At 65.8% G+C, this 359,324-nt stretch carries 346 protein-coding genes, 5 tRNA genes and 3 pseudogenes (1 of these 354 running past the window's edge); 169 read left to right on the forward strand and 185 right to left on the reverse strand.

Annotated elements, in window-relative coordinates; all coding sequences use genetic code 11:
• The 9 genes from AC3WS4_RS07380 to AC3WS4_RS07420 form a co-directional block, all read right to left on the reverse strand.
• Positions 1-131 carry the start of a hypothetical protein gene (locus AC3WS4_RS07380; protein ID WP_492735338.1) on the reverse strand. Its footprint begins 790 nt before the window's first position, so the window shows 131 of its 921 coding nt (coding positions 1-131); it begins with the start codon at positions 129-131; the stop codon falls past the left edge of the window.
• Positions 132-798: 667 nt separating this feature from the next.
• Positions 799-2,163 carry a cation:proton antiporter gene (locus AC3WS4_RS07385; RefSeq protein ID WP_492735336.1) on the reverse strand — a complete coding sequence of 455 codons (1,365 nt, stop codon included), beginning with the start codon at positions 2,161-2,163 and terminating at the stop codon, positions 799-801.
• Positions 2,160-3,686 carry a tryptophan halogenase family protein gene (locus AC3WS4_RS07390; RefSeq protein WP_492735334.1) on the reverse strand — a complete coding sequence of 509 codons (1,527 nt, stop codon included), beginning with the start codon at positions 3,684-3,686 and terminating at the stop codon, positions 2,160-2,162. The genes AC3WS4_RS07385 and AC3WS4_RS07390 overlap by 4 nt, the downstream gene beginning before the upstream one ends.
• The gene (locus AC3WS4_RS07395; protein ID WP_058457390.1) at positions 3,683-4,600 is read right to left on the reverse strand and encodes an alpha/beta hydrolase; all 918 of its coding nucleotides are present in this window, start codon (positions 4,598-4,600) and stop codon (positions 3,683-3,685) included. Before AC3WS4_RS07395 ends, AC3WS4_RS07390 begins: the two co-directional genes overlap by 4 nt.
• Positions 4,597-6,639: a glycoside hydrolase family 97 protein gene (locus AC3WS4_RS07400; RefSeq protein ID WP_257546725.1), complete on the reverse strand. Its 2,043-nt coding sequence runs from the start codon at positions 6,637-6,639 to the stop codon at positions 4,597-4,599. The genes AC3WS4_RS07395 and AC3WS4_RS07400 overlap by 4 nt, the downstream gene beginning before the upstream one ends.
• The gene (locus tag AC3WS4_RS07405) at positions 6,639-8,285 is read right to left on the reverse strand and encodes an alpha-amylase family glycosyl hydrolase (RefSeq protein ID WP_492735331.1); all 1,647 of its coding nucleotides are present in this window, start codon (positions 8,283-8,285) and stop codon (positions 6,639-6,641) included. Before AC3WS4_RS07405 ends, AC3WS4_RS07400 begins: the two co-directional genes overlap by 1 nt.
• Positions 8,286-8,297: 12 nt before the next feature.
• Positions 8,298-10,100: an alpha-amylase family glycosyl hydrolase gene (locus AC3WS4_RS07410; protein WP_492735329.1), complete on the reverse strand. Its 1,803-nt coding sequence runs from the start codon at positions 10,098-10,100 to the stop codon at positions 8,298-8,300.
• Positions 10,097-11,593, reverse strand: a complete 1,497-nt coding sequence (locus AC3WS4_RS07415) for a tryptophan halogenase family protein (RefSeq protein WP_257546733.1) — start codon at positions 11,591-11,593, stop codon at positions 10,097-10,099. Before AC3WS4_RS07415 ends, AC3WS4_RS07410 begins: the two co-directional genes overlap by 4 nt.
• An 84-nt stretch (positions 11,594-11,677) precedes the next feature.
• Entirely contained in the window at positions 11,678-14,530 is a 2,853-nt protein-coding gene (locus tag AC3WS4_RS07420) for a TonB-dependent receptor (RefSeq protein ID WP_137869759.1), read from the reverse strand.
• A 291-nt stretch (positions 14,531-14,821) separates the two neighbouring features.
• On the opposite strand from AC3WS4_RS07420, the gene AC3WS4_RS07425 reads away from it, so the two are divergent.
• From AC3WS4_RS07425 to AC3WS4_RS07435, 3 genes are all read left to right on the forward strand, one after another.
• Entirely contained in the window at positions 14,822-15,856 is a 1,035-nt protein-coding gene (locus AC3WS4_RS07425) for a LacI family DNA-binding transcriptional regulator (RefSeq protein ID WP_058457385.1), read from the forward strand.
• Between the two features lie 122 nt (positions 15,857-15,978).
• Positions 15,979-17,478, forward strand: a complete 1,500-nt coding sequence (locus tag AC3WS4_RS07430; RefSeq protein ID WP_058457384.1) for an MFS transporter — start codon at positions 15,979-15,981, stop codon at positions 17,476-17,478.
• Positions 17,479-17,646: 168 nt separating this feature from the next.
• Positions 17,647-17,784, forward strand: a complete 138-nt coding sequence (locus AC3WS4_RS07435) for a hypothetical protein (protein WP_171005212.1) — start codon at positions 17,647-17,649, stop codon at positions 17,782-17,784.
• Here AC3WS4_RS07435 and AC3WS4_RS07440 read toward each other — a convergent pair.
• From AC3WS4_RS07440 to AC3WS4_RS07450, 3 genes are all read right to left on the reverse strand, one after another.
• On the reverse strand, positions 17,771-17,905 hold the full coding sequence (locus AC3WS4_RS07440; protein WP_269433233.1) for a hypothetical protein: 135 nt from the start codon (positions 17,903-17,905) through the stop codon (positions 17,771-17,773). The two genes, AC3WS4_RS07435 and AC3WS4_RS07440, sit on opposite strands and share 14 nt — an antisense overlap.
• A gap of 305 nt (positions 17,906-18,210) precedes the next feature.
• On the reverse strand, positions 18,211-18,906 hold the full coding sequence (locus AC3WS4_RS07445) for an anti-sigma factor family protein (protein WP_492735325.1): 696 nt from the start codon (positions 18,904-18,906) through the stop codon (positions 18,211-18,213).
• Complete coding sequence (locus AC3WS4_RS07450; RefSeq protein WP_492735323.1) at positions 18,903-19,391, reverse strand: RNA polymerase sigma factor; 489 nt, start codon at positions 19,389-19,391, stop codon at positions 18,903-18,905. The genes AC3WS4_RS07445 and AC3WS4_RS07450 overlap by 4 nt, the downstream gene beginning before the upstream one ends.
• 98 nt (positions 19,392-19,489) lie before the next feature.
• Here AC3WS4_RS07450 and AC3WS4_RS07455 point away from each other — a divergent pair, with 98 nt between their 5' ends.
• Together AC3WS4_RS07455 and AC3WS4_RS07460 are read left to right on the forward strand one after the other, a co-directional pair.
• Complete coding sequence (locus AC3WS4_RS07455) at positions 19,490-20,764, forward strand: S8 family serine peptidase (RefSeq protein ID WP_492735321.1); 1,275 nt, start codon at positions 19,490-19,492, stop codon at positions 20,762-20,764.
• Positions 20,765-20,854: 90 nt separating this feature from the next.
• Positions 20,855-21,781 (forward strand): hypothetical protein, encoded by a 927-nt coding sequence (locus AC3WS4_RS07460; RefSeq protein WP_492735319.1) that lies wholly within the window; start codon positions 20,855-20,857, stop codon positions 21,779-21,781.
• 321 nt (positions 21,782-22,102) lie between these two features.
• Here the strand turns inward: AC3WS4_RS07460 and AC3WS4_RS07465 are convergent.
• The 3 genes and pseudogenes from AC3WS4_RS07465 to AC3WS4_RS07475 all read right to left on the reverse strand — a co-directional run.
• Positions 22,103-22,575 (reverse strand): annotated as a pseudogene (locus AC3WS4_RS07465) (IS5 family transposase); the annotation flags it as partial.
• Positions 22,576-22,677: 102 nt separating this feature from the next.
• Positions 22,678-22,866: pseudogene (locus AC3WS4_RS07470) on the reverse strand (IS481 family transposase); the annotation flags it as partial.
• 254 nt (positions 22,867-23,120) lie between these two features.
• Positions 23,121-27,953 carry an autotransporter domain-containing protein gene (locus tag AC3WS4_RS07475; RefSeq protein ID WP_492735317.1) on the reverse strand — a complete coding sequence of 1,611 codons (4,833 nt, stop codon included), beginning with the start codon at positions 27,951-27,953 and terminating at the stop codon, positions 23,121-23,123.
• Between the two features lie 209 nt (positions 27,954-28,162).
• Here AC3WS4_RS07475 and AC3WS4_RS07480 point away from each other — a divergent pair, with 209 nt between their 5' ends.
• On the forward strand, positions 28,163-30,013 hold the full coding sequence (locus AC3WS4_RS07480) for an alpha/beta fold hydrolase (protein WP_492735315.1): 1,851 nt from the start codon (positions 28,163-28,165) through the stop codon (positions 30,011-30,013).
• Positions 30,014-30,305: 292 nt separating this feature from the next.
• On the opposite strand, the gene AC3WS4_RS07485 is transcribed toward AC3WS4_RS07480, so the two are convergent.
• From AC3WS4_RS07485 to AC3WS4_RS07535, 11 genes are all read right to left on the reverse strand, one after another.
• Positions 30,306-30,815 (reverse strand): RNA polymerase sigma factor, encoded by a 510-nt coding sequence (locus AC3WS4_RS07485; protein WP_492735313.1) that lies wholly within the window; start codon positions 30,813-30,815, stop codon positions 30,306-30,308.
• Positions 30,812-31,261 carry a hypothetical protein gene (locus AC3WS4_RS07490; RefSeq protein ID WP_492735311.1) on the reverse strand — a complete coding sequence of 150 codons (450 nt, stop codon included), beginning with the start codon at positions 31,259-31,261 and terminating at the stop codon, positions 30,812-30,814. Before AC3WS4_RS07490 ends, AC3WS4_RS07485 begins: the two co-directional genes overlap by 4 nt.
• Before the next feature lie 261 nt (positions 31,262-31,522).
• Positions 31,523-32,443: a HEPN domain-containing protein gene (locus AC3WS4_RS07495; protein WP_037553233.1), complete on the reverse strand. Its 921-nt coding sequence runs from the start codon at positions 32,441-32,443 to the stop codon at positions 31,523-31,525.
• 40 nt (positions 32,444-32,483) lie between these two features.
• Positions 32,484-35,294, reverse strand: coding sequence for a MobF family relaxase (gene mobF / locus AC3WS4_RS07500; RefSeq protein WP_492735309.1), 2,811 nt, complete (start codon positions 35,292-35,294; stop codon positions 32,484-32,486).
• Positions 35,294-37,195: a type IV secretion system DNA-binding domain-containing protein gene (locus AC3WS4_RS07505; protein ID WP_492735307.1), complete on the reverse strand. Its 1,902-nt coding sequence runs from the start codon at positions 37,193-37,195 to the stop codon at positions 35,294-35,296. The genes mobF and AC3WS4_RS07505 overlap by 1 nt, the downstream gene beginning before the upstream one ends.
• Positions 37,192-37,560 carry a hypothetical protein gene (locus AC3WS4_RS07510; RefSeq protein ID WP_492735305.1) on the reverse strand — a complete coding sequence of 123 codons (369 nt, stop codon included), beginning with the start codon at positions 37,558-37,560 and terminating at the stop codon, positions 37,192-37,194. The genes AC3WS4_RS07505 and AC3WS4_RS07510 overlap by 4 nt, the downstream gene beginning before the upstream one ends.
• Positions 37,561-37,767: 207 nt before the next feature.
• Positions 37,768-38,295 carry a hypothetical protein gene (locus AC3WS4_RS07515; RefSeq protein WP_492735303.1) on the reverse strand — a complete coding sequence of 176 codons (528 nt, stop codon included), beginning with the start codon at positions 38,293-38,295 and terminating at the stop codon, positions 37,768-37,770.
• 62 nt (positions 38,296-38,357) lie between these two features.
• A complete protein-coding gene (locus AC3WS4_RS07520; protein ID WP_037553387.1) occupies positions 38,358-38,531 on the reverse strand; it encodes a helix-turn-helix domain-containing protein in 174 nt (57 codons plus the stop codon).
• A 178-nt stretch (positions 38,532-38,709) separates the two neighbouring features.
• On the reverse strand, positions 38,710-39,561 hold the full coding sequence (locus AC3WS4_RS07525; protein WP_492742690.1) for a hypothetical protein: 852 nt from the start codon (positions 39,559-39,561) through the stop codon (positions 38,710-38,712).
• A 9-nt stretch (positions 39,562-39,570) separates the two neighbouring features.
• Positions 39,571-40,779, reverse strand: a complete 1,209-nt coding sequence (locus AC3WS4_RS07530) for a tyrosine-type recombinase/integrase (RefSeq protein WP_037553241.1) — start codon at positions 40,777-40,779, stop codon at positions 39,571-39,573.
• A 165-nt stretch (positions 40,780-40,944) separates the two neighbouring features.
• A tRNA-Gly gene (locus AC3WS4_RS07535) sits at positions 40,945-41,018 on the reverse strand.
• Positions 41,019-41,166: 148 nt separating this feature from the next.
• Between AC3WS4_RS07535 and AC3WS4_RS07540 the strand changes: the two genes are divergently transcribed.
• Positions 41,167-42,324 (forward strand): acyl-CoA dehydrogenase family protein, encoded by a 1,158-nt coding sequence (locus AC3WS4_RS07540; protein ID WP_492735299.1) that lies wholly within the window; start codon positions 41,167-41,169, stop codon positions 42,322-42,324.
• Positions 42,324-43,268 carry an acyl-CoA dehydrogenase family protein gene (locus tag AC3WS4_RS07545; RefSeq protein WP_492735297.1) on the forward strand — a complete coding sequence of 315 codons (945 nt, stop codon included), beginning with the start codon at positions 42,324-42,326 and terminating at the stop codon, positions 43,266-43,268. Before AC3WS4_RS07540 ends, AC3WS4_RS07545 begins: the two co-directional genes overlap by 1 nt.
• Here the strand turns inward: AC3WS4_RS07545 and AC3WS4_RS07550 are convergent.
• Positions 43,265-43,735 carry an Lrp/AsnC family transcriptional regulator gene (locus AC3WS4_RS07550; protein ID WP_492735296.1) on the reverse strand — a complete coding sequence of 157 codons (471 nt, stop codon included), beginning with the start codon at positions 43,733-43,735 and terminating at the stop codon, positions 43,265-43,267. The genes AC3WS4_RS07545 and AC3WS4_RS07550 overlap by 4 nt on opposite strands.
• Before the next feature lie 98 nt (positions 43,736-43,833).
• On the opposite strand from AC3WS4_RS07550, the gene putA reads away from it, so the two are divergent.
• Positions 43,834-46,923, forward strand: a complete 3,090-nt coding sequence (putA, locus tag AC3WS4_RS07555; RefSeq protein ID WP_492735294.1) for a bifunctional proline dehydrogenase/L-glutamate gamma-semialdehyde dehydrogenase PutA — start codon at positions 43,834-43,836, stop codon at positions 46,921-46,923.
• On the opposite strand, the gene AC3WS4_RS07560 is transcribed toward putA, so the two are convergent.
• Both AC3WS4_RS07560 and AC3WS4_RS07565 read right to left on the reverse strand, forming a co-directional pair.
• Positions 46,920-47,573, reverse strand: a complete 654-nt coding sequence (locus AC3WS4_RS07560; RefSeq protein WP_492742691.1) for a hypothetical protein — start codon at positions 47,571-47,573, stop codon at positions 46,920-46,922. The two genes, putA and AC3WS4_RS07560, sit on opposite strands and share 4 nt — an antisense overlap.
• A 17-nt stretch (positions 47,574-47,590) precedes the next feature.
• Positions 47,591-48,529 (reverse strand): tetratricopeptide repeat protein, encoded by a 939-nt coding sequence (locus AC3WS4_RS07565; protein ID WP_492735290.1) that lies wholly within the window; start codon positions 48,527-48,529, stop codon positions 47,591-47,593.
• A 157-nt stretch (positions 48,530-48,686) separates the two neighbouring features.
• On the opposite strand from AC3WS4_RS07565, the gene gdhA reads away from it, so the two are divergent.
• The 6 genes from gdhA to AC3WS4_RS07595 all read left to right on the forward strand — a co-directional run bounded on the left by gdhA (position 48,687) and on the right by AC3WS4_RS07595 (position 60,553).
• Positions 48,687-50,042 carry an NADP-specific glutamate dehydrogenase gene (gene gdhA / locus AC3WS4_RS07570; RefSeq protein ID WP_056345060.1) on the forward strand — a complete coding sequence of 452 codons (1,356 nt, stop codon included), beginning with the start codon at positions 48,687-48,689 and terminating at the stop codon, positions 50,040-50,042.
• 50 nt (positions 50,043-50,092) lie between these two features.
• On the forward strand, positions 50,093-51,580 hold the full coding sequence (locus AC3WS4_RS07575; protein ID WP_492735288.1) for a multiheme c-type cytochrome: 1,488 nt from the start codon (positions 50,093-50,095) through the stop codon (positions 51,578-51,580).
• A 50-nt stretch (positions 51,581-51,630) separates the two neighbouring features.
• Positions 51,631-53,568, forward strand: coding sequence for a heme-binding protein (locus AC3WS4_RS07580; RefSeq protein WP_492742693.1), 1,938 nt, complete (start codon positions 51,631-51,633; stop codon positions 53,566-53,568).
• Between the two features lie 183 nt (positions 53,569-53,751).
• Positions 53,752-55,551: a hypothetical protein gene (locus AC3WS4_RS07585; RefSeq protein WP_492736598.1), complete on the forward strand. Its 1,800-nt coding sequence runs from the start codon at positions 53,752-53,754 to the stop codon at positions 55,549-55,551.
• Positions 55,552-55,554: 3 nt separating this feature from the next.
• Positions 55,555-59,910 (forward strand): hypothetical protein, encoded by a 4,356-nt coding sequence (locus AC3WS4_RS07590; RefSeq protein WP_492735284.1) that lies wholly within the window; start codon positions 55,555-55,557, stop codon positions 59,908-59,910.
• 88 nt (positions 59,911-59,998) lie between these two features.
• Positions 59,999-60,553 (forward strand): LbetaH domain-containing protein, encoded by a 555-nt coding sequence (locus AC3WS4_RS07595; protein WP_492735282.1) that lies wholly within the window; start codon positions 59,999-60,001, stop codon positions 60,551-60,553.
• Here AC3WS4_RS07595 and AC3WS4_RS07600 read toward each other — a convergent pair.
• The gene (locus tag AC3WS4_RS07600) at positions 60,550-62,643 is read right to left on the reverse strand and encodes a RelA/SpoT family protein (protein WP_492735280.1); all 2,094 of its coding nucleotides are present in this window, start codon (positions 62,641-62,643) and stop codon (positions 60,550-60,552) included. The genes AC3WS4_RS07595 and AC3WS4_RS07600 overlap by 4 nt on opposite strands.
• A 127-nt stretch (positions 62,644-62,770) precedes the next feature.
• On the opposite strand from AC3WS4_RS07600, the gene AC3WS4_RS07605 reads away from it, so the two are divergent.
• A complete protein-coding gene (locus AC3WS4_RS07605; protein WP_492735278.1) occupies positions 62,771-63,661 on the forward strand; it encodes a glycosyltransferase family 2 protein in 891 nt (296 codons plus the stop codon).
• A 118-nt stretch (positions 63,662-63,779) separates the two neighbouring features.
• On the opposite strand, the gene AC3WS4_RS07610 is transcribed toward AC3WS4_RS07605, so the two are convergent.
• Entirely contained in the window at positions 63,780-64,109 is a 330-nt protein-coding gene (locus AC3WS4_RS07610) for a CC_3452 family protein (protein ID WP_492735276.1), read from the reverse strand.
• Between the two features lie 127 nt (positions 64,110-64,236).
• Here AC3WS4_RS07610 and AC3WS4_RS07615 point away from each other — a divergent pair, with 127 nt between their 5' ends.
• From AC3WS4_RS07615 to AC3WS4_RS07625, 3 genes are read left to right on the forward strand one after another with little or no spacing between them, the layout of a single operon-like run.
• A complete protein-coding gene (locus tag AC3WS4_RS07615; protein ID WP_056345093.1) occupies positions 64,237-64,758 on the forward strand; it encodes a winged helix-turn-helix transcriptional regulator in 522 nt (173 codons plus the stop codon).
• A gap of 55 nt (positions 64,759-64,813) precedes the next feature.
• On the forward strand, positions 64,814-65,941 hold the full coding sequence (locus AC3WS4_RS07620) for a sensor histidine kinase (RefSeq protein WP_056347115.1): 1,128 nt from the start codon (positions 64,814-64,816) through the stop codon (positions 65,939-65,941).
• Positions 65,938-66,744, forward strand: a complete 807-nt coding sequence (locus tag AC3WS4_RS07625; RefSeq protein WP_492735274.1) for a LytR/AlgR family response regulator transcription factor — start codon at positions 65,938-65,940, stop codon at positions 66,742-66,744. Before AC3WS4_RS07620 ends, AC3WS4_RS07625 begins: the two co-directional genes overlap by 4 nt.
• Before the next feature lie 87 nt (positions 66,745-66,831).
• Here AC3WS4_RS07625 and ribA read toward each other — a convergent pair whose 3' ends face one another.
• From ribA to AC3WS4_RS07645, 4 genes are all read right to left on the reverse strand, one after another.
• Positions 66,832-67,890, reverse strand: a complete 1,059-nt coding sequence (gene ribA / locus AC3WS4_RS07630; protein ID WP_492736596.1) for a GTP cyclohydrolase II — start codon at positions 67,888-67,890, stop codon at positions 66,832-66,834.
• Positions 67,891-67,904: 14 nt separating this feature from the next.
• Positions 67,905-68,693: an exodeoxyribonuclease III gene (locus tag AC3WS4_RS07635; RefSeq protein WP_492735272.1), complete on the reverse strand. Its 789-nt coding sequence runs from the start codon at positions 68,691-68,693 to the stop codon at positions 67,905-67,907.
• A 380-nt stretch (positions 68,694-69,073) separates the two neighbouring features.
• The gene (locus tag AC3WS4_RS07640; RefSeq protein WP_056345105.1) at positions 69,074-69,733 is read right to left on the reverse strand and encodes a LolA family protein; all 660 of its coding nucleotides are present in this window, start codon (positions 69,731-69,733) and stop codon (positions 69,074-69,076) included.
• A 118-nt stretch (positions 69,734-69,851) separates the two neighbouring features.
• A complete protein-coding gene (locus AC3WS4_RS07645; protein ID WP_187669106.1) occupies positions 69,852-72,164 on the reverse strand; it encodes a DNA translocase FtsK in 2,313 nt (770 codons plus the stop codon).
• A 318-nt stretch (positions 72,165-72,482) separates the two neighbouring features.
• Here AC3WS4_RS07645 and AC3WS4_RS07650 point away from each other — a divergent pair, with 318 nt between their 5' ends.
• Positions 72,483-73,727: an FAD-dependent monooxygenase gene (locus AC3WS4_RS07650; RefSeq protein ID WP_187142288.1), complete on the forward strand. Its 1,245-nt coding sequence runs from the start codon at positions 72,483-72,485 to the stop codon at positions 73,725-73,727.
• Between the two features lie 209 nt (positions 73,728-73,936).
• Positions 73,937-74,605: a sigma factor gene (locus tag AC3WS4_RS07655; protein WP_492735269.1), complete on the forward strand. Its 669-nt coding sequence runs from the start codon at positions 73,937-73,939 to the stop codon at positions 74,603-74,605.
• 2 nt (positions 74,606-74,607) lie between these two features.
• On the opposite strand, the gene AC3WS4_RS07660 is transcribed toward AC3WS4_RS07655, so the two are convergent.
• Positions 74,608-75,258, reverse strand: coding sequence for an LON peptidase substrate-binding domain-containing protein (locus AC3WS4_RS07660; protein WP_056345121.1), 651 nt, complete (start codon positions 75,256-75,258; stop codon positions 74,608-74,610).
• Positions 75,258-76,169 (reverse strand): tetratricopeptide repeat protein, encoded by a 912-nt coding sequence (locus AC3WS4_RS07665; RefSeq protein ID WP_492735267.1) that lies wholly within the window; start codon positions 76,167-76,169, stop codon positions 75,258-75,260. The genes AC3WS4_RS07660 and AC3WS4_RS07665 overlap by 1 nt, the downstream gene beginning before the upstream one ends.
• A gap of 172 nt (positions 76,170-76,341) precedes the next feature.
• On the opposite strand from AC3WS4_RS07665, the gene AC3WS4_RS07670 reads away from it, so the two are divergent.
• Positions 76,342-76,416 (forward strand) — tRNA-Gly (locus AC3WS4_RS07670).
• A gap of 29 nt (positions 76,417-76,445) precedes the next feature.
• Here the strand turns inward: AC3WS4_RS07670 and AC3WS4_RS07675 are convergent.
• Positions 76,446-77,225: a transglutaminase-like domain-containing protein gene (locus tag AC3WS4_RS07675; RefSeq protein ID WP_056345126.1), complete on the reverse strand. Its 780-nt coding sequence runs from the start codon at positions 77,223-77,225 to the stop codon at positions 76,446-76,448.
• A gap of 96 nt (positions 77,226-77,321) precedes the next feature.
• On the opposite strand from AC3WS4_RS07675, the gene AC3WS4_RS07680 reads away from it, so the two are divergent.
• Positions 77,322-78,575 (forward strand): MFS transporter, encoded by a 1,254-nt coding sequence (locus AC3WS4_RS07680; RefSeq protein WP_492735265.1) that lies wholly within the window; start codon positions 77,322-77,324, stop codon positions 78,573-78,575.
• Here AC3WS4_RS07680 and AC3WS4_RS07685 read toward each other — a convergent pair.
• Positions 78,548-79,309 (reverse strand): competence/damage-inducible protein A, encoded by a 762-nt coding sequence (locus tag AC3WS4_RS07685; protein ID WP_492735263.1) that lies wholly within the window; start codon positions 79,307-79,309, stop codon positions 78,548-78,550. The two genes, AC3WS4_RS07680 and AC3WS4_RS07685, sit on opposite strands and share 28 nt — an antisense overlap.
• Positions 79,310-79,412: 103 nt before the next feature.
• Between AC3WS4_RS07685 and AC3WS4_RS07690 the strand changes: the two genes are divergently transcribed.
• The gene (locus AC3WS4_RS07690; RefSeq protein WP_492735261.1) at positions 79,413-80,048 is read left to right on the forward strand and encodes a glutathione S-transferase family protein; all 636 of its coding nucleotides are present in this window, start codon (positions 79,413-79,415) and stop codon (positions 80,046-80,048) included.
• Here AC3WS4_RS07690 and AC3WS4_RS07695 read toward each other — a convergent pair.
• Together AC3WS4_RS07695 and AC3WS4_RS07700 are read right to left on the reverse strand one after the other, a co-directional pair.
• A complete protein-coding gene (locus tag AC3WS4_RS07695; protein ID WP_492735259.1) occupies positions 80,045-80,941 on the reverse strand; it encodes a DUF2785 domain-containing protein in 897 nt (298 codons plus the stop codon). The genes AC3WS4_RS07690 and AC3WS4_RS07695 overlap by 4 nt on opposite strands.
• A gap of 79 nt (positions 80,942-81,020) precedes the next feature.
• A complete protein-coding gene (locus tag AC3WS4_RS07700; protein ID WP_056345147.1) occupies positions 81,021-81,752 on the reverse strand; it encodes a Bax inhibitor-1/YccA family protein in 732 nt (243 codons plus the stop codon).
• Between the two features lie 131 nt (positions 81,753-81,883).
• Here AC3WS4_RS07700 and thpR point away from each other — a divergent pair, with 131 nt between their 5' ends.
• Entirely contained in the window at positions 81,884-82,501 is a 618-nt protein-coding gene (gene thpR / locus AC3WS4_RS07705; protein WP_492735256.1) for an RNA 2',3'-cyclic phosphodiesterase, read from the forward strand.
• Here thpR and AC3WS4_RS07710 read toward each other — a convergent pair.
• Complete coding sequence (locus AC3WS4_RS07710) at positions 82,408-82,899, reverse strand: low molecular weight protein-tyrosine-phosphatase (protein ID WP_492735254.1); 492 nt, start codon at positions 82,897-82,899, stop codon at positions 82,408-82,410. The genes thpR and AC3WS4_RS07710 overlap by 94 nt on opposite strands.
• Before the next feature lie 107 nt (positions 82,900-83,006).
• On the opposite strand from AC3WS4_RS07710, the gene AC3WS4_RS07715 reads away from it, so the two are divergent.
• On the forward strand, positions 83,007-84,563 hold the full coding sequence (locus AC3WS4_RS07715; protein ID WP_492735252.1) for an MFS transporter: 1,557 nt from the start codon (positions 83,007-83,009) through the stop codon (positions 84,561-84,563).
• A 225-nt stretch (positions 84,564-84,788) separates the two neighbouring features.
• Here the strand turns inward: AC3WS4_RS07715 and AC3WS4_RS07720 are convergent, their stop codons facing one another.
• The 6 genes from AC3WS4_RS07720 to AC3WS4_RS07745 all read right to left on the reverse strand — a co-directional run bounded on the left by AC3WS4_RS07720 (position 84,789) and on the right by AC3WS4_RS07745 (position 89,516).
• Positions 84,789-85,364, reverse strand: coding sequence for a superoxide dismutase family protein (locus tag AC3WS4_RS07720; protein WP_492735251.1), 576 nt, complete (start codon positions 85,362-85,364; stop codon positions 84,789-84,791).
• Between the two features lie 76 nt (positions 85,365-85,440).
• Positions 85,441-86,751 carry a UDP-glucose dehydrogenase family protein gene (locus tag AC3WS4_RS07725; RefSeq protein ID WP_492735249.1) on the reverse strand — a complete coding sequence of 437 codons (1,311 nt, stop codon included), beginning with the start codon at positions 86,749-86,751 and terminating at the stop codon, positions 85,441-85,443.
• Between the two features lie 149 nt (positions 86,752-86,900).
• Complete coding sequence (locus AC3WS4_RS07730) at positions 86,901-87,326, reverse strand: ExbD/TolR family protein (protein ID WP_056341472.1); 426 nt, start codon at positions 87,324-87,326, stop codon at positions 86,901-86,903.
• A gap of 35 nt (positions 87,327-87,361) precedes the next feature.
• Positions 87,362-87,883 carry an ExbD/TolR family protein gene (locus AC3WS4_RS07735; protein WP_056341475.1) on the reverse strand — a complete coding sequence of 174 codons (522 nt, stop codon included), beginning with the start codon at positions 87,881-87,883 and terminating at the stop codon, positions 87,362-87,364.
• A 94-nt stretch (positions 87,884-87,977) separates the two neighbouring features.
• Positions 87,978-88,727, reverse strand: a complete 750-nt coding sequence (locus tag AC3WS4_RS07740) for a MotA/TolQ/ExbB proton channel family protein (RefSeq protein WP_492736594.1) — start codon at positions 88,725-88,727, stop codon at positions 87,978-87,980.
• 132 nt (positions 88,728-88,859) lie between these two features.
• Positions 88,860-89,516, reverse strand: coding sequence for an energy transducer TonB (locus tag AC3WS4_RS07745; RefSeq protein WP_492735248.1), 657 nt, complete (start codon positions 89,514-89,516; stop codon positions 88,860-88,862).
• Between the two features lie 266 nt (positions 89,517-89,782).
• Here AC3WS4_RS07745 and AC3WS4_RS07750 point away from each other — a divergent pair, with 266 nt between their 5' ends.
• The 3 genes from AC3WS4_RS07750 to AC3WS4_RS07760 all read left to right on the forward strand — a co-directional run bounded on the left by AC3WS4_RS07750 (position 89,783) and on the right by AC3WS4_RS07760 (position 92,942).
• Entirely contained in the window at positions 89,783-90,664 is an 882-nt protein-coding gene (locus tag AC3WS4_RS07750) for a hypothetical protein (protein WP_492735247.1), read from the forward strand.
• Positions 90,665-90,734: 70 nt separating this feature from the next.
• Positions 90,735-92,054, forward strand: coding sequence for a homoserine dehydrogenase (locus AC3WS4_RS07755; RefSeq protein ID WP_492735246.1), 1,320 nt, complete (start codon positions 90,735-90,737; stop codon positions 92,052-92,054).
• 60 nt (positions 92,055-92,114) lie between these two features.
• Positions 92,115-92,942 carry a hypothetical protein gene (locus AC3WS4_RS07760; protein ID WP_492735245.1) on the forward strand — a complete coding sequence of 276 codons (828 nt, stop codon included), beginning with the start codon at positions 92,115-92,117 and terminating at the stop codon, positions 92,940-92,942.
• On the opposite strand, the gene AC3WS4_RS07765 is transcribed toward AC3WS4_RS07760, so the two are convergent.
• A complete protein-coding gene (locus AC3WS4_RS07765) occupies positions 92,939-93,343 on the reverse strand; it encodes a hypothetical protein (RefSeq protein ID WP_262408188.1) in 405 nt (134 codons plus the stop codon). The two genes, AC3WS4_RS07760 and AC3WS4_RS07765, sit on opposite strands and share 4 nt — an antisense overlap.
• Before the next feature lie 123 nt (positions 93,344-93,466).
• Here AC3WS4_RS07765 and glpX point away from each other — a divergent pair, with 123 nt between their 5' ends.
• Together glpX and AC3WS4_RS07775 are read left to right on the forward strand one after the other, a co-directional pair.
• A complete protein-coding gene (glpX, locus tag AC3WS4_RS07770; RefSeq protein WP_492736592.1) occupies positions 93,467-94,438 on the forward strand; it encodes a class II fructose-bisphosphatase in 972 nt (323 codons plus the stop codon).
• 111 nt (positions 94,439-94,549) lie between these two features.
• A complete protein-coding gene (locus AC3WS4_RS07775) occupies positions 94,550-95,566 on the forward strand; it encodes a TIR domain-containing protein (RefSeq protein ID WP_492735244.1) in 1,017 nt (338 codons plus the stop codon).
• Positions 95,567-95,646: 80 nt separating this feature from the next.
• Here AC3WS4_RS07775 and AC3WS4_RS07780 read toward each other — a convergent pair whose 3' ends face one another.
• Positions 95,647-96,120, reverse strand: coding sequence for a flavodoxin family protein (locus tag AC3WS4_RS07780; protein ID WP_492735243.1), 474 nt, complete (start codon positions 96,118-96,120; stop codon positions 95,647-95,649).
• A 49-nt stretch (positions 96,121-96,169) separates the two neighbouring features.
• On the opposite strand from AC3WS4_RS07780, the gene AC3WS4_RS07785 reads away from it, so the two are divergent.
• The 8 genes from AC3WS4_RS07785 (at position 96,170) to AC3WS4_RS07820 (ending at position 103,423) form a co-directional block, all read left to right on the forward strand.
• Positions 96,170-98,146 (forward strand): alkyl/aryl-sulfatase, encoded by a 1,977-nt coding sequence (locus AC3WS4_RS07785; protein WP_492742695.1) that lies wholly within the window; start codon positions 96,170-96,172, stop codon positions 98,144-98,146.
• A gap of 25 nt (positions 98,147-98,171) precedes the next feature.
• The gene (locus AC3WS4_RS07790) at positions 98,172-98,702 is read left to right on the forward strand and encodes a PH domain-containing protein (RefSeq protein WP_492735241.1); all 531 of its coding nucleotides are present in this window, start codon (positions 98,172-98,174) and stop codon (positions 98,700-98,702) included.
• Positions 98,699-100,249 carry a PH domain-containing protein gene (locus AC3WS4_RS07795; protein ID WP_492735239.1) on the forward strand — a complete coding sequence of 517 codons (1,551 nt, stop codon included), beginning with the start codon at positions 98,699-98,701 and terminating at the stop codon, positions 100,247-100,249. The genes AC3WS4_RS07790 and AC3WS4_RS07795 overlap by 4 nt, the downstream gene beginning before the upstream one ends.
• A complete protein-coding gene (gene recJ, locus AC3WS4_RS07800; protein WP_492735237.1) occupies positions 100,246-102,012 on the forward strand; it encodes a single-stranded-DNA-specific exonuclease RecJ in 1,767 nt (588 codons plus the stop codon). Before AC3WS4_RS07795 ends, recJ begins: the two co-directional genes overlap by 4 nt.
• 23 nt (positions 102,013-102,035) lie before the next feature.
• Positions 102,036-102,419: a VOC family protein gene (locus tag AC3WS4_RS07805; RefSeq protein WP_492735235.1), complete on the forward strand. Its 384-nt coding sequence runs from the start codon at positions 102,036-102,038 to the stop codon at positions 102,417-102,419.
• A 66-nt stretch (positions 102,420-102,485) separates the two neighbouring features.
• A tRNA-Glu gene (locus tag AC3WS4_RS07810) sits at positions 102,486-102,561 on the forward strand.
• 32 nt (positions 102,562-102,593) lie between these two features.
• Positions 102,594-102,668, forward strand: a tRNA-Glu gene (locus AC3WS4_RS07815).
• Positions 102,669-102,769: 101 nt separating this feature from the next.
• Positions 102,770-103,423 (forward strand): response regulator transcription factor, encoded by a 654-nt coding sequence (locus AC3WS4_RS07820; RefSeq protein WP_492735233.1) that lies wholly within the window; start codon positions 102,770-102,772, stop codon positions 103,421-103,423.
• 194 nt (positions 103,424-103,617) lie between these two features.
• Here the strand turns inward: AC3WS4_RS07820 and AC3WS4_RS07825 are convergent, their stop codons facing one another.
• Entirely contained in the window at positions 103,618-104,664 is a 1,047-nt protein-coding gene (locus AC3WS4_RS07825; RefSeq protein ID WP_492735231.1) for an ACP S-malonyltransferase, read from the reverse strand.
• Complete coding sequence (locus tag AC3WS4_RS07830; protein ID WP_492735229.1) at positions 104,661-106,862, reverse strand: dehydrogenase E1 component subunit alpha/beta; 2,202 nt, start codon at positions 106,860-106,862, stop codon at positions 104,661-104,663. The genes AC3WS4_RS07825 and AC3WS4_RS07830 overlap by 4 nt, the downstream gene beginning before the upstream one ends.
• Positions 106,863-107,027: 165 nt before the next feature.
• Between AC3WS4_RS07830 and AC3WS4_RS07835 the strand changes: the two genes are divergently transcribed.
• From AC3WS4_RS07835 to AC3WS4_RS07870, 8 genes are all read left to right on the forward strand, one after another.
• Positions 107,028-107,738 (forward strand): DUF4129 domain-containing protein, encoded by a 711-nt coding sequence (locus tag AC3WS4_RS07835; protein ID WP_492735227.1) that lies wholly within the window; start codon positions 107,028-107,030, stop codon positions 107,736-107,738.
• Positions 107,735-108,973, forward strand: coding sequence for a DUF4350 domain-containing protein (locus AC3WS4_RS07840; RefSeq protein WP_492735225.1), 1,239 nt, complete (start codon positions 107,735-107,737; stop codon positions 108,971-108,973). The genes AC3WS4_RS07835 and AC3WS4_RS07840 overlap by 4 nt, the downstream gene beginning before the upstream one ends.
• An 85-nt stretch (positions 108,974-109,058) precedes the next feature.
• Positions 109,059-109,955: an AAA family ATPase gene (locus AC3WS4_RS07845; protein ID WP_492736590.1), complete on the forward strand. Its 897-nt coding sequence runs from the start codon at positions 109,059-109,061 to the stop codon at positions 109,953-109,955.
• Positions 109,952-111,283, forward strand: a complete 1,332-nt coding sequence (locus AC3WS4_RS07850; RefSeq protein ID WP_492735223.1) for a DUF58 domain-containing protein — start codon at positions 109,952-109,954, stop codon at positions 111,281-111,283. The genes AC3WS4_RS07845 and AC3WS4_RS07850 overlap by 4 nt, the downstream gene beginning before the upstream one ends.
• Positions 111,280-112,320, forward strand: a complete 1,041-nt coding sequence (locus AC3WS4_RS07855) for a stage II sporulation protein M (protein WP_492735221.1) — start codon at positions 111,280-111,282, stop codon at positions 112,318-112,320. The genes AC3WS4_RS07850 and AC3WS4_RS07855 overlap by 4 nt, the downstream gene beginning before the upstream one ends.
• Positions 112,317-113,186, forward strand: coding sequence for an RDD family protein (locus AC3WS4_RS07860; protein WP_492735219.1), 870 nt, complete (start codon positions 112,317-112,319; stop codon positions 113,184-113,186). The genes AC3WS4_RS07855 and AC3WS4_RS07860 overlap by 4 nt, the downstream gene beginning before the upstream one ends.
• Positions 113,173-113,874, forward strand: coding sequence for a nitroreductase (locus AC3WS4_RS07865; protein ID WP_187142439.1), 702 nt, complete (start codon positions 113,173-113,175; stop codon positions 113,872-113,874). Before AC3WS4_RS07860 ends, AC3WS4_RS07865 begins: the two co-directional genes overlap by 14 nt.
• Positions 113,871-114,395 (forward strand): hypothetical protein, encoded by a 525-nt coding sequence (locus AC3WS4_RS07870; protein ID WP_187669109.1) that lies wholly within the window; start codon positions 113,871-113,873, stop codon positions 114,393-114,395. The genes AC3WS4_RS07865 and AC3WS4_RS07870 overlap by 4 nt, the downstream gene beginning before the upstream one ends.
• Positions 114,396-114,496: 101 nt before the next feature.
• Here AC3WS4_RS07870 and AC3WS4_RS07875 read toward each other — a convergent pair whose 3' ends face one another.
• Positions 114,497-114,931, reverse strand: a complete 435-nt coding sequence (locus AC3WS4_RS07875) for a hypothetical protein (RefSeq protein ID WP_492735216.1) — start codon at positions 114,929-114,931, stop codon at positions 114,497-114,499.
• A 106-nt stretch (positions 114,932-115,037) separates the two neighbouring features.
• Between AC3WS4_RS07875 and gyrB the strand changes: the two genes are divergently transcribed.
• Together gyrB and AC3WS4_RS07885 are read left to right on the forward strand one after the other, a co-directional pair.
• On the forward strand, positions 115,038-117,611 hold the full coding sequence (gene gyrB / locus AC3WS4_RS07880; protein ID WP_492735214.1) for a DNA topoisomerase (ATP-hydrolyzing) subunit B: 2,574 nt from the start codon (positions 115,038-115,040) through the stop codon (positions 117,609-117,611).
• An 88-nt stretch (positions 117,612-117,699) separates the two neighbouring features.
• The gene (locus tag AC3WS4_RS07885) at positions 117,700-118,089 is read left to right on the forward strand and encodes a septal ring lytic transglycosylase RlpA family protein (RefSeq protein ID WP_056341575.1); all 390 of its coding nucleotides are present in this window, start codon (positions 117,700-117,702) and stop codon (positions 118,087-118,089) included.
• Positions 118,090-118,099: 10 nt separating this feature from the next.
• Here the strand turns inward: AC3WS4_RS07885 and AC3WS4_RS07890 are convergent, their stop codons facing one another.
• Positions 118,100-119,029, reverse strand: coding sequence for a glutaminase (locus tag AC3WS4_RS07890; RefSeq protein ID WP_492735211.1), 930 nt, complete (start codon positions 119,027-119,029; stop codon positions 118,100-118,102).
• A 98-nt stretch (positions 119,030-119,127) separates the two neighbouring features.
• Between AC3WS4_RS07890 and AC3WS4_RS07895 the strand changes: the two genes are divergently transcribed.
• From AC3WS4_RS07895 to AC3WS4_RS07905, 3 genes are read left to right on the forward strand one after another with little or no spacing between them, the layout of a single operon-like run.
• Positions 119,128-119,601: a VOC family protein gene (locus tag AC3WS4_RS07895; RefSeq protein ID WP_492735209.1), complete on the forward strand. Its 474-nt coding sequence runs from the start codon at positions 119,128-119,130 to the stop codon at positions 119,599-119,601.
• Positions 119,598-119,939, forward strand: coding sequence for an ArsR/SmtB family transcription factor (locus AC3WS4_RS07900; RefSeq protein WP_492735207.1), 342 nt, complete (start codon positions 119,598-119,600; stop codon positions 119,937-119,939). Before AC3WS4_RS07895 ends, AC3WS4_RS07900 begins: the two co-directional genes overlap by 4 nt.
• Positions 119,936-120,403: an SRPBCC domain-containing protein gene (locus AC3WS4_RS07905; RefSeq protein WP_492735205.1), complete on the forward strand. Its 468-nt coding sequence runs from the start codon at positions 119,936-119,938 to the stop codon at positions 120,401-120,403. Before AC3WS4_RS07900 ends, AC3WS4_RS07905 begins: the two co-directional genes overlap by 4 nt.
• 157 nt (positions 120,404-120,560) lie before the next feature.
• Here the strand turns inward: AC3WS4_RS07905 and AC3WS4_RS07910 are convergent, their stop codons facing one another.
• Complete coding sequence (locus AC3WS4_RS07910; protein ID WP_492742697.1) at positions 120,561-121,007, reverse strand: hypothetical protein; 447 nt, start codon at positions 121,005-121,007, stop codon at positions 120,561-120,563.
• A gap of 140 nt (positions 121,008-121,147) precedes the next feature.
• Between AC3WS4_RS07910 and AC3WS4_RS07915 the strand changes: the two genes are divergently transcribed.
• The 5 genes from AC3WS4_RS07915 to AC3WS4_RS07935 all read left to right on the forward strand — a co-directional run bounded on the left by AC3WS4_RS07915 (position 121,148) and on the right by AC3WS4_RS07935 (position 131,428).
• A complete protein-coding gene (locus tag AC3WS4_RS07915; protein ID WP_492735202.1) occupies positions 121,148-123,556 on the forward strand; it encodes a ligase-associated DNA damage response DEXH box helicase in 2,409 nt (802 codons plus the stop codon).
• A gap of 253 nt (positions 123,557-123,809) precedes the next feature.
• Complete coding sequence (locus AC3WS4_RS07920) at positions 123,810-124,853, forward strand: aspartyl protease family protein (protein ID WP_187141724.1); 1,044 nt, start codon at positions 123,810-123,812, stop codon at positions 124,851-124,853.
• Positions 124,854-124,913: 60 nt separating this feature from the next.
• Positions 124,914-125,624 carry a ligase-associated DNA damage response endonuclease PdeM gene (pdeM, locus tag AC3WS4_RS07925; protein WP_187141725.1) on the forward strand — a complete coding sequence of 237 codons (711 nt, stop codon included), beginning with the start codon at positions 124,914-124,916 and terminating at the stop codon, positions 125,622-125,624.
• A 153-nt stretch (positions 125,625-125,777) separates the two neighbouring features.
• Complete coding sequence (locus AC3WS4_RS07930; protein ID WP_492735199.1) at positions 125,778-128,555, forward strand: TonB-dependent receptor; 2,778 nt, start codon at positions 125,778-125,780, stop codon at positions 128,553-128,555.
• Between the two features lie 134 nt (positions 128,556-128,689).
• Positions 128,690-131,428: a TonB-dependent receptor gene (locus AC3WS4_RS07935; protein WP_492735197.1), complete on the forward strand. Its 2,739-nt coding sequence runs from the start codon at positions 128,690-128,692 to the stop codon at positions 131,426-131,428.
• Between the two features lie 151 nt (positions 131,429-131,579).
• Here AC3WS4_RS07935 and holA read toward each other — a convergent pair whose 3' ends face one another.
• The 4 genes from holA to AC3WS4_RS07955 form a co-directional block, all read right to left on the reverse strand.
• Positions 131,580-132,605, reverse strand: coding sequence for a DNA polymerase III subunit delta (gene holA, locus AC3WS4_RS07940; protein WP_492735195.1), 1,026 nt, complete (start codon positions 132,603-132,605; stop codon positions 131,580-131,582).
• A complete protein-coding gene (lptE, locus tag AC3WS4_RS07945; protein ID WP_492735193.1) occupies positions 132,602-133,147 on the reverse strand; it encodes an LPS assembly lipoprotein LptE in 546 nt (181 codons plus the stop codon). The genes holA and lptE overlap by 4 nt, the downstream gene beginning before the upstream one ends.
• 129 nt (positions 133,148-133,276) lie before the next feature.
• Entirely contained in the window at positions 133,277-135,826 is a 2,550-nt protein-coding gene (gene leuS, locus AC3WS4_RS07950; RefSeq protein WP_492735191.1) for a leucine--tRNA ligase, read from the reverse strand.
• A 48-nt stretch (positions 135,827-135,874) separates the two neighbouring features.
• A complete protein-coding gene (locus tag AC3WS4_RS07955) occupies positions 135,875-136,348 on the reverse strand; it encodes a DUF3576 domain-containing protein (RefSeq protein WP_056341608.1) in 474 nt (157 codons plus the stop codon).
• A gap of 265 nt (positions 136,349-136,613) precedes the next feature.
• Between AC3WS4_RS07955 and AC3WS4_RS07960 the strand changes: the two genes are divergently transcribed.
• Positions 136,614-137,327 carry a hypothetical protein gene (locus AC3WS4_RS07960; protein ID WP_056341612.1) on the forward strand — a complete coding sequence of 238 codons (714 nt, stop codon included), beginning with the start codon at positions 136,614-136,616 and terminating at the stop codon, positions 137,325-137,327.
• Positions 137,328-137,339: 12 nt separating this feature from the next.
• Here AC3WS4_RS07960 and AC3WS4_RS07965 read toward each other — a convergent pair whose 3' ends face one another.
• Positions 137,340-137,957 carry a thiamine phosphate synthase gene (locus AC3WS4_RS07965; protein ID WP_492735188.1) on the reverse strand — a complete coding sequence of 206 codons (618 nt, stop codon included), beginning with the start codon at positions 137,955-137,957 and terminating at the stop codon, positions 137,340-137,342.
• 62 nt (positions 137,958-138,019) lie between these two features.
• Here AC3WS4_RS07965 and AC3WS4_RS07970 point away from each other — a divergent pair, with 62 nt between their 5' ends.
• The 3 genes from AC3WS4_RS07970 to AC3WS4_RS07980 all read left to right on the forward strand — a co-directional run bounded on the left by AC3WS4_RS07970 (position 138,020) and on the right by AC3WS4_RS07980 (position 144,314).
• Positions 138,020-138,679 carry a YggS family pyridoxal phosphate-dependent enzyme gene (locus tag AC3WS4_RS07970; RefSeq protein WP_492735186.1) on the forward strand — a complete coding sequence of 220 codons (660 nt, stop codon included), beginning with the start codon at positions 138,020-138,022 and terminating at the stop codon, positions 138,677-138,679.
• A gap of 227 nt (positions 138,680-138,906) precedes the next feature.
• On the forward strand, positions 138,907-141,558 hold the full coding sequence (mutS, locus tag AC3WS4_RS07975; protein WP_492735184.1) for a DNA mismatch repair protein MutS: 2,652 nt from the start codon (positions 138,907-138,909) through the stop codon (positions 141,556-141,558).
• Positions 141,555-144,314, forward strand: a complete 2,760-nt coding sequence (locus AC3WS4_RS07980) for a [protein-PII] uridylyltransferase (protein WP_492735182.1) — start codon at positions 141,555-141,557, stop codon at positions 144,312-144,314. The genes mutS and AC3WS4_RS07980 overlap by 4 nt, the downstream gene beginning before the upstream one ends.
• Here the strand turns inward: AC3WS4_RS07980 and AC3WS4_RS07985 are convergent.
• The 12 genes from AC3WS4_RS07985 to AC3WS4_RS08040 form a co-directional block, all read right to left on the reverse strand.
• Entirely contained in the window at positions 144,311-146,116 is a 1,806-nt protein-coding gene (locus AC3WS4_RS07985) for a diguanylate cyclase (RefSeq protein ID WP_492735181.1), read from the reverse strand. The two genes, AC3WS4_RS07980 and AC3WS4_RS07985, sit on opposite strands and share 4 nt — an antisense overlap.
• A 142-nt stretch (positions 146,117-146,258) precedes the next feature.
• Positions 146,259-146,720 (reverse strand): MvaI/BcnI family restriction endonuclease, encoded by a 462-nt coding sequence (locus AC3WS4_RS07990; RefSeq protein ID WP_492742699.1) that lies wholly within the window; start codon positions 146,718-146,720, stop codon positions 146,259-146,261.
• 629 nt (positions 146,721-147,349) lie between these two features.
• Positions 147,350-149,746, reverse strand: coding sequence for a phenylalanine--tRNA ligase subunit beta (gene pheT, locus AC3WS4_RS07995; RefSeq protein WP_492735178.1), 2,397 nt, complete (start codon positions 149,744-149,746; stop codon positions 147,350-147,352).
• The gene (pheS, locus tag AC3WS4_RS08000) at positions 149,743-150,840 is read right to left on the reverse strand and encodes a phenylalanine--tRNA ligase subunit alpha (RefSeq protein WP_492735176.1); all 1,098 of its coding nucleotides are present in this window, start codon (positions 150,838-150,840) and stop codon (positions 149,743-149,745) included. Before pheS ends, pheT begins: the two co-directional genes overlap by 4 nt.
• Positions 150,841-150,938: 98 nt before the next feature.
• Positions 150,939-151,841 carry a helix-turn-helix domain-containing protein gene (locus AC3WS4_RS08005; protein ID WP_492735174.1) on the reverse strand — a complete coding sequence of 301 codons (903 nt, stop codon included), beginning with the start codon at positions 151,839-151,841 and terminating at the stop codon, positions 150,939-150,941.
• A 327-nt stretch (positions 151,842-152,168) separates the two neighbouring features.
• Positions 152,169-152,534, reverse strand: coding sequence for a 50S ribosomal protein L20 (gene rplT, locus AC3WS4_RS08010; RefSeq protein WP_056341641.1), 366 nt, complete (start codon positions 152,532-152,534; stop codon positions 152,169-152,171).
• 13 nt (positions 152,535-152,547) lie between these two features.
• On the reverse strand, positions 152,548-152,751 hold the full coding sequence (rpmI, locus tag AC3WS4_RS08015) for a 50S ribosomal protein L35 (protein ID WP_056341643.1): 204 nt from the start codon (positions 152,749-152,751) through the stop codon (positions 152,548-152,550).
• A 172-nt stretch (positions 152,752-152,923) separates the two neighbouring features.
• The gene (locus AC3WS4_RS08020; RefSeq protein WP_262408235.1) at positions 152,924-153,499 is read right to left on the reverse strand and encodes a porin family protein; all 576 of its coding nucleotides are present in this window, start codon (positions 153,497-153,499) and stop codon (positions 152,924-152,926) included.
• A gap of 134 nt (positions 153,500-153,633) precedes the next feature.
• Entirely contained in the window at positions 153,634-154,413 is a 780-nt protein-coding gene (gene hisN, locus AC3WS4_RS08025; protein WP_492735171.1) for a histidinol-phosphatase, read from the reverse strand.
• 55 nt (positions 154,414-154,468) lie between these two features.
• Positions 154,469-156,013: a phospholipase D family protein gene (locus AC3WS4_RS08030; RefSeq protein ID WP_492735169.1), complete on the reverse strand. Its 1,545-nt coding sequence runs from the start codon at positions 156,011-156,013 to the stop codon at positions 154,469-154,471.
• Between the two features lie 130 nt (positions 156,014-156,143).
• Positions 156,144-157,079: a ribose-phosphate pyrophosphokinase gene (locus AC3WS4_RS08035; RefSeq protein ID WP_056341658.1), complete on the reverse strand. Its 936-nt coding sequence runs from the start codon at positions 157,077-157,079 to the stop codon at positions 156,144-156,146.
• Between the two features lie 69 nt (positions 157,080-157,148).
• The gene (locus AC3WS4_RS08040) at positions 157,149-157,955 is read right to left on the reverse strand and encodes a LytTR family DNA-binding domain-containing protein (protein WP_492735167.1); all 807 of its coding nucleotides are present in this window, start codon (positions 157,953-157,955) and stop codon (positions 157,149-157,151) included.
• Positions 157,956-158,084: 129 nt separating this feature from the next.
• Here AC3WS4_RS08040 and AC3WS4_RS08045 point away from each other — a divergent pair, with 129 nt between their 5' ends.
• Together AC3WS4_RS08045 and AC3WS4_RS08050 are read left to right on the forward strand one after the other, a co-directional pair.
• On the forward strand, positions 158,085-158,585 hold the full coding sequence (locus AC3WS4_RS08045) for a DUF2306 domain-containing protein (protein WP_492735165.1): 501 nt from the start codon (positions 158,085-158,087) through the stop codon (positions 158,583-158,585).
• A 31-nt stretch (positions 158,586-158,616) separates the two neighbouring features.
• Entirely contained in the window at positions 158,617-160,275 is a 1,659-nt protein-coding gene (locus tag AC3WS4_RS08050) for an NAD+ synthase (RefSeq protein WP_492735163.1), read from the forward strand.
• Here the strand turns inward: AC3WS4_RS08050 and AC3WS4_RS08055 are convergent.
• Positions 160,272-161,480, reverse strand: coding sequence for a diguanylate cyclase domain-containing protein (locus AC3WS4_RS08055; protein ID WP_492735161.1), 1,209 nt, complete (start codon positions 161,478-161,480; stop codon positions 160,272-160,274). The two genes, AC3WS4_RS08050 and AC3WS4_RS08055, sit on opposite strands and share 4 nt — an antisense overlap.
• A gap of 105 nt (positions 161,481-161,585) precedes the next feature.
• Between AC3WS4_RS08055 and gltX the strand changes: the two genes are divergently transcribed.
• The 3 genes from gltX (at position 161,586) to rpmG (ending at position 164,152) form a co-directional block, all read left to right on the forward strand.
• The gene (gene gltX / locus AC3WS4_RS08060) at positions 161,586-162,896 is read left to right on the forward strand and encodes a glutamate--tRNA ligase (protein WP_492735159.1); all 1,311 of its coding nucleotides are present in this window, start codon (positions 161,586-161,588) and stop codon (positions 162,894-162,896) included.
• A 143-nt stretch (positions 162,897-163,039) separates the two neighbouring features.
• Positions 163,040-163,768 carry an energy transducer TonB gene (locus tag AC3WS4_RS08065; protein ID WP_492735157.1) on the forward strand — a complete coding sequence of 243 codons (729 nt, stop codon included), beginning with the start codon at positions 163,040-163,042 and terminating at the stop codon, positions 163,766-163,768.
• Positions 163,769-163,984: 216 nt separating this feature from the next.
• A complete protein-coding gene (gene rpmG, locus AC3WS4_RS08070; RefSeq protein ID WP_056341677.1) occupies positions 163,985-164,152 on the forward strand; it encodes a 50S ribosomal protein L33 in 168 nt (55 codons plus the stop codon).
• A gap of 118 nt (positions 164,153-164,270) precedes the next feature.
• Here rpmG and AC3WS4_RS08075 read toward each other — a convergent pair whose 3' ends face one another.
• Both AC3WS4_RS08075 and AC3WS4_RS08080 read right to left on the reverse strand, forming a co-directional pair.
• Entirely contained in the window at positions 164,271-164,669 is a 399-nt protein-coding gene (locus AC3WS4_RS08075; protein WP_056341680.1) for a DUF7919 family protein, read from the reverse strand.
• 350 nt (positions 164,670-165,019) lie between these two features.
• Positions 165,020-165,505 carry an Lrp/AsnC family transcriptional regulator gene (locus AC3WS4_RS08080; RefSeq protein WP_056342818.1) on the reverse strand — a complete coding sequence of 162 codons (486 nt, stop codon included), beginning with the start codon at positions 165,503-165,505 and terminating at the stop codon, positions 165,020-165,022.
• Positions 165,506-165,640: 135 nt separating this feature from the next.
• Between AC3WS4_RS08080 and AC3WS4_RS08085 the strand changes: the two genes are divergently transcribed.
• Positions 165,641-165,781, forward strand: a complete 141-nt coding sequence (locus tag AC3WS4_RS08085) for a hypothetical protein (protein ID WP_187141755.1) — start codon at positions 165,641-165,643, stop codon at positions 165,779-165,781.
• A 43-nt stretch (positions 165,782-165,824) separates the two neighbouring features.
• On the opposite strand, the gene AC3WS4_RS08090 is transcribed toward AC3WS4_RS08085, so the two are convergent.
• The gene (locus tag AC3WS4_RS08090) at positions 165,825-166,166 is read right to left on the reverse strand and encodes a hypothetical protein (protein ID WP_187141756.1); all 342 of its coding nucleotides are present in this window, start codon (positions 166,164-166,166) and stop codon (positions 165,825-165,827) included.
• A 19-nt stretch (positions 166,167-166,185) separates the two neighbouring features.
• A complete protein-coding gene (locus AC3WS4_RS08095) occupies positions 166,186-166,548 on the reverse strand; it encodes a response regulator (RefSeq protein WP_431592000.1) in 363 nt (120 codons plus the stop codon).
• Positions 166,549-166,637: 89 nt separating this feature from the next.
• On the opposite strand from AC3WS4_RS08095, the gene AC3WS4_RS08100 reads away from it, so the two are divergent.
• The 4 genes from AC3WS4_RS08100 to AC3WS4_RS08115 are packed head-to-tail and all read left to right on the forward strand — an operon-like array spanning position 166,638 to position 169,183.
• Positions 166,638-166,910 carry a DUF3572 domain-containing protein gene (locus tag AC3WS4_RS08100; RefSeq protein ID WP_056341688.1) on the forward strand — a complete coding sequence of 91 codons (273 nt, stop codon included), beginning with the start codon at positions 166,638-166,640 and terminating at the stop codon, positions 166,908-166,910.
• Entirely contained in the window at positions 166,907-167,548 is a 642-nt protein-coding gene (locus AC3WS4_RS08105) for an HAD family hydrolase (protein WP_492735153.1), read from the forward strand. The genes AC3WS4_RS08100 and AC3WS4_RS08105 overlap by 4 nt, the downstream gene beginning before the upstream one ends.
• Positions 167,549-167,558: 10 nt before the next feature.
• Positions 167,559-168,023 carry a RidA family protein gene (locus AC3WS4_RS08110; RefSeq protein ID WP_492735151.1) on the forward strand — a complete coding sequence of 155 codons (465 nt, stop codon included), beginning with the start codon at positions 167,559-167,561 and terminating at the stop codon, positions 168,021-168,023.
• A gap of 8 nt (positions 168,024-168,031) precedes the next feature.
• Positions 168,032-169,183 (forward strand): GNAT family N-acetyltransferase, encoded by a 1,152-nt coding sequence (locus AC3WS4_RS08115; RefSeq protein WP_492735149.1) that lies wholly within the window; start codon positions 168,032-168,034, stop codon positions 169,181-169,183.
• Here the strand turns inward: AC3WS4_RS08115 and AC3WS4_RS08120 are convergent.
• Together AC3WS4_RS08120 and panC are read right to left on the reverse strand one after the other, a co-directional pair.
• Positions 169,180-169,494, reverse strand: a complete 315-nt coding sequence (locus AC3WS4_RS08120) for an SEL1-like repeat protein (protein ID WP_056341699.1) — start codon at positions 169,492-169,494, stop codon at positions 169,180-169,182. The two genes, AC3WS4_RS08115 and AC3WS4_RS08120, sit on opposite strands and share 4 nt — an antisense overlap.
• A 140-nt stretch (positions 169,495-169,634) precedes the next feature.
• Positions 169,635-170,474 carry a pantoate--beta-alanine ligase gene (gene panC, locus AC3WS4_RS08125; protein ID WP_187141761.1) on the reverse strand — a complete coding sequence of 280 codons (840 nt, stop codon included), beginning with the start codon at positions 170,472-170,474 and terminating at the stop codon, positions 169,635-169,637.
• Between the two features lie 82 nt (positions 170,475-170,556).
• On the opposite strand from panC, the gene AC3WS4_RS08130 reads away from it, so the two are divergent.
• The 7 genes from AC3WS4_RS08130 (at position 170,557) to AC3WS4_RS08160 (ending at position 177,430) form a co-directional block, all read left to right on the forward strand.
• The gene (locus AC3WS4_RS08130) at positions 170,557-171,366 is read left to right on the forward strand and encodes a division plane positioning ATPase MipZ (RefSeq protein WP_492735146.1); all 810 of its coding nucleotides are present in this window, start codon (positions 170,557-170,559) and stop codon (positions 171,364-171,366) included.
• A 29-nt stretch (positions 171,367-171,395) separates the two neighbouring features.
• Positions 171,396-172,784, forward strand: coding sequence for a phosphoglucomutase/phosphomannomutase PgmG (gene pgmG, locus AC3WS4_RS08135; RefSeq protein WP_492735144.1), 1,389 nt, complete (start codon positions 171,396-171,398; stop codon positions 172,782-172,784).
• Positions 172,785-172,885: 101 nt separating this feature from the next.
• Complete coding sequence (gene lptB / locus AC3WS4_RS08140) at positions 172,886-173,701, forward strand: LPS export ABC transporter ATP-binding protein (protein WP_056341710.1); 816 nt, start codon at positions 172,886-172,888, stop codon at positions 173,699-173,701.
• Between the two features lie 144 nt (positions 173,702-173,845).
• Positions 173,846-175,303 (forward strand): RNA polymerase factor sigma-54, encoded by a 1,458-nt coding sequence (rpoN, locus tag AC3WS4_RS08145; RefSeq protein WP_492735142.1) that lies wholly within the window; start codon positions 173,846-173,848, stop codon positions 175,301-175,303.
• Positions 175,304-175,494: 191 nt separating this feature from the next.
• Positions 175,495-176,511, forward strand: coding sequence for a UDP-glucose 4-epimerase GalE (gene galE / locus AC3WS4_RS08150; protein WP_492735140.1), 1,017 nt, complete (start codon positions 175,495-175,497; stop codon positions 176,509-176,511).
• Positions 176,512-176,598: 87 nt separating this feature from the next.
• The gene (gene ykgO, locus AC3WS4_RS08155) at positions 176,599-176,724 is read left to right on the forward strand and encodes a type B 50S ribosomal protein L36 (RefSeq protein ID WP_003046794.1); all 126 of its coding nucleotides are present in this window, start codon (positions 176,599-176,601) and stop codon (positions 176,722-176,724) included.
• Between the two features lie 97 nt (positions 176,725-176,821).
• Positions 176,822-177,430, forward strand: a complete 609-nt coding sequence (locus AC3WS4_RS08160; protein WP_492735138.1) for an HAD family hydrolase — start codon at positions 176,822-176,824, stop codon at positions 177,428-177,430.
• Here AC3WS4_RS08160 and AC3WS4_RS08165 read toward each other — a convergent pair.
• Both AC3WS4_RS08165 and AC3WS4_RS08170 read right to left on the reverse strand, forming a co-directional pair.
• Positions 177,427-177,882, reverse strand: coding sequence for a DUF4279 domain-containing protein (locus tag AC3WS4_RS08165; protein ID WP_492735136.1), 456 nt, complete (start codon positions 177,880-177,882; stop codon positions 177,427-177,429). The genes AC3WS4_RS08160 and AC3WS4_RS08165 overlap by 4 nt on opposite strands.
• Positions 177,883-177,887: 5 nt before the next feature.
• A complete protein-coding gene (locus tag AC3WS4_RS08170; RefSeq protein ID WP_492736588.1) occupies positions 177,888-180,041 on the reverse strand; it encodes a S9 family peptidase in 2,154 nt (717 codons plus the stop codon).
• A gap of 82 nt (positions 180,042-180,123) precedes the next feature.
• On the opposite strand from AC3WS4_RS08170, the gene AC3WS4_RS08175 reads away from it, so the two are divergent.
• The 6 genes from AC3WS4_RS08175 (at position 180,124) to AC3WS4_RS08200 (ending at position 185,155) form a co-directional block, all read left to right on the forward strand.
• A complete protein-coding gene (locus tag AC3WS4_RS08175) occupies positions 180,124-181,950 on the forward strand; it encodes an aminopeptidase P family protein (RefSeq protein ID WP_492735134.1) in 1,827 nt (608 codons plus the stop codon).
• A gap of 2 nt (positions 181,951-181,952) precedes the next feature.
• On the forward strand, positions 181,953-182,408 hold the full coding sequence (locus AC3WS4_RS08180; RefSeq protein ID WP_492735132.1) for an acyl-CoA thioesterase: 456 nt from the start codon (positions 181,953-181,955) through the stop codon (positions 182,406-182,408).
• Positions 182,409-182,689: 281 nt separating this feature from the next.
• A complete protein-coding gene (locus tag AC3WS4_RS08185) occupies positions 182,690-183,190 on the forward strand; it encodes a hypothetical protein (RefSeq protein WP_492742702.1) in 501 nt (166 codons plus the stop codon).
• A gap of 32 nt (positions 183,191-183,222) precedes the next feature.
• Entirely contained in the window at positions 183,223-184,170 is a 948-nt protein-coding gene (gene ribD, locus AC3WS4_RS08190; protein WP_492736586.1) for a bifunctional diaminohydroxyphosphoribosylaminopyrimidine deaminase/5-amino-6-(5-phosphoribosylamino)uracil reductase RibD, read from the forward strand.
• Between the two features lie 5 nt (positions 184,171-184,175).
• Positions 184,176-184,802 (forward strand): riboflavin synthase, encoded by a 627-nt coding sequence (locus tag AC3WS4_RS08195; protein WP_187139317.1) that lies wholly within the window; start codon positions 184,176-184,178, stop codon positions 184,800-184,802.
• 62 nt (positions 184,803-184,864) lie between these two features.
• Positions 184,865-185,155 carry a hypothetical protein gene (locus tag AC3WS4_RS08200; RefSeq protein WP_187139316.1) on the forward strand — a complete coding sequence of 97 codons (291 nt, stop codon included), beginning with the start codon at positions 184,865-184,867 and terminating at the stop codon, positions 185,153-185,155.
• Here the strand turns inward: AC3WS4_RS08200 and AC3WS4_RS08205 are convergent.
• The 6 genes from AC3WS4_RS08205 to AC3WS4_RS08230 are packed head-to-tail and all read right to left on the reverse strand — an operon-like array spanning position 185,152 to position 189,949.
• Positions 185,152-185,622 carry an MmcB family DNA repair protein gene (locus AC3WS4_RS08205; RefSeq protein ID WP_492735127.1) on the reverse strand — a complete coding sequence of 157 codons (471 nt, stop codon included), beginning with the start codon at positions 185,620-185,622 and terminating at the stop codon, positions 185,152-185,154. The genes AC3WS4_RS08200 and AC3WS4_RS08205 overlap by 4 nt on opposite strands.
• An 11-nt stretch (positions 185,623-185,633) precedes the next feature.
• Entirely contained in the window at positions 185,634-186,188 is a 555-nt protein-coding gene (gene ssb / locus AC3WS4_RS08210; RefSeq protein WP_492735125.1) for a single-stranded DNA-binding protein, read from the reverse strand.
• A gap of 32 nt (positions 186,189-186,220) precedes the next feature.
• Entirely contained in the window at positions 186,221-188,086 is a 1,866-nt protein-coding gene (gene feoB / locus AC3WS4_RS08215) for a ferrous iron transporter B (protein WP_492735123.1), read from the reverse strand.
• Positions 188,083-188,349 (reverse strand): FeoA family protein, encoded by a 267-nt coding sequence (locus AC3WS4_RS08220; RefSeq protein WP_492735121.1) that lies wholly within the window; start codon positions 188,347-188,349, stop codon positions 188,083-188,085. The genes feoB and AC3WS4_RS08220 overlap by 4 nt, the downstream gene beginning before the upstream one ends.
• Positions 188,350-188,390: 41 nt before the next feature.
• Positions 188,391-189,062 (reverse strand): COQ9 family protein, encoded by a 672-nt coding sequence (locus AC3WS4_RS08225; RefSeq protein ID WP_492735119.1) that lies wholly within the window; start codon positions 189,060-189,062, stop codon positions 188,391-188,393.
• Positions 189,062-189,949 carry a DMT family transporter gene (locus AC3WS4_RS08230; protein ID WP_492735117.1) on the reverse strand — a complete coding sequence of 296 codons (888 nt, stop codon included), beginning with the start codon at positions 189,947-189,949 and terminating at the stop codon, positions 189,062-189,064. Before AC3WS4_RS08230 ends, AC3WS4_RS08225 begins: the two co-directional genes overlap by 1 nt.
• A 142-nt stretch (positions 189,950-190,091) precedes the next feature.
• On the opposite strand from AC3WS4_RS08230, the gene AC3WS4_RS08235 reads away from it, so the two are divergent.
• Complete coding sequence (locus AC3WS4_RS08235) at positions 190,092-191,177, forward strand: alkene reductase (protein ID WP_492735115.1); 1,086 nt, start codon at positions 190,092-190,094, stop codon at positions 191,175-191,177.
• A 113-nt stretch (positions 191,178-191,290) separates the two neighbouring features.
• Here AC3WS4_RS08235 and AC3WS4_RS08240 read toward each other — a convergent pair whose 3' ends face one another.
• From AC3WS4_RS08240 to AC3WS4_RS08255, 4 genes are all read right to left on the reverse strand, one after another.
• On the reverse strand, positions 191,291-191,962 hold the full coding sequence (locus AC3WS4_RS08240; RefSeq protein ID WP_492735113.1) for a hypothetical protein: 672 nt from the start codon (positions 191,960-191,962) through the stop codon (positions 191,291-191,293).
• A complete protein-coding gene (gene ribH / locus AC3WS4_RS08245) occupies positions 191,955-192,380 on the reverse strand; it encodes a 6,7-dimethyl-8-ribityllumazine synthase (protein WP_492735111.1) in 426 nt (141 codons plus the stop codon). Before ribH ends, AC3WS4_RS08240 begins: the two co-directional genes overlap by 8 nt.
• Positions 192,380-193,657 (reverse strand): 3,4-dihydroxy-2-butanone-4-phosphate synthase, encoded by a 1,278-nt coding sequence (gene ribB / locus AC3WS4_RS08250; protein ID WP_492735109.1) that lies wholly within the window; start codon positions 193,655-193,657, stop codon positions 192,380-192,382. The genes ribH and ribB overlap by 1 nt, the downstream gene beginning before the upstream one ends.
• A 64-nt stretch (positions 193,658-193,721) precedes the next feature.
• Positions 193,722-194,342, reverse strand: coding sequence for an ankyrin repeat domain-containing protein (locus AC3WS4_RS08255; protein ID WP_492735107.1), 621 nt, complete (start codon positions 194,340-194,342; stop codon positions 193,722-193,724).
• Positions 194,343-194,437: 95 nt separating this feature from the next.
• Here AC3WS4_RS08255 and AC3WS4_RS08260 point away from each other — a divergent pair, with 95 nt between their 5' ends.
• The 3 genes from AC3WS4_RS08260 to AC3WS4_RS08270 are packed head-to-tail and all read left to right on the forward strand — an operon-like array spanning position 194,438 to position 196,240.
• On the forward strand, positions 194,438-195,085 hold the full coding sequence (locus AC3WS4_RS08260) for an SCO family protein (RefSeq protein ID WP_492735105.1): 648 nt from the start codon (positions 194,438-194,440) through the stop codon (positions 195,083-195,085).
• A complete protein-coding gene (locus AC3WS4_RS08265) occupies positions 195,073-195,519 on the forward strand; it encodes a YcgN family cysteine cluster protein (RefSeq protein ID WP_492735103.1) in 447 nt (148 codons plus the stop codon). The genes AC3WS4_RS08260 and AC3WS4_RS08265 overlap by 13 nt, the downstream gene beginning before the upstream one ends.
• Positions 195,512-196,240: a M48 family metallopeptidase gene (locus AC3WS4_RS08270; protein WP_492742704.1), complete on the forward strand. Its 729-nt coding sequence runs from the start codon at positions 195,512-195,514 to the stop codon at positions 196,238-196,240. The genes AC3WS4_RS08265 and AC3WS4_RS08270 overlap by 8 nt, the downstream gene beginning before the upstream one ends.
• 187 nt (positions 196,241-196,427) lie before the next feature.
• Here the strand turns inward: AC3WS4_RS08270 and AC3WS4_RS08275 are convergent, their stop codons facing one another.
• The 5 genes from AC3WS4_RS08275 to AC3WS4_RS08295 all read right to left on the reverse strand — a co-directional run bounded on the left by AC3WS4_RS08275 (position 196,428) and on the right by AC3WS4_RS08295 (position 202,051).
• Positions 196,428-198,617: a transglycosylase domain-containing protein gene (locus AC3WS4_RS08275; RefSeq protein ID WP_492735100.1), complete on the reverse strand. Its 2,190-nt coding sequence runs from the start codon at positions 198,615-198,617 to the stop codon at positions 196,428-196,430.
• Between the two features lie 71 nt (positions 198,618-198,688).
• Positions 198,689-199,096, reverse strand: coding sequence for a peptide-methionine (R)-S-oxide reductase MsrB (gene msrB, locus AC3WS4_RS08280; protein ID WP_492735098.1), 408 nt, complete (start codon positions 199,094-199,096; stop codon positions 198,689-198,691).
• Between the two features lie 92 nt (positions 199,097-199,188).
• Positions 199,189-200,277 (reverse strand): NAD(P)/FAD-dependent oxidoreductase, encoded by a 1,089-nt coding sequence (locus tag AC3WS4_RS08285; protein WP_492735096.1) that lies wholly within the window; start codon positions 200,275-200,277, stop codon positions 199,189-199,191.
• On the reverse strand, positions 200,274-200,987 hold the full coding sequence (locus AC3WS4_RS08290; protein ID WP_492735094.1) for a methyltransferase domain-containing protein: 714 nt from the start codon (positions 200,985-200,987) through the stop codon (positions 200,274-200,276). The genes AC3WS4_RS08285 and AC3WS4_RS08290 overlap by 4 nt, the downstream gene beginning before the upstream one ends.
• Complete coding sequence (locus AC3WS4_RS08295; RefSeq protein ID WP_492736584.1) at positions 200,984-202,051, reverse strand: type III polyketide synthase; 1,068 nt, start codon at positions 202,049-202,051, stop codon at positions 200,984-200,986. The genes AC3WS4_RS08290 and AC3WS4_RS08295 overlap by 4 nt, the downstream gene beginning before the upstream one ends.
• Positions 202,052-202,152: 101 nt before the next feature.
• Between AC3WS4_RS08295 and AC3WS4_RS08300 the strand changes: the two genes are divergently transcribed.
• A complete protein-coding gene (locus AC3WS4_RS08300) occupies positions 202,153-202,668 on the forward strand; it encodes a DUF4402 domain-containing protein (protein WP_492735093.1) in 516 nt (171 codons plus the stop codon).
• A gap of 307 nt (positions 202,669-202,975) precedes the next feature.
• Entirely contained in the window at positions 202,976-205,240 is a 2,265-nt protein-coding gene (locus AC3WS4_RS08305; protein ID WP_056341786.1) for an NADP-dependent malic enzyme, read from the forward strand.
• Positions 205,241-205,340: 100 nt separating this feature from the next.
• Here AC3WS4_RS08305 and AC3WS4_RS08310 read toward each other — a convergent pair whose 3' ends face one another.
• On the reverse strand, positions 205,341-205,835 hold the full coding sequence (locus tag AC3WS4_RS08310) for an outer membrane protein assembly factor BamE (RefSeq protein WP_056341789.1): 495 nt from the start codon (positions 205,833-205,835) through the stop codon (positions 205,341-205,343).
• Between the two features lie 183 nt (positions 205,836-206,018).
• Here AC3WS4_RS08310 and AC3WS4_RS08315 point away from each other — a divergent pair, with 183 nt between their 5' ends.
• Both AC3WS4_RS08315 and AC3WS4_RS08320 read left to right on the forward strand, forming a co-directional pair.
• Positions 206,019-206,546, forward strand: coding sequence for a ubiquinol-cytochrome C chaperone family protein (locus tag AC3WS4_RS08315; protein WP_492735090.1), 528 nt, complete (start codon positions 206,019-206,021; stop codon positions 206,544-206,546).
• Positions 206,543-207,067 carry a YceD family protein gene (locus AC3WS4_RS08320; protein WP_187139298.1) on the forward strand — a complete coding sequence of 175 codons (525 nt, stop codon included), beginning with the start codon at positions 206,543-206,545 and terminating at the stop codon, positions 207,065-207,067. Before AC3WS4_RS08315 ends, AC3WS4_RS08320 begins: the two co-directional genes overlap by 4 nt.
• 4 nt (positions 207,068-207,071) lie before the next feature.
• On the opposite strand, the gene AC3WS4_RS08325 is transcribed toward AC3WS4_RS08320, so the two are convergent.
• The 29 genes from AC3WS4_RS08325 to rpsL all read right to left on the reverse strand — a co-directional run bounded on the left by AC3WS4_RS08325 (position 207,072) and on the right by rpsL (position 224,885).
• On the reverse strand, positions 207,072-207,782 hold the full coding sequence (locus AC3WS4_RS08325; protein ID WP_492735088.1) for an SRPBCC family protein: 711 nt from the start codon (positions 207,780-207,782) through the stop codon (positions 207,072-207,074).
• A gap of 123 nt (positions 207,783-207,905) precedes the next feature.
• Complete coding sequence (locus AC3WS4_RS08330) at positions 207,906-208,571, reverse strand: adenylate kinase (protein ID WP_056341800.1); 666 nt, start codon at positions 208,569-208,571, stop codon at positions 207,906-207,908.
• A 48-nt stretch (positions 208,572-208,619) separates the two neighbouring features.
• Entirely contained in the window at positions 208,620-209,993 is a 1,374-nt protein-coding gene (secY, locus tag AC3WS4_RS08335) for a preprotein translocase subunit SecY (protein ID WP_187139296.1), read from the reverse strand.
• A gap of 145 nt (positions 209,994-210,138) precedes the next feature.
• Complete coding sequence (rplO, locus tag AC3WS4_RS08340) at positions 210,139-210,666, reverse strand: 50S ribosomal protein L15 (protein WP_082544747.1); 528 nt, start codon at positions 210,664-210,666, stop codon at positions 210,139-210,141.
• 53 nt (positions 210,667-210,719) lie between these two features.
• Complete coding sequence (locus AC3WS4_RS08345) at positions 210,720-210,926, reverse strand: DUF1737 domain-containing protein (RefSeq protein ID WP_056341806.1); 207 nt, start codon at positions 210,924-210,926, stop codon at positions 210,720-210,722.
• Positions 210,927-210,932: 6 nt separating this feature from the next.
• Positions 210,933-211,118, reverse strand: coding sequence for a 50S ribosomal protein L30 (gene rpmD / locus AC3WS4_RS08350; protein ID WP_056341809.1), 186 nt, complete (start codon positions 211,116-211,118; stop codon positions 210,933-210,935).
• Positions 211,119-211,122: 4 nt separating this feature from the next.
• Positions 211,123-211,839, reverse strand: a complete 717-nt coding sequence (rpsE, locus tag AC3WS4_RS08355; protein ID WP_056341813.1) for a 30S ribosomal protein S5 — start codon at positions 211,837-211,839, stop codon at positions 211,123-211,125.
• A 1-nt stretch (position 211,840) separates the two neighbouring features.
• Entirely contained in the window at positions 211,841-212,194 is a 354-nt protein-coding gene (rplR, locus tag AC3WS4_RS08360) for a 50S ribosomal protein L18 (protein ID WP_056341815.1), read from the reverse strand.
• A gap of 3 nt (positions 212,195-212,197) precedes the next feature.
• Complete coding sequence (rplF, locus tag AC3WS4_RS08365; protein ID WP_056341818.1) at positions 212,198-212,731, reverse strand: 50S ribosomal protein L6; 534 nt, start codon at positions 212,729-212,731, stop codon at positions 212,198-212,200.
• A complete protein-coding gene (rpsH, locus tag AC3WS4_RS08370) occupies positions 212,731-213,135 on the reverse strand; it encodes a 30S ribosomal protein S8 (protein ID WP_037556380.1) in 405 nt (134 codons plus the stop codon). The genes rplF and rpsH overlap by 1 nt, the downstream gene beginning before the upstream one ends.
• Positions 213,136-213,147: 12 nt before the next feature.
• Positions 213,148-213,453: a 30S ribosomal protein S14 gene (gene rpsN, locus AC3WS4_RS08375; RefSeq protein WP_056341822.1), complete on the reverse strand. Its 306-nt coding sequence runs from the start codon at positions 213,451-213,453 to the stop codon at positions 213,148-213,150.
• Between the two features lie 50 nt (positions 213,454-213,503).
• Positions 213,504-214,082: a 50S ribosomal protein L5 gene (gene rplE / locus AC3WS4_RS08380; protein ID WP_492735082.1), complete on the reverse strand. Its 579-nt coding sequence runs from the start codon at positions 214,080-214,082 to the stop codon at positions 213,504-213,506.
• Positions 214,075-214,395 carry a 50S ribosomal protein L24 gene (rplX, locus tag AC3WS4_RS08385; protein ID WP_492735080.1) on the reverse strand — a complete coding sequence of 107 codons (321 nt, stop codon included), beginning with the start codon at positions 214,393-214,395 and terminating at the stop codon, positions 214,075-214,077. The genes rplE and rplX overlap by 8 nt, the downstream gene beginning before the upstream one ends.
• 2 nt (positions 214,396-214,397) lie before the next feature.
• Positions 214,398-214,766 (reverse strand): 50S ribosomal protein L14, encoded by a 369-nt coding sequence (gene rplN, locus AC3WS4_RS08390; protein WP_056341829.1) that lies wholly within the window; start codon positions 214,764-214,766, stop codon positions 214,398-214,400.
• 60 nt (positions 214,767-214,826) lie between these two features.
• Positions 214,827-215,096, reverse strand: coding sequence for a 30S ribosomal protein S17 (gene rpsQ / locus AC3WS4_RS08395; protein ID WP_056341832.1), 270 nt, complete (start codon positions 215,094-215,096; stop codon positions 214,827-214,829).
• Positions 215,097-215,107: 11 nt separating this feature from the next.
• Positions 215,108-215,311, reverse strand: coding sequence for a 50S ribosomal protein L29 (rpmC, locus tag AC3WS4_RS08400; protein ID WP_037515654.1), 204 nt, complete (start codon positions 215,309-215,311; stop codon positions 215,108-215,110).
• Between the two features lie 4 nt (positions 215,312-215,315).
• On the reverse strand, positions 215,316-215,747 hold the full coding sequence (rplP, locus tag AC3WS4_RS08405) for a 50S ribosomal protein L16 (protein ID WP_056341835.1): 432 nt from the start codon (positions 215,745-215,747) through the stop codon (positions 215,316-215,318).
• Positions 215,748-215,758: 11 nt separating this feature from the next.
• Complete coding sequence (rpsC, locus tag AC3WS4_RS08410) at positions 215,759-216,466, reverse strand: 30S ribosomal protein S3 (protein WP_056341838.1); 708 nt, start codon at positions 216,464-216,466, stop codon at positions 215,759-215,761.
• A gap of 1 nt (position 216,467) precedes the next feature.
• Positions 216,468-216,848, reverse strand: a complete 381-nt coding sequence (rplV, locus tag AC3WS4_RS08415; RefSeq protein WP_056341841.1) for a 50S ribosomal protein L22 — start codon at positions 216,846-216,848, stop codon at positions 216,468-216,470.
• The gene (gene rpsS, locus AC3WS4_RS08420) at positions 216,848-217,123 is read right to left on the reverse strand and encodes a 30S ribosomal protein S19 (protein WP_037556370.1); all 276 of its coding nucleotides are present in this window, start codon (positions 217,121-217,123) and stop codon (positions 216,848-216,850) included. Before rpsS ends, rplV begins: the two co-directional genes overlap by 1 nt.
• Before the next feature lie 3 nt (positions 217,124-217,126).
• Complete coding sequence (gene rplB, locus AC3WS4_RS08425; RefSeq protein WP_056341845.1) at positions 217,127-217,963, reverse strand: 50S ribosomal protein L2; 837 nt, start codon at positions 217,961-217,963, stop codon at positions 217,127-217,129.
• Between the two features lie 21 nt (positions 217,964-217,984).
• Entirely contained in the window at positions 217,985-218,293 is a 309-nt protein-coding gene (locus AC3WS4_RS08430; protein WP_056341848.1) for a 50S ribosomal protein L23, read from the reverse strand.
• Positions 218,286-218,912, reverse strand: coding sequence for a 50S ribosomal protein L4 (rplD, locus tag AC3WS4_RS08435; RefSeq protein WP_056341851.1), 627 nt, complete (start codon positions 218,910-218,912; stop codon positions 218,286-218,288). The genes AC3WS4_RS08430 and rplD overlap by 8 nt, the downstream gene beginning before the upstream one ends.
• 2 nt (positions 218,913-218,914) lie before the next feature.
• Positions 218,915-219,694, reverse strand: a complete 780-nt coding sequence (rplC, locus tag AC3WS4_RS08440) for a 50S ribosomal protein L3 (protein ID WP_056341854.1) — start codon at positions 219,692-219,694, stop codon at positions 218,915-218,917.
• A gap of 301 nt (positions 219,695-219,995) precedes the next feature.
• A complete protein-coding gene (gene rpsJ / locus AC3WS4_RS08445) occupies positions 219,996-220,307 on the reverse strand; it encodes a 30S ribosomal protein S10 (protein ID WP_003042199.1) in 312 nt (103 codons plus the stop codon).
• Between the two features lie 148 nt (positions 220,308-220,455).
• Entirely contained in the window at positions 220,456-221,646 is a 1,191-nt protein-coding gene (gene tuf, locus AC3WS4_RS08450; RefSeq protein ID WP_056341856.1) for an elongation factor Tu, read from the reverse strand.
• Positions 221,647-221,764: 118 nt separating this feature from the next.
• The gene (gene fusA / locus AC3WS4_RS08455) at positions 221,765-223,858 is read right to left on the reverse strand and encodes an elongation factor G (RefSeq protein WP_492735072.1); all 2,094 of its coding nucleotides are present in this window, start codon (positions 223,856-223,858) and stop codon (positions 221,765-221,767) included.
• Between the two features lie 110 nt (positions 223,859-223,968).
• Entirely contained in the window at positions 223,969-224,439 is a 471-nt protein-coding gene (gene rpsG, locus AC3WS4_RS08460) for a 30S ribosomal protein S7 (protein ID WP_056341861.1), read from the reverse strand.
• 74 nt (positions 224,440-224,513) lie between these two features.
• Entirely contained in the window at positions 224,514-224,885 is a 372-nt protein-coding gene (gene rpsL, locus AC3WS4_RS08465) for a 30S ribosomal protein S12 (RefSeq protein ID WP_037515637.1), read from the reverse strand.
• Positions 224,886-225,191: 306 nt separating this feature from the next.
• Between rpsL and AC3WS4_RS08470 the strand changes: the two genes are divergently transcribed.
• Positions 225,192-225,692 (forward strand): DNA-deoxyinosine glycosylase, encoded by a 501-nt coding sequence (locus AC3WS4_RS08470; RefSeq protein WP_492735069.1) that lies wholly within the window; start codon positions 225,192-225,194, stop codon positions 225,690-225,692.
• A 39-nt stretch (positions 225,693-225,731) separates the two neighbouring features.
• Here AC3WS4_RS08470 and AC3WS4_RS08475 read toward each other — a convergent pair whose 3' ends face one another.
• Entirely contained in the window at positions 225,732-226,469 is a 738-nt protein-coding gene (locus AC3WS4_RS08475; RefSeq protein ID WP_492735067.1) for a hypothetical protein, read from the reverse strand.
• Between the two features lie 54 nt (positions 226,470-226,523).
• The gene (locus AC3WS4_RS08480) at positions 226,524-227,819 is read right to left on the reverse strand and encodes a metal-dependent hydrolase family protein (RefSeq protein ID WP_492735065.1); all 1,296 of its coding nucleotides are present in this window, start codon (positions 227,817-227,819) and stop codon (positions 226,524-226,526) included.
• Positions 227,820-227,972: 153 nt separating this feature from the next.
• Between AC3WS4_RS08480 and AC3WS4_RS08485 the strand changes: the two genes are divergently transcribed.
• Together AC3WS4_RS08485 and dapD are read left to right on the forward strand one after the other, a co-directional pair.
• Positions 227,973-228,650, forward strand: coding sequence for a pyrimidine 5'-nucleotidase (locus AC3WS4_RS08485; RefSeq protein ID WP_492735063.1), 678 nt, complete (start codon positions 227,973-227,975; stop codon positions 228,648-228,650).
• The gene (gene dapD, locus AC3WS4_RS08490) at positions 228,647-229,489 is read left to right on the forward strand and encodes a 2,3,4,5-tetrahydropyridine-2,6-dicarboxylate N-succinyltransferase (protein ID WP_187139290.1); all 843 of its coding nucleotides are present in this window, start codon (positions 228,647-228,649) and stop codon (positions 229,487-229,489) included. Before AC3WS4_RS08485 ends, dapD begins: the two co-directional genes overlap by 4 nt.
• Here dapD and AC3WS4_RS08495 read toward each other — a convergent pair.
• Positions 229,467-231,515, reverse strand: a complete 2,049-nt coding sequence (locus AC3WS4_RS08495) for a DUF3857 domain-containing protein (RefSeq protein WP_492742707.1) — start codon at positions 231,513-231,515, stop codon at positions 229,467-229,469. The genes dapD and AC3WS4_RS08495 overlap by 23 nt on opposite strands.
• A gap of 228 nt (positions 231,516-231,743) precedes the next feature.
• Between AC3WS4_RS08495 and AC3WS4_RS08500 the strand changes: the two genes are divergently transcribed.
• Positions 231,744-233,801, forward strand: a complete 2,058-nt coding sequence (locus AC3WS4_RS08500; RefSeq protein WP_492742709.1) for a TonB-dependent receptor — start codon at positions 231,744-231,746, stop codon at positions 233,799-233,801.
• Positions 233,802-233,904: 103 nt separating this feature from the next.
• Here the strand turns inward: AC3WS4_RS08500 and gpmA are convergent, their stop codons facing one another.
• Positions 233,905-234,591 carry a 2,3-diphosphoglycerate-dependent phosphoglycerate mutase gene (gene gpmA, locus AC3WS4_RS08505; protein ID WP_492735057.1) on the reverse strand — a complete coding sequence of 229 codons (687 nt, stop codon included), beginning with the start codon at positions 234,589-234,591 and terminating at the stop codon, positions 233,905-233,907.
• Positions 234,592-234,776: 185 nt separating this feature from the next.
• Between gpmA and AC3WS4_RS08510 the strand changes: the two genes are divergently transcribed.
• Positions 234,777-235,232 carry an Hsp20 family protein gene (locus AC3WS4_RS08510; protein ID WP_492735055.1) on the forward strand — a complete coding sequence of 152 codons (456 nt, stop codon included), beginning with the start codon at positions 234,777-234,779 and terminating at the stop codon, positions 235,230-235,232.
• Positions 235,233-235,507: 275 nt separating this feature from the next.
• On the opposite strand, the gene AC3WS4_RS08515 is transcribed toward AC3WS4_RS08510, so the two are convergent.
• From AC3WS4_RS08515 to AC3WS4_RS08570, 12 genes are all read right to left on the reverse strand, one after another.
• Entirely contained in the window at positions 235,508-235,981 is a 474-nt protein-coding gene (locus AC3WS4_RS08515) for a GNAT family N-acetyltransferase (RefSeq protein ID WP_187139286.1), read from the reverse strand.
• Positions 235,981-237,102: a M14 family metallopeptidase gene (locus tag AC3WS4_RS08520; protein WP_492735052.1), complete on the reverse strand. Its 1,122-nt coding sequence runs from the start codon at positions 237,100-237,102 to the stop codon at positions 235,981-235,983. Before AC3WS4_RS08520 ends, AC3WS4_RS08515 begins: the two co-directional genes overlap by 1 nt.
• The gene (locus tag AC3WS4_RS08525; RefSeq protein ID WP_492735050.1) at positions 237,099-237,716 is read right to left on the reverse strand and encodes a DUF4136 domain-containing protein; all 618 of its coding nucleotides are present in this window, start codon (positions 237,714-237,716) and stop codon (positions 237,099-237,101) included. The genes AC3WS4_RS08520 and AC3WS4_RS08525 overlap by 4 nt, the downstream gene beginning before the upstream one ends.
• A gap of 69 nt (positions 237,717-237,785) precedes the next feature.
• Positions 237,786-238,448, reverse strand: coding sequence for a cell wall hydrolase (locus tag AC3WS4_RS08530; RefSeq protein WP_056341892.1), 663 nt, complete (start codon positions 238,446-238,448; stop codon positions 237,786-237,788).
• Between the two features lie 193 nt (positions 238,449-238,641).
• Positions 238,642-238,980, reverse strand: a complete 339-nt coding sequence (locus AC3WS4_RS08535; protein WP_492735048.1) for a DUF1491 family protein — start codon at positions 238,978-238,980, stop codon at positions 238,642-238,644.
• 27 nt (positions 238,981-239,007) lie between these two features.
• The gene (locus AC3WS4_RS08540) at positions 239,008-239,472 is read right to left on the reverse strand and encodes a PTS sugar transporter subunit IIA (RefSeq protein WP_056342854.1); all 465 of its coding nucleotides are present in this window, start codon (positions 239,470-239,472) and stop codon (positions 239,008-239,010) included.
• A gap of 158 nt (positions 239,473-239,630) precedes the next feature.
• Positions 239,631-240,203 (reverse strand): ribosome hibernation-promoting factor, HPF/YfiA family, encoded by a 573-nt coding sequence (gene hpf / locus AC3WS4_RS08545; protein WP_056341896.1) that lies wholly within the window; start codon positions 240,201-240,203, stop codon positions 239,631-239,633.
• A gap of 44 nt (positions 240,204-240,247) precedes the next feature.
• Positions 240,248-240,949, reverse strand: a complete 702-nt coding sequence (gene dnaQ, locus AC3WS4_RS08550) for a DNA polymerase III subunit epsilon (RefSeq protein ID WP_492735046.1) — start codon at positions 240,947-240,949, stop codon at positions 240,248-240,250.
• A gap of 19 nt (positions 240,950-240,968) precedes the next feature.
• A complete protein-coding gene (gene coaE / locus AC3WS4_RS08555) occupies positions 240,969-241,592 on the reverse strand; it encodes a dephospho-CoA kinase (protein WP_056341898.1) in 624 nt (207 codons plus the stop codon).
• Positions 241,589-242,407, reverse strand: coding sequence for a shikimate dehydrogenase (gene aroE / locus AC3WS4_RS08560; RefSeq protein ID WP_492735044.1), 819 nt, complete (start codon positions 242,405-242,407; stop codon positions 241,589-241,591). Before aroE ends, coaE begins: the two co-directional genes overlap by 4 nt.
• A complete protein-coding gene (locus AC3WS4_RS08565; RefSeq protein ID WP_492735042.1) occupies positions 242,404-243,000 on the reverse strand; it encodes a Maf family protein in 597 nt (198 codons plus the stop codon). The genes aroE and AC3WS4_RS08565 overlap by 4 nt, the downstream gene beginning before the upstream one ends.
• A complete protein-coding gene (locus tag AC3WS4_RS08570) occupies positions 242,997-243,809 on the reverse strand; it encodes a pyruvate, water dikinase regulatory protein (protein ID WP_056341901.1) in 813 nt (270 codons plus the stop codon). The genes AC3WS4_RS08565 and AC3WS4_RS08570 overlap by 4 nt, the downstream gene beginning before the upstream one ends.
• Positions 243,810-244,147: 338 nt before the next feature.
• Between AC3WS4_RS08570 and hemE the strand changes: the two genes are divergently transcribed.
• The 6 genes from hemE to AC3WS4_RS08600 all read left to right on the forward strand — a co-directional run bounded on the left by hemE (position 244,148) and on the right by AC3WS4_RS08600 (position 248,596).
• Positions 244,148-245,170: a uroporphyrinogen decarboxylase gene (gene hemE, locus AC3WS4_RS08575; protein WP_492735039.1), complete on the forward strand. Its 1,023-nt coding sequence runs from the start codon at positions 244,148-244,150 to the stop codon at positions 245,168-245,170.
• A 2-nt stretch (positions 245,171-245,172) separates the two neighbouring features.
• A complete protein-coding gene (locus AC3WS4_RS08580) occupies positions 245,173-245,622 on the forward strand; it encodes a CopD family protein (RefSeq protein WP_492735037.1) in 450 nt (149 codons plus the stop codon).
• A 193-nt stretch (positions 245,623-245,815) separates the two neighbouring features.
• Positions 245,816-247,072 (forward strand): transcription termination factor Rho, encoded by a 1,257-nt coding sequence (gene rho / locus AC3WS4_RS08585; protein WP_056341910.1) that lies wholly within the window; start codon positions 245,816-245,818, stop codon positions 247,070-247,072.
• 12 nt (positions 247,073-247,084) lie between these two features.
• The gene (locus tag AC3WS4_RS08590; protein ID WP_492735036.1) at positions 247,085-247,378 is read left to right on the forward strand and encodes an antibiotic biosynthesis monooxygenase family protein; all 294 of its coding nucleotides are present in this window, start codon (positions 247,085-247,087) and stop codon (positions 247,376-247,378) included.
• On the forward strand, positions 247,378-248,106 hold the full coding sequence (locus tag AC3WS4_RS08595) for a YjbE family putative metal transport protein (protein ID WP_056342864.1): 729 nt from the start codon (positions 247,378-247,380) through the stop codon (positions 248,104-248,106). The genes AC3WS4_RS08590 and AC3WS4_RS08595 overlap by 1 nt, the downstream gene beginning before the upstream one ends.
• 88 nt (positions 248,107-248,194) lie before the next feature.
• Entirely contained in the window at positions 248,195-248,596 is a 402-nt protein-coding gene (locus tag AC3WS4_RS08600) for a DUF1489 family protein (RefSeq protein ID WP_492735034.1), read from the forward strand.
• On the opposite strand, the gene AC3WS4_RS08605 is transcribed toward AC3WS4_RS08600, so the two are convergent.
• Genes AC3WS4_RS08605 through AC3WS4_RS08615 form a run of 3 tightly spaced genes read right to left on the reverse strand, consistent with a single transcriptional unit; the run spans position 248,593 to position 251,277 of the window.
• Positions 248,593-250,179, reverse strand: a complete 1,587-nt coding sequence (locus AC3WS4_RS08605) for an FMN-binding glutamate synthase family protein (RefSeq protein ID WP_492735032.1) — start codon at positions 250,177-250,179, stop codon at positions 248,593-248,595. The genes AC3WS4_RS08600 and AC3WS4_RS08605 overlap by 4 nt on opposite strands.
• 4 nt (positions 250,180-250,183) lie before the next feature.
• Positions 250,184-250,582 carry a nuclear transport factor 2 family protein gene (locus AC3WS4_RS08610; protein WP_492735030.1) on the reverse strand — a complete coding sequence of 133 codons (399 nt, stop codon included), beginning with the start codon at positions 250,580-250,582 and terminating at the stop codon, positions 250,184-250,186.
• The gene (locus AC3WS4_RS08615; RefSeq protein ID WP_056341924.1) at positions 250,579-251,277 is read right to left on the reverse strand and encodes a dienelactone hydrolase family protein; all 699 of its coding nucleotides are present in this window, start codon (positions 251,275-251,277) and stop codon (positions 250,579-250,581) included. The genes AC3WS4_RS08610 and AC3WS4_RS08615 overlap by 4 nt, the downstream gene beginning before the upstream one ends.
• Before the next feature lie 109 nt (positions 251,278-251,386).
• Here AC3WS4_RS08615 and AC3WS4_RS08620 point away from each other — a divergent pair, with 109 nt between their 5' ends.
• The 4 genes from AC3WS4_RS08620 to AC3WS4_RS08635 all read left to right on the forward strand — a co-directional run bounded on the left by AC3WS4_RS08620 (position 251,387) and on the right by AC3WS4_RS08635 (position 255,431).
• Complete coding sequence (locus AC3WS4_RS08620) at positions 251,387-251,686, forward strand: DUF6489 family protein (protein WP_056341926.1); 300 nt, start codon at positions 251,387-251,389, stop codon at positions 251,684-251,686.
• Positions 251,687-251,709: 23 nt separating this feature from the next.
• Positions 251,710-253,014 (forward strand): tRNA uridine-5-carboxymethylaminomethyl(34) synthesis GTPase MnmE, encoded by a 1,305-nt coding sequence (gene mnmE, locus AC3WS4_RS08625; protein WP_492736582.1) that lies wholly within the window; start codon positions 251,710-251,712, stop codon positions 253,012-253,014.
• Between the two features lie 210 nt (positions 253,015-253,224).
• Positions 253,225-255,096 (forward strand): tRNA uridine-5-carboxymethylaminomethyl(34) synthesis enzyme MnmG, encoded by a 1,872-nt coding sequence (mnmG, locus tag AC3WS4_RS08630; RefSeq protein ID WP_492735027.1) that lies wholly within the window; start codon positions 253,225-253,227, stop codon positions 255,094-255,096.
• 14 nt (positions 255,097-255,110) lie between these two features.
• A complete protein-coding gene (locus AC3WS4_RS08635; RefSeq protein ID WP_492735025.1) occupies positions 255,111-255,431 on the forward strand; it encodes a 1-deoxy-D-xylulose-5-phosphate synthase in 321 nt (106 codons plus the stop codon).
• Between the two features lie 87 nt (positions 255,432-255,518).
• Here the strand turns inward: AC3WS4_RS08635 and AC3WS4_RS08640 are convergent, their stop codons facing one another.
• Positions 255,519-256,145 carry a hypothetical protein gene (locus AC3WS4_RS08640; RefSeq protein WP_492742711.1) on the reverse strand — a complete coding sequence of 209 codons (627 nt, stop codon included), beginning with the start codon at positions 256,143-256,145 and terminating at the stop codon, positions 255,519-255,521.
• 136 nt (positions 256,146-256,281) lie between these two features.
• Between AC3WS4_RS08640 and rsmG the strand changes: the two genes are divergently transcribed.
• The 6 genes from rsmG (at position 256,282) to AC3WS4_RS08670 (ending at position 263,423) form a co-directional block, all read left to right on the forward strand.
• Complete coding sequence (gene rsmG / locus AC3WS4_RS08645) at positions 256,282-256,944, forward strand: 16S rRNA (guanine(527)-N(7))-methyltransferase RsmG (RefSeq protein ID WP_492735021.1); 663 nt, start codon at positions 256,282-256,284, stop codon at positions 256,942-256,944.
• On the forward strand, positions 256,941-257,723 hold the full coding sequence (locus tag AC3WS4_RS08650) for a ParA family protein (protein ID WP_492735019.1): 783 nt from the start codon (positions 256,941-256,943) through the stop codon (positions 257,721-257,723). Before rsmG ends, AC3WS4_RS08650 begins: the two co-directional genes overlap by 4 nt.
• A complete protein-coding gene (locus AC3WS4_RS08655; protein ID WP_187139267.1) occupies positions 257,724-258,683 on the forward strand; it encodes a ParB/RepB/Spo0J family partition protein in 960 nt (319 codons plus the stop codon).
• A 369-nt stretch (positions 258,684-259,052) separates the two neighbouring features.
• Complete coding sequence (locus AC3WS4_RS08660) at positions 259,053-259,550, forward strand: DUF4402 domain-containing protein (protein ID WP_492735017.1); 498 nt, start codon at positions 259,053-259,055, stop codon at positions 259,548-259,550.
• A gap of 227 nt (positions 259,551-259,777) precedes the next feature.
• Positions 259,778-260,605 carry a fimbrial biogenesis chaperone gene (locus AC3WS4_RS08665; protein ID WP_492735015.1) on the forward strand — a complete coding sequence of 276 codons (828 nt, stop codon included), beginning with the start codon at positions 259,778-259,780 and terminating at the stop codon, positions 260,603-260,605.
• A 31-nt stretch (positions 260,606-260,636) separates the two neighbouring features.
• Positions 260,637-263,423: an MSCRAMM family protein gene (locus AC3WS4_RS08670; RefSeq protein WP_492735013.1), complete on the forward strand. Its 2,787-nt coding sequence runs from the start codon at positions 260,637-260,639 to the stop codon at positions 263,421-263,423.
• Between the two features lie 27 nt (positions 263,424-263,450).
• On the opposite strand, the gene AC3WS4_RS08675 is transcribed toward AC3WS4_RS08670, so the two are convergent.
• On the reverse strand, positions 263,451-266,684 hold the full coding sequence (locus AC3WS4_RS08675) for a CHAT domain-containing tetratricopeptide repeat protein (protein ID WP_492735011.1): 3,234 nt from the start codon (positions 266,682-266,684) through the stop codon (positions 263,451-263,453).
• A 146-nt stretch (positions 266,685-266,830) separates the two neighbouring features.
• Here AC3WS4_RS08675 and AC3WS4_RS08680 point away from each other — a divergent pair, with 146 nt between their 5' ends.
• The 3 genes from AC3WS4_RS08680 to AC3WS4_RS08690 are packed head-to-tail and all read left to right on the forward strand — an operon-like array spanning position 266,831 to position 270,606.
• On the forward strand, positions 266,831-268,366 hold the full coding sequence (locus AC3WS4_RS08680; protein ID WP_492735009.1) for an NAD(P)/FAD-dependent oxidoreductase: 1,536 nt from the start codon (positions 266,831-266,833) through the stop codon (positions 268,364-268,366).
• On the forward strand, positions 268,366-268,803 hold the full coding sequence (locus AC3WS4_RS08685) for a GtrA family protein (RefSeq protein WP_056341951.1): 438 nt from the start codon (positions 268,366-268,368) through the stop codon (positions 268,801-268,803). Before AC3WS4_RS08680 ends, AC3WS4_RS08685 begins: the two co-directional genes overlap by 1 nt.
• A gap of 6 nt (positions 268,804-268,809) precedes the next feature.
• On the forward strand, positions 268,810-270,606 hold the full coding sequence (locus tag AC3WS4_RS08690; RefSeq protein WP_492735007.1) for a hypothetical protein: 1,797 nt from the start codon (positions 268,810-268,812) through the stop codon (positions 270,604-270,606).
• Here the strand turns inward: AC3WS4_RS08690 and msrB (AC3WS4_RS08695) are convergent.
• The 4 genes from msrB (AC3WS4_RS08695) to AC3WS4_RS08710 all read right to left on the reverse strand — a co-directional run bounded on the left by msrB (AC3WS4_RS08695) (position 270,587) and on the right by AC3WS4_RS08710 (position 274,831).
• Positions 270,587-271,075, reverse strand: a complete 489-nt coding sequence (gene msrB / locus AC3WS4_RS08695) for a peptide-methionine (R)-S-oxide reductase MsrB (protein WP_492735006.1) — start codon at positions 271,073-271,075, stop codon at positions 270,587-270,589. The two genes, AC3WS4_RS08690 and msrB (AC3WS4_RS08695), sit on opposite strands and share 20 nt — an antisense overlap.
• Positions 271,076-271,131: 56 nt before the next feature.
• On the reverse strand, positions 271,132-272,388 hold the full coding sequence (locus tag AC3WS4_RS08700; RefSeq protein WP_056341960.1) for a cytochrome P450: 1,257 nt from the start codon (positions 272,386-272,388) through the stop codon (positions 271,132-271,134).
• A gap of 242 nt (positions 272,389-272,630) precedes the next feature.
• Positions 272,631-273,878 carry an ABC transporter permease gene (locus AC3WS4_RS08705; RefSeq protein WP_492735003.1) on the reverse strand — a complete coding sequence of 416 codons (1,248 nt, stop codon included), beginning with the start codon at positions 273,876-273,878 and terminating at the stop codon, positions 272,631-272,633.
• A complete protein-coding gene (locus tag AC3WS4_RS08710; protein ID WP_492735001.1) occupies positions 273,875-274,831 on the reverse strand; it encodes an ABC transporter ATP-binding protein in 957 nt (318 codons plus the stop codon). The genes AC3WS4_RS08705 and AC3WS4_RS08710 overlap by 4 nt, the downstream gene beginning before the upstream one ends.
• Before the next feature lie 69 nt (positions 274,832-274,900).
• On the opposite strand from AC3WS4_RS08710, the gene queG reads away from it, so the two are divergent.
• A complete protein-coding gene (gene queG / locus AC3WS4_RS08715) occupies positions 274,901-275,953 on the forward strand; it encodes a tRNA epoxyqueuosine(34) reductase QueG (protein WP_492736580.1) in 1,053 nt (350 codons plus the stop codon).
• Positions 275,954-275,960: 7 nt separating this feature from the next.
• Here the strand turns inward: queG and AC3WS4_RS08720 are convergent, their stop codons facing one another.
• Together AC3WS4_RS08720 and AC3WS4_RS08725 are read right to left on the reverse strand one after the other, a co-directional pair.
• Entirely contained in the window at positions 275,961-276,329 is a 369-nt protein-coding gene (locus AC3WS4_RS08720; RefSeq protein ID WP_492734999.1) for a hypothetical protein, read from the reverse strand.
• Positions 276,326-277,006: an EI24 domain-containing protein gene (locus AC3WS4_RS08725; RefSeq protein ID WP_492734997.1), complete on the reverse strand. Its 681-nt coding sequence runs from the start codon at positions 277,004-277,006 to the stop codon at positions 276,326-276,328. Before AC3WS4_RS08725 ends, AC3WS4_RS08720 begins: the two co-directional genes overlap by 4 nt.
• 110 nt (positions 277,007-277,116) lie before the next feature.
• On the opposite strand from AC3WS4_RS08725, the gene AC3WS4_RS08730 reads away from it, so the two are divergent.
• Positions 277,117-278,115 carry an adenosine kinase gene (locus AC3WS4_RS08730; protein ID WP_056341976.1) on the forward strand — a complete coding sequence of 333 codons (999 nt, stop codon included), beginning with the start codon at positions 277,117-277,119 and terminating at the stop codon, positions 278,113-278,115.
• 56 nt (positions 278,116-278,171) lie between these two features.
• Positions 278,172-278,429 (forward strand): hypothetical protein, encoded by a 258-nt coding sequence (locus AC3WS4_RS08735; RefSeq protein WP_056341981.1) that lies wholly within the window; start codon positions 278,172-278,174, stop codon positions 278,427-278,429.
• Positions 278,430-278,432: 3 nt separating this feature from the next.
• Here the strand turns inward: AC3WS4_RS08735 and AC3WS4_RS08740 are convergent, their stop codons facing one another.
• The 3 genes from AC3WS4_RS08740 to tsaD all read right to left on the reverse strand — a co-directional run bounded on the left by AC3WS4_RS08740 (position 278,433) and on the right by tsaD (position 282,107).
• The gene (locus AC3WS4_RS08740) at positions 278,433-279,992 is read right to left on the reverse strand and encodes a lipopolysaccharide biosynthesis protein (protein WP_187139255.1); all 1,560 of its coding nucleotides are present in this window, start codon (positions 279,990-279,992) and stop codon (positions 278,433-278,435) included.
• Positions 279,993-280,068: 76 nt separating this feature from the next.
• A complete protein-coding gene (locus AC3WS4_RS08745; protein ID WP_492742712.1) occupies positions 280,069-281,076 on the reverse strand; it encodes an NAD(P)H-dependent glycerol-3-phosphate dehydrogenase in 1,008 nt (335 codons plus the stop codon).
• A complete protein-coding gene (gene tsaD, locus AC3WS4_RS08750; protein ID WP_187139253.1) occupies positions 281,073-282,107 on the reverse strand; it encodes a tRNA (adenosine(37)-N6)-threonylcarbamoyltransferase complex transferase subunit TsaD in 1,035 nt (344 codons plus the stop codon). Before tsaD ends, AC3WS4_RS08745 begins: the two co-directional genes overlap by 4 nt.
• Positions 282,108-282,170: 63 nt before the next feature.
• Here tsaD and hemC point away from each other — a divergent pair, with 63 nt between their 5' ends.
• The 5 genes from hemC to AC3WS4_RS08775 are packed head-to-tail and all read left to right on the forward strand — an operon-like array spanning position 282,171 to position 287,100.
• Positions 282,171-283,118, forward strand: coding sequence for a hydroxymethylbilane synthase (gene hemC, locus AC3WS4_RS08755; protein WP_187139252.1), 948 nt, complete (start codon positions 282,171-282,173; stop codon positions 283,116-283,118).
• A complete protein-coding gene (locus AC3WS4_RS08760; protein WP_492734993.1) occupies positions 283,115-283,798 on the forward strand; it encodes a uroporphyrinogen-III synthase in 684 nt (227 codons plus the stop codon). The genes hemC and AC3WS4_RS08760 overlap by 4 nt, the downstream gene beginning before the upstream one ends.
• Positions 283,799-283,817: 19 nt before the next feature.
• Positions 283,818-284,735, forward strand: coding sequence for an MICOS complex subunit MIC60 (locus tag AC3WS4_RS08765; protein ID WP_056341998.1), 918 nt, complete (start codon positions 283,818-283,820; stop codon positions 284,733-284,735).
• Positions 284,736-284,783: 48 nt separating this feature from the next.
• Positions 284,784-285,986, forward strand: a complete 1,203-nt coding sequence (locus AC3WS4_RS08770; protein ID WP_492734991.1) for an acyl-CoA dehydrogenase — start codon at positions 284,784-284,786, stop codon at positions 285,984-285,986.
• Positions 285,979-287,100 (forward strand): CaiB/BaiF CoA transferase family protein, encoded by a 1,122-nt coding sequence (locus AC3WS4_RS08775; RefSeq protein WP_492734989.1) that lies wholly within the window; start codon positions 285,979-285,981, stop codon positions 287,098-287,100. Before AC3WS4_RS08770 ends, AC3WS4_RS08775 begins: the two co-directional genes overlap by 8 nt.
• Before the next feature lie 57 nt (positions 287,101-287,157).
• On the opposite strand, the gene AC3WS4_RS08780 is transcribed toward AC3WS4_RS08775, so the two are convergent.
• The gene (locus tag AC3WS4_RS08780; RefSeq protein ID WP_492734987.1) at positions 287,158-289,521 is read right to left on the reverse strand and encodes a TonB-dependent receptor; all 2,364 of its coding nucleotides are present in this window, start codon (positions 289,519-289,521) and stop codon (positions 287,158-287,160) included.
• A gap of 218 nt (positions 289,522-289,739) precedes the next feature.
• On the opposite strand from AC3WS4_RS08780, the gene AC3WS4_RS08785 reads away from it, so the two are divergent.
• Positions 289,740-290,381 carry a TetR/AcrR family transcriptional regulator gene (locus AC3WS4_RS08785; protein ID WP_187139246.1) on the forward strand — a complete coding sequence of 214 codons (642 nt, stop codon included), beginning with the start codon at positions 289,740-289,742 and terminating at the stop codon, positions 290,379-290,381.
• Positions 290,382-290,409: 28 nt separating this feature from the next.
• Here the strand turns inward: AC3WS4_RS08785 and metW are convergent, their stop codons facing one another.
• Together metW and metX are read right to left on the reverse strand one after the other, a co-directional pair.
• On the reverse strand, positions 290,410-290,994 hold the full coding sequence (gene metW / locus AC3WS4_RS08790) for a methionine biosynthesis protein MetW (protein ID WP_492734985.1): 585 nt from the start codon (positions 290,992-290,994) through the stop codon (positions 290,410-290,412).
• A complete protein-coding gene (gene metX, locus AC3WS4_RS08795) occupies positions 290,994-292,115 on the reverse strand; it encodes a homoserine O-acetyltransferase MetX (RefSeq protein ID WP_492734983.1) in 1,122 nt (373 codons plus the stop codon). Before metX ends, metW begins: the two co-directional genes overlap by 1 nt.
• Before the next feature lie 79 nt (positions 292,116-292,194).
• Here metX and hisC point away from each other — a divergent pair, with 79 nt between their 5' ends.
• Entirely contained in the window at positions 292,195-293,310 is a 1,116-nt protein-coding gene (hisC, locus tag AC3WS4_RS08800) for a histidinol-phosphate transaminase (RefSeq protein ID WP_492734981.1), read from the forward strand.
• Between the two features lie 5 nt (positions 293,311-293,315).
• Positions 293,316-294,224 carry a prephenate/arogenate dehydrogenase family protein gene (locus tag AC3WS4_RS08805; protein WP_492734979.1) on the forward strand — a complete coding sequence of 303 codons (909 nt, stop codon included), beginning with the start codon at positions 293,316-293,318 and terminating at the stop codon, positions 294,222-294,224.
• A gap of 98 nt (positions 294,225-294,322) precedes the next feature.
• Here the strand turns inward: AC3WS4_RS08805 and AC3WS4_RS08810 are convergent, their stop codons facing one another.
• Genes AC3WS4_RS08810 through ftsE form a run of 4 tightly spaced genes read right to left on the reverse strand, consistent with a single transcriptional unit; the run spans position 294,323 to position 297,240 of the window.
• Complete coding sequence (locus AC3WS4_RS08810; protein ID WP_492734977.1) at positions 294,323-295,060, reverse strand: lysophospholipid acyltransferase family protein; 738 nt, start codon at positions 295,058-295,060, stop codon at positions 294,323-294,325.
• 11 nt (positions 295,061-295,071) lie between these two features.
• Positions 295,072-295,602, reverse strand: a complete 531-nt coding sequence (locus AC3WS4_RS08815; RefSeq protein ID WP_056342029.1) for a YdcF family protein — start codon at positions 295,600-295,602, stop codon at positions 295,072-295,074.
• Positions 295,599-296,504, reverse strand: a complete 906-nt coding sequence (locus AC3WS4_RS08820) for a cell division protein FtsX (protein ID WP_492734975.1) — start codon at positions 296,502-296,504, stop codon at positions 295,599-295,601. Before AC3WS4_RS08820 ends, AC3WS4_RS08815 begins: the two co-directional genes overlap by 4 nt.
• A gap of 4 nt (positions 296,505-296,508) precedes the next feature.
• Entirely contained in the window at positions 296,509-297,240 is a 732-nt protein-coding gene (gene ftsE / locus AC3WS4_RS08825; protein ID WP_492734973.1) for a cell division ATP-binding protein FtsE, read from the reverse strand.
• Positions 297,241-297,409: 169 nt separating this feature from the next.
• On the opposite strand from ftsE, the gene AC3WS4_RS08830 reads away from it, so the two are divergent.
• Entirely contained in the window at positions 297,410-298,192 is a 783-nt protein-coding gene (locus AC3WS4_RS08830; RefSeq protein ID WP_492734971.1) for a zinc-ribbon domain-containing protein, read from the forward strand.
• A 130-nt stretch (positions 298,193-298,322) separates the two neighbouring features.
• Here AC3WS4_RS08830 and AC3WS4_RS08835 read toward each other — a convergent pair whose 3' ends face one another.
• Positions 298,323-299,360 carry a YeiH family protein gene (locus tag AC3WS4_RS08835; protein WP_492736578.1) on the reverse strand — a complete coding sequence of 346 codons (1,038 nt, stop codon included), beginning with the start codon at positions 299,358-299,360 and terminating at the stop codon, positions 298,323-298,325.
• Positions 299,361-299,989: 629 nt separating this feature from the next.
• Between AC3WS4_RS08835 and AC3WS4_RS08840 the strand changes: the two genes are divergently transcribed.
• Positions 299,990-300,066: transfer RNA gene (locus AC3WS4_RS08840), tRNA-Arg, on the forward strand.
• 167 nt (positions 300,067-300,233) lie between these two features.
• Here AC3WS4_RS08840 and AC3WS4_RS08845 read toward each other — a convergent pair.
• Together AC3WS4_RS08845 and AC3WS4_RS08850 are read right to left on the reverse strand one after the other, a co-directional pair.
• Entirely contained in the window at positions 300,234-302,378 is a 2,145-nt protein-coding gene (locus tag AC3WS4_RS08845; RefSeq protein ID WP_492734969.1) for an ATP-binding protein, read from the reverse strand.
• A gap of 15 nt (positions 302,379-302,393) precedes the next feature.
• Positions 302,394-303,071 (reverse strand): hypothetical protein, encoded by a 678-nt coding sequence (locus AC3WS4_RS08850; RefSeq protein ID WP_492734967.1) that lies wholly within the window; start codon positions 303,069-303,071, stop codon positions 302,394-302,396.
• A 554-nt stretch (positions 303,072-303,625) separates the two neighbouring features.
• On the opposite strand from AC3WS4_RS08850, the gene AC3WS4_RS08855 reads away from it, so the two are divergent.
• Complete coding sequence (locus AC3WS4_RS08855) at positions 303,626-305,692, forward strand: ParB/RepB/Spo0J family partition protein (RefSeq protein WP_492734965.1); 2,067 nt, start codon at positions 303,626-303,628, stop codon at positions 305,690-305,692.
• A gap of 107 nt (positions 305,693-305,799) precedes the next feature.
• Here the strand turns inward: AC3WS4_RS08855 and AC3WS4_RS08860 are convergent, their stop codons facing one another.
• On the reverse strand, positions 305,800-306,138 hold the full coding sequence (locus AC3WS4_RS08860) for a DUF4440 domain-containing protein (protein WP_492734963.1): 339 nt from the start codon (positions 306,136-306,138) through the stop codon (positions 305,800-305,802).
• 352 nt (positions 306,139-306,490) lie between these two features.
• On the opposite strand from AC3WS4_RS08860, the gene AC3WS4_RS08865 reads away from it, so the two are divergent.
• Positions 306,491-306,790, forward strand: a complete 300-nt coding sequence (locus tag AC3WS4_RS08865) for a DUF736 domain-containing protein (RefSeq protein ID WP_492734961.1) — start codon at positions 306,491-306,493, stop codon at positions 306,788-306,790.
• A 58-nt stretch (positions 306,791-306,848) separates the two neighbouring features.
• Here AC3WS4_RS08865 and AC3WS4_RS08870 read toward each other — a convergent pair whose 3' ends face one another.
• A complete protein-coding gene (locus tag AC3WS4_RS08870) occupies positions 306,849-307,178 on the reverse strand; it encodes a hypothetical protein (RefSeq protein WP_492734959.1) in 330 nt (109 codons plus the stop codon).
• 265 nt (positions 307,179-307,443) lie between these two features.
• On the opposite strand from AC3WS4_RS08870, the gene AC3WS4_RS08875 reads away from it, so the two are divergent.
• From AC3WS4_RS08875 to AC3WS4_RS08990, 24 genes are all read left to right on the forward strand, one after another.
• Entirely contained in the window at positions 307,444-308,286 is an 843-nt protein-coding gene (locus AC3WS4_RS08875) for a DUF932 domain-containing protein (protein WP_492734957.1), read from the forward strand.
• Positions 308,287-308,516: 230 nt separating this feature from the next.
• Positions 308,517-308,786, forward strand: coding sequence for a helix-turn-helix domain-containing protein (locus AC3WS4_RS08880; protein ID WP_492734955.1), 270 nt, complete (start codon positions 308,517-308,519; stop codon positions 308,784-308,786).
• A 120-nt stretch (positions 308,787-308,906) separates the two neighbouring features.
• Entirely contained in the window at positions 308,907-309,167 is a 261-nt protein-coding gene (locus AC3WS4_RS08885) for a DUF2285 domain-containing protein (protein WP_492734953.1), read from the forward strand.
• Positions 309,168-309,328: 161 nt separating this feature from the next.
• On the forward strand, positions 309,329-310,105 hold the full coding sequence (locus AC3WS4_RS08890) for a DUF2285 domain-containing protein (protein WP_492734951.1): 777 nt from the start codon (positions 309,329-309,331) through the stop codon (positions 310,103-310,105).
• Between the two features lie 118 nt (positions 310,106-310,223).
• On the forward strand, positions 310,224-310,490 hold the full coding sequence (locus tag AC3WS4_RS08895) for a helix-turn-helix transcriptional regulator (RefSeq protein WP_492734949.1): 267 nt from the start codon (positions 310,224-310,226) through the stop codon (positions 310,488-310,490).
• 6 nt (positions 310,491-310,496) lie between these two features.
• Complete coding sequence (locus AC3WS4_RS08900; RefSeq protein WP_492734947.1) at positions 310,497-311,390, forward strand: replication initiator protein A; 894 nt, start codon at positions 310,497-310,499, stop codon at positions 311,388-311,390.
• A gap of 271 nt (positions 311,391-311,661) precedes the next feature.
• Positions 311,662-312,180 carry a DUF2840 domain-containing protein gene (locus tag AC3WS4_RS08905; RefSeq protein ID WP_492734945.1) on the forward strand — a complete coding sequence of 173 codons (519 nt, stop codon included), beginning with the start codon at positions 311,662-311,664 and terminating at the stop codon, positions 312,178-312,180.
• Positions 312,177-312,755, forward strand: a complete 579-nt coding sequence (locus AC3WS4_RS08910; RefSeq protein WP_492734943.1) for a S26 family signal peptidase — start codon at positions 312,177-312,179, stop codon at positions 312,753-312,755. The genes AC3WS4_RS08905 and AC3WS4_RS08910 overlap by 4 nt, the downstream gene beginning before the upstream one ends.
• Positions 312,736-313,068, forward strand: coding sequence for a DUF736 domain-containing protein (locus tag AC3WS4_RS08915; RefSeq protein WP_492734941.1), 333 nt, complete (start codon positions 312,736-312,738; stop codon positions 313,066-313,068). Before AC3WS4_RS08910 ends, AC3WS4_RS08915 begins: the two co-directional genes overlap by 20 nt.
• 3 nt (positions 313,069-313,071) lie before the next feature.
• Positions 313,072-313,962, forward strand: coding sequence for a lytic transglycosylase domain-containing protein (locus tag AC3WS4_RS08920; protein ID WP_492742714.1), 891 nt, complete (start codon positions 313,072-313,074; stop codon positions 313,960-313,962).
• A 259-nt stretch (positions 313,963-314,221) separates the two neighbouring features.
• Positions 314,222-315,952, forward strand: a complete 1,731-nt coding sequence (locus AC3WS4_RS08925) for a relaxase/mobilization nuclease domain-containing protein (RefSeq protein ID WP_492736576.1) — start codon at positions 314,222-314,224, stop codon at positions 315,950-315,952.
• A gap of 20 nt (positions 315,953-315,972) precedes the next feature.
• Positions 315,973-317,979, forward strand: coding sequence for a conjugal transfer protein TraG (locus AC3WS4_RS08930; RefSeq protein WP_492734937.1), 2,007 nt, complete (start codon positions 315,973-315,975; stop codon positions 317,977-317,979).
• Positions 317,976-318,395 (forward strand): CopG family ribbon-helix-helix protein, encoded by a 420-nt coding sequence (locus AC3WS4_RS08935; RefSeq protein WP_492734935.1) that lies wholly within the window; start codon positions 317,976-317,978, stop codon positions 318,393-318,395. The genes AC3WS4_RS08930 and AC3WS4_RS08935 overlap by 4 nt, the downstream gene beginning before the upstream one ends.
• 140 nt (positions 318,396-318,535) lie before the next feature.
• Positions 318,536-319,522 carry a P-type conjugative transfer ATPase TrbB gene (trbB, locus tag AC3WS4_RS08940; RefSeq protein ID WP_492734933.1) on the forward strand — a complete coding sequence of 329 codons (987 nt, stop codon included), beginning with the start codon at positions 318,536-318,538 and terminating at the stop codon, positions 319,520-319,522.
• A complete protein-coding gene (locus AC3WS4_RS08945) occupies positions 319,519-319,851 on the forward strand; it encodes a TrbC/VirB2 family type IV secretion system protein (protein ID WP_492734931.1) in 333 nt (110 codons plus the stop codon). Before trbB ends, AC3WS4_RS08945 begins: the two co-directional genes overlap by 4 nt.
• A complete protein-coding gene (locus AC3WS4_RS08950; protein WP_492734929.1) occupies positions 319,851-320,120 on the forward strand; it encodes a VirB3 family type IV secretion system protein in 270 nt (89 codons plus the stop codon). Before AC3WS4_RS08945 ends, AC3WS4_RS08950 begins: the two co-directional genes overlap by 1 nt.
• On the forward strand, positions 320,117-322,564 hold the full coding sequence (gene trbE / locus AC3WS4_RS08955) for a conjugal transfer protein TrbE (RefSeq protein WP_492734927.1): 2,448 nt from the start codon (positions 320,117-320,119) through the stop codon (positions 322,562-322,564). The genes AC3WS4_RS08950 and trbE overlap by 4 nt, the downstream gene beginning before the upstream one ends.
• Positions 322,561-323,277 (forward strand): P-type conjugative transfer protein TrbJ, encoded by a 717-nt coding sequence (gene trbJ, locus AC3WS4_RS08960; RefSeq protein WP_492734925.1) that lies wholly within the window; start codon positions 322,561-322,563, stop codon positions 323,275-323,277. Before trbE ends, trbJ begins: the two co-directional genes overlap by 4 nt.
• 10 nt (positions 323,278-323,287) lie before the next feature.
• Positions 323,288-323,599 carry a putative entry exclusion protein TrbK-alt gene (gene trbK-alt / locus AC3WS4_RS08965; RefSeq protein WP_492734923.1) on the forward strand — a complete coding sequence of 104 codons (312 nt, stop codon included), beginning with the start codon at positions 323,288-323,290 and terminating at the stop codon, positions 323,597-323,599.
• A complete protein-coding gene (gene trbL, locus AC3WS4_RS08970) occupies positions 323,596-324,972 on the forward strand; it encodes a P-type conjugative transfer protein TrbL (protein ID WP_492734921.1) in 1,377 nt (458 codons plus the stop codon). The genes trbK-alt and trbL overlap by 4 nt, the downstream gene beginning before the upstream one ends.
• Positions 324,973-324,975: 3 nt before the next feature.
• Positions 324,976-325,659: a conjugal transfer protein TrbF gene (gene trbF / locus AC3WS4_RS08975; RefSeq protein WP_492734919.1), complete on the forward strand. Its 684-nt coding sequence runs from the start codon at positions 324,976-324,978 to the stop codon at positions 325,657-325,659.
• On the forward strand, positions 325,656-326,681 hold the full coding sequence (trbG, locus tag AC3WS4_RS08980; RefSeq protein WP_492734917.1) for a P-type conjugative transfer protein TrbG: 1,026 nt from the start codon (positions 325,656-325,658) through the stop codon (positions 326,679-326,681). Before trbF ends, trbG begins: the two co-directional genes overlap by 4 nt.
• A complete protein-coding gene (locus AC3WS4_RS08985) occupies positions 326,678-327,898 on the forward strand; it encodes a TraB/TrbI/VirB10 family type IV secretion system protein (RefSeq protein WP_492734915.1) in 1,221 nt (406 codons plus the stop codon). Before trbG ends, AC3WS4_RS08985 begins: the two co-directional genes overlap by 4 nt.
• Positions 327,895-328,116, forward strand: a complete 222-nt coding sequence (locus AC3WS4_RS08990; protein WP_492734913.1) for a DUF2274 domain-containing protein — start codon at positions 327,895-327,897, stop codon at positions 328,114-328,116. The genes AC3WS4_RS08985 and AC3WS4_RS08990 overlap by 4 nt, the downstream gene beginning before the upstream one ends.
• Positions 328,117-328,130: 14 nt before the next feature.
• On the opposite strand, the gene AC3WS4_RS08995 is transcribed toward AC3WS4_RS08990, so the two are convergent.
• From AC3WS4_RS08995 to AC3WS4_RS09035, 9 genes are all read right to left on the reverse strand, one after another.
• Complete coding sequence (locus tag AC3WS4_RS08995) at positions 328,131-328,439, reverse strand: hypothetical protein (protein WP_492734911.1); 309 nt, start codon at positions 328,437-328,439, stop codon at positions 328,131-328,133.
• Complete coding sequence (locus tag AC3WS4_RS09000) at positions 328,436-329,383, reverse strand: LysR family transcriptional regulator (protein WP_492734909.1); 948 nt, start codon at positions 329,381-329,383, stop codon at positions 328,436-328,438. The genes AC3WS4_RS08995 and AC3WS4_RS09000 overlap by 4 nt, the downstream gene beginning before the upstream one ends.
• A gap of 95 nt (positions 329,384-329,478) precedes the next feature.
• Positions 329,479-330,318, reverse strand: coding sequence for an alpha/beta fold hydrolase (locus AC3WS4_RS09005; RefSeq protein ID WP_062342954.1), 840 nt, complete (start codon positions 330,316-330,318; stop codon positions 329,479-329,481).
• A 51-nt stretch (positions 330,319-330,369) separates the two neighbouring features.
• Complete coding sequence (locus tag AC3WS4_RS09010) at positions 330,370-332,004, reverse strand: long-chain fatty acid--CoA ligase (protein ID WP_492734907.1); 1,635 nt, start codon at positions 332,002-332,004, stop codon at positions 330,370-330,372.
• The gene (locus AC3WS4_RS09015; protein WP_492734905.1) at positions 332,005-332,877 is read right to left on the reverse strand and encodes a VOC family protein; all 873 of its coding nucleotides are present in this window, start codon (positions 332,875-332,877) and stop codon (positions 332,005-332,007) included.
• 79 nt (positions 332,878-332,956) lie between these two features.
• A complete protein-coding gene (locus AC3WS4_RS09020) occupies positions 332,957-334,024 on the reverse strand; it encodes a TIGR03857 family LLM class F420-dependent oxidoreductase (RefSeq protein ID WP_492734903.1) in 1,068 nt (355 codons plus the stop codon).
• Between the two features lie 43 nt (positions 334,025-334,067).
• Complete coding sequence (locus tag AC3WS4_RS09025; RefSeq protein ID WP_492734901.1) at positions 334,068-335,324, reverse strand: phosphotransferase family protein; 1,257 nt, start codon at positions 335,322-335,324, stop codon at positions 334,068-334,070.
• Positions 335,325-335,347: 23 nt separating this feature from the next.
• Positions 335,348-335,926, reverse strand: a complete 579-nt coding sequence (locus AC3WS4_RS09030) for a hypothetical protein (protein ID WP_492742716.1) — start codon at positions 335,924-335,926, stop codon at positions 335,348-335,350.
• A gap of 32 nt (positions 335,927-335,958) precedes the next feature.
• Positions 335,959-338,370, reverse strand: a complete 2,412-nt coding sequence (locus AC3WS4_RS09035; protein ID WP_492734897.1) for a TonB-dependent receptor — start codon at positions 338,368-338,370, stop codon at positions 335,959-335,961.
• 322 nt (positions 338,371-338,692) lie between these two features.
• Between AC3WS4_RS09035 and AC3WS4_RS09040 the strand changes: the two genes are divergently transcribed.
• The 11 genes and pseudogenes from AC3WS4_RS09040 to AC3WS4_RS09090 form a co-directional block, all read left to right on the forward strand.
• The gene (locus AC3WS4_RS09040; RefSeq protein ID WP_492734895.1) at positions 338,693-339,535 is read left to right on the forward strand and encodes a GntR family transcriptional regulator; all 843 of its coding nucleotides are present in this window, start codon (positions 338,693-338,695) and stop codon (positions 339,533-339,535) included.
• Positions 339,536-339,562: 27 nt separating this feature from the next.
• Entirely contained in the window at positions 339,563-340,957 is a 1,395-nt protein-coding gene (locus AC3WS4_RS09045) for an aromatic ring-hydroxylating dioxygenase subunit alpha (protein ID WP_492734893.1), read from the forward strand.
• Positions 340,954-341,553 (forward strand): aromatic-ring-hydroxylating dioxygenase subunit beta, encoded by a 600-nt coding sequence (locus AC3WS4_RS09050; RefSeq protein ID WP_492734891.1) that lies wholly within the window; start codon positions 340,954-340,956, stop codon positions 341,551-341,553. Before AC3WS4_RS09045 ends, AC3WS4_RS09050 begins: the two co-directional genes overlap by 4 nt.
• Before the next feature lie 11 nt (positions 341,554-341,564).
• Positions 341,565-341,894 carry a bifunctional 3-phenylpropionate/cinnamic acid dioxygenase ferredoxin subunit gene (locus tag AC3WS4_RS09055; RefSeq protein ID WP_492734889.1) on the forward strand — a complete coding sequence of 110 codons (330 nt, stop codon included), beginning with the start codon at positions 341,565-341,567 and terminating at the stop codon, positions 341,892-341,894.
• A 66-nt stretch (positions 341,895-341,960) separates the two neighbouring features.
• Positions 341,961-342,809, forward strand: a complete 849-nt coding sequence (hcaB, locus tag AC3WS4_RS09060) for a 3-(cis-5,6-dihydroxycyclohexa-1,3-dien-1-yl)propanoate dehydrogenase (protein ID WP_492734887.1) — start codon at positions 341,961-341,963, stop codon at positions 342,807-342,809.
• A gap of 210 nt (positions 342,810-343,019) precedes the next feature.
• On the forward strand, positions 343,020-345,254 hold the full coding sequence (gene cofH / locus AC3WS4_RS09065; protein WP_492734886.1) for a 5-amino-6-(D-ribitylamino)uracil--L-tyrosine 4-hydroxyphenyl transferase CofH: 2,235 nt from the start codon (positions 343,020-343,022) through the stop codon (positions 345,252-345,254).
• 1 nt (position 345,255) lies between these two features.
• Complete coding sequence (npdG, locus tag AC3WS4_RS09070; protein ID WP_062342933.1) at positions 345,256-345,915, forward strand: NADPH-dependent F420 reductase; 660 nt, start codon at positions 345,256-345,258, stop codon at positions 345,913-345,915.
• 16 nt (positions 345,916-345,931) lie between these two features.
• Positions 345,932-346,690 (forward strand): coenzyme F420-0:L-glutamate ligase, encoded by a 759-nt coding sequence (cofE, locus tag AC3WS4_RS09075; protein WP_062342931.1) that lies wholly within the window; start codon positions 345,932-345,934, stop codon positions 346,688-346,690.
• 2 nt (positions 346,691-346,692) lie between these two features.
• Positions 346,693-347,610, forward strand: a complete 918-nt coding sequence (gene cofD, locus AC3WS4_RS09080; protein ID WP_492736574.1) for a 2-phospho-L-lactate transferase — start codon at positions 346,693-346,695, stop codon at positions 347,608-347,610.
• On the forward strand, positions 347,607-348,158 hold the full coding sequence (gene cofC / locus AC3WS4_RS09085; protein WP_062342927.1) for a 2-phospho-L-lactate guanylyltransferase: 552 nt from the start codon (positions 347,607-347,609) through the stop codon (positions 348,156-348,158). The genes cofD and cofC overlap by 4 nt, the downstream gene beginning before the upstream one ends.
• 53 nt (positions 348,159-348,211) lie before the next feature.
• Positions 348,212-348,310, forward strand: a pseudogene (locus AC3WS4_RS09090) (hypothetical protein); the annotation flags it as partial.
• A gap of 242 nt (positions 348,311-348,552) precedes the next feature.
• On the opposite strand, the gene AC3WS4_RS09095 reads toward AC3WS4_RS09090, so the two are convergent.
• Both AC3WS4_RS09095 and AC3WS4_RS09100 read right to left on the reverse strand, forming a co-directional pair.
• On the reverse strand, positions 348,553-349,710 hold the full coding sequence (locus AC3WS4_RS09095) for an epoxide hydrolase family protein (RefSeq protein ID WP_492734883.1): 1,158 nt from the start codon (positions 349,708-349,710) through the stop codon (positions 348,553-348,555).
• Between the two features lie 193 nt (positions 349,711-349,903).
• Positions 349,904-350,656, reverse strand: coding sequence for an IclR family transcriptional regulator (locus AC3WS4_RS09100; RefSeq protein ID WP_492734881.1), 753 nt, complete (start codon positions 350,654-350,656; stop codon positions 349,904-349,906).
• Positions 350,657-350,742: 86 nt separating this feature from the next.
• Here AC3WS4_RS09100 and AC3WS4_RS09105 point away from each other — a divergent pair, with 86 nt between their 5' ends.
• The 3 genes from AC3WS4_RS09105 to dmpG are packed head-to-tail and all read left to right on the forward strand — an operon-like array spanning position 350,743 to position 353,501.
• Positions 350,743-351,528, forward strand: a complete 786-nt coding sequence (locus tag AC3WS4_RS09105; RefSeq protein ID WP_492734879.1) for a 2-keto-4-pentenoate hydratase — start codon at positions 350,743-350,745, stop codon at positions 351,526-351,528.
• Positions 351,529-351,531: 3 nt separating this feature from the next.
• The gene (locus AC3WS4_RS09110; RefSeq protein ID WP_492734877.1) at positions 351,532-352,476 is read left to right on the forward strand and encodes an acetaldehyde dehydrogenase (acetylating); all 945 of its coding nucleotides are present in this window, start codon (positions 351,532-351,534) and stop codon (positions 352,474-352,476) included.
• Positions 352,473-353,501 (forward strand): 4-hydroxy-2-oxovalerate aldolase, encoded by a 1,029-nt coding sequence (dmpG, locus tag AC3WS4_RS09115; RefSeq protein ID WP_492734875.1) that lies wholly within the window; start codon positions 352,473-352,475, stop codon positions 353,499-353,501. The genes AC3WS4_RS09110 and dmpG overlap by 4 nt, the downstream gene beginning before the upstream one ends.
• 119 nt (positions 353,502-353,620) lie before the next feature.
• On the opposite strand, the gene AC3WS4_RS09120 is transcribed toward dmpG, so the two are convergent.
• The 6 genes from AC3WS4_RS09120 to AC3WS4_RS09145 all read right to left on the reverse strand — a co-directional run bounded on the left by AC3WS4_RS09120 (position 353,621) and on the right by AC3WS4_RS09145 (position 359,031).
• Positions 353,621-354,568: an IS481 family transposase gene (locus AC3WS4_RS09120; RefSeq protein ID WP_492734873.1), complete on the reverse strand. Its 948-nt coding sequence runs from the start codon at positions 354,566-354,568 to the stop codon at positions 353,621-353,623.
• Between the two features lie 208 nt (positions 354,569-354,776).
• Positions 354,777-356,141 carry a tyrosine-type recombinase/integrase gene (locus tag AC3WS4_RS09125; RefSeq protein ID WP_492734872.1) on the reverse strand — a complete coding sequence of 455 codons (1,365 nt, stop codon included), beginning with the start codon at positions 356,139-356,141 and terminating at the stop codon, positions 354,777-354,779.
• A 193-nt stretch (positions 356,142-356,334) separates the two neighbouring features.
• Entirely contained in the window at positions 356,335-358,020 is a 1,686-nt protein-coding gene (locus AC3WS4_RS09130; protein ID WP_082660473.1) for a recombinase family protein, read from the reverse strand.
• A gap of 18 nt (positions 358,021-358,038) precedes the next feature.
• Complete coding sequence (locus AC3WS4_RS09135; RefSeq protein WP_058817956.1) at positions 358,039-358,284, reverse strand: hypothetical protein; 246 nt, start codon at positions 358,282-358,284, stop codon at positions 358,039-358,041.
• Between the two features lie 82 nt (positions 358,285-358,366).
• Positions 358,367-358,789, reverse strand: coding sequence for a type II toxin-antitoxin system VapC family toxin (locus tag AC3WS4_RS09140; protein ID WP_058817955.1), 423 nt, complete (start codon positions 358,787-358,789; stop codon positions 358,367-358,369).
• A complete protein-coding gene (locus AC3WS4_RS09145; RefSeq protein WP_170935525.1) occupies positions 358,786-359,031 on the reverse strand; it encodes a FitA-like ribbon-helix-helix domain-containing protein in 246 nt (81 codons plus the stop codon). The genes AC3WS4_RS09140 and AC3WS4_RS09145 overlap by 4 nt, the downstream gene beginning before the upstream one ends.
• Positions 359,032-359,324 lie beyond the last annotated feature (293 nt).

Below are 359,324 nucleotides of genomic sequence, written 5' to 3' on the forward strand. Positions count from 1 at the left end.
ATTTGTGTCAGGACATCGAAAATCTCGTAGTTCGAGAGGACCGGCTTATCCTGAGCGTCCAAACGACGCGCCAGCGATTCGGCAAGATTGGTCATCCGCTTGCGCATTTGAAAGGGCCGGGTTGCTTTCATTTTTACCTCCTACCCTATACCCTATGTCCTTAGGACATAGGGTATAGGGTAGGATATGAAAAGTCAAGCCTTCCCGCCGACTTGATTTTCACACAGTGCTGTTTATCCTATGTCCTTAGGACATAGGATAAACAGCACTGATAAAAACCTTGCTCGCAGTGGCGTGTAAGAGCGTCGAAAAGACTCATTGAAACTCATCGCGCCCACCTCTCACCCAAATTCGCAGCCGGCCTTGGCCGTTTGCTGTCAGGCCGCTTCCGGGACGCAGATCTCAACAAGCAGACATTTGGTTGCGTTAGCTCGTGAGGCGGATATCCAGAATTACATTTACGTCGACAAAGCGGTCAAAATGGCCGTCCAGGAAACCTCTTAAGTGATTGCCCAACTACCCGACATTGGAACAGCCAAGGCCGGCAACGGCAACGGCAATTATAGTCGGTTAATCAGATGGTGGGGGGGAGGTAGCTCAAAAGCTGCCAGCATTCCGGTCGATGCCAGCGCAACGACCAATGGCGGCTCGATCGACACGGTATCAAGCCGCGGCGCTCCGCATTTGGTAGCAAGGAATTCATAAATCGTTTGCGATCGGCCTCTCACGGAACGGCTGTTTCACCGCATCCGCACTATGCCGAGCTAGCGCGGCTGGCATTCCCCGATTGCAACCTGCTTATCCTGTCGTGCTTCCGCCGAGCGAGGCGAGCTCGCCGCGCTCGCGCGCCTTGCGGCCATAGACGAGTTCGAAGAGCGGCCCCGCCATCACGGTCGTCGCGATTGCCATGAGCACCATCATCGCGAACAGCGTCGGGCCGATGATACCCTTTTGCAACCCGATGTTGATGATAATCAGCTCCATCAGCCCTCGTGCATTCATCAGCGCGCCGATGCCAAGCGCGGTGCGGTTGTTCTCGCCCGCCAGCCGTGCAGCGAGCCAGCAAGCGCCGAACTTCGCCGCGATGGACACCGCGAGAATACCGAGCGCGACCGCCAGCAACTTCCAGTCATTTACCATGTCGAGCCGCGTATTGAGCCCCGAATAAGTGAAAAACATCGGCAACAGCAGCACGACCGTCATCGGCTCGATCTTGCGACGGATTTCCTCCGCGAATAGCCCGCGCGGCATGCAGACGCCAAGCAGGAAGCCGCCAAACACCGCGTGGATGCCTGCGGTGTCCATGACGAAGGCCGATAGCGCGTAAAGGATCAGCACGACTGCAAAGAGCGTGTGCGTCAGCTCGCCCTTCGCCTCGACCGCGCGGCCCAACAGCATGAACAGGCGGCGGCCCGCGAGCAGCATGAACGCGACATAAGCGCCGCCCCCGAAGATCGCGAGCAGCGCGACACCCGGTCCTCCGCCGAAGGTCGCGAGCACGATCGCGAGCACACACCACGACACCGCATCGTCGAACGCGCCGGCCGTCAGCGACAGCGTCCCGAGCGATGTGTTCGCAAGTCCGCGCTCGTTGATGATCCGCGCGAGCATCGGAAACGCGGTGAGTGCGATGCAGGCGCCCATGAACAGCGTTGCGCTCACCGGACCTATTCCCGGCAAAAAGAGGCCCGAAATGGTCAGAAGATATGGCGTGATCGCAAAGGCAAAGAGGAAGGGCACGATGATCCCCGCGGCCGACACGCCCGCGGCGCTTCGCGCCTTCGACTGAAAATGGTCAAGACGGAGCGTCGTCCCGACGATGAACATATATAACCCGACCCCGAACTGCGCGACGACATAGAGGATGTTGCGCGTCTCTTTCGGGAACAACACGGCCTGAAAATCGGGGAAGAAAAGTCCGAGGAGCGAGGGGCCGAGCAGCACGCCAGCGATCATCTCGCCGACGACCTGCGGCTGGCCGAACCATTTCTTCGCCGCCCAGCCGGTGATCCGGCAGACGAGCAGGATCACCGCAATCTGCAGGAAGAAATGGATGCTGTAGTCCCCCGGCGTGTAGCTTCGTGCTGCCTCCACAGCAGGGCCGTGCGCACCAAGCGCATCGCCGATCGCGCGCGCGAAATCTTCGACGAGTTCGCGCGTCACGGTCGCCGGGCCGCGACGGGAAAAGTGGGCGGGACGAAATTTAGCTCCGCTCGGGACAGAAAGCGGTCGATTGCGGCAAGATCGGCGGGGCGGTCGGTCGTGACGGGTGATCGCATGGAGGCATTGGACGGGAAAACACCATATCCGGCGAACAGGCAATGCCAGCTGCTATTCGGGTAAAAGGCGCCGATGCCGAGATCTTCGATCGCTTCGCCAATATCGGCACCCGTGAACCAGGCCGTGATCATCGCCTTAAGATTGTCCGACAAAGTCTCGAGTCCGGCGGCATCGCGCCAGTAGCCCCGATCGGCGTCGCGCTGGTTCATCCGGTAATGCGCAACGATATAGTCGCGAACGCCCTCATAGCGCGCCGCGATCCGGGCGTTGAAAATGTCGCGGTGCCTGGGGGTGAAGCCTCCGCCTTCGAAGGCCGTGATGAACTCTTGTGCGGTCGCGATGACGATGTGGAGCGCGGTCGCCTCCAGCGGCTCGATGAAACCCTGCGCCAAACCCATCGCAAGGCAATTGGCCGTCCAACTATGTTCGAGCCGTCCGACCTTCATCTCCAGATGTCTCGCCGGACCATCCGCATCGGTTAGCCCAAGCGCAATTCTGAGCTCGCGTTCGGCCTGATCGCGGTCAAGATAGCGGCTTGAATAGACATAGCCGTTTCCGATCCGCGTGGTCAGCGGGATGGCCCAGCGCCACCCGGCCGTCATCGCGATGCTCTTCGTAGCCGTGACGACCGGGCCCCTTTCGTCATGCGCCGTCGGCATGACGACGGCCCGGTCGTTGAAAAGATTTTCCGCAAATGGCAGAAAGCGCGCGCCGAGCGCCTGTCCGGCGATCAGCCCCCCGAAACCACTGCAGTCGACGAAAAAATCCGCCGCCAGTGCCTCGCCGCCCTCCAGCCCCAGCGATCGCACATTGCCGTCGGCCCCGACGTCGACGCTAACCACCTTCCGCGCAAGATGCGTCACGCCCTGCGATACCGCGTGATCGCGGAGAAACGCGCCGAGCTTGTAGGCGTCGAAATGATAGCCGTAGGCGAGATCGAACGGGAAGGATTCGCCGCCATGCGGTCCCCCTCCGCGAGCGGCGACCCGCCCGGCAAGGTAAAAGCGGTCCGGATTTGCCGGGACGTCGACGCCGGTCCGCCGTAACGCGGCGTTGCGGAAAAACTCGGCCTGGGTATGCACGTCGAGCGTTCCCGGGAAGGGGTGGAAATAGCCCGACTCCTGGCCACCCGCCGACCAGCCCTCGAACGCTATCCCGAGCTTGTAGGTGGCGTCGCACGCGGGCATCCATTCGGCTTCGGCTATGCCAAGGCCGTCGAAAAAGGCCTTGAGCTGCGGTGTCGACCCCTCACCCACCCCGATGATTCCGATGTCGGGGGACTCGACGACCGAAATCCGGATCGGGCTGTCACGCCAGAGATGTGCAAACAGCGCCGCCGTCATCCACCCGGCGCTACCCCCGCCGAGAATGACGATATGAAGCGGTTCCTCGGCGGATGGGCTCATCGCGGCGCCATGAGAAAGAGGAAAATTTCCGGGAGACGGGCTGCCCACGCATTTTCGTCATGCGGTGCGCCATCATAGACGCGACTTTGCCATTCCCGTCCCCGCTCCCATCCGCTGGCGGCGAGGCGCGCGTCGATCGCTTGCTGATATGGCGCATAGTGGGCATCGAGCGTGGCCGTGCCATGGTCCATCCAGAGACGTCGCCCGTCGGGTGGACCAAGGCGTGCCGCGAACCAACCATCCCAGAGCGCGATCAGCCGAGGGTCCGCGTCGCCCACGGCGCCGGGCGCGACCGCCGGCCAATGCGAGCTGACGCATGCCGCGCGGCCATAGACCGCCGGACGTTCGAGAAAGGCATAGCAGCTCATGAGGCCGCCCATGCTCGATCCCATGATCACGGTGTCGTTGCGCCCCGGACGAGTCCGCAGCGTCGCGTCGACCCATGATTTCAGAGGCCCCGCAAGCCAGTCGAGATAGGCGTCCGACAGAATCGGACCGCCCGCCGCCGCCGCCATAGAAGCGGCAATATCGGGCGCCGCGAGCCGGTACGCGCTCGCCGGAAGATACTGGCGATAGCGATCCACGCCCGGCGCCCAGATACCGACGATGATATGCGGCTCGGCTCCTCGCTTCATGGCCGCCAGCATGGCGCGGTCCGCCTCCCATATCTTCCCGAAGTTCGACGACGCCCGATCGAAGAGATTATGGCCATCGTGCATATAGACGACCGGATAGCGACGGACGCCCTTGTCGTAGCCGGGTGGCAGCCAGATCGTCAGGCGTTGCTCGGGCAATCCGGCAGCGAAGACATGATCATATTGGAGAAGACGGCCGCGATCGGCGGCTTCGGCAGGCAGGGCGAGCAGCGCCCACAGCGCCATCAGCGCCGCCACCAGGTGCCGCCGGATCGTCATCGTCCGGGATGCAGGCGCATGGCCGCTCCCCCGCCCGGAGCGAGCCACAGGCGGTACGTGTCGCCCTTTTTCACCCGGATATTGTCATAGGCGATGCGGTGCCGGGCGTCGGTGAGATAGGTTGCGCCTTCGCCATCCTTGTAGATGGTTGCCGTATAGGTCTTGCCGGGATCGAGGAAGTCGAACCGCAGCGACAGCGTCCGCTCGGTCGCATCGTTGACGCCGCCGACATACCAGTCGGCGCTTGCGCGGTCCTTGCGGGCAAAGATCGCATAGTCGCCGACTTCTCCGGCAATCAATTTGCTCTCGGACCAATCGGCAGGGACTTTGGAAATGAAGTCGAGTTCGCGCGGATGCGCCTCGAGGTTTTCGATGAAGTCCGCGGCCATCTGGATGGGAGAATATATCGCAAGGTAGAGCCCAAGCTGCTTCGCAAGCGTCGAGGCCAGCGGCGCCTTGTTTGCGCCCTCGAGGCTGAGCACGCCGGGGGTGAAATCCATCGGTCCGGATAGCATGCGCGTGTACACCAGCGTCGGCTCGTGATCGGGGCCGTTGGCGAAGGCGCCCCAGGCGTTATATTCCATGCCTCGCGCACCTTCGCGCGCGACCCAGTTCGGGTACGTGCGGCGAAGGCCGGTGTCCTTCACGGGTTCGTGAGGGTTGACCGCGATCTTGTACCGGGCCGCCGTCTCGACGACCTTGAGATGATGTTCGACCTGCCGCTGGCCGTCGTGCCACTCCATGCGGGTTTCGCCAGGCGCATCGCCGGGTGCGATGATCCCGCCCGCGTCGGCAACATAACCGGTCTTGACGGCTTTGACGCCAAGCCTTCCATACAGCCTCATCGCATCTTCGAGCTGCGCCTCATAAACGGCTATGTTTCCGCCCGTCTCGTGATGACCGATCAGCGTCACGCCCTTGCGCTTCGCATAATCGGTCACCGCCGCGAGGTCGAAATCCGCGGTCGGCTGGGTAAAGCTGAATTTGTCGCCATGGCCGAACCAGTTTCCGTCCCAGCCCTTGTTCCAGCCTTCCACCAGAACCCCGCCGAACCCGTGTTTCGCGGCAAAATCGATATAGTCCTTGGTTCTCTGGGTCGTCGCACCATGCTTCGGCCCCTCGGCCCAGCTCCAGTCCCCACGGATCATGCCCCACCAGATTCCGACATATTTCATCGGCTTCACCCAACTGACGTCCCCGAGCTTGTTCGGCTCGTTCAGGTTGAGTTCGAGGTCGTTTTCGACGAGACCCGCCGCCGAATCCGCGATCCTGATCGTCCGCCATGGCGTCGCGAAGGGCAGATCGCGCGTGACGCGCGGTCCGCGCGACGACGGCGACAGGGTGGCGCGAAACTTCTGCCCTTCAGCGCGCTTGAGCCACATGCCCGCATAGTCGACCAGCGCGGCCTCGTGAAAGGCGAGATGCGTCCCGTCGTCGAGGCGCATGGTCAACGGCGTGTGCGCCGTGGCGACGGCGTCGATCGGCGTTTTCTGGTAGACCTGCTCATAGCGGTTCCATTCGCCGCCGGTAATCCACCAGGCCGTCCCTTGGGGTACGATGTCGAACTCGGTGAATTCGTCGGCGATATGCGCTGTCTTGAAGCCGGGTTGTTCGGGCAACTCGTAGCGGAAGCCGATGCCGTCGTCGAAAAGCCGGAAGCGAAGGTTCATCGCGTGGCCGCCCCAGCTCTCGTCTTGCCGGAACCGGACCAGCAGTTCGTTGTGCACATCGCGGATGAAGCGGCGTTCGCCCCACGGTTGCTCCCAACGCGTATCGGAACGCTTGCGCTCGCTGTCGACGATCGAGAAGCCGCGTTGCAATCCGATGCCGTCCGTCAGGATGAACCCGAGTTTCGAGGGCGCGATGAGCAGCTTGCCCCGCCGCGACAGCGACCATGTCGGTCGCTGGTCGCCGTCGGTGGACACCGTCAGAACGATGCTGCCGTCGGGCGAGGTGGCGGTTTGCGTCGCCGGCGCCGGCTGGGCGAGGAGGGGAACCGGGGCGAACGAAACAAAGGCGGCCAGAGCCAGACGGCGCATCACATATCTCCTTGGACGTTCAGCCAGAGCGCGCCGCAGGGCGGCAGACAATCGATGGTGGCTCCGTTGAGCGCCACGACCGGCGTGCCGACACCCGCGTGCCCGGAAATGTCGATTGTTCCATTTCCAAGATTGAAGAGGCAGCGAAGGTGATCGTTCCTGGCAATTCGGTCAAAGGCGAGCAGATCGCCCTCGGTTATCCAGTTCCGGTTATCGCCCGCGCGGAGGGCCGGGTACCCGGCGCGCAGCGCCACAAGTCGACGCGTCAGATGCAGCAGCGAGGCCGGATCATCCTCTTGCCGGTCGACCGCGAGCGCCGCATGTGCCGCGCCCAGCGGCAACCAAGGCTCAGCGCTGGAAAAGCCCGCATGGGCCGTGCCGCCCTCCCACGGGAGCGGCGTGCGCGCGCCGTCGCGCGACAAGGTAAGCGGCCAATTCTTGAGAGCCTCGGGATCCTTGATCAGTTCGAAAGGTATGTCGACCTGGTCCAGTCCCAATTCCTCGCCGTTGTAAATGATGATGTTGCCGCGCAGCGCACAAAGCAGCGCCATCTTCATTCGTGCATAGGCCGCGCGGTCGGCGCCGGGCGGAGTCCAGCGGGAGAGAGCTCGCGGCGCATCGTGATTTTCGAAGGCCCAGCTTGGCCAGCCGGTCCCGGGCGCATCGGGCCATTGCTCCGCCGCCTCGCGAACGAGCTTCGGGGTCAGCTGGTCCGCATAGAGGAAATCGAAGCCATAGGCGCTGTTGAGCCGGTGCCCGCCGGCGGTAAACTGCCGCATTTCGCGCACCGCGTCGTCGCCGCCGACCTCCGCAACAGTGAACCTGTCGGCATAGCGATCGGTAAGCGCCCGAATCCGTTCGAGAAACAACGGGATGTCGGGGTGCGACTGGTTGTAGATTTTTTGCTGGAAATCGAAGGGCCGCGTCCGGACCTTGTTCGAGGGCGCCGCCGGCGGATTGTCGCGAAGTTCGGGATCGTGCATCGCGAAATTGATCGCGTCGATACGAAAGCCGTCGACCCCCCGGTCGAGCCAGAATTGCACGACGTCGAGCAGGGCCTGTTGCACGTCGGGGTTATGCCCGTTGAGCTGCGGCTGCGAGCCTAGGAAATTATGGAGATAATATTGGCCGCGGCGCGCGTCCCACGTCCAGGCGGGGCCCCCGAACACCGACTGCCAATTGGTCGGCGGCGTACCGTCGGGCCGCGCGTCCGCCCAAACATACCAGTCGGCCTTCGAATTCTCGCGGCTCGTGCGGCTTTCGGCGAACCAGGCATGGCGATCCGACGTGTGGGCAAAAACCAGGTCGGTGGTTACCTTCAGACCAAGCGCGTGCGCGCGGGCGATGAGTGCATCGAAATCGTCGAGAGTCCCGAAAATCGGATCGACGCCGCGATAGTCGGAAATATCATATCCGAAGTCGTCCATCGGCGAAGGGTAGAAGGGAGAAAGCCAGATCGCATCGACACCGAGGGACGCGATATAGTCGAGCCGGGCAGTAATGCCGGCAAGGTCCCCAACCCCGTCGCCGTTCGAATCGGCGAAGCTACGCGGATAGACCTGATATATGACGGCACCCTTCCACCAAGGCGGAGAGGCTTCGGTACAGCTATGCGGGTCTTTTGCGAGGGGCTGGTTTATCGTCACTGTTGTTTTCGCTTATTCGCCGGCCTGGCAGATCAAGGTGCCGAAGGCCGGGACGGTGATGGCAAGGGTGCCGGGCGCGGCGGAGGCTGCCGGACAATTGCCTGAAAGCGCCTCGAAGGCCCGGCTTTTCATATCGACCGCGATGTTAGCGGACAATTGCGTTGTAGACGTATTGAAGGCGAGCACGACCTCGCGGCCGGTGTCGGGATCGAAGCGCGACACGGCTAACAGACCGCCCTTGTCCGAGAAGGCCCGCACCGTCGTGGATCCGCGCATGAGCGCCGGTGTGTGCCGGCGAATAGCACTGAGCGTCGCGATATGGCGATACAGCGGATGGCTGGCGTCGAAGTTCGCGGTCGCGGTCGTGGCGTTGCTGCCGACGAGATCATTATCGTTGTAGACGGCGACTTTCGAGGCGAACATGTCTTCGCGCGCGAGCTGGTCGTTGCCGTCCGACAGGAAGCCCTGCTCGTCGCCATAGTAGATGGTGGGGATGCCACGCAGGGTGAGTAGCATGCTGTGCGCGAGCTTGACGCGGGCCAGAAGCTCTGCCTCGTCCGCTTCGGGGTTCGCCTGTTTCACGAAGGTCGCGACACGGCCCATGTCATGATTGCCGAGGAAGGTCGGCAATGTCAGCGCGGCGCGCGCGCCGCCCTTGTAGAGGATGTCGCCGTCGAACAGGCGGGCAAATTGGTCGGTCCCCTTCGTTCCGCTCGCCGCGTCGATCGCGGCCCGGGCGAAGGCGAAATCGAGCACCGCGGGAAGTCCGGCGGAATGCGTATAGGCCGCCAGCGCACCGGGATCGAGCGCGTCGATGTAAATTTCCCCGAAGATATGGAAATTGGGAATTCCGCGGGCCCGCGCACGCGCCTGCATCGCGGGGACGAAGGCTTGCCAGAATTCCGGGTTCACATGCTTGGCGGTATCGATGCGAAAGCCGTCGATGCCGAACTCGTCGATCCACCGTCCGTATATTTCGATAAAGCCCTTAATGACTTCGGGATTCTCGGTCGCCAGATCGTCGAGTCCTGCAAAATCACCGTAGAGGGCGGACTCGCCGACCCAGTCGCTGTTGCCACGATTATGATAATAGACCGGATCGTTGAGCCACGCGGGGGCCTTGCTGTGTTCCTCGCCCTTCGGGACGAACGGCTGATAGGCGAAAGAGGGGTCCACGAGCTTCGACCAGTTATCGGGGCTCGGATCGCGGTCACCTGCGAAACCGGGATTAATCGCCGGTCCGTCGACCCCTCCACGCCGCGCAAAGGGATAGTCGGCGAGGCTGCGGTAACGATAGCTCGACGCATCGCCATCGCGATACTGGATAACATCGGCCGTGTGGTTGGTGATAATGTCCATATAGACCTTCATCCCGCGCGCATGAGCGGCGTCGACGAAGGCTTTGAACTCGGCATTGGAGCCGAAATGCGGGTCTACGCTCGTGAAATCGGTGACCCAATAGCCATGATAACCAGCGCTTTCGTCGCCTTTCGGTCCCTGCACCGGCTTGTTGCGGAAAATCGGCGCGAACCAGATCGCGGTGGCGCCGAGACCCTCGATATAATCGAGCCGTCGCGTAAGCCCGGCAAGATCGCCGCCATGATAAAATCCCTTCGCGGTCGGATCATAACCGGTCGCAAGACGATCGCCTTTCAGCCCGCCGCGATCGTTCGACCGGTCGCCATTTTCGAAACGGTCGGGCAGCACGAAATAGATGATGTCGTCGGAGACGGGACGCGAGCGCGCATCTTCCGCAGCCGCCGGTGCGGGAAGCGAAGCGACAAGCATCGCGAACGGAACGAACCAACGGATCATGCAGCAACTCCTGCGGGACGCGCCGCGGCAAGGAAGGCGTCGTAATTTTCCATCTGCGCGACTTCGCGCTCGATCGTCAGCGAGATGCCGGCTATAAATTGCGCTAGCTCGGCCGGTTCGAGACTGTCGGCAAGCGGATGCCAGCGCAGGGGCTCGACCGCTTGTCCGACCAGCACCTGCAGCCATCCCGATTCGGTGAAAAGCTCTTCATGTTCGCGGAAGATCAGGCCTTGCGCGCGGAAGAGGTCGATTTTGGCTGCAAGGGTGTCGGGAACGTCCATTTCCGCCCGGTCCCGCCAATAGGGCGTGTCCCGCCGCTCGGTCGCCTTGAAATGAAGAATGATGAAATCGCGGATACGCTCCCATTCGAAGTCGCTCTGCCGATTGAATTCCGCGGCGACCGCAGGGTCGGCGGCGCCTGACGGGAGCATTTTGACGAGCCGCGAAATTCCAGCCTGAACAAGGTGGATGCTCGTCGATTCCAGCGGTTCCATGAAACCGCTCGCAAGGCCGAGCGCCACGACATTGCGGTTCCACATCCGCCGTCGCTTGCCGCTGACGAAACGCAGCTGGTTGGGCTCCGCCTGCGCCGCGCCGTCGAGATCGGAGAGCAGCGTATCCAGGGCAGCATCGTCGCCGATATGCGCCGAGCAATAGACATAGCCGTTGCCGATGCGGTGCTGGAGCGGAATGCGCCATTGCCAGCCGGCATCGCGTGCCGTGGCGCCGGTCCACGGAAGCTGCGGCACCGTACCGTGGGCGCAGGGCACCGCCACAGCGCGATCGTTAAGCAGCCAGCGCGACCAATCTTCGTACCCGCTCGCCAGCGCGCCCTCGATCAGCAATCCGCGAAAGCCAGAGCAGTCGATAAAGAAATCGCCGTCGAACCGCCGTCCGTCGTCCAGCGTCACGCCGGCGACGTCGCCGCGCTGCGGATCAAGGCGCACCTCGCCGATCCTGCCTTCGATGCGCTCGACGCCGCCCGCCTCGGCGCGGCGCCTGAGGAAGGCCGCGTACAGCGCTGCATCGAAGTGGTAGGCATAGGGCATTTCGAGGAGGTAGCGCGATGTGCGGGGCGCGCCCCGCTGCATCCGGCGCGCGCGCGCCGCCCGCTCGTTCAGCGAATAATGGTCCAGACTTTCGGCCAGTCCCGCGGCGCGCGCGCGCAGCCAATAATGGTGGAAATCGACCAGCCCCAGACCGCGGCCTATCGCCCCGAAAGCGTGCATGTAGCGATGGCCGACGCGCGTCCAGTCGCGAAACTCGATCCCGAGCTTGATCGTTCCCTGCGTCGCCGCCAGAAATTCATCTTCGTCGATGCCGAGCGCATCGTTGAAAAGCCGGATTTGGGGGATCGTCGCCTCGCCGACGCCGACCGTTCCGATTTCATCGGACTCGACCAGCCGCACCGACCAGTCGCGCGGCAGGAACCGCCGCAGGCAGGCGGCCGCCATCCAGCCTGCCGTCCCGCCCCCGATGATCATCAACCGCATGGCGATCCTTTGACCAGCGCCGCCCCGGCGGCGCAACAAAATGATGGGAGCGGCGCGACCCTGCCGCTCCCACCCAGGGAGGGTTCAGAATTTGAACGAGGCGCCCGCGAGGAACCGGCGGCCATATGTCTGATAGTCGATAACCGCCCGGCTATCGCGCGGATCATCGGTGACGAACGGCTCGTCGGTAAGATTCTGGCCCTGGACGAAGATCGAGAGGCCCTCGAGCGCACTGCCCGGCTGGAAGTCATAGCCGATCTGTGCGTCGATAATCGTCTCGGGCCGGGCGCGGCGCCGCACGCGAGCGCCACCGAAGCCCGACACCTCGCCGATGAAGCTCGAGCGGTAGCGGGCGCTGACGCGCGAGTTGAATCCCCATTTCTCGAAATAGGCCGTACCGTTCGCGACCCACTTCGAATAGCCCGGGATATCCTCCGCAGGCGCGCCGGGCGTGGGCGCGATCTTGGTCTTGGTGTAGGAGGCGCCGCCGGTCACACCGAACCCGTCGAGCGCCGATACGATCTCGCCGAACGGCAAGGTGCCGGCAAGTTCGACACCGTAGAGTTTGCCGCCCTTGCCGTTGATGGGCGCGTTGATCGTGCCCATGTAATTGACGATGATCGGCAGCCCGTTGCCGTCGTTCCCCGGCGCCTGGATCGGATAGCCGGTGAAGTCGAACGCGATGTCCTGATTGTAGATGTAGCTCTTGAGATCCTTGTAGAAGAGCTGGACGGCAAGATAGCCCTTCGACCCGAAATATTTCTCGAAGGTGAGGTCGGCCGCGTTGGCGCGCCACGGTCGCAGGTCGGGGTTGCCCGAACCGCCGCGAACGACGGCGCAGGTGCGCCCCGTTGGGCAGACCATGCCGCCCGGGTCGCCGATCGTCGTCCCGTAGCTGAGCGTCGCACGCAAGTCGTCCAGGCGCGGGCGAATAATCTCACGCGCGACGCTGGCGCGGATCACGAAGTCACTCGCGGTGCGAAGCGAGAGATTGAGGCTGGGCAGCACATCGACATAATCGGTGCTCTCGCGCCGCGGGATCCCGACGATATTGGGTGAACCGTTGGGATTGGTGCCGGCGAAAGATGCGGTGGCGCCGTTCGAATTCTGATCCGTAAAGATCGCCTGTACACCGACGTTGCCGGTAAGCACCGACGAACCCAGTTCTTGGTCTATGTTCGCCTGGAGATAGGTCGTCATCACCTTCTCGCTGACGTCATAGGCCTTCACCACCACGTCGCCATAAGGGTTCGGCACGAGCTGGTAGAGGCCGCCGGCGAGCAACTCGCGCGGATCGTAGCTGACGACGGGCCCGAGCCCGAGGTAGGCGAGATTCGTCGTCCCAAGACGATATTGCTCGGGAATCGTCACGCTCGTCAGACCGTCGGTATTCGCGACCAGACCCACGAACGCCTCGTCGGGAACAAGGCTTTTCGAGCGGTCTGTATAGTTCACGCCGAATTGCACCGAGCGGAGGAAGCCCTCAAGCTCGCGTTCGACTTCGACACGGTACTGCCAGAGCTCGTCCTTGATGATGCGGTTGTTGTAATAGCCGTCCTGGCCGCCGCGGATCCGCGCGCCATCGACGCCCGTCTGATCCCCGCCCCAACCCAGGGGGCTGGTCAGCTGGATCAGGTTATAGTCGCCATAGTTGAGGGTGGGGCTGAAGATGGTCCCGTTGCGGTCGCTGGTGAAACCGATCGTGTCGGTCGCGCCGACGTCGGCGCCGCGCCCGGTGCCGGCATTGCTTTCGAAGATCAGCTCGTTGCGGTCGGTTTTCGACATGCTGATGTCGGCCGTGACATTCCAGCCGTCGTCGCCTTCCCAGCGGTTGTTCCAACCGAAGCTGTAGAGCTTTGCATTGCGCTCGAACACGTCGTTGCGCACGACGCCCTCGACGTTCGAGAAGCGGCCGGCGCGCGCAAACACGAACTGACCGCTCGAATCGATATCGGTGATCGTCAGCTTGGTGGCGTTGGGGCTGGCGGGATCATTGTTGACGTCGAAGCCGAGCGGAAGCTCGATGCCGCGCTTGATCTGGTCATCCTTGAAGTCCGAGTAGAAGGCGTCGAACGTCGAGGTGAAATTGGGGGTGGGCCGCCATTGCACCGTTCCTTGGAGGCCAAGGCGCGTGAGCTGGGTCGAGGTCGCATAGCTTTTGGAGCCGCCGATCACCACCGGGCTCGCCGCGGTGCCTCCGCCGGCATAACCCCAGGCGTTGAATTCCTGAATCTGGTAGGGCTCGTCGACATAGGATGCCGAAAGCGCCACGCCGAGCGTGTCGTTGGCGAACTGGTCGACGAAGACGCCGTTCACACGGTAGCCGTATTTCTTCGAACCCGCGTTCAGCTTGCCGAGGTCGGCCCATGTGCCGCGAACCCCGACCGAGATCGCCCGCTTGCCATAGTCGAGCGGGCGAATGGTGCGCAGGTCGACGGTGCCCGAAAGCCCCTGTCCGACGATCGAGGCCATCGGCGTCTTGTAAACGAGGACCTGGTTCACGACCTCGGACGGATATTGGTCATACTCGACCGCCCGATTGTCGCCGGTCGAGGTTTGCTCGCGGCCGTTGAGCAAGGTCGTCGAGAAGTCCGGCGCAAAGCCGCGGATCGAAATCGAGTTCGAACGGCCCGAGACACGCTGCGAGGTCAGGCCGGGCAGGCGCGCGATCGATTCGGCGATCGACGCGTCGGGTAGCTTGCCGATATCCTCGGCCGAGATGGATTCGACCACCTGGTCGCGATTCTTCTTCGCGTTGACGGCGCTCTGGAGGCTGGCGCTGTAGCCGGTGACGACGATGTCGCTGTCGGACGCGGCCTCGTCGGCGGGCGCGGCGGCGCCGTCCTGCGCCATCGCGGTGCCCGAAAGCATGGCGGTCAAGGCAAAGCCGAGCGCTACGGTGCTGGCGCCGCGGCGGAGGCTGATAGAATTACGCATAAAGGCTCCCCTGCTGCGATGGGGGGTCGTTCGCGCAACGGCTCGGGAGCGGCAGATCGCGCCGCACGGCATCCTCGTCATCGCGTGGGTGTTCCCATCGTCGGTCCAGCAATTGAGACCAAATCGGCCGCGCGACCATAGGGTATACGTATACGCATATCGTCGCCCGTCAGCCGCTGTCGCGTAAATGTCACAGCGCGATGGGCTCGACCCATTGGCAGTACGGCCGGCGCTCGCTAGTCTCGACGCAAGGACGGGCCGGCCTGAAGCCGACCGAACCGGGAGAAGGATATGGGGCGACCGCCAACGGCCAAGCCTACGAGTTTCGATATCGCTTATCTGGCCGGCGTGTCGCAGCCGACCGTCTCGCGCGCGCTGCGCGGCAGCAAATCGGTGAGTGCCGCCACCCGCGCCAACATCGAGCGGATTGCGCGCGAGCTCAACTATACCGTCGACAAGAATGCATCGAGCCTCCGCTCGCAGCGCGCCCACACGCTCGCGCTCCTCTTCTTCGAGGATCCGACCCCAGACGAGTCGATGATCAACCCCTTCTTTCTTTCGATGCTCGGCTCGATAACCCGGCAGTGCGCCCTGCGCGGCTATGATCTTCTGATAAGCTTCCAGCAAATGAATAACGACTGGCACGTCGACTATCAGGACAGCCACCGGTCTGACGGCATCATCCTGCTCGGCTATGGCGACTATCAGCTTTATCGCGCCAAGCTCGAGCATCTGGTGGAGATGGACACGAAGTTTGTCCGCTGGGGATCGGTCGCCGACGACAATATCGGATTGACGGTCGGGTCGGACAATATCGGTGCCGGCGTTCAGGCAGGCGAGCATTTCATCGAGATAGGTCGCAAATCCATCGCCTTCTTGGGCGACGCATCCAACCACGCGCCAGAGTTTCAGGATCGCTATGCGGGCCTTTGCCGGGCGATGACGGCCGCGGGCCTGACGCCAGATCCGCGGCTGCAGCAGCCTGCCGTTTCTTCCGAGCAATCGGGCTATGAAGCCGCGCGCGCGCTCCTCGCCACGGGCATTCCGTTCGACGCCCTGTTTGCCGCCAGCGACCTGATCGCGATCGGGGCCATGCGCGCGCTCGTCGAAGCCGGCTTGGCACTGCCGCGCGACGTCGCGTTGATCGGGTTCGACGACATCCCCGCGGCCAGCCTGACGTCGCCGACGCTGACAACGGTGATGCAGGACTTGAAGGGTGCCGGGGAATTGCTCGTCGATGCGCTGCTCGGCCGCATCGACGGTCGGCCCGCAGGGCGATGCATCTTGCCGACGCGGCTGATCCGCAGGCAAAGCACATCGCCCTGATCGGCTAAGTATTCGTATACCTTGACCCGATCGCCCCGCCCGCCGCTTGCTCTTGCCGGGCGCTGCTGCAAGATCGCGCGGCTAAAGAGCCGCGCGCCATGCGGCCGATGGGGAGAGACGTGATGGAAAAGCCGCGGCAAAGTCGCGCCGGACTGTGGAACATCAGCTTCGGCTTTTTCGGCATCCAGATCGGCTTCGCGCTCCAGAACGCCAATATGAGCCGGATTTTCCAATCGCTTGGCGAAGACATCGAGAAACTGCCCGGCCTCTGGGTCGCCGCACCGCTGACGGGCCTGCTGATCCAGCCGGTGATCGGCCATATGAGCGACCGGACCTGGCTGGGGCGGCTCGGCCGCCGTCGGCCTTATTTTCTTGCCGGCGCCATTCTCGCCGCGATCGCGCTGTTCGTGATGCCGCAAAGCCCGGCGATCTGGTTCGCGGCGACGACGCTCTGGCTCCTCGACGCCTCGCTCAATATCTCGATGGAGCCCTTTCGCGCCTTTGTCGGCGACATGCTGCGGAAGGACCAGCATAGTGCGGGCTATGCGGTCCAGACGGCCTTTATTGGCGCGGGCGCGGTCGTCGGCTCGCTCTTTCCGTCGTTCATGGACCTGCTGGGGGTCGCCAATGTCGCGCCGCCCGGCGAGATTCCCGACACCGTCCGCTACGCTTTCTGGTTCGGCGGCCTTGCCCTCTTCCTCTCGGTCTTGTGGACGGTGGTGACGACCCGCGAATATGATCCGGTCGAGATGGCGGGATTCGGCCCCGCCGAAGCGGAGACCCAGCCCGCGGTTCGCGCGCTTGCGTCGCGAAGCTATGCCGGTTGCTCCGCCTGGATCGTAGCCGGTCTCGGCGTAATGGCCATCCGGCAGGAATTTTCGCTGCTCCGCGAGGTTCTTCTCCTCGGCGCGCTGCTGATTGCCTACGGCCTTGCAAGCCTCATCGCCATCGCCCTCGCGCGCCGTGGCAACGAGACCAACATGCTGTCGAGCATCGTCGGCGATTTCTCCGGTATGCCGCCAATCATGAAGCGGCTCGCCCTCGTCCAGTTCTTCAGCTGGTCGGCGCTGTTCATCATGTGGATCAACACCACGCCCATCGTCGCCCAATATCATTTCGGGACGACCGATGCGGCGAGCGCCGCCTATCAGACCGCCGCCAACTGGGTCGGCACGCTCTTCGCCATCTATAACGGTGTGGCCGCCGTCGCCGCGCTCACTCTCCTGCCCTGGTTATCCAGGCGCATCGGGCAGGCCCGCACGCACATCGCCGGCCTTGTCTGCGGTGCGCTCGGCTATGGCAGCTTTTTCCTGCTGCGCGACCCCACGCATCTTGTTGCGAGCGAGGTCCTCATCGGCATCTTCTGGGCTTCGGTTCTCGCGATGCCTTACGCGATCCTCGCCTCCAGCCTGCCGCAGGGAAAGCTCGGCATCTACATGGGCCTCTTCAATATCTTCGTGGTCGTTCCGCAGCTGCTTGTCGCCACGATCATGGGGTCGATCATGGCCGCCTTCTTTCCCGGCGCCCCGATCTACACGATGGCGTTCGCGTCGGGCACCTTGCTGCTGGCGGCCGCCGCAATGACGCGGGTCACCCCGCTCACCGGAGGGGTCGCCCGATGATCTCCCGTTTGGGTCCGTGCCGCCCGCCTTGCCTCCCTCTCGGCCGTCACGGCTTGCGCCTGCGCCGTCCCATCCGCCGCCGAGCAGCCGGCTCCAACCTTTAACTGGAAGGCGCCGGACATCGCGCAGCTGAAGCATCCCGAGACGAGCGAAATGCAGTCTGGACAAATGCTGGGGGCGGCAATCATTCTGGCGGCGCCGATCATCGTCGCTGTGCTGCATCAACGTTCTCCAGGCGGCAGCGCAATTCGCCCGCTCGACCCGACGATGCTCGATGTCTATGCCCTTAGGTTCATCCGCGCGTGACGCCATAATAGTCCTTCACCGAATAAGGCGAGCCGAGGCTGCCCTTGCGGTTCTTCTCGCCGATCGGATGGATCGGCATCAGCCAGATGATATCGACGCCGAGCTTTTTAGGGCGGGGCAACTGCGTCTCGGCGGCTCGAAACGTTCCTTCGCGCGTGAACTGCCGCGTGTTGATCTGATAAAGAATGGCACCGCGGCTCCAGTCTACATGAGTCTTGGTACAACTTTAGACAGACCTCATCTTTCTGCGCCAAACACTATCGCGCACCAAAATTTCATTTGGGCAAACGTTATTGCGCCTGTGGCGCGGCTCCCTCGCTGCAACATTGCCCAAGGGAACAGGTCCTCAGCTCGAACTGGCCGGATGCGGACTGGCTGCTTTAAACTGACTTCGGGTGAAAAGCTGACCTTGCAGAACAACTCGCTTTAGCGATTCCAGCCGGCGTCACGGGCGGCACGTTCAGCTGCAGCATCGAACGGATCACCTGCCATCATTGCGGCCGCAGCCGCGGCAAGGTCGCCCGACGCGGCCTGCCGATACTCGCCGGCGTTCTGCCCGGCCGCGGTGCGTTCGAGCGCCCAGCGACCGTCTTCGCGGCAGCCGATGCCCGACAGGTCGCGTCCCGCGAAGCTGCGGCAGATACGGCCCTTCTTATCGCGAAAGCTCAGGGCGATGCGGATGTCGGCGTTGGTCGGCTGGTTCGATGCAAGCTGCGTGTCGAGCGCATCGGTCAGGCCTCCCGACGCGACCAGGATTCCGTTTGCACTGATCACGTCCGGCGCGGGCGCCCAAGGCCTGAGGCCGAGTGTCAGTCCCAGCACCAGCGATGCAGCGATCACGCCCCAATGGGCGGGCGCGAACCGCGTGCGCTTTGCTTTTCGGCGATCAGACAGGCTGGTGTCGATGTTGTCCCCGATCAGCAGCGCGCGCAGGCGATCGGGCACCGGTTCATCGACGACGGGTGTGAAGTGCGCCGAAAGCTGCGCCCTCAGCGCGCGGTGACGCGCAATCTCGGCAGCGAGGGCGGCGTCGCCTTCTGCTTCGCGTTCGATCCGGCGCGCGGCCAGATCGTCGAGTTCGCCGTCGACATAGGCGGCGATGGTGTCGGGATCGAAACTCATGCCGCCTTTCCTAAAAGATGCATCAGCGTTTCGCGGCCGCGCGCGAGCCGCGATGTTACGGTACCGATCGGCACCTCCAATATCTCGGCCGCCTCGCGATAGGCATAACCTTCGACCAGCACGAGCATCACGACCTCGCGCTGCTCGTCGGGTAGCCGCGCCATCGCGCCGTCGACGTCGCCGCGCAGCGTGCCCGCCTCGACCTCGGCGATCCCGTCACCGGCGACCTGCGTGATCGCGTCGTCAATCGGGGCGTGAACGCCGCGCCGGGCCGCTGCGCGGCGGTCGTCGATCCAGAGGTTGCGGGTGATGCGATACATCCAGCTGTCCAGTCTTGTTCCTTGTTGCCATTGTTCGCGCGATTTCAAGGCGCGCTCGATCGCCGCCTGACACAGGTCGTCGGCATCGCCGGCGCTCTGCGTCAGCCCGCGCGCAAAGCGGCGCAGGCGCGGTAGCAGATCGACCAGTTCCTCTTCGAAGCGCATCGCTCTCTTTTCGGTTGTTTGAGGAAGAAACGACGACCTTCTATCGTTTCTTCCGCATCCTGCTAAATTTTTCCGGCAGGAGGACCTGGGCGAGAGCGATGATGCGAATCTGGGCGACAGGGCTGGCGGCAATCTGCCTCGCGATCGGTGGCCCCGGTCCGCGCGCGGCGGCGCAGGTTGCATTGCCGTCGGCGCAGCTGCCCGATGCCGGGCGCGTCCTGTCGACGCTGCCCGACGCCGGCGTCCTCGAACCGCTGGCGTCGACGAGCGAGCGGCTGACGCAGATCCGGCTCGACCGTATCGGCGCGCTGGTGCGCGGCAACCGCGACAGCATCGAACTCGACGATCGCGGCGAACCGGCGGTACGCGGCGTCCTGATCGCCAGCGGTGTCGACGACGCAATGATCGGGCGCGCCGCGAAGGCAGGCTTCGCGCTGATCGAGCGGGAGCGTATCGAGGGACTCGATCTCGATCTCGCGCGGTTTGCTGTGCCCGAAGGGCGCTGCCTTGCCCGCGCGCGCAAGCAATTGGCAAAACTGCTGCTCGATGCTGCGGTCGATGCCGACAATCTCTATTTTACGAGCGGCCCCGGCGGAGCGCTGCCCGGATCGGCGCTCGCGACGGCAGCGGGCGGCGGCAAGGCCAGCCTCGGCCTGATCGATGGCGGGGTCGCGGCGCATCCTTCGCTGGCGGGGCGTGTCGAGCAGCGCGGATTTGCTAAAGGTGCCCCGTCGGCAAGCCGTCACGGTACCGCCGTCGCTTCGCTGCTTGTCGGCAGCGGCGCGATAGAGGGCGCCGCGCCCGGGCAGCGCCTGTTGGCCGCCGATGTCTATGGCACCCATCCCGTCGGGGGGAACGCCAGCGCGATCGTCCGCGCGCTCGGCTGGCTTGCGCAACGCGGCGTCGCGGTGACGACGATCAGCCTCGTCGGTCCCGACAACAAGCTGCTGTCGGCGGCGGTGCTGCGCGCGCAGCAGCGTGGAATGCTGATCGTCGCGGCGGTCGGCAACGACGGGCCCGCCGCGCCGCCCGCCTATCCGGCCTCCTATCGCGGCGTGTTCGCGGTGACCGGGGTCGACGCGAAGGGGCGTGTGCTGCCCGAGGCCGGCCGCGCGCTGCATGTCGATTTTGCCGCACCCGGCGATGCCGTGCTGGCGGCGACGGGTGCCGCCAGCACCGACCGGCTGCGCGGCACGTCATTTGCTGCGCCGCTCGTCGCGGGGCGGCTGGCGCTTCGCTATCCGGCGCCATCGATCGACGGGATCGGTCCGGCTGTCGCCGGGCTGGTGATGGAGGCGCGCGACATCGGCAAGAAGGGCCGCGACAATATCTATGGCCATGGCCTGATTTGCGGCACCTGCGGGGGCCGCTGACTCTTTTTCGATATTTTGGAAGAAAGTCGAACGCGCCATCGTTCTCTCCCCAGACCCATCCCCTCGGGTCGCACATCCAGGAGCAGGACAATGGCACAACGCATTTTCATCCCGGTTATCGCGCTTGCAGCGTCGGCCATGGCATTTTCGGCTCCCGCCTCGGCGCAGTTGCTCGGCGGCCGCGGCGGACTGACCGGCGGTCTTGGCGGTTCGCTGGGCGGCACGCTCGGCAATCCGATGGGCCCCATCGGCGGGACGCTTGGCAGCGCGGGCGAGCTTGGCGGCACCGGCCGCGGTGAGGCGAATATCGACCGCCGCTCGGGCCGCGTGCAGGGCAAGGGCAATGCCGATGCGAACGGCAAGGGCTCGGCGAACGGTAACGCCAACCTGCTTGGCAATCCGATCGGCGGCGCGGCCAATGGCTCAGGCAATGCTTCGGGCAACGGCAGCCTCGACGCGCAGGCGGTCGGAACCGATTTCGTCGGTCAGACCGCGCGCGGCGCTGCCAGCACCGCCCAAGGCACCGCCTCGACCGTCACCGACACGGCGCGCGGCGCTGTCGGCAATGTTCGCGATCAGGCGGGCGGCGCGGCTTCGGGCCTTTCGGGTGCCGCGAACGGCGCGGGCTCGGCAGCGGGCGGTTTTCAGGGCAGCCTTGGCCAGCTGGCCGTCGCGGGCAGCGGCGCCGCCTCGGGTACGGGCATGTTCGCGGTCGAACCCGGCATGGCGGTGACCGACGCACGCGGCAAGGTGATCGGCTATGTCCAGGATATTCGCCAGACCGGCCGTGGCGTCGTGCAGGCGGTGACGGTCGAGGTCGGCAACCGTGTCGCGACGCTTCCCGCCGCCAGCTTTGCGGGATCGGGCAACGTCCTCGTCACCGGCATGACCAAGGGCGAACTCAAGAAGACGGCCGAGCGGCAGGAAGAGGCCGGCGGCCAGCCGCAGGGCGAAACCGCTCCGCAGGCTGCACAGAGCGGCGAGCGCGCCGAGCGCGTCAACGACCGCAACAACTGAGCATCACGAGTCCCGAAGGGGGAATGTGCCGGCCATCGTGCCGGCGCATTCTTTTGGCCGAAGTTGGCTGTTCGATTTCTTAACGGAGCTTCCGAAAAGCATTCATTACCGGCTATCACACACGCCGCGAAGGAACACGCAGAAGAGAGGTAATATGACGCTATTTACCGGCGGGCCCGCAGGCGCAGAGGTGAACATGTGGCTCTCTGACGAAGAAGGCACAATGAATGGTGCCCAACTTGAAGTCGCACAGCGGATCGCTGACAGCTTGTCGATCGTTAAAACCAAGGCGGCGGACTATCTAGGGTCAGGACTCATTGATCAGAGCCAGAAGATGACGGTTGCGGCGAGAGCCACGGCAGAGAAGAAGGCATTCGGGCACCGATCGTAGCGCGTCGCGACGCGCCGCCAGTCCTTCAGGCGGCCGAACATGATCTCGATGCGGTTACGGCGTTTGTAGTGGCGCTTGTCATATTTGACGGTCTTGTTCCGTATTTTCCGGCCCGGGATGCAGGGCGTGATACCCTTTTCCAGCAAGGCGTCGCGGAACCAGTCGGCATCATAGCCTCGGTCGGCCAGCATCCATTGCGCGTTGGGCAGGCTGTCGAGCAAAGCGGCCGCGCCAGTGTAATCGCTGACCTGGCCAGCGGTCATGAAGAAGCTGATGGGACGGCCATTCGCATCGGTCACAGCATGCAGCTTGGTGTTCATGCCGCCCTTCGTACGGCCGATCAGGCGTCCCGGACTCCCTTTTTTACCCGCAGGCTTGACGCCGTGCGGTGCGCTTTGAGATATGCCCGACGCTACCCTGACATGCATGTCGACCTGGTGACCGAGGGGCAGCTTCGCGACATCGTCGCCGAAGGTTTCAATCTCGGCGTTCGCGTCGCGTCCCTCACGGTACTGCGGCGCTCCTTCGGCCTCATCGGCATGTCCTCGACGGACCGCCGGTGCCGCCACTTCAGGACGGTCTTCTCGTTGATCCCGTAACGCTTCGCGAGGCTCGCGACCGAAGCTTGCGATCGCTGTAGCTCGCCTCGAATGGCGTGCGTGGTCTTGGCGCTGCCGTGTAGAAGCTGTCCCATAAATCCCTCAGCTGTGACGATGACAAATTTACACCATCACATGCTGAGACCAAACACCTAGGTCCGTTTAATTATGGAAAGGGCTCGCCCGTGGACGAGCCCTTTCGGATTCCCAGCATCCAACTGCCGTGAACCCATCCTCCGCTCGGGGTCGCAACGAGATTGGGATATTGTCAGCGGTCAAGTGGGGCCAAAGCGATTGAGCCTGCGTCGGCCCCGAACTGCACTCGCCCACTCCAACCGGGGCAGTGTGGTCAGAATGCGATCCGCGCAGTTATCCGCACGCCATGCGTGCTGCGATCCGACGCGAGCGTTCCGCTGTAGGCCGCACCGATCCGTAGTTTGCCGCTGCTGTAGTCGAACCCCGCCTCGACCTCGGCCGAGTTCTTCGGGATCAGCGTGCCGAGCAGAGCGAAGCTGCCGCCGCCGGTCGCGAAGCCAGCACGCGCTTGGGCATCGCGATCACCCGACGCACAGTTCCATGCCGCCGACAGATAGGGCTGGAAGCCCGGCTGATCAGCGTTCAGACGCGCCCGGGCGCCGAGGCTGAGGAAGGTGGTTTCCTGCTCGGCCTTGGCGAGTGCGAGCGCAGCATTGCCGCCCGTCTCGACGAAGGCGTCGCTCTCGGTGCGGACATGCGCGATCCGGGCGAAGGGGGTGAGCGCGAGGCTGCCCGTCTTCACGTCATATCCCGCTTCGGCGAACAATTGCAGCGTGTCCGCGTCGCGGCTCGATTCGAGCGTCTGCGCGAGCGGCGCGAAGCCGATCGTGCGCACCGTGTCGACATCGTGCCAGCCATAGGCGAGCCCGGCCGCACCGCGGAAGCCTTCGCCGGTGCCATAGGTCAGGTGCGCGGCCAGATATTTGCTGTCGGCCTTTGCCCGGTCGCTGCGGCCGCCGAAGCGGAAGTCGGAGCTGCCGATCCCCGCCGACAGCGCCGCGGCGAAGCCCTTGCCGCCATAGCCGATGCCGGTCACGAAGCCCTTGTGATCGGTGTCCATCGCGAAGCGGCCCGCCTTGGCGTCGAAATCGCCCCAGCCGCCGAAGGCCGAACCCCAGACGAACAGGCCCGCTTCCTCCGGCCCCGTCAGCCCGTAGAGCGCATTGCGCAGATGACGGCTGTCGTCGGTGAGGCCGCTGAGCGTGCTCGCGAGGATTTCGCCCGACAGGTCGCCGAACGCCGCCTGCGCGCCCGCCGCATTCTGGTTCACCACCGCCTCGAACAGCGGATCGTCGACGCCGCGCGACTGCACAGCGGCGGCGACGCCCGCTTGGTTGAAGCCGATCGCGACATCGGCGAAATCGACATCGTTGCGATAGAGCGAAAGCGTGACCGCCGTGGCGCTGTAGCGCAGCAGCGGATCGAGGAAGGCGAGGTCAGTGGTCACCGAGCCGAAGCGCCCGTCGACGCCGCCCGCCCCGGTGACTATCACATAGTCGGTACGGCCGTTGTAGTTGCCGTTCGCGGCGAGAACCTCCACCCTCGCACCACCATCGATCGTGACGGCGCCCGTCGCATCGACCCGGTCGCCCTGACCTGCTGCATTGACCTCGACCTCATAGACCGAGCCCGCGGCGAAGGTCAGGTCGCCATTGACCGTTAGGCGGCCGATCGAATTGCCCGGTGTCAATTTGCCGTCGCCGCCCACCGTCGTCGATCCGACGCTGCCGTTGCCGCCGAGCGCGCCGCCCGCGTTCACGGTGACGTCGGAGACGATCGAGCCGTTGACCGCTAGCTTGCCACCATCGACTGCGGTCGGGCCGGTATAATCGCTGTTGCCCGACAGGTTCAGCGTGCCGTCGCCCGATTTGACGAAGCCGCCCTCGCCGGAGATTGTGCCTGCGAACTCGCTGTTCTCAGACTGATCGACGGTGAGCTGGTTTTCGCCGAGCCTGACTTGCGTTCCCGTTTCGCCCGAGAGGCCGCCGATCGTCTGGTCCCTGCCCGAAATGTCGAGCGTGCCGCCTTCGCCGAGGCCGAAGTCGGTTTCGGGATCGATCGTCCCGCCGATCCGTACTGCTCCGTCAAGGATATTGGTGATGCCCCGAAAAGCATAGTCGCCCATGAAGGTCAGCGTGCCGTCGCCCAGCTTGTCGAGCGTCCCGCTGCCCGAAAAGGCGCCGAGGAAGTCGAAATCGTCCGAACGGTTGAAGACGAAGCGGCCGTCGTTGACGATATTGCCCTCGAAGCTGCCCTCGGTGCCGCCTGCGCCGAGTTCGAAATAGCCGTCGCCTTCGGTGACCACATCGCCCCGAAGCAACCCAGCCAGGACGAGCCCACCGTTCGAGATGATCGTGCCGCCGGTGTGACCGATCGTGTCGGTATCGACGGTGAATACGGCCTCGCCGATCAGTTGCAGCTTGCCCGCGCCGGTGATCGTCAGGGCGTCAAGTTCAGAAACGACATCGTCCTCGCCGAAGTTCAGCACGAGGAGGCCGTTGGTGACGACCGATGCGGTCAGGATCGGCGAATCGGCTTCGCCGCCGACCGTCACTTCGTTGACCTGAAGCGCCGCGCCCTCGTCGATCGCGACCTGGCCGAATTCGCCGACCACGCCTGCCGTCGACCAATAGCCGGCCGCGACCTGCAATTCCTCGAACCCCGTCGCGGCGGTAAGCTGCTGCGCTTCGGTGAGCTCCAGAATGTCGCCGTCCAGGACCAGCCTGTCGGTGCCCGCGCCCGCATCGACGACGCCGTCGATGGCGCTGCCGGTGCGGAGGGTCACGCTGTCGTCATAGGCGTCGAGCTGGATCGCGACACCGCCGCCGCCGGTGAGCGTTCCCGAATTGGTGACGTTCGACTGGACATGGGCGACGATCGCGGCGCCATCGGCGCTCGAAATGGTGCCGCTGTTGGTGAAGACGCCGGTCAGCCCCGCGGTATCGGCGAGGTCGCTCTGGATGAGGACGCCGCCGATCTTGCCGTCGATTGTGCCGGCATTCTCGACCGAGCCGCCGCCCGACAGGATCACGCCGAAGCGGTCGCCGCCGATCGTGCCGCCTTCGCCATTGACGACGCTCGCCGTGAAGTCCGCGGCATCCTGTCCGTCATAGGCGAACATCGAGATGCCGTCGGCGAGTTCGCTGCCCGTGCCGGTGATCGTGCCGCTGTTGGCGACGCTGCCGCCGCCGATCAGGCGGACGCCGTCGTTCGATTCGCCCGCGATCGTTCCGCTGTTTTCGACGTCGGTGCCGATGGCGAGGCCGACCAGCCCATTGATATCCTCGTCGAACTGATAGGCGGTGGTGATCCCCGCGCCGGCGCCCGAGATGGTGCCGCTGTTGGTCACGCTCGACGCGGCGGTCGTGATCGTGATGCCCGCGTCGGGGGCCGCGGCGAACCCGTCGTAGGTGCCTTCACCGCGGATGGTGCCCGCATTGTTCACCGCGAGCGTGCCCGTCGCGAAGGAATAGATGCCCGAGGTCGCGCCGGTGATCGTGCCGCCTTCGGCATTGGTGACCGTCACGTCGGCGCGCGAGCCCTGCGAGACCGCGGCGCCGAAGTCGCTGATGATAGTGCCGCTGTTCTCCAGGCTGGCGGTCGACATGTCGCTGCCGAAGCCGACGCCATAGCCGTCGCCGCCGCTGCCGCCGAGGTCGCCGGTGCCGCGGATCGTCCCCGAGTTGACGACGCTGGCGGTCAGGCCGCTGCGATCTTCGCCCGGATTGGTGTTGAGCGCCGTCCCCTGAATGAAAACACCACCCGCGACGCCCGTGATCTCGCCCGCATTGTCGACCGTGCCACCGCCCGACAGGATGATGCCGAAGCGCTGGCCGGCGATCGAGCCGCCTTCTTCGTTGGTGACGAGCGCGCTGTAATCCTCATTCGCCTGATCGGCATAGGCGAACATCGAAATGCCATCGGCGTCGGCGCGCCCGGCGCCGCTGATCGCGCCGCTGTTGGTCACACCGCCGCCGCCGATCAGCCGGACGCCGTCATTCGATTCGCCACGGATCACTCCCGAATTTACGACGACCGTATCGGTAGCGCGGCCCTCGATCGCGTTGGTTGCCACGTTGAAATAATAGGCCGTTGAAATGCCGTGTCCGGCTCCGGAGATTGTCCCGCTGTTGGTGATCGTCGAGGGTCCGCCCTGAAGGGTGACGCCGCCTTCCGGCGCCCGGTCGAACCCGTCATAGGCACCGTTACCCCGGATTGTGCCTGCATTTGTCAGGTCGATCCCGCCTTCCTGACCGTGAACGCCGATCCGTGCGCCCTCGATCGTTGCGCCCTGCTGATTGACGATGGTGAGCTGGCCAGTCGCTCCGTTGGCAACGCCATGGGAAGCCGTGCCCATAATCGTGCCGCTGTTCAGAAGCTGAGCGGAGTCGAGATTTCCGCCGAACGTGACGGCGCCGCCGCCCGACATCGTGCCGCTGTTGGTGACGGCCGCAGTCTTGCCGGTCTGTGCCGCGCTGAACGTCTGAATCAGGACGCCGCCCGCGCCGCCCGACATCGTTCCCGCATTGTCGATCTCACCGCCGCCCGAGAGGATCGCCCCGAAACGCTGGCCGCGGATCGTGCCCCCCGCCTGATTGACGATCGTCCCGATCGGGTCGGCACCGCCGGTGTCCTGGCCATCGAACGCGAACATCGAGATGCCATCGGTCGCACCGCCGGGCGTGCTGTTCACGCCCTCGATCAAGCCGCCGTTGATCACGCGACCGCCGCCGATGAGGCGGATGCCGTCGTTGAAGTCGCCACGGATCGTGCCGGTGTTCGTCACCTGCGATCCTGTCGCGCGCGGTTCGAGCTGTCCGGTTGCAGCATTGAAATAATAAGCCGTCGAAATGCCGAAACCAGCCCCCGAGATGGTTCCGGAGTTGGTGATGACGGCGGGTCCGCCCTGTACGATGATGCCCCCTTCGGGCGGAGCATCGAGACCGTCGTAGGATCCGTTGCCGCGGACCGTACCTGCGTTGCTGACCGTCAAGGACGGAGCATTCGACTGAATACCCGTCCTGTCGCCGACGATGGTCTCGCCGTCTCCTACCTCGACCGACGCTGGCGCACCTTCGGCCAGAATCCGGCCATAGTCCGCAGCGTGCGCAAGTGGCACCCCCGTCGCGACCAGCGCGGTGGTCAACAAACAACGTGTTTTCGTCTTCGAAATCATCCGACAATCCCCCTTCTGGCGCACTGGGACTCTTACCCTTCTGCGCACCCATGATCCGGCGAAGCGTCTGGTCCCGCTTCAGGAAGGCGGATGAAAAGCATTTGAAAGGATATCCGAATATCCCCGGTTGTAGGGTAGAAGGATGACCCGTCTGGCATGACCCGCTATCATCATTCGCCATGGGGAAGCTCGAATCGGGAAAAACGGCGGCGGCCACGACGGCCGATTATGCGCAGGAATGGCTGGCCGTTCCCGAATTGCTGCTGGATCGGGTTCGCCGCGACCCCGATGCCGTCGAGCAACATTTCCGCGCGCTGGACGACGCGCATGAATATCGCATGCATTCGCTCCTGAATATCGACGCGCTGGCCCTGATGCTCGTCGATCCCGCGGCGCGGCAGATCGTCGCTTCGTCGGGCGCGCTGCCGGCCGACACAGTGGGGCCGATCGATTGGGAGATGGCCGAAACTGTTCTTCAGGGACGGACGATGCAGTTGGCGCAGGCGAGCGAGCAGGTTGGCCACTCGTTCCTTGCCTATATTCCGGCCCACGAGGCGGAGAATTGGGATCTGCCCGAGGATATCCATAAGCTGCTGGCGGACTCGCCGGGCGGGCGCATCCTGATCGCAATGCCGTCGGCGTCCCTCGAAAGGCCGCTGCGCCGCGCCTGCGCGGCATTCGGAATGACCGGCCTCGAAATCCGCGTCGTCGAGGCGACACTGCAAACCGGCAGCATCCGCGCCGGCGCGGATGCTGCGGCGCTCAGCTATGCGACCGCGCGCGAGGCCATGTCCGCGGCGCTGGCGAAAGTCGGGGTCACGCGGATGCCCGGGCTGCTTCACCGCCTGTCGTTGCTGTCGCTCGGTATTTTTCCCGATGGCGACGAGTCTATCGAGCTGTTGACCGATCGGTGGGGCCTCAAACCACGCCAGGCGCAGATCGCGGTGCTGCTGGCACAAGGCCTGACGCGCGCCGATACGGCGCGGGCGCTGAGCATTTCGGAAGCGACGGTCAAAAAGCAGGTCGACATCATCTTCCAGATTCTGGGCGTATCGAGCGCCGCCGCGCTGGCGCAGTCGATGAGCATGATGATCGCAATGCAGGCCCTGACCGATGCGAGCCACGGGCGGATCAGCTGGATCGACGGCAATTCCGAACCGCTTCGTTTCGTCCATCGCCCCGGCGGCGGGCGGATCGCCTTGTCCGACTATGGCCCGGTCGGCGGCCGTCCCGTTATCATCCTGCACAGCAGCATGACCTCGCGCCACCCGCCGCGGCGCCTGGTCAGTGCATTGATGCGAAACGGCCTCCGGGTGCTTGCGATCGACCGCCCCGGCTTCGGGATGACCGACATCGAATCCGAAGTCACTGCCGGCGATCCCTTCGCACCGGCTGCGCACGACATGAAGACGGTGCTCGACCGGCTGCGGATCGAGCAGGTGGATATCATCGCCCGCGGCGGGGCGCAGGTCGCCGTGGCCTTCGCGGGCCTGTTTCCCGACCGATGCGGCGCAGTCGTGCTCGTCAACCCCGATCCCCCGTCGACGCGCGACGAACGGCGCTGGGGCGTACTCGGGTCCTTCAAGGAGGCCTATAGGCAGCGTCCTGAATTGATCCTGTCGGCAGCGCGTCTGATCGCCCGGACAATGACGCGCAATTTTCTTGCCCGGGCCCTTCGCAAGTCGATGCGGGGAAGCCCGCCCGACGAAGCACTGCTCGCCGACGAGCAGGTGGTCGACGACTATTATCGCGCCGTGCGCATGTTCGCGACCGGGCGACTCGCCGGGTATGTGCGCGAGCAAAGCGCCCTCGCGCAAGGCAAAGCCGGCAACTATCCGGTCGATGGCTGCGGTTGGGCTGTCCTGCTCGGCGAGCATGACACGCTTTCCGATCCGGAAACCACCCTTGCCTACTGGCGCGAACAACTGCCCGCCGCCGAGTTCGAGCGGATACCGGACCAAGGTCGCCTTCTTGCCTATGCCGCTCCCGAGTTGATCGCCGAGCGGCTACGCGACCGGAAACAGAGATAAACAACCGTGCTGGCCCGCCGCAAGCCGAAATCAAGGACGAGTGGAGGGCGGCCATTATATGGAGATGATCTACCCTTGGGTGAACCAATCGAGGGGAGATGTCAGCGATGACTCGCTTGACGACCATTCGATATTCTACAAGCGGTTGGCCTTCTTGTGGTCGTCATGAAAGCCGCGAATGGCAGAATCATGACCGCTTATTAGGCGGGGCTTGCGACCGGCAACATCGAGGAAGCACTGATCCCGTCACGAACGGCGGAGTTCGGGCGCAAAGCTGTCAAATGCCGATCGATTATCCCAGTCTTGCAGCAGCACGCCGACACCGAGCCAAGGCCCGCATCATATGGTATTCAACGCCTTTGTCACCGACGCCAAGCTGGTCCGCAATTGCACGATAGGACATGCCTTTGAGTCGATGCATCAGGAATATCCGCCGCGTTCGCCTCGGCAGAGATAGCAGCGCTCGCCGATAGGCTGCTCGAAGCTCTTGCCCCTCGATCTTCCATTCCTGTTCCGGTGAGAGTGGCGCATCGCGCGCCTCGTCCAACGGGTAAAGCCTACACCCTTTCCGGTGCCATGTCCGCGCCCGGTTGATCACCAGATTACGGGCCGTCCGGGTCAAATAGCCATTCGGATTTTCCAGCCTGTCGAAGGCTCCGCTTCGCAAAACGCATGTAAATGCCTCCTGCACAAGGTCCGGAGCCTCTTCCCGGCCGACCTTCCGCCGGAAAAAGTGGAACAGGCGTTCGTGCTGGGCCCGGTAGAAGGCGTCGAAGGTTGGGTACGGGCCGACGGCGGTCATGGTCGGCCTCCTTGGCCTTCGCCAACAGGCAGCGGCGCATCGCGAGACGCACGATAGAGTGTTATCCCAGCCTCGATCCGGTCGAGAATGAAGGTATCGCGCTCGACCTTCGCGGCGCGGATGTCGGACTTCGAGTAAATCCCAACATCAACGGCACAGCGATTGCCAAGCTCGCGGTCGATCGTCGCACGCGCGCACCGCCAGCAGCGCTCGTCGGTGAAGAGCGGATGATTGACGACGACCCAAAATTCATAATCGGAAAATTCGATCGTCCGGCTGTCTTCATACCAAGATCGCCGTGCGTAGGGACCGATCAGGATGATCCGCTTGATGTGTCCCGGCTGTGGCGCTTGGACCTGCGACGGGTCAAACAGGCCACGCAGGATGCGGGTGATGCGTTCGATTTCGCGCTGTTTGCGACGGATGAGATGGCCGACGCGCGCCATCACGACTTCGCGCGCGTAAACGTCGGTTGTTGGGGGTGTCATTTGCAACTCGCACCGCGGCGGTCCGCGCGATTGCGCGCGGATGGGCAAGCGGTGTTCGCTGTGATGCCGCCGGAGCGGCGATCAGCAACCGTCCGACACGCGGCCGGACCTACATGATGCCTGGCAGGATAATCCCCGAAATGGCCGCCAGTCGTTCCATTCCGTGAGACGGATTATGTCAGAATCCGGGAGTCCCGGCAAGCCGTCCGGGGCCAGCGCCTACCGGTGTGCCGCCGCCTCAAGCTCGGCGATCTTGTCCGAGCAGACCTGATGGACCACGCGACCGAGTTCCTCCACTCGCTCGCCGAGCCAGGTGAGTTCCTCTTCGCTTATCCGGTAATGTTTTGAGTACCTTGCCTTCGTGTAAGCTTCTTTCAGCTTTTGGAACATCGACCTCTCGCGATGGGTCCCCTCCGGCCAGATACCAAAAAGGCGACGGTCGAGCCCCTCTGCGAGCGAACGCAGGAAGGCGATGTTGTGGTTGTACGGTGTGTACAATGTCAGGGTGAGCAGCAGTCCTTGGTACAGTCGTTCCGTCGCTTGATGGAGATCAAAGGCAGCGTATTTAAGCTGATTGTCACCGACGCTCTTTCGCGCGCGTTCGAGAGAATATTGAGCCGCCGGCATGTACTCGTCGAAATAATCTTTTGCCGCGGCCAACGCTTGGCTCGGTGTTTTCGGCTTCGGGTTGGCCAACTCGCTATCGTCAGCTTCGTAAAGCGCAATGCCGTCCTTCGCGACCTCCATGAAGAAGACGCGGCCATGCGAGAGCCCGTCATTCACCTCGTGCAAGCTGTGCACGATGAAATTGACCGGCGTGTGGAGCGTCTTCTCAATCGTATAGGCGCGAATGAGACGCTCCTCGGCCTTCGCCCAATAGGCGGCGCGGTCGGTCATCTCCTTCTGACTGACGATGACGAGGATGTCGTAGTCAGATTTATACTGGTTCGCCGACAGCGGCGCATCGACCCAGTCGCCTCGCGCGTGACTGCCGAACAGGATGATCTTGAGGATGCGCGCACCCTTGCGCGGTCCCGTCGCGTTCTCGGTCGCGCCCCGAAACTCCTCGAAGATCGTCTCGACGATCCGTTCGAGTTCGCGCTGCTTGGCGGCGGGAAGATGGGTGAGATCGTTACGCATGTGGCGGAATCTTCGGGAAGATCGCGTGCTTTGGCAAGAGCTAAAGCCCCATGCCGGGCAGCGAGGTCGCGGCCTGCGAAACCGCCGCGCTGATCGCCTTGTCAGCAGCGGGCACCGCGATGGCTGCTTGCGATATTCCGGCTTGAACGACCGTCACGCGCGATAGCGCGGTCTGGACGACCCCCGCGCGCTCATTGATCGCCGATGTCAGCTTCGCACGATCATCGGTGACGATCGTCGCTGATTCCTTCGCGCGCGAGATGCCGACATAGAAGCTTTTCTGGTCGACCAGATTGGTCGCCTTGCTGTCGGCGTGGATGATGACATGATCGGCGGTGCGTCCCTGCGCGGCGAAGGCGGTATCGACATAAGCGTGGGCGATATGTCGGTCGCGCGCGGCGTCGAGGTCGAGGGTCTGCGTCTGACCGCGAGCTCCAATGACCGTCGCCGTCCGCGCCTGCTCGTCGATCGCGGTGATTTCCCCGCGCGCGCCGTTGATCCGCCCGGCCTCGCGGTCGTTGCGGGTGAAGCGAATGCTGTCGCCGGTCCTGAGGTCCATATTCTGCGGCGTAAACACTTGCACCTTGCCGGCGCCCCATTGACGAAGCCGCCAATCGACCTCACGCCCATCCTCGGACCTCAGCGCAATGGCGGCCTTCGCCGGATCGACCGCCTCGACACGCCAGGCCTCGCCGTGCGAGACACCCTTGTCGGCATAATCGCGCGTGAAGCGCACGACATCGCCCCGGTCATAGCTCAGCGGATCGCGCGCCTCGGCGCGGGTGAGTCCCTTGTTGACGAGGCTCTCCATGGTGACGGCGGGACCGGAAAGCGCACCCGACTTCGCCAGCGCCGCGCGCATATCCGCCGTCAACGCATCGCGCCCCTCACGCGAGGGTTCGATCACGAGCGTACGGGACCGCGCCGCCTTGTCGAGCACGGCATAGCGTTCGGCGATAGCGGCGAAGCGGCTGGCGCGATCGGCGTGTTCGACGATCTGGCCGCCGCCACGATCGAGCGCTGCGAGCGCTTTCTTCGCATCGCCCTCGATCGACGCAAGCACCGCATCCTTGGTGGCGACATTGCTCTGCCGGACGATCTCACCGAGCTTGGCGGTTTCCATGCCAGCGTCCTGAAGCTGCGCGAAGGCCGCGCCAGCCTCAACCGATCCGAGCTGCTTCACATCGCCGACGAGAATGATCCGGGCATCATGCCGTTCGGCCAGATCGAACAAACGCGCGGTATCGCGCGCCGACAAGAGCGAGGCTTCGTCGACGATCCATGCGAGCGGCTGACCAGGCGCCGAACCTTCCGGCACAAGCAGATGGCGCGCGACGGTATCGCCGCGCGTGCCAAGCGCCTCGCCGAGTGTCATCGCCGCCGATGCGGTCGGCGCCAGCGCGACCACCGACACGCCGCGCGCTTCGGCCTCGCGTGTGAAGGTCGCAAGCACCGTTGTCGTCTTGGCGGTGCCGGCATAGCCCTGCACCGCGGTGATCCGATTGCGGCTGGTCAGAAGTTGCTCGGTCGCGGTCTTCTGGTCAGCGTTCCAGCCAAAGCCGGACCGCTCCGCCTGCGCCGCCGCACCGGCGACAGCCTTGGCGGCGGCGAGCGGCGAGGCGATGGGCGCGAGCGCGCCGCGCCCATGCGCTTCGATCCGCAGCAGCGTCTTCTCGGCCGCGATATTCTGGCGGGTCGTAAACCCGGCGAACGCGGCTCCGCGCCGATCGATAAAGGTGCAGTCGACCAGTTCGCGCTCTTTCTCCGCCCGCCCGATCGCATTGCCAATCTCGGCATAGCCGACCTTCCCAAGTCCAACCCGCCCCGCTTCCTCGTGAAGCGCTGCGACCGAAAACACCGATTGCCGCTCGCCAAGCTTGTCGGCAGCATGGGCGACGGCGCGATCGGCGATCGATGGATCGGGAAGCTGAATCCCGTCCGCCGCCCTGGCTTCGGCCTCGCTTACCAACGCCAGCCGGGCTCCGGCGTCGAACCCCGACCGGTCGGCGGTCTCGCGCCAGTCGGCGACAAGCTCGCCATGGTCGGTCGCCACCTTCGCCTGCCGCGTATCGAGCGCGGCAACCTGCTTTTCGGCGGCGCTTGCTTCCTCGCGCGATGTGCCCCGTTCGCCCAGCGCGGCCTCGATCTCGGCGCTGCGCGTGCTGAACGCCGCTATCACATCCGCCGAGACGCCCTTGATCTCGAACATCGACTCCTTGCCCGGTGCAATCTCATAGCCGAGTTCGCGAACCTTCAACGCCAGTTCCTGCCGGTAAATCGCGCCGATCTGCTTCTGGAACTGATAGATCGCGCGCGGCTCTAGGCTGCGCCACGACCCATCCTCGCCGCGCGTCGCATTCATGATGACATTATGGGTATGAAGCTGCGGGTCCTGCGCCCGGCTCGTCCCATGCTGGAAGCTCGCAACAATTGCATTGCCGGTGGCTTCGCGCATCACACTGCCGCCATGCCGAACTCGAGTCGCCGCCATATGCGCTTCGACATGCGCGAGCGCGGTCTTAACGGCCTGGCCATGCGCTTCGATCAACCGCCGGTCGCCGGCGACCTCGGCCATGATCGACACCGACTTGGGCGCACTCAGCGTCACATCCCAGCCGGGCCGGTGTTCGAGCTGGCCGTCACGAATCGTGCCGAGCTGGTGGCCCGCGACCTTGCCGTCGAGCAGTTCGCGAAAGACGTCGCGATCGACGTCGCCCGACAGCCCTAGTTCATCGGCGCCCTTGCCGTGCCATTCGGATGGCGACAGCCCGCCCTCGGAATAATAATCGTCGGCCTCATAATAGCTGCTCGCCTGCGCCGAACTGGTCAGCGCCGATACCGACGCGACCATCAGATCGGCCCGCCATCGTCAGCGGGCGGAGGAGCTGATCGCTTTTTCCCTGCCTTCGGCTTTTCGACGACCTGCTTCTCGGCTGGCGGCGACCCATCGCTGTCGCGCTCTTCTTTAGGCGCCGCCTCCAACGGCCGGTGCCAGAGGGTCGTATCCGGGTTCGCGGCGACAAAGGCGGGCTGCCGCGGCTCGCCCCGTTTCTCGATATGGTCGGCGGTGAGCGCGATGCGCGCGACCGGCAACCCATCGGGGAACAGCAAATAGCCCTCATAGCGTGCGAGGCGGAGTTCGCTTTCGAAGACGGCGGGGCGGGTCTTGCGCTGACGGCCGAGCGTCATTCGCGGCTTGTCTTCGCCGTCGCCAAGCGCGCCGGTCATGGTCTGGACCTCGACCTCGCAGGTGCCGATCGTGTCGCTCGCCCAGCGCCGGGACTCGCCATCGCCCATCTGGAGGAACAGCTTGGTGTTGCAGCAGCCGAGCATGGATTCGGCGAGGTCATCGCCGTAGCGATGCCGCATCTGGCCGACGCCCTGGAAAGTCAGCACGACCGCCGCCCCAAACTTGCGGCCCTCGGGCAGCAGGCGGGTCAGATTGTCGACACGCGGCAAGTCGGCAAGCTCGTCGAGCAGGAACCAGACGCGCCGGTCGGATGAGGGAGCAAGGCTTAACATGGCGCTCGCGGCGCATTCGAGCCAACAGGCGAGCAGCGGCTTCAATGCCGCAAATTGCTCTTCCTTCCGCGGCACGAAGATCCAGGGCTTGGCTCCCTTCGTCTCGTCGAGCCCGGCGATGAACTCCCGGAATGAAAAGACCTTATCGCCCTTTTCGGGCATCCGAAGGAACTGGATCAGGTTCGCGGCCTTCGCGAGCATGAAGAGCACGCTGCCGGTGGCCCGGTCGGCGTCGTCGGAGAAGGTGCGCGCCGACGATGTGTCCTTGAGCCAGGTCTTGAGCTCTTCCTTGCCCAGCGTCTTCAGCGCCGCGTGCAGATCGAGCAGCGTGCATCTTTCCTCTCTCCAAAGTTCGCGGATCATGTTGGCGACGAGGATGCGGCTGGTCTCCAGCCAGACATCCTTGTCCTTATCGCTGGTCTCCGTGACGAGTTGCTGCGCGATGCGATCGGCGTCGGCGGGGTGCGCGATCTCGGCAAAGGGCGACCAATAGACGCAGCGGGCATCGAACGGATTGAGGATGATGTCGCCGCACTCGGGCCGGAAGTAATGGGCGATGAACTCGCCGCTGGTGTCATAGACCAGCGCCGCCTCGCCGCGCGCCGCGATCCCGTCGAGCATCTGGCGTAGCACTGTCGTCTTGCCGCTGCCCGTCGTGCCGACCATCGCCATGTGGCGGGTTTCGAGGCGGCGGGGAAAGGGGACGGGACCGACCGCCAGCGGATGCGAACCGGCTTCGGCTCGCGCCAGTTTCACAAGCTCCTTCTCGGTCGTCACCTTGGTGCCGCCGATGACGCGATCGCGGAGCGCGCGTTCGCGTCGGCGCGCGGCGACATCGCGGAGCAGGAACAGGCCGGACAGCCACGCGACAAAACCCAGCATGGCGCCGCGCATGACAAACGACTTTGCGATGCTCGCCCGGCGGACAAAATAGGGATCGGTGGCGACCGTGCGAGCGGGCGTCAGATAGTCCGTCCCCTCATAACGGATGACGATCCCCGGATCGCCACCGCCACTTCCCGCAAACCACGACAGCATCTTGGCGTGATAATGGGTGCCGGTGTCCCGAAGGATGCTCGGGTCGAGCATCAGATAGGGCGCCGCCAAACCGCCGAGCGCGATCGACGCGACCATGATCGCACACTGTCGTTTGAACCGCCGCGTCTGACTGTAGCGAAGATGACGCCGCAGCGCCTCGGCATGGAGCCGGAGATCGTGAGGTTCGCTCATGGCCGTTCCCCCGCTGCCGCGCGTTGCCGATCATAGGCCCGCTGCGTCTCGGCGGTGATGACCTCGTCGCTTTTGCCGCCGCCCTTTGCGGCGCTGCGCGCATAGCAATAAGCGGCGCAGGCTGTGTGCAGGGTGCGGTCGAGCAGGTGTTCGACGTCGGCCAATCGCGTGCTGATCGACGCCACCTCGGCGACCAGTTCGCGATCGTCTGCGCTGCTGACGGTGGGATTTACATGCCCATCGATCCCTGTCTTCACGCAGCGGCGAAGCATCGCGTAAACTGTCTTGCCCTGCCGGTCGGCCAGCGCGCGAAGCGCCGTGTCGAGTGCGGCGGGCAGGCGAACGGAATGTTGGATGGTCTTCATCGCGCCGCTTCCCTGAGGGTGCGGATCGCACCCTCGAATTTTGGCGGAATTGCGTCGCTTCGGCGAAGCGATGGCGGAGCGCACTCTGATCGCACCCTCGAAAAATGGCGGAAAAGCTGGATGCACCCGTGCGTGAGGTGTGTATCCAAATTATGGGTCCGATGCGAAGCATCGCGGCCCTGCGACCTTGCGTCAAAGGCGACCGGTTCAGACATGATCCGGGCCCTCCGTGACGGGGCGTTTTGTTCCCTTGCGAGCGGCCCAATCGGCGATCATTGCCTTCGCTTTGCGGTCGGCCGTTTGGCGGCCGTAAGGATTTTTTGCCGGCGGAGATTCGCGGCGACCATTGTCCGCAAGCCAGGCGAGGATAGCCCGCTCGATGGCTGCCCGCATATGATCGCGAAGGTCGTTCGCCTCGAAGGGATCGAGCGCAATCGTGACGCCGCGGCTGAAGATTTCTCCGCCCAAGGGAAGATCAAAATCGCCAGCCATTTGAAGCGGACCATCGATGTGACAGTGGCTCCCATCTCCGTCGTAGGTGGCAAGCGGCGGTCGCTCGGCGTAGCGCCAGAAATTGACCGCAGCGCGGTAGGTGTCGCCATCCTCGCCTTGGGCGAGCAACTTTTCGATGATCGGCCACATGTAGATGGAGGTCTGAACATCGGCGTCGATGTGCATGTCGGGCTGGGGCTTCGTAGAAAAGAAACGGGCGAGAGCGTTGCGAAGAACGGACATGTCTTGTCCTCCTGAATCGAGAGGTGATCGAAATGCGCAGGCGGCAATTCGCCGCGTCGGTATCAAGTCTCGGGGCGAGCCTCGGTGAGCCGCGCGATGGATGCCGTCGTGATCAGCGTTCGCGTGCCGATCTTCAGCGCATCGATCTGGCCGGTCTTGATGAGCTTGTAGATTGTGCTCCGGCCGACGCCGAGCGCCTTGGCCGTGCGGTTGATCGAGTATGCGAGTTCATCCATTGTCGCCTCCGTTGGAGTGCCGCGATGCGGCGGGCGACAGGATCATTTGCAGCTAATCGCCGGCAGTTCCAACGGCATGCGGATGTACGGGGAATCCGCCGTTCGCGGCTGTTCCCCGGTAACTGCCATCGAATAGAACGCGCACAAATGCGCCGTTCCCCGGTAATTCAGGGTCGAATTAAGACGAACGATTTTTCGCGATCGTTTCCAGAATCTGCTTGGCGTAACTCGAAAGCTGGGTTTCGCCGGGCACTTCGCGGCGCCGGTTACGATACCAATCCTCCAGAAGCCCGACGACCAGCTTTTGATTGCCGCGCTTCTTGGCAATGTCGATCTTCCGCACGTCGGGATGTTCGATCAGCGACATCACCGCATCGGTATAATCATACTTTCTGGGTGCTCCGACACGGCTCGGTTCGGCTTTGGCATCCGCGATCAGTTTAAGGACCTCCGCATCCAGAAATAATTCTCGGTCGAACCAGAAACCGACCGGGCCGAAGAGCGCACTGCGAATCGTCCCGTCCCTTGCAACATGAGCCGCCCGAAGCTTGCCGAAAAAATAGCGGTGGTCGATATCGCGCCGCGCCCCTTTCGTGGTTCGATAGAAGGCACGCAAAGTCGACTCGCGTTGGAGCAGGGAGAAGAGCCGTTCAAGGTTCCGCGCCGCAGGGTCGTCAGCATTGGCATAAAGAGCCGTCTGCGGCGCTGAGGCCTTCATCCCGCCATATTGGAACACGCGCCATGACGCGAACACGGCCATCGTCAGCACAAAACAAACCAGCCCGATGATAACCACGGTATTGGCGCCAGGGGTTTCGCTAAGAGTGAGAAAGATACCGGGACCAAGGGTAATCATCGTTGCAAAAGCCGTGGCGGCAAGCGCCGAGCATAGGAGCAAATAGCGAATTTGAATGACACGTGAGGCATCGGCCGCAATGCGATCTAGTTCAATAAGGCCCGCCTGTTCGTCAGCGCTGATGAAGCGGGCCGCGACGATGCGTAGCGGCAGCACTTCCTTCCGATCGTCCACCATCTTCTCCTAGCGAGGGATGGCTACATTGCCTCCATCACGGAGCTGACACAAATAATCACTCCACCACTGGGCCATTTCTACGCGCTCGGTCCAATAGGCTGACTGATTGTATATGCGCCGGATGCTGCCCGCGACCATGTGGGCGAGTGCCCGTTCGATGGCATCCGGATTCCATTTACCGCACTCGTTCAAAAGCGATGATGCAGATGTGCGGAACCCGTGGGCTGTCATCTGCTCTTTGGAGTAGCCAAGACGACGAAGAGCCGCATTGATTGTATTGTCGCTGATCGGTCGTGCCCGTGTCCGTACCGACGGAAAAACATACTTCCCGTTGCCAGAAAGGCCTCGCATACTTTCCAGAATCGCGAGTGCTTGGCGCGATAATGGCACAGCGTGCGGTTGGCGCATTTTCATCTTGGCAGCCGGCAGCGTCCAAACCGCCATCGCGAAGTCGATTTCTGTCCATTCCATCTGGCGCAGTTCGCCGGGCCTCTGAAAGACATGCGGGGTCAGCTTGAGTGCATGCATCACCGCTGGATCACCCACATATCCGTCAATCGCACGGAGTAGGGCGCCAAACTCTATTGGGTCAGTGATCGACGCAAAATGTTTGACGGTCGGTTGGATTAGCGCGCCAAGCAACATCTGTGCGGGATCGCGTTCGGCTCTCGCCGTAGCGGCGGCGTAGCGGAAAACGCGGCTCGCGAAAGACCGGACCTGCTTGGCGGTTTCTAAACGCCCCCGCCGTTCCTGCTTCTTCAACTCGTGGAGTAACTCCGCAGGCGTGATGTCGGCCACCGGCCGCCGCCCAAACTCCGCGCCTAGCAGACGCAAAAGCCAGCGATGCTTTTCGAGTGTTGCGGCTGCGACACCTTCCTTCTCGCGCTTCGCGATCAGCTCTTCGGCCACCGCCGAGAAGCTGTTGCCCGCGCTGATACTTGCAGCGATTCGAGCCTGTCGCTTGGCAGTATTGGGATCGACCGCATGGGCGAGCTGCTTCTTCGCATCATCTCTCGCCGCTCGCGCTTCGGCGAGCGTAATTGCAGGATAAGCGCCGAGCGCCAGTTTACGCTCCACTCCATGAAGGCGATATTTAACGCGCCAAAGCTTGCTGCCGATCGGATTGACCAAAAGATAAAGGCCGCCCGAATCCGAGACCTTATAGGGCTTATCTTTTGGCTTCGCTTTGCGGATCGCGGTGTCGGTGAGCGCCATTTGGGGGCCTCGCAAATCAGGGGCTTTGGAAAGGCCCCCGGATATGCCCCCGAATCGTTCAACTACGTGCGATCATGGACAATCACCGGAAGCCAGTGAATGCTCAAAAACTAGCGGATTTTCGGAGATTTTTCAACCATCAGCGGCTGCGCGTGGGCAGCAAGATGGAGCGGGTGAAGGGAATCGAACCCTCGTCACTTGCTTGGGAAGCAAAAGCTCTACCATTGAGCTACACCCGCGCGCCATCGACGCGTGCCGACGTCCGGCCTTTGCCGCCATCCGCGCCGCCGGTCAATATCGGATGCGAGGACGGTGCTGACGGAAAAACGGGTTGTGGCATCGCCGCGCGGGCAATAGGCGGCATTCCACCGACAAGAAGATGGAAGGATGCCGGTGTTCGATACGCTCACCCTCGCCAGCCTGCCCACCGCGGACGAGGCGCTGCGCCCGGCGATCCGCGCGCTCGCCGATGCGGCGGCGGCGCAGGCCTCCGCCGATGTCCGTGCGCGCTCATGGTCGGGCTTCGATCCCGCGTTCAGCCGCCGCCTCGGCGCGGCGGGTTTCCTCGGTCTTACTTTGCCCAAGGCCTATGGCGGGCAGGAGCGCGGCCCCTTCGCGCGCTTCGTCGTCGTCGAGGAGCTGTTGTCGGCGGGCGCCCCCGTCGCGGCGCATTGGATCGCCGACCGCCAGAGCGCGCCGCTGATCCTCAACTATGGCAGCGAGGCGCAGCGCGGCTTCTACATCCCGCGCATCTGCCGCGGCGAACTCGTTTTCTGCATCGGGATGAGCGAGCCGGGGTCGGGGTCCGACCTTGCGAGCGTCCGCACCCGCGCCGACCGCACCAAAAGCGGCTGGCGCGTCAACGGGCAGAAGATCTGGACCACCAATGCGATGCACGGCGATTATATGATCGCACTGCTCCGCACCTCGGGCACCAGCGAGGATCGCCACGCCGGCCTGTCGCAGCTGATCATCGACCTCAAGGCACCCGGCGTCACTGTCCGCCCGATCACCGACCTTGCCGGCGACGCCCATTTCGCCGAGGTTTTCTTCGACAATGTCGACCTTCCCGCCGATGCGTTGATCGGCCATGAGGGTGAGGGATGGAAGCAGGTCACCGCCGAACTTGCGTTCGAACGCAGCGGGCCCGAGCGCATCTATTCGAGCGTCGTGCTGCTCGACGCATGGATCGCGCATCTGCGCGGCATGAAGCGCGACGATGCGGCGACGCTGGCGCTCGTCGGCGACTTCACCGCGCGCCTCGCAACCTTGCGCGCGATGTCGATCGCCTGCACCGCGCGGCTGGCGCTGGGCGAAAGCCCGGTGACCGAGGCGTCTTTGGTCAAGGACCTCGGCACCGCGTTCGAACAGGAACTGCCGGTGGCGATCGGCGACGATCTCGCCGCGCATCCCGAGGAAGCGGTCGATGCCGAACTCTATCGTACTTTGATGTTTGTCACGCACGTGGCGCCCAGCTTCTCGCTGCGCGGCGGCACGCGCGAGGTGTTGCGCGGGATCATCGCGCGCGGAATGGGGCTACGCTGATGAGCGAATTTCTCGAACCGTTCGAGCGGATGCTCGAGGATATCGCGCACCCCGCCGCGGTGCGCGCGATCGAACAGGGCAGCAGCATCGACGCGATGTGGAGAGCCTTCGCCGAGTCGGGCTTCCTCGATGCGCTGGTGCCCGAGGAGCGCGGCGGCTCAGGCCTGCCACTTTCCGAGGTGCAGCCGCTGTGGATGGCGCTCGGCCGCCATGCGGTACCATTGCCGGTCGGCGAAACGATGATCGCGCGGGCGCTGCTCGCCGATGCGCCCGAAGCTCCGGTCGCGCTGGCGGTCGCCGAAGGTGCGGCCGTCGTCGTGCCATGCGGACTGGTCGCGGCGCATCTTCTGGTCGAAACCGGTGATGGTCTCCATCTGATCGAAGCGAAGGGCGAAGCAACCGGCGTACCCGCGAGCCTCGCCGCGCGGTTCGATCTCGGCGCGCTGCCCGCGCCGGTCGTGCCCGCGCCCGAAGGCGGCCTTCGTGGCCTCGCTGCGATCCTACGCGCGGCGCTGATCGCCGGCGCCGCCGAGCGGCTCACCGCGATGACCGCTACCTATGCCAATGAGCGCGTCCAGTTCGGCAAGCCGATCGGCCGCCAGCAAGCGTTGCAGCAGCAGATGGCGGTGATGGCCGAGGAAATGGTCGCCGCGCGCGTCGCGTCGCAGCTCGGCTGCGCGGGCACCTTCCCGCCGCCGCTCGTGGCCGCCGCCACCGCCAAGTCGGTCGCGAGCCGCGCCGCCGCGCGCGTCGCTGCCACCGCGCATGCGGTACATGGCGCGATCGGGATCAGCGAGGAGCACGACCTCCAGCTCTTCACCCGCCGCCTCCACGAATGGCGCCTCGCCGACGGGTCGGAGACCTATTGGAACCGCCTGCTCGGCGCCGCGCGGCTGGGCGATGCCGGCCGGTCGGTCGACTATGTGCGCGAGGCTTTCGCCTAGCGCGCCGATTCGAGGATCGTCTCCATCGCGACGAAGGTCGAGGTGCTCGCGACATGCGGCAGGCTCGAAATCTTCTCGCCCAGCACGATGCGATAGCGGCGGATGTCGGGGGTGCGGACCTTGAGCAGATAGTCGAAGCTGCTCGCGATCATGTGGCATTCCTCGACCTCGGGGATTTGCCGCACCGCCGTATTGAACCGGCGCAGCGCATCCTCGCGCGTGTCGGACAATTTGACCTCGGTAAAGGCGACATGGTCGAGACCGACCTTGGCGGGATCGACTATCGCGCGAAAGCCGGTGATCAGCCCGCTGTCGACCAGCCGCTTGACGCGCGCCTGGCAGGGCGTCTTCGACAGCCCCACCTGCGCCGCGAGGTCGGTGTAGGTGATCCGCCCGTCGCGGCCGAGAATGGCCAGAATCTTGCGGTCGAACTCGTCCAGATCGACCAAGGATGCGGTATTTTTCATGTAATCAGACTACGCTGATACCAATATTTGGTCAAAACATATATAATGTGAGCTAAATGAAGTCGAATCGACTTCATCCAATCTGCTATGAAGTCGCCATGACCCAGCCCACCGACCGCGCCGCCATCCGCGCCCTCGCCCGCCGCCCCGAAACCGATATCGTCGCCGACCTGCGCGCCGACCTCGCCCGATCGCCCGCCACCGTCGAGGCGACCACCGCGCGCGGGCTGGCGCTGATCCGCAAGGCGAAGGCCGAGGGCGAGCGCGAGACGCTCGTCGCCCAGCTGATGAACCGCTATCGCCTGTCGACCGAGGAAGGCGTCGTGCTGATGTGTCTTGCCGAGGCGTTGCTGCGCGTGCCCGACAGCGCGACCGCCAACGCGTTGATCCGCGACAAGATCGCCGGCCGGCACTGGAACGAGGGGGACAACGAAGACAGCCCGCTGATCGTCGCGCTGTCGGCGCGCGGGCTTTCGCTCGGTTCGGCGACGCTGATGCTCGGCGCGATGGGCAGCAAGGCGAACCCGCTCGCGCTACTCAAATCGATGATCCGACGCTCGGGCGAGCCGGTGATCCGCCAGGCGTCGCTCGCGGCGATGAAGATGCTCGGCCAGCAGTTCGTGATGGGCGAGACGATCGACGCCGCGGTCAAGCGCGCCGACAAGGAGAAATCGGAGCTAGCCAGCTTCGACATGCTCGGCGAGGCCGCCCGCACCGCCGAGGATGCGCAACGCTATTACGACAGCTATGCGAATGCCATCACGCGCATCGGCAAGAATGCCAAGGCGGGCGACCCGCACGCCAATCATGGTATTTCGATCAAGCTTTCGGCGCTCCACCCGCGCTATGAATATCTGCAAGGCGCGCGCGTCCGCGAGGAACTCATTCCGCGCGTCATCACCCTCGTCCGCGCCGCGCGCGCGGTGAATATTCCGCTGATGATCGATGCCGAGGAAAGCGACCGGCTCGAACCGCATATGGATGTGTTTGGCGCGCTGATCGACGCGGGATTGGCCGATGACTGGACCGGACTCGGCATCGTGATCCAGGCCTATCAGAAGCGCGCGCCCGAGGTGATCCGCTGGGTCGCGGCAAAGGCGCGTACGCGCGGGGTTAAACTGTCGATGCGGCTGGTGAAAGGCGCCTATTGGGATACCGAGATCAAGCGCGCACAGACGATGGGCCTCGCCGACTTCCCCGTCTTCACCGCGAAAAATCACACCGACCTCAATTACATGCATTGCGCGCAGATATTGCGCGAGGCGCAGGACGCGATCTTCCCCGCCTTTGCCAGCCATAATGCAATGACGCTCGCCTTCGTTGCCGAGCTGTTCACAGGCGCCGATTACGAACTGCAGCGGCTCCACGGCATGGGCGAGGGCGCGCATGACGCCATCGTCGGCCTCTTCCCGCCGCCGCGCCCGGTGCGCGTCTATGCCCCCGTCGGCACCCACCGCGACCTGCTCGCCTATCTCGTCCGCCGCCTGCTCGAAAATGGCGCGAACTCCAGCTTCGTCCACCAATTCTCGGACCCCGACGTGACCGCCGAACAGCTTGCGGTCGATCCGCGCAGCATCGCGAGCAAGCCCTCGACGATCGCGACCGGCCGCACCCTGCTCGACCCCGAGCGCCGCAATTCGCGCGGCTACGACCTCGGCGAGCCCGGCGTGCCCGAAGCGCTGATGGCGGCGATCGCCCAGGCGCGCCGCGCGAACCCGGTTGCCGCCCCGATCGTCGCGGGCCGCAGCCTCGACGGCAAGTCCGAGCCCGTCCACAACCCCGCGACCGGCGTCGTCATCGGCTCGGTGGTCGAGGCCGACGCCGCGGCGGTCGATACCGCCGTCGCCGCATCGCGTCAGGTGCAGGAGCATTGGAGTCTCGCCGGCGGCGCCTTCCGCGCCGAGCGGCTCGAACGCGCCGCCGACCTGCTCGAGGAGCGCGACGCGCTGTTCCTCGGCCTCGCGATCGACGAAGCCGGCAAGACGCTCGTCGACGCGGTCGCCGAGGTCCGCGAGGCGGTCGATTTCCTGCGCTATTATGCGGGCCAGACGCGCGCGCATTTCACCCACCCGCTGCCGCTCCCCGGCCCGACCGGCGAACGCAACGAGCTGATGCTCGAGGGCAAGGGCATTTTCGCGTGCATCAGCCCGTGGAATTTCCCGCTCGCGATCTTCCTCGGCCAGGTGTCGGCGGCGCTCGCCGCGGGCAATGCCGTCCTCGCGAAGCCCGCCGAACAGACCCCGCTGATCGCGCACGCCGCGGTCGAACTGCTCCACGAAGCGGGCATTCCCGCCGAAATTCTCCATTTTCTCCCCGGCCGCGGCGAGACCGTCGGCGCGGCGGTGACGGGACATGACGACGTCATTGGGGTCGCCTTCACCGGCTCGACCGAGGTCGCGCGCCTGATCAACCGCAGCCTTGCGATGCGCGACGGCCCGATCGCGACGCTGATCGCCGAGACCGGCGGCGCCAACGCGATGATCGTCGATTCGACCGCGCTCCCCGAACAGGTCACGCGCGACGCCGTCGCGTCGGCCTTCCAGTCGGCGGGCCAGCGCTGTTCGGCGCTGCGCCTGCTCTGCGTGCAGGAGGATGTCGCCGATACGATGATCGAGATGGTCGCAGGCGCGATGGCCGAACTCGACGTCGGCGATCCCGCGCTGCTCGCGACCGACACCGGCCCGATCATCGACGAGGAAGCGCAGGCCAATATCGCGACTTATGTGGCCGAGGCGCGAACTGAGGGCCGCGTGATCGCCGAGGCGGGCGGTGACCTGCCCCCCGGCGGCCATTTCGTCCGCCCCGCGTTGATCCGCCTCGACCATGTCACCGACCTGAAGCGCGAAATCTTCGGCCCCGTGCTGCATGTCGCGACATGGAAGGGCGGCGAGCTCGACGCGCTGATCGATGCGATCAACGCCTCGGGCTATGGTTTGACCTTGGGCATCCATACCCGCATCGACGGCGTCGCGGCGCACGTCGCGGCGCGCGCGGCGGTGGGCAATGTCTATGTGAACCGCAACCAGATAGGCGCGATCGTCGGCTCGCAACCGTTCGGCGGCCGCGGCCTGTCGGGCACGGGGCCCAAGGCCGGCGGCCCCCACTATCTGTTCCGCTTCGCCGAGGAAAAATCGATCTCGACCGACATCACCGCCGCGGGCGGCAATGCGGCGCTGATGGCAGGCTAGGGCGCCGCCTTGATCGACATCGCGACGTTGCGCGCGGCGCGCATCTTGCCCGCGACGCCGCCGCCCTTGCCGGGATCGTCATAGGTATAGACCGCGACGACCTTATTCGCGGCGCTGGTGATGCAGCCGCCAAGGATGATCGGATAGCTGACCCCGCCGCCGTTGACGTTCAACGTGCCGCCCAGATAGGCGCAATCGCCGTCGGTGCCGCGCGGTGCGATATCGCCCTGGATATCGAACGGCGTGCTGAACGCGTCCGAAAGACCCTTGGCGGCGTCGGCGGTCGCCGCCTTGCCCGTCGCGCCCGATTGCCATTCGGCCTTGCCGAATTCGGCGCCGAGCGCGGTGAGCAGCTCGGCGCGCGGAATGCGCGTCGCCAGCGCGTTCTGGGGCGTCTTGATCAGCATATAGTCATTGCCCGGTCCCTCAGCACGCCCGGCCTTGTCGCAGCGGATCAGCGTCGCAAGCGTGATATTTTCCTTGTCGCCCGTCGCCAGTGTATCGGCGATCAACTTGTCCTTGTTCACCGGCACGCAATAGCCCGCCGGAATCGTCGCGGTCAGCGTGACGTCATGGACCGTGAAGGTCACGTCGGCCGCCTCTGCGGCACCCGGCACCATCATCGTACCCGCCACCAAAGCCCATTTCATCATCGGCCCCATCCCCCTCAAGCCCCTGGCACGCCAAGCATCTGCGCCTGCGCCTTCAATCGTCCCGCCGCGCCCGGATTGGCTGCGATACCATCCTTCAAGGCCTGCGCCGCTTTCGCCGTCTCGCCCAGCGTCATACGGCTGCGCATCAGCATGATCCAGCGGTCGACGTCGGCGGGATTGGCCTTCAACTTCGTCTCCAGCCCGTCGACCATGCCCTGGATCATCGCGTCCTGCTGGCCCTTGGGCAGCTGTGACGCCGCCTCCATGTCGGACCGACTTGGCCCCGGAATGGCGCGCGCCGCAACCGGAATTTCATTGGGGGTCAACGGCCGCGCCTGCGTTTTCGCGAGCCGGCCGGCGACCTCGATCTTGTGGATCGCGCCGACCTGTTCGATCGTTCGGCGCAGGTCGGCTTCCCACGGCGCGCCCTGCGGCGTGTCCTCGAGCAGCGCGAACCAGTCGGCGATCGCGCCTTGGTGATCGCCGCCTACGTCCTTTTTCACCGCGCGGAAATAGCGCGCGCGCGGGTCCCTGGGGTCGAGCGCGATCGCCTTGTCGAACGCCCGCAAAGCCGCCGGAGGCATAGGGTCGCTCTGGCTCGCCATCACCCGCGCCTCGCCGAGCGCCGACCACAGCCCCGCCGATTCGGGCGAAAGCCCTACCGCCTTTTCATAAGCTGTTGCCGCGCCGCCGAAATTGCCGAGGTCGAATCGCGCCGCGCCGAGTTGCATCCACGCGTCGGCGCTGTTCGGTTCGCTGCGCGTTCGCGCCTCGAGTGCGGCGAGCAGGTCCGACGGCGCCGCGGTCGGCTGTGCCGCCGCACCGTCGCTTCCGGGCGCCGAATCGCGCCAGATCGCGTGGCCGATCGCCCCCGCCAGCAGCAGGACGGCCGCGATCAGGATTGCGCCGTTAGCCCGCGTCATACCACCCGCCATCTTCTTGCTCTCGCTCATTTTTGCCCCTCTTGTGCGCGTGCGAAAAAATCGGCGCGATGCGCGCTCGCGACTTGCCTTTGCCGGACGATGGTGTAGCCTTTGAAGGGCGAGGTCGGTCAACGACAAAATCGTAAAGGGGTCGCACCGATTTTCCCAGCCAACAGGGGAGGGGTGCATGGCAGTTACAGATCACGTCGATTTCAAGACGTTCATGGAGGGTGTGTCGAAGCGCAACCCGGGCCAGCTGGAGTTCGTCCAGGCGGTTCAGGAAGTCGCCGAGGACATCTTCGACTTCATCAAGGACAAGGAAGAATATCACGCGCAGCAGATATTGCGGCGCATTGCCGAACCCGACCGGGTCGTGTCCTTCCGCGTCTGCTGGGAAGACGATAACGGCAATATCCGCGTCCAGCGTGGCTGGCGGGTCCAGAACAACAACGCCATCGGTCCGTACAAGGGCGGCATCCGTTTCCACCCCTCGGTCACCGAATCGGTGCTCAAATTCCTCGCCTTCGAACAGACGTTCAAGAACGCACTGACCGGGCTGCCGATGGGCGGTGGCAAGGGCGGGTCGAACTTCAACCCCAAGGGCAAGAGCGTGCGTGAGATCATGCGCTTCTGCCAGAGCTTCATGACCGAGCTGTACCGTCACATCGGCGCCGACATCGACGTGCCTGCGGGCGACATCGGCGTTGGCGGGCGCGAGATCGGCTTCATGTTCGGCCAGTATAAGCGCATCACCAACGAATTCACCGGGGTGCTCACCGGCAAGGGCCTCGAATGGGGCGGCTCGCTGATCCGCACCGAAGCGACGGGTTATGGCGCGGTCTATTTCCTCGCCAACATGCTCGCGGCCAAGGGGCAAGACCTTGTCGGCAAGACGGCGGTGATCTCGGGATCGGGCAATGTCGCGACCCACGCCGCCGAAAAGATCGTCCAGCTGGGCGGCAAGGTACTGACGCTGTCCGATTCGGGCGGCTTCATCCACGATCCCGACGGCATCACGCAGGAAAAGATCGACTGGGTGAAAGCGCACAAGACGCACCGTCGCGGCCGGATCGAGGATTATTGCACCGAGTTCAAGGGCGCGAGCTTCACCGCGGGCAAGACGCCGTGGGGGGTCAAGTGCGATGTCGCGCTGCCCTGCGCGACGCAGAACGAGCTGCTCGGCGACGATGCCAAGGAGCTGGTGAAGAATGGCTGCATCGCGGTCAGCGAAGGCGCCAACATGCCGACCAACCTCGAAGGCGTGCATGCGTTCAAACATGCCAAAATCATGTTCGCGCCGGGCAAGGCGGCCAATGCCGGCGGCGTCGCGGTGTCGGGTCTCGAAATGAGCCAGAACAGCGGTCGTCGCAGCTGGAGCGAGGGTGAGCTGCAGCAGATGCTCAAGGACATCATGGACGGCATCCACAAAAGCTGCCTGACCCATGGCGACCAGGGCGACGGTTATATCGATTATGTGAAGGGTGCCAATATCGCCGGCTTCAAGAAAGTCGCCGATGCGATGCTGGCGTTCGGGGTGGTTTGAGTTTCGGGCCAGGACGTAAACGTCCGGTTCGGGTAACAAGGGGTTCTGCGATGACGACGCACGCTGGAAAGGAGCGCCGCGATCGGCCTTCGGCGGCGTTCGCCGTCGTCCGGCCCGGACTCGCGGCCTTTGCCGCGCTCGTGCTGTTGCTGACGGCGCTCGCCGTCGCGGCCGTCATCGCCGCCCCGCCCGCCCGCTCGCAGGGCGAGGCCGGCGGGCGCTATACCGGGGTCGCCTCGTGCGCCGGATCGACCTGTCACGGACGGATGGAGGGTGACGGCGCCGTCGTCCGCCAGGACGAGCTGATGAAATGGCAGGAACCCTCGACCCCCGGCGGCGCGCACAGCCGCGCCTGGGCTGTGCTGAGCAACAGCCGCAGCCAGTTCATCGCGCGCAATCTGGGGCTGAAGGATGCCGCGACCGCGCCGACGTGCCTCGGCTGTCACAGCAGCAAGGGCGCGATCGACGCGGCCGGCGGCGCGCAGCGCGGCACCGTGCCGCTCGAGGACGGCGTCGGCTGCGAATCGTGCCACGGCCCCGCCGGCGGCTGGATCGCCAGCCACTATGCCGGGATCGGTACCAACGCCGACCCCGACCGCGAGAGCCGCGACAAACATCTCGCCAACCTGTCGGCGGGCCTGAAAAAGCTCGAGGATCCGGTGGTGCGCGCGGGCGTGTGCGTCGACTGCCATTTCGGTTCGGCGGGCGAGGGGCAGTTCGTTACCCACCGGATCATGGCGGCCGGTCACCCGCGCATCAGCTTCGAACTCGACCTCTTCTCCTCGCTCCAGGCGCATCACCAGGAAGACGCCGATTATGGCTGGCGCAAATTCGGCGCCGCGAACGCGCGCACCGACCATGTCCAGATGTGGGCGATCGGACAGGCGACGGCTCTCGAACGCAGCCTTCAGCTGTTCCAGTCGAAGCGCGGGACCGAAGGCATGTTCCCCGAATTCTACTTCCTCGACTGCCACAGCTGCCACCGCCGCATCTATGACCAGGCCAAGCCGGTGAAGACCAGCATGGACAATGCCGGCCGCAACATCCCCGAGGGCATGCCGCCCTATAATGACGAGAATCTGATCATGCTCGCCGCCGCCGCGCGTATCGCCGCCCCCGCCCTCGCCGACCAGCTTACGGCGCGCACCGCCGCCTTCCACCGCGCGATGACGATCGACCGCGACAGCGCCAAGGCGGCGGCGGCGCAGCTCGGCCAGACCGTCGCGGCGCTCAAATCGGCCTTCGCCTCGCGCAATTTCTCGGGCGCCGACGCCTTCGCGCTCGTCGACGCGATTTCGGCCAAGGCGATCAATGATCGCCTCACCGATTATTCGGGATCGCAACAGGCGGTAATGGGGGTCGATACGCTGCTCAATTCGATGGTCTCGTCGGGGCGGATCACCGTCGGTGCCGCCGCCGGAATCCGCGGAGACATCGATCGCGCCTATGCCGCGGTGAAGGACCCCAATGCCTATAAACCCGCCGAATTCCAGGCCTCGCTCGGCAGCGCGGTGCGCGCCATCCGGGCGCTGCGCTGATCGTCATGCCGAACCATAGTCGCCTTTTCCGCTCGACCGCCTTGGCCGCGATGGCCACCCTGCTCCTGTCCTCGTGCGGGGGGGGCGGTGGTGGTGGCACCCCCACGCCCACCCCGACACCGACCCCCACGCCAACCCCGACCCCGACCGGCAGCGTCTTCACCCAGCCGGGCAGCGAATCGCTGAGCGTCGCCGACGTTCAGGCGGTGATGGCTGGCGCCATCGCCGAGGCGCAGGCGCAGGGCCTGCCGTCGGTGATCGCGGTGACCGACCGCGTCGGCAACGTCCTCGGCATTTTCCGCATGAACGGCGCGCGCGCCAACGCGACGACCGGTGCGGCGCCCAATGGCGTCAACATGGACGCGCAGAATGTCACCGTCCCGGCCGAAGCCGGCGCGATCGCGAAGGCGGTGACCGGCGCCTATCTGTCGAGCGCGGGCAACGCCTTTTCGTCACGCACCGCGAGCCAGATCGTCCAGCAACATTTCCCGCCCGCGCCGACCACCGTCGGTCTCGAAAGCGGGCCTTTGTTCGGCGTGCAGTTCAGCCAGCTGCCGTGCAGCGACCTCAGCGCGCGCTTCGGCGCGCCCGGCGGCGCGGCGCTGATCGGACCCAAACGCTCGCCGCTCGGCCTGTCGGCCGACCCCGGCGGCCTGCCGCTCTACAAGAATGGCAAGCTGGTCGGCGGCATCGGGGTGATGGGCGACGGCGTTTACGGCAGCGACGCCAACACGCTCGACATCGACAATGATGCCGAGGAGTTCATCGCACTCGCCGGAACGCGCGGCTTCGAGGCGCCGACGAGCATCACCGCCGACAAGATCACCGTCGACGGCACCACCCTGCGCTTTTCCGACGCCACCTATGGCGGCCTGAAATCATCGACCGGCGCGAGTTTCGCGAGCTTCAACGGCGTTGCGGGCAATCTGGTCGCGGTGATCGGCTATGCCAATGCCGCGATCATCGCGGGTACCGTCTATGGCACCGAGGCATCGGGCATGCGCCCCTCGACCGCCGCCGAGTTCAGCAACCGTGACGCCTATGTGCTCACCGACGGCAGCGGCACCAACCGCTATCCGGTCCGCGCCGCCACCGACGCCGCCAGCAACAGCGCGCCACTGACCCAAGCCGAAGTGCGCGCGGTAATGGAAGAGGCTTTCACGATCATTAGCCGCGCGCGCGGCCAGATCCGCCGCCCGCTCGACAGCCGCGCGCAGGTGTCGGTCAGCGTCGTCGATACGCATGGCGCGGTGCTCGGCATCGTTCGCTCGCCCGACGCGCCGATTTTCGGCACCGACGTTTCGTTGCAGAAGGCGCGCACCGCGACCTTTTTCTCGAACGCGATCGCCGGCGCCGACTTGAGCGCCAATGCCAGCGCCGACGTGCGCCAGTTCGTCACCGCGACGCGCAGCTTTCTGAACGATCCGGCGGCGCTGACCGGCACCCATGCCTTCTCCGATCGCGCGAACGGCAATCTGTCGCGCCCCTATTTCCCCGATGGCGAGGTCGGGCGCCCGAACGGCCCGCTGTCGCGCCCGATCGCGCAGTTCAATCCCTTCTCGACCGGGCTGCAATCGGCGCTGATCATCGGCAATATCGGGCAGCATCTGGGATTCGTCACCGGCGCCAGCGCGACCGACACGCCGCAGCGCTGCACGACGCTGCCCGACACACCGTCGGGCACCAACCGGCTGCAGAACGGCATCCAGATCTTCCCCGGCTCGGTTCCCATCTATCGTGGCAACCAGCTCGTCGGCGGCATCGGCGTGTCGGGCGACGGCATCGATCAGGATGACATGATCAGCTTCCTTGGCGCGCATAATGGCGGCGCGCGTGTCGGCGGCATCGGCAATGCGCCGCCCGCGATCCGCTCGGACCGCATCATCGTCAATCTCGCCGGCGGCGCCTCGGTGCGGCTGCGCTATATCGGCTGTCCGTTCGCGCCCTTCCTCGACACGGCGCAGCAAAATGTCTGCGATGGGCTATAGGATATGAGCCTCGCGGGAAGCAGCCTTTGGCCGATCATCGCCAGCCTGGCGGCGCAAAGCGCCCCGGGCGACGTGGCCGAACCGGTGCCCGCCGATCCCCCGGTCGTAACGACCGAAAGCCCGACCGCAGAACCGTCGCTCGACGACCTCACCCCGCCGCCACCGCCGGTCGACTGGCAGCAGATGATGAGCGACGATCTGATGACCCAGATCATCGACGGTCGTCGCCGTCCGGGATACCGCCCCGACTTGCCCGACCAGCTTACCCAAGACAATATCGGGGCGCTGCGCCCGCCACCGCCCGAGGCTTTTCCGGGCATGGAAAACCAGCTGCCGGTCCCCGATCGCTGGCGACTGATCGAGAGCCTTGGCGTCGTCAAGGAACGCTGGTTCGATCCCTATCACCAGAACACCTACAAGGGCGACCGGCCGATCTGCATCCCGACCGAAGAGGAGCAGGAACTGCGCGCGCGGGCCGGCGAAGTGCGCTGCAAGACGCCAAAATTCCTGGGACTGAAGGGCGACGACTGGTTTTTCGTCGTCAACGCCATTTCGGACACGGTGTTCGAACCGCGCACCTTTCCGATCCCGGTCGGCGTCCAGACCACGTCGCGCCCCGGCAGCCTCGACGTGTTCGGCAAGAACCGCAGCTTCGTCGCGGCGCAGACCTTCATTGTCGGCGCGGCGTTGATCAAGGGGTCGACCGCGTTCAAGCCGCCCGACATCGAATATCGCGTCACGCTGGCCTATCAGGCGAACTATGTCGACGTGCCCGAACGGCGCGTGCTCGACGTGCGCCCATCGAAGAAAAGCCACCGTTTCGACCATTTCATCGGCGTGCAGGAATTGTTCGTCGACAAGCATCTCGGCAACGACAGCGACCGCTTTGACTTCCACTCGATCCGCGTCGGTATCCAGCCGTTCCAGAGCGATTTTCGCGGCTTCCTGTTCCAGGATTCGCAGCTCGGCGTCCGCTTTTTCGGCAACCGCGACAACAACCGCTTCCAATATAATCTCGCGGCCTTCTGGCGGCTGGAGAAGGACACCAACAGCGGCCTCAACGACATCACCCAGACCCCGCGCGACGATTTCGTCTTCACCGGCAATCTCTATCGCCAGGATTTCCCGTTCGTCGGGCTGACCAGCCAGGTCAGCGTGACCTATAATATGAACCGCGAAAAGAACGACGTTCAGATCGACCATAATGGTTTCCCGGTGCGCCCGGCGCTGCTCGGCGACCTGCGCGGGCGTGAATATGATGTCGTCTATCTGGGGTACAGCGCCGATGGCCGCATCGGGCGGATCAACCTGACCGCGAGCTTCTACGCCGCGCTGGGTGAGGACCGGAACAGCTTCTTCACCAGCAAGCCCGCCAAGATCCGCGCAGGCTTTGGTGCGGTCGAACTCAGCTACGATCACGACTGGATGCGCTTCCGTCTGTCGGGCCTCTACGCCACCGGCGACCGCGACCCGTATAACAACACCGAAGGCGGCTTCGACGCGATCTTCGAAAATCCGATCTTCGGCGGCGCCGACACCAGCTACTGGATCCGCCAGACAATCCCCTTCGCCGGCGGCGGTCGCGTCATCGCGATCTCGGGCCGCAACGGCATCCTGAATTCGCTGCGCTCGTCGAAGGAAGAGGGGCAGTCGAACTTCAACAACCCCGGCACCGTCTTCGTCGGTGTCGGCGGCGATTTCGACCTGTCGCCCGAAGTGCGCGTCAGCACCAATTTCAACCACCTCTGGTTCGCCGACACCTCCAGCCTGCAAGTGCTGCGCAGCGAGGGAACGATCCCCAAGGATATCGGCTTCGACCTCTCGGTCGCTGGGATCTGGCGACCCAAGGCGACGCAGAATATTGTCGGACGCCTCAGCGCCGCGATGCTGTTGCCAGGCAAGGGGTTCAAAGACCTGTTCGACAACAAAGAGGGTGACGACGCCTATCTCTCGATCCTCGCCAATGTGATTGTGAGTTTCTAGATCATGGCCCGCAAGCTCCTCGCCCTCCTTGCCTTCGTCCTGATGGGCGCGAGCCTCGCCGTCTCGATGGTGCGCGCGGCCGAGGGCGAAAAGCCGGTGAAGGTCGAATATCGCTTCAGCCCTCCGGCGCCCAAGGAACAGCCCGGGGCGACCTTCGCCGAGCGCGAGGCTGCGGTGCTCGGAAAATCGAAAGGCTGCTACAGCTGCCACACCCAGACCGACGCCCCATCGATGCACGCGACCCCCGCGGTGCAACTCGGCTGCGTCGATTGCCATGGCGGCGACGCCGAATCGCCCGCGGCTTTCGGCAACGCCAAGCTCGGTTACGACAATCCGTACAATCTCGCGGCAATGAAGGTCGCGCATCCGCAGCCGACGCTGCCGAACAGTTGGGGTCACAGCTCCGCGAATCCGAAACGCAGCTACACCTTGCTCAACAAGGAAGCGCCCGAGTTCATCCGCTTCATCAATCCCAGCGACTATCGCGTCGCACGCGAGGCTTGCGGGGCGTGCCACCTTGAGGTGATCGAGGCGACCGAACGCTCGATGATGTCGACGGGGGCGATGCTGTGGGGCGGTGCGGCCTATAACAACGGCATCGTCCCCTATAAGAACTACGTCTTCGGCGAGGCTTATACCCGCAAGGGCGAGGCCGCCTGCATATTGTCGCCGACCACCTCGATGACGCCCGAGGAATATAAGAACGCCTGCGACCCCAAGGTCGCGTTCGATAAGATCCTGACCGACAAGGAGCGCGCGCGCGGCGCGCTCGCCAAAATGTATCCGCTGCCGCGCTGGAGCGTGCTCCCGCCGGGCGACGTCTTCCGCGTGTTCGAACGCGGCGGGCGCAACATCAACACGCAATTCCCCGAAATCGGCCTGCCCAACCCCACCGGCAGCATCCAGCGGCTCGAGGAGCCGGGGCGCCCCGACCTCAAGCAATCGAACCGCGGCCCCGGCACCGGACTGCGCGTGTCGATCCCCGTGCTCAACATCCACAAGACGCGGCTCAACGATCCTTTGATGTGGTTCATGGGTACCAACGACCAGCCGGGCGATTATCGCCACTCAGGCTGTTCGGGCTGTCACGTCATCTATGCCAACGACCGCGAACCACGCCACAGCCTGACCTATTCGCAGTTCGGTCGCGACGGGGAGACTGCGACGATCGACCCGACGATCCGTGACCGCAAATACAAGGCCGACGACGGCCATGGCGACAGTCACGGCGGTGGGGGCACCGAGCATGGCGATCCCGCCAAGCACGCGCCCGATCCCGACCAGCACGGCGGGCTGATCAACCCCGCCGACGCCGCGGCGGGGCCGCAGGTGTTCGCGAAAAAGGAGCGTCTCGAAGCGGGGCACCCGATCAAGCACACCTTCACCCGCTCGATCCCGACCTCGCAGTGCATGTCCTGCCACATGCACCAGCCGAACATCTTCCTGAACTCCTACCTCGGCTACACGATGTGGGATTATGAATCCGACGCGCCGCAAATGTGGCCGGGTCCGAACAACACCGCGCCGCGCCCGCCGGGGATGAGCGACGCGGACTATCAGAAGAAATACAAGCGGCAGCATTATCCGACCGCTGCCGAGGTGCATAAGACCCTCGAACGCAACCCCGAGGCCGCGGCGACGCGCGGACTGTGGTCCGACGTCGAATTCCTGCGCGACGTCTATGACGTCAACGACACCAACAAGGACACCCAGTTCGCCGACTATCACGGCCATGGCTGGAACTTCCGCGGTATCTTCAAGCGCGACCGCAACGGCAATCTTTTGACCGCCGACGGGAATATGGCGACCTACGGCACCGACCCGAACATCATCGATCCCAAGGACCCGGAGAAATGGCGCAAGAGCTGCAGCCATTACAGCGACCCCAAGGAGCGCGACCTCTGCCTGTCGAGCGCCGATCCCGGCCGTCCCGGGGTCGAGGGCAAGTTCGTGCCGCCCGGCATCAACCCCGGCAAGGCGGTCCATATGATGGACATCCACGCCGAAAAGGGCATGCAATGCGCCGACTGCCACTTCGCGCAGGACAGCCATGGCAATGGCTATATCCAGGGCGAGGTCGCCAACGCGGTCGAGATCGGGTGCAAGGATTGCCACGGCACCGCCGACGCGCTGCCCAACCTTTTGACCTCGAACGTCGCGGCGCGGCCGCAGGGCACCAACCTCGCGCTGCTGCGCAACCCCGACGGGCGTCGCCGCTTCGAATTCCAGTATAATGACAATGGCGACGTCACCGGGCTGATCCAGCGCTCGATCGTCGATCCGAAACTCGAATGGCAGGTCAGCCTGGTCAAGCAGGCGGTGACGCCGGGGCCGCATTTCAATGCCAAGGCGGCGCGCGCCAAGCTGATGGCGCGCAGCGGCGCCGACGACGGCAGCTTCGCCTGGGGTCCCGACGTCGCGAAGGAGGATCGCGCGCACGGCGAAGACAAGATGACCTGCTTCACCTGCCACCTCAGCTGGACGACCAGCTGCGGCGGGTGCCATTTGCCGATCGAGGCGAACTGGAAAACCAGCATGCATCACTTCGAGGGCGAGGAGACGCGCAACTTCGCGACTTACAACCCGCAGGTCGCGCGCGACGAGATGTTCCAGCTTGGCCGGCACCAGCTGACCAAGCCCGGCGAACCCGGCCCGAACGGCGAGGTCCGGGGGATCATCACGCCGGTCCGATCAACCTCGGCGCTCGTGCTCTCCTCGACCAACATCAACCGCGAGCGCATCTATGTGCAACAGCCGCCGATCTCGTCGGCGGGCTATTCGAGCCAGGCCTTCGCACCGCATTTCCCGCACACGGTGCGCCGCCAGGAAACCAAGCAATGCTCGGACTGCCACCTGTCCGAAAATGACGACAACAACGCGATCATGGCGCAGCTCAACCTGCTGGGGACCAACTTCGTCAACTTCGTCGGCCTCAACGTCTGGTCGGGCATGGAAGACGGCTTCCAGGCGACGCGCGTCACCGAATGGGACGAGCCGCAGGCGGTGATCGGCAGCTACCTCCAGAAATATGCCTATCCCGATTATTGGAAGCTGCACGTCGAGCAGAACGGGCGCGAGCTCAAGAACTGGGTGCGCGGCAAGACCTTCGACAAGAAGGTGTCGGGCGAAAAATACGCGCTCGAGGAATTCGCCAATATCGTCCAGGGCACCAGCGGCCGCGTGAACTGCCTGCAACAGCGTGGCGAATATATGTTCGTCGCAGAGGGCAAGGGCGGTTTCCGCGTCTATGACGTCGCGTCGATCGGCAACAAGGGCTTCTCCGAACGCATCATTCGCGCACCCTTCTCGTCGCTGGGTCACGACACCCATGTGAAGACGAAGAACGCCACCTGCATGGCGATCGCGACGACCCAGCCGGTCAGCGTGTCGCGCAACGACCATATCGTGAAGGATTTCCCGCAGAACCACGAACAGGCGATGCACCCCATCTATCGCTATGCGGTGATCACCGACAGCGTCGAAGGGCTGATCCTGGTCGACATCGACACGATGGCCGACGGCGAGTTCCGCAACAACAAGCTGACCCGGGCGCTGACTTGGAACGAGGGCAATGTCCTCGCCGGAGCGCGGCACGTCACGCTCGCGGGGAGTATCGCCTATGTTACCACCGACGCGGGCCTCGTCGTGCTCGACCTGACGAACCCGCTCGCACCCAAGGTGACGGCACAACTGCCGCTGACCGATGCGCGCGCCAGCGCGGTTCAGTTCCGCTACCTCTGGATCACCGATGCCGAGGGGGTGAAGCTGTTCGACGTCACCAATCTGGCGCAGCCGGTGCCGGTGCCCTCGGGCACGGTGCGCCTGACCAATGCGCGTAAAATCTATGTCGCGCGCACCTATATGTATGTCGCGGCCAAGGCGGACGGCCTCGTCATCGTCGACGTCACCAAGCCCGCGGCGCCGCTGGTCTGGCCGGGGCAGACCTTCGGCGGCGCGCTCGTCGATGCCGAGGATGTGATCGTCGCGTCGGCCAACGCTTCGCTCTTCGCCTATGTCGCCGACGGGCGCGCGGGCATCAAGGTGATACAGCTGACCAGCCCCGACAACGCTGGCCTCTACGGCTTTTCGCCCAAACCCACCCCCGAACTGATCGCCTGGGCCAGGACACCGGCGCCGGCGCTCGCGCTGTCGAAGGGGCTCGACCGCGACCGCGCGGTCGATGAGACCGGCGGCCAGATGGCGGTGTTCGGCCGCCTCGGCTCGCGCCCCTTCACCCGGCCCGAGATGGAGAAATTGTTCCTGAACAGCCGGGGCAATGTCTATAAGGTTCGCGATTCCGATCCGAAGGACGCCGAGCAGGCGGCGGCGTGGCGCGGCCCCGACAAGTTCGGCGGCTAGTCAATCGCGTCCGCCTGTGCGACAGCCTCGCACCGGCGGACCGTCCCGCCGCCTTCCTGTTATGAGACGTTAGCCGATGCGCCCGGTCGTGATCCCCCATCCCAGTTTTGGCGACAAAGTGCGCCGTGCGCTGTGGAACGCCGTCTGGCTCATCCTCTATCGCACCAGCCCGATCCCACTCCACGGCTGGCGCCGCGTCCTGCTCCGCGCATTCGGTGCAAAAATCGGTTCGCAAACGCGGCCCTATCCCAGCGCGCGAATCTGGGCGCCGTGGAATTTCGAAATGGGGGAGGGCAGCACGCTCGGCCCGCGCAGCGAAATCTATTCGGTCGCACGCGTGACGCTCGGTCCCTGGTCGGTGGTCAGCCAGCGCGCCTATCTCTGCACCGCCAGCCACGACATCCACGCCCCCGGCTTCGCGCTCACCGCGGCGCCGATCGCGATCGGCCGCAATGCGTGGGTCGCCGCCGACGCCTTTGTCGGCCCGGGCGTGACCCTCGCCGACGGCGCCGTGGCGGCGGCGCGCGCGGTGGTGGTCAAGGATGTCGCGCGCAATGTCATCGTGGGGGGCAACCCGGCGGTGCCGATCGGCCAGTCGTCGCTTGCCGATTTCGCCGACGGGTCGGTACGCCCGGGGGGCTAGAGCCTTTCCGCCTGCACCACCGTGTCGGACGCGCGTAGCGCCGACAATATCCGCATCAGGTGATGGACGTCGCGCACCTCGACGACGACGTCGTAGGTGTGGAACCCGCCCTCGCGGTTCGACAGCCGCAAATTGGTGATGTTCGCCATATTGGCGGCAAGGATGCCCGACATTTCGGCAAGCGTGCCGGGTTCGTTGAGGATGACGATGCACAGCCGCGCATTGCCACCCTCGCTGTCTTCCTGCCAGCGCAGGTCGATCCAGTCGGCATCGATCCCATCGGCGAGGCTCGGGCAGTCGATGACATGCACCTCGATGCCCTCGCCCGGACGCGCCAACCCGACGATGCGATCGCCCGGTACCGGGTGGCAGCAATCGGCGAGCTGATAGGCGACGCCGGGGGTCAGCCCCTCGATCGACACCGCGGAGCCCTGCGCCAGCTTGCCGGGTTTCGATTTCATCTCGGCGGTGATACCGGGGACAAGTGCCTCGAGCACCGCATTGTCCGACAGGCGCCGCTTGCCGATCGCGACATAGAGCGCGGTGTCGTCTTCGAGCTTGAGCCGGGTCAGCGCCGCGGCGCGCGCCTTGTCGCCGACCCTGCCGGGCAGCCGCGCGACGATCTCGTCGTACAGCTTGCGGCCCAGCGACGCCAGTTCGACCTTTTCCTTCGAACGAACATGGCGGCGGATCGCGGCGCGCGCCTTGCCGGTGACCGCGAAGCCGAGCCAGGCGGGCTGCGGCGTCTGTTTGTCCGACGACAATATCTCGACCGTATCGCCATTGGCGAGCTGGGTGCGCAGCGGCACCAGCCGGCCGTTGACCTTGGCGCCGACCGTCCGGTCGCCGAGCCCGGTGTGGACGGCATAGGCGAAATCGACCGGGGTCGCGCCCTTGGGCAACTGGTGCAGGCTGCCTTTGGGGGTGAAGGCGAAGATGCGGTCCTGATACATCGCGATGCGCGTGTTTTCGAGGAACTCTTCGGGATCGTGCGTCTGTTCGAGGATTTCGAGCAGGTCGCGAATCCACCCCGCCTGCCCGTCGGGGGCGGTCCCGCCCTGCTTGTATGCCCAATGCGCGGCGAAGCCGAATTCGGACTGCTGGTGCATGCCGACGCTGCGGAGCTGGATCTCGATTCGCATATTCTGCTGGTGCATGATCGTCGTGTGCAGCGACTTGTAGCCGTTGCGCTTCGGCGTCGAGATATAGTCCTTGAAGCGCCCCGGCACCATTTTCCACTTGCGATGGAGCAGCCCGAGCGCGGCGTAACAATCGGCATCGGTCGGGGTGATGATGCGGAAGGCGATGATGTCCGTCACCTGTTCGAAGCTGACGTGTCGCTCCTGCATCTTGCGCCAGATCGAATAGGGATGCTTCTCGCGCCCCGACACATCGGCCTCGATGCCGTTCTTCGCCAGCAGCTCCTTGAAATCCGACGTGATCTTCGCGACCTTGTCCTTGCCGCCGGCGGCCAGCTTCGCCAGCCGTCCGGTGATCGTCGCATAGGCCTCGGGCTCAAGTTCGCGGAACGCGAGCAGCTGCATCTCGCGCATATATTCATACATGCCGATCCGCTCGGCGAGCGGGGCATAGATGTCCATCGTCTCCTTGGCGATGCGACGCCGCTTGTCGGGATTCTGGATGAAATGCAGCGTGCGCATATTGTGCAGCCGGTCGGCGAGCTTGACCAGCAGCACCCGGATGTCGTCGGACATGGCGAGCAGGAATTTGCGCAGGTTTTCCGCCGCGCGCTCATTCTCGGTCTGCGCCTCGATCTTCGATAGCTTGGTCACCCCGTCGACCAGCCGCCCGACATCGGCCCCGAACAACCGCTCGATTTCTTCAGGGGTGGTCAGCGTGTCCTCGAGCGTGTCGTGGAGCAGCGCGGTGACGATCGTTTCGCTGTCGAGGTGCAACTCGGTCAAAATGCCCGCGACCTCGACCGGATGGCTGAAATAGGGGTCGCCCGACGCGCGTTTCTGGCTGCCGTGTTTCTGGACGGTGAAGACATAGGCGCGGTTGAGCAACGCCTCGTCGACGTCGGGATCATAAGCGCGCACGCGCTCGACAAGTTCATATTGACGCAGCATCCTGTCCCAATGTCGTTCATGCGCGCCCAAATGCAATGCGAAACTTTGCTGCGCACCGCCGCCGTGAACTCGCAATTTTGGTAAACGGCTTTGGAAGCATCGTGCGTGCGGGCTATGGCGGGAGGCAATGACAGGGACCGAAGCTTTCGATTCGACCACGGCAAGCCCGCGCGTGTCGGTGGTGATGCCCGTGCACAATGGTGCGCGCTGGCTCGACGAGGCGATCGATTCGGTCCTCGCGCAAGGCTTCCTCGACTTCGAACTGATCCTCGTCGACGACGCGTCGCGTGACGAAAGCCCCGCGATCATGGCCGCTGCGGCGGCGCGCGACCCGCGCGTCCGCCATTTCCGCCTCGACACCAACGTCGGCCTGCCCGCGGCGCTCAACCACGGCTTTGCGCAGGCGCGGGGCGAATTGCACAGCTGGACGTCGGACGACAACCTCCTCCGCCCGCAGATGCTCGACCGCCTTGTCGCGACACTCGACGCGCATCCCGATGCGGGGGTCGCCTATGCCGATTTCTCGCTGATCGACGATGCCGGAAACGATCTCGGCCGGTCGCGGGTCGGACCGGTCGAACGCTTGCTCCACGGCAACAATATCGGCGCCGCCTTCCTGTATCGCCGCGACGTGACCGAAGTGCTCGGCGGTTACGACGTCGGATTGTTCGGGGTCGAGGATTATGATTTCTGGTTGCGCGCGGCGCAGCGGTTCACCTTCGTCGAACTGCACGAAGATCTCTATGTCTACCGCAAGCATGGCGGCAGCCTGACCAGTCAGCGTGCCGATCAGATCTACGCGTTGACCGCTGTCATCGTCGAACGCGCGATGCCAGACCAGTTGCCGGCGCGCAGCCGCGGCGAAATCCTGCTTGGCCTCGCGCTCAAGAGCCAGCGCCGCTGGCGCTTCGACCTCGTGAGCCGCGCCTTGCGCGCGCATCCCCCGACGGTCCTCGCGCGGCTACCCGCGCTCGCGCGCTGGACGCTCGTCGTCGCGCGCAATCGCCTTACGGCCTGATCATCCGGGCATAGAAAAAGCCGCCGTGCCTCCCCGGGGCTATGGGAGGTCGCGGCGGCTCTATATGCGGCCAGGGTCGAACGGCGGAGCGGGAGGGGAGCGCCGTCCGGCCGGCCGATCAGGCGGCGCCGTTGCAGCGCGCCAGATCCTCGGCTTCGAGCGCCTTGCCGTCGGCAATGAAGCCCTTCACTTCGCCGGCTTCCTTGGCGAGCCCGGCGCACATCATCTGCGGGCGGCTGGTGCCGCGCGCGCCGACGCAATTGGTGCCTTCGCACGACCAGACGATACCGCGCGCTACGAACTTGCCCTTCGGGGCCGGGCTCGCCAGTTCGGCGCGGTAATAGGCGCCGCCCGCGGCCTGGGCGGTCATGGGCAGGGCGGCAGCACCACCGGCCAGCGCGACGGCGAACATCGGCACGACAGGCGCCGCGAACGAGAATTTGAACATGGGGAGGCCCTTCCTTTTTGAGCACCTATTTAGGTTGCAAAAGGAAATTTAGTACGTGGGTTGCAAAATGCAACCAAGCCTACATATTTTTTTGTGCGGGGGCCGATTTTACGTTAGGGCTGGGCCTATGGGAAAATTACGCGAACCGCTGAACATCCTCTACGGTGACAATTGTGCATTGCCGCTCGCGCTCGAGGCGATGGGCGAGCGCTGGTCGTTCATGATCCTGCGCGCGGCCTTCAACGGCGTCCATCATTTCGAGGAGTTTCAGCAGGAACTCAGTATCGCGCGCAACATCCTGTCGAACCGGCTGTCGCGGCTCGTCGACCATGGCATCATGGCGCGCGAAGTGATGGCCGAGGATCGCCGCAAGGTACGCTACGAACTCACCGAAAAGGGCCTCGAGCTGCTGCCCGCAATGATCGCGCTGCGCCAATGGGGCGAAAAATGGGGGGCCGGCGTGCCCTCGACCCCGGTGCTGGTCGATGTTCGCGACGAACAGCCGATCGGCCCCGTCACCATGACCGCGCACGACGGACGCTCGCTCGGCTATAAGGAACTGGTGTGGAAACATCGGTCGGAACTGCAGCCGCTGGGCCAGGCCCGGACGCGCGCAGATGAGCGGATGGCGCCGGTTGCCGCCGAGTGACGGACGCGGGACCGTCCAGCCGCCCCGCCTGCCGCTGACCGCAACCCAACATCCGATGCCGCTGTTCGGACTATCCTCGCCGGGACCTTTTTTCGGCAATAAGGTGCGCGCCTTCTGGAATCTCCAGATCCTCGGCTGGTTCGCCTGGCTCGGGCTGCGCGGCGTGTCGGGCCTCGCCAACGGGCAGGCGCTAGCCTTCCTGATTCCACAGACGGTGTCGGCGATCACCGGCTTCTCGCTCTCGCTGATCCTGTCGGTCTGCTATCGCACCCTGATCAGCCGCCGCCCGCTATTGATGTGGGGGGTCAGCTTCGGCTTGGCGGGTATCGCCACCGCGCTCTGGGCGTTCATCGACGCCTGGGTCGCGCAGATCCAGAACCCGAACAGCGACGCGGGCTTCACCAGCCTGCTGCTCGGCGCGGTCTATATCGACGCGACCTCGCTCGCCGCCTGGTCGGCACTCTATTTCGCGATCAACTATTTCCTCCAGCTCGAGGAACAGAATGACCGCGTGCTGCGGCTCGAGGCGCAGGCGGCCTCGGCGCAGCTCGCAATGCTGCGCTACCAGCTCAACCCGCATTTCCTGTTCAACACGCTCAACAGCATCTCGACGCTGGTGCTGCTCAAGCAATCCGAACCCGCCAATGCGATGCTGTCGCGGCTGTCGGCGTTCCTGCGCTACACGCTCGCCAACGAACCGACCGCGCAGGTGACGCTGGCGCAGGAAATCGAGACGCTGAAGCTGTATCTCGACATCGAAAAAATGCGCTTCGAGGAACGGCTGCGCCCGCATTTCGCGATCGATCCCGCCGTTTCGCGCGCGCGTCTGCCCTCGCTGTTGCTCCAGCCGCTGATCGAAAATGCGATAAAATATGCGGTCACCCCGCAGGAGGATGGCGCCGACATCACGATTTCGGCTCAGCTTGCCGGTCAAAATGTTCGGATTACCGTGTCGGACACCGGGTCGGGATTGTCAGCCGATGGCGCGGACCCCACCACTGGCGTCATTGCAACGGAATCAACCGGCGTGGGTTTAGCAAATATCAGAGACCGGCTGGCGCAGGCTTTCGGCGATCAGCACCGGTTCGATGCCCAATCGGGCGCTGACGGCGGATTCACGGTGGTTGTCGAGTTTCCGTTTCAGCCCGACGGGCAAATGACGATTGGAACCGAGAGAACATGACGATCAGAACCATCCTGGTGGATGACGAAAAACTGGCCACCCAGGGCCTGCAATTGCGGCTCGAACCGCACAGCGACGTCGAAATCGTCGACACCGCCCAAAATGGCCGCGAGGCCATCCGCAAGATCAAGACCCACAAGCCCGACCTCGTCTTCCTCGACATCCAGATGCCGGGCTTCGACGGCTTTTCGGTGATCCAGGGGCTGATGGAAGTCGAACCGCCGCTGGTGGTGTTCGTCACCGCTTATTCGGACCATGCGATCCGCGCCTTCGAGGCGCAGGCGGTCGATTATCTGGTCAAGCCGGTCGAACCCGAACGCCTCGCCGACGCGCTTGACCGCGTGCGCCAGCGTCTGACCGAAAAACGCGGCGCAGCCGAGGTCGAACGCCTCAAGACCGTGCTCGCCGAGGTCGCGCCCGACGCGGCCGACGATTATGACGCCGAAATCGCCCCCGATGCGCATGCCGCCGACCGCTATGAAAAGATGATCAACATCAAGGATCGCGGCCAGATCTTCCGCGTCGACGTCGACAGCATCGAACGCATCGATGCTGCGGGCGACTATATGTGCATCTACACCGCCGACAACAGCCTGATCCTGCGCGAGACGATGAAGGACCTCGAAAAGCGGCTCGACCCGCGCAACTTCCAGCGCGTGCATCGCTCGACGATCGTCAACCTCAGCCAGGTCAAGCAGGTCAAGCCGCACACCAACGGCGAATGCTTCCTGGTCCTCGGCTCCGGCGCGCAGGTGAAGGTCAGCCGCAGCTATCGCGACGTGGTGGCGCGGTTCGTACACTGATTATCGTCGCCCCCGCGAAGGCGGGGGCCGCAGACAGCCTAGCGCAACGCCGATAGCGGCCCCCGCCTTCGCGGGGGCGACGTGTTTTTAGAGCTGATGCCCGGTCCGGTCGCGCTTCGTCGCCAGATATTGCTCATTATATTTGTTCGTCGGCAGCGCGAGCGGAATGCGCTCGACCACCTCGACGCCCTCGCGCTCCAGCCGCGCGACCTTTTCCGGATTGTTGGTCATCAACCGGATGCGCGGAATGTTGAGCAACTCGAGCATCCGCCCCGCGATCGCGAAATCGCGCGCCTCGACCGGGAAGCCCAGCCGCAGGTTCGCATCGACGGTGTCATAGCCCTGATCCTGCAACGCATAGGCGCGCAGCTTGTTGACCAGCCCGATCCCGCGCCCTTCCTGCCGCAGGTAAAGCAGCACCCCCCAAGGCGCATCGGCCATCGCGTGCAGCGCCGCGTGAAGCTGCGGTCCGCAGTCGCATTTCAGGCTGCCGAGCACGTCGCCGGTCAGGCATTCGCTATGCAGCCGCACCACCGGCGGGCTCGCGTCGCGCTTGCCGATAACGAGCGCGACATGGTCCGACGCCTCTTCGGGAGTCCGAAAGGCGACGATCTCGGCGCCTTCGCTGGCCTCGACCGGGAGGCGGGCGCGGGCGGCGATATGGAGGCGCGTGGGGTCGAGCAACGCGTCGACATCGGCGGCGTTGCAGGCGGTTTCGGCGCCGCCCGCCGCTTCGCGCACGAAAAAGGCGGGGAGCAGGCCGGCGTGGCGTGCCATCAGCATCGCGGCCATCGCCGCGGCCTCGCCGCCGGTCGCCTGGGTACGGAACGGGCCTTTGAGCGGATTGGCAAGGTCGAGTGCCGGGTCGGCGATCGCCAGTCCCGCCGCGACGCTGGTCGCGGCACCGGTCAGCCGCACCGGTCCCGGCGCGGCGGCGGCACGCTGGTTGGTGAGCTTCAGCGTCACCGCGCGCTCGCCCGACAGCAGCACGTCGGCGACACCATCGCTAAAATCCGCCAGCGCGGCGTCGCTCGCGCTCTCGATCGCCAGCAAATCCAGAACGCCGTCGTCGCCGGTCACGCGCACCGGCCAGCCGCGGCGCAGCGCATCGACCGCGCGCGCCGCCCGGCGGGCGCCGCCATCCATGCGCGCGGCGTCACTCAAAAATCGAACTCGGTAATCAACGGGATATGGTCCGACGGCCGTTCCCAGCTGCGCGCCGGCCGGACGATGCGGTGCGACACCGCCTTTGCCAGCAAGTCGGGAGTCACCCACATATGGTCGAGCCGGCGGCCGCGATCGGACAATTCCCAATCCTTGGCGCGGTAGCTCCACCAGGTGAAGAGCGGTGTCGGCGCCGCGATGAAATGACGGCCAAGGTCGACCCATTGCGACGCCGCCTGCAGCTTCGCCAGCGTCTCGACCTCGATCGGCGTGTGGCTCACGACGTCCAGCAACGCCTTATGATTCCATACGTCGCTTTCGAGTGGCGCGACGTTGAAATCGCCGGTCAGGACCGTGGGCTGGTCGAGCGCCCCCGACCATTCGGTCATCCGCGCGTAGAAATCGAGCTTCTGCCCGAATTTCGGATTGATCTCGCGGTCGGCGACGTCGCCCCCGGCTGGGATATAGACATTGTCGAGCCGCACGCCGCCGGGCAGCGTGACCCCGACGTGGCGCGCCTCGCCATTGGCCTGCCAGTCATATTTGCGGACGTCGGCCAGCGGGACTTTGCTGACGATCGCGACGCCATGGTGCATGCGCTGACCGTGGGTGACGATATGGGTGTAGCCGAGGCTGCGAAACATGTCGGGCGGGAAGGACACGCATTCGACCTTGGTTTCCTGCAGGCACAGGACGTCGGGCGCTTCCTCGCGCAGGAATTTCTCGACGATGCCGATGCGGGCGCGGACGCTGTTGATGTTCCACGAAGCGATGCTGGTTGTCATGGCGTGGCTCTATCGGCGCGGCGCGCGCGGTGCAATGCGATTGCGGGCAGGGGGCGGCGACCGGCGCCAAGCCCAAAATTAAACCCCCGTTCCAGGGGCGGTGGAACGGGGGTTCAAGGTCAGCGTTCGTCACGCTCTTGAATGAAGGTGCCTGGCACTCGGTTGGGGCAACAGGGGGAAACCCAGAACCGGGGGCCGTGTTGGCGCCTTCGAGAGTGGGAATACCGCCCCTTCCCTGTCGCCAAGCTGAACGAAAATCTGGCGGATATGGGCGGTTTTGCAGTTCGTCGATGGTGGGCGGCGGTTGGTCCGAAAAAACGGCGCCGAATCCGCTTCGTGGGATTCGGCGCCGTTCATATTCGGCTGTGGATAAGTTCGCGTCAGCTTCCGCGACCGCGCGAGCGCGGGCGGGGGTCGGTCCATTTGAACGCCGAATCGGCGACCGCAACGTTGAACTTCTGGTTCGTCAGGTCGATGCGCGTGCGGTTGTTTTGCGAATCGAGCGCGACCCAGCCGCGCAGGCGCAATCCGGCGGGCGCGGCGCCGTCGCGCACGAACACCATGGTGATCGTGCCATATTCGGGGCGCTTGGGATCCTTGACCTCGACACTCACGACATCGTCGCTGCTTGTCGGCAGGACCTTGGCATATTTGGTGAGGTCGCGGTCGGGATCGAGCAGCGCGCCGAGCGGCGAATTCTTCACCGGCCAGCGCTGGACCTGCTTCACCTCATAATCGATCATCGTCAGCGAACTGCCGTCGCCGACGATCAACAGGGGCACGCCCTTCTGATACTGGAACCGGATCTTGCCGGGGCGTTTCAAGGTCAATTGTCCATTCAGCCGCTGGCCGTTGCGGTCGGTCTGGACGAAATCGGCGGTCATCGAACTCGTCGCGCGCAGGTGCGACTGGACCGAGGTCAGCGTATTTGCCGACTGCGCGATCGCCGGCGCGCCGAACGCCAGCGCCGTGGCGGCGGCGGGAACGAGCGCCAGCGCGGCGGCGCGTGTCAGGGTCAGGCGGGGAAAATTCAGGGTCATGATGTTCTCATTCTGCCATAAGGACGGCCGGGATATGCCGATCCGGCGTTGAACCCGCCGTGAACCCGGCGTTGGAGGCTGTTCAAGTCGCGAGCATCGGCTTTGGTTCCCCTGCCGCCTAGCGTTGCTGTCCATATTGATCGGTCAGCACGTCGCGCCGGCCGACATGGTTGGGGGGACTGACGAGGCCCTCCTCCTCCATCCGTTCGATCATCCGCGCCGCACTGTTATACCCGATGCGCAGCTGGCGTTGCAGCCAGCTCGTCGAGGCCTTCTGGCTCTCGACGACGATCTGGCACGCCTTGGCATACATACGATCCTCGGCGCTGTCGCCGCCCGCAGGAGCGCCCTCCATCGCGAAGCCGCCGTCCTCGGGATCCTCGGTGACGCTCTCGACATAGTCGGGCTGGCCCTGGCCGCGCCAATGGTCGGCGACCGCCCGCACCTCGTCGTCCGACACGAACGGGCCGTGGATGCGGGTGATCTGCTTGCCACCGGGGACATAGAGCATGTCGCCCTTGCCGAGCAGCTGCTCGGCGCCCGCCTCGCCCAAAATCGTGCGGCTGTCGATTTTCGACGTGACGTTGAAGCTGATACGTGTCGGCAAATTCGCCTTGATGACACCGGTGATGACATCGACCGACGGGCGCTGGGTCGCGAGGATCAGGTGGATGCCTGCGGCGCGCGCTTTCTGCGCGAGCCGCTGGATCAGGAATTCGACCTCCTTGCCCGCGGTCATCATCAAATCGGCCAGCTCGTCGACCACCACCACGATTTGCGGCAGCGGCGCGTAATCGAGTGTCTCTTCCTCATAGAGCGGCTGACCGGTTTCGGGGTCGTAACCGACCTGGACCCGCCGTCCGAGCGACTTGCCCTTCGACAGCGCGGTGCGGACCTTGTCGTTGTAGCTCGCGAGGTTGCGCACCGACAGCGACGACATCATCCGGTAACGGTCCTCCATCTGCTCGACCGCCCATTTGAGGGCGCGGATCGCCTTCTTGGGCTCGGTCACCACCGGAGCGAGCAGGTGCGGGATGCCGTCATAGACGCTGAGTTCGAGCATCTTGGGGTCGATCATGATCAGCTTCACCTGATCGGGGCCGAGCCGGTAGAGCAGCGACAGGATCATCGCGTTCAAACCGACCGACTTGCCCGACCCGGTGGTGCCCGCGATCAGCAGGTGCGGCATCGGCGCGAGGTCGGCGATCACCGGGTCACCGCTGATATTCTTGCCGAGGATGATCGGGAGCGCTCCAGTCTGTTCCTGGAACAGCGCGCTGCCGATCATTTCGGACAGCACCACCGATTCGCGGACGGCGTTGGGCAGCTCGATGCCGATCACGGTGCGCCCTGGGATCGGCGCGATGCGCGCCGACAGCGCCGACATGTTGCGCGCGATGTCGTCGGCAAGGTTCGACACCCGGCTCGCTTTCGTCCCCGGCGCGGGCTCGAGTTCGTACATGGTGACGACGGGGCCGGGGCGCACCGCAGTGATCACGCCCTTGACCTGGAAATCCTCGAGCACCGATTCGAGCAGCCGCGCGTTGCGTTCGAGCCCCGCCTTGTCGATCTGCCCGGTCGGCGCCGGCGGCGGCTCGGCGAGCAGGTCGAGCGACGGCATCTGGTAATTGGTGAACAACTCGGTCTGCGGCTTGGCGCGCGGTTTCGACGGCTGGGTGCGCTGCGCCGGGTCGGCAATCTCGGGCGGTGCCCGCTCGCTCGGCTCGGCGCGGGCGCGCGGGCGGATGACACGGCCCATCAGCGACGGCGCCTTCGCATCGGCGGCAAGCGCGGGGGCCGGCGCGACGACGCGGCCACCCTCGACGGCGGGCAGCCGAAGCCGCGTCCACCAGCCGGGTTCGAGCCGCAGCGCGCGCCACGCGAGCCACAGGCCGACGCCGATCAACAGCAGGATCGCGGCAAAGCGGACCAGCGCCGCGCCGGGTTCGCCGATGCGGTCGAACCACGGGTCGACCGCGCCGCCGACGATCAACGCGATGATCCCGCCCCAGCCCGCGGGAAGCGGGGCATTGCTGTCGGGGGTCCACAGTTGTGCGCCGAGGCCGACGAGCAAGATCGCGATGAAGACGAAGGCGAGCTGGCGTTTCCAATAGGGCTGCGCCTCGCCAGTCCACAGCCGCCAGGCGATCACGCCGAGCAGGGGTAGCAGCAGGGTGATCGCGACCCCGCCGACGAACAGCAGCAAGTCGGCGAACCACGCCCCCGCCCCGCCCATCCAGTTCGACGGATTGCCCCCCGCCGCGGTGTGGATCGCGGCATCGGTGCCGTCATGGGTGATCAGCGCCAGCGACAGGAACAACGTGAAAGCGCCAAGCGCCAACGCAGCGCCGATCACCAAAGATCGCGCAATACTCGCCCGGAAAACGGTGCGCCAATCGGCCTTTGCGGCGACGGGCTTGCGGCTGGCCATGCTGAAATCGGTCCCCACTGGAATTAACCACGGCGATATGCACATGCGCCGGACTCGTCGTCAAGCGCGGCCCCCAACCGAGCTGTGGGTTATGAAGGGGTTTCGCGTAAAGACGCAAAGGCACGAAGAAGAAGGTTCGGGCCGACAGGCCCCTCATCCCATGGACGGTGCGGTGGTCGCGGTGTCGGATGGCGCGCCGCTTCGCGGATGGCGCGACATCTTCGAGTCTTTGTGTCTTTGCGCGAAACAAATAATTCCGGCCCGTCGGCCCGCGCCACACCGCTTTTCAAGCGCCGCATTGCCGTCTAGGGCGGGGTCATGAGTGACGTACAGCGCAGCGACGTAATCATCTCCGGCGGCGGCCTTGTCGGCCAGGCCCTGGCCCTTGCGCTCGCGCACCACGGCCTTTCCAGCCAGGTCGTCGATCCCGCCGATCCACTGGCGACAATCGCACCCGGTTTCGACGGCCGCGCCTCGGCGATCGCCAGCGCGACCTGGCAGATGTTCGAAGTGCTCAGCCTCGCCGATCGGCTCGCCGGTCATGGCTGCCCGATCCGCGCGATCAAGGTCAGCGACGGCGTGCCCAACGAAAAGGGGCGTTCGGGCGAACTGGATTTCGAAACCGGCGCCGACGATCCCGCGCTCGGCACGATGGTCGAAAACCGCCAGCTTCGTCTCGCGCTCCGCGACGCGCTCGCCGAAGCCCCGCTCGCACGCCTCATCATGCCCGCGCAGGTTGTCGACCGCGATATCGGCCCGCACGGCGTCACCCTGACCCTTGCCGACGGCGCGAGACTGCAGGCGCCGCTGCTGATCGTCGCCGAGGGCCGCCGCTCGCCGACCCGCGACGCCGCAGGGTTCAGCATCGCCAACTGGTCGTACCACCATCATGCGATGATCGGCGCGGTCGTGCACAGCAAACCGCACGATCGCGTCGCGCACGAAATCTTCTTTCCCTCGGGACCTTTCGCGCTGCTGCCGCTTGTCGACGACGCGCAGGGCCGCCACCGTTCGGCCTTCGTGTGGACCGTCGCCGAAAAGGACGGGCCGGGCTTCGCCAAATTGGGCGAGAGGGGCTTTGTCGCGGAACTCGAAAAGCGCGCGGGCGACCTGCTCGGCAAAATGGAACTGGTCGCGCCGCGCATGACCTATCCGCTCGGCTTCCACCATAGCGCGACGATCGTCGCCGACCGGGTCGTGCTCGTCGGCGATGCCGCGCATGGCATCCATCCGATCGCCGGGCAGGGACTCAACCTCGGCCTGCGCGACGTCGCGGCGCTCACCGAAGTGCTCGTCGAGGGCGCGCGGCTCGGCCTCGACCTCGGCGACGCGGCTTTGCTTGCGCGCTACCAGCGCTGGCGCGGACTCGACAGCCTGATGGTCAGCCTCGCGACCGATGGCCTCACGCGTCTCTTCGGCATTCCCGGCCGCACCGCCGCGGCGGTGCGCCGCGCCGGCCTCGGTGCGGTACAGCGATTGCCGATGCTCAAACGCTTCTTCATGGACGAGGCGCGCGGCGAAGCCGGTGACCTGCCCCGCCTGCTCGCGGGGGCGGAGGTTTAAGCCCACCCCATTTTTCCGTTCGTGTCGCGCGACGTCGAGACGCCTCGATGGCGCGTGCGACCGATGGGCATCTCGACGTCGCGCGCTGCAAACGGGTATCTTGCCCATCCCTACGTATTTCCACCTACGTCCCGGGCACGCCCCCGCTAACCATGAACCCATAGCCTGTCCCATGCGGTAACGACCCGCCGCGCAGCAGGAGCCGGACCATGTCGGTGAGCAGCCACGCCCTCGAAGCGGCGGTGACCGATTGGATCGCCGCGCGCGCTGCCCTCGATGCCGAGTCCTCGCCGCGCCGCCGCGTCCAGGCCGACCGCGCCTTCGCGCGCCTCGCCGCCGCAGCTTCTCCACGCGTCCGCTATTTCATCCGCCGCTACGGACTGTCATCGGTGGCCGACGATGCCGAACAGGCGTGTGCGATCGCGCTCCACCGCGCCGCGCAAAGCTACGACCCGCGCCGCGCGGCCTTTACCACCCATATGAACTGGCAGATCCGCGCCGAACTACAGGCGCTGCGACACCGCCTCCACGGCGACCAGCGCCGAGCGCCGCACCGGTTTGCCGCCGCAACGCTGTCGCTGGACGATCCGGGCATCGGCGACCTGCTCGTCGATCCCGGTGCCGAAGCCGCCGCGGAAGGACGGGCCGCCGACTATCTCGCAGGCCGCCTTGCCGATTGCCTCGCCGACGACTGGGCGCGGCGCCGCGACGCCGAATGGCAAAGAGGAAAGGCAAAGCTCGCGGCGCATCACACCCTCGTGCGCCGGCATCTGACCGCAATCCAACCCGCGGGCCGCCTGTCCGAAAGCCATCGTCATATCGTCCGCGCCGCCTTCGCCGATATGGCGCAGCATCTCTTGCCGGCGGGTCGCGCCTGATTTTACTGCAGCGTCGAACGCCCGTCTTCGCCGTCGAAGCGGCCGAAGAACTGCATCAGCTGGACGACCAGTTCGGCGCGTTCGTCGATCGATGTCGTTTCCAGCAACGCCTGCTTCGCCGCGGCATCGAACGGCGCGACCTGCGCGATACCGTTGACGAGCGTCGCATCGTCGAGCTGGCCGACCGCATTCCAGTCGACGACATAGCCCTGCCGTTCGGCGAACCGCTTCGCCTCGCGTTCGAGGCTGGCACGCTCGATGCTCGCCAGCACCGCATCCTCCTCGACCTCGCTCTCGATTTCGGCCTCGACCTGCCGAAACGGTGTCGTGACGTCGAGTTCGCGGCGGACGCGAAACCGCGCCACGCCCTCGAGCACCAGGTTGAAGCGCCCGTCGTCGAGCGCCTCGACGTCGATGATCTTGCCGACGCAGCCGACGTCGTAGAGCGCCGGCGGCTCGCGATCCTCTTCGCCAGGCAGCACGCGCGGCTGGATCATCCCGATCCGCCGGTCGCGCACCAGCACCTCCTGCACCATCGCGCGATAGCGCGGCTCGAAGATGTGCAGCGGCAGGTGCAGCCCGGGAAACAGCACCGCGCCGGGCAGCGGAAAGATCGCGATCCGCTGGATGGTCAGGGGCGCGGTATCGCCCATCAGCCGAACAGGATCAGCGACAGCCGGCGGCGCTGCGCCGCAACCCACGGATCTTCGAGCCCGACGGCTTCGAACAGCGACAGCAATTTCGCGCGCGCGGCATCTTCCTGCCATTCGCGATCCGCCGCGACGATGTGGAGCAGATTGTCGGCGGCAGCGTCGCGCCTGCCGGCGCCGATCTGCGCGGCAGCAAGGTCGAATCGCGCCTGATGGTCGCCCGGATCGGCCGCGACCGCGGCTTCGAGCGCCGCCAGTTCGCCCGCGTCAGGGGCATCGGCGGCGAGCGCATAGGCGCTCTTCGCCTGCGCGATCGCGGCATCGTCGGCGATCTCGGCGGGGATCATGTCGAGCAGGCCCTGCGCGCTGGTCAGGTCGCCCGCGAGCACCAGCGCGCGAATCAGCCCGCCATGCGCCGCCGCATTGTCGGGTGCCATCTCGAGAATCTGGCCGAAGATCGAGGCGGCGCGTTCGCCGTCACCCTCGGCGAGCACGCCCTCGCCCATTTCAATCAGCGGGGCGATCTCGACGGCGCGGGCGCTTGCGGCGCTTTCGACCGGCAATTGCGCGAGCAACTGGTCGAGCATCGCCTTGATCTGGCTTTCGGTGCGGGCGTTGGTCAGGTTGGCGACCGGCTGGCCCTGGAAGATCGCATAGACGGTCGGGATCGACTGGACCTGGAACTGGCCGGCGATGAAGCGATTCGCATCGACGTCGATCTTGGCGAGCAAAACGCCCTTGTCCGCATAATCGGCAGCGACCTTTTCGAGAATCGGGGTCAGCTGCTTGCACGGCCCGCACCATTCGGCCCAGAAATCGAGGATGACGAGGTTCGACATCGACGGCTCGACGACGTCGCGGCGGAACGCTTCGACGGCGTCCTTTTCTTGCGGGTTCAGACCCAAAGTGGCCACGGGGTTATTGCTCCTGTTGAATGCCTGTCGTTCTTATGTGGGATTTGTGCCCGATATGCCAACCCTTCGGGGCCAATCGTGCAGGAAAAGCATGAAGGGGGGTTGCCGACTCCAAAAGCCGATGCTAAGCGCCCGCCTCACCCGCTGGAACCGACCGGTTTCAGCCGCCAGAGCGGGCGTAGCTCAGGGGTAGAGCACAACCTTGCCAAGGTTGGGGTCGAGGGTTCGAATCCCTTCGCCCGCTCCAGTCTTTCCCGCGGCTTGCGCCGCGGGCCGTCATCGGGCTTCGGTGACCCTCACCGACTGGCTTACCAGCTCGATCTCGCGATATGCGGTCAGAAAAGCGATGTCCGCCGCGTCGCGGCCGACACAGATTCGGGCCATCGCATCGCCGCGCGCCATGCCGGTGGCATCGACCGGGTACCAGTCACCCGCGAGATAGACTTCGGCGACGGCGTGGAAATCCTGCGGCTCAACGCCCAGCGCATAGGCGCTCGCCATGCGCGCGGGAATATGCGCGGCGCGGGCAAGCGCGATCATCACATGGGCATAGTCACGGCAGACCCCGCGCCGTTCGACGAAGCTGTCGAGCGCGCCGGTTTCGGATGTGCTTGTCCCCGCGACATAGGTGAAGCGGCTTTCGATCCAATCGCGCATCCGCGCAATCTTCGCCCCGCCTTCCAGTTCGCCGAAGCGCCGCTCGACGAAGGCGTGAAACTTGTTCGAGGGGCAATAGCGCGATTCGTTGAGATAGGGGACCGCCCCGGCCGGCAAGCGGTGCAGTGGGACCGCGGCGAGGAGGGCGAGATCAGGGGCGGGACGGTCGATCGCGACCCGCGCGCGATAGTCGACACGCAATTGTCCGTGCTCGCGCAGCCAGATCGGCTCGCAAATGCCATTCGGCGTCGGCACGCGCGCCAGATGGTCGGGGTTGCCGAGGTCGAGCGATGCGTCGAGTACGCGCTGGCCATGGCCGTCGGCGGCCTCGATCTGCAACATCAGGTCGACCGGTTCGGGCAGCCGGTAATTTAGGGAAGCGGAAATTTCGAGTTTCATCTATCGCCAACGCATGGGGGAGAGATCGGTGCCGCTAGGCGCAGTCGCACCAAAGGGCAAGCCGCGCTGCCCCCGCCGCCAACCATAGGATCCTTTGTGACCGCTTCGCGTACCATCCCCTTCATCGTCGCGACGATCTTCATCGACGCGATCGGGTTCGGCATCATCATGCCGGTGTTGCCGCAACTGGTGATGGAGATCGGCAGGGTCGACCTTGCCAGCGCGATGGGAATCGCGACGGCGATCGGACTGGTGATGGCGGTCGCGACCTTCCTCGCCTCCCCCGTCCTCGGCAACCTGTCGGATCACTTTGGGCGGCGGCGCGTGCTGCTGCTGTCGCTGGCCGGCCTCGCCGCCGACTATGTGCTGCTGACCATCGTCCATACGCTCCCCTGGCTGTTCGTCGCTCGCGCCCTGTCGGGCATTTTCGGAGGCAGCGTTGCCGCTGCGCAAGCGGCGATTGCCGATGTCACCCAACCCGAAAACCGCGCGCGAAACTTCGGCTTCGTCGGCGCTGCCTTTGGCGTCGGCTTCGTGGTCGGGCCGGTGATCGGCGGGTTTCTGGGCGAAGTCGGACCGCGCGCGCCCTTTGTCGCCGCCGCGCTGCTCGCCGCGGCGAACATGCTCTATGGCTTTTTCATCTTCCCCGAAACGCTGCCGGCCGAGCGTCGGCGCACCTTCGACTGGCGCCGCGCCAATCCGTTCGGCGCGTGGAAGACGATGCGCGGGCTGCCGGGGATGAGCGGCATCGCGACGGTGCTGACCCTGTGGCAGATTTCCAGCCTCGTCTATCCGATGACGTGGAGCTTCTATTGCATCGCGCAGCTCGGCTGGTCGCCGAAGATGATCGGCGCGAGCCTCGCCGCGGTCGGGGTCGCCATCGCGCTCGGCCAGACCTTCGTGGTAGGCCCCATCGTCCGCCGCTTCGGGGAACGCGACGCGGCGACGATCGGCATCCTCGTCGCGGTTACCGTCTATATCGGCTATGCCTTTGTCGACACGACATGGGGGGCGTTTCTGCTCATCGTGCCGATCATGTTCCAGGCGCCGGTGCAGCCTTCGCTCAACGCGCTGATGTCGCGGCGCGCGAGCGCCGCGATGCAGGGCGAGGTCCAGGGGATTTCGGCGATGGCGATGGGACTCGGCCAGATCGTCGCGCCGACGCTGTTGATCGGAACGATGGCCTGGTTCACCGGCGACAAGGCGCCCGTGCATTTTCCCGGCGCGGCGTTCCTCGTCGCGACATTGTTCGGGCTGCTCGCGCTACTGATGCTGCGCCGCCTGCCGCGCGTCACACGGACGAGCGACGAAGCTGCGCCCGATCAGATGCCGCCGTCGGTCACCGCATAGCCGGCGGCCTCAAGCCCCGCCGTCACCGCAGCGACGCACGCCGCGACCGCCTCGGCCGAGGTCGAGCGGACGACGAAATTGGCGCCGACCTTGCCGTCGCGAAAAAAGGGGTAGCTGCCGATCGCGACGCCCGCATGGTCCTTTTCGCCCTGGCGCAGCAGATCGGCGACCTCGCTTTCGGGGGCCCATGACCCGATCGTATGCGCGACGAGCGGCGCGCCGCCTTCAAGCTCGCCAGTCAGCGCGTCGAGCATTCCTGCGGTGATGTGCGGCACGCCGGCCATCACGAACAGATTGCCGATGCGGATGCCCGGCGCGCCCGACATGCGGTTCGGGATCAGCTCGGCGCCGTCGGGGGTGCGCGCCATGCGCAGCCGCGCCTCGGTCAGTTCGCTGCCGCGCGCGGTGTAATAACGCTCAAGGATCGCGCGCGCATCGGGGTGGACGATCACCCCGACGCCGAGCGCTTTCGCCACCGCGTCGACGGTGATGTCGTCGTGGGTCGGGCCGATCCCGCCGGTGGTGAAGACATAGTCGTAGCGCGCGCGGATCGCGTTCAGCGCCTCGACGATCTCTTCCTCGACATCGGGGACGATGCGCACTTCGCGCAGACGAATCCCCTGCACGTCGAGCCAGGTCGCGATCTGCGCGACATTCTTGTCCTGCGTGCGGCCCGACAGAATTTCGTCGCCGATCACCATTACGGCGGCTGTCCAGATACGTTCGTCGCTCATCGCTTTGCCTTAACCGGACGCCATGACAAAACAAGTCCGGTGGCACGGCGCCTTAGTTCCTGATATGTTCCACCCCGACTCGCCAAGCCAAGGGAGACGCATGATGGCCGATGAACTGATTTTCTACACCAACCCGATGTCGCGCGGGCAGATCGTCCGCTGGATGCTCGAAGAGGTCGGCGCGCCCTATGAGACCCATATCCTCGGTTATGGAACGTCGATGAAGGACGAGGCCTATCTGGCAATCAACCCGATGGGCAAGGTTCCGGCGATCGTCCACGACGGCAAGGCCGTTACCGAGTGCGCCGCGATCTGCGCCTATCTGGCCGACGCCTTTCCGGACGCCGGTCTCGCGCCCGCCGCCGATGCCCGCGCCGATTATTATCGCTGGATGTTCTTTGCCGCCGGCCCCGTCGAGCAGGCGATCACCGCGAAGCATTTCGGGATCGAACCCGACGCCGATCAGCAGCGCTCGGCGGGCTTCGGAACGCTTGAGCATGCACTCGACGCGCTTGAAAGCGCGGTCGCGGGCAAGACCTATGTCGCGGGTGACAAATTCACCGCCGCCGACGTCTATGTCGGCAGCCAGATCGACTGGGGGCTGCAGTTCGGCACGATCCCGAGCCGCCCGGCATTCGAGGCCTATGCCGCCACCCTGCGCGAGCGCGACGGGTATAAGCGCGCCAAGGTGATCGACAATGGCCTGATCGCCGAGATGCAGGCGGCGAATCCGGCTTAGGGCAGCGCCCTGATCAGCTCGACCGCCAGCGGGGCGAGGCGGCGAATCTGCGGGTCTTTCGATTCGGAGGCGCTGACATAGATGGCCGAAGCAAAGGCGGTGCTGTTGTGGATCGCCGCGAGACCGGCGGCGCCGGCATAGGCGTCCCGCCAGCGCGGGTTGGCGTCGGGGTGCAATGATTGGAACCATGCCGCCAAGGCGGCATCATCGATATCGGAACGCCGCGCGAGATAAAGGATCGGGCCGGCGAGACGCGCCGGTTCGCCATGGACATAATAGGGCGATGCGGCGGGCGCGACCTGCGCCGCGATTGCCGCGAGCAGCCGGTCGGCATCGGCGCGCGACAGGCGCGGGTTGAGCGCCAGCTGAAGCATCAGGTCGGCGCCGTGCGCGACGCCGTGGCGCCAGCCCTCGCCCGCCGTGAAGCCGCGATAGTCGGTGACGCCGCGCAGATAGGTGGCGCCCGCCGCCGCGAGCGCGTGGAGTTCGACGTCTGTCAGAAAGGGCTCGATCCGGTCGGCGCGCGCGACCTCTGCCAGCGCCAGGGCCGCGAAGGGACGACGAAAGCCTGACGCGTCGTCGGGTCCGGCCATCATCGCCTGCAGGCGCGCATTGGCGTGGCGCATCAGCGCCGGCTCGACCTGTTTGCCGCGCAATCCTTCGGACCAGAGGGTGAAGGCAAAGCCGTCACGCACCGCCGGGTCAGGATCGCCAAGGCAGGCAAGCAGCGCGTCGATCGTCGCCGCATCGGCCTTTGGGAAATAGTGGGCGGCATAGACCTTGAGATCGCTGTCCGCCGGGCGTCGGATGGCGCACTTGTCGGTTTCACTTGCGGTCGCCGGCGTCGCTGCCGCCATCATGGTCAAGCCGATGACGGCCCATATCGCCTTCATTCCGCCCGCTCCTCCCCAAATGAAAGAGCCCGGCGAATCGCTCCGCCGGGCTCCTTGCATCAGTTGGTCATCCGTCCGCTCAGTCGCGGCTGCCCAGCAGGTTGAGCAGGAAGGTGAACATGTTGACGAAGTCGAGATAGAGGTTCAACGCCCCCATAATCACGGTCTTGCCCATCATGTCCGTCCCGCGGACGTAGAAATACATGCTCTTGATCTTCTGCGTGTCATAGGCGGTGAGGCCCGCGAACACGAGCACGCCGACGATGCTGATTGCCAGCATCAGCGCGGGCGACTGGAAGATGAAGGCGTTGAGCAGCATGGCGACGATGATGCCGATGACGCCCATGATCAGGAAGGTGCCGAAGCCCGACAGGTCCTTCTTGGTCGTATAGCCATAGAGGCTGAGACCCGCGAAGGCAGCGGCCGTCGCGAAGAAGGTCTGGGCAATCGAACCCATGCCGAAGCGCAGGAAGATCGTCGACATCGACAGGCCCATCACCACGGCAAAGGCCCAGAAAAGGCCTTGCATCGCGGCGGTCGACAGCTTGTTGATGCCGAAGCTAAGCACCAGCACGAAGGCCAGCGGCGCCAGCGCGACGACGAACCACAGCGGACTGGTCACCATCGAAGCGGTGAAGCCCGACTGGAAAGCGAGCAGGGCGACGATGCCGGTGAGCAGCACGCCCGATGCCATATAGTTGTAAACCGACAGCATGTACGACCGCAGGCCGGCATCGACGGCCTGGTCCGTTGCAGTCGCTGCGGCGCCAAAACCGGAAGCCGCCATATTGGGGTCGTTCCAATTAGCCATTGTTTTCACTCCATCATTGGCCAGCCCATACCGGCCATGGCCACAATATCGTTATTTTTTCCCGCGCTTTCAAGCGAAACCGGACAAGAGGCTTTCCGCGTGCCACCGCAAGCGCTTATGCTGGGTCCGCCATGTCGACCCACCGCCTGTTCGTCGCGCTGCGCCCGCCGCACGCCGCCCGCGCCGCGCTGATCGCCGCGATGCACGGCATTTCGGGCGCGCGCTGGCAGATCGACGACCAGCTGCACCTGACTTTGCGCTTCATCGGCGAAGTCGACCATCACCGCGCCGAAGATATCGCCGCCGCGCTCGGTGCGCTGCACACCCCCGCCATCATGGCACGGATCGCCGGGGTCGACCTGTTCGAGCATCACGGCCGCCCGCACATGATCTGGGCCGGGGTCGAACCGCATGATGCGATCGCGGCGCTACACCGCAAGGTCGACCAGTTGCTGACGCGCGTCGGGGTGGCGCCCGAAACGCGCGCCTTTGTCCCGCATGTCACGATGGCCCGGCTTAATCGCGGTTCAGGACCCGTCGCGCCCTTCCTGGCACTGCACAGCGACCTCGCGAGCGCGCCCTTCACCTTTGACCATGTCACCTTGTACGAAAGCGAGATGGGGCATGGCGGATCGCGCTATCACCCCGTCGCGCGCTATCCGCTCGATCCAGTGGCATCGACGACCAGTGCCGCCGCGACCGCGCTGACATCGTCCCAGGTTTCGGCAAAGCCGTCGTCCGCGCCATAATAGGGATCGGTGACGCTGTCACCGGCGCGGCCCCGCACCAGGTCGAGCATCAGCATCAGCCGCGCGGTCGCATCGGCGGGCGCGAGGGCGCGGGCGGCGCGCAGGTTTTCGGCATCAGCGGCGAGGATCAGGTCGAAGCGGGTGAAGTCGCCGGGCGCGAGCTGGCGGGCGCGCAGATCCGAGATGTCGACGCCGCAGCGCCGCGCTTCGGCCAAGGCGCGCGGGTCGGGCGGGCGCCCGACATGCCAGTCGCCGGTGCCCGCCGAATCGAGCGTCGCGGCGATGCCCGCATCGGCGAAGGCGGCGCGCGCCGCACCCTCGGCGAGCGGCGAGCGGCAAATGTTGCCGAGGCAGAGGAAGAGGATCGCGGGGGCCGTAACTTCTCGATCATCGCGCATATCGCCGATCCTTCCTGTAAAGTTGAACCGACTTTCAACTTGCGCCGTCGTTCGGCTCTGCTAGCCATGGGCCATAACAGATAATGGGTCAGGGAGAGGGTTGCCAGATGGCCGAGAACGACACGACCGGCGCGCCGGTTCCCGCCGAGCCGCGCGCTACCGGCTATAGCTGGTATGTGCTGGCGGTGCTGGTCGTCGTCTATATCCTGAACTTCATCGACCGGCAGATCCTGAGCATCCTCGCGGTCGACGTCAAAGCCGACCTGGGCCTCGACGATGGCGACCTCGGCTTCCTCGGCGGCGCCGCCTTCGCGGTCTTTTACGCGCTGTTCGGCATCCCGCTCGGCCGGCTCGCCGACAATTGGAGCCGGGTGAAATTGCTGTCGATCGGCCTGACCCTGTGGTCGGCGATGACCGCGCTGTCGGGCTTCGCCTACAACAAGCTGACCCTGACGCTCGCCCGCATGGGCGTCGGCATCGGCGAAGCGACCGCCAGCCCCACCGCTTACTCGCTGATCTCGGACTATTTCCCGAAGCGGCAGAAGGCGACCGCGCTCGCGATCTATTCGTCGGGGCTGTACATCGGCGGCGGCGTGTCGCTGTTCATCGGCGCGCTGATCGTCGAGACATGGGGCCGGGCCTATCCCGCGGGCGGACCGCTGGGACTGGTCGGCTGGCAGGCGGCGTTCCTCGCGGTCGGCATCCCCGGCCTGATCGTCGCGCTGTGGGTCGCGACGCTTCGCGAGCCGGTGCGCGGCGCGATGGACGGGGTGGCGAGCCCGAGTTCGCCAAGCCCTTTCCGCGAGTTCGGCAAGGATTTGTCGATGATCGTTCCGCCGCTGACGCTGTGGGGGGCGTGGAAGCGCGGCCCGGCGGCGCTGGCGATCAACATCGGGGTCGCGATCGCCGTGTCCGCCTTCGCCTGGTGGATGATCGAACTCACGGCGAACGAAGCGCAATGGATGGCGGTCGCGCTCGGCTATTATGCCGTTTTTTCGTGGGCCAGCACCCTGCGCGCGCACGATCCCGCGACCTTCCGCCTGATCTGGGGGACGCCCGCCTTCATCTGCACCACGCTCGGCTATGGCCTCGTCAGCCTCGCCGCCTATGCGCTCGCCTTCTGGTCGGCGCCCTATGCCGAGACGGTGCTGGGCATTCCCAAGAAGGAACTGGCGTTCTGGCTGGGCGCGAACGGGGCGATCAGTGGTTTCGTCGGGGTCATCATCGGCGGGCGGATCGCCGACTATCTGCGCGCGCGAAACCCCGCGGGCCGCATCGTGATGATCATGTTCGGCGTAGTCGCGCCGGTGGCCCCGATCTGGATCGGCTATACGACCCCCGACCCGACGCTGTTCTATGTGATGAATTTCCTCGCCGGGGCGTTCGGCGCGACCGCGCTCGGCGCGGCGGCGGCAACGACCCAGGACCTGGTGCTGCCGCGGATGCGCGGTACCGCGACCGCCGCCTTCTTCCTCGGCACGACGCTGGTCGGCCTGTCGTTCGGCCCGTATATGGTCGGGCAGATTTCGGTTATCGCCGGCGACCTGCGCATGGGCATATTGTCGCTGATCGGTGTCGCGCCGATCGCACTCGGGCTGTTGATCTATGCTTATCGCGCGGTGCCGCGGGCCGAGGCGACGATCGCCGAGCGCGCGCGGGTTTAAAATCACCCGACGGGGCCGATTTTGAGATGTGAGAAGCGGACATAACACCCCTCCCTGTCGCGAAGCGATGGGGAGGTGGCAGCGACACAGCCGCTGACGGAGGGGCCGACGCCGTCAGGCGTCGTGCAACCTTTCGGCCCCTCCACCACCGCTTCGCGGCGGTCCCCCTCCCCATGGCCTGCGGCCACAGGGAGGATCGATAGGGCGCTCCCGCCCGTTTCCGGACTAACCCGCTTTGGCGGCGATCACGCCGCAGACGATGCGGTCGCCGCTGTTGCCGCTGGGGTCGGTCTTGTAATCGTCGGGCTTGGCATGGATCACGAAGGCCGCACCGTCGGCATCGAGGAGGCCACCGTCGCCCGTCAGGCGCGTACCGACGATCCGCAGCGTCGCGCGGCCGATCGTGTCGGGTTCGATGACGAGGTTGGGCATGTCGCCATGATGCGCGCCGAGCGGATTGTCGCGGCCGTGCTGGGCGCTCGTCGGATTCCAGTGCGGACCGGCGGTGGTGAATTTCGGCGCATCGCACAACCCGACAGCATGGACGTGCATGCCATAGGTCCCGGCGGCGAAACCGCGCGCGACGAGTTCGAGGCGCAGGCCGTCGCTATCGCGGAAGATGTCGACGCGGCCGCGGTCGGCGCCGCGTGCGTCGAACAGCGGCGCGCTCGCGTCGGGAACGGGCAAATTCGATGCTGGATCCTTTTTCTGGCCGATCAGGTCGCAGCCCGACAGCGCGAGCGCCGACAGGGCGACGGCGCCGATGGTCATGTTGCGGCCAAAGGTCGAACGGATCGTCATGCTTCTGCTCCCCGGAAAAACCATCGGAATCGCAAAGCCGCGGCGGCGGCTTTCGTTCCCGGCGGCGATGATGCCTTTATTCGCCGCGGGTTCCAATAGCGATGTGACGGAAGCCGTGGCGCGCCACTTCTTCGCGGCGATAGATGTTGCGCAGGTCGACGAGCAATTTGTCGGCCATGCCCGCGCCGAGGCGGGCGAGGTCGAGCGCACGGAAGGCGTCCCATTCGGTGACGATCGCCACCGCATCGGCGCCGTCGGCGGCGGCATAGGCGCTCGCCTTCATCTCGACATCGGGCATCATTGGCGCCGCGATGTCCATGCCTTCGGGATCGTAGGCGGTGACCCGCGCGCCGGCATCGACCAGCGTCTGGACGATCGCGAGGCTGGGCGAATCACGCATGTCGTCGGTGTTCGGCTTGAACGTCAGCCCGAGCAGGGCGACGGTCTTGCCGCGCGCATTGCCGCCGAGCGCGGTGACGATCTTGCGCCCCATCGCGCGCTTGCGCAGGTCGTTGGCGAGCACCGTCGCCTCGACGAGACGCAGCGGCACGTCATGGTCCTGCGCGGTCTTGAGCAGCGCCAGCGTGTCCTTGGGGAAACAGCTGCCACCGTAGCCGGGGCCGGCGTGGAGGAATTTGCCGCCGATCCGGTTGTCGAGGCCGATGCCGCGCGCGACGTCCTGCACCTCGGCACCGACGGCCTCGCACAGGTCGGCGATCTCGTTGATGAAGGTGATCTTGGTTGCGAGAAAGGCGTTCGCGGCATATTTGATCATTTCCGCGGTGCGGCGGCGGGTGACGAGGATCGGCGCTTCGTTGAGGAAGAGCGGGCGATAGACTTCGCGCAGCACCGCCTCGCCACGGGCATCCTCGGCACCGATGACGATGCGGTCGGGGCGCTTGAAATCGCCGATCGCGGCGCCTTCACGCAGGAATTCGGGGTTCGAGGCGACGCTGTGGCTGCGCCCCGCCGAGCCTTCGCGCAGGATGCGCTCTACCTCGTCGCCGGTGCCGACCGGAACGGTCGACTTGGTGACGATGACGCAGTCATGGTCGAGGGTGGCGGCGAGCTCCTCGGCGGCGCCGAAGACATAGGACAGATCGGCATGGCCGTCGCCGCGCCGCGACGGGGTGCCGACGGCGATGAACACCGCGTCGGCGTCGGCGACTGCGGGGGCGAGTTCGGTGGTGAACGACAGGCGGCCGGCGGCGACATTCGCCGCGACGAGCGCATCGAGACCTGGTTCGTAAATCGGCATGCGGCCCGCGTGCAGCGCGTCGATCTTGGACGCGTCCTTGTCGACGCACACCACGTCATGGCCGAAATCGGAGAAGCAGGCACCCGAAACCAGGCCGACATAGCCCGTTCCGATCATGGCGATTTTCATCTGCGAAGCCCTTTTGCTGCTGGTGTCGGCGCGGGTGGGGCGCACGGGGAGAGGGGATGCGGCGCGTCCTTAAAGCCAAAGCGCCCAAAGGGAAAGGGCCGCGAATTGCTTCGCGGCCCCCTGCCTGTTCACGTCGCTTCGATCAGCGATCAGAAGACACGCGCATATTGTTCGTTGCCGACGAAGCCGAGCTTGCCGACGCCGCTGCGCTTGATCACCGCCATCACGCGATCGACGACGATATAGCGTGCGTAGGGATCAGGCTGCACCTGGAGTTCGGGTTCGACCGCCAGCTGCTTGGTTTCGAGCAGATAGCTTTCGAGCGTCGCCAGATCGACCGGCGCGCCGTTCCAGGTGATCGTCCCGCGCGGATCGATCATGACCTTGTTCTTTACCGGATCGACGTTGTTCTTTGCGTCGGTCGGAACCGGAAGGTCGATCTTCACCGCGTGGGTCTGGGGCGGGATCGTGATGATGAACATGATGAGGAGCACGAGCATGACGTCGATCAGCGGCGTCGTGTTCATCTCCATCATCGGTTCGTTTTCGTCCCGATCTCCAACTGCCATGGACATGCGTTTATTCCTTCATAGCTTGTGGCGGAACGCGCTTACATGCGCGCCAGCGTCCCCGAGCCAGGAGCCGGTTCGGAAATGAAGCCGATCTTCTGGAAACCAGCATATTGCATGGTGTAGATCACCCCGCCGATGCACTGGTACGGCGTGTTGATGTCGCCGCGGATATGCACTTCGGGGAAATTTTCCTCGGTAATGTTTTCGACGCCGCCGATATCCTTGATCAGCTTCTCGAGCTTGTCCTGGCCCTTTTTCAGCAGCTCTTTGGAATCGACCGGGGTCTGGCCCCAATAGACTTCACACGCGGTGCTTTCGGGGTTGGGTTGGCCGTCGCCGTCGGTATCGCCCGAACGCACCGACAACAGCACGTTTTCAGGCTTGGTCGTCGTCGCCTCGAATACCACGTCGGGCAGCTTGAGGTTCACCGTCTCCAGCACCACGGGAACCGTGATGAGGAAGATGATGAGCAACACAAGCATGATGTCCACGAGCGGCGTCGTGTTGATGTCGGACATGGGGGCGTCTTCGCCGCCCTTATCGCCTACACTCATCGACATAGGATCAGCATCCTGTCACAAATAGTTACACGGGACGACCCGGTGTCCGGCGCCAGCCCCGAAGGGCGGCGACGGACACCGGGTCGCCAGATAATCAGGCCTTCTTCGGCGCGGCGGCCGGGGCAGCCTTTGCCGGAGCAACGACGGCCGGCTTCACCTGGCCGCCCGACATGATCGAGCCGAGAACGTCGTTCGAGAAGGTCGACAGACGGCGGCTGATCGCCTTGTTGCGGCTCTGCAGCCAGTTGAACGCGAGCACCGCGGGAACCGCGACGATCAGGCCGACGGCGGTCATGATGAGCGCTTCACCGACGGGACCGGCAACCGCGTCGATCGACGCCTGACCCGACGCACCGATCTTCACGAGCGCGTTCAGAATGCCGATAACGGTACCGAACAGACCGACGAACGGTGCGGTCGAACCGACGGTCGCGAGGAAGGCGAGACCAGAGTTGAGCTGCGAGTTGATGTGGTTCTGCGAACGCTCGAGCGTGCCGTGCATCCAGTCATGCGCTTCGACGGGATCGGTCAGCTTGGTGTGCTCTTCGTTGGCGCGCAGGCCGTCTTCGACGACCTGGCGATAGGCGCTGTTCTTTTCGAGCTTCGCAGCACCCTCGGCGAGGGTCGGCGCGCGCCAGAAATTGACGTCGACGGCCTTGCCCTGGTTCATCACCTTATTCTGTTCGAACAGCTTGGTGAACAGGATGTAGAGCGTGCCCATGAACATGATGACCAGCACCAGGCCGGTCAGCTGCGTGATCCAGCCGCCTTCGCACAGCGCCGGGAAGACGCCATATTTGTTGGTGGGGTCGGCGAGCTTTGCTTCGCAGAACGAAGACGGCATCATGCCGTAGCTCCGGTGACCCGCGGCGGCGGCGGTCGCAATCAGATTGATCATCGTGGTATTCCCTCTCAAAATTTCGTCAAAAACTAAAAATCCAGATCGTTGGGCCCAGATCGCTGGGCCCGGTTCCGATCAACGCGGAATCTGCCAGCGGATGCGGTTGCTGTAGGTACCGCCCGTCGGGTTGCCCGCACGGTCCTTGCCCGGGTTGAACCGGCCGCGACGCGTGATGAGCTTGCAGGTCTCGGCATCGAGATCCGCATGACCGCTCGACGAGGTCACATCACAGGAGGTGATCCGGCCGTCGGCGCTGTACGTGACGCGGAAACCGGTCGTCCCCTCGCGCTCTTCGCGCATGGCACGGGCCGGATAATCGTCGTTGGTCGCCCAGCGCCCGGGGTTGCCGCGCGGCGTACCGGCGGCGCTCAGGTCCGCCGTCGGCGGCGGAGCCGGCGGCGCGGGCGGGATATAGACCGGCGGCGGCGGCGCCGGAGGCGGCTCGCGCACCGACTGAATCTGCGGCGCAGCCACCGGCGGCGGGAACGGCGACGGCGGAGTCACGACCGGCGGCGGCGGCGGCAGGACATTGTCCGGCGGCGGCGGCGGCGGCGGCTCCTCGGGCGGCGGCGGTTCTTCGACGTCCACCACATCCAATTTTTCGGCGAGCTTCTTGACGATGCTGATATTCAGGCCGTTGACCAGGCCGTAGCCCAGTCCCGCCGTCAGCAGTCCCACCAAGACGATCGCCACTACCCTGTTTTTAGGGTCGACACTATCACCATAAGCCATTCAGGAACGACGCTCCTTGCTAGATCATCCTGACACCAATCCAAACCGTCGGGGGGAGTTGCCAAATGCCCGGATAATTCCGATGCGTTCCGCAGACCCGGCGGGCGGCTTCCGGCTATTATGTTCTATGCCGGACGCTTCGTCGGACGTCCTATCGCGGTGGCGGCAAGTTCGCAAACCCTTTATCAGCGGTTAATGTGGCGCGCGCCAAGATGGCACGCCGCCACCGCAACCGGTGTCAATGACAAACAGAAAGTGGACCCACCATGCGCAAGCTCCTTCCCGCCATCGCGATCGCCCTGGCCGGCTTAAGCGGCGGAATCCCGGCGGTTTCCGCGATGCAGGCGCCCGCCGCCGCACCGCCGCCGAGCCCGTACAGCTATGCCGACGTCGCCGATCTCGCCACCGCGGCGCCGATGGCGATCCATGCGCGCATCGCGTCGGCCACCGCGCTCAAACCCGAGCGGGCGCCCGGCGTCGCCGCGGGTTCGAGCCGATTCTATGTCGAGGCCGACGTCATCGGGCTGATTCGCGGCAAGGGGCCGCTGGCGGCGCGCATATCTTACCTGGTGGACCTGCCGCTGGGCGCCAATGGCAAGCCGGTGAAGCTGAAAAAGAAGCAGCCCGTCCTGCTCTTCGCGCGCCCGGTCGCGGCGGGCGCGGCGGGATCGACGAGCACGAACAGCATCCGGCTGGTCGCGCCCGACGCCCAGCTGCCGTGGGACCCCGCGACCGAGGCGCGGCTGCGCGCGATCCTGACCGAGCTGGTCAAGCCGGGCGCGGCGCCCGCGATCAGCGGCTTCGCCAACGGCTTCCATGTGCCGGGCACGCTGCCGGGCGAAGGCGAGACCCAGTTGTTCTTCGACACCGCGACCGGCGAGCCGATGTCGCTGACCATCCTGACCAGCGCCGACGGATCGCGGCGCTGGGCGGCGGCGTTCGGCGAGATCGTCGACGGATCGGCGGCGGTGCCGGCGCGCGACACGCTCGCCTGGTACCGGCTCGCCTGCGGGCTGCCGCGCCAGTTGCCGCTCGCCAAGCTGGCGGGCACGCCCCCCGAGGATCGCCGCAAGGCGGCGTCGGACTATGGCATCGTGCTCGGCGCGCTCGGCGACTGCACGCGGACGAGAAAGCCGCCGGCGGGCTAAGCCTCCTCCACTCTTGTTTCCTCGGTAAAAGCCGATAGGGGCGCAGGCTCTATATATAAGGAGTGCCTGCATGTCGCCTTCCCCCGCCCCCGCTGCCCCGCGCCCGCCGCTGCGCGTCGCACTCGCCGGGCTTGGCGTCGTCGGCGGCGGCGTCGTCCGCCTGCTGCAGGTCAACCGCGACCTGATCGCACGTCGCGCCGGGCGCGCGATCGAGATCGTCGCGCTGTCGGCGCGCGACCGCCACAAGGACCGCGGCGTCGATCTGTCGGCCTATCGCTGGGAGGATGATCTCGACGCCCTGGTCGCGGCCGACGATGTCGATGTCGTGGTCGAGATGATCGGCGGCGCCGACGGCATGGCGCTGACACTGGCGCGGCATACGCTGGGCGCGGGCAAGGCGCTGGTCACCGCGAACAAGGCGATGATCGCGCATCACGGACTCGACCTCGCGCGGCTCGCCGAGGCGAGCGACACGCCGCTGAAATATGAAGCCGCGGTCGCGGGCGGCATCCCGGTGATCAAGGCGATCCGCGAGGGCGCGTCAGCGAACGCGATCGCGCGCGTCTATGGCATCCTCAACGGCACCTGCAATTATATCCTCACACAAATGGAGCGCAACGGCGCGAGCTTTGCCGACGCGCTCGCCGCGGCGCAGGCCGAGGGTTATGCCGAGGCCGACCCGACCTTCGACGTCGACGGCATCGACGCAGCCCACAAATTGTCGATCCTCGCGGCGCTGTGTTTCGGGACGAAGCTCGACATCGGCGCGGTCGCGACGGGCGGCATCCGCGACCTGATCGCGGCGGATATCCGCGAGGCCGAAGCCTTGGGACACCGCGTCCGCCTGATCGGCATGGCCGAACGCGATGGCAGCGGCCTGTATCAGCATGTCCAGCCGTGCCTGGTGCCCGCCGACCATCCGCTCGCCTATGTCCCCGGCGCGCTCAACGCGGTGGTCGCCGAGGGTAATTTTGTCGGGCGGCTGTTCTTCGAGGGCGCGGGCGCGGGCGCGGGGCCGACGGCGTCGGCGATCGTCGCCGACATCATCGACATCGCACGCGACGAATATGGTCCCGCCTTCGCGATGCCGGTCGATGCGCTCGACGAGGCACCCGCCGCCGACGCCGGGGCGCGGGTCGGCAAACATTATGTCCGGCTGGTCGTCGAGGACCGCATCGGCGTGCTCGCCGAAATCGCCACCGCGATGCGCGACGCCGGGGTGTCGATCGAAAGCTTCATCCAGCGCGGCACCGAGAAGGACGACGGCGTCGTCATCGCGATCGTCACCCACGAAGGCCCGGCGCGCGCGATCGCGGCGGCGCTCGCCACGCTCGCGGCGTCGGACCATGTCGTCGGCGCGCCGATGCACATGCCGATCCTGGCGCTCTAGCCCGCTTGAAATGGCCTTCGCCCCTGCTACCCATGCCCATGGGGAACAGGGGGCGATATCATGACGATAGAGATCGGACGCGGGCTGGCCGAAGCGCGGGCGCTGGCGGGCGCGCATTGGCAGGCGCTGCTCGTCTATGCGGCGCTGGGGGTGGTCTTCCCCTTCCTGCTGCTGTCGAGCGATCCGATCTTCAGCCTGCGCAACATCATGGCGATCGTTTCCGACCCCTGGACCAACCGCGTCGGCGGATCGATCACCGGGCCGCTCTATCTGCTCGGCATCGTCCTGGTCATCGTCTTCGGCGCGATGCTGGCGGCGTGGAACGCGCTGCTCGCCGAGATGCGCGAAGGCTATATTTCCGAGATCATGTACGGGATGGTCGCGGGCGTCGCCTATCTCCTCGCTTATCTGCTACTCTATCTGGTCGTCGCGCTGGTGCTGGTGCTGCCGGTCATGCTCGCGGTCGGCGTCAACGAATGGGCGGCGGCGAGTCCGGCCGTGTCCTCGATCCGCCAGCTCGTCTATTCGCTGATCGGATCGTGGCTCCTTGCGCGCTTCTGCCTCGTCGGGCCGATCATGGCTGCAGGCGGGCGGCTCGAGCCCTTTTCGCCCTATGTCGAATCATGGCAACGCACGGCAAGCGCCCAATGGTGGCTGTTCGGTTTCTTCCTGCTCTATAATCTTGCGTTCGGCATCGCGTTCGGCGGACTGGCCGTGGTCCACGGCATGGTCATCATCAACAATGCGCCGGGCAGCCTGATCGAAACGATGATGAGCGTCGCTTGGGTGCTCTTGCTCGGTACCTATTTCATCGGGCAGTTGCTGGTTCCAGCCGGCCTCTATCGCGCGTCGCAGCCGGGCGCGACGGCGGCCGAGGTTTTCGCCTAGGGCTCGGGGTCCTCGGGCGGCGGCGGCACCCCGGTGTCGGGGTCGGTCGCACGCTTCGCCATTTCATAGAGATGATTATATTCGGGGCCGGGTTTGTAGCGGCCGCCCATCGACATCCAGTTGTGGGGCAATTTGTCCAATGGCGTCGGGTTGATGCCCGGCGCCGGCGGTCGGCTGTCCTTCGTCGATTTTCCCACCCCGGCGATCGCGCGCAGTTCGGGCGACAGCCGGTGGCGGTCGGTGTCGCTGCCGCAGACGTTGATCGATCCATCCTCGGCGGGTTTGCAGCGCTTGATCGGATCGACCAGGTCCTTGGCGTTGGCGGCGGCGCTTTCGGCATCGCGCGCGGGCCGGGGCGCGGGCGGACCCTGCACCTGCGCGGCGACGGGCGTCACAGCCATGACACAGGCGGCGGCGAGAGCGACGCCGAATCGACGGATGTATTCTCGACAAGCGGCGCGGGCGACCATATGGCGCGCACCATGCCCATGCGGCGGAACAAGTAAAGACGGAGAGTGGCGAAGATGACGAAGACCGGCAGCAATCTCGACCGGGTGCTCGTGCTCGAAATGGTGCGCGTCACCGAAGCCGCGGCGATCGCCGCCGCGAAGCTGATCGGCCGCGGCGACGAAAAGGCCGCCGATGCCGCCGCCGTCGAGGCGATGCGCACCGCATTCAACACCCTCTATATGGACGGCACGATCGTCATCGGCGAAGGCGAACGCGACGAGGCACCGATGCTCTTCATCGGCGAAAAGGTCGGCAATGCGCCGGGCAAGGGTCCGAAGATCGACATCGCGGTCGACCCGCTGGAAGGCACGACGATCACCGCCAAGGCCGGGCCGAACGCGCTCGCGGTGCTGGCGATCGCCGAGGAAGGCTGCCTGCTCAACGCCCCCGACGTCTATATGGACAAGCTGGCGGTCGGCGCCGGCTATTCGCCGAACATCGTCAATTTCGACAACAGCATCCGCGAGAATGTCGAGGCGGTGGCGCGCGAAAAGGGCTGCGGCGCCGACGGCATCATGGTGTGCGTGCTCGACCGCCCGCGCCACGAGGCGATGATCGCCGAACTGCGCGCGCTGGGCTGCGGCGTCGCGCTGATCCCCGACGGCGATGTCGCCGGCGTGATCGCGACGACCAATCCCGAAACCAATATCGACATCTATATGGGCAGCGGCGGCGCCCCCGAGGGCGTGCTCGCCGCCGCGGCGCTGCGCTGCGTCGGCGGCCAGTTCAAGGGCCGCCTGCTGTTCCGCAACGACGACGAGCGCCGCCGTGCCGCCAAATGGGGCGTCGAGGACCTCGATCGCGTCTATGACCTCGAAGACCTCGCCAAGGGCGATGTCATCTTCGCCGCGACCGGCGTGACCGACGGATCGCTGCTGCGCGGGGTCAAGCACCGCCGCGACGGGGTGATGACCACCGAAACCGTCGTGATGCGCGCGTCGTCGGGCACGGTGCGCTGGGTCAAGGGCGAACACCGCGAGGGGTGAACGGCCCGACATTCCGTTGCCGACCGACGCCCCCGCGCCACGACAGAGAATTCGACTTCCCATCACGGTCGATGCCGTACATCGAGGCGCAGGGGGACTGAGAGGATAGCTATGGAAGAAGCGAAGCGTCCGAGGCTGTTCGTCAGCCATCATTCGAGCAAATATGATGTGGCGCTGCACGTCGAGAAGGCGCTGGCCCGTCATGGCGTCGATTGCTGGATCGCACCGCGCGACATCGGCCCCGGCGAAGCGTTCGATACCGCGATCATGAAAGCGATCCGCGATTCGGAAGGGGTCCTGCTGCTCTTCTGCAGCCAGTCCGACAAGAGCCCGCATGTGAAACGCGAGCTGATTCTGGCCGACAGCGCGCATAAGGCCATCATTCCCCTGCGCCTCGAAGAGATCGTTCCCGACGACCTCGCCTATCACCTCGCGAGCGCGCAATGGATCGACTGGCTGGAGAAACGCGACGATTCGATCGCGCGGATCGCCGTGAAGGCGCACCAGCTGGCCGGGATCGGCGCGCCTGGCCCTGTCCCGCCGGTGCCCGCCCTCGCCGCCACGTCGGAGACCGCCGACAATCTGCACGCCGCGATCCTGTCGCAGGCGGCCGGCGAGCCGGCCGCGGGACCCGCCAGCGTGTCGGTCCGGACGCTGATCATCGGCGCGCTGCTGATCGCCGTCGCCTTGCTCGGCGCCATGTTGTTCATGCGCGGCGGCGGCGAACGGACGGCCGCCCCCGATACCGGCGAGGCGACCGTCGCACCCTCGGCGAAACCCGAAACCCCGCCGACGCCCGCGCCCGCCCCCGCCGAGCAGACCGCATCGGTTCCGGCGCTGGAAACCCCGCCGAGCTTCAATTGCAAATATGCCGCCGCGCGCGCCGAAAAGCTGATTTGCGGCGACGAGGAACTGGCGGCGCTCGACCGCGATCTGAACCGCGCCTATCGCCAGCTCGACCGATCCGCCGGCCCGCTTCGCCAGCAGATCGCCGCCGAACAAAATGGCTGGCGTATCGGGGAGCGCGATCGTTGCAACGACAAGGCCTGCCTCGTCGATGCGATGCAGCAACGCATCATTGTCCTCGATGCGCAGCGCGCGTCGCTGGACAGCGAAGCGGCTCAATAGCGGGGCGGGTCGCCGCTCGGGCCGCAGGGGTTTGGCCCGCACGGCACCAACCGCATGGCATGGATCGAACGACCGGTTCGTCAGAAAATCCCGGCCGCAATGCCTTCCGCCAGCGTCGCGCCAAGGTCGCGGGCTTCGCCAAGGCGGCCGGGCGCTATCGTCTTGGGGGCCAGGATCGCCTCGGGTGTCTGCGCCGCGGTGTTCACGATCAGCGGATCGGCCACGCGTTTCAACCGCCAGCCGGTCGCGATGCGGTCGAGCTGGCGCTGGGCGCCCTCGCCGTCCGATCCCGCGCAGATGATCGTGGCGTAGGGGCGGCCTTCGAGTTTCCCGAGGCAGGGATAATAGTTGCGGTCGAACATCTCCTTCATCGCGCCCGACAGCGCGGCGAGATTTTCGGGGCCGATAAAGAGATAGCCGCCGGCGGCGATCAGATCGTCCGCCGTCGCCTCGGCGGCGGCGACAAGCCGGCCGCCGCCCTCCGCCGCCGCTTCGGCGAGGGCACGGCTGCCGCCGGTGCGGCTGTGCCAGATGATGAGGAGCGCGTCGGTCATGTGCCGATGCTTGCCAAGCGCGGGCACGCGGCGCAAGCTGCCCCCAAAAATGGGGGACGATGATATGCGCCGATTGACCGCCTTGCTGCTCGCCGCGGGCCTGCCGCTGACCGCCACCGCACAGGATGCCGCGAGCGAGGCCACCCGCACCGCGCAGGCCGAACTGGCGGCGCGCCTGCCGCTCGACGACCCGCGCGACATGGCGAATGCGACGCGCGGCAAGCTCGCCGAAATCCCCGAGGCGCTGATCACCGGCAAGGATGGCAAGATCGTCTGGGACCGCCGCCCCTATGCCTTTCTGAACAGCGCCGAGGCGCCAGATACCGTCAACCCGTCGCTGTGGCGGCAGGCGCGGCTCGATGCCGTGCACGGGTTGTTCGAGGTGGTGCCGGGCCAGATCTGGCAGATTCGCGGTTATGATATTTCGGTGATGACGATCATCCGCGGCAAGTCGGGCTGGATCGTCGTCGACCCGCTGCTGTCCGAGGAAGCCGCCGCCGCGGGGTGGAAGCTGTTCGCCGACACCGTCGAGGCGAAATCGGGCAAGCTGCCGATCAAGGCGGTGATCTTCAGCCACAGCCACAGCGACCATTTCGGCGGGGTCGGGGGGATCGTCACCCCCGAACGGGTGAAGAAAGACAAGATCCGCATCATCGCGCCGCACGGCTTTTCGGAGGAAGCGACGTCGGAAAATGTCCTCGCGGGGGCAGCGATGGGGCGGCGCGCGCTGTACATGTTCGGGTCGATCCTCGCGCCGGGGCCGGCGGGACAGGTCGACACCGGACTGGGGCCGAAGCTGTCGTCGGGGACGATCGGCTATATGGAGCCGACTGAGACGGTGAGCGAAAAGGGCGACACGCTGACGATCGACGGGCTGGTCTTCGAGTTTCTCGACGCGGGCGGGACCGAAGCGCCGTCCGAGTTCGTCTTCTATATCCCCGCCTATAAGGCGCTGCATACGACCGAGGTCGTCACCCACACGTTGCACAATGTGCTGACGCTGCGCGGGGCGCAGGTCCGCGATGCCTTGCGCTGGTCGAAGGTGATCGACGCGGCGCTGCTGCGCTGGGGCGGCAAGGCCGAGGTCGCGCTGGCGTCGCACCATTGGCCGACATGGGGCGCGGGCGAGGTGAGCAGCCTGCTGACCAACCAGCGCGACGCCTATCGTTATGTCCATGACCGCACTTTGTTTCTCGCCAATCGCGGCGCGACGCTGCACGAGCTCGCCGACGCGACCGCCGAGGCGCCGGTGCAGGCGCGCGATTTTTCGACGCGCGGCTATTATGGCACCCTCAACCACGACATGAAGGCGACGTATCAGCGCTATTTCGGCTGGTGGGACGGCAATCCGGCGAATTTCAACCCGATCCCGCCCGAACAATCGGCGCCCAAATATGTCGCGCTGGCGGGCGGGGCGGATAAATTGCTGGCATCGGGCAAGGCGGCGATCGCGGCGGGCGAGTATCGTTGGGCGGCCGAATTGCTGAACAAGCTGGTCTTTGCCCAGCCCGACAACAAGGATGCGCGCGCGGCGCTCGCGTCGGCTTACGACCAGCTCGGCTATCAGGCCGAATCGGGGGCGTGGCGGAACTATTATCTCGCCGCCGCCGCGAGCCTGCGCGGCAATGCGGTCGAAGCCGCGTCGGGCAATGGCCAGAGCCGCAGCTTCGTCAGCGCGATCCCGACCGCGGTGTTCTTCGACGCGCTCGCGACGCGCTTCGACGCCGCGAAAGGATCGGGGCTGAGCGGCACCTTCCAGTTCGTCCTGCCCGACAGCAAGGAGGCGGTCGCGATCAGCGTCGGCGGCGGGGTCGAATTCCCGCGTTACGGCATCACCGACCCGGCGCCGACCGCGACGATCACCATCGACCGCAAGACATTGGACGATGTCATGCTGGGCCAGGCGCAATTTCCCGCGCTGCTGCAATCGGGGGCGATCAAAATCGACGGCGACCGGATGGCGTTTTTGAGCTGGTTCGCGCTCCACCCGCCCGCCGACCCGCGTTTCAATATAGTTGTCCCTTGAGCGCCTGACCGACTAACGGAGGATCATGACCGACATCGCTGCTGCCCACCCGACCGATCCCTTCGATCCGCACGCGATCAACGCCGCCGAGGGGCTCGACCCGGTCGATCCGCGCTATGGCCATGTGCTGCGCGTGACAACCGCGATGAACCTGGTGCCGCTGGCGATCGGCGCGAGCGTGTTCGACGCGCTGCTGATCCGCCATCTGGAGGGGCCGTACGGGTTGATCACCGCGCTCGCCTGGCTGATCGCGGTGATCGTCATCATCAGCTTTCCATCGCGGCGCGTATCGCGCTGGGGCTACAAGATCGGCGAGGGGCAGCTGCGCGTCGCGCGCGGCTGGCTGTTCCGCACCGACACGATCGTGCCCTTTGTCCGCGTCCAGCATATCGATGTCGGTCAGGGGCCGGTCGAGCGCTGGTTCGGGCTGTCGCACCTGATCGTCCACACATCGGGGACGCACAACAGCACGGTCACCCTGCCCGGGCTGCCCGCCGACCTCGCCGCCGCGATGCGCGAGACGATCCGCCGCCATATCCAGACCGACTTCGCATGAGCGAGAGCGTCGCCGCCCTCCCTGCAGCCCCCGCGGCCCCGGCCGCCGAAGCCGAAGCCGACTGGCAGCGGCTGCACCCGGCGACGCTGGCGCTGGCGATCGTCAGGCTGGGGCCGCGCAGCCTGAACTTCCTGCCCGCGGTCGCGGCGCTCGGCTTCACCGGCAACTGGGTGTGGATCGTCCCCGCGATCCTCGCCTTTCTGGTCCTTTCGCTCGTTTCCGCCTGGCTCAAATGGCTGCGTTTCCGCTTCCTCGTCGGCGCCGACGAGATCGTCATCGAAAGCGGCGTATTGTCGCGCCAGCACCGCACCATCCCCTTCGACCGCATCCAGGACGTCGGCATCGAACAGGGGCTGGTCGCGCGCGCGCTGGGCATCGCCAAGGTCGGGTTCGAGACCGGCGCGGGCGGCGCGGGCAAGGAGAATGAGGCCAATCTCGACGCGATCGGCCTCGACGCGGCGCAGGCGCTGCGCACGACCATCCGCGCGCATCGCAGCGAACCGGCCGCCGCAGCGCCCACCGCGGCATCGGCCGATCCGGCGGTCACCGCGACGGCGGGCGAAGACCGGCTGCTGTTCGCGATGGGGCCGCGCCGGTTGCTGCTCGCCGGATTGTTCAACTTCTCGCTCGCCGCGCTCGCCGTGGTCGGCGCGGGCATGCAGTTTTTCGACGGCCTGCTGCCGTTCGACTTCAATGTCTTCGACCCGCGCGACTGGATCGACATCGCCGGCCAATATGGGCTGGACCAGTGGGTGATCGCGCACCGCTGGATCGCCGGGCTCGGCGCGCTGATCTCGCTGCTGTTCATCGGTTTCGCGAGCGGTATCGCGACAATGCTGCTGGCAAACTGGGGGTTCCACCTGACCCGCGAGCCGCGCTCGCTGCGCCGCACCCGCGGGCTGACGACGCGCACCGACGTCGCGATCCCGGTGCGCCGGGTGCAGGCGGCGATCCTCGTCACCGGTTGGTTCCGGCGGCGCTTCGGCTGGCACGAACTGCGGCTGCAAAGCCTCGCGAGCGACGGCGGCAAGGAGAAGGACCATCAGGTCGTCCCCTTTGCGCAGCTCGCCGACATCGACCCGGTCCTCGCCGAAATCGCGATCGCGCGCGCCGCCGAGGACGCCGACTGGCAGCACAGCCATCGCATCGTCGCGCTGGGCGGCTTCGTCGGCGCGACCGGCGCCACGATCGGCGGATTGACCGCCGTGTCGTTCGGGCAGCCGCTCGGCTGGCTGGGGCCGGTGATCGGCGTCCTGATCGCGCTGGGGTCGCTGTTCGCGGCGCGCTTCCACCGCTGGATCGACCTCGGCGAGCAGATCGCGATCCGGCGCGGGATGTGGAAACCCAAGACCACGCTGCTGCCGCACGCGTCGGTGCAGAGCGCCGACCTCAAGACCGACTTCATCCTGCGCCCGCTCGGCCTCGCGACATTGGTGTTCGGGGTGCCGGGCGGCAGTTCGCTGGCCAGCCATGAAATCCCCGCGATCCCGCTCGGCGTGGCGCAGGCGTTGCGCGCGCGCATCCTGACCGCCAAGGCACGGGCATGACCGACACCGCTCTGGGTATCACGCGCTCGATCGCCGGGCAGCCATGGCATTGGCGCCGCGCGAGCGCCGACATGGCGTCCGAAAACCTCGCGCCCGACGACCTCGTCACCCAGTTGCTGCTCGCGCGCGGGGTGCCGCGCGACGACCTCGAGCGCCAGCGCGCGCCGACGCTACGCGGCTTCATGCCCGACCCGGCGCTGTTCAAGGGCATGGACGAAGCCGCCGCGCGGCTCGCCGACGCGGTCGAGCGACAAGAGGCGATCACCATCTTCGGCGATTATGACGTCGACGGCGCGACCTCGGCGGCGCTGCTCGTGCGACTGCTGCGCGATCTCGGCGTCCCGGTCGGCGCCTATATCCCCGACCGGTTGATGGAGGGCTATGGCCCGTCGGGCGCGGCGCTGGTCCGGATCGGCGAGGCGGGATCGAAGCTGGTCGTCACCGTCGATTGCGGCGCGCAGGCGTTCGAAGCGATCGCCGAGGCCAATGCCGCGGGGATCGAGACGATCATCGTCGATCATCATCAATGCGCGACCACCCTGCCCGCCGCCTTCGCGGTGGTGAACCCGAACCGGCTCGACGAGGCGCCCGATGCGGCGGTGCACGGCAATCTGGCGGCGGTCGGGGTCGCCTTCCTGCTCGGCGCGGCGTTGCTGCGCGTGCTGCGCGGGCGCGATTTCTTCGCCGGGCGCGCCGAACCGGCGCTGCTCGACCTGCTCGATCTCGTCGCGCTCGGCACCGTCGCCGACGTCGCGCGCCTGACCGGCTTCAACCGCGCGCTGGTGACGCAGGGGCTGAAGATCATGGCGCGGCGCGGCAATATCGGGCTGGCGGCGCTGATGGACGCGGCGCGGCTGACCAAGGCGCCGACCGCGACCGACATGGGCTTCGCGCTCGGCCCGCGAATCAACGCCGGCGGGCGCGTGGGCAAATCGGACCTCGGGGTCCGGCTGCTGACGACGAGCGACCCGCAGGAAGCCGCCGACATTTCGCAGGAACTCAACCGCCTGAACGAGGAGCGCCGCGCGATCGAGGCAGGGGTGCTCGACGAGGCGATGGCGATGAGCGAGCGCGCCGCCAACGCGCCGGTCGCGATCGTCGCGGGCGAGGGGTGGCACCCCGGGGTGATCGGCATCGTCGCGGGGCGGCTGAAGGAGAAGCTCCGCCGGCCGGCGATCGTCATCGCGCTGGGCGAGGACGGTATCGGCAAGGGGTCGGGGCGTTCGATCAACGGCGTCGACCTTGGCGCCGCGATCCTCGCCGCCAAGGAGAGCGGCCTGCTGGTCGCGGGCGGCGGTCATGCGATGGCGGCGGGATTGACCGTCGAGGCCGGCAAGCTCGACGCGCTCGGCGCCTTCCTCAACGAGCGGCTCGCCGCCGATGTCGAGCGCGCGAGCGGCGACCGCGCATTGCTGATCGACGCGGTGCTTGCGCCGCGCGGGATATCGCCTTTGTGGTGCGAGGCGATCGAGAGCGCCGGGCCTTATGGCGCGGGCTGGCCGGCGCCGCGCGTCGCGACCGGGCCGGTGCGAATCGTCGAGGCGAGCATCGTCGGCACCGACCATGTCCGCCTGACGGTGTCGGGCGACGACGGTGCAAGGTTCAAGGCGATCGCCTTTCGCAGCGCCGAAACCGAATTGGGGCAGACATTGCTGCACGCTCGCGGGCGCAAATTATGGCTCGCGGGGCGCGCAAAGCGCGACGATTGGGGCAGCCGCCCCGCCGCCGAGCTGCATCTGGAGGATGCCGCCTGGGCCGATTAGGGACGTCAGAGAGGGAAGCGGTCATGTACAGCCACACCACGCTCGGCATCGACGATTTCGCCCGCGCCGAACCCTTTTACGATGCGATCATGGCGGTGCTCGGCCATCCCGAACTGGTCCGCGAGAGCGCGGCCAAGGGCTATGGCACCCCCACCGGCCCCAAATTGTTCATCGGCCCCGCCTATGACCGCCAGCCGACGAGCGCCGGCAACGGCAGCCACCTCGCCTTCGTCGCCGCCGACCGCGCGACGGTCGACGCCTTCCACGCCGCGGCGTTGGCGAATGGCGGCAGCGACGCCGGTCCGCCGGGGCTGCGCCCGCACTATCATGCCGATTATTACGGCGCCTATGTGCGCGATCCCGAGGGCAACAAGCTGCAGGCCGTGTGCCATAAGCGGCATGGTTGAAGAAGCGCCGATAGAGTCCTTGACCATGGGGACATGCGCGGCTAATGCGCCGCTTCACCGAACGACGGCCCCTTCGTCTAGCGGTCTAGGACGTCGCCCTTTCACGGCGAAAACACGGGTTCGAGTCCCGTAGGGGTCACCATCTTTCGGTCTTCATGCCGAACCGGCATGCGCGGCCCCTTCGTCTAGCGGTTAGGACGCGGCCCTCTCACGGCTGAAACACGGGTTCGATTCCCGTAGGGGTCACCAAAGACCACCGGCATCCTCCTTCATCCAATCGCTCCATGTCGGCGCCAAAGCCGCGGGATTTTCGCTGGGCTTGTCGGCGCGCCACCGGCAGCACCGACGGCGTGAGCGAGACACAGGGCGAAATCCATCTGGTGCTGCCGGACCCCATCGAACGGGCCGCCTGTTTTCGTGTCCTCGCCGCCGGCGCGGCGCGGGTGGTGCGAAGCTTTGCCAGCGCCGACGATTATCTGGGCGCGGAGGCCGACCATGGCGGCGGCCTGCTGCTGTTTCACTGGCGCCAGCCGGGGCCGACGAGCGGCAGCGCGCTGCTCGCCCACGTCGCCACGCGCCCCGACATCACCGCCTTTGTCGCCGCCGAGCGGCTGAGCCTCGACGAAACGCGGGTGATCCTGCGCGGCGGGGCGTTCGACCTGTTGCCCGCGCCGCTCGACCCGCGGCTGGTGCACCGCACCCTCGACCCCGCGTTCGGCGACTGGCAGCTTTGCCAGCGCGACCGCCTGATGCGCCGCACCGCCGCGGCGCGGCTCGCGGCGCTGACCCCGCGCGAGGTCGATATATTGGACGCGATCGCGGCGGGGCTGGGCAATAAGGCGATCGCCCGAAGGCTCGCGCTCAGCCCGCGCACGGTCGAGGTTCACCGCGCGAACATCATGCGCCGCGCCGAGGCGGGGAGCATCGCCGAACTGCTGCGACTGCGCTTCATCGCCGAATCGGGCCGCGACACAGCGGAAAATTCGTTCCGTTTCGGAGCATGATCGCCGCCCGGCGCGGTCAAATTCTTGCGGGCGCATCCGTAGAAGAGGATTGAACGGCGCATCGCCCTTTCGTTGGTCCCTAGGGGCGGCGCCGTTCGCTCCGCGCGGCCGGCCCCACCAGGCCGCTTCCATCGGCGGGCCGGCCGGGAGACCCCCCGGTCGGCCCCAACCGGTCGGTGCCCCGCCGATGCCCCCTAGCCGGTCACCAGCGCGCGCTGTTCGGCGCGGCCCATCGAGAGCAGGATCGGGTCCGCCGCCTGGCGCGCCATGAAGTCGGCCTTGCCGCCGATCCCCTGCCACCCGATGCCGATCAGCGCCTGCGCGATCGCGCCGCCGAGCGTGTCGCCGGGGCCGGGCAGGATGACAACGTCGGGGGCGAACTCCTTGACCGCGACCTGCACCGACAGCGCGAAATCATAGGGCGCGAGAATCTGGTGACCGAAGGTGTAATCCCACACAGCAGCCGGGTCGCTGGCGAAACGCCGCCAGATATGGCCGCGACCGTCGACCATCGGGATCGCAGGCGCGCCGAAGAGGCCGACAGGCAGTTCGGCCTTCGCCTTGTCCGAACTGCCGAACATCAGCGGGGTGTGGAAGGGGCCGTGGCCGGCGAGGCGCAAGGGGTCGCGGCCGGGAGTTGGCGGCGCTTCGGCGAGCAGCGCGGCGAGGCCTTCTTCATTGCCCGCAAGGACGAGCATGCCGGCGAGGTCGATCGACAAGGCGAGCGCGTGGCCGGGACGGGCGTCGATGGACGCGACAAGATCGAGCAACCGGTCGCGAAGGCCGGGGACGGGGCGCCAGTCCTCATCGACGACCTGCAGCAGGATTTGCCCGCCGGGGCCGTGGGTCTGGCTGTTGAGGCCCATCGCGTTGCTGATACGGAAGCCGTCGGCGACCGACACCGCGCCGCCGAGCGCGAGCGCGCTGTACCAGCCCATCGAATTGCCCGCGACCGCGACGACGTCATATTTCTCGCGGTCGATGCTCAGATAATCGAGCGCGGTGGCGGTGTAGATGAGCGGCGCCGCGACATCGCCGCGCATATGCGTCGCGACGCTGAAGCGCTCGGCGCCATCGAGGGTGCTGACGGTCGGCTGGCCGCGGTCGGCGCGCTGCGCGTCGAAATCGGCGATGATGCCGCCGAAGCGCGCGCCGTGGAGCCGGGCGATGCTGCCGAGTTCACCCTTGCCATAGGTGCCGCGGCCGGGGGCGATAACGAGGGCGGTCCGGCGCGCGCTCATGCCAGCAGCTCCTTCGCGGCGGCGGCAATCGAATCGCGGCTCGGCAGGGTGAGCGTCGCCGCGCGGCCGAGCGGGATGAAACTGTCGTCGGCGGCGATGCGCTTCAGCTTTTTCTCCGGGGTGCGTTCGACGAAGGTCGCCATCAGCGCCTCGCTCTGCGACCCGGTGATGCGGCATTCGTCGACGATCAGGATGCGCTTCGCATCGCCGACCGCGGCGACGAGCTTGTCCTCGTCGACCGGGCCGAGCCAGCGCAGGTCGATGACGCGCGCCTTCACCCCATCTGCGGCGAGCAGTTTCTGGGCCTGCCGCGAGAGATAGGTGCCGTTGCCATAGGTGACGATCGCGAGGTCGGTGCCGTCGCCATGGACGCCGACGTCGCCGAGCCCGATCGGCACGCCGTCGCCGGGGGCTTCGTAGACGCTGGTCCACAGGCCGTCGCCCTCTTCGTGGAGGTCGCGGGTCATGTAGAGCGCGATCGGTTCGACGAACACGACGACGCGCTGCTCTTCACGCGCAAGCCGGACGCATTCGCGCAGCATATGCACGGCGTCGCGGCCGTTCGACGGCACCGCGAGGATGACGCCGGGGATGTCGCGGAAGATCGCGAGGCTGTTGTCGTTGTGGAAATGGCCGCCGAAACCCTTCTGATAGCCGAGCCCCGCGATGCGGATGACCATCGGGTTGGTGTACTGGCCGTTCGAGAAGAAGCTCAAAGTCGCCGCCTCGCCGCGGATCTGGTCCTCGGCATTATGGACATAAGCGAGGAACTGGATCTCGGGCATCGGGATAAAACCGTTATGCGCCATGCCGATCGCGAGGCCGAGGATCGCCTGTTCGTCGAGCAATGTGTTGACGACGCGCGACGATCCGAAGCGCTGGTGGAGCTTGGCGGTGACGTTGTAGACCCCGCCCTTCGGCCCGACATCCTCGCCCGCGACGACGATTTCCCGGTGCGCGAGCATCAGGTCGGCGAGCGCCCAGCTCAAGAGCCGTGCCATATGCTGCGGCTTGTCCATCTGGCCGGCGTCGCTGCCGAACATCGCCTTGCGATCGTCGTCCGAGGGGGTGTTCGCACGGACCATGTCGCGCCGTGGCGGGACGATGCTGTCCATCACCTGCGCGGACGTGGTGATCTTGGGGCGCAGGATCGCCGCTTCGGCCTGCCGCGCGAGGGTGGCGCCGATCTCTTCATAGGCGTCGGCGATCTCGGACGCGGTCATCCAGCCATGCTCGACCAGCAGCGCCGCGCCCTTGAGCAACGGATCGCGCGCCTCGTCGGACTCGATCAGCGCTTTCGGCAGATAGGCACCCTGCACGTCCGACCCGGCATGGCCATAGAGGCGGACGGTCGCCATGTGGAGGAACACCGGCTTGCGCAAGCGGCGCGCATAGTCGGCGGCCTCGCTGGCGCCGGCATAGGCCGAGGCGAGGTCGGTGCCGTCGCACTGGATATAGTGCAGCCCGGCGCGGTGGCGGAACTGCGCCTCGATCCAGCCGGTCGGGGTGCGGGTCGAGATGCCGATGCCATTGTCCTCGCACAGGAAGATCAGCGGCATCGGCGAACCCTGGAAAGCCGTCCAGCCGGCGGTGTTGAACGCGCCCTGCGCGGTCGAATGGTTCGCCGAGGCGTCGCCGAAGCTGGCGAGCACGACCGCGTCGTCGGGCAGCGGCAGGTCCTTCAGCCCCTGTCGCCGCGCGATGCCGATCGAGAAGGCGGCGCCGACCGCCTTGGGCAGATGCGAGGCGATCGTCGAGGTTTGCGGCGGGATGTTGAGCGGTTTCGACCCGATCACCTTGTGGCGGCCGCCCGAGATCGGGTCCTCGGACGAGGCGGCGAAGCTGAGCAGCATGTCCCAGGTCGGAGTCTGCCCCGGCACCGCGCGCGCGCGGTGGAGCTGGAAGGCGTTCGAGCGATAATGAAGAAACGCCATGTCGGTGACGCGCAGCGCCGCGGCGACCGCGGCATTGCCCTCATGCCCCGACGAGCCGATCGTGTAGAAACCCTCGGCGCGCGCCTGCAGATGGCGCGAGAGCCGGTCCATCTGGCGGCTGGTGAGCTGCGACAGGAAAATGTCGGTCGCCCCGGCGCGCGACAGGCCGGCCGTCGCGGGGTCCGGCGCATCGGCGCGGTCGGGCAGGCGTCCGTCGGCCAGCGCGGCGAGGAATTTTTCATGTACCGCCTGAGCCGCGTCCACCCGGATCCTCCCATCATGACATCGTTACCGGTGCAACCATCATAGCGCGCCATCGCGGCGCGCTATGATGGCGCGTTTGCCTATGCAAGCATCTCTTGCCATCGCGACCGCGGGCGCGCTACCACTTGTCGCAATGATCCACCGGGGCGGAAGCATTATTTCAACATGATATCGCTGTGGATCGCCCAGGCGTCGGCCGCCGCGCAGCCGCCGAACGCCGATGCGACCGGGGGTTGGCTCGTCGATCCCGAACTCGTCGCGCCGGGCTATACCCAGACGATGGCCGGCGACACGATCCAGACCGCTTTCCCGCCGCCGCCGCCACCCCCGAACACGCCCGAATGGCTGAAGACTCTGGGCAATGCGGTCCGCAGCCTGTTCGACTGGCTGTCGCCGCTCGGCGAGCCCTTGCTGTGGATCGGCGGCATCCTGCTCGTGCTGCTGCTGCTCTATCTGTTCGTCCCCGCCTTTGCCCAATGGGTCGACGACCTGCGCTATCGCCGCAAACGCCAGGCGCTCGCCGACGAGGCCGATCTGGCCGGCCATGCCGAGGCCGGCGCGGCGCGCATCCTGCTCGGCGAGGCCGACGAACTGGCGGCGGCGGGACGCTATGCCGAGGCGGTCCACCTGCTGCTCTATCGCAGCGTCGCCGATATCAGCGATCGCCGCCCGGGGCTGGTCCAGCCGGCGATGACCTCGCGCGACCTTGCCGCGGCGACCGACCTGCCCGGGGTGGCGCGCGAGGCGTTCAGCCGTATCGCGCGCGCGGTCGAGATCAGCCTGTTCGGCGGCCGCGCGATCGACGCCGGCGCCTGGGAACAGTGCCGCAGCGCCTATGCCGAGATGACGGTGCCGCGAAACTGGATCCGCACATGAGCGATAATGCAACCGGCGAGACCAGTTTCAACCCGCGGCTGATGGCCGGCATCGTCGTGCTGGGCATCGTCGCCTTCATCGCGCTGTGGGCGCTGATCGCGCTGGGGCCGCAGATCGGCAGCGGCAACGACGGCAAGGGCCATGCGCTGTCGAAGGCGGCACCGGGCTATGCCGGGATCGTCGACCTGGTCGAGCGCGCGGGCGCATCGGTCGACGTGCGGCGCAGCACCAAGCCCTATGTCTATGAAGATTACGAGCCGCTGGTCGTCCTGACCCCGACGCACCAGACGCGCCCCGAGGAAATCGCCGAACTGATCGACGGCGCCGGCGGGGCACCGGTGCTGATCGTCCTGCCCAAATGGCGGGCAGGGCGGCTTCGCGGTACCGACACCAAGCCGGGCTGGGTCAGCGGCGGCTATCCCATCGTGCCGCCGTCGAAGCTGTTGCCGTCCGAACATTTCGGCAAGGTCGACATCCGCGCCGAGAAGGCGGCGGCGGCGCCCGCGCCCGCCTGGCTCGCCGGGCGGAACATCAGCGTGGCGCTGCCCGCCAATGTCCAGACCGTCGCCGGCGACGACATCGAAACGCTCGCCGCCGGCCCGCGCGGCGGCGCGGTGCTGGCACGCGCGAAATCGCATGATTATTACATCCTCGCCGACCCCGACCTGATCAACAATTTCGCCTTTGCCACGCCGGACGGCGCGCGCGGCGCGGTGACGCTGATCGACGCCATCGCCGAGGATGGCGACGCCGCCGACGGGCTCGCCTTCGACGTCACGCTGAACGGGCTCGGCGGCGGACGCTCGCTGCTGCGCTTCGCGTTCGTGCCGCCCTTCATCGGCATCACGCTCTGCCTGATCGCGGCGGGGCTGTTCGCGCTCTGGCAGGCGTGGGCGCGCTTCGGGCCGGCGCTGACCCCGCAGCGCGCGATCCCGGTGTCGAAGGCGGCGCTGATCGCCAACAGCGCCGACCTGATCAAGCAGGCGGGCCGCGAGCTCGAGGGAGCGGGCGATTATGTCGCGAGCCTGCGCAGTGCGATTGCGCGGCGGCTCCACGCCCCGGCGGGACTCGACGCCGCCGCGACCGACGGCTGGATCGACCGGCATTTGCCGCCCGGCAGCAATCTTTTCTCGGCGCTCGCGCGGCGCTTGCCGTTCGCGCGCAACAATCATGAATTCCTCGCAGACGCACAGGCGCTGCACGACATCAGGAAGGACTTAATCCGTGACAGCTGAACCGATCGCCAAGGGAGACGGGGCCAAGGGCATCGAGCGCGTGCAGGCCTTGGGCGCCGCGATCGACGCCGAGGTCGCCAAGGCGGTGTTCGGGCAGGGTCCGCTGACCCGCATGGTGACGATCGCGCTGCTCGCGGGCGGGCATGTCCTGCTCGAAGGGCCGCCGGGAACCGCCAAGACCCTGCTCGCACAGGCGTTCGCGCGCGCGACCGGGCTCGATTTCGGACGCATCCAGTTCACCCCCGATTTGATGCCGGGCGACATTTTGGGGTCGAACCTGTTCAACTTCCAGACGTCGGCCTTCACGCTGACCAAGGGGCCGATCTTCACCGAATTGCTGCTCGCCGACGAAATCAACCGCACCCCGCCCAAGACGCAGGCGGCGCTGCTCGAAGCGATGCAGGAACGCCGCGTGACGATCAACGGCGAGCCGCATGTCATGAGCCCGCGCTTCACCGTGCTCGCGACGCAGAATCCGATCGAGCAGCAGGGCGTCTATCCGCTGCCCGAGGCGCAGCTCGACCGCTTCCTGTTCAAACTGGTCGTCGGCTATCCCGACGCCGCCGAGGAACGGCGGATCGTCGCCGAACATGGCGGGCGTTTCAAAAGCCCCGCGGTCGCCGATTTCGGCGTGTCGCAGGTCGCCGACGCGGCGGCGATCGGCGAAGCGATCGACGTGATTTCGACCGTGCGGCTGGCTGACGAGATCGTCGATTATATCGTCCGCCTGATCCGCGCGACGCGCGAGAGCGCCGACCTGGAGTGCGGCGCAAGCCCGCGCGCCGCATCGCTGCTGGCGCGCGCGGCGAGCGCCGCCGCGGCGCTCGACGGGCGCGACTATGTCATTCCCGACGACATCCAGCGCCTCGCCGCCGGGGTGCTGCGCCACCGCGTCATCCTGTCGGCGGCGGCCGAGATCGAAGGGCGCAGCGTCGAACAGGTCGTCGCCGCGCTGCTCGAACGCGAGGAAGTGCCTCGGTGATCTACCCGACCCGCCGCGCGGTCCTCTTGCTGTTGGCCGGCGCGCCGGTCGCGCTTTTGCTCGGGCTGATCCGGCCCGAGCTGTGGCTTGTCGCGCCGGGCTGGATCGGGTTCATCACCGCCTGCCTGCTGATCGACGGCGTCGCCGGTCCCCATCCGCGCGGCCTGGCGCTCGACACCCGTTTCCCGCACCAGGTCGGGGTCGGCGATCCGTTCGACCTCAGGCTCACCGCGACGAGCGAGCGCGGCGTGCCGCGCCATGCCGAAGTCGCGCTGGCGGTCGATGAGCGGCTCGCGGTCGGCGGGCGGCTGTCGGACGAGATGCGCGCCGCCGAAAGCGAGGACGGCACACGCCGCGCGCTCGTCCGGACGCTGAGCCTGTCGGCCGCGCGGCGCGGCAAGGCGGTGATCGACAGCCTGTGGATTCGCTGGCGCGGCCCGCTGGGCCTTGTGTGGAAACAGCGCAAGTTTGCGGTCGACACCAACATCGCGGTCGTCCCCAGCCTGCGCGCGGTGACCGAGGAAGGGCGCCGCCTGTTCCAGCGCAACAGCTGGTTCGGGCTGCGCCAGCAGCGGATGCGCGGCGAAGGCGCCGAATTCGAGGCGCTGGCGGAATATCAGCCCGGCATGGACCGGCGCGCGATCGACTGGAACGCGTCGGCGCGGCATGTGAAGCTGTTCGCCAAGGAATATCGCGTCGAACGCGACAATCGCGTCGTGCTGGCGATCGACGCCGGACGGACGATGTCCGAACCCGTCGGCGGCATGCCGCGCGTCGACCGCGCGGTGTCGGCGGCGCTGCTGCTCGCCTATGTCGGGCTGAAGATGAACGACCGCGTGAGCCTGTTCTCCTTTGCCGCCAAGCCGCAGGCGATGACCCCCGCTTACATGCACACCCAGGATTTCCCGGCGCTGCAGCGTGCCGCGAGCCTGGTCGACTATGCCCATGTCGAGAGCAATTTCACCCTCGCGCTGACGACCCTCTCGGCGCAGCTCAACCGCCGCTCGCTGATCATCCTGTTCACCGAATTCACCGACGCGACGAGCGCCGACCTGATGATCCGCGCCGCCGGGCGGCTGGTCAAGAAACACCGGCTGCTGTTCGTCGTGCTGAAGGACGAGGAACTGGAGAGCGAAGAGAAACGCCGCCCCGAAAGCGCCGCCGACGTCACGAGGTCGAACGTTGCCGCGGCGATGCTGCGCGACCGGCAACTGGTGATCGCGCGGCTGCAGCGGCTGGGCGCCGACGTGCTCGAAGTGCCCGCCGACACGATGACGGCGGGGGTGGTCGACGCCTATCTGGGCATCAAGCGCGAGGGCAGCCTGTGATCCCCGACCTTCCCGTCGCCGCGGCGCTCGACGCGCCCGCCTTTTCGACCGGCCGCTTTCGCGCCGAGCGCGAGGCCGACTGGATCGCCTTCGACGCGCTGCTCACCCGGCTCGAAAAGCGCGGCGCCAAAGGACTGTCGAGCGAAGAACTGCTCCAGCTGCCGGTCCTGTACCGCGCGACCCTGTCGTCGCTGTCGATCGCGCGCGCCACGAGCCTCGACAAGGCGCTGCTCGATCACCTCGAAGCGCTGTCGATGCGCGGCTATTTCCTGATCTATGGCGTGCGCCAGTCGCGGTTCGACCGGATGGCGCGCTTTTTCACCCGCGACTGGCCGCTGGCGGTGCAGGCGGTGTGGAAAGAAACGCTGATCATCGCGGCGATCATCATCCTCGGCGCGATCACCAGCTGGTCGCTCGTGTCGAGCCAGCCCGACTGGTATTACAGCTTCGTCGACGAGGGGATGGCGGGCGGGCGCGACCCGCGCGCGACCGCCGAGTTTCTGCAATCGACGATCGGCCATGGCAAGGCGGCGGCGTCCGAGGAAGACGGCGCGCTGCACGTCTTTGCCACCTTCCTCTTCACCCACAACAGCCAGGTGTCGATCCTGTCCTTCGCGCTCGGCTTCGCCTTCGGCATCCCGACGATGATGCTCGAATTTTATCAGGGAATCAGCCTGGGGGCGATGGTCGCGGTGTTCACCGACAAGGGGCTGGGCTATGATTTCGGCGGCTGGCTGTTCATCCACGGCACCACCGAATTGTTCGCCGCCGCCTTGTCGGGCGCGGCGGGACTGCGCATCGGCGCCGCGGTGGTCTTTCCCGGCGCGCGCAGCCGGTTGCAGGCGGCGTCCGATGCCGGGCGCACCGCGGGCAAGGTGATGGTCGGGGTGATCATCATGCTGCTCGTCGCCGGACTGCTCGAAGGCTTCGGGCGCCAGCTGATCACCGACACGGTGATGCGCTATGGCATCGGCACCGTGATGCTGCTCCTCTGGTTCGCCTATTATTATATCCCGCGGCGGAGCGCGGCGACATGAGCGCCACGGCGAACGCGAAAATGCGGACCGCGCAAAAAGGCAAGATCCGCCAGTTCATCACCCCCGAGGGGGTCGACCTCGAGCTCAAGATCGCGAGTTCGGGGCTGCGTTTCGGCGCGCTGATCGTCGACCTCGGCATCCTGCTCGCGATCATGATCCTGTTCTCGCTGTTCCTCGACTGGATCGACGCCGCCGCGTCGCGCGACCTGATCGAGATGATCTGGCTGCTCGGTTTCTTCTTGCTGCGGACCTTCTGGTTCATCGGCTTCGAACTCGGCCAGCGCGCCGCGACGCCGGGCAAGCGCCTGATGGGGATTCGCGTCGTCGCGCGCGACGGCGGCCGGCTGACCGCCGACGCGGTGGTCGCGCGCAACCTGATCCGCGAGCTCGAACTGTTCCTGCCGCTGATGATGCTGGGCTTCGGCGCGAGCGAGGATGCGGTGTCGGGCTGGACCGCGTTCGCCGGGGTCGCCTGGTCGCTGACGCTGAGCCTGTTCCTGCTGTTCAACAAGGACCGGATGCGGATGGGCGACCTGATCGCCGGGACGTGGGTGGTGATGGCGCAGCGATCGAAGCTCGACCATGACATCGCCGCCGAGGCCGAGGCGGCCGGGCCGATGGCGTTCAGCGAGGCCGAACTGTCGGTCTATGGCATTTTCGAACTGCAGGAGCTCGAGCGGGTCTTGCGTATCCGCGATGCGCGCGCCATGCGCGAGGTCGCGGACACGATCCGCGCCAAGATCGGGCGGCCGGTCGCGGAGGAGGACGATGTCTTCCTCCTCTCCTATTACCGCCAGCTGAAAGCCCGGCTCGAACGCAAATTGCTGTTCGGCAAGCGGCGAGAGGATAAATATGCCAGCGACTGACACCGCCACCCTTCCCGTGACCGACGCGCTGCACAAGCGGCGTTCGGTGCGTGCCTTTACCGATCGGCCGGTCGACCCCGCGCTGCTGACCGAAATCTTCGCCGCCGCGCAGCGTGCGCCGTCGGGTGGCAATCTCCAGCCCTGGCAGGCCATAGTGCTCGCGGGCAGCGACTGGCAGGCGGTCAAGGACGCGGTCGCGGCGCGCATCGCTATGGGCCGCGAGGGGCATCAACCCGAATATGACATTTACCCCAAGGGGCTGACCGAGCCGTGGGAAACGCGGCGCTTCGGGGTCGGCGAGGGGCTGTACGCCGCGCTCGGCATCCCGCGCGAGGACAAGAAGGCGCGGCTCGGCCAGTTCATGAACAATTATACCGGTTTCGGCGCGCCGGTGATGCTGTTCCTCCATTGCTCGCGGATCATGGGGCCGCCGCAATGGTCCGACATGGGCATGTGGCTGCAGTCGGTGATGCTGCTGCTCGTCGAGCATGGCCTGGCAAGCTGCCCGCAGGAATGCTGGGCGATGTACGGCGCGACGATCCGCGAGACCCTGGCGCTCGGCGACGACCAGATCCTGTTCACCGGGCTCGCGATCGGTTACGCCGACGAGGATGCGGCGGTGAACCAATGGCCGGTGCCGCGCGTTGGCATCGACGAAGTGGTCGATTTCCGGGGATTTGCATCGTGAGCCGAAAACGCGCCTGGTGGCGCTACAGCATCGCCCTGCCGTTGACGCTCGCGATCGCGAGTTGCACCGCGGTGCCGACCCCGGCGCCTGCTCCCGCGCCGACCCCGGTCGCCGCGGCACCCCGCCCGACCCCCGCGCCGGTTCCCGCTCCCGCGAAAGCCTGGGACGAGCGGCGCCTCGATGCCGGCGAGTGGCGTTATGACGCGGCGGCCCGCACCGCGAGCTTCGCACAAGCGGGCGTCGCGTCGCCGCTGGTGACGATGGCGTGCAGCGGCGGTTCGATCGAGCTTGGCGCCGGGCTCGGCGCCGGCGAGACGCTCGACGTCGATCTCAGGACCAGCGCCGGCACCGACCGGCTGCGGCTGAGCGGCGGCCGCGTGACGCTCGGCAATCGCGACGCCCGGCTCGACCGCATCGCCTTCAGCCGCGGCCGCTTCGCGCTGGAAGCGAGCAACGGCAGCACGCTGACGCTGCCGGTCCAGTCCGAAATCGGCCGGTTGATCGAGGATTGCCGCGGTTAAAGACCGTCGCCCCCGCGAAGGCGGGGGCCGCCATCGGTATACGCAGTGGTGCCGAGTAAGGCCGCCCGCGGCCCCCGCCTACGCGGGGGCGACGGAAATTCTTAAACCCCCAGCTGCACCGTCCCGCCCTTGATCCAGCCCCAGCGGCACGGACCCTGATATTCGCGCGCCGAGCGCACCGGCCGCGTGACGTCGCAATAGGCCGGATCGCCGCCGGGCGCGGCGAAGACGATACCGAACCAGGCGTCGTCGTCGGTCGCCTCGCATAGCGACACCGACGTGCCCCCCGCGAGCTTCGCCTTGACCGCGCGCGTTTCGCCGGGCGCCCAATAAACATCGGTGCCGCCGGGCTTGACGCGCGAGGTGCTGGCGCAGGCGGGAAGCTGCGGCCCTTCGGTCCCGGTCTTCACCGGACGCGAGGCGAGCGGTTCGCCCGCGACGGCGGGGGCATTGTCGGGCGGCGGGGCGGGCTGCGAACAGGCCGCGACCGAGAGCGCGAGAAGCAGGGGAAGCGAGCGGGCGAGACGAGGTTTCATGCCCCGAAACTAGCCGCCGCGACGCGGGCGCGCAACGCTCGATCCGAAAGGAGCGAGAGCCGCATTTTCGCTTGGGTTTTGGCGACCCCGACCCTATATAATCGCTATGACGGACACCCCAGAAAATATCGCGCCGAGCGCCAACGCCAACCTGCCCAATGTGAACGCCTATGGCGCCGATTCGATCAAGGTTCTCAAGGGCCTTGACGCGGTACGCAAGCGGCCGGGCATGTATATCGGCGACACCGACGACGGGTCGGGGCTGCACCACATGGTGTTCGAGGTTTCGGACAATGCGATCGACGAAGCGCTCGCGGGCCATTGCGACCTCGTCCTGATCACGCTGAACAGCGACGGGTCGGTCAGCGTCGAGGACAATGGCCGCGGCATTCCGACCGGCATCCACGCCGAAGAAGGCATTTCGGCGGCCGAGGTCATCATGACCCAGCTCCACGCCGGCGGGAAGTTCGAAAACACCAGCGACGATAATGCGTATAAGGTGTCGGGCGGCCTGCACGGGGTCGGCGTGTCGGTCGTCAACGCGCTGTCCGAATGGCTCGAGCTGACGATCTGGCGCGACGGCGAAGAGCATTGGATGCGCTTCGAGCATGGCGATTCGGTCGGCCCGCTCAAGGTCAACGGCCCTGCCCCGGCGGGCAAGAAGGGCACGCGCGTTACCTTCCAGGCATCGACCGAGACGTTCAAGAACGTCCTCGAATTCGATTTCGAGAAGCTGGAACACCGCTATCGCGAGCTTGCCTTCCTGAATTCGGGGGTGCGGATCAAGCTGGTCGACGCGCGCCACGCCGAGCATGTCAGCCATGACCTGTTTTACGAGGGCGGCATCGCGGCCTTCGTCAAATATCTCGATCGCAACAAGACCCCGTTGCTGGCCGATCCGATCGCGATCAGCAGCGAGCGCGACGGCATCGGCATCGATGTCGCGCTCGAGTGGAACGACAGCTATTATGAAAATGTCCTCTGCTTCACGAACAACATCCCGCAGCGCGACGGCGGCACGCACCTCGCCGCGTTCCGCGCCGCGCTGACGCGCACGATCAACGGCTATGGCGACAAGTCGGGCATCCTGAAGAAGGAAAAGGTCAGCCTGACCGGCGACGACATGCGCGAAGGGCTGACCGCGATCGTGTCGGTCAAGCTGCCCGACCCCAAGTTCAGCTCGCAGACCAAGGACAAGCTGGTCAGCAGCGAAGTGCGCCAGCCGCTGGAAAGCCTGATGGCCGACCGGATGACCGAATGGCTGGAGGAAAATCCCGCCCATGCGAAAGCCGTGATCCAGAAGGTGATCGACGCCGCCGCCGCCCGCGAAGCCGCGAAAAAGGCGCGCGAGCTGACGCGGCGCAAGGGCGCGATGGATATCGCGAGCCTGCCCGGCAAGCTCGCCGACTGCCAGGAACGCGACCCCGCCAAATGCGAACTCTTCCTGGTCGAGGGTGACTCGGCAGGCGGCAGCGCCAAGCAGGGCCGCGACCGCCATGTCCAAGCGATCCTGCCGCTGAAGGGCAAGATTTTGAACGTCGAGCGTGCGCGTTTCGACCGCATCATCTCGTCGAAGGAAGTCGGAACATTGATCCAGGCGCTCGGCACCGGGATCCGTGACGAGTTCAACCTCGAAAAGCTGCGTTATCACAAGATCGTGATCATGACCGACGCCGACGTCGACGGCGCGCATATCCGCACGCTCTTGCTCACCTTCTTCTATCGCCAGATGCCCGAGATCATCGAGGGCGGTCACCTCTACATCGCCCAGCCGCCGCTGTACAAAGTCGCGAAGGGACGCAGCGAGGTCTATCTCAAGGACGATAGCGCGCTCGAAAATTACCTCGTCGACGGCGGGATCGATGCGCTGATGCTCGAGACGAGCGGCGGGGCGCGGTCGGGCAACGACCTGCGCGACCTGATCGAGCATGGCCGCCGGCTGCGCGCGCTGATGCGTTATGTGCCGCGCGGGCATAATTACGAGCTGGTCGAGGCGCTGGCGCTCAACGGCGCGCTCGATCCCGAACTCGACAGCGCGGGCCGCACCGCGGCCGGCGTGCGCGCCGCCGAATGGCTCAACGCCGCCGAGGGCGCGCTTACCGGCGGCAGCGAGGCGAAATGGACGATCGTCGCGGTGGACGGCGGCTATACGCTCGAAAAGCGTTGGCGCGGGGTCAGCGACCATCATGCGATCGACGCGGCCTTCCTGGCGAGTCAGGAAGCGCGGCGGCTGCACAAGCTCGCCGGCGAACAGACCGACACCTATGCCCGCCCGGGCCGCCTGGTGAAGGGCAGCAGCGCCGCGGCGCAGGCCGCCGAAGCGGCGGCGCTCGCCGCCGCCGAAGCCGACAGCGACGCCGAGACGAGCGATAGCGACCTGCCCGCGGCCGCCACCGGCAAGACGACGCCGATCACCCGCCCGTCCGAACTGCTCGAAGCGATTTTCGCGCACAGCCGCAAGGGGCTGTCGATCAGCCGCTACAAGGGGCTGGGCGAGATGAATGCCGAGCAATTGTGGGAAACCACGCTCGATCCGTCGAACCGCACGCTGCTGCGCGTCGAGGCCGAACAGGCCGATATCGCGCACGAGATCTTCGAGCGGCTGATGGGCGACGAGGTCGAACCGCGGCGCGATTTCATCCAGACCAACGCACTCAGCGTGGCCAATCTCGACGTCTGACCGCAAATCCCGCGCGGCGTAACGCGGACCGGCTTGCCTCGGCAAGCCGGGGCTGCTTGCTGCCGCCGAGGACAAAGGGGAGGATGTCATGCGGGGCTTTGCCGCCATGCTGATGCCGCTGTTGCTGGCGGTTCCGGCCGTCGCGCAGGACGCCGATGGCGATGACGGGGTCGTCGTCGAAACCGAGCTTTCGAGCGGGATGGCGAGCTATTACAGCCGCGAGCTTGAGGGCAATCGCACCGCCAACGGCGAAATCTGCGATCCCGACGACCTGACCGCGGCGCACCGCACCCTGCCCTTCGGCAGCAAGGTGCGGGTGACCAACCTGGCCAATGGCGAGAGCGTTATCGTGCGGATCAACGACCGCGGTCCGTTCGGGCGCGGGCGGGTGATCGACATCAGCCATGCCGCGGCGAAGGAAATCGGCATGCACCGCAGCGGCACGGCGCGGGTGAAATTGACCCTACTCGACGATTGAAGGCGCGGCCTTAGTCGAACACCGACCAGCCGGCGGCATAGGCGAAATGTTCGAGCGCGATCGCGCCGACCAGCGAGGTGCCGGCTTCGTTCAATCCCGGCGACCAGACCGCGATCGAGCCCTGCCCCGGCGCGATGCAGAGGATGCCGCCGCCGACGCCGCTCTTGCCCGGCAGGCCGACGCGAAAGGCGAATTCGCCGCTGTTGTCGTAATGGCCGCACAGCATCATGATCGCGTTGATGCGGCGGGCGCGGTGCGGTTCGACCAGTTGTTCGCCGGTGCGCGGGTCGCGGCCGTCCATCGTCAGGAACAGCCCGGCCTTCGCCAATTGGGTGCAGCTCATCGCGATGGCGCATTGGCGGAAATAGACGCCGAGCGTCGTTTCGACGGGATGACGCAGGTTGCCGAAGGCGTCCATGAAATGGGTCAGGCTGCGGTTGCGGGCGCCGGTTTCGGATTCGGAAAAGGCGACGTCGAGGTCGATGTCGACCCCCTCGTCGCCGGCGCGGGCGCGGATGAAGTCGAGGATTTCCTCGATCACCGCATCGCCGTCGCGGCCGTCGATCAGCCGGTCGGTGGTGGCGATCGCGCCGGCGTTGATCAGCGGATTGCGCGGGATGCCATGCTCGGTCTCGAGCTGGATGATCGAGTTGAAGGCGCTGCCCGAGGGTTCGCGGCCGACGCTGTCCCACAGCGAGCTGCCGACGCGGCGCAGCGCCAGCGCCAGCGTGAAGACCTTCGACACCGACTGGATCGAAAAGGGCGTGTCGGCGTCGCCCGCGACGTGAATCGTGCCATCGGGGAGCGCGAGCGCCATGCCGAAATGGTTCGGATCGACGCAGGCGAGCGCCGGGATATAGTCGGCGACCTTGCCCTGCCCGCGGTGCGGCAGCGCGACGTCATAGGCCTCGGCGAGGCAGCGGGCGAGATCGACAGTCATGCGCTTTTCCTAGCAACTTCATTCGCGATTGCATGTATTTTCATTTTTATGAAAATATTGTACGATAGTGAAATCATCTGCGAATCGGGAGAGGTATCATGGTCGATCATCCACGCGGCAAGGGGCTTTCGAGCGCCGTGAGTTATCAGGACAGCAAGGCGGCGTTCCGCTGGCTGGAGGACGCCTTCGGCTTCGAACCGTTGTTCGTGCTGCTCGATGCCGAGGGCAATCTGGCGCACAGCGAGATGGGCTATGGCAATTCGGTGGTGATGGTCGGCAATGAATGGTCCGACGACCACAAGAGCCCGAAATCGATCGGCGGCAAGAACACGCAATCGGTGCATGTCCAGCTCGCAGTCGGCGAGGATATCGACGCGCATTGCGCGGTCGCGCGCGCCGCGGGAGCCGAAATCCTCGCCGAACCCGAGACGCAATTCTACGGCGACCGCAGCTATCGCGCCAAGGACCCCGAGGGGCATATCTGGACCTTTGGCGTCACCGTCGCGGAAAAGACGGCCGAGGAGTGGGACGCCGAGGGCGGCTTCACGACGAAGACGCGGCTCGACGATTGAGCGCCGAAAGATCGAGCGAGGCCGTCGATCGCCTGTTCGCCGCGCTCGCCGACCCGAAGCGGCGCCGCGCGGTTGAGCTGCTCGGCGCGCGGCCGTATAGCGCGGGCGAGCTGGCCGACGCGCTCGGGCTGGCGCCGCCCGCGATGAGCCGCCATCTGCGCGCGCTGAAGGAGGGCGGGCTGGTCGAGGACGGCCATCCGATGTTCGATGCGCGGGTGCGGATATACCGGCTGAAGGACGGTGCAACCGGCGAACTCAAGCAATGGCTCGCCGAGACCGAGGCGCTGTGGAGCGACCAGCTCACGGCGTTCAAGCGCCATGTCGAGCGCGGCGCATGAGCGCCGCGGTGATCGTCGCGCTGCGCGTCGCGGCAACGCCGGCCCGCGCGTTCGACGTCTTCACCCACGAGATCGGGCTATGGTGGAAAAGCCATGCGCTGTTCGAAGTGTCGCGAAAGGGCGACGGCGCATTGCGATTCGACCCCGCGGGTCCCGAGGGGCGACTGGTCACGCGCTTCGCCGACGGCACCGAGTGGGAGATCGGGCGCGTGAGCTGCTGGTTGCCGGGCGAACGGCTGGGCTTCGGCTGGCGGTTGCCGAGTTTCAAGCCGCAGCAGACGACCGAGGTCGAGGTGCGGTTCGAGGCGGTCGGCGCCGAGACACGCGTGACCGTCGAGCATCGCGGCTGGGATATGATCCCGCAACGCCATGTCGCGCGGCACGGGTTCGAACTGATGCTGTTCCAGCGGCGGCTCGGCGAGCATTGGCGCGGGTTGCTGGGGGCGATGGAGGCGCGGATTTAGGAGAGTGTTCGTGTAAACGCGCCCACCCCTATTCCCGTTCGTGTCGAGCGAAGTCGAGACACGCTTGGACCACGCCAGCCTTCGGGGTGTCTCGACTTCGCTCGACACGAACGGGGTTATAAGGCGACTTGTCAGGCTCGGGCCGCCGGCCTTCCTCCTATTGCGTCCCCGCCGTCGCCTGCGCTTTGGCCATCGTGTCGATCGTCCGGTCGGCGCTCGCGAACAGCTCGGGTTGGCGCTCGCGGAAGCCGGCGCAGGTGGCGATGTCGGCGGCGAAGACGTCGGTCTTGCCCTCGGCGCGCGCGAGCACGGCATCCGAATTGGCGATGGCGTTTTCGGCCTCGAACAAGGTTTTCAGCGTCTTGGCGTCAAACTTGTCGTCGGGCTTGTTCTCGGCGAGCGCGAGCATGATCATATAATATTGCAGGAAATGGCGCCCCGCGGTCAGCTGGGCCTCGCTGTCCTTCGGCGCGCGTTCGCTGGTGACCTGATAGACCGCGGCGCAGCGGAGCATGCCCGCGAGCTTCATCATCGGTTCTTCGGCGGCGACCGGCAACGGCAACAGCAGCGCCGCGGCACCGCTCGCGGCCAGTATCGATTTCAACATGAGCATCCTTCCGATGGATGCGACCCCATGTGGGGTATTGCGAGTTTTGGCGGGGATGTCGATGGCCATGTCCCCCTCCCGCTTGCGGGAGGGGAGAAGAGCTTGCTCCCCACAGCTTGCAGCCCCACATCTCCCCCATGCCGCTCCCGCAAATCTTCACCGACTGGTTCACCGCGCGCGGGTGGCGGGTGCGGCGGCATCAGGCCGATATGCTGGCCGCGGCCACACGCGGCGAACATGTTTTGCTCGTCGCGGCGACGGGAGCGGGCAAGACGCTGGCGGGGTTTTTGCCGACGCTGGTCGATCTTGCCGCCAATCCGTCGGACCGGCTCCACACGCTCTATGTGTCACCGCTGAAAGCGCTCGCCGCCGACGTCGAACGCAATTTGATCGGCCCGATCACCGACATGGACCTGCCGATCAGCGTCGAAAGCCGCAGCGGCGACACCAGTTCGGACAAGAAAGCGCGGCAGCGCAGCCGGCCGCCGAACATATTGCTCACCACACCCGAATCGCTGTCGCTTTTGCTGTCTTATCCCGACAGTTTCCTGATGTTCGCCGACCTCAAGACGGTGGTGATCGACGAAATCCATGCCTTCGCGCCGGGCAAGCGCGGCGACCTGCTGAGCCTGTCGCTCGCGCGGCTGCAGCACATCGCACCCGACATGCGCCGCGTCGGGCTGTCGGCGACGATCGCCGATCCGGTGCAATATGCCGGCTGGCTCGCCCCCGACGCGAACCCCGAAACGGTGGCTTTGGTCGAGGGCGAGGCGGGCGCCGATCCCGACATATCGATCCTGCTGCCCGAGGGCGCGGTGCCCTGGTCGGGGCATTCGGGGCGGTATGCGGTGCATCAGGTGATGGCCGAGGTCGCGAAAAACCGCACCACGATCATCTTTTGCAACACCCGCGGGCTGGCCGAGCTGATCTTTCAGGATCTGTGGAAGGTCAACGACCTCGGCCTGCCGATCGCGATCCATCATGGCAGCCTCGATCGCGAGGCACGCCAGCGCGCGGAACTGGCGATGGCCGAAGGGCGGCTGCGCGCGCTGGTCGCGACGTCGAGCCTCGATCTCGGGCTCGACTGGGGCGATGTCGATTGCGTGATCCAGATGGGGGCGCCGAAGGGGTCGTCGCGGCTGTTGCAGCGAATCGGGCGCGCCAACCACCGCCTCGACGAACCGAGCAAGGCGCTGATCGTGCCGGGCAACCGTTTCGAATATCTCGAGGCGCAGGCGGCGCTCGACGCCGTCGAGGCAGGCGAGCGCGATGCCGACCGCTTTCGCCCCGGCGCGCTCGACGTGCTGGCGCAGCATGTGATGGCGCTCGCCTGCGCCGCGCCCTTCGCCGAAGACGCGCTGCTTGAGGAGATCCGCTCGGCAGCGCCGTATCGCTGGGTCAATGCGACGACCTTTTCGCGGCTGCTCGGCTTCGTGCGCGACGGGGGTTATGCGCTCAAAAGCTATGACCGGTTTCGGCGCCTCGCCCCCGACGGGAAAGGACGCTGGCGCATCGCGCACCCGCGACTCGCGGCGCAGCACCGGCTCAACGCGGGGATCATCGTCGACGCCCCGACGCTCGACGTGCGGTTCAAGAACGGGCGCAGATTGGGAAGTGTCGAGGAATATTTCGCGAGCACACTGACCCCCGGCGACACCTTCGCGTTCGCCGGATTGAGCCTCGAGGTCGAGTCGATCCGCGACACCGACCTCTATGTCCGCGCGACGACGCGCCCGGCGCGCATCCCCTCCTATGTCGGCGCGCGCATGGCGCTGACGACGCGGCTCGCCGATCGGGTGCGCGGCTTCCTCGCCGATCCGGCGAGCTGGGTCCGTTTTCCCGACGATGTCCGCTATTGGCTCGAAATGCAGGCGTATCGGTCGGTGTTGCCGCGCCGCGGCGAACTGCTGGTCGAGACTTTCCCGCACGAGGAGCATCATTACCTCGTCGCCTATCCGTTCGAGGGGTGGAACGCGCACCAGTCGCTCGGCATGCTGATCTCGAAGCGCATGGAGCGCGCGGGGTTGCAGCCTTTGGGCTTCGTCGCGTCGGATTATGCGCTGGCGATCTGGTCGCTGAAACCGGTGACCGACCCCGCCGCGCTGTTCGACGCCGCGATATTGGAGGACGAGTTCGTCGAATGGGTCGAAGGGTCGCACCTCCTGAAGCGCGCGTTCCGCGAGGTCGCGGTGATCGGCGGGCTGATCGAGCGCCAGCATCCGGGCAAGCGCAAGACCGGCAAGCAGGTGACCTTTTCGACCGACCTGATTTTCGACGTGCTGCGCAAATATGAGCCCGACCATCTGCTGCTCGAAGCGGCGTGGGCCGATGCGCGCGAGCGGCTGACCGATGTCGCGCGGCTGGGCGACCTGCTCGACCGCGCGGCGGGGACGATGCTGCACAAGCATCTGCCGCGGATCAGCCCGCTGGCGGTGCCGGTGCTGGTGCTGATCGGGCGCGAAAATGTCGCCGCCGCCGACCTCGACGATGCGTTGCTGGGCGAGCTGGCGGATGAACTGGCCGCGACGGCGATGGGGGACGCGTAGCGAGGTGGGATGTCCGAGCGGGAGTGGACAACAGTCCTCCACAAGTCCCGTTCGTGTCGAGCGTAGTCGAGACACCCCAAAGGCGTGCGCTACCGATGGGTGTCTCGACTTCGCTCGACACGAACGGAAATATGGGCAGGCTTGGATACCCCGAACCGCCCATCACAGCACCCTCCGTCCGCGCACCGCATCCGCTTGCCGCGCACCGCCGACAGGCGTAGACTGGCGGCATAACATATAGAGGATGCCCGCGATGACCCATGTTCTCAGGCGGCGAATGATCTGGACGCTGCTGCTGTCCGCCCCGGCACTGCTCGGCGCGAGCCAGCCGCCGGTCGCACCGCCGCCCGCGCCGGCGCCGGCCTCGACCCCCGCCGATCCGCTGGCCCAGCCGGTGACGAGCGCCGAGGTCACCCCCTTCATCCAACCCTTCGACCTCGACGCGACGCGGCGCATGTCGGTGAAGGTGATGGTCGGCGGCAAGGGGCCGTTTTCCTTCCTCGTCGACACCGGCGCCGAACGCACGATCATCGCGCGCGAACTCGCCGACCGGCTGGGGCTGGTCGAGGGCGGCAAGCTGCGCATGGCGACGATCGGCGGGTCGGCGACGGTCCCCAGCTTTCGTGTCGCGGCGCTGTCGATGACCGACCTGCAGATGACCGCGTTCGACGCGCCGTCCTTTTTCGGCCGCCATCTTGGGGCCGCGGGGCTGATCGGAGTCGACATGCTCGAGGACCGGCGCATCCTGATCGATTTTCGCAAAGAGAGCATGGAGATCCTGGAGACGCGCAAGCGCGCGCGGCCGATCATCCGCGACGACGATGCGATCGTCGTCACCGCGCGCAATTCGGCGGGACGGCTGATCCTGTCCGACGCGCGGCTCGACGGCAAACGGATCGACGTGATCGTCGACACCGGCGCGCAGACGAGCGTCGGCAATCTGGCGCTGCAGAAACTGGTCGCGGCGCGGCGCGCGAACCGCCTGCCCTTCCTGTCGACCACGCTCGGCGCGGTGACCGGCGAGGCGGTGCCCGCGACGCGCACCGCGATCAAGCGCATCATCATCAACGGCATGGACGTCAACGACCTGCCGGTGAGCTTCGCCGACAGCCAGGCATTCCGCGCGCTGGGCCTGCAGGAGCGGCCGGCGCTGCTGCTCGGCATGGACAGCCTGGCGCTGTTCGACCGGGTCGAGATCGATTTCCCGAACAAGCGCATCGTGTTCGACCTGCCCGACGGCGCGAGCCGCGCGACGGGCCAGCGGTTCGCCGCGAACACGTCGGCGCAGGGCAGCTAGACGCCGGGAACTGGACGCCAAGAACTGGACGGATGCCCGGGGCGGCGTCATAGCGGCGCCATGCCCGCCGCGCCCCTGCTCGATTTTGCCGGCCACCAGTTCGTGCCGCTCGCCGGGCGCGCGCTGTTCTGGCCACGCCACGGCGCGCTGATCGTCGCCGACCTGCATCTGGAAAAGGCGAGCTGGTACGCTGCGCACGGCCAGCCGTTGCCGCCCTATGACAGCCACGACACGCTCGACCGGCTGGCACGGCTGGTCGCCGAGACCGGCGCGCGCGCGCTCTGGTGCCTGGGCGACAGTTTCCACGACCGCGCCGCCGCCGAACGGGTCGCGCCCGCAGTCGCCGAGCGATTGCGCCGCCAGACGGGGGCGGTGCCGCTGACCTGGATCGCGGGCAATCACGATGGCCTGTCGGGCGGCGCCTGGGGCGGCACCATCGCCGAAGAGATCGAGGTCGACGGCATCGTCCTGCGCCACCAGTGCGAAGCGGGCGAGACCCGCCCCGAGATATCGGGGCATTTCCATCCCAAGCTGCGGCTGACCCTGCGCGGCCGGGCGGTGTCGCGGCCATGCTTCGCGGGCGACGCGCAGCGGCTGATTCTGCCCGCCTTCGGCAGCCTGACCGGCGGGCTCGATGTCGGCGACAGCGCCATCGCGGCGAATTTCGCGGGCGATTATCGCGCGATGCTGGTCGCCGACGGAAAATTGCTGTCGCTGCGCTGTGGCAATCCTGCCACCGATGACGTTACGGCAATGCCGGGCCGCGCCTGATCGCCCGCCGGACCGGGCTTTGCCGCCTGTGGCCGAAAAGCCGCACTTGCCGAAAACATGACGCAAATGCGCCGCCTCGGCTGGATCGGGGGCACAATTTGCGTATGCTCGCCTCCTAATAAAAACAACGAAATGTTGAGAGGAGTGCCCAATATGAAATCCTATACCCATTGTGCTGCCCGCCTGCTGCGCACGAGTGCGCTCGGCGCCTCGCTGGCGATCGTCGGCATGGCGGTGCCGGCCTTTGCGCAGGACACCGCCACCGACACGGCGACCGCCGACGACAGCAGCAACAGCGAAATCGTCGTCACCGCGCAGGGACGCGCGCAGCGCCTCGCCGACGTGCCGGTGGCGATCTCGGCGGTGAACGCCGAAGCGCTGCAGAACAGCGGCGCGAACGACATCCGCCAGCTCAACCAGGTCGCGCCGTCGCTGCTCGTGTCGTCGACCGGCAGTGAAGCCAATGGTTCGGCGCGTATCCGCGGCATCGGTACCGTCGGCGACAACCCCGGTCTCGAAAGCTCGGTCCCGGTGTTCATCGACGGCGTCTATCGCTCGCGTTCGGGCATCGGCCTCAACGAACTGGGCGAAATCGACCGCGTCGAAGTCCAGCGCGGCCCGCAGGGCACGCTCGGCGGCCGCAACTCGTCGGCGGGCCTGATCAGCATCTATTCGAAAAAGCCCGATTTCACCTTCGGCGCCACCGCCGAGGCGACCTATGGCAATTATGACTATTTCCGCCTCGGCGGCAGCGTCACCGGACCGATCAGCGACACCATCGCGGCGCGCCTCGACGGCATCTGGGTGAAGCGCGACGGTTTCTATCGCGACACCACGAACAACACCGACGTCAACGACCGCGACCGCTATTTCCTGCGCGGGCAACTGCTGTTCGAACCGACCGACGCGCTGTCGATCCGGCTGATCGCCGACTATACCTATCGCGACGAGAAATGCTGCGGCGCGACCTATGTCGACAGCGCGGTCAACACCGCGGTCGGCAACCTCAACAATCCGTCGGTGCCGCTGTCGCCGCTGCAGTCCAATGGCAACAACATCATCAACGTGCTGCGCGACCTCGGCCAGCCGCTCGCGGCGTTCAGCCAGCGTTACGACCGCAACCTGTCGGTCAGCCCGGGCCGCAGCTATGCCGGCAAGACCAAGGACTACGGCTTTTCGGGCCAGATCGACTATGATCTGGGCGGCGCGACGCTGACCTCGATCACCGGCTATCGCCAATATCGGTCGAGCCAGGCCGGCGACGTCGATTATGGCGTGGTCGACATCCTCTATCGCGATCCCGACGACGACGCCTATCGCCAGTTCCACACCTTCACCCAGGAACTGCGCCTGCAGGGCGAGGCGTTCGACGGCAAGCTCGACTGGCTGGTCGGCGGCTTCTATGCCAATGAAAAGCTGACCGTCCGCGACAATCTGCGCTTCGGCAGCCAGTACGGCCGGTTCGCCACCTGCCGCATCATTTCGGGCGGCGGCCTCGCGGCGCTTTATTCGGCGGCGAGCCCGCTGTGCGTCGCGCCCGGCGTCGGCCCGGCGACGATCGCGGGGGCGAGCGGCGGCGGCCAGACCGGCACCGACATCGTCGCGGCGTTCACCGCGCTCGACGGGCTGAACAACCGCGGCTCGATCAACGACCGCTATTATCAGAATGGCAAGAACTGGGCGCTGTTCACGCACAATATCTTCCACATCACCGATACGATCGATTTCACCTTCGGCGTCCGCTACACCAACGACAAGAAGAAGTTCAACGCGAGCTTCACCAACGACAACACCGCCTGCACCACCGTTCAGGGCCTGGTGCTCGACGATCTGGTCAGCACCACGACCAACGCCACCGCCAAGGCACTGGCGGGCGCGCTGATCGGCCTCAGCTGCCAGGGCAATTCGACCGCCGAGCTCAATGGCGTGTCGATCAACAGCAAGCGCGCCGAGGACGAGTTCACCGGCACCGCGATCCTGTCGTGGAAACCCGTCGACGACCTTCTCACCTACGCCAGCTATTCGCGCGGCTATAAGGCGGGGGGCTTCAACCTCGACCGTTCGGCGCTGAAATCGCCGATCGTGCCGTTCGGCGGCCAGGCGGGCGCGCAGGCGCTGGTGAACAATTTGCAGTTCGACCCCGAAAAGGTCGACAGCTATGAACTGGGCGCCAAATATTCGGCGAACGGCTTCAACGTCGGTGTTTCGCTGTTCCGGTCGGACTTCAGCAGCTTCCAGCTGAACACCTTCAACGGCACGGTGTTCCTGGTCCAGAACATCAACGGCTGCGAAGCCGACCTGGCCGGCGGCGACCGCGATGCGAGCGCCGCGACCGGCGCCTGCGCGTCGGACAAGGTCAGCTGGGGCGTACGCGCCGAGGGCTTTGAGCTCGAATCGTCGCTGGCGCTGGCGAGCGACTTCCGGCTTGCGGCGGGGGTGACCTATTCGAAGACCAAATATCGCAAGAATCTGGTCGGCACCAACGCCGGCGGGCCGCTCGACCCGGCGCTGCGCTTCCTGCCCGGCGACAATCTGTCGAACGCCCCCGAACTGGTCGGCACCGCGAGCATGACCTGGACACCGGAGATCGGCAGCGGCGGGCTGACCGGCCTCGTCTATATCGATGGCCGCGCGACGAGCGGGTACAACACCGGTTCCGACCTGTTCCCGCAGAAGGAGCAGGAAAGCTACACCGTGTTCAACGCGCGCCTGGGCGTGCGCGGTCCCGACGAGAAATGGGCGGTCGAATTCTGGGCGCAGAATTTGCTCAACGCCAAATATGCGCAGGTCGCGTTCAACTCGCCCTTCCAGGCGGGGACCACGTCGGCGCCGTTCACCGATGCCAACGGCTTCCCCGGCGGCCGCCAGATCTTCTCGCAGTTCCTGGCCGAACCCAGGACCTATGGCCTGACGCTGCGCGGCAAGTTCTAGACCGCAAACCGCCTGATTTCAGGAGCTTGAGAGCCGCCCGCATCCCACCGGATGCGGGCGGTTTTCGTTGTGGATTCCGCGCTGGAATTTGTTATCATCCCTGAGAATAAAATAAGCCTTGTGGGAGGATGACGATGAAAAAGAGTGACGGGAGAATTGCGCGCTTTGCCCGTGGCAGCGCGCAGGGCGTGGCGCTTGCGGTCGCCCTAGCGGCGACACCGGCCTGGGCGCAGGATGTCGCGCCGCAGGGCGCCGAGGTCCCCGACGACGGCACGATCATCGTGACCGCGACGCGGCGCAGCGAACTCTTGTCCGACGTGCCGATCGCGGTGTCGGCGGTGTCGGGCGAGACGCTCGAAAAGACCGGCGCCACCGACGTCCGCGCGCTGGGACAGGTCGCGCCGTCGCTGCTCGTGTCGGGCGCAACGAGCGAGGTCAATTTCTCCGCGCGCATTCGCGGTATCGGTACGGTCGGCGAGAACCCCGGCCTCGAAAGCTCGGTCGGGCTGTTCATCGACGGCGTCTATCGCAGCCGCACCGGGGTCGGCCTGTCCGAACTCGGCGACATCGAGCGCGTCGAGGTACTGCGCGGGCCGCAGGGCACCCTGTTCGGGCGCAACTCGACCGCGGGCCTGATCAACATCGTCACCAAGGGACCCGACCTCAGCGGCTTCGGCGCCAAGGGGTCGGTGAGTTACGGCAATTATGATTATTGGCGCGTCGACGGGATGATCAACGCGCCGCTCGGCGACAAGGCGGCGGTGCGCGTCGACGGCGTCTGGCAGAAGCGCGACGGTTTCATCAAGAATGTCACCGCGGGCGAACCCGATATCAACGACCGCGACCGTTGGCTGGTCAAGGGCCAGTTGCTGCTCGAGCCGACCGAGAGCGTGAAATTCCGGCTGATCGCCGATTACAGCCAGCGCAACGAGAATTGCTGCGGCGGCGTGCTGCTCAATCCGGTGCGCAACCTGACGCGCGGCGCCGACGGTTTCCCGGTCGCCTCGCCCAATACGCTGCTGCCGCTGCTGCAATTTCTGGGCGCCAATCATCAGGTCGCACCGGCGGGCACCAGCTTCATCCGTCAACAGGCGACCACCCCGGGGGTCTCCTATCGCTCGGACACCAAGGACTGGGGCGTGTCGGGCGAACTCAACTGGGAGCTGGGCGCCGCGACGCTGACCTCGATCACCGCCTATCGCGACTATAAGAATGCGCAAGGGCAGGATGCCGATTTCAGCGCGCTCGACATCTTGCGCCGCACCGACCTCGACCGCCGGTTCCGGCTGTTCACGCAGGAATTGCGGCTGCAGGGCGAGGCGTTCGACGGGCGGCTCGACTGGCTGGTCGGCGGCTATTATGCCAACGAGAAACTCGATGTCGACGACGACATCGTCTATGGCGCCGACTATCAGCGCTACGCCAACTGCCTCGCCGCCGCGAGCCTCGCGCCGACCTTGCTCAACCCCGCATCGGCGACCTGTTCGAACCTGCCCGCTGCCTCCTTCCCCGGTTTCCAGGGGATCGCGGCGCTGCTCGGCGCGGCGCCGCTCAACAACACCGGCAACAACGGATCAACCTTCCACCAGCGCAGCACCAACTATGCGCTGTTCACGCACAACAGCTTCGACATCGTCGCGGATGTGCTGACGCTGACCGTCGGGGCGCGTTACACCCACGAGCGCAAGACGCTGGCGGGCGATGCCAATTTCACCAACACGCTGTGCCCGGCGATCGTCAATTCGCCACTGCAAGCGCTGGCCAGCCTCGCCTGCGTGATCAACGGCACCGCGCCCGATATCGTCAAGGGCGCCCCGGGGACGAAGTTCAGCGAGGGGCAGTGGACAGGCACCGCGGTGCTGAGCTGGAAACCCGATCCCGACTGGCTGGTCTATGCCTCGGCCTCGAAGGGGTACAAGGCGGGGGGCTTCAACCTCGACTATTCGGCGCTCGACCGGCCGTGCAGCACGACCGCGGGATCGGCCGCGCAAAATACCGCCTGCACCACCGCGCTGGCACGCCCCGCCAACACGCCGGGCAACGGCCGCCCCGAGGCGAGCGACCTGCAGTTCGCGAGCGAGAAGGTCGATGCCTATGAACTGGGCGTCAAATGGGATGGCCCCGGCATCGACATCAACGTCGCCGCTTTCTGGCAGGAATATAGCAATTACCAGCTCAACACCTTCAATGGCATCAATTTCGAGGTGACGAATATCCAGGCGTGCAAGGACGATCTGGGGACCGGGCCGATCGACAACAGCGCGGTCACCGGCGCCTGCGCGTCGGACCGGCTGACTCCCGGCGTCGTCGCCAAGGGGCTCGAGATCGAGACCTTCATCCGCCCGGCGCGCTATCTGTCGGTCAATATGGGGCTGACCTATGTCGACACCCTCTATCGCCGCAACCTCGTCGGTACCGGCGGGCGCCCGCTGTCGCCGGTGCTGTTCCAGCTGCCGGGACGCGGGGTGTCGAACGCCGCGAAATATGTCGCGACCGCGGGGATCAGCTGGACCCCGCCGATCGGCAATTCGGGGTTGAGCGGGCTGGTCTATCTCGACACCCGCCTGCAGAGCGACACCAACACCGGTTCGAACCTCGATATCGAAAAGGAACAGGACGGGTTCGCGGTGTTCAACGGCCGCATCGGCATCTTCGGACCCGACCGGCGCTGGGGTGTCGAGCTGTGGGGGCAGAATCTGCTCAATCGCAAATATTACCAGATCGGCGCCGACATGCCGCTGCAGGGGTCGAACGGCTTCCGCTCGGTCGCGGCGCCCGCGGCGCTCGGCTTCCCCGCCACCGCGAACAAATTGTTCGTCGGTTTCCCGGGTGAGCCGCGCACCTATGGCGTGACGCTGCGCGGGCAATTCTAGCCACGCTCTCTCCCCCCTCCCCTGGCGGGAGGGGCGGGAGGTCCGCCGCGGCCGGGCACTGCCGCGGCGGACCCTCCCCAAGGGGAAGATGCCAGCGATCCACTTTTTCCGTTCGTGTCGAACGGGATCAATCGGGCGGCTTAGAGCTCGCCTACCGCGCCCGTGCCGCCTGATGCGCGATGTCGGTGACGAGTTTGCGGAACAGCACGCCGCCCGCGGTGCCCGACGCCTTGAGGCTGCGTTCGCAATCGAGCAGCCGGCTCATCAGCCGCGCGATGCGCACCGAATCCCAGATATGAAGCTGCGCGGTGACCGCGCCCTGTTCCTTCCAGAAGACGCCGCTGCTCCGCGCCGACACGACGGTCGCGGGGTGCGCGCCGGCATCGACCTCGGCGCGCAGCCGCGCCAATTGCGTGGCGCGGATCGCGAGGGCGCGGATGATCCGGATTTCGGCGACCCCGACCGCGGCGGCGGTGGCGAACATCGCGGGGAGATCGCCGACCTTGCCGCCGAGCGCGGTGTTGATCACCTCGCTGACGTCCTCTTCGTGCGTCGCGGCGCCCAAGGCGGCGATGTCGGCGGCGGTGACCTGGCGCTGGCGATCGCGGCCGGCGTCGAGGTAGAGCGCGATCTTTTCGAGCTCGCGGCGCATCAGCGCCTGATCGCCCGAGACGAGGTCGATCAGCAATTGCGCCTCGGCATTGCCGAGCCGCAGCCCTTCGCCTTCCGCCGCGTTCATCGCGATGCCGACCAGCGCGCGGCGGTCGGGCTGATAGCAGATGGCGGCAACGCCATGGTCCGAGCCTTCGACGAGCTTGACCAGTTTCGACTTGGCGGTGACCGAGGCGCCGGTGGCGATCACCGGGTTGATCGCGCTGTCGGCGGCGAGCAGCGCCTCGACCGCGGCGAGGCTGTCGTCGCCGCTACCCAGGATGTCGAGCCGGATCACCCGCGCGCCGGCGAAGAGCGACATCGACGCGGCCTCGGCAGCCAGCAAGGACGGATCCTGCGACATTTGCGACGAGGTGAGGTCGAGCCGTTCGGCCTCCTTGCCGGCAAGCCCGGTCAGCCGCGTGGCGAGGGCTCCCATCGTCGCATCGTCGGGGCCGGTGAGGAGAATGAAGCGGTGGTCGAGCCGCGATACCCGTTCGAGTTCGGCGGGTTTGACGCTCTTCATTGCCCGCCGGGGGCGGGCGGCGCGTCGGACATCCGGCCACCGCCGCGATCGGCGAAGACCGCGAGGCGGGCGACGATCTGGTCGGCCACCGCCGACGAGAGGCGTTCAAGCGCGGTCGATTCGGCGGCGATCGTCGCATATTCGCTGCCGACGACGTCGATCCCCGAATCGGAAAAGGCGGTCGCGTCGAGCAGCACTTCGCCGCTCGCCGCATCGACGAGCTGGTAGCGCGCGCGCAGGGTGCGGCGTTCGCGGGTCACCGCATCGTCGGCGCGGACGCCGAAACCGGTGATGCTGTCCTCGAGCCGGACGTCGAGGCGCAGGCGCTTGCCCGCGCCCTGCCCGTTCTGCGCCGCGACGAGCCGGTCGCGCAGCGCGTTGCGGACGAGCCAGCCCTGATGCCCCTCGATCGGCGCGACATCGACGTCGGCAAGGATCGTCGCCACCGCCCCGTCGCTGCCGCTCGCATAGAGCGGGCGCAGGCCGCAACCGCCAAGGAGCAGCGAGGCGGCCACCAGAGAGGAAGTAACAAGCTTACGCATCTGAAACCCTAATGCCCCCTTACCCCGTTCGTGTCGAGCGAAGTCGAGACACGCTGACGCTGCGCCATACGTCCCTCGACTTCGCTCGGGACGAACGGAAGGACGGGGGATAAGTTCCGGGCCATCCGGTCAGGGAACGATGTTCACGAGCCGGTCCGGCACCACAATCACCTTCTTCGGCGACGCACCGGCGAGCAGTTCGACGATGCGCGGGCGCGCGAGCGCCGCGGCTTCGGTCGCTTCCTTGTCGAGCCCCTTCGCGATCGTCATCGTGTCGCGCAGCTTACCCGCCATCTGGATCGCGATCGTCACCTCGTCATCGACGAGAAGTGCCGGATCGGCGTGCGGCCATGCGGCGTCGGCGATCATCGCGGTGGTGCGCTGGCCTTCCGGCAGCGCCGCCCAGGCTTCCTCGGCGAGGTGTGGCAGCATCGGTGCGACGAGCAGGATCAGGGTGCGGCACGCTTCGGCGCGGGTCGCCGAGGGGGCGGCCTTTTCGACGTCGTTGGCGAGGGCGTGGATTTTCGCGACCGCCTTGTTGAAGCCGAGCGCCTCGATGTCGGCGGCGACGCCGGCGATCGCCTGGTGCAGCTTGCGCGCGAGACCCTTGTCCTCGGCGCCGTCACCGATATTTTCGGTGTCGCCGAACAGACGCCACAGGCGCTGGACGAAACGCCAGGCGCCCTCGATGCCCGCCTCGCTCCACGGCAGGTCGCGTTCGGGCGGGCTGTCGGAGAGCATGAACCAGCGCGCCGCGTCGGCGCCATATTGGTCGAGGATGGCGTCGGGATCGACGACATTCTTCTTCGACTTCGACATCTTGATCACGCGGCCGACATCGACCCGCGCGCCATCGGATTCGAGCGTCGCACCCTCGGCGCTGCGGCTGATCTCGTCGGGGGTGAAGTAGAGCGGCGGCAGGCCTTCGCCCTGATCGCGGCTATAGGTTTCGTGCGTCACCATGCCCTGCGTGAACAGGCTGGCGAACGGCTCCTTGATGTCGATCATCCCCAGCTTGTTGAGCGCGCGCGTCCAGAAGCGCGCGTAGAGCAGGTGGAGGATCGCATGCTCGATGCCGCCGATATACTGGTCGACGGGCAGCCAGCGGCGGATCACCTCGGGATCGAACGGCTTGTCCGACGGCGCCGAGGCGAAGCGCAGGAAATACCAGGAGGAATCGACGAAGGTGTCGAGCGTGTCGGTTTCGCGCACCGCTTCGCCGCCGCACGACGGGCAGGCGACATGTTTCCACGTCGGATGGCGATCGAGCGGATTGCCGGGGACCGAGAAATCGGCGTCCTCGGGCAGCACGACGGGAAGCTGCGCTTTCGGCACCGGGACCAGGCCGCAGGCGTCGCAATGGATGAACGGGATCGGGGTGCCCCAGTAGCGCTGGCGCGAGACGCCCCAGTCGCGCAGGCGCCACACCGTCGTGCCCTTGCCCCAGCCCTCATGCTCGGCGCGCGCGACGATCGCGGCCTTGGCCTCGTCGATCGTCATGCCGTCGAGGAAGTGGCTGTTCACCAGCTTGCCGGGGCCGGTGTAGGCCTCGTCGCCGCTGAAATGCTGCGCGGTCTCGTCGCCATCGGCGATCACGCGGAGGACGGGCAGTTCGTACTTTCTCGCGAAGTCGAGGTCGCGCTGGTCGTGCGCCGGGCAGCCGAAGATCGCGCCGGTGCCATAATCCATCAGCACATAGTTCACGACCCACACGGGCAGGTGCAGCGCGGGGTCGAGCGGATGCTCGACCGCGAGACCGGTATCGAAGCCGAGCTTTTCAGCGGTGTCGATCTGCTCGGCGGCGGTGCCCTGACGGCGGCATTCCTCGATGAACGCCGCCAGCTCGGGCGCGTCCTTCGCCAGCTTCTCGGCAAGCGGATGGTCGGGCGAGATCGCCGCGAAGCTCGCGCCGTACAGCGTATCGGGGCGCGTCGTGAAGACGTCGAAGCCCGGTGCGCCACCGGCCAGCTTGAAGCTGAATTCGAGGCCCTGCGACTTGCCGATCCAGTTTTCCTGCATCAGCCGCACCTTGTCGGGCCAGCTGTCGAGGCCGCCGAGGCCGTCGAGCAGTTCCTCGGCGAAGTCGGTGATCTTCAAAAACCACTGCGACAGTTTCTTTTTCTCGACGAGCGCGCCCGAACGCCAGCCGCGGCCGTCGATCACCTGCTCGTTGGCGAGCACGGTCATGTCGACGGGGTCCCAATTGACGTAGCTGTGCTTGCGCGTGACGAGACCGTGCGCGAACAGGTCGAGGAACAAGGCCTGTTCCTGGCCGTAATAATCGGGCTCGCAGGTCGCGAGTTCGCGGCTCCAGTCGATCGCGAGACCGAGGCGCTTCAGCTGGCCGCGCATCGAGGCGATATTGTCGCGGGTCCAGCCGCCGGGGTGGACGCCCTTTTCCATCGCCGCATTTTCCGCCGGCATGCCGAAGGCGTCCCAGCCCATCGGGTGGAGGACGTCGTGCCCGGTCATCCGCTTGAAGCGCGCGAGCACGTCGCCCATCGCATAGTTGCGGACATGCCCCATGTGGATGCGCCCCGAGGGATAGGGGAACATCTCGAGGATATAGGCCTTCGGCTTGTCCGCCGTCTCGGTCGTGGCAAAGCTGTTCGCGGCCTCCCACGCCGCCTGCCAGCGGGCATCGGCGGCGAGGGCGCCAAAGCGCGGTTCGCGGGTCATTCGTTTTTACCCCGTTGATGTCTGTCGGCGCGTATCCGCGCCGGGTTATTAGCCCTCGAAGGCCGAACGGCGCAGGTCGCGAGCGCGGGTGAGGATGATTTCCTCGAGCTTCTGGACCGTCGCCGCCTGAACCGGCGCGTCGACCCAAGTGCCGCCCTGCGCGACCTGGCGCGAGGCGGCGACGCGCAGCGCGTCGGCGCGCAGATCGCGGTCGAGGATCGACACGGTGACCTTCATCCGCTCGTTCGGGTTGCCGGGGTTGGCGTACCAGTCGGTGATGATGACGCCGCCCGACGAATCGGCCTGAAGCAGCGGCATGAACGACAGCGCGTCGAGGCTAGCGCGCCACAGATAGGAGTTCACGCCGATCGTCGTGACCTGCGACGCGGCGAGGTCGGCACGCGGCCGTTCTTTGCCACCGCACGCCGAAAGGCCGAGCGCCGCGACCCCGAGGAGCGCGAGCGTGGCCGAACGGCGACCGAGCGTGGCGCCGAACTTGGCAGGGACGGAAAGCTGGAACATGCCGGAACACCTTATACATCGGGCGCGGGCGACCGCCGCGCTTGCTGGATTTCCAGCGTCTCTATCGCCGTTGCCGCGCGGCGGCAAGCGCGGCAATCGGCTTGTTCGCGGCGTTCATCGGGGAGACAGCTTGGCGTCGCACTGTGGTGATCGCGCAACAGCCCCGCGAAATATGGGGCATAAAGAATTGCTTTCTCGCGAATCACTGGAAAAGTCCGTGCGTTCGGCCTATCTGATGAGGGTACTGGGGTTGGAGTCGCAGACAATGCCGCGCAGCAAGCGCCATTTCTGGAAAGCAGGGGTCGTCGTTTTGGCGACGGTTTCGCTTGCCCTGCCCCCCGCCCTCGCCGCGATGAGCCGCGCCGACCGCATCCGCGAAACAAGCCTGTCGGAAACCCTGCTGGGGCAATTCACCCCCGCTTCGGGCGATCCGCGCCTGATCGCACGCTATGCCAAGGTCTCGGCCGATGCCCGCAGCAACTTCAGCTTCACCCCCGCGCTCACCGACGAGAATCGTCAGAACCGCGCGATCACCGTGGTGATTCGCGCCCGCGACGACGCCTCGAGCGCCGCGATGACCTCGGCGCTGGTGCAGGGTCGCAAGGCCCCCGTTGCGATCACGCCCGTCGCCTATAATCTCGGCGCTTCGGTCGGGTTCGAGAAATTCGTGACCCCGACGCTGCCCCGCGGCATCGACCTGCGCAACCTGCCGCAGGCGAAGGCGCCCGAGCAGAATGAAAAGAAGTCGCGCTTCGCGACGCGCATGCTCGCGCGCCCAAGCGATCCCGCCGGTGCGACTGATCGCCTGACCGCGCCGGGCGACGACCAGGCCGTCGATGTCGTCAGCAGCTATCGCCTGACCAAGAACATCGATGTCACCGCCGGGGTGCGGTACAAGAGCGAGGACAGTGTCCAGCCGCTGACCGACACCCGCCGCGACAGCCAGGCGGTCTATGTGGGCACCGCGTTCCGCTTCTAACGCCGGCGCCTTCTAAACCCGCCGTCGCGTCGCCTTTTCCAGCCAATGATCGATCGCCGCCCATCCGGGGGTGAGGCCGCTTGCCCTGCTCGCGCGGTGGAGCGCGCGCGCGCGCGCCGGGGTGAGGCCGCCGAGCGCGACCGGCCGGGCGCCGCTCAGCCGCGCGAGACCGAGCCACGCCGCGCGGCCGAGCGCCGGGGCGCCGGGATGCGAGCGGGTCGGGTGGAGCGGCGAGACAAAGGCGAGGTCGGCGCGCGCGCGGCGCGCGGTGCGGGCTTCGCCGGGGTCGTGGACGGGCATCGAGACGATCAGGCCGAGGCGGCGCGCCTGCGACGCATGCTTGGCGTGATGCTGGCGCAGGTGAACGCCGCCGGCGCCCCAGCGCCGCGCCAGTGCGGGTGGTCCGGCGAGCAGCAGCACGAGGTTGCGGGCCTTGGCGATCCGCGCGAGGCGGCGGACCAGTCGCCAGCGATCGCCCAGCGCGCGGTCGTCGTCGCGGACGACGATGCCGCTGCCCGGCGGCAGCGCCGCGGCGGCGGCGAGCACCGCATCGCCGAGCCGCGCATCGGTGAACAGCCAGCGCCGCGGCAGTCGGCCCGATGGCCTTGAGAAGGGGTGGCGCCGGGGCATCGGCTTTTCTATAGGCGCGTCGCCGCCGCGCGCAACGCGTGGGCGCCAGCGAAGGATCGGACATGGACAGTGCAGCGCAGCGATTGGCCGGGGTCGAAGCGGGAATCGCCGCCGCCGCGGCGCGTGCGGGACGCCAGGCGCGCGACGTCCAGCTGATCGCGGTGTCGAAGACGCACGACGCTTCGACGATTCGCCCGCTGATCGCCGCCGGACAGCGCCATTTCGGCGAGAATCGCGTCCAGGAAGCGGCGGGCAAATGGCCCGAACTGCGCGGCGAAACGTCCGACATCGTACTTCACCTGATCGGGCAGCTGCAATCGAACAAGGCCGAGGAAGCCGTCGCGCTGTTCGACACGATCCATTCGGTCGACCGGCCGTCGCTGGTCACCGCGCTGGCGCGGGCGTGCGAGAAGGCGGGCGGGCAACCGCTGCTGTTCGTGCAGGTCAATATCGGCGACGAGGAACAGAAGGGCGGCTGCGCGGTCGCCGACCTGCCCGCGCTGCTGGCGCAGGCGACCGACGCGGGGCTGACAATCGACGGGCTGATGGCGATCCCGCCCGCCGATGTCGCACCAACCCCCTATTTCGCGCTGCTCGACGAACTCGCCGAGCGTCACGGCCTGCCGCTGCGCTCGATGGGCATGAGCGGCGATTACGAGAGCGCGGTGATGCTCGGCGCGACGCACGTGCGCGTGGGGACCGCGCTGTTCGGGGCGCGGTAAAGGCCCCCTCTTTGGCAGGCAGCAAACGACCGGTTGCGACCGAAACACGACGTCGCCCCCGCGAAGGCGGGGGCCGCTAACGACCTATTTCCGTATCGCTGCGTAAACCGACAGCGGCCCCCGCCTTCGCGGGGGCGACGGTTTAAAGAACGTCCGCTTCCCACCCCAAAGCCGACATTCGCTACCCGCGCCTTGCCATGCGCCCCCCAATCACTAATCAGGGCGCGATGTCCGCAACCGCCGCCCTTTCCGCCGCCAAGCCCTCCGCCCCGACGCCGATGATGGCGCAATATTGGTCGCTCAAGGAAAAGGCGGGCGATTGCCTGCTCTTCTATCGCATGGGCGACTTCTTCGAACTCTTCTTCGACGATGCCAAGGCTGCCGCCGCGACGCTCGACATCGCATTGACGTCGCGCGGCGAACATGGCGGCGAACCGGTGCCGATGTGCGGCGTACCGGTGCATGCCGCCGAATCCTATCTCGCGCGGCTGATCCGCGCCGGGCACCGCGTCGCGATCGCCGAACAGGTCGAAAGCCCCGCCGAGGCCAAGGCGCGCGGCGGGTCGAAGGCGCTCGTCGCGCGCGCGATCGTGCGTTTCGTCACCGCGGGCACTCTCACCGAGGAAAGCCTGCTCGAAGGGCGCAGCGCCAACCGGCTCGCGGCGCTCGCCGAGGTCGGCAGCGAGGGCGAGGTCGCGATCGCCGCCGCCGATATCTCGACCGGGCGGTTCGAGGTCGTCGCGGTGCGCCGCGAGGCGGTCGACGCCGAACTCGCCCGCCTCGCGCCGTCCGAATTGCTGGTCAGCGAGAGTATCGGCGACCTGCCCGCGTGGAGCGTGCGCCAGGTCGTGCGCCGCCCGACCGCCGATTTTGCCAGCAACGCCGGCCAGAAACGGCTCGAATCGCTGTTCGGTGTGCAGACGCTCGACGGCTTCGGCCAATTCTCGCGCGGCGAAATCGCCGCGATGGGCGCGATCGCCGCCTATCTCGACCATGTCGGCACCGGCACGACCGTCTTCCTCCAGCCGCCGGTACGTCACCTCGCCTCGGGGCGCATGGCGATCGACGCCGCGACGCGCGAAAGCCTCGAACTCGTGCGCACCATGGCCGGCGCGCGTGACGGCAGCCTGCTCGGCACCATCGACCGCACGGTCACTGCGGCGGGCGCGCGGCTGCTCGCCGACGATCTTGCCAGCCCGCTCACCGACAAGGACGCCATCCTCGACCGGCTCGACCTCGTCGACGCCTTCGCGCGCGATGCGCTGTGGCGCGGCGAACTCCGCGCCGCCCTGCGCGCGCTGCCCGACGCCGGGCGCGCGCTCGGCCGCCTCGTCGCGGGGCGCGGCGGGCCGCGCGACCTCGCCCAGCTGCGCGATGCGCTCGGCGGCGCGCGCGTCTTGCGCGAACGGCTCGGCCGCCGGACCGACCTGCCGCCCTTGCTCGCCCGCCTGCTCCCCGGGCTCGACGGCCATGGCGCGCTCGTCGACGAACTCAGCCGCGCCTTGATCGAAACCCCGCCGGTCGACGCCGCGCAGGGCGGTTATGTCGCCGAAGGCTATGATCATGCGCTCGACGCGCTGCGCGAGACCGCGCGCGACGGGCGCAAGGCGATTGCCGCGCTGGAAGCCGATTATCGCGACCGCACTGGCATCGCCGCGCTCAAGATCCGCCACAACGGCGTGCTCGGCTATCATGTCGAGGTGCCCGCGAAGCACGCCGACGCGCTGATGGCACCCGAATCGGGCTTCACCCACCGCCAGACCCTCGCCGGGGTGGTGCGCTTCAACTCGTCGGACCTGCACGAGGCGGCGAGCCGGGTGACCCAGGCCGGCGTCCACGCCATCGCTGCTGAGGCCGCGCATCTCGAAGCGCTCACCGACGCTGCGACCGCGCGGCGCGAGGCGATCGCCGCCTCGTGCGACGTTCTCGCGCGGCTCGACGTCGCCGCCGCGCTTGCCGACCATGCGATGAGCCACAATTGGTGCCGCCCCGACCTCGCCGACACCCCGTGCCTCGACGTCACCGGCGGCCGCCACCCGGTGGTCGAGGCGGCGCTGGCCAAGGCGGGCGAACGCTTCGTCCCCAACGACCTGTCGCTGGCGGAGGCCGATCGGCTCTGGCTCGTCACCGGCCCCAACATGGGCGGTAAATCGACCTTCCTGCGCCAGAACGCCCTCATCGTCGTGCTCGCGCAGGCGGGGGGCTTCGTCCCTGCGGCTTCGGCGAGGCTCGGCCTCGTCGACCGCCTCTTCAGCCGCGTCGGCGCCAGCGACAATCTCGCGCGCGGGCGCTCGACCTTCATGGTCGAAATGGTCGAAACCGCCGCGATCCTCGCGCAGGCGACCCCGCAAAGCTTCGTCATCCTCGACGAGGTCGGGCGCGGCACCTCGACCTATGACGGGCTTGCGCTCGCCTGGGCGGTGGTCGAAGCCGTCCACGAAGTGAATAAGTGCCGCTGCCTGTTCGCGACCCATTATCACGAGCTCACCCGCCTCGCCGAAAGCCTCGACGCGCTCTCGCTTCACCATGTCCGCGCCCGCGAGTGGCAGGGCGACCTTGTCCTCCTCCACGAGCTCGCCGACGGCCCCGCCGACCGCAGCTACGGCCTCGCGGTCGCCCGCCTCGCCGGCGTCTCGCCCAAGGTGGTGAAGCGCGCCGAAGCGGTGCTCGCGAAGCTTGAAGCCGGACGCGAAAAGACCGGCGGTCTCGCGGCGGGGCTCGACGACCTGCCGCTGTTCGCCGCGACGCTTGCCGCTGAACCCGCGCCGGTGAAGGATGCGCTGCGCGAGGCGCTCGCAAGCATCGATCCCGACGCGCTGACCCCGCGCGAGGCGCTCGACGCGCTCTACCGGCTCAAGGCGACCGGGGGCGAGGCATGAGCGACATCTTCGCGCATCTCGACGGCCGCCGCGCGATCATCGATCGCCGCGCGCTCGCCGAGCGGCTCGAGGCCGTCGCCGCCGAGACCAGCGATACCGGCAAGCGCCGCCGCGCGCTCGTCGACCTGCTCAAGGTCGCCTTGGAGGAGGGCCGCGCCGAAATCGCCCGCCGCCTGCTCGAAGCGCCCTCGTCGGGCCGCCTCGCCGCCAGCGCGACAGCCTTCCTGATCGACCAGATCATCCGCCTGTCCTATGATTTCACCGTCGATCATCTCTATCCCGCGGGCAATCGTTCAGCGGGCGAGCGCATCACGATCATCGCGGTCGGCGGTTATGGCCGCGCCGAAATGGCGCCGTACAGCGACATCGACATCGGCTTCCTCACCCCGTTCAAGCAGACGAGCTGGACCGAACAGGTGATCGAGGCGCAGCTCTACACGCTCTGGGACCTCGGGCTGAAGGTCGGCCATTCGTCACGCTCGATCGACGAGATGGTGCGCGCGGCGAAGGACGATCTCACCATCCGCACCGCTTTGCTCGAAGGGCGCTTCATCTGGGGCGACCGCGATCTTTACGATCAGGCCTCCGCGCGTTTCGATGCCGAGGTCGTCGCGGGCAACGCGCGCAGCTTCGTGGCCGAAAAGCTCGCCGAGCGCGACGAGCGGCACAAGCGCATGGGCGATTCGCGCTATGTCGTCGAACCCAATGTGAAGGAAGGCAAGGGCGGGCTGCGCGACCTCCACACGCTGTTCTGGATCGGCAAGTTCATCCACCGCGTCCGCACCGTCCCCGAACTCGTCGACGCCGGGCTGCTCTCGACCCGCGAACTGCGCCAGTTCGCGCGCGCCGAGAATTTCCTGCTCGCAGTGCGTTGCCACCTCCACACGCTCGCGGGGCGCGCCGAGGATCGGCTGACCTTCGATTTCCAGCCCGAGATCGCGCGCCGCATGCATTTCGCCGAGCGCCCGGGCAAGAGCGCGGTCGAGCGCTTCATGCAGCTCTATTTCATCCACGCGAAAAGTGTCGGCGACGTCACCGGCACCTTCCTCGCGCATCTCGACGACCAGCTCGCGGCGCGCGGGCGGCGCTTCCTGCCGACGATCCGCCGCCGCCCGGGCCGGCTCAACGGCTTCGTGCTCGACCGCGGCCGCCTCGCGCTGCCCGCGGACGATTTCTTTCAGGCCGACCCGGTGCGCCTGATCGAAATCTTCGCGCTCGCCGACAAATATGGCCTAGAAATCCACCCGCAGGCGATGCGCCAGGCGCGCCACGATGCCAAGCTGATCGACGCGCGCGGGGTGCGGCGCATCGCGCGCGCCAACGCGCTGTTCCTCGACGTGCTGACGTCCCCGCGCGATCCCGAAACGGTGCTGCGCTGGATGAACGAGGCGGGGGTGTTCGGCCGCTTCGTGCCCGACTTCGGCCGCGTCGTCGCGCAGATGCAGTTCGACATGTATCATCACTACACCGTCGACGAACATACGATCCGCGCGATCGGGCTGCTCGCCGACATCGAGCAGAACCGGCTCGGCGACGACCATCCGCTGTCGACCGCGATCATGGACCAGATCCATTCGCGCCGGACCATCTATGTCGCTGTGCTGCTCCACGACATCGCCAAGGGGCGCGGCGGCGACCATAGCGTACTGGGCGCCGAACTCGCGCTGCGCGTCTGCCCGCGGCTGGGGCTCAGCGAGGCGGAGACCGAGACCGTCTCGTGGCTCGTGCGTCATCACCTGCTGATGTCGGCGACCGCGTTCAAGCGCGACCTCGCCGATTTCAAGACGATCCTCGATTTCGCCGGGCAGGTGCAAAGCCCCGAACGCCTGCGCCTACTCCTCGTGCTCACCGTCGTCGACATCCGCGCGGTCGGCCCCGGGGTGTGGAACAGCTGGAAACGGCAATTGCTCACCGAATTGTTCGACGCCGCCGAGGAAGTGCTGCGCCTCGGCCACAAGCAGAAGGGTCGCGAACAGCGGATCGCGAACAAGAAGGAAGATGCGCAGGCGCTGCTCGGTCTCGACGAGAAGAGCTTTGCCAGGCTCGCGAAGCGCCTCCCCGAAAGTTACTGGATCGCCGAACCGGTCGAGGTCATCGCCGCCAACTTGCGCCATATGCAGCAGGCGGGCGATACCCCGCTGCACATCGCTGCCGTCCCCGATCAGGATCGCGGCGCGACGCTGGTGATGGTGCTCGCCGCCGACCATCCGGGGCTCTTCTATCGCATCGCGGGGGGCATCCACCTCGCCGGCGGCAACATCATCGACGCGCGTATCCACACCACCCGCGACGGCCTCGCGCTCGACAATTTCCTCGTCCAGGACCCGCTCGGGCGCCCCTTCGCCGAGGCGGGGCAGATCGACCGGCTGACCCGCGCGATCGAGGACGCGCTCGCCAACCGCCACAAATTGCTTCCGAAACTCGAAGCCCGCGCGCTCCCCCGCGCCCGCGCCGAGGCGTTCCGCATCGCCCCCAATGTCTTCGTCGACAATAAGGCCTCGAACCGCTTTACCGTGATCGAGGTCAATGCGCAGGACCGCCCCGCGCTGCTCAACCAGCTCGCCTATGCGCTCTTCCAGTCGAAGGTGACGGTGCACAGCGCGCATGTCGCTACCTATGGCGAACGCGCGGTCGATACCTTTTACGTGACCGACCTGATCGGCGACAAGATCGACAGCGCGGCGCGGGTGAAGTCGCTCGAGAAACGCCTGCTCGAAGCCGCGGGAAGCGGCAGCGAGGAAGCGGTCGCGGCCTAGAGCGCCGCGGCCTTGCGGACCTGCGCCACTTCCACCCGGTCGCGCCCCAGCGCCTTGGCGCGCAGCAGCGCGGCATCGGCGGTCGGAATCAGGCGCGAAAAATCGCAATGCAGCGGCGCCGCCGCCAGGCCGATCGACACCGACAGGCCGCCCGGCTCGCCGCCGGCATGCGCGAGTTCGATCGTCGCGATGCGGTCGCGGATGTCCTGCGCGCGCTCCGCCGCCTGTTCGGGCGACAGCGCGGGCAACAGCAACAGAAACTCTTCGCCGCCATAGCGAAAGGCGAATTCCGGCTCGCGCGTGACATTCGCCAGCACCCGACCGACCGCGCGCAGCACCGCGTCGCCCGCCTCATGGCCATGGACGTCGTTGAAGCGCTTGAAATGGTCGACGTCGATCATCAGGCAGCTCAGCGGCTCGCCGTCGCGCCCGGCCTGCGCGATCTGCGTTTCCAGCACATGGCCCAGCTGCCGGCGGTTGGCGAGCCCGGTCAGCGGGTCGGCCATCGCCATTTCGCGCAGCGAATCGCGCAGCTGCAGATTGGCAATGGCGAGGCCGATATTCTCGGCGAGCATGTCGAAATAGATCAATTGCGCCGCGCCGCGGTTCGCCGCGTCCGCGGGCATTTCGAAATAGAGCAGGCCCAAAGTCTCGCGCTGCGCCATCAGCGGCAGGCACAGGCTGTCGACCGGCGCCTCGGCGTTCCAGTCGATATGGTCGCACGGCACGTCGACATGGTCGCCGGCCGGGCGATGACGCAGGCCGCGCCGCAGCGCCCAGCAAGACGTCGCCGAAAACTGCGCGCTCGATCGCACCGGGCCCAGCCAGCTGCACGCCTCGACCACCAGCTTGCTCTGCTGGTCGAGCAGGTAGAGCCGGCCCGGAAGGTCGGGGACGATCTCGGGAATGAAGCGCCGGACGACCTCTTTCAGGTCGTGCAGCGTGTCGCTTCCCTGCATGCGCTGGGTCATCCGCGACAACAGGTCGCGCATCGACCGGTCGGCGTCGCGCTCGACCTCGAGCCGCTGGCGTTCGATGCCGTTTTCGCGAAACAGGCGGATCGCCTGCGCCATGTCGCCGATTTCGTCGATATGCTCGACCGTGGGCGGTTCGGCGGCGAAATCCTGCACCGCCAGCCGGTTGACGACGTCGCTCAGCCTGACGACCGGGTGCAGCACGCGGCGTTTGAAGACGAAATAGAGCACGCACAGGACGAGCAGCGCGGTCAGCGCCAGCACGACCTCCGAAATCCGCTTCCACAGGATCGACACCTCGGTCGCGTCGGCGACCCGTTCCTCGATGCGGCTGTCGAGCTGGTCCTGGAACCGCTGGACCTCCAGCTCGGACCGGTCGAGCTGCCGCTCATATTCGGGGCCGAACAAAATCTGGCGCGCGGTCGCGGCATCGCCGCGCTCCTGCGCCGCCAGCGCGGTTTCCTGTTCGTCGTGCAGCGTATCGGCGAGCGCGATCGCCTTCTTGAGCGCATCGAGCTCGCTCGCCGACGCCCCGGCGTCGCCGATGTGGCGAATCCGCTGCTCGACGCTCGCCAGCGCGGCGGCCTCGCTGCGATAGCCGGCCAGATAGGTCGGATCGCCCGTGTTGACATATTGCCGCGCGCGGTCGCTCAACCGATAGACTTCGTCGCCCAGCGTGCCGGTCGCCCGGTCGAGCCGATAGCGTTGCTCGACCGCCTCGCGCTCGCGCTCCTGCGCGTTCGACGCAAAGATCATCGTCGTGCTCGACACGATCGTCAGCAGGACGGTCGCGCCATAGGCCCAGTTGGTGATTGTCGCCAAGCGCATGGCCGGACCCTAGGGCGCTAATCCTTGGGACGAGGTTAACTGCGGTGGGGTGCGCGCGAGTTCAGAGGCGCGCGGGCAAAGTCGCCGGAGAAACATTTCCTGAAAGCGGCGGCGAGCCGGAAAAGCGCCAGCGTCTCTTTGGTCAGAGCCGAACCTTCTCATGGCGTTTATATAATTGTGTCAGATCGGCGTGTGCGACCCGGAACTGACTCCGCCGTTTTATCTGCGGCACTCCGGATGAAGCATTTTCGACTTTCACGGCGGGGTCGTAATAAATCCTGCCGGCAGCGAAAGCTTTCAGAAACAACAGAAAGTCGGTTTGTTCGCAAAGGAGGACACTCGGCCCATAGCTGTATTCGGGCGGCGGCGTGCGGAACAACGAGGGCACATAAGCGGCCTGCGCATGTTTGCGATTCCAGTGCGCCATCATCCCCTTGAAGGTCCAGGATGCCGCAATCGCTTCGCCCGCATCCACAAGTGCCAAACCGCCGTCCAGGTCGGTGATCTTCCCTGTAGTCTCGTCATAACGGATGATTATGCAGTATGGGCAACCGCTTCGGAGGACTCCATCGTTGGCGCAATGCCCGATTTGGTTTTGAAGCACGGGGCGAAGGTCGCTGGGCAATGGAGCATGTTGGGCATCCTAGACGCTTTGCCATTTGAGGAAAACCAGATGCTTAGCGGTATGGAAATAATTCGCACCGGAATGACGACCGACGGGATAGCTAAAGCTGCTCTGGGCCTTGCTCCTGCTATTCGTCAGATGCTTGGAAGGCCGCTCTTATCCTATGGGATGACCCCGCTATTGGTGTTTCGCGAGGTTGCATAGGTCACACACGTATATAGTTCCCTTTGTTTGCGCCTCTGTCCAACGGATAACAGCCATAAGCCCTCGCCATTCCACCCGTCACTGCGATCAACAGTATCGCGTTCGGTCGCATTCACCAACTCGGTCCTGAATCCCGGCGGTCGCGTGGCGAGACCGTTCCCTTTTGGAACCGTCGGTGCTCGAACGCGGCTGAGGGGGCACGTGTCGAGTAAATCGGCTAGCGGTTCCGAGTCGACTGCTATCTGGGCAGAGCTTTCTGCGTTCTCGCGCTGAATTGTGCGGCGAGGACTCCCTGTTGCTGCGCTCAACTTTCACAGCATTGATGCGCGGTATGTGGCAAGCTGAAAGCCAGAATTCCAAGCGCTAGCCCATGCCTCCACGGAGCATCGAGGGTGAGCTGGTGCTCACCCCCGCAGCACCGCCCCCGCCTTCGCCGCAGCAGCCACCACCTTATCCGCAATCGCCTTCAGCTCGGCTTCGGCAAAGCTTTTCTCGGCCGGTTGCAGCACGACTTCGACCGCCAGGCTGACCTGCCCCTCCGGCACGCCCTGGCCGGCGAAGCGGTCGAACAGGCGCGCGTCGGTGATCACCGCCTTGTCGGCGCCCTTCACCGCGCGGACGAGGTCGCCCGCCGCGAGGCTGTCGGGCGCGAGGAAGGCGAAGTCGCGGCGCACCGGCTGCAACGCGGGCGGGGTGAAGGCGATGCGCGCCGGGCCGCTCGCGCGCTTCGCGGGGATCGCGTCGAGGAAGATCTGCACCGCCATCACCGCGCCGTCGACGTCATAATGCCGTGCGAGCGAAGGATGCAGCGCGCCGAATTCGGCGAGCACCGCCTTGGGGCCGAGGCGCAAGGTCGCGGCCTGCCCCGGGTGCCAGATGCCGGCCTCGGCGACGGGCTCCATCACCTGCAACCGGTCGGTCGGCGCGCCGGCGGCGTCGAGCAACGCCAGCGCCGCGGCCTTGGCGTCATAGGCGTCGAAGGGCTGCGCCTTGCCCGCCTGCCAGCCGCGCTCGCTGCGGTTGCCCGCCATCACGATGCACAGGGTCGGATGCTCGGCATCGCTCAGGTAACGGCGACCGATCTCGAACAGGCGGATGCTGTCGGCGCCGCGATTCTGGTTGCGCGCCGCCGCGGCGAGCAGCCCGGGTAGCAGCGACGGACGCATGACCTTCAAATCCTCGCTGATCGGATTGGCGAGGCTCCACGCGCCGCCGCCAAAGGGCGCGGCCTCGCGGTCGGACACGAAGCTCCACGTTACCGCCTCATGATAGCCCGCCGCCGCCGCCGCGCGGCGCAGCCGGCGTTCGAGCAATTGTTCGGGGGTCGCGGTCGGCTTGGCGACGCCATCGACACGCGGCAGCGCGACCGATTCGACCGCGTCGAAGCCGGTGATGCGCGTGACTTCTTCGACGATGTCGGGCGCGGCGTCGACGTCGCGGCGCCAGCTCGGCACCGCGATGCGCCAGGGCGTGCCTTCGGTCACGCCGAAGCCCAGCGATTCGAGGATCGCGCGCTGTGTCGCGGGTTCGATCGCGATGCCGCCGAGCGTGGCCGACAGCGCAGGGTCGTACTCGACCGTCTTTTCGGCGGCGGGCGGGGTGCCCGCGCGCGTCACTTCGGACGGGGTGCCGCCGCAGATCGCGAGAATATGCCCGGTGACGATCGCGGTCGCATCGTCGAGGAAGGCGGGGTCGACCCCGCGCTCGAACCGGCTGCGCGCGTCGCTGGTCAGCCCGAGCGCCTGCCCGGTCAGCGCGATGCGTTCGGGGGTGAAATAGGCGATTTCCAGCAGCACGTCGGTCGTCGTCTCGCTGCACCCGCTATGCTCGCCGCCCATGATGCCCGCGATGTCGTGGACGCCTTTATCGTCGGCGATCACCGTCATCGTGTCGGTCAGGATATAGTCCTTGCCGTTCAAGGCGGTGACGGTCTCACCTGGCTTCGCGCGGCGCGCGGTCAGCCCGCCGCTCAGCTGCGCGCGGTCATAGACATGGCTCGGGCGGCCGAGGTCGAGCATCACATAGTTGGTGATGTCGACGAGCGCCGAGATCGAGCGCTGGCCGACCGCTTCCAAGCGGCGGCGCATCCATTCGGGGGTGGCGACGCGGTTGTCGACGCCCGCGATCGTGCGGCCATAGAAAGCGGGGCAGGCCTCGGGCTCGTCGGTGGCGATCGGCGTCGCGATGGCGCCTGCCCCCGCGATCACGGGAACCTCGAGCGGCTTCAGCGTGCCGAGCCCGGCGGCGGCGAGGTCGCGCGCGATGCCGCGCACGCCCATGCAATCCTGCCGGTTGGGGGTTATCGAAATGTCGATCACCGGCTCGCCCGCGCCGCTGTAGTCGGCGAAGGCGGTGCCGATGGGGGCGTCAGCGGGCAATTCGATGATCCCGTCATGATCGTCGCCGAGTTCGAGTTCGCGCGTCGAGCACATCATGCCGTTCGATTCGACCCCGCGCACCGCGGCGACCTTCAATTCCATGCCGTTCGCGGGCACCACCGCGCCGGGAAGGCCGAGCACGCCGACGAGCCCCGCGCGCGCATTGGGGGCGCCGCACACGACGGTCAGCGGCGCGCCGCCGTTGATGTCGGGGCCGGCCTCGACGGTCAGCACCTGCAATTTGTCGGCCTGCGGATGTTTCTCGGCGGTCAGCACGCGCGCGACGCGGAAACCGGTCAGCTTCTCGGCCGGATTCTCGACGCCTTCGACCTCATGGCCGATGCGGTTGAGCGTCGCGACGACGTCGGCGACGGTGAAGTCACCTTCCAGATGCTCGCGGAGCCAGTCGAGGGTGATCTTCATGCCGAAATCCCCCCGCTGAGCGTCGGGACCGACAGCGCGCCGAACCCGTAGTGCGACAGCCAGCGCAGGTCGCCGTCAAAGAAGGCGCGCAGGTCGTCCATGCCATATTTGAGCATCGCGAGCCGGTCGACCCCGACCCCGAAGGCGAAGCCCTGCCACACATCGGGATCGAGCCCGCAGTTCGCGATCACGCGGCGGTTGACCATGCCGCTGCCGAGCAGTTCCATCCACGCATGGCCGTCGTCGTCGCCGTTGCCGCCAACGATGCGGCGGCCCTTTTCCTGTTTATAGCCGACATCCACCTCGGCCGAGGGTTCGGTGAAGGGGAAATAGCTCGGGCGCAGGCGGAGCACGATGTCGTCGCGCTCGAAATAGGCCTTGAGGAAGGTCTCGAGCGTCCATTTGAGGTGCCCCATATGGATGCCGCGGTCGATGACGAGACCTTCGACCTGGTGGAACATCGGGGTGTGCGTCGCGTCGCTGTCGCTGCGATAGACACGCCCGGGGGCTATAATCCTGATCGGCGGTTCTTTTTCCATCATCGTGCGGATCTGCACCGGCGACGTATGCGTCCGCAGCAACATCCGCTGCGCGGAACCTTCGCCAACTTCGGGAAAATAGAAGGTATCGTGCATCGCCCGCGCCGGATGCGTCTCGGGAATGTTGAGCGCGGTGAAATTGTGCCAGTCGTCCTCGATCTCGGGACCCGTCGCGACCGCGAAGCCCATGTCGGCGAAGATTTCGGCAAGTTCGTCCATCACCTGACTGACCGGATGCACGCTGCCGCGCGCGGCGGCGCCGGCGGGGAGCGTCATGTCGAGGCGTTCGTTCGCGAGCTTCGCCTCGAGCGCCGCACCTTCGAGCGCGTCCTTGCGGTCGGCGAGCGCGGCGGTCACCGCCTCGCGCAGCGTGTGGATCTGCGGGCCGACCGTCTGGCGCTCCTCGGGGGTCATGCCGCCGAGCGTCTTGAGCAGGCCGGTGACGCTGCCCGCCTTGCCGAGCGCGGCGACGCGCAGCGCCTCGAGCGCGCCCACATCGGTCGCGGCCTCGATCGCGCCGGTCAGCTCGGCCTGCATAGCCTGGTAATCGCTCATGGTCGTTTGTCCTGCGGCGGCGGAAATGCCGCGCTTTACTGCGGCGCCGCTTGCACCGAACGGGCGGCGCGGGTCAACCCCCGAGGGCCCGGATCGCGCTAGTTTCCGGGCTTGTGCAGCCCCTGTACGGCGGCTCCGATCGCGGCGGCGCGCCCGCGGGCGGCGGCACCGAGGATCGGCTTGGCGCGCGCGGCATAGGCGCGTGGACTCATCCCCATGAAGCGTTGGAAATCGCGCGTGAACTGCGCCTGGTCGTAATAATGATAATCGAGCGTATCGATCCACGTCATCGACGGGTCGAGCATGAAGCGCGCGAGGCTGCGCAGGAAGCGCTGGCGGCGTAGCAGCAATTTGGGCGGGAAACCGAAAGCGCGGCGGCTCAGCCGCTCGACCGAGCGTTCGGACAAGCCGAGCTTGTCGGCCAGTTCGGCGACGCTGCCGAGATCGTCGTCGATCAGCGCGCCGTGCGCGGCAAGGATCGCCGGGTCGTCGCGCGGCGCACCGTCCAGCAGGCCGGTGAAATGATCGTCGATCGCCTGCGCCGCGGCTTCGACGTCGTTGGCCTGCCGCAATTTTCCGGCCAGCGGGGCGAGCGCGGCAAAAGCGGGGTGCGCGGCGCCATCGACGAAGCGGTCGGCCATCTCCTCGGCCGGAATCGCAAAGAATTTCGCCCAGCCCGCCGGCAGGATGCCGATCCCCCAGGTGCGCATGCTGCCGACCGAGAAATAGGTCGCCTTGCTGGTCGGACCGGTGACGTTGAAATTCGGTGCAGGCACCACCGGATCGTTCCCGATCGCGCTCAACGTCGTGTCGCCCTCTATGAAGCGCATGTTCGCCCATTCGGGGTGCAGATAATCCTCGATGCGCACACCCGCCGGCGCCTCGACCTCGGTCAGATAGATGATGCTCGAATAGGGCCGAAGCGCCGCGGACACGGGAAAAAAGCGCGTCGCCACGCGCACGTCGGCGCCTTGCCCCGAATGACTGGTCTCATCCGTCATGACGCCGCACCCTTCGCACCTATGCGAAAAAAAACAACAGGCTAAGCGATTCCTTTGTCGGGTTTTTACAATTCTTCCGCGGCGCGCGACCGCATATGTCGCGGCAAGGAACATCTTCCACCGGCCGGCGGCTTTCTGCGACCCACGGCTTTTCGGTTCGGAGGGAGGGGGGCGGTGCGTCGTTTACGATCATCGTCGGAACGGCGCGAGGGGCAACCTTCGCGCCGTTTCTGTTTGTGGCGGCCCGCCGGCAAATGGTGCGGGCACGAAAAAGGGCGGCCCCTCGCGGGACCGCCCTTATGTCTTTGTCGCGATGATGCCCGGGGCTCAGGCCGCCTTGGGCAGCGCCGCCTTCGCCTGCGCGATGATCGCGGCGAACACGCCGCCTTCGTTCATCGCCAGGTCGGCCATGACCTTGCGGTCGAGGTCGACACCCGCCAGCTTCACGCCGTGCATGAACTGCGAATAGGTCAGGCCTTCGGCGCGAACCGCGGCGTTGATGCGCTGGATCCACAGGGCGCGGAAGTTCCGCTTTTTGACCTTACGGTCGCGATAAGCGTATTGGCCGGCCTTTTCGACCGCCTGCTTGGCGACGCGAATGGTGTTCTTGCGACGGCCGTAATAGCCCTTCGCCTGTTCCAATACGCGTTTGTGCTTGGCGCGCGTGGTGACGCCGCGTTTGATGCGTGACATGGCTTAGCGCTCCTTACTTCAGGCCGTAGGGCGCCCAGAGGCGCACATGGGCCACATCCGAATCGCTCAGCACGCTGGTGCCGCGGTTGGTGCGGATATATTTGGCATTGTGGTTGATCAGGCGGTGACGCTTGCCGGCGACGCCGTGCTTCACCTTGCCCGAGGCGGTGAATTTGAAGCGCTTCTTCACACCGCTCTTGGTCTTCAGCTTGGGCATTTTGGTCTCCTTTGGAAGTCCGTTTGCGTAGCGGCATGGCAGCCCTTTCAGCCAGCCGTTACAATCGGAAGCGGCGCGCCTAGAAGGATTCGCCCGGAAATGCAAGCCTTGCGGTCCATTCCCATGAAAGAACGGGCCGCCGTTTCCGGCGCCCCGTTCCGTCCCGCCATGCTCAGAAGCGGACGCCGAGCGCGACGCCGGCGTGGCGACGCTGGAAATTGATGCCGCCGATGCGGCCATTGTCGCCATAGCCGAATTCGACGCGGCCATAGAATTGCTCGCCGAAACCATGTTCATAGCCGACCGCGCCCTGAAAGCCCGATCCGCTCTCGGTGGCGCGCAGCGCGCCGCTCTGCGCTTCGACGCGCAGCTTGGCATAGCCGACCTTGCCATAGATCTGGCCCTTCGACCCGATCGCATAGCCGAGGTGCAAGCCGGCGCCGAGATTGTCCTTGACCTTCAGCGTGTCGATGCCGTCGCTGGCCTCGACCGACGATTTTTCGAAGGTGACATAGGGGCCAACCACGAACGACGAGCCGACGGCGACGTCGAAGCCCGCTTCGCCGCCCCACGCGACCGCGCTGCCGACCTTGTAGACATCGTTGTTCTGGGCGATGCTGCTGACCGTCGGCGTTTCATAGACGGCGCGCGCTTCGATGCGGAAACCCGCCTTGGCATTGCCTGCATCGTCTTCCTGCGCGAGCGCGGGCGAAGCAAAACCGGCCGCGAGGATCGCAGCCACAATCATATTTTTCACGAAATACCCCCTGTTTAGAAGACGCTGGGTTCAGCGTCGCGGGGGCGATTAGCCGTTTGGGCGACAGAGTAAAGCGACATTGCGTTCGCAATGCCAACGGCCTTCGAAGGCGATGGCCGCTCGCCTCAATGGTGGCAGGCGAGTCCCTCGACGACATCCTCGAGTCGCGCCGGATCGCCAAGCGCGATGACACGGCCCTCGCTCTCGCTGTGGAGCGGGTCTCCGTTCCAGTCACACATCGTTCCACCCGCGCCCTCGACGACGGGGACCAGCGCGGCAAAGTCGTGAAGCTTCAACCCGGCCTCGACCACCAGATCGATATGGCCGCTGCTCAGCAGCCCGTAATTGTAGCAGTCGCCGCCAAAGACCATGCGCTTGTGCGCGGTCTGCGCCGCCAGCGCCATGAAATGCTCGCCGTCATGGTCGCTGAAATATTGCGGGCCCGTCGTCGCGAGCACCGCATCGGACAGGTTGCGGCAGCTGCGCGTGCGCGCTGGTTTGCCGTTGAACAGGGTCGGCTGTCCCATTGCCCCCACCCAGCGTTCGCCCGCGACCGGCTGGTCGATGATGCCCAGCACGGGCCATCCGTCTTGCAGCAGCGCGATCAGCGTGCCGAAGATCGGCCGGCCGGCCATGAAGCTGACGGTGCCGTCGATCGGGTCGAGCACCCACTGGCGCGATGCGCCGGGACGCTCGGCGCCATATTCCTCGCCGATGATGCCATCGCGCGGCGCTTCGGCGTCGAGCAGACGGCGCATTGCGGCCTCGGCCGTGCGGTCGGCCTCGGTGACGGGCGATGCGTCGGCCTTGGCCTCATGCTGATAGGCGGAACGGAACAGCGGGCGGATCGCGGCGCCGGCAGCGTCGGCGAGGCGGTTGGCGAGGGCGATGTCTTCGGCGCGCATGGGGGCTCCAATGGAGTGGCAATCAACGGCCAATGCCATGCCTGCCGGTGCGAGGCTAGAGCAGCCAGTCGATCGGCAGGTGCGACAGCAGCCACACGCCGGTGCGGTTCCACGCCGTGGTTCCCGGTTCGGTGACCAGGATGCTTTGCCGCCCGTCGGTGGATATGCCCCATTGCAGTGAGCCTTCCGGCGACAGCGTCACGGCGTAGCTGTGATCGGGCAGGCGTGCGCGCAGCCCGTCGGCGACCAGCCCGGACAGATAGGGGCTGTCGATCAGGAAGCCCATTTCGCAATTGAGTTCGGCCGACCGCGGATCGAAATTGAACGAACCGACGAACAGCAGCCGGCGATCGACGACGAAGGTCTTGGCGTGCAGGCTTTCGCCGCCGCCGCTAAAGCGGGTCGCGCTGTGGGGGCTTTCTTCGGCATGTCCTTTGGGACCAGGCCGGACCTCGAACAACCGAACACCGGCTTCGAGCAGGGGCGTGCGCTTCTTGACATAGCCGGCGTGGACCAGCGGGACGTCGGTAACCGCGAAGCTGTTGGTCACGACGAGCGTATCGACCTTGCGCTGCGCGAGGCCGGTGAGCAGGTCGGTCCCGGACCCGGCGGGCACGAAATAGCCCGAAATCAGGTCGAAGCTGCCCTTCGCGCCGGCGATCACCGGTTTCAACCGGTTGATCAGCAGCGATTCGGGCGGTTCGGCCCCGAGCGCCTTTGCCGGGTCGTCGCTGAACAACCGGACGTCGGTCCATTGCCAGTTCAGCGTCTGGCTCATCGCATCCCGAATGAAGGCGGTCGCCGCGATGGCCGCGCGATATTGCCGTCCGCGTTCGCTGTCCGATTCGGGTGGGTCGCGCAGCGCCGGCATCGGCTCGCCGCCATCGGCGGCGATCAGCAATTCGGCCGGATAGGCCGACCGGCTGTTCCAATAGCGGTCGAATTGCGCCGACACCTCGGGCAGCACCGCGCCGATCGCCAGCGCGTCCATGTCGATGAACAAGCCGTCCTGTTCGGCGCCGAAATATTCGTCGCCGACATTGCGCCCGCCGACGATCGTTACCGCGCCGTCGATGGTCAGCGACTTGTTGTGCATCCGCCGGTTGAGGCGTGGAAAAGCGAAGAGGTAATTGGCCGCGCGGACCGACCGCAGGGTCAGCGGGTTGAACAATCGCACCTCGATGTGCGGATGGGCGTTCGCGCCGGCCAGCATCGGGTCGAGTCCAGCCGTGGTGTTATCATCGATCAGCAGGCGGACGTCGACGCCGCGATCGGCCGCCCTGACCAGTTCGGCGAGTAGAATCCGCCCCGACAGGTCGTTGTTCCAAATATAATATTGCAGGTCGACCGACCGTTCGGCGACGCGGATCATCTCGACCCGCGCGGCAAAGGCGTCGAGCGCATCGGGGAGCAGATAGATGCCGCTTTGTCCCGGGTGCCGCGCCGACACCGGGGCGATCGCCGCCGCAACGGCCGCGGTCGGATCGGAGACCGCCTGGCTGCTCCGCCGGCCATCGAGCGAGGGCAGCGGGAATGCCGCCCACAGCGCCAGTGCCAGCAACGCAAAGCTTCCGGTCGCGAAAACCAGCGACGTCAACATGCGTCGCAAGAGCCTTTTCCGGCGCGATGACCGCTGTTCAGGAATTTTGTCATCGCCGTGCCCCATATCGTGCCTTCCTCGCGCCAAGTCTGGGCGCAAAGCGGGGGCAAGGCAATCCGGCGATCGCGCCTCAGTCGAACAGGCTGCTGACCGAGCTTTCGTCGGCGATGCGCTTGATCGCCTCGCCCAGCAACGGCGCGACGGTCAGCGCGCGGACCTTGCCGCTGTCGTTGACCGCGTCGGTCGGCTGGATCGAATCGGTGATCACCAGCTCGGTGAGCTCGCTCGCATCGACGCGCGCGACCGCACCGCCCGACAGCACACCGTGGGTGCAATAGGCGACGACACCCTCGGCGCCCGCCGCCTTCAGCGCCGCGGCGGCGTTGCACAAGGTGCCCGCCGAATCGACGATATCGTCGATCAGGATGCAGAAACGCCCCTTCACGTCGCCGATGATGTTCATGACTTCCGATTCGCCGGCGCGCTCGCGGCGCTTGTCGACGATCGCCAGCGGCGCGTTGTCGAGCCGTTTGGCGAGCGCGCGGGCGCGCACCACGCCGCCAACGTCGGGCGACACGACCATCAGATTCTTGCCCGCAAAGCGCGCCTGGATGTCGGCGCTCATCACCGGTGCGGCGTAGAGATTGTCGGTCGGGATGTCGAAAAAGCCTTGGATCTGCCCCGCGTGCAGGTCGATCGCGAGCACGCGGTCAGCGCCCGAGGTGGTGATCAGATTGGCGACGAGCTTGGCCGAGATCGGGGTGCGCGGGCCGGGTTTGCGATCCTGGCGGGCATAGCCGAAATAGGGAACGACCGCGGTGATGCGCTTCGCCGAGGCGCGGCGCAGCGCGTCGTTGATGATCAACAGTTCCATCAGATTGTCGTTCGCGGGGTAATTGGTCGGCTGGACGACAAAGACATCCTGGCCGCGGACATTTTCGTGGATTTCGACGAACACTTCCTCGTCGGCGAAGCGCCGGACGCTGGTGTCGGTCAGCGGCAGTTCCAGATAGTCGGCGATGGCGCGCGCCAGCGGCAGGTTGCTGTTGCCGGAGATCAGTTTCATGGGGTGCGACGCCCTTTCGCGCGGGAATGATGCGCGGCCCTTAGCCAGCCGGGGCGCGAAGGGGAAGACCTAAAGCCACCCCGCCGCGCGCAACGCGGGCATCATATCGCGCGCGACCGGTGCTTCGTGGCCGCCTTTCAGGACGATCACCGCGGTGCGGCCTTCGCGGCGCACGCTTTCGACCGCGGCCCTGGCGACCCACCAGCTGCGGTGAATACGCAGGCCGTCGGCGTCGCCGAGCCGGTCGATCGCGTCGCGCATCCGCATCAGCACCATCTCCTCGCGGCCTTCGCCGATGATGCGAACATAGTGATCCTCGCCCTTCAGCGCGCGCACCGGGCCGAAACCGGGTGGCAGCAGCAAGGTGGCGGCGGCTGGTTCGGGTGGCGACGGCGCGGGCCCGGGAACAGGGGCCGCGGCCAACGGCGGCCCCGCCAACGCAGGGGACGCCTCGGATGCTGCCGCATCGCGTCGGAAGACCGCGCCCATCGCGATCGAGACGACCGCCGAGACGACCCATATATAGAGGTACATCGTCCAGAAGCCCGGCCAGCGCAGCGCCGCGGCGAAATCCATGCGCATCGCCATCATCGTGATGATCAGCGTCAGCGGCACGCTCGCGACGACGAGCGCGAGCAAAGTGCCGGCAAAGCGCGGCATCCCGGTGGCTTCGCACAGCCAGCTGGCGACCACGCCGGTCGGGCGAAACAGCGCATAGCCGGCGAGCAACCAGATCACCCAGCTCAGCATCCGCTGCGCCGGCGGCGCGCCGAATGTGCCGAAGGGGCCGAGCAGCCCGATCAGCAGCCCGAGCGCCACCATCACCAGCAATTCGATCGTCAGCCTTTTCGCCATGTCGCGTCTTGTGTCTGCCATTTCACGAAGCGTCAATCGGCGAAGCAGCCTGTTTTGCGAAGAAATCCGCCGTTTTTGCGAAGCCCGGCTTGCCCGCGAACCGCGCCGTGGCAGGGACAGGGCATCGTATCGACCAACGGGGATTTCATCATGACCGCTCTCGCCGCCAAGCCCGCCCGCGCCGCCAACCTGCGCCGCATCGTTGTCACCGCGTTCATCGTGCTGGGGGCGATCGTCGCGGCGGTGCTCGTCCGCTCCTTCACCGGGACATCGGACTATCGCACCCCGGCCTGGGCCGTCCAGCTCCACCTCGCGACGGTCATTCCGGCGCTGCCGCTCGGCGCCTGGCTGCTGTGGCGTCCGGCCAAGGGCGACGCGACGCACCGCATCGGCGGGCGCGTCTGGGCGCTGCTGATGATCGCCACCGCGATCGACAGCTTCTGGATCCGTACGATCACCGGCGGCATCGGCCCGATCCACCTCTTTTCGGTGCTGACGCTGGTGCAGCTACCGCGTGCGATCTGGTTCGCGCAGAGCGGCCAGATCGATCGCCACCTCAAGACGATGCGCGGCGTCTATTTCGGGCTGCTCGCTGCCGGCTTCTTCGCCATGGCGCCGGGCCGGACATTGTGGATGCTCGTCTTCGGTTGAAATCGGAACGGTTCGGCCTAAACCGCAGGGCATGACCCAGCAGCTCTCGATCGTCCTTTCCCAGATGACGCAGGTCGTCGGTGACCTTGCCGCCAACGCCGACGCGATGCGTGCCGTTCGCGCGCGGCACCCGCAGGCCGACCTGCTCCTCTATCCCGAGCTGCAGCTGATCGGCTATCCGCCCGAGGATCTGGTGCTCAAGCCCGCACTCGCCGAGCGGGCGGCAAAAATCCTCGCCGAACTGGCCGCCGAGACCGCCGACGGTGGCCCCGCGATGCTCGTCGGCTCGGTCGAAAGAGACGGCGATGCGCTCTACAATATTGTCGCTTTGCTCGACGGTGGCCGCGTCGTCGCGACGCGGCGCAAGCATGAACTGCCCAATTACGGCACTTTCGACGAAAAGCGCGTCTTCGCGCCCGGCCCGCTGCCCGATGTGGTCGAGTGGCGCGGGATCAAGCTCGGCCTGCCGATCTGCGAGGACGGTTGGCTGCCCAAGGTGTCGGCGCATCTCGCCGCGCAGGGCGCCGAGTTGCTGATCTCGGTCAACGGAAGCCCCTATGAAATCGATAAGGACGACCGCCGGCTGACCCAGGTTTTCGCAGGCCGCGTCGCCGAGACCGGCCTGCCGCTGATCTTCCTCAACCGCATCGGCGGGCAGGACGAGCTTGTCTTCGACGGCTGCTCCTTCGTGTTGAATGCCGATGGCGCGACCGCGCACCGGCTGACCGACTGGGAGGAAGAAGAGCGCGTTACGCACTGGATCAAGGGCGCGGACGGCTGGGCGTGCGACAGCGGCACGATCGCCGAGTGGGAGGCGCATCCCGCCGACATCTACAGCGCGATGATCCTGTCCCTGCGCGACTATGTCGAGCGCAACCGCTTCCCTGGCGTCGTGCTCGGCCTGTCGGGCGGGATCGATTCGGCGATCTGCGCCGCGATCGCCGCCGACGCGCTCGGTCCCGACAAAGTGTGGTGCGTGATGCTGCCGAGCCGCTTCACCAGCCAGGAAAGCCTCGACGATGCCGCTGGCTGCGCGGCGATGATCGGCTGCCGTCTCGACACCATATCGATCGCCCCGGCGGTCGATGCCTTCGACACGATGCTGTCGGACAGTTTCGCCGACGCGGCTGTCGACACCACCGAGGAAAATGTCCAGTCGCGCATTCGCGGCGTTACGCTGATGGCGCTCAGCAACAAATTTGGTCCGATGCTGCTGACCACGGGCAACAAGAGCGAGATGAGCGTCGGTTATGCGACCATCTATGGTGACATGGCGGGCGGGTATAATCCGCTCAAGGACGCTTATAAGATGACGGTCTTCGCCGCGGCGAAGTGGCGCAACGCGAATGTCCCGCGCCTGTCGCGCAACCCGGTGACCCCGGTGATGCCCGAGACCATCATCACCAAGCCACCGAGCGCCGAGCTGCGCCCCGACCAGAAGGACGAGGACAGCCTGCCCGCCTATCCCGATCTCGACCGGATGCTCCACATGCTGGTCGAGGAGGAAAAGAGCGTCGACGATGTCGTCGCGAAATATGGCTTCGACCGCGATGCGGTGGCGCGGATCGAACGGCTGCTGTCGATTGCCGAATATAAGCGCCGCCAGGCGCCGCCGGGGGTCAAATTGTCGACGCGCAACTTCGGGCGCGACCGCCGTTATCCGATCACCCACGGTTTCCGCACGGCTTAGCGGCGTGCTTTTCGCGATCGTCGTGGCCGGGTCGCCGCAGCGAGCGGCGCCAGCGGGCTGACCGTCGCGGTCGGCGCGGTGTCGCGCTGCGGCTTGGCGGCATAAAGCGCTTCGTCGGCGCTGCGCATCAGATCGAGCAGCGAGGCGCCGTCGTCGGGCGCACGCGCCAGTCCCGCGCTGGCACCGATGCGAATCGGCTGGCCGTCGATCGGGAAGGGCGCGGCAAGCGCCGCGAGCAGCGCGCTTGCCCGCACATCGAGCGCTTCGGCATCGCAACCGGGAAGCCATATCGCGAATTCGTCGCCGCCGACGCGCGCGACGGTCGCCGCTTCGCCCGCCTGCGCGCGCAGCCGCCCGCCGATCGCGATCAGCAACAGATCGCCTGCGGCGTGGCCGTGGCGGTCGTTGACCGGCTTGAAGCCGTCGAGATCGATCAGGACCAGCGCCGCCCCGGCACCGCCCGCGGCGAAAAATTCTTCCGCGGCCATGTGGAGCGCGCGGCGGTTGGCGAGCCCGGTCAGCGGGTCGGTCATCGCCTGGCGTTGCAGCCGGCGGCGCAGCATCAGCATCTCGACCTGCTGGCTATGCTGGTCGAGCACCAGCCGGACGAGGAACGCCGCGGCGAGCAGCGTGATCGCGACCGCGATCAGGTCCATCCAGTTGCCCGCGACGATCAGCAGCGCGACCACGGGGCCGATTCCCGCCGCCATCACCGACAATGTCGCGCCGCGCACCGGGGCGAGGCAAAAGGCGGTGGTCAGCGTGCCCATCACCACGAACATCGGATAATAGGAGCGCTGGCCGGGGACCGACAGCCACCAGCTCGACGCCGCCCAGACGCTGCACAGCGCGGCGATCGGCATGGCGATGAGGAACATCCGGCCGATCAGGCGGTGCGCGGCGGCGGCGCTCATCGGCGCGGTGCGGCGGCGCAGCCAGTGGACCAGCCGGATCGCGGCGACCCCGACCGCGGCCAGCGGCATGCCATAGCGGACCAGCCAGGGCGCCTCGTCGCCGGCCGCCAGCGCCGGCGCGTCGCCCGCCGTGGCGGCCATCGCGGTGAGGATCACCGCGATCATCACCGAATAGAGGATCGGGACGAGCACCCGAAGCCGCGCGACGCGCGCCAGCGCCAGCTCGTCGGCAATCGCCGAGGGCACGCGCGGCCACAGCCGCTCCCGCCATCCTGTGGTTCCGCCCTCCATGACGCGGGTGCTACGCAGAAAGCGCAAAGAAGCGGTTAAGCCTGACCGCGCGGCAGGCGAAGTTGGGGTCGCCATGCGGGGCGCGATGGCGCTATAGGCGCGCGCATGACCGTCACCACCCGCTTTGCCCCGTCGCCGACGGGCCACCTCCATGTCGGCAATGTCCGCACCGCGCTCCACAACTGGATGTGGGCGCGCAAGGCCGGCGGGCGCTTCCTGCTGCGTATCGACGACACCGACCGCGAACGGTCGAAGGAAGACTATGTCGCGGGCATTCGCGCCGATCTCGCCTGGCTCGGCCTCGATATCGACGGCGAGGAGCGCCAGTCGGCGCGCTTTGACCTGTACGAGCGCGAATTCGACCGGCTGAAGGGCGCGGGGCGCGTCTATGCCTGTTACGAGACCCCCGAGGAACTCGACATCCGCCGCAAGGTGCTGCTCTCGCGCGGCCTGCCGCCGGTGTATGAGCGCAAGCCCGCCGACGCCCCGGTTCCCGAAGGCGTGACGCCGCACTGGCGGTTCCGGCTCGACCATGATGCGATGATCGCATGGACCGACATGGTCCGCGGCGACCAGAGTTTCGACCCGAAATCGATGTCCGACCCGGTGGTGCGCCGCGCCGATGGCAGCTGGCTCTATCTGCTGCCGAGCGTGATCGACGATATCGCGATGGGCATTTCGCACGTCGTGCGCGGCGAGGACCATGTGTCGAACACCGCGGCGCAGATCCAGATGTTCGCGGCGCTCGGCGCGGCTCCGCCCGCTTTCGCGCATGAGGCGCTGCTCGTCGGGACCGAGGGCAAATTGTCGAAGCGGCTGGGCTCGCTCGGGATGGATGGCTTGCGCGAACAGGGGATCGAGCCGGTCGCGCTCGTCGCGCTGCTCGCGCGGCTCGGCACCAGCGACCCGGTCGAGCCGGTCACCGACGCCGCGCCGCTGATCGAAACGATCGACTTCGCCCATTTCGGCCGCGCCCCGGCGCGTTTCGACGAGGCCGAGCTGGCGCTGGTCAACCAGAAGATCGTCCACCAGCTGGGCCATGAGGCGGTTGCCGACCGCCTGCCCGCAGCGATCGACGCCGCGCGCTGGCACGCGATTCGCCCGAATCTGATGACCGTCGCCGAGGCGGCCGACTGGGTCGCGGTGTTCGACGGACCGCTGGGTCCGCCGCCCGCCGACGACGCCGATCGCGCGGTGCTCGCCGCCGCCGCCGCCGCGGCGCCCGCCATCGATTGGGGCGCCGATCCCTGGCACGCGCTCACCAATGCGGTGAAGGTGGCGACCGGCGCCAAGGGCCGCGCGCTGTTCCTGCCGCTGCGCCGCGCGCTCACCGGCCGCGACCATGGCCCCGACATGGGCGAACTGCTGCCGCTGATCGCGAAGGATCAGGCGATCGTGCGGCTCTCCGCCGCCTGAACCCCCCGGTATCCCGCGATGATTCGCTTGCCGACCTCTTCGCTTGACAATCACAGGTATGTTATAATATCACATGATTGCGACCAGGCCGGATAGCAGCACAAGCGCGGCGGCCCCGGGTCGGTTCGGCAAGGAGAGAGGCCATGACCCTGATACCGTTGATATCCGCCGCCCTGTCGCCACGCTCGGCGATGGCGGCATCCGCCGGTGGCTCGCTGCTGCAGCGCGGCAGTTATAATCCCGGCGCCGGCCATCGTCCGTTCGCCGCGGTCTTCGCGGTCGGGGTGCCGATCGCGCTGCTCACCGTCGTGGCGCTGACCCCGATGATTTCGGTGATCGTCGAAAAACCCGGGCCCACCACCGTCATCTCGATCCCGATCGAAAAGCCGCTCCCGCCGCCGCCGGCGCCCGATCCGGCGCCGCAGCAGAAGCAGCAGCAAACGCCGCTCACCACGACCCCGACGGAACTGCCGCCGATCGCGCAGACCCCGATCTTTGTGCCGGAACAGATTTACGTGCCGCCGGCGGGAACGGGAACGGGACCTTCGATCCCCTATGCTCCGCCCGTGCCGCCCATGCCCAAGCTGGTCCTCGCGCAGCTCGACCAGCGCTACCTCGCGAATTTCCAGCCCGATTATCCGGCGCGCGAGCAGCGCGAAGGGATCGAGGGTGTCGCCAGGGTGCGGGTGCTGATCGGCAGCGACGGCAAGGTGAAGCAGGTCGAACTGGTCAGCACCGACAGCCCCGGCTTTTTCGACGCGACGAAGCGCCGTGCGCTCGCCAAATGGCGCTTCAAGCCCGCGACGCGCGGCGGCGTGGCCGAGGAAAGCTGGAAGGAGATGACGGTGCGTTTCGAGATCCGCAACGCCTGACGTCTCTCCCGGGCGGGCGGCGGCCGGCCTCCTGACACTGGCCGTCGCTCGTTCGTTTCGCTTGACACAAGCGCCGAATCCCGTCAGAGGCGCGCGCTTATCGGGGGCGACGTGCTTGCGCGCTGCCCTGTCGTTTTTCACACATCAGTCGGGGTCTTCGCCCCGCGCGCCGCGACCGCCCGCCGGTTTCTGCGTCACTATTCGAGGAACAGGGCCATGGCCAAGCCGACGACCGTCAAGATCAAGCTCGTGAGCACCGCCGACACCGGCTTCTTCTATGTCACCAAGAAGAACCCGCGCACGATGACCGACAAGATGGCGCAGCGCAAATATGACCCCGTCGTGCGCAAGCATGTCGAGTTCAAGGAAGCGAAGATCAAGTGATGCATCGACCCGTTCGGCAACGCTGAACGGAATGATGCGTCTCCCGGTGAAAGCCGGGATCCGGAGGGCGGCCTTTGCGCCGCCCTTTTTCGTGCGCTGCCGCCGCCTGCCTCGCTGCCTAGCGAGCGGCCATTAGCGCGTCGATGAAGGCTTGCGGCGGCGCATAATGATGCGCCACCACATAATGGTGGATCAGCGCCGGCGCGACATAGGTCAGCCCGCCCTGCCCCTCGACCCAGATTTCGCCATTGCCCCGGGTTTCCCGGGGCGAGTCGAGCATCGGAATACCCCCCGGCGACAGGATGGTGGGTGGGTGGGGGCAGAAGTCGCAGAGATGGCTGCCGCGATAGAGGTTGATCGGATCGGCCGCGATCTTCGCCAGCGCCGCGACGAACGCCGCGTCCGGCACCGCCGTAGCGATCGCGTGATCCGAACAGAGCCAGCCGATATTGAGAATCGCGGGGTCGGGTTCGGCGCCGCCATACACGAAGGGGGTCAGGTCGGGATAATAGGCCATGCGCCGTCCTAGGAGGAAAACCGATGGCGCGCCGCGCTTTTTTTTCGTGCGCGGGTGAAGGGCGTTTGGGGGAGGTTATTTCGCGTAGACGGAGGCGGCGGTCTGCCCATAACGCTTCGCTGAAGGCCGACAGGGCGGGATTTTTGGTTTCGCGCAAAGACGCAAAGATGTTGGTTTGCGGCCGCACGGTCGCCTGTCCATCTTCGCCGCGTCCGGCGCAGCGTAAAGGGAATGGAGCCGCTTCGCGGTCATCGCGACATCTTCGCGCCTTCGCGCCTTTGCGCCTTTGCGTATCTTACCGACATCCGCGGCACGGCAATCCGCTCCTGCTGGCGCGCCGCGTCTTCTCGTCACCCCTCGCGCAAAGGCCGCCGTGCGATGTCGTTTTCGATGATGTTGCGGATCGCGATCATCGTCGTGAACGAATGCACCCCCTTGTCCTCGCCGAGCGCCCGGCGGGTGAAGCGGTCATAGTCCTCCATCGTGCCGACCTGAACCTTGAGCAGGAAGTCGTCGTCGCCGGTCACGTCCCACGCGCCGGTGATTTCGGGGTGATGGACGATCTCGCGCGCGAAATTGTCCATCGTCTGCGGCCCCGCCTGCTGCATCTGGACGAGCACATGCATCGTCAGCGCCGAGCCGGTCAGCGCCGGGTCGACCACCGCGATATCGGCGACGATCACCTTTTCCTCGCGCAAACGGCGCAGGCGGCGCAGCACCGCCGACAGCGACAGCCCGACCTTGTCGGCGAGGATTCGCGCGGGCTGGAGATTATCCTCGCGCACCAGCGCGAGCAGGCGGCGGTCGAAACGGTCGAGATCGGGTATTTTTCGCATGATTCCCATCATAACGCGAAAATTGGTCGTTCATATGGTCAATTTCGGCGCCAATCGGCACGGCCCCGGGATTAGAAGAATCGCGTCCGGGCCGCTCTCCCCCTCCCTTGCCGGTCCGGACGCAGGAGATACCCCATGACCCACACGACAAACGAAACCAACTGGATCAACCGGTTGTTCGCGGCGATGATCGAAACCTCGGCGACCGCAGTCGCGGTCCATTATGCCGCCCCGTGGAATGACGCGGCGCGTGGCAAGCGTACCGATCGCAACTAATCGGTCATCAGCCAGTCTTAGCGAGCTTGGCTAGCCAAGCTCGCTATTCCATTGGCCGGATCGGATTGCGGCGTCTCCGCCTGAGCCGGATTACGATCACCGCGCAAATTGCGATCGCGGGCATTGCCCAGTAGAGCGCGAAGAGGCCCCAAGCATAGGCTCCTCCGGCTTCCAACAATTGGCCGCTATGCCCCATTTTGGTGAATAGGCAACCCCTCCCGCGGCATTGGAACCCAAAGGCCTCGGGCCAGTTCAGCTTGCCGGACAGCCACGCTTCCGCCCCCGCGAACGCTAGGCCGAAGGCGATCATTCCGCCCATCAATATGGAAAAACGTATCGGTCCAAGGGTTGAATAGAGCGCCTTGGTCTCGGAAAAGCTGCCCATGTGATGCGCCACTCCCAGATCAGGCGAACGCCCCGACGCTCTCGATGAACTTGATCACCGAAATCGGCTTCGAGACATAGGCCTCGGCGCCGGCGGCGCGGATCTGGTCTTCGTCGCCCTTCCCCGCATAGGCGGTGACCGCCATGATCGGCACCGCGCGCAGTGTCAGGTCGGCCTTCATCTGGCCGATCAGTTCGAGCCCGCTGACATGCGGCAGCTGGATATCCATGATGATCAGGTCGGGCGACACCTCGTGCGCCTTCGCCAGCGCATCGCGCCCGTCGCGCACGGGATGGGCGCTATAGCCATGGGCGTTGAGCAGGTCGCAGAACAGGCGCAGGTTGAGTTCATTATCCTCGACGACCAATATGGTCTTGCCCATGATATTTCACGTCCCCACCTTGCGTTCGGCGCCGGTTTAGGCGAATCGGCGCGGCGATACAATTGCCTCCCGCGAAAGGGAAAACCGACTTGCACGATGCCGACGAAGCGCTGGCGCTGAGCGCGCTGGGCTGGATCCTGACCGACGAACCGCGCGCCGAACGGCTGCTCGCCCTCACCGGCCTGGCGCCCGACGACTTGCGCGAATCGCTCGGCGAACGATCGACGCTCGCGGCGATCCTGTCGTTCCTGACCGCGCATGAGGCCGACCTTGTCGCCTGCGCGGTGGGGCTCGACCGGAAACCCGAAGACATCGCCGCCGCCGCCCATCGCCTGTCTGGCGACGAAAGGATCGAGATATGAACCGCCCGCTCGTCATCACCGATTGCGACGAGGTGCTGATGCACATGGTCGTCCCCTTCGCGCAGTGGGTCGACCAGGAACATGGCGTGCTCTTCCGCATCGAGGACGCGAGTTTCGCCGGTGCGCTCAAGCGCAAGGAATGCGGCACGCCGCTCGAGGCCGCCGAGGTGTGGCCCTTGCTCGACGGTTTCTTCACCACCGAAATGACGCGCCAATATCCGATTCCCGGCGCGCTCGCCGCGATGGCGGAGATCGCCAGGCACGCCGATATCGTCGTGCTCACCAATGTCGGCCCCGAACATCAGCAGCGCCGTATCGACCAGCTCGCGCTGCACGATTTCCACGCCCCCGTCATCGGCAGCCGCGGCGGCAAGGGCGAACCGGTGCGCCGCCTGATCGAGGAATATCAACCCTCGGTCGCGGTGTTCATCGACGACCTTGGCGGGCATCACACGTCGGTGGCGGAGGTCGCGCCCGAGGTCTGGCGGCTTCATCTGGTTGGCGAACCCGCGATCGCCGACAAGATCGCGCCGTCGAAACATGCCCATGCCCGCATCGACAATTGGGCCGAGGCGCAGGACTGGATATTGGCGCGCCTTGCTGAAAATACTCCCGCCCCCACCCCGCTCGCCGTATAAGGAACGTCCCATGGATATCGCCGCAAAGCTCGCCGATCTCGGCCTCGAACTGCCCAAGGCCGCCGCGCCCGTCGCCGCCTATGTGCCGGTCGTCGAACAAGGCGGCCTGCTCTATGTCAGCGGCCAGCTCCCCTTCGACGACGGCAAGGTCGTCACCGGCCGCCTCGGCGCCGATGTCGATGTCGCGGGCGGTTACGACGCCGCACGGCGCTGCGCGCTGATGCTGCTCGCGCAGATCGGCAATGTGCTGGGCGGCGACTGGTCGCGGATCGAGAAGGTCGTGAAGCTCGGCGTCTTCGTCAACTCCACCCCCGATTTCACCGATCAGGCCAAGGTCGCGAACGGCGCGTCCGAACTGTTCGAATCGCTCTTCGCCGATGCCGGCCGCCACGCCCGCGCGGCGGTCGGCGTCGCGGTGCTGCCGCTCGGCGCCGCGGTCGAGGCCGACGCGATCGTCGCGGTGCGGCCGGCCTAAGGGCTGGAATGGCCGAAGCCGACCCGCCCGCGCACACCATCTCGCTCGGCACCGGCGTCGCGGCGATCGAGGCCGCGGCGTGGGATGCGCTCCACGACGGCGGCAACCCCTTCGTCGGCCATGCCTTTCTGTCGCTGCTCGAACGATCGGGCAGCGTCGGGCCGGGCACCGGCTGGCAGGCGGCGCCGTTGCTCGTCGAGGATGAGGCGGGGACGCTGCTCGCCGCGGCGCCCGCCTATCTCAAGACCCACAGCCAGGGCGAATATGTCTTCGACCATGCGTGGGCCGATGCCTGGGCACGCGCCGGCGGCGATTATTATCCCAAGTTGCAGATCGCGGCGCCCTTCACCCCGGTGCCGGGGCCGCGCCTGTTGTCGCAGAATCGCGACGACGCGCTGCTGCTGATTCGCGCCGCCGAGGCGGTGGTGCGCCAGAACGGCCTGTCGTCGGCGCACGCCACCTTCATCGCGCCCGACCAGATGCCGTTGTTCGAGGAGGCCGGCTGGCTCGTCCGCCGCGACATCCAGTTCCATTTCGCCAATGCGGGTTATGCCGGCTTCGACGATTTCCTTGGCACGCTGACCTCGGCGAAACGCAAGCAACTGCGCAAGGAGCGCGCGCGGGCGGTCGAGGGTCTGCGGATCGAGGAGTTCACCGGCGCCGCGATCCGCCCTGAGCATTGGGACGCGATGTGGCTTTTCTATCAGGATACCGGCGCGCGCAAATGGGGCCAGCCCTATCTGACGCGCGAAGCGTTCGACCTGATGGGGGCGCAGATGGCGGACGATATCATTCTCGTCCTTGCCTATGACGCGAACGACCGGCCGCTGGCCGGCGCGATGCATTTCATCGGCGCCGACACGCTCTACGGGCGTTACTGGGGCTGCCTGATCGACATCCCCTATCTGCATTTCGAGCTTTGTTATTATCGCGCGATCGATATCGCGATCGAACGCGGGCTGAGGCGGGTCGAGGCGGGTGCGCAGGGCGGGCACAAGCTCGCGCGCGGCTATGGCCCGGTCGCGACCTGGTCGGCGCATTATATCGCCGATCCGGGCTTCCGGCGCGCGGTCGCCGATTATCTGGAAACGGAACGCCGTGCCGAGGAAGCCGAAATGGACTGGCTCGAGGGGCATATGCCCTTCAGGCGAAAGGACTAGGCCGCAAACCGCCGGGCGGCCGGGCGGCGCGCGGTTTCGTCGAGCCAGGCGCGCGCCTGGCGCTGGGCTTCGGCGATTTCGTCGCGGCTCATTTCGTCGGACAGGTCGGCGCGGCATTGCTGGCCTTCCTTGTTGCCGCCGAGCGCCGCGAGGTTGAACCATTTATGCGCCTGGATCAGGTCGACATCGACCCCGCCGCTGCCGGTCGAAAAGGCGATCCCCAGATCGAAATAGGCATTGGCGTCGCCGCGGGCGGCATCGAGCAAGCGGCTTTCGATCAGATATTGCGCAGACTTCAGACTGTTGGCCATGATAACCCCCTGTCGCTTCCCCCCACAGGAAGCTTCGGGTCCCAACCTTGCGGATCATGGTCAACAAAGCGTTAACGACGATCGGACTTTTTCGGGGATAAGGTCTGAAACCAACCGGAATCGGCCATTTTCGGCGTCAATCAGCCGACGGGATAATTGTCGATCAGCCGCGTTTTTCCGATTCGGGCCGCCGCCAGGAGGCGGGCAGGGGCGCGAAAAACCTTCAATCTTTCAAGGCTGTCGGCATCGGCGAGCGCGACATAATCGACGCTGTCGAAACCGCCCGCCAGGATCGCCGCTTCGGCGGCGGCCAGCGCCGCGCCGACATCGCCGCCGCCGGCGATCGCCGCCGCCGCGGTTTTCAGCGCATCGGGAAAGGCGGTCGCGGCGGCGCGCTGGTCTTCGCTGAGATAGGCGTTGCGCGACGACATCGCGAGTCCGTCGCGATCGCGCGCGATCGGGGCGCCCAATATGTCGAGCTTGAAATCGAGGTCGCGCGCCATGCGGCGGATGATCGCCAGTTGCTGCCAGTCCTTCTCGCCGAAGATCGCGACATCGGCGCGCACCTGGTTGAACAATTTGGCGACGACGGTGGCGACCCCGTCGAAATGCCCCGGCCGCGCCGCGCCGCAATAATCGCCGCCCAGTTCGGCAACCTCGATATGGGTGCTGTGCCCGGCGGGATACATGACCGCGACGTCGGGCGCCCACAGCAGCGCGACGCCTTCGTCGGCGAGCAGCGCGGCGTCGCGCGCCTCGTCGCGCGGGTAGGCGGCGAAATCCTCGTTGGGGCCGAACTGGGTCGGATTGACGAAGATCGACACCACGACATGGTCGGCGACACGCTTGCCCATGCGGACCAGCGACAGATGTCCGTCGTGCAGCGCCCCCATGGTGGGGACCAGCGCGACGCTTTTTCCGTCCCGTTTCAGGGCGTCGACCGCGCGGTGCAAAGTGGCGATGTCACGGATGATTTGCACGGCTGCCCGCCCTCCGATAATGGCGGCTGAGACGCCACCCCATGCGGCCCCATGCGCCGCCGACAGGAAATTCGCAACGATCATGATGACTCCCGCGCCGCACCGCATCATCTTTGCCAATGAAAAGGGCGGGACGGGCAAATCGACCTGCGCCGTGCATTTCGCGGTGGCGCTGGCGAGCCAGGGCTGGCGCGTCGCCGGGCTCGACCTCGACCCGCGCCAGCGCACCTTCCACCGCTATCTCGAAAATCGCCGCGCGACCGAAAAGCGGCGCGACATCGCGCTGCCGACCCCCCATTTCGAAGTGTTCGAAGGGTCGACGATCGAGGAACTCGACGCGCAAGTCGCGCGGCTCAGCGAAGGCGCCGATTATTTTGTCGCCGACACCCCGGGCCGCGACGATATCTTCGCGCGCCACCTCGCGACCAGCGCCGACACCCTCGTCACCCCGATCAACGACAGCTTCATCGATTTCGACCTGATCGGTCAGGTCGATCCGGAGACCTTCCAGGTCACCCGCCCCAGCTTCTATTCCGAACTCATCTGGGACACCCGCAAGGCGCGCGCCAAGAGCGACGGGCGGACCATCGACTGGATCATCTTGCGCAACCGCCTCCAGCATGTCGACGCGCATAATATGCGCCGCGTCGGCGAGGCGCTGACCCAATTGTCACGCCGCGTCGGCTTTCGCGTCATCCCGGGCCTTGGCGAGCGCGTCATCTACCGCGAACTTTTCCCCGCCGGCCTCACCCTGCTCGACAAGGCGCATCTAGGCGGCATGGGGATCGGCCATGTCGTCGCGCGGCAGGAGCTGCGCGAAGCGATGGCAGGGCTTAACCTGCCGGCGCGCGAGCGGCTGCATCCCGACGGCGACCTGTTCGCCGCCGCCTGACCTCCTTCTCCCCCGAAAGCGAGCGACCCATGACCCAGACGCATGTTTTTCACCCGACGATGCTGCGCGAATATGACATCCGCGGGGTCGTCGGCGACACGCTGTCGGCCGCCGACGCCTATGCTATCGGGCGCAGCTTCGCGACGTTGATCCGGCGCGCGGGCGGCAGGTCGGTCGCGGTCGGTTATGACGGCCGCCTGTCGTCGCCGATGCTCGCCGAGGCGCTGATCGAAGGGATCAACGCCGCCGGGATCGATGCGCTGAATGTCGGGCTCGGCCCGACGCCGATGCTCTATTATGCCGCGTCAACCGAAGAGGTGGACGGCGGTATACAGATAACCGGCAGCCACAACCCCCCCGACTATAACGGCTTCAAGATGGTGTTTCAGGGTCGCCCCTTCTACGGCGCCGACATCGCGGGCATCGGGACGATGGCGGCCACGGGCGACTGGGACAGCGGCGAGGGATCGTCGCAGAGCATCGATATCGTCGACGCCTATGTCGATCGGCTGGTCGAGGGCTTCGCCGGCGCCGCCTACCGCATCGGCTGGGACGCCGGTAACGGCGCCGCCGGCACGGTCATCGAGAAATTGACGGCGCGGCTTCCCGGCGAGCATTTCCTGCTGTTTACCGACATCGACGGCCATTTCCCGAACCACCATCCCGATCCCACCGAGGAAAAGAATCTGGCGGACTTGCGCAAGCTCGTCGCCGAGAGGAATCTCGATTTCGGCGTCGCTTTCGATGGAGATGGCGACCGGATCGGCGCGATCGACGGGCAGGGCCGGGTGATCTGGGGCGACCAGCTGCTGCAAATCTATGCCGCCGCAGTGTTGAAGGAACTGCCCGGTGCGACCGTCATTGCCGACGTCAAGGCCAGCCAGGCTTTGTTCGACCGCGTCGCCGAATTGGGCGGTCAGCCGATGATGTGGAAAACCGGCCACAGCCTGATCAAGGCGAAGATGAAGGAAACCGGCAGTCCGCTCGCGGGTGAGATGAGCGGCCATATCTTCTTCGCCGACCGCTATTATGGCTATGACGATGCGCCCTATGCCGCGGTGCGGCTGATCGAGGCGGCGACCAAGCTCGGGCAAAGCGTCACCGAGCTGCGCGGCGGCATGGCGCCGATGGTCAACACCCCCGAATTGCGTTTCCAGGTCGATGAGATACGCAAATTCGCCATTGTGGACGAAGTTCTCGCGCGGCTCGCGGCGGCGGGCGCGAATGTTGACCGCACCGACGGCGCGCGCGTGCTCACCGACGACGGTTGGTGGCTGCTCCGGGCGTCGAACACGCAGGACGTGCTCGTCGCGCGCGCCGAGGCAAAGGACGAGGCCGCTCTCGACCGGCTGATGGCCGCGATCGACGAACAACTCGCGCTGTCGGGCGTCGTGCGCGGCGAGCAGGCCGCGCACTGATAGCCCCTGCAAATAGTCCCTGCAAAAATCTTGCCAGATTGACCTTTACGGCGCTCCTCGGGTAGTGCGGTGCCAATCTTTGGACGGACAGCGACGACGATATGACCGACGACTCCACCCTCGCGACCCCGCCGGCCAGCGGCGATCACGGCGTTTCCGAACACACCGCGCATGTCCAGGAAGAGGCGGCGGCGGGCAACGGGCTCGCGGTCGTGTCGATCGCCAAAAGCTATGACAAGCGCGTCGTGCTCTCCGACGTCTCGCTCTCGGTCGGCAAGGGCGAGGTCGTCGGGCTGCTCGGCCCCAACGGCGCCGGCAAGACGACCTGCTTCTATTCGATCATGGGGCTGGTGAAGCCCGACGCGGGACGCATCATGCTCGACGGCGCCGACATCACCGCGCTGCCGATGTACCGCCGCGCGATCCTCGGTCTCGGCTATCTTCCGCAGGAAACCTCGATCTTTCGCGGCATGACGGTCGAACAGAATATCAGTGCGGTGCTTGAACTCAGCGAGCCCGACCGCGTGTCGCGCGAACGCCGGCTCGAGGAATTGCTCGACGAATTCGGCCTCACGCGACTGCGCAGCGCCGCCGCGATGGCGCTGTCGGGCGGCGAACGCCGCCGCGCCGAAATCGCGCGCGCGCTGGCCGCGAACCCGTCGATCATGCTGCTCGACGAACCGTTCGCGGGTATCGATCCGCTGTCGATTTCGGACATTCGCGACCTTGTCGCCGACCTCAAGACGCGCGGCATCGGGGTGCTGATCACCGACCACAACGTCCGCGAAACGCTCGACCTCGTCGATCGCGCCTGCATCATCTACGACGGCAAGGTGCTGCTCGCCGGGTCGCCCGCCGAACTCGTCGCCGACCCCGAGGTGCGCCGCCTCTACCTCGGCGAGGGTTTCTCCCTGTGAGGGAATGGGGCCGTGTCGGTGTCGAATAAGCCTGTTCTGGTTTCCGTTTGTGTCGAGCGAAGTCGAGACACGCCGAGTTCGTGCATGGCTTCACGTGTCTCGACTTCGCTCGACACAAACGGGATAGAAGGTCGCTAATTCCCAGTGGCGCTCGGTCCGCGCCTCGATCTCCGCCAGTCGCAATCGCTGGTGATGACGCCGCAGCTGCAGCAGGCGATCAAGCTGCTGGCGTTGTCGAACCTCGAACTCGACGCCTATCTGGCTGAAGCGCTTGAGGGCAATCCGTTGCTCGACACCGCCTCGCCCGACAGCGATGGCGCAGGGGACGAAGCGCCCGAGGGCGACGCGGCGCCCGCCGAGGCCGCGACGCTCGACGCCGACCAGGCGCTCGCGTCCGACAGCGGCGCGACCGACGATCTCGACGTCGATCTGGGCGCGGAAAGTTTCCACCACGACAGCGCGAGCGACAGCGTCGGCCTGTCAGGCGACAGCGAAGGCATCGATTTCGACAGTTTCGCCGGGGAGGCCGACAGCCTTTACGAGCATCTGCTCGCGCAGGTCGGCGAGTGCTTCTCGGGGCTGGAGGCGCTGATCGCCGAACAGCTTGTCGCGATGATCGACGAGGCGGGTTACCTTCGCGCCGACCTCGCCGACCTTGCGCAGCGGCTCGGCGTCCCGCTCGCGCTCGTCGAAACCGTGCTCGCGGGGGTGCAGTGCTTCGATCCTTCGGGCGTCGGCGGCCGCGACCTGGCCGAATGCATCGCGATCCAGGCGCGTGAGGCTGATCGTTACGACCCCGCGATGGCGACGATGATCGCGCATCTCGATCTGGTCGCCAAGGGCGCCTTCCCGCAGCTCAAGCGGATCTGCGGCGTCGACGACGAAGATCTCGCCGACATGATCCGCGAGCTGCGCGGTTATGATCCCAAGCCCGGACTGCGCTTCGGCGCCAGCGTGTCGCAGACCGTCGTGCCCGACATCTACGTCCGTCACACCGGCAAGGGCTGGGCGGTCGAGATCAACGGCGGCACCTTGCCTCGCCTGCTCGTCAACCGCCGCTATTACACCGAACTCGCCACCGGCGCTGCGGCGAAGAGCAAGGCGTGGCTGTCCGAGCAGCTCGCGGGCGCCAACTGGCTCGTCCGCGCGCTCGACCAGCGCCAGCGCACGATCGTCAAGGTCGCGAGCGCGATCGTCAAGCAGCAGGAAGGCTTTTTCCTCCACGGCGTCGCGCATATGCGCCCGCTGACCCTGCGCCAGGTCGCCGAGGAAATCGGCATGCACGAATCGACCGTCAGCCGGGTGACCAGCAACAAATACCTCTCCTGCGCGCGCGGGCTGTTCGAACTCAAATATTTCTTTTCGAGCGGCATTTCGGCGACCGAGGGCGACGGCGCGGTGTCGTCCGAATCGATCAAGAGCCGGATCAAGGCGATGATCGAGGGCGAGGACGGCAAGGCGATCCTGTCCGACGAGACGATCGCGCAGAAGCTGTCGGCCGAGGGCCACGACATCGCGCGGCGCACCGTGGTCAAATATCGCGAGGCTATGGGCTATGGCTCGTCGGTGCAAAGGCGGCGGCAAAAGGCTTTGGCGGGGTAGGCCCAGTCGTCCGCGAACCCGGTTTAAACTCCATTCGTGTCGAGCGAAGTCGAGACACCTATCGGCAGCGCAAGCCTTCGTGTATCCTGACTTCGCCCGACACGAACGGAAAACGGGCTGCTTTCAGGGCGTCGCTAACCAATTCCTAACCACGCAGCGGCTAGCTTTCCGGCCAAAGGAGCCGAAATTCTGTGACTTCGCAGCCGCATCCCTTCACCGTCCTCGTGACCGGCGGCGCCGGCTATATCGGCAGCCACGCGGTGCTCGCGCTGCTCGACGCCGGCTGGCGCGTTGCGGTGCTCGACAATCTCGTAACGGGCTTCCGCTGGGCGGTCCCCAAAGCTGCGGCCTTTTACGAAGGCGATATCGCCGACGCGGCGCTCGTTACGCGGATCGTCGCCGAACAGGGTGCCGGCGCGATCATGCATTTCGCGGGGTCGGTCGTGGTTCCCGAATCGGTGACCAACCCGCTCAAATATTATGACAACAACAGCGCGCGCAGCCGGTCGCTGATCGACACCGCGGTCCACGCCGGGGTGCGCCATTTCATCTTCTCCTCGACCGCCGCGACTTACGGGATCCCCGATATGATCCCGGTGCGCGAAGACGCGCCGCAGCGGCCGATCAACCCCTATGGCATGTCGAAACTGATGACCGAGGCGATGCTCGCCGATGTCGCCTTCGCGCACGACTTCAACTATGCTGCGCTGCGCTACTTCAACGTCGCGGGTGCCGATCCCAAGGCGCGCAGCGGCCAGTCGACCGCCGGCGCGACGCACCTGATCAAGGTCGCGGTCGAGGCCGCGCTCGGCCGCCGCCCTCACGTGGACGTTTTCGGCACCGACTTCGACACCCCCGACGGCACCGGGGTACGCGACTATATCCATGTCAGCGACCTCGCCGCCGCGCATCTGCTCGCGCTCGATGCGCTGATCGCCGATCCCAAGGCCAGCCACCAATTGAACTGCGGCTATGGCCGCGGCTTCTCGGTGCTCGAAGTGCTCGATGCGGTCGACAAGGCGACGAATCGCAAGATCGACCGCCGCATGGGCGATCGCCGCGCCGGCGATCCCGATGCGTTGATCGCCGACAATGGTGCGATTCGTGGCCTCCTCGGATGGGAACCGCAGCACGCCGAGCTCGACACGATCGTCGCCCACGCGCTCGCGTGGGAACGCGCGCTGGAAGAACGGCGCTTCGCGGCCTGATTTCCGCGCCAAGGGCGGTTGACTTTTATCGCCCATCCCCATAGTTGCGCCGCTTCGCGTACAACGCCAGACCATCGGAATAGAGCCATGAAGATTCGCAATAGCCTGAAGTCGCTGAAGGACCGCCACCGGGACAACCGCGTGATCCGCCGTCGCGGCCGGACCTATGTGATCAACAAGACCAACCGCCGCTTCAAGGCGCGCCAGGGCTGATGCCCCTGCGCGGGGCTGAACCGCCCCGTTTGCTTTTGCTGAACCGCGTAACGCCGTCGGACCCTTCCGGCGGCGCTTTCGCGTGTCTGGCGTTCGCATGATCGATCGCTGCGTTATCTTCGACGTCGGCAAGGTCCTGTTCGACTGGGATTTGCGGCATCTGTTCGGCAAGTTGATTGCCGACGAGCAGGAACTCGAATATTTCGTCGGCAACATCATCACGCCGGGGTGGCATTTCCAGCACGACGCCGGCCGCCCTGCCGCCGAGATGGTCGCCGAGCGAAAGCTTGAATATCCCGATCACGCCGCGTTGATCGATGCCTATGGCACGCGCTTCAACGAGACGATCCCCGGCCCGGTCCCCGGCAGCCTCGAACTGGTCGAGCGGCTCGACGCGGCGGGGGTGCCGCTGTTCGCGATCACCAATTTCGGGCATGATTTCTGGGAAGGTTTCCGCCCGACCCAGCCGATCTTCGACCGTTTCCGCGATATCATCGTCTCGGGCACCGAGAAACTGATGAAACCCGATCCCGCGATCTACCGCCTTGCGATCGCGCGATTCGGCATCGATCCGGCGGGCGCGCTGTTCATCGACGATGTCGCGGCGAATGTCGCGGGCGCCGAATCGGTCGGGATCGCGGGGCACCAGTTCGTCGATGCGGCGACGCTGGAGCGCGAACTAGCAGCAAGGGCTTATCTAGCTTAGTTTTTCGTCATCCCAGCCTTCGCGAGGATGACAGGGCCGTCGTGCGTCGTTGGCGCGTAGATGTCGAGATCCAGAAAAAGGCTCCGCTCGGCGATGGCCGACAGAGTCGACGGTTCAAGCCGCAGCCCCTCGTTCGATTCCTCCATAAATAGTCCGCAAAACAGTCGGGCCTGGAAGCGCTGGGTCAACTCCATCCAAATCTTTAGATCCGGCGTCAACTGCGCCAATATTGCATCAATCTGGGCAGCAAGATCGCCGGGAACCGACCGTGGCACATTGAAGAGCCACTTGCCTGTCTTTTCCGTAATCTCGCGGCCGCTCGCGGTGGTCCGCGTTGCTCCCTTTGCGGCGCTTTTGCTGGGCGCGGTGCCCAACAACGCCGTCAATTCGGCGGGGTCGAGATCATCGCCGAAGAATCCTAGAGAAACAGTCGTTTCAGAAACTCCCGCCATCGAGCCTACTTCTCCACCCCCAGCTGGGTCAGCACGAAGGCGAACTCCTCGGCGTCCTCGCGCAGCGCGCCCCAGCGGCCCGACTTGCCGGCGTGGCCCGCGCCCATGTTGGTGCGCAGCAGCAAAGTCGCGTCGTTGGTACGCGTCGCGCGCAGCTTGGCGACCCATTTGGCGGGCTCCCAATAGGTCACGCGCGGGTCGTTGAGCCCCGCCGACACCAGCATCGGCGGATAGGATTTGGCGGTGACATTGTCATAGGGGCTGTAGCTCAGCATGTAATCGAACGCCGCCTTGTCGGTGATCGGATTGCCCCATTCGGGCCATTCGCCTGGGGTCAGCGGCAGCGTTTCGTCGACCATCGTGTTGATCACATCGACAAAGGGCACCCCCGCGAGCACCGCGCCCCACAATTCGGGCGCTTCATTATAGATCACCCCCATCACCTGGCCGCCGGCCGAACGGCCCTCGACGGAAATCTTGCCGGCGCTGGTGTATTTCTTGGCGATCAGCCCCTTCGCGACGTCGATGAAATCGTTGAAGGTGTTTTTGCGGCGGTCGGTCTTGCCCTCCAGATACCATTCACGCCCCAGATCGTCGCCGCCGCGGACATGCGCGATCGCATAGACCATGCCGCGATCGACGAGGCTGAGGCGCGTCGTCGAAAAGCCCGGCGGGACGCGATAGCCGTAGCTGCCATAGGCGTAGAGATGCATCGGCGCGCTGCCGTCGAGCTTCGTCCCCTTTTTGTAGACGAGCGAGGCGGGGATCATCGTCTTGCCGTCGCGGCTCGGCAGGTTAACCCGTTCGGTTACATATTGCGTCGCGTCGTAACCTGAGGGAATTTCCTGGACCTTCAGCGTTTCGAGCTTTCCGCTCGCGAGGTCGTAATCATAGACGGTGTCGGGGGTGACCATCGATTCATAGTCGAGCCGGAGCTTGTCCTGATGATATTCGGGATTGTCGCCAAGCCCCGCCACATAAGTAGCGGCGGGGAACTGGATCCGGCCCGGGGTCAACGGCGCGTCATATTGGCGGACATCGACCTGGTCGAGCCCGTCCTCGCGCGCCTCGAGCACGAAATAATCGCGGAACACCGAGAAACCGGTGATGTAGCTGTGGTCCGATCCGGGGATCAAAGTCTTCCACTCGCCGGGCGTTTTCACGCTCGCGGTGGCGACGCGGAAGTTCGGATGTTCGTCGTTGGTGTGGATATAGAGGGTGCCGTCGCGTTCATCGACGCTGTACTCGCGGCCCTTTTTCCGCGCCGACACCAATTGCATCGGCGCCTCGGGATTGCCGGCGGGGAGCAGATAGACCTCGCTCGTCTCGTTATCGCCCGTCGCGATGACGATATAATTGTCGGCGGCGGTCTTGCCGATGCCGACCCCGAAACCGATGTCGGCCTCCTTGTAGAGCAATTTGTCGGCGCTCAGCGGGGTACCGAGCTTGTGCAGCCGGACATTGTCGGTGCGCCAATTCTCGTTGGCGAGGCCATAGAGGATCGCGTCATTGCCCGAGGTCCAGACCAGCGACGACAGGGTGCCGGGGATGACGTCGGGCAGCATCTCACCGGTTTCGAGGTTGCGGATGCGTACCTCGAAGCGTTCGGAGCCATTGTCGTCGAACGAATAGGCCATCAGCTTGCCGTTGGGGCTGATCGACAGCTCGGCGAGGCGGAAATAATCCTTGTCCTTCGCCATCGCGACCTCGTCGAGGATCAGCGCGGCCTCGCCGTTGCCCGCCGCGGGCTTGCGGTACCATTTCTTATACTCGGCGCCTTCCTCATATTCGACCCAATAGGTCCAGTCGCCGTCCTTCTGCGGCACCGAGGAATCGGCCTCCTTGATCCGGCCCTTCATCTCCTGGAACAGGGTTTCGACCAGCGCCGCATGCGGCTTCATCTGCGTGTCGAAATACGCATTCTCCGCCTTCACATAATCGAGCACATCCTTGTCATCGACGACCGGATAGCTGTCATCCTTCAGCCAGTGATAGGGATCGGACAGCGTCTTGCCGTGCAGCGTCATCTCGTGCGGCCGCTTGTCCGCGACGGGGGCGGCGGACGGGGCAGGGGTCTTGTCGGTCAATGCTGTCTCTTTCTCTTCGGCGAAAGCGCCCGGGGCCGCGACAAGCGGGGTGGCAATTGCCGCCATAAACATCCAAATAGCGCGCATCAGGAAACTCCGCGGTGCCGCCCCCGATGGGCCGGATCGACCGCGATGTAGGAACAAGGAAGCCGCCATGTCCAGCCCCGTCCATGCAGAGCGACTCGCCCGCGTCCGCGCCGAACTTGTCGCGCGCGGTCTCGACGGCTTTGTCGTGCCGATCAGCGACGAACATATGAGCGAATATGTCGGCGCCTATGCGCAGCGCATGGCCTGGCTCACCGGCTTCGGCGGCTCGGCGGGGACCGCGGCGGTGCTGCCCGCCAGGGCCGCCGTGTTCATCGATGGCCGCTACACCGTGCAGGTGCGCGATCAGGTCGACGGCGCCTTGTTCGACTATGTCGGCGTGCCGGCGTCGAGCGTCGCCGAATGGCTCGGCGCCCATGTCAGCGCGGGGCAGAAGGTCGGTTATGATCCGTGGCTCCACGGCATCGACTGGGCCAATGCGACGGCGAAGGCGCTGGCCGCCAAGGGCGCCGAACTGGTCGCGGTCGCGTCGAACCCGATCGATGCGGTGTGGGACGACCAGCCCGCGCCGAGCGATGCCGTCGTCGCGGTGCACGACGTCAAGCTCGCGGGGCAGAGCGCGATCGACAAGCGCTCGGGCATAGCCGACTGGCTGAAGGACAAGGGCCTCGACACCGGCGTGATGACCGCGCTGGATTCGATCGCCTGGACCTTCAATATTCGTGGGCAGGACGTCAGCCACACGCCGGTCGGCCTCGCCTTCGCGCTGCTTCATGCCGACGCGACCGCCGACCTGTTCATCGCGCCCGAAAAGATCACCGACGCGGTGCGCGCGCATCTCGGCAACAGCGTGCGTATCCACGACCGCGACGCGTTCGAGGCGGCGCTTGCCGATCTTAAGGACAAGAAGGTCGCGGTCGATCCCGGATCGGCGGTCGCGGCAATCTTCACCGCGCTCGAAAAGGCGGGGGCAAAGATCGCGCGCCACCGCGACCCCGCGGTGCTGCCCAAGGCGATCAAGAATGAGGTCGAATTGAACGGCACCCGCGCCGCGCATGTCCGCGACGGCGTCGCGGTCGCGCGCTTCCTGCAATGGATGGAAGATGTCGCGCCGCAGGGCGGCCTCGACGAACTCGGCGCCGCGGCGAAGCTGCGCGACTTCCGCGAGGCCGGCGGGGGTCTCGTCGACCTGAGCTTCGACACCATCTCGGCGGCCGGCCCCAATGGCGCGCTGCCGCATTACAAGGTCGACGAAACCACCAATCGCCGAATCGAGACCGGCACGCTCTACCTGGTCGATTCGGGCGGCCAATATGCCGACGGCACCACCGACATCACGCGCACGATCGCGATCGGCCCGCCGACCGCCGAAATGCGCCGCCGCTTCACCCAGGTGCTCAAGGGTCATATCGCGCTCGCCATGGCGCGTTTCCCGACGGGCACGCGTGGCAGCCAGCTCGACATCCTCGCGCGGCAGTATCTGTGGGCCGACGGGGTCGATTATGCGCATGGTACCGGGCACGGCGTCGGCACCTATCTCGCGGTCCACGAAGGCCCGCAGCGGATCGCCAAGCCGTCGGGCGGGCAGGCGGGGACCGAGGAACCCTTGCACGCCGGCATGATCCTCTCGAACGAGCCCGGCTATTACAAGGCCGGGCATTTCGGCATCCGCATCGAAAATCTGGTCATCGTCGTGCCGCAGCGCATCGACGGCGCCGAAGAGGATATGCTGGGGTTCGAGACGATCACCTTTGCGCCGATCGCGCAGAACCTCGTCGAGACCGCCCTGCTGTCGCCCGCCGAGGCCGACTGGCTCGATGCCTATCATGCCGAGGTGTTCGAAAAGCTCGCGCCGGGCATGGACGATAGCGACCGGGCCTGGCTCGAATCGGCGTGCGCGCCGCTCGACCGCGCCCCCGCCGCGCTTGCCGCCTGACCATGGCCATCGAACAGGTTCCGCTCGTCGATTTCCGCGTCCACGAAACGGTTCGTGTGCGCTTCAATGAAATCGACGGGCAGAATATCGTCTTCAACGCCCATTATCTCGTCTATGCCGACATCGGGGTGACCGAATATTTCCGCGCCGTCGGCGAAGGACAGCCGGGCCCCTATTTCCACCAATATGGGACCGACATCCGCGAGGTGCATTGCGAGATCGATTATCACGCCCCGGCGCGACTCGACGAGCTGATCACCATCGCGGCGCGAATCAGCCGATTCGGGCGCGACAATTTCACCCTGCACTGCGGTGTCTTTCGCGGCGAGGAGCGGCTGACCGATATCGAGATCAGCTATGCGCATATCGATCTCGACAGCGGCGGCGCCACCGCGCTGCCGGGCAGCTTTATCGCCGAAGTCCGCCGGTTCGAGAAACGCATGCCCGTACAGGCCTGATCGGTTCGTTAGCGTTATCAACGACGCAAATGCGTGGCCGTGACGGCTGTGGGCACAAACCAAAAAAAAGGGCCACCCGAAGGTGGCCCGTGAAAGTTTTGGGAGAGGATGCCTAAAAGGCATGCTCATATTGCAGCGCACAAAAAATGTTGCAACTGCGAAATGCACATCCGCTATTGCATTTTCTGCAATCGTGACACCGGTGGGCGCCGGACGGGCTGAAAAACCGCCGCAATCGCTATCCTCTCGCAAAATGCGCGCACCTATCCTAAATTGGCGCGATGAGAGTGATGATGAACAATTGGGACGTGCGCGGCGGCGTCTCCGACTTCTGGCACTATATCCGCGCCCCGCGTCCGCACCGCTGGGCTTTCTGGACCGCGACGATCGCGGTGACGCTCGCTGTCTTTTACGGCATTGCCACGAATATCGTCCGCACCGAAGAACCCAAGGCGCAGATCATCTATTTCGAAAACTGGACCGCCGGCCGCAGCGTCGCCGAAGTCGAAGCCGGCTGGATCGAACGCGCCAAGGACGTGAACCGCGCCAACGCGCTACGCCGCGCCGAATATCAGAAGCTCGCCGACCGGATGGGGGTCGACTATGATTCGAGCGAAGCCGACAAGGAAACGCGCGAAACGCTGGGCGCCGAAGCCGACACCGTCGTGAAGGCGCCCGAACCGCCCAAACATTCGACCCTCGCCGAACGCGCCGCGCGCGGTCCGAAGGCGGCGCCGGCTGCGCCGGCCCCCTCCGCCACCCCCGCTCCGACCGCCCGCTAGGCATGCGCCGCCCGCCCGCCGATGCCGACTGGATGGCGGCGGCGATCGCGCTGTCGCTGCGCGGGCGCCCGGCCGCGGCGCCCAATCCCAACGTCGGGTGTATCCTGGTCAACGACGGCCGCGTCGTCGGGCGCGGCTGGACCCAGGCGGGTGGCCGTCCGCATGCCGAGGCGATCGCGCTGGCTGCTGCGGGCGACGCGGCGCGCGGCGCGACCGCCTATGTCAGCCTCGAACCCTGCGCCCATGCCAGCCCGCGCGGACCCTGCTGCACCGATGCGCTGATCGCCGCCGGGGTGGCGCGGGTGGTGATCGCGGCGCAGGACCCCGATTCGCGCACCAATGGCAAGGGTATCGCGCGGCTGCGGGACGCGGGTCTTTCTGTCGTCGTCGATGTGATGGCGACCGAAGCGCGCATCGCGATGGCGCCGTGGTGGACGCGGCAGGCGCAGGACCGCCCGTTCGTCACGCTCAAGCTCGCGACCTCGCTCGACGGCTGCATCGCGCGCGCTGACGGGGCGAGCCGCTGGATCACCGGCGCACGCGCCCGCGCCCACGGCCATCTCGAACGCGCGCGGCACGCGGGCATTCTCGTCGGGCGCGGCACCTTCGAAGCCGATTCGCCCAAACTCGACGTCCGCCTTTCGGGACTCGAATCGCGCAGCCCGCAGCGTTTCCTTCTCACAAGTGGCGCCGCGCCCGCCGGCTGGACCGCCGTCGCTTCGCCCGGATCGGTCGCGGGGTTCGATTCGCTGCTCGTCGAGGGCGGCGCCGGCGCCGCCTCGGCCTTCCTCGCCGCCGACCGCGTCGACCGGCTGCTGCTCTACCGCGCCCCGATCCTGATCGGCGGCGGCAAAGCCGCGCTCGGCGACATCGGCCTCACCGACCTCGCCGATGCGCACGGCCGCTGGCGCCTGGCCGACAGCCGCCTGCTTGGCAGCGACCGGCTCGACGTCTACGAGCGGGTCAGAGAAGGACCCTAGACCTTATGTTCACCGGCATCATCACCGACATCGGCACCGTCCGCGCGCGCGAGGATCGCGGCGACGCGCGGCTGATCATCGGCACCGTCTTCGACATCGACAGCATCGCCCTCGGCGCCTCGATCGCCTGTTCTGGGGCGTGCCTGACCGTTGTCGATAAAGGCGTCGACAGCGACAGCAACGGCCCCGGCGGCTGGTTCGCGATCGACGCGAGCGCCGAAACCATCGCCTGCACCGCGCCGGGCATGTGGGAGCCGGGCCGCCGGCTCAACCTCGAACGCGCGTTGAAGGTCGGCGACGAACTTGGCGGCCATATCGTCACCGGCCATGTCGACGCCGTCGGACAGATCGTCTCGGTCACCCCGGTCGGCGACAGCTGGGGCCTCGTCATCTCGGCCCCCGCCAGCCTCGCGCCGCATATCGCCGCCAAGGGTTCGATCACCGTCGAGGGCGTGTCGCTGACCGTCAACGACGTCACCGACCAGCCCGACGGCAGCGCCCATTTCACCCTCAACATCATCCCGCACACCCGCGCGATGACGACGCTCGACGAGGCCGCGGCCGGGCGCCCGGTGAACCTCGAGATCGATATCCTCGCGCGCTATCTGGCGCGGATGCAGGCGCGCGGATGAGCGGCGGCGAGTCGTCCCGGCCGCTGACACGCGTTCGCCAGGGGATTTGGGGCGGCGTCGCATTGGCTGCCCTTCTTCATCTGCTCAATCAGGGCTTCGACGTCTTTTCCCTCGCGCTCATCGCGACCCTCGTCGCCTTCGGCTTTGCGGTCCAATATGTCGAAACACGCACGGTGCGCCCGCGCCGAAACTATCTGCGCGCTGCCCTGGTGTCGGCGGCGCTCGCCCTCGTCCTCGTCGCCATGCCATTGTCGATCGGATCGGGGCTCATCGTCGGTCTGATGCTGTGGGGCGGCTTTTCGGCCGCCGGCCTCGTCTGGGCCGTCTATTACGAACGCAGCGAGCCGCTCTAGCCCTCGCTCCACCCCGCCGCGAGTTCGGGGTCACTGGCGATCATCGACCGCCGCATCGCCAGCCGTCCGATGCGCAGCAGTTCGGCCTTGCGCCGCGCGGGGGCGAGGTCGCAGCTGACCGCCTCGCGCACCACCGCCGCGCCATAGCGGTCGGCGACGATCAACCCCGACGTCGCGGGGCGATAATCGGGGGTGTCGAGGATCGCGGGGTCGAGCCCCGCCGCCAGCGCCCAGTAAAAATGATCGCACCAGTCGCAATAGTCGGGCCATTTGCCGTCGCCATGCAGGTCGGCGCGGCTGACCTTGATCTCGACGATGGTGATCCGGCCCCTGGCGTCGATCGCGGTCAGGTCGGTGCGCCGCCCATTGGGCAGCGGCACTTCGGGGATCGCGACGAGTCCTTGCCGCGCGAACAACCGGCACACGCCGCGCGCGACATCGGCGGCGATCAGCAGGTCACTCGCCATGGGTCAGGCGCTCAGAAGGGGACGTCGTCGTCCAGGTCGTCGTCGAACGGCGGGCGTCCGCCGCCACCGCCGCCCGAACCGCCGCCAAAGCCGCCGCCGGAACTACCGCCCGACGAACCGCCGCCGCCCTGGTTCCAGCCGCCACCCGAGCTTCCGCCCGAATCGCCGCCCCAGTCACCGCCGCCGCGCGAGGCTCCGCCGCCACCGCCGCCGGGCGCGCCGTCGAGCATCGTCAGCGCGCCGCCGATGCCGGCGATCACGACTTCGGTCGTATATTTGTCGTTACCGTCGCGGTCCTGCCATTTGCGGGTGCGCAAGGACCCTTCGATATAAACCTTCGAACCCTTTTTCAGGTAGCGCTCGACCACCCCGACCAGCCCCTCGCCGTTGATCACGACATTGTGCCATTCGGTGCGCTCCTTGCGCTCGCCGGTCATCCGGTCCTTCCAGTTTTCCGACGTCGCGATGCGGATATTGGCGATCTTGCCGCCGTTCTGGAACGACTTGATTTCGGGATCGGCGCCGAGGTTGCCGATCAAAATTACCTTGTTGACGCTGCCAGCCATTGCCGCTCCGCTCCGCTAGAAAATGTGGAGGATCAGCCTAGTCCAAAGGCGACGGCTGTCCAGTAAGTGATTCCGGCAGCGGCATAGGCCAGCAGGAACAAATAGCCAACCATGAACAATGGCCATTTCCACCCGTTTGTTTCGCGCCGGGTGATCGCGATCGTCGAAATACACTGCGGCGCGAACACGAACCAGGCGAGGAAAGCGAGCGCGGTGGCGAGGCTCCACTTGCCCTGCAATCGTTCGCCTAGCGTCTCGGCCATCGCATCCTCGTCGCCGTTGGCGTCGATCGCATTGGCGGTCGCCATCGCCGACACCGCGACCTCGCGCGCCGCCATCGCGGGGATCAGCGCCAGCGCGATGTCGTGGTTGAACCCGATCGGCGCGACGACGACCTCGAGTCCGCTCGCGATGCGGCCGGCGACGCTATATTCGACCTGGCTCTCGCCCACCGGTGCCTTGGGGAAGGTCAGCAGCAGCCACAGGATGACGGTGGTCATCGCGATGATCGTGCCGGCGCGGCGCAGGAAGATCCACGCGCGCTGCCACAGGCCGAGCGCGACGTCGCGCCACTGCGGCATCTGGTATCGCGGCATTTCCATCATGAAGCCCGCCGGGCGACCTTTTGCGACAGTACGCCGCAGGACATAGGCGACGACGAGGGCGCCGAGGATTCCCGACAGATAGAGGCCGAAGAGCACCAGCCCCTGAAGCCCCACCGGCGAGCCGCCGATCGTGCGGTTGGGGATGAAGGCGGCGATGATCAACGCATAGACGGGAAGGCGCGCCGAACAGGTCATCAGCGGCGCGATCAATATCGTCGTCAGCCGGTCCTTCTCGTCGGGGATCGCGCGCGTCGCCATGATGCCGGGTACCGCACAGGCGAAGCTCGACAACAGCGGGATGAAGCCGCGCCCCGACAATCCGACCTTGGCCATCAACCCGTCCATCAGAAAGGCGGCGCGGGTCATATAACCCGACGCTTCGAGCAGCAGGATGAACAGGAACAGGATCAGGATCTGCGGCAGGAAGACGATAACCGCGCCGACGCCCGCAAGCAGTCCCTCGACGACCAGGTCGCGCAGGAAGTTTTCGGGGAAAGTCGCGACCACCCATTGCTGAAGCACGCCGATCCCGCCTTCGAGGAAGTCGGCGGGTGCCTCGGCGGCGGCATAGACCGCCTGGAACATGATGAACATCAGCGCGAGCAGGATGGCGAAGCCTGCGACCGGATGCAGCACCACCGCATCGACGCGTGCGGTCCAGCGACGCACCGGGGTTTCCGACAGCGTCGCGGCGCGCGAGATCGCGCGCGCGCGACTGTGCAACGCGGCATCGCTTGGAGTCGGGACCCGAGAGATCGGCGCGACCGGGCCCGCTGCCCGGATCGTTTCGTCGACTGCGGTCAGCAAATCGGCCATGCCGCGCTTGCGCACCGCGACCGTCGGGACCACCGGCACGCCCAGTTCCCGTGCCAATCGTTCGGGGTCGAGGGTGAGGCCGTCGCGTGTCGCAAGGTCGAGCATGTTGAGCGCGACCACCGTCGGCAGGCCGAGCGCGATCAGTTCGAGCGCGAAGCAGAGATGATTGTCGAGGTTCGCGGCGTCGAGCACGACGATCAGCGCATCGGGCTGGCGCTCGCCATCCTGACGCCCAAGGATCACGTCGCGCGTCACCGCTTCATCGGGGCTCGCGGGGGACAGGCTGTAACTGCCGGGCAGGTCGATCAGCGACAGCGGCCGGCCGTCGGCGAAGCTCGCATGGCCTGCCTTGCGCTCGACGGTAACCCCTGGATAATTGGCGATCTTCTGCCGCGCGCCAGTCAGCGCGTTGAACAGGCTCGATTTTCCGGCATTGGGATTGCCGACCAGCGCGATGGTGGGGATGGGGCCGGTCATGCGACTTTGGGCTCGCTCTCGACCGCTTCGACGACGATCATCGCCGCCTGCCGCGCGCGGATGATCACCCGCATGCGTCCGACCGACAGCGCGAGCGGATCGCGCGAGAAGAGGCTGCCACGGTGGAGCGGGGTGACCTCGACGCCTTCCATCAGTCCGAATTCGCGCAGGCGGCGGCCTTCGTCCTCGGACATCGCGGGCCAGTCGATCCCGGCGATCCGCACCGCAACGCCCAGCGGCGCGCTATCGAGCAAAGCGTTCATTTGCGAGCGATTATCAATACCAACAACGAAGCGCCAGCTATTTATCGCCCCGGATAGCGCAACCGCCCGACAAAGCGCGCCAGGCTGGGGCGTTCGATCTTGCTCGCGGCGCGGCGGTGTTTCCAGCCTTCGAAGCGCATCACCTGGTCGATCCGCCGCGAGAGGAAGGCGCGGGTGTCGGCGTGGCCGGCGCTCTCGTCGTTCAGGAACGCCGCCATCGTCGCGCCATAGACGCTGCCGAGGATCGCGCGCTTGCTGTAGTGATTATAGTCGGTCGCGGTATCGCCCGCGAGCCGCCACATCAGGTCGGCGGCGCGCCAGCCGAGCTTGGCCGCGAACGACACATTGGTCGGCAGCGCGAGCAGCGCCAGCGCGCGGCGCAGCGCCTCGCGATTCGGCGCGAGCAGGTCGATCCGCGTTTCGACCAGGGTGGTGATCCGCTCGCGAATCTTCAGCGCCGCAAGGGTCTCGGCGGGCCATTTTGCCGCCATCCGCGCGTCGATATCGGCGAACCAGGCGTCGACCATGTCGCGCCCGCCGCCCGGAAATGCGAGTCGCGCGACATCGATATCGATGCGCACGCGCGATGCGGCGTCGACGAGCGCCGCGTCGCCAAACCCGTCGAACGCGGCCGAGGCGGCGATCAGCGGCGCCAGCGCAGCGCGAATCTCTTCGAGGGTGGGGTCGTCGGGCAGGATCGAGGCCATGGCCATCAGATAGGCCGCGCGCCGCGGCTCGGCAACCTTATCAACACCAGCGCCGCCCCGACCATCACGCCGCCGAGCAGGTCGACGGGCCCCAGCAGCTCGCCGAACGCCAGCCAGCCTGCAAGCGCGGCGATCGCCGGCTGGATCAGCAGGGTCAGCCCGATGACGAGCGGGGTGAAGCGTGGCAGCGACCAGATCATCAGCCCCTGACCGACGATCTGGCTGGTCAGCGCGAGCAGGATCAGCGGGGTCCAGTTTTGCGGCATCACCGTCTCGCCGAGCGCGAACGCCGTCGTCAGCAGGATCGGCACGCACACCGCCGACGCGATCGCCAGCGCGGTCCACGGCGCGAGGGTGCCGCGCACCCGCTGCATCAGGATGACGTAACCCGTGTAGAGCACGCCCGCGAGCAGGCTGAGCAGGTCGCCGACCAGATAGTCGGGCGACAGTTCGTAACTTTGCCCCATCAGCAGCGCCGATCCCGCGAAGGCGAGGGCGATCGCCAGCGCCTGCCACCCGCGCGGCAGGGTGCGGGTCAGGAAAATCCCCCAGATCACCAGCAACAGGCTGGCGCAATTGCCGAACAGCGTCGCGTTGGCGACCTTGGTCTGCAGGATGCCGATGTGCCAGGCGGCGAGGTCGAAAGCGAAGAAGATGCCCGCGGCAGCGGCGATCAGGATCGCGGAGCGCGGCGGCAGCCGCCCGCCGGTCTCGCGCCAGGCGAAAAACAGCAGGACCGGCGCGGCCAGCGTCATCCGCCAGAAGGCCGAGGCGGTGGGTCCGGTGTCGGCGAGGCGGACGAGCATCGCGCCGATCGACAGCGCGATATTGCCCGCCAGCAGCGCGGCGAAGGCCCAGCGTCCGGCCCCTGTTGCTGCACCCTCGTCGCTCACCGCTTGTTCCGCCTTTAGATTTTCTTTTGCTACCGATGCTTGCGTGGGCGGGCATCCGTCCATAGCTTCGCAGCCCATAGCGACGGCCCCGGGGGGCGTCGCTCGAAAAAAAGATGTCCCCAAAGATATCCAGGAGAATTCCATGTCCGCATCGCTGCTCGATCCGATCAAGCTGGGCGCCATCGACGCGCCGAACCGCATCATCATGGCGCCGCTCACCCGCGGCCGTGCCGGCCCCGGTTTTGTGCCGAACGAGCTCGCGCTCGAATATTATCGCCAGCGTGCGTCGGCGGGGCTGATCATTTCGGAAGCGACGGGCATTTCGCAGGAAGGCCTCGGCTGGCCGAGCGCCCCCGGGCTGTGGACCGACGCGCAGGTCGAAGGCTGGAAGCCGGTGACCGACGCCGTCCACGCCGCGGGCGGGCGCATCGTCGCACAGCTCTGGCACATGGGCCGCCTCGTCCATTCGGTGTTCAACGACGGCAAGCCGCCGGTTTCGGCCTCGGCGACGCAGGGCGAAGGCCGCGCGCATACCCCGGTCGGCCGCCGCGATCTCGAAGTGGCGCGCCCGCTCGAACTCGGCGAGATTCCGCGCCTGATCGCCGATTATGTCAAGGCGGCGGAAAATGCCAAAAAGGCCGGTTTCGACGGGGTCCAGCTCCACGGCGCCAACGGCTATCTGATCGACCAGTTCCTGCGCGACAACAGCAATTTGCGCGACGACGATTATGGCGGGTCGGTCGAAAACCGCATCCGCCTGCTCCGCGAAGTTACCGAAGCGTTGGCAGGCGTCTGGGGCGCCGACCGCGTATCGGTCCGCCTGTCGCCGAACGGCAATTCGCAGGGTGTCGACGACAGCAACCCTGCGCCGCTGTTCACTGCGGCCGCGTCGGCGCTCGACGCGCTCGGCATCGGTTTCCTCGAATTGCGCGAACCCGGCCCCGACGGCACCTTCGGCAACACCGATGTGCCCAAGCAGTCGCCCGCGATCCGCGCCGCGTTCAAGGGGCCGCTGATCCTCAACAGCGATTACAATGTCGCGCTCGCCGAAGCAGCGCTCGCCAGCGGAGTCGCCGACGCGATCGCCTTCGGGCGTCCGTTCATCGGCAACCCCGACCTCGTCGAACGCATCCGCGCCGGGGCCGAATGGTCGGCCGACAATCCGCAGACCTGGTACGCGCCGGGGCCCGAGGGCTATATCGACTATCCGGCGCTGCAGCCTGCGTAGGCGGACTCGTCATTGCGAGCGTAGCGAAGCAATCCAGAGCAGTCTTGCACAGCTCTGGATTGCCGCGCCGCCTGCGGCTCCTCGCAATGACGATGTACATTTGCCTTGGGCGGCTAATTCCGCTCGGCCAGCGCCTTGTCGACGATCCCGGCGCCGATCGGCCCCAGCACGCTGCCGCCGAAGCGGAACAGCAGGAACGCCGCGACGAACAGGATGATCGGTTCGATGAACAGCACGACCATCGCCGCGATCAGCACGACGAAAAACAGCGTCACGAAACCGCCGCTCAGCGTCTGCTGACCCTTGGGTCCCAGTTCGATCGTGCGCGGTCCCTTGCTGTCCCACCATTTGCCGGTGACGATCGTCTTGCGCCCGCGTGCGGGTGGTGCCGGGCGTTGGGGAATGCGCGCGGGCGCGGCGTCGGTCTTTGGCGCCGGACGGTCGTGGGAGCCTTGGGTCCACGGCCGGCTCTGCCTTTCGGCGGCCTTCGCCGCCATCCGCGCCTTGCCGGGATCGGCCGCGGGCTTCGCCGGCGCGGGTTTCGGGGTCTGCTGCACCGGGGCGGGCCGTGCGCTGAGCCCCGATTCGGCGCGCGCCGCGGCCGACAGGTCGGGGGCGGTGCTGGTGCGGGCGGGGCGAATCGGCTCGACCCCCAAAGCGCGGTCGTGATTGTCCATACGCTCGGCGGCGGTTGGCGGCGTCTGGCCGGTCTGCGTGTCGATCACCACCAGCCGCCCGCCGCGTTCGACGACGGAATATCGGCTGGGGGGTGGGCGATCAACCAATGCCGAATTGTTCCTTCAGGGCCAGCATAGCGATCGCGGCCTTCGCCGCCTCGCCGCCCTTATCCTTGCGCGTCTTGTCGGCGCGCGCAAGCGCCTGTTCTTCATTTTCGACGGTGAGGATGCCATTGCCGACTGCAAGGCCATCAAGGGTCAGCGCCATCACGCCGCGCGCGCTCTCGTTCGACACCACCTCGAAATGATAGGTTTCGCCGCGGATCACGACGCCGAGCGCGACAAAAGCGTCATAGCGCCCGCTGTCGGCGCCGAGCGAAATCGCCGCGGGAATCTCGAGCGCGCCCGGGACGGTCACCGTGTCATGGCTATGCCCCTCGGCCGCGAGCGCGCTGCGCACGCCGTCGAGCAGCATGTCGTTGAGGTGGCTGTAGAAACGGGCTTCGACGATCAAGACATGCGCCATTATGCGGCCTCCCCGGGGATCGAGCGTTCGCCGACGACCGACAGGCCATAGCCCTCCAGCCCGACAAGATTATTGTGCGACGGCGTCAGCAATTCCATCGCGTGGACGCCAAGGTCCGCCAGGATCTGCGCGCCGATGCCGTAAGTGCGCAGGTCCATTCCGCCCGTCGGCGGCGGCGTCGCATCGGCCTCGGCCGATCCGGGCAGCGGCCGCATCAACATCACGATCACCCCGCCGCCGGCCTCGCCGATGGCATCCATCGAACGCTGCAGGCGGCGCTTGCGCGCGCCGGGGCGGCCCATCAGGTCGTCGAGCAGCGACACCGGATGCATGCGAACCAGGGTCACGCCCTCGGGGTCGATCGCGCCCTTCTGCAGCACCATGTTGATGCTGCCGTCGATCTTGTTGCGATAGGATTTCAGGCGCCACTCGCCGCCATAATCCGATTCGAACGGGTCGTCGGACACGCATTCGACCAGCCGGTCGTTGCGGTGGCGGTACGCGATCAGGTCGGCGATCGTCCCGATCTTCAGCCCGTGGCGCCGCGCGAAGGGCACCAGGTCGTCGAGCCGCGCCATCGACCCGTCGTCGTTCATGATCTCGCAGATCACCCCCGACGGGTTGAGTCCCGCGAGCCGCGCGATATCGACCGACGCCTCGGTGTGGCCAGCACGGACGAGCACCCCGCCGTCGCGCGCGATCAGCGGAAAGACATGGCCGGGGGTGACGATGTCGTCGCGACTTTTGCCCGCGTCGATCGCGACCGACACGGTGCGCGCGCGGTCGGCGGCCGAAATGCCGGTGGTGACGCCTTCGCGCGCCTCGATCGAGGTGGTGAAGGCGGTTTCGTGTCGCGTGCCGTTCTGGCGGCTCATCAGTTCGAGCCCGAGCTGGTCGACGCGTGATTTCGTCAGCGTCAGGCAGATCAGGCCGCGGCCGTGGGTCGCCATGAAATTGACCGCGTCGGGGGTCGCCATCTGCGCTGGAATGACGAGGTCGCCCTCATTTTCGCGGTCCTCGTCATCGACCAGGATGAACATCCGGCCGTTGCGCGCCTCGGCGATAATCTCTTCGGGGGTTGCCATCGGCGACAGGTCGCTGCCGTGCGCGAGCCAGTTCTCGAGCTTGCGCAGCGTGTCGGCGGTGGGGTTCCAGCCGGGAGAATCGAGGTCGCGCAGGCTGTTGGCATGGAGACCGGCGGCGCGTGCGAGGCCCGAACGGGACATGGCGCCGTCATCGACGATGGCGCGAATGCGCTCGATGAGTTGCGTAGACATGCTGCGCAAATATCACATCATGATGTGATTGCAAATCCAAATATCACATTGCGCCGGGCGGGACCTAGTTGGGGCCGAACACCGCGCCAGTGTCGCGCAACGGCTTGTCGCTCTTGGCGTCGAGCAGCGCGAGCAGCTGGCCGCTGCGGTCGTCGCGCTTTGCATAGTCGCGCGCCGACATGCCCGCGACATGATCGGCCCGGTCGGGATTCGCGCCGCGCTTGACGAGCAGGCGGATCATCGCGGCGTTCTTGGCCTGAACCGCCAGGATCAGCGCGGTTTCGCCGCGCCGATTCGTCTGGTCGACCGGCGCCTTGGTGTCGAGCAGCTCTTCGCCCGCTTCGACGAAATTCATCAGCGCGGCGTGCATCAGCGGGGTCATGCCCTGCTTGTCGCCGATCTCGGGATTCGCCTTTTTGTCGAGCATGAAGCGCACCCAGATGATGTCGCGGCGCTTGGTGACGATGATCAGCGCCGTCTCGCCGGTGTCGGGGTGCCGCGTGTTGATCAGCGTGTCGTCGTCCTTCAGCGCGTCGGTCGCCTTGGTCCCGTCGCGGCTGTCGACCGCCTGCAGAAAGGCATAGCCGCCGCGGAACTGCGCCTGCGCGGTGGGGGCGACGGCGAGCGCGACGAGCGCGGCGGCCAGCGACAGGGAGGCGAAACGGAAAGCGGCGCGACGAACCATGATTTGATGACCTCGGGTAGCGGGTGTCGCGCCCGTTTCCCGGCAGGCGACGACAAAGGTTGATTTTCGGCGCCTAGCCCAGCAAGGCTGGCCCGATGATGAATAGATTGAATATGGGCCAAAAGGCGCTTCGTGCAAGCCTGCTCCTGCTGACGGCGGCGACGCTCGCGGCGTGCAACGGTCCCGCCGCGCCGGCGCCCGATGCCAGGCCCCCTCTCGAAGGTGCCCGGATCGGCGGACCTTTCACCCTCACCGACCAGGATGGCAAGACGGTCAGCGACAGCGATTTCGCCGGCAAATATCGCCTCGTCTATTTCGGCTACAGCTTCTGCCCCGACATCTGCCCCGTCGATGTCCAGAAACTGATGCTCGGCCTGTCGCAGTTCGAAAAGGCCGACGCGGCGCGCGGTGCCAGCGTGGTGCCGATGTTCGTCACGATCGATCCGGCGCGCGACACGCCGGCGGCGCTGAAGCCGTTCGTCTCGCGCTACCACCCGCGCCTCATCGGGCTGACCGGTACCCCCGAACAGATTGCTGCCGTCGCGAAGGCCTATGTCGTCAGCTATCACAAGGTCGAGGGCTCGGCCCCCGACCGCTATCTGATGGCGCACACCCAGCTCGCCTTTCTGATGGACCCCGCAGGCAAGCCGCTCGCGCTGCTGCCGCTTGACGACCCCTCGACCGACAGCGACGAGGGCGCCCCCGACAAGGTCGCCGCCGACCTTGCGAAATGGGTGAAGTGACCGGGCGCGAGAATTTCTGGGAAGCCCCACTCGCCAGCCTCGACGCCGGCGAGTGGGAAGCCCTGTGCGACGGCTGCGGCAAATGCTGCCTGCACAAGGTCGAGGATGAGGACACCGGCCGCATCTATCCGACCAATGTCGCGTGCCGCCTGCTCGACCTGCAAACCGCGCGCTGCGGCGATTACAAGCATCGCCGCCGCCATGTGCCCGATTGCCTGACACTCACCAAAGCTAAGCTCGAGAGCATTGAATGGCTGCCGCAAAGCTGTGCCTATCGCCTGCGCGCGGAGGACCGCCCCTTGCCCGAATGGCACTATCTGGTCTCCGGCGATCGCGACGCGGTGCACCGCGCCGGCCAGTCGATCGTCGGCTGGACGGTCGGCGAACAGGTCGCCGGGCCGCTGGAAAATCACCTTGTCGAACGCATTGTTTAAGCGCGCGGCCCCGCCGGCGGCCGAGGCGCCGCAGATTGTCGTCGGCGACGATGCCTGGCCGGTGCGCCTCGTCCACCATGCCCGCTCGCGCCGCTACCGCCTCGTCTTCGACGCCGCGCGCGCCGAACTGCGGCTGACCCTGCCGCGCCGCGGCAGCGCCGCCAAGGCGCTGCGCTGGGCGAGCGAGCAGCAGGACTGGCTCGCCGAACAGGTCGGCAAGGCGGTGATCCCGGTCGACATCGGCCCCGGCGCGCATGTACCGCTCTTCGGTGTCGAACGGCGGATCCTGTGGGACGCCGCCCTGCCGCGCGCGGTGCGGCTCGACGGCGATGTCCTGATGCTCGGCGGCCCCGCCGACAGCGTCGGCCGCCGCGTCGAACGCTGGCTGAAGGCGCAGGCGCTCGACCTGATGGCGGCGGAAAGCCGCACCATCGCAGCGCGCGCCGGTCTCGACATCGGGCGCATCGGGGTCGGCGACCCGCGCAGCCGCTGGGGCAGCTGCACCGCGACCGGCGACCTGCGCTACAGCTGGCGGCTGGTGATGGCGCCCGACCATGTCCGCCGCGCGACCGTCGCGCATGAGGTCGCGCATCTGCGCCACATGGATCATGGCCGCGCCTTTCACGCGCTCGTCGACGAACTGCACGACGGCGACGTCGCCGCGGCGCGCGCCTGGCTACGCCGCGAGGGCCGCGGGCTGCACCGCTACCGCTTCGGTTGAATATCCTCCCTGTGGCGAAGCCATGGGGAGGTGGCAGCACCCTTCGACTGCCTTGCAGGCGCTCAGGATAAGCTGCGCCAAAGGCGCAGCGCTGACGGAGGGACGATGACGCGCCGTTGCGACCCCTCCACCCCTCGCTTCGCGAGCGGTCCCCCTCCCCATCGCTTCGCGACAGGGAGGATTAGGGCTAGTCATTCTGTCCCTGCGATTCGCGGGGCGGGACGCGCACCGTCGAGCTTTTGACCGCGGGCGGCAGTGCCTTGTTCGCGGGTGGCGGCGGCGTCCTGGGTGCCGGGTCGGTGCGCCCCGTCTGCTCGTCGAGCCAGCGCTGGTCGAGGACCGGCGCCTCGTCGGGCGTCGGGGCCGGCGGGTTGCTGTTATCGGGATTCGCCGGAGGCCGGCTGTCATAGGGCAGTTCGATCGGCATGCCGTTATCGTCGACCAGTCCGCCTTCGCCTGGCTCGCCCAGATAGGCGTCCTCCTCGTCCTCAAGCTGCCATTCGGGCAATTTGACCTCGGTGTCGAAGGCTTCGACCGGACGCCGGGCCACCGCGACGCGCATGAAATCGGCAAAGGCCTTGGCGGGCGCGCGCCCGCCCTGGAGCCCGCCGACGGCTTTCGCATCGTCGCGCCCCATCCACACGCCGGTGGTCAGTCCGCTCGAGAAACCTAGGAACCAGCCGTCCTTGTTGCTCGACGTCGTGCCGGTCTTGCCCGCGACCGGACGGCCGATCTGCGCCGCGCGCCCGGTGCCGGTGGCGACCGCGGTCTGCATCAGGTCGGTGATTCCCGCCGCGACCCAATTGTCGACCAGCACCGTGCCGCGCTCGGCGGCGCGCTGATACAGCAATCGCCCGTCGGCGGTGGTGACCTTGGTGATGCCATAGGGCGCCGCCGACACGCCCTTGCGCGAGATGGCGGCAAAGGCGGCGGTCATGTCGATCACGCGCACGTCGGAGGTGCCGAGCACCATCGACGGCTGGGTGTTGATCGGGGTCGAAATGCCGAACCGGCGCGCCATGTTGGCGACCGACGAGGTGCCGACCTCGTCGCCCAGCTTCGCGGCGACGGTGTTGACCGAATAGGCAAAGGCGCTGCGCAGGTCCATCGCGCCCGAAAAGCGGCCCGACGAGTTGCGTGGGCTCCAGCCGCGGATCGTCACCGGCTCGTCGACCACCTCGTCATTGACCTTATAGCCCGCCTCGAGCGCGGCCATATAGACGAAGACTTTCCACGCCGACCCCGGCTGGCGCACCGCCTGCGTCGCGCGGTTATAGTTCGACGCGACATAGTCGGTGCCGCCGACCATCGCGCGCACCGCGCCGTCGCGGTCGATCGACACCAGCGCACCCTGAGCCCCGCCCGGCACATTGGCCTGGATCGCCGCGGTCGCCGCGCGCTGCATGCCCAAGTCGATGGTGGTATAGACGTCGATCGCCTCGCTGCCCTCGTCGATCAGCATGTCGAGCTGCGGCAGCGCCCAGTCGCTGAAATAGCGCGCGCTGTTCTGCCCGGTCTCCTGTGCCATCTGGACGTCGGCGGGTTTGGCGCCGTCGGCCTGCGACTGGGTGATCACCCCGGCGTCGACCATGACCTCCAGCACCACACCGGCGCGGCCGAGCGCGGCGCTGGCATCGGCGGTCGGCGAATAGCGCGACGGCGCCTTGACCAGCCCCGCGACCACCGCCGCCTCGGACAGCGACATCTGCGTCGCGCTGTGCCCGAAAAAGCGCCGCGACGCGGCATCGATGCCGTAACTGCCGCCGCCGAAATAGACCTTGTTCAGGTAAAGCTCGAGGATCTCGTCCTTCGAGAATTTCCATTCGAGCGCCATCGACAGCACCATCTCGCGCAGCTTGCGCGTCCAGGTATAGCTGTTCGACAGAAAGACATTGCGCGCGAGCTGCTGGGTGATCGTCGACGCGCCCTGCAGGCGGCGGCCGCTGCCGCGGTTCTGCACCGCGACGACCGCGGCGCGGGTCATGCCGACCGGATCGACCCCGGGATGATAGCGAAAGCGCCGGTCCTCGACCGCGACCATCGCGTCCTGCATCACCCGCGGCGTTTCGCTGAGCGTCATCCAGCGGCCGTAATTGGGACCCAAGGACAGGAACACGGTGCCGTCGGCGGCGTGCACACGGATCGTCTGGCCGGCGGGCGATTTCTTGAGCTCCTCAAAGCTCGGGATGCGCTGCACCGCGATGCCGACCGCTACCGCGAGCGCGACCGCGCCGACGAGCGCGAGGCCGAGCCCCCAGCGGAAGGCGCGCCGCAGCCAGACGCGCCAGCGCGGCGGCTCGCCCTTCGAAGGCGACCCGCCCGATTTGGCGCTACCCGACAATTTCCCTGACGAAGCCTGCTGTCTTTCGCGGCGCAAAGCCGATTTCCTTCCCTCGCCGCGTCCCTGATCGCGTCAGCCCATAATGGTCCGCATCGAGGGTTGGCCCGTCAACCCGCGTCGGTCTTGGCGTCATCCTGCCCACGGTCGGCGAAGTCAAGCGCCGCGCTGTTGATGCAGTAGCGCAGGCCCGTCGGTCCGGGGCCGTCGGGGAAGACATGACCCAGATGGCCTTCGCATTTGGCGCAGCGCACCTCGGTGCGGACCATGCCGTGGCTGGTATCGGTCAGTTCCTGCACCGCACCGCCCGCGGCGGGCGCGGTATAGCTGGGCCAGCCCGATCCGCTGTCGAACTTGGTCCTGCTGTCGAACAACGGTTCGCCGCACCCGGCGCAGCGATAGACGCCGTCGCCCTTATGGTCGGTATATCGGCCGGTAAAGGCGCGCTCGGTGCCGCCCTCGCGCAGCACATGATGCGCCATCGGGTCGAGCGGTTTGGTCGTCTTGGGATCGGTCATCGGATGATCTCCTTCGTTGCCGCCAATATCGGACTGGATACGGGCGGCTGCAAGGGCCTCGGGCCGAATGTGGGCTGCGCGAATCTTTTCCCTCAGCCGAGCCGGGTGGCCCGGGACGTGAGGCGAACGAGCCAAGGGGCGGCCGCGGCACAGGCCGTAAGGGGGCTCGCCGTCCGGGGATTTTCGCCGAGCCGCCAGATGAGGTTCGCCAGCGCAAAGGGCCGTGTCATCCGGGCAGCGAGCGCGCGCTGGAAGCCCGGCGCCGCGCCGGCCGCGCCGTGCCGCCATGCCGTCACCGCGGCCTCGGCGCTCGCCAGCGCGATCCCCATGCCCTCGCCCGCCAGGCTCGGGATCACCCCCGCCTGATCGCCGAGGCGGAACAATCCCGGCGTCGTGACGCCGTCGCGCCAGCCATAGGGCACATGCCCGATCGCATCGATGCCGCGCGACCAGTCGGCAAAGGCGAGCCTTTCGCCGAGCCGCGGATGCTCGTCGCCGAGTCGGCGCAGCAGCGCTTCGGGGGCGCCGCCCAGCCGCGACTTGTGGACCGCGAGGCACAGGTTGGCGCTGCCATCGTCCTGCCGAACCAGCCCGGCATAGCCGCGGTCGAACAGGTGCAGTTCGACCGCGTCGCCGACCAGCCGGTCGAGCGCGGCGGCTTGCGGCATGCGCAGCCGCAACCCGATCACCGGGTCCTCTCGCTGCCACGCCGCCGGCTCGCGCGGAAAGCCGCGAAACCCGTGCTTGCCCGCCGCGAGGAAGACCGACGGTGCCGCCAGTTCGGCGCCGTCGCGCGTCTGCACCGCGCCGCCTTCCAGCGCCGTCGCATGGACTCCGCGCTCCAGCCCGGCGCCCGCCGCCACCGCCGCCGCCTGCAAGACCGAATCGAGCCGCAACCGCGACACCCCCGTCGCCGCCTCGGGCAGCATCGTCTCGCTCGACCGCGCGCCCGCGAACAGCCGCACCCGGCGCACGACCTGTCCGCCGAGCGTGGCGCCATCGATCCCCAGCGCCGCCAGCCGGGCCAGCGACTGCCAGCTCAAAAACCCGCCGCACAGCGCATCGCCGGTCTCGCGGCTTCGTTCGAGCAGCACGATCTTCGCGCCGCCGCGCGCCAGCCCGATCGCCGCGCTCGCCCCCGCCGGCCCGGCGCCGATGACCAGCGCGTCGGGGGCGGTCACCGCACCCGCTCGGCGCACAGCCGATAGGGAAAGCTGCGAAAGACGCGGCATTGGTCCGCGGTATCGGGCAGCGCCTCGGCCAGCATCGCCGCCCACTCACCGCGGCGGAAACTGCGCCCGACCGACAATTGCCCGTCGCGTCGCACGATCGGATCGACCCACGCCAGCGCCGCGAGCAGCGGATAGCCGGCGAAGGGCAGCCGCTGGCGGTGGAGGTCGTTGACCAGCCACCCGCGCGCCGCCTCGCCGTCCATGAAGCACAAAAATTCGGTGCGCTGCGCTGGCGTCATATGATGGGTGACGAGGCTCGACAGGATGATGTCCCACCCGTCACCCGCCAGATCGCGATAATCGCCGGTGACGAAGCGCGCGCGGCCGCCGAGCCGCGCCTCGGCGACGGCCATGCTCTTCGGGTTGAGGTCGACCCCGACGAGGTCGAGCGCCACCCCGCGCCGGTCGCCCCAGCGCGCGATCCGCGCCAGCATGTCGCCGGCGCCGAAGCCGACGTCGAGGATGCGCCACGGCTTCGTGTCCACGCGGCGCGCCCGCACCCGCTCGAGGAACCCCAGCGTCGGGCGCGCCGCCAGCGTCAGCGCATTGATCCGCGACAGGTCGCCCAGCACCTTCGCATAGCGTTCGGGCGCCAGCTCGGCCGCGTCCATCTCCTCCTCGGCCTCGATCGGCACGGCGAGGCTGGCAAAGGGGTTCATGACGCGGTGAAGCGGATCGCTTCGGCGGCGAGTCCGGGGCCGAAGGCGATCGCGATGCCCTCGCCCTTCGCCCGCCGCGCCATCATCCGCGCGAGCACGAACAGGATCGTCGCCGACGACATATTGCCCCACGCGCCGAGCACCGCGCGGCTGTCGGCCAGCGCGTCGGCGGGGACGTGCAGCGCCGCCTCGACCGCATCGAGCACCGACCGCCCGCCGGCATGGACCGCGAGCAGCGGCGGCGGCGCGCCGGTGCCGAACAATTGCTCCTGCACCCCGGGTTCGCCGAGCGCGGCGCGCAGCCGCCCGGGGACTTCGCCCGACAGCTGCATCGCGAATCCGGTGTCGCCGATGTCCCAGCGGATCAGCGCGGCGCTGTCCTCGAGCGCGAGGCTGCGGCCCTCGCCGAGTTCCAGCCCTTTGGCTTCACCCGACACGATCCCCGCCGCGGCGCCGTCGCTGAACTGCAGCATCGCGAGCAGCGGTTCGGGCGCATCGGCGTGTTGCAGGTGCAGGGTCGACAATTCGACGCTCACCACCAGCACCACCGCATCCGGCTCCGACCGCACGATATGCCGCGCGCTCCGCAGCGCGGTGACCCCGGCGTAGCACCCCATGAAACCGATCAGCACCCGCTCGACCGTCGCCGCCAGCCCCAGCCGCCGCGCGACGACCTGGTCGATCCCCGGGGCGACGAAACCGGTGCAGCTCGCGACCACCAGATGCGTCACCCGCGCCGGGTCGAAGGCGTCGCCCAGGCCCGCGATGGCGGTCAGCGCCAGCTCGGGCGCATGCTCGGCATAAGCGGCCATCCGTGCCGAGGTCGGCGGCAATCCCGGTACATCGTAAAATCCGCCCGGCGCCACCGGCGATCCGCCGCCGGCGGTCGGCGGCAGCACCGACCAGCGATGGTCGATCCCCGACCGTCCCGCCATCCGCGCAAAGATCGCGCGCACCCGTGCGTCGGCCAGCCGCGGGGTCGCCCAGTCGATGAAGGCTTGATGGATGTCATGGTCAGGCGTCGCGGTGGAAAGCGCGTTGAGCCAGGCGGTCGGCGGCTTCATCGTCATGGCGCTCATGTGGAGCAAAAGCGGGGGGCAGGCCAGCGGATTAGCGCCGGCGCGGCTTTACCGCGGCTTAACCATGGATCGGCTATCGGAAAGGCGTGAAATTGCGCCTTTTCCTCCTTCTCGGTCTGATTTTCGGCGCGCCCTCCGCGGCCTCGGCGCAGTGCATGCTGTGCGGCGAGCAAGGCGCGGCGAGCGGCGGCGCGAGTCGCAAGGCCGAAACCCCGCTGCGGGTCGAGGTCGAAACCCAGCTCGACATGGGCCGCGTCGCGGTCGGCGCGGGTGGCGGAGAGGTCGAACTCGACCCGCTCTCGGGCGCGCGCCGCCTACGCGGCGACGTCGTCGATCTCGGCGGTTTCGCGGTCACCGGGGTGGTCACCGTGACCGGCGAACCCGGCGCCGAAGTCCGCGTCATCCTGCCGACCAGCGTCGATCTCGAAAGCGATCGCGGCCGCAGCGCGCGCGTGTCGAGCCTTATCACCGACCTCAGTGCCGCTCCGCGCCTCGGCCCCGATGGCCGCCTGCAGTTTCGCTTCGGCGGCCGGCTGCAGATCGCCGGCCTTGACGACGGCGACTATCGCGGGCGGATTCCGGTGACGGTGGAGTATCAATAGCGTTCGATCGCCGACGGCTATGTCTGCTTTGGGGTGGGAAGCGGACGCTCTTTAAACCGTCTTAAACCGTCGCCCCCGCGAAGGCGGGGCCGCTAACGGGCTATTTCCGTATCGCTGCGTAAACCGACAGCGGCCCCCGCCTTCGCGGGGGCGACGTCTGGTTTCGCCCGAAACCGGACCCACTCGCGCCAGCCGGTACAAGCTTTGCGCCGAGACCCAATATTGGCGGTACCAATCGCCGCAGGGTGACGCTAGGGATCAGCGCAATGGGCGCGCGTCTGTGGAATCGAACTGAGGGGACAAACTAATGGACAGCGGCAGCAAGATACAATTCTCGGATCGCGAGGCCCTGCTCTATCATAATTACGGCCGGCCCGGAAAAATCGAGATCGTCGCGTCGAAACCGATGGCGACGCAGCGCGACCTGAGCCTGGCCTATTCACCCGGTGTCGCGGTGCCGGTGAAGGCGATCGCCGAGGATCCGGCCACCGCCTATGACTATACGATCAAGGGCAATCTGGTCGCGGTGATCTCGAACGGCACCGCGATCCTCGGCCTCGGGAATCTTGGCGCGCTCGCCTCGAAGCCCGTGATGGAAGGCAAGGCGGTGCTGTTCAAGCGCTTCGCCGACGTCGATTCGATCGACCTCGAGGTCGACACCGAAGACCCCCAGCGCTTCATCGAGGCGGTCGAGCTGCTCGAGCCGAGCTTTGGCGGCATCAACCTCGAGGATATCGCGGCGCCGAACTGCTTCATCATCGAGCAGGCGCTGAAGGAAAAGATGAACATCCCGGTGTTCCATGACGACCAGCATGGCACCGCGATCATCACCGCCGCCGGGCTGATCAACGCCTGCCACCTGACCGGGCGCGACCTCGACACGGTGAAGGTCGTGGTCAATGGCGCCGGCGCCGCCGCGATCGCCTGTACCGCGCTGATCAAGGCGATGGGCGTGCGGCATGAAAATGTCATCATGTGCGACCGCAAGGGCACCATCTATCAGGGCCGCGCCGAAGGCATGGACCAGTGGAAGTCGGCGCATGCGGTGCCGACCGAGACTCGCACGCTGACCGAGGCGCTGGTCGGCGCCGACGTCTTTCTCGGCCTGTCGGCGGCGGGCGCGCTGAAGCCCGAGATGGTCAAGGACATGAAGCCGGCCCCGATCATCTTCGCGATGGCGAACCCCGATCCCGAAATCTCGCCGCCCGACGCGCGTGCCGCGCGCCCCGACGCGATCATCGCCACCGGGCGGTCGGACTATCCGAACCAGGTCAACAATGTCCTGTGCTTCCCCTTCATCTTCCGCGGCGCGCTCGACGTGCGCGCGACCGCGATCAACGAGGAGATGAAGATCGCCGCCGCCTATGCCATCGCCGACCTCGCGCGCCAGCAGGTGCCCGAGGAAGTGGCGGCGGCCTATGGCGGGCGCGCGTCGAGTTTCGGCCCCGAATATATCATCCCCTCGCCCTTCGACCCGCGATTGATGGAAATCGTCCCCGCCGCGGTCGCCAAGGCGGCGATGGATACCGGCGTCGCGCAGCGGCCGATCGAGGATATGGCCGCCTATCGCAACTCGCTGAAGGCGCGGCTCAACCCGACGACGTCGGTGCTGACGCTCGCTTATGAGGCGGCGCGCGCCAATCCGAAGCGGGTGGTGTTCGCCGAGGGTGAAGAAGAGGTTGTATTGCGCGCCGCGATCCAGTTCCGCGACGGCGGTTACGGCATCCCGGTGCTCGTCGGGCGCGAAGGGTTGCACGACAAGCTGCGCGACATGGGGGTCGCCGACCCCGAAAGCTTCGAGGTCCACAACAGCGTCAATTCGCCGCATGTGCCGCAAATGGTCGACATGCTGTACGAACGACTGCAGCGGCGCGGTTACCTGCGCCGCGACGTCGAGCGCATGGTCAACCGCGACCGCAACATCTTCGGCTCGCTGCTGCTCCAGCTGGGGCTGGGCGATGCGATGATCACCGGCACCACCCGCACCTATTCGCAGTCGATGCGCGAAGTGCGGCGGGTGATCGACCCCGCCGAGGGCCAGACCAATTTCGGCATCCACGTCCTGGTCGGCCAGCACCATACGGTGTTCATGGCCGACACCACGGTCAACGAACGCCCGAGCGCGCAGCAGCTTGCCGACATCGCCGAACGCACCGCGCAGGTCGCGCGGCGCATGGGGCACGAACCGCGCGTCGCCTTCCTGTCCTATTCGACCTTCGGCAACCCGCCGGGATCGTGGCTCGACAATATCCGCGACGCGGTGGCGATCCTCGACGAACGCAAGCCGGGATTCGAATATGAAGGCGAAATGTCGCCCGACGTCGCGCTGAACCCCAAGGTGATGGCGAATTATCCCTTCTGCCGCCTGTCGGGACCCGCGAACGTGCTGGTCATGCCGGGGCTGCAATCGGGCAATCTGTCGGCCAAGCTGCTGCGCGAACTGGGCGGCAGCGCGGTGATCGGCCCGATGCTGGTCGGCATGGAAAAGCCGGTGCAGGTCGCGACGATGGCGTCGACCGCGTCGGACCTGGTGACGCTGGCGGTGCTCGCGGCGGGCGGGATCGCCGAGTAACGATCGAACGTTCGTCGTTGCGCGCGAAACGAAGCAATCCAGGGCGGTTAGCGCCGACTCTGGATTGCCGCCTCGCTCCACGCCTCGCGATGACGCGCTGTTACGGTCCCGAAGGGCCGCCGCTGCCGCCCATGCCCGGGGCGCCCACCGCGCCGATGTTGCCGAAAATATCCTGGAAGAAGCTGCGCTCGCGGCCCAGCGTCGGGGTCTTGTCGCCTTCGGGGCTGATCCGGCTCACCAGCTCGATTCCGGTGCGATCGACCGCGGCGACGTTGCCGGTGGCGTCGAAGCGCACACGCAGCACCTGCTGCGCCACCGGGCGCGGGTTGGCGAAGGCGAGCTGGCGCGTCTCGCGCGACACATAATAATATTCATTGTTGCTGAACTGGCCGACGAAGGTCGGGCGACCGAGCGTCTTTTCGACCGATTCGCGGTTGTCGACGCCGGGCGTGATCGCATCGGTCAGCACGGGGTCGACGACATAACCCTGCCGGCCCTTGAGCTGCGCGCAACCGCTGGTCGTCAGCGCCAGCGCGAGGCCGGCGACGATCAGGCGCGTCCGCGGCGCGGAAAAAATCGTGGTGAAGTGCGGCATCAAAAATCTCCGTTGCGCATGCCTGCCGCTCGCCCCCGCGACCGCGCTTGTTACCCGCGCCTCTTAAGCGCAAGCGGGTGCCGCATACAAGGCCTATGGCGCGCCGCTTGTGGCGCGGCAAAGCTTGCTGCAGCCTGACCGGCGGGCCTTTTCGGCGGGCGCAAATGCGCCTAAGCGGAGCGCATGATCTCGTTCCGCAAACTCTTCACGCCCGATCCCGACCCGCGCGAGGCGCGCCGCCCCTTGTGGAACGCCGTGGTCGCGGCCGCGCGCGCGCCGCACTGGTACCAGGCCGGCGGCGTCCCCGACACGCTCGACGGGCGGTTCGACATGATCGGGCTGGTGATGGCGCTCGTCCTCCACCGCATCGACGAAGATCCGGCTCAGGCGCTGGCGGGGGTCCATCTTACCGAATTGTTCGTGACCGACATGGACGGCCAGATGCGCCAGATCGGTTTCGGCGACATGGTCGTCGGCAAGCAGATCGGGCGGATGGTCGGCGCACTCGGCGGCCGGCTCGGCGCCTATCGCGCGCCCGACGGGTCGGACGACCTGCGCGCGGCGCTGGTTCGCAACCTGTGGCGCGGCAACGAACCCGGCGCGAGCGAACTCGCGCACGTCATGGCGGGGACCGCGGCGCTGCGGACCGCGCTCGCCGCGATGCCGGTGACCGAACTGATCGCCGCCGACCGCCTGCCGGACGCGGCATGAGCAGCGAATTTTCGCATGTCGTAACGCTCGCCGAGGTCGGACCCGGCAGGACGGTGACGTTCGAGGCCGACACCGCGGCGCGCGGGGCGATCGCCAAGCGGCTCGCCCTCGTCGAACTCGACCGGTTCGCGGTGACCGTCGAGGTGCGCGCGGTCGCGGGCGGGATCGGGCTGCGCGGCGAAGTGCGCGCGGCGCTGGTGCAAAGCTGCGCCGCGACCGATCTGCCGGTACCGGCGACGATCGCCGAACCCTTCGACCTCAAATTTCTGCGCGACCTGCGGCCGGACGACGACGAAGAGGTCGAGGTCGAACTGGGCGCCGAGGATATCGACGTGCTGCCGCTCGAACATGACCGCGTCGACCTGGGCGAAGTCGCGGTGCAGACGCTGTCGCTCGCGCTCGATCCGTTTCCGCGCCATCCCGACGCCGACCGCATCCTCGCCGAAAAGGGCGTGCTGAGCGAGGAGCAGGCCGGACCGTTCGCCGCGCTCGCGGCGCTCAAGGGCAAGCCCAAGAGCTGAGGCGTCACTCGGGGGCTTCGTTTTCCTTCGCCGCCTCGTCGGGCTTCGGCGGATCGGCGAGCAGGTCCGCCATCGCGTCGTCGAGGCCCGATTCGGTTTTTTCGGACGGCGCGGGCTTGTCACCCTCGCCCGCTTCGTCCGCCGCCGCCTTTTCGGCGCGGGTCGGCGGCAGGCTGCCGCCGAGCGCCCTGGCGAGGCCGATCAGCTGTTCGCCGATCACCTTGTCGACCGCAGGGGCGATTTCGGGGACCTTGAAGCGCATATAGCCGCCGACAATATAGTCGAAGCGGATCGCCGCGCCGGTCGGGGTTTCCTTGATCTGGATCGTCAGCGTGCCGGTCAGCGCCTCGCCCTGCAGCGGGCCGAAGGCGCCCGACAGGCGGAGCATTTCATCGGGCTTGGCGAAAAGGATGCGCGCGTGCTGGACGCTGCCGAGGCCCTTTCCGGTGTCGGGCAATTTTTCGCAGAAGCAGCCGCCGGCCTGCGAATCGAGCCAGAAATTAGCGGGATCGCCCGACCAGCTATGGTCCTTCGACCACCATTTCTGGGGCATTTTGAGCATTTTCCACACATCTTCGGGGGTCGCGGCGACCTGCGCGGTGTGCGCGACGGTGAAGCCGATCTCGCTCTGGTCGATGACCTTGGCCTGTGCCGGAGCCCCGGCGAGTACGGCAACCGGCAGAAAGGCCGCCGCCAGCATGATTTTCAGATTCATCGCCCATCCCCCGCCACCACCGGGCTTCGTCATGGCGAGCGAAGCGAAGCAATCCGGAGCGGCCTGTTGCCGCTCTGGATTGCCACGGGGCTGCGCCCCTCGCAATGACGATGTTGAAGCGGACTAGGGCGCTGTGGCGGAGTTGAGAATCAACTCGATCGCGTCGTTGACGACGTCGATATCGGCCATGCCGTCGACGTGGGTCACGATGCCGCGCGCTTCGTAGATCGGCAGGATCGGCGCGGTCTTGGCGCGATACTCGGCCATGCGCGTGCGCACCGTTTCCTCGTTATCGTCGGGACGACGCTTGAAGTCATGCCCGCCGCACTGGTCGCAGGTGTCCGCGACCTTCGGCAGCTTGTAGCGGTCGTGATAGCCGGCGCCGCAGGTGGCGCAGGAGAAGCGGCCGGTGATGCGATCGACGAGCGCATCCTCTTCGACCAGCAGTTCGATGACATGGTCGAGCTTGCGCCCGCGCACGTCGAGGATTTCGTCGAGCGCATCGGCCTGCGCCGCGGTGCGCGGATAGCCATCGAATATCACCGACACATCGCCGCCGAGCTGGTCGAGGCGTTCGCCGATCAGGCCCGAGACGATTTCGTCCGAGACGAGCTCGCCCGCATCCATCACCGCCTTGGCCTGGACGCCGATCGGCGTTCCCGCCTTGACCGCCGCACGCAGCATGTCGCCGGTCGAGAGCTGGACCATGCCATGCTCGTCCTCCAGCCGCGAGGCCTGCGTTCCCTTGCCCGCTCCCGGCGGACCCAGCAAAATGATATTGAGCGTCATGAAGGCCCCTGTTTCCCTGCCCTGTTCGAAACTCGCGTAGCGGGCGTATCAGCGCCGCGCAACGCCGCCTTTCAATTTGGCCTTCTTGATCAGGTCGCCATATTGATGCGCGAGCATGTGGCTCTGGATCTGGGTGATGGTGTCGATGGTGACGTTGACGATGATCAGCAGGCTGGTGCCCCCGAGCTGGAAGGGCAGGCCCGACCGCGCGATGAAATATTCGGGGATCAGGCAGATCGCCGCCAGATACGCCGCCCCGATCACGGTGATGCGCGTCAGCACATGGTCGAGATAGGCGGCGGTGTTCTTGCCCGGGCGGATGCCGGGGATGAAGCCGTTCTGGCGCTTCAGATTGTCGGCGGTTTCTTCCGGATTGAAGACAACCGCGACATAGAAGAAGCAGAAGAAGACGATGCCCGCGGCATAGAGCGCCATGTACAGCGGCTGGCCGTGCGCGAGATACTGGTTGATCGTGATCAGGAAATCGCCGGTCGCGGTATCGCCCTGAACATTATTGCCCATGAACTGGGTGATCGTCAGCGGCATCAACAGCAGCGACGAGGCGAAGATCGGCGGGATCACGCCGGCGGTGTTGACCTTGAGCGGCAGATGGCTGCGGTCGGCCTGCATCCCGCCGCGCTGGGTCGCACGCTTTGGATATTGTACGAGCACCCTTCGCTGCGCCCGTTCCATGAAGCTGATGAAGGCGATGATCGCGATCGCGCCGATGATCACGGCGAGCACGGTGCCGCCGCCCATCGAGCCTTCGCGGACCTGGCTGAACATCTGGGCGAAGCTGCGCGGCAGCTGGGCAAGGATGCCCGCCATGATGATCAGCGAGACGCCGTTGCCGATGCCGCGGCTGGTGATCTGTTCACCGAGCCACATCAGGAAAAGGGTTCCGCCGACGACGCTGATCACCGTGGTGATGCGGAACAGCATGCCGGGGTCGAGGACGACGGTGATGCCTTGCGCGCCGGTCGACGCCTCGGCGGTCAGCGCGAGGAAATAGGCCTGAATCGCGGTGAGCACGACGGTGCCGTAGCGGGTATATTGGTTGAGCTTCTTGCGCCCGCTTTCGCCCTCTTTCTTGAGCGCGGCGAGACTGGGGGCCAGCGCCGAGGCGAGCTGAACGACGATCGAAGCCGTGATATAGGGCATGACGCCGAGCGCGATGATGCTGAGGCGCTCAAGGCTGCCGCCCGAGAAGGTGTTGAAGATGTCGAGGACGCCGCCCGAGGCCGCCTGCTTATAGGCCTGCGCCAGCGCGACGGGGTCGACCCCGGGGAGCGGCACGAAGGACAGGAAGCGGAAGACGATCAGCGCGCCGATCGTGAACCAGATGCGGTTCTTGAGTTCGGTCGCCTGGCCGAACTTCGAAAAGTTCAGGTTGGAAGCAAGCTGGTCGGCGCGAGAGGCCATGGGTATTTTTCCTCGGATTTCCGGACCGCGCCCCCCGCGACCCGGCGCCTATGTGCGTTCGGTGGTCGTGAAGCGCAAGGGGAAAGGCCCGATTCAAATGCGTCGGGGGCGGCGTGGCCTGTTGCCGCGCCGCCCCCGAAAATCATCAGGCCTTCTTGGCGGCCGCCGCAGCCTTGCGCTGGGCCCGCTTGCCGTCGCCTTCGGGCTTGGCTTCGGGCAGGTCGACCTTGCCGCCGGCCTTTTCGACCGCCTCGATCGCGCCCTTCGACGCGCCGGCAACCGCGAAGTTCAGCTTGGTCGTCAGTTCACCCTTGGCGAGGAGGCGAACGCCGTCCTTGCCGCCGCGGGCAACGCCGGCGGCCTTGAGCGCCGCGTGATCGACCACGGCCTTGGCGTCGAGCTTCTTCGTATCGATCAGCTTCTGGATCATGCCCAGATTGACGATCGCGAAGTCCTTGCCGAAGATATTGTTGAAGCCGCGCTTCGGGATACGCATGTGGAGCGGCATCTGGCCGCCTTCGAACCCGTTGATCGCGACGCCGCTGCGCGCCTTCTGGCCCTTCTGGCCGCGGCCGGCAGTCTTGCCCTTACCCGAGCCGATGCCGCGTCCGACGCGCATCCGGCCCTTGCGGGCGCCGGCGTTGTCGCTGAGTTCGTTAAGTTTGATCGTCATGATTGCACTCGCTTTCGCTTTGTTCGCGCTGGGGACTGGCCGCCGGGGCGGGATCAGTCCGGTTCGATTTCACTCGATGGCTGAAAGCCGGGGTAGGCCCCGGCCTTGTCCATCACGATGGCTTGGGCGACATAGCCGCGGCCATCGACACTGGTGATCGACGGGCTGCCGTGAAGCTGCCACCCCCGGTTGAGCAGACCTTCGACGCGGGCGCAGAACGCGCTGTCGTCGGGACCGGTCAACAGGCGGTACAGCTTCACCGGCTTTTAGCCCTCGATCACTTCCACCATGTGCGGAAGTTTGCGGATCATGCCGCGCACTTCCGGGGTGTCGATCAGTTCGACCTCGCGATGCATCTTGCCCAGGCCGAGGCCGGTCAGGATCGCACGCTGGCTCTTGGGACGACGGATCGGCGAGCCGATCTGGCGGATCTTGATCTTCTTGTCAGCCATGGTCTTACTCCGTCACCGCGGCGGCTTCGGCCTCGGCAGTGCGATCGGATGCACCGCCGCGCTTGATGAGGTCCGACACCTTCTTGCCGCGACGCTGCGCGACCGACTTGGGGCTTGTCTGCTCGCCGAGCGCTTCGAAGGTGGCGCGGATCATGTTGTAGGGGTTCGAGGTGCCGTTCGACTTGGTCACCACGTCGGCGACGCCGAGCGATTCGAACACGGCGCGCATCGGACCACCGGCGATGATGCCGGTACCCGCGGGCGCCGAGCGCAGCGTGACCATGCCGGCACCGAAATGGCCGAGGCCGTCATGGTGCAGCGTGCGGCCGTCGCGCAGCGGAACGCGAATCATCGCCTTCTTGGCAGCGGCGGTCGCCTTCGAAATGGCTTCGGGCACTTCGCGCGCCTTGCCATGGCCGAAACCGGCGCGGCCCTTGCCGTCGCCGACGACGACGAGCGCGGCGAAACCGAAGCGCTTGCCGCCCTTCACGGTTTTCGAGACACGGTTGATGTGGACGAGCTTTTCGATCAGCTCTTCGCCGCCATCATCGTCGCGCGGACGACGATCGTCGCGGCGACCACGGCCGCCGCCATCACGACCGCCACGATTGCCGCCCGGTCCGCCGGCGCCGCCGCCACGACCGCGGCGCGGAGCCTGGGTGGTGGTTTCGGTCGCCGCTTCGGGCGCTGCGCCTTCGACGTTCTGTACTTCGTCAGCCATATTAGAACTCCAATCCGCCTTCGCGAGCCGCGTCGGCCAGCGCCTTGATGCGCCCGTGGAACAGGAAACCGCCGCGGTCGAACACGACCTGCGTCACGCCGGCCTTTTTCGCGGCAGCGGCGAGGCGCTTGCCGACGTCGGCAGCCGCCGCGGTGGTCGCGCCGGTCTTGCCGCGGACATCCTTGTCGAGCGTCGAAGCCGAAGCCAGCGTTGCGCCGGCAGCGTCGTCGATGAGCTGCGCATAGATGTGACGGCCCGAACGGTGCACCGACAGGCGGGCGCGCCCACCGGCGCGCTTGCGAAGGGCGGTACGAACGCGTTGGCGGCGTTTTTCGAATTGGGTAAGATGTGCCATGGCTTACTTCTTCTTGCCTTCTTTGCGGAAGATGTACTCGCCGCGATATTTGATGCCCTTGCCCTTATAGGGTTCGGGCTTGCGCCAACGGCGGATTTCCGCCGCGACCTGACCGACCTGCTGCTTGTCGATGCCGGTGATCTCGATCGTCGTGTTGTCCGGCGTCTTGATCTCGATCCCCTCGGGGATCGTGAAATCGACATCGTGGCTGTAACCGAGCTGCAGCTTCAACATCTTGCCCTGGGCGTTGGCACGATAGCCGACACCGGTGATTTCGAGCACCTTGGTGAAGCCGTCGGTGACGCCGGTGACGAGGTTCTGGACCAGCGTGCGCTGCATGCCCCAGAAGGCGCGCGCCTGCTTGGTGGCGTTGGCAGGCTGGACCGAAATCTCGCCTTCCTTGACCTCATAGGCGATGTCGTCGGCGAGCGCGAGGGCCAGGGTGCCCTTGGGGCCCTTGACCGACAGCTGACCGCCGTCGATGCTGGCCGTGACCCCCGAAGGGATGGCGACCACTTTTTTACCAATACGCGACATCAGAACACCTCCGCCAGCACTTCGCCGCCGACATTATGTTCGCGGGCCTCGGCATCCGAGAGGACGCCGCGCGGGGTCGACACGATGGTGATGCCCAGGCCGTTGCGCACGATCGGCAGTTCTTTCGAACCCGAATAGATGCGGCGGCCCGGCTTCGAGACGCGCGCCACGTGGCGGATCGCCGGCTGGCCTTCGAAATATTTCAGCTCGATGCGGATGCCCTTGTGCTGGCCCTTGGCGCCCAGCGCTTCTTCGCTGTAGCCGCGGATATAGCCTTCGCGCTGAAGAACATCGAGAACACGGACGCGCAGGGTCGAGGCCGGCGTCAGGACGCTGTCCTTCTTCGCCTGCTGGCCGTTGCGGATGCGGGTGAGCATATCACCCAGAGGATCGGTCATTGCCATCTTGCGTCTTCCTTACCAGCTCGACTTCACAACGCCGGGGATCAGGCCCTTGTTGGCCAGATCGCGGAGCTGGATACGGCAAAGCCGGAACTTGCGATAATATGCGCGCGGACGACCGGTCATCTCGCAGCGGTTGCGGATGCGGGTCGGGTTTCCGTTGCGCGGAACTTCCGCCATCTTGAGGCGCGCGATCAGTCGCTCGCCATCGTCGAGCGACGTGTCCGCCGCAATCGCCTTCAGCTTCGCATAACGGCCGGCGTACTTCTTCACCAGCTGCTTGCGACGCTCATTCTTGTTCACGGAACTCAGTTTCGCCATGACTTAAGTTCTCTTTCCTTCTTGAAAGAGCCTGCCTGGTCCCAGAGGGATCAGGCGGCTTCCTTTTCCTGCGCTTCGATCGGGAAGGGGAAGCCGAACAGCTTGAGCAGTTCGCGGGCTTCTTCGTCCGTATGGGCGGTGGTGGTGACGATCACGTCCATGCCACGCACCTGGTCGATGCGGTCATAGTTGATCTCGGGGAAGATGATCTGCTCTTTCAGACCCATGGCATAGTTGCCACGGCCGTCGAAGCTGGTCGCCGACACGCCGCGAAAGTCGCGGATGCGCGGCATTGCGATGGTGATCAGGCGGTCGAGGAATTCGTACATGCGTTCGCGGCGCAAGGTCACCTTGCAGCCGATCGGCATGCCTTCGCGCAGCTTGAACTGTGCGATCGACTTCTTCGCCTTGGTCACGACAGGCTTCTGGCCGGCGATCAGCTCCATTTCTGCAGCTGCCGATTCGACCTTCTTCTTGTCCTGCGTGGCTTCACCGACGCCCATGTTGAGCGTGATCTTTTCGATCTTCGGCACTTCCATCGCGTTCTTGTAACCGAATTTCTCGGTCATCGCCTTGACGATCACCTCGTCGTAGCGGGTGCGCATGCGCGGGGTGTAATTGTCAGCCACTGATCGTCTCCCCGGACTTCACGGCCACGCGGACCTTCTTGCCGTCCTTGGTTTCAAAGCGCACGCGGGTCGGCTTGCCCGACTTGGGGTCGGCCAGTGCGACCTTGCTCGCGTACAGCGGCGCTTCCTTGCGTTCCAGGCCACCCTGCGGGTTGGTCTGGCTCGGCTTGCGGTGCCGCGTGATGATGTTGACGCCCGCGACGACCAGCTTGCCGTCTTTCGGCAGGCTCTGCGTCACTTCACCGGTCTTGCCCTTGTCCTTGCCGGACAGGATGACAACCGTGTCGCCCTTCTTGATCTTCGCCATACTCATGGTCAGAGCACCTCCGGCGCCAGGCTGATGATCTTCATATAGCCACGGCCGCGCAGTTCGCGGACGACGGGGCCGAAGATACGGGTGCCGATCGGCTCCTCGTTCTTGTTGACGAGCACGGCGGCGTTGCTGTCGAAGCGGATCACCGAACCGTCGGCGCGGCGCACATCCTTCGCGGTGCGGACGATGACGGCGCGATGCACGTCGCCCTTCTTCACCTTACCGCGCGGCTGGGCTTCCTTGATCGACACGACGATGACATCGCCGACGCCGGCGACGCGACGCTTCGACCCGCCCAGCACCTTGATGCACTGGACGCGCTTCGCGCCGCTGTTGTCGGCGACTTCCAATTGTGACTGCATCTGGATCATCGATGCATTTCCTTCTTGTTTGGCCTACCGGGCAATCCCGGCGGTTCCGTGAAAACCAGCTTAGGCGTCGGCAGCCGTTTTGGGCTTGCTGTGGGTGTCGACCTTGTCGAGCACCTTCCACGTCTTCAGCTTCGAAATCGGCTTCGTTTCCTCGATGCGGACGGTTTCACCAGCCTTGATGCTGTTGTCCTCATCATGGGCGTGATACTTCTTCGAACGACGGATGATCTTGCCGTACAGAGGGTGCTTCACCTTCCGCTCGACTTTCACCACGACGGTCTTGTCGCCCTTGTCGGACACCACGGTGCCGGTCAGAATGCGCTTCGGCATCGATAGTCTCCTTACTTCGCAGCCGAGCGCGTGCGCTCGGTCTGCTGCGTCTTGATGCGGGCGATCGAGCGCCGCACTTCCTTGACGCGCGATGCCTTTTCAAGCTGGCCGGTGGCCGCCTGGAAACGCAGGTTGAACGCCTCACGCTTCAGTTCGCCAAGCTGTTCGGCGAGCTGGTCGTCGGTCTTGGCCTTGAAATCTTCGGTCTTGGCCATGTCCTTAACCCTCCAGGTGGGTCGTGTCGCCGAGGCGGGCAACGACCTTGGTCTTGATCGGCAGCTTCATCGCGGCGCGTTCGAACGCCAGCGCGGCCACGGGGCCCGGAACGCCGTCGAGTTCGAACAGGATGCGGCCCGGCTTCACGCGCGCGGCCCAGAATTCCGGCGAACCCTTGCCCTTGCCCATACGGACTTCGGCCGGCTTCGACGACACGGGGACGTCGGGGAAGATGCGGATCCACAAACGGCCCTGACGCTTGATCGCACGGCTGATCGCACGGCGAGCCGCTTCGATCTGGCGCGCGGTGATGCGCTCGGGTTCCATCGCCTTCAGCCCGTAGGAGCCGAAATTCAGGCTGGTGCCACCCTTGGCATTGCCATGGATGCGGCCCTTGAAAGCCTTGCGGAACTTGGTTTTTTTCGGTTGCAGCATGTCAGCAGTCCTTAGCGGCGATCATCGCGCGCCGGGCGCACGCCCGACGTCTGCGCGTCGAGCATCAACCGGTCGGTCGCCATCGGGTCATGACCCAGGATTTCGCCCTTGAAGATCCACACCTTGATCCCGCACACGCCATAGGCGGTGTGCGCGGTCGCTTCGGCATAATCGACGTTCGCGCGCAGCGTGTGCAGCGGCACCCGGCCTTCGCGGTACCATTCGGTGCGCGCGATTTCCGCGCCGCCCAGACGGCCGGCGCAGTTGATGCGGATGCCCTCTGCGCCGAGACGCATCGCCGACTGCACCGCGCGCTTCATCGCACGGCGGAACGCCACGCGGCGCTCGAGCTGGTCGGCAATGCCCTGGCCAACGAGCTTGGCGTCGACTTCGGGCTTGCGGATTTCGACGATGTTCAGCGACACGTCGCTGCCGGTCAGTTCGCCGAGCTGCTTGCGCAGCTTTTCGATGTCGGCGCCCTTCTTGCCGATGATGACGCCCGGACGAGCGGCATAGATCGACACGCGGCACAGCTTGGCGGGACGCTCGATCACCACCTTCGAGATCGCTGCCTGCGGCAGCGTCTTGAAGATGAAGTTGCGGATCTTCAGATCCTCAACGAGCATACGGCCATAGTCCTGCCCTTCGGCGAACCAGCGGCTGTCCCAGGTGCGGTTGACCTGCAGGCGCAGGCCGATCGGATTGCTCTTCTGGCCCATGTTACGCCTCTTCTTCCTGTTCGCGCACGACGATGCGGATGCGGCTGAACGGCTTGACGATCCGGGTCGACTTGCCGCGACCGCGTGCGTGCCAGCGCTTCATCGAGATCGACTTGCCGACGCTGGCTTCCTGGATGACCAGCGCATCGACGTCGAGGTTGTGGTTGTTTTCCGCGTTGGCGACGGCGCTGGCGAGAACCTTGCGCACGTCGACCGCCATCGCCTTCTTCGAGAAAGCGAGGACGTTCATCGCGTCTTCGACCTTGCGACCGCGGATCAGCGCAGCGACGAGGTTCAGCTTCTGCGCCGAGCCACGAATCTGCGTGCCGACCGACAGCGCCTCGTTATCCGCAACGCGGCGGGGGGATTTTGCCTTGCCCATTAGCGTTTGCCCTTCTTGTCGGCCGCGTGGCCGGGGAAGAAGCGCGTCGGCGCAAATTCACCCAGCTTCATGCCGACCATGTCTTCGTTGACCGACACCGGCACGAACTTGCGGCCGTTGTAGACGTTGAAGGTCAGCCCGACGAACTGCGGCAGGATGGTGGACCGACGCGACCAGGTCTTGATCGGGGCAGAGCTGCCACCGTCCTGGGCCGTTTCGGCTTTCTTGAGGAGATGAAGGTCGACAAACGGACCCTTCCAGACCGAGCGAGCCATGGCTTACCTCTTCTTCTTGGCGTGACGCGACCGGATGATCATCTTGTCGGTCGACTTGTTGTGACGGGTACGAGCACCCTTGGTCGGCTTACCCCACGGGGTAACCGGATGACGGCCGCCCGAGGTACGGCCTTCGCCGCCGCCGTGCGGGTGATCGACCGGGTTCTTGGCCACGCCGCGGGTCAGCGGACGCTTGCCGAGCCAGCGACCACGGCCAGCCTTGCCGAGGTTGGTGTTCTGGTTGTCGGGGTTCGACACCGCGCCGACCGTGCCCATGCACTCGCCGCGGATGTAACGCTGCTCGCCCGAACCGAGACGCACGATGACGAGACCGCGGTCACGACCGACGACCTGGGCATAGGTGCCGGCCGAACGGGCAATCTGGCCGCCCTTGCCCGGCTTCATCTCGATGTTGTGGACGATCGTGCCAACCGGCATCTGCGACAATTCCATCGCATTGCCCGGCTTCACGTCGGTCTTCTTGCCCGCGACAACGACGTCGCCGACCGCCAAGCGCTGCGGCGCCAGGATATAGGTCTGCTCGCCGTCTTCGTACTTCACCAGCGCGATGAAGGCCGTACGGTTGGGGTCATATTCCAGACGCTCGACGGTAGCCGGCATGTCCCACTTGCGACGCTTGAAGTCGATGAAGCGGTACTTCTGCTTGTGGCCGCCCGCGATGCCGCGCGAGGTCACATGACCCTTGTTGTTGCGGCCGCCGGTCTTGTTCTTGCCTTCGGTCAGCGCCTTGACGGGCTTGCCCTTCCACAGCGACGATTTGTCGACGAGGATCAGGCCGCGCTGCGCGGGGCTGGTCGGATTATAGGATTTAAGTGCCATTGTTCTTGCCTCTTCCTACAATCAGACGCCGGTGGTGACGTCGATCGACTGGCCTTCGGCCAGGCGAACGATCGCCTTCTTCACGTCGCTGCGGGTGTAGGGCTTGCCCTTCCAGCGCTTGGTCTTGCCCTTGGTGATGAGCGTGTTGACGCCGATCACCTTGACATCGAACAGCGCCTCGACGGCGGCCTTGATGGCGGGCTTGGTCGCATCGTTCGCAACCTTGAACACCACCGCGTTATTCTCGCTGAGCAGGGTCGACTTTTCGGTGATCACCGGAGCGAGGATCACGTCATAGTGACGCGCGTCGACAGTTTTTGCCTTAGCCATGGAAACGGGCCTCCAGCTTTTCGACCGCCGCGCGGGTCAGGACCAGCGTGTCGGCACGGATGATGTCATAGACGTTGGCACCCGCCGCCGGCATCGAGTCGATACCGATGAGGTTGGCCGACGCCATGGCGAAGCTTTCATGGACCGCATCGCCGTCGATGAAGAGTGCGCGGTTGCCGAGTTCGAACTTGCCGAGCTGGCCGGCGAGCGCCTTGGTCTTGGCATCCTTGAGCTCGAGCGTGTCGAGAACGACGATCTTGCCGCCCTTCGCCTTGTCGCTGAGCGCCATCTTGAGGCCAAGCGCGCGAATCTTCTTGTTCAGCGAGTGACCGAAGGTGCGGGCCCGGGGACCGTGCGCCTTGCCGCCGCCGATGAAGATCGGTGCCTTGCGATCGCCGTGACGGGCGGTACCGCCGCCCTTCTGGCGACCGAACTTCTTGCCGGTGCGGGCGACGTCGCTGCGTTCGCGGGCGGCGCGAGCCGGACCACGGCGCTTTTCGAGCTGCCACGAAACGACGCGGTGCAGGATGTCGGCGCGCGGATCGACGCCGAAGACGTCGTCGTTGAGGTCGATATCGGTGCCGGCCTTGCCGTCGATGGTCTGAACCTTGACCTTCATGATCAGGACTCCTGCGCGCCGTCGGTGGTCGCGGTGTCGGTGACGACGGTCTCTTCGACCGGCGTTTCGACCGGCGCGTCTGCCGGGGCTTCCTGGTTGCTGTTGGCCGCGCTCTTGATGCCCGCCGGATAGGGGGCCTCGGGGTGGCGCGGCAGCTTGACCGCATCGCGGACCATCAGCCAGCCGCCCTTCGAGCCAGGGACCGAGCCCTTGACGAAGAGAAGGCCGCGCTCGACGTCGGTGCGGACGATTTCGAGATTCTGCTGGGTGCGGTTGCGCGCGCCCATGTGGCCGGCCATCTTCTTGTTCTTGAAGACGCGGCCCGGATCCTGGCGATTACCCGTCGAACCATGGGCACGGTGGCTGATCGACACGCCGTGCGTGGCGCGCATGCCTCCGAAACCCCAGCGCTTCATCGCACCGGCAAAACCCTTGCCCTGCGTGACGCCCTGGATGTCCACGATCTGGCCGGCGACGAAATGGTCGGCCGACAGTTCGGCACCGACATCGAGCGTCGCGTCGTCAGCGACGCGGAATTCGACGACCTTCGCCTTGGGTTCGACTTCGGCCTTGCCGAAAGCGCCGCGCTGGGGCTTGGCGACGTTCTTCGCCTTCGCCGAGCCGGCACCGAGTTGGACGGCAACATAGCCGTCGCGTTCTTGTTCGCGCACGGAGATAACCTGACAGCCTTCGAGGCTCAGGACGGTGACGGGCACGTGGCGGCCGTCGTCCTGAAACAGGCGGGTCATCCCCATTTTTTTCGCGATCACGCCAGTCCGCATGATCAATACTCCTCAACAGAGGCCGGGCGGACCATTCCGCACGGCTTGCGGGAAGCCATCAAGCCAAGCCCGACGACTACCCTCCCAGCCCATAATTTCGATGCATCGCCCCGTCCGGGCTGAGGTGCCGCCATCCCGAAGGACCTGCGGCGAGACGGGGGACGCAGCCCGGACCCTGGTGCTTCCAGCGGAAGCGGTCCGGCGGTATCCACCCTATCGTCGGTCCGGATCGCTCCGGACGATGCAGGCGGCGAACCGCCTGCCGATAGAGACCCCGGTCTTCACCGGGGCTTCGCTGGCCTTAGGCCAGCTTGATTTCAACGTTCACGCCCGCGGCGAGGTCGAGCTTCATCAGCGCATCGACCGTCTGCGGGGTCGGCTGCACGATGTCGAGCAGCCGCTTGTGGGTACGGACCTCGAACTGCTCGCGCGACTTTTTGTCGACATGCGGACCGCGGTTCACGGTGAACTTTTCGATGCGCGTCGGCAGCGGGATCGGGCCGCGAATAAGCGCTCCGGTACGACGCGCCGTGTCGGCGATGTCGGTGGTGGCCTGATCGAGCACGCGGTGATCAAAGGCCTTGAGGCGAATGCGAATATTCTGCGTTTCCATGACTATTCCAGTCGAATCCCGTCTGACGATGCGAAAGAGCCGAAATGGCCTGCTCCGGCTCCCGCAGGGAAGCCGGATCGGCCATCTAAATTCCTAGTGCTACGAGCCGCGCGAATCGCTTCCGAATCGCGTGGCTCGCGGCCCTATATTACTTTGTGATGGTCGCGACAACCCCTGCGCCGACCGTGCGGCCACCTTCGCGAATCGCGAAGCGCAGACCCGGGTCCATGGCGATCGGGGCGATCAGCTTGACGGCGAGCTGGACGTTGTCGCCGGGCATGACCATCTCGGTGCCCTCGGGGAGGATGACCTCGCCGGTGACGTCCGTGGTGCGGAAGTAGAACTGCGGACGATAGTTCGCAAAGAAGGGCGTGTGACGGCCGCCCTCGTCCTTCGACAGGACATAGACTTCCGAGGTGAACTCGGTGTGCGGCTTGATCGTGCCGGGCTTGCAGAGAACCTGGCCACGCTCGACTTCTTCACGGCCGACGCCACGGATCAGCGCACCAACGTTGTCGCCAGCCTGGCCCTGGTCGAGCAGCTTGCGGAACATTTCGACGCCGGTCACGACGGTCTTCTTGGTGTCCTTGATGCCGACGATTTCGACTTCTTCGCCGACCTTGACGATGCCGGTTTCGATACGGCCGGTGACGACGGTACCGCGACCCGAGATCGAGAACACGTCTTCGATCGGCATCAGGAAGGGCTTGTCGAGCGGACGTTCCGGCTGCGGGATCCACGCATCGACGGCTTCCATCAGCTTCAGGATCGCGTCCTTGCCGATGGCGTCGTCGCGACCTTCGAGGGCGGCGAGCGCCGAACCCGGGATGATCGGAATATTGTCGCCGTCGAAGTCGCGCTTCGAAAGCTCTTCGCGGATTTCGAGTTCGACGAGCTCGAGCAGCTCGGGATCGTCCAGCTGGTCGACCTTGTTAAGGAAGACGACCATGGTGGGAACGCCAACCTGCTTCGCGAGCAGGATGTGCTCCTTGGTCTGCGGCATCGGGCCGTCAGCGGCCGACACGACGAGGATCGCGCCGTCCATCTGGGCAGCACCGGTGATCATGTTCTTCACATAGTCGGCGTGGCCCGGGCAATCGACGTGCGCATAGTGGCGGGCGCCGGTTTCATATTCGACGTGTGCGGTCGAAATGGTGATGCCGCGTTCGCGCTCTTCGGGCGCCTTGTCGATGTTCGCGAAGTCGACGGCGACGCCGCCCGACGTTTCGGCGAGCACCTTGGTGATCGCCGCGGTCAGCGAGGTCTTGCCATGGTCGACGTGACCGATGGTGCCGATGTTGCAGTGCGGCTTCGTCCGCTCAAATTTAGCCTTGGCCATGATTTAAGAACCTTCTTGTTCGATAGTTGAATTGATCAGTCTTGGACGAGCCTGCTGAATCAGGCGCCGCCCTTAGAGGGCTTTGCCGCGCGGCGCAAGTCCGCGCGGCTTAGACCCGTCAGGCCATCTTGGCCTTCACCTCTTCGGCGACGTTGGTCGGCACTTCCTCATAATGCGAGAATTGCATCGAGTAGCTGGCGCGTCCCTGGCTGAAGCTGCGCAGCTGATTGACGTAGCCGAACATGTTCGCGAGCGGAACAATCGCCTCGACGACCTGGGCGATGCCCCGGCTGTCGGTGCCCTGGATCTGGCCGCGGCGGCTGTTGAGATCGCCGATCACGTCACCCATGAACTCTTCCGGGGTAACAACCTCGACCTTCATCACCGGTTCGAGCAGCTTGATGCCGGCCTTTGCCGCCACTTCGCGCATCGCCGCACGGCCCGCGATTTCGAACGCCAACGCCGACGAGTCGACGTCGTGATACGCGCCGTCCGTGAGCTTGATTTCGAAGTCGATGATCGGGAAGCCGATCATGTGACCATTGTCGGCCGATTCTCGCATGCCCTTTTCGACCGACGGGATATATTCGCGCGGGATATTGCCGCCCTTGATCTCGTCGATGAAGGTGATGCCCGAACCGCGTTCGCCGGGGGCGACGCTGACCTTGACGCGGCCGAACTGGCCCGAACCACCCGACTGCTTCTTGTGGGTGTAGTCGACGTCGACCGGCTTCGCGAGCGATTCGCGGTACGCCACCTGCGGCGCGCCGACATTCGCTTCGACCTTGAACTCGCGCTTCATGCGATCGACGAGGATGTCGAGGTGAAGCTCGCCCATGCCCTTGATGATCGTCTGGCCCGATTCATGGTCGGTCGAGACGCGGAACGAGGGATCCTCGGCGGCCAAGCGGTTGAGCGCGATGCCCATACGTTCCTGGTCGGCCTTGGTCTTCGGTTCCACCGACAGCTCGATAACCGGCTCGGGGAATTCCATCCGCTCAAGGATGATCGGCGCGTTGGTGGCGCAGAGCGTGTCCCCGGTGGTGGTTTCCTTGAGGCCGGCGAGCGCGACGATGTCGCCCGCATAGGCTTCTTCGATGTCTTCGCGGCTGTTCGCATGCATCAGCAGCATACGACCGACCTTTTCCTTCTTGTCCTTCACCGAGTTCAGGTACGTGCCCTTGTTCAGGGTCCCCGAATAGATGCGGGCGAAGGTGAGCGAGCCGACGAACGGATCGTTCATGATCTTGAAGGCGAGCAGCGACAACGGCGCATCATCGGCGGCGGGACGCGAATCGGGCGTCGTGCCGTCGAGCTTGAGACCCTGAACGTCAGGAATGTCGAGCGGCGAAGGCAGATAGTCGACGACCGCGTCGAGCAGCGTCTGGACACCCTTGTTCTTGAACGCCGAGCCGCAGAGGACCGGAACGAACGCCTGCGCCAGCGTGCCCTTGCGGATCAGCGCCTTGAGCTGCGCGACCTCGGGGAGCGTGCCTTCGAGATAGGCTTCCATCGCGTCGTCGTCCTGTTCGACGGCGAGCTCGATCAGCTTTTCGCGATATTCGGCGGCCTTGTCGGCGAGGTCGGCGGGGATTTCCTCATAGAAGAATTCGGCGCCGAGGCTTTCGTCCTTCCAGATGATCGCCCGCTCGTTGACCAGGTCGACGAGACCCTTGAAGTCGCCTTCGGCGCCGATGGGCAGATAAAGGACAGCCGGGGTCGCACCGAGGCGATCGATGATCGTCTGGACGCAATAATAGAAATCGGCGCCGGTGCGGTCGAGCTTGTTGACGAAGCACATGCGCGGGACTTTGTACTTGTCAGCCTGACGCCACACGGTTTCCGACTGCGGCTCGACGCCGGCAACGCCGTCGAACGCGGTGATCGCGCCGTCGAGCACGCGCAGCGAACGTTCGACTTCGATGGTGAAGTCGACGTGGCCGGGGGTGTCGATGATGTTCAGGCGATGCTCGGGGCCCTGACCTTCGTCGGCTTTCCAGAGGCAGGTGGTCGCAGCCGACGTGATCGTGATGCCGCGTTCCTGTTCCTGCTCCATCCAGTCCATCGTCGCGGCGCCGTCATGGACTTCGCCGATCTTGTAGGACTTGCCGGTGTAGTAAAGAATACGCTCGGTCGTCGTGGTCTTGCCGGCGTCGATGTGCGCCATGATACCAAAATTGCGATAATTTTCGAGCGGATGGCTGCGGGCCATGGTCTTGTCCTTGAATTTGGGGGGAGGCCGCGAGGGCCACCCCCGATATAGGAAGGATTGTTACGAATGCGAGACGCCCGGCCACGAGGGCGGGGGCATCCCGCGTTCGATTACCAGCGGTAGTGGCTGAAGGCGCGGTTGGCTTCGGCCATGCGGTGCGTGTCTTCGCGCTTCTTCACCGCGTTGCCGCGGTTGTTCGACGCGTCGAGCAGCTCACCCGACAGGCGCGCGGCCATCGTCGTTTCGCTGCGGTTGCGCGCGGCGGTGATCAGCCAGCGGATCGCGAGCGCCTGGGCGCGGTCGGGGCGAACCTCGACCGGAACCTGATAGGTCGCACCGCCGACGCGGCGGCTACGAACTTCGATGTTCGGACGGATGTTCGCCAGCGCTTCATGGAACACGCCAATGGGTTCCTTCTTGGCACGGGCCTCGACCGATTCGAGGGCGCCATAGACGATGCCTTCGGCGGTGGACTTCTTTCCGTCCAGCATGACGCTGTTCATGAATTTCGACAGCACCACATCACCGAAACGGGGATCGGGCAGGATTTCGCGGCGTTCAGGACGACGACGACGAGCCATAGGTAATTCCTTTTAACAACAGCATCCCGGCGCGCATGCGCTCACGGGATGATCAAAAGCCGAAAAAGCGGTCCTTACTTCGGACGCTTGGCGCCGTATTTCGAACGGCTCTGCTTGCGGTCCTTCACACCCTGCGTATCGAGCACGCCGCGCAGGACGTGGTAACGCACACCGGGAAGATCGCGGACACGACCGCCACGGATCAGCACGACGCTGTGTTCCTGGAGGTTGTGGCCTTCGCCGGGGATGTAGGTGATGACTTCGCGCTGGTTGGTCAGGCGGACCTTCGCAACCTTGCGGAGCGCCGAGTTCGGCTTTTTCGGGGTCGTCGTATAGACACGGGTGCAAACGCCGCGCTTTTGCGGGTTTGCGTCCATCGCCGGGACCTTGGACTTCACCTTCTGGGGAGTCCGGCCCTTGCGGACCAGCTGGTTGATCGTGGGCATGAATGCTTCACCTTTAAATGTTCGCCCATCAAAGCGAACGGTTACTGTACCGCGGTGGATGAAGCATCGGTCCGGTCCCACGGAAAACCACGGAAAACGGGCGACCTTGTAACAGCAAAAGACCCCGGCGGATCACAAGGATCTTCCGGAGGCTCCATCCGCGCCAGCAATGTTCAAGCGCTGTTGTAACCGGAACGGGCAGCAAACCGCCCTTTTCGGTCGAGCGCGCCCCTAGCCTCGATTCCCCCAACGGTCAAGGGGGGAGCAATATTGTTGCGCCGGTCGGGCCGCGCTATCGGACGGGGCATGCCGCCCGTCCGCCACGCCAGTTTTGCACCGCACGTTCATGCCGACACGCGGCTGCTGATTCTCGGCAGCCTGCCCGGCGCGCGGTCGCTCGCCGAGCGGCGCTATTATGCGCATCCGACGAACCATTTCTGGCGGCTGGTCGGCGAGGTGATCGGCCGGCCGCTTGCGGCGATGGACTATGAGGACCGGCTGTCAGCATTGCGCGACGCGCGCGTCGGGCTGTGGGACGTGATCCGCACCGCCGAACGGCGGTCGAGCAGCGACAGCGAGATTCGCGGGATCGAGGCGCAGGATCTGGCGGCGCTGGTCGCGGCGCTGCCCGAATTGCGGACGGTCGCGTTCAACGGCGGCAAGGCCGCGACGATCGGGCGGCGGCAATTGCCGGCGCTGGACGGTGTGGATGTCCTCGATTTGCCGTCGAGCAGCGCGGCGAATACGAGTGGCTATGCCGGGAAGCTGGAACGGTGGCGGCGGTTGAAAGCCGCGATCACGGACTAAAGCCTCGTCATTGCGAGCGAAACGCAGCAATGCCGCGCGTCATAGCCCGCGCACGGCCGCTTCGGAGGCCGCTGCCGCGCGTTCAGCGGCAGCGGCGACCCCGTCAGCGTCATCTTCGGCATGGGCTTGTCGCTCGCGCTCGAGAAGTTCGGCCAGTTCGTCGGCCCGGTCGGGATCCTCCGCCATCGCACGCGCATCGGCGCGGACCTGTTCTTCCTCGCGGATCGCATCATATTCGGAGCGGATATGCTGATCGAGCACCGCGGCAACCAGAAGGTCACGGACAAGACCGACGAATCGTGTCCCGCGTTCGGGCTCGACCACCGCGCCACCATCACCGCCCGCGATGGAATAATCGACGTCGGTCCGGAAGGTCGTGCCCTTCAGGTCGACATTCTCCGCTTTGGCAAGAGCCTGGATGTCGCCCTTGCCCAGCATCGCGGCGACATTGTCCGCCTTGGTCAGGACATCCTCCGGCACGGTGATCGACAGCCGCCCCGCACAGCGCCGCGCCGCGTGGGGACCCTTTTCGATCACCCGCGCCTTCGTGACACTCAATTCAAAACGATCGGCGACGGATCGAAAAGCCGACAGCGTCGCGCCCGACCCGCGCATGCGGTGATCGGCCATTTGCTGCGCGCCGGTGATCGCTTTTTCGGTGATGCCCTTGGTAAGCGCCGCAATCACCGCATCGCCCTGGCATGCCGCATCGGGGTTTTCCGCACAGGCGGCGATCGAAAGAAGGGCCAGCGCCGCCACGCTCCGGGTAAAATGCATCGACCTGCCTTCGCTGTTGGACAAGGCCCGATCTAAACACCCCACCCGTTAAGATCATTCTACCACCGTCCCCCGCGCCATCACGAAATCGACCTTTTTGAGCACCCGCACATCGGCGATCGGGTCGCTGGCGACCGCGATGATGTCGGCGCTCTTGCCCGGCGTGATGGTGCCGATCTCGTTCGAGAGGCCGAGCAGGTCGGCGGCATTGACCGTCGCGGCCTTGAGCGCCTCAGTGGGCGTCATGCCATGCTGGACCATCAGTTCGAATTCGTCGCCGTTGCGGCCGTGCTTCGAGACGCCGGCGTCGGTGCCGAAGGCGATGCGCACGCCGCGCGGGACAAGCTGTTCGAGGCTCTTGCCGGTGATCGAAATGCGCCATTGGATCTTCGCCAGCACGTCGGGCTCATAGGCCGCGGCATTGGCGGCGATGCGTTCCTTGTACCCGTTCACAGTCGACAATGTCGGGACATAATAGGTCTTCGATTTTGCCCACAGCGCGATCGTCGCCTCGTCGAGGATTGTGCCATGTTCGATCGAATCGGCGCCGGCGACGAGCGCGAGGCGGATGCCGTCGGCGCCATGCGCGTGGACCGCGACCTTTTTCCCGAACATATGTGCCGTATCGACGATCGCCTGCGCCTCGTCGTCGAACATCTGCTTGCCGAGGCCGGCGCCGATGCGGCTGTTGACCCCGCCGGTCGAGGCGAATTTGATCGCGTCGGCACCGCGCCCGACCTGATGACGCACCGCGCGGCGGCAATCGTCGGCGCCGTTGCAGGTGTTGCCCGCGCCCGCGAAAAAGGGCTTGAGCTCGTCGCGATAACCGAGCGAACCGTCCATATGCCCGGCGCTGCCCGAGATCGCATTGCCGGCATCGACGATGCGCGGCCCCTGCACCTTGCCCGCGGCGATCGCATCCCTGAGAGCGAGCGTCGCGCCGTCGCCGTCGCCGAGGTTGCGCACCGTGGTGAAGCCCGCGCGCAGTGTCTTCATGCCGTTGACCTCGGCATTGAAGGCCTGCGCGGCGGGGCTGAGGGTGATTTCTTCCAGCTGCCCGGCGAGACCACCGGCGTCGCTGGTGAGATGGACATGGCTGTCGATCAGCCCGGGGAGGACATATTTGTCGCTAAGGTCGATCAGGGTCGCGCCAGCGTCGGCGGGCTGGTGGCCGTCGGCGATCGAGACGATCCGGCCGTTCTCGATGATGATCGTCGCGGCTCTCTTCGCGGGCTTGCCCGGTTCGGCGATCAGATGGCCGGCGTGGATGACCGTGCGGGCGGTCTGCGCGGCGGCGGGCGCGGCGAGCGCCGTGCCGAGCAGCAGGAGCGGGAGGAAGGTCTTGTTCATGCAGCGTCCCCTGTCGTCTGATGATGTCGTCACCGCGGGCCTGACCCGGGGTCCCGCCGGTTTGAAGGCCAAGCGGGACCCTGGGTCAAGCCCGGGGTGCCGAAGGGGGAGGGTGGCTTGCCCGCGACGCGCCCGATCGTTAAGCGCCGCCACATGACCGAGCGCCTCGCCGATATCGATACGTGGATCTTCGATCTCGACAACACGCTCTACCCGCCGTCGGCGCAGCTGTTCGACCTGATCGACGCGCGCATGGGCGCGTTCATCATGCGGCTGCTGGGCGTCGACGCCATCGAGGCGCGGCGGGTGCAGAAGCAATATTTCCACGACCATGGCACGACGATGGCCGGGCTGATGCGCCATCATGGCGTTCATCCCGAGGATTTCCTGGTCGACGTCCATGCTATCGCGCTCGACCGCATCGCGCCGGACGCGCGGCTGCGCGCGGGACTCGAGCGGCTGCCCGGACGACGGCTGATCTTCACCAACGCCGATGCCGATTATGCAGCGCGGGTGCTGGCGGCGCGCGGCATCGCCGACCTGTTCGACGGCGTCTGCGACATTCGCGCCACGCGCTACACGCCCAAGCCCGATCCGGCCGCCTATCGGATGATGGTCGACCATCTGGGCATCGACCCCAAACGCAGCCTGTTCGTCGAGGATATGGCGCGCAACCTGACCCCGGCGAAGGCGCTGGGGATGACCACCGTGTGGCTGGACAATGGCAGCGAAAGCGGCCATCGCGACCACCTGCCGGACCAGGTCGATTTCCATGTGAACGACATTTCGGACTGGCTCGACACTTTGCCGACACCCTGGGGGATTTCATGACGACCGACCTGCAATCGACCATCGAAGCCGCCTGGGATGCGCGCGACACTTTGGGCCTGACGACGCAGGGCGCGGTGCGCGAGGCGGTCGAGACCGCGCTCGCGGGGCTCGACGACGGCCGCTATCGCGTCGCGACACGCGACGCCGGCGGCACCTGGCAGGTGAACCAGTGGTTGAAGAAGGCGGTGCTGCTGTCCTTCCGCCTCAACGACATGGAGGTCATCGAGGGCGGCGCCGGCGGCGCGACCTGGTGGGACAAGGTGCCGTCGAAATTCGCCGGCTGGGGCGAGAACCGTTTTCGCGATGCGGGCTTCCGCGCCGTCCCCGGCTCGATCGTCCGCCGCGGCGCCTTCATCAGCAAGGGCGCGGTGCTGATGCCGAGCTTCGTCAATATCGGCGCCTATGTCGGCGAGGGGTCGATGGTTGACGCCTGGGCGACGGTCGGCAGCTGCGCGCAGATCGGCGCCAACGTCCATCTGTCGGGCGGTGCGGGGATCGGCGGCGTGCTCGAACCGCTGCAGGCCGGACCGGTGATCATCGAGGACGGCGCCTTCATCGGTGCGCGTGCCGAGGTTGCCGAGGGCGTGATCGTGCGCGAAGGCGCGGTGCTGTCGATGGGCGTCTACCTCGGCGCCTCGACCAAGATCATCGACCGCGCGACGGGCGAAATCTTCATCGGCGAAGTCCCCGCTTACTCGGTGGTCGTGCCGGGGTCGCTGCCCGGCAAGCCGCTGCCCGACGGCACGCCGGGGCCGTCGCTCTATTGCGCGGTGATCGTCAAGCGCGTCGATGCCAAGACGCGCGCCAAGACCGGGATCAACGAGCTGCTGCGCGACTGATCGCCGCGGGCGACAGGCAGGGGACCTGATCGGCGGTCCAGTCGATATCATAGGTCGCCGGAACGACCTTGCGGTCCGGATTCGGACTGGCACCGCCATTGGGGCTGTAGAAGATCCACGCCATGCTGTTGTCGAAGGCGGCGATACGGCCATTGTCCTGCCGCGCGCTGGCAGCGTCGATTTCGGGGCGGTCGACGCGCCGCCCGCGGACCATACGGACCGATCCGTCGCGAACATCGAACGCGCGATAATAGTTCATGCCGAAGATGTGCGTGTCGAAACCCGACTTGTGCGTCCAGTGTGCCGGATCGGTGCCCGACGGCAGCCGGACCGTCGTCACCCGGCAATCGAATTCGGGCTTGGCATAATATGGCAGCCCCTGGTCCTGGTCGGGCGGCCGGACGCGCTTCGCGGGCGGGTTGAAGCCGCCGCCGGGCAGCGAGTAGCTTCGCCCGAAACGCGAATCCTTGTCCCAGTCGACATCCCAGCTGCCGCGAATGGTCAGAATGCTGGCGCCGGCCTTTTGATCGTAGCGCCATTTCACCTCGTCAACCGACTGCCAAGTGCTGCCGACAATCTGCTGGCGCATCCCGGCCAGCAACTGGTCGGACGTGACGCTGGATAATTGGGCCTGCTGCTGCAAACCCGCTATGCCGCGTGTGATCGTGGTGTTCGTCACCTGCGCCGGCACGTCGAAACCCGCGCGCGCGTCGATTTCATAGAGGGTGATCTCGTCGGGCGTCGCAGCGGGTTTCCAGGCGCGCTGCTCGATCGCGTTCCCCTTCGCGCTGAGCGGCAGAACCCAGCGATAGGCGATGACGGGATCGGTCGTCGGAACGGCGACAGGCGGCAGCGTGCCGTCGAGCCAATAGCTGGTCCCGTCGATCCGCGCGCGAACCAGGACATGGTCGAACAGGGCCGGATTGGCGAGCCGCGCATCGAGGCCGTCGTCGGCGCCCTGGTTGTTCACGAGCACCGGCTCGGCCTCGATCCCCAGTTCGGCAAGCAGCCCAAGCAGCAAGGCCGTCTTGCCCTTGCAGTCGCCATATCGCCGTTGCCAGGTCTCGTCCGCGCTGGCGGGGGTCAGATTCCCAGTGCCCAGCCCGACATAGATGTAGCGGACATCCTGCTGAACCAGCTTGAGCGCCGCAGCCGCACGGTCGGTCGGCTGCACATGCGCCGCCGCAATCCGGCGCGCTTCAGCCTTGAGCGGCGATCCCTCTGGAATATGCGCCGCCTTGGCGAAAAGCGGAGAAAAGTGCCGCGACACGGCCGACCAATCGGCGAAATCGCTATATTCGACGACGCGTTGCCACTGGAAACGCGGGGGCGCATCCTTCGCCGGCGTCTTGATCGGGGGGTTGTCGAACGGGAAGTCTATCCCGCTGGCGCCGGAGTGCGCGACCGCGGTCATGTCCGGCGTCATCCGGATTCGCGGCTTGAACCCCTCCTCCCAGCTGAGTCCGAGCCGGGTGCGCCCGGGCGGCGGACTGTCGACGATGAACAGCAAACCCGAATCATTCTTCGCCAGCGTCGGGTCGTCTGCACGCGTCGTCAGGCCGACTTCGATTTCATCGCCGACGCGCAGGTCCGGTATGCGCAACACCGCCGTCAGCACGCCGTCGAGTTGGGCGGCTTCGAGCTGGTCCTCACGGCGCAAGATCTCGAACGAGGTGTTTTCGAGGACGTCAATCGCCTCGTCGCCGCGGTGCAGCTTGATCAGATGCACGACCGGTGGACCCGAAACAGGCTTCCAACTGATCGAGATATTGCCGAGTTGCAGTGCGTTGGAATGCAGGATGCGGGTTCGATAGCCGACATATTGCGCCTGCCCCCGGGCATCGAGATGCGCCAGCACATCCTGGCGCCGCACGAAGAGCAGCCCGCCGGCGTCCTCGGGGACCGGCATCAATTCGGACGGAACAACCCAGTCGGGCACCGGCCCGCGCTCGATCTGATCATCCTCGGCATTCGCCGGCGCCTGCGCGAGCGCAGCCACCAGCAGCATCGACCCAAAAATCCGCACCTTCACCCCCGCAATTTGCTGACATCATGTCGCAAATTTCGCCGGACGCAAGACCACATGGCGCGCCGCGCGGTCGTGTCGCTCGTCGAACAGCACGGGGCGTTGGTAGACATTGTAACGAAACTTCATTATTGCGAACTATTCGCACAAGGGACGGGCTGCACTTCGATCGCGGCGCGGTTGGGGGAAGTCATGTCGGCCTTTATTTGTCGAGCGTCGTTCGCGGCGATGCTGTTGGCGTCGGCCGCACCCGTCTGGGCGCAGGAACCGACCGGCGACGCGCCCGCCGCGATCCCCGCGCCGGTGGGCGGCGCCGAGCGCTACACCCCCGCCGACTTCACCCGCTTTGCCCCGCGCACCGCGCTCGACATGGTCGAGAAGGTCCCCGGCTTCCTGATCGTCACCGGCACCAATGGCGGCGATCGCGGGCTGGGACAGGCGACCGAGAATGTGCTGATCAACGGCGAGCGCATCGCAAGCAAGACGACCGACGCGCGCACGGCGCTGGCACGGGTCACCGCGACGCAGGTCGCCTATATCGACATCGTCGACGGTGCGAGCCTGAACGTGCCCGGGCTGACCGGGCGGGTCGCCAATGTCGTGCTGGTCGCGGGGGCAGGGGCCGGCGGCGGGTTCAAGACGACGATCCGCTGGCAGCCCGAATGGCGCCCGCGGATCGAGGACAATTGGCTGAACGGCGAGATTTCGACGACGGGCAAGCTGAACGGTACGCAGGTCACGCTGAGCCTGAAGAATGAGGCGAATCGCAGCGGCCATTGGGGTCCCGAGCAGCGGTTCGACCGCGATGGCGCCCTGTTGTTCGTCCGCGACGAATTCGGTGCCTATGACGGCGACCGGCCGCGGCTGTCGGCGGCGCTCGCGCGTACGACCGCGAACGGCAACAAGTGGAATTTCAACCTTGGCGGGCAGCTGCAGAATCTGCGCGAATCGGTGCGTGGCACGTCGGTGCAGCCGGGCTTCGGGCGCGTATCGGAAGATTTCCGCTTTACCGAAGACGAGCATAATTTCGATATCGGCGGCGATTATGAAATGGGGCTGGGCAAGGGCCGGCTCAAGCTGATCGGCCTTTATCGGTTCGAGCATAGTCCGTCCGTCGATACGTTCATCGTCGATCGCGCGATCGGCGGCCGGGCGGGCGAGCGTTTCAGCCAGACCGCCGACGAAGGCGAATCGATCCTGCGCGGCGAATATAGCTGGCGCACCGTGGGCGGCACCGACTGGCAGATCGCGCTGGAGGGCGCCTATAACACCCTCGACGTCGATGCCGAATTTGCGAAGTTGCAGTCCGATGGCAGCTTTCTGCCGGTCGGCTTTGAAGGCGAGCAGACCAAGGTCGAGGAAAAGCGCAGCGAAGCCTCGCTCACCTGGGGCCGCGCGCTGGCGCCGAACCTGACCGCCCAGCTGAACCTTGCCGCCGAATATAGCGAACTGACCTCATCGGGGCCGGGCGGGCTGACGCGCAGCTTCATCCGGCCGAAGGGCAAGTTCGCGCTGGCGTGGAAGGTGGGTCCCAGGACGACGATCAACTGGTTCGTCCAGCGCCGCGTCGACCAGCTCAATTTCTTCGATTTCGCGAGTTCGGTCGATGTCGCGAACGGGCAGGGCAATGGCGGCAACGGCCAGCTCGTCCCGCCGATCGTCAACCGCAGCGAGCTGGAATTCGTGCAGGACATGGGACGCTGGGGCAATGCGTCGGTCGCCTTCGCTTATGGCTATGCGCAGGACCTGGTCGACCAGATCCCATTGTCGTCGACCACCGAGGGGCGCGGCAATCTGCCGGGGGCGCATCTCTATCGCGTCACGACCAAGGGCACGCTGCTGCTCGACCCGTTGGGGTGGAAGGGCGCGCGGATCAACGCCGATGTGACCTGGCGCCGAAACCGTGTGCGCGACCCGCTGACCGACCAGTGGCGCGATCAGAGCTTCGGGCAGGACTATGTCGCCGACCTCAGCCTGCGCCACGACATTCCCGGCAGCAATATCGCGTGGGGCGGCGGCTATTTCGACGAGCGGTTCAGCCCTGGATTGCGGCTCGACGCGATCGAGAAGGAATATACGGTGGGACCGTTCGTCACCGCCTTTGTCGAGCACAAGAATGTCGCGGGCTTCACGGTGAAGCTGTCGTACCGCAACCTTGCGGGGATGAAGGACGGCTTCGACCGCACCGTCTTCGTCGAACGGCGCGACGGGCCGATCGCGTTCAGCGAGAGCCGCCAGCGCAAGTTCGGGCAATATGTCCAGCTGACGGTGACCGGGACGCTGTAACCGAGTCCCTCCCCGTCATTGCGAGCGAAGCGAAGCAATCCAGCCTGGTCCTGTGCCACTCTGGATTGCCGCGTCGCTTCGCTCCTCGCAATGACGAGGTCGATTATTTCTCGCTCAGATAATAGCGTTCGCGCGCGGTCAGGTCGTCGTTCAGTTCGTAGACGATCGGCTGGCCGGTCGGGATCTCAAGCCCGGTGATGTCGGCGTCCGAAATGCCCGACAGATGTTTCACGAGCGCGCGCAGGCTGTTGCCGTGCGCCGAGATCAACACCGTCTTGCCCGCCGCGAGCTGGGGTTCGATTTCAGCCTGATAATAGGGCAGGACGCGCCCGATCGTGTCTTTCAGGCTCTCGGTCGAGGGGATCGCGATGCCGGCATAACGCGGATCGCTCGCGAGGTCGTAGGGCGAGCCGGCGTCGAGCGGCGGCGGCGGGATGTCGAAGCTGCGGCGCCAGATCTTGACCTGTTCATCGCCATGCTTCGCCGCAGTCTCGGCCTTGTCGAGCCCGGTGAGGCCGCCATAATGGCGCTCGTTGAGACGCCAGTCCTTGGTCACCGGCAGCCACAAGCGCCCCATCGCCTCGAGCGCGAGGTTGAGCGTCTTGATCGCGCGCGACTGGACCGAGGTGAAGGCGGCGTCGGGCGCGATGCCCTTTTCCTTCATCAACTCGCCCGCGGCCCATGCCTCGGCGGCGCCCTTTTCGGTGACATCGACGTCCCACCAGCCAGTGAAGCGATTTTCGAGGTTCCACTGCGACTGGCCGTGGCGGATGAGGATGAGCTGCGGCATGGATAGTCCTTCTCGTGACAATTCGCCGTCCCCTTAGCGTGGCTTTCGGACGAAGGCCAACGCCCCTCTTGAAATGGTTTCGCCCGCCACCAGATTCGGATCATCCGGTCGCCATGAAGGGACCGGGTGGCGATCGCGGCACGCGCCGCGGTCCCTGACTTCGCTTATCAAAGGAAGAAAGACCCATGCGCAACAGCTTCGACTGGACCCCCTATCGCCGTTCGACCGTCGGTTTCGACCGCCTGTTCGAATTTCTAGAAACGAGCGGTTCGGGCGCCGAAAATTATCCGCCGTTCGACATCGAGAAGGTTGCCGACGACCATTTCCGCATCACCGTGGCGGTCGCGGGTTTCAAGTCGGGCGAGATCGATATCACCGCGCAGCAGAATATGCTGACCGTCAGCGGCCGCAAGGCGACGCCGGATGAGGGCGACGGCCGTCAGCTGCTGTACAGCGGCATCGCGACGCGCGCCTTTGAACGCCGCTTCCAGCTCGCCGATTTCGTGCGGGTGAGCGAGGCCGACCTCGCCGACGGCCTGCTGACCATCGACCTGGTCCGCGAAGTGCCCGAGGCGATGAAGCCGCACAAGATCGCGATCGGCGGCGCGCAGCCGGTGATCGAGGACAAGAAGGCCGCGTAACGCGCCCGATTGTCCAAACCCCTCGGGGTTATGAGCGGGGTCCGGAGTTCCTTCCGGACCCCGTTTTCATTTGGGCATTGGCCTCGCCGGGTTGTGGTGTGGCGCAAGTGTCGCGTTTTTTGTTTCGCGCAAAAACGCAAAGACGCAAAGAGGTCGTGCCTGCCGCGAAGCGGCCTTTTCCCACAACGCAGCGCCAAACGCATCGCCCAAGAAGAAAAGGGTCTATCGGCCCGGAGCGTCTTCTTCGTGTCTTTGCGTCTTTGCGCGAACCCCTTTCAAAGCGATCGTGTCATGAAACGACTGAACGGGTCGGGCCTGTAATCGGCGAAGGGTTCGCAGTCTTCGAAGCCGTAGCGCCGATAGAGCGCGAGCGCGGGTTCGAAGGCGGAGCTTGAGCCGGTTTCGAGGCTGAGCCTTTCGGCCCCGCGCCCGCGCGCTTCGGCGATGATATGGTCGAGCATAAGCGCCGCGACGCCCTGCCTGAGGAAAGCGTCATGCGTGCGCATCGACTTGACCTCGCCATGCCGGCCATCAAGCATCTTCAGCGCGCCGCATCCGGCAAGATCGTCGCCATGATGGATCGACCAGAAGGTCACATCGCCCGCACGCAGGCCATCGAAATCGAGGAAGTGGCAGCTGCCCGCCGGCGAATTCGCCAGCATGCCCGCGAAATGTTGTTCGAGCAGCGCGCGGATGGGGGCGCCCGACAGATCGTCCTCGACGATATGCCAGCCGCCCCCGTCGGGCATCACAGCATCTGGTCCAGCGTCGACAGGCACGCGTGCGCAAGCAGCTTCGAGCGTTCGGGCGACCAGCCCTGCACCGGGTCGGGCAGGTCACGATTGTCCTTGAACGGCATTTCGAGCGTCATCGACACCGCGCCGAACCGTTCGGCGAGCTGGGTCGTCGACATGCTGAGGTTGGCCTTGCCCGGCGCCGATTCGACATAGCCGAGGTCGACCTGAAAATCGGGCGTCGCGGCGGCGAGCGCAGCCTGGAACGCCTTATATTTGTCCTGCTGCGCGGGCTTAAGCGACGGGATGCCTTCGAAGCCCGCGAAGAAGACCGCCGGGATCGCTTCGTCGCCATGGACATCCATTGCCCAGTCGACGCCGGTCTCATCCATCGCATTGCGGACGCAGAGCACTTCGGGACTGCGTTCGGCGGTCGGTTCGTGCCATTCGCGGTTGAGATTCACGCCGGCGAAATTGGTGCGCAAATGGCCGCGGCGCGAACCGTCGGGATTCATGTTGGGCACGATGTGAAAGCGGCATTTGGCAAGCAGCGAGCGCGCGTGCGGATCGGCGGGATCGGTGAGCTTCTCTAGCGCGCCTTCGATCCACCATTCGGCCATGCTCTCGCCCGGATGTTGACGCGCATAGAGCCAGACCTGCGTGTCGCCGCTGCCCATTTCGAGGCAATCGATCGGCTGGCCTTCGAGGCTGTGGCCGAGGCGGCGATAGGTGACACCTTCGCATTCGGCGACCGAGGCGACGAGGTCGTGGTGCCGCTCCATCGAATAAGGCGCGAAATAGGCGACCCACAGGATCGGGCTTTCGGCGGTGTGGCGGACGATCAGCGACCCGCCGTCGGCGGCCGCGTCATAATCGGTGTCGAGCCGGAACCAATGCTCACGGTCGGTGCTGGCGCACACCGCATAATCGGGCCAGCCGTCGGGATAGGCCGAGTTCGCCAAACCCGTGATGCTGAGTTCCAGTGCATCGCCGACGGCGCAGCCGACGCGGAAATGGAACCACTGGAAGAAATCGGATTCGCGGTCCTTGCGGATCGAGAGCCGGGCGGTGGTGCCGGCGAGCGACTCCACGACGATATTGCCGCTGTCGAAAGCGGCGTCGATGCTGATGGTCATGGGACGCTGATAGTGCGTCCCGATTCGCCGGGGAAGTCCTTGAATAAGGCATCGGCCAATTTTGCCGCGGCGAGCGACGGCTGCGCGGCGGGCGCCTTGGCCGGGACGGCGGCGATCGCGCGGCCTTCCCACAAGGCGTTACCCGAAGCGGCATCGTCGATGCGCACCGACAGTTGCAGATCATAGATGCGGCGCGGTCCGCCGCCGAAGCTGAAACCGACGCCAAGCCCGACCCCCGAGCGATAGCCGCCCGTCGAACCGCCGACGCCGACCGACACCGGCGAGTTGCCGCCGCCGCTCACCCGTTCGCTGCGATCGAAACCGATACGCACGAGCAAGGGCGCGCTGTCGCCCGACCCCGCGGCGACAAGGCCCTGCCGCTGCAATTGCTGGTCGACTGCCGTGCGGTAGCTGTTCCACTCGATCGACGGCATGCCAGCGCCCGGACCGTCGACAGGCGCGGTCGCGGTCGCGATGGCGTAGCGGGTGCCGGGTGCCCAGCCGGGAACCGCGTTGTGAAAACGCGTGACTTCGACGGGCGGAACAACAGTTGCGCAACCGCCGAGAGCCAGCGCCGCTGCACCGAGCAGGGCGGCATTAAGATGAAGCTTCATGCGCCCACCATGCGCCAGCGAATCTGGCTTGGCAATGAACGGGATGCGCGGGCGCACCCCGTGCCATCGTCAGCGATAGAAGATGTGATTATCGATCTGCGCGATGCGCGTCTTGCGCCAGCCGGGCGAGACGTGGCGGGCGTGGAAGAAGAGCGCGCCGGGCGCCTGGTTCTTCCAGCTGCCGTCGCGGGCGATCTGTGCGATCGCGACCGCGTTCGACCACAGGGTCGACGATTCGCGGATCGCCGGCATCTTGCCGCCGCGCACGAAGCTGAACTGGCTCGGCTGATGGACGACGCCGCACAGGCTGGTCGGGAAGCGGCCCGACTGCGCACGGTTGATCACGACATGCGCGACCGCAAGCTGGCCGACGAGCGATTCGCCGCGCGATTCGAAATAGACCGCACCGGCAAGGCAGCGCAGTTCGGGATCGAGCGTCGCCGGACGCGACGTCGTGGCGACGAGCGCGGCCAGCGATTCGGCGGTCACCGGAGCCGGGATCGGTTCGACGGCGGGCCGGTCTTCGATGGTATCGGGGGTATCGACCGTCGTGTCGGTCGGCAGATCCGCCTTCTGGAGCAGTTCGGGCACATCGGCGCCGGGCAGGCTCAACACGGGCAGGCTGGCATCAAAAGCCAGATTCTTGGCGAAACCGGGTTCCGCAACGAACAGCATGGTGGCGACGGTCATGCCGACGGCGGCCACGCTGGCGACGTTCAAAATGCGACTCATAAAATCCGTCAAAAGGGCGGCTGACGGGCCAAAGAAAAACAGGCGGGGGACTTAGTTTCTGTACCCGCCTGCGGCCATCATCCGACTGCGTGTCCGAACCGTTTGCCGGGTCTCTCGACTTGAAGCCGATGCAACCCACGGGACGACCTACGCGTTAATCTGTCGGCGCCACTTATTGTGCGCCGCAACAATGTCAAGCCAGTTCGGCCCACTCGGCGACGAGTCGTGGCGCATCCGCGATGTCCAGTTCGACGATCCAGAGGTCGGGATCGGCGTTTTTACGCCGGTCGAGATAGGCGGTACGCGCCGCTTCATCGCCCCCCACCGATGCGCCGACATCTTCCCACACATAAGCGCCGGTCATGGAAAAATGCCGTTCGAGCAGCGGTCCGGCCGCGCCGCGCGCGCGGCACTGGATCAATATCACCCCCGATTGGGCGTCGCCGGAGGCGAGAATCGTCGCGAAGCCACCCGCCGCGTCGGTGCGGCGGAGCAGAAGATCGATCAGGAAGCGGCTGGTCAGCCGCGTCATGCAGGGGTTTCCGGCACTGGTGCGGCGTCAGGCCGCGTCACGCGTTTCGCTGTCGGCGAGCAGCGCATATAGCGCTTCGTCGCTCTTCGCGCCGCGCAGCCGGTCGGCGATCGCCTCGTTGCGGAGCATGCGCGAGACGCCGGCGAGCGCTTTCAGATGGTCGGCACCGGCATCGAGCGGCGAGAGCAGCACGAACAGCAGATCGACGGGCAGGCCGTCGACGGCCTGGAAATCGATCGGCCGCGACAGCTGAAGGAACAGGCCGCGCACCCCGGTTAGGTCGGCCATCTTGGCGTGCGGCAAAGCGATGCCGCGGCCAAAGCCGGTCGATCCCAGCCGCTCGCGTTCGAGCAGGGCTTCGCTGACCTCGCCCGAATCGAGCCCGAGCGAACGCGCCGCGAGTTCGCCGACGAACGGGAACAGCGCCTTTTTCGAATCGAGCTGAACATGCGCGCGCACGGTCGCGGGATAAAGAAGGGAAGATAGGTTCATCTTTTTGGTCAAATCTCAAACAGCCCGGCCAGCGCCCAGGTCGCCCTGACGGCAATCGTTCACGGATCGTCGTGACGGCCCCCGCCATGCCGGCCCCGGCACCTTTGGGTGTATCGTTGGGCGCGGCCCTTAGGCCGGATGGCGGAGAAAATCCAGTCCTATTGCGGTTCGACCCAGCCGATGGTGCCGTCGGTCCGGCGATAGACCATGTTGTGTGCGCCGGTCTTGCTGTTGACGAAGAGCAGCGCGTTGGTGTTCCTGAGGTCGAGCATCATCACCGCGTCGGAGACGCTGCTGCTGGGAATATCGACGCGCGTTTCGGCGATGATCGCGGGGGCGTCGCCCGCATCCTCTTCCTCGCTGCCGCTGTCGAAAACGATGTAGCTGGCATTGTCCTGGATCTCGTCGACCGTCGGCGAGGGTGCCCCCGACCCGTTGCGGTCCTTCAGCCGGCGCATGTAGCGGCGGAGCTGTTTTTCGATGCGTTCGGCCGCGCCCTCAAAAGCGACATGGGCGTCCTGCGCCTGGCCATGCCCCTTGAGTACGAGGCCCTGCATCACATGCGCGACGATGTCGCACTGAAAACTGTCGTGCGGCCCCTTGCCGAAGGTGGCGTGCGCGCCGATCGCGCGGGAGAAATATTTGTCGGCAATCGCGTTCATCCGATCCGACACGTGCGACTGCAGCGCTTCGCCGGTTTCGATCTGGTGGCCAGAGACGCGGATTTCCATTTTTCTTCTCCTTCTTGGCCGGCGCGATGGTCAGGGAATGGCCATCACACCGTATCGAGCCACAGCGGCTGGTTGAGCCCCGTGACAAATTCGGCATGGCGCGCCAGTTCGGCGGCCGATGCCATATGCGGGCGCGGTTCGCGCCATGGTTGGTCGGGTGAGGAAGATGCGGCGGCGGCTGCCAGCGACGAGGCCACCTGCGCCGACGGCCTGGCGGCGAGTCCAAGTCCGATCTGCCGCCCGCCGGTCATTTCGATATAGAGATGCGCGAGCAGTTCGGCGTCGAGCAACGCGCCATGCTTGACCCGGTGGCTGCGATCGATGCCGTAACGCGTACACAACGCATCGAGGCTATGTTTGGCGCCGGGATGAAGCTTGCGCGCCATCTGCACCGTGCAGCACATACGCGTCATGTCGAGCGCCGGACGCCCGGCGCGTGCGAGTTCGGCGTTGACGAAACCAAAATCGAAGACGGCGTTGTGCGCGACCAGAGGCGCATCGCCGAGAAATTCGAGCAGATCGTCGACGCGCGCCGCGAACAGCGGCTTGTCCGACAGGAAGCCGATCGACAGGCCGTGGACGGCTTCGGCCGCGGCGGGCATGTCGCGTTCGGGGTTAAAATAGGCGTGGAAGCTCTGGCCGGTTTCGCGGCGGTCGACCAGTTCGATGCACCCGATTTCGACCAGCCTGTCCCCGGTTCTGGGGTCCAGCCCCGTGGTTTCCGTATCGAAGATAATCTCTCGCATCGAACCCGCAATATTGACCCTATCGGGCATGGAAACAAGAGGCGATGGCGCGAATCTGGCGATGCGTCGCGCTTTTCGGGCGACCCGTTTCGATGATGAAATCGGCGCGCGCGCGCTTGACGCGGTCGGGGACCTGCAGCCGGCGGATCGCCTTGAGCTTCGCGGCGGTCATGCCCGGCCGCCGCATCACACGCTTGCGCTGCATCCAAGCGGGGGCCGAGACGACGGCGATCGCGCCGACGCGTCGCCAGCCGCCCTTTTCGAACAACAGTGGGACATCGAGCACGACGACGTCGCGCGCGCGGTGCCGAGCGAGGAAGCGTTTCTGCGCCCGGCCGACCGCGGGGTGGACGATCGCCTCGAGCGCGGCGAGCTCGTGCATATTGCCAAGCACTTGCGCGCCGAGCTTTTGCCGGTCCACGCCGTTTGACCCGGTAGTGCCGGGAAAGCGCGCCTCGATCGCGGCGACGAGCGCGCCGCCGGGACCCTGCAGCCGATGCACCTCGGCATCGGCGTCGAACACCGGGATGCCCTCGGCGATGAACATCTTTGCCGCCGTCGACTTGCCCATGCCGATCGACCCGGTGAGGCCGAGAAGGAAGGGACGGCGGAGCCGCGACGCGGGACGCTTGTAGTGACTCATGCGGTGAGCAACGCGCGCAATTCCTCGTCACGTCCCTCGGGCGGCGCCTTGCCGAAGAAGAGTTCGAAGGCGAGTGCGGCCTGGCCGATCAGCATGTCGAGGCCATCGACCGTGTCGAGTCCGCGCGACTCGGCGGCGCGCAGCAAGCCGGTCTTGAGCGGCGCATAGACGAGGTCATAGACGATCGCATCTTCGGCGAGCGGCGACAGGTCGAGGTCGAGCGGCGGCTGGCCGGTCATGCCCAGGCTGCTGCTGTTCACCAGCAGCGCGGCGGGGGGCAGCGCGGCATCGAGCGCGACGACGTCGCCCTTGAGGCCGAAGGTCGCGAGCAGGCCCATGGCTTTCAACGGACTGCGGTTGAGGATGGTGACCGGCCCGACCTTCGCGCGGGCGAGCGCAAACAGCACCGCCCGCGCCGCGCCGCCCGCGCCGACGACGACGACCGGCGCGCCCTCGAGGTCGAGTTCGGCGAGTGGGGCATAGAAGCCCGCAGCATCGGTGTTGGTGCCGATCAGCGCGCCGCCCGGCTGGTGCACCACCGTGTTCATCGCGCCGATCGTGCCGCGCACATCGCCGGGATCGTCGACGAAATCCATCACCGCCAGCTTGTGCGGGATGGTGACGTTGCAGCCGCGCCAGTCGGGATCGTTACGGCGTTCGGCGATATAGGCGGGAAGATCGTCGGGCTTTACATGCGCACGGCGATAATCGCCGTTGAGGCCCAGCGCCTTGAGCCAGAAACCGTGGATCAGCGGCGACTTGCTGTGCGCGATCGGGTCGCCGATCACTTCGGCATAAGGAACGCCGCCGCTCATGATGGCGCCAGCCCGGTCGCGCGCAGCCACGACAGCAGCGGAAGCATCGGCATGCCGATGATGGTCCAGGGATCGCCCTCGACCCGGTCGAACAATTGCACCCCCGCCCCCTCGATTTCGTAACAGCCGACGGTCCAGCGGATGCTGTCCCAGTTTTGCGCGACATAGTCGGCGATGAAGGCGTCCGACAAGGGGCGCATCCACAGTTTCGCTTCGCCGATCGCGCGCCACACCGGCGCCCCGTCGCGCGCGGCGACCGCGGCGCTGAACAGGCGGTGGCGGGTTCCCGACAGGCGGCGGAGATGGTCGGCGGCCTCCGCCGGGCTCTCCGGCTTGCTCAGCATCGCGCCATCATCGAGCGCAAGGGTCGAATCGGCGCCGAGTACCGTGACGCCCGGAAGCCGCGACGAAATCTTGATCGCCTTCGCTTCGGCCAGCGCGTCGGCGATGTTGCGCGGAGTCTGGCCCGCGGCGTGCAGCGACGCGGTCAGCGCCTCCTCGTCGACATGCGCGGCGCTGGTTTCGAAGGTCAGCCCGGCAACGCGGAGCATCGCGGCGCGACCGCTGCTTTGCGAGGCGAGGAGCAAGGTCATGCCGCGCCGCGGTCCTCGACCAGCTTGATCACCGCGGCGGCGGTTTCCTCGATCGAGCGGCGCGTCACATCGATCACCGGCCAGCCATTGTCGGCGAACATGCGACGCGCATAGGCGAGTTCGGCCTTGACGGTTTCATCGTCGACATAAGGCGTCTCGGGGGCCTGGTTGAGCGCGAGCAGCCGGTTACGGCGCACCTGCACCAGCCGGTCGAGCCCGGTGGTCAGCCCGACGACCAACGGTTTCTTGAGCTGATAGAGTGCATCGGGGGGCGGCGATTCGGGGACGATCGGGATGTTCGCGGTCTTGAAACCGCGGTTGGCGAGATAGATGCTCGTCGGGGTTTTCGAGGTGCGCGACACGCCCGCGAGGACGATATCGGCCTGTTCCCAATTTTCCCAGCCGATCCCGTCGTCGTGCGCGACGGTGAACTGGATCGCTTCGACCCGCGCGAAATAAGCGGCGTCGAGCTGGTGCTGGCGGCCGGGGCGCGCCTTGGCTTCCTGCCCCAGCATTTGCGACAGCGCATCGGTCACCGCGTCGAGCGCGGCGACGAGCGGCAGGTCGCGCGCCCGCGCGCGGCGTTCGAGGCTGACGCGCAGGTCGCCGTTGACGAGGGTGAACAGGATCATCCCCGGGCTCGCCTCGACCTCGGCCATGATCCGGTCGAGATGCGATTCCGAGCGCACCATCGGCCAGAAATGGCGCACCACTTCGACGTCGTCGAACTGCGCGATCGCCGCCTTGGCGATATTTTCGAGCGTTTCGCCCGTGGAATCGGATATGAGGTGAAGGTGGAGCCGGCCCATCGCCGCACATGGCGCAAAGCCGCAGAAAAAGGCAAGCGATGAAGCGTTCGGGCCGGCTGTGGATAAGTTTCGGGACAAGTGGGGGGAGCAAATCGGCACGGTGGATTCATCCCCGGCGGCGCCGATTCCACCCCACGGCTTGTCCACAGCGAAGGCATCTTATCCACAGGCTGTGAATTAGGGGGAAAGCCCGCCGCGACTCCTTGGCAAAGATCATCGCCGCGCGAGTCAAGCTGTTGGCAAAAGCGGCGGCGCTGCCTAAAGCCGCGCTATCCGCCCGCCAACAAACCACCACCATATTCTTATATATTATATTGGAAGAGAAAGAGGTCCGCGCCATGGCTTCCCGTAAGAGCTTGCTCGCGACGCTGCGCGGGGCGCGGCAAGACAGGCCGCCGCTCTGGCTGATGCGCCAGGCAGGACGCTATCTTCCCGAATATCGCGCCCTTCGCGAAACCAAGGGCGGTTTCCTCGAGCTGTGCTACGATCCCGAAGCCGCCGCGGAAGTGACACTGCAGCCGATCCGCCGTTTCGGCTTCGACGGTTCGATCCTGTTTTCGGACATCCTCGTCATCCCGCACGCATTGGGACAGGATCTGTGGTTCGAGGCCGGCGAAGGCCCACGGCTCGCCCCGCCGCTCGTCGACCATGCGCTGGCGTCGCTCGAGGCCGTGCCGCAACGGCTCGACCCCGTCTATGCCACCGTGGCGCGCGTCGCGGACGCCTTGCCGCCCGAGACGACCTTCCTGGGTTTTGCAGGAAGTCCCTGGACGGTCGCGACCTATATGATCGCTGGCGCGGGGTCGAAGGACCAGGCGGCGGCCCGGCGCATGGCGTTCGGCGATCCGGCGGCGTTCCAGGCGATCATCGACGCGATTGTCGACCTCAGCACCACCTATCTCTCCGGCCAGATCGAAAACGGGGTCGAGGCGGTGCAATTGTTCGATAGCTGGGCGGGCAGCCTCAGCCCTGCGCAATTCGAACGCTGGGTGATCGCGCCCAATGCCGAGATCGTGCGCCGGCTGAAGGCGCTGCATCCCGATACGCCGATCATCGGCTTTCCGAAGGGGGCCGGCGGTAAGCTGGCAGCCTATGCGAACGAAGTCGGCACCGATGCGGTCGGTCTCGACGAGACGGTCGATCCGGTGTGGGCCGATGCCGTTCTGCCACCCCATTTGCCGGTGCAGGGTAATCTCGACCCGTTGGCGCTCGTCGCCGGCGGCGAGGCGCTCGATGCGGCGATCGACCGCATCCTTGCGGCCTTCCGTCATCGTCCCCATATCTTCAATCTCGGCCATGGGATCGTGCCCGACACCCCGATCGCCCATGTCGAACATCTGATCAAGCGCGTGCGAGGATAGGCATGGAACTGGCAGGTTTCCTGGGATCGGCGACCTTGTGGGTCAAGGCGGCGCATGTCATCTTCGTGATCTTCTTCATGGCCGGGCTGTTCATGATGCCGCGTTTTTTCGTCTATCATCACCAGTGTCCGGTGGGGTCCGAGGAAGATGCGAAATGGATCGAGCGTGAGGACCGGCTGCGCAGGATCATCCTCAATCCGGCGATCATGGTCGTGTGGATCCTGGGGCTGATGCTCGCCTTTAACGGTTCCTATTGGAACCAGGGCTGGTTTCTGGTCAAATTCGCGATCGTGATCGCGCTGTCGGGCTATCACGGCTGGATGATCGGCTATTTCAAGAAGCTCGCCAAGGGTGAGCGCCCCTTGACCGAGAAACAGCTTCGCATGCTGAATGAGGTGCCGGGCGTCGCGGCCGCGGTGATCGTCATTCTGGCAGTCGTTCGCCCCTTTTGATCCTTCGGTGCGGCGCTGCGCCGATTGACTTGGACAAAAGCCGGTTATAGGGGCCGATCAACCCCGTTTCCTGCGGGCGGCGCTTCGATGCGCCGAACTATCTGTAACGGTTGTCCCACGACCGGATAGGCGCCAGCCGGTGCGACGAAACTAGTCTCCATATCTTCTTATATTCATACCCGGAATCCATCCCATGCATCTTAAAGAACTCAAAACCAAATCGCCCGCCCAACTCGTCGAAATGGCCGAGGAACTGGGCGTCGAGGGCGCGTCGACGCTGCGCAAGCAGGACCTGATGTTCTCGATCCTGAAAGAACTCGCCGAAGAGGGCGAGGAAATCATCGGTTCGGGTACGATCGAGGTGCTTCCCGACAGCTTCGGCTTCCTGCGTTCGTCGGAGGCCAATTATCTGGCCGGTCCCGACGACATCTATGTTTCGCCGAACCAGGTTCGCAAACATGGCCTGCGCACCGGCGACACCGTCGAAGGCGAAATCCGCGCCCCGCGGGACGGTGAACGCTATTTTGCGCTGACCAAGCTGATCAGCGTCAATTTCGACGATCCCGACGTCGTCCGCCACCGCGTCAATTTCGACAACCTCACGCCGCTCTATCCGAACCAGAAGCTGTCGCTCGATAGTCTCGATCCCACGGTCAAGGACAAGTCGGCGCGGGTCATCGACCTCGTCAGCCCGCAGGGCAAGGGCCAGCGCGCGCTGATCGTCGCGCCGCCGCGTACAGGCAAGACGGTGCTGTTGCAGAATATCGCCAAGGCGATCACCGACAACCACCCCGAGGTCTACCTGATCGTCCTGCTGGTCGACGAGCGTCCCGAGGAAGTCACCGACATGCAGCGCAGCGTGAACGGCGAGGTCGTCTCCTCGACCTTCGACGAACCCGCGACGCGCCACGTCCAGGTCGCCGAAATGGTGATCGAAAAGGCTAAGCGCCTCGTCGAGCACAAGAAGGATGTCGTCATCCTGCTCGACTCGATCACGCGCCTCGGCCGTGCCTACAACACCGTCGTCCCGAGCTCGGGCAAGGTGTTGACCGGTGGTGTCGACGCCAATGCGCTGCAGCGTCCGAAGCGCTTCTTCGGCGCGGCGCGCAACATCGAGGAAGGCGGTTCGCTGTCGATCATCGCGACCGCGCTGATCGACACCGGCAGCCGCATGGACGAAGTGATCTTCGAAGAATTCAAGGGCACCGGTAACTCCGAAATCGTCCTCGACCGCAAGGTCGCCGACAAGCGCATCTTCCCCAGCCTCGACGTCGGCAAGTCGGGCACGCGCAAGGAAGAGCTGCTCGTCGAAAAGGACAAGCTGTCGAAAATGTGGGTGCTACGCCGCATCCTCATGCAGATGGGCACCATCGACGCGATGGAATTCCTGCTCGACAAGATCAAGGATTCGAAGACCAACGAGGATTTCTTCGACAGCATGAACCAGTAAGTCGCCGGGGCGATGGCCGTGATCGAACACGCGTTGCTCCCCGTGCGTGCGGGCAGTGAAGCGGCTTTCGAGGCGGCCGTCGTCGAAGTGCGGCCACTCATAGCCGCGACCCCTGGGTTTATTTCGATGCAAATCCGCCGCCCGACAGGAACTGGACAGCCTTATCTGCTGTTGGTCGAATGGCGGTCGGTCGAGGATCACCGCGACGGGTTCCGCCAGTCCGATCGCTATCAGCAGTGGCGGGCATTGCTGCATCATTTTTATGACCCTATGCCAGAGGTCAGCTATTTCGGGGACATGCTGTGATATTCGATATTTTGACGCAAGCGGCGGCCGCCGCACAGGGCCTCGGTTCTCCGGCCGAAATGTGGCAGCATATTGTCAACGATTTCAGCAATATAACCTCTCCGGCGGCCTTTTCGACCTTTCTGACGGTGATTGGTCTTGATCTGGTGCTTGCGGCGGACAATGCGATCATTGTTGGCGCTCTTGCAGCTGGGCTTCCCGCCGAACAGCGCCGCAAGGTCATCATCATTGGCGTCGTTGCGGCGCTGATCTTGCGAATTCTCTTTGCGTTGGTCGTTGTGCAACTCATGCAGGTCGTCGGTCTGATCTTTATCGGCGGACTGTTGCTGGTTTGGGTCGCATGGAAAATGTGGCGTGAAATCAATCACAACAGCGCCGTACATTCGGCCGGATCGCCCGAAATATCGGGTGATGAGACGTCTGGCATCAAACCGGCGAAAAGCTTTTGGGCTGCTGCCTGGGCTGTCGGCGTCGCCGACGTCTCGATGAGCCTCGACAATGTTCTGGCGGTGGCCGGTGCGGCAAAGGATCATCCGGGGATCATGATCGTCGGACTGATTTTTGCCGTGGCGTTGATGGGGGTAGCCGCCAATTATCTCGCGCGGTTGATCGAGCGATATAAATGGATCGCTTATATCGGCTTGGCTCTCGTCATCTATGTCGCCGTCAAGATGATGTACGAGGGTTGGATCAATCCGACCGTCGGTGTCGGGACATTGTTCGGCTAAGTCCCGCAACAGCAGTCATCGACACTAAGGGGGCGGCTCGACAGGGCGGCCCCCTTGTTCCTTGGTTCTTTCTCCTCATTTAAGACCCATGCATCCCCTTCATCTCACCAAGGTCGCTGTCGGCTGCGCGCACGTCGAAACCTTTGCCCGGCGCGTCGCGGTACGCGCCGACAATGGCGAATTGCGCGTGCCGACGCGGATGCGGCCGAAGCGGCAGGACGAACTGATCGGCGGCGCGCTGCACTGGATCATCAAGCACCGCATCGTCGCGCGGCAGACGATCCTGCGTTTCGAGGATCGCAAGGATGGGCGGCTCGACATCGTCTGTTCGGACCAGCTCGAGATATTGCCGCCAACCTACCGCCGCGCGCATCAGGGTTGGCGCTATCTGGCCGGCGAGGATGCGCCCGCTGGCATCGGCGAAGGCGGGGAGGGCGACGAGCTGCCGCTGCATCTCCAGCGCGAACTTGCGGCGCTGATGCTACTCTAGATCGCGGCGCGGAAGCTGTCGGCGCGCGCCATCGCCCAATAGCGAGCGCTCGCGACCGAGTCCGGATCGTCCAGCAGCACGCCGCGCTCATAGAATTTATAGATGCGGTCGATCGAGTCCGAGCGCGCCGAATTGAGCCGTTCGTGGAGATGATGCGGCATGATCTGCCACGGCGTGTCGAGCCCCATCGCGCAGGTAATGTCCCATAGCGCGTTGACCGTCGCTGCCTGGAAGCGGCGCACGCGTTCGGCCTTGTCCTCGACCACCAGCCCGCGTTGGCGACCCGGGTCCTGCGTCGCGACCCCGGTCGGGCAGCGATCGGTGTGGCATTGCAGCGACTGGACGCAGCCGAGCGAGAACATGAAGGCGCGCGCGGCGTTCGACCAGTCGGCGCCGAGCGCGTTATTGACCGCGAGCCCGGCACCCGAATGGACCTTGCCCGATGCTGCGAGCTTGACCTCTTCCTTGAGTCCGCAGCCGACCAGCGCGTTGCGCACGAAGATCAGCCCTTCGCGCAGCGGCATGCCGACGCGGTTCGAAAATTCGACCGGCGCCGCCCCCGTGCCACCCTCGGCACCGTCAACGACGATATAGTCGAGCCGGACGCCGGTCTCGATCATTGCCTTCATGACGGCATAGATTTCGTGCGGCTGGCCGACGCAGAGCTTGATCCCGACCGGCTTGCCGCCCGACAGGTCGCGCAGCTTCGCGGCCCATGCCAGCATCTCGACCGGAGTCGAAAAGGCCGAATGCGCGGCGGGTGAGATGCAGTCATGGCCCTCGGGAACGCCGCGCGTCGCGGCGATCTCGGCGCTGACCTTCGGCCCAGGAAGGACGCCGCCATGGCCGGGCTTGGCGCCCTGGCTCAGCTTGATCTCGATCATCCGAACCTGGTCGTTTTGCGCGGTGTCGCGAAAGCGTTCGGGATCGAAATGACCAGCGTCGTCACGACAGCCGAAATAGCCGCTGCCCAGCTCCCACACGATATCACCGCCATGCTTGCGATGATAGGGGCTGAAGCCGCCCTCACCGGTGTCATGATAAAAGTCGCCCATCCTGGCGCCAAGGTTCAGCGCCTCGATCGCATTGGCGCTGAGCGAGCCGAAGCTCATCGCGGATATGTTGAGCAGCGCGCTTCGGTAGGGCTTTGAACATTGCGAGGTGCCGACATGGACGCGCGCGCCGCGATCGCCATGGGCGGTTGGCGCGATGCTGTGGCTCATCCACTCATATTCGTCCGAATAGACGTCGAGTTCGGTGCCGAAGGGATGCGAATCGAGATCGCCCTTGGCACGCGCATAGACGAGGTCGCGTTCGGTGCGTGCGAAGGGGCGCCCGTCGAGCGGGCTTTCGACGATATAGGCGTAGAGGAAAGGCCGCAGCGCCTCGAACAGCCAGCGCATCCGCGCGATCAGCGGATAGTTGCGGCGGAGCGAGTGGTGGCGCTGGACCGCGTCGTAGAGCGCGATTCCGAGCAGCGGAACCCAGAGGATCAGCGTCCAGCGCGCCGGTCCCCACCAGGCGGCGAGCGCGATCGCGGCGGCGAGAATGGGGATGGCGATCCAGCGCGGAACCCGCACCATGACGTCAGCTCGCCTGCGCGGCGAGCATCGCGGCCATTTTCTCCCACACCTTGTTGATCGCCTTCAAGGGCCTCACCATCACCTTGAAATCGATGATCTTTCCGTCGTCGTTCCAGCGAATGATGTCGACGCCGTTGATTTGGATATCGTCGAGCGTCGTCGCGAATTCGAGCATCGCCTGATCGCCATCGACGATCTCGCGCAGATAGCGGAAATCGTCGCCGCCAAGTGCGTGGCTCGCCGCGTGGAGATAGGCGAAGACCTTGTCCCGCCCCTCCTGCGGCGTGTGGACGACGGGTGAGTGGAAGACCGCATCCTCGGCGAGCATCGCGCGCAAGGCCGACGGATCGCCGCCCCCTTCCATATAGGCGTGCCAGGCGGTGACTCCGGCGTGCGCGCTCATGCCAGATGCTCGGCGAAGAAGGCCTTGGTGCGCCCGTCTGCGAGCTGCGCGCCGGCCTCGTTGCGGCGATTGCCCATCGTCGCGGCGAAGCCATGGTCGAGGCCCTGATAATCGTGGATCGTCACCTTCGGATGCGCGTCGAGCCCTTCGTGGATCACCTTTTGCGCGTCATGGTCGACGAGATGGTCCTCGGTCGGGATATGGAGCATCAGCGGATGGGCGATCGCGTGGCTTTCATTCAGCATCTGGTCGATCATGACGCCATAATAACCCACTGACGCATTCACGTCGGTGCGTGCGGCAACCATATAGGCTAGGCGACCACCGAGGCAGAAACCGACCGCGCCGACTTTCGACGCGCCCTGGCCGTGGAGCCAGCGGATCGCGGCTTCGATGTCCTTGACCCCGTCATTGGCGTCATATTGGCCGAAATAGCCGAAAGCTTCCTGCAATTCGGCTTCCACATCGGGGTTGAGTTCGACGCCGGGGGCGAAGCGCCAGAAGATGTCGGGCGCGATCGCCAGATAACCTTCGGCGGCCCAGTCATCGCATTTCTTACGGATGCCGGCGTTCACGCCGAAAATTTCGGGAATGACGATGATCGCGCGCGAGCTGTCGGCGTCGGGCCGCGCGACATAGGCGGGGATGTCCCCCTCGCCGTCGAGCGCGGGGATGCTGTTGTTGGTCGCGGACATGGGGGACTCTCCTGTGACTCTTGCTTCTTGGCGGTGAAAGCGCGAAGCTAGCGGGCGCAGCGGCGCGGCTCAAGCGCGGTTCGCGGTTTTTTCAGGGCGGAGACGGACGATGAAATTCAATATCGAGATCGATTGCACCCCCGAGGAAGCGCGGCGGCTCGTCGGCCTGCCCGATCTCGAGCCGCTGCACGCCATCTACCTCGACCGCGTCAAGGAATTGATGGCGAAGGGGATCACTCCCGACATGGTCCAGTCGATGGTCAAGAGCTGGGTGCCGATGGGTGAAAGCGGGCTCGGGCTCGTGCAATCGCTGATGAGCCAGTTCGGCGGCGGATTGATGGGCGGCGCGGGCAAATCGGCCGATAAGGACGACGGCGACGACAAGCCGGCGCGGGGGCGCAAGAGCTGAACCAAGACGGAAGCAGCGACACGATCTTCGCGCTGTCGAGCGGGATGCCGCCGGCGGCGATCGCGGTCGTGCGCGTCAGCGGGGCGCGGGCGGGCGCAGCGCTTGCGGTACTGGCGGGCCGATTGCCCGAGCCGCGGCGCGCGGTGCTGGCCGATCTGAAAGATATGAACGGCGCCGCGCTCGATCGCGCGCTGGTCCTGTGGTTTCCCGGACCCGCGACCGCGACCGGGGAGGATCTGGCCGAGCTGCACCTGCACGGCGGCCGCGCGGTGGTCGCGGCGGTGGAGGCGGCACTTGCGGCGATGCCGGGGCTGCGCGCGGCCGAGGCGGGTGAGTTTACACGCCGCGCCTTCCTCAATGGGCGGATCGACCTCGCCGAGGCCGAGGGCCTTGCCGACCTGCTTGCGGCGGAGACCGAGAGCCAGCGGAAACAGGCCCTCGGGATGGCGAGCGGGCATGTGTCGCGCGCGGTCGAAGGCTGGCAGGACCGGTTGCTCGGGCTGATGGCGGCGGCGGAGGCCGAGCTGAACTTCGGTGATGAGGAGGATGTGCAACTTCACGATGATTGCGCACATCGCCTAGGCGAAGGGATGAAGATGCTCGCCGCCGAGCTCGATGGCTGGCTGGCCAGGCCGGGCGCCGAGGTGATCGCCGAAGGGTTGTCGGTCGTCATCGCGGGGCCGCCAAACGCCGGGAAATCTACCCTTATCAATGCATTAGCCAAGCGCGAGCTGGCGATTGTGTCGCCGGTCGCGGGGACGACGCGCGATGTGATCGAAACCGCGCTGGCGCTCGACGGGATCGCGATGCGCTTTTCGGATACCGCGGGATTGCGCGCCGAAAGTGCCGATGCGATCGAGATGATCGGGATCGACCGCGCGAAGGCCGCGGTTGAGGCTGCGGATATCTTGCTGTGGCTGGGGCCGGCGAAAGACGCGCCCGAGCATGCGCGCCTGATATTGATCGCGGCGCAGGCCGACCGCTGGCGCGGCGATGCCGCGGCGGAAACGGAGGCCGCGCGCTGCGACCTGATATTGTCGGCGGCAACGGGCGAGGGGATGGACAAGCTCCATCGCATGATCGTCGAGATGGCGCGGACTTTGTTGCCGCGCGAGGGCGAGGCGGCGCTGCGCCGACGCCAGCGCGACGCACTCGCCGAGGCGCGGGACTGGCTGGAGGTCGTGCCCGGGTCGCGCGAGGCGAGCGATCTGATTTTGCTCGCCGAGCGGTTGCGGCTCGCGGGCGGTGCGCTCGACCGGATCACGGGACGGGCGGGGGTCGAGGAAATGCTCGATACGCTGTTTGGGCGATTCTGCATCGGGAAATGATGTTTCACGTGGAACAGCGATCGATTTCGCCGTCATCCCGGACTTGATCCGGGATCCACATATTCGACGCTGCGAGGATCGACCCCGGATCAAGTCCGGGGGGACGAGGGGCGTTGACGGCTCTTCCATCGACGTATTTTGCCGCGCTCGATCGGTGGTCGAAGACCAGATGGATTTGACCGGCAGTTTCGGCTATGCGCCGCCACAATCATGGACAGCAGCGCAATATATGATGTCATCGTCGTCGGCGGTGGGCATGCCGGGACCGAGGCGGCCGCGGCGGCGGCGCGGCTCGGCGCGTCGGTTGCGCTGGTCAGTTTCGACCCGGCGCTGATCGGCACCATGTCGTGCAACCCGGCGATCGGCGGGCTCGGCAAGGGGCATCTGATGCGCGAGGTCGATGCGCTCGACGGATGGATGGCGCGCGCGGCCGACGCGGCGGCGATCCATTACCGGATGCTCAACGCGTCGAAGGGCGCGGCGGTGCAGGGGCCGCGTATCCAGGCCGACCGGAAATTATACCGGCAGGCGATCCAGGACCTGCTCGCCGCCGAAGAGGGCATCACCGTCGTCGAAGGCGAAGCGGCGGCGCTGGTCCTGTCCGACGATGGCGCGTCGGTCGCGGGGCTCGAACTCGGCGACGGGAGCAAGCTGGTGGCGGGGGCGGTGGTGCTCGCGACGGGGACCTTCCTTGGCGGACGGCTGTTCCGCGGCGAGGAACGGATGGAAGGCGGCCGCATCGGCGAGGCCGGCGCGCATCGGCTCGCCGAACAGTTGCGCGGCGCAAATCTGCCGATGGCGCGGCTCAAGACCGGGACGCCGCCGCGGCTGGACGGGCGGACGATCGACTGGGCGCGGCTCGACGAGCAGCCCTCGGACAGCGCCGAGGGCGCTAGCTGGACCTGTTCCACGTGGAACAGTGTGCGGACGGTGCCGCAGATTTTCTGCGCGATCACGCGCACCAATAGCGAGAGCCACGCGATCATCGCGGCGAATCTCGATCGTTCGCCGCTGTTTACCGGGGCGATCGGCGCGGCGGGGCCGCGCTATTGCCCGTCGATCGAGGACAAGATCCACCGCTTCGCCGACCGTGACGGGCATCAGGTGTTTCTCGAGCCCGAGGGGCTCGATTCGCACCTCGTCTATCCGAACGGCATTTCGACCTCGCTCCCCGCCGATGTGCAGCTGAGCATGTTGCGCACGATGGCGGGGCTCGAGACGGTCGAGATGGTCGTGCCGGGCTATGCGGTCGAATATGACCATATCGACCCGCGCGCGCTCGACCGGACGTTGCAGGTTCGCGCGATCGGCGGGCTGTGGTGTGCGGGGCAGATCAACGGCACTACCGGCTATGAGGAGGCCGCCGCGCAGGGGCTGGTCGCGGGGGCCAATGCGGCGCTCGCCGTACAGGCGCGCGATCCGCTGATCCTCGACCGGTCGATATCCTATATCGGGGTGATGGTCGACGATCTGGTGCTGCAGGGGGTGAGCGAGCCGTACCGGATGCTCACCGCGCGCGCCGAATATCGGTTGCGGCTGCGCGCCGACAATGCCGCGACGCGGCTGACCCCAAAGGGGATCGCGCTCGGACTGGTGCGGCCGGCGACCGCGGCTTTGTTCGACGCGCGGATCGCCGAGCGCGCGCGGGCGGCGATGTTGCTGGAAGCGCCGGTAACGACCGCCGACTATGCGGCGATCGGGCTGGCGCTGCCCGGCGACGGCGCGGCGCGGCGGCGGATCGATCTGCTGCGCTTTCCCGAAGTGACGATGGCGACGCTGGCGCTGCTGGCGCCCGAACTGGCCGCGATTGACGAAAGGCTGCTCGCCGAGTTGGCCGAGGATGTCCATTATGCGCCCTATATCGCGCGGCAGGAGGCGGAGTTGCGGTCGCTGGCGGCGAATGAAGCGATCTTGCTCGACCCCGCGCTGGATTATGGTGCGATTGGCGGGCTGTCGCGCGAGATGGTCGAACGGCTGACCAAGGCACGGCCCGAGACGCTGGGGCAGGCGGGGCGTATCGACGGGGTGACCCCGGCGGCGCTGACCGCGATCCTGGTGCATAGCAAGCGGCGGGCGGCCTGAGCGGGGAAGAGGTGATGAGCGGCAAGAAAACCCGGATCATGTATATCGAGGATAAGTCCGCCGGGCTGAACGGGCCGGCGCGGATCGGCCGCGTGACCTTCTCGAAATCGGGGCAGTCGATGCATTATGGCGGCCGCCTGTTCCAGCGGCTGGGCGGTGATGGGTTCAAGGCGAATTATTACGATGCCGAGACCGGAGATCATTTTTGGATTTCAGGTCCGCGGAAGGATGGTTGCGATCGGCTTTATCCGTCAAGTTCGATGCCGGTCGAAGTCGATGCGGATGTCCACGACGAATATTGGACCGAGATTCGGGGGGGGGGTGACGCTCGCTGAGGTTCGCGGTGCTGACCCGCGATCCTGTTGCAGAGTGACCGTCTAATCCCGACGAGGCCGGGAAATGCGCTTCGATTGAGGCCTATCCTACTCGGAAACAGCTTCATTCCCAATGAAGCCCAATTCGAAGTCGGCAGCGAATGCAGCTGCCATCAGACAGGATATCGCGCCGTCATCTTCCGGCCTGGGAGGCAGCGCGATTCGGCTGAGCCATTCCGGGCTGATGACGTGTGGACCATAGGATGATTGCAAAGCACCCCGAGCAGCGGGCCCACAAATCGATTCCAATTGCCGGGCGAATTCCACCGCATCGGTTTCTCCGGCGCGAAACTTCGGTATCTCATCCGTCAGACCTCGCGCCGACGACGACGCTGCGGTTCGTTCGCGAAGCGCCGTCATATATTGTGCCAGCCTGATTTCGTCGAAGCCCTTTTGCAGTTCGGGCGGCAATTCGGCATCGTAAAAGCCAGCAGCATTGTTGATGCATGGGAGCTGTTCCACAGTCGCTCCGCGAACGACGAGGGTAGGCGACTTTGTGAAACCCTCCAGCTCGTCGAAGTCGTCGTCGTAGCGGACTTCGACGGCCTCGGCGCCGCATTGCACGATGTTCCGCGATGCGATTTCGGGGCTGGTGAAACCGAGATACTCCACAGGGTCGGCAACTGACGCGGACCACAAAATGAATATCGGGACTATGGTTGCCGAAATGCCCATGGGTGGAAAGATCGCACGGATGGTCGAGGTTCGCAATCGGCCGAATGCTTGGGAGCGCGAGGCTTTCAAAACATCGCGCAAGGGCGCAAAGCTGGATTCCCGCTTTCGCGGGAATGACGAATGAAGGTGGTGACTGGTGACTTCCCCTGACGGGATTTTGGCGAGTGAGGACGAGGCACGCGGCTGGATTGCGAAGGCTTTCTCGCCGACCGCCGCGCAATGGGCGCGGCTCGAGCGGTTTGCGGCGATGCTGGTGGCCGAGAGTGGGCGGCAGAATCTGATCGCGGCGTCGACGATCCCGATTTTGTGGGTGCGGCATATCGCCGACAGCGCGCAGCTGCTCGCGCTCGATCGGGACGGCGAGGGGCTTTGGGTCGATCTGGGGAGCGGGCCGGGGCTGCCCGGGCTGGTCGTCGCAATCCTGTCCGAGCGGCCGATGTTGCTTGTCGAATCGCGCAAGCGGCGGTGCGAATTCTTGCGCGATGTCGCGGGCGAGCTACGACTGGCGCATGTCGAGGTTGCCGAGGCGCCGCTGGAAAAGGTGGCAACCCGGCCCGCGGGGACGATCAGCGCGCGGGCCTTTGCGCCGCTCGACAAGCTCATCGACTTATCCGCGCGTTTTTCCACCGAATCGACGCGCTGGCTGCTGCCAAAAGGGCGAAACGCGGTTAAGGAACTGGCGTTGCTGCCGCCGGCGTGGCAGAGAATGTTTCACGTGGAACAGAGCCGCACCGATGCCGATAGCCAGATTTTGGTGGGATCGGGCCAGATCGCGGCGCAACAGCGAGGAAAGCGATGATCCGCATTGCCGTGGCGAACCAGAAGGGCGGGGTCGGCAAGACGACGACCGCGATCAACCTGGCGACCGCGCTTGCGGCGACCGGCTGGCGCACGCTGATCATCGACCTCGATCCGCAGGGCAATGCCTCGACCGGGCTGGGCATCGGGCAGGCGCGGCGCACGCTGTCGAGCTATGACCTGCTGCGCGGCGAAGCGACGCTGGCCGAATGCGCGATCCCGACCGCGGTGCCGCGGCTCGACATCGTCACCGCGACGGTCGACCTGTCGGGCGCCGAGATCGAGCTGATCGAATATAAGGACCGGCTGCACAAGCTGCAGCAGGCGATGACCGACGCCGAAGCGGGGCAGTGGGACATCTGCCTGATCGATTGTCCGCCGTCGCTGGGGATGCTGACGCTCAACGCGCTGATCGCCGCCGAATCGCTGATCGTGCCGTTGCAATGCGAATTTTTCGCGCTCGAGGGGCTGAGCCAGCTGCTCACCACGGTCGAGCGGGTGCGCGGCAAGTTCAACCAGCGGCTGACGATCCTAGGGGTCGCGCTGACGATGTTCGACCGCCGCAACCGGCTGACCGATCAGGTGTCGGACGATGTCCGCGAGGTGCTGGGGCCAGTGGTGTTCGAAACGGTGATCCCGCGCAATGTGCGGCTGTCCGAAGCGCCGAGCCATGGGCTGCCGGCGCTGATCTATGATCATCGCTGCGCCGGGTCGGCGGCCTATATCGCGCTGGCGCGCGAGCTGATCGATCGCCTGCCCAACGTCCGCAAGGCTGCATAAATGGCTGATAAACAAGACGAAACTGGCGTTTCTGGCGCGCTTCCGGCGAAGAAGCGGCCGTCGGGGCTGGGGCGCGGGCTGAACGCGCTGTTCGGCGATGCCGCGGTCGAGGCGCCGGTGCTGGCGAGCCCCGGCGGCGCGTCGCCCGCGCCGGCGAGCGGCGAATCGGTGCAGCATGTCGCGGTGAGCGACATCCGCCCGCTGCCCGGCCAGCCGCGCCGCCATTTCGACGAAAATGCGATTGCCGAGCTTGCCGATTCGATCAGCGCGCGCGGGTTGCTGCAACCGATCATCGTGCGCGCCGCGCCGGATGGGCACGGCTATCAGCTTGTCGCGGGCGAGCGGCGCTGGCGCGCGGCGCAGCGCGCGGGGCTGCACCAGATCCCCGCGCTGGTACGCGAACTCGACGATGCCGCGACTTACGAAATCGCGCTGGTCGAGAATATCCAGCGCCAGGACCTCAATGCGATCGAAGAGGCGGGGGCCTATCGCAAGCTGATCGAGGATTTCGGGCATAGCCAGGATGCGCTGGCACGGCTGGTCGGCAAGTCGCGCAGCCATGTCGCGAATCTGATGCGCCTGCTCGAGCTGCCGCGCGCGGTACAGGACCTCGTCGGCGACGGCAGCCTCGCGATGGGGCATGCGCGCGCTCTGATCGGCGCCGAGGGCGCCGAGGGCCTTGCGCGCAAGATCGTCAAGGACGGGCTGTCGGTGCGCGCGGTCGAGGCGCTGGTACGCGCCGGCAAGGGCGGCGGGCGCAAGGCGCCGCTCGAATATAAGAGCATGGACGGCAATCGCGACCCCGACATCGTCGCGGTCGAGCGGCATCTGTCCGAGCTGCTCGGCATCGGCGTCGGCATCCAATATGCCGGCGACGGCAAGGGGGCGCTGACGCTGAAGTTCGCCTCGCTCGACCAGCTCGACATGATCTGCCAGCGGCTCTCCGGCGAATCGATCTGATTGCTACCGAAGGCGTGAAGGGATTCGCGCAGAGGACGCGGAGTGCGCCGAGCAATCGGGCCGCTTAGCCGCTCTGCGTCCTTGGTGTCTTCTGCGCGAATCCGATTCTGCGGTTCGAATCGATTTTGTCGGACCGGGCTTAATTTGTACCGAAGCGGGCCGTTATAGGAAAAAGACGGTCCCCACCGTCCCGCTAATTTTGCGCCAAGACGCTGATTTCGCCTGCTTTCCACCGGAAATGCGGGCCAATCCCTAATGCGCCATTAACCATGGTTGTTGGGCAAAAGCTGAACCGGTCGTCGGTAGAAGGGCGACAGCGATGGGGTGGGATTTCCAATCGCTTCCGATTGACCAAGGGACCAAAAACTTATGCGCAACATTGCACTGAAGCGCGCCCTGATGGGTGCCGCTATTGCCGCTCTCGCCATGAACGCCTCGGCGGCGAACGCGGCATCGGCCACGGGTACGGCGAAGGCCAAGATCCTGCGCCAGATCACGCTCACCAACACCAGCGACCTGCAGTACGCCACGGTCATCAGCGGCGCGACGGCTTCGACCGTTGTCGTTTCGACCGCCGGCGCCGCAACCTGCGGCACCGGGCTGACCTGCACCGGCACCACGACCGCCGCGAACTTCAACATCGCCGGCACCTCGGGTGCGGTGGTGCTGGTCGGCGGCGATTCGTCGGTGACGCTCAACGGTTCGCTCGGCGGCACGATGACCTCGTCGCTGTCCTATTCGGCGAGCAACGTCACGCTGAGCGCGACGGGCGGCAGCTTTCAGGTCGGCGGCACGCTGAGCGTCGGCGCCAACCAGACCGCGGGCGACTATTCGGGGACGTTCAACGTCACCGCCAACTACCAGTAAGTTTCGACAGGGTGGGGGGACCGGCGGGCCTTCGGGTTCGCCAGCCGCAAAAGGGTCGTCGGGGTACCAGCCTCCGGCGGCCCTTTTTGCGTTCTGGTTTGGCGCGCTGCGCAGCAGTCAGCGCGAAACACCATGGTTAGCGAAATATCAACCATGTTGGCGCAACAGGGAGGGGACTGCCGGGCGGTGTGGGCCGACCGGTTTCCAAAATGGTGGGGACCATTTCCATGTTGCGATTTTTCAAGGCTTTGTGCCTGTTTTCCGCGTTCGCGATCGGTGCGGCGGCGATGCCCGCGCACGCCGCGGGCGATCTGCTCGTCGCGCCGACCCGCGTCGTCCTCGACGGCTCGCGCGGCACCGAGGTGGTGCTGAATAATATCGGGTCCGAGCCCGCGACCTATCGCATCAGCCTCGAGATCAAGCGGATGACCGCGCTCGGCGGGCTCGACGAGATCGACGAGGGTGACGCGAATGACGCCGAAAAGGCGGCGCTGAACATGATCAGCTTTAGCCCGCGCCGCGTCACCTTGCCGCCGAACCAGCCGCAGGTGATCCGCGTCGGGGTGCGCGTGCCCGAAGGGACGCCGCCCGGCGAATATCGCGCGCATATGCTGTTCCGCGCGGTGCCCGATGCGGCGCCCGCGGCCGACCCGGCGAAGCCCGTGACCAGCGGCGGCGTGTCGATCGCGCTCACCCCGATCTATGGCATCACCATCCCGGTGATCGTGCGCGTCGGCGACCTCGGGGCCGAGGCGTCGATCGGCGAGGCGCGGGTGGTCGATACCGTCGATGGACCGGCCTTCGCCTTCGACCTCGCGCGCAGCGGCAACCGTTCGGTCTATGGCGATATCGAGGTGACGCGGCCCGGGGTCGCCGAGCCGCTGCTGCTCGCGCGCGGCATCGCGGTTTATCCCGAGGTCGGCCAGCGCCAGGTCCAGCTGCGCGTGCCCGCCGAACTGGCGGCGAAGCTGAAAGGGCTGGTGCGCATCCGTTATAGCGAGGACCGCGAGGTCGGCGGCGGCACGATCGACGCGGTCGACCGGGTGGTGAAATGAGCATCGGGTAGTCGGCCGAGCGGGCGCGGCTATGCTTCGCGCGCTTCTGACACGAATTTTCCCGGTCCTCGCGGCCGGGCTGGCGCTGGTGGGGCTTGTCCCGGCCGGCGCCCATGCGGCTGAAAAGGCAGGGGTCTCGGACGGCTGGAAACCCAGTGAGGACGACAGCTGGTTGGTCGACCTGCGCTCGGGCCAGTACCGGCTGGGCGACGGCATTCGCGGCTATCAGACGCCGACGGGGATGTGCGTCGACCTGGCCGACATGGTGATCGCGCTCGACCTGCCGATCCGCGTCGACAAGAAGTTGCGCCGCGCAACCGGCTGGGTGTTCGACGAGCGCCGCAGCCTGACGATCGACCGCGATGCGGGCGAGGTAAGGCTGGGGAGCCGCAGCTTTGCCATCGACACCACCGCGATCCGCGACACCGCCGCGGGCTGGTGCGTCGATGTGAAGCAGCTCGCGGCGTGGTTCGAGCTGCCACTGGTCCCCGACCTGTCGAACGCGGTGCTGCGTATCGATTCGAAAGAGAAATTGCCCTTCCAGCTCGCCGCCGAACGGCGCGCGCGCGGCACCGGGCTGCGCCCGCAGCAGAGTTTCGACCTTGCGAGCCTGCCGCAGGCGGTGCGACCTTATGAAAACTGGGCGACGCCGTCGGTCGATGTCGTCGCCTCGGCGGGGTTCGTTAACGACAAGCGCGGCGGCTCCTATGTGCAGGCGCGCTATGAGGTCTTCGCGGCTGGCGAGGTGTTGGGCCAAAGCTTCGACGCGCGGCTGTCGTCGGACAATGAGGGGGTGCCCGACAGTTTGCGGATACGGCTCTATCGCACCGACTCGCAGGGCAAGCTGCTCGGGCCGTTGAAGGCGACGCATTATGCGGTCGGCGATGTCAGCCTGCTGTCGACGGGGATCGTCGCGGGATCGTCGCCGGGGCGCGGCGCGGTGCTGACCAACCGCCCGGTCGAGCGCCCCGAGGCCTTCGACAAGACGGATTTTCGCGGCGACCTGCCCGCGGGCTGGGACGCCGAGCTGTATCGCAACGGGCAGTTGCTGGCGTTCACCAGCCCCAATGGCGACGGTCGCTATGAATTTCTCGACGTGCCGCTGCAATATGGCTCGAACCGTTTCGAGATCGTGCTCTATGGCCCGCAAGGACAAATCCGGCGCGAGATCAAGCAGTTGCAAGTGGGGATCGATTCGATCCCACCGCAGCAAACCTATTATTGGGCGGGTTTCGCCCAGGAAAATGCCGATTTGGTCGAATTCGGCAATCGGCGCCAGACCTTCCGCCGCGGCTGGCGCGGCACGATCGGGGTCGAGCGCGGGCTCGACACGCGCACGTCGGTCGCGGGCTATCTCCACAGTCTGATGATCGAGAATGTCCGGCGCAACTATGGCGAAGTCGCGCTGCGCCGCTCGATCGGCCCGACCCTGCTCGAGGTGGCGGGATCCTATGCCGATGACAATAGTGGCGCGCTGCGTGCGAGCTGGCTCGCGGCGTTCGGCGAGACCTATGTGCGCGCCGACGCGATGCGTGGTTTTGGCGGTTTTGTATCCGACCGTTTTATCAACAATATCAATGGAATGTACCAGATTTCGGTCGACCAGTCGGTCAAGCTGGGGCGCACCGTGCTGCCACTGCACCTCGATTTGCGCCAGGTCGACCGGACATCGGGGGTGCAAAGTCTCGAGGCCTCGGCGCGCGCCTCGGCTAGTTTCCGCGCTTTGACCTTCACCGGCCAGCTTGACTGGGCGCGCACCAAGGTGCCGATCGGTCCCGACCCGCCCGACAATCTGAGCGCGACCCTGCTCGCCAACGCCCGGATCGGGCGGGTGCGTCTCCGCGGCGAGGCGCGCTTCGCGCTGTCGGGCGCCGCCGCCGATTCGCGCGCGACGGTGATCGCCGAATGGGCGGGGAAGGGCGACGGCGAATGGCGCGCCGAACTGGGGTATGACAAAGGACTCGACCGCGCGCGGGCGGGCCTGGGTTATACGCGCCGTTTCAACAAGTTGCAGTTGACGGGTTTCGGCGAAGTGGCGAGCGACGGCTCGGTCGCCGCGTCGCTCGCGCTCGCCTTCAGCTTCGGGCCGAAACCGCAGGGTGGCGGCTGGCGCGTGTCGAGCGAGAAACTCGCGAGCCGCGGCCAGGTGACGGCCGAGGTGTGGATGGACGATAATGGCGACGGCATCCGCCAGCCGGGCGAGGCGGCGTTGCCCGATGTGCCGATCACCGCGGGCAACGCCTTTGTCGACGCTGCGACCGACAAGGGCGGGCGGGCGACGGTCGACGGGCTGGAGCCTTTCCGTCCGGTGATGATCGGGATCGACGCCGGCAGTCTGCCCGACCCCTATGTCCAGCCCGCGCTGCCCGGGGTCGTTGTCACCCCGCGCCCGGGCGTGGCGACCCGAGTGATGTTGCCGATGACCGCGGCGGGCGAGATCGAAGGCACCATGATCCGCGACGGCGGCAATCCGATCGAGGGGCTGACGCTCGAACTCGTCGACGCCGAGGGCCGGGTGCGCGCGACGACCTTGACCGAGTTCGACGGATATTTCCTTTTCGAAAGCGTCGCTTACGGCCGCTACACGGTGCGTTTGGCGAAAGCGTCGGCGCAGTTGCTGCGGATCGATGGCGCGTTTGCCATCGGCGCATCGCCAGGCAAGGCGGCGCCGCGGATACGGCTGGGGACGCTGGCGCTGAAGCCTGTTCGCCGCGATCTGGCGGCGGCGAGCGACGGGGTGACGGGCGCGGGCAACAGCGCGCGCGGGCCGCCGGTTGCGGAGGACAAGGGGCCCGCGCGGGCGCCATCCGTCCCGTAATCGGGGCAGGCCGGTCGCCCCTTTGGTTCAGGACGGATCGATCGCGACATAGACCGCCCATGCCGCCGGATGCGCGAGCGATTGACCGCGCGCATCGCGCGAAGGATCGGCGGCAATCTCGCGCATCGCTTCGCGCAAGGCCGCCGCGATGTCGCCGTGCTTGTCCTTGAGCCGCGCGACCGCGGTGGTGGTCATCCGTTCGCCGACTTCGTCGTTGACCGGCGAGTAGGTCGCCAGCACGGCGCGCGCGCCGGCCAGAAGGAAAGCGCGCGTCAACCCGCTGAAACCGTCGCCACCCCTGGTGCCCGCCGCCGTGTCGCACGCCGACAGGATCACCAGCGCGGCGTTGAAGCGCAGTTCGGCGACCTCCGACGCCGTCAGCAGGCCGTCGTTCCTTGCGTCGGCGGGTTCGCCGCCCGTCCGGGCGCCCGGCGTCAGCGCCAGGGCGGGTTCTGCCAGCGTGCCGTCGAAACTGCCGCCGAGCAACGCGTGGGTGGCGAAAAGGACGATATTGCTGTCGCCCAGCGTCCCGTCGCGGCTGCTGCGTTCGAGCCGTGCCTGGGTCGCGTCGAGCTGGAGCAATTGCCGATCGGGCGGCGCGCCGAGGAGCTGGGCCATCGTCCGGATTTCGGCGGCGCTATGGTCGAGGCGCGGCAGCTTGGCGAGCATCGTGGGGTCGGCGACGCCGCCGCGGTAGAGGCTTTGTCGCGGCGCCATCAGGATATTCGCCGTCGCCGAACGAGCGGCGCTGTCCACGGCGATGCGGTCGGGCGATGCCTTCGGGGCGGGATCGGCAATGCCGCGGAAGGCGGGGTCGCCGACGCCATAGAATTTGCCCGGACCCCACGCCATGGCGCGGCCCCGGCGCGCCGTGCGCAGCGCGTCGACCGACGGCAGCACGACGATCGCGCGTTCGAGGCCCAGCCAGGCGGTCGCGCGCAACATGGCGGGATCGATGTCGCCGGCTGCGCCGCCCGCGGGCGGGCGCGACACGAGCGCCGCGAAATTGAGCGCGAGCAGCGGGCCTTCGGGGACGATGATCCAGCGACCCTTGTCCTTGAGCAGCGCGGCGACGGCGGGATCGCCGAACAGCGCCTGATGCACGCGATAGGCGGCGCCGCGATCATAGTGGAGATAGTCGAACAGGTCTTCGCCCGGCACCCGTTCGGTCGCGCCGGAATTTTGCCGGTCGGACAATTGTCCGTGAAGGTCGACCACGACCTGCGCCAGATCGGCGCCGTCGATCGGGATTTCGGTCCAGGCGGATCCCGTGCGGGTCACCGCGAAGGCGATTCCGCGGCTCATCTCGCCGCGCGCATCGGGCATCCCGGGATAGAGGAGGATCAGCGCTTCATCCTCGCGCAGCAGCGCCGGCTTGCCCCCGCTGCCGGTCACTTCGTCCAGCGCCACCGGTTCGGGGCGGAGCGTCGCGAAGATGTCGGGCATTTGATCCTGCAGCCGGATCGTCGTTTCGGCGAGCATCTTGCCGGCGGCGGCGCGCTCTTCGAGCAGCCGGCCCCGGTCGGCGTCGCCCCCGGCGCCGCGCTGGGCGGCGGCGCCGATCGCCGCGTCGAGCGAAACCACCCGGTCGCGCGCCGCGACCCACGCGCCGAACAATTCCCCCTTGTGGGTCCGTTCGGCCAGGGTGCGGGCCGCGGTTTCGCTGATCGCCGCGCTCGAAACCGAGGGGTGCGCGAGCTGGGCGACGGCGAACCCCGCCGCGCGACTGGCCGCATCGCCGCCTTGCGCGGGGTTCGCCCGGTCGGTCCAGTAGAGTTTCAGCAGGTCGCTCGCCTTGATGCTGATGAAATCGCTCAGGCTGCGCCGATAGTCGGCGTTCGCGCCCTCGGGGATCGCGGACAGCTCGGCGCGATATCCGGCCAGGACATCCTCATAATAGGGCCTGGCTTCGCTCGGCCGGCGCTGGATCCACAAAGCGACCCCCAGATTCTGCGCGAGCCGCAGCGTTTCGCGGTGGCTGGGGCCGAACCGCGCCTTCGCGATCTCGACCGCATGCCGGCGGATCGGCAGGGCATCGTCGAACCGGTCGAGAATCTGCAATGTATTGCCGAGATTCTCGATCAGCGCGGGATTGTCGGGATCGCCGGCCAGTGCGCGGCGATAGATGGTTTCGGCTTCGGCCGCGGTATTGCGCCTTTGCTGCAACAGGCTGGCCAGTTCGAGTTCGAAGCCATGGCCCTGTCCGGGGCCCATCGCCGCGATGACGCGCCGCTGATAGGCGATCGCTTCGCTCAGGTCGCTGCGGAAAACATTGTTTTTCCAGCCCCGTTCGAGCGAGGTCGATTTGGCGAGATTCCACAGCGTCATCCAGTTGCGCTTGTCGCTGCTCGCCGGATCGGCCTCCTGCCGGGCGAGCACCGCACGATACAGCGCCTCGACCCGTGGCGGGTCGGCCCCGTACAGCCGCTGCGAATAGAGGATGATGTTGCTGAGGTCGTTGGCATTGGCGGTAGAAAGGATCGCTTCGAAGATGTCGAGCTCGCGCGAAAACCAACTCGCGGCATCCTTGGCGCGCAACTGTGCTGTGAGGTTGTTGCCGAGCGCTTCATAGACGTCGACCAACGCGAGCCGATTCACGTCGGGCATCGTCTGGATCAGCGTGACCGCCTCCTGGCGCAGCGGCTCGGCATCGACCGGGCGGCCTGCGGCCTCGAAAGTCGCGGCGAGTGCGCCGGCGCTCGATGCGACGATCGCCGGATAGTCGGCGAAGTGCCGGCGTGCCAGCGCGAGCGCCTCGGTGGCGTCGGCGATGGCGGCGTCGGGCTTTGCCTGCTCGCGTCGCAGCCCTGCCTGCGCGGTCAGCGCGGCAAACAGCGTGGCGGGTTGCGCGCGCTTGCGGCCGATCGCGACGAGGCGTGCGATGATTTGCTCGTTCTCGGCGCGTCCTTCGGGGGTCTTGCCATTATAGGCGAAGTGACAGAGCAGCGACATGAGCGGGCGGGCGGTGGCCGGATGGTCGGGGCCGTAGGTGCGTTCGTAGAGCTGAAGCAGCGCGCGTCGCGGGGCTTCCAGCGCGGGCTGCCAGGTCGTGTTGCAGGCTCTGTCGATCCCGACCTGGCTTTCGAGCGTGGCGATCTGGTCCTGTTCGGCGAGGGTCGGCGCCGCGCGGTCGGGCGCGAGTTGCCGGGCGGCCTGTTCGGCCGGGATCATCGCCTCGCGCGGGACGAATTGCGCGGCCGACGGCGCAGCATATGTCGCAAGCGACACCGCAAGCCCCAGCAAAAGGCGGCGTCCGATCATGGCCCTGCTTAGCGCCGGGCCAGAGCCGAGTAAACGGGCCGGAAACGCGGCCGCGCGGCGATATTCCCGCGCGGCATTAACCAATTTTTATCCATGATTGCCCACAGCAATCGCTGAGCATGAATTTGCCTGTGGGGAATCAAATTATGTCCGACGCATCCGCGCCGAAAAATCGTCCGACCAGCGCCGATGTCGCGATCATCGGGGCAGGGCCGGCGGGACTGACCGCCGCCTATCTGCTGACCAAGGAAGGCTTTTCGGTCACCGTGATCGAGAAGGACCCGACCTATGTCGGCGGGATCAGCCGGACGGTCGAGCATGAGGGCTTTCGCTTCGACATCGGCGGGCACCGCTTTTTCTCGAAAAGCCAGGAAGTCGTCGACCTGTGGAACGAGATTTTGCCCGACGATTTCATCCAGCGTCCGCGGATGAGCCGCATCTATTATGAGGGCAAATTCTATTCCTATCCGCTTCGCGCGTTCGAGGCGCTGTGGAATCTGGGCATCGTCCGTTCGACTTTGTGCATGGCGAGCTATGCGCAGGCGAAGCTGTTTCCGAACAAGACGGTCCGCAGCTTCGAGGACTGGACGATCAACCAGTTCGGGCGGAAGCTTTATTCGATCTTTTTCAAGACCTATACCGAGAAGGTGTGGGGCATGCCGTGCGACGAAATGTCGGCCGACTGGGCGGCGCAGCGCATCAAGGGGTTGAGCCTCGGCGCCGCGGTGGTCGACGGGCTGAAGCGCAGCCTGGGGCTCAACAAGGCGCCGAATGACGGCATGGCGACCAAGACGTTGCTCGAAACCTTTCGCTATCCGCGGCTGGGGCCGGGCATGATGTGGGAAGCGGCGCGCGACAAGGTCGTCGCGGGCGGCAATTCGGTGCTGATGGGGCATAGCTTCAAGCAGGTGACGCAGGATCAGGTGTCGGGGCGTTGGCGGCTGACCGCGACCGGGCCCGACGGCGATGTTATGATCGATGCGGGCCATGTCATCAGTTCGGCGCCGATGCGCGAGCTGGCGGCGCGGATTCATCCGCTGCCGGCGTGCGCGCTCTCCGCCGCGCCGTCCCTGAAATATCGCGATTTCCTGACCGTCGCGCTCAAGATTCGCTCGGAGGACCTGTTCCCCGACAACTGGATCTATATCCACGACAGCAAGGTGCAGGTCGGCCGGGTGCAGAATTTCCGCAGCTGGTCGCCCGAAATGGTGCCCGATCCCGAACTCGCGTGCGTCGGCCTCGAATATTTCTGCTTCGAGGGCGACGGGCTGTGGGCGTCGAGCGACGAGGATCTGGTGGCGCTGGCGACCAAGGAAATGGCGATCCTCGGGCTGTGTGACCCCAAGGATGTGGTCGGCGGCGCGGTGGTGCGGCAGGAAAAGGCCTATCCGGTCTATGACGACCATTATGCCGCGCATGTCGAGACGATGCGCTCCGAACTGGAAGCGCGTTATCCGACGCTGCACATGGTCGGGCGCAACGGCATGCACCGTTACAACAACCAGGATCATGCGATGATGACCGCGATGCTGACGGTGCGCAATATCGTCGCCGGCGAGCGGATTTACGACATCTGGGGCGTCAATGAGGACGCCGAATATCATGAGAGCGGCACCGAGGGCGAGCAGGCGGCGCTGGCGTCGGTGCGCGACGTGCCCGCGCGCGTGAGCAAGGCCGCCTGATGCTCGGCGAGGCCGGCATCGGTCGTCTCGGGCAGCGGCTGCTCGCGCGGCTGCACCAGATCACCTATTTGCGCTATATCGGCGCGAGCGCGCTGGCGCTGGCGGCGGATATGGGGCTGTTCCTGCTGCTGCTCGCGGGCGGCTGGCATGCCGCCGCGGCATCGGCGATCAGCTATAGCGCCGGGATCGCCGTGCATTGGCTGATCTCGACGCGGCTGGTGTTCGTCGCGGGCGCGCGGACCCAAGGGGTCGAGCGTGCGCGGCAAAAGGCGTTGTTCCTCGGGTCGGCGCTGGCGGGACTCGGTATCACCGTCGGCATCGTGTGGATCGGCGACGCCTTCGGCCTCGACCCGCGGCTCGCCAAGCTCGCGGCGATCGCGATCAGTTTCCAGACCACCTATGTGCTGCGCAAGACGATCGTCTTTGCGCGCGGCTGACCCGCGATGACCGGTGCCTCCGCCCCGGCCCCGCGCCCGCTCGCCCGCGACCTGTGGCTTGCGGTCGCGCTGGCGCTTGGCGTCATGGCGGTCATGCTGGCGATCTATTGGCCGGCGATCGCGACGATGGGCTTTCGCGACGGCGACGACGCGCTGCGGCTGGTGCAGGTGCGCGACCTGATCGCCGGTCAGTCCTGGTTCGACACGACGCAATATCGCATCAACCCACCATCGGGTGGTCTGATGCACTGGTCGCGGCTGATCGATGCGCAGATCGCCGCGCTGATCCTGATGCTCGAACCGCTGATCGGCCGCGCCGCCGCCGAGCAATGGGTGGTCGCGCTCTATCCGCCGCTGTTGCTGTTGCCGTTGTTTCTGGCGATCGCGCTGGTGCTGCGGCGTCTGTCGGACGACCGCGCGGTGGTCGGTACCGGGCTGCTGCTCGCGGCGACGACGGTGACCTTCCTCCATTATTTCGTGCCGCTGCGCATCGACCATCATAATTGGCAGACGATCTTGTCGACGCTGTTGCTCGCCATCGCGCTCGGCGCCGCCGACCGGCGCCACGGGCTGCTCGCGGGGGCGGTGGTCAGCCTCCACCTCGTCGTCTCGCTCGAGGCCTTGCCCTATCTGATCCTGTTCGGCGCGATCTTCGCATTCGCCTGGCTGCGCGACGCAGCCGCGGGCGCGCGGTTCCTGAGCTTCGTCGCGACCTTGGCGCTCGGCGCGCCGCTGCTGCTGCTCGCGACGCGCGGCTGGGACGGCGTGGCAGGCGACTGGTGCGACGCCTGGTCGCGCCCGTTCCAGAGCGGTGCCGCCGTGGCGGCGCTGATCCTGATCGGCGGGGCGCGGCTGGCGCCGGTACGCCGCGACTGGCGCGTCCGGTTCGGGCTGATCGCGGTCGCCGGAGCGGCCGGTGCGGCGGTGTTCGCCTGGCAGAATCCGCTCTGCCTCGCGGGGCCGTTCGGCGCGCTCGAGCCGCTGGTGCGCGACTATTGGTATGTGAATGTGCTCGAAGGGCGACCGGTGTGGCGGCAGGCGGCGCCGGCGATGGCGCTGCTGCTGGCGCCGTCGCTCGTCGGTCTGGCGCTGTGCTGGCGCATCTGGCGAAGGGCCGCGCCGGGACCCGCGAAAGCACGCTGGGAGACGATGCTGATCGTGCTCGCGGCGAGTTGCCTGTTGTCGGTGCTGATCGCGCGGACCACCGCGGTCACCCATGTCTATGCGCTGCCCGCGCTTGCCCTCACCGGGGTGGCGCTCTGGCGTCATGGCCAGTCGCGACGTTCGCCGCTGGCACGGATCGGCGCGTCGCTGGCGGTGCTGCTCGTCGTGCCGCCGGTACTCGGCCAGATCGCGACTTCGGCGGTGGGTATGATCGCGCCCGCGCCGCGCACGGAGAAAAAACCGGTCGCGCCGTGCCCGGCGCCCGCCGATCTGGCGCTGCTCGCGCGGCAGGCGACGGGACTCGTGCTGTCGGGGATCGATATCGGCCCGATGCTCCTCGTCGCCACGCCGCACGCCGTCGTCGCGACCGGCCATCACCGTAACCATGCGGCGATGAACCGGGTGATCGGGGCCTTTGCCGCAACCCCCGCCGATGCCGAAGCGGTCGTCGCGGCTGCGCGCGCCGATTATCTGTTCGTCTGCCCGGGCCAGCCCGAAATGGAGAATGTCGCCAAGTCCTTCCCGGCCGGACTCGCCGCGGCGCTGGCGTCGGGACGCGTGCCGTCGTGGCTTGAACCCGTGCCGATGCCGCAGGGGTCGGCGGCGCGGCTCTATCGCGTCAGGCGGGGCGGAAGCTGAGCGCGGCGCCGTTCATGCAATAGCGCTTGCCCGTCGGTTTCGGGCCGTCGTTGAAGACATGGCCGAGATGACCGCCGCAGCGGCGGCAATGGACCTCGGTCCGCGCATAGCCGAGCTCATGGTCGGTCGACAGGCCGATGGCGCCTTTCAGCGGCTCCCAGAAGCTTGGCCAACCGGTCTTGCTGTCATATTTGGTCTTGCTCGAATAGAGCGGCAGCGCGCAACCGGCGCAGCCGAAGGTGCCGGCGCGATGCTCGCTGTTGAGCGCGTTGGTGAAGGGGCGCTCTGTCCCCGCTTCGCGCAATATCCTGTACTGGAAGGGCGTCAGTCGCTTTTTCCACTCGGCCTCGCTGAGTTGCCAGCCCGGCTGCGCCTTCGGACGCGGCGAGGCCTTGGCAAAGAGCATCGGCGCGCCAATGAGCGCGCCGCCGAGCGCGATGCCGCCGATAATGTAACGCCGTTCGATCATGGCAGGGCTCCTCTACCCTGGATACGTTGGCGCCGGTGCGGAGGTTTCAACCCCCATCAATATTTTTCGAGCTGCACCGGCATATGGCGATAGCCGTGGACGAAGCTGGCGTGGACGCGTTCGGGCTCGGCGAGGACGTTCACGCGCAGGCGGCGCTTCTGCATTTCGCTGATCAGTGTCGTCAGCTGCAGCTCGGCGACACGCGCGCCGACGCAGCGGTGGATGCCGTAACCGAAGGCGAGGTGACGGCGCGCGTTTTCGCGGTCGACGATGATGCGGTCGCCGTCGGGGAAGACGCTCTCGTCGCGGTTCGCCGAGGCATACCAGAGCGCGATCTTGTCGCGCGCCTTGATCTGGTGGCCGAACAGTTCGGCATCCTCGGTCGCGGTGCGGCGCATATGCGCGAGCGGGGTCTGCCAGCGCAGGATTTCGTGCATCGCGTTGACCGCGAGTTCGGGGTCGTGATTCTTCTCGAGCTTCGCGCGCTCCTCGGGGAAGCTGTGCAGGCCATAGGCGTAGGCCGACATCGAATTGCGCGTCGTATCGTTGCCGCCGACGATCAGCAGGATGAGATTCCCCATGAACTCATTCTCGCTCATATGCTTCATCGCGTCGGACTGGAGCATGATCGAGATCAGGTCGTGCTTGCCGGGATTCTGCGCCTTGGCGTCCCATAATTGCTTGAACGCGGCGCCCATTTCGAACGCCTTGCCGAGCCGGACCTGGCGCTTTTCGAGCGTGTCGAAGCTTTCGATGTCGCCGAGCGCGTCGGACCAGCCGGTGAGCCGGTGGCGCTCTTCCCACGGAAAATCGAACAGGATCGCGAGCATGTCGGTGGTGAGTTCGATCGACAGCCGTTCGACCCAGTCGAAGGTCTCGCCGATCGGCAGCGTGTCGATCAGCGCCGCGGTGCGCGCCTGGGTGTCGGCGCGCATGCGCTCGATTTCCGACGGGCCGAAGGCGGGAGCGACGGTGCGGCGCTGCGCGGTATGTTGCGGCGGATCCATCGCGATGAACATCGGCATCGGGATCTCGCCCTCCTGCAGATGTTCGATACCGTCGCCGGCGACGGTGATGCCGCCATATTCCCACGACGAGGAGAAGATCTTGGGCAGCGCCTCGATATGCTGGATCGGCTTGTAGGTGGTCACCGACCAATAGGGACCGAATTTCGAATCCTCGCAGCGATAGATCGGCGATTCGGCGCGCAACTGGCGCATTGGTTCCTGCCAGCGGTCCTCGCTCCACAATTCGGCGCGGGAGACGTCGAGCGGATTGGCGATTTCGGGGGCGATACGGACTTGGGTGGCCATGGGCTGCTCCTCTGGAGGGCCGTCTGACGCGGCCGATTCAGTTGCAGAATGCCACTATTTACAGCTTTGTCAATGTGGGGTGGGCGGCGCCATTTTTGTTTCACGCGGAGGCGCGGAGAAGGAGAATATTCGCGCAGAGGACGCAGAGGGCGCAGAGAAGGGAAAATGGGCGGCGGAGCCGCCGATCCTTTTTCTCCGCGTGAACCTCTCTTCTCTGCGATCTCTGCGTCCTCTGCGCGAATCTAGTTCTTCGCCTTCCGCCGCCAGAAGCGCCAGTCGCTGCGGCCGCTGAGGACGCCGGCGCGGAAGAGGCGGACCGAGAGGAAGATGACGAGTGCGACCCAGATCGCCTGCCAGCCGAGCGCAGCCAAGTGGACGCCGATCGAGTCGTCGGTCGCGGCGCGGGCCGCCATTGCCAGCGGCGAGGAGAAGGGGAATATCTGCGCAAAGGTTGCAAGATTGCTGCCCGGCGCGCTCGCCGAGGCGGCGCACAGGCTGAACATGCCGACCTGGAAGATGGTGATTGGCAGGCTGAGCATCTGGATTTCGCGCACCGTCGCCGCCTGCGCGCCGACCCCGAGGAAGACCGCGCCGAGGAGCAGGAAGGACATCACGAAATAGGCGAAACCGATGCCGAGGAAGAAGGGCCAGCCGACGGCGGGCGCGGCGGTGAGGGTCGCCGCGGCCTTGCTGGCGCCGCCCGCGGCGGCGATCGCCGCCGGGTCCATCTGGGTCATCGCGACCAGCCCGCCGCCAACCGCCATCACCATCCAGAAGGCGATGAACAGCACCGCGACGCCGAGGAAGCCGAGCAATTTGCCAAGGAAGACGCTTTCGAGCGGCACCGCGGCGGCGAGGATTTCGATGACCTTGTTGCCCTTTTCCTCGGCGAGCGAACTCACCGTCTGCCCGGCGAGGAGCAGGGTGAGCAGGAAGATGGCGAACACCGCGCCGAACCCGAGCGATTGCTGGGCCGCAATGCTGGTGCCGCCGCTCGACAGATTTTCATAGGTCGGGGTTACCGGCGGCAGCGGGCCGGCGGCGCGGGCGCGCAGCACTTCGCCCGCGAGCAGCGCGAGATAGCGCCCCGAACTGCTGCCCGGTTCGCGCTCGACGATGCGCGGCGACGCCAGCGGGCCGCTGAGCACAGCATAGGTGTCGCTGCCCTTTTCGCGCGCGATCATCAGCGAGTCGCGGTTCGCGGGGCTTGCGACGCGCAGTTCGAGCAGCGCGGGTTCGCGCGGCATCGCAGCGCGCAGCCTTGTGTCGGCGGCGCGCAGCGCCTCGACATCGGCGGCGTCGGCGACCGCGACGATGCGGCCGGCGCCGCGCGCGCTGTCGGCGAGCTGCGACGCACCCATGCCGCCGACGAGTCCCATGCCGACCATGAACAAAGGCGCGAGCAGGAAGAGCAGGAAGGTCGGGGTGGCGACGATCGCGAGAAAGTCGCGCCGCGCAACGACGAGCATATTCTTGATAAAGGCGTTCATGCGCCGGCCTCCTCGCCGATGTCTCCGGCCGCGTCGGCGTCGAAGCTCGCGTCGACCTGGCGGACGATATGGACAAAGGCGTCGTGGAGCGCCGGGCGGCTGATCGAGAGGCCCGTGACGCCAAGATGGCTCGTCGTGATCCGCGACAGCAGCGGCTCGACGTCCCCGTCCTCGATCGCGAAATGCCAGGCCTCGCCGCGCAATTCGGCGCCGGCGGGGAGCAGCGCGGCGACGGCGTCGCGGCCGGCCTCGCTCCGCGGGGTGTAGCGGACCTGCATCGGCAGCAGCGCGCGCGCGTCGTCGACGGTGCCTTCGAAACGGCGTTGCGAGCGCGCGATGATCGCGAGCCGGTCGCACAGCCGTTCGGCATGCGCCATGACATGGGTCGAAAAGAGGATCGTCGCCCCGCGGTCGCGTTCGCGCCGCACGAGCATCTCCAGCCGTTCCTGATTGACCGGGTCGAGCCCCGAGAAAGGCTCGTCGAGCACGATGAGGTCGGGGGCGTGGACGATCGAGCCGATCAGCTGGATCATCTGCGCCATGCCCTTCGACATCTTGCGGATTTTTTCGTCGATGACGCGTTCGAGCCCGAGTTCGGTCATGAAGGTCGCGGCGCGGCGGCGCCCCTCCGACCAGTCGAGTCCGCGCAGCGCGCCCATGAAGGCGATCGCCTCGCGCGCCTTCATGCCGGGATAAAGTCCGCGTTCCTCGGGCAGGTAACCGATGCGGTGGCGCACCGACTGCGGCTTGTGACCGCCGAGCAGCCGGCTGGTGCCCTCGTCGGGGTCGATGATGCCGAGCATCATGCGCAGGCTGGTGGTCTTGCCCGCGCCATTGGGGCCGAGCACGCCATAGATGCTGCCCGCGGGGACCTGCAGCGACACATGGTCGACCGCCTTATAGGCCTCGAAATATTTGGTGAGGCCGACGGCCTCGACACTGAGATCGGTCAAATGCTGGTCCTGCGAAATGTCGGCACCGCCCCCTATGACATGCGAAGGCCGCTCGCGTATAGGGCGCCAATGGTTGCCGAAGCCTTGCCCTCTCTCGAACAGCGGCTCGAAGCGGTGGCGCGCGAGCATGGCTTCGTCGCGTTCGGCATCGCGCGCGCCGATGCCGCGCCGCAGACCGCGGCGCGGTTGACCCGGTGGCTGGCCGAGGGGTGTCACGGCGAGATGATCTGGATGGAAAGCCGCGCCACGCAGCGCGGATCGCCGCAGGGGCTGTGGCCCGAGGTCCGCTCGGTGATCGCGCTGGGGATGAGCTATGCGCCCGATGTCGATCCGCTGGCGCTCGCGGCGCACCCCGAGCGCGGGCGGATCTCGGTCTATGCGCAGGGCGGCGATTATCATGACGTCGTCAAGAAAGCGCTGAAGCATGTCGCGCGCTGGCTGGTCGCCGAAGCGGCGGACGCCGAGGTCAAGGTGTTCGTCGACACCGCGCCGGTGATGGAAAAGCCGCTGTCGGCGGCGGCGGGGCTCGGCTGGCAGGGCAAGCACACCAATTTGGTGAGCCGCCAACACGGCAGCTGGCTGTTCCTGGGGGCGATCTACACCACGCTCGACCTGGTGCCGGCGGTGCCGGGGCGCGATAGCTGCGGCAGTTGTTCGGCGTGCCAGGATGCCTGCCCGACACAGGCCTTTCCGGCGCCGTACCGGCTCGATGCGCGACGCTGCATCTCCTATCTCACGATCGAACATGCGGGGCCGATCCCGGTCGAATTCCGCCGCGCGCTGGGCAACCGCATCTATGGTTGCGATGATTGCCTCGCGGTGTGTCCGTGGAACAAATTCGCCGAAAGCGCGGCGCGCCACCGCGCCTTCCTGCCGCGCGCCGAGCTGGCCGCGCCGTCGCTGGGCGACCTGCTGGTGTTGGACGATGCCGCGTTCCGCCAGGTCTTCGCGGGATCGCCGATCAAGCGCATCGGACGCGGCCGCATGGTTCGCAACGCGGCGATCGCGGCGGGGAACAGCGGCGACCAGCGCTTCCGGTCCGCGCTCGAACGGTTAAAAAGCGACGAGTCCGCTGTGGTTGCCGAGGCGGCGGCGTGGGCGCTCTCCGAACTGGCGTCCTGACGTCACCTTAGCGGCGCAGCGTTTCCGCGCAGCTGCTCAATTCGGCATTGCGCCCGTCGGGGGTGCGCGCGTCGACATGGGTCGCGACCGGTGCGGCGCCGGCGCGCGGGGCGTAGAAATAGATATCGATGACGCAGGCCGACCCTTCGAACTGCAGCTTGCGCGCGGCGCCTTCGGTGACGTCGAGGCGCGGTTTGCCGAACATCCGGCCGATGGCATCGGCGCTTTGGCCGATCAGGCTGTTGGTCTGCACGGGGCGCACGATGGTCGGCGGCGGCGCCGCGGCGACCGGCGGCGGGACGTTGCGCGGCGAGGGGACGGCGGCGGTGCAGCCGCCGAGCAGGGCGAACAGCAGGACGGCGGAAAGGCGGGTCATGGATGGTCCCTGTTTCGCAGGTGAATGAGGTGGACGGCCATAGCCGCGCCGAGGATGGGCGCCAACAGGTTGACGACGGGTACCACAAAGGCTGCGGCGGACAGAATGCCGAGCGCCCAGCGGTCGCCGCGCGCGAGCCGCGGCGCGTCGGGATGGCGGGCGAGCACCATCGCCTCTAGATCGCGGCCGAGCAGCGCGGCGTTGATCGCAAAGGCGAGCAAGGGCGCGCCGATCGCGGTGAACAACAAGGGGATATAGAGTGGCAGCGCGACCAGATTGACCGCGATCAGCCGGACGACCGAGACGAGGCCGAGGCGCAGGCTTTTGGCGAAGCTGACCGGCACCGCGCGCCGCGCCGCCTCGGGATAGCGGCGCCCCTCGACGTCGGCGACGATGCCGTCGGCAAACAGGCCGACGACGGCGATCGCGACGGCGCGGAACAGCAGCCAGCTCGCGCCGACAAGCGCAAGCGCGATCAGGATGCCCGCCATGTCGAGTTCGACCTCGCCGAGCCATTGCCAATGGTAGAGCGCCCAGCGCGCCGCAAAGAAGATCGCGGCACCCACGGTCACGAAGATCAGCAGCGTCAGCGCGAGGCTTTGCGCGAGGACGCGAAGGACGCGCGGCTGGGGCAGGTCGCGAAACGCGAGGAGCAGGGCGTGGACGGCGCGGGCCATGACACGCGATGGCGCGACGACGGGGGCGGCGTCAAGCGTCGCGCTTGCCTTGGCGCGTCGCCATCCCTAAAGCCGCGCGCAATCTTTTCCCATCACCGACTGGAATTTTCATGGCCTCCACCGCCCGTTTCGACGTCGTTGCCATCGGCAATGCCATCGTCGATGTCATCGCCCGCGCCGACGATGCGCTGATCACCGCCGAAGGACTGACCAAGGGCTCGATGCGGCTGATCGATGCCGACGAGGCCGAACGGCTCTACGCGGCGATGGGGCCGGCGATCGAGATGTCGGGCGGCAGCGCGGCGAATACGCTGGCGGGCATGGCGGCGCTCGGCGAACGCTGCGCCTTCATCGGCCAGGTCGCCGACGACCAGCTCGGCCATGTCTTCACCCATGACCTGCGCGCATTGGGCGTCGCTTATGAAACCCCGCCGCTCGCCGAGGGCGCGCCGACCGCGCGCTGCCTGATCCTCGTCACCCCCGACGGCCAGCGGACGATGAACACCTTCCTCGGCGCCAGCCACCTGCTCGAACAGGCGATGATCGACGAGGCGTGGATCGCCGATTCGGAAATCCTCTATCTCGAGGGTTATCTGTGGGATCCCGAGCTGTCGCGCGCCGCGATGCGCCGCGCGATCGACGTGTCGCGCGCGGCGGGGCGCAAGGTCGCCTTCACCCTGTCCGACGCCTTCATCATCGACCGCCATGGCGAGGATTTCCGCAACCTGATCGCCGAGGGGCTGTTCGACATCCTGTTCGCGAACGAGGTCGAGATCTGCGCGCTCGCCGAGACCGAGGATTTCGAGGCGGCGGTCGCCAAGATCGCGCCGCAGGTGCCGCTGCTGATCGTCACGCGCGGCGCGCATGGCGCGATCGCGCTGCAGGGCGGGACGCGTACCGAAGTCGGCGCCGAGCCGATCGAGACCGTCGTCGACACGACCGGTGCGGGCGACCTGTTCGCCGCCGGTTTCCTCGCGGGCCTCGCCGACGGCCGCAGCATTTCGGACTGCCTGACGATGGGCGCGGTGTGCGCGTGCGAGATCATCGCGCAGGTCGGCCCGCGCGCGCAGACCGACCTGAAGGCGAAGGTCGCCGCACGCCTCGGCTAGGAACTTCGCGGTCGTTGAAGCGTCCTATGCCCCATCACTGGCACAGGAGGCTTCACATGGCCGATGAAATCCATACCACGCGCGATCCCGACGGGACGACGCACACCACGACGATCGTCGATCGCGAACCGCGCCGCGGCGGCGGGATGGGCATGATGCTGATCCTGCTCGTCGCGCTCGCGGTCGCGGGCTTCGTCGCCTTCCAGTTCCTCGGCAATGAAAAGGCCGAAACCGGCGCGATCACCGAGGCCGCGCAAAAGGTCGGCGATGCCGCGCAGGATGTCGGCGACGCGGCGCAGAAGGCCGTCGACTGATCTTCAGCCGGCGACGGTTTCGGCCGTTGCCGGTTCGGGATGCTTCTTGAACAAGGCGCGATCGGCGGGGCCGAAACCGCGAGTCCAGATCAGCCAGCTATAGATTCCCAGGATGACGGGGACCCCGATCAGCAGTTCGGCCCATTCGGGGAGCTGCGTCGCGCCCCAGCCGAGCACCGCGGCGCCCGCGGTCGCCCACACCAGCGCCCAGCGCAGGCTGTTGACCGGGGTGCCGAGGATGCGCCCGAGCAGCCAGGCCTTGGCCACCGACGCGAAGCCCAGCGCGATCATCAGCGCGAGCGCGACAGCCGCGGCGTAGTAGAGCGGCGGCCAGCCCATCGCCTCGGCGGTCTTGATGAAGAGGATGCTGAGCGCCGCCTGCAGCGCGAGGGTGGCGAGGCTGATCAGCAGGTTGCGGTGGCGCGCGACATAGACGAGCGCCGCCTCGCTCACCACCGCGGTCGCGGCGACAACCTCGGCAGCGAGCAGGAAGGCGAGCGCGGTACTGCCACCGACGAAGGCGGGGCCGACGAGGCCCATTACCGCCTCGCCCGGGATGCCGAGCGCGAGCGCGACGCCCGCCTGCGCCGCGATGATCCAGAAACCGACCTGGCTGACCTGTGCCGCCACGGCGCCAAGGCGATTCTCGGCAAGGTTGCGGGTGATGACGGGGCCGAGGATCGGTTCGAAACTGGTCTTGAGCTTCTGCGGCAGCGAGGCGACCTGCTGCGCCATATAATAGATGCCGTAGATCGTCGGCGAGGTGAACTGGCCGAGGATGAACAGGTCGAGGCGGCGGGTGCCCCATTCGATTGCGTCGGCAGCGGCGAGCGGCGCATTGCGGCGCGCGACCGCCATCAGATGCACCGGATGCGGCTGCCACCCGCGCGGTCCGCCATAGTGGCGCAGCATCGGGTAGAGCGCGGTCAAAAAGGCGCCGATCATCGCGGCGGCGTAGGACAGCATCAGCCCGTCGCGCACCGACACGAACCAGAAACCGGCGGCGGCGATGCTGATCACCCAGGGTTCGACGACCGCGCGGGCGCGGACCGTCGCGCCGATGTCGAATTTATAGGCGCAGGCGGCGAGCGCGATGTCGGTGCCGGCGATCGCGAAGACGAGCCCGGCCATCCAGCGGTCGGTGCTGTCGATGCCGCCGGCGGGGAACATCAGTTGCGGAAAGGCGAGGAGCAGCGCCGACCCTGCGGCCGAGGCGAGCAGCGCGACGAACATGCCGTCCCACACGACCATGCGATGGTCGGCATCGGGCGCGCTCAGCTGTTCGGCGAGGCCGCGCTTGAGGCCGAGGGTGGCGAGTTGGGCGACGAGTTCGATGACGAGCACCGCGAAGGCGAAGCGCCCGACCGCTTCGGCGCCATACCAGCGGCCCGCGACGTAGAGGAAGGGCAGGCGCGCGACGAGGCGGAGGATGAAGCCGAAGAAATTGGTGCGACCGCCCTTGGCGAGCGCAGCGGTATCGGCGTCGCGCGGCGGATCGCCGGGTGAAGGGGAAGGCGACGCGCTGTCGGGGGCGGGCGCGGCCGCGCTGTCCGTCTGGGTCAAACCTGCGGTCCCCCTTGCTCCTCGCCCTGCCGCTTTCTAGCGCGGCAGGGGGGGAGTGGCAAATGTCGTCGCTGGCTCACCGGCCCTCGCGTCGCAGCGGGCGGCTGAGCAGCGCCTGAATGGCTTCGCCGGCGCGGATTTCGCCCGCGACGAGCCGCGCCACCGCGTCGGTGATCGGCATGTCGATGCCGTCGGCGCGCGCCGCGGCGGCGACCACCGGGGCGCTGAACGCGCCCTCGGCGACGGTGCGGCGATCGGCCATCAGCGCCTGCGCCTCGTCGCCGCGCCCGAGGCCCTGGCCGAGCGAGAAGTTGCGCGAATTGCTCGAGGTGCAGGTGAGCACGAGGTCGCCGAGTCCGGCGAGCCCGGCGAGGGTTTCGGCCTGCGCGCCGCGCGCAAGGCCGAAACGGGTCATTTCGGCGAAGCCGCGGCTGATCAGCGCGGCGCGGGCGTTGAGGCCGAGCCCGGCGCCGTCGACGATGCCGCAGGCGATCGCGAGGATATTCTTCACCGCGCCGCCGATCTCGGCCCCGATGACGTCGGCTGAGACATAGGGCCGGAAATGCGGGCGCGCGAGCGCGCGGGCGAGGTCGTCGGCGACCGCGGGGTCGGCGGCGGCGAGGGTGATCGCGGTGGGCAGGCCGGCGGCGACCTCGTGCGCGAAGGTCGGCCCCGACAAGACCGCGACCGCGCGGCCCGGCGCCACGTCGCGTGCGATGTCGACCGGGAAGGCGAAGCTTTCGGCCTCCATGCCCTTGCTGCACAGGATCAGCGGTGCATCGCCCGGCGGCAGCGCGGCGAGCACGGAACGCAGATAGGGAACGGGGACAACGATCAGCAGCGCGTCGCATACCGCCAGGTCGGCGAGGGTGCCGGTGGCACTGAGCGAGGGTGACAGCGCCGCGCCGGGCAGGAACAGCGTGTTGCGATGTTCGATGTTGACCGCCGCGACGACCTCGGCCTCGCGTGCCCAGAGCCGGACCGGGGCGCCATCGGCGGCGAGCAGTTGCGCGAGCGCGGTGCCCCAGGCGCCGCCACCGACCACGCCGAAGCTTTGATATGACGTCATGCTTTCACGAGTCATGCTTTTACTCCGGCGCCGCGCACGGCTTCGGCCTCGGGATCGAGCGGCCAGCGCGGGCGGGCGGCGGTGTCGAGCGGATCGGTGAGCCCCGCGGCGAAGCGTTCGGCGCCCGCCCAGGCGATCATCGCGCCATTGTCGGTACACAGCCACAAGGGCGGAGCGACGAAAGGCCTGTCGTGGCGTGCCGCCAGATCGGTCAGCGCGGCGCGGATCGCGCCGTTCGCGGCGACCCCGCCCGCGACGACGAACGCCGTCGCCTCGGGGCAGGCGGAAAGCGCGATGCGGCTGCGGTCGACCAGGCAGTCGACCACCGCCTGCTGGAAGGAAGCGGCGAGATCGGGGACGCTGTGCTGGCCCGACGCCGCCGCGCGCGACACCGCGCTCTTGAGCCCGGCAAAGGAGAAATGCGGTTCGGCGCTGCCGACGAGCGGGCGCGGTAGCGGCACGGCCTTGGGGTCGCCGTTTTTCGCGATGCGCTCGACCGCGGGGCCGCCCGGGTAACCGAGGCCGAGCAATTTCGCGGTCTTGTCGAAGGCTTCGCCCGCGGCATCGTCGATCGTGGTGGCAAGGCGGCGATAGTCGCCGACCCCGCGCACAAGCAGCAGCTGGCAATGGCCGCCCGACACGAGCAGCAGCAGATAGGGAAATTGCAGCGACGGATCGGCGAGGCGCGGGCTGAGCGCGTGGCCCTCGAGATGGTTGACCGCGATCAGCGGCTTGCCCGCGGCGTGGGCGAGCGCCTTGCCGGTGACGAGCCCGACCATGACGCCGCCGATCAGCCCCGGGCCGGCGGTGGCGGCGATCGCGTCGACGTCGGCGAGCGTCTTTCCGGCATCGGCGAGTACGCGTTCGACGATCGGCGCGAGGCGGTCGACATGCGCGCGCGCCGCGATCTCGGGCACGACCCCGCCGAAGGGGGCGTGATCCTCCTCCTGCCCGGCGACGCGGTGCGCGAGGACGCGCCTGTCGCTGTCGACGAGCGCTGCCGCGGTTTCGTCGCAGCTCGATTCGAGGCCGAGGATCAGAGTCATATTGTTGCGCGCCCCTTTACGCGCCCCTTGGCGGGCAGGGCAAGGGAGGCTAGCAGCAAGCCGATGAACAGGCTTCCCACTCCCGACGCTCCGCTGCGGATCGGCACCCGCGCCTCGCCGCTGGCGATGGCGCAGGCGCATATGGCGGCGGCGGCGCTCGCGCAGGCGCATGGCCTGACCGAAGATTCGCTCTTCCTGGTGCCGATGACCGCGACCGGCGACCGCATCCAGGACCGCGCGCTCGCCGAGGTCGGGGGCAAGGCGCTGTGGACGCGCGAACTCGATGCGGCGCTCGATGCGGGGGCGATCGACATCGCGGTGCACAGTCTGAAGGATGTCGAGACGCTGCGCGATCCGCGCTTCGCGCTCGTCGCGATGCTCGAACGCGCCGACCCGCGCGATCGGCTGGTGGTGCGCGAGGGAATCATGGCGGCGACCATCGACGCGTTGCCGACGGGCGCAAGGCTGGGGACGAGCAGCCCGCGCCGCGCGGCGCAGGTCAAGCGGCGCCGGAGCGACATCGAAACGCTGTTGCTGCGCGGCAATGTCCAGACCCGGCTCGCCAAGCTCGCGGCGGGCGATGTCGATGCGACCTTGCTCGCGGCGGCGGGGCTCGACCGGCTGGCGATGTTCGATATCGGTGTGGTGCAGGACGCCGCGACCCTGCTGCCCGCCGCGTCGCAGGGCGCGATCGGGATCGAATGCCGCAGCGACGACGATCGGGTGCGCGCGCTGCTCGTCGCGGTCGATCATGTTCCGACGCACCGCGCGGTGATGGCCGAGCGCGAATTTCTCGCGGCGCTCGGCGGCGATTGCCGCTCGCCGGTCGCGGCGCATGCGCGTTTCCTGGATGATGGCACGCTGCGGCTCGATGCCGAGCTCTATTCGGAGGATGGCGCGGAGCATGTCGTCGGGCATGCGGCGGTCGCGGGTCCCGACGCCGCGGCCGAACTGGCGCGCGACCTGCTCGGCCGCGCGCCCGATGCGGTGCGGCGCCTGTTCGGGGTATGATGCTGCCCGTCATCGTCACGCGTCCCGAACCGGGCAATGCGGCGACGGTGGCGCGGGCGCGGGCGGCCGGCCTCGACGCCTTTGCGATGCCCTTGTTCGCGGCGGTGCCGATCGAGTGGCGTCCGCCCGACGCGGGCGAATATGACGCGCTGCTGCTGACCAGCGCGCAGGCGGTGCGGCTGGCGGGGTCTGGACTGGACCGGCTCGTGTCGCTGCCGGTCCATGCCGTCGGCGCGGCGAGCGCGGCGGCGGCCGAGGCGGCGGGGTTGCGCGTCGCGGCGACGGGAACCCGCGACGCACAGGCCTTGATCGACGCCATGACGTCATCGGGAAAGCCCCGGATCCTGTGGCTTTGCGGGCGCGAGCGGTCCGATTTCGACGCGCGCGGTGCGCGGCTCGATGCCCTGCCTTGCTATGCCGTCGATCCGGTCGCGCCGCCCGCCGGCTGGGATCGGCTGACCGGCGATTCGGCGGTGATTCTGGCCCATTCGGCGCGCGGCGCGGCGCGGATCGCGACGCTGACCGAGGGGCGGCGCGGGCGCCTGTCGCTCGTCGCGATCGGCCCGGCGGTGGCCGAAGCCGCGGGCGAAGGCTGGGCGGCTGTTACCGTTACGGACCGTCCCGAAGACGCGGCAATGGTGACAGCGGCTTATGCTTTGTGCCAAAAGGCGCAAAAATAGGGTCGTTCGAAAGAGGTTTATGGCAATCGACAGCAGCGATACCCCCGTCCGCCCGGGCGAGGAAGGCGCGAGAAAAGGGCCGTCCTTGCGCAGTCTGGCGATCTCCGGACTGATCCTGCTCCTGATCGGGGTCGGCGGTGGTGGCTGGGCGATGAACCGCTGGCTGGCTGGTGGCGATAGCGCGCCGACGACCAAAGTCATCGATACCGCGACCCCCGGCGGGGTGCTCGCGGTGGTCGGCGCCGGTGAGGCGGCCACCCCGACCGGCGGTGCGGCCGCGCCGATGATGGTGGCTCCGGTCGACGGGGCCAGCCCGCTGACCACACGCGTCGCCGAACTCGAACAGCGCCTGTCGCGCATCACGCTCGAAGCCGCCTCGGCGTCGGGCAATGCGTCGCGCGCCGAGGGGCTGCTCGTCGCCTTTGCGGTGCGCCGCGCGCTCGATCGCGGGCTGTCGCTCGGTTATCTCGATGCGCAGCTGCGGCTACGCTTCGGCGACGACCAGCCCAATGCGGTGAAGACGATTATCGAAACCTCGCGCGACCCGATCACGCTCGAACAATTGCGCGCCGAACTCGACGCGATCGCCCCCGAACTGGTCGGGCGCAGCGGCGACAGCGGCAGCCTGTGGACCGGTTTCCGCCGCGAACTCAATGAATTGTTCGTCGTCCGCGAGGCCGGGACCCAGTCGCCGCGCGCCGCCGAACGGCTCGAACGCGCGCGGCGCTATCTGGCGAGCGGCATGGCCGACAAGGCGATCGCCGAGGTCGAGGCGATGCCCGGCGCCGCCAACGCCAACGCGTGGCTCATCGACGCGCGGCGCTATCACGAAGCGCGGCGCGCGCTTGACCTGATCGAGACCGCGGCGATATTGGAACCGCGCGACAGCCCGGCTGCCGCGATGGCCGGAAAAGCCCCGGCTGCAACCGCCCCCTAGCGCGCGTCCCGACAGGGGCGCTCGCCGTTAGAGAGAAAGCCCCGTTCCATGGCCCTCGCCGATCCGCAGCGCGTCGTCGCGCTCGACCCGCTCGATCCCCTGCTGCTCGACGCGCAGCTCAGCGACGAGGAGCGCATGGTGCGCGACACCGCGCGCGCCTATGCCGAGGGCGAGTTGCTGCCGCGTGTGACCTCGGCCTTCCTCGACGAACGCTTCGACCGCGAGATCATGTCCGAAATGGGCGCGCTCGGCCTGCTCGGCGCGACGATCGACCCCGAATATGGCGGCGCGGGCCTCAGCTATGTCAGCTACGGGCTGATCGCGCGTGAGGTCGAGCGCATCGATTCGGGGTACCGGTCGGCCTGCTCGGTGCAGAGCAGCCTCGTGATCCACCCGATCAACGCCTATGGCAGCGAGGAGCAGAAGCGCAAATATCTGCCCGGGCTGACCTCGGGCGAGCTTGTCGGTTGCTTCGGGCTGACCGAGCCCGATGCGGGCAGCGACCCCGGCGGCATGCGCACCCGCGCCGAAAAGATCGCGGGCGGATACCGCCTCAAGGGCGCGAAGATGTGGATCACCAATTCGCCGATCGCCGACGTCTTCGTCGTCTGGGCAAAGTCCGACGCGCACGACGGCGCGATTCGCGGCTTTGTGCTCGAAAAGGGCATGAAGGGCCTGTCGGCGCCGAAGATCGAGGGCAAGGTGAGCCTGCGCGCCTCGGTCACCGGCGAGATCGTGATGGATAGCGTCGAGGTCGGCGAGGATGCGCTGCTGCCGCATGTGTCGGGCCTCAAAGGCCCGTTCGGCTGCCTCAACCGTGCGCGCTACGGCATCGGCTGGGGCGCGATGGGCGCGGCCGAATTCTGCTATGAAGCAGCGCGCAATTACACCGGCGAACGCAAGCAGTTCGGTCGCCCGCTCGCGGCGAACCAGATCGTGCAATTGAAACTCGCGAACATGCTCACCGAAATCGCGCTTGGCCTGCAGACCGCGCTGCGCGTCGGGCGGCTGATCGACGAGGGGCATGTCGCCCCCGACATGATCAGCCTGCTCAAGCGCAACAATTGCGGCAAGGCGCTCGATATCGCGCGGGTGGCGCGCGATATGCACGGCGGCAACGGCATTTCAGCCGACTATCATGTCATCCGCCACGCGGTGAACCTCGAGACGGTCAACACCTATGAGGGCACGCACGACGTCCATGCGCTGATCCTGGGGCGCGCGATCACCGGCATTTCGGCCTTTGCCTAAGCCGCTGGAGGGCATCCGCGTCGTCGAACTGGCGCGGGTGCTCGCGGGGCCGTGGTGCGGGCAATTGCTCGCCGATCTGGGCGCCGAGGTGATCAAGGTCGAGCGCCCGGGCGCCGGCGACGACACGCGGCTATGGGGTCCGCCGTTCATCGCCGGCGCCGCAGGCGAGAATCTCGGCGCCGCCTATTATCACAGCACCAACCGCGGCAAGTCGGGGGTGGCGATCGACATCGCGACCGGCGAAGGGCAGGCCGAGGTGCGCGCGCTGATCGCGGGCGCCGACGTCGTGATCGAGAATTACAAGCTCGGCGGGCTCGCCAAATATGGGCTCGATCCCGCGACGCTCCGGGCCGATTTCCCCGAGTTGATCGTCTGCTCGATCACCGGTTTCGGCCAGACCGGACCCTATGCGCACCGCGCGGGCTATGATTTCATCATCCAGGCGATGGGCGGCGCGATGTCGCTGACCGGCGAGCCCGACGGCCCGCCGCAAAAGGCGGGGATCGCCTATGCCGACATTTTCACCGGCATGTATTCGACGGTGGCTATCCTCGCCGCCCTGCGACGCCGTGACGTCACAGGGGCGGGCGCGCATATCGACATGGCGCTGCTCGATTGCCAGGTCGGGGTGCTCGCCAATCAGGCAGCCAATTATCTCGCGAGCGGGGTGTCGCCGAAGCGCATGGGCAATGGCCATGCCAATGTCGTGCCCTATCAGGCCTTTGCCACCGCCGACGGCCAGCTGGTGATCGCGGTCGGCAACGACGGGCAGTTCAGAAAGCTGTGCGCGGTGCTCGGCGAACCGGGCTGGGCCGACGATGCGCGCTTCGCGACCAATGCGGCGCGACTGGCGAACCGGGCGGCGCTGATCCCGCTGCTCGCGGCGAAGATCGCCCGCTGGGAGGCGCATCCGCTGTCGCTCGCGCTCGAGGCCGAGGATGTGCCCGCAGGGCCGATCAACGACCTGGCGGGGGTGTTCGCCGACCCGCAGGTGATCGCGCGCGGGATGCGCTTCCGTCCCGAGGGCGCGTTCGTCGATGGCGTCGCGAGCCCGATCGTGATCGACGGCGAACGCATGGTCGCGCCGGGCGGCGCGCCGGTGCTCGCCCGATAAAAAAGGGGGCGCCGTCGCCGGCGCCCCTTTCCCCCTTTTTTCGCTTGAAACCGCCGGTCAGAATTTGACCGTGCCGGTGACGAACACCTGCCGCGGGTTGCCGTAGAAGGCGGTGACGACGCCCTCCTGGCCCAGGCTGGGTGTCACATTGCCGGCTGCTGTCAGGATCGGCACGCCCGTCGTCGGGTTGACGGCGACGAACTGATAGCCAGAAGTCTTATATTGTTTGTCCAGGATGTTCTTGGCGTGGAGACCGATCGAAAAGCCGTCGTCGCTCGACGACCAGACCAGATTCGCATCCCACAGGGCATAGCCTTTCTGGTCGAGGAAGGGGCTGGGGGTTTCGAACTGGGTGGTCTTGCTGCGGTAGGACAGCGTGGTCGACGCATTGATCGAGCCGGAAAAGCCCGGGAACTGCCCCGACAGCGTGCCCGACGCCGTCCATTCGGGGGTGTTCTGGATGCGCCGGAAATCGGCGACATCGACGCCGAGATTATTGATGAACTTCAGGTATTTGCCGTCGATATAGCCGAGCGTCCCTGCCAGATTGATCGCCGATCCGTCGCCCGCGAAATCGCGGGCCAGGGTGGCGGAGCTTTCGACTTCCACGCCCTGCAGGCGAGCCTTCGAGGCGTTGGTGGTGATGCCGGCAAAGGTTTCGAACACGCCGTCGCCATTATTGTCGACGCCGACCGATCCGGGAATCTGGACGTCCTTGTAATCGGCCCGGAAGGCGGTGACGGCCAGACGCAGGCGGCGATCGAACAGTGAACCCTTATACCCCAGTTCATAGCTGTCGACGGTTTCGGGATCGAAGGTCAGGAAATCGAAGATCTCCTGATAGCTGCGCACCCCGTCGCGATTGGTGTCGGGTGCGCCCGTGGAGTTGCCGCGCGGGTCGAAGCCGCCGCCCTTGAAGCCGCTCGAATAGGACGCGTAGATCATGTGGTCGTCGGTGGGTTTGAACGAGACCGAGGCGCGCGGGGTAAATTTGTTGAACTTGCGCGATCCCTTGAAATCGGAATCGGTGACCAGCGCCACCGGCGCGACGCCGCCGAGCAGCGGATCGGGTCCAAAGATACGGCGCTGTTTCAGGATGCGCGCGTTGCGCACGTCCGATGTGTAACGCCCGCCCAGCGAGACCGAAAGCTGATCGGTGACGTCATAGGTGAAATCGCCGAACACCGACCAGGTGGCGGTCTTGACCGTGCCGCCGGTGTAGGACGAGAATTGCGGGAGGCTGAGCAGGTTGCCCGTGGTGTAGAGCAGCACGTCGAAATTGGTGATCGCCTTCGCGTCGAGATAGTAGAAGCCGACGAGGCCGTTCAGCCTGTCGCTCTCATATAGCAGCTGGAATTCCTGGCTGAGCTGTTCGTTCTTGTAGAAACCGGGGACGTCGACGTCGACGGCGGGCAGCGCGTCGAAATCGATCGGACCGAAGGTGGTGTCCTTGCGCCATGCGCTGATGCTACGCAGCGTGACCGTGTCCGACAGATTGGCCGAAACATTCATCGCGAGGCCGTAAGCCTCGATATCCTGCTTGGGCGTGATGAGGCCGCCGCGCGTGTCATAGACATCGTCGAGCACCGGCGTGCCCGTCTGAAGGCTGCGGATCAGGCGATGGCCGCCGCGCGGATCGGACTTGTCCTTGGTGTAGTCGCCCGAAATGCGGATCAGGACCGGTTCGCCATAGCCGCCGAATTCGACGGTGCCCCGCCCGGCCCAGACATCCTTGTTATAATTGTCGAGCCCGGTCGTCAGATTCTTGCCGAACCCGCCGCGCGACAACCGCGCAACCGACCCGCCGACACGGAGCAGGTCGCCAACCGGCGCGCTGACGGTAATCACGCCTTCGGCCTGATCATAGGTGCCATAGGCCGCGCGCAGCTTCAGCGAAAAATCCTGTGGCAGCGTTTTGGTGACATATTTGACCGCGCCGCCGATGGTGTTGCGGCCATAAAGCGTCCCCTGCGGGCCACGCAAAATCTCGATCCGCTCGACGTCATAGATGTCGAGCACCGCGGCCTGCGGGCGGTTGAGATAGACGTCGTCGAGATAGATGCCGACGCCGGCCTCGAATCCGCCGACCGGATCCTGCTGCCCGACGCCGCGAATGAAGGCGGTCAGCGTCGAATTGGTCGCGCGCGAATTTTCCAGCGTGACGTTGGGCGTCGTGTCGGAAATCGCGGTGATATCGGACGCACCCGACTGTTCCAGCGCCGCGCCCGAATAGGCGGTGACCGCGATCGGCACATCGAGCAGCGATTCTTCGCGGCGGCGCGCGGTGACGACGATGTCGCCGTCGCCTATGTCGGCGCTCGCGCCTTCCTCCTGCGCGAAGGCGGCGGGGGTGAAGGCGATCATGCTGAGCGCGCTGGTGGCGCAGACGGCGGCATGCACGCGGCGGGCGAAAGGACGCATTTGACTCTCCCATGACATGGGCGGCGCAGCGCCACCCTTTTCGATTTTCTTGGGCTGGTCTTGCCAAGCCGCGTCGCACCCAATAATGAAAGGTGAACCAAGTTTCAACTTGGAATATTTATCCGCTGTCTTTTGGGTGGCGGTGATGCGAAAAAGCCACGCTGGCCGCGCCGCTTGTCGGGCGCGGTCGTCCGTGGGGGAGGACGGGAAGGCAGATGATGGACCAGCCGCGAGGTTCCGCGCCCGGCAAGGGTGGCGAGGCGGGCAATCCCGACAAGACCCCGCGTACCGAGCGCGGGCGGCGGACGCTGCGCAAACTGCTTGACGCCGCGGCGATCGAGTTCGGCGAGCGGGGATTCCACGAGGCGTCGATCAGCGGCATCACGCGTCGCGCTGGCACCGCGCTCGGCAGTTTTTACACCTATTTCGATTCGAAGGATGAAATCTTCCAGGCGCTCGTCCGCTATATGAGCGAGCAGTTGCGCGACTATGTGACCCCGATCGTCCAGGCCGCGCCCGACGGCATCGCCGCCGAACGCATCGGGCTTGAATCCTTCCTGCGCTTCGTGCGCGACCACAAGGAAATCTATCGCATCATCGACGAGGCCGAATTCGTCGATTACGCCAGCTATCGCCGCCATTATGAAACCACCGTCGCACGCGTCCGCCAGCGGCTCGAGGCCGGCGCGGCGCGCGGCGAGATTCGCGCCGATGTGGGCGAGATCCACGCCTGGGCGATCGGCGGCATGAATGTCTTCCTCGGCATGCGCTACGGACTATGGGACGAGGGCGTCGATATCGAGGAAATCGCGCGCGTCGCCAACGACCTGCTGGCGAACGGGCTGGCGAAGAAGGATTGATATCGTCGCTCCCGCTGGAGACGACGGCCTATCGTGCGATCAAAAAGATTGCATGTTCGGCGCGCCAGCTGGCGGCGGCGTCGCTCGTCGGCTTGTCGCCCGACAGATACCAGGCCGCCTCGACTCCGATGCCCTTGGCGCCGATCAGGTCGCGGAAATCGCTGACGGTGACGTGGTGGATGTTCGGCGTCTCGTACCAGGCGACCGGCAGCAGCCGCGTCACCGGCATCCGCCCGCCCCACAGAAGCGCGAGCCGCACGCGCCAATGCGCGAAATTGGGGAAGCTGACGAAGGCGCGCGGGGCGATGCGCAGCAGTTCGTCGATGACTAGGTCGGGGCGTTCGGTCGTCTGCAGCGTCTGCGACAATATCGCATAGTCGAACGCGTTGTCGGGATAGTCGGCGAGGTCGCGGTTGGCGTCGCCCTGCACCACCGACTGGCCGCGCGCGATCGCAGCGGTGACGTTCGCCGGGTCGATCTCGAGCCCGCGGGCGTCGACACCCTTGGCGCGCAGCGCTTCCATCAGCTCGCCGTCGCCGCAGCCGACGTCGAGCACCCGTGCCGATGACGGCACGGCGTCGGCGATGATCGCGAGGTCGGGACGCAAGGCCATCAGTATCCGCTTCCCAAAGCGCCCGCGACGAGCCGGTCGAGCGCGGGCACGTCGAGCAGAAACGAGTCATGGCCATAGGGCGCCGACAGCTCGACGAAGCTCGCGGCGGCGCCGACGCTTTGCAGCGCCTGGACGATGCGGCGCGATTCGGCGGTCGGATAGAGCCAGTCGGTATCGAAGCTGACGAGGGTGAAGCGCACATCCTTCGCCTTGGCAAAGGCGCCCGCGAGGCGGCCGTCGTGCGGATCGGCGAGGTCGAAATAATCCATCGCGCGGGTGATGTAGAGATAGGCGTTGGCGTCGAAGCGATCGGTGAAGGCGAGCCCCTGATGCCGCAGATAGGATTCGATCTGGAAATCGGCGTCGAAGCCGAAGCTCTTGATGTCGCGCGCCTGCAGCCGGCGGCCGAATTTTTCGGTCAGCCCTTCTTCGGACAGATAGGTGATGTGTGCCGCCATGCGCGCGACCGCGAGGCCTTTCGTGGGCATGCAGAATTTGTCGTAATAATTGCCGTCCTGCCAGTCGGGATCGGCCATGATCGCCTGGCGTCCGACCTCGTGGAACGCAATATTCTGCGCCGAATGGCGCGCCGCGCTGGCGATCACCAGCGCGCGTTCGAGCCGTTCGGGATAGTGGGCCGCCCAGGCGAGCGTCTGCATGCCGCCCATCGAGCCGCCGACCACCGCATGGAGCCGGTCGATCCCGAGATGATCGAGCAGCATCGCCTGCGCGCGCACCATGTCGCCGATGGTGATCACCGGGAACGCCATGCCGAGCGGGGCGCCGGTCACCGGATCGGGGGTCGCGGGGCCGCTCGACCCCATGCAACTGCCGAGCACATTGGCGCAGATGACGTGGAAACGGTCGGTGTCGATCGGCTTGCCGGGGCCGACCATGCGCGCCCACCAGCCGGGCTTGCCCGTCGCGGGATGGTCGCTCGCGACATATTGGTCGCCGGTCAGCGCGTGACACAGCAGGACCGCGTTCGACTTGTCGGCGTTCAGCGCGCCATAGCTTTGCCAGGCGATCGTCACCGACGGCAGCGACTGGCCGCTGTCGAGCGGCAGCGGGGTCGGGATCGTCACGCTCTGGTGCGATATCTGGTGGAGCGCGCTCGCCATGATGCGCGCGGGGCTAAGCGGGTGTGCGGGGGCTGTCAACGTGCTGGACTCGCGACGCTCAGACGTTAAACGCCGCGGCATGACCGACACGACCCCGACCCTCACCCCCAAGCCGTGGATCAGCGGCATCGCCCCCTATGTGCCCGGCAAATCGGCCGGCGCCGACGGTCGTCCGCTGATCAAGCTCAGCGCCAACGAAAATCCCCTCGGTACCGGCGCCAAGGCGCGCGAAGCCTTCGCCGCCGCGCAGGCCGATTCCGATGCGCTGTCGCGTTATCCCGATCCGGGGTCGATGGTGTTGCGCGAGACGATCGCGGCGAAGTTCGGGCTCGATCCGGCGCGGATCATCTGCGGCAACGGGTCGGACGAATTGCTCCACCTCGCGGCGGGCACCTATGCCGGGGTGGGCGACGAGATCCTCTATGTGCGTTATGGTTTCGCGGTCTACGAGATCGCCGCGCGGCGTGTCGGGGCGGTGCCGGTCGAGGCCGACGACCGCGACTATGCGACCGATGTCGATGCTTTGCTCGCGGCGGTGACCGACAAGACGCGCGTCGTCTATCTCGCCAACCCGAACAATCCCACGGGTACGCTCGCGACGCGTGAAGAGGTGGCGCGGCTTTACGCCGGACTGCCCAAGGACGTGCTGTTCGTGATCGACCAGGCCTATAGCGAATATCTGTCGGCCGAAGAGGACGACGGCGGTCTCGACCTCGCGAAGAGCGAGCCCAATGTTTTCGTGACGCGCACCTTTTCGAAGATTCACGGGCTGGCGGCCGAGCGGATCGGCTGGGGCTATGCCGCCGCCGACGTGATTTCGGCGCTGCACCGCATTCGCCTGCCGTTCAATGTCACCCGCGCGGGACAGGCGGCGGCGGTCGCGGCGCTCGGCGACGAGGAATTTGTGCGCCATAGCCGCGAGCATAATGCCGAATGGCGCGCCTGGCTGGCGGCCGAGATCGAAAGCCTCGGCAACCATGGCCTGCGTGTCGTGCCCTCGGCGTGCAACTTCCTGCTCGTTCTGTTCGAAGGCGATGTCAGCGCCGAGACGGTGTACAACCGGCTGATGGACGCGGGTTATATCGTGCGCTGGCTGCCGGGGCAGGGACTGCCCGGGGCGCTGCGCATGACGATCGGTACCGAAGACGAGACGCGCGGACTCGCGGCGGCGATCCGCGCCGCGGTCGAAGGCTGACGCGCATGGCGCGCAGCGTCGAGCGGGTCGCGATCGTCGGACTGGGGTTGATCGGCTCGTCGATCGCGCGCGCGGTCAAGGACCGGCTGCCGGGCGTGATGGTGACCGGCCATGACGCCAGCGCCGATGTGCGCGACCAGGCGCGGACGCTTGGCCTGTGCGACCATATCGCAGATGCCGCCGACGCGGCGGTTGCCGGCGCCGACCTGGTCATTCTGGCGGTGCCGGTGGGGCGGATGGCCGACGCGGCAGCCGCGATCGCGCCGGGGCTGAAGGCCGAGGCGATCATCTCCGACGTCGGATCGTCGAAGACGAGCGTTGCCGAGGCGCTGGCAAAGGCGCTGCCCGATCATGCCGTCATTCCGGCGCATCCGGTCGCGGGAACCGAGAACAGCGGCCCGGCGGCGGGTTTCGCGAGCCTGTTCGACGGACGCTGGTGCATCGTCACCCCCGGCGCCGATGCCCCCGCCGATGCGGTGGCTGCGCTCACGACTTTCTGGGAAGCGCTCGGCGCCAGGGTCGACGTCATGGACGCCGCGCACCATGATCTGGTGCTCGCGGTGACCAGTCATCTGCCCCACCTGATCGCCTATACGATCGTCGGCACCGCGAGCGAGCTCGAGGAGGTTACCGAGAGCGAGGTGATCAAATATTCGGCAGGCGGTTTTCGTGACTTCACGCGCATCGCGGCGAGCGATCCGGTGATGTGGCGCGACGTCTTCCTCGCCAACAAGGATGCGGTGCTCGCGACCTTGCAGCGCTTCAACGAGGATCTGACCGTGCTGCAACAGGCGATCCGCCGCGGCGACGGCGCGAAGCTCGAGGAGTGGTTCACGCGGACGCGCGCGATAAGGCGGTCGATTATCGCACAGGGCCAGGATGATGCGGCGCCTGACTTTGGGCGGCGACACTAGGAAAGTGCGTCGTCCCCGCGGAGGCGGGGACCGCCGTCGGTTTACGCAGCATCGCTGAACAAGGCGGCCAGCGGCCCCCGCCTCCGCGGGGGCGACGATTATTTTTGAGGTGCCGTGTAGCCTGCCAACAACGCTTCCGGCGGGTTCAACGCGTTGATCGCGCGCCAGACGCGCTCCTCGGCTTCCTCGCGCGGCAGGCCGGCGGGAATGGTCTCGCCGATCTTGTAGGTGATCGTGCCCGGCCATTTGACCCAGCGGCGCGGCGGATAGACGAGGCCGCTGTTCACCGCGACGGGGATGACGTCGATACCGAGCAGGCGGTACATGCCGGCGAAACCGGGGCGCAGCGGCGGTGCTTCGCCGTGCGGGACGCGTGTTCCCTCGGCGAACAGCACCAGCGGGCGTTCCGCGGCGAGCGCAGCCTTGGCCGCACCGAGCATCGCGCGCATCGCCTTGCCGCCGCCGTCGCGGTCGACGGGGATCAGGCCGTAAAACTGCGCCGCCTTGCCCCAGACGGGGATGTTGAACAGCTGTTCCTTGGCGAAGACCGCGGGGTGCTTGAACAGCCCGGGCTGTTCGATCGTTTCGAACGCGCCCTCATGCTTGAAGACGTAGAGGACGGGTATGTCGGGCATCGCGCCCTCGACGACGATGCGGTGGCCGAGGACGAAGCGGCAGAAGAGGCGGTGCCCCTTCGCCCAGACGCGCACGAACCAGATCGTCGCCTTGTGCGAGATCGGCAGCGAGATGACCGCGCCGATCGAGCTGAAGCTGCTGATCAGGAAGAACAGCATCCAGAAAAGGATCGAGCGGAAGAGGGCGACGGTGTAGCGCATCGGCGCCGCTCTTAAAGGCCCAGGAGCCCGCCCGCCAGCCCGGCGAGATATTTATGATATTCGCGGAACAGGGTCGCGAAGCTCGGCTGGCTGCGCACCGCGTCGGGGACGATCGTCACCTTGTCGCCGACCGCGCGGCCGAGTTCATATTCGGCGCGGCGCATATGCCAGTCGGTGGTGATCAACCGCACGCTCTTGTAGTTGCGCCGCGCAACCCAGGTCGCGACCTCGGTGGCGTTCGAGCGCGTATCCTCGGCCTCGAACCCCAGCGCGATGCAGCAATCGAACAATTCCTGCGGTCGTTTATATTCGGCGGCGAGTTCGCGGGGCTTCACCTCGCGGGCGACGCCGCTGATCAGCAGGCGTTTGGCATCGCCCGCCTCGAGCCGTTCGAGCGCGCGGTCGATGCGCCCCGGGCCGCCGGTCAGCACGACGATCGCGTCGGTCTTCTGGTCGCCGGCGGGCAGCGGCGGCAGCAGTGCGAACCAAGCAAAGCCGAGTACCCAGGCCAGGAACAGGAGGGAAATGAGGCGCTTGATCATAAAATCTTCTTGAGCGCGGAGAGCAGGGTCAACCGCGCGGTCAGGGCTGCGAGCGCGATAGCCAATAGCGGCAGCGCCAGCAAGAGCGCCCAGCCCGCGGGGCCGAGCGAGGCGGTCGCCGCCAGCCCCGATGTCACCCCCGACCATTGCCAGCCGATCAACAGCATGATCGCCGTGGCGACGACGGTGCCGAGCGCGATGCCGTAGGCGGTGTCGATCGCGATGCGGCGCTGGAACAGGCGGGTGATCTGGCGGTCGGTGGCGCCGATCAGGTGGAGCATCTCGATCGTCGCATAATGGGTGCCGAGCGCGGCGCGAGCGGTCATGATCACCACCGCGCCGCTGGCGAGGGTCATGAGCAGCACCATGCCAGCCGCGATCCAGGCGAGGCTGCGGATCAACCGCGCGACGGGGCCGAGCCATTCGGCGTGCGGGATGACGCGAGCACCGGGGGCGGCGTGCGCGACGAGCGCGCGGAGCTGCGCGAGCTGGCCCGCGCGCTCGCCGCCTACGAAGTCGATATCGACCAGCGCGGGCAGGGGGAGCGAGCGCAGCACCGGGTCGTCGCCGCCGGCGCTGCCGAGCCACTGGCTTAGTGTCGCGAGCAATTCGTCCTGCCCGACGTTACGCGCGGTGCGGACATAGGGTGCGGCAAGCGCCTGTCGGCGCAGTTCGGCGGCCTGCTCGGCGCGGGTGACGGGGTTGGCGGTAACGATCTGCACCGTCACCCGCCCCGCGATCGCGTCCCCGATGTTGTTCGCGGCGCGCGCCAGCCCGACCCCCGCACCCGCCGCGAGCAGGGTGAGCATCATCAGGATCGCGATCACCCACGGCGTCGGACCCGACAGGCGGCGGTCGGGCAGCAGGCGGCGGTGCTGGACAGGAACGCGCGGAATGATCAAGGCGTCACACCTTGTTCGCCGGCGGATAGCGCAGCGCCCCCGTCGGGTCGGCGAGCCGCCCCTTTTCCAGCCGCATCATCTGGGCATTGTCGATGCGGCTGATCAGGTGAATATCATGGGTCGCGACGACGACGGTTGTGCCGAGCCGGTTGAGCGCCTCGAACAATCCGAGCAGGCGCATCGCCATTTCAGGGTCGACGTTGCCCGTCGGTTCGTCGGCGACGAGCAGTTGCGGGCGGGCGATCACCGCGCGCGCGATCGCGACGCGCTGCTGCTCGCCGCCCGACAGCGTCGCCGGGCGCGCATGGGCACGGTCGTCGAGTCCGATCCAGCTCAGCATTTCGCCGACCGGACCCGACAGATCCTCTTCGCTGACCCCGGCGATGCGCAGCGGCAGCGCGATATTGTCGCGGGCGCTCAAATGCGGGATCAGCCGGAAGTCCTGAAACACCACCCCGATGCGGCGGCGAAAACCGGGCAGGCGCTGGCGCGGCATCGACACCAGATCCTCGCCGAACAGCCGCACCAGGCCACGGCTCGGGCGCTGCGCCAGATAGAGCATCTTCAAAAGCGAGGTCTTGCCCGCACCCGACGGGCCGGTGAGGAAATAGAAGCTGCCGGGTTGCAGGTTGAAGCTGATGTCGGCGAGGACCTCGGCGTCGGGGCCGTAGCGCAGCCCGACGCGGTCGAATTCGACCATCGCGCCGCCGGGGCGCGGGCCGGCGTTGTCCGTCATGGCGTCACCCCGGGGCGGCGCGCGCCCCGATCCGCGCTAGGCAAAGGTGCAGCGTCGGCGTCCATGATGCCGCCTGTTACATGGCTTTCCCACAGTGACAAGCGCCGAGTAGGCCGCCCGGAATGACGCGGCGCTTGCAACCCGCGAATCGGCGTGTTTAGAGGGATTCATGATCCTCGCCTGCCCGTCCTGTCACACCCGTTATGTCGTTCCCGATACGGCGATCGGCGCCAACGGCCGCACCGTGCGCTGCGCCAATTGCCGTCATAGCTGGTTCCAGGAACCCGCGGCGCCGGGCGAGATGCTGTTGACCGACGCGGCGGTTGCGGCACCCGATGCGCCCGCCGCACCGGCGGTGGCCCCCGTCGCGGCGCCGCCGCCGCCCGCCTCGCCGCCGCCGACACCCGCGATCGCGCGCGAGCCGGCCGAAACCCCGCCGTCCGCCGCGTTCGCTGCGCCCCCGGTCGAGCAGAAGGTTACGGTCACCGACGCCGAGGCGCCGCTGCCTTTCCGCCGCCCGCGCCGCAACCCGGCGAAGCGCTGGACGCTGATCGCCGCGGGCGCCGCCGCGCTGATGGTCGCCGCGACCGCGGGCCTTTATTATTTCGGGCTGCCGAGCTGGGCGCAGGGGCTGGGCATTCCCGGCCTCGCCGACGAACCCGACCTCGTCATCGAATTGCCGCCGAACCAGGATCATCGCGAACTGGCCGACGGGACGATCTATTTCGCCGCGTCGGGGGTGATCATCAACCCGACCGACCGCGAACAGCGCGTGCCGCCGATCCTCGCCGAGCTGCGCGATGCGCAGGGGACAATCGTTTACAGCTGGACGATCAAGCCGCCGGTGCGGATGCTGCCCCCGAACGAGAAGGTCAATTTCAGCGAGGCCAAGCTCGACATCCCGCGCCGCGCGTCGCAGCTGACGGTCAGCTGGGCGCTGCCGAAGAACTGACAAACGTCGTCATTAAGAGCGTAGCGAAGCAATCCATGGCGGTTACCGCCTGCTCTGGATTGCCGCGTCGCCGTCGGCTCCTCGCAATGACGAAGGTTATATCTCAGTATCTTACGTTGGCGTCACGCCGTCACAGCAACAGTGCGCCCCCCAACGACAGCAGGAAACTCGTCACCGTCGCGACGATGATCGGCGCGAAGCTGCGCCAGCCCTGGTCGAGCAGCAAATGCAACCGCGCCTTCATCGCGGTCGCGACGATCGCGAGCAGCAACAGCGCCTGCGCCGCGGTGGCCGCGCCGTCGGTGACCGGCTTGGGAATCGCGACGAGTGAATTGATCGCGGCGATGGCGAGGAAACCGAGGATGAACCAGGGCAGGCGCAGCGGGATGCGCGCCTTGCCCGCCGCATCATCCTTGCTGCGCGCCAGCCACAGCCCGACAAGCATCAGCATCGGCGCGAGCAGCGCGACGCGGGTCAGCTTGACGATCGTCGCGACCTCGCCGGCGGGCGCCGAGAAGGAAAATCCGCCGCCGATCGCCTGCGCGACGTCATGGATCGACGCGCCGATCAGGAATCCCGCCTGCGCGTCGGTCAGCCCGAGTTGCGCCGCGAGCACCGGATAGAGCGTCATCGCGAGCGCGCTGGCGACCGTGATGCCGACGAGGGTCAAAGTGAAGCGCGCCTGGTCGACGCGCTTGTCGCCGATCAGCGAATAAAGCGCGAGCGCCGCCGAGGCGCCGCAGATCGCGGTCGCGCCGCCCGCGAGAAGCGCGGCGTGGCGGTCCTGCCGGAACAGTCGCGCGCTGGCGACGGTGATGACGATCACCGCGATCATGATCGCGACCAGCAGCGCGAAGGGCAGCGGCCCGAGATCGACGAGCTGCGCGGCGGTGATGCGGGCGCCGACAAGGACGATTCCGATGCGAAGCGCGGTCTGCGACATCAGGTCGAGTCCGGCGTGGGTGCGCTTGTCCTGCGACAGGAAAGAGAGTGCCAGCCCGATCAGCAGCCCCATCAGCACCAGCGGTACGGCATAATGGTCGGCGAGCCAGGCGGCGGCGAGGGCGGCGATCGCGGTGACGAGGACGCCGTGCATATAGTCGCGCGCGCTGTGCCGCGCGGGCGGATGCGCCTCGAGCTGCATTTCGCCATAGAGGTCGGCGGCCATCGGCCAATTATGCTCGGATGCTTTCACCTGCGCTCCCCTGCGCCATCTTGGGTTCGCTTCGCACATCCGCGGCGCAGCGTCGATAGGCCATTGCTGGCGTGCCGCTCCCTTGCTAGAGGCCGCCGTCTGCGCACCCGTAGCTCAGCTGGATAGAGCGCTGCCCTCCGAAGGCAGAGGTCAAGCCCCAAAATTGCGCTCAATCTCTTCGTAAACCATTGAGTTTCTTATAGATTTTTGCGTCTTTTCAGCGAACCAGTCTGGTGAAATCGCTTCACGTAAGCATGACGTAAGCATACTGCGTAGTATCATAGAGTGCGAAGGGCTACGGCAGAGTGGCGCAGTCGCGAACCGAGCAGTCGGACCATCCTGCATCGAATCCGTTGACCAATGACCGTTCGACCGGCTAGGCACCGCCGCGAAGCACCCGTAGCTCAGCTGGATAGAGTGTCGCCCTCCGAAGGCTCACGTCCAACGCGAGAGCAGCGATTTTATACAGGATTTACGAGGGTTTAGGAAGGCGGAAGAAAGGACGGAAGAAAAAACTCACCAGAAACTCACCGCGTTCGGCCGGCCGATTCTGATCGCGGATTGACGTTCATCGGCGCAACACATACGGCTTCAAGCCATCCGCACCCGTAGCTCAGCTGGATAGAGTGGCGCCCTCCGAAGGCGTAGGTCGCAGGTTCGAATCCTGCCGGGTGCGCCAAAATCTCTAATTAGATCAACTAGTTGAGAGGTATTTGGCTCTCCCATCTCCGATCTGTGCGACCCCAAAACTCACCAGCTTCGGCCTAGCCGCCGCCCATACGCCCTGGATTTCAGTCGAAAACGTGCCGGCCCAACTCACCAAGGGCAAAAGGCGCCCAATCCGGCTCACCCAAGGCTGAAATAGCTCTTACCGCTGATCCCCGCGCGGTCGAAGAAGGCTTGGTTTCTGCCTCTGGCATCTGCGAGCAGCGTATCCCACCCCATCAACTCGATCGATCCGCGAAAGCCGTCGCGCGGCTGGTATACGCGTCCGCGCCCGTCGGCGGTCCGCTGCCAGCTATAGGTCCATTCGTCGAGCTTGCCGACGATGTCGGCGACGATGAAGCAATAGAACACCGTTCGGTCATCGAGCTTAATCGGCCGACCCTTCACATCCGTCATGGTGCCGGCTTGAAGGCGCCGCACATAACGCTCGACCTGTAGCTGCGGGTTTTCCTCGTCCTTGTAGACGGTCCGGCCCGGGCGCTTGAACTCGACCAAGAGCACCTTCGACGGCTCTTCGACCTGACGTAGCCCATGAATATAGTCGAAGATGAGCACGTCGGGCCGGTCGTCGCTCTCGGTCGCCGCCGAAAGCGCGCTGAACTCTTGGTCCGAGCTGAAATATTGCGCGAAGGTCAGGCGCTCGTCGATGATCCAAAGATCATGTGATGCCGCCGGCACCACTTTCTTCGTGCCATCCGTCAACGTGTTTACGCGCAACGGGCAGATGAACGAGTGGAGCACGTCCTCACGCTGGTATGAACTGTCGCGGCTGTCGTCGCGCACCTTCTGCAAGAGGATCTCGATGAAATCGAGGACCACCTTTCGCCGGATGATGTATTCGGCGAGGCTGCGCTGTTCGGCCTCTTCGATCGCCTTGCCAGCATCAGCGATCGCGGCAGTGAACGATGCCGCGGTCACATCGCCATCCTTCAGCCGCGACAGCACGCTGCGGATCTTCTCCGCCTGGCGCTGATCGCGCCGGAAGCGCTCGCGCGAAAGATGGCCGTAAATCGCGTCGCTGTTCAGTTCGCCCGAGGGTATCTTCGCCTGAAGCTCGTCGGTGTCTCCGAACGCCACCGAGGGATAGGTCTGGGTGATCTCGCCGATGATCTCGCGTTGCTCGCCCTTCAGCGCGCTCAGCGGCTCGGCCAAGAACGCCTCGATCCGGTCGGTGCAGACATCGTTGATGATACGGTCGAGGACGGCGTCCTCGAACATGAATGCGGTGCGCTCTTGGTTGACGTTCTTGTCGAGAAACTCTCCGACGAGGATGGCGTGGAACACCCGGTCCTGATTTTCGCCGAAATATTTCAGGCCCAGCTTTCCGTCGATGCTTTGGGAATGCACCGTGCGGTCATGGGCGATGAAGTGGACGAAGTGCGAGCCCTTTAAGTCGGCGCTCGCGACCTTGTCGCATTCCATGAGGGTGAGGAAGAGCGTGCCATATTCCTCCGTCTCGAGCGCTATTGCCGGCTCCTTGCGATAGACGATCTTGTCGATGTCTTCGGGATAATAGCGGACCTCATCGCCCACAATCACCTCGACCGGCGGGCTGCGCCCACCGATGAACGTCGGCAGGAAATGCGACGTCAAGTGCTGGAAGACGAAACTGTTGCGGCCCGGAAACTTCGCCGAATAGCCATTGTCGCGCAATCCTTCGAAGCGGACGTAGAAGGATGTACCCTTGGCCTTGGAGGCAATGGTGAGCTTGTAATCCTCGATCTGGTCGTCATTGGCGAGCCGGAAGTCAAACTGCCGCCGCCGCAACCCCTTGGGCGTGTCGAATACGGACGAGATTCGCACGCGCTCAAAGCAGTCGAGCCATAGGAGCCGGCCGACGCCTTTCCCTCCGATTGTCAGCTTGTTGTCGGTATCGGTTGTCGTGAACGCGTCCCAATTGCGCTTGTCGAGCCCGACGCCATTATCCTCAACCGTCGCCCACACATTCTCCTTCTTGCGGTTGGTGCTTACAGTGACAACGACGCGCCCTTGCGCCTGCACGGTATCGCCGAACTTCGCCTGGACCGAGTGGATCGAGTTGCTGATCGCTTCGAATAGCGGCTGCATTGCCGCCGCGACATTGGTCGGCTTCGGAAGCCGATCAATTCGCTTGACGAGATTAGGCCGGAGCGAGGTCATGCCATTGTCTAGCGGTCCGTGGAGGGGGTGCCAACAAAAAGGGCAACCCTGCCATTCAAACCGCCGGAGCGCACCGCCCCGATGGGCGCTCAGTTCGGCAAGAAAGGCATGACCGCAGGAGCGCACCGCCCCGATGGGCGCTCAGTTCGGCAAGAAAGGCATGACCGCAGGCGCGACTGTGAGCGTGCCGCTTGCTGGATTATGCACAAGAATCGGCACCGCCGGATAGAGCGCGGGCCATGTCGAATAGTTCGCGATCCACGCCGCCGCGCTCGGCGAAAGCCAACCGGTGAGTGTCGTAATGCTCGCATAGCGCTGCGCGAGCGGCAGCGCGACGATCGGCTCATAGTGGGCGATCCTGTTGCGCAACAGCCGTGCTTCACGCAACTCCTGCGCGATCGCTCCACGCTGGACGCCCTTTGCCTGGAAGATCGGGCGCAGCGTCTGCCAGAGATGGTGCGCCTGGCGCCCGAACAGCGACGACCAGAACCCGAAATTGAGTTCGGCGATGATCTGCGAGCGCGTTACCGCCTTGCCGGCCTGCTGGAGCATCTGGCGCGCTTTCGCTACGCAGCCGGTCTGATAGCCGGTGGTCAGCACGGCGGGATCGTCGAACCACGTTTGGCCGTAGCGCTGGGTCAGAGCGCCATCAGCCATGTTGCGCAGCGCGATTTCCTGCATGTGGAGCGGTCCATAGAGCGCCGCCGAGAGCTGGACATTGTAGGTGTAAAGCCGCTCGGCAAGCGCCTGATCCCCGCCCGTCCAGTTGAGATAGGTGTCGAACCGTTCGGCGGACAATGCGGCTATGAGTGTGGGCACGCGGCGGCAAATCCTTGACTTTTCCGCCCCGCGCGTCCATATGGACCCCGTATCCCCCGGTGGTCCCTGCTTCGCATACCGCCGGGGCACTTTATTTCTAGCTACAGCCGATCGACTTCGCAACGCGCTTGCAGCGTGCGCATCTCGCTGTTTACCACCAACATCTAGCGCTTGAGAGGGAAAGCCTTCCCCTGCTGGCAAGCCCCTTCGGGTCTCGCCAGACCCCTTCAAGCGGGGGCACCCCGCAACGCCCCGCAGGCGGCGTATCCACGCCGGTCTGTAATCCGCCCACGCGGATTTGCGCTTCTCGTATCTGTGGAGCTCGGGCCAGGGCTGCGCCGGCCCAATCGCGTCTGGTCGTTGCTCACTCCGTCTGTAGGGTGGGCGACGCTTCCCTTTAGGCCCGCCGCGCCGGGCCGCAACGCGCGTGCCGCGCTTACCTTCTCTGCGTTCCGGTCCTGCGGATGCTGCCCGGCTCCGCCGGCGGGCCTGCCGGTCGCTCTTTCGCCGCCCACCCCATTCCGGGGTGCGTGTGGTTTTGAAGGAGAAGTGTGATGAACGCCGTTACCGAAACCGTAGCCGCCGAGCCTGTGTCGGGCGTCGAGATTTTCGTGCCGCTCGCCAAGCTCAAGAAGTCCCCGCGCAATGCCCGCAAGGTGCCGCATGGGGAGACCGCTATCGAGGCGCTGGCCGCGTCGATCCAGCACAAGGGGCTGATCCAGAACCTTGTCGTGGAACCCGAGGTCAAGGACGAGAAGCCGACCGGCTATTATCTCGTCACCGCTGGCGAGGGCCGCAGACTGGCGATGCTGCTGCGCGCCAAGCGCAAGCAGATCAAGAAATCCGAACCCGTGCGCTGCTGGCTGGATACGCTGAACGATCCGTCCGAGATCAGTCTGGACGAGAACGTCACCCGGACGCCCATGCACCCCGCCGACCAATTTGAGCGGTTCGCCGAGCTTTCCAACGAGAAGGGTTGGGGCGCGCAGGAGATCGGCGCACGGTTTGGCGTGTCGGCTTCCGTGGTGAAGCAGCGGCTTCGCCTTGGCGCAGTCAGCCCGAAGCTGTTGCAGGTCTATCGCGAGGACGGGCTTACGCTGGACCAGCTTATGGCCTTCGCCATCACCGAGGACCATGCCCGGCAGGAGCAGGTGTTCGAGGGCTTGCACCACAATCGCGAGCCGTGGATCATCCGTCGCGACATGACCGCCACCAATGTTCCGGCGACCGACCGGCGCGCGGTGTTCATCGGGGCCGACGCCTATGTCGAGGCGGGCGGCAACATCATCCGCGACCTGTTCAGCAAGGATCGAGGCGGGTTCTTCGAGGATGCGGGCTTGCTCGATATACTCGCCGCCGAGAAATTGCGCGAGATCGCGGGCGAGGTTCAGGCCGAGGGCTGGAAATGGACCGAGGCGCATATCGACTATCCGCACAGCCACGGAATGCGGCGCTTCTATCCGCAGTCCGTTCCCCTGTCCGACGAGGACGAAGCGCGGCTCGATGCCCTGTCCACCGAGCATGACGAGCTTGCCGAAGGCTATTCGTCCTATGACGAGATGCCGGAGGACGTGGCGGCGAGGCTGGAGGCGGTGTCCGACGAGATCGACGGCATTTCGGCCAAGCGTTCGGCCTACGACGCCAACGTGATCGCGCATGGCGGAGCGTTCGTCGTGCTGCACCATGACGGCACAGTCAGGATCGAGCGTGGTTTCGTCCGGCTCGAGGACGAGGCGCTGGCCGACCCGCCCGAGCCGGAGGCCGAAGGCGATGCGACCGACCCGCAGATCGGGGAGGACGAGCAGCCGGAGGACGGCGAGGACGCGCAGGAGATCGAGGAGGAGGACGAGGAACCGGGCAAGCCGATTTCCGATAGCCTCACCCGTGACCTGTCCGCCCACCGGACGCTGGCGCTTCGGGTGGCGCTGGCCGATCAGCCCGAAACGGCGTTGATCGCGCTCACGCATACGCTCACTGCACAACTGTTCTACAGCTATGCGGAGGCGGCTTGCCTTGAGGTTCGTCCCACCGTGACTCCGTTGGGGAGCCATGCGGACGGGATCGAGGACACGCCCTTGGCGGCGCGCGCGAGCGAGCAGCACGAGGCTTGGGCCCAGCGGATGCCGCGCGACGTAGCGGACCTGTGGGGCTTCATCGTCGGGCTGGACGACGAGCGGCGAATGGCGTTGCTGGCGCATTGCGCCGCACGCACCGTTAACGCGCTGCGGCTGCCGTGGGACCGCAAGCCCCGGTCGTTGCAAACGGCGGACAGGCTGGCGAGCGCGCTGGCGCTGGACGTGGCGAAGGACTGGACGCCCACCGTGGACAGCTACCTTGGCCGCGTCACCAAGGCGCATATCGTCGAGGCCGTGACTGAAGGCGTATCGAAGGACGCCGCTTCGCGCATCACCGACATGAAGAAGCCCGATATGGCGCAAGCCGCCGAGCAGCTTCTGGCCGGTAGCGGCTGGCTTCCCGCCGTGCTGCGGACGCCCGTACCCGAGCAGCCCGCGCCCGTCGAGGTCGAGGACATGGGAAGCGTGGAGCAGCCGTCCGAAGCGGAGGCTCCCGATACCGTAGCGGAGGACGGCGAAGAGTCCTTTGCTGTGGCCGCAGAATAGCGGCATCAAGCCGGGGCGCGCGAGCGGTCCCGGCCTTTTTTGCCGCAGCGGGGTAAATCGGCCGCGCGCCTACCAGCGCGCGGCCGATCGGCATGTATGGAAAGGAGTTAGGTCGGGATTTGCGTTCGCCACACCACGCGCCATCCAGCGTCAGTTTGCGCGAGCACCAGAACCTCCCGGCCCGTTGCATCATGATCGGCGCCTCCGTCGTTCCAGTTCATACGCCAATCGTATTCGACGACGGCAGCCGCACCGCGCTGCGTCACGACATAACCGTAGCTATCGAAGCCGTTGACTTCGGAGCGGCTCATGAACTCGCGATAGCTTTCGACCGAGGCGTCTAATCCTTCTATCCTTTGCTTCCCGCCCGGCGCTACCAGCACCACGTCAGCGTCGAGGTATTGCGACAGATCGCCGAACCGTCGCTCAATCCAGCAGCGGTCCATTGCTTTCGTGAAGGCGATGAGGTCTCGACCATGCCGGGAAGATGCCGAGCAAAGCGGCAGATTGAAAGCGTCGTTCGCATGGCGTCTTTACGACCGCATCGGGCATGACCGCCGCAGGCCTCTTGATTGGCTTGATCTAACCGGGGCCGGCTTCGCCTTGCTCGGCCTGGCGCAACGCCGCCGCGCGACTTTTTTCCGCCGCCTTCGGCTTTGCATCGCGAAGCAAAAAAGCCGCGCGTCGCCATTCTCCGCTGCGCTTCGGCCGCAAGCGGTGCGCGTCCGATCGTCCCCGCTTCACCGATCGCCATCGAGGCCGCGGCGGTCGTGGCCCGAAAGCGAAAGGAACTTCGTCATGGCGACCATCGGCACCTTCACCAAGGCCGACAACGGCAATTTCAACGGCACGATCACCACCGCGATCCTCAAGGTCAAAGCGACGCTCCACCCGATCGACATGGACGGCGACAAAGCGCCCGACTACCGGCTGACGGTCGGCACGGTCGAATGCGGCGCGGGATGGAAGAAGACCAGCCGCGAGAAGCGCGACTACATTTCGGTCAAGTTCGACGACCCGACCTTCCCAGCTCCGATCTACGCCACCCTGGTCGAAACCGACACCCCCGGCGAATACGCGCTCATCTGGTCCCGCTGACCCGACGCGACGCCCCCGCTCCACCCGGAGCGGGGGCGCCTAGCGTCAATTAAGCCAACTAGCCGGACAGTGAGTCGAACAGGGGGAGCGGCATGGGGGCACGCTCCGGCAGCGCGCCGGCGTGATAGGGTGCGATCGTCACCCACTCGACACGCCAATCCAGCGTCAGCTCGCCCCGACCGACGCGCGAGATCCCCGCGCCGTCCACCACGACCCGGAAATCGAAGCGATCTTCCTCAGCTTCGAGACGACCTTCAATCAGCGAACCGTCGCTCGCCGCCAACAGGAAGCGTTCCTCCACTTCGTCATAGGGAACCCGCAGCGTTTTCGTTATGTCGCCTGCGACCGCGATGCGCTGGCCCGGCTGTCCTGTGATCGTGATGCTCATACCGACTCCTTGCTGCCGGTTTGGATCAAAACAGGAACAAATGGCAAGAGGCATTTACTGGCGCCGCACGGCGGCGCGGTGCTTGGGGCGCTGCCCCCGGCGCACTCCAAGCGGCTTCCGCCCAGCTTCCTCCACGCGCGAGCGCGTTCCGTGCAGCCGGTTCCCCGCAAAGCCGCCTTCCGTTTGCACCCCCGGTCTCGCCGACGGGCAGGGTTTCAGCGCAGCGCTTCCGCTGCGCGGAAACCCAAGCCCAAGGAGTTCAGTCATGTATCATCAGCTTGCCACCCGGTTTGGCCGGAATGCTCACCAGATCAGCGGCTATGAGGCGCTCGACAACGAGGCACTGTATCGGCACGTCCCGTCCATCTTCGCCCGCGAAGCGCATGACAGCCGTTCCGAGCGCTACGTCTATGTTCCCACCATCGACATCGTGGAGGGGCTCCGCCGGGAAGGATGGTTCCCGTTCTTCGCGGTGCAGTCGGTTCCGCGCGACGGCAGTCGCCACGGCCACGCCAAGCATATGCTGCGCCTGCGCCGGGACGACGGCATCGGCAAGCCAGAAGCCGCCGAGGTCATCATCGTGAATAGTCATGACGGGACATCCGCCTATCAGATGTTCGCGGGGATGCTGCGGTTCGTCTGCACCAACTCCATGATTGCGGGCGAGCGGTTCGAAGAAGTCCGCGTGCCGCACAAGGGCAATATCCAGCACGATATCATCGAAGGCGTTTACACCGTGGCCGAGGACTTCCCCCGGCTGATCGACGCCAGCGAGGGCATGAAGGAGGTTCGGCTTTCCAGCGACGAACGGCGCTTGCTGGCCGAGGTCAGCCTTGTCGCCCGCTACGGTGACGACGAAAGCCCGCTGCGTCCCGAGCAGATCATCGAGCCGCGCCGCCGTGAGGATGTCGGCGACAGTCTGTGGGCCACATTTAACGTGGTTCAGGAATCCCTCGTGCGGGGCGGTTTGCAGGGCCGCAAGCGCAATGCCGAAGGCCGTATCCGCCGCAGCCAGACCCGCGCCATCAATGGCATCGACCAGAATGTGACGCTCAACCGGGCGCTGTGGACGCTCGCCGAGGGGATGCAGCGCCTCAAAGCGGCGTGACGATACTTACCGCAGGGCCGGAGTTTCCGGCCCTGCGGCTTTGCCATTTTCGCGCCGATCCGCCGCACCGGATCGGCGGCGGCCGCGCGTCCCAAGGTCCGCGCGGCCGCAACTGGAGGGGCTCGCCGGGCAAACGCCCGGCTCGCCATTATTCAGTTCCCAAACCCCCGTGGCGACTATATTAGTCGTTTACGTAGCGCATAGCCCTCGGCTTGTGGACGTGATCGTCCATGATCATTTCCCGCCAGGTGCGGGCCGCTCGTGCGCTTCTCGGTTGGACACAGGAGATGCTTGCAGACAAGGCCCTTGTTGCTCTGACCGCGCTCAAGCGCCTGGAATCGGAGAGTGATTTGGCCGTGCGTGACGACACCCGGCATCAAGTGGTCAAGGCGCTGGAGAGTGCCGGCATTGTCTTTCTCGATTCGGATCGCGGGCAAGGCGTGTTGCTGGTCAGCAGTCCCCCGGCCGATCCGACCAAGAAAGGCCAGGGCCGCGCTTGAACTTATCCGCGCAACCGCGCGCCGCCATAGCATAGAGGAAGCGATTACTTCGGTTCATTATGGTGTATATTCCATGAATCAGCAGACGCAGGGGGCAATGGCTGAACGGGGATCAAAGCAATGGCGATAGCCGCTTTCGAGGATCGCGCGCCCGACGTCCCCCACGTCACGCCTTACGACGAATGCCATCATCGAACCTATTGGCGCTTGCTCGATGCGGCCGAGGAAGACGCCGATTGGCAGGAGGCCGTTCGGATCATCTTCGAAATCGACCCAACCACAGAACCCGACCGCGCGCGCACCATCTACGACACGCATCTGGCCCGCGCGCGCTGGATGACCGAGACCGGCTATCGTCACTATCTGACGCCGCCGGCCTGATATGACCGCTATTGCGGCTCCAAGCCACACTATCGATCACAAAAAAGCCGCTGATTTAAATCCGCTATGCCCGCGCCCGCTCGGCAGGGCTTCTCCGCCATCGCCGGTTTAGCCACGCTCTCCCGACGCGATCCGCACGGATCATGCTTGGGAGGATTCCGATGCCGCCTGAGAGGGATTGGCGCGAGCCCCCCGACGAAGCAGGGGACGCGGCGCTACAATATGCCGATATCGCGATCGGCTATCTCAGTCGCAATGCGCGGTATCGTGTTGACTACCGCCGCGCCCTCGGCCGGGTAAAGCGTGGGACCATCACCGCCGACGACGCGACGGCCGGACTGGTTCGGCGCTGGGGCATCAGCTTTCATGCCGCGCCCGCCTCGGCCTATGATCGCCGCCATGCCGTCGCACGGCCGGACCTCTCAGCCGCCGCTATTGTTCTCGCTCCAGTGGTTCCTGGCATCGGAACGGCGCTCTCGCTCGACGTGCCAAAGCTGGGGGACATACGCGCGCGCATCCGTATCGGCGACTTCCTCCATCTCATCCTCGCCGATGCCGAAGGCGACGAGCATCTGTGCATTTACGGCTCGGCCGACATGCCGACGACGATGATGCTGCTGATCGGAGCCGATCCCCTCGCGCGGCTCGATTCCGCCAAGCGGCTTTGCCGTCGCCTGCTCGGCATGCCGGCGGGACCGCCACTGCGGCCGCCGCCTTTCCGGCGCGAGCATCTTCTGACGCTTCTCCAGGTCCTCGACGGTCAGCAGGCCGGTGCCAGCCAGCGGGAGCTGGCCGCCGCCCTGATCCATCGCAAGGTGCATCGCTACACCAATGCCGAATGGATTGAGAGCAAGGAGCGCAAGCGCATCAGGCGATGGCTCAAGGAAGCCATCGCCCTGCGCGACGGCGGCTATCTCCGCCTGCTGGGCGGTGGCTGAGGGGACATTCCCCGCCGCATCGTGCCTGTCCCTTCTTCGCCTAGGGCTGCGTTCGCCATCATCGCCTCCTGTCCGCCGGCCCCGCTTTACGTCGCCGGCCGCCATCAGGAGGATCATCATGGCCGAGACCGTAGCCGCCGTAACGCCACATTATCTCAAGACGCCCGATGCCGCCGTCCATCTCGGCCTTTCGGCGCGCACCCTGGAGAAGCACCGCTGTTTCGGCACCGGGCCGGTCTTCCGCAGACTTGGCGGCAGCATCGTCTATGCCATCGAAGACCTCGACGCCTGGGCGGCGCTCGGGACGCGGCGCTCGACCTCCGATCAGGGGAGCGGTGTCGTCCATCCAGCGAAGCGCCTGCCTACCGATTGCGTGCGCCGCTGATCGATCATGCAGATCGCCCGTACCTCGTCCCGCCGGTTCAGCGCCGAACGAACACAGCTTGAGCTATTTCGCTCGGTCCCCGGCGACCTCGCCCCGCGCGACGCGCAGGACTTGATGGCATGGCCCTTCTTCAGCCTCGCTAAGACGAAGCGGGCGACACCAATCGACTTCCACATGGGCACGACATGGATCTCGGTCGAGGCCGTGCCCGAACACGGTATGGCGACCATTTGGGATGCCGACGTACTGATCTGGGCGGCGAGCCAGCTCATCGAAGCGCGCGATGCCGGACGGCCGACCTCGCGGCTGATGGTGACGACGCCGCACGAGATATTGGCGTTCACGCGGCGCGGCACTGGCAAGGCAAGCTACGAGCGATTGAAGGCCGCACTCGATCGGCTGCAATCCACGACGGTCGCGACATCGATCCGGCAACAGCATCAGCGCCGCCGCCATCGCTTCTCCTGGATCAACGAATGGCGGGAGCTGGCGGACGGTAATGGCCGCGCGCTCGGCATCGAGCTGATCCTGCCCGACTGGTTCTATGCCGGCGTGCTCGATCGCGCACTCGTGCTGACGATCGACCGGGCCTATTTCGACCTGACCGGCGGCCTCGAACGCTGGCTATACCGCATAGTGCGCAAGCACGGCGGCCGGCAGCGGGGCGGCTGGAGCTTCGACGTTCCGCACCTTCACGTGAAGTCGGGGGTGCTCTCGCCGCTGCGCCGGTTCGCCTTTGAGCTGCGCGCCATCGTCGCCCGTCAGCCGCTCCCCGGCTACGTCCTGACGCTCGAACATGCGCTTGGCCGGGAACGGCTCAACTTCGTACCCGTCCCGATCGATCCTCTCGACGCCGCCATGCGCCGCGTCGGCCTTACGCCTGTGGATAACTGGTCATGAGGTTCGGACTATCGGGAACAGCCGGATTCGGACGATCGGGAACGCGGGACTCGGACTATCGGGAACGCACAACCCTCGCAAAGTCGCAGAAATCCTCGCGGAATCGGCTCCCCTCTAACAGTGCTAATAGAATCGAATCCTTCGGATTCTTGCTAACGGCGTGCGCGGCTGTGGACAGCGCGCGCCCGTCCGGAGGCTCGGCGCACGGTCGGCCGACACCGCGCCACTCGCGCGCTGCGTCCCCCATGACCGACATCTCAGGAGATACCCGATGATCGACGAGCGGCCCCCGGCCGTGCTTGGCAGCGCGTTCAGCGCTCTTGCCCGCGACGGCCTCACCCATGTCGAGCTGACCTGGATCGAGAAGAAGCTGGAGCATTGGATACGCTTCGGACGACTCGCCGAGGATCGCATCCTCACACGGCGAACGCGCGTCGTCGGCTTCCGGCCTGGCGCAATCTTTGCCTTTGTGCGCTGGGCATCGAACGACTTCGGCACGGTGCTTTCGCGCATCGATGTGGTGCGCGCGGTCGCGGCCAATGAGCCCTACACCACGCTCCCGTTCGTGCGACCGGGCGGCGACATCCTGCTCAAGATGGAGGGTTGGCCGAACGTCGCCAAGGTGCTCACGGCAATCGACGCGGTGGAGGCGGCCGGTGTCGATCCGTGCGAAGCCGCGCCCGATCACTGGCGGCACGTCCAAAACCGCATCGCAACCGGCCAGCAGCCGCGCCTCTACACGCCCGAGCGCCACGGCGCCTGGCTCAAACGCCGGGAGATCGAAGGATGACCCGCCACCGCTATGTCACCGCGACTGCACTCCTCGCATCCGGCTTTGTAGCGTCATTCGTCGCCATTGGACTCATCGACCCGATCCCGCGTCTCGTCTGGAATGCCAGCGCCAGCGCACCGATCGGGCTCTATCGCATTCACGCGGATCACGACCCTCCGCGTGGCGCGCTGGTCGCCGTCTCGCCGCCGTCAGGCCTAGCGCGCTGGCTTTCGGCACGCGGCTATCTGCCGGACGGCATTCCGCTCCTGAAACATGTCGCTGCCAAACATGGGCAGCGGGTTTGCCGGACCGGCGCCATTCTCAGCGTCGATGACCGTCCGGTCGCGGCCGCGCGTGCGCGCGACAGTCAGGGCCGCCCGCTGCCGGTTTGGCATGGATGCAGAACACTGAGGGCGGGCGAGCTGCTGCTGCTCAATCCCGCCGTGCCTGACAGTCTGGACGGCCGCTACTTCGGGCCGCTGCCGGCCTCCGCAGTCATCGGACGCGCGACGCCGCTCTGGCTGCGCGCGCCGTCCCATTCGTCTTCCACCGCCGAAGCCAAGGAGATCGGCCATGCAAACGAACGTCTTTGAATCCACCGCCAGCGGTTATACCGGCCGCGCCCGGCTGTTCGGCATCAACGAGCAAATCGTGCTTGTCGCGCTCGATCAGAGCGACGCCGAGCAAGTACCCGATTACCGCGTTCACCTCGACAACGAGGACGGCCCCGATGTCGGCGGCGGATGGAAACGCGTCGGCGAGCGCGCGGGCGACTACATCGCGTTGGAGATTGACAGCCCGCTTTTCCCGGCACCGTTTCGGCCGGTGTTGTTCCGCGCCGATGACGAGGGGCGGACGCTCAGGCTGTCGTGGAAGCGTCCGCGGCCACGCGAAGAGCGGAGCTGATCGGTGCCCTTCCCGGTCATCCCCTTGTTCGCGGAAAAGGCGTCTCATCCCTTCGTCCCGCTCGGTCGCAGGCCGGCCGGCGCGCGCAGTGAAGGTCAAGGGCGGCCCCCGGCCGGCGCTTCGCGCGCACCCTTGATCGGCGCGAGCACGCTGGCAGGCTGGCGGCGGTGCGGGATCGGGTTGGCTGTCAGGCTGACGGTCCTCCTGCTGCCATCGTCCGCTCTGGGATTTGGCGCAGCGCTGGCGCAGGACGTGCCCGCCGCCCGCGCGACGGCGAGTCACCCTTATGCTGCGCATGTCACCGAAGCGTCGCAGCGCTTCGGTATCCCGGAGGCGTGGATTTGGGCGGTCATGCGCGTCGAAAGCAACGGCGACGGCCGCGCGATTTCGACGGCCGGCGCGATGGGCCTGATGCAGATTATGCCCGCGACCTGGGCCGGCACGCGAGCACGCTATGGGCTAGGTTCCGATCCCTATGACGTGCGCGACAACATCATGGCGGGCGCGGCCTATCTGCGCGCGATGTTCGACCGCTACGGCAACGCGACGGCGATGCTTGCAGCCTATAATGCGGGACCGGGCCGCTATGACGAGTATCTTTCGCGCGGCCGGCCGTTACCCGCCGAGACGCGCGCCTATCTCGCAAAGCTGGCATCGATCACCGGCGGCCCGGACGACACACAGCTAGCCGTCGCGCCGCCATCCGATCCGTTCGCCTGGCGTCGCGCCGCGCTGTTCGCGGCACGGCCGGACGCGCTTTCGCCGACGCTGCCATCTGCCAACCGGACTCCATCCGATGGGCAGGCGGACGATCGCGCCGAGCTTGCCATGAGCGCTGCTCCGCCGCCCTCCAGCCGCCTGTTCGTCCCGCTTTCCGGGCGGCGTCCGCAATGAGCGGCTGTCGCGCGCTCGGGCGGTTTCCCGCGCAGCCTTTCGTAGCGCCGGAAGGGAGCAGGGTTGGGTTTTGGCAGGGGGAAGGTCGAGGGCAAGATAAAGGGCGGCAATGTGCGAAGCCATTTTGCCCCGGTCGTAGCCTTGATTCTCAAGGCTTTTGGGCATTGCTGCGCAATGTGTGCGGAAATCCCGCACTGTGCGGCGCTGGCCGAACGCCAGCCGCCGCGAGGATTTTCCGCACAGTGCGGCGCTTCGCGCCATGAGCGGCGACGATGATTTCCGCATCCGGCCTGGCCGCATCCGTTCGAAGGGAGGCCAGCGCGCGCTGCCGATCATCGTCCAGGCGCTCGCGGCCGCGCAACGGGCCGGCGGCCATGTCTCGCGGCGGGGCCGGATCGTCGCCCCTGGCCGCTCGACCTTCGGGCGCGGGCGGGTCGCCAGCCTGCGCGCTACCCACCGGCTCGGCCACCGCTCACGGCAGGTTGTCGTCAAGGCGCGTGTCGTCCGGCATGGCGGTCGCGCCTCGCTCGCCGCCCACCTCAATTATCTGCAACGCGATGGCGTCACCCGCGATGGCGAACGGGGCGTGCTGTTCGGCGCGGAGGCCGAGGGCCTCGACCGCAATGCGTTCGCTGCGGCGTGCGAAAACGACCGCCACCATTTCCGCTTCATCGTCTCGCCGGAGGATGCGCCCGAGATGGGCGACCTCAAGGGCTTTACCCGCGAGTTGATGACGCGAATGGAAGCCGACCTCGGCGCCCGGCTCGACTGGCGAGCCGTCGAGCATTGGAACACCGACAACCCCCACGTCCATATCATCGTGCGCGGTATCGGCGAGGATGGGCAGAACCTCGTCATCTCGCGCGATTATATCGGCGAGGGAATGCGGGCGACGGCGCGCGATATCGTCACGCGCGAGCTGGGTCTGCGCAGCGACCTCGACATCCGCCAGTCACTGGAGCGGCAGGTCGAGGCCGAGCGCTGGACAGAGATCGACCGCGACCTGTCGCGCACGATGCAGCGCGACGGCCTGATCGACATGGCGCCCGAGCCCGGCGTCCGGCCGGACGGCGACCATGCGCTCAGGATGGGACGGCTGCGCAAGCTGGAGCGGCTCGGCCTCGCCACCGAAATTGGGCCGGGCCAATGGACCATCGCGGCCGACGCGCAAGGAGCCCTGCGCGCGCTGGGCGAGCGCGACGACATCATCAAGCGGATGCACAAGGCGATGAGCGAGCGCGGCATCGATCGGGGCGCTGCCAATTATGTGCTCGACGCCGATCCGGCCCAGCCCGTGATCGGGAAGCTGGTCGATCGCGGCCTGCATGACGAGCTGACCGGCGGCGCCTATGCGATCGTCGACGGCGTCGACGGACGCACCCACCATATCCGCTTTCCCGACATCGAGGCGACCGGCGATTGCAAGCCCGGCGCGATCGTCGAGCTGCGCCATTTCGAGGACCGCAAGGGCCGGCAGCGGGTCGCGCTCGCGGTGCGATCGGACATGGACCTGTCCGCGCAAGTCCGCGCGCGGGGCGCGACCTGGCTCGACCGGCGCAACCTGTCGAGCGACGGCCGCGATCTGGGCGGCGGCTTCGGCACCGAAGTGCGCGCCGCGATGGAGGCGCGCGCCGAACATCTCGCCGACGAAGGGCTGGCGCGGCGGCAGGGCCAGCGCATCATCTTCGCGCGCGGCCTGCTCGACACGCTCCAGCGGCGCGAGCTGGATATGGTCGCCAAGGATCTGTCGGCCGAAATCGGCTTGCCGCACACGCCGTCCAAGATGGGCGAATATGTCGCCGGCACCGTGCGCCAGCGTCTGACGCTCGCCTCGGGTCGCTTCGCGATGATCGACGATGGGCTGGGCTTCCAGCTCGTGCCCTGGTCCCCCTCGCTCGACCGCCAGATCGGCAAGCACATCTCCGGCGTCATGCGGAGCAATGGCGGCGTCGACTGGTCGTTCGGGCGCGGCCGGGGCCTCGGCCTGTGAACCGTCAAAGGAGATAGCCCATGTCCGCGACCAAGATTCTGTGGGGTCAGATCATCATCGTCTTTTTGGTCGTGCTCGCCGGGGTGTGGGGCGCGACGCAATGGACTGCGGCCGCGCTCGCCTATCAGCCCGAGCTGGGCCGCCCGTGGTTCGTGACGCTGGGCTATCCCGTCTATCCGCCGCCGGCCTTCTTCTGGTGGTGGTTTTCGTTCGACGCCTACGCGCCGCGCATCTTCGAGAAGGGCGCGTTCATCGCCGCGTCGGGCGGGTTCGCGTCGATCGCCGTCGCGATCGGCATGTCGGTATGGCGCGCGCGCGAACTGAAGAACGCCCAGACTTATGGATCCGCGCGCTGGGCGGAAGCGAGCGAGGTTCGCTCCGCGGGCTTGCTTGGGCCGAACGGCGTCATGCTCGGGCGGCTCGGAACCGATTATCTCCGGCACGATGGGCCGGAGCATGTCTTGTGTTTCGCGCCGACACGCAGTGGCAAGGGCGTCGGCCTGGTCGTGCCGACCCTGCTCAGTTGGCCGAGCTCGGCGATCGTGCATGACATCAAGGGCGAGAACTGGCAGCTCACCGCTGGCTTTCGTGCCCGCCACGCACGGGTGCTGCTGTTCGATCCGACCAACCCGCTATCCGCCGCCTACAATCCCCTCCTCGAAATCCGCAAGGGCGCCTGGGAGGTGCGCGACGTGCAGAACGTCGCCGACGTGCTGGTGGACCCGGAAGGCAGTCTCGAGAAACGCAACCACTGGGAAAAAACCTCGCATGCGCTGCTGGTCGGCGCGATCCTTCATGTGCTGTATGCCGGCGAGGACAAGACGCTAGCGGGCGTGGCAGCCTTCCTATCCGACCCGCGCCAGCCGATCGAGTCGACATTATCCGCCATGATGACCACGCCGCATCTCGGCGAGGCCGGCGTCCATCCCGTCGTCGCCAGTGCCGCACGCGAACTGCTGAACAAGTCGGCCAACGAGCGATCGGGCGTGCTGTCCACCGCCATGTCGTTCCTGGGCCTCTATCGCGATCCCGTCGTCGCGCAGGTTACGCGGGCCTGCGAATGGCGCATAGCGGATCTGGTCGAGGGGGAGCGGCCGGTCACGCTCTATCTTGTCGTTCCGCCGAGTGACATATCCCGCACCAAGCCGCTCATCCGCCTCATCCTCAACCAGATCGGACGCCGGCTCACCGAGGAACTGACCCCGAAGCAGAGCCGCCACCGCGTGCTCCTGATGCTCGACGAGTTTCCGGCGCTGGGGCGCCTCGACTTCTTCGAGTCCGCCCTGGCCTTCATGGCCGGCTACGGCCTGAAGGCGTTCCTGATTGCCCAAAGCCTCAACCAGATCGAGAGGGCGTATGGCCCGAACAATGCGATCCTCGACAACTGCCATGTGCGCGTATCGTTCGCCACCAATGACGAGCGCACCGCCAAGCGCGTGTCGGACGCGCTCGGCACCGCCACCGAGATGCGGGCGATGAAGAATTATGCAGGGCACCGGCTCTCGCCCTGGCTCGGCCATCTGATGGTCTCGCGCTCCGAAACCGCCCGCCAGCTCCTGACCCCCGGCGAGGTGATGCAGCTTCCGCCCGACGACGAGATCGTCATGGTGGCCGGCGTGCCGCCGATCCGCGCCAAGAAGGTGCGCTACTTCAAGGATCGGCGCTTCACCGAACGGGTGCTGTCGCCGCCGGACCTGAGCGTCGGACGAAGCCGAGCGCGGCCCGACGACTGGAGCGCCCTCCCGCCGCTCGCCGCGCCCCCGCCAGCCGAACTGCCGCGGCAGGACCAGGCGCGCGAGGCCGTGAGCGAGGATGAGGATGATGAAAACGCCGGGCTGCGCCGGCAGCCCGACTTGGAACGGCATATCGACATCGCACCGCAGCCCAGGCCCGCGCCCGCCAATGAGTTCGAGCTGGACGAACCGGACCCCGACACTGACGCCGCGCGGCAGGCGGCGGCGCGTCGCCAAATGCAGGGCGCGGCGCGGCAGGCCTCGCTCGATCCCGGCGACGGCATCGAGCTATGACGACCAAGACCCCATTCTCGGTCTATCTCGATCCGGAGCTGATGCAGTCGCTCGCGGCCTATGCTGACCGCAGGGGCAAGTCGCGCTCGCTGGTCGCTGAGGCGGCTATCGCGTCGTTCTTGTCACCCGACGCCGATGAGCAGCGCGAAGCGGCTATTGCCAAGCGGCTTGATCGGATTGACCGGCGCCTGACCCGGCTTGAGCGCGATGTCGGGATAGATGTCGAGATGATCGCGCTGTTCGTGCGCTTCTGGCTGTCGAACACGCCCCCGCCGCCTGAGGCCGAGCGCGATGCCATGCGCCGCTTGGGGAACGACCGTTACGATGCCTTCATGACGGCGCTCGGCCACCGACTCGCGAAGGGACCGAAGGTCCGGCAGGAGATTGGCGAGGACTTTCCGTCCCAGGACGGCTGAGCCGCCTACGCTGCTCCCTGTCTTTCTTCGCCAGACTACGACGCCTGCATTTCCTTGTTGAATCCCGACCTTTCCTGTCTCTCTTGATGTGCCCCTGACGCCGGGCGGCGGTTCGCCCGGCCCAATTCAGGGGCTGATCCTTGACCGTCCAACCGATCCGATCCGAAGCCAGCATGCGCGGCGCGCGGATGTTGCGTACGGCGCTCGGGCCATCGATCGCGGCTTGGCTCGACGATCCGGCCGTCATTGAGGTGATGCTGAACCCCGATGGCCGGCTGTGGCTCGATCGGCTCGGCGAAGGGATCAGCGACACCGACATGACGCTGGCCGCCGCGGACGGCGAGCGCATCGTGCGTCTGGTCGCGCATCATGTCGGCGTCGAGGTTCACGCCCGGTCCCCACGCGTCTCGGCCGAGCTGCCTGAAGGCGGCGAACGGTTCGAGGGGCTGTTACCACCCGTCGTCGCCGCGCCGGCCTTCGCGATCCGCAAGCCCGCGGTCGCGGTGTTCACGCTGGGCGACTATGCGGCGGCCGGCATCATGTCGGCCGCGCACGCCGAGGCGCTGCGCCAGGGCGTAGAGACGCGCGCCAACATCCTCGTCGCGGGCGGGACCGGCAGCGGCAAAACCACGCTGGTCAACGCGCTGCTGGCCGAGGTGGCGAAGACCACCGATCGTATCGTGCTGATCGAGGATACGCGCGAGCTGCAATGCGCTGCGCCCAACCTCGTCGCCATGCGGACGAAGGATGGCGTCGTCTCGCTGTCCGATCTCGTGCGGTCCTCACTGCGCCTGCGCCCTGACCGCATTCCCATCGGCGAGGTGCGCGGCGCTGAGGCGCTCGATCTTCTCAAAGCCTGGGGCACCGGCCATCCCGGCGGCATCGGCACCATCCACGCCGGGACCGCGCTCGGCGCACTGCGCCGGATGGAACAACTCATTCAGGAGGCGGTGGTCACCGTCCCGCGCGCGCTGCTGGCCGAGACCATCGACCTGATCGCCGTGCTGATCCGCGACGGGCACGGCCGCCGGCTCGCCGAGCTGGCCCGCGTCGACGGACTCGACCCCGCCACCGGCGACTACCGCCTCACCCCGCTTTCCCCAACCCAGCCAGGAGACCTCCCATGATCCATGCTCTTACGTCTGGCGCACGTCGCGCCATGCTCACCGCTTCGGCCAGCCTGCTCGCGCTGACCTTCGCCGTTCCCGCCCATGCGTCGGGATCGTCGATGCCGTGGGAAGCGCCGCTCCAGTCGATCCTCGAAAGCATCGAGGGGCCGGTCGCGAAGATCATCGCGGTGCTGATCATCATCATCACCGGACTGACGCTCGCATTCGGTGATACGTCTGGTGGCGCGCGCAAGCTCATCCAGATCGTGTTCGGGCTATCGATCGCCTTCGCCGCGTCGAGCTTCTTCCTGTCGTTCTTCTCGTTCGGCGGCGGAGCACTAGTCTGATGGAGGCCGGCGAGCCGATCTCCGGCTACTATGCGCCGGTTCACCGGGCGCTGACCGAGCCCATCCTGCTCGCCGGTGCTCCCCGCTCGCTCGCCATCGTCAATGGCACGCTGGCGGGCGCGATCGGTCTCGGCCTGCGGCTCTGGGTCGCGGGCCTGGTCATCTGGGCCATCGGCCACGCGATCTCGGTCTGGGCGGCGCGGCGCGACCCGCAATTCGTGGATGTGGCCCGGCGCCACCTCCGCTTTCCGACATGGATGCAGTCATGATGAGCTTGCGCGAATACCGCCACAAGGCGGCGCACCTCGCCGACTTCCTGCCCTGGGCCGCGCTGATCGCCGAGGGGGTTGTGCTCAACAAGGACGGATCGTTCCAGCGCACCGCCCGATTTCGTGGCCCCGATCTCGACAGCGCCACGCCGGCCGAGCTGGTCGCGACGAGCGCCCGGCTGAACAGTTCGCTCCGCCGGCTCGGCTCGGGCTGGGCCATATTCGTCGAAGCGCAGCGCACGCCCGCGCTGGACTATCCAGATGCCGCGTTCCCTGATCCGGTCTCGGCACTGGTCGATATGGAGCGGCGCGAACAGTTTCGCGAGGAAGGCGCCCATTTCGAGAGCGCCTATTATCTCACGCTGCTATGGATGCCGCCGGCCGAGGAAGCCGCCCGCGCCGAAGGCTGGCTTTACGAGGGCCGGTCCACCACCGGCGCCGATCCGTGGGAGCTGCTCAAGAGCTTTACCGATCGCAGCGATCGCGTGCTCAATCTGGTCGAGGGCTTCGTCCCCGAAGTTCGCTGGCTCGGTGACAGCGAGACGCTGACCTATCTGCACAGCACGATCTCGACCCGGCGCCAGCGCGTTCGCGTGCCGGAAACGCCAATGCACCTCGATGCGCTGCTCGCCGACGAGCCGCTGACCGGTGGGCTCGAACCGAAGCTCGGCGACCATCATCTCCGCACGCTGACCGTCACGGGGTTCCCGAGCGTCACCTTTCCCGGCCTGCTCGACGAGCTGAACCGGCTGGCATTTTCCTATCGCTGGTCGACCCGCGCGATCATGCTCGACAAGACCGACGCGACGAAGCTGCTCACGCGCATCCGCCGCCAGTGGTTCGCCAAGCGCAAAAGCGTTGCCGCCATCCTGAAAGAGGTGATGACCAACGAGGCGTCCACGTTGCTCGATAGCGACGCCTCGAACAAAGCCGCCGACGCCGACACCGCCCTGCAGGAGCTGGGCGCCGATTATGCCGGCATGGCCTATGTCACCGCGACGGTGACGGTATGGGACCGCGACCCCGCCATCGCCGCCGAGAAGCTGCGGCTGGTCGAGAAGGTCATCCAGGGCCGAGACTTCACCGTCATCCCCGAGGGCATGAACGCGGTTGAAGCGTGGCTCGGCTCACTCCCCGGCCACACCTACGCCAATGTCCGGCAACCCCCGATCTCCACCATCAATCTCGCCCACCTGATCCCCCTGTCAGCAGTATGGGCGGGGCCGGAACGGGACGAGCATTTCGGTGCGCCCCCCTTGCTCTATGGCAAGACCGAAGGCTCGACCCCGTTCCGGTTTTCCCTTCACGTCGGCGACGTCGGCCACACGCTGATCGTTGGCCCGACCGGCGCCGGCAAGAGCGTCCTGCTCGCACTCATGGCGATGCAGTTCCGCCGCTACGAGAAGGGCCAGGTCTTCGCCTTCGACTTCGGCGGCAGCATCCGCGCCGCCGCGCTCAGCATGGGCGGCGACTGGCAGGATCTCGGCGGGATGCTCGCCGACGAGGCCGGCGACGGTGTGCAGCTCCAGCCGCTCGCCCGGATCGACGAGTCCGCAGAGCGCGCCTGGGCGGCGGAATGGCTGGCGGCGATACTGACCAGCGAAGGCGTGGCGGTCGATCCGCAGGCCAAGGAGCATCTGTGGTCCGCGCTCGGCTCGCTGGCGTCCGCGCCGGTTGCGGAGCGGACGCTGACCGGCCTCGCCGTGCTGCTTCAAAGCCAGCAGCTCAAGCAGGCGCTCGCACCCTATTGCATCGGCGGGACGTGGGGACGGCTCCTCGACGCCGAGGCTGAGCGCATCGGCATAGCCGACGTGCAAGCCTTCGAGACGGAGGGCCTGGTCGGCGCTGGATCGGCCGCCGCGGTGCTGTCCTATCTCTTCCACCGGATCGGCGACCGACTGGACGGCTCACCCACGCTCATCATCATCGACGAGGGCTGGCTGGTTCTCGACAGCCCCGACTTCGCCGCGCAGCTCCGCGAGTGGCTGAAGACGCTGCGCAAGAAGAACGCCAGCGTCATCTTCGCCACGCAGAGCCTTGCCGACATCGAGACGAGCGACATCGCGCCGGCCATCATCGAGAGCTGCCCGACGCGCATCTTCCTGCCGAACGAACGCGCGGCCGAGCCGCAGATCGCGGCCATCTACGAGCGGTTCGGCCTCAATGCCCGCCAGATCGAAATCCTCAGCCGGGCGACACCCAAGCGCGACTATTATTGCCAATCGCGGCGCGGCAACCGGCTGTTCGAGCTGGGCTTGGGCGAGGTCGCGCTGGCCTTCGCCGCCGCGTCGTCGAAGACCGACCAACTCGCCATCGCCGAGATCATCGCAACCCACGGGGCATCCGCGTTCGCGGCCGAGTGGCTGCGCCATCGCGGCTGCGCCTGGGCGATCGAGCTTCTCCCCGAATCCAATCCTCAACCCCAGCAGGAGTTACCGCTATGAAAACCGCTTATCTGCGCCGCGCCATCCTGGCCGGCGTTCTCACCATGTCGGGCGTCATCGGCATCACCGCGGCGACGCCGGCCTACGCGCAGTTCGGCGGGATCGTCTATGATCCCACAAACTATGCGCAGAACGTGCTGACCGCCGCCCGGTCGCTCCAGCAGATCAACAACCAGATCCAGCAAATACAGCAGCAGGCGACCAGCCTCATCAACGAGGCGCGCAATCTAGCGTCGCTGCCGTTCAGCTCGCTCCAGCAGTTGCAGCAACAGGTGCAGCGCACGCAGCAGCTACTCGGGCAGGCCCAGCGCATCGCCTACGACGTCCAGAACGTCCAACAGGTGTTTACCGGCCGCTATACCGGCTCGGCGCTGACCGGCACGCAGGCGCAGATGGTCGCCAATGCCAATGCGCGCTGGGAAGATAGCGTCGGGGCGTTCGAGGATGCGCTGAAGGTCCAGGCCGGCGTCGTCGGCAACATCGACGGCGCGCGCACGACGATGGACGGGCTTGTCTCGGCCAGCCAGTCGGCAACCGGCGCGCTTCAGGCCACCCAGGCGGGCAATCAGCTTCTCGCGCTACAGTCGCAACAGCTTGCTGATCTCACCGCCGCCGTTGCCGCGCAGGGCCGCGCCCAGGCGCTCGAAGCGGCGCGGCACACCGCCGAGGAGGCCGAGGGCCGCGAGCGGTTCCGCCGCTTCATGGGCAATTGAGGCGGACCTTGTGCTGCACGCTTCCTCACGCACGGTTAAAATCGCGGGCGTTGCCGCGGTCGCGGGCATGATGATGACGGTGGCGATCGTCGCCGCCACGCACCAGCCCGAGTCCGCGCCGTCGCCGCCCGTCGCTGTGCGCGAGGATGTGCGCCATGACCGGCTCGCGCGGGAACTCGACCGCTGCTCGACGCTCACCATGCCCGATGCCGGCTGTGAGGCGGCATGGGCTGAGAACCACCGCCGCTTTTTCCGTCAGCCCGCTCCCGAAGCGGGGAATGGCGCGGGCACGGCGCCTCCCGTGGAGAATAGCGCGCCATGAACGACACCGGCGTCATCGACACGTTCCTGGGCGTCTTCACCACCTACATCGACAGCGGATTTGGGCTGCTCGGCGGTGAAATCAGCTTCCTCTCGACCACGCTGATCGCGATCGACGTGACGCTGGCCGGCCTGTTCTGGGCCTGGGGCGCGGATGAGGATGTGTTGCAACGCCTCGTCAAGAAGACCCTGTATATCGGCACCTTCGCCTTCATCATCGGCAATTTCTCCAACCTCGCCAACATCGTGTTCCAGTCCTTTGCCGGGCTCGGTCTCAAGGCAAGTGGCAGCGCGATGTCGATCGCCGATTTCATGAAGCCGGGCACGATTGCGGCCACCGGCCTTCAGGCCGGCAAGCCGCTCCTGGATGCCGCAGGTCAGTTCTCCAACCTTTGGGCCGTGTTCTCGAACCTGGCTCTCATCATCGTGTTGCTGCTCGCCTGGGTGATCGTGGTGCTCGCCTTCTTCATCATCGCGGTGCAGATCTTCATCACCCTGATCGAGTTCAAGCTGGTGACGCTGGCGGGCTTCGTGCTGCTGCCGTTCGCTTTCTTCAACAAGACCGCCTTCATGGCCGAGCGTGTGCTGGGCCATGTCGTCTCGACCGGCATCAAGGTGCTGGTGCTCGCCGTCATCACCGGCATCGGCACGACGCTGTTCAATCAGTTCACGAACGCGAGCCTGGGCACCGGGCCCGACATCAATCAGGTGATGGCGATCGCGCTCGCCGCTTTGTCGCTGCTCGGCCTCGCCATCTTCGGCCCCGGCATCGCCAACGGCATCGTCTCGGGCGGGCCGCAACTCGGCGCGGGCGCAGCGGCTGGCACCGCGCTCGCCGCAGGCGGGGCGTTGGTCGGCGGCGCGGCTGCCGCTCGCCTTGGCGTCGGAGCGGCCGGCGCTGCCGTCGGCGCGACGGGCCGAATGGCAGGGGCCGCCGCACGCGGAGGCGCTCAGATGGCGGGCGGTGCGACCAGCGCCTACAGCCTCGGGTCGCTCGGCAAGAGCGGCGGCGCCGCGGTCGCGGGCGGCATGGCCGCCGTCGGCCAGGCGGCGGCCGGCAGCGCCGCCAGTGCCGTCCTCTCGCCCTTGCGCAAGGCGGCGGCCAAGGGCGGCGAGGCGATGAAGGCCAGCTTCCGCTCCGGCGCGCGCGCCGGATTCACCGCCACCGGCGGCACCATCACGGGCGGACCAGATGCCGCCGCCGCGTCCGCATCCGGTCCGGCCGCGTCCAGCGCCGCTGCTCAACCCGCCTGGGCGGTCGCCATGAAGCGCCGGCAGTCCGTGACCCACGGCGCGACCGTGCTCGCTCACACGATGAAGGCCGGCGACAGCCACGGCGGCGGCGGCGGCCCCGACATCAAAGAGAAGGACTGATCGATGTTCCGACGCCCGACCATCCGCTATGGCCAGACTCCCGAACCGACGACACCCTATCAACGCGCCGCGCAAGCATGGGACGACCGGATAGGATCGGCCCGTGTGCAGGCTAGGAACTGGCGGCTCGCTTTCTTCGGCACACTCGCCCTGTCGGGCGGATTGGCCGGCGGGCTCGTCTGGCAATCGGCGCGCGGCCATATCGTGCCCTGGGTCGTGCAGGTCGATCGGCTCGGCGAAGCGCAGGCGGTCGCACCGGCGGAGGCAGGGTATCGGCCGACCGATCCGCAGACCGCATTCCACCTCGCCCGTTTCGTCGAAGAGGTGCGCAGCATTCCTGCCGATCCCGTCGTCGTTCGCCAGAACTGGCTTCGCGCCTATGACTTCACCACCGACAAGGGCGCGCTGTTCCTCAACGATTATGCGCGCGCCAACGACCCGTTCACACAGGTCGGCAAGGTGCAGGTCGCGGTGGATGTGTCGAGCGTGATCCGCGCTTCACCGGACAGCTTCCGCGTGGCCTGGACCGAGCGGCGCTATCAGGACGGCAGCCTTGCCGCCACCGAACGCTGGTCGGCGATCCTCACCGTCGTCTTCCAGCCGCCAAGAACGCCTGACGCCCTGCGCAAGAATCCGCTCGGCCTCTTCGTCAACGCCCTCAACTGGTCAAAGGAGCTGTCGCAATGACGCGCCCACCGTTTCGTCGTGCCGCCTCGGCGGTCCTCCTGGCATCCGCCTCCGCGCTTGGCGGTTGCGCCACCACATCGGCGAAGCCGCCCGCGATTGCCTATGACAATCCGTCCCCGGCGATCGTCGCGACGCCTGCTCCCGAAGCACCCAAACCCGTCGAAGTGGTGACGATCCTCGAGCCGCTGCCGCTCCCCGGCCAGTTGAAGCCTGTCGCCGCGAACCCGCGCCCGCCCGAACCCGCCGATCCGCGCAACCGCGTCGGCGTGGCAAATGCCGCTGCCCGTGTTCAGCCGGTTCGCGACGGCTTCCTCAATGCCATTCAGCAATACCCCTGGACGGACGGGGCGCTCTATCAGGTCTACACCGCGCCCGGCCAGGTGACGGACATTGCCTTGCAGGAGGGCGAACAGCTCGTAGGGCCAGGGCCGGTAGCGGCCGGTGATACCGTGCGCTGGATCATCGGCGATACGGTGAGCGGCAGCGGCCCGACCGCGCGCGTGCATATCCTCGCGAAGCCAACGCGGCCGGACCTGTCTACGAACCTCGTCATCAATACCGACAGGCGGACCTACCATCTGGAGCTGCACGCGACGCCGAGCACCTACATGGCGTCGGTCTCGTGGACCTATCCGCAGGACGCGCTGATCGCGCTGCGCCGCGCGAATGCGGCGGCGGCTTCGGCCGCGCCGGTCGCGAGCGGCGTCGACGTGTCCGCGCTTAATTTCCGCTACCGCATCGATGGCGACCGCGCGCCGTGGAAGCCGCTCCGCGCCTTCGACGATGGCCGCCAGGTGTTCATCGAGTTTCCCACCGGGATCTCGCAGGGCGACATGCCGCCGCTGTTCGTGACCGGCGCGGCCGGCAATGCCGAACTGGTCAACTACCGCGTCCAGGGCCGCTACATGGTGATCGATCGCCTGTTCGCCGCCGCAGAATTGCGCCTGGGCGACAAGCGCAGTGCGCAGCGCGTGCGGATCGTGCGCGACGGGGCGAACACGCCTCGGGAGCGGCGGCCGTGACCGATCCTGCTGAATTCTCCGCCGTCGAGCCTGCCGCGCCCCCGGCCGATCCAAATGCGTTTCAGCTCAGGGGCGACCCGCCGCGTGTCATGCGCCTGTCGAGAAAAGCCCTCGCGGTTGTCGGCGTCGCCGCTGGCCTCGGCATCGGCGGATCTCTGATCTATGCCCTGCGGCCTCCCAGCCCGCACGAGGCCAAGGAACTCTACAACACCGACAGCCGCGCCGGCGACGCGATCACTTCCGGCCCGAAGGACTATGCGCAAGCGCCCAAACTTGGTCCGCCGCTCCCCGGCGATCTCGGCCGGCCGATCGTCTCGGCGCAGGAGCGAGGGGCCGCCGTGCCCGTGCCGCCGATCGGCGGCCAGGCCGCGCCGCCCGATCCGCGTGCGCAAGCCGCGGAGGCCGCGCGGCAGCGCGCGCAACAGGAGCGCGACGCCGTCCGTACCAGCACGGTCTTCCTCGGCGGCGGCGCGGCGGGCGCGACCGGAGCGCCCGCGCAGCCTGTGGCGTCGGTCGGTTCGCCGACGCCACCCGCGACCGCCGCGGCGCAACCCGCCGGCGCGCTAAGCGATCAGGCCGCCAAGAGGGCGTTCATGGGTCAGGCGTCCAATCAGCAAACCGTGAGTGTCGAGCGGCTCACGGCGCCGGCTTCACCCAACATCGTCCAGGCCGGCAGCATCATTCCCGCCGCACTCATCACCGGCATCCGTTCGGACCTTCCCGGCCAGATCACCGCCCAGGTGACGCAGAATGTCTATGACAGCATCACCGGCCGCATCCTGCTCATTCCGCAAGGCGCTCGCTTGATCGGCGAGTATGACAGCCAGATCACTGCGGGGCAGACTCGCGTGCTGTTCGCGTGGGACCGGCTGATCCTGCCGGACGGCCGCTCGATTGTTCTCGAGCGCCAGCCCGGCGCCGACGCGGCTGGCTATGCCGGCTTGCAGGATCGCGTGAACCAGCATTGGGGCAATCTCTTGAAGGCGGCCGCGATCTCCACCCTCCTAGGGATCGGGGCAGAGATGGGCGCAGACGAGGATGACGATCTGACCCGCGCGCTGCGCCGCGGCACGCAAGACACCATCAACCAAACCGGCCAACAGATCGTGCGGCGACAACTCGACGTGTCGCCGACCCTCACTATCCGGCCTGGCTATCCGCTGCGCGTGGTTCTGACGCGCGATTTAGTGCTCGAACCTGTCGGAGCTGCACGATGACGAAATTGAAGCTCGGGCCGCTCTCCGACGATCGGCCGGTGAAACTCTCGGTGGAGTTGCCGGCCACTGTCCATCGCGATCTTCTCGCCTACGCCGCCGCGCTCGCGGCGGAAACCGGGGGTTCGCCGGTCGCGCCCGAGAAGCTGGTCCCGCCGATGCTGGCGCGGTTCATGGACACCGATCGCGGCTTCCGCCGGCAACGCGCGCAGGGTCGTTAAACGCGATCCCGCGCTCAATTACCCATGAATTTCTTGAACCGGTCGCGTCCTTCGGCCTCGACAACGGCTTGCTCGGCATTGGCGCATTCGTCGCCGCGCACCGACCCATCCCGACACCCAGCGACGATCCCCCGCGCTTCCTCAAGATGCGCCGCGAAATAGGACTTGCCCCGTGGCTCTACTGATACGGACACTGCGGACGCCGGGCTGGCGACCACCGCCGGGGCGCTGGCAGGCCGGATTACCGGACGCAGAGTGAAGACCGCTCCGAATCCGATGATGAGCGTGACCAGCGCTATGATGAAGCTCTTGCCTTGGGTCATAACTGTTCCTTTCTCGGCTTAAGGGATGACAGCGGCCGCACCGGCATGGGCGGCAGAGAATAGCGCGCGGCTACGAAATCGAGGAACCTGCGCAGGACGGGATTTTCGTTGTGCTCGCGCCAATAGCCCGAGAAGCCGATCCGCATGTAACCGTTGTTCTCGTGGACCTCGCGAAACACGACGCCCGGCACCTGGATACCGAGTGCTGATTCCGCGACGATCGAGATGCGCCCGCCGAGCGCGAGGGTACTAAGCACCGTATCGCGGCCGATATCGTCCATGTCGATTTCGGGCATGTAGCCCGGCATGCCCAACTTCCCCAGCAGCATGTTGCGCGTCTCCGGGCCGGGATCGCGCGCGGTCAGCAGGAAGCGCTCGCCGGTCAGATCGCTCCAATAAATACGCTCTCGGGCGGCGAGCGGATGGCTCTCCGGCATCGCCACCAAGATGCGTTCGCTCCAAAAGGGGCGGCTCATCAATCCGCGAAAAGGTGCCTCGCCGGTTAGGATCGCGATGTCGAGCAAGCCGTTCTCTATCCCGGCCAGCAGCATGTCCCGGTCGCGTTCGAATCCCCGGACTCGTACTTCGGGATAGCGCTCATCGAACTCGCTCAGCGTCGCCCGAAGATTGCCGGCGGAGAAGGATGTATAAAAGCCCACTGCGAGCCTACCAGCGTGGCCGTTCCTGGTGGCGTGGACCCAGGCGTTTAGCTCCCCGAACTCCTTCACGATGCGCTGGGCCGTGCGTAAGTAAATCTGGCCATTCGCCGTCAGCGTCGCGCCGCGCGTCTTGCGGTCGAAAAGGACCATCCCGAGACGCTTCTCGGTTTCGAGGATATGCCGGCTGATTGTCGCCTGCTTGATGTTCAGGCTGCGCGCCGCGCGGCTGAAGCTACCGGCCTCGGCCGCCGCGATCAGATAGCGGAGCTGGCGTAACTCAATCACCGGCTCACCGACATGATATAAATGGGACTGATGTATCGGAAATACATTGTATGGCGATTGATCACGCCGGCTAGGGCGTGATCAACGTAAATCAGCTATTGCCGATTTACGAACTCATCTACCAGTATATTGAACTCCTCGGGCCTTTCCCATTGAGCCCAGTGGCCGCATTTGGCGAAGATATGCATGTCAGCATTGGGGATGAGCTTGCGCAGGACGAACCCGGCATCGAGCGGCAGGACGCGATCCTCGGCACCCCAGATGATGAGCGTGGGGCTTGCGATCCTGTCGAGGCCCTGGTTCCACAGATGGTCATTGGGGTGCGCCATCAAGGTGCGCAGCGGCGGGTTGGCGGCTGTTTCGGGCAGCGAGGCGATCTTCAGGCGTTCCTCCAGCAGATCCTGCGTGATCGATGAACGGTCATAGACCAAAAGGTCGGTGACCCGCGCGAGCTTTTCGAGCGTCGGTCCTTCCTCGCCGTAAAAGTCGAGCATCCGCTGCAACCCCTCGGTTGGGAATGGCGACAAGGTCGGTAAGCCGCCGCCAGGCCCCATCAGCACCAACATGTCGACCCGTTCGGGCGTGTCGAGCGCGAAGCGCAGCGAGGTCATGCCGCCCAGCGAGTTACCGACGAGGCTCGCGCTCTCTATGCCGGCATGATCCATGACATCGCGCACGGCATTGGCGAGCGACACGATGAGCCCGTCAGGCTGGGCGCGCGGCGCGGACTGGCCATAGCCCGGGAGATCGAGCACGATCACCCGGTTGCGACGGGAGAGGGGCTTCACATTCTTGCGATAATTGCTGTAACCATAGGCACCCGGCCCGCCGCCGTGGATCAGGATGATCGCCGGGCCGTCGCCCCAGCTATGGTAATGGACGCGGCCATCGGCGGCATCGGCGAACCGGCTTTCGGGCGCCACGGTATCGGTCATTATCGTCTCCTGTTCGATCACGTGTGAAAGCTGCGGCGCGGCTGATCAGGTCTATGCGGCCGGCTCGGCAAGCACGCGGCCATATCGGTCGCGGATCGCTTTTTTGTCGATCTTGCCGGTGGCGGTGAGCGGGACAGTGTCGATGATGATGCGGTCGGGCATCCACCATTTGACAATGCGCGGTTCCAACCACGCCGTCATGTCTTCGCCGGTCATATTGCTGCCTGCATGCGGTTCGACCAGCAGGATCGGACGCTCTTCCCATTTGGGATGGTGGACCCCAGCCACGGCGGCAACCTTCACACCGGGACACCCCGCCGCGATATTCTCCAGATCGATCGAGCTGATCCATTCGCCGCCCGATTTGATCACGTCCTTCTTGCGGTCCGTGATCCGCATGAAACCGAACCGGTCGATGGTGGAGATGTCCCCTGTGTCGAACCAACCATCGGCATTGATCGCGGGTGCATCGGAGCGGTAATAGCTGTCTAGCACCCAGGGTCCGCGGACCATCAACGCGCCGGATTGCTCGCCATCATGCGGTAGGTCTCGCCCGTCCTCATCGACGATCTTCATTTCGATGCCGAACATCATCCGGCCTTGGCGGGTCCAGATTGCCTCATTCTCCTCGTCTTTGCCGAGCGCGGCGAGCGCGGGCGTGGGAGTGGAGACGACGCCGAGTGGACTGGTCTCGGTCATCCCCCAGATCTGCTGCACCACGACACCGAGCCTGTCGAACGTGACCGCCATGTCGCGCGGCACGGCCGAACCGCCGATGATCACCCGCTGCAGGCCGCCCGGCGTCTCTCCCGTCCGCGCCAGATGATCGAGATACAGGGTCCAGATCGTCGGCACGCCGCCCGAGAATGTGACGCCTTCGTCCACAATGAGCTGCTGAAGGCTGGCGCCGTCGAATCTGTCGCCAGGAAAGACGAACTTCACGCCATTGATCGCGCCGGCAAAGGGCAGGCCCCAAGCCGTTGCATGATAGAGCGACTGGCACGGCATGACCACGTCGAAGGCAGAGAAGTTGAGGGCACCGCTCAGGCCCGCCGCAAGAGCGTGCAGCACGACCGAACGGTGCGAATAGAGCACGCCCTTGGGATCGCCCGTCGTGCCCGACGTGTAGCACAGGAACGCGCCCGCATTCTCGTCGAGCCGGGGCCAGTCAAAATCTCCGGCCTCGCTGGCCATCAGGCGCTCATAGCAGCCCCAACCATCGATCGTGCGATCGGCGTCGCTCAGCAGGACATAGTGCTCGACCGTCTCCAGCCGGTCCCGGATCCGATCGACGATCTCGACCATGTTGCGATCGAGCAGCAGCACCTTGCTGCCCGCATGGTTAATGGTGAAGACGAGATGCTCGTCGGGGAGCCGCGGATTGGCTGTATGCAGGACCGCGCCCATGCCCGGCACCGCGAAGAACAGCTCGAAATGCCGGTGCGTGTTCCATGCCAGCGAACTCACCCGGTCGCCAGGCGCCACGTCCAGCCGCGACAGCGCCTGCGCCACCTGCGCCGCGCGTGTCCAAGCCCGCGCATAATCATATCGCCATATCGGCTCATCGATATTTTTTGACACGATCTCCCGGCCACCATGCGCCACTGATGCAAAGCGCAAAATGTCTGCGATATTTAGGGAAGCATTTTGCATCAAGCCGGGCAACACGTCCTTCTCCTCGCACATTCAGATGGCCTGGAACTCATGGCCCCATTCGCTGATGCGGTCGTGGATCACCGGCTCCCAGGTGTCCTCGTCATCGATCCTGACGCCGCCATAGCCTATTTCCATCATGAATTTGGAAGGCGTGTACGCGTAGAAGGATACGATCCGGTCGTTCGAATGCTGGCCCAGCGTCAGTCCGATGGGGATGCCGGCGGCCTGCACGCGTTCATACGCCCTCTCGACATCCTCCAACTTACTCATCTCCAGCTCGAAATGATGGAGTTTGCTCTCTCCTCCCAGCCCCTCGGCGAAGGCGATGGAATGATGGCGCGGGCCGGTATGCAGGAACGAGGCATGCATCGTGCTGCCATCGGGCATTGGCTGGTAGATATAATCGGAAAGCTGCGCGAACAGCGCCTCGCGCATGAACTTCTCGTCGCCCTTGTGGTCGTTCGAGTTGAAGGCGACGTGACCAATGCCCTGGTCGCCCGTCACGAAACCATGCGGAACCTTGTCCGAAACGAACGGAGAGCCCGCGTCTTCCAGACCCAGCGCGATCTCGTGCCGGGCTCCGACAGGCCCTACGAAATAGAAAAACCGGTCTACGCTCCGTAGCCGGGCGGAGGCCTCGTCGCCATCCCGCGTGGCAACACCAAGGCTCTCGAGGTGCGAGCGGAGCTGATCGAAGCGCTCCTGGTTACCGGCGTCCCAACCGATCCAAGCAATATCGTCCGTTGGTCCTTCCACAAAGTGGAAGCGCCTGGCCTTCTCGTCAATCCGGCAGAACAGCCCGTCCTTCGACCGCTCGACGCCAAGACCGATCAATCCCGCAAAACGCTCCCACGCATCCAAGCTAGTTACCTCTAGCCCGAAATACCCCGTTTTGATCAACATCCTTTTTCTCCTTCGAGCCTAGTTGCAGATCAGCGCCATCTGATACCGGAGCCTTCCTCCGAGATCCGCAAATGAGTCTTCAGCTACGTGCGCGTCGCCGTAGCGACCCAAATGCTGCCACGAGTGGCCCCTGTTGGTCGGGAGTGGTGCCGTGGAGCAAGATCTGATCGGCGCCCGCGGCGAGATACTCCCCGAGACGGGTTGCGCACTGGTCAACATTTCCGATAGCGGCGCCGCTGGCGAACCAGTGCGAGGGGATCAAACTGGCGGCCTCGGCAAGGAGCCGGCGCGATTCCGCGACGTCGCTATGGCCAAACTCCAATCGATTTAGACCTGTCGCGACAATTTGATCTATAGGCGCCTGATCCCAATCGTTCATCTTGATAATGGGCAAACCGATTTCATGATGCATGAAGTAAGACACGGCACGCGCCTCGAGAACGTTGGAGCGCTCTTCAGGGGATAGCGTGTCGGGCGCCGTTACCACGATCGCATAGACGGTGATCTTATGTGGATCACGTCCAGCCTGCTCCGCCGCCTCACGGACGATCCGTATCGAACGAGCGACACCTTCCGTAGTTAAAAACGGATGCAGGACCACTCCGTCGAAATGCGCACCTGCCAGCGCGAGCGTCTTGGGGCCGACGCCTCCCAGAATGACTGGAGGCGGATTCTCGCATGCCTGAGGAAGTTGCATCTCAGGAAAATTTCCCGCAGGGCCAGTATAGGACACCGTCTTGCCGGCCCAGAGCTGTCGAAGGATACCGACGTGATCTGCCATTCCCGCATTATTGAGAACAGGTATGCCCATTTTACGGAAAAGAGGTGGAAATGACCGCCCAAATCCTAAGACAAAGCGACCGCCGCTGAGTGTTTGTAACGTCGCGCTCATACCGGCTTGTACAAGAGGATGCCGGGTTCCAAAATGCGTGATTCCTGCGACCAGTTGAACCCGGTCGGTGACCTGCGTCAGGGCCCCCATCACAGATCCAAGTTCTTTGGTGTCCCAGCGTTCTGACAAGAAAATCCCGCCAAGTCCGATTCTCTCCCCCTCTTGCGCCTGCGTGAGGCCCACACGCGCATCCGAGGCACGACCAGGGAGGATATAGGCATTTAATACGTCTGTGTTGATGTCAGCCATTTTCATATCTCTTCACCGAATTTACCGCGATATTACAAGCATTCATGTTTTAGGGAGCGGAAATCCAATCTTTAACTAACTCATCTTCAAATTGTCCATTCACTGACGAAACACAGTGCACATTTTCAAGAATTTGTCGTAATGACTCCAAGAACGGATAGCTAATACCCCCGAACCATGCCAGCACGACGTCTTGATGTGTCTTTGATCCATCGGCAGCGCGAAGTCCGGCGCCTAGGGTCATAGCGATTGCGCGCCAGTGCGCGAATATTCGGTAATATTCAAATCGCTCCTCATCGATAGGCATTCCACTAGCTCGCTCATAATTTCTTAAAAAATCATCGCGAGCGTAGAAGGAAGAACACAGCTGGGTGCCAGTTTCATCGGGTGTGCAGAACAAAGGCAATGTTGCCCACGCTAAATCGAAATGCCGGTCTCCAAAGAAACCTAATTCCCAATCGAGAATAGCAGTAATGCGCTTACTCACCGGATTGAAAAGGAAGTTTCCTGTCCTATAGTCACCGTGTACCAGAGAAACAAAGTCCAGCGGCTTGCGATTTCGCCTCAGCCATTGTTCCGCGAGGTTCATGAGCGGAACGGCCTCAAGCCGATCTTCCTCCCAAACCCGAGCCCACCAATTTATCTGCCGATCGATGTCCTCGGTCGTGCCTGCACTCGGAATATCAAAGGATGATAGATCGGCCCCCTTGACATCCAGTGTATGGATACGGGCCAGATAATCTATGAACTGCGGACCGAGTGTAGCTCGATGTTCCGCGTCAAACTGTACTCCAATGCCCGTCACATTGCTGGTGCCCGTCGGCGGCTTCTGCACGCCTTCAACGAAGCCACAGACGATCGAGGGTCGCCCCAGATGTGCTCCTGCACCATCCTCCCAATATGGAGGAGGAACCGGAATGTCACTCTTAACTGCGTTGAGGAGCTGAAACTCACGCGTCCTTTCGGTCGTGACGATGGATTCGACAGGGTCGCGGCCGAGCACCATCCGTTCGCCAGTGCGGCGTTCACCATGGTAAGTCCAATCTAACTCGAAAACATACTGTTCCTTGGAGGCGCCGCCAGAGAGGGGGCGAAGCCCCCGGATGGTAAATGGATCTTGGGTGTGCCTGGAAATTAGATCCTGCAGCCCCGTTGCAATATCCCTTTCGCGTGTCCAATCCTCACTCGGGTAGGTCCGCTGCTCAAGCTTTCGGGTCAGTGCGCTGTCCACTGTTCGCTCGGTCGGGAAGCGAGTCCGGATGCTGGCAATCCAGTCAGCAGGTGGCGAATTTCGAATATCGATCATCTGTATCTCCAAAATCTCGCCAATCAGTTATGTTGTTCAGCCTGAACGCTAAATTGTCTCGGTTTATCGAGAGTGTCCTCCAGCGGTAGCAAGCTCTCGGGAAACACATCGAAGCCGGTGGGCGCGACAAACGCCCGTTCACGACGGAGCTGATCCTTTTGATGTCTGATTATGATCCTGGCGACACGGGAGCGTATGTCAGCATCCTCGCAGGCGGCAAAATCGGCCGTGAGCCCCGCAATCGACTCCCTCAACGCGTTGTTTGCGTCGCGGAGTGCTGCGAGCGAACATTGCCAACGAGCGGGCAGCGCCATAGCGGCAGCCGCGTCAGCTCGGATCGTCGCAGACACACTATTTGCATCGACCTCGGTAAGGGCCTCGATCAAAGCGGCGTGCGAGAGAACGTCGATTGCCTCGAACCAATGGACGTAGTCAATCTGTTGACGAATGAGATCCAGCGAGCCAGCTACAACTTTGGCTTGCTCCAAAGCTGTCTGATTTGACGGATCGATCGCTGGAGTGATCGTTTCCTTCATGGCCTTGATCATTGCTCTTAACCGGAGATCGATGCTTGGCTGCACGGAAGTACTCCTGCCTTTCATGATAGATGACGAGTAATATGGATAGGCTTATGTCAATAGCGGTACGATAGGCTGAACCCAAAGGTTCGCGGTCGGCCGGCGTAACGCACCGTTGTATCGAGTATCTTAGTTGCGTTGCTCCAGTAGTACTTGTCGAAAGCATTTCGCAGGAAGACGCTTGCCGACCATTTTCCTTGCTCGCTCGAAATTCCAGCCCTGAAGTCAACTAACGTGTAAGCATCTATAGCCAACACAGGTAATTGCCCGAAAGCCGCATTGGTCTTGCTCTGGTATGCGACATTGGCGCCCAACCACGCTTCGAGCCTTTGACCGACCGACCGCCGATATTCGAAATCCGAGCTCAGCTGGTACTTTGGAGTGTAGGGAAACGGCTCGCCACCGAAGTTCCCTGCGTCGCCGTACGAGGTTATGTTGAGAAAGTCGCCATTGATTTTGCTGTCTATATAAGTCCCGCCAAAATTGATCCGAATACCTCGCACAGGGGCGAGCAATATTTGCACCTCAGCACCTTTTATGGACGATTTCGGAACATTGATAAGCGCTTCGAGCGGTCCAAACACGTTTGGCGTGGCTACCACCCGTCCCTTGAGCTGCTTGTCCCTATAGTCATAATAGAATACCGCTGCGTTAACCTGAGCTTTATGATCGAACAGAGTTACCTTGCCGCCAAGCTCGTACGCCGTAACCGACTCTTGGGATACAGGGTTAAACTGGTTGACGTCCGTCGCCGATAGCAGGGGGAAGCTTCCGGATTTATAGCCACGACTCACATTGAAGTACATCAGTGTGTTGTTATTCGGCTTGTAGTCGACACCCCCCCGCCAAGACACGTTGTTCTGGTTCAACTGGTTACGGACCGGGTCCACCGGGGTCAGCGTATTTCCATCTAGAACGATACAACCGCCGACGGGGACAACGATCGACGGCAATCCAACGCTTCCGCGGATCAGATTGGCAAGTGCCTGAATGCCCAGGCGGAGCCCAGCTCCGTCGACCGTTCCGTCGTCATACGTGCATCCATTGAAGCCTATTCGAGCGTCCGTATACCGCGCGCCAGCGTGCAACGTGATTGTGCTCGTTACGTCGAAGTCCAGATTCGCGAATGCCGCAGCCGTCCGGAATTTCTGCTTTGACTGCTGGTAGTAGGTGAAGAACGGCGGAACTCCAGGAAAAGCGGTGAGCTGAAACGCCGGCCCACTTTGATCATATGGCCCCTCGTTGTCGCGCTGGAATACATTCTCGCGATTATAGTTGGCGCCAACGATAACATTTAGATTGTCTGTAATTTTACCTTCAACCCGCAATTCCTGTGAGAAGGACGTGATATCACCCGTTGTTCTATAGCTATAATTTCTTAGAGACACCCCGTCTGGATCGATGCTCTGGCGATGCCGATAGTCAGAATATGCGGTGATTGAGGTGACCTTTAGATCGTCGGTCAGGTCAACTTCGCTGCGTAGAGCGGCCTGCAAGAAGCGATGGTTGCGCCTTGGGTCCACGGCGGGCGTCCAATCTGCAGCCCTATCGTCGTGGGGCGCCACTGGATATGCATAGAGTTCTGGCGGCACCAACGGCGCGACAGCGGGGGTGAAGGGAATCACCTGCAGGAGTTGAGCCGCCACCTCATCGCTTTTGTCCAAAAAGCCGTTGAGATTCAGCTCGAATCGCAGGGTATCGCTCGGACGGAAGTCAAAAAGAAGTCTGGCGGTAGTAAAGTTTCGATCACCGAGTTTGTCATCCCTCGTGTAGCTGCGCTGCCAGGCGCCACCCTGCTCTGTCTTTGCGGAAAGCCGGGCCGAAAGGGTGTCGCTGAGGGGCCCGCTTATGAAGCCGCCGAGATCGACCGCGTTGAAGCGTCCATAGCTGCCGTCGACGCCCGCCTCGAAACTCGAGGTTGGCTTGGCGGCAACGTAATTTATCGCCCCGCCCGTTGCGTTTTGCCCGAATAGTGTTCCTTGAGGCCCTTTCAGCACCTCCACCCGTTGCAGGTCCAGCGTGGCGCCCCGAGTTAGAATAGAAAATGGAAGTGGTACCTCGTCAACGTAGACGCTAACAGTCGGCTTGGCGCCCAGCGAGGTCTCGTAGAAACCTACTCCACGCAGCGTATAGACCGGGGTACCAAAAGCACTCTCCGTGTAATTAAATCCTGGAACCAGTCTCACTAAGTCTCGTATATCCGAAGCTCCGGATTTTGTAAGTTGATCTCCAGATAGCGCAGATATTGACATTGGTACGTCATTTAGAGCCTGTTCTCTTTTCTGAGCCGTAACAACTATATCACCGAGCACACTGGAATCATCTGGAACAGATGCTTGCGGCTGTCCGGGATTTTGAGATGCTTGCCCCACTACCTGCGCGTCAACACGATCTGCGGCGACAAGTGCGAGCGCCAACGGTGAAATGCTCAGCACTTTCAAAGAAATTGCACCTGTAATCTTTACCATAGTCCCCTCCTCTGTTTTTTGTAACTTTACGGCGCGAACCGCACTGCAAAATAATCACGATCAAATTGATATTGACCGGGCATCTTGTCTGACCCGTTCACATAAAACGACCAGGCTAACCTTCGGCGATGGCGGCCAAATCCACGAACCTATCCGTTTCGTCGCCGTCACTAAAGCGCCTCAGGCTCCCCTACCGAATCAAAAGCCCGAGCAGGAATAGCCATCCACTATTCTGAGAAATATAGGTTGGCAACGGGAATTTCGACATTAGCGAGAAAATTTCGACATTGCAGGAATCATCCGAAACTATTACAAGGATGGCATGACGACATTCCCGTTCGAACCGACCGCACGCCTTCGGGCAACGCAAGCCGTGAATACCGACGCTTCGGCGACAGGTGGCGATGAGCCGCTTCCGCGTAGCTCAATAGAGTCGACCTACCAGAGGCTTCGAGTTGATATCGTTCATGCGCGGCATGAGTCGGGCGCCAAGCTTCGACTGCATACCTTAAGCGAGATGTATCGCGTGAGTGTCGGGACGATCCGCGAGGCACTATCCTTACTCGTTTCGGACGGGCTCGTTGTACTGGAGTCTCAGCGCGGTTTCCGCGTTGCTCCTCTTTCGTTAAGCGACTTGGGTGATCTAACCAGACTGAGAATGCTCCTCGAGGGCACCGCACTTCGATATTCGATAGAACATGGCGACGATCTATGGGAAGGACGCGTTGTCGACACGTTTCATCGTCTGACCCTGGCGGAGCAGCGTCTTCAGGCGGACCCGTCTGGCGCATTTCGTGATTGGGAGGGGCGCAATCGGGAGTTTCACGAAGCGCTCGTTGCCGCGTACCCTTCGCCGTGGTTTCGTCGTTTCGACAGCGTCCTTTATCTCCACTCTGAGCGCTATCGCCGTATTCTAGCGAACGAGCGGCCGAACCCTGGGCGCGTTGTTCACGACGAGCACAGCGAGATTTTCAATGCGGCATTAGCACGTGATGCCGACCGCGCTGTGCTGGCCTTGGAGCAGCATATATCCTCATCCTATTCTTTTATGCGCGACGGCGCCTTGTTGCCGACCGAAAAACGGGAGCGGAAGGACGGACATGCGCGTCCACATCATAGCACCATCCGGGCAAAGACCGGATCTATCATTGACCGCAACGAGTAAAAGAGACCGACACGAAGGAGAGAGTACGTGAGTGGTAAATCTAACGAAAATGTGGTCGGAGACTGGACAGTCGAACAAATAAAATCGCTTTTTGATGAAGAGCAGGGCCTCATCGACCCACGTATTTATACCGACACGCACCTATATGAACGCGAGCTTGATCGGATATTTAGTCGATCTTGGCTTCTACTCGGCCACGAGTCGCATGTTCCAAAGCCGGGCGATTATCTTGCCACTTATATGGGTGAGGACCCTGTCATCCTTGTGCGTCAGAAGGACGCAAGCTTACGGGTGTTCTTAAATCAATGCCGTCACCGCAGCATGCGTATTTGTCGAGCGGACGCTGGCAATGCTCGGGCATTTACATGCAGCTATCACGGCTGGGCATACGATATTAGCGGAAAGCTCGTGAATGTCCCCTTCGAAAGCCAAGGCTATGGCGTGCTCGATAAGGAAAAATGGAGTCCTCTCCAAGCGCGGGTTGCGACGTACAAGGGATTGGTCTTCGCAAACTGGGATGAAGAGGCAAGCGAATTGGATGCCTATCTAGGCGACGCGGCCTTTTATATGGATCATATGCTCGACCGGTGTGCATCGGGTACCGAAGCCATAGGGGGGATCCAGAAATGGGTAATTCCGTGTAACTGGAAGTTTGCGGCGGAGCAGTTCTGTAGCGACATGTATCATGCGGGCACGGTGTCACATTTATCTGGAATTATGGCCGGCTTGCCAGAGGATGTCGAACTTGGGGACGTCCAGATCCCCACCTCCGGTTTCCAGTTTCGCTCGGACGGGGGAGGGCATGGAACAGGCTTCTATGTTGCGGAACCGGCCATGCTTCAGGCGATCATGGGTCCGCGCGTCACGGAATATTGGACCGATAGTCCAGCCGCCCAGACCGCCGAAAGCAGATTGGGATCAGCAGAACGCGCACGCGAGCTGATGGCTCAACATATGACGATTTTTCCGACCTGCTCCTTTTTGCCCGGCATCAACACCGTGCGAACATGGCATCCCCGCGGTCCCGGAGAGATGGAGGTTTGGGCATTTACCGTCGTCGATGCCGACGCGCCTGATGAGATCAAGGAAGAGTATCGGAGACAGACGATCCGGACGTTCTCGGCGGGCGGAGTGTTTGAACAAGACGACGGTGAAAACTGGGTCGAAATTCAGCGTGTGCTCCGCGGGCATATGGCTCGGAACCAGAGCTTGAATGCTCAACTTGGGTTGGGTCAATGGCGCACCGACCATCCCGACTACCCCGGCCGCATCAGTTACGTCTACAGTGAGGAGGCCGCACGTGGCTTCTATCGGCACTGGTCTGATATGATGACACGCTCCGACATGTCGATCGCTTCGCATAGGCAGGGCGGACTGACCGCCCAGGGCCAATGCGACAAATCGATCGAGGTGGCGAAATGAATGCGAACACCGAGGCAGCCGATCTCAGTAAAATTGACCGGAATAGTGGGCAAAGTATGCAATTTTCCCCTCAAATCTCGAAGGTAGATGTTCAGACTCAGCACGAGATTGAACAATTCTATTACCGAGAGTCTTGGCTTCTCGATAATAGAAAATTCAAGGATTGGTTTGCGTTATTAGACGATGATATTCGCTACTTTATGCCGCTTCGCACGAGTCGTATACAGCGCGAGGGAGCGCTCGAATTCTCGGGAGACAATGAATTCGCGCACTTCGACGACGATATTAAAACGATGAAAGGGCGTGTTCGCAAGTTGCTTTCGGACGTGGGCTGGTCAGAAAATCCGGCCTCCCGTACGCGACATATCGTCTCTAATGTTATTGTGAACACCTTGGATTCTGGTGACGTGTACGAAGTGAGTTCTGCCTTCCTTCTCTATCGCAATAGATCGGAGAACCAGGTGGATGTGTTCGCTGGCGAGCGCCGGGACGTACTGCGACGACGCGCAGATGGGATCGGCTTCGGAATTGGAAAGCGTATCATTCTGATCGATCAGAGCACGATCAACTCAAATAATCTCTCTATACTGTTCTAAAGGTCGGAAAGATGCCGTTTATTAGAGTCTGTGCTTACGCGGATGTGCCCGAGGGAGAGGCGCGCAAAATTGACGCTGAACCCGAGGCGGTCGCATTGTATAAAGTCGGAGGCGAGATTTTCGCCACACAAGATCGCTGCACGCACGGGGACTGGTCCCTTGCTGATGGCTATCTCGATGGAGAGGTCGTCGAATGCACACTTCATTGGGCAAAATTTTGCGTGCGTACCGGAAGGGCCTTGGCCGCTCCTGCTTGGGAGCCGCTTAAGACGTTTCCGGTACGTATCGAAGGCGAAGACGTTCTCATCGACTTCGATGGCGGTGCCGCCCTGGCAGAGTAATACTTCGCTACTCCTCACGCGCCTGCGTGTTTGCGAGCGCAGCATCTAGAGACCAAGGACAAGATTATGCAGCTAAAGGGCGAAGTGGCCTTCATAACCGGCGGGGCATCGGGCCTCGGTCGTGCGATCGTTGATCGTTTCGTGGCCGAAGGCGCTTGCGCCCTCGTTTTGGATCGGTCGCTCGACAGATTGCGTGAACTGGAGGCGAGCTACCCGGAACGCGTGATAGGAGTTGTTGGGGATGTGCGTACGATCAGCGATCACAAGCGCGCGGTTGAAATCTGCCTATCTCGCTTCGGAAAGCTTGATTGCCTGATCAATAACGCAGGCATATGGGATTATGGCACGGCGCTCGTAGATTTACCTGAAGATCGCATTGATTCCGCGTTTGATGAGATGTTTCAGATCAATGTGAAGGGCTATCTTCTCGCTGCAAAGGCCTGCCTTCCGGCCCTGGTGCAGAGCCGAGGCAGCATGATTTTTACCATTTCGAATGCTGGCTTCTATCCTGACGGCGGTGGCCCGCTCTACACGGCCACGAAGCACGCGGTCGTTGGATTGGTCCGTCAGCTAGCCTTCGAACTCGCTCCGATAATACGCGTAAACGGCGTGGCGCCGGGGGGCATAGGAGGGAGTGACCTGCGGGGTCCCGCGTCGCTCGACCTCGCCGCTACCAGCATCTCCAGCATTCCGCTAGCGGAACTTCTCTCAAAAGTTCTGCCACTTGAGACAGTTGCGAACGCAGACGACTACGCTGGGGCCTTTGTACTCTTTGCTTCTAGGCGTGATAACATTCCGGCAACGGGTGCACTTCTGAACTTTGACGGCGGTATCGGCGTCCGAGGCTTCAGCCGTGCCGCCGGCGGAACGGGCTTGGCTGAACGTTTCTCAAGCAATATCGCCGCTACTGTCTAAGGGTTTCCGTCTCAGATCGAACAACAATTCGGAAGGTCGAACCACAGTGACCCGGCATCAGGATGCAGGCTTTAAACAGCTGCCACTCCATCTGGGTCTACTGCCATCCGGAACTTAAGATACGCATAACCCGAAAGCGGTAAAATATCTATTATGGCAATAGAATTCCTCGATCTCGGCATCTCTGATCTAATGCAAAGATCGAACGAAATGACCCTCGCTGGGCCAGGTGCTATCGTCACCTATTCGCGCAAGGTGTTCATTCCGCTGACCCAGCTGTGCCGGGACGTGTGCCATTATTGCACCTTTGCGACCACGCCTCGGAAGATCGGCCAGGCCTATCTATCGCGCGACGAGGTGCTGGCGATCGCACGCGCAGGGGTGGCAGCGGGATGCCGGGAGGCACTGTTCACTCTGGGGGACCGGCCGGAGGCGCGCTACGGCGCTGCGCGGGCGGCGCTGACCGGGCTGGGCCATCCGACCACCTTGTCCTATCTGCGCGAGATGGCCGAAGCCGTGCTGACGGAGACCGGCCTGCTGCCGCACCTCAACCCGGGGCTGATGGACGATGCGGACTATGCCGCGCTCCGCCCGGTCTCCGCCTCGATGGGGCTGATGCTTGAGACGACCTCGGATCGCTTGTCGGCAAAGGGCGGACCCCACCATGGCTCGCCGGACAAGCTGCCGGCACGCCGGCTGGCGGCGATCGCGGCGGCGGGGCGGGCTGGCGTGCCGTTCACCACCGGGCTGCTGATCGGCATCGGCGAGACCCGCGCCGAGCGTGTCGAGGCGCTGGTCGCGATCCGTGACCTGCAGCGCACGCCTGGCCATATCCAGGAAGTGATCATCCAGAACTTCCGGGCCAAGCCCGGCACGCGGATGGCCCAGCATCCCGAGCCCTCGCTCGAGGAACATCTCTGGACGATCGCGGTTGCCCGGCTGATCCTGGGGCCGCAGATGACCATCCAGGCGCCGCCCAACCTCCACGGGCCCGAGGATTTGGCGGCGCTGTTGCGCGCGGGCGTAAACGACTGGGGAGGCGTATCGCCGGTGACCCCCGACCATGTGAACCCTGAGGCGCCGTGGCCGCATCTGGATGCGCTGGAAGAAGCGACCGCCGCCGCCGGGCGGGTGCTGCGTGAGCGGCTGGCGATCGGTCCCGCCTTCGCGCGCGATCCCGATCGCTGGCTCGATCCGGCGCTGGCCAGGGTGGTGCGGCGTTCGGTCGATGCGCGCGGGCTACCGGTCGTCGATGGCTGGCACCCCGGTACCGGCGAGCCGATGCCAGTGGAGCGCGTCTCGGGTAAAACCGTGCGCTCAGACAGTCTGCGCGCTATCCTGAGCCGCGCAACGGCGGGCGACCGTCTTGCCTCCGCCGATATCGTGCGGCTGTTCGAGGCGGATGGGCCGGATGTCGCACTGGTCGCCGATGCCGCCGATGCCTTGCGCCGCGAAGTGGCGGGCGAAGCGGTGAGTTTCGTCATCAACCGCAACATCAACTACACCAACATCTGTCTCTACAAATGCGGCTTCTGCGCCTTCTCCAAGGGCAGCACCAAGGCCGAGCGCGGACCGGCCTATCGCCTGGACCTGGAGGAAGTGGGCCGCCGCGCGGCCGAGGCGGTCGAGCGCGATGCGACCGAGGTGTGTCTGCAGGGCGGCATCCACCCCGATTATGATGGCAACACTTATCTCGACGTGCTCCGCGCGGTGGGCGCGGCGGCACCGTCGATCCACATCCACGCCTTCTCGCCGCTGGAAGTGACGCATGGCGCCGCGACGCTCGGCCTGCCGCTGGAGGATTATCTGACGCGGCTGAAGCAGGCCGGACTCTCCACCCTGCCCGGCACCGCCGCCGAGATCCTCGACGACGAGGTTCGGGCGATCATCTGCCCAGACAAGGTCGATACCGCCCAGTGGCTGGAGGTGATGCGGACGGCCCACCGCGTCGGCCTGCGCACGACCGCGACGATCATGTTCGGCCATGTTGAGGGTTACGAGCATTGGGCGCGCCATCTGCTGCTCGTCCGTGACCTTCAGGAGGAGACAGGCGGCTTCACCGAGTTCGTACCGCTGCCCTTCGTCCACATGGAGGCGCCGATCTGGCGCAAGGGTCGCGCCCGCTCCGGCCCGAGTGCGCGCGAGACGCTGCTGATGCACGCCGTCGCGCGGCTGGCGCTCCATCCGCTGATCCCCAACATCCAGGCGAGCTGGGTCAAGCTCGGCGGTGAGGGCGCGGTCGCGGCGCTCCGGGCTGGCGCCAACGATCTGGGCGGCACGCTGATGGACGAATCGATCACCCGCGCGGCGGGCGGCCAGAACGGGCAGCTCTGCGATCCCGAGCGGATGGCGGCGCTGGCCGCGTTGGCCGGACGCCACGCCCGCCAGCGCACGACCCTCTACGCGCCCGTGCGGGCCGATACACAAATCCCTGCAGGAGAATAGGATGACCGATCTGAAGAGCGTTGCCGTTGTCGGCGGCACCGGCAATCTGGGCGCGGCGATCGCGCGGCGGCTAGCGAAGGCGGGGCGCCGGGTCGTCATCGGTTCGCGTTCGTCGGAGAGCGCGGCGAAAGCGGCGGAGGAGCTGGGCTTCGATCTGACGGGGGCGGCCAATGCCGATGCGGCCGCCGCCTGCGACATTGTCATCGTCACCGTGCCGTTCGCGGCGCAAGGAGCGACGCTGGCCGGGATCGCGCCGCATGTCGCGGGCAAGATCGTCATCGACACGACGGTGCCGCTGGTGCCGCCCAAGGTGATGCGCGTCCAGCTTCCCGTCGAAGGAAGCGCCGCCATGCGCGCGCAGTCGCTGCTGGGCGAGGGGGTGACGCTGGTCTCCGCCTTCCATAATGTCGCCGCGCACACGCTCATCACCGATGCGGATGTCGACTGCGACGTGCTGGTGTTCGGCGACGACAAGGCCGCACGCGCCGAGGTGATCGGTCTGGCAGAACAGATGGGCCTGCGCGGGCTGCACGGCGGCGCGCTCGTCAATGCGGCCGCGGCCGAGGCACTGACCTCGGTGCTTATCTTCCTCAACAAAACCTATCAGGTCGACGGCGCCGGCATCCGGATCACCGGGACGCTGATCGAACCGACGGACTGAGGGTCGTCCTCGCGGCATGATCCAGATCTTCCCCTTGGACGGCATCGGCGAGATCGAGCCGGGCGCCGATCTCGCTGGCGTCCTTGCGGCGGCGGCGCGGGCAGCCGGGATCGTCCCCGACGCAGCCGACATCCTGGTCGTCACGCAGAAAATCGTCTCGAAAGCCGAGGCGCGCTTTGTCGATCTGGCAAGCATGACGCCCGGCGTGCGGGCGCTGGAGCTGGCGGAGATTACCCGCAAGGATGCGCGCCTGGTCGAGCTGGTGCTGGCGGAGAGCGTCGCGGTGGTTCGCGCTGCCCCCAATGTGCTAATCACGCGCCACCGCTCCGGGCTGGTGATGGCCAATGCGGGGATCGACCGATCCAATCTGGGGCCGGGGCGCGACGATGCCGTCCTGCTGTTGCCCCTCGACGCCGATGCCTCGGCGGCGCGGATCCGCGGGGCGCTGGCGGCGCTCTGGCCACAGGTGCCGGGTGTTCTCATCTCGGACAGCTTTGGCCGTCCCTGGCGCTACGGCGTCGTCAATGTGGCGATCGGGGCGAGCGGGCTGCCCGCGCTGATCGACCGGCGCGGCGAACTCGATCGCGAGGGGCGCAGGCTGGAGGTCACCCAGGTCGCGCTCGCCGACATGATCGCGAGCGCCGCCGGCATCGCGACCGGGGAGGGTGCGGAGAGCATACCCGCCGTGATCGTGCGCGGCGTGCCGGCGACGCAAGCGCCCGATGCGCGCGCCACCGCCCTCGTCCGCCCGCTCGCCGAGGATCTGTTCCAGTGAGCATAGTGGTGCTGACCGGCGGCGTCGGCGGCGCCAAGCTGGTGCTCGGTCTGATCCATACCCTTCTGCCCGGAGAGGTGACGGCGATCGTCAACACCGGCGACGACTTCACCCATCTCGGCCTTGCCATATCGCCCGATATCGACACGTTGCTCTACACGCTGGCCGGCAAGGCCAATGCCGCGCAGGGCTGGGGCCGCGAGGGCGAGACCTGGAGCTTCCTGGCGGCGCTCCGCTCGCTCGGCGGCGAAGACTGGTTCGCGCTCGGCGACGGCGACCTTGCGCTACATGTCCTTCGGACTGCGCGGCGCGCGGCGGGCGAGCCATTGTCGGCGATCACAGCGGATTTTGCGCGTGCCTGGGGGATAGGCGCGGCGATCCTGCCGATGAGCGACGATCCGGTGGCGACTGTCGTCCAGACCGGGGAAGGCCCGCTCGCCTTCCAGCGCTACTTCGTCGAGCGACGCTGCGAGCCGGCGGTGCAGGCAATCCGGTTCGAGGGGGCGGAGACGGCGCGCCCGGCGCCTGGCGTGATCGAGGCGATCCATGCGGCCGATGCTATCCTGATCGCCCCGTCCAATCTCTTCCTGAGCATCGATCCGCTGCTTGCCGTTCCTGGCCTTCGCGCGGCATTGGGCAAAGCGCGCGCGCCGGTCGTGGCGGTCTCGCCGATCGTCGGTGGCGTGGCGGTCAAGGGGCCGACCGCAAAACTCATGCGCGAGCTGGGTCTGGAGGTGAGCAACGCCGGCATTGCCGCCCATTATCACGGCCTGATCGATGGCCTGGTGATCCATAACGGCGACGATGCTGCGGAGGGTGTCGAACTCGCGCAAACGGACACGATGATGCGCGACGACCGAGACAAGATGCGCGTCGCAGAGGTGGCACTGATGCTGGCTACGTCGATCGGATCGCGATGATCTGGACCGCGATCGTCCCGCTGAAACTGCGCGCACTGAGAAAGTCGCGTCTTGCTTCCTGCATGTCACTGCAGGAGCGCCAAACGCTGAGCGACCGCATGGCAGCGCGGGTCCTCGCCGCATTGGATGAGGCAGGCATTCCAACGCGCGTGTTGTCGCCGGTGCCTTGGGCCGGCTTGCCATGGGAGCCGGACTATGGCGCAGGACTCAACGCTGAGTTGGATCGGGTGCGGGCGGCGCTAGCTTATACGCCGCTGCTGGCCATAAGCGGCGACCTGCCTCTGTTGACCGCCGGCGACGTCCGCTTGCTTCTCGCCAGCGCCGGGGAACAAGGCGTTGCCATCGCGCCCGACCGGCATGGCCAGGGCACGAATGCGATCGCCCTGCACGATGCCCGGCCGTTTGCCTTTTCGTTCGGTGAACGGAGCTTCGCCCGGCATCTCGCCGCGGCACAAGGTGCCGCAATTATTCGCGATCATCCCGGACTCGCCTTCGATCTCGACACGCCCGCCGATCTCGACGATGCGCGCCGCCTGGGGTGGGCGTGAGCTTCGATCGGCACCAAAGAACTTGAGAGTCTCGCTTCTGGAAGGAACCCTGGCGTGCGATCCTGGTCGAACTCGGCAAGCGCAAGTTGGTCGGGGGTCAGGAGGATATGATCATCGATGTCGCGCTCGATATGGCGGCCAGAAGATCGTGATGATTTTAAATGCCGGAAGAAAACATCGCCCATACGGATTTAAATGCAACCGAGAAGGGGCAGCAGGCCAGCTAGCGTGGTCTGAAGGCCGCGTTGCGCGATGATACGGACCGTATGCTCCCAGCAAAACCGAACCGCTCCTGACCAATCGAACGATGCGCCACGTCCGGCCCTCCTTTTCAGAAAGCCCATAGAATCAACAATCAATACCGATGTCTACACCCACCCGCGCACAGGTCTCATTATGCGGCGAATCCGGAACTGCGCAACTTACCAAAGCAACTGCGCACTTCGCTGATGAACAGATCAGGCACTTCGAACGCGGCGAAATGCCCGCCCCTGTCCAACTCGTTCCAGTGGATAAGGTTGGGCATGTGGCTTTCGCACCAGCTGCGCGGCGCACGGTAAAGCTCATTAGGGAACACACTGCATCCGGCAGGCAGTTCGATCCGTGCGCCGGAAAAGGCACCCACAGAACTTTCCCAATAGAGTCGTGCAGAGGATGTGCCGCTGTTTGTCAGCCAATAGAGCATCACATTGTCGAGCATGTCATCGCGCGTGAGGGTGGCAGGCAGATTGCCGTCATGATCGGTCCAGGCATGGAATTTCTCGATGATCCATGCGGCTTGCGCCACCGGCGAATCGGCAAGGCCATAACCAAGCGTTTGTGGCCGCGTTGCCTGCTGGATCGAATAACCGGACTCCCATGCATTGTAGTGAGCTAATGCATCCAACATGGCCTTCTCTTCGGTCGAGAGCTCCGCTGGTATGTCACGCGGCAGCACCATCGGTAGATTGACATGAACGCCGGCCAAGCCCTCCGGCCTTTGGGCACCCAGCGCGGTTGTGATTCCTGCGCCCCAGTCGCCGCCTTGCGCGACATAGCGCGTATATCCCAAGCGTCGCATCAGTATCGACCACGCCTGGGCAATGCGCTGCACCTTCCAGCCTGCCTGCGTCGGCTTGCCTGAAAATCCATACCCCGGCAGCGATGGCAGGACAAGATGAAAGGCATCTTCCGCCCGGCCGCCATGTGCGGCAGGATTGGTGAGCGGGCCGATCACCTTGTGGAACTCGATCACAGAACCCGGCCACCCATGCGTCATCAGCAAGGGCATAGCGTCGGGCTCCGGCGAGCACACATGCAAAAAGTGAATGTCGAGGCCATCGATTTCCGTGACGAACTGGCCAAAGCCGTTCAGCATCGTCTCGCAGCGCCGCCAGTCGTAATCGGTGCGCCAATAATCCGCGATGGCGCGCATCTGCGCCAGCGGCATGCCCTGATCCCAGCCCTGGCCGGTTTCCTGCTGCGGCCAGCGCGCGTGTTCCAGCCGCCGCCGCAGATCAACGAGCACGGTCTCTTCGATCGCGAGGGTGAATGGGCGAATATCATCGTTCATGCGGTTAGTCCTTCTTTCTTGCAAACGAAGTTCGAGCCTAGGTCAGGGGTCGCCTACCGCAAGCTCGCAGCATACCATCAACGCCCAGACGAGGCCGATACTCCGCTAATTCATGTCGCGCGCTGCTCACCCTGATTGTCGCGCAGCATTTCAGTCGTCCCGATCGAGGACGCCAGGCGTCGAAATCTCAACCTCACAGACGTCGCGCTATTTGTTCGGCTGTTTGGGTAAGCTTCCTCAACAGCGCATCGCGGGATTTTTCGAATTTTCCCTGATCGATGCTCGAGACGGATAGAGCCAGCGTAACGCATCGATCGGGTTGCACGATGGGGACAGCCAGGCAGCAAAGGTCCGGGGCGATTTCGCGATCGTCGATTGCATAGCCCGAGGCCCTGACGCTTTTCAGATGGTCGCGCAGCTCGTCCGGATCAACGATAGTATTTTGCGTCAAGCGTACGAAAGGTCCGCCAGACAAATAGCGCTCCTGGTCCGTCTCGGGCAGATGGGCAAGCAGCACCTTGCCAATGCCGGAACAATAGGATTCGAGCTGCATGTCTTCGCGCGTGAGCAACGCGTCGTCGGCACGCCCTTCCTTGACCAGGTAAGTCGTCATATCTCCTTCCAACGCCCCCAGGTGAACGGTATGCCCCACCGCCTTGGCGAGTTTTCGTATCAGTGGTCGAGCAAGTTCCGCGTAAACGCGATGGCGATCGACCGAAACCAGCATATGTAAAATCCGCCGTCCGGCGACATAGTGGCCGCGCTGACACGCACGCAGTTGGCCATATTCCTCAAGTGTCTTGACCATACGATAGACAGTGGCGCGCTTGAGTTCGAGCTGCCGCCCTATTTCATGCGCCGGTCTCCGACCTTGATCAAGAATGATGCGATCCAGAAGGTCCAGTGAGCGCTCGACAGAGCTTAACCTGGGTGTGCCTTGTCTCATATTGTGAGTTATATGAGGCATAGCGCGATTGAGCCAGCGCAAACTCCCTATTACATCGACTAATGATATCTTGCTTAGGAGTGGCGATGGTGAAGAAATCCATCTGGAACGATCTGGCCACGAGGCTTCGCGATGCCTATTCGGGCCAGACCGTCCCTCCCCTGCGCGATGGCCTCGATTCCCGCGATGTAGAAGCGGCCTATGCCATCCAGGCTATCAACACGCGCTTCTGGGAAGCGGCGGGGCGCCGGATTGTCGGGCGCAAAGTCGGGCTGACAGCGAAGGCGGTGCAGCAGCAACTCGGCGTCGATCAGCCGGATTTCGGTGTCCTGTTCCACGATATGGAATTGCCCGATGGCGCAACCTCGCCGGCGGGCCGGCTGATCCAGCCGAAAGCGGAAGCGGAAGTCGCGCTGATCATCGGCGCGGACCTGCCGGCCGGCACCGTCACCCGCGATCAAGTGGAAGCGGCGGTCGCCGGCGTCGCTGCGGCCATCGAGATCGTCGACAGCCGCATCGCCGACTGGAAGATCACCTTCGCCGATACCGTCGCCGATAACGGGTCGTCCGCGATGTTCGTGCTCGGCAAGGACCGCAAGCCCCTGGCCGGGCTGGACCTGTGGACGTGCGGCATGGCGCTCGAAGTCAACGGCTCCGTCGCCTCGCTCGGTGCCGGCGTCGCTTGCCTGGGCCACCCGCTGAACGCCGCGACCTGGCTAGCCAACACGCTGGCCGAACGCGGCGAGCCGCTGCGCAAGGGCGATGTCGTGCTGACGGGCGCGCTCGGCCCCATGGCGGCGCTGCAGCCGGGCGACAGCGTGAAGGCCACGATCGGCGGGCTCGGCTCCGTCGGGTTCACATACGAAGGCTAGGGCATGAGCAAGAAGACGAAAATCGCGATCATCGGGTCGGGCAATATCGGCACCGATCTGATGATCAAGGTCATTAGGCTGTCCGACACCCTGGAGATGGGCGCATTCGTCGGCATCGATCCGGAATCCGACGGCCTGAAACGAGCCCAGCGGATGGGCGTTCCGATCACCGCAGAGGGCGTCGAAGGTCTCATGGCCATGCCAGGTTTTTCTGAGATCGAAATCGTGTTCGACGCCACTTCGGCGGGAGCGCATAAACATCACGACTCTCTGCTGCGCGCGGCAGGCAAGCGGGTTATCGACCTGACGCCGGCCGCCATCGGACCCTATACGATTCCGTCAGTCAACGGCGGCGCCAATCTCGATGCAACCAACGTCAACATGGTCACCTGCGGCGGCCAGGCGACCATTCCCATCGTGCATGCGATCAATCGCGTGGCGAAAGTACATTATGGCGAGATCGTCGCGTCCATCGCCTCCAGGAGCGCCGGGCCGGGCACGCGCGCCAATATCGACGAATTCACCGAAACCACCAGCCAGGCGATTGTCGATGTAGGCGGCGCGATGCGCGGCAAGGCAATTATCGTTCTCAACCCGGCGGAGCCGCCGCTGATCATGCGTGATACGGTCTATTGCCTGTGCGAGGACGGCGATCAGGCTGCGATCACGCAATCAATCAAGGATATGGTGGCCGAGGTGCAGACCTATGTGCCCGGCTACCGCCTGAAACAGGAGGTCCAGTTCGAGCATATCGGGTCGAACCAGCCGCTGCGCATCCCGGAGATGAATGGCGAATTCACCGGCCTCAAGGTCTCCGTCTTCCTCGAAGTGGAAGGCGCGGCCCACTACCTGCCGGCCTATGCCGGCAATCTCGACATCATGACTTCAGCGGCGCTCAGGACCGCCGAACGCATGGCGGTCAGAATGCATGAAGGAACCTTGGCATGAGCTTCGATCCGACCACCACCAAGCTCTATATCCAGGATGTCACGCTGCGCGACGGGATGCACGCGATCCGTCACCAGTACGGGTTGGGCCATGTCCAGGCGATCGCCAGGGCGCTCGACCGGGCGAAGGTCGACGCGATCGAGGTGGCGCACGGCGACGGGCTGTCGGGCTCCTCCTTCAATTATGGCTTCGGCGCGCATACCGATTGGGACTGGATCGGCGCGGTGGCCGAGGTGCTCGAACATTCCGTACTGACCACCCTGCTGCTGCCAGGCATCGGCACGATCCACGATCTCAAGCATGCCTATGAGCTGGGCGTGCGCTCGGTTCGGGTCGCAACCCATTGCACGGAAGCGGACGTCGCCAAGCAGCATATCGAATTCGCGCGGGGTCTTGGCATGGATGTCTCGGGTTTCCTGATGATGAGCCACATGTCTGTGCCGGATGCGCTCGCACAGCAGGCCAAGCTCATGGAAAGCTACGGCGCGCATTGCGTTTATGTCACCGACAGCGGCGGTGCCATGTCGATGGACGACTACGCCGCCCGGCTCCAGGCCTATGACCGGGTGCTGAAGCCGGAAACGCAGCGGGGCGTGCACGCGCATCACAATCTTTCGCTGGGTGTCGCCAACAGCATCGTTGCGGTGCAGGGCGGCGCGATCCGGGTCGATGCGTCCTTGGCCGGCATGGGCGCAGGAGCGGGCAACGCGCCGCTGGAAGTGTTCATCGCGGCCGCCGACCGGATGGGCTGGAACCATGGCACCGATCTCTACGCACTCATGGATGCGGCAGAAGAACTGGTGCGACCGCTGCAGGACCGCCCGGTGCGGGTTGACCGCGAGACGCTGACGCTGGGTTATGCCGGGGTCTATTCCAGCTTTCTGCGCCATGCGGAGAAGGCGAGCGCGGAATATGGCGTCGATACACGTGCGATCCTGGTCGAACTGGGCAAACGGAAGATGGTCGGCGGTCAGGAGGACATGATCGTCGATGTCGCGCTCGATATGGCCGCCAGAAAAGCGTGAGGCTTCTCAAGTGCCGCAAGGACACTTCAACCCTATGAAAACATAGAAGGTCGCCATTATCGTCGCGCCTGGGTAACCATCAAACTGGCGTTTGTGTCGTAAAATCTGGCGCCGATGCACTAGGTGTTTAGTCCCAGCATGTGATGGTTTGGCTTAACGTTAAAGATGTCCGGCTTGGATTTCCAGAGGTCCTCGATAGCCTCGTACGGGGTTTGGAACCTGATCGCTTTGAGTTGCTTGGCGAAGTTGTAGGCGATCAGCCAATCTCGGACGTGTCGCCGCAGTTCGGTGATGGAGGCATAGTGGAACGACTTCACGGTTGCCTCCTTGATGGTCCTCACCATGCGTTCGGCCTGTCCGTTGGTCCACGGGTGGTAAGGCTTTGTGAGACGGTGTTCGATGCCTGCTTCTGAGCAGACGCGCCCGAAGATGTGCGGGAAGGTCAACTTCGTACCTCGCTCCAGCTGGACGAACTGTACGCCGTTATCGGTCAGTACGGTGTGGATCTTGTAAGGCACCGTCTTGATCAGGGCCTTCAGAAAGCCGGCAGCGGCCAGCTTGGTTGCCTTGCGGTAGATGCGTGCGAAAACCAGCTTCGAGGTACGGTCTACGGCCACGTACAGGTACGCCTTGCCTCCCGCGTAGCGCAGTTCGGCGATGTCGATATGGAAGTAGCCGATTTCGTAGGCCTTGAACTTCTTGGGCTTTTCGCGATCAGCCTTGGGTAGCTGGCTGATCCCATGCCGTTGCAGGCAGCGGTGCAACGACGAGCGCGTGAGATGGGGGATCACGTCCTTCAAGGCTATGTAGACGTCATCGAGCGGCAGCCGAGCTTGTACGCGCAGGGCGACGATCGCAGCCTCTTCCATAGGCGACAGCACGGTGCTGCGCCGCTCCTTGGGACCCATCGGCATGTCCTCGACCGATTGCCGACCGCGCCACTTCAGCACTGTCTTTTCGTTGATCCCGAACCGCTTGGCGAGGCTCGCGATCGAAGCCTCCGATCGCTGTAGCTCCGCTCGTATGACGTGCGTGGTCTTGGCGCTGCCGTGAAGAACCTGCCCCATAGCTCCCTCCGCTGGGATGATGACAATCTTACACCATCACATACTGGGACTAAACACCTAGCCAATTACTCAGATTGTCGGAACATTCACCTCCATCTCCATCCCCCCTTTTGGTGCGATGGTCTCCACGCAGTTGCCCGATCCGGGCCGCGGCCCATGTCGCGCCAGCCCCCGCGAGGCGGGAGCGCGGCGCAACCGGGCGTTTGGTTCAGGCTGCCAGACGCTCCGGTTCTTCCGATCGCGCCGAGGTATCCGATTGGGGCGAGAGGAACCGCGCCAGCGCCGCCTTTCTGGAGCTGCGATCGAGCGCGTAATGGGTATGGGACAGGACCGCCCCATCCAGAAGCGCTTGAATGTAGCCCGACACCGTGTCGGCCGCCATGACGAGCGCCGCATCAAGTGTATGCACATAACGGCTCGTGATCGAGCCCGACGCATGGCCGAGCAGCGCCGCAATCGTGATCTCGGTGAAGCCGAGATCATTTGCAATGCTGGCGAAGCTGTGACGCAGGACATGGGCGGTGAGGTCTGCCAGCTCGGTTTCGGCGAAGATCTTTTCCCAATGCCTGGGGAAGCTGCCGAACGGCTTGTCTCGGTTCCTCTCGCCGGGAAACACATAGGGGCTGTCGCCGCTCCAATCGCGCTCGTCGAAATACTCGGCAACGGGCAAGCCCATCGGACGGACGGACTGGCCCTCCTTGGTATCCTCAAACCGGAAGGCGCTCCCAACCGAGTCGATCTCCACCTTCTGCAGTTCGATGATCTCGCCGCGACGGCAGCCTGACATGGCGATCAGCCGGATGATGTCGACGATCCGCGTATAGCGTTCGTCCTCAGCCGCTTTGGTGAGAATGCGACCGAGGCTTCGATACTCATCCTCATTCAGCCGGCGAGTCCGCACCACGTCCTTCGGCTTGCGAACACCATGCGCTGGATTGAGCTCAATGATGCCGAGTTCGTCCCGCGCATAGGTAAAAATGCCGCCGAGCAGACCGACCGTGCGGCTCGCAGCGCCAAGGCCGCCCCGCACGATCGACTTGCCGCGCAGCTTCTTAGTCTTCTCGCTGGTGCGCGTCTTGCCGGCCATGATGTCCTTCATCATCGCCGTCACATCGGCCTTGGTGACATGGGTGACAGGCTTCTTGCCAAGCAACGGGATGATGTGCCGGTTGATCCGGCCAAGATCGGTGATCTTGGTGCTCGCCTTCTTCGGCCGACCGCCTTTCCCAAGTATGCGGCCCTCTTCCAGTTCCTTGATGTAAAGCTCGCAGAGTTCCTTGACCGAGATGGCCTTGCGGGTGCTATTGCGATCCTCCAGCGGATCGTTGCCCTTGGAGACTTCGGCAAGCGCCTGGATCGCTAGCATCCGAGCCTGTTCGGCGGTAACAGCGCCATGCCGGCCCAGCTTCATCCGGCGACGCACATTGTTGGCATTGCGGTAGTCGACGAAGTATGTCCGCGTGCCGGAGGACAGCACGAATATGCCGAAGCCCTTCAGCTCGCTGCACCAGACAGTGTATTGCCGCTCACGCGGCTCAGACTTGTCTACGACCGTTTTCGTCAGTTTTGGCATAACGCACCTCGCTAGAGCAGATCCAAAAACTCACCAAAAACTCACCACCAGAACGAAAACTGTGGGGGTCATTAGGGTAGCTTGGAGAACCCTTCTTGTCAATAAAACATTGTATAAACAGTGAGTTATAGCACTCTAGCGTTGGGTCGACAAAGCTAGCGTAGCATTGTAGTTCTAGCTCCGAAGGCGAAGGTCACAGGTTCGAATCCTGTCGGGTGCGCCATTTCGGTTCAAAGGCACGAACGCCTAGCACCGCCGCCTCTACGCCAGAGGCGGCGGTTAGCGTTCGGAGCAGCTCGCTGCGCAGGCCGCGAATACGGACCTCTTTCCGGCTGACCACCTCGACCCGCTGGGCGACCGCCCGCACCTGATCGCGGGCGAAAGTGCCGTCGCCGTTCCGCAGCTTCTTTTTCAGGGCGGCTGCAAAGGCGCGCAGGCTCTCCGGCGTGATCGCCGGGCCGATCTTCACGATATGGGCAAGTGCGCGCTCAGAATCTCCCTTGGCCTGGTCGCGCGTCGCGGTCAGCTCGGCGATGCGATCCTTGAGCGACGGATCGCTTACGTCGATGACGCCATTCTCGATCGCGTCGTAAAGCCGCTTGAGCTTGGCTTCCGCCTCGGTCGCGCGTCGCTCAAGATCGGCGACATGCTCGCGGCGCTGATTCACCCACTCGTCGCGGCGTTCGAGGATCTGATTCATCAGAGCTTCGAGCCGCGCCGGGTCGAGTAGCCGCGCTTCGAGATGATCGACCACGGCCTCATTAAGCCGATCCATCCGCACGGTGATGCCGGGACAGCCGGTCGCGCCCTGTCGCGCCTTCGTCGAGCAAGTGTAATAGCGATATTCCCGCCCGACGCTGCTGGTGCCCGTGCGCAGCGTCATCGCGCCGCCGCAGCAGGCGCAAAAGCAGATGCCGGTGAGCAGCGTCGGGCCGCCCACCGCCATTGGCGGCATCATCTTCGGACTCCGCGCCTTGAGCGACCGCTGGACCGCCTCGAACTCCGTTTCCGAGACGATGGCGGGCACTTCCATGATGGCGTGCTCGCTCTCCGGCTTCGGCGTCCTGGTCTTGTGATCGCGCGTGTTGAAACGGTGCTGGCCGATATAGGTCGTGCGGGTCAACACCTGATGCACCGCGCCCAAGCCCCAGCGCCCGCCGTCGCGGGTGCGGATGTTGTTCTCGTTCAGCCAAGTGGCGATCGACTTGAGGCCCATCGGTCCTCTGTTATCGACGCCATTCAGCGCCATGCGGTAGATGCGCCGCACCGTCTCCGCCTGGTTCGGGTCGATCTCCAGCTTCTTCTTGATCTTTGCGCCGCGCTCGCCCGCCGCGACCACGCGATAGCCGATCGGCGCACGAGCGCCGTTCCAGAAGCCTTGCCGCGCATTCTCCTTCATCGCGCGAAGCGTGTGCTTGCCGTTCTCTTTCGACTGATACTCGTCGAACAGCGTCATGATCTGGCGCATCATCACGCTCATCGGATCGTCGCCCAAGTCTTGCGTGATCGAGACGAGCTTCACCCCGTTCTTCGCCAGCTTGCGGACGTAGAACTCGAACTGGAACTGGTCGCGGAAGAACCGCGAGAAGCTGTGGACGACAATGACGGTGAACGTCGGCGGCTTTGTCATCGCCGCGTCGATCATGGCCTGAAAGGCAGGCCGGCGATCGTCGGTCGCGGTGTTGCCCGGCTCGACGAACTGGGCCGCGACTTCCCAGCCGCGTGACAGACAATACCCTTCGATCTGGCGGCGCTGGTCGGGAATCGAAAGATCGCTCTCGGCCTGCCGGCCGGTCGAGACGCGCAGGTAGAGCGCCGCGCGGGCGGTCGCCACGACCGGCGCCTCATCCTCGTCTCGTCGCAGGGCGGCGCTGGTCATAACGCTTCACTCCTCACTTCACGGCAGCGGTCCGAACAGCTTGTCCAGCTCTTGCCGCATGTGGCCTTCGATCGCGCGCAACTCGGCGTCGCCGATCGGAACTTGCTCCGGCCAGTCGTCAGTGACGACGAGCGGCCCGTCATCGTCGCGCGACCGGCGCGACGCCCGGCGCGGCGCGACGGGATTGGTATAGTCGTGCAGGTCGTCCGGGCACTCGGCCCAGCGACGGGGCGTGCGGCGACGGACTTTGCGAGGAAGAGCCATCTCGACACGCTGCCGCGTGTCCGCACTTCGCACAAAGGCTTCATCGCGGCGTAGCGCAGATAGGGTCGTGCGGCGGCGGGCGTCATGCTTCGCCCCACGGATCGACGACCGTTATCCCGCACTCGGCGAAGTCGCGCACATTGCGAGTCGCCAGTCGCGCGCCGCGCGAGCGCACGATGGCGGCAATCTGCGCGTCGATCTGGCTGATCGGCTTGCCGCCCTGTTTCCGCCCGGCGGCAATCTCTGGATAGGCGCTGGCCGCGTCGGTATCGAACGGCAGCACGCGGCCGGCAAGATCGACATCGAACATGGGGCGTGCGGCGGCCAGCAGGTCATCGCGGCGGCGTCCCTCGGGAAGCAGCGCCAGTCCGTAGAAGATTTCCGCCTGCGTCAGCGTCGTCGTGAATACGCCCGCCATCGGCTGCTCGGCAATCCACGCCATGACCCTCGGGTCAGGCTCGCGCCGCATCAGCTCGGAAATGACGTTCGTGTCGAGAACAATCATTCGCCGAAGTCCACCGCCCGGATCGGCTCGCGGTACAGCTCAGGCAGATCGACACCGCCCAGCGCGCCGAACCTCTCATGGATGGCCTGTCCCAAATTGCGAGGCCGGGGGATTTCGGTCGAGAGCGCTGAACGCAGGATGTCGCGGGCCTCGTCTTCCATCGACCGACCGTGCATCGCAGCGCGCAGGCGCAGACGATTTTTGATCGCATCGTCGATGTTTCGGATCGTCATGACTGCCATATGCAACTCCATAAGTCATTGACTGCATGTTAGTCGATGAAGCGGAAAAGTGCAAGGTCAGGGGTGGCGCCTCCCTGCGGGACCGCCGCTCTATCTCCGCTGCGCTCCGACCGAGCCCCTGACGGGTCTCGTCCCTGCCAGGTGACGATCAGCATGGCGGAGTAGCGCTGGCGCGCCGTTCGGCCAATCCGCCGCGCGGATTGTAGTCTTTCCGGTTGTCAAACGGCGTTCAAAAGGGACCCCCGATCGGCGTCGAAGAGGGACCCCCTTTTCGGATAATATGATGCTGGTTT

This window comes from Sphingopyxis sp. EU05-FHT14B03, from assembly GCF_058790875.1.

Coding starts and splice junctions, on each gene's coding strand:
- AC3WS4_RS07390 (WP_492735334.1), bottom strand. CDS start 3,686: ATGAGCCCATCCGCCGAGGAACCGCTTCATATCGTCATTCTCGGCGGG.
- AC3WS4_RS07395 (WP_058457390.1), bottom strand. CDS start 4,600: ATGACGATCCGGCGGCACCTGGTGGCGGCGCTGATGGCGCTGTGGGCG.
- AC3WS4_RS07400 (WP_257546725.1), bottom strand. CDS start 6,639: ATGCGCCGTCTGGCTCTGGCCGCCTTTGTTTCGTTCGCCCCGGTTCCC.
- AC3WS4_RS07410 (WP_492735329.1), bottom strand. CDS start 10,100: ATGATCCGTTGGTTCGTTCCGTTCGCGATGCTTGTCGCTTCGCTTCCC.
- AC3WS4_RS07415 (WP_257546733.1), bottom strand. CDS start 11,593: ATGCGGTTGATGATCATCGGGGGCGGGACGGCAGGCTGGATGGCGGCC.
- AC3WS4_RS07420 (WP_137869759.1), bottom strand. CDS start 14,530: ATGCGTAATTCTATCAGCCTCCGCCGCGGCGCCAGCACCGTAGCGCTC.
- AC3WS4_RS07425 (WP_058457385.1), top strand. CDS start 14,822: ATGGGGCGACCGCCAACGGCCAAGCCTACGAGTTTCGATATCGCTTAT.
- AC3WS4_RS07430 (WP_058457384.1), top strand. CDS start 15,979: ATGGAAAAGCCGCGGCAAAGTCGCGCCGGACTGTGGAACATCAGCTTC.
- AC3WS4_RS07435 (WP_171005212.1), top strand. CDS start 17,647: ATGCTGGGGGCGGCAATCATTCTGGCGGCGCCGATCATCGTCGCTGTG.
- AC3WS4_RS07445 (WP_492735325.1), bottom strand. CDS start 18,906: ATGAGTTTCGATCCCGACACCATCGCCGCCTATGTCGACGGCGAACTC.
- AC3WS4_RS07450 (WP_492735323.1), bottom strand. CDS start 19,391: ATGCGCTTCGAAGAGGAACTGGTCGATCTGCTACCGCGCCTGCGCCGC.
- AC3WS4_RS07455 (WP_492735321.1), top strand. CDS start 19,490: ATGATGCGAATCTGGGCGACAGGGCTGGCGGCAATCTGCCTCGCGATC.
- AC3WS4_RS07460 (WP_492735319.1), top strand. CDS start 20,855: ATGGCACAACGCATTTTCATCCCGGTTATCGCGCTTGCAGCGTCGGCC.
- AC3WS4_RS07480 (WP_492735315.1), top strand. CDS start 28,163: ATGGGGAAGCTCGAATCGGGAAAAACGGCGGCGGCCACGACGGCCGAT.
- AC3WS4_RS07485 (WP_492735313.1), bottom strand. CDS start 30,815: ATGACCGCCGTCGGCCCGTACCCAACCTTCGACGCCTTCTACCGGGCC.
- AC3WS4_RS07490 (WP_492735311.1), bottom strand. CDS start 31,261: ATGGCGCGCGTCGGCCATCTCATCCGTCGCAAACAGCGCGAAATCGAA.
- AC3WS4_RS07495 (WP_037553233.1), bottom strand. CDS start 32,443: ATGCGTAACGATCTCACCCATCTTCCCGCCGCCAAGCAGCGCGAACTC.
- mobF (WP_492735309.1), bottom strand. CDS start 35,294: ATGGTCGCGTCGGTATCGGCGCTGACCAGTTCGGCGCAGGCGAGCAGC.
- AC3WS4_RS07505 (WP_492735307.1), bottom strand. CDS start 37,195: ATGAGCGAACCTCACGATCTCCGGCTCCATGCCGAGGCGCTGCGGCGT.
- AC3WS4_RS07510 (WP_492735305.1), bottom strand. CDS start 37,560: ATGAAGACCATCCAACATTCCGTTCGCCTGCCCGCCGCACTCGACACG.
- AC3WS4_RS07515 (WP_492735303.1), bottom strand. CDS start 38,295: ATGTCCGTTCTTCGCAACGCTCTCGCCCGTTTCTTTTCTACGAAGCCC.
- AC3WS4_RS07520 (WP_037553387.1), bottom strand. CDS start 38,531: ATGGATGAACTCGCATACTCGATCAACCGCACGGCCAAGGCGCTCGGC.
- AC3WS4_RS07530 (WP_037553241.1), bottom strand. CDS start 40,779: ATGGCGCTCACCGACACCGCGATCCGCAAAGCGAAGCCAAAAGATAAG.
- AC3WS4_RS07540 (WP_492735299.1), top strand. CDS start 41,167: ATGCCGGTGTTCGATACGCTCACCCTCGCCAGCCTGCCCACCGCGGAC.
- AC3WS4_RS07545 (WP_492735297.1), top strand. CDS start 42,324: ATGAGCGAATTTCTCGAACCGTTCGAGCGGATGCTCGAGGATATCGCG.
- AC3WS4_RS07550 (WP_492735296.1), bottom strand. CDS start 43,735: ATGAAAAATACCGCATCCTTGGTCGATCTGGACGAGTTCGACCGCAAG.
- putA (WP_492735294.1), top strand. CDS start 43,834: ATGACCCAGCCCACCGACCGCGCCGCCATCCGCGCCCTCGCCCGCCGC.
- AC3WS4_RS07560 (WP_492742691.1), bottom strand. CDS start 47,573: ATGAAATGGGCTTTGGTGGCGGGTACGATGATGGTGCCGGGTGCCGCA.
- AC3WS4_RS07565 (WP_492735290.1), bottom strand. CDS start 48,529: ATGAGCGAGAGCAAGAAGATGGCGGGTGGTATGACGCGGGCTAACGGC.
- gdhA (WP_056345060.1), top strand. CDS start 48,687: ATGGCAGTTACAGATCACGTCGATTTCAAGACGTTCATGGAGGGTGTG.
- AC3WS4_RS07575 (WP_492735288.1), top strand. CDS start 50,093: ATGACGACGCACGCTGGAAAGGAGCGCCGCGATCGGCCTTCGGCGGCG.
- AC3WS4_RS07580 (WP_492742693.1), top strand. CDS start 51,631: ATGGCCACCCTGCTCCTGTCCTCGTGCGGGGGGGGCGGTGGTGGTGGC.
- AC3WS4_RS07585 (WP_492736598.1), top strand. CDS start 53,752: ATGATGAGCGACGATCTGATGACCCAGATCATCGACGGTCGTCGCCGT.
- AC3WS4_RS07590 (WP_492735284.1), top strand. CDS start 55,555: ATGGCCCGCAAGCTCCTCGCCCTCCTTGCCTTCGTCCTGATGGGCGCG.
- AC3WS4_RS07600 (WP_492735280.1), bottom strand. CDS start 62,643: ATGCTGCGTCAATATGAACTTGTCGAGCGCGTGCGCGCTTATGATCCC.
- AC3WS4_RS07605 (WP_492735278.1), top strand. CDS start 62,771: ATGACAGGGACCGAAGCTTTCGATTCGACCACGGCAAGCCCGCGCGTG.
- AC3WS4_RS07610 (WP_492735276.1), bottom strand. CDS start 64,109: ATGTTCAAATTCTCGTTCGCGGCGCCTGTCGTGCCGATGTTCGCCGTC.
- AC3WS4_RS07615 (WP_056345093.1), top strand. CDS start 64,237: ATGGGAAAATTACGCGAACCGCTGAACATCCTCTACGGTGACAATTGT.
- AC3WS4_RS07620 (WP_056347115.1), top strand. CDS start 64,814: ATGCCGCTGTTCGGACTATCCTCGCCGGGACCTTTTTTCGGCAATAAG.
- AC3WS4_RS07625 (WP_492735274.1), top strand. CDS start 65,938: ATGACGATCAGAACCATCCTGGTGGATGACGAAAAACTGGCCACCCAG.
- ribA (WP_492736596.1), bottom strand. CDS start 67,890: ATGGATGGCGGCGCCCGCCGGGCGGCGCGCGCGGTCGATGCGCTGCGC.
- AC3WS4_RS07635 (WP_492735272.1), bottom strand. CDS start 68,693: ATGACAACCAGCATCGCTTCGTGGAACATCAACAGCGTCCGCGCCCGC.
- AC3WS4_RS07640 (WP_056345105.1), bottom strand. CDS start 69,733: ATGACCCTGAATTTTCCCCGCCTGACCCTGACACGCGCCGCCGCGCTG.
- AC3WS4_RS07645 (WP_187669106.1), bottom strand. CDS start 72,164: ATGGCCAGCCGCAAGCCCGTCGCCGCAAAGGCCGATTGGCGCACCGTT.
- AC3WS4_RS07650 (WP_187142288.1), top strand. CDS start 72,483: ATGAGTGACGTACAGCGCAGCGACGTAATCATCTCCGGCGGCGGCCTT.
- AC3WS4_RS07655 (WP_492735269.1), top strand. CDS start 73,937: ATGTCGGTGAGCAGCCACGCCCTCGAAGCGGCGGTGACCGATTGGATC.
- AC3WS4_RS07660 (WP_056345121.1), bottom strand. CDS start 75,258: ATGGGCGATACCGCGCCCCTGACCATCCAGCGGATCGCGATCTTTCCG.
- AC3WS4_RS07675 (WP_056345126.1), bottom strand. CDS start 77,225: ATGAAACTCGAAATTTCCGCTTCCCTAAATTACCGGCTGCCCGAACCG.
- AC3WS4_RS07685 (WP_492735263.1), bottom strand. CDS start 79,309: ATGAGCGACGAACGTATCTGGACAGCCGCCGTAATGGTGATCGGCGAC.
- AC3WS4_RS07690 (WP_492735261.1), top strand. CDS start 79,413: ATGGCCGATGAACTGATTTTCTACACCAACCCGATGTCGCGCGGGCAG.
- AC3WS4_RS07695 (WP_492735259.1), bottom strand. CDS start 80,941: ATGAAGGCGATATGGGCCGTCATCGGCTTGACCATGATGGCGGCAGCG.
- AC3WS4_RS07700 (WP_056345147.1), bottom strand. CDS start 81,752: ATGGCTAATTGGAACGACCCCAATATGGCGGCTTCCGGTTTTGGCGCC.
- thpR (WP_492735256.1), top strand. CDS start 81,884: ATGTCGACCCACCGCCTGTTCGTCGCGCTGCGCCCGCCGCACGCCGCC.
- AC3WS4_RS07710 (WP_492735254.1), bottom strand. CDS start 82,899: ATGCGCGATGATCGAGAAGTTACGGCCCCCGCGATCCTCTTCCTCTGC.
- AC3WS4_RS07715 (WP_492735252.1), top strand. CDS start 83,007: ATGGCCGAGAACGACACGACCGGCGCGCCGGTTCCCGCCGAGCCGCGC.
- AC3WS4_RS07720 (WP_492735251.1), bottom strand. CDS start 85,364: ATGACGATCCGTTCGACCTTTGGCCGCAACATGACCATCGGCGCCGTC.
- AC3WS4_RS07725 (WP_492735249.1), bottom strand. CDS start 86,751: ATGAAAATCGCCATGATCGGAACGGGCTATGTCGGCCTGGTTTCGGGT.
- AC3WS4_RS07730 (WP_056341472.1), bottom strand. CDS start 87,326: ATGTCCATGGCAGTTGGAGATCGGGACGAAAACGAACCGATGATGGAG.
- AC3WS4_RS07735 (WP_056341475.1), bottom strand. CDS start 87,883: ATGTCGATGAGTGTAGGCGATAAGGGCGGCGAAGACGCCCCCATGTCC.
- AC3WS4_RS07740 (WP_492736594.1), bottom strand. CDS start 88,727: ATGCCGTCTTCGTTCTGCGAAGCAAAGCTCGCCGACCCCACCAACAAA.
- AC3WS4_RS07745 (WP_492735248.1), bottom strand. CDS start 89,516: ATGGCTTATGGTGATAGTGTCGACCCTAAAAACAGGGTAGTGGCGATC.
- AC3WS4_RS07750 (WP_492735247.1), top strand. CDS start 89,783: ATGCGCAAGCTCCTTCCCGCCATCGCGATCGCCCTGGCCGGCTTAAGC.
- AC3WS4_RS07755 (WP_492735246.1), top strand. CDS start 90,735: ATGTCGCCTTCCCCCGCCCCCGCTGCCCCGCGCCCGCCGCTGCGCGTC.
- AC3WS4_RS07760 (WP_492735245.1), top strand. CDS start 92,115: ATGACGATAGAGATCGGACGCGGGCTGGCCGAAGCGCGGGCGCTGGCG.
- AC3WS4_RS07765 (WP_262408188.1), bottom strand. CDS start 93,343: ATGGCTGTGACGCCCGTCGCCGCGCAGGTGCAGGGTCCGCCCGCGCCC.
- glpX (WP_492736592.1), top strand. CDS start 93,467: ATGACGAAGACCGGCAGCAATCTCGACCGGGTGCTCGTGCTCGAAATG.
- AC3WS4_RS07775 (WP_492735244.1), top strand. CDS start 94,550: ATGGAAGAAGCGAAGCGTCCGAGGCTGTTCGTCAGCCATCATTCGAGC.
- AC3WS4_RS07780 (WP_492735243.1), bottom strand. CDS start 96,120: ATGACCGACGCGCTCCTCATCATCTGGCACAGCCGCACCGGCGGCAGC.
- AC3WS4_RS07785 (WP_492742695.1), top strand. CDS start 96,170: ATGGGGGACGATGATATGCGCCGATTGACCGCCTTGCTGCTCGCCGCG.
- AC3WS4_RS07790 (WP_492735241.1), top strand. CDS start 98,172: ATGACCGACATCGCTGCTGCCCACCCGACCGATCCCTTCGATCCGCAC.
- AC3WS4_RS07795 (WP_492735239.1), top strand. CDS start 98,699: ATGAGCGAGAGCGTCGCCGCCCTCCCTGCAGCCCCCGCGGCCCCGGCC.
- recJ (WP_492735237.1), top strand. CDS start 100,246: ATGACCGACACCGCTCTGGGTATCACGCGCTCGATCGCCGGGCAGCCA.
- AC3WS4_RS07805 (WP_492735235.1), top strand. CDS start 102,036: ATGTACAGCCACACCACGCTCGGCATCGACGATTTCGCCCGCGCCGAA.
- AC3WS4_RS07825 (WP_492735231.1), bottom strand. CDS start 104,664: ATGAGCGCGCGCCGGACCGCCCTCGTTATCGCCCCCGGCCGCGGCACC.
- AC3WS4_RS07835 (WP_492735227.1), top strand. CDS start 107,028: ATGATATCGCTGTGGATCGCCCAGGCGTCGGCCGCCGCGCAGCCGCCG.
- AC3WS4_RS07840 (WP_492735225.1), top strand. CDS start 107,735: ATGAGCGATAATGCAACCGGCGAGACCAGTTTCAACCCGCGGCTGATG.
- AC3WS4_RS07860 (WP_492735219.1), top strand. CDS start 112,317: ATGAGCGCCACGGCGAACGCGAAAATGCGGACCGCGCAAAAAGGCAAG.
- AC3WS4_RS07865 (WP_187142439.1), top strand. CDS start 113,173: ATGCCAGCGACTGACACCGCCACCCTTCCCGTGACCGACGCGCTGCAC.
- AC3WS4_RS07875 (WP_492735216.1), bottom strand. CDS start 114,931: ATGAAACCTCGTCTCGCCCGCTCGCTTCCCCTGCTTCTCGCGCTCTCG.
- gyrB (WP_492735214.1), top strand. CDS start 115,038: ATGACGGACACCCCAGAAAATATCGCGCCGAGCGCCAACGCCAACCTG.
- AC3WS4_RS07885 (WP_056341575.1), top strand. CDS start 117,700: ATGCGGGGCTTTGCCGCCATGCTGATGCCGCTGTTGCTGGCGGTTCCG.
- AC3WS4_RS07890 (WP_492735211.1), bottom strand. CDS start 119,029: ATGACTGTCGATCTCGCCCGCTGCCTCGCCGAGGCCTATGACGTCGCG.
- AC3WS4_RS07895 (WP_492735209.1), top strand. CDS start 119,128: ATGGTCGATCATCCACGCGGCAAGGGGCTTTCGAGCGCCGTGAGTTAT.
- AC3WS4_RS07905 (WP_492735205.1), top strand. CDS start 119,936: ATGAGCGCCGCGGTGATCGTCGCGCTGCGCGTCGCGGCAACGCCGGCC.
- AC3WS4_RS07915 (WP_492735202.1), top strand. CDS start 121,148: ATGCCGCTCCCGCAAATCTTCACCGACTGGTTCACCGCGCGCGGGTGG.
- AC3WS4_RS07920 (WP_187141724.1), top strand. CDS start 123,810: ATGACCCATGTTCTCAGGCGGCGAATGATCTGGACGCTGCTGCTGTCC.
- pdeM (WP_187141725.1), top strand. CDS start 124,914: ATGCCCGCCGCGCCCCTGCTCGATTTTGCCGGCCACCAGTTCGTGCCG.
- AC3WS4_RS07930 (WP_492735199.1), top strand. CDS start 125,778: ATGAAATCCTATACCCATTGTGCTGCCCGCCTGCTGCGCACGAGTGCG.
- AC3WS4_RS07935 (WP_492735197.1), top strand. CDS start 128,690: ATGAAAAAGAGTGACGGGAGAATTGCGCGCTTTGCCCGTGGCAGCGCG.
- holA (WP_492735195.1), bottom strand. CDS start 132,605: ATGAAGAGCGTCAAACCCGCCGAACTCGAACGGGTATCGCGGCTCGAC.
- lptE (WP_492735193.1), bottom strand. CDS start 133,147: ATGCGTAAGCTTGTTACTTCCTCTCTGGTGGCCGCCTCGCTGCTCCTT.
- leuS (WP_492735191.1), bottom strand. CDS start 135,826: ATGACCCGCGAACCGCGCTTTGGCGCCCTCGCCGCCGATGCCCGCTGG.
- AC3WS4_RS07955 (WP_056341608.1), bottom strand. CDS start 136,348: ATGTTCCAGCTTTCCGTCCCTGCCAAGTTCGGCGCCACGCTCGGTCGC.
- AC3WS4_RS07960 (WP_056341612.1), top strand. CDS start 136,614: ATGCCGCGCAGCAAGCGCCATTTCTGGAAAGCAGGGGTCGTCGTTTTG.
- AC3WS4_RS07965 (WP_492735188.1), bottom strand. CDS start 137,957: ATGCCCCGGCGCCACCCCTTCTCAAGGCCATCGGGCCGACTGCCGCGG.
- AC3WS4_RS07970 (WP_492735186.1), top strand. CDS start 138,020: ATGGACAGTGCAGCGCAGCGATTGGCCGGGGTCGAAGCGGGAATCGCC.
- mutS (WP_492735184.1), top strand. CDS start 138,907: ATGTCCGCAACCGCCGCCCTTTCCGCCGCCAAGCCCTCCGCCCCGACG.
- AC3WS4_RS07980 (WP_492735182.1), top strand. CDS start 141,555: ATGAGCGACATCTTCGCGCATCTCGACGGCCGCCGCGCGATCATCGAT.
- AC3WS4_RS07985 (WP_492735181.1), bottom strand. CDS start 146,116: ATGCGCTTGGCGACAATCACCAACTGGGCCTATGGCGCGACCGTCCTG.
- pheT (WP_492735178.1), bottom strand. CDS start 149,746: ATGAAGATCACCCTCGACTGGCTCCGCGAGCATCTGGAAGGTGACTTC.
- pheS (WP_492735176.1), bottom strand. CDS start 150,840: ATGAGCGATTACCAGGCTATGCAGGCCGAGCTGACCGGCGCGATCGAG.
- AC3WS4_RS08005 (WP_492735174.1), bottom strand. CDS start 151,841: ATGACGGATGAGACCAGTCATTCGGGGCAAGGCGCCGACGTGCGCGTG.
- rplT (WP_056341641.1), bottom strand. CDS start 152,534: ATGTCACGCATCAAACGCGGCGTCACCACGCGCGCCAAGCACAAACGC.
- rpmI (WP_056341643.1), bottom strand. CDS start 152,751: ATGCCCAAGCTGAAGACCAAGAGCGGTGTGAAGAAGCGCTTCAAATTC.
- AC3WS4_RS08020 (WP_262408235.1), bottom strand. CDS start 153,499: ATGATTGTGGCTGCGATCCTCGCGGCCGGTTTTGCTTCGCCCGCGCTC.
- hisN (WP_492735171.1), bottom strand. CDS start 154,413: ATGCGCGCCGAAGACATCGCCCTCGCCAACCGCCTCGCCGACGCTGCC.
- AC3WS4_RS08030 (WP_492735169.1), bottom strand. CDS start 156,013: ATGTTGACGTCGCTGGTTTTCGCGACCGGAAGCTTTGCGTTGCTGGCA.
- AC3WS4_RS08035 (WP_056341658.1), bottom strand. CDS start 157,079: ATGAAACTGATCTCCGGCAACAGCAACCTGCCGCTGGCGCGCGCCATC.
- AC3WS4_RS08040 (WP_492735167.1), bottom strand. CDS start 157,955: ATGGCAGACACAAGACGCGACATGGCGAAAAGGCTGACGATCGAATTG.
- AC3WS4_RS08045 (WP_492735165.1), top strand. CDS start 158,085: ATGACCGCTCTCGCCGCCAAGCCCGCCCGCGCCGCCAACCTGCGCCGC.
- AC3WS4_RS08050 (WP_492735163.1), top strand. CDS start 158,617: ATGACCCAGCAGCTCTCGATCGTCCTTTCCCAGATGACGCAGGTCGTC.
- AC3WS4_RS08055 (WP_492735161.1), bottom strand. CDS start 161,480: ATGGAGGGCGGAACCACAGGATGGCGGGAGCGGCTGTGGCCGCGCGTG.
- gltX (WP_492735159.1), top strand. CDS start 161,586: ATGACCGTCACCACCCGCTTTGCCCCGTCGCCGACGGGCCACCTCCAT.
- AC3WS4_RS08065 (WP_492735157.1), top strand. CDS start 163,040: ATGACCCTGATACCGTTGATATCCGCCGCCCTGTCGCCACGCTCGGCG.
- rpmG (WP_056341677.1), top strand. CDS start 163,985: ATGGCCAAGCCGACGACCGTCAAGATCAAGCTCGTGAGCACCGCCGAC.
- AC3WS4_RS08075 (WP_056341680.1), bottom strand. CDS start 164,669: ATGGCCTATTATCCCGACCTGACCCCCTTCGTGTATGGCGGCGCCGAA.
- AC3WS4_RS08080 (WP_056342818.1), bottom strand. CDS start 165,505: ATGCGAAAAATACCCGATCTCGACCGTTTCGACCGCCGCCTGCTCGCG.
- AC3WS4_RS08085 (WP_187141755.1), top strand. CDS start 165,641: ATGACCCACACGACAAACGAAACCAACTGGATCAACCGGTTGTTCGCG.
- AC3WS4_RS08090 (WP_187141756.1), bottom strand. CDS start 166,166: ATGGGCAGCTTTTCCGAGACCAAGGCGCTCTATTCAACCCTTGGACCG.
- AC3WS4_RS08095 (WP_431592000.1), bottom strand. CDS start 166,548: ATGGGCAAGACCATATTGGTCGTCGAGGATAATGAACTCAACCTGCGC.
- AC3WS4_RS08105 (WP_492735153.1), top strand. CDS start 166,907: ATGAACCGCCCGCTCGTCATCACCGATTGCGACGAGGTGCTGATGCAC.
- AC3WS4_RS08110 (WP_492735151.1), top strand. CDS start 167,559: ATGGATATCGCCGCAAAGCTCGCCGATCTCGGCCTCGAACTGCCCAAG.
- AC3WS4_RS08115 (WP_492735149.1), top strand. CDS start 168,032: ATGGCCGAAGCCGACCCGCCCGCGCACACCATCTCGCTCGGCACCGGC.
- AC3WS4_RS08120 (WP_056341699.1), bottom strand. CDS start 169,494: ATGGCCAACAGTCTGAAGTCTGCGCAATATCTGATCGAAAGCCGCTTG.
- AC3WS4_RS08130 (WP_492735146.1), top strand. CDS start 170,557: ATGATGACTCCCGCGCCGCACCGCATCATCTTTGCCAATGAAAAGGGC.
- pgmG (WP_492735144.1), top strand. CDS start 171,396: ATGACCCAGACGCATGTTTTTCACCCGACGATGCTGCGCGAATATGAC.
- lptB (WP_056341710.1), top strand. CDS start 172,886: ATGACCGACGACTCCACCCTCGCGACCCCGCCGGCCAGCGGCGATCAC.
- ykgO (WP_003046794.1), top strand. CDS start 176,599: ATGAAGATTCGCAATAGCCTGAAGTCGCTGAAGGACCGCCACCGGGAC.
- AC3WS4_RS08160 (WP_492735138.1), top strand. CDS start 176,822: ATGATCGATCGCTGCGTTATCTTCGACGTCGGCAAGGTCCTGTTCGAC.
- AC3WS4_RS08165 (WP_492735136.1), bottom strand. CDS start 177,882: ATGGCGGGAGTTTCTGAAACGACTGTTTCTCTAGGATTCTTCGGCGAT.
- AC3WS4_RS08170 (WP_492736588.1), bottom strand. CDS start 180,041: ATGTTTATGGCGGCAATTGCCACCCCGCTTGTCGCGGCCCCGGGCGCT.
- AC3WS4_RS08175 (WP_492735134.1), top strand. CDS start 180,124: ATGTCCAGCCCCGTCCATGCAGAGCGACTCGCCCGCGTCCGCGCCGAA.
- AC3WS4_RS08180 (WP_492735132.1), top strand. CDS start 181,953: ATGGCCATCGAACAGGTTCCGCTCGTCGATTTCCGCGTCCACGAAACG.
- AC3WS4_RS08185 (WP_492742702.1), top strand. CDS start 182,690: ATGAGAGTGATGATGAACAATTGGGACGTGCGCGGCGGCGTCTCCGAC.
- ribD (WP_492736586.1), top strand. CDS start 183,223: ATGGCGGCGGCGATCGCGCTGTCGCTGCGCGGGCGCCCGGCCGCGGCG.
- AC3WS4_RS08195 (WP_187139317.1), top strand. CDS start 184,176: ATGTTCACCGGCATCATCACCGACATCGGCACCGTCCGCGCGCGCGAG.
- AC3WS4_RS08205 (WP_492735127.1), bottom strand. CDS start 185,622: ATGGCGAGTGACCTGCTGATCGCCGCCGATGTCGCGCGCGGCGTGTGC.
- ssb (WP_492735125.1), bottom strand. CDS start 186,188: ATGGCTGGCAGCGTCAACAAGGTAATTTTGATCGGCAACCTCGGCGCC.
- feoB (WP_492735123.1), bottom strand. CDS start 188,086: ATGACCGGCCCCATCCCCACCATCGCGCTGGTCGGCAATCCCAATGCC.
- AC3WS4_RS08220 (WP_492735121.1), bottom strand. CDS start 188,349: ATGAACGCTTTGCTCGATAGCGCGCCGCTGGGCGTTGCGGTGCGGATC.
- AC3WS4_RS08225 (WP_492735119.1), bottom strand. CDS start 189,062: ATGGCCATGGCCTCGATCCTGCCCGACGACCCCACCCTCGAAGAGATT.
- AC3WS4_RS08235 (WP_492735115.1), top strand. CDS start 190,092: ATGTCCGCATCGCTGCTCGATCCGATCAAGCTGGGCGCCATCGACGCG.
- ribH (WP_492735111.1), bottom strand. CDS start 192,380: ATGGCGCATGTCTTGATCGTCGAAGCCCGTTTCTACAGCCACCTCAAC.
- ribB (WP_492735109.1), bottom strand. CDS start 193,657: ATGTCTACGCAACTCATCGAGCGCATTCGCGCCATCGTCGATGACGGC.
- AC3WS4_RS08255 (WP_492735107.1), bottom strand. CDS start 194,342: ATGGTTCGTCGCGCCGCTTTCCGTTTCGCCTCCCTGTCGCTGGCCGCC.
- AC3WS4_RS08260 (WP_492735105.1), top strand. CDS start 194,438: ATGATGAATAGATTGAATATGGGCCAAAAGGCGCTTCGTGCAAGCCTG.
- AC3WS4_RS08265 (WP_492735103.1), top strand. CDS start 195,073: ATGGGTGAAGTGACCGGGCGCGAGAATTTCTGGGAAGCCCCACTCGCC.
- msrB (WP_492735098.1), bottom strand. CDS start 199,096: ATGACCGATCCCAAGACGACCAAACCGCTCGACCCGATGGCGCATCAT.
- AC3WS4_RS08290 (WP_492735094.1), bottom strand. CDS start 200,987: ATGAACCCCTTTGCCAGCCTCGCCGTGCCGATCGAGGCCGAGGAGGAG.
- AC3WS4_RS08295 (WP_492736584.1), bottom strand. CDS start 202,051: ATGAAGCCGCCGACCGCCTGGCTCAACGCGCTTTCCACCGCGACGCCT.
- AC3WS4_RS08305 (WP_056341786.1), top strand. CDS start 202,976: ATGGACAGCGGCAGCAAGATACAATTCTCGGATCGCGAGGCCCTGCTC.
- AC3WS4_RS08310 (WP_056341789.1), bottom strand. CDS start 205,835: ATGCCGCACTTCACCACGATTTTTTCCGCGCCGCGGACGCGCCTGATC.
- AC3WS4_RS08315 (WP_492735090.1), top strand. CDS start 206,019: ATGATCTCGTTCCGCAAACTCTTCACGCCCGATCCCGACCCGCGCGAG.
- AC3WS4_RS08320 (WP_187139298.1), top strand. CDS start 206,543: ATGAGCAGCGAATTTTCGCATGTCGTAACGCTCGCCGAGGTCGGACCC.
- AC3WS4_RS08325 (WP_492735088.1), bottom strand. CDS start 207,782: ATGAATCTGAAAATCATGCTGGCGGCGGCCTTTCTGCCGGTTGCCGTA.
- AC3WS4_RS08330 (WP_056341800.1), bottom strand. CDS start 208,571: ATGACGCTCAATATCATTTTGCTGGGTCCGCCGGGAGCGGGCAAGGGA.
- secY (WP_187139296.1), bottom strand. CDS start 209,993: ATGGCCTCTCGCGCCGACCAGCTTGCTTCCAACCTGAACTTTTCGAAG.
- rplO (WP_082544747.1), bottom strand. CDS start 210,666: ATGACGATCAAACTTAACGAACTCAGCGACAACGCCGGCGCCCGCAAG.
- rpmD (WP_056341809.1), bottom strand. CDS start 211,118: ATGGCTGACAAGAAGATCAAGATCCGCCAGATCGGCTCGCCGATCCGT.
- rpsE (WP_056341813.1), bottom strand. CDS start 211,839: ATGGCTGACGAAGTACAGAACGTCGAAGGCGCAGCGCCCGAAGCGGCG.
- rplR (WP_056341815.1), bottom strand. CDS start 212,194: ATGGCACATCTTACCCAATTCGAAAAACGCCGCCAACGCGTTCGTACC.
- rplF (WP_056341818.1), bottom strand. CDS start 212,731: ATGTCGCGTATTGGTAAAAAAGTGGTCGCCATCCCTTCGGGGGTCACG.
- rpsH (WP_037556380.1), bottom strand. CDS start 213,135: ATGGCAATGACCGATCCTCTGGGTGATATGCTCACCCGCATCCGCAAC.
- rpsN (WP_056341822.1), bottom strand. CDS start 213,453: ATGGCGAAACTGAGTTCCGTGAACAAGAATGAGCGTCGCAAGCAGCTG.
- rplX (WP_492735080.1), bottom strand. CDS start 214,395: ATGAGTATGGCGAAGATCAAGAAGGGCGACACGGTTGTCATCCTGTCC.
- rplN (WP_056341829.1), bottom strand. CDS start 214,766: ATGATCCAGATGCAGTCACAATTGGAAGTCGCCGACAACAGCGGCGCG.
- rpsQ (WP_056341832.1), bottom strand. CDS start 215,096: ATGCCGAAGCGCATTCTGACCGGCACCGTGGTGTCCGACAAGGGCGAC.
- rpmC (WP_037515654.1), bottom strand. CDS start 215,311: ATGGCCAAGACCGAAGATTTCAAGGCCAAGACCGACGACCAGCTCGCC.
- rplP (WP_056341835.1), bottom strand. CDS start 215,747: ATGCTGCAACCGAAAAAAACCAAGTTCCGCAAGGCTTTCAAGGGCCGC.
- rpsC (WP_056341838.1), bottom strand. CDS start 216,466: ATGGGCCAGAAGAGCAATCCGATCGGCCTGCGCCTGCAGGTCAACCGC.
- rplV (WP_056341841.1), bottom strand. CDS start 216,848: ATGGGCAAGGCAAAATCCCCCCGCCGCGTTGCGGATAACGAGGCGCTG.
- rpsS (WP_037556370.1), bottom strand. CDS start 217,123: ATGGCTCGCTCGGTCTGGAAGGGTCCGTTTGTCGACCTTCATCTCCTC.
- rplB (WP_056341845.1), bottom strand. CDS start 217,963: ATGGCACTTAAATCCTATAATCCGACCAGCCCCGCGCAGCGCGGCCTG.
- AC3WS4_RS08430 (WP_056341848.1), bottom strand. CDS start 218,293: ATGGCTAAGGCAAAAACTGTCGACGCGCGTCACTATGACGTGATCCTC.
- rplD (WP_056341851.1), bottom strand. CDS start 218,912: ATGAAGGTCAAGGTTCAGACCATCGACGGCAAGGCCGGCACCGATATC.
- rplC (WP_056341854.1), bottom strand. CDS start 219,694: ATGCGGACTGGCGTGATCGCGAAAAAAATGGGGATGACCCGCCTGTTT.
- rpsJ (WP_003042199.1), bottom strand. CDS start 220,307: ATGGAAACGCAGAATATTCGCATTCGCCTCAAGGCCTTTGATCACCGC.
- tuf (WP_056341856.1), bottom strand. CDS start 221,646: ATGGCCAAGGCTAAATTTGAGCGGACGAAGCCGCACTGCAACATCGGC.
- fusA (WP_492735072.1), bottom strand. CDS start 223,858: ATGGCCCGCAGCCATCCGCTCGAAAATTATCGCAATTTTGGTATCATG.
- rpsG (WP_056341861.1), bottom strand. CDS start 224,439: ATGGCTCGTCGTCGTCGTCCTGAACGCCGCGAAATCCTGCCCGATCCC.
- rpsL (WP_037515637.1), bottom strand. CDS start 224,885: ATGCCCACGATCAACCAGCTGGTCCGCAAGGGCCGGACTCCCCAGAAG.
- AC3WS4_RS08470 (WP_492735069.1), top strand. CDS start 225,192: ATGCCGCCCGTCCGCCACGCCAGTTTTGCACCGCACGTTCATGCCGAC.
- AC3WS4_RS08475 (WP_492735067.1), bottom strand. CDS start 226,469: ATGCATTTTACCCGGAGCGTGGCGGCGCTGGCCCTTCTTTCGATCGCC.
- AC3WS4_RS08480 (WP_492735065.1), bottom strand. CDS start 227,819: ATGAACAAGACCTTCCTCCCGCTCCTGCTGCTCGGCACGGCGCTCGCC.
- AC3WS4_RS08485 (WP_492735063.1), top strand. CDS start 227,973: ATGACCGAGCGCCTCGCCGATATCGATACGTGGATCTTCGATCTCGAC.
- dapD (WP_187139290.1), top strand. CDS start 228,647: ATGACGACCGACCTGCAATCGACCATCGAAGCCGCCTGGGATGCGCGC.
- AC3WS4_RS08500 (WP_492742709.1), top strand. CDS start 231,744: ATGCTGTTGGCGTCGGCCGCACCCGTCTGGGCGCAGGAACCGACCGGC.
- gpmA (WP_492735057.1), bottom strand. CDS start 234,591: ATGCCGCAGCTCATCCTCATCCGCCACGGCCAGTCGCAGTGGAACCTC.
- AC3WS4_RS08510 (WP_492735055.1), top strand. CDS start 234,777: ATGCGCAACAGCTTCGACTGGACCCCCTATCGCCGTTCGACCGTCGGT.
- AC3WS4_RS08515 (WP_187139286.1), bottom strand. CDS start 235,981: ATGCCCGACGGGGGCGGCTGGCATATCGTCGAGGACGATCTGTCGGGC.
- AC3WS4_RS08520 (WP_492735052.1), bottom strand. CDS start 237,102: ATGACCATCAGCATCGACGCCGCTTTCGACAGCGGCAATATCGTCGTG.
- AC3WS4_RS08525 (WP_492735050.1), bottom strand. CDS start 237,716: ATGAAGCTTCATCTTAATGCCGCCCTGCTCGGTGCAGCGGCGCTGGCT.
- AC3WS4_RS08530 (WP_056341892.1), bottom strand. CDS start 238,448: ATGAGTCGCATTTTGAACGTCGCCAGCGTGGCCGCCGTCGGCATGACC.
- AC3WS4_RS08535 (WP_492735048.1), bottom strand. CDS start 238,980: ATGACGCGGCTGACCAGCCGCTTCCTGATCGATCTTCTGCTCCGCCGC.
- AC3WS4_RS08540 (WP_056342854.1), bottom strand. CDS start 239,472: ATGAACCTATCTTCCCTTCTTTATCCCGCGACCGTGCGCGCGCATGTT.
- hpf (WP_056341896.1), bottom strand. CDS start 240,203: ATGGAAATCCGCGTCTCTGGCCACCAGATCGAAACCGGCGAAGCGCTG.
- dnaQ (WP_492735046.1), bottom strand. CDS start 240,949: ATGCGAGAGATTATCTTCGATACGGAAACCACGGGGCTGGACCCCAGA.
- coaE (WP_056341898.1), bottom strand. CDS start 241,592: ATGAGTCACTACAAGCGTCCCGCGTCGCGGCTCCGCCGTCCCTTCCTT.
- aroE (WP_492735044.1), bottom strand. CDS start 242,407: ATGAGCGGCGGCGTTCCTTATGCCGAAGTGATCGGCGACCCGATCGCG.
- AC3WS4_RS08565 (WP_492735042.1), bottom strand. CDS start 243,000: ATGACCTTGCTCCTCGCCTCGCAAAGCAGCGGTCGCGCCGCGATGCTC.
- AC3WS4_RS08570 (WP_056341901.1), bottom strand. CDS start 243,809: ATGGGCCGGCTCCACCTTCACCTCATATCCGATTCCACGGGCGAAACG.
- hemE (WP_492735039.1), top strand. CDS start 244,148: ATGGCTTCCCGTAAGAGCTTGCTCGCGACGCTGCGCGGGGCGCGGCAA.
- AC3WS4_RS08580 (WP_492735037.1), top strand. CDS start 245,173: ATGGAACTGGCAGGTTTCCTGGGATCGGCGACCTTGTGGGTCAAGGCG.
- rho (WP_056341910.1), top strand. CDS start 245,816: ATGCATCTTAAAGAACTCAAAACCAAATCGCCCGCCCAACTCGTCGAA.
- AC3WS4_RS08590 (WP_492735036.1), top strand. CDS start 247,085: ATGGCCGTGATCGAACACGCGTTGCTCCCCGTGCGTGCGGGCAGTGAA.
- AC3WS4_RS08600 (WP_492735034.1), top strand. CDS start 248,195: ATGCATCCCCTTCATCTCACCAAGGTCGCTGTCGGCTGCGCGCACGTC.
- AC3WS4_RS08605 (WP_492735032.1), bottom strand. CDS start 250,179: ATGGTGCGGGTTCCGCGCTGGATCGCCATCCCCATTCTCGCCGCCGCG.
- AC3WS4_RS08610 (WP_492735030.1), bottom strand. CDS start 250,582: ATGAGCGCGCACGCCGGAGTCACCGCCTGGCACGCCTATATGGAAGGG.
- AC3WS4_RS08615 (WP_056341924.1), bottom strand. CDS start 251,277: ATGTCCGCGACCAACAACAGCATCCCCGCGCTCGACGGCGAGGGGGAC.
- AC3WS4_RS08620 (WP_056341926.1), top strand. CDS start 251,387: ATGAAATTCAATATCGAGATCGATTGCACCCCCGAGGAAGCGCGGCGG.
- mnmG (WP_492735027.1), top strand. CDS start 253,225: ATGGACAGCAGCGCAATATATGATGTCATCGTCGTCGGCGGTGGGCAT.
- AC3WS4_RS08635 (WP_492735025.1), top strand. CDS start 255,111: ATGAGCGGCAAGAAAACCCGGATCATGTATATCGAGGATAAGTCCGCC.
- AC3WS4_RS08640 (WP_492742711.1), bottom strand. CDS start 256,145: ATGGGCATTTCGGCAACCATAGTCCCGATATTCATTTTGTGGTCCGCG.
- AC3WS4_RS08650 (WP_492735019.1), top strand. CDS start 256,941: ATGATCCGCATTGCCGTGGCGAACCAGAAGGGCGGGGTCGGCAAGACG.
- AC3WS4_RS08655 (WP_187139267.1), top strand. CDS start 257,724: ATGGCTGATAAACAAGACGAAACTGGCGTTTCTGGCGCGCTTCCGGCG.
- AC3WS4_RS08660 (WP_492735017.1), top strand. CDS start 259,053: ATGCGCAACATTGCACTGAAGCGCGCCCTGATGGGTGCCGCTATTGCC.
- AC3WS4_RS08665 (WP_492735015.1), top strand. CDS start 259,778: ATGTTGCGATTTTTCAAGGCTTTGTGCCTGTTTTCCGCGTTCGCGATC.
- AC3WS4_RS08670 (WP_492735013.1), top strand. CDS start 260,637: ATGCTTCGCGCGCTTCTGACACGAATTTTCCCGGTCCTCGCGGCCGGG.
- AC3WS4_RS08675 (WP_492735011.1), bottom strand. CDS start 266,684: ATGATCGGACGCCGCCTTTTGCTGGGGCTTGCGGTGTCGCTTGCGACA.
- AC3WS4_RS08680 (WP_492735009.1), top strand. CDS start 266,831: ATGTCCGACGCATCCGCGCCGAAAAATCGTCCGACCAGCGCCGATGTC.
- AC3WS4_RS08685 (WP_056341951.1), top strand. CDS start 268,366: ATGCTCGGCGAGGCCGGCATCGGTCGTCTCGGGCAGCGGCTGCTCGCG.
- AC3WS4_RS08690 (WP_492735007.1), top strand. CDS start 268,810: ATGACCGGTGCCTCCGCCCCGGCCCCGCGCCCGCTCGCCCGCGACCTG.
- msrB (WP_492735006.1), bottom strand. CDS start 271,075: ATGATCGAACGGCGTTACATTATCGGCGGCATCGCGCTCGGCGGCGCG.
- AC3WS4_RS08700 (WP_056341960.1), bottom strand. CDS start 272,388: ATGGCCACCCAAGTCCGTATCGCCCCCGAAATCGCCAATCCGCTCGAC.
- AC3WS4_RS08705 (WP_492735003.1), bottom strand. CDS start 273,878: ATGAACGCCTTTATCAAGAATATGCTCGTCGTTGCGCGGCGCGACTTT.
- queG (WP_492736580.1), top strand. CDS start 274,901: ATGGTTGCCGAAGCCTTGCCCTCTCTCGAACAGCGGCTCGAAGCGGTG.
- AC3WS4_RS08720 (WP_492734999.1), bottom strand. CDS start 276,329: ATGACCCGCCTTTCCGCCGTCCTGCTGTTCGCCCTGCTCGGCGGCTGC.
- AC3WS4_RS08725 (WP_492734997.1), bottom strand. CDS start 277,006: ATGGCCCGCGCCGTCCACGCCCTGCTCCTCGCGTTTCGCGACCTGCCC.
- AC3WS4_RS08730 (WP_056341976.1), top strand. CDS start 277,117: ATGGCCTCCACCGCCCGTTTCGACGTCGTTGCCATCGGCAATGCCATC.
- AC3WS4_RS08735 (WP_056341981.1), top strand. CDS start 278,172: ATGGCCGATGAAATCCATACCACGCGCGATCCCGACGGGACGACGCAC.
- AC3WS4_RS08745 (WP_492742712.1), bottom strand. CDS start 281,076: ATGACTCGTGAAAGCATGACGTCATATCAAAGCTTCGGCGTGGTCGGT.
- tsaD (WP_187139253.1), bottom strand. CDS start 282,107: ATGACTCTGATCCTCGGCCTCGAATCGAGCTGCGACGAAACCGCGGCA.
- hemC (WP_187139252.1), top strand. CDS start 282,171: ATGAACAGGCTTCCCACTCCCGACGCTCCGCTGCGGATCGGCACCCGC.
- AC3WS4_RS08760 (WP_492734993.1), top strand. CDS start 283,115: ATGATGCTGCCCGTCATCGTCACGCGTCCCGAACCGGGCAATGCGGCG.
- AC3WS4_RS08765 (WP_056341998.1), top strand. CDS start 283,818: ATGGCAATCGACAGCAGCGATACCCCCGTCCGCCCGGGCGAGGAAGGC.
- AC3WS4_RS08770 (WP_492734991.1), top strand. CDS start 284,784: ATGGCCCTCGCCGATCCGCAGCGCGTCGTCGCGCTCGACCCGCTCGAT.
- AC3WS4_RS08780 (WP_492734987.1), bottom strand. CDS start 289,521: ATGCGTCCTTTCGCCCGCCGCGTGCATGCCGCCGTCTGCGCCACCAGC.
- AC3WS4_RS08785 (WP_187139246.1), top strand. CDS start 289,740: ATGGACCAGCCGCGAGGTTCCGCGCCCGGCAAGGGTGGCGAGGCGGGC.
- metW (WP_492734985.1), bottom strand. CDS start 290,994: ATGGCCTTGCGTCCCGACCTCGCGATCATCGCCGACGCCGTGCCGTCA.
- metX (WP_492734983.1), bottom strand. CDS start 292,115: ATGGCGAGCGCGCTCCACCAGATATCGCACCAGAGCGTGACGATCCCG.
- hisC (WP_492734981.1), top strand. CDS start 292,195: ATGACCGACACGACCCCGACCCTCACCCCCAAGCCGTGGATCAGCGGC.
- AC3WS4_RS08805 (WP_492734979.1), top strand. CDS start 293,316: ATGGCGCGCAGCGTCGAGCGGGTCGCGATCGTCGGACTGGGGTTGATC.
- AC3WS4_RS08810 (WP_492734977.1), bottom strand. CDS start 295,060: ATGCGCTACACCGTCGCCCTCTTCCGCTCGATCCTTTTCTGGATGCTG.
- AC3WS4_RS08815 (WP_056342029.1), bottom strand. CDS start 295,602: ATGATCAAGCGCCTCATTTCCCTCCTGTTCCTGGCCTGGGTACTCGGC.
- ftsE (WP_492734973.1), bottom strand. CDS start 297,240: ATGACGGACAACGCCGGCCCGCGCCCCGGCGGCGCGATGGTCGAATTC.
- AC3WS4_RS08830 (WP_492734971.1), top strand. CDS start 297,410: ATGATCCTCGCCTGCCCGTCCTGTCACACCCGTTATGTCGTTCCCGAT.
- AC3WS4_RS08835 (WP_492736578.1), bottom strand. CDS start 299,360: ATGGCCGCCGACCTCTATGGCGAAATGCAGCTCGAGGCGCATCCGCCC.
- AC3WS4_RS08855 (WP_492734965.1), top strand. CDS start 303,626: ATGAACGCCGTTACCGAAACCGTAGCCGCCGAGCCTGTGTCGGGCGTC.
- AC3WS4_RS08860 (WP_492734963.1), bottom strand. CDS start 306,138: ATGGACCGCTGCTGGATTGAGCGACGGTTCGGCGATCTGTCGCAATAC.
- AC3WS4_RS08865 (WP_492734961.1), top strand. CDS start 306,491: ATGGCGACCATCGGCACCTTCACCAAGGCCGACAACGGCAATTTCAAC.
- AC3WS4_RS08870 (WP_492734959.1), bottom strand. CDS start 307,178: ATGAGCATCACGATCACAGGACAGCCGGGCCAGCGCATCGCGGTCGCA.
- AC3WS4_RS08875 (WP_492734957.1), top strand. CDS start 307,444: ATGTATCATCAGCTTGCCACCCGGTTTGGCCGGAATGCTCACCAGATC.
- AC3WS4_RS08880 (WP_492734955.1), top strand. CDS start 308,517: ATGATCATTTCCCGCCAGGTGCGGGCCGCTCGTGCGCTTCTCGGTTGG.
- AC3WS4_RS08885 (WP_492734953.1), top strand. CDS start 308,907: ATGGCGATAGCCGCTTTCGAGGATCGCGCGCCCGACGTCCCCCACGTC.
- AC3WS4_RS08890 (WP_492734951.1), top strand. CDS start 309,329: ATGCCGCCTGAGAGGGATTGGCGCGAGCCCCCCGACGAAGCAGGGGAC.
- AC3WS4_RS08895 (WP_492734949.1), top strand. CDS start 310,224: ATGGCCGAGACCGTAGCCGCCGTAACGCCACATTATCTCAAGACGCCC.
- AC3WS4_RS08900 (WP_492734947.1), top strand. CDS start 310,497: ATGCAGATCGCCCGTACCTCGTCCCGCCGGTTCAGCGCCGAACGAACA.
- AC3WS4_RS08905 (WP_492734945.1), top strand. CDS start 311,662: ATGATCGACGAGCGGCCCCCGGCCGTGCTTGGCAGCGCGTTCAGCGCT.
- AC3WS4_RS08910 (WP_492734943.1), top strand. CDS start 312,177: ATGACCCGCCACCGCTATGTCACCGCGACTGCACTCCTCGCATCCGGC.
- AC3WS4_RS08915 (WP_492734941.1), top strand. CDS start 312,736: ATGCAAACGAACGTCTTTGAATCCACCGCCAGCGGTTATACCGGCCGC.
- AC3WS4_RS08925 (WP_492736576.1), top strand. CDS start 314,222: ATGAGCGGCGACGATGATTTCCGCATCCGGCCTGGCCGCATCCGTTCG.
- AC3WS4_RS08930 (WP_492734937.1), top strand. CDS start 315,973: ATGTCCGCGACCAAGATTCTGTGGGGTCAGATCATCATCGTCTTTTTG.
- AC3WS4_RS08935 (WP_492734935.1), top strand. CDS start 317,976: ATGACGACCAAGACCCCATTCTCGGTCTATCTCGATCCGGAGCTGATG.
- AC3WS4_RS08945 (WP_492734931.1), top strand. CDS start 319,519: ATGATCCATGCTCTTACGTCTGGCGCACGTCGCGCCATGCTCACCGCT.
- AC3WS4_RS08950 (WP_492734929.1), top strand. CDS start 319,851: ATGGAGGCCGGCGAGCCGATCTCCGGCTACTATGCGCCGGTTCACCGG.
- trbE (WP_492734927.1), top strand. CDS start 320,117: ATGATGAGCTTGCGCGAATACCGCCACAAGGCGGCGCACCTCGCCGAC.
- trbJ (WP_492734925.1), top strand. CDS start 322,561: ATGAAAACCGCTTATCTGCGCCGCGCCATCCTGGCCGGCGTTCTCACC.
- trbL (WP_492734921.1), top strand. CDS start 323,596: ATGAACGACACCGGCGTCATCGACACGTTCCTGGGCGTCTTCACCACC.
- trbF (WP_492734919.1), top strand. CDS start 324,976: ATGTTCCGACGCCCGACCATCCGCTATGGCCAGACTCCCGAACCGACG.
- trbG (WP_492734917.1), top strand. CDS start 325,656: ATGACGCGCCCACCGTTTCGTCGTGCCGCCTCGGCGGTCCTCCTGGCA.
- AC3WS4_RS08990 (WP_492734913.1), top strand. CDS start 327,895: ATGACGAAATTGAAGCTCGGGCCGCTCTCCGACGATCGGCCGGTGAAA.
- AC3WS4_RS08995 (WP_492734911.1), bottom strand. CDS start 328,439: ATGACCCAAGGCAAGAGCTTCATCATAGCGCTGGTCACGCTCATCATC.
- AC3WS4_RS09005 (WP_062342954.1), bottom strand. CDS start 330,318: ATGACCGATACCGTGGCGCCCGAAAGCCGGTTCGCCGATGCCGCCGAT.
- AC3WS4_RS09010 (WP_492734907.1), bottom strand. CDS start 332,004: ATGTGCGAGGAGAAGGACGTGTTGCCCGGCTTGATGCAAAATGCTTCC.
- AC3WS4_RS09015 (WP_492734905.1), bottom strand. CDS start 332,877: ATGTTGATCAAAACGGGGTATTTCGGGCTAGAGGTAACTAGCTTGGAT.
- AC3WS4_RS09020 (WP_492734903.1), bottom strand. CDS start 334,024: ATGAAAATGGCTGACATCAACACAGACGTATTAAATGCCTATATCCTC.
- AC3WS4_RS09025 (WP_492734901.1), bottom strand. CDS start 335,324: ATGATCGATATTCGAAATTCGCCACCTGCTGACTGGATTGCCAGCATC.
- AC3WS4_RS09030 (WP_492742716.1), bottom strand. CDS start 335,926: ATGAAAGGCAGGAGTACTTCCGTGCAGCCAAGCATCGATCTCCGGTTA.
- AC3WS4_RS09035 (WP_492734897.1), bottom strand. CDS start 338,370: ATGGTAAAGATTACAGGTGCAATTTCTTTGAAAGTGCTGAGCATTTCA.
- AC3WS4_RS09040 (WP_492734895.1), top strand. CDS start 338,693: ATGACGACATTCCCGTTCGAACCGACCGCACGCCTTCGGGCAACGCAA.
- AC3WS4_RS09050 (WP_492734891.1), top strand. CDS start 340,954: ATGAATGCGAACACCGAGGCAGCCGATCTCAGTAAAATTGACCGGAAT.
- AC3WS4_RS09055 (WP_492734889.1), top strand. CDS start 341,565: ATGCCGTTTATTAGAGTCTGTGCTTACGCGGATGTGCCCGAGGGAGAG.
- hcaB (WP_492734887.1), top strand. CDS start 341,961: ATGCAGCTAAAGGGCGAAGTGGCCTTCATAACCGGCGGGGCATCGGGC.
- cofH (WP_492734886.1), top strand. CDS start 343,020: ATGACCCTCGCTGGGCCAGGTGCTATCGTCACCTATTCGCGCAAGGTG.
- npdG (WP_062342933.1), top strand. CDS start 345,256: ATGACCGATCTGAAGAGCGTTGCCGTTGTCGGCGGCACCGGCAATCTG.
- cofE (WP_062342931.1), top strand. CDS start 345,932: ATGATCCAGATCTTCCCCTTGGACGGCATCGGCGAGATCGAGCCGGGC.
- cofC (WP_062342927.1), top strand. CDS start 347,607: ATGATCTGGACCGCGATCGTCCCGCTGAAACTGCGCGCACTGAGAAAG.
- AC3WS4_RS09095 (WP_492734883.1), bottom strand. CDS start 349,710: ATGAACGATGATATTCGCCCATTCACCCTCGCGATCGAAGAGACCGTG.
- AC3WS4_RS09100 (WP_492734881.1), bottom strand. CDS start 350,656: ATGAGACAAGGCACACCCAGGTTAAGCTCTGTCGAGCGCTCACTGGAC.
- AC3WS4_RS09105 (WP_492734879.1), top strand. CDS start 350,743: ATGGTGAAGAAATCCATCTGGAACGATCTGGCCACGAGGCTTCGCGAT.
- AC3WS4_RS09110 (WP_492734877.1), top strand. CDS start 351,532: ATGAGCAAGAAGACGAAAATCGCGATCATCGGGTCGGGCAATATCGGC.
- dmpG (WP_492734875.1), top strand. CDS start 352,473: ATGAGCTTCGATCCGACCACCACCAAGCTCTATATCCAGGATGTCACG.
- AC3WS4_RS09120 (WP_492734873.1), bottom strand. CDS start 354,568: ATGGGGCAGGTTCTTCACGGCAGCGCCAAGACCACGCACGTCATACGA.
- AC3WS4_RS09125 (WP_492734872.1), bottom strand. CDS start 356,141: ATGCCAAAACTGACGAAAACGGTCGTAGACAAGTCTGAGCCGCGTGAG.
- AC3WS4_RS09130 (WP_082660473.1), bottom strand. CDS start 358,020: ATGACCAGCGCCGCCCTGCGACGAGACGAGGATGAGGCGCCGGTCGTG.
- AC3WS4_RS09135 (WP_058817956.1), bottom strand. CDS start 358,284: ATGGCTCTTCCTCGCAAAGTCCGTCGCCGCACGCCCCGTCGCTGGGCC.
- AC3WS4_RS09140 (WP_058817955.1), bottom strand. CDS start 358,789: ATGATTGTTCTCGACACGAACGTCATTTCCGAGCTGATGCGGCGCGAG.
- AC3WS4_RS09145 (WP_170935525.1), bottom strand. CDS start 359,031: ATGGCAGTCATGACGATCCGAAACATCGACGATGCGATCAAAAATCGT.